Raw genomic sequence first — 461,373 nt, 5'->3', positions numbered from 1 at the left:
GCCGTTTGCTTACGCGAAAGATGGTATCTCTTACACCTTCTCTATCGTACCGAACGCACTGGGTAAAGACGACGAAGTTCGTAAGACTAACCTGGCGGGTCTGATGGATGGTTACTTCCATCACGAAGCGTCCATCGAAGGTGGTCAGCACCTGAACGTGAACGTCATGAACCGTGAAATGCTGCTCGACGCGATGGAACATCCGGAAAAATATCCGCAGCTGACCATTCGTGTATCAGGTTACGCAGTACGTTTTAACTCCCTGACGAAAGAACAGCAGCAGGACGTTATCACCCGTACTTTCACTCAGACCATGTAATTCCCTGTCTGACTGAAAAAGCGTAGAATAAAGGCTCCACGTAAGTGGGGCCTTTTTAGCAAATAGCCCGCCTCACAGCCTGGTTTGTCAGCTATCTATACTTTGGGTATCTGCCAAAACAGACTCGACACAGCCCATGAGCTGTGCGCCAACACGGCCCCGGATGGGCCACATCTGGAGAAACACCGCAATGTCAGTTATTGGTCGCATTCACTCCTTTGAATCCTGTGGTACCGTTGACGGCCCGGGCATTCGCTTTATTACCTTCTTCCAGGGCTGCCTGATGCGCTGCCTGTATTGCCATAACCGCGATACGTGGGATACCCACGGCGGTAAAGAAGTTACCGTTGAAGAACTGATGAAAGAGGTGGTGACCTATCGCCACTTTATGAATGCTTCTGGCGGCGGCGTAACGGCATCTGGCGGCGAAGCGATCCTGCAGGCGGAATTTGTTCGCGACTGGTTCCGCGCCTGTAAAAAAGAAGGCATTCATACCTGCCTGGACACCAACGGCTTTGTCCGCCGTTACGATCCGGTTATTGATGAACTGCTGGAAGTGACCGATCTGGTGATGCTCGACCTTAAGCAGATGAACGACGAAATCCACCAGAACCTGGTGGGCGTATCAAACCACCGCACGCTCGAGTTTGCCCGGTATCTGGCGAAAAAAGAGGTTAAGGTCTGGATCCGCTACGTTGTGGTGCCAGGCTGGTCCGACGACGACGACTCCGCGCATCGCCTGGGCGAGTTTACCCGCGATATGGGTAACGTCGAGAAAATCGAGCTGCTGCCCTATCATGAGTTAGGCAAGCACAAATGGGTGGCGATGGGTGAAGAGTACAAACTGGACGGCGTAAAACCGCCGAAAAAAGAGACCATGGAACGCGTGAAAGGCATTCTGGAGCAGTACGGTCATAAGGTGATGTACTAACTCATTGACGCGTTTGGGCCTACGCCAGTAGGCCCGATAAGCGCTGCGCCATCTGGCGCGCCCGCCCCGGCTACGACATAAAATATTGCGAAAGTTTATTCGCCACGCTTTCAATTGAGAAAATACTTTTCTGATGCGCTTTGCGGCACTCAGCATAGCGTTCATCCTGTGCTTCCAGGGCATTGAGCAGTCGGTCTGCAACAAGCATCGCACCGGCTATTTCTGCAAAACCGTACTCACCTTCCCCTTTCAACGCCACCGCCGCCTGCAGATTCCAGTCGGAAAGACGACTCAACGGCGCTATCGTGCCGCGGGTTAGGGAAAGAATTCGCACATTCTGCTGCTTCGCCAGCGTCAGGGCTTGCATCATGTCCGCTGACGACTCTCCGGTATGAACCACAATAATCCCCTGACTCTGCGGGTCGACCATAATGGATGACGTGGCGAGATAAAAACGATCCACGAAACTCGCCGCTTTGCCCATTTTGATCAGGTTCATTTGCAAAAACAGCGCAACGGGTACGGCAGCGCCAACGGCGTAAATCGCGACATTGGTTACCGTATTAAGCCACGCAGCGGCAGCATACAGCTCTTGTTGATTAAGGATGGCGTGGCTGTCGCGAATACTCGACACCACAGCCGCGATCTCCTCATTTCCCTGTTCATCAGGACGCGTTGCCCCCTGCTCAAGCGCCAGTGCCGTTCGGAAGTCGGAAAAGCCTTTAAAGCCGAACGCGCGGCAAAAACGGGTGATACTTCCCTCACTGGTTTCGATGGAATCCGCTAGCTCGGTAATGGTATGCCGCATCACAAAATCAGGGTTCTCCGTCACAAAACGGCCCACCTTTTCCAGAATCGGGCTCAGCCCCGAGGATTCATTTCTGATATTTATCAGCAAGTTAGTATCAATCTGACTCATTTTTCGCCTTTTTGCTCAAAATGCAAACACAATCACATCTTTCAACACGGTGAATGGATAATAATTTTTTTCACTAAATCATCAAGAAAAATAATTATTTTTACACCACAGGAGAAAGCGTATGAAGGGTCTTATTGTCTGTCGCACTGGCATGGGCAGTTCTTTGATGCTCAAAATCAAAGCACAAAAAATCATCGATAAACACGGCTGGGATATTGAACTCGAACATGACGTATTGTCCGGACTTGCCACCTGGCAAGGCATTGACTTTGTTATCACCATGCGCGACCTCACCGATGAAATCGAAGCTGCCGGATTCAAAGCAATCGGCATAACCGACTTGATGAATAGCGAAGAAATGGAAACTGCGCTCACCAGCGTAATTCAGAGCAACTAACCTCTTTCGGAGGCAATATGGATCTCCTCAGGTTTATTGTATTCGACATTTTAGGTGTAACCCCACTCTTAGTTGGATTTATTGCATTAATCGGCCTGTTAATCCAACGTAAGCCCATCGAAAAAGTGCTGTCCGGCACCTTCATAACCATTGTCGGCTTTCTGGTTTTTGCCGGCGGGGCCGGGCTGGCGGTAACCTCTTTGGGCAATTTCCAGACGTTGTTCAGCGATGGTTTTGGGTTGAAAGGGGTAATGCCTTTGGCAGAAGCGCTAACCGGACTGGCGCAAACCAAGTTTGCGATGTGCGTGTCGCTGATTATGGTGATTGGTTTTGGCTGGAACCTGCTTTTCGCCCGCCTGACCCCCTTCAAATATATCTTTCTGACCGGACAGCATAATCTGTACCTCTCAGCGTTGCTGACCGTCACGTTGAAAGCGCTGGGCTATAGCGATGGCATTACGATTATCGTCGGGTCGGTGCTGCTGGGGTTGGCCGCCTGTATTTACCCGGCGATTGCACAGCCCTGGATGCGAAAAATCACCGGCAATGATGAGATCGCAATGGGGCATTACGTTACGCTGGCCTATGCCGCCTCGGGCTGGATCGGCTCGAAAGTTGGCGATCCGAAAGAGTCGACCGAAAAGCTAAATCTGCCCGGCTGGCTGGGGATTTTTAAAGACTATATTGTCTCCGTCTCAATTTCGGTCAGTATCTTCTATTACATCGCGGCGCTGGCGGCCGGTAAAAGCGCAGTGTCCGCCGTCGCGGGCGGAATGCACTGGCTGGTTTACCCCCTGTTTCAGTCGCTGACGTTTACCGCTTCACTGTACATCATCATTACCGGGGTTCGCCTGCTGCTCTCAGAAATCGTGCCGGCATTTCTCGGGATCTCTGAAAAATTCATTCCCAACGCGAAACCGGCGCTCGACTGTCCGGTCGTGTTCCCTTACGCGCCCACCGCCACTGTCCTTGGCTTTATCTCTTCGTTTGTCGGGGGACTCGTCGTGATGGGGCTTCTCGCGCTGGTGGGGCAAACGGTGATCATTCCCGTCGCGATCCCTTACTTCTTTATTGGCGCGACCGCTGCCGTGTTCGGCAATGCTTCTGGCGGCTGGAAAGGCGCCGTGGCAGGCAGTTTTATCACCGGCATTCTCATCGGCATCGGCCCCGCACTGATCTATCCCATCATGGAATCGGTGGGGCTTTCAGGCACCAGCTTCCCGGAAACAGACTTCGTTGCGCTTGGTCTGGTGGTCTATTACATCGGCAAAATGCTGCCCTGATAAGGAGTGAATATGACTATTAATGAACTGAAGTCCCATGCCCGCGCCGCACGTCGCGATATTGTGACCATGATTTATGAATCCGGCATTGGTCACCCAGGCGGCGCGCTTTCCATTATCGACATTCTGACCTGGCTTTATCATCAGGAGATTGACCTGAATATTACGCCCCGGGCAAGGGTGGTGATGAGTAAAGGCCATGCCGTTGCAGCCCAGTACGTCATGCTGTATCAGTTGGGTAAAATCGCCCGCACTGAGTTTGCCACCTTTCGCCAGATCAACTCACGTCTTCAGGGCCATCCAAGCGTGAAGTCGCTGCCGGACGTCGATGCCACTACCGGTCTGCTGGGTCAGGGCCTGTCGGTGGCGCTGGGAATGGCTGCGGCAAAAAAACGCCGTCAGGATCCGCATCGCGTCTTCGCCATTCTCGGCGATGGCGAGATGCACGAAGGCCAGATCTGGGAATCCCTACAACAGGCTGCCCATATGCGAATGGATAATCTGGTCGCCGTCATTGACTACAACGGTTTCTCTTCACACGATCCGGTGAATCAGGTGATCAACCTGGAGCCTCTTGCCGACAAAATTCGCGCGTTTGGCTGGCACGTACTGGAGCTGCAGAATGGCAACGATATGCATCAGGTCGCCGACACATTTCTGCTCTCACGTCATTTGAAAGGCAAACCGGTCGCCATCATCGCCCATACCATTAAAGGCTTCGGCGTGAGTTATATGGAAAACAACGGGGACTGGCACTCTAAAACCCCGACGGCAGAACAATACCAGCAGGCAATGGAGGAGTTACGGTCATGAAAGCACCCCGCGACGAGATTGGCAACGCCCTGCTTGCCCTGAAAGCAAAAGGCTATCCCGTTGTCGTTATCGACAGCGACCTTGCGAGTTCAACCCGAACCGACCAGTTTCAGCAGGTCTGCCCCGACGCGTTTTTCGAAATGGGCATTGCTGAAGGCTCCGCCATGAGTTTTGCTACCGGTCAGGCCCTGGAAGGAAATATTCCGTTCTACGTTAATTTTGCGATGTTTGTCACCGGTACCGCCTGGACACAGTTACGCCAGGCCTGCTATGCCAACGCCAATATCAAGCTGGTTGGTAGTCATCCCGGCATGGATGATGGGCCTGACGGCGCTTCGCATCATGCGTTGGAAGACCTGGCGCTGACGCGGGTACTGCCGGGGATAACCATTCTGACGCCGGGTGATGCTGAGGAAATTGAGGCAGCGTTTGAACAAGCGGCTACGATCCACGGTCCCGTTTATATCCGCGTCGCGCGTGAACCTATGCCTGTCCGTGATAAATCTCGCGTCCCCCGCATCGCTGACATAGCCGCTGTAGAAGATTCCGGCAACGATTTTGCGATCCTCTACGAAGGCACCGTTCTGGAACAGGCAAGTGAAGGTTACGCACAGTTATGCGCAGCGGGTAAGCGAGGCAAACTGATCCATGTCGCCACGCTGAAACCTTTTAACCGTGAACGCTTTCTGCAACTGACCGCGGAGTGTCCGCACATCGCAACCATCGAAAACCACAGCATAACGGGTGGACTGGGGGGACAAGTTGCAGAAGTGCTGGCTGAGGAAGGCATACCCACGCGCTTAAGCCGACTCGGTACGCGGGACATGTTCACGGAGTCAGGTAACAGTCGCCAGCTAAAAGAGAAGTACGGAATTTCAGCATCGGCGCTGTATCAGGTACTGCGTTAAGGAAGCTCGCGAGTCGGATGGCGCAGCCTGAAGTCATAAGGTCGTCATCCGACATCGCGGAGTAAGGAGTTAACGATGAAGCATCCCCTCTTTGTAGCCAGCCAGTTTTATGTACGTTGCCACAGCTGGCAACAGGCTATTATGCTCGCCTGCTCACCGCTGGAGCAGCAGGGACTGGTGACAGCTAATTATGCGCAGGCGATCGTTCGTGAAACCGAAAAGCAAGGCCCGTGGTACCTGTTAACGCCCGAGTTTGCCCTGCCCCATGCACGTCCGGAAGAGGGCGTAATCAGTAATGAAACGCACTTGTCGCTGCTGTGTGTAAAAGAGGCGGTGTGTTTTCCGGGTTACCCCGATGTGCGGTTGGTCGTCGTGCTGGCTGCCGTCGACAGTACCCGTCATATCGAAAAGATTCAGCAACTGGTCTGCTGGCTTGAGGAAGCAGAGCGTCTGCAGCAGTTGACTCATATCACCTGTTCGGCGCAGCTGCGTACTGTGCTCGGTTCGGTCTGAACAACCGCCAGCAGAGCAAGTCCGCTGGCGATCACTGCGTCATTAAACGTGAGCCACCGGGTTCGGCGTGTGCCCGGCATTACGCAGCAGCATCAGTAAATAAATAAACGAGACGCTGGCAATCATAATAAACAGCAGATTATCGGAATAATTCTGCATTAACATCGCGGTGAAGGAGGGCCCTAACAGGCTGCCCACGGTGTAGCTCAACAGCAATGCCTGGTTCATCGCCACAAGCTGATGCTGTTCCACTTTTTCACATGCCCATGCCATCGCCACCGGATAGAGGGTAAAACCTGCCGCCCCCAGAATAAACAACGCGGGGGCCATCGCGGCCTGGCTGAGCATCGCGATACTGCCGAGGATCACCACGAAGACCTGAACGCGCAGAACCAACAGGCGACCAAACTTATCGGCCAGACGTCCGATCGGCCACTGTCCCAGGATCCCGGCGCTAACCAGCACCGCCATCCAGAAACCGATGCTGGCGTTGCTTATCCCCTGGTGATTCAAATATAGCGGCATCAGACCGTACAGGGAGCCGAGAACAATTCCGGAGATAATACAACCGTTCACCCCCAGACGCGCCTGACGCAGCCTGAGCATCGACGTAACAGGTGTGGCGCTGTGTTCTTCCGACTGTTGATTCAGAATACGCGTGAAGAGCAGCGGTAAAATCGCCGCCAGTACCATACCCGTTACCCACGGCAACACATTCATCAGCTCCGTGGACACTTTGCTGACCAACAACTGACCGAGGAATGTCCCCACGTAGTAAACCATCATATAAGCCGCCAGCAGGCGACCACGATTGCGTGAGGTGCCGCTGCACATCAGCGCACTTTCCACCACCACCCAGATCATGGCGCAGCCCACGCCCGCCACGAAGCGCCAGACCAGCCAGCTCCAGAATCCGACCATTACCCCAAGCCCCACACAGCCAGCGGCAAAAATCAGCGAAGCGAGGTAATAGCTACGGTTAAACCCGAGATGTTTAATTAAATAGCCCGTCAGTAACGTACCCACCAGATTCCCGGTGAAATAAGACGAACTGATAATGCCCACCTGCCAGGTCGGCAGGTTTTCCTGAGCGAGCCAGAGCGGGACGAGCGTGTTCAGCACCGCGATCGCCAGGGTCAACAAAAGCAGGCCAGACAGCAAAAGCATGACGGGCCGGGTATAGGTGGACATGAGTATAAACCGTGAGGAAGTTCAAATTTCACGCGCATCATGCCACCAACAAAAACATTGTCAATCGGCTGAAACCGCGGCCTGACGGCCCTTTTTATGGTTCGATTCAATTTATTGATTGAGAAAATGTATTCTGACCACAGCGTCCCACTCAGGTGGCTGTTTTTATTGATTTATCGCTAAAAGGCGCCGCGTCGTTTGGTCGAAAAATCTCATAGTCCCACCAACAATTTTTTTTCCGTTCTATGCTTTGAGTGAACCTCCCGCACCCGGTTGGTTTCGGGTGTTTCGCTGACTCTCTCAAGGAGAAGAAATGGCTAAGCCTTATGTTCGTCTCGATAAAAATGATGCTGCGGTTCTTCTGGTCGATCACCAGGCCGGATTGCTCTCACTGGTCAGGGATATCGATCCCGATAAATTCAAGAATAACGTTCTCGCCCTCGGTGATTTAGCCAAATATTTTAAGCTGCCGACTATCCTGACAACCAGTTTTGAAACGGGTCCAAACGGGCCGCTGGTCCCCGAACTGAAGGCGCAGTTTCCGGACGCCCCCTACATTGCGCGTCCCGGCAATATCAACGCCTGGGATAACGAAGACTTTGTCAACGCCGTGAAGGCGACAGGGAAAAAACAGTTGATCATTGCCGGTGTAGTCACTGAGGTTTGCGTGGCGTTCCCGGCGCTTTCGGCTATTGAGGAAGGGTTTGACGTTTTTGTGGTGACCGATGCCTCGGGCACGTTCAATGACATTACCCGCCTGTCGGCGTGGGATCGAATGTCGCAGGCTGGCGCGCAGTTAATGACATGGTTTGGCGTCGCCTGCGAGCTTCATCGCGACTGGCGCAATGACATTGAGGGGCTGGCGACGCTGTTCTCAAATCATATTCCGGATTACCGTAACCTGATGACCAGCTACGATACCCTGACGAAGCAGAAATAGAAAACCGGGGTCAACGCCCCGGTTTGGTGAGAGAGCCGGATGGCGTTGTCGCCATCCGGTAATTCCCTGTACGTTAACTGGCTACCGCTACGCCCACGGTCATATGCAGACCGTAGAACACGCCGCGGCCAATCAGTTCACCGACCAACAGCAGAACAAATGCTACCGAAAGCAGCGGTACCGCCGGCTGGTAGCCTTTCAACTGCGGCACAATCCAGCAGCAGAGCGCCACGGTGAGAACAACTATGCGCCAGGCCATCAGCGAACCGTAATCCGGCACCAGCGCCGACGCCTGTTGAATGGAGCTATGGATAGTCGCCAGCTCGGCGCCTTGCATCACCGACATAACCGCGCTCACAACCAGCGCCAGCAGTGAAACCGCAGGCAGCAGACGCATCGCCCAGCCATCGACGTCAGCCACGCGCAGCAGCAGATAACCGAGCAGCGGCCCCCCCAAAAACAGCGTCAGGAAGAAGCCCATCGGCGTCCAGAGGCTGTACCAGGTCGGTACGGTATCGATGCTGTTATAAACGCGAACCATCATCCAGACAAATATCACGCCCAGAATCATGGTGACGATCAGCCACACTGTGCGTAACGCCGGAGAGAGCTTTTTCATCACGGCCAGCAGCCAGCCGATACCGCCAATCGCAAAGAAAACAGAGCCGCTGGCGATTTCATTACTCAGCGCCGACGACCCTACGCGATTCAGCGAATTAAACGCGCGCATCGGCGAGCCGAGGTGCAGCATGGAGGCGATAAAACCAATCCCCATCAGTACCCATAACGCAAACATACAGCGGATCACCCGCTGCTGCGTCTCTGCGCGCAGGTCGCCTTTGATCAGCGCCAGCGCCAGAACGATAAAGCCACCGACTACACACTGCCCGAAGACCGTGAAGATCATTAGCGGCCATTCATGCCATCCACTTCCCATCTTACACCTCCTTCGGATTGGCCAGATAACCCGTGGTGTCTCCCGTCGGGCGGCTGTTGGCGTTAGGTTTGATTACAATATTAGGTTTAGTGAAATGCGCCCCCGGCAGCGGAGCGACAGCGGCCAGATCGCCGTGTTTTTTACGCAGTTCATCAATCGGACCGAAGTCCAGCGCGCGCAGCGGACAGGATTCCACACAGATCGGTTTTTTACCTTCCGCCACACGGTCATGGCAGCCGTCGCATTTGGTCATATGACCTTTGGCGGCATTGTATTGTGGCGCGCCGTACGGGCAAGCCATATGGCAGTAGCGGCAGCCAATGCACACATCTTCATCGACCACCACAAAACCGTCTTCCCGTTTATGCATCGCCCCGCTTGGGCACACCTTGGTACAGGCAGGGTCTTCACAATGGTTACACGAAATGGATAAATAGTAGGCAAAGACGTTCTGGTGCCAGACGCCGTTATCCTCCTGCCAGTCGCCGCCTGCATACTCGTAGATGCGCCGGAAGCTGACGTCCGGGGTTAAGTCTTTATAATCTTTACAGGCCAGTTCGCAGGTTTTGCAACCGGTGCAACGGCTGGAATCAATAAAAAATCCATACTGGGTTGTCATCGGCTACTCCTTACACCTTCTCAACCTGAACAAGGTTCGTATGTGACGGGTTCCCCTTAGCAAGAGGAGACGGACGCTGGGTGGTCAGCACGTTGATACAACCGCCCTGATCGATGCGTTTTGCATCCGGGTCGTACCACGCCCCTTCCCCTAACGCGACGACGCCCGGCATCATGCGCGGCGTGACTTTCGCCTCAATGTGCAGCTCGCCTCGACCGTTGAAAATACGCACCTTATCGCCATTGCTGATACCGCGCTTCTGAGCATCAAGCGGGTTGATCCACATTTCCTGGCGGCAGGCCGCTTTCAGCACCTCAACGTTGCCATAGGTGGAGTGGACGCGAGACTTATAGTGGAAGCCCGTCAGCTGTAACGGATAGTCTTTCGTCAGCGGATCGTTGTAATTCTCAAAGCCCGGGGTGTAGATCGGTAATGGATCGATCACGTCCCCTTCCGGCAACTCCCAGGTCGCAGCTATCTCGGCCAGTTCCTGCGAGTAGATTTCGATTTTGCCCGACGGGGTGGTCAGCGGGTTCGCCTGCGGGTCTTCACGGAAGGCTTTATACGCCACGTGATGCCCTTGCGGATCGCGCTGTTTAAAGATGCCCTGCTTGCGGAACGCTTCAAAGGTCGGCAGATCGGGAATCGCTTTACGCGACTGCTCGTACAGATGACGCATCCACTCTTCCTGCGTGCGCCCCTCGGTGAACTGCGCCTCCACGCCCAGACGCTTCGCCAGCTCGCTGGTCATCTGGTAGATGGTCTTGCACTCAAAGCGCGGCTTGATGGCCTGGTCAGCGAAGATAACGTAGGACATGTTGCCGCAGGAGGCATCCAGCGCGAAGTCCATCTGCTCAGAAGCCGTGCAGTCCGGCAGCAGAATATCGGCGTATTTCGCCGACGAGGTCATATGACAGTCAATGACGACAATCATTTCGCACTTCTTGTCGTCCTGCAGGATTTCATGGGTGCGGTTGATTTCTGAATGCTGGTTGATCAGGCAGTTACCTGCATAGTTCCAGATCATTTTAATCGGCACGTCCAGTTTATCTTTGCCGCGCACGCCGTCACGCAGCGCGGTCATTTCCGGGCCACGTTCGATCGCATCGGTCCACATAAACATGGAGATACTGGTTTCAACCGGATTTTCCAGCGTCGGCATCCGCTCAAACGGCAGCGAGTAAGAGCCTTCACGCGCGCCGCTGTTGCCGCCGTTAATGCCGACGTTGCCGGTCAGGATCGCCAGCATGGAGATCGCACGGGTCGCGATTTCACCGTTCGCGTGGCGCTGCGGCCCCCACCCCTGGCTGATATAAGCAGGCTTAGCGCTGCCGATTTCACGCGCCAGTTTGACGATGCGGTCTGCCGGAATGCCGGTGATCTGCGCCGCCCATTCAGGCGTTTTGGCTATGCCGTCTTTACCTTCCCCCAGAATATAGGCTTTGTAATGACCGTTTTTCGGCGCGCTGGCGGGCAGCGTTTTTTCATCGTAGCCCACGCAGTATTTGTCGAGGAACGGCTGATCGACCATGTTTTCGGTAATCAGTACATACGCCAGCGCATTCACCAGCGCGGCGTCGGTTCCCGGACGAATCGGGATCCACTCATCTTCACGACCCGCGCCGGTATCGGTATAGCGCGGATCGATAATAATCATCCGGGCGTTAGACTTCTGTCGCGCCTGCTCAAGGTAGTAGGTTACCCCACCGCCGCTCATGCGCGTTTCACCTGGGTTATTGCCAAACAGTACAACCAGTTTACTGTTTTCAATGTCGGATGGGCTGTTTCCGTCGGCCCACCCGCCATAGGTGTAGTTCAGACCGGCGGCTATCTGGGCTGAAGAGTAATCGCCGTAGTGGTTGAGGTAGCCGCCACAGCAGTTCATCAAACGCGCGACCAGCGTTTTCCCTGGCGGCCATGAACGGGTTAACGTGCCGCCCAACGTCCCGGTACCGTAGTTCAGATAGATGGATTCGTTACCGTACTCTTTGATCAGCCGCTGCATATTGCTGGCGATGATGTCGTAGGCTTCATCCCAACTGATGCGTTCAAACTTTCCTTCACCGCGTTTGCCAACGCGCTTCATTGGATACTTAAGACGATCCGGATTATAAACGCGACGACGCATTGAACGCCCACGCAGGCACGCCCTTACCTGATGCAGACCATCGTAGCGATCATCGCCGGTATTGTCTGTTTCAACGTATTTGATTTCGCCATCCACCACATGCATACGCAGCGGGCAACGGCTGCCGCAGTTCACGGTACACGCGCTCCAGATAACTTTTTCGCTGGCCTGCGCCGGGCTGATGGCTTCGGCGGCGTTAGCGATTCGGGTAAATGGCAGGGTAAACGCGCTGCTGGCCATTGCCAGACCGCCTATGGCCGTCGTTTTTACTAAACCACGACGACTCACCTCAGCTGCCATAACGGCATCGGGGATCTTAGTTTTCATAATGGCTCACTCTGCTTGCTCACAGTAAAAGTGCAAAAATTAACGTTATTATTTGAATATGAATGCGACGCTATATAGTTACATATACAACGAAATAGTAGGATGACAGCGAAAAATGCTGAATTTCATTCGAAGGTAGTATTACTCCGTAGGGAGTATGAATTATTGTCCGGTGTCAAACAGGCACAAAAAAAGCGCCATCAGGCGCTTTTTTAGGGAAGGATGGCGTAACTATCAGCCAATATATTCCAGTCCGTTCATATATGGACGCAGTACTTCCGGCACCTGAATGCGGCCATCAGCCTGCTGATAGTTTTCCATCACCGCAACCAGCGTACGTCCTACCGCCAGACCAGAACCGTTCAGGGTATGTACCAGACGGGTCTTTTTGTCGGACTTACTGCGGCAGCGTGCCTGCATACGGCGTGCCTGGAAGTCCCAGACGTTCGAGCAGGAAGAGATTTCGCGATAGGTCTTCTGCGCCGGGATCCACACTTCCAGATCGTAAGTTTTGCAGGCGCCAAAACCCATATCCCCCGTGCAAAGGATAATCTTACGATACGGCAGACCCAGCAACTGCAGCACTTTTTCGGCGTGGCCGGTCATCTCTTCCAGCGCCGCCATGGAATCTTCCGGACGGACGATCTGCACCATTTCTACTTTGTCGAACTGGTGCATACGGATCAGACCACGGGTATCGCGACCATATGAACCGGCTTCGGAACGGAAGCACGGCGTGTGCGCGGTCATTTTGATCGGCAGCTGATCTTCGTCGATGATTTCATCACGCACCAGGTTGGTCAGCGGCACTTCCGCCGTTGGGATCAGCGCATAGTTGCTGCTGTCCGCTTCTTCTTCCAGCGGACGGGTATGGAACAGATCGCCGGCAAACTTCGGCAACTGTCCGGTGCCGTACAGCGTGTCGTGGTTAACCAGATACGGAACGTAATTTTCGCTATAACCATGCTGTTCAGTGTGCAGATCAAGCATGAACTGAGAAAGCGCACGGTGCATACGGGCAATCTGCCCTTTCATGACCACAAAACGCGAACCCGTCAGCTTCACGGCAGCGGCAAAATCAAGACCGGTATGCATTTCACCCAGCGTGACGTGATCGCGCACGTCGAAATCAAACTCGCGCGGGGTACCCCAGCGGCTGACTTCAACGTTGTCGTTTTCATCTTTCCCCACCGGCACTTCGTCAGCAGGCAGGTTTGGAATGTTCAGCGCGATATCACGGATCTCAGCCTGCAGAACGTCCAGTTCGGCTTTCGCTGCGTCCAGCTCTTCACCAAGCTTGTTCACTTCCAGACGTAAAGGCTCGATATCTTCCCCGCGCGCTTTTGCCTGGCCGATGGATTTCGATCGAGAGTTACGCTCTGCCTGCAGGTTTTCCGTATTGACCTGCAAAACTTTACGACGCTCTTCAAGAGCGCGCAGCTTATCTACATCCAGCTTAAAGCCCCGGCGTGCCAGTTTTTCAGCGACTGCGTCTGGCTCATTACGCAGCAGATTGGGATCGAGCATGCTTATCCTGTGCTTATCGAATTAAAAGAGGAAATGTGACCACAGCCTGCAGTCACAGGGATACAGTGCCAACATTACCGCAACGCCTGCACTAACGGTAGCGTTTTATAGGGCTATTTTGATCCTGTCCGGCGAGCCAGGCGAGCTTTTCGCCAATCTTGCCCTCAAGACCTCTGTTGGTGGGATGATAATAACGCGTTTGTGCCATTTCCTGAGGAAAATATTCTTCGCCCGCGGCGTAGGCATTCGGCTCGTCGTGGGCATAACGGTATTCCTGACCGTAGCCCATCTCCTTCATCAGCTTCGTCGGCGCATTGCGCAGATGGACAGGCACATCGTAGTCCGGCCGTTCTCTGGCATCCGACATGGCCGCTTTGAAGGCGGTATAGACCGCATTACTTTTCGGCGCGCAGGCAAGATACACAATCGCCTGCGCAATGGCGCGCTCGCCTTCTGCTGGACCAACGCGAGTAAAGCAGTCCCATGCGGAAATCGCGACCTGCATCGCACGCGGATCGGCATTGCCGACATCTTCTGAGGCGATAGCCAGGCAGCGGCGCGCAACATACAACGGATCGCCGCCCGCGGTGATGATACGCGCATACCAGTAGAGCGCCGCATCCGGCGCGCTGCCGCGCACCGACTTATGCAGCGCGGAAATCAAATCGTAAAAACGATCGCCCTTATTGTCAAAACGGGCGCTACGCTCTCCGGCAATCTCGGTCAGCAATGCAGGAAGGAGAACGCGTTTACCGCTGTCGTCGACTTCCGCCATATCAGCCATCATTTCCAGCGTATTCAACGCCCGACGGGCATCACCGTTGACCAGTTCAGCAATCGCCCGACGCGTTTCATCCGGCAGCACGATATCCTGTCCCCCGTAGCCACGGGCTTTATCCTCCATCGCCTGAGTGAGAACCTGTTCGATGTCTCCGGTCGTCAACGATTTCAGCAGATAGACACGCGCACGGGAAAGCAATGCGGAATTCAACTCAAAAGACGGGTTTTCCGTTGTCGCGCCAATAAAGGTAATAGTGCCGTCTTCAATATGCGGCAAAAAGGCGTCCTGTTGGCTTTTGTTGAAGCGATGAACTTCGTCGACAAACAGGATTGTACGACGCCCGGCATTTCGATTTTGCCGCGCGCGTTCAATGGCTTCGCGGATCTCTTTGACGCCGGACGTAACGGCGGATATCCGCTCAACGTCAGCGTCGGCGTAACGGGCAATCACTTCGGCAAGAGTGGTTTTCCCGGTCCCGGGCGGCCCCCACAGGATCATGGAATGCAGATGCCCGGCTTCAATAGCGCGGGGCAAGGGCTTGCCTGCGGCCAGCAGATGCTGCTGGCCGATATACTGCGCTAAATTTTCTGGCCGCATCCGCGCGGCCAGTGGCTGAAAAGTATTATCTGAAAAATCGAGCGACAGATTGCTCACTCATGCCTCTACTTACGTTGGTCGTCTACCGTTACGCCTTGCGGTGGGGTAAAGGTAAATTTCGATGCGTCGACCGCGCCGTTCTGCTGAGATTTCAGCTGGTAACTGCTGCGCTGGTCGTCCTGTTCCACGGCGCTGAACTGATGAATCGTCCCGTCACGTCCCACATTGATGGTGAACTGCTTCAGGTTTCCGTTGCTGGCTTTCGGCGTCAGCACAAAATCATCGCCATTTTGCTTGATATTATACTGCTGCCAGTCGCTGGACTGGTTACGGGCAATGAGCATAAATGGCGTATTGCCGGTCGCGTCTTTCAGCCAGGTGGCGGTAGCCTGCTCAACGAACGGGTTGTAAAACCACAGGGTTTTACCGTCGGACACCAGAATACTTTCGTCAGGCTGCGTCATATGCCAGTTAAACAGATTGGGACGCTTTACCCACAGATCGCCCTGGCCTTCCTGAACGGCGGTGCCGCTGCCATCTGTCACTTTTTGCGTGAAGCTGGCATGGAAGCTGCTCACTTTATCCAGACGGCTTTTCAGATCGCTCGCGGCATCTGCCCAAACGCTACTGACAACGAACCCTGAAAGCAAAGCACAGGTGATGGCAATTTTTTTCATTGTTATTCCTCAAAATACGTCACTCCCGACCGGGAGTTCCTTCTGCTATCCATTCCAGGCCAAAATTCAGCGTGAGGAAAGAAGATTAAACTGAATTCGTGGTTATTGGCCGGATAGCCTCTTGCGACTTATCCGGCCAACAGAGTTACTCAAAGGGCGGCGGCGCCAGCACTTCACGGTTACCATTATGGCCCTGCTCGCTGACGATCCCCTGCGCCTCCATCTGTTCGATAATTCTCGCCGCACGGTTGTAACCGATACGGAACTGGCGCTGTACCCCTGAGATAGAAGCCTTGCGTTTTTCAGTCACAAAGTTGACCGCCTGATCGAATAACGGATCCAGCTCTTCGCCGCCGTCAAAGCCACCGCCGCCGCCTTCGCTTTCGCTGTCGGACGTAATACCGTCGACATATTGTGGACGACCGCGCGCTTTCCAGTCCTGGACCACGGCATGCACTTCCTGGTCACGAACAAAGGCGCCGTGAACGCGTACCGGCATGGTGGAGTTAGGCCCGGAATAAAGCATATCCCCCATTCCCAGTAAAGATTCGGCGCCGCCCTGGTCGAGAATGGTGCGCGAATCAATTTTACTGGAAACCGTAAAGGCGATACGGGTCGGGATGTTGGCTTTGATCAGACCGGTAATCACGTCAACGGACGGACGCTGCGTCGCCAGCACCAGGTGAATCCCCGCCGCACGCGCTTTTTGCGCCAGGCGGGCAATCAGTTCCTCGACTTTCTTACCAACGGTCATCATCAGGTCGGCGAACTCATCGACCAGCACGACAATGTACGGCAGTTTTTCCAGTACCGGGTGCTGAGCGTCCATACTGTCGCCCGGCTTCCAGTATGGATCCGGAATCGGACGCCCCATCCGCGCCGCCTCAGCGATTTTCTCGTTGTAGCCGGCCAGGTTACGCACGCCAAGCGCGGACATCAGTTTATAACGACGCTCCATCTCGTTCACGCTCCAGCGCAACGCGTTGGCGGCGTCTTTCATATCGGTCACCACTTCCGTCAGCAGATGCGGGATCCCTTCATATACCGACAGTTCGAGCATTTTCGGGTCGATCATAATAAAGCGTACGTCTTCCGGCTGCGCTTTGTACAACATACTCAGGATCATGGCGTTAACGCCAACGGATTTACCGGACCCGGTAGTCCCTGCTACCAGAAGATGCGGCATTTTCGCCAGATCGGCCACCACCGGATCGCCGGCAATGTCTTTACCCAACACCACGGTAAGCGGTGACGGATTTTCGCGGAATTTGGCGTTATCCAGAACCTCACGCAAATAAACGGTCTGACGTTTCTTGTTTGGCAGCTCCAGGCCCACATAGGGTTTGCCCGGAATCACTTCGACCACGCGCACCGCGACGGTCGAGAGCGAACGCGCCAGGTCGCGGGAGAGGTTAGAAATACGCGCGGCTTTAACACCCGGCGCCAGGTTCAACTCAAAACGCGTGATCACCGGGCCAGGTGAATAGTTCACCACGTCCGCTTTAATACGGAAGTCTGCCAGGCGTGCTTCGACCAGACGCGCCATCTGTTCCAGCGCAAACGTGTCGACAGGTTCTACTTCGCTCGGCGGCGGCGTCAGCAGATCCAGCGACGGCAGCGGCGTAGTCGGTTTTTGCAACGGACGGCAGTCACCGTTACGCATCAACAACGGATGGATCAGGCTTTCCTGAGGTTGTTGCGCGACCGGCTGTTGCGGCTGCTGATAGTGCTGCTGCGGCGCGACCGGCTGCTGCGGTTGCTGATAATGCTGCTGCGGCGCGACTGGCTGTTGCGGTTGTTGATAATGCTGCTGCGGCGCGACTGGCTGTTGCGGTTGCTGAAAATGCTGCTGCGGCGCGAACGGCTGTTGCGGTTGTTGATAATGCTGCTGCGGCGCGACTGGTTGTTGCGGCTGCGCCGGTTCAGGCATCACGCCCGGCGTAAACAACGGTTCATGCGGCCCTTCATCCACCAGCGCTTTCATTGGCGAAAAGGCAAAATCGTCCAGAGAGAAAGGGTTCGCTCCGACAGGCTGTTCACCGGAATAACGCTGTTGCTGCGAGGAAGCAAACTGACGGGCCAGCTCAGCTTCTGCCGCGGCATCATCATCTTCTGCCTGCTGTGAATCGTGCTGATACGTCTCGCCATAACGGCTCTGCTGCGACTGGGCGAACTGACGCGCCAGTTCGTCTTGCTGCATGGCGTCAATTTCGTCGTCGCTATAGTGCTCGTCATGAAGCTCCGCTTCGCGCGCCCTCTCTTCGGCCATACGCTGGGAAGGAAGCTTGATGCCATACGACGCCAGCTCACGACGCGTCGGGACACGCACACGATTTGGACGCGGCAACTGGGGACCAATACCTTCTTTCACCTGCGGACGCGGCGCACCGCCGTTCGCTAGGCTAAATACCGGCGCGGCGGCGGCGGATACGCCGGCAGCCTGGGTGGCGCCCTTAACCCCAGCGGCGACAGGCGCGACCGCCGCCGATTCAACTGGCGGAACAGCAGCAGAAACCGCGGGTTTTACCGGCTGAGGCTCTTTCACCGGTTCCGGTATCGGCTGATACCATGCGGCTAACTGCTCACGCTCGCGGGCGCGTTTTTCCTCAACTTCTTCAAAATAGTACAGCGGCGGACGCGCGGGTTTTGTCTCTTCAACCACGGGCTCAGGTTCGGCAGTCGGCTGCGTCGCTGTCACGGGTTGATGGGCGTAGTCCGGCTCAGGTTGCTGAACCGGCGGCGGATACGCAACGGGTTGTACCGGCTCTGGCGGTTGCGTCAGCTCCGGCTCCTGCCACTGCGGTTGCGGCGCGGCAGGTTCAACGTAAGGGGCTGTAACCTGCTGTGGCGCGTAATACGACGGCTCAGGTTGTACAGGCTGCTGCGGCGCGTAATGTGACGTTGTTTGCGAAGGAGATGGCGTCCGGGACGGATAGCCGTCCGGCGAAGGAGCAATCACCGGTTCGCCCGTCTGCGGGCCGGGAACAGGTTGCCATTCCACGGTCGGCGGGGTCGGGACAGGTTCCGCGCCTGGCACCTGCGGCGTTTGCATCACCGGGTCAGCAGGCGCAGCCCAAGTCTGCGTCGCGGCGGTTGCCGCAGCGGCAGCGGCGACGGGTTCAGTGACGGAGTGACCGTTTAACAGGGGATCGAATTCGTCATAGTCCGGCTGGGTTGCCCGATGCCCCGAGAACAGAACATCGCCAGGATCCGCCGGTACGCCGCGAGCGCTCCAGGCAATGTCATCTTCGTCATCCATACGTTTACCGGAGAACAGCGCCGCATCGGTCTGACGACCATGAGGATTGATAAATTTCTCCGCCAGACGTTTACGTCGCGCCAGCGCGCCACGCAGGATGCGTGCGCGACGAGATTCACGCTGCACACCCTCGGCCTCGTCTTCGTACTCGTCTTCATCGTCATAGTCGTCTTCCACCCAGGTATCGTCACGACGGGTGCGATTGCTGGCGAAAGTCAGAATATTGAGCAGCCAGCCGCCGATTTTTTCAGCGATGGTAACCCAGGACCAGCCGGTAAAAAGCGTTAACCCCGCCGCCCAAATACACAGCAGCGCGATCGTGCCGCCGCTACTGTGCAGCAACGGTTGCAGAGTGGTGCTCAGCAGGCTGCCGATCACTCCGCCAGAAGCAAAATACCAGATATCATCGGCATTAATTGCAGCGAGGCCGCAGGAGGTCAGAATCAGCGCCAGAACGCCGATCAGTCGCAGCGAAACGGCAAAATAGTCGATATAGTCATCGGTGGCCTGGTGCCGCCAGGCAAACCAGCATCCGCCGACAATGATCACCGGGATGGTGTATGCCATGACCCCGAAGATAAAGAATAACGTGTCTGCCAGCCACGCGCCGGGGATCCCCCCCAGATTGTGGATAGGCTCATGCCAGGCCGTTTGCGACCAGCTGGGATCGGAAGGATTGAAGCTGAGTAAGGCGGCCATCAGCCAGACGGCAAAAAGCGCAATAAGGATGAGCAACGCCTCCAGAAGTCGGCGCCCGCTGCTTAACTTTGTCAATGTGACTTCTTTGTCTTCAGTGTATTCCTGGCTCAAAAAAGGCTCTCCAGGTTTCAGGCTTTTCCTGCCCGGTGCTAAAACGGACAACAGCACCGGGTTGCCCCGGCACTGTTGCTGTATGGATTAACAGGAGTGTAATCAAAATACGCCGATTTTGCACCTGTTCCGTATTAGCGTGTCTTAATAACCAGACGATTACTCTGTTTGACTTCTTCCATCACCACATAGGTACGCGTGTCATTTACGCCAGGCAGTCGCAGCAGGGTTTCACCCAGCAGCTTACGGTAGGCTGACATATCCGGTACACGCGTTTTCAACAAGTAGTCGAAATCACCTGAAACCAAATGACACTCTTGAATCTCTTCAAGTTTTTGTACAGCGGCGTTAAATTGTTCAAACACATCCGGCGCGCCACGATTCAGAGTAATCTCAACAAATACCAGAAGTGATGCATCCAGATAATGTGGGTTTAACAGTGCCGTATAGCCCTGAATGAAACCCTGTCTTTCCAGACGACGCACACGCTCAAGACACGGCGTCGGGGAAAGACCCACTCGTTTAGAAAGCTCGACGTTGGAAATACGCCCATCCTTTTGCAGCTCATTAAGAATGTTACGATCGATACGGTCGAGATCTTTGCCAGGGCGCTTCTTGCTATCTACCATTATTATTGTCTCTCTGTATTCCTTTCCTACTCCTGCCTGACTCTATAAACATCATGTTCAGAGTCGATGCCCATCACCACAGACCGAACCCAGAGGGATTAGCGGCGCGCAAGCCTGCGTCCGTGGTGAGAAGACCGTTGCCTGAAGGCAGCTATCGACATCACGAATGGCGTCTGTCCACGCCATGCGTAGATTTCGCTAGCCCGGTAAACATGGTATTTACATGCATGATTATGCAGCACACACATAACACTGTTTTTTTCTTCCTCGAATGTTTTCGCAAAACAGCAGGGGATTGTCAAAGTAAAACATCGATTTTTAGTACAACATGCCAGTTATTCATTGCGAGTGGTGACAATTCGTCATTTTATCACCTTATAACTGACCTCTTTTAAGTAGATTTGGTTATACCCTTGCGGCAAAACGGCGCACCGATTGTCCGTCCCTATTACACAAATTGTTAACAAAATCGCTGCACTCTTTTTTTACGCCGGTAAATTCCCTACAATCCTGCCCATTGCCTGCCAACAACTATGGGGATCTCATGGGCACGACCAAACACAGTAAACTGCTTATCCTGGGTTCCGGCCCGGCGGGATATACCGCTGCGGTCTACGCCGCGCGCGCAAACCTGCAGCCGGTGTTAATCACCGGCATGGAAAAAGGCGGTCAACTGACCACCACGACGGAAGTGGAGAACTGGCCGGGCGATCCTAACGATCTGACCGGGCCGCTGCTGATGGAACGCATGCATGAACATGCAACCAAATTCGACACCGAAATTATTTTCGATCACATCAATAAGGTGGATCTGCAAAATCGTCCTTTTCGTCTGACGGGCGACAGTGCGGAATACACCTGCGATGCGCTGATTATTGCGACCGGCGCGTCCGCGCGTTATCTCGGTCTGCCTTCTGAAGAGGCGTTCAAAGGCCGCGGTGTGTCCGCCTGCGCCACCTGTGACGGTTTTTTCTACCGCAACCAGAAAGTGGCGGTTATCGGTGGCGGCAATACTGCCGTTGAAGAGGCGCTGTATCTGGCAAACATCGCCGCTGAGGTACACCTGATTCACCGTCGCGACAGCTTCCGTGCGGAAAAAATCCTGATCAAGCGTCTGATGGATAAAGTGGAAAACGGCAATATCGTGCTGCATACCCACCGTACTCTGGAAGAGGTAACCGGCGACCAGATGGGCGTAACAGGGCTGCGTCTGCGCGACACGCAGAATGCCGACAACATTGAAACCCTGGACGTGGCGGGTCTGTTTGTCGCGATCGGCCATAGCCCGAACACGGCGATTTTCGAGGGGCAACTGGAACTTGAAAATGGTTACATTAAAGTGCAGTCCGGTATTCACGGCAACGCGACGCAGACCAGCGTCCCGGGTGTTTTCGCGGCAGGCGACGTAATGGATCACATTTATCGTCAGGCGATCACCTCGGCGGGTACTGGCTGTATGGCTGCGCTGGATGCCGAACGCTATCTCGACGGTTTAGCCGACGCGTGCAAATAAGTTTTACAAATCAGTAACAAAAGTAAATAAGGCGACTATAAGTCGCCTTTATTTTTGCCGCGTTGTAACATTGCCCTGCCGAAAAATACTGACAACTCACCTGCAAAGCGCGCAATGAATAAAACCCGTCAAAAAGAGCTAACTCGCTGGTTAAAACAGCAAAGCGTCATTTCCCAACGCTGGTTGATGATTTCCCGTCTGCTGGGATTCGTGAGCGGCGTGTTGATCGTCGCCCAGGCCTGGATCATGGCCCGCATTTTACATCACATGATCATGGAAAATATCCCCCGCGAGGCGCTTCTGATGCCTTTTGTTATCCTGGTTCTGGTGTTCGTGCTACGCGCGTGGGTCGTATGGCTACGGGAACGGGTCGGGTTCCACGCGGGACAACATATTCGCTTCGAGATCCGTCGTCAGGTGCTGGATCGTCTGCAACAGGCCGGTCCGGCATGGATCCAGGGAAAGCCTGCGGGCAGTTGGGCCACGCTGGTGCTGGAACAAATTGACGACATGCACGATTACTACGCCCGCTACCTGCCACAAATGGCACTGGCAGTGTGCGTACCGTTGCTGATTGTGGCGGCCATCTTCCCCTCTAACTGGGTTGCTGCGCTTATTCTTCTGGGAACCGCCCCACTGATTCCGCTGTTTATGGCGATGGTCGGCATGGGCGCAGCCGATGCGAACCGACGCAATTTTCTGGCGCTGGCGCGTCTGAGCGGCCATTTCCTCGATCGGCTACGCGGCATGGAAACCCTGCGTATTTTTGGACGCGGTGAAGCAGAAACAGACAGCATTCGGGCGGCGTCACAGGACTTTCGCCAGCGCACCATGGAGGTGCTCCGTCTGGCCTTCTTATCTTCCGGCGTACTGGAATTCTTTACCTCGCTCTCAATTGCGCTGGTCGCGGTTTACTTTGGCTTCTCTTACCTGGGCGAGCTGGACTTCGGGCACTACGGCGCGGGCGTGACGCTGACGGCGGGTTTCCTCGCGCTGATTCTTGCCCCCGAGTTTTTCCAGCCGCTGCGCGACCTCGGTACGTTTTACCATGCAAAAGCGCAGGCGGTCGGCGCGGCTGACAGCCTGAAAACGTTTATGGAAACACCCCTTGCTCATCCGGAGCGTGGCGAGGTTGAGCTTTCCACGAAAGAGCCCGTTTCAATTACCGCCGAAAATCTCATCATTACCTCCCCGGAAGGCAAACCGCTGGCAGGACCGCTGAACTTTAGCCTCGTTCCCGGGCAGCGCGCAGTGCTGGTGGGGCGCAGCGGTTCTGGCAAAAGTTCGCTGCTGAATGCGCTGTCGGGATTCCTGCCGTATCAAGGATCGCTACGCGTCAATGGCGTAGAGCTGCGTGATTTGGCCCCGGAATCCTGGCGCCGGCAGATCTCCTGGGTGGGACAAAATCCCCAACTGCCTGCCGCAACGCTTCGTGAAAACGTGCTTCTGGCGCGCCCGGCGGCCAGCGAGCAGGAGCTGCGCGCCGCGCTCGACAGCGCGTGGGTAAGTGAGTTCCTGCCGCTGCTGCCGCAGGGAATCGACACGCCGGTGGGCGATCAGGCCGGTCGTTTGTCCGTCGGCCAGGCACAACGTGTGGCCGTGGCTCGCGCCCTGCTCAACCCGTGTCAATTGCTGCTGCTCGACGAACCGGCCGCCAGTCTGGATGCGCACAGTGAACAGCGGGTCATGCAGGCGCTGAAAGAGGCGTCCAAACGCCAGACAACGCTGATGGTTACCCATCAGCTTGAAGATCTTGCCGACTGGGACACCATACTGGTGATGCAGGACGGACAGATTGTCGAACAGGGTTCCTGGGCCGAGCTCAGCGCAGCGCAGGGCGCGTTTGCGACACTGTTGGCCCATCGTCAGGAGGAGATTTAAATGCGCGCGTTGCTGCCTTATCTGACGCTGTATAAACGTCACAAATGGATGTTAACGCTGGGGATTGCCCTTGCCATCCTCACGCTGCTCGCCAGCATTGGCCTGTTGACGCTCTCCGGCTGGTTCCTCTCCGCCTCCGCGCTGGCGGGCTTTGCCGGTATTTACAGCTTTAACTACATGTTGCCTGCTGCAGGCGTTCGCGGTGCGGCGATTACCCGTACCGCCGGGCGCTATTTCGAGCGTCTGGTCAGCCACGACGCCACCTTCCGCGTATTGCAGCATCTGCGTATTTACACGTTTAGCAAGCTGCTTCCTCTCTCCCCTGCCGGGCTGGCGCGTTATCGTCAGGGCGAACTGTTGAACCGGGTGGTGGCGGATGTGGATACGCTGGATCACCTTTACCTGCGGGTTATTTCGCCGCTGGTGGGCGCGTTCGTGGTAATCATGGTGGTCACGCTCGGCCTGAGCGTACTGGATTTTACCCTCGCCTTTACCCTTGGCGGCATTATGCTGCTGACGCTGTTTATCATGCCGCCCGCTTTTTATCGCGCGGGTAAAGCGACCGGACATCATCTTACGCATCTGCGCGGTCAGTATCGCCAGCAACTCACCGCGTGGTTACAGGGTCAGGCCGAGCTGACCCTTTTCGGCGCAAGCGAACGTTATCGCGCGCAGATGGAAGCCACGGAATTGCAGTGGCACGAAGCGCAGCGTCGCCAGTCAGAGCTGACGGCGCTTTCTCAGGCGCTAATGTTGCTGATTGGCGCGCTGGCTATCCTGCTGATGCTGTGGATGGCCTCCGGCGGCGTAGGCGGAAATGCGCAACCTGGCGCGCTGATCGCTTTGTTTGTCTTCTGTGCGCTGGCGGCCTTTGAAGCCTTAGCGCCCGTGACCGGTGCTTTTCAGCATCTGGGGCAGGTGATCGCCTCCGCATTGCGCATTACCGAGCTGACGGAGCAAAAGCCGGAAGTGACCTTCCCGGCAAGTGACTTTAGCGTCCCCGCGCGGGTGGCGTTGACCCTGCGCGATGTGTCATTCCGCTACCCTGAGCAGACGCAAAACGCGCTGGATTCCTTGTCTCTTACGGTCAAACCCGGCGAGTATATCGCCATTCTGGGCCGTACCGGATGCGGTAAATCCACATTGCTGCAACTGCTGACCCGCGCCTGGGATCCGCAACAGGGCGAGATTTTGATTAACGATCTCCCCCTTTCTGCGTTCAGTGAAGCGACACTCCGCAAAACCATGAGCGTCGTGCCGCAGCGCGTACATCTGTTTAGCGCCACCCTGCGCGACAATCTGCTGCTGGCGGCGCCAGATGCCAGCGATGACTCGCTTGCTGATACGCTGCGTCGCGTGGGTCTGGAAAAACTGCTTGAGAATGCTGGCCTTAACAGTTGGTTAGGAGAAGGCGGTCGCCAGCTGTCCGGCGGCGAACTTCGCCGTCTCGCCATCGCCAGAGCGCTGCTGCATGACGCGCCGTTAATGCTGCTGGATGAACCAACCGAAGGGCTGGATGCGACCACCGAAAGCCAGATGCTGGAATTACTGGCTGAAGTAATGCGTGAAAAAACGGTGCTGATGGTGACCCATCGCCTGCGCGGGCTGGCGCGATGCGATCGGATAATAGTCATAGACAATGGGCAAATTATTGAGCAAGGTAATCACGCAGATCTGTTAGCCATGCAGGGTCGTTATTACCAGTTCAAGCAAGGTCTGTAAGCTATTATTTAACGATCTTATGCGTAGTGGAGTTCTGCTGTCATGCGGCTGGTTCAGCTATCTCGTCACTCAATAGCCTTCCCTTCGCCGGAAGGCGCTCTACGTGAGCCAAACGGTCTGCTGGCGCTTGGCGGCGATCTCAGCCCGGCACGTCTGCTGATGGCCTACCAGCGCGGTATTTTTCCGTGGTTTTCTCCGGGCGACCCGATCCTGTGGTGGTCCCCCGATCCGCGCGCGGTGCTTTGGCCGGAAACGTTTCATCTCAGCCGCAGCATGAAACGCTTTCATAAGCGCTCACCTTATCGTGTTACGCTGAACTATGCCTTTGGTCAGGTGATCGAAGGCTGCGCGAACGATCGTGACGAAGGCACCTGGATCACGCCAGCCGTTGTCGAAGCGTATCAGCGCCTGCATGAATTAGGACACGCCCACTCCGTTGAGGTCTGGCGCGACGATGAGCTTGTCGGCGGCATGTACGGCGTTTCGCAAGGGGCGTTATTTTGCGGCGAGTCAATGTTCAGCCGCCGGGAAAACGCGTCGAAAACCGCGCTGCTGGTATTCTGCGCAGAATTTATCCGGGAAGGCGGCAAACTGCTCGACTGCCAGGTGCTGAACGATCACACCCAATCGCTGGGCGCCGTTGAAATCCCGCGCAGAACATATTTGCATCATCTCGACACCTTACGTCAGTTACGTTTACCCAGCCATTTCTGGGTGCCGCGGACGTTATTTTTGCCTCAGACGTGAATGTTTTCGGCACATTTTTTATCAGGGTGTTATAATTGCCGCGCAGAGAAGGTTTAGCCCATTACCCCGCTGCCGTTAAGGATCCATTCGCGTCAGGTAACGCCCATCGTTTATCTCATCGCTCCCTTATACGTTGCGCTTCACGTGCGACTTTGTCGTGTGTTTCAGAAGCAATCCGGAGTAATGCGCCAAATCTCGTTTGCAGCGTTTTAAACGTACAAATCTTTACTTATTTAAAGAACTTCGGCATTATCTTGCCGGTTCAAATTACGGTAGTGATACCCCAGAGGATTAGATGGCCAAAGAAGACAATATTGAAATGCAGGGTACCGTTCTCGAAACGTTACCTAACACCATGTTCCGCGTAGAGTTAGAAAACGGTCACGTGGTTACTGCACACATCTCCGGTAAAATGCGTAAAAACTACATCCGCATCCTGACGGGCGACAAAGTGACTGTTGAGCTGACCCCGTACGACCTGAGCAAAGGCCGCATTGTCTTCCGTAGTCGCTGATTGTTTTCACGCCTCAATGGCGTACAGATGAGAAAAGGTCGGTTTATCCGGCCTTTTTTGTCTACGCTGATTTTCATTCTTCCATCATCTGCGCATATTCATCTGTTAAGACATCCACCAGTGCCCGAACGGACGGCAGCAGGCCACGCCGCGACGGGAAAACGGCGTGAATCACTTCCCTTCTCGGTTCCCACCCTTCCAGTAAAGGAATAAGCTCTCCGGCAGCAAGCTGTTCTTTTACCATCAGCATGGGCAGTTGCACGGCGCCGACGCCTGCTACCGCCGCTTCGCGTAGTGCCAGCATGTCGGTGGTAATTAAGCGTGGCGTAAAATGAACCTCCGCCCTGGCGCCTTGTGGGCCAAAGAGTTCCCAACGATGAATATGTTTTCCAGCAGAAAGACTCAGTCCTGGCCAGCGCGTTAATTCAGCCGGAGAGACAGGGACGCCCATCCTCGCCGTCAGCGCTGGACTGGCAAAGATGCGATGCGCCCGATCGGCCAGCACCCGCATCACCAGATCGCTGTCCTCAAACGGTCGCGGCCGCACACGGATCGCAACATCCACGCCTTCAGCAACCAAATCGACGCGTCGGTTGGTCGCTTCCAGTTGCAGCGTTACCTCGGGGTAGCGGGCCATAAACTTTGCCAGCATGGGGCCTACATGGACATGTAACAGCGTAACCGGACAGGTCAACCTGACCACTCCGCGTGGTTCCACCTGCAATGCGGCGATGGCCTCCTGCGCCGCCTGCGCTTCTATCAGCATCGCTTTGCAATGCTCATAAAACGTCTGTCCGACTTCGGTGACGTTAAACTGCCGTGTCGTTCGTTGAATAAGCCGCACCCCCAGTTGCTCTTCCAGTTGCGCAATCCGGCGACTGAGTTTGGACTTTGGTTCATCCAGTACACGCCCCGCGGCGGCAAATCCGCCCTGCTCGACCACATGCACAAACCACGCAAAATCATTGAGATCCGGCTTCATTCTTATTGTCTCATTTATAGAACGATGAAGACCATTTTAGCGACTACTCCGCTCGTTGTCTTAAATATAAGCTTATTGACATCAAGACAACGCCAATGAGGAGACTACGATGAAACAGGTGACAGGCGTCTATACCGCGCCTCGCCCGCACTGGGTTGGCAATGGATTTCCGGTTCGCTCGCTGTTTTCTTACCAAAGTCATGCGCAGCAGTTAAGCCCGTTCCTGCTGCTGGATTACGCCGGTCCGCACACTTTTACGCCCGGTACTGAAAAACGTGGCGTGGGCGAGCATCCCCACCGGGGGTTCGAAACCGTCACTGTCGTCTACAACGGCGAAGTTGAGCACCGGGACTCTACCGGACGCGGCGGCATTATCGGGCCCGGCGACGTACAGTGGATGACAGCCGGCGCGGGTATCCTGCATGAAGAGTATCACTCAGATGCCTTTACCCGTAAAGGCGGTGAACTGGAGATGGTCCAGCTATGGGTGAATCTGCCTGCCAAAGACAAAATGGCGGCGCCGGGCTATCAGAGCATCACCCGTGAACAGATTCCCGTCGCCGGATTACCCGATGACGCCGGTACGTTACGGGTGATTGCCGGCGAATACCGGCAATTTACAGGGCCTGCGCATACGTTTTCACCCCTCAACGTGTGGGATATGCGACTTAAGCAGGCGCATCCGGTCACGCTGACGCAGCCGGATGGCTGGAGTACTGCGCTGGTCGTTCTGAAAGGCACGATCACGGTGAATGGCACGACCACAGTCGGTGAAGCGCAGCTGGTGGTGCTCAGTCAGACAGGCGAAACGCTGCACCTGGAAGCCAACAGCGATGCCAGCGTCCTTCTGCTGTCAGGAGAGCCGTTAAATGAGCCGATCGTCGGTTACGGTCCCTTTGTAATGAACACTAAACAGGAAATCGCGCAAGCCGTTCGCGATTTTAACACTGGCCACTTCGGCCAAATCTGAATTGAAGGAGAAGATGATGTCCAGTCCAGCAAATTTTAATGGCGCACGCCCGGTTATTGATGTGAACGATGCGGTTATGTTGCTAATCGATCACCAGAGTGGCCTGTTTCAGACGGTTGGTGATATGCCCATGCCGGAACTGCGCGCCCGCGCGGCGGCGTTAGCGAAAATGGCGACTCTCGCGAAGATGCCGGTGATCACCACGGCCTCTGTTCCGCAGGGGCCGAACGGGCCGCTGATCCCGGAAATTCACGCTAACGCGCCGCACGCCAGGTATGTCGCGCGTAAAGGGGAAATTAATGCCTGGGATAACGCCGGGTTCGTCGATGCTGTCAAAGCGACGGGTCGGAAAACGCTGATTATCGCAGGCACCATTACCAGCGTTTGCATGGCATTTCCGGCTATCAGCGCCGTAGCCGAAGGTTATAAAGTGTTTGCGGTGATCGATGCGTCCGGAACCTACAGCAAAATGGCCCAGGAGATCACCCTTGCCCGTGTCGTCCAGGCGGGCGTCGTGCCGATGGACACGGCGGCAGTGGCATCTGAGCTTCAGGGGACATGGAACCGTGGGGATGCGGCGGAATGGGCTGAGGTGTATACCCATGTCTTCCCGGCGTATCAACTGCTAATTGAAAGTTACAGCAAGGCGCAGGATGTGGTGAAGCATAACGAAACGCTGGATTCTCAGCGTTAAAAGGCAGCCCCGACGCCTGCCGTCGGGGCTGCTGCTCACTGTGTAACCAAATAAGATGTTAAGCGTAAATACTGCTTGACCCTTTTCACGCAACTCCCTATAGTAGCGCCCCGTTGCCCCCAAGCGGTCAGGCAGCAATACAATATGGTGAGGTGTCCGAGTGGCTGAAGGAGCACGCCTGGAAAGTGTGTATACGGCAACGTATCGGGGGTTCGAATCCCCCCCTCACCGCCATATTTAAGAAAGAGCGCGTACGAAAGTACGGGCTTTTTTTTTGCCTATTGCACACTCCGGGGGGATGAGAACCCCCGACCGGGGGTCGACAACGGGCGAAGCCCGTTGGACAGACCGGACGCGCAGCGAACGGGCTGCCCGCAGGGCGAGCGAAGCGAGTCAATCCCCCCCTCACCGCCATATTTAAGAAAGAGCGCGTACGAAAGTACGGGCTTTTTTTTTTCGCATATTGCACACTCCGGGGGGATGAGCCCCCCCGACCGGGAGTCGACAACGGGCGCTGCCCGTTGGACAGACCGGACGCGCAGCGAACGGGCTGCCCGCAGGGCGAGCGAAGCGAGTCAATCCCCCCTCACCGCCATATTTAAGAAAGAGCGCGTACGAAAGTACGGGCTTTTTTTTGCCTATTGCACACATCAAAATCCTGCTTTATTGCTGCGCCTATCATCAAGGCTACCCCGAAAAATGACATTCCCACTCAGAGCTCCATCATCTTTTCGTGGGAAAGATCATACAACCTGAAGATACCTGCCAAGGATCCTTAAAACCTCAAGTTTGTTTATAAATGGTTTACTTCCTATCCCTCTATACTATGGAAAATTCTTAGAAAGGTAGATATGAAATGCTTCTTCAAACGGAAAATAGCATCGTTTTTGAGATGTAGAGCAATCCTTTTTCTTTTGGGTTGAGAAGGATAATCTGGCACACGCCTGCTACATATTGCGGCCCAGGACTGAATCACAGAAAATTATTTTTTAACATCCATGCTATTTCTGGAACTTAAGTTTCAAAAGTATTAATGGATACCAAGAAAAGGAAAGAATTTAATTTTAAATACACAAATAAATAACATAAACCCCAAAATGGTTATGAAAAAATAAAGGATAATTAAAAAAGATTGAATCATGCATCATATCTCTAAATGTGGTTTATAATACTGCGTGATGAATTAAGCTCAGCACCAAAACCCATAAAATTCCTGGATTTTGGTTTTTAAATTCAAAAATGCACTAGCCGTAAATATTGAAATATATATTCGGGTCATTATTATGTCTTACACCGATAAGCGTAGTTAATTTTTCGGTATGCCGGGGAAACCATGAGCAGGCACAAATTTGATAGCTGTCTTGTTTTTTTACAGCTTATGCCACAAAAAAAGGCTGCGGCCTTGTTATGTTTTTTTACTTTAACAACTTTAAGGAGGATGATTGTCACAAAGAGGTGCCGAGAGTGCAAAGAGTAATAGCAAACCATGAAAGAATTATATCTTCTCTAAGTGGATATACCAGATTGGCTAATCCAGACAACATCATTCGAGGTAAACGACGCTATAGTTTGAGCTATGAATGCTCACGTAGAGTATTTTTCATCATGGAAGGTGACTTCCTATTAAAAATAAGAGTTAAAGATGAAGAAAAAATGCTAAATATCTTAACTGCACCTTATGTATTCGATGTTACCCCGGCACTTGACACTCTTCCTCTTTATCTTGAACGAGTGGATTACGGTAAAATCCATTCAATGAGTTATGAGCATTTTTGGCAATTAGTCCATGAAAAAGATCTTATTAATGAAACCATGTCAATCATTTCCGCTCATTATTCTGATCTTATAAATTATATCATGACAGGTAAAAGCTGTTCTTATGAAGAAGTCATTTCGCTGATTGAACGGTGGCAAAAGTTGCCCTTACATCTTAAAAAACGCTTTTCCGTACTTTACCTTATTGAGAATAGCTCCTGGCTTTCAAAAAGTTCAATCAGCAGGGTTTTGAAAGAATTAAAAGATCGTGGCGTACTTAAACTTGACAATGGCCGATTCCATAGTGGGGATAGTTTAAAACCTTTTTGATAACATTTACTGAGAAAATATTACCTCATGCACAATCATACTAATATTCGCATTTTATTATGTGATAGTAATTATTACTTCATCTCTGGGGTGGTAGCACTAATCAAAACCATACTCGGTTCAAATAAAAATATCACTATCAACGGAGATATATCTATTCCTGGCATACAAGAAGCGGACATTATTATCATGAACTCTCCGCCCACTCTGCCATGCATCTGTCTTACAAATTTTCATTTTCGACAGTGCCACTGTCTTGTTATTGCGCTTGCTAACAGACATTCGCACCATCGTTTCGCCTTGAATGCTTCATGCTTCCGAGGTGCTCTTTTACTTCATCATAATGAGACAGTCGAGGAGATTCAAAAACGACTGGAGCAAAAAATCAAGGCTTCAAATGCAGGTTACTATTCTTTCTCTTCTGAGGACTGTCAGGACTGTTGTCACTGCCGGTTATCAAAAAAACAGTTGCAGTTGGTTGAATATATGAGACAAGGATATAGCTTTCAGCGGATGGCAAAAATGATGAATGTCTCTGTAAAGACAATATACGGTCATAAAAATCGAATAATGGAGAAATTAGGAATAAAAGGGAATGCACGGCTGTGTAATTTTATTAACTCAACCGAACAACATAAATTTATTGCAGACATCTCTCAAATAGAAAAGTTTATCAATACTTCTTAAAATAAATTTTACATGTATAGCAATCACCACTCCAAGTTTACTCTTAGCCAGCATAAAAACTCATCAATACAACAACTAAAGGAATAACATATGTCTATAACTTTAATAGTTAAGCGTGTCGAAGGAATGCAACTTTCCAAGTATGTATTAGACCAGCGACAACCGCTGATATTTGAGGCGCCTCCCCCTGGAACTTACTTTGAATTACAAAACAGCACAGGCGTAACTATTAAATCCTTTAAGGCACAGAAGGCAGATGACGCCACAAAACTACTTATTGCCGATGAAAACGGCGTTAATTATGAAGTGATGCTGAAAAATATCAGTCCAGAAGAGATCCCACCAATTAGCACCACGGGGACAAATGGAAGTTATACCTATGCTCTGGATCCCAGCACAGGCATATATACCCTTCCAGGATTCGCGGAAGAGGACACATTACCTCTGGACAATACAAGCCTGCTTCTTGGTGTCGGCGCTGTCGCATTGGGCGTTCTCTCGGCTGGCGTTGGGCTTGCCCAGCGCTCAAACCACCAGTCACACGGCAACGACGAATCGCCCATCATCACTGATAGTGGCGAAAATGCAACACCAACCACTGACACGAACACCCCGCCATTTATGACCGACGATGAAGGCAACCCCATCGCCGACGGCGCCACCACCAGTGACAACACCCCGACCTTCGGCGGCAGCGGCGAGCAGCCGGGTGCGCAGGTGGTTATCCGGGACGGCGACACCGTCATCGGCGAAGCCGTCGTCGATGACCAGGGTAACTGGTCCGTCACCCCGGAGCAGCCGCTGGCCGACGGCGGGCACACCATCACCACCGAAATCACCCGTCCGGACGGTTCGCAGACCAGCAGCGACACCTCTCTGGTTGTTGATACCAGCGCTGAACCGCAACCTGAACCTCAACCTGAACCAGAGCCGGAACCGCAGCCGGGCACCCCGCCATTTATGACCGACGATGAAGGCAACCCCATCGCCGACGGCGCCACCACCAGTGACAACACCCCGACCTTCGGCGGCAGCGGCGAGCAGCCGGGCGCGCAGGTGGTTATCCGGGACGGCGACACCGTCATCGGCGAAGCCGTCGTCGATGACCAGGGCAACTGGTCCGTCACCCCGGAGCAGCCGCTGGCCGACGGCGGGCACACCATCACCACCGAAATCACCCGTCCGGACGGTTCGCAGACCAGCAGCGACGTCACTCTTAACATTGATACCACTGCGCCAGCGGGGATCGATCCGTCTGAGGTCGTGATGACCAATGACAGTGGCGAAACCCTCACTACCGGCAGTCCGGTCAAAGACGCTACGCCGACATTCAGCGGCAGTGACGCTGAGCCAGGCAGTACGGTGGTCGTACGTGATAATGGCAACGTTATCGCTTCCGCCGTGGTGGATGAAAACGGCAACTGGTCTGTCACCGCGGAACAACCTCTGGTCGATGGTGAACATAGCCTGACCTGGGAAGCGGTGGATGCGGCTGGCAACGGTAGCGGCGAGTCCGAAGCGGTTATGCTGACGGTTGACAGCGATGCGCCAGAGGCGATCGACCCGGCCAACGTCGTGGTCACTAACGATGCGGGCGAGACGCTTGATATCGGTAGCCCAATTAACGACGCCACACCGACGCTTAGCGGCAGCGGCGCAGAGCCGGGCAGTACGGTGATCGTACGTGATAAAGGCAGCGAGATCGCCAGAGCGACAGTGGACGATCAGGGCAACTGGACCGTCACCCCGGCAAAACCGCTGGCAGAAGGTGAACACAGCCTGACTTATGAAGTGGCTGATTCCGCCAGCAACAGCAGAGGAGAATCGACACCGGTAGCAGTAACGGTTGATACCGTTGCGCCAGGCGGCGTCGATCTCTCCAGCGTGGTCATTACCAACGAAGCAGGCGAAAATGTCACCGCCAGCGCGACTCAGACCGACAGCGTACTGACCTTCAGCGGCAGCAAACTGGAAGCCGGCACCACGGTTACCGTTTACGACGGCAATCGGGTGATTGGTCAAACAACCGTCGACGCGAACGGCGACTGGCGCTTCACCACTGAGGAAGGGTTAAGCGATGGCGGACACGACATTCACTTCACCGTTTCTGATGCCGCTGGCAACACCAGCGCCCCATCGGAATCCCTGACACTGGAAGTGGCCTCGGTAACCTTTGCCGCAGCGGATAACATCAATACCGAAGCAGCGATCGGCTTCACCTGGCCAACGGAGCAAGGCGCGGACGGTAACGTGGTTAACAGCGGTACCCACACCTTCCACGTCAATGACGGCACCGTTGTCGATCTCAGCGTAACGGCAACCAGCTCCGCAGTACTGAACCTGTTCAGCTCAACCACGCTGACCCTGAGCAAGTACAACTCCAGCACCGGTCAGTGGGAGGCGCTCACCTCCAACGGCGCCAGCAACCTGTTCGGCATGTTCGGACTCGGCGTGCAGACTTCGGACATTACGCTGCCGGGCCTGACGGCGGGCGACTACCGTCTGGAACTTAGCATTGGCGGCCTGAACCTCGGCACCAATATGAGTATCGCCACCCAGGAGACGATTTACCAGCTGGCGGCTGAACCGACTATTACCTCTTACAAAACCGCCGCTGGCAATGTGATGAATGACGTTGACGCCCTCTCCGGCCAGGACGGCGTTCCGCATCCGGCGCAGACCCTGGTAACTTCGGTTTCGGTTACCGGCGCCGACGGCAGCGTCGTCAGCTATGCAGTTAACGCCTCCGGCGCTACGGTGATTGATGGACTGTACGGTAAGCTAACCCTCTCGGCGAACGGTGACTACGTTTATGAGCCGAACTATGCGATATCCGCCATCGGTAAATCGGACAGCTTTACCTATACGCTGACCGATGCCGCCACCGGCAACACCGACTCGGCCAACCTCTACATCCATATCAATAGCGACAATGCCGATCTGGACGTGGTGTGGGATAACCTCGAACCGTCTGATAACGCAGTGCTGGATACCGCATCCAGCAACCAGGCGGATGCGAACATCAACCTGGCCTTTGAATCAGAAACGACCAACACTACCGGTACAGTCAGCGTTGGGACGCCGACAACGACTGACGCCTTTACCGTGGGGGAAGGCGACTTTGTGACCGGTTCGCTGACCCTGTCGACTACCCCGGAGTGGATCACCGTCAGCGGTAACGCCATGACCATCCACTATGTTCTGCAACAACAGAATCCGGATGGCAGCTGGAGCACGTACCACTCTGACAGCGTAGTGATCCCGGCCATCACGATGGACGGTAAACAAATCTTCGCGATCGATCTGTCTACGCTGACCCTGGGCGAAGGTACCTACCGCTACTCAATCTCTACTGAGCAGGCAGGGGGAGTGCTTGGCGCAACGGTGAGCCTCAACGTAGCCATGAACGCCACCGTGGTCAGCTCCACCGACTATGTAATACAGAGCTACACCGAAGCTACCGGAAACGTATTAAGCGATGAAGGAACCGACGGTACCATCGACCATCTGAGCTCGATCTATACGCTGATGTACGTCCAGGCGGGCGACACCAGCGCCAATACCAGCCTCACGGACTACACGCTGGTCACCGAGAGCGGCGTGAAGGTGGAGGGTCAGTACGGTACGCTGACTATCTATAACAACGGCGAATATGTCTATCAGCCGACGGCGACCCAGGTGTCTGAAGGCGCGCAGGATGTCTTTACCTATGCCCTGAAAGGCGCTAACGGCGTAGTGGTGACAGCAACCGTCACCATTAACCTCGGTGTGTCTATTGAGGGCGTCAGCGGCGGCCCGCTGGTGTTCGATGGCAACATTGCTGACGATGTGTTTGAGGTGTATGACACCGCCTTTACGTCACTGGACGGTAAAGACGAATATGACACCCTGGCGTGGAAAGGCAGCACGGATCTGGTGCTGAGTGATATTGCGGCGAAGGTCAGCAATATTGAAGCTATCGATCTCGGCATGGACAGCGTTTCCCGCAACGTGGTGGTTGACGCAGAGTCGGTTGCGGCAGTCACCAATGAGAGTAACAGCCTGTATATTAGCGGCCAGCGCAACGATACCGTGACGACGGTCGGTCACTGGACCTTTGTCTCGACGGAGGTGATTGACAGCGTGTTCTACAACCGCTACATCAGCACCACCGAGGACGGCACGCAGGTCTGGCTGAATATTCCGAAAGATGTCTCGTTCATGTATTCGCCGCAGACCGTGACGGGGGGGATTGACGTCATGACCGGCGCCATTTCCGTTGGCAGCGAGCTTAACGACGTCTTTAATGCCAACAATACCGCCTTTAAGCAGATCGACGGCGGCGACGGTCAGGATACGCTGGTATGGAAAGGCAGCGATACCCTGACGCTGACGGATATCGCCGGTAAGGTGTCGAACATCGAGGTGCTGGATTTTGGCCAGGACGGCGCGGCGGATAAGGTGATTATTGATGCGGCGTCAGTCGCGGCAATCACCAACGCGCAGAACACGCTCTGGCTGAAAGGCGAAAGCGCAGACGCCATCACGCTCTCCGGAACATGGCTTGCGGTGGGCGTTGAGATTGTCGATACCGTCGCTTACGCACACTACACCAGCACCACGCCGGACGGTACAACGGTCAATCTGTATGTCGATGCCGCAATTGTATCGGGACGATTGACAACGACCGGAAGCGAAAGCGCATCGGAATCCAACGATGCCGACATCACCGCCCAGGTGACGCTGCAACATGACGAAATGGCTAACACCGGGACGCTGGCCACAGCGGCAACCAGCTCGTTCACCAGCGATACCTTTACGGTTGGCGCGACGAGCGATCTGCAGGATATCACCATCCATGTCAGCGGCAGCGGCGTCAACGCCGCCGCCAACAGCGTTAATGTCAGTTGGTCCCTGCAGCATTACAACACCGTCACCTATCAGTGGGAGACAGTGCAGAACGGCACGCAGGCGATCGCCGACGGCAATGACCTGTCAGTCAGCCTGCACGGACTGAATGCGGGCGAATACCGGGTCGTGCTGGATGCCACCCAGAGCGGCGTTAACAACATATTGTGGATAGGCTATAACGCTCTGAGCTACAACGTCTCGGCGAACATTGTCAGCACCACTGCCTACACGGTAACCAGCAGTTCCAGCATCGGCGGTAGCGTGTTGGACAACGCCACGGACAACTCTCTGCTGGTGAAATCGATGGCGGCAGGCATCGTCAGCGGTGCGGCCAGCTACGTGATCGTCACCGCAGCGGGCGCCTCCGTGGAAGGTACCTACGGCACGCTGACGTTGCATAACGACGGCACCTACACCTACACCCTGAAAGCCGACTCGACCATTAAGCTGAGCGGCAGCCAGGACACCTTCACCTACGTACTGTCTGACAACAGCTCCCACACCCTGACGCTGACGATGGGCGTGGCGGTAGACGGCAAACAGGGCGGCGAGCTGATCCTTGAAGGCACCGTCGGCGACGACAGCTTTACGGTCTACGACACCGACTTCCGGGTGGTAAACGGGGGTGATGGTCACGACGCGCTGGTGTGGAACGGCAGCGGCAACCTTAATCTCAACGAAGTTGCCAGCCGGGTGCATGACATTGAGGTGATTAATCTGCAGCACAACGACAGCGCGGCCACGCTCTCTCTGACGGCGGAAGACATCATCAGAGTAACCGATGACGTCAACACGCTGTATGTGCGCGGCGGCAGCGAAGACACCATCGCTCTGCAGGGCGTCTGGGAACGCAACGGCGAAACGACGCTGAACAACATCGACTACGTGCAGTGGACCCACATCCAGCCGGACGGCACGGTGGTGAACCTGTACGTCGAGAGGGGCGTGACCTTCGTCGAGGTGGCTAACGCCGTCACCGGCGACATCACGCCGGACAGCAGCGATGTCACGGTTACCTCCGTCAGCTTTAACGGCGCAGAGACCGTCGTCGGCAACGACGGCGCCACCATCACCGGTAACGAGGGGACCTTCACCATCGACGGCGACGGTAATTACGCCTGGACCCCGAACGCGTCCGCACAGCACGCTGGCGTATCAGAAAGCTACAGCTACACGCTTTCCAACGGGACGACGTCGACCCTGACGTTCACCACTGGCATCAACGTCGACGGTAGCGAAGGCGGCGAGTTGGTCTTCAACGGCTCCCGGGCTGACGATGTGTTCGACGTCTATGACACCGACTTCGTGATGCTCAACGGCGATAACGGCAGCGACACGCTGAGCTGGCACAGCAGTCAGCCTCTCGATCTCAGCACCATCTCCGCGAAGGTGAAAAATATCGAGAAGATCGACCTGCTGAACAACAGCGAGAACGATTCGCTGAACCTCAGCGTCCAGAGCGTGCTCAACGTCACCGACAGCCAAAACACCCTCTATGTGGACGGTGGAAACGGCGACACGGTAACGCTGAACGGAAGCTGGCAGTCGTCGGGGGTACAGCTGGTCAATGGCATCAGCTACAACCTCTACACCGCGACCGCCACCGACGGTTTGCAGGTGCAACTGTACGTAAACGACGATGTTGGCATTAGCTAAGCGTTAATCCTGAGAAGGCTGGCCTGCGGGCCAGCCTCTTTCAGCGTGAGTATTGACCGAGCGCCGTGGTCTTAAGCGCCACGGTGCACTCATTAAATGTGGATGTGATGAATAAAAATAAAATAACGCTTATCGCCGCTTTGCTGACGCTTTCCGTCAGCGCATATAGTCAGGGCATCAACAGTACCAACGAAGGCGCCAGCGGATTCTGGGGCGCGTTTAATAACTATCAGCCTGATGGCGGCAAAGCCGTCGCCGCGCAGGAGAACGACGGTCTGGTCAGTACTCCGGCAACCCGCCGGATCGGCAACCAGCATAACGGCATGAATGACAACGCATGGTGGAGCATGATCCACGATGCGGTGATGTACCACCCGTCAATTCGCAGCGAAATCGCCACCCTTGACGCGGCGGGATTTAATATTGACGTGGCCGCCGCCGGTTACTTGCCGACGCTCAGCGCTGGCGTCACCTCCGGCCGCCAGCAAGACGAGGCCTCCGGCCATATCGCCACCGTCGGCCTGTCGCAAATGCTCTATGACTTCGGAAAAACCGGCAGTACCGTTGATGAGGCCACGGCGAAATACATTGAGCAAAAGAGCGGCGTGCTGGAGCAAATCGATGACATCGTGCGTAAGACTGCGCTGACGCTGAACGAAGCGCACCGCTACCGCCAGTTGCTGGAAATTGCCGAACAGCACGTGCTCGCGGTAAATGACGTCTGGCAATTGACCCAACTGCGCGCCGAAGCGGGCGCCAGCTCAAGTATCGACCCGATCCAGGCCGACGCGCGAGTGAAAGAGGCGCAGGCCGGAGCGCACAACGCGGCCATTAAGCTGCAACAACAGGAGGAGCAACTGGCGTTTCTGCTCGGCTATCGCCAGCCGGCGCAAGCCATTCCCTCGCCAGCAGAGGTCTTTACCCGCGCGCTGCCGACCGATGTTGACGCCTCGCTCAACCCAACGCTGCTTAAGGCACAGGCCGGACTGGCGGTGGCGCAGGCGGGACTGCGTAACGCCAAAGCGCAGAACTGCCCCACCGTCTCGCTGGAGATGAACTCCAACCGCTATCTGGGCGATATCTCTCACTACCAGAGCCACGACCACTATACCAACGTCTACGTATCGGTCAGCGGCAAACTGTACCAGGGCGGCGCGCTGCAGGCGCAGCAGAACGCCAGCGCCAGCGCGCTGGCCGCCGCGAAAACCAACATTGAGAAGGTCCGTCTCAGTATCGCCGACGAGCAGCGCGGCTATCTGACCCGCATTGACGGACTCCAGCGCAATATCGAAATCCTCAGCGGGCGACTGGAGACCATTATTCGCACCCGTGAGCTTTACAAAATGCAGTACCTGTCGCTCGGCACGCGCAACGTGCTGGATCTGCTTAATGCGGAGCAGGAAATCAGCCGCTCGCAGCAGGATCTGATCAACGCCCGCCACGATCTGTGGAGCGCGGCGATCGGCTACCTGGCGTCGTCAGGATTAGCCAGGCGCTATTTCTGCCTGGAAAACAGCAGCCTCGGTGGTTTTACCATTGAAGCCGCTCAGTCAGAAAGGAAATAAATATGACGGACAAACAGGCAGACACGGACGCTGGCGGCGCGCCGCCGCGCCACTATAACGACTGGCTGGCGCTACTCATCCTTATCGCCCGTTTCTACCGTATCGACGGCTCCGCCGAGCGGGTGCGCAATGAGGCCGAATGGCGGCACACGCAGATGAAGGAAGAAGCGCTGGTGGAAATGATGGCTCGCCATCTTGGGTTATGCGCCATCTTCGACCGCTTTGATGATGGGCTACTCGACCCGTGGCGGCTGCCGATGATCGTCGATTTCGGCGAGCGGGGACTGGGCGTGATTGAGGCGATCTCCGCCGATGGCGAGGTCGAAGTGCGCTTCAGCGGCGAAACGCCGCTGGCGACCCGCCTTACCCGCCAGCAGGTCTGCGAAGCGGCAAAACGGGTGGTGCGGGTTAAGCCGGAAAAGGCGGTGCCGGATGCTCGCGTCGACGATTACATTAAGCCTTACGAAGAGAACTGGCTGCGGCGCACCATCCTTCAGGAGTGGCCCGGCTACATCAACGTGATGGCGGCTTCGCTGGTGGCGAACGTACTGACCCTGTCGGCGATGCTGTTCTCAATGCAGGTGTACGATCGGGTGATCCCGGCCCAGTCGACGCCGACGCTGTGGGTGCTGTTCAGCGGCGTGGCGATAGCGATGACCTTCGTCTACGTCATGCGCATGGCGCGGACGTGGATCTCCGATACCCTCGGCAAGCGCGCCGACGTGCGCATCTCGGATCGCGTTTTCGGCCACGCCCTGCGGCTGCGCAGCGAAGCGCGGCCTAAATCCACCGGCTCCTTTATTGCCCAGATCCGCGAACTGGAGCAGATCCGCGAGCTTATTACCTCCACCACCATCGGGGCGATAGCCGATCTGCCCTTTTCCCTGCTGTTCCTCGCCCTGCTGTGGCTGATGGGCGGCTGGCTGGCGCTGGTGCCGCTGGTGGCGATCCCCTTGATCGTGCTGCCGGGACAACTGCTACAGCCGGCGCTGGCGAAGCTGTCACGGGAAACCATGCGCGAGTCGGCGCTGCGTAACGCGATTCTGGTCGAGTCGGCGCAGGCGCTGGACGACATTAAATCCCTGCGCGCCGAACCTTACTTTCAGAACCAGTGGAATCACCTGACCGCAACCATTGGCGATACCGCCCGCCGCCAGCGCTTCGTCAGCGGCCTGTTGATCAACTGGACTGCCGAAGTCCAGACCCTCGCCTATGTCACGGTGATCCTGATTGGCGCCTTTTTCGCGATGGAGGGGGAGATCTCCACCGGGGTGCTGATCGGCTGCTCCATGCTGGCGTCGCGCATTATGGCTCCCCTCACCCAACTGGCGATGGTGATGACCCGCTGGCAGCAGGCGAAGGTCGCCCGCGAAGGCGTCGAAAGTCTGCTGAAAAGCGAAGTGGACGCGCCGGAAAACGGCAGTCAGATCGCCCTGAGCAAAATTCATGGCGAGTTTGTCATCAACGATATGCGCTATCGCTACGACGAAGAGTCGTCGGCCAGCGTGCTGGATATCGCCTCGCTGACCATCCGCCCCGGTGAAAAGGTGGCGGTTCTCGGACGCAACGGTTCCGGCAAATCGACGCTGCTGCAACTGCTCTGCGGCCTGCTGCACCCACGCGAAGGCACGCTGCTGCTCGACGGGGTAAAAATGGCTTCCGTCGATCCGCAGTGCATACGCCGCGACGTGGCGTACCTCAGCCAACAGTCGGCGCTGTTCTACGGCACCGTCAAGCAGAACCTGCTGCTCGGCGCCCCCACCGCCAGCGATGAGCAGATCCTCGCCGCGCTGGAGCTGAGCGGCGCTATCCACTGCGTGCGCAGCCTGCCGGAAGGGCTCGACTACCTGCTGATGGAAGGGGGACGCGGCTTGTCCGGCGGCCAGCGCCAGCAGCTGTTGCTGGCCCGTACCCTGCTGCGCGATCCGCAGATTCTGATTCTGGACGAGCCGACCGCCTGGCTTGACGATGGCATGGAGAAGCACATCGTTGACGGATTGAAGCAATGGCTGGGACAACGCACGCTGATTGTCGCCACTCATCGCCCGGCGGTGCTGCAACTGACGGAGCGCGTGCTGTTTATCGATAACGGCCAAATCATGCGCGACGGCAGTAGAGAGGAGATTCTGCGCCCATCGCCGCGTCCGGCGACGGTGAAATCCCAGGAGGTGGCGTGATGAACGGATTCGAAAAAGCAGGCAGCGGACTGCGCTGGCTGCGACGACACTTTTTCGGCATGGGACAGAGCGTTATCTGGCTATGCGTACTGCTGCTGGGGCTGTTCTGGCTGTGGGCCTGCATGTTTCGTCTTGATGAGGTTACCACCGGCACCGGTAAAATTATCCCCAGCGCCCGCGAGCAGCTGATTCAGTCGCTGGAAGGCGGGATCCTCACCGAGATGAAGGTACAGGAAGGCGATATCGTGCAGGCAGGCCAGGTGCTGGCGCGGCTCGATCCGACCATCGCAGGCGCGGGAGTGGATGAGGCGCAAGGGAAACTGCGCGCGGCGCTGGCGATGCTCGCCCGGCTGCACGCCGAGGTGGATGGCACGCCGCTGACGTTTCCACCGGAGCTGAAGGGATTTCCTCAGCTGCTGGAAGATGAAACGTCGCTGTACCATTCACGGCAGAATAACCTGAAGGCGTCGCTGAGCGGCCTGCAGGACGGGCTGGCGCTGGTCAATAAAGAGCTGCGCCTGACGGCGTCGCTGGTCGCTAAAGGGGCGGCGAGCGATGTGGAAGTACTGCGTCTGCGGCGCCAGGCCAACGATCTGCAGTCGAAGATTGACGACACGCGTAATCAGTATATCGTCAAGGCGCGCGAGGAGCTGGCGAAGGCCGCCGCCGAGGTGGAAGAACAGAAGTCGGTGATCCGCGGTCGCGCCGACTCGCTTAAGCGCACCACGCTGTACGCGCCGGTGAAGGGGATCGTCAAAAACATTGAGGTCAACACCATCGGAGGCGTGGTACAGCCGCGCGGCAACGTGATGGAGATCGTGCCGATCGACGATCGGTTGCTGGTGGAGGTGGAGATCTCGCCGCGCGACGTGGCCTTCATTACGCCGGGTCAGAGAGCGAAGGTGAAGCTTACCGCCTACGACTACCACATTTACGGCGGACTTGAAGGTAAAGTGGTCTTTATCTCACCGGATACGATTCAGGATGAGGTGCACCGCGACAGGTACTATTACCGGGTTTACGTCAGAACCGAGAAGGATTATCTGACCAACCAGTTGGGCAAACATTTTCCGCTCTATCCGGGCATGATCGCTACCGCTGATATCCATACCGGTAGCAAGACCATCATGGAGTACTTGATTAAACCGTTGAACCGCGCCCGCGAGGCGTTGCGCGAACGGTAATCAGCAAGCCATCAGGCAGACGAAAAAAAACCGGGCTTTTTTCACGCCCGGTTTATTCATTATGCAAAAGAGATTAATGCGCTGCTTCCGGCTTGTGCTTCTGCGCACTCTGGAAGCCGTAGGTTAGCTCATTTTTCTCTTTATCCAGTTCGACGGTCACCTGGCCGCCATCCACCAGCGAGCCAAACAGCAGCTCGTTAGCCAGCGGTTTTTTCAGGTTGTCCTGAATCACGCGCGCCATTGGACGTGCGCCCATCGCCCGGTCGTAGCCCTTCTCAGCCAACCAGTTACGCGCGTCCTGACTCACTTCCAGAGAAACGCCTTTCTGATCCAGCTGAACCTGCAACTCGACAATGAACTTATCGACAACCTGATGGATCACCTCGGTAGAGAGGTGCTCGAACCAGATAATATTGTCGAGACGGTTACGGAACTCCGGCGTAAACACCTTCTTGATTTCACTCATCGCGTCGGTGCTGTTGTCCTGATGAATCAGGCCAATCGATTTACGCTCGGTTTCCCGCACGCCAGCGTTGGTGGTCATCACCAGCACCACGTTGCGAAAATCCGCTTTACGCCCGTTGTTGTCCGTTAACGTGCCGTTGTCCATCACCTGTAACAACAGGTTAAAGACGTCCGGGTGCGCTTTCTCGATCTCATCGAGCAGCAGCACCGCATGAGGATGCTTGATCACCGCATCCGTCAGCAAGCCACCCTGATCAAAACCAACGTATCCCGGAGGCGCGCCAATCAGACGGCTAACGGTGTGGCGCTCCATATACTCGGACATATCAAAGCGCAGCAGTTCAATCCCCAGCGCTTTAGAGAGCTGCACCGTCACCTCGGTTTTCCCCACCCCGGTCGGACCGGCGAACAGGAAGGAACCGACCGGCTTATGCTCGTGTCCCAGACCCGCGCGGCTCATCTTGATGGCTTCGGTCAGCGCCTCAATGGCGTTGTCCTGACCAAAGACCAGCATTTTCAGGCGATCGCCAAGATTTTTCAGCGTATCGCGATCGCTCTGCGAAACGCTTTTCTCCGGAATACGCGCAATGCGCGCCACCACCGATTCGATATCCGCCACGTTGACGGTTTTCTTACGCTTGCTGACGGGCATCAGTCGCGCACGCGCGCCGGCTTCATCAATAACGTCAATCGCCTTATCCGGCAGATGACGGTCATTGATGTATTTCACCGCCAGCTCCACCGCTGCGCGTACCGCTTTCGCGGTGTAGCGAACGTCGTGGTGTGCTTCGTACTTCGGCTTCAGGCCATTGATGATCTGTACCGTTTCGTCCACAGACGGCTCAGTAATATCGATTTTCTGGAAGCGACGCGCCAGGGCGCGGTCTTTCTCGAAAATATTGCTGAACTCCTGATAGGTGGTCGAGCCAATCACGCGGATCTTGCCGCTGGACAGCAGCGGTTTGATCAGGTTTGCCGCATCCACCTGGCCACCCGATGCCGCGCCGGCGCCGATAATGGTGTGGATCTCATCGATAAACAGGATGCTGTTGGTGTCCTGTTCTAACTGCTTGAGAAGCGCTTTAAAGCGTTTTTCAAAGTCGCCGCGGTATTTGGTGCCCGCCAGCAACGAACCGATATCCAGCGAGTAGAGAGTGCAATCAGCCATCACTTCCGGCACGTCGCCCTGGACGATACGCCAGGCGAGTCCTTCGGCAATGGCTGTTTTACCGACGCCAGACTCCCCCACCAGCAGCGGGTTGTTTTTACGACGGCGGCACAGCACCTGAATGGCGCGCTCAAGCTCTTTTTCACGGCCAATCAGCGGATCGATACCGCCAACGCGTGCAAGCTGGTTAAGGTTAGTGGTGAAGTTCTCCATACGTTCCTCCCCGCCAGCTTGTTCATCGCTATTCGGCTGATTACCGGGGTCAGAAGTCTGACCCGGTTCATCTTTACGCGTACCGTGAGAAATAAAGTTGACCACATCGAGACGGCTCACCTCGTGCTTGCGCAGCAGATAGGCCGCCTGAGACTCCTGTTCACTAAAGATGGCAACCAGTACATTGGCGCCAGTCACTTCGCTGCGTCCGGAAGACTGTACGTGGAAAACCGCGCGCTGCAACACGCGCTGAAAACTCAACGTCGGCTGCGTATCGCGTTCTTCTTCACTGGCAGGCAGAACGGGTGTGGTTTGTTCAATGAAGGCTTCGAGTTCCTGACGGAGCGCCACAAGGTCCACGGAACACGCTTCCAGCGCTTCGCGGGCCGAGGGGTTACTGAGCAACGCCAGTAACAAGTGCTCGACGGTCATAAACTCATGACGGTGCTCGCGCGCTCTGGCGAAAGCCATGTTTAAACTGAGTTCCAGTTCTTGATTGAGCATAGGCACCTCCCCCAATTTTTATGCCTGCATTCAGGCTTTTTCCAGCGTACACAGCAACGGATGCTCGTTCTCCCTTGCATATTTGTTCACCATCGCCACTTTGGTCTCCGCGACCTCTGCGGTAAACACGCCGCAGATGGCTTTGCCCTGATAGTGAACCGCAAGCATCAGTTGCGTTGCACGTTCTACATCATAAGAAAAGAATTTCTGTAACACGTCAATAACAAACTCCATCGGAGTATAATCATCATTGACTAATATCACTTTATACATAGATGGCGGTTTTAGCGCGTCGCGCACTTTATCTGCCGCCAGCTGGTCGAAATCCAGCCAGTCGTTCGTCTTACCCATTGTCAGTCGTCATCTTCGGTTACGGTTACCGGCAGTCTGGACTGCCGCTGACGGGAGCGGATTTGCACTATCAATCTACCTCAAGTAACAGATAACTATCATCTATCACTGGCATCCGCGACATCTGTCACATTACGGCAAATAGCGTTAACTGCTTCAAATTTTTGATTCATTTTTACCCAAACTACCCTGTCAAACGCTTGACGCCTGGCCTGATTTCTCTAAATTGTAGTTTTGAGAGTTGGCGAGGTTTTATACAGCCCCCACTCCACCACCGGTTCATTCCATCTTACTTATAAAGATTCACGAAGGATGTCGAAGCATGGAAACGGGTACTGTTAAGTGGTTCAACAATGCCAAAGGGTTTGGATTCATCTGCCCTGAAGGCGGCGGCGAAGATATTTTCGCTCATTATTCCACCATTCAGATGGATGGTTACAGAACGCTAAAAGCCGGACAGTCTGTCCAGTTTGATGTACACCAGGGGCCAAAAGGCAATCACGCCAGCGTCATCGTGCCCATCGAGGCAGAAGCTGTTGCATAGCTCTACTGTCTCATTGTGTACATCCCGCAGATAAAATGCCAGCCCGATCGGCTGGCATTTTTATTTTGCGTCAGGCAACGCGGGGTTAACCGCCCTACGATGCCGTTTATTCCCGCGCCAGCGCATCTACCGGATCCAGCCGCGCCGCGTTTCGCGCGGGCAACCAGCCGAACAGGATGCCGGTCACGGTCGAGCACATAAACGCCGTCAACAGCGCCACCGGCGAGAAACCAATCTCCCAGCCCGGCAGGAACAGTTGCAGCGTAAAGGCAATCAGCATCGACAGGGTAATCCCGAGCGCCCCGCCGACCAGGCAAACCAGAACCGCCTCAATCAAAAACTGTTGCAGCACGTCGCTGGCGCGCGCGCCAACCGCCATGCGAATGCCTATCTCCCGCGTCCGCTCGGTCACCGACACCAGCATAATGTTCATCACGCCGATCCCGCCAACCACCAGCGAAATGACCGCTACCAGCGTCAGGAACAACTGAAGAGTACGTGTGGTCTTTTCAGCGGTTTTCAAGACGCCGTCCATGTTCCAGGTGAAGAAATCTTTTTTCCCATGTCGCAAGGTCAGCAGTCGGGTGAGTTGCTGCTCGGCCTGGGCGCTGTCAAACCCGTCCTTCACCCGCACGGTGATCGAGTTCAGCCACGACTGTCCCATAATGCGCCCGGACATGGTGCTGTAGGGCAGCCAGACGCGAAGAATTTTACTGCTGCCGAACATTGACTGTTTTTCTTCCGCCACGCCAATAACCGTCGCGGGCATATTGCCTACCAGAATCACTTCGCCCACCACGCTCGCTTTATGCGGAAACAACTGACGCCGGGTATTGCTGTCCAGCACCACCACCTGCGCCCGACCGTTAAGCTGTTCACGGTTGAAGGTGTTCCCCTCGCTGAAGGTCATCCCGTATACGTTGAAGTAGTCGCCGCTGACGCCGTTAGCGCTGGCCGCCACATCGGTATTGCCATAGCGCAGACGTAAATTCTGCGACACGGCAGGCGTCGCCGAGGTCACCCACGGCTGCTTCTGGATGGCGCTGAGATCGTCATACTTCAGCGACTGCTGGTATTGCGGGTCGTCGTCGCCAAAATCTTTGCCGGGATAGATATCAATGGTGTTGGTGCCAATGGCGCGGATATCGGCCAGCACCAGCTGTTTCGCCGCGTCGCCGACCACCACAATCGACACCACTGACGCGATGCCGATAATAATCCCGAGCATGGTCAGCAAGGTGCGCATTTTATTCGCCGCTAACGCCCGCCAGGACATGGTGAGCGCTTCGCGAAATCCGCTGACAAACTGGCTCCACCCGGATGCCGTTTTCACCGTCGGCTCCTGGATGCCTTTTCCCTGCCGGGGGGACTGCGACGGGGGATTACGCACAATTTCGCCGTCATGAATTTCAATCACCCGCTCAGCCTGTGCGGCAACCTGCGGATCGTGGGTGACGATAATCACCGTGTGTCCGCGATCGCGCAACTGGTGGAGGATCGCCATCACCTCTTCGCCGGAACGACTGTCGAGCGCGCCGGTCGGTTCGTCAGCCAGGATCACCTGCCCGCCATTCATCAGCGCACGCGCGATACTGACACGCTGCTGTTGTCCGCCGGACAGCTGCGAAGGCTGGTAGTCCAGGCGATCGCCCAGCCCGAGCCGCTGGAGCAGTTCCTGAGCGCGGGCCAGACGCTGCTTACGCTCGGTACCGGCATAGACGGCGGGCACTTCGACATTTTGCGCCGCCGTCAGGTGCGACAACAGGTGGTAACGCTGGAAGATAAAGCCAAAATGCTCGCGGCGCAGCTGCGCCAACGCATCGCTGTCTAAGGTCGACACGTCGCGCCCCGCCACCCGGTAGGTGCCGCTGGTGGGCTTATCGAGGCAGCCAAGAATGTTCATCAACGTCGATTTACCGGAGCCGGACGCGCCGACAATCGCGACCATCTCCCCGGCGTTGATTTGCAGAGTGATGCCTTTGAGCACCTCCACCTGCTCCTCACCGGAAGGATAACTGCGACGGATATTGCTCAGCTCAAGCAGCGCCGTCATTGCGCCGCTCCTGGCTTGCCTTCACCGATAACCACTTCCTCACCCGCTTCCAGCCCTTTGATAATCTCGACATCGGTGTCATTACGCGCGCCAATTGATACTTCCCGCTCGCGGGTTTCGCCGTTACGCAGCAAGGTGATTTTGTAACGGTTATCGCCCACCGGGTCGCCCAGCGCGGAGAGCGGTATAGTCAGCACATTTTTCACGTCGGTGAGCTGGATATGCACCTGGGCGGTCATATCCAGCCGCAGAATGCCTTTTGGGTTCGGTACTTCAAACCGGGCGTAATAGAAAATCGCGTCGTTAACTTTTTCCGGTGTCGGCAGAACGTCTTTCAGCACCCCTTCATAACGGGTTTGCGGATCGCCCAGTACGGTAAACCATGCCTTTTGTCCCGGCCTGAGGTGAATCACGTCCGCCTCAGACACCTGCGCCTTCACCAGCATGGTGCTCATATCCGCCAGCGTCAGGATATTTGGCGCCTGCTGCGCCGCGATAACCGTCTGCCCCTGCAGGGTGGTGATTTGGGTCACTTCGCCGGCCATTGGCGCGACGATACGCGTATAGTCGAGATTGGTTTTAGCGGTATCCAGGGAGGCCTGATTACGCTTGATTTGGGCATCGATGGTGCCGATCTGCGCCTGCTTAACGGCCATTTCCGTCGCGGCGGTGTCGAGATCCTGCTGCGAGACGGCCTGGGTTTTTGCCAACTGCTGTTGTCGGGAGAGCGTGACCCGCGCCAGCTTCAGCTCGGCTTCAGCTTGCTGGCGCTGGGCGCGAAGCTCCATCAGCGTCGCTTCCACTTCTTTGATCTGGTTTTCCGCTTGCTCCGGGTCGATAACCCCCAGCAGTTGATCTTTTTTCACCTTATCGCCAATCGCCACCGACAACGTTTTCAACTGCCCGCTCACCTGGGCGCCGACGTCAACTTTACGCAGCGCATCCAGTTTACCGGTGGCGAGCACACTCTGCTGAAGATCGCCCGGACGGACGATCAGCGTCTGATACGTTGGCACTGGCGCATTAAGCATCCGCCAGAGGGCAATCGCCCCCAGGATAAGAATGAATATCAGCAGCAGATAGCGCTTTTTAATTTTTTTTCCCTTAATACCCATATTAATCCTGATGGTAGTTTTGCCTGCGAATATCAACCTTATCTAAACAACCCGCAAACGCAAAGGCGTGCGCGGCGGGCATTGACGATTGGTTAAGATTCAGCATGTTTCAATTTTCGCATACATCATGTTGCGGATTTCGATCATGTCACAGATTACTGATAATACCTTCTACCCTTCCGACGTCGCGTCCCCTTTACAATTATTTATGCGCCTGACGCGCGGACAATTACTGCCGGGTAAATTCTGGCGGAAAGCCAGTTTTCGGCGGAAATTCCTTATTCGCTCGCTATTAATGCCGCGGGCAACCAGTCAGTTGTTAGACAATCTGACGCAATGGCCGGAGCTGGACACGCTGTTAACACGCCAGCCGCGCCTGCCGATCCGTCTGCACCGACCGTATATGGCGGTGAATATTAAACGGCACACTGCGCTGAACGCGCTTTGCACGCACTATGAGATGATGCGTAACTTGCTCACCCGCGAGCAGCAGATCGGTTATTTAAGCCATTACGGCCTCGGTCTGGCACAAATAACCGCGAAAGACGATGCGCCCTTCCAGCTGGATTTAGTCAGCCTCGTCTCCCTGGATAAAGAGGGTGAAAGTACGGTCGTGATTCGTGACGCGCAGAAACGTATTCTGGCAGAAATCACGTTTACCTTCTGCTATTTAAACGGAAAACGTACCCTGTTTATCGGTGGCTTGCAGGGGGCGGCAAACGATGTTCCGCATGAGGTTATACAGCAGGCGACCAAAGCCTGTTATGGCCTCTTTCCGAAAAGGATCGTGATGGAAGCGCTGTGCCAGTTTGCCCGGGTTGCGCAAGTCGAGCAGATTCTGGCGGTCAGCAACGCTGTGCATGTCTATCGCAGTTGGCGCTACATGGATAAAAAAACCCAGATGCATGCCGACTATGACGCGTTCTGGTCATCGCTGGGCGGTGAAATGACCGACGCCGGCTATTACGCCCTGCCCTTAACCATTGCACGCAAAAGCGAGGCGGATATCGCCAGTAAAAAACGGGCCGAATACCGTCGCCGCTACGCCCTGCTCGACAGCGTTGTCGAGCAGGTGCCCCGACGCTTTAGCCATTAATCCGCCCGGCCGCGCGCCAGCCACAAGACGCGCGAAAACATTTTGCGCAGTAGCACCGGCACCGCGTCAACGCCGCGCCGTCCGGCCTCTATCGCCACTTCGATGGCTAGATCCGGTTTCGATGAGCGATGGATCGCCTTCGAAATGATTTTACGGATATTCATCGGCACGTTTTCCGGGATCTGCGCCACCCGGTGAAAAACGTCCGAGAAGCCCTGGCGATACATAAAATGTTCCATATCAAGGGCTGGCAGCGCCGTTAAGTGCTCACGCTCTTCCTCTTTGTCGTTATTCAGCAGACCGCGAACCGTCGCCGCATATTTCTTCCCGGCCTCATCGCCGTCCACCAGCACGTGCCACTCGATCCCCATCCGCCGGGCAAACTTCACCAGCGGCTTCAGCCCGGACTGAGCAAACTCGATCACTTTGATCCCTTCAGCGTCAAAATGGTGGCCGCACTGACGGGCCAGTTCGTTGATCACCCAGGTTTCGGTTTCCCCTTCCACCAGCAACCAGCAGCGGGCAAACAGCGAGGAGGCGCGGTTAAAACGAATGTGGAACGCAATACGACGCCCGTCTTCGGGGCTAAGACCACCTGGCCCTAAACGCCAGGCCGCCACGCGGGAAGATTCACGCACCAGGCGGCAGACGTGCTCGACGGGCGTCAGCGACAGCAGTTCACCGGAGTTGGTGGTGGTGATTCGCTGCAGCGGCAGCAGGTTGAGCAGTTGCCAAGCCACTGAGAGCATGATGGGATGCAGGCGGGTTTCCGGATCTTCCACCAGCAGCAGCGGCCTGGCGTCTTTATGCAGTCTGACGGTGCCCTTCGCCTGCAGCAGCGTCGAGAACAGTCCCAGCAGAATCACCCGGTGGGTCCGCCCGCCGGGTCTGTCGATCATCCGGTTAATAATGTCGAGATAGCGCCAGCTGCGCTGTTCGTTGCTCGAACGACGGCGCATTAACCGGTGCCGCGACTGGGACGTTCCCTGCTCGGTAAAGTAATGCTCCAGCAGTTGCACCATTGCTGACAGCCCCTGGCGGATCTGGCCATCGGTCAGGTTTTGCGGACGCGTCGCCAGTTCGCGAGCCAGAAAATCGAGCTGACGAGCGGTGATCTCGACATCTTTGACGTCAGGCACCGTACCGTTACGGATGCGGCGCATAAACCGCGCGTCGCGCAGGCGCAGCACCGGCATTAAACGCACCAGATGCCGCGCCTGGTCATTAATATTGTCCACCGACAGAGGATGACCGTCGCCGTCAAGGAAACTGCGCAGCGTCATCACGCTGCCGTCATCGGCGCTTTCGCCTTCCAGGCGATAAAAGATGCGCTGATAGCCGTCGCGACACGGCGACCAGCAGGCTTCAAGCGGTCGATAACGCCGCACCCGGTGGCGTCCCGGTTGTGATTCGCGAAAGGTCAGGACAATGTGCAAATGCCGCTCACGGCCATTGACATCGCCAGGCGGGAACCAGAAATCGTCGCGGTCAAAGTGATACAGCTCTGACTCAGGCGAAAGCAGCAGCGTCAGCGCGTCAAGGAGACTGGATTTACCCCAGGCGTTTTCGCCAATCAGCACATTGTTTTGCTCCAGCATTAACGACAGCCGATTGATACCGCGAAACCCAACAATCTCAACGCGTTCGAGAATCATGCTTCCTCCAGACAAATGTCACTTTTCCCTTTAGCTTCTCGCAGTATAACGGCAAATGCGCGTCGCGGACGTGACCCGGGTAAAATTAAGCATGCTAATAGACTGATTTATGAACAATTAAGAAGATGAATTATGCTCACTGCCAAATTTAAATAGCCGGATTTTTCGCCGTATAAATTCAGATTTTGTTCGCTCACTTTCATCCGAACATACGCTACACTTCAAATAAGATTAATCTGAGCAAGGAATGACGCCTCATTGCCCTACATCAAACGATCTGGATTTATTTAGCTAGAGAATGGACGACGTTCGTTTTTAAAATAGCGCGCTATTTATTGTTTCGTCGTCCTGTAGACGAATATTACTGACACCACGTTTGTGGTTATTTCTTATTGAGGTGGATATGTTCAGAAAATTAGCGGCTGAATGTTTTGGTACATTCTGGCTTGTTTTTGGTGGCTGTGGGAGCGCTGTACTGGCAGCAGCCTTTCCGGAATTAGGTATTGGTTTTGCGGGTGTCGCGCTGGCATTTGGTCTCACCGTATTAACGATGGCGTTCGCTGTGGGGCATATTTCCGGCGGTCATTTTAATCCAGCCGTAACATTAGGCTTATGGGCTGGCGGCCGTTTTCCGGCGAAAGAGGTCATTGGCTATATTATTGCCCAGGTGATCGGCGGGATTATTGCGGCGGCCGTATTGTACCTTATTGCCAGCGGTAAAACGGGCTTTGACGCGGCAGCCAGCGGGTTTGCTTCTAACGGCTATGGCGAACATTCACCGGGCGGCTATTCCATGCTGTCCGCCATTGTCATTGAGATTGTCCTGACAGCCGGTTTCCTGTTGGTCATTCATGGCGCAACGGATAAATACGCCCCTGCCGGTTTCGCGCCCATCGCGATTGGCCTGGCGTTAACCCTGATTCACCTGATCAGCATTCCGGTGACCAATACCTCTGTGAACCCGGCGCGCAGTACCGCAGTCGCGATCTTTCAGGGGGGTTGGGCGCTGGAACAGCTGTGGCTGTTCTGGGTGATGCCGATTATCGGCGGGATCCTCGGTGGGCTTATTTATCGCACCCTGCTGGAAAAACGCGATTAATGATAACAGGCCGGGTAAGCGCGATGCTTCTCCTGGCCTGCAAATACGTTCGATTGTGAACCGGGTGAGCGCCAGCGTCGCCCGGCTTTCTTTTTGCCGCTTTACGGGACAGACTTTATTGGGTAGTGTCGTTGACGCTAAACGATTCTTACAAGGACCGGCTGTTCATGTTTTCTGGACTTCTCATTATTCTGCTTCCGCTGATTGCAGGTTATCTCATTCCGCTGCGGCACAACGCGGCATTAAAACTCATTAATCGCCTGTTAAGCTGGATGGTTTATCTGATTCTCTTTTTTATGGGTATTAGCCTGGCCTTCCTGGATAATCTGGCGAGTAATCTGCTCGCTATTTTTCATTATTCCGCAGTCAGTATTAGCGTTATTTTACTCTGTAATATTGTGGCCTTGCTGTGGCTGGAACGTTCATTACCCTGGCGGCACAATCATCAGCAGGAGAAACTGCCGTCGCGTATTGCCATGGCGCTGGAGTCGCTAAAATTATGCGGCGTGGTGGTGGCGGGTTTTCTGCTGGGACTCAGCGGTTTCTCTCTTTTGCAGCATGCGACCGAAGCCAGCGAATATACCCTGATTCTTCTGTTACTGCTGGTGGGGATCCAACTGCGCAATAGCGGCATGACGTTAAGGCAAATTATTCTTAATCGCCGGGGCATGATTGTCGCCGTCGTGGTGGTCGCCAGTTCCCTGTTCGGCGGCTTAATCAATGCTTTTATTCTCGATCTGCCGATCAAAACCGCGCTGGCGATGGCGTCCGGGTTTGGCTGGTACTCCCTGTCCGGTATTTTGCTGACGGAATCCTATGGTCCGGTGATTGGCAGCGCCGCGTTCTTTAACGATCTGGCGCGCGAATTGATCGCCATTATGCTGATTCCGGGCCTGGTGCGCCGCAGCCGCTCCACCGCGCTGGGGCTGTGCGGGGCGACCTCGATGGACTTCACCCTGCCGGTTTTACAGCGCACAGGCGGGCTGGAGATGGTGCCAGCCGCCATTGTACATGGCTTTATCCTCAGCCTGCTGGTGCCGATCCTGATGGCGTTTTTCTCTGCGTAATACCCCGATGGCGGTAGGTCTCTGCCGCCAAAATTGCGCTAAATCAATCTCCCTGTAAGTTGTATCAGAAATCCCTTTTCTCCTTTCGTGCTCAGGCATAACCTTAAACATGTATATTAAATATAACTTTAAGGGTGTGACCATGTTTTGTGTGCAATGTGAACAAACTATCCGTACTCCGGCAGGAAACGGCTGCTCTTACGCGCAGGGTATGTGCGGTAAAACGGCTGAAACCTCCGATTTGCAGGATCTGCTGATCGCTGCCCTACAGGGTCTGTCTGCATGGGCGGTGAAAGCCCGTGAATACGGCATCATTAATCATGACGTTGACAGTTTCGCGCCGCGCGCGTTTTTCTCTACGCTGACTAACGTTAACTTCGATTCCCCGCGTATCGTGGGCTATGCCCGTGACGCCATCGCCATGCGTGAAGCGCTAAAAGCCCAGTGCCTGAGCGTAGACGCCAGCGCCCATTGCGACAATCCGATGGCGGAGCTGCAACTGGTCAGCGACGATCTCGGTGACCTGCAGCGCCAGGCGGCAGAATTTACCCCGAACAAAGACAAAGCGGCGATTGGCGACAACATTCTCGGCCTGCGTCTGCTCTGCCTGTACGGCCTGAAAGGCGCGGCGGCGTATATGGAGCATGCCCATGTGCTCGGTCAATACGACAACGACATCTACGCGCAGTACCACAAAATCATGGCGTGGCTGGGCACCTGGCCTGCCGACATGAACGCGCTGCTGGAATGCTCGATGGAAATCGGCCAGATGAACTTTAAGGTCATGAGCATTCTCGACGCCGGTGAGACGACGAAATACGGTCACCCCACGCCAACTCAGGTCAACGTGAAAGCCACTGAAGGCAAATGTATTCTGATTTCAGGTCACGATCTGAAAGATCTCTATAACCTGCTGGAGCAGACCGAAGGTACCGGCGTTAACGTCTACACCCACGGCGAGATGCTGCCCGCTCACGGTTACCCGGAACTGCGTAAATTCAAACATCTGGTCGGTAACTACGGCAGCGGCTGGCAGAACCAGCAGGTCGAGTTCGCCCGCTTCCCTGGGCCTATCGTGATGACCTCAAACTGCATCATCGATCCGACCGTGGGCGCTTATGACGACCGTATCTGGACCCGCAGCATCGTCGGCTGGCCGGGCGTCAGTCATCTCGAAGGCGACGATTTCGGCCCGGTGATTGCACAAGCGCAGCAGATGGCAGGCTTCCCGTACAGCGAGATTCCGCACCTGATCACCGTCGGCTTTGGCCGTCAGACCCTGCTTGGGGCGGCAGATACGCTGATCGACCTGGTCAGCCGGGAAAAACTGCGTCACATCTTCCTTGTCGGCGGTTGCGACGGAGCGCGCGGCGAGCGTAACTATTTCACCGACTTCGCCACCAGCGTGCCGGATGACTGCCTGATCCTCACCCTCGCCTGCGGTAAATACCGCTTCAACAAGCTCGAGTTTGGCGATATCGAAGGGCTGCCGCGTCTGGTGGATGCCGGGCAGTGTAACGACGCTTACTCCGCTATCATTCTGGCGGTCACGCTGGCGGAAAAACTGGGCTGCGGCGTCAACGATCTGCCGCTCTCCCTGGTGCTCTCCTGGTTCGAACAGAAAGCAATCGTCATTCTGCTGACCCTACTGTCGCTTGGCGTGAAAAATATCGTCACCGGACCGACCGCGCCGGGCTTCTTCACCCCGGATCTGCTGGCGGTACTCAACGAAAAATTCGGTCTGCGTTCCGTCACCACCGTTGAAGACGATATGAAGCAGTTGCTGAGCGCGTAAGGAGTAAAAGATGACGATGCCAACCAATCAGTGCCCATGGCGGATGCAGGTCCATCACATCCATCAGGAAACGCCGGATGTCTGGACAATAGCCCTGCTGTGCCATGACTATTATCCGTATCGCGCCGGGCAGTATGCACTGGTGAGCGTGCGTAACGCTGCGGACACGCTGCGTGCCTACACGCTGTCTTCCACGCCGGGCGTCAGCGAGTATATTACGCTGACCGTTCGCCGGATTGACGACGGGGCAGGTTCGCAGTGGTTAACCCGCGACGTGAAGCGCGGCGACTACATTTGGCTGTCCGACGCGATGGGCGAATTTACCTGCGACGATAAAGCAGACGATAAATTCCTGATGCTCGCCGCCGGTTGCGGCGTCACGCCGATCATGTCAATGCTCCGCTGGTTGGCGAAGTATCGCCCACAGGCCGACGTGCAGGTGATTTTTAACGTGCGCTCGCCGCAGGACGTGATTTTCGACGAAGAGTGGCAGCAGTACCCAGTCACGCTGGTGGCAGAAAATAACGCCACTCATGGTTTTGTCGCCGGTCGCCTGACCCCTGCACTGTTGCAGCAGGTACCCGATCTTACCTCGCGTACCGTAATGACCTGCGGCCCGGCGCCGTATATGGATTGGGTCGAACAGGAAGTGAAAGCGCTTGGCGTGACGCGCTTTTTCAAAGAGAAGTTCTTTACGCCGGTGGCAGAAGCCGCTACCAGCGGTCTGAAATTTACCAAACTGCAACCGGCAAAAACGTTCTACGCGCCCGTCGGCACCACGCTGCTGGACGCGCTGGAAAGCAACAAAGTGCCGGTTACTGTCGCCTGTCGTGCTGGCGTCTGCGGCTGTTGTAAAACCAAAGTGGTTTCCGGTGAGTATACGGTCAGCAGCACCATGACGCTGTCCGACGCGGAAATCGCCGAAGGCTACGTGCTGGCCTGCTCCTGCCATCCACAGGGCGATCTGGTCCTCGCGTAGTGATACCTTGCCGGAAAACGTTGCGCTTATCCGGTCTCCCCCTTCAGGCCGGATGCGCTGACGCCATCCGGCCTTTTTGCCATCTTCAACTAAACTTGTAACCGTTATCACATTGAAGGAGATGGAGAACCATGAAACAAACGGTTGCCGCTTTTATTGCAAAAACGCTGGAACAGGCCGGAGTGCAACGCATCTGGGGCGTAACGGGCGATTCCCTGAACGGCCTGAGCGACAGTCTCAATCGCATGGGAACGATTGAGTGGATGTCGACCCGTCACGAAGAGGTCGCGGCGTTTGCCGCTGGCGCGGAGGCCCAGCTTACCGGCAATCTGGCGGTGTGCGCAGGCTCCTGCGGCCCCGGCAACCTGCATTTAATCAATGGCCTGTTTGACTGCCACCGTAACCATGTTCCGGTACTGGCGATTGCCGCCCACATACCCTCCAGCGAGATCGGCAGCGGTTACTTCCAGGAGACCCACCCGCAAGAGTTGTTCCGTGAATGCAGCCACTATTGCGAGCTGGTTTCCAGCCCTGAGCAGATCCCCCAGGTCCTGGCGATCGCCATGCGCAAAGCGGTACTGAATCGCGGCGTGTCGGTCGTGGTGCTCCCGGGCGACGTAGCGCTGAAACCCGCGCCGGAAGGCGCCAGCAGCCACTGGTATCATGCGCCGATGCCGGTCGTCACCCCCGCGGAAGAAGAGCTGCGCAAACTGGCGCAACTGCTGCGTTACTCCAGCAATATCGCGCTGATGTGCGGCAGCGGCTGCGCGGGTGCCCATCACGAGCTGGTTGAGTTTGCCGCCAAAATCAAAGCGCCTGTCGTGCACGCCCTGCGCGGCAAAGAGCACGTCGAATACGACAATCCTTATGACGTGGGCATGACCGGGCTTATCGGCTTCTCGTCCGGTTTCCATACCATGATGAACGCCGACACCCTGGTGCTGCTCGGCACGCAGTTCCCCTACCGCGCCTTCTACCCCACCGACGCCAAAATTATCCAGATCGACATCAATCCGGGGAGCATCGGCGCGCACAGTAAGGTTGATATGGCGCTGGTCGGCGACATAAAAGCGACCCTGACGGCGCTACTGCCGCTGGTGGAAGAAAAAACCGATCGAAAATTCCTTGATAAAGCATTGAGCGATTACCGCGACGCCCGTAAAGGACTCGACGATCTGGCGAAACCGAGCGACAAAGCCATCCACCCACAGTACCTGGCGCAGCAAATCAGCCGTTTTGCCGCCGATGACGCCATCTTTACCTGCGACGTCGGTACGCCGACGGTATGGGCGGCGCGTTATCTGAAAATGAACGGCAAGCGCCGTCTGCTCGGCTCGTTTAACCACGGCTCGATGGCGAACGCCATGCCGCAGGCGCTGGGCGCGCAGGCTACCGCGCCGGAGCGCCAGGTCGTGGCGATGTGTGGCGACGGCGGGTTCAGCATGCTGATGGGCGATTTCCTCTCGGTGGTACAGATGAAGCTGCCGGTCAAAATCGTGGTCTTTAACAACAGCGTGCTGGGCTTCGTGGCGATGGAGATGAAGGCCGGCGGTTACCTGACCGACGGCACCGAGCTGCATGACACCCATTTCGCCCGCATCGCCGAAGCCTGCGGCATCACCGGTATTCGCGTTGAAAAAGCCTCAGAGGTGGATGAAGCCCTACAGCGTGCTTTCGCTATCGACGGTCCGGTACTGGTGGACGTAGTGGTCGCCAAAGAAGAGCTGGCGATCCCGCCGCAGATCAAACTGGAGCAGGCCAAAGGGTTCAGCCTGTATATGCTGCGGGCGATCATCAGCGGGCGCGGCGACGAAGTGATCGAACTGGCAAAAACCAACTGGCTCAGGTAAAACAGAAGGCATTACCCTGACTTTACAGAGGAAATGCCGTGATCGATCTACGCAGTGATACCGTCACCCGACCGGGCCGCGCCATGCTGGAAGCCATGATGGCCGCCCCGGTTGGCGATGACGTGTACGGAGATGACCCTACCGTTAACGAACTTCAGCGCTACGCCGCGGAACTCAGCGGCAAAGAGGCCGCGCTGTTTTTACCCACCGGCACCCAGGCCAATCTGGTCGCCTTGCTCAGCCACTGTGAACGCGGTGAAGAGTATATCGTCGGTCAGGGCGCGCATAACTATCTCTTTGAAGCGGGCGGCGCGGCAGTACTTGGTAGCATCCAGCCGCAGCCCATTGACGCAGCGCCAGACGGATCATTACCGCTGGATAAGGTGGCGGCGAAAATTAAGCCGGACGATATTCATTTCGCCCGCACGAAGCTACTCAGTCTTGAAAACACCCATAACGGCAAAGTGTTGCCGCGCGAATACCTGAAAGCCGCGTGGGAGTTTACCCGTGAGCGCGGTCTGGCGCTGCATGTCGACGGCGCGCGCATCTTTAACGCCGTGGTCGCCTACGGCTGCGCGCTGAAAGAGATCACCCAATATTGCGACTCGTTCACTATTTGCCTGTCGAAAGGGCTGGGTACGCCGGTCGGGTCGCTGCTGGTCGGCAGCCATGATTACATCAAGCGCGCCACGCGCTGGCGCAAAATGACCGGCGGCGGAATGCGTCAGGCGGGGATTCTGGCCGCCGCCGGGCTGTATGCGCTGAAAAACAATGTCGCTCGCCTGCAGGACGATCACGACAACGCCGCGTGGCTGGCGGAACAGCTGCGTGACGCTGGCGCGGAAGTGACGCGTCATGACACCAATATGCTGTTCGTTCGCGTAGGCGAAGAACGCGCGGCGGCGCTGGGCGCGTATATGAAAGACCACGGTGTGCTGATCAATGCCTCGCCCGTGGTACGTCTGGTCACGCATCTGGACGTCTCGCGCGAGCAGCTTGCCGACGTTGTCGCCCACTGGCGCGCCTTTCTGAACCGCTAAGGAGACAACCGTGCCGCAACGCATTCTGGTGCTTGGCGCCAGCGGATACATCGGTCAACATCTGGTGCAGGCGCTCAGCGCGCACGGGCATCAGGTGCTGGCGGCGGCACGTCGCACCGAACGGCTGGAAAAAATGCAGTTGTCGAACGTCAGCTGCCATAACATCGATCTGAACTGGCCGCGCGCGCTGCCCGCCCTGCTGAAAAACATCGATACCCTGTACTATCTGGTTCACGGCATGGGCGAAGGCGGCGACTTTATCGCCCATGAACGGCAGGTGGCGCTGAACGTGCGTGACGCCCTGCGCGAAACGCCGGTTAATCAGCTGATTTTTCTCAGCTCGCTACAGGCGCCCGAACATGAGCAGTCGGACCACCTGCGCGCGCGGCAACTGACGGCAGACACGTTGCGCGAGTCCGGCGTGCCGGTCACCGAACTGCGCGCCGGGATCATCGTCGGCGCAGGGTCCGCCGCGTTTGAAGTGATGCGCGATATGGTCTACAACCTGCCGATCCTCACGCCGCCGCGCTGGGTGCGCTCGCGCACCACCCCCATCGCGCTGGAGAACCTGCTGCATTACCTGGTGGAACTGCTCAACCATCCCACCCGCGAACATCGGGTGCTTGAAGCCGCCGGGCCGCAAGTGCTGAGCTATCAGGCGCAGTTTGAACATTTCATGACGGTCAGCGGCAAACGCCGTCCGCTCCTTCCCATCCCCTTTCCGACCCGTTGGATTTCCGTCTGGTTTCTTAACGTGATCACCTCTGTCCCCCCCACGACCGCGAAAGCGCTGATACAGGGACTGAAGCACGACCTGCTGGCTGACGACAGGGCGCTACGCGCGTTGATCCCGCAAAAGCTGATTGCCTTCGACGACGCGGTGCGCAGGACGCTGAAAGAAGAAGAGAAGCTGGTTAACTCCAGCGACTGGGGTTACGACGCGCAGGCATTTGCCCGCTGGCGGCCTGAGTACGGTTTTTTCGCCAAACAGGCTGGCTTTACCGTCAGCACCTCTGCCAGTCTGCAGGCGCTGTGGCAGGTCGTGAACCGTCTCGGTGGCAAAGAGGGATATTTCTTCGGCAATGCGTTGTGGAAAACCCGCGCGGCGATGGATCTGCTGGTCGGCCATCGGCTGGCGAAAGGTCGCCCCGAACATGCGCTTTTACAGCCCGGCGATACGGTGGACAGCTGGAAGGTGATTATTGTCGAGCCGGAAAAACAGCTGACCCTGCTGTTCGGTATGAAGGCGCCGGGGCTGGGCCGCCTCAGTTTTACCCTTGAGGATAAAGGGGATCACCGACAGATTGACGTGCGCGCCTGGTGGCATCCGCACGGGATGCCGGGCCTTTTTTACTGGCTGTTGATGATTCCGGCGCACCTGTTTATCTTCCGGGGAATGGCAAAGAAAATTGCCCGACTTGCAGAACAAATCACAGAAAATAAGTAAAAAGAGACTGTATTGTTTCACGTTTCCCATTGCATACCGACGTAATTCACGGAAGAATGCGCACGACGTTTTTAAAACACAGTGGATTGATATGAAGGTACTGGTTACCGGCGCAACCAGCGGCTTGGGACGAAACGCGGTTGAGTTTTTGCGCAACAAAGGCATCAGCGTCAGAGCCACCGGTCGCAATGAGGCGATGGGAAAACTGCTCGAGAAGATGGGCGCGGAATTTGTCCATGCGGATCTGACCGAGTTGGTTTCGTCACAGGCGAAGGTCATGCTCGCGGGCATCGACACGCTGTGGCACTGCTCAAGCTTCACCTCGCCGTGGGGAACCCAGGAAGCCTTTGATCTGGCCAATGTCCGCGCAACCCGTCGTCTTGGCGAATGGTCGGTGGCGTGGGGCGTGCGTAATTTCATTCATATCTCCTCCCCTTCGCTCTATTTCGATTACCACCATCATCGCGGTATTAAAGAGGATTTTCGCCCTCACCGTTTCGCCAACGAGTTTGCCCGCAGTAAAGCCGCCGGTGAAGACGTGATTAATCTGCTGGCGCAGGCTAACCCGCAGACGCGATTTACGGTGCTGCGTCCGCAAAGTCTGTTTGGCCCCCATGACAAAGTGTTTATCCCGCGACTGGCGCACATGATGCACCAGTACGGCAGCGTGCTGTTGCCCCACGGCGGCAGCGCGCTGGTGGATATGACCTACTATGAAAATGCGATTCACGCGATGTGGCTGGCCAGCCAAGAGCTGTGCGACAGCCTGCCCTCTGGCCGGGTGTATAACATCACTAACGGCGAGCCGAGAACCCTGCGCAGCATTGTGCAAAAGCTGATTGATGAACTGAATATCCACTGTCGGATCCGCTCTGTTCCCTACCCGATGCTGGACATGATCGCCCGCAGCATGGAGCGTTTCGGCAACAAATCCGCAAAAGAGCCCGCACTTACCCACTATGGCGTGTCAAAGCTGAATTTTGATTTTACGCTGGATATCAGCCGCGCCGGGGACGAGTTGGGATATAAACCGGTGGTGACGCTTGATGAGGGAATTATCAGAACCGCAGCCTGGCTGCGCGATCACGGGAAATTACATCGCTAAACCGCTCACCGCCGGAAGGTGACTTTTCCGGGCGGCAAAATCGCAAAAAAGCGACAACCTCTGGTTGCCGCTTTGCGTTTACCTTACAGCGCGGTCCATGCGTCGGACCATGCCAGACCCACGCCGGGTTCATAGTAGGTTGGCGCGTTGTTGCACCAGCCGCTGTACGGGAACGGTTTGCACTGGAACAGTTTACCGTGGTTGTTCACGATGTCCCCTGCGTTGTACGTGCTGTTAGCGCTCCAGCCTGGGTAAGCGCCTTCATCTTCAGACGGCGTCGAGGCCTTTGCTTTCACGTTCAGCAGATAGGATGCGGTGCTGCTCAGTTCGCCATCGCTGACGGTCAGGCTCACTTCGTACTGCTTCGCCGTAGCGGCTTCCGGCGCGGTAAAGGTCACCACCGCTTTGTCTTCGCCGGAAAGGGTCTGACCGTCCTGCGAGCGCCAGGTATAGGTCAGTTTATTACCGTCTTCATCGGTAGAGCTTTCCGCGCTCAGCGAAACCTGCGCCCCCGCTTCAACCGCGCCAACCGGCCCTGAAATAATCGCCACCGGCGCGTGGTTGACCACCACTGGCGCGGTATCGTCTGCCGGCGTGGTATCCGCCGGGGTCGTGTCATCTGGCGGAGTGGTATCCGCAGGCGTATCCTCAGACGGCGTGGTGTCCGCCGGTGTGGTATCGGCAGGTGTGACCGGCGTACCGTCGTCATCCACAATGTTCACGTTATAGAACTTCTGCACGCATTTGGTGTAGTCGCCGTCTTTAAAGGCGCTGAACGGCGTCTGGTAGCCCACCAACTGGCAAGCATAGGTTTTACCGTCTGGCGTGTCCGCGCTCCACCCCCAGTCCTGTTCCCAGTAAATCTTCAGCGCGCCCGCGCCGTATTCGTCGAACTGTTTCATGTTGGCGCAACCCAGCACTTCATCAGCCGGAACAGGTACTTTCAGGTAATTGGCGAACTCTTTGTAGTACTTGATACGGTTCTGTGACTGGGCGATCTCCGTCGGGCCGCCGCATTCCACGCCGCCGTTGATGATCTGGGTGGTCACACCGAAGCCCGGCACCAGACCGTTGGCTTTATCGTGTTCGTTCGGCTGCCAGGTGCCGTCGATCACCTGCAACATGCTCGGCTTCGGCGGCTGCGGGTAGGCGAAGAAGAAGATCGCGCTCGCCAGGTTCAGCCAGGTGTCCGCCACCAGCTCCGGTTTGTCGAGCAGTACACGCACGTCGCCATACATCGCTTCCGAGAATGGACCGTAGTTGTAGTTATAGGACAACTGCTTCGCGCCGCGACCAAAGTAGCTCAGAAAGTCGCCGTCTTTGTCTTTACCGCACGGCCAGGTCTGCCCCTGCCATACGTCCGGGTTACATTCACCGTTATAGCCGCCCTTCTGGCCTTCGCTCCAGCCCATCTCGCGGACGTGAACCAGCGCCTGGCGCCATTCGGCCTCCGGACGCCAGCTTTCATGGCCGCCAGTTTCCTGGGCGAAGTGCGCGAACATAGTCGCCAGTTCTTTACGGCAGATCGCGTCGCTGTCGCGACCGTCGTTATAGGTCTGGCACAGCGCCGGGAATTTACCGACCGCTTTCAGGAAGTTGCTGTAGGTGTACGCCTGCGCGCGCAGCGGGAACAGGTATTCCCAGTCCGACGCTTTCACGATGCCTTCCACGCGCTTGACGTTTTCCGGATTGGCGGCGCGACCCGGCTCGATCAGTTCAACTGAGGCGTTATCGAGGGTGCGAATAGTCTCTTTTACCGACTGCATCAGCGGAAAGTTGGTCAGCTCCTGCTCTTTTTTCGCCAGGTCGCCGGCCTTCATGGTATAAGGCTCACCGCTGGTCGCCTGCAGATTGCTGGCCTGCGCCATAAACGGCGCCACACACGCGCCGGCAATAAGTACACTTAATAATGTCCGTTTGTTCATTTCAGTTTTCCTTGAATAGTACAATAAGATAATTAATCCCCTGGTTTATTTATTAATCCGTCAATAAATAAGCCCTCCAGTGCGACATTCACTTTTAGAAGAACACGCGTGGGTATTCTTCAAAAAATAAAAGTCATCCGCGGTAAGGTTTTTTTAACTGTTGATATTTATTCCATACCTTTCGCGCGTAGATCATGCGTTGAGGGTAGTTTTCTTTTTTCAGCCCTGCGTTATAAGCGCCAACGGCTTCCCAGTTATTGCCATAGACTTTAATCATGTCGGAAAGAATCGAAGCCCCCACCATAATTGAGGTACACGGCTCGGCAATCAGCCGGTATTCATCAATCCCGTGTCGTTGCAGTTCTGTAAAATGCGAGCTGTTAATTTGCATCAAACCGACATCCCGGGTGCCATCGTGATTTACCCCTACGGCATAGGGATTCATCCCGGATTCAACTTTTGCTATTGCATATAAGAGATAAGGATCCACATGGTAATAATGCGCGGCGTTATCCCAACAGTTAGCGAATACGCTCTGACTGACAATCAGCAGCAAAAATATGATGCGTTTCATTTTTTCTCCTGATAAACGTGTTAATTGGCTCCTTTTTACATCCTGTCAGGTGAGAAGAACCACACCCGAAGCGGGGTGTGGTCCAGAGGTGCGGGGAGCGTACTCCCCGCGACCTGCGGTGAAATTATTTGCAGTCGGTTGCTGCGCCTTCCTTCACCCATACATCGCTGTTTGCCGGGTTGTCGCCCATGGTCCACCACTTCGCACGGTACACAGACCCTTCATACGTTGTGGTATCGCCACCGTTGTAGACCACATCGGAACGCCAGTTGAATTTCACCTGGCTGACCAGTTCCCAGGCTTCCGCACCGAAGCCCGGCTGGTTACCCTGCGTCCAGTACTTCGCTTTCCATACCAGATGGTCGAAGCTCACGGTATCGCCGCCGTTGTAGATTTTGCTGGATTCCCATGCCGCGTATTTGCTGGCGTTAGCGTCAACCGGGTTGTCGCAGGAATCTGTTGCGCTACCTTCATCAGACGGCGTGTTGCCTTCATCAGACGGGGTAGTACCTTCGTCTGAAGGGGTGTTGCCTTCATCAGACGGATGGGTGTCTTCCTCTGCCGGAGTCGGTACCGCTTTCGGATTCACAGTCACCTGCACGTTAGACTGTACGCTGGTCTTACCGTCGGACACGATCACGCTCAGGGTGAAGGTGGAGGCGTTTGCCACGTCTGGCGCAGTGATACGCACGTTCGCCGTATCCGTACCGGTTGCGTTCATATCTGCCGGTACGCTCCAGCTGTAGGTCAGCGCATCGCCATCCGGGTCGGTTGCCTGCGCATGCAGAGACAGAGACTCGCCCGCGGTCACGCTCACGGCTTCCATGGCGTTGATTACCGGAGCCTGGTTGGCTTTCGGCGCTTTATTCACTACCTGGACATCCACCGCATTGCTCAGGCCTTTCGCATCAGTGACCGTCAGACGGAATGCCAGAGTTTGATCGAGGGTAACCGCTGGCAGGTTGATGCTGGCTTTAGCGCTGGTGCTGTTGGCAATCGCTACGGTGGCGCCGGAAATCTGCGTCCACTTGTAGGTCAGCGCGTCGCCGTCCTGATCGCGAGAAGCCGAACCGTCGAGCATCACGGTCGCCGGGCCAGTTACGCTCTGGTCAATCGCAGAAGCGACCGGCGCGTGGTTGGTGTTTACCGGCTCAACCGGCGTTGAGCTGCCGCCCATCAGACCTTCGTTCATGGCGTTCAGGATATCGCCGTTATCGGACTCGATAGACCACGCGAACAGACCGCCGAGGTTGTTGTTCAGGACATATTTGCCTTTCGCTTCAACGGAGCGGGCGTTGTCGTAGGTCACCAGCTCGCCGGTAGACTTGTTGAATACATACGGCGCTTCTGCAGCGGTATCGTATTTGTATTCCCAACCCGGTTTGCCCAGCATCTGGTTGACGATCTGACGGTAGTCAACAATGCCGCTTTCCCAGGTGCCTTTCACCGGACCGGTAGCCGTGCCGGTGAACGGGTTGTCGCCAGTGTAGCCGTGAACGCCGGTCCAGCCGCGTCCGTACATCGCCGCGCCAACGACGATCTTGCCAGGCTGTACGCCCTGCTCCAGCATCGCTTTCACTGCGTTATCGGTGGTGTAGTTGGTGTCCGGTTTCCATGACGCGCCATAAAGTGCGGTCTGGTGGCCGAGATCGGTGTTGCTCCACGCGCCGTAGAAGTCATAGCTCATCAGGAAGATATGATCGAGGTACTGCTGCGCCGTGTTGTAGTCAACGTCTTCAATCTTATCTTTGCCCGCGCCGATTGCGGTGGTCAGCTCGTAGGTACGGCCCGTTTCAGCCGACAGTTCGTTCAGCATCTGACGCAGATCGTGCATCAGCGCGGTGTACGTGGCCTTATCGGTCTGCGGATTGCCGAGTTTGGCGTTCTCACCGCCGCCGCCCGGGAATTCCCAGTCAATATCCACACCGTCGAACACTTTCCAGGTTTTCAGGAACTCTTTTACAGAGGCGACGAAGCGATCGCGCAGGACTTTATTGTCCATCTGGAAAAACGGATCGGACAGCGTCCACCCGCCGACGGACGGCAGAATTTTCAGGTCAGGATGCGCTTTTTTCATCGCCATCAGCTGACCGTAGTTACCTTTGTACGGGTCATCCCAGTTGCTTACGCCCTGCTGCGGTTTCTGCAGCGCCGCCCATGGATCGTGGATCGCCACGGTGTAATCCTGACGTCCCTGGCACGCGCGTTTCAGGGATTCCAGCGCACCAGACGATTTGGCGCTGTCGTTAATACCGTCGCCGCCGCACATTGGAATAAAGCCATACAGCAGGTGGTTGATGTTCGCCACCGGGATTTTATCGGCGGAGAAGTTGCGGTCATAGACGCCCCACTCCGGGAAGTAGGCGCCCACCACTTTGTCGGTATGCTGCGCGAAGGTTTTGTTATTTTCCAGCAGCGGGGTATTCAGCGGCAGCAGATGGCTACCGTCAGTATCCGCCACGATAATCAGCTTACTGGCGCTCTTGGTGCAACCGCTGTCGTTACACAATTCCACCTGTTCCTGATAGCGCCCGCCTTTTTTTACTTTAAAGGTCGCAGAGCCAGACGCGCTGCCAGCACCGGTCCAGACGGTTTTACCGTCCAGCAGTACTTTTGCGGAAGTCGGCGCATCGCCGCTCCACACGTTCCACTCCACTTTCACGTCAACGCCGTCGTTATGCACTTTAACGAGGTTGTTATAATCCTGAGCAGCCTGATCCACTTCCACGAGGGCAAATTTATCATTACCGCTGGAAATAGACGGCGTCCCTGGCGCCGCTGCAAATACAGAGCTTGTTGCCGCAGCGACAAACAACGCCAGATATTTTGGCTTCATAAATTTCATTATTAATTCCCGATAACTTTATTTGTGAATATGAAAATAACCATGCCTTCCTTAAAGCATGAACGACAATGAGAAGTACTAATAAATGAATAACGGTATGAACCAGGACGGCTCATTAAAGATTATTAATTATGGACATCCTCCCTATTTATTTGCAAACCATCCTTTTTTTTACCCTTGCATAATAATCCGGGAAACGCCCTTCGTCCTTTCATTCCCTCGGCGAAAATAGATGAAAAAATACTTGCAGCGGCACTTAGAATGTGAATTGCCAGGATTGAATAATAAAAATAATTACTCCCGCCAATGAAAGGGCGGGGCCAAAAGGAATTTGTCGGTCGTTGCCCGTGGATTTATATAACAACACATAGATAACGATGCCAGTGAGCGCGGCAAGCAGCAGAATGTACGGCAACGGTTGCCAGCCGCACCAGGCCCCCAGCGCGGCAAACAGTTTACCATCCCCCTGCCCCAGTCCCTCGCGCCCGGTCAACAGGCGACATCCCCAATACACCAGCCACAACGACAGATAACCGGCTATCGCGCCATAGAGGGCGTCGGTTAACGGTAGCGTATGAACACAGGCGTGGAACAACAACCCGGCCCACAACAGAGGCTGGGTTAAACAGTCCGGTAGCAGCAGATAACGGGCGTCGATGAAGGTGAGCGGCAACAGGCCGATCCACAAGATCCACAGCGCGATCAGCGCAGGCAACGAAGGCGCGAAGGCGGCGGTCAACGCAAAGAAGAGCGCGCTGAGGCATTCGACCATTAACAGACGAAGCGGGATAGCGACCCGGCAGTGGCTGCAGCGTCCCCGCAGACAGCACCAGCTCAACAGAGGAATATTTTCCCACCAGGCCAACACGTGTCCGCATGCCGGACAGTGCGAGGCGGGAAACAGCAAATTCCCTGCGTCTTCTTCCTCCAGCAGCATCGGCGGAAGGCGCTCGACCACCACGCCCAAAAAGCTGCCGATGATACTGCCGAACACGCCGCTCATAACGCAAAACCCCAGCGGATAGCCCTCTCTGAAGGCGGTCAGGGCATTCATGCGGCTTTTTTCCAGCTCAGTACCAGCGTCGCCTTGACGCTGCTGGCGCGGTCGACCGGCATTAACGCCATTTTTTCCAGACGCACGCCTGAGGAAAGATTCAGTTCACGCAGCCAGTTTTTCAGTTCAACAACGTTCACCTTCTCAACAACAAGTTCGAGAGACTGCTCATGCTGGCGAATATCCGTCAGCGGCAAATGGATCTCTTTCGCGCTCTCTTCGATCACCTGGCGCGGATTACTGGTTTTTAATACCTTCGCCTGCAAATGATTTTTATCGATCTCTTCGCGCATCCAGCGCAGAGTCTCTTTTTGCCGTAATAATGTCGATTCGCTGTTTTTAATCATAGTGTCCAGCGGGATGATGCCGCCGTAATAGACCGCGGCACAGCACAGCGCCGCGGCGCACAGCGTAAACAGGTTACGCTCGCGCGGACTGTAATTCTGGTAACGCGCTTTCAGTTGGGCAATACGCTCTTTCATTTATATTTCCCGGTGACTATCGCCGTAAAGGGCGCCTGGGTGGAGACGGGTTGCAGGGTAAAATCAAAACTGCCGCGGGCCTGGTTCACAAATGACTGGATCGCCTGCGGGTCCGGTGACGACAGGCTCAGGGTAAGCTGATTTTGCGCCTCGTTATATTCCAGTTGGCTTAATTCCACGGCGGGCACGTTTTTTTTAATTTGCGCCAGGGCGTCAAGTTGTAAAAAGACCCCTTTCGGCTGTTTTTTGAGATTCTGACCAAAATGATACTTAATGTTGGTCTGCTGGCGCAGGCTGGGGAAATAGTGTTGCGCCACCTGAACGATCTCTTCCTGCGCCTGGTTTTCCTGCTGCACCAGCATCCAGGCCATGGCGATCCGCGGGCCAATCATCAGCCCCACGGAAAGCGCCACGGCGGCGGCCAGCATCGCTTTCCCATGCCAGAAGCCGTGCGTGCCGGAGGCTAAAAAGGGACCGTGCAACATATTGGCGCGGCAGGTTTTCCACTGCGGCTGAATCAGCGTCAGAGGATGCTGCCACGCCCGCTGTTCAGTAATGACGACGCCGGACGGGACGTCGCCGTAGCAGCAAATGTCGCCATCGAGATCGCGGGTCAAAAACGGCATCAGGGCGGCATCTGCCTCACAGGCGCTAAACGGCGCGGCGCGCAGCCACCAGCTGTCGCCGCAGGAAACCAGGGTCGCGCCGCCTTCGCTGACGGGCAGTAAAATGGCATCCGGCAGAACCTGAATCACGTTCAGCCCCGCTTTTTCACAAAGCGAAAGCCAGAAGCGCAGACGTTCTGCGTCAATCGCCACCGCGTCCACCTCACGGCCTTTTTTGCGCAGTACCGTCCAGTGCAACGTGTCCACATCGCCAATCAGCGTTTCTTCCGCCAGCCACGAGAACGGCGCCGACTGGATGGAAAGCCCTTTTTTTGGCAGTGTAAACTGGCGAAAGACCAGTTCGCTGGCGGGCAACAGCAGGCAGACGCGCGTTGCCAGCGGACTGTCTGCCAGCGTGCTTAAGGCGGCGCGATTATCCAGAACGTTCACCTGCTGCTGGCCGGAAATACACCACGCAATTTTCCCGTCCTCATTCGCGTCGGGACGAATAAAAAGTACCTGTTTCATTGACTATGACTCTTCTTATTCCATTATTCGGTAGCGGCGTTGCCAGGTCGTAACCTTCCCGGCTTCCTTATCAACGTGCAGTTGGCTGACAACGCGCAGCGTTAAATCATCGGTATTCCCGGTGCTGTTAACCCGGAAATCGTTGCTGTTCACCGCGATAAATTCCTGAACCTGGGTCAGAACTTCTTTGCTCTGCGGGTAGTTTGTTTCTAATTCCTTGCTGAAAGCCTCGACCGACTCCCACCCCTCTTGCGGACGGGAAGCAAGCAAGCGCGACGCGTCATCTTCACTCAGTTTTCCGAGGAACAGCGCCGACAATAGCGTTGCCTGCTCAGGCTTAAGGGTGTTCACATCGACCGTGCCATCGGCGTCCGGCAGGGCGCACAGCAGGGTGCTGGCTTTGGGCCAGGCCGCTGGCGGAAACGCCGGCAGCTGTGTGATCTCACCGATAGTACGCATCATCTGGTTCGCAGGAAGCCGCTCCGGCAGCGCGCCGGCCCACGCATCGTTCTCCTGCCCCTCTTTCGCCGTGATACTGTCACCGTCGAGGTAATCCATCAGTTGTTGATACACCTCTTCTGCGGTCACAGTGCTGACACCACTGTCGGCCAGCAGTTGTTCAATAATTTGCTCTTTTACCGGTTTCGTCGGCAACGCGACGGCATCTGTGGCCGTCGCCGGTTTTTCTTCCGCCAGCAGGCTGTTGACATTGAAGCAGCGCCGGGCGTCCTCAATCTGGCTGACCACCGTGTAGTATTCCCCCTGGGTTTCCAGCGGCTCGCGCCATTCGCCCTCTGGTGAAAGCCCTTTGCTTTCACCGCTGGTGAGGGTTTGCAGACGATCTTTAATCACCTCATCCTGGCGTTGCATCGCCCAGCGCAACTGCTGCTGGCTCACCTGATATCGGGTTTTCTGCAAATTGCGACAGAACTGCTGGCTGATTTTTGCCGCCAGCGCGGACATCATGACCAACAGGATCAGCACCACCAGCAGCGCGACGCCGCGCTGTTTGTCTGTTTTCATTTTGCCTCTCCGGTCGGTACGGCGGCGGCAGGCGTCGCGGCCTCCGCTGCGGGCGAGGTTGGCGGCGACGCGACGTCCGCTGGCGCTTCCGGCTTTTTCGCTAACTGAATTTCCGGCATCTCCCCGGGGGTGAGAAACACCCAGCGCCAGGTTTCGCCGTTTGTCAGCGTCAGCGTCAGCTCCACGCCGTCTGGCTGGTGAGCGGCGTCCGTCCAGGCGTCCTGCCAATCCTGACGCCAGAAGCGCCAGCGCATCTCTTTCACGTCGTTTAAAATGGGCACCTCTTCCGGTTTGACGCTGGAAGGGCTGTCGATCGCCGGCCAGACGTCGCGCCACAGGCGGTGCTCCTCAAGCCGCCAGCGCACGCGCTCCAGCCGGACATCGCCGCTCAAGGCGCTCAGGGTACTGAGTTCAACGGCGTTCCCATCCTGTCGAAACACCTCCGGTTCATTGCGCGGCGCGCGCGCCTGAAGCTGGAAGAAATCGCGCTCCAGCAGGTTATAGGCGCGCTGTAGCTGGTTGAGCTTCGTCGCCGCGGTGTCCGTTGCCGTCGTGGTGCGCATCGCGCCGTCGAGTATTTGCCATGCCAGGATGCTGATCACCGCGAAAATGGTCAGGGCAATCATGATCTCCAGCAGGGTAAAGCCCTGCTGACGCGGGAGTCGCTTACTCATGGCGTGTCCTCCGGCGGAATGATGCTCAGGACGATCACCGGCTGGCTTTCGTCGCCTTCGGCATAAACCGCAATGTCGTTGGCAAACACCTTGTTGTCTTTTTTCACCCGCTGGATCTGCCAGGTCCAGGTGCGTCCGCCCATCGTTTCGTCGCCTTTTTCAGCAGCATCAGGAAACGGGCGCTTTTCCAGCTGCGCTTCGGCCAGTTGATTTTCCGCCACCCAACTGGCCTGCAGCGTGTCCGCCAGGCCGTGGGTAAAGCGCACGTTCAGCGAAACGGAATTCATAAGCGCCAGCGCCGCGGTGGAGAAAATAACTAACGCCACCATGACTTCCAGCAGCGTCATCCCCTGCTCTTTCATCCTACGTTTAGTCATTATTCTCTACCGACACCGGCGAGGCGCCCTGCGACACCACGCTAAAATGGTGCTGTTTATCGTCACTTTGCAGGGTCAGGCGAAAGCGGGACATCTCCCCGTCGGGTAAAAATATCACCTGCGGTTCGGACGTTACCGTCGCCGCCAGACGCTGTGGCGAAAGGGAGATATGCATCGTTTCCGGAAACTGGCCGTGAGTGTAAATACGCCCGGCGGTGAGCGGTTCCCAGCGCCGTTCGCCATTTTTTTCGGCCGGGGCGACAAGTTGATATTCCGATGGCGTTATGACCAGCCCGATAATAGTGCCGTCCATTACCGCGCGGTCGGAACCGTATTCAACGAGAGATTTCATTTGCTGGCCAAATATATCCGCACCACTGCGCGATGGAATCGTCGACACGACCATCATGGCGCAGCTGGCAAATATCACCAGCGCCAGAATAATTTCCAGCAATGTAAACCCACGCTGTTTTTTCATCACTTATCTTTGTTATCTAACGACCAGTTCGTAATATCATCGGCAGTGTTCGCTTCGGCATCCGGCCCCGGCGAAAAGATATCTACCGCGCCGTGCTCGCCCGGACTGACGAGAATATAATCATTGCCCCACGGATCCTGCGGCAGGCGACGAATATAACCGTCAGTACGATAGCCGTTCGGAATTGGCGCGATTTCCGGCTTCGTCACCAGTGCCTGCAGGCCCTGTTCGCTGGTGGGATAACGGTGGTTATCCAGCTTGTACATATCCAGCGATCCCTCCAGCGCCACAATGTCGCTGGTCGCCTTCTGGGTATCGGCTTTCTCTTTATTTCCCATCAGGTTTGGCACCACCATGCTTGCCAGAACGCCAAGGATGACGATCACCACCATTAATTCGAGCAAAGTAAACCCGGCCTGACGCGTCAGGTTTTTTCTTTTTACAGACATAATTAACCCACCATATTATTGAGCTGAAGAAGCGGCTGTAATATTGACAGCACGATAAATAAAACCACTGTCGCCATTGTCACCACCAGTGCCGGTTCAAATACCGACAGCGTTAATGTAATTCGATGTTGTAATGCAGATTCCTGGTTTTCCGCTGCCCGATCCATTAATCCGCCGAGTTCGCCGCTCTCTTCGCCGGAGGCGATCATGTACAACATGGTTGGCGGGAATAATTTCGCCTGTTCCAGCGCGTTATATAACGACGCGCCCTGGCGTACCGTGTCCGCCGCCTGTTCCAGCGCCTGCCGGGCATACAGGTTTTCAATCCCGTCCATCGCGATATACATCCCTTCCAGCAGCGGGACGCTGCTGGCCTGAAGGATGCTCAGCGTGCGGATGTAGCGGGCGCTGTTAATGGCGCAGACCAGTTTTTTCAGCGGCGAGCCGTTCACCAGCCAGCGGTGATAAACAAAGCGGTTGCTCTCTTTTTTAAGCCAGGCCTTAAAACCGACACCCCCGCCCACCAAGCCGCCGCCGATCACCATGCCGTAAGCCTGCAAAAAGTCGCTCACCGCGATCAGCGTGCGGGTGGTGATCGGCAATTGCTGTTTCATGTGGACAAACTGTTCGATCACCTGCGGCACTACCGCCACCAGCAGTATGGAGATGACCGCAATCGCCACCACCGTCAGGGTGATCGGATACACCATTGCCTGCGACAACTTGCTTTTCATTTTTTGTCGTTGTTCGTTGTACTCCGCCAGCTTTTCCAGCACATCACCCAGATGGCCGGTTTTTTCGCCCGCCATCACCAGGGTGCAGTAAAGCTTGTCAAAGGTGCGGGAATACTGGCTAAACGCGTCGAACAAGGTGTGCCCTTCCACCACCTTTTCGCGGATGTCAGTGACCATCGCCGCCAGCTTTTTGTCTTCCGTCTGCCTGGCAATCGCCTTCAACGCGCTTTCCAGCGGTAGCGCGGCGTTCACCAGCGTCGACAGTTGACGGGTAAACATCGACAGCACCGGCGTGGCGAGTTTCACCCCTTTTCGGGCGCTATTCCCGGCTGCCTGTTCGCGGGTAACGGCGATGGTCACCGGCATCAGCTTTTGCTCACGCAGGGTCTGGCGAACCTGTTTCGGTCCGTCGGCCTGCAGCGTGCCGCGCCGGGTTTTCCCGGCGGCGTCGGTGGCGGTCCAGGCATACCATGCCATTATTCGTCTCCTCCGCGCTCGGCGGTGACGCGCATCACCTCTTCCAGCGATGTGACGCCGGAAATCACCTTCAGCAGACCGTTCTCGCGCAGACTCCAGGCCTCTTTAAACATCTGCGTCTCGATGGACATTTCATCCTGGTCTTCGTGAATAGCGCGACGCATGGCGCTGTCGACCACCAGAAATTCATGGATCCCGGCGCGTCCCTGGTAACCGCTCTGGCGGCACTGCTCACAGCCCACTGCGCGATAAATCGCCTTCGGTGGTTTTTCCATAAACGTGAACAGCGCTTTTTCATTGTCTTCCAGCGGACTGCTTTGCCGGCAGTGGGGGCACAACCGGCGAACCAGACGCTGGGCAATGACGCCAAGAAGCGATGAACCAATTAAAAACGACTCCAGCCCCATATCGCGCAAACGGGTAATCGCCCCCGCCGCGCTGTTGGTGTGCAGCGTAGACATGACCAGATGACCGGTCAGCGACGCCTGCACCGCGATCTGCGCGGTTTCGCCGTCACGAATTTCCCCGATCATCACCACATCCGGATCCTGACGCAGGATTGCGCGCAGGCCGCGGGCAAAGGTCATGTCCACGCGCGGGTTGACCTGGGTCTGCCCCACCCCTTCCAGCTCGTATTCGATCGGGTCCTCGACGGTCAGAATGTTGCGTTCATGACCGTTGAGCGCCGACAAAATGGCGTACAACGTGGTGCTTTTACCGGACCCCGTCGGCCCGGTGACCAGGATAATGCCGTGCGGACGCGCGATCAGCCCTTTCAGCCTGACCAGTTCCTCCTCGATCAGCCCGAGTTTGTTGATATCCGGCTTAAGATTGCTTTTGTCCAGCAAACGCATCACCACGCGCTCGCCATACTGCGATGGAATGGTGGAAACACGCACATCCACCGCTTTACGCCCGATCCGCAAAGAGATACGGCCATCCTGCGGCAGACGTTTCTCGGCGATATCGAGCTTTGACATGACTTTGATACGTGACACCAGCAGCGGCGCCAGCTTGCGCGCGGGCTGTAACACCGGGCGCAGGACGCCGTCGACGCGAAACCGGATGCTCAATGTGCGTTCGAAGGTTTCGATATGGATATCCGACGCGCCGTCTTTCACCGCTTCGCCAAGAATGGCGTTGATCAGACGGATCACCGGTGAATTTTCGTCATTATCAAGCAGATCTTCGTTGTCCGGGATCTCCTCGGTGAGCGCCATCAGATCGATATCCGCGTCCATATCATCAACCAACTGCTGCGACACGCCGCTGTTCTGTTGCCAGATTTTCGCCAGCATTTCATCGAACGCCTCTGCCGTCACCACCGTTGGGGTGAAGGCATGGCCCAGCGCCCGCCGCATTTCCAGCAACGCAAACGCAGGCGCGTTTTCACGGATATACACTGTGTTGTTATGGATCAGCACGCCGTTATCTTTGGCGAAGCTGCTGCTGCATAACTGTTTGCTGAGTTCGTCCATGCCGCCTCCGCCTTATTCTTTAAACGGGTTGCGGGAGGTGGACGGCGTGGCGCGGGTTTTCACTGGCGCGGCGTCGGGAGTCGGAAACGCGGGTAAAACGGCGTTGTCGCCCGGCTCCAGAATACCCAGTTTTTTCTCTTCCATACGCTGCAGCTGACGGGCGCGAACCTGGTCGTATTTCTCTTTCGACGCCGCGCTGTAGTTGTCGTCGTCGCGCAACACGGTGGTATGGATAAACACCATCAGGTTACGCTTAGAGGTATCCTGGGAGGTATAGCGGAACAGCTGTCCAACCAGCGGAATGTCGCCCAGCAGCGGCACCTTCGAAACGTTCTGCTTGGTGACGTTCTCAATAAGGCCGCCCAGTACCACTGTTTGTCCGCTGTGCACCATCACTTCGTTATTGATAGTGCGGGTATTAAACGTTGGGCCTAACGAAGAATCCTCGGTAGAGCTGGCATCCACACTGGAGACTTCTTGCTCAATCTTCATGTGAATCATGTCGCCGTCGTTAATCTGCGGCAGGATCTTGAGTTTGGTACCGACGGTTTTACGCTCAACGGTGTTAAACACATTGTCGCCCGTGGTGGTCTGCGATCCCGACAGCACCGGCACGTCCTGTCCAACGTTAAATGACGCTTCTTTGTTATCCAGCGTCACCACGCTTGGCGTGGACAGAATGTCGTTTTTGCCGTTGGTGGACAGCGCGGTCATCAGCGCGCCAAAGTCGCCGTTGAAGAAGCCGGTCGCCATCCCGGTGAAGCTCACCCCTTTCATACTGCCGTCTTTAATTTGACTGATTGGCAGGCCGGTTGCGCCAAACTGTACCCCGCCGTGTTTCCCTGTCCACTGCACGCCGAGATCGGTTCCCGCGCCATCCTGCACTTCGGCGATGATCGCTTCCACCAGCACCTGCGGACGGCGGATGTCCAGCTTGTCGATCACTTTTTCCAGCGAGTTCATTACGTTAGGCTGGGCGGTAATCACCAGCGAGTTGGTAGACTCGTCGGCGGTAATGTTCAGTTCGTTATTGGCGGTGGCCGTTTTACTTTTCGTGGCCCCCGGCTTGTCCTTCAACTGCTCGCCAATGCCGGTGAGTACAGGCACCACCTTCGCGGCGTTAGCATATTTGAGATAAAAGACACGGGTATTGCCTTCGTTACTTTGCTCGCGATCCAACTGGGCGATCAGCGCGCGCGTACGCGTGCGCGCCTCTTCGCTGCCGCTGATCACCAGGCTGTTGGTTTCATCATCAGAGACCACTTTGGTAGCCAGCTGCGGCGCGTTCTGCCCTTTTTGTTCTTCGTTGTTGAGGTTATTCAACATGTCCGAAAGTTCTTTGGCGGAAGCATAGTGCAGCGGAACGATTTCGCGGCGCTGCACGCCGGAACGATCCACGCGCTGCACCAGATCCACCAGCCGGTTCACTACCGAAGCTTTACCGGTGAGCAGCAGCACGTTAGAGGGTTCGAAATGCACCACGTTGCCGATCCCGGTGGCGTCATTAAGCTGGCGAAGCAGCGGCGCCAGTTCGCGTACCGGCACGTTTTCCATACGCACCACGCGGGTAATTATTTCATCGCCTTTGCCCGGATTTTGGCTGTCGGCAATCGGCGCGCCTGCGGTTCTTGCCACCGCAGATCGCACCACTTTTATCATGCCGTTATCCATCGGAATAACGGAAAGGCCATACAGGTCCAGGACGCTAAGAAAGAACTGATAGTATTCTTCTTCCGTTAATACGTTATACGTACGGACCGATACATTTCCCTGTACGGAAGGATCGACAAGAATCGTTTTATTCAGATTACGACCTACCGTATCGATAAACTCGCGGATATCGGTGTTTTTAAAACTGGCGCTAAAATTCGCAGCAAATAGCGACCCGGAGTATAAAGCCAGGGTTGTCAGCGTCACACACGCCCAGGGAAATTTCTTCATGATCGTTCACTTGTTAATTATTTAAAACATTAACCTGAATATTTTCCAGGTGCGTATTCCGTTTCACCACTATTGCCGCCTGTTTCATCGTTGACCAGTTGGCGATAATACTTTTGGCCTGTGCGGCCTGAGTCATGTCAACAGAATTAACTCTTACAACCACATCGCCCTTTTTTAGCCCCATGTCGTGAAAAAAGGGCGAGGCGTCGCGGGGATTAATTTCGTAGCCTTCCAGCTGACCTTTTTCAATATGCGGTTTCAACACCAACCGATCGTTAAGATGCAGGCTTTCCGCGCCTGCGTCCGCGGTAGGTTTTGCCACCGGTCCGCTCTCTACGCCGCCTTTAAAGTAGTCCGGCTTTTTTAGCGCCAGTACTTGCGTAGTACCTTCGTAATTAACCACCACATTATCATTGTTAATTTCCTCAAGGTACGCATCATTAAAGCCCACCAGCGTTTCACCTTCGCGATAACTTTTTTGTCCTGCCGGTGTTTTGATAACGGCAAAAGAGAGCCATTTTTCATCGCTACTGACGATGCCCTCAATTTCTGCGGACAACGGGGTTTTTACTGCCACGGGAGAATTCGCTTGCCAGACGGCAGGCTGAAACAGGGCAAATTCCTTTTCTGTGTCACGCGTATTCCGCACTTTATTTTTGGCGGCATCTAACTTATTCGTAACTTTTCTATAATCTTTATAGACGACATACCCCTGATGCCCGCTAAATATTAGCAAGATAAACATCACGCAGGGTGCAATCAGTCTGGAATAAAGTTGCATCCTCATACTTCAACTGCCTTAAATAACACTGAATTTCGCAGCATCGGGCTGCGCCAATATGTGAAATGAATACTACTGAGAAGATTGAACAGCGACCATCTGCAATATCAGCAACTTTACAGGAAAAAATCGTTGACGCTTTTTTAGGTTGATGCTAACCCGAAAAAAATGAGGTTCATTTTCTCCTGTACAGAGTTTGCTCAGCCATCGCCCTTCCTTTATTTTTTCGCCAACGTTTTTGAAAGCCAAGTGCGCCGTGAGTCATCATGTATCTGAACCATTTTAAATTTACCAGCCAGCCGTATGGCAGCGTGACCCGACGTCCGGGGATGTTTTTAATTCCGTATCTCCAGGATATTTTTGGTCTGTTGCTGGCGAAAATAAAGACTCCGGGCATGATGGGCCTGTTTTCCGCCGAGCCGGAATTGCTCAGTGCGTTCATTGAAAATTTGCGCGAACAGCACCCGTGCGCACAAACCCTCAACGCCTTTCCGAAGCTGAGCGGCAATACCCTTCTGTACAAGCTCAATCCGGCCACGCAAACGAGCAAGAATAAATTACACGCCGTGGATGCTGTGCTGCGTCTCTGGCAGGAAGAATCGCCTTCGCGACGCCAGAAAGGCAAGCTGCTGATGATCTCCACGGCGGAAGCGATCAAGGACAACTGCTGGGACGTGCTGGCGATGCTGCTGGTGCGTGCCGAAGAGTCCGGCTTCCCGCTGACCATCCTGCTGACCGGCAGCCCCGAACAAGAGTCACGCCTGCTCAACCACTCCGGGCTGCGCTCACGGGTTCATACCTGCCATACGCTGCGCCCGCTAACCTGCGGCGAATTCCATGCCTACGTCGAGGCGCAGACCGAAGCGCATCAGGCGGAGACGTCGCCGTTGACGCCCGCCCGTGTGCGACGGATGCACGCGCTGACCAGAGGCCAGGTGAGCCAGTTGAACAAGCTGGCGCACCTGGCGATGCTCGCGGCCTGGACCGAACGCGCGGCCACCGTTTCACCGCGTCATTTACGTTTAGCCGCAGGCGAAATCATTCCCGCCAGGCCGCGCGGTCGCCGGTTCGCCGCCATGGGTCTGCTGACCTCGGTGGCGTTCGCCTGCTGCGCCGGGTATTTCTCTTCCGCGCTGACGGCGCATCTTCCCGTCCCCCTGCCGGTGCCTGTCGCCTGGCATAAAACGCAACCGAAGACAGACGGCCCCCGGGAACCGACGATTGAACGCGACGTGGTGAATCTGCCGGATGCCATGCATCAGCTGTACACCATGTGGGGATATGACGCCTCGGCAAACGATGCGTTGTGCCAGAACGCCGGACGGGTAAACCTGATGTGCCGGCAGGGAAATGCGTCGCTGGCGGCGCTGGAGAAAGCGGGATATCCGTGGATCGGCGAGCTCAAAACCGGCGATCACCTGAACTATGCCGTCGTGGCGCGGGTAGAGAAAGACACTCTCGATCTGCTGGTTAACAACCGTACCTGGCAGGTGAGCAAACGCTGGTTTAATCAGCATGCCACCGGCAATTACACCCTGCTGCACCGCTTAACGCCGCAGGGGAAAGATGAAATCACCGCCGCCAGCGGCAAAACGGATTTGAACTGGCTGGATCAGGAACTGAGTCAGTTGCTGCACGAGCCCGTCACCCACGCGCAGGGCTGGACTGCCGATCTCGCCAGACGTACCCGCGAATTTCAGGGGAAAACGGGACTGCACGTTGACGGCATCGTCGGCGAAGAGACGCTGATGCAGCTGATGCGTGCCGCCAACAGTACGCCAGGCGTCGTGACGCAAACCGCAACGGTAAATCCGCCAGCGAAAACGCAAGGGAAGCCGCAATAATGTCCACCATTTGTCTTGCTGCTCAACGCAGCTTTGCGACCGGCGAGGCGGTCTATTTTTCCTACCGCCTGCCCACTATCCGGAAAAAAGTCTTTCAGACCCTGTTCTGGCTCATGACGCTGTTTGCTTTTGTCGTTGCCGGACTGTATGCGCATATTTACTGGCAGTGCAGACACCCTGCGCCGCCGCCAAAGCCAGTGAAGGTGGTTAACCCCGACGTACACCCGTCTGATATGCATTATGTGTACGTTTCGAAGCCGTTCCCACCGCCAAAACCTGAACCGCTTCCGGCGGCGCAGGCACTTCCTCCTGTACAGGACGATGCGTTGTGGCAAGCCGATGACGACTGGCGGCAGGCGCCTGACGGCGAATTATCCGCTGTGGCGCTGCCGGGTACAGAAAACCAGACGTCGTCTTTGCAGGAACGCTTCCTGCAAGCGCTACAGGAACAAAAAGCGGACTATCAGCAGGGAAAGGTACCGCCTCCCCCCGAGGATGAGACGCTGAACGACTATGACGCCATGCGGAAAACGCGCAGGATACCGCAGACACCCCAAAATGCCCGGGGCCAACCGCAGCCTGACGACACCTGATGATTGATATGATGAATGATTTACAGTGCAGAAGGACTAAAAAAGCCTCCACTTCCGTTTCATGAAGGGAGACTCCAGGGAGGATATTAGTATTTTTCAGGCAACGCTTTCATTGTAATTAAGCGGCCCTTTTCTATAACAATATAATTACCTTTTTTCAGATCGGAGAGTATTTTGATGATCGTGCTACGGGCAAAGTTGGTGTATTCCTGAATATAATCATAAACGTTAATATCATAATCATGGTGGGTAATCAGCGCATTGATTTCAATCAGGAACTCACGGATGACGGAATACGCATTGCGGGCGACCAGCATATCATCGCGTTTGCTTAACAGACAAATGTACCAGGATAAGACTTTCGTCAATTCTGGCCATAAATTATTTTCGGTCAAAAGCTGGAAGAACGCCTCTTTCCTGATGGAGCGAACAACCGTGTTAGAGCGCGCCAGACCATACATGTGGGGAGACTGATAGAACATCGCGGAAAGGCCAAAAATGCACTGTCCCTGCAACGTAAACATACACAGTTCGTCCGAGACCCGGCGAAATTCAACCTGCCCGCTAATAATAATATGAATATAATCCGGATCATCGGTAGTAATTTTCTGCCATTTTTTCAGTTTTCTTTCTTCATACCCTTCAGTGGCGGAAATAATGCAACCCATTTCGGTATGGGGGCGTGTTTTTTTACCGTATATACTTAACATTGTTATACCTTACGCAGAATATTGATAATACGTGTGCTTAACCACCGCAGAAATGCGACTTATAAACAACTGAATCGTTCCTGGTTCCAAAAAGGCAAGTAAAAGAAATAAAAAAGAGAAGAAATAATAGATTTATAATATTTTGAAAAGCATCCTGAAGACGAAATCAATCATAAATGAGACCAATATAAAGTCAATTAATCATAGATTAATTGACTTTTAACTTAGGATTAATCCCATCAGAAAAACCAGGAGGGGCGGCACTGTCGCGCAGTCTGCGCCTATCCCTGCCCGTATTTCTCTAACAGCGCCTCGGCAATCGCCTGGGTTTGGGCATCCGCGACGCCATTCCATAGCGACGGGCGGAAATGCATCTGAAAGGCCATGATCACCCGCCGCTGCTCGCGCCCGGTCATATCAGGCGTGACTTCGTAACCATAGCGCGCCAGTAGGTCCAGCACGCTTGCGGGATCGACAGGCGTATGCGGCGCACGTCCGGCAAGATAAAATTCCACTCGCTGCGGGTCCGGCCAGGCGCCTATCCCTTGCTCCGCAAGCTGCTGCCAGGGAAACAGCGGGCCGGGATCGTCCTTACGCTGCGGCGCGATATCCGCGTGCGCCACCACGTTCTGCGGCTTAATGTCGTAACGGGCGACGATCTCTTTCGCCAGCGGTATCAGCGCCTGTATCTGCGCCGGTTCAAATGGCGCAAAGTATTTCTCGCCCGCCGACATCCGCCAGCCGCGGTTTTCCAGCTCAATACCGATTGAGGTGTCGTTGATGCGCGTCGCGCCGCGCCAGAAACTGACGCCTGCATGCCAGGCCAGCTCCTGTTCCGGCACCAGTTGCCAGATACGCGGCTTCCCCCGGTACCGCGGTGGCGCCGACGGGATCAGGTAATGCGAGCTGACATTTTTGTCCGTCAGCGTCGCCAGCGAAGTGTCAAAGTCATCCGCTGTGTAGTGGATCACCAGCACCTTGATGCGTGGATAAGCCGCCTGCGCCTGATGGCGCGTGTCGAGCTGGTATCCTTCTTTGTCGACAATCCCTTTTTCGCTCGCGCAGCCGGTCAGCAGCAGCGCGGCGGCCGCCAGCGACAGTAACGCTCTCATCGACGCGTTTTTACCGCCGTGCCGCTCACGCTGACCATCAGCATACTGCCGTCTTTGCCCACGGTTTCATAGTCGATATCAATACCGACCACCGCATCGGCGCCCAGCGCTTTTGCCTGATCCCCCAGCTCTTCAAAGGCGATTTCCCGCGCTTTTCGCAGCTCTTTTTCATAGGCGCCGGAACGTCCGCCAACGATATCGCGGATACCGGCAAAAAAATCACGGAAGATGTTTGCGCCTAAAATGGCTTCGCCCGTGACCACACCGCAGTATTCCACGATGCTTTGTCCTTCCAGAGTGGGGGTGGTTGAAAACTGCATAATTACGCTCCTTTACTCAGCCATTGGCAAAATCATAAGGGATCGGGGCATAAGCGCACGATCGCAAAAGCATTATCAGACCGATACACTATTATTGAAAGGTTATAACTGAATAATGTAGAAGACTATTAGCAGAAGCTTATAAGGAAATCACTATGCGCTATTCGAAACTCTCCCTGCTTATCCCCTGCGCGCTGCTTCTCAGTGCCTGCACCACCGTCACGCCGGCCTACAAAGATAACGGACCGCGTACAGGCGCCTGCGTGGAGGGAGGCCCGGACGATGTGGCTCAACAATTCTATGACTATCGCATTCAGCACCGCAGCAATGACCTTACCGCCCTGCGCCCATACCTGAGCGATAACCTGGCGAAACTGCTGTCTGACGCCAGCCGCGACGGCCAGCATCGTCAGCTTTTGAGCAGCGATCCCTTCTCCAGCCGCGCAACGCCGCCGGACAGCGCAAACGTCGCCAGCGCGTCGACCATTCCGAACCGGGACGCGCGCAATATTCCGCTGCGCGTAGAGCTGAAACAGGGCGAGCAGCGCTGGCAGGATGAAGTATTGATGATTCACCAAGGTCAGTGCTGGGTGATTGACGACGTGCGCTACCTCGGCGGCAGCGTCCATGCGCCAGCCGGAACCCTGCGCCAGTCGGTTGAGAACCGTTAATTTTTGACGTTACAGGCCGGATGGCTGCGCATTGTTTTATCCGGCCTACACGCAGTCCCACATCATTTTTTCCTTTCTCGCGTAAATTGTCTGGCATTCTTCACAGAATGCCGACAATCATGCTTGCGCCATCTTGCCGCCGCTATTTTGTGCTATGTTTAAGGGGAAATGCGCGCTATATTTAACTTTTAAAGCATAAATATTGCATAACTATTCTGCCAAAGGTACTATCTGCGGCTTCAATAGCTATCAGACGGCCAGTATACGAGTATCAATGAGTATTCAATTAAACGGCATTAACTGCTTCTACGGCGCGCATCAGGCGCTGTTCGATATCACGCTGGATTGCCCGCAGGGCGAAACGCTGGTGTTGCTTGGCCCAAGCGGGGCGGGTAAAAGCTCGCTGCTGCGCGTACTCAATCTTCTGGAGATGCCGCGGTCCGGTACGCTGGACATTGCGGGCAACCATTTCGACTTCCGCAAGACGCCGTCAGACAAAGCCATTCGCGATCTTCGCCAGAATGTCGGCATGGTCTTTCAGCAGTACAATCTGTGGCCGCATCTGACCGTACAGCAGAACCTTATCGAAGCGCCCTGCCGCGTGCTCGGGCTGACGAAAGATCAGGCCTTAGCCCGTGCGGAGAAGCTGCTGGAACGCCTGCGTCTGAAGCCCTACAGCGATCGTTATCCCTTACACCTTTCTGGCGGCCAGCAGCAGCGCGTCGCCATCGCCCGCGCGCTGATGATGGAACCGCAGGTGCTGCTGTTTGACGAACCCACAGCCGCGCTGGATCCGGAAATCACCGCGCAAATCGTCAGTATCATTCGTGAACTGGCGGAAACGAACATTACTCAGGTGATCGTGACGCACGAAGTGGAAGTGGCGCGGAAAACCGCCAGCCGCGTGGTGTATATGGAAAACGGTCACATCGTCGAGCTGGGTGATGCGGGGTGCTTCGCCAACCCGCAGACCGATGCGTTTAAAAACTATCTCTCTCACTAAGATTCGGGACAACGACAATGAAAAAAGTTCTGATTGCCGCGCTTATCGCTGGCTTTAGCCTTTCTGCAACAGCAGCACAGACCATTCGTTTTGCGACCGAAGCATCCTACCCTCCGTTCGAGTCGATGGATGCGAATAACAAAATCGTCGGTTTCGACGTCGACCTGGCCAATGCGCTGTGTAAAGAGATTGACGCCACCTGTACGTTCACCAACCAGGCGTTTGACAGCCTGATCCCCAGTCTGAAGTTCCGCCGCTTCGATGCGGTTATGGCCGGGATGGACATCACGCCGGAGCGCGAAAAACAGGTGCTGTTCACCACGCCGTATTATGACAACTCCGCGCTGTTTATTGGCCAGCAGGGTAAATTCTCCAGCGTGGATCAGTTGAAAGGCAAAAAAGTGGGCGTGCAGAACGGCACCACTCACCAGAAGTTCATTATGGATAAGCACCCGGAAATTACGACCGTTCCTTACGACAGCTATCAGAACGCGAAGCTGGATCTGCAAAACGGACGTATTGACGGCGTATTCGGCGACACCGCGGTGGTTACCGAATGGCTGAAGGATAATCCGAAGCTGGCGGCGGTTGGCGACAAAGTGACGGATAAAGACTACTTCGGCACCGGCCTCGGCATCGCTGTCCGTCAGGGCAACACCGAGCTGCAGCAGAAATTTAACGCTGCGCTGGAAAAAGTGAAAAAAGATGGCACTTACGAAACCATCTATAACAAATGGTTCCAGAAGTAAGCCTTGATGAACGAATTTTTTCCGTTAGCAAGCGCCGCCGGAATGACCGTCGGCCTTGCCGTTTGCGCGCTGATCCTCGGCCTTGCGTTGGCGATGTTTTTCGCCGTCTGGGAGTCAGTTAAATGGCGTCCGGTCGCGTGGACCGGCTCAGCGCTGGTGACGATTTTACGCGGCCTGCCGGAAATTCTGGTGGTGCTGTTTATTTATTTCGGCTCCTCTCAACTGCTGCTGACGCTCTCTGACGGCTTTACCGTTAATCTGGGCGTCGTGCAGATCCCGATACAAATGGAGATCGAAAACTTCGACGTCAGCCCGTTCCTGTGTGGCGTAATTGCCCTTTCGCTGCTGTATGCGGCGTATGCTTCGCAAACCCTGCGCGGCGCGCTGAAAGCGGTACCGATTGGGCAGTGGGAATCCGGCCAGGCGCTGGGGCTGTCGAAAGCGGCGATCTTCTTCCGCCTGGTGATGCCGCAAATGTGGCGTCATGCCCTGCCTGGTCTGGGTAACCAGTGGTTGGTGCTGCTGAAGGACACCGCGCTGGTCAGTCTGATCAGCGTCAATGATCTGATGCTGCAAACCAAGAGCATTGCGACACGCACCCAGGAGCCGTTTAACTGGTATATTATTGCCGCGGCGATCTATCTGGTGATCACCCTGATAAGTCAGTACATTCTCAAACGCATTGACCTGCGCGCGACACGTTTTGAGCGGAGACCGGGCTGATGTTTGAGTATTTACCTGAACTGTTAAAAGGGCTGCATACCAGTCTGACGCTGACGGTGGCATCCATTGTCGTTGCGCTGCTCCTGTCGCTGATTTTCACCATCGTTCTGACGCTGAAAACGCCGGGGGTGGTCTGGCTGGTGCGCGGCTATATCACGCTGTTTACCGGCACGCCGCTGCTGGTGCAGATCTTCCTGATCTACTACGGACCGGGGCAGTTTCCGTCTTTGCAGGAGTATCCGGTTCTCTGGCATCTGCTGTCCGAGCCGTGGCTGTGCGCGTTGATTGCGCTATCGCTGAATAGCGCCGCTTACACCACGCAGCTGTTTTACGGTGCGATTCGCGCAATCCCGGAAGGCCAGTGGCAGTCCTGCGGCGCGCTGGGGATGAGCAAAAAAGACACGCTGGCGATTCTGCTGCCTTATGCCTTTAAACGCGCCCTCTCCTCGTATTCTAACGAAGTGGTGCTGGTGTTTAAGAGCACCTCGCTGGCTTACACCATTACGCTGATGGAGGTGATGGGTTACAGCCAGCTCATGTACGGGCGCACCTACGACGTGATGGTATTTGGCGCGGCAGGCGTCATTTACCTCATCGTTAATGGCCTTTTGACGCTGATGATGCGCTTGATCGAACGTAAAGCGCTGGCGTTTGAACGCCGGAATTAACCGTTCAGAAAGTGCATAAATCTGAATACAGAAAACGGACAAGTTGCTAACCTGTCCGTTTTTTTTATTTTCGTATAAAATATTTAATCATTTATATTGCATACAAATTCAAATGCTGGCATTGTAATTCCATGCCGCAGAAACGGCGCTTCATCATAACGGGAGTTCAACCATGAAAAAGTTAGTTCTGGCCGCATTGCTTGCCTCTTTCGCTGTCGGCGCGTCTGCCGCAGAAAAAATCAGCTTCGGGGTTTCCGCCACCTATCCCCCGTTTGAATCCATGGACGCCAATAACCAAATCGTCGGTTTCGATCTCGATCTGGCAAAAGCCTTATGTAAGCAGATGCAGGCAGAATGTACCTTTACCAATCATGCCTTTGACAGCCTGATCCCGGCGCTGAAATTCAGAAAATATGATGCCGTCATTTCCGGTATGGATATTACGCCGGAGCGGAGCAAACAGGTCGCCTTTACCCAACCTTACTACGCCAACTCCGCGCTGGTGATTGCCAGGAAAGATGCGTATAAAACCTTTGCCGACCTGAAAGGCAAACGTATTGGCATGGAAAACGGCACCACGCACCAGAAATACCTTCAGGACAAGCACCCGGAAGTCAAAACTGTCGCCTATGACAGCTACCAGAACGCGATTATCGACCTGAAAAATGGCCGTATCGACGGCGTATTCGGCGACACCGCTGTGGTCAACGAATGGCTGAAGAGCAACCCGCAGTTAGGGCCAGGAACAGAAAAAGTGACCGATCCCCAGTATTTCGGCACCGGTCTGGGCATCGCCGTTCGCCCGGATAATAAAGCCCTGTTAGAGAAACTGAACGCCGCGCTGACCGCCATTAAGGCGGACGGCACCTGGCAGAAAATCAACGACCAGTGGTTCCCGCAATAATGATTTACGGCCCGCAATGCGGGCCGTTATTTATGCATTCCGCACCAGCAGCGTCAGCACTTCATAATGGGCGGTGTGAGGGAACATATCGAAAAGCTGCACGCGTTCGGGACGATAACCCGGTAAATCCGCAATGTCTTTTGCCATCGTACGGGCGTTGCAACTCGAGTAGATGATAAACGGCGGGGCCATCTCGCTGAGATAATCGCATAGCGCTTTGCCAATCCCGCGACGCGGCGGATTCACCAGCACCAGTTGCGGGGCGCGCTCCTGAGCGGTAGCGAACTGCGTGGAGTCCAGCGCCTGAAAATGCAGATTCGTTAAACCGAGCTCTTTCGCCGACTGCTTCGCGCAGGCAATCGCCTCTGGGGAGATTTCAATCCCGGTTAGCCGCATCTCAGGCGTGGCGCAGTGTAGCCCAAAGCCGCCGACGCCGCAGAACAGATCCCACATATGGTTTACCGGGAGCTGGCGCACCCAGTCACGGGCGGTAGCATAGAGCTGGCTTGCCACCGTCGGGTTGGTCTGGAAAAAACTTTGTGGACGGATCCACAGCGGAACGTCGTTGAAACGCTCCGCCAGCGACGACGGTTCAGTCAGGAAGATCTCCGTCTCCCCTTCCATAATCGCCATGTGCACAGGCTGCAGGTTGACGCTGATGACCTTAAGCTGCGGCAGTTGCGCCTGCAGCGAGGGCAACGCGGCGCGCAGTTGCGCCAGCTTGGTTTCTGAACGCAGCACAAAGCGCAGCATCATGCCGCCATCGTACTGGCTTTCGGTAAGCAATATATATTTCAGTTCGCCACGCTTACGCGCCACGTTGTAGGGCGTTAAGCCCGCCCGGGCAATAAACGGCTTGAGGGCGGCGAAAACGGCAGCAAACGACGGCGGATAAAGCGGACAGTCGCAGAGATCTTCCGGCGTGCCGTCGCGGTGTAGCATCCCGAGCAGCGGTTTTTCCACGCTGCCGCTGACCACCATCTTGGCTTTATTGCGAAAGCCTTGTTCCGGCCCGCTGACTGGCGTGCGCCACTCCCCCACCGGGAAACCGGCAAGCAGATTGTTGAGATCGGCTGTTTTGGCGGAGAGTTGAACGTCAACCGGCTGCGTGATCCACGGGCAGGAGCGGCAGCGGCCGGCGTCATAAAGTGCGCAATACATACGGAAACATTCAGATGTTCGGGGCGACGATTATACACATTATTCGGGCATTTGTAGGCCGCGCCAGGACGCCGTTTTTACTGGAGCTGGAAGAACCGGCGGCTGGTGGCCGGAACAAACAGCAGGCAAAGCACCAACATGTCCGGCAGCTTTTGCATCACCAGAGTATGCAGAATTTCCCGTTTTGACTCACCGGCGATGCTGAATAACTCCGGATACCCGTAGCCTAATGAGGCTGCCCATAAATAGCCCGCGGCGGTCACCTGGGTCAGTAAATAAATCCAGCGCGCCCAGTTGCGCCCTTTTACCAGCGAAAATGCGCACCAGATCTCAATAAACACCAGCACCAGGCTGCTCAAAAAAACCAGCGTCAGACTCCATGTTTGCACGCTGCGATGGATAAATTCGCCAAGCCCCCGAATGCCGAGCGTATTGAATATCATCAGCACGTCGAGGCAACGGATCATTATAATGGCGAGCGCCGCCACCTGCACCAGCGCGGGCACATTTAAACGGGCGTGTGATGAGGACGTTTTTTTGAAGAATCCCAATGTGTGACTTCCCTGAAAAACAGTGCCGCGACATGCGCGGCACTTCACTGGAAATTTTAATTGCTTCAGCCGCGTCTTGCACGCTGGATATCGCGGATTCGCTGTTTTTCCGTGCGCGCCATCAGATACCAGGCGATAAATCCGACAATTCCGACCACCCCGAGGATCAACGTAGCCAGAGCGTTGATTTCCGGGTTCACTCCCATGCGCACGCTGGAGAACACCAGCATCGGCAAGGTCGTCGCGCCGGGACCGGAAACAAAGCTGGCGATCACCAGATCGTCAAGCGACAGCGTAAACGCCAACAGCCAGCCGGAGACGATGGCAGGCATGATCATCGGTAAGGTGATCACGAAGAACACCTTCAGCGGCGTCGCGCCGAGATCCATCGCCGCCTCTTCAATAGATCGATCCAGTTCCCGCAGGCGCGAGGAGATCACCACCGCCACGTAGGCGGTACAGAAGGTGACATGCGCCAGCCAGATGGTCAACATTCCGCGGTCGGACGGCCAGCCGATGGCGTGGGCGAGCGCGACAAACAGCAACAGCAACGAAAGCCCGGTAATGACGTCCGGCATTACCAGCGGCGCAGTAATCATAAAGGCGAAACCGTTGGCGCCGCGAAAACGACCAAAACGCACCAGAACGACAGCGGCAATGGTGCCCAGAATCACCGCCATTGTCGCCGCGCAGGCGGCTATCGTCAGGCTTAAGCCCACGGCGCTCATCATGGCGTCATCGCGAAACAGCTCGCCGTACCAGCGCGTCGACCACCCCGCCCATACCGTCACCAGTTTAGAGCTGTTAAACGAGTAGATCACCAGCATCAGCATCGGCGCATACAGAAACGTAAAGCCCAGCACCAGAATCACGATGCGCCAGGGCGAACGTATTACCGGCAAATTGTTCATCCGTGGACGCCTCCGCTTTTTTGCTGGTGCTTGTGGAACCACATGATCGGAACGATCAGCAGCAGCAACATCACGATCGCCACCGCAGAGGCCACCGGCCAGTCACGGTTGTTAAAGAATTCCTGCCACAGCACGCGACCAATCATGATGCTGTCCGGCCCGCCGAGCAGCTCAGGAATGACAAACTCGCCGACAGCCGGAATAAACACCAGCATGGAACCGGCAATAATGCCGCCTTTGGTCAGCGGCACGATCACGCTAAAAAAGGTTTTCAGCGGGCGGGCGCCGAGATCGAGCGAGGCTTCCACCAGCGAATAGTCAATGCGCGTCAGAGCGGTGTAGATCGGCAAGACCATAAACGGCAGATAGGCATACACGATGCCGATATAGACGGCCAGGTTGGTATGCAGGATGGTCAATGGCTGGTCGATGACGCCAAGCCACAGCAGAAAGTTGTTTAACACACCGTTATTTTTCAGGATCCCCATCCACGCATAAACGCGAATTAAAAACGAGGTCCATGACGGCAGGATCACTAACAGCAGCAGGATATTTCGCGTCGACGGCTTGCTGTGGGCCACCGCCCACGCCAGCGGGTATCCCAGCAGCAAGCAGCACAGGGTGGAGATGCCCGCGACCTGTAGCGACTGTAAATAGGCGTCAAAATAAAGCGGATCGTCGGTCAACTGCAGGAAGTTACCGAGGTTAAGGGTGATCGCCAGTTGCCCGTCAGCCCACGCCATCAGCTCGGTGTACGGCGGGATCGCCCTCGCCATTTCCGCAAGGCTGATTTTAAAGACGATCAGAAACGGCAGCAGGAACAGCAGGATCAGCCAGACGTAAGGCAGCGCAATGACCAGTTTACGCCCATGATTCATCTGCACGCGCGCCAGCCACAGCCGCAAACCGCCAGGCTTTTCTCCGCGTGCCGCAGGTTCAAGTGTACTCATTTTCGCTCCTTAAACCGTCAACACCACGCAGCTATCGGCATCCCAGCACAAACGAACCTCATCGCCCCACGTCGGCAACCCTTTTCGGTAGCGATGGGCGTTCTGAAGCTGGGCGCTGATCATCTGCCCGCTTTTTAAGCGAACGTGGTAAATGGAGAGATCGCCGAGATAAGCGATATGCACCACTTCTCCCACGGCGAAGTTAACGCCATCGGCGGGCGGTTCTTCGCACAGCATGATTTTTTCCGGGCGCAACGCCACATGCACCGGCACGTTGTCCACCACCGAAGCATCGGGATCCACCTTCAGCGGATGCACCAGCCCCGGCGAATCCAGCACCAGGCCATCGTCCTGCCGCGCTTTCAGCACGCCTTCAAACACGTTAACCGAACCGATGAATTCCGCGCTGTAACGGGTGGTCGGATGCTCATAGATCTCCTCTGGCTCACCGATCTGGACAAACTTGCCGCGATTCATAATGGCAATGCGCCCGGCCATGGTCATCGCTTCTTCCTGATCGTGGGTGACCATGACGCAGGTCGCGCCGACGCGCTCGAGTATATCCACCACTTCGAGCTGCATCCGGTCGCGTAATTTTTTGTCCAGCGCCCCCATCGGCTCGTCGAGCAGCAATAATTTAGGCCGTTTTGCCAGGCTTCGCGCCAGCGCCACGCGTTGACGCTGGCCACCGGAAAGCTGATGTGGCTTACGTCTGGCGAACTCCTGCATATGAACCAGCCCCAGCATCTCTTCAACACGGCTGGCGATTTCCGCTTTCGGCAGTTTGTCCTGCTTCAGGCCAAAAGCGATATTCTGCTCGACGGTCATATGGGGAAACAGCGCATAGGACTGAAACATCATATTGACAGGGCGCAGATAGGGCGGGACGTGGGCAAGATCGACGCCGTCCAGCACAATGTGTCCGGCGGTAGGTTGTTCAAAACCTGCCAGCATACGCAGCAGCGTGGATTTCCCGCAACCCGACGCCCCCAGCAGCGCGAAAATTTCACCTTTGTAGATAGTCAGGCTGACATCGTCGACCGCATGCTGGCCGTCAAAGGATTTTGTCAGGTTACGGATTTCCAGCAGCGGCGTCAGCGCCTTACGGGGTTTCGCCTGCGGGCGAGGTATCGCATCATTCACGGGGTGCTCTCCGGCGTAAATCAAAAATCGTGCAGGCGCCCCCTTTCGGTGCGCCTGATGCCGGGCACGCAATGCGCCACCCGGCCTGTCTCAGACTGACGAAAGGTTACTTACCGCTTTTCACTTTGGTCCATGCGCGGGTACGCACGCGATCGATTTTCGGTTCCTGTACCTTCAGCGTGAACATTTTCGCGCGCACATCGGCGGGCGGATAAATTCCCGGGTTGTCACGCACTTCCGCGCTCACCAGCTTCGTCGCCTCTTTGTTGGCGTTGGCATAAAACACGTGATCGGAGATATGGGCAATGACGTCCGGGCGCAGCAGGGAGTTCAGGAACTGATAGGCTTCCTCTTTGTTTTTGGCGTCGGCGGGCATGGCGAAGACATCAAAGAAGGCCATTGCCCCCTCTTTCGGGATCGAGAAGGAGATATTGACGCCGTTCTTCGCCTCTTTCGCACGATTCGCCGCCTGCCAGACATCGCCTGCCCAGCCAATAGCCACGCAGGTATCGCCGTTCGCCAGATCGTTGATGTATTGCGAAGAGTGGAAATAGCGGATATTCGGGCGCAGTTTGAGCAGCAGATCGGTTGCCGGCCCCGTGTAGTCCTTCGCGTCGGTGCTGTTCGGATCTTTACCCAAATAGTTCAGCACGGTCGCAAACACCTCTTCCGGCGCATCGAGGAAAGAGACGCCGCAGCTTTTTAACTTTTCGAGGTTTTCCGGCTTAAGCACCAGATCCCAGCTGTCCACCGGGGCATCGGCGCCGAGCGCCGCTTTCACTTTTTCGACGTTATAGCCAATGCCGGTCGTCGCCCACATATATGGCATAGCGTATTTGTTTTCCGGATCGTGTTTGGCAACCAGCTTAAGCAGCTCAGGGTCGAGGTTTTTCCAGTCCGGCAGCTTGCTCTTATCCAGCGGCTGAAAAACGCCCGCCGTCAGCTGGCGCTCAAGGAAACTGGCGGACGGCACCACCAGGTCAAAGCCGGTGCTGCCTGCCATCAGTTTGCCTTCCAGCACTTCGTTGGAGTCAAACACGTCGTAGACCACTTTGATCCCGGTCTCTTTTTCAAAATTCGCTACCGTATCCGGCGCGATATAATCAGACCAGTTATAAATATGGAGCGTTTTTTGTTCCGCTGCGAGCGTGCCGGCAGAGACGGCCATCAGAGCGCCCGCAACCAGACCCGATAGCCATTTTTTATTTAAGGCGGTCATAATCTCTTTCCTTATGCAAGTTCGTTAACATACGAACCTAAAAATTTGCACTCAAAGCTATGCAAGAATCGTGCATACTTTGTCATCCGGCACACTCAGGAAAGAACGGACGCTCTCCTGGCCGTTATTGCTCGCTGTTACAGCGCATCGCAAGAATAACTTTAGCCAGGTTTTCAGGCCATAGCCCAGATTAAAAAACGCCTTTTATCAATTTTTTATGCAATTTATGTCTATGTGATAAAGCGAATTGGCGGGAAAGGAGGTGAATAATTCTTTAAAGAAAGGTTAAAAGCAGCATAAAAGCGGGTAATACGCAGCCGCACTGGCAGCGACTGCGCTCTGCACGTGATTCCCTGAAGGGATATCAATGCAGAAAGTGGATTTCGCCGTTGCTTTTTTGCGCGTCCTCTTCGGCGGTGTAGAGCATCTGGTGCGCCCCCGCTTCAAGAATGACCATCGAAATCTGCTCCTCGCTCTGACGCACGAACCATTCAAACTGCTCGTAGGTGATGCCGCGCATAACGGATAAAGACTGGCAAACCACCAGCTTTGGCAGATTATCGTCCTGCATATCGAGAAACGCTTTAACCGTGAGAGAGCTGGCGTTGATCGCCGACAAATCCGCCGCCAGCGGCAACAGCGCAGACGGTCTGACTTCCGCCATGGCGGAAAACAGCAACGTGTTATCAACCAGGTCTAATTTGGCGTCGTAAATGCCGTCGAAGTTTTGCATATGCGGTAAGTGCAGCGCCTGACAGGTATCACATTCAAAAAAGCTCATGCCCAGGTCGTCGAGCCATTGTCGCAACGTATCCAGATCGGGAACGACCAGTGATGTCATAATAATGTGCTACCTCTTACAAAAAAAAATACCGGCACAGCTTACGCAAAAAGCGCGCGTCACGCTACGATCATCAGCGATATTCAGATCAGCCACCCGTTTTCAGACAAAAACCCGGCGTCGCGTGGCGTTCGATCCACTGGATCATTCGTCCGGCGATGTCGACACCGGTCGTTTTTTCAATGCCTTCCAGACCTGGCGACGCGTTGACCTCCATCACCAGCGGACCACGCTCAGCACGTAAAATATCCACCCCTGCGACATCAAGCCCCAGCGTTTGCGCCGCTTTTACCGCAATCTCACGCTCCCGGGGCGTAATGTTGGCGATGCAAGCCACTCCTCCACGATGCAGATTCGAGCGAAAATCGCCCTCCTTCGCCCGGCGTTCAATGGCGGCGACCACTTCGTCCCCCACTACCAGACAGCGAATATCGCGCCCTTTGGCCTCTTTAATATATTCCTGCACCAGAATGTGGGCGTTGAGTCCGCGAAAGGCGTCCACCACGCTTTCCGCCGCCTGGCGAGTTTCCGCCAGCACGACGCCGATCCCCTGGGTTCCTTCCACCAGCTTCACCACCAGCGGCGCGCCGCCGACCATATCGATGAGATCGCTGGTGTCATCCGGCGAGTGCGCAATTCCGGTAACCGGCAGGTCGATGCCCTGGCGCGCCAGCAGCTGCAACGAGCGCAGTTTGTCGCGCGCGCGGGTAATCGCCACGGACTCATTGAGCGGATAGCTCCCGAGCATCTCAAACTGCCGCAGCGCCGCGGTGCCGTAAAAGGTGATCGCAGAACCTATACGCGGGATAACGGCGTCATAATGGGGAAGCCGACGCCCTTTGTAATGAACAGAGGACGCCGCCGGGTTGATGTTCATATAACAGGAAAGCGGGTCGAGAATATCAACCAGATGACCGCGCTTCATTGCCGCTTCACGCAGGCGTTTACACGAATAGAGCGTTCCGTCCCGGGACAATATGGCAATCTTCACCCTGCACCTCTCTGAATAACCCGTTCAACGTCCCGCGTATCATACACAGCGGCAACATTTTTAGCGCGTAGCCCACCCCTGTTTATGCAAATATTCCAGAATGAACGGACGGTTTTCTTTGATCAGGGTGCGACGAATATGATCGCTCCAGGTATCGCGGCGGTTATTACTGCCACGGGTGAGATAATATTGCGCCAGCTGTTCGTCATAGTCGGCGAGCGCCGCGTGATCCAGCGGCTGGTAGGCATTTTCATGCACCACGATGGCGGCAGGCAGACGGGGTTTGAGATCCGGATTGTCGGCAGGCCAGCCGAGACACAGGCCAAACAGCGGCAGAACGTGTTTTGGCAAATTCAGCAGTTCAGTCACCGCCTCAATATTATTGCGCAGACCGCCGATATACACGCCGCCCAGTCCCAGTGATTCTGCTGCGGTCAGCGCATTTTGCGCCATCATGGCCGTATCGACGACGCCGAGCAGCAGTTGCTCCGCCAGGCCCAATTGGGCGTCGGGGCAAATTTGCAGGTGGCGGTTGAAATCGGCGCAAAAAACCCAGAATTCCGCGGCCTGGGCTACGTGCTGTTGTCCACCGGTTAACGGCACCAGCGCCCCACGCAAAGCAGCATCGGTGATGCGAATAATCGATGTGCACTGCAAAAAGCTGGAACTTGACGTGGCCTGTGCGCTCGCCAGGATCGCCTCTCGCTGTTCGGGGGTTATCGCCTGGTCGGTGTAATGACGAATTGAACGATGGTGACGAAGCAGATCAATAGTTGGAGTCATGACGTTTTTCTCTGTCTGAGCGGAAAGAATCAGTGTAGACGGCACAGTGTAAAGCGTTCAGCTTTCATCTGCTTAACAGATATAGCTTAAAGATATTAGAGTAAAAGGCGCAACCTACTGTTCAAGCTGAACGAATCACGGCATCATAACCGCCATTCGCCGTCAGGCTCAGAGTTGAAGGAGAAACATATGTTTACCGTAATTTTTGGTCGCCCGGGTTGCCCATACTGCGTACGTGCGAAAGAGTTGGCAGAAAAACTGAGCAATGAGCGCGAAGATTTTAACTATCGCTACATCGACATTCACGCTGAAGGCATCACCAAAGCGGATCTGGAAAAAACGGTCGGTAAACCGGTGGAAACCGTACCGCAGATTTTCGTCGATCAGAAACACATCGGCGGCTGCACTGATTTCGAAGCCTGGGCAAAAGAGAATCTGAACCTGTTCGCCTGACAGGTTTGCCCGCGCGGATCCATGTCAAACGCCCTCATCCGAGGGCGTTACTGTTTTTTACGCTGACGCGGCCTGAACAGGCTGCTGATGAATAAGAAGCATAAGGCGCCCAGCGCGCACCAGAACACGGCGCTGAATAACCACGCCAACTCCTGCCAAAGCGAACGGGTGGGGGTAAAAAAGAGGCGCATAAGCACCAGACAACAAGGCGCTGCAAGCATCGCACCGAGCAGAGGTTTGATTACCTCCCGACGATGAGAGCAAAAACTGGCAACAGCACCTGGTAGCGTAAAAAACAACAGCCCAATTTCAGGATGCCCGGCTGCCCGAAATGCCCCCTTCATGTTCATCGTCAGAAACACGCAGACGACCACAAAGAGCACAAAACAGCAGACCGCGCCTGCCCAACCTTGTTTATGTTTCAATCGTTTCTCCTGACACTGTCTCTATCGAACACACTTTTCGCCAGTGGCGTCCAGTCAGATAAAGCCGATCAGCAATCCATGCCAAATTACGCCCATACGATTCTTATAGCCGTTGATACGTAATGAGATTAAACTAGCCAAATATATTGTTGTGCTGCTTATATTTGGGCGACGAATATGACACTGCCGCCCTTATTAGATAGCAAAAACAGTAGCGTAAATTATCATTTATTTCAACAGCTTACTGGTAAACAAGAAGTTAGCCTCCGTGAATATAAACGTCGCCGATTTGTTAAATGGGAATTACATCCTGTTATTATTTGTCGTACTGGCGCTTGGCCTGTGTCTCGGTAAATTGCGCCTGGGTTCCGTCCAACTGGGTAATTCCATTGGCGTTTTAGTGGTCTCTCTATTATTAGGGCAGCAGCATTTCAGCATTAACACCGATGCCCTGAACCTGGGTTTCATGCTGTTTATTTTCTGCGTCGGTGTTGAGGCGGGGCCTAACTTTTTTTCCATTTTTTTTCGCGACGGGAAAAACTACCTGATGCTGGCTCTGGTGATGGTCGGCAGCGCGCTGCTGATCGCCTTAGGGCTGGGTAAGCTGTTTGGCTGGGATATCGGCCTGACGGCGGGTATGCTGGCTGGCTCAATGACCTCCACCCCCGTGCTGGTCGGCGCGGGCGATACGCTGCGGCATTTCGGCATGGAGAGCGCAGAGCTGTCCCGCGCGCTCGATAACCTCAGTCTGGGTTATGCGTTGACCTACCTTATCGGTCTGGTCAGTCTGATCGTCGGCGCGCGCTACCTGCCTAAACTTCAACATCAGGATCTGCAAACCAGCGCCCAGCAGATCGCCCGTGAGCGGGGACTGGATACCGATACCAACCGCAAAGTCTACCTGCCGGTTATTCGCGCTTACCGCGTCGGCCCCGAACTGGTGGCGTGGACGGACGGGAAAAACCTGCGCGAGCTGGGCATTTATCGCCAGACCGGTTGTTATATCGAGCGTATTCGCCGTAACGGCATACTCGCTAACCCGGACGGTGACGCGGTCCTGCAAATGGGCGATGAAATCGCGCTGGTGGGCTATCCGGATGCGCACGCCCGGCTCGATCCGAGCTTTCGTAATGGGAAAGAAGTTTTTGACCGCGATCTGCTCGACATGCGTATTGTCACTGAAGAAATTGTCGTGAAAAACCACAATGCCGTCGGTCGTCGCCTCGCTCAGTTGAAGCTCACCGACCATGGCTGCTTCCTTAACCGCGTGATCCGTTCGCAAATTGAAATGCCGATTGACGACAACGTGGTGCTTAACAAAGGCGATGTTTTGCAGGTTAGCGGCGATGCCCGTCGCGTAAAAACGATTGCCGATCGCATTGGCTTTATCTCCATCCATAGTCAGGTAACCGATCTGCTCGCCTTCTGCGCCTTTTTTATTATTGGTCTGATGATCGGCATGATCACCTTCCAGTTCAGTAATTTTAGCTTTGGCATCGGTAACGCGGCCGGTCTGCTGTTCGCCGGGATCATGCTTGGCTTTCTCCGCGCCAACCATCCCACATTCGGCTATATCCCACAGGGCGCGCTGAATATGGTGAAAGAGTTCGGTCTGATGGTCTTCATGGCCGGCGTGGGCCTGAGCGCGGGTAGCGGTATCGGCAACGGTCTGGGAGCGATTGGCGGTCAGATGCTGGTAGCCGGGCTTATCGTCAGCCTGGTCCCGGTCATCATTTGCTTCCTGTTTGGCGCCTATGTCCTGCGCATGAACCGCGCGCTACTGTTTGGCGCGATGATGGGCGCACGTACCTGCGCGCCAGCAATGGAAATCATCAGCGATACCGCACGCAGTAACATTCCGGCGCTGGGCTACGCGGGCACCTATGCTATCGCGAACGTACTGCTCACACTGGCGGGGACGCTTATCATCATTATCTGGCCAGGCTTAGGATAAAACTGAAGTTACGCCTTAAGTGAAAATTTTTTGCAAATGCGCAGAACTTTTCTTAAAGGCGTCAGTCATAACTAGTGCCACTGCTTTTCTTTGATGTCCCCAATTTGTGGAGCCCATCAACCCCGCCGTTTCGGTTCAAGGTTGATGGGTTTTTTGTTGCCTGGGATGTTGTTGTCTTCAAATCAATGAACGTTGTTCACTTTCTTTCTATGGGTGACGGCAGCAAGACCGGTGAAGAAAACAGGCTGGCGATAGAATGCATGAACACCCGATCGTTTTCCTGACCGCCCCTCCCGCGTCTGACCCCATCTGCATACCCGCCGCTCGCAGCATCCAACCTATAAACCCTATTGGTTTTTTGCCATGCTCCGCCCGTTTTTCTGGCCCACACCGATGACAGAACCAGGACAGATAAAATTTGTGAAAAGGTGCATAACCCCGCTCCGCTGCATATCCATATGAAATAATTGCAACAGCTAATCAATTCATAAGCTCTTGAAAATTATGCTCTGGATGGTACAAATTGATTGAAGGATAAAAACAACCCTCTGGAGATTTTATGAGTTCTGTTAGTTCTGCCCCTCTTAACATATTCAATGCCGAATTTTTAAGCTCACCTGCGGCAACAGCCGCTGCATGGATTTCTATCATCGGTGCAGTCATTCTTATATGCAAATTAATAGGTGCACTTTTTCAATACAGAAAATCACATAACGAGATATTAAAAAAATCTGGTGTCCCCGCATTTATACTAAACGTATTTTTTATAACCATCCCCTTAAAAAATTTACCTGCCCCTGGTTGGCCAGAGAAAATAATCACAATCGCGTTTTCATTTATTTTCATACTTGCAGTTTACTTTTTCATGCCTGCACTTATTCAAACTTATAAGACCCCACCCGATACGGCATTACTTTACTGGAAAAAAACTGGCGAAGCATTTTACATATCAAAAAAAATGGCGACATCAGCGACAATATTCGCTCCTGCAAACTGGACTATTTCTGCTGATGATTGCGTACAAAAATCACCAACTAGCACCAGGCAATACAATGCACTTACGATCGAAAACAAAGAAAATTTATGCAGTCTGTTAACCACGCAAGACGGAATAAATTATATCGAAAAATCCATAAAAAAATTTAATAAAGATAAGTTTTTCATGTACTCTTTTGTTCCTCTGACAATGTTTATTTTATTATGGTTGCCATTGGGGTTTATGCTAACAATACACTATTCCAGGAAAGTCAGAAAATACATTTTGAATGAGCAAAAAAAAGCAATCCATTGTGCCCATGGTGAATTTAAGACAGAGGGTATCTATGCTATATATCAAGAGTTAGATCGTTAGACGTTTTGCTAATACCCGACACTCTTTGCTCTGCATAATGCTTTTTTGCCTCTTGCGACAAAAGCATTTATGCAGATCCTAATAGTCACGATAACTATGGAGACCCATTTTCCGTGGAGTGGTAATAAAGTGTTTTTATAACTTAAAACTCCAACCAGCGATCCCTTCCGACATGCTTACAGTATTCCCGCTATACGCTTCACCATTAGCAGGATCTCCTCCCGCGACAGGGGCGTGCGGTCGGTCACGAAGTGCAGCGTCATCCCTTCAATAAACGCGTCCAGCGCGCGGGCAGTGCCGGGGGGAAACCATTGTTCCAGCGTACGCTGGCTGCGCTGCATCCAGTTTTGCATCACCGTTTTTAATGCCGGTTTACGGCTGGCGAAGGCGTAAAGCTGGTACATCAACGCCATGTTTTCCGGCGTGGTGACCTGCGAACTGTGGATCATCCCGGTAATAGCCAGACAGGCGCCCTGCGCGTCGCTCACGTCGGCAAAGAAGGCCTGATACTGCTCAGACATGGTATCGGTAAACTGACTCAATGCCTCGGTGAGCAGCTCATCGATACCCGAAAAATAGTAGGTTAACGATCCCAACGGAACACCGGCAATCGCCGCGATTTTGCGATGCGTGACGGCGTGAATGCCGTGCTCTTTTACCGCCTCAAGCGTGGCCGTAATAATTTTCTCTCGCCGCTGTGGGTCATTAGCACGTCGCACATTTTTTCCTCAGAACGGGTTTATGTACAAATGTACACTTTATTGCTAATGTTGTCTCCTGTCCTTCATTAACGATGTGAACTTAATGACTGCCCTTTCCTCACGTAAAGCCCTGCAACGCCGAACCTGGGCGCTGTTTATGTTCTTCTTTTTGCCCGGCCTGCTGATGGCTTCCTGGGCGACGCGTACGCCAGCGATTCGCGACACGCTCTCCGTCTCAACGGCGGAAATGGGCGCCGTCCTGTTTGGTTTGTCCATTGGTTCAATGAGCGGCATCCTTTGTTCGGCCTGGCTGGTGAAACGATTTGGCACCCGCAACGTGATCCGCACCACTATGTCCTGCGCGGTGTTAGGGATGTTAGTGCTGTGTCTCGCGTTAGGGTTCGCCTCGCCGCTACTGTTTGCGCTGGGATTAGGCGTGTTCGGCGCCAGTTTTGGATCGGCGGAAGTGGCGATTAACATCGAAGGCGCGGCGGTTGAACGTGAGATGAATAAGACCGTGTTGCCAATGATGCACGGGTTTTACAGCCTTGGAACGCTGGCTGGCGCAGGCGTGGGGATGTTTTTAACCGCTTTTGGCGTGGCGGCCACCACGCACATATTACTGGCCTCTCTGGTGGCCATCGCCCCGATTTTTATTGCTATTCGGGCAATTCCGGACGGCACGGGCAAAAACGCCAGCGACGGTTCAACGCCTCAGGCAAAAGGTGTTCCCTTCTGGCGTGATATGCAACTGCTGCTTATCGGCGTCGTGGTGCTGGCAATGGCCTTTGCCGAAGGTTCCGCGAATGACTGGCTACCGCTGCTGATGGTTGACGGCCACGGCTTTAGTCCGACGTCCGGCTCGTTGATTTACGCTGGCTTTACCCTCGGTATGACCGTCGGACGCTTTGCCGGCGGCTGGTTTATCGATCGCTACAGTCGCGTGGCGGTTGTTCGTGCCAGCGCGCTGATGGGCGCGCTCGGCATCGGGCTGATCATTTTTGTCGACAGCGCCTGGGTGGCGGGCGTTTCGGTCATATTGTGGGGACTCGGCGCATCGCTGGGCTTCCCGTTGACCATCTCTGCCGCCAGCGATACGGGTCCGGACGCGCCAACCCGCGTCAGCGTTGTGGCAACGACGGGTTATCTGGCGTTCCTGGTTGGACCGCCGCTGTTAGGCTATCTCGGTGAGCACTACGGACTGCGCAGCGCCATGCTGGTGGTGCTGGCGCTGGTGCTACTGGCGGCAATCGTGGCGAGAGCGGTCGCCAAACCGGAATCAACAACGCAAACTGCGACGGAGAAGGGATAAATGGCTATTAAGTTAATTGCTGTGGATATGGACGGCACCTTTCTGAGCGATCGGAAAGCCTATAACCGCGAACGCTTTCTGAAGCAGTACGCGCAGATGAAAGCACGAGGGATTCGTTTCGTGGTCGCCAGCGGCAACCAGTATTACCAGCTTATCTCTTTCTTTCCAGAGATAGCCAATGAGATTGCCTTCGTCGCGGAAAATGGCGGCTGGGTGGTCAGTGAAGGTGAAGATGTTTTTAATGGCGAACTGCCGAAAGCGGCGTTTAGCGCCATCGTTGATCATCTGCTGACCCGGCGCGATGTCGACATTATCGCCTGCGGAAAAAGCAGCGCCTATACCCTGAAAACCTATAGCGATGCGATGAAAACGATGGCAGGTATGTACTATCACCGACTCGAATTCGTTGACAGCTTCGACAATATTAACGATGTGTTTTTCAAATTCGGCCTGAATATTTCAGATGACAAAATCCCGCAGGTCCAGCGCGCGCTGCATGAGGCTATCGGCGATATCATGGTGCCGGTCCACACCGGCTACGGCAGTATCGATTTGATCATCCCGGGCGTACACAAAGCCAACGGTTTGCGGTTGCTACAGCAGCGCTGGGGCATTGACGACAGCGAAGTGGTGGCCTTCGGCGATGGCGGTAATGATATTGAAATGCTGCGCCAGGCAGGCTTTAGCTTTGCGATGGAACATGCGGGGAAAGGGGTGGCCGCCGCGGCGAAATACCGCGCGGGTTCGAATAACGAGGAAGGTGTGCTGGATATTATTGATAAGGTGTTAAACAACGAAGCGCCGTTTCATTAAGATCTGATGAAAGCCTGATGGCAACGCTTTGCGTCTTACAGCCTGTCAATTTTTGCTCTCCAGGCCAGCGCAACGCCATCAGGCATCATGGCGTTATCCTTCCCGGGTGTTCCCGACCCGTTTATCTTTCAGGAAGATTGCCATCAGCAGCAGCCACAGAATACCGTTAGTGAGGTTAAACAGGCTGAACAATCCGTTTCCACCGCTCAGATAAGCATATTTGCTGACCTCTATGCCGACGGTGAAAATGAGCATTTGCAACATCCCCATCGCCGCGGAAACAGTGCCCTTGCTCATGTCGCTGGCAAACAGGGTCAAACGTACCAGCCCGGCATTCGCCAGACCAATACCAAACGCATAGACGCTCAGCCCGGCGGTCATCCACAGATAAGCATGGGATGAAACCACCGTTGCCGCCGCAGCAAGAATCAGCCCCAGCACAATCGGCCAGCCGCCCATGATAATCAGCGAACGCACCGTGCGGCGGGAAGTCAGACGCGCCAGCACCAGATTTCCGGCAATCAGTGCGCCGAAAATCGGCACCTGCAGCAGGCCATATTGATAACTGCTGAGCTGTTCACCGCTGATAATGATAATCGGCGACTGCGCAATCCAGGCCAGCAGCGGCAAACTGACAAATCCGAGCGCCAGCGCGCCAGCGACAAAGCGCCCGTTCTTCATGACCTGCTGGTAATCACGTCCGAGCGCCTTTAACGAAAGCGGCTCGCCGATGCGCGTCGCCGTTTCAGGCATCGCCCGTTGCAGGCCAAAAAACGCCATCGCCGCCAGTACGGCAAACAGCACAAACATCCCTTCCCACGGCAGAACGTGCACCCAGGCCGCGCCCACCAGCGGACCTAATAGCGGCGCGATCAGCGCGACGTTGGCCATTAACGCGGTGATCTTGATACACACCGCTTCCTCAAACGACTCCTGTATCGCCGCATAACCTACCGCACCAATGAAACATAAACTGATGCCCTGCAAAAAACGCAGCAGGGTGAACTGTTCGATCGTTTGCGCCAGCAGCGTGGCGAGACAGGTGACAATAAACCATACCACGCCAGCTAACATGACCGGCCGACGGCCAATACGATCCGACAGCGGCCCTAACAACCACTGCAGAAACATGCCGCCCGCCAGGTAGGCGGTCATGGATGTCGGTACCCAGTCAATCCCCGCCTGATACTGCGCCACCACCGCCAGCATGCCGGGTTGGATCATATCGTTACCGATATAGGTCGAGAATTCGTAGAGCACCAGACAGAGAGGGAAAAGCAGCGCCTGACGTCCAAGCCGGGCACCTTGTTGTAAACGGTTTTGCATGCAATCTCATCGCCAGTTAAAAATCGCGCAAAGTGTAATGAAACTGCGCCACCGGAGATAGTGAATTATGCGCAGCGAAAGTAAATTGCGCACATTTTTACCGTCTCATCTCTACCGCCCCCTTGGTTTAAGGTCAGTCTACGTTAGCGGCTTTATCATGAGCGATTAACAGGCGTTAATGTCTTAAAAACACCTCATTTAACAGGTGAATAGGACAATGCCGCTTTACCCGTGGGATCGCCAATTTTATTCTCGTTCCTGCACAGGTTATTACGTCAACGCACTGAGTCTGGAAGTTATGCTGGAAAATATAAACTATTCGTTGTTCACGTTAATTAACGCTACGCCGGACTCGGCGTCCTGGATGATTTCCCTCGCTATCTTTATCGCAAAAGATCTGATCGGTATCGTGCCCCTCGCCGCCGTAGCGCTCTGGCTTTGGGGGCCGCGCGGCCAGGTTTGCGCCCAGCGCCAACTGATTGTCAAAATGACGCTGGCGCTGGCGGTAAGCCTGTTGGTCTCCTGGCTGATGGGGCACCTGTTCCCCCACGAGCGCCCGTTTGCGGAAGGCGTGGGCTACCACTATCTTCCCCATGCGGCGGACGACTCTTATCCAAGCGATCACGGAACGGTCATTTTTACCTTTGCGCTGGCGTTTCTTTTCTGGCATCGCCTGTGGTCCGGCGTCATCCTGATGGCGCTGGCGCTCACCATCGCCTGGTCCCGCATTTATCTCGGCGTTCACTGGCCGCTTGATATGCTAGGCGGACTGCTGGCGGGGATGATTGGCTGTCTGAACGCGCAGATGATCTGGCAAAAATACGGCGCGGCTCTGTATCGCGGGCTGCAAAATGCCTATCGGTTCTGCTTTGCCCTGCCCATTCGCAAAGGCTGGGTGCGTGACTAAACCGGGGGAAAAAGAGTAATATTAAGCACTCTGCTATCAGCAGCGTGCTTATTTATTCGTCCAGGGGAATTATGGAAACTCGTCGCGATGAGCGTATTGGTCAACTGCTGCAGGCACTGAAACGCAGCGATAAACTTCATCTCAAGGAAGCCGCGACCCTGCTGGGCGTTTCTGAAATGACGATTCGTCGCGACCTGAATAGCCGTAGCGCGCCGGTCGTGCTGCTGGGCGGCTATATTGTGCTGGAGCCCCGCAGCGCCAGCCATTACCTGTTAAGCGATCAAAAGTCTCGCCTGGTCGAAGAAAAGCGGCGTGCGGCGCACCTGGCGGCAGAGCTGGTTCAGCCTCATCAAACGCTGTTTTTTGACTGCGGCACCACCACGCCGTGGATCATCGAAGCGATCGATAACGACACACCGTTCACCGCGGTCTGTTATTCACTGAATACCTTTCTCGCGCTGCAGGAAAAACCGCTGTGCCGCGCCATTCTTTGCGGCGGTGAATTTCATGCCAGCAACGCCATTTTCAAGCCGCTTGACGCGCAGGAAACGTTGAACAATATCTGTCCGGACATTGCCTTTTATTCCGCCGCAGGGGTACATATCAGCAAAGGCGCGACCTGTTTTAACCTGGAAGAATTACCGGTGAAGCACTGGGCGATGTCGATGGCGCAGCGTCATGTCCTGGTGGTGGATCACAGTAAATTCGGCAAAGTGCGCCCGGCGCGAATGGGCGATCTGAAACGCTTTGACGCAATAGTCAGCGACCGCTGTCCCGACGATGAATTTATCCACTTCGCCAAAGCGCAGCGGATTAAGGTGATGTACTAAATCAGGCCGGAGACGGCGTTTCTCCGGCCTTCTGGCGTCTTAAGAGAACCAACTGCCAAACCACTGGTGGAACTTCATCATCACGAAATCCCACATCCGGCTAAAGAAGCCGCCCTCTTCGACGTTTTCCATGACCATCAACGGACGTTGTTCAATGGATTTCCCGTTAAGCTGGAAGTCGATGGTGCCGACAACCTGACCTTTTTTCAGTGGCGCGGTGAGCTGCGGTTCATTCAGGGTAAAGCTGGCCTTCAGGTTTTTCAGCTGTCCGCGCGGGATGGTCACCGACCCGGCTTCACCAGCGCCCAGGTTGACTTCACTCTTGTCGCCAAACCAGACGCGCTGGGTGACGAAAGTGGCGTCTGGTTTGATCGGCGTCACGGTCTCAAAGAAGCGGAAGCCCCAGGTCAACAGTTTTTCCGATTCGTTAAAGCGGATGCGATCGGTTTTGGTCCCCAACACCACCGAGATCAGGCGCATATCGCCCTGGGTTGCCGATGCCACCAGGTTATACCCCGCGCCCGCCGTGGTACCTGTTTTCATACCATCAACGTTGAGACTGGAACTCCACAGCAGACGGTTACGGTTAGGCTGGCGGATGTTATTAAAGGTAAACTCTTTTTCTTTATGGATGGCGTACTCTTCCGGCACATCGTGGATCAACGCTTTGCCAAGCAGCGCCATGTCGCGCGCGGTACTAAACTGGCCCGGCGCATCCAGGCCGTGAACTGTCTGGAACGTAGTGTTGGTCAGCCCCAACTTTTTCGCATAAGCATTCATCAGACCGATAAACGATTCCTGGCTGCCGGCGACATAGTCCGCCAGGGCAATACAGGCGTCGTTGCCGGACTGGATGATCACCCCTTTATTCAGGTCAGATACCGCCACCTGATCGCCAGGCTTAAGAAACATGACCGACGAGCCGCGCAGCGCCGGGTTGCCGGTCGCCCATGCGTCTTTACCAATGGTCACCATATCGGTCAACTTAATTTTGCCCGCTTTCAGCGCCTGCCCGACAACGTAGCTGGTCATGATTTTCGTCAGGCTCGCCGGGTCCAGCTTCTCGTCAGCGTTACCTTCCGCCAGCACTTTACCACTGGCGTAATCCATTAAAATCCACGCGCGCGCATCCACGGCAGGCGCGGCAATGGTCTGTTCCGCCGCCATTGCGGTTGGCGCGAAAAGGAATAACAGGGCTGAACCCGCTGCGATATTACGGAGGGAAGAAGATAAATACGTCATAAATGCCACCCGAGTATCCATTCAAAAAAATATACGTCATACCACCGTATAATAAGTGCGGTGAGTAATAACGCACTAAGAAGCGTAAGGGAACCGTAAGTTGGTAAAGTTTTTAAAGTTTATGCAATAACGCCCCGTCACGCTGCAACCGGGGCGTTTTTTTTGCAGACTGTTGCGTAAATGTTAGGTTTATCTCACCATGGAAGACGAACGCAGCCCGGAGGCTGTCCATTTTGTGAGGGGTAATTATGATTACGCTGTGGGGTCGCAATAACTCAACCAACGTCAAGAAAGTGTTATGGACGCTCGAAGAACTGGAATTACCGTTTAGCCATATCCTGGCGGGAGGCCAGTTTGGTGTGAATCAGGATCCCGATTATCTGGCGATGAATCCGAACGGGCTGGTGCCTCTGTTGCGTGACGATGAAACGGATCTTGTGCTTTGGGAATCCAACGCAATCGTGCGTTATCTGGCGGCGCAGTATGGACAGAAACGCCTGTGGGTCGATGCGCCTGCGCGCCGCGCTGAGGGTGAAAAATGGATGGACTGGGCGAACCAGACGCTCAGCCCGGCGCATCGCGTGGTGCTGATGGGCCTGGTGCGCACCCCACCGGAGCAGCGCGACCAGGCCGTAATTGATGCCGGCGCCAAACGCTGTGATGAGCTGTTTGCGATTCTTGATGCAGAACTGGCGAATCACACCTGGTTTTCGGGAAATACGTTCGGCCTGGGCGACATCGCCATCGCGCCGTTCGTCTATAACCTGTTTAACGTCGGCCTGACCTGGACCCCGCGCCCGCACCTCGAACGCTGGTATCAGCAGCTTGCCGAACGCCCGGCGTTTCGTAAAACGGTGATGATCCCGGTGAGTTAATGCGCACAATCAGGCCGGTTAAGATTCTTTTCGCCCCGGCCCTTTTCCGGTACGCAGGCTACTGCCGCGTACCTGAAGTTTACCCACCAGCCTGCAGTGCGTCGCGTTATCATCGCCCTGACATAAATATTCCACCGCCATTTTCCCCAGCTCGTTATAGGCCAGTTGAACGCTGGTAAGCTGCGGGGTAAGCTGATGCGAAATGCGCTGATCGTCATAACCGCACACCAGTATATCGTCGGGGATCTTCACGCCCATCGCCGCCAGCGCCTGATAGCAGCCCAACGTCATCCAGTCGCTGGCGCAAAAAATGGCCTCAGGCGGCTGAGGCAACTGCATCAACGCCTGGGTGGCGTGATAGGTTGCGTTCAGCGACCAGTCTGTCTGGCGAACAAGCTGTTCTTCCAGAGGAATGCCCGCGGCCCCGAGGGTCTGCTGGTAACCTTCCAGACGTAACCGACTGGCGTCCATCCATTCGTCGCCCATGATATGCGCGATACGCGTCACGCCCTGATCGAGCAAATGCTGTGTCACCTGACAGGCGTTAGCCTTATCATCCGGCAAGAAGGTAGGCAACAGAGGACGCGTCGGATCGTACTGATTCAGCAGGACCACAGGCATCTGAACGGCATGTCTGAACGGGGAAAAGTCAAAGACCCGGGTAACCGGACTGGCAAAAATAACGCCCGCGCAGTGACGCTGGGCAAGCTGTTGCAAAATATGCCGCGCCAGTTCAACGTCATCACCGTAATCATAGACGGTAAGCAGCATGTCATGCTGCCAGGCGGTGCTGCTGGCCTCGCTTAACGCGTCGACAAAGGGGTCGTAGCACGGCATCCCGCTGACCAGCAGGGCGATCTCCTCCTGCCCTTCCTGGCGATGCGCTACCGTCAGTTTTTGATAACCCAACAGCCGCGCGGCCTGAAACACGCGCTCGCGCGTGGCCTCGCTTAAGCGAATGCTGCGGCTGTTATTCAGAACCAGCGACACGGTAGCCTGTGATACCCCCGCTTCGCGGGCAATATCACTCATGGTTATTTTATTCTTCTTTTGCATATCAACTCCTTCTGCCTCGCCAGACTATACCACACTCTCCCCGGCGTTAATTTGTGAACGCCTTTGCAGATTCCTCGCGCCGTGATTGCATCTGAAATAAAGTTAATAAAAATTAGCTAATAATATTAGCAAGGAGAAAAACGATGCAACAACAATGGACTATTCGCCAGGCGCAGGCATGGTTTGCGCAGCACGGCTGGGCCTGCGGATTCAACTACCTTCCACGGACCGCCGTTAACTGGAACGAAATGTGGCAGGCTGAGACCTTTGATTTACCGGTAATTGAACAGGAGCTGGCGTGGGCGGAACGATACGGTTACAACGCACTGCGTACTAATCTGCCGTATGTGGTCTGGCAGCATGACCGGGACGGGTTGATGGCGCGTATTGACGCTTTTCTCAACGTTGCCGCGCGCCACAATATGCAGGTGATGTTGACGCTGTTGGACGACTGTGGTTTTTCCGGCGACGAGCCGTGGTATGGACCGCAAAAAGCGCCCACTCCCGGCGTACATAACAGCCAGGCCGCCGCCAGCCCGGGCCGGGAGATAGTGATGTCTGCTGACCCGTGGCCACAGGTGGAAGCCTACGTTTGCGATATCATTACCCGTTTCGCCAACGACGGGCGCATCGCCATCTGGGACCTGTACAACGAACCGGGCAACCGTGGCGTGTTCGTCTCCCCCACCGACTATGCGGAAGTGGATGTAGAACTGGAAGAACACGCCCTGCGACTGCTGCGCAAGGTTTTTAGCTGGGCGCGGAGCGCCAGCCCCTCACAGCCGCTGACCGCTGCCGCCTGGCACGTTGAGCATGATGTCTGGGGCACCCTTGAACATCCCATTGACGTTGCCGCAATAGCGCTGTCGGATATCATCAGCTATCACGCCTACGCGCCCGCGGCAACCCAGGCATCGCTTCTGCATACCCTTTCCCGCTACGGCCGTCCGGTGCTTTGCACCGAATGGCTTTCCCGCCACACCCAGTGTGTATTCAGCGAGCAACTGCCGCTGTTCAGCGCCTTCGATACCGGCTGCTATCACTGGGGGCTGGTGCAGGGCAAAACGCAAACCTGGATCCCCTGGCCTGGGGTCAATAAATGCCATCCTGACCCGCAGTCGCTCTGGTTTCACGATGTGCTGAAACCGGACGGCACGCCATGGCGCGAAGAGGAAATGCGCCTGGTGAAACAACTTACTGATTCTCGTCGGCAGCAGCGCAATAGCCGGACATAAATCAACATGGAGAACGTTTACGATGAGAAAATCACTGTTATTTCTGCTGGTTTGCTGCGGTCTGAGCGCCGCCGCCAGCGCCTGGTCCGCTAAACCGGTAGAGATTCGCTTTGCCTGGTGGGGCGGGAAAGTACGTAATCAGGCCACGTTGAAAGCGCTGGACGCATTCGAGGCCAGGTATCCCGGTATTAAGGTGAAAGCGGAATATACCGGTTGGGACGGTTACTATTCGCGTTTCACCACGCAAATGAACAGCGGCACGGAAGCCGACGTTATGCAAACCAACTGGAACTGGCTAACCCTGCTGTCGAAAAACGGCGAGGGTTTTTACGATCTCCGCCAGCTCAGCGGGCCGGTTGGGCTGGACCAGTATTCTCCCGCCTCGCTGGCGACCACCACCGTCAAGGGCAAAATTAACGCGATTCCCGTCTCGGCAAACGTCATGCTGTTTTATTACAACGCGGCGACATGGAAAAAAGCGGGGGTGGCGTTTCCTGAAACCTGGGATGAACTGCTGAAGGCCGGAACGGTTTTCAAACAGAAGCTCGGCGATAACTATTATCCGTTGATCCTTTCAGAACAGGACGGGTTGCTGCTGTTGCGTTCCTGGCTGTATCAAAAATACCAAAAGCCCATGGTTGATGAGCAACGGCGCAAAATCGCCTGGAGTCATGCGGAGCTGGTGGAAGCCTTTACCTTCTATAAGCAACTGACCGACCAGCACGTCATCCCGGATGCCAAAGAGCTGGCGGCCTACGGTAAAGGGGTCTATTACGAAATGAAGCCGTGGATCAACGGTGAATGGGCCGGTATTTATAACTGGAATGTGCTGTATCCAGCGGAATCACAGAATCTCCCTAATCCGTCCGATCTGGTAATGGGGCCATATCCGATGCGTGAAGGCGCAAAAGATGCCGGGCAATTTAATAAAACCGCGCTCATGTTCTCTATTAGTAAACACAGCAAACACCCTCAGGAAGCGGCAATGCTGATCGATTTTCTGATGAGTCAGCCCGAGGGTGTGCTGGCGACCGGGCTGGAACGTGGCGTTCCGCTGAGTGCGGCGGGCGAGAAAATTCTGCGCGACGCAGGCGTATTAAAAGACGACGATCCGGTGGTCACCGGACTCCAGCAGTCCGCGGCGCTACCGAACCACTCGCCGGTTATGCCGTGGCTGGAAGATCCGCAAATTATCGCTCTCTTTACCGCCGCACGGGAAAACATCGACCATGGAAAAGCAACGATCGATGAAGCGGCCAGCGAATTTGAACAGCAGGCTAACCGCGTACTCAGGCGGATTATGCGCTAACTACGCGGGCTAACTTTCCACAGCTCGCCGTCGGACTCGTCGGTCAGAACATACAGATAACCGTCGGGTCCGACGCGCACGTCGCGGATGCGCTGACCCCGTTCACCCAGAATGCGTCCCTCTTCGCTGACCTTATCCCCGTCGACGTTCATGACGATCACATCTTCATCCTTCAGCGCGCCGATAAACACCTTTTGCTTCCACTGCGGGAACGTGTTGCTGTTGTAAAACGCCATGCCGCTGACTGCCGGGGAATGCTTCCAGTAAAAAATCGGCTGCTCGGTGCCTTCCACCGTTTCCCCTTTTGCTTCCGGGATCTTAAAGCCACTGTAGTTGATCCCCCATGTAGCCAGCGGCCAGCCGTAGTTTTTGCCTTTCTCTGGGATATTGATCTCATCACCGCCACGCGGGCCGTGCTCATTCAGCCACAGTACCTGGCTCCACGGATTCATCGCCATCCCCTGTGGGTTGCGGATCCCGTAAGACCAGATTTCTGGACGCGCCCCCGCCTGGTTGACAAACGGGTTATCAGACGGTACTTCACCCTGCTCAGTAAGACGCACCACTTTGCCCTGAAGTTTGTCGAGATCCTGCGCCGTGGGTCGCTGATTGTTTTCGCCAAGACCAATATACAGATATCCCTTACCGTCAAACACCAGACGGCCGCCGAAATGATTACCGGTGGACAGTTTGGGCATCTGGCGGAATACGGTCTGGAAGTTCTCCAGCCGCGAAAGATCGTCGCTGAGCCGCCCGAAGCCGACCGCCGTGCCTGCTTTACCCTCCGCGTCGGCTTCCGCATAGCTGAGCCAGACACGCCGCGTTTCGGCAAAGTCCGGCGCCAGCACCACGTCCAGCAGACCGCCCTGACCGTTCGCCCAGACCTTAGGGACGCCCGCCAGCGGGTCGGAAAGCCCTTTTCCCGCCTGCCAGTGACGTAGCTGCCCCCCCTTCAGGGTTATCAGCATACCGGTATCCTCCGGCAGGAACGCCAGCGCCCACGGGTGGTCCAGTTTGGTTTGCAATACCTCAACGTTGAGCGCGGGGGGGTCGGCCTGCGCTAACGCTGAAAATAACAGTGCGGGGATAAACGGGATAAGCGATAGACGCATAACGCCTCCTTGATGACTCTGGGTTAAAGCGTAGTCAGCAAGGAACATAACGCGGCGATTTTTACAAAAACTTAATATGAAGGGGGAGCATCCTCCCCCTTATTACAGACAGGTTTCCAGAACTGGCTTCAGGCATATTCAGCCGTTGAGTTGGCCTGCAGACTCTGAATGCTCAGCGTTAACGTCGTCAGGCAGTTATCGAGTTTATCTGCGTTGACGGCAATGACAGTCGGACAGTCCTGATGTCCGCTCATCAGGCACACGGCAGCAGCGGCCAGCGCCCCTTCGGCACGGTGCAAAGCATCCCACTCTTCCTGGTCGAGATGCAAAGTGAAGCGCAACGATTCATCGTGCAGCTCACGGTTCAGTTCGAAAAAGTTATCACGTAGATGATCATTCTCGCTGACTGACATGTATCCTTTCGCCTTCCGTAGCTGCAGATACGCAGCGAGGTCTATCCTGGCGTTGATCAGCTTATTCAGCAGATCGGTTCTCAGTCTGTCAACGAACATACTTCGTTCCTCCTTTTTGCAACCATAGTGCAATTTTATAGTATGGTCGTTTTTTGCTCAAAAAGCTGCCGGAGATCAATAATTCACCGGGAATTAACATTATTTACAATGTTAATAATGCATCTGACCTCCCTCAGCAGCGCTGAGCCAGGGCGTTTTCGCCGCCGCTAATAACTAATCTGTCGGGACGCGCACATTCCTGTATAATTTCCGCCACTATGCCGTTAAAATCCCGCGCCATTGATGCAACGTGAGTAAATCAGCATGTCACAAACCCGAAATCCCTCCCTGCAGCCAAAGATTGGTTTTGTCTCTCTTGGCTGCCCGAAGAACCTTGTCGATTCAGAACGTATCCTGACGGAACTGCGCACTGAAGGTTACGACGTTGTCCCGAGCTATGACGATGCAGATATGGTCATCGTTAATACCTGTGGCTTTATCGACAGCGCCGTGCAGGAGTCGCTGGAAGCCATCGGCGAAGCGCTGAATGAAAACGGCAAAGTGATCGTGACAGGCTGTCTGGGCGCGAAAGAAGATCAGATCCGCGAAGTCCATCCGAAAGTGCTGGAAATTACCGGACCGCACAGCTATGAGCAGGTTCTGGAACACGTCCATCATTACGTGCCCAAACCGAAGCATAACCCGTTCCTGAGCCTGGTGCCGGAACAGGGCGTGAAGCTGACCCCGCGTCACTACGCCTATCTGAAAATTTCCGAAGGCTGTAACCATCGCTGCACCTTCTGCATTATTCCGTCCATGCGTGGCGATCTTGTCAGCCGTCCCATTGGCGAAGTACTGAGCGAAGCCAAACGCCTCGTCGACGCCGGGGTAAAAGAGATTCTGGTGATTTCCCAGGACACTTCCGCCTACGGCGTGGACGTGAAACACCGCACCGGTTTCCACAACGGTGAGCCGGTGAAAACCAGCATGGTGAGCCTGTGCGAGCAGTTGTCCAGGCTCGGCATCTGGACGCGTCTGCATTACGTCTATCCGTATCCGCATGTCGATGACGTGATCCCACTGATGGCGGAAGGCAAAATCCTGCCGTATCTGGATATTCCGTTGCAGCACGCCAGCCCGCGCATTCTAAAGCTCATGAAGCGTCCGGGTTCCGTTGACCGCCAGCTGGCGCGCATCAAACAGTGGCGTGAAATCTGTCCGGAACTGACGCTGCGTTCGACGTTTATCGTCGGTTTCCCGGGTGAGACGGAAGACGATTTCCAGATGCTGCTCGACTTCCTGAAAGAAGCGCGCCTCGACCGCGTCGGCTGCTTCAAATACAGCCCGGTCGAGGGCGCAGGCGCAAACGCGCTGCCGGATCAGGTGCCGGAAGAGGTAAAAGAAGCGCGCTGGAACCGCTTTATGCAGCTACAGCAACAGATTTCCGCCGAACGCCTGCAGGAGAAAGTGGGCCGCGAGATACAGGTGATCATTGATGAGGTGGACGAGGAAGGCGCGATCGGCCGCAGCATGGCGGACGCACCGGAAATTGACGGCGCGGTTTACCTGAACGGTGAGACCCACGTGAAGCCCGGCGATGTGATTCGCGTTAAGGTGGAAAACGCCGACGAATATGATTTGTGGGGTTCCCGGGTTTAACGTTTGCCCCTCAGGATTGCCGGATGCGCCATCTATGTCGCATCCGGTCAACACCGGTCCCTTCCCCTCGCTTACCCTTTAATTTTCGGATCCAGCGCGTCCCGCAGTCCATCGCCTAACAGGTTAAACGCCAGTACCGTCAAAAATATCGCCACCGCCGGGAACAGCGCCACGTGCGGCGCGATCACCATATCCGCTCGCGCTTCATTAAGCATCGCGCCCCACTCCGGCGTCGGCGGCTGCGCCCCTAAACCAAGAAACGACAGACTTGCCGCCGAAATGATTGACGTCCCTATGCGCATGGTGAAAAACACCACAATCGACGAAACGGTTCCGGGCAGAATATGGTTGAAGAGGATCGTCGCATCGCTGGCGCCAATGCTTCGGGCCGACTCGATAAATGTTTGCTGCTTCAACACCAGCGTATTGCCACGTACCAGGCGCGCGAAGGCCGGGATCGAGAATATCGCCACGGCGATAATCACGTTAGCAATGCCGCTGCCGAGCACCGCCACCACGGCTATCGCCAGCAGAATGCCGGGGAAGGCGAACAACACATCGCAGATGCGCATAATCAGCCGATCCCACCAGCCTTCATAGTAGCCCGCCAGCAGCCCCAGCACCGTACCGATCGCCGCGCCGATCAGCACAGCGAATACCCCCGCCGCGAGGGAGATTTGCGCGCCGACCAGCACCCGGCTGAAGATGTCCCTGCCCAGCGAGTCCACGCCGAACCAGTGCAGCGCCGACGGACCTTCGTTGAGCCGGTCGTAGTCGAAATAATTTTCCGCATCAAACGGCGTCAGCCAGCGGGCAAACACCGCCACCACAATCAGCGCCAGCACAAACAGACCGGCAATCAGCGCCGCATGCTGGCGACGAAAGCGTCGCCAGAATTCGTACCACGGCGTGCGCACCCGCTCCGGTTTCACCAGAGGCATCGCGTTCAATATCGCCTGACGGCGCCAGTGACGTAATCGCATCCTTACTTGTACCTGATAGCCGGGTTAATGGCCGCGTAGAGCACATCCACCACTAAGTTGATAAGAATAAATTCCAGCGAGAATAACAGCACTTCGGCCTGTATCACCGGGTAATCCCGCATTTCCACCGAATCCACCAGCAGACGCCCCAGCCCCGGCCAGTTAAAGACCTTCTCCACCACGATGGAACCGCCGAGCAAAAAGCCAAACTGCAGCCCCATCATGGTGACGACCGGGATCATGGCGTTGCGCAGTCCGTGCTTGAGCACCACCCAGGTTTCACTCACCCCTTTCGCCCGCGCGGTGCGCATGTAATCTTCGCTTAACACATCGACAAAGGACGCGCGGGTAAAGCGCGCCATCACCGACGCCACCGCTGCGCCCAGGGTGATTGACGGCAAAATATAGTGCTGCCAGCTATCGGCCCCCACGGTCGGCAGCCAGCCCAGCCCGACGGAAAACACCTGCATCAGCAGCATCCCCAGCGCAAAGGCCGGAAAGGAGATCCCGGTAACGGCGAGCGTCATGCTGAGGCGATCGGGCCAGCGGTTGCGCCAGACAGCGGCGACAATACCTGCGGCCATGCCGAACAGAACCGCCCACACCATACTGGTGAGCGTCAGCCACAGCGTAGGCATAAAACGGCTGGCAATCTCCTCGGAAACGGGTCGCCTGGAGACCATCGAAAGGCCAAAATCGCCGCGCAACACGTTGGTCATGTAATGCCAGAACTGGACATGCAGCGGCTGGTCAAGCCCCAGTTGCTGACGCACCAGTTCGATGACCTGCGCGTCGGCTTCCGGCCCGGCGATCAACCGCGCCGGATCGCCGGGGAGCAGATGGACGAATAAAAAAACCAGCACCGCCACAATAAACAGCGTCGGAATCAACCCCAACAAGCGCTTGAGAATATAGTTAAGCATCAGATTCCCGGGGTGGCTTATTGCAAGTCGGCGTCGTCAAAGCTGAAGCCCGTATCCGGCATAATCCAGAAGCCAGTCAGCTTTTTGTTGTGCGCCGAGACCAGTTTTTCTACCACCAGCGGGATCCACGGCGACGCCTGCCAGAGGATATCCTGCGCCTCTTTATACAGCCGCGCCTTCTCCTGCGGGTCGGTGGTTTTCAACGCCTGCGCCAGATCGCGGTCTACCTGTTGATTGCTGTAAAAGGCGGTGTTAAACAGCGTCGGCGGCCAGTTTTGCGAGGCAAACAGCGGCGACAACGCCCAGTCCGCTTCGCCGGTAGAAGCCGACCAGCCGGTGTAAAACATCCTCACCCCGCTCTCTTTCTGCCCCTTACCTTCCACTTCCGCAGCGCGCTGTCCGGCGTCCATCGCCGTCACCTGAACCTTAACGCCCACCTGCGCCAGTTGCTGCTGAGTAAACTGCAGCACTTTCTGGGCGGTACTGTGATTGTGCGAGGCCCACAGCGTGGTGCTAAAGCCGTTCGGGTATCCGGCCTCTTTCAGCAGTTCACGCGCTTTTGCCGGATCGTAAGGCCACGGCGTGTAGGCTTGCGCCCCGGCAATGGACGGCGGTACCACTCCGGTCGCCGGGGTCGCATAGCCAGCAAACGCCACCTTCACCAACGCCTGGCGGTTAATGGCGTAGTTCAACGCCTCACGCACTTTCGGGTCATCAAACGGTTTTTGCGTCACGTTCATGCTGATATAACGCTGCATGATCGACGGGCTGGCCACCAGTTGCAGATTTTTGTTTTTCTCTAGCAGCGCGGCCTGCTCGTAAGGAACAGGAAACGCAAACTGCGCTTCGCCGGTTTGCAGCATCGCCGCGCGGGTATTGTTGTCAGTTACCGGACGCCAGGTAATGGTATCGAGCTTCGGTAACCCTTTTTGCCAGTAACCGGGGAATTTTTTCACCTTCACATAATCGGTTTGGTTCCACGTTTCAAGCGTGTAAGGCCCGGTCCCGACCGGATGAAAGCCGATCTCTTTGCCATATTTTTCCAGCGCTTTCGGCGAAATCATCGCGGTTGCCGGATGCGCCAGAATGTTGATAAACGCCGAAAAAGGCTGCTTCAGGGTAATTTTTACGGTCGCGGGATCAACCACTTCAGTTTTAGCGATATTTTTATACAGGTTATAACGTTTAAGTCGATTATCCGGGTTGCTGGCGCGATCGAGGTTCGCTTTCACCGCGTCGGCGTTAAAGTCGCTCCCGTCCTGGAACTTCACGCCCTGACGCAGTTTTAGGGTATACACCAGGCCGTCATCGGAAACGGTGTAGCTTTCCGCCAGCACGTTTTTCAGCTTCATCTCTTTATCCAGTCCAAACAGCCCCTGGTAAAAAGATTTAGCGACCGCCTGCGATAAGGTGTCATTCGCATCGTAAGGATCGAGCGTGGTGAAATTGGAACCTACCGCCACCACGACGTCTTTCGCCGCAAACGCGGGCGTGGCGGCCAGTACGGAGGCCGCGCCGAGAGCCAATAGCCACTGCCGGGGAACGAATGTTGTCATAATTTTTCTCCTGTACCCTGCCTGATTGTTATAAGCGCGAAAGCGCATTTTCTTGTTGCGGACGTGCGACATAGTGCCCTGGCCCGACTAACTGCAATGAAACAGGCGTCACCCTCTCCCCGCGTCGATAAATATTGCTGGGAAGTTCGTCCGATAACAACACGCGTTGCGGTCGTTGCCGCCCGGGGTCAGCCACCGGAACCGCCGCCATCAGCTTGCGCGTGTAGGGATGATGCGGATGTTCAAACAGCGCTGCACGCGGCCCTATCTCCACAATACGCCCCCTGTTCATGACCGCGACGCGGTGGCTGATGCGCTCCACCACCGCCATATCATGCGAAATAAACAGATAAGCAATGCCCATTTCCCGCTGTAAGTCGAGCAGCAGATTAATAATCTGACCACGAATCGAGACGTCCAGCGCCGAAACCGCCTCATCGGCGATGATCACCTTCGGGTTCAGCGCCAGCGCGCGGGCAATGCAGATACGCTGGCGCTGTCCGCCAGAGAACTCATGCGGATAGCGCCAGGCGTGCTCGGCGCGCAACCCAACCCGTTCCAGCAGCCACGCCACTCTTTTTGCCGCCGCGTCCCCCTCAAGCACCCCATGTACTCTTAGCGGTTCCCCAATGGAATACCCTACGGTCTGGCGGGGATCGAGCGAGGCATAAGGATCCTGAAAGATGAACTGAATATCACGCCGCAAAGACTGCAGCTTGCGGGCAGGCAGGTTATCTATACGCTGCCCCTGAAAAATAATCTCGCCGGACTGGCTTTCCACCAGCCGAAGCAACGCCCGTCCGGTAGTGGATTTACCGCAGCCGGACTCCCCCACCAGCGACAGGGTTTCGCCCGGCCAGAGATCGAAGCTGACGTCTTCAACCGCATGTACTTCCCGCGTCACGCGGTTCAGGATGCCGCTACGCAGGGGAAAACGGGTAACCAGATTGCGCACCTGCAATATTGGCTCGCCGTCCACCACCGTATTCTGATCCGTCGGCGGCTCGCAGGTATCCGGTTCGTCATGGGAAATGAGCGGGAAGCGGCGCGGATAAGGCAACCCTTGCATCGCGCCCAGTGTTGGTACTGCCGCCAGGAGCGTCCGGGTGTAGGGATGCTGCGGCGCACGGAAAATATGCTGAACATCGCCGGTTTCTAACGCCTGGCCCTGATACATCACCAGTACGCGGTCGGCGACATCGGCCACCACGCCCATATCGTGCGTGATGAAAATCACCCCCATCGACATCTCCTGCTGCAACACCTTGATCAGGCGCAGGATCTGCGCCTGTATAGTGACATCCAGCGCGGTTGTCGGTTCGTCGGCGATCAACACCGCCGGACGACAGGAGAGCGCCATCGCGATCATAACCCGCTGGCGCATCCCGCCGGAAAGTTGATGGGGATAGCGCGACAGAATCGCGTTTGCTTCAGGAATGCGAACCTGATCGAGCATGCGTTTAGCTTCCGCCATCGCCTCTTCCCGCCCTAGCCCCTGATGCAGACGGATCGACTCGGCGATCTGCTCGCCTACGGTAAACACCGGGTTGAGGGAGGTCATCGGCTCCTGAAAAATCATCGCGATATCGGCGCCGCGAATGCGCTGCAGCTGTGAGGCGCTTTGTTCCCCCAGCTCAATCACGTCGCGGTTTCGTCGGCGCAGCAGCATCTGTTCACTGTGCGCTTCTCCGCCGGACTGCTCAAGCAGCCGCATCAGCGACAGCGCGGTTACCGATTTTCCCGATCCGGATTCGCCGACAATCGCCAGCGTCTCGCCGCGCTTGAGGCGAAACGACAGATCCCGCACCGCCTCGACGCGCTGCTCCTCGTGCCGAAAGGCAATGGTCAGTTTGCTGACCGCCAGTACATCGCTGGCGGCAAGCTCATCACTGTGTGGCAACGGTATCCCCTTGTTCCCGGTAGATTCCGGTGGTTGGTGTATCGCCCGCGTAGCCCCAGGCGCGATACATGCCTTCACTGTTAAAGGGCAACGCGACATTCCCTTCATGATCAACGGCGATCAGCCCTCCACTGCCGCCCAACGCCGGTAATTTCTCCATCACCACGCGCTCGCAGGCTTCGGATAAACTCAGGCCGCCGTACTCCATCAACGCGGCAATGTCATAGGCGGCCAGCGTGCGAATAAACACTTCCCCGGTGCCGGTACAGGACACCGCCACACTGGCATTATTGGCATAGCAGCCCGCGCCGACCAGCGGGCTGTCGCCCACGCGTCCTGGCAGTTTATTGGTCATGCCGCCCGTCGAGGTTGCCGCCGCCAGGTTACCTTGTAAATCGAGCGCCACCGCGCCAACGGTGCCCATTTTTTTACTTTCATCTAACGGCGCGGCACTATGATCGAGCCGCGTTTCACCGCTAGCGCGCGCGGCCAGAAGCTGTTCCAGACGTGCCGGCGTCGAGAAAATTTCCGGGGAGACACGCGACATCCCCAGTCCGGCAGCAAATGCTTCCGCGCCAGGACCAATCATCATGACATGGGGACTGTGTTCCATCACCAGCCTGGCGGCGAGAATGGGATTACGCAGATGACTGACGCCCGCCACCGCCCCGGCTTTCAGGGTGTTACCGTCCATGACGCAGGCATCCAGTTCATGGGTGGCGTCGCGGGTGTATACCGCGCCGATGCCCGCGTTAAACAGTGGACACTCTTCAAGCAACCGCACGGCCTCCGTCACCACATCCAGTGCGCTTTCTCCTGCTTCCAGCATCGTTTGTCCGACCGCTACGATGTCAGACAACGCCTGGATATAGCGTAACTCCTGCTCGTGGCTCATCTGTGCGCGCGAGATAGCGCCAGCGCCGCCGTGAATTGCAATGACTGCTTTGCCCATGATTATCATCCGTCTTCTACAAATATCAGAATTTCGTAGAGTTATTGATTCGATTTTTGAATATAGAAAGATGCGTTTGGCATGTAAAGGTTCAGGACGCAGGCTACGTCCGAGGGAGCATACAGTCCCCCGCCATTTTCTGACATAATAGACGGATTCGAGTTTGCCCCGCAGGAGTGTTTTCATGGAATTTACCGCCGGACTGATGCCGCTGGAAACGGCGCTTACCAATATGCTGTCGCGTGTGACCCCGCTTACCGCCGTTGAGACGCTGCCGCTGGTGCAGTGCTTTGGTCGCATTCTGGCCACCGATGTGGTCTCGCCGCTGGACGTGCCGGGCTTTGATAATTCCGCAATGGACGGTTATGCGGTACGCCTCGCCGACCTCGCTGCCGGGCACCCCCTGCCCGTCGCCGGTAAAGCCTTTGCCGGTCAGCCGTTTGACGGTGACTGGCCCGCCGGAAGCTGCATTCGCATTATGACCGGCGCGCCGGTTCCCGCAGGCTGTGAGGCGGTGGTAATGCAGGAGCACACAGAACAAACGGACAGCGGTATTCGGTTTACCGCTGACGTTCGCGCCGGGCAAAATATTCGCCGTCGCGGAGAAGATATCAGCCAAAACGCGGTGGTATTTCCTGTCGGTACGCGCCTGACCACCGCAGAGCTGCCGGTATTGGCGTCGCTCGGCATTGCCGGGGTACAGGTGGTGCGTAAAGTGCGCGTTGCGCTGTTTTCCACGGGGGATGAACTGCAGCTGCCGGGTCAGCCGCTCGGCGAGGGGCAAATTTATGACACCAACCGCCTGGCGGTGCACCTGATGCTGGAACAACTGGGTTGTGAGGTGATCAATCTCGGGATTATTCGCGACGACCCGAACGCCCTGCGCGCGGCGTTTATTGAAGCCGACAGCCAGGCCGACGTGGTTATCAGTTCCGGCGGCGTATCGGTTGGCGAAGCGGATTACACCAAAACCATTCTGGAAGAACTCGGCGAGATCGCTTTCTGGAAGCTGGCGATCAAGCCAGGCAAACCGTTCGCGTTCGGTCAGCTTAGCAACAGCTGGTTCTGTGGCCTGCCGGGCAACCCTGTCTCCGCAGCGCTGACGTTTTACCAGCTGGTGCAACCGTTGCTGGCGAAACTGAGCGGTAACAACGCCAGCGGCTTACCGCCCCGTCAGCGGGTCCGCACCGCCTCGCGTCTGAAAAAAACGCCGGGACGTCTCGACTTCCAGCGCGGCGTGTTACAGCGCAACGCGAACGGCGAGCTGGAAGTGAGCACGACGGGACACCAGGGCTCGCATATTTTTAGCTCCTTCAGCCAAGGAAATTGCTTCATTGTGCTGGAGCGTGAGCGCGGGAATGTGGAGGCCGGCGAATGGGTGGACGTCGAGCCGTTTAACGCACTGTTTGGGGGCCTGTAATGGCGGAACTCAGCGACCAGGAGATGCTGCGCTACAACCGGCAAATCATCCTGCGCGGCTTCGATTTTGACGGTCAGGAAGCGCTGAAGGCGGCCAGAGTACTGATCGTCGGGCTTGGCGGACTCGGTTGCGCCGCCTCGCAATATCTGGCAAGCGCAGGCGTCGGACAACTGACGCTACTGGATTTCGATACCGTGTCGTTGTCCAACCTGCAGCGTCAGACCCTGCACAGCGACGCGACGATCGGGCAGGCTAAAGTTGAGTCTGCGCGGGAGGCGCTGCGACGGATTAATCCACACATTACGATTACGCCGATCAACGCTCTGCTGGATGATACAGCGCTTAGCGCGCTTATCGCTAAACACGATCTGGTGCTGGACTGTACCGATAATGTCGCCGTTCGCAACCAGCTCAACGCGGGCTGCTTTGCCGCCAGGGTTCCCCTGGTATCCGGCGCGGCAATCCGCATGGAGGGTCAGATCAGCGTCTTTACCTATCAGGAAGGCGAACCCTGCTATCGCTGTCTGAGCCGCCTGTTTGGCGAAAACGCCCTCACCTGCGTCGAAGCGGGCGTCATGGCGCCGCTGATTGGCGTGATTGGCTCGCTACAGGCAATGGAGGCAATAAAACTGCTGGCGCGTTATGGACAGCCCGCACGCGGCAAAATTGTCATCTACGACGCGATGACCTGCCAGTTTCGCGAAATGAAACTGATGCGCAACCCAACCTGCGAAGTGTGCGGGAAATAACATACGTCCCGGTGACGACCGACTGGCGCACAGGGACTCGAGCGTTAGGAAAACGTCGCGCTGTAACGCTGGCGCGCCATGCGCATGTTTGTCTGAACCGGACTGCTATGAGGCCGGATAAGGCTTACGCCCCACCCGGCCGGGGATCAGATTGAGGTACGACCGAACGCGCTCTGCCAGTCGTGCTCAAATTTGGCGACGGCGGCATCCACTGCCGGATAGCTGATCAACTGCTGCGCAACGTCCAACGGCAGGGTGATCGACTCACAGCCTGCCAGCAGGCAATCCAGCGCCTGACGCGGGGTTTTAAAGCTCGCCGCCAGCACTTGCGCCTGAGGAGCGTGCATTTTCAGCAGGTTCTGGAGATCGGTCACGGTCTGGATCCCGTCCCCTCCCTGCGCATCCATGCGGTTAACGTATGGCGCGACATACTCTGCCCCCGCCAGGGCGGAGAGAAGCCCTTGCGCCGCGCCGTACACTGCCGTGCCGAGGGTCGGAATGCCTTCCGCTTTCAGCAATTTAATCGCCGCCAGCCCTTCCGCCGTTACCGGAACTTTGACCACGATATCCGCAATGATCCCACGCAGCTTGCGCGCATCGCTGACCATCCCTTCCGCCGTCGTCGCCATCACCTGGGCAAACAGACGCCCTTGACCACCCATCGCATCACGTAATTCAGGCAGCAACACCTCCAGCGGTTTTTTGCCTGCGGCGACAATACTCGGGTTGGTGGTCACGCCCGCGAGAGGGAAAATCCGCGCCAGTGCCTTAACGGCCTCAACGTCGGAAGTATCCAGATAAAGTTCCATACCTATTCCTCAAACTGATCGTTAGCTTAAAACAAAGATACCACGGTAAAACCGCCATGTTAGTTGATACACGTCAATATAACTTTCATTCGAAAGTATTTTAATCTTTATACGAAACAAATGAGGCCGGTTATGATTTTTAATATTCAGCGTTATTCAACCCACGATGGTCCCGGCATCCGCACCGTCGTGTTCCTGAAGGGCTGCTCGCTGGGCTGTCGCTGGTGCCAGAATCCGGAAAGCCGGTCGCGCACGCCGGATCTGCTGTTTGATCCGCGCCTGTGTCTGGAGGGCTGCCAGCTGTGCGCCCAGGCTGCGCCAGCCGTGATCGAACGCGCGCTGAATGGCCTTGTGATCCACCGTGAAAATCTTACCGAAAAACAGCTCGCCGCGCTGAACGATTGCTGTCCGACTCAGGCCCTGACGGTTTGTGGCGAAGAACGGAACGTGGACGACATTATGGCTACCGTGCTGCGCGACAAACCCTTTTACGATCGCAGCGGCGGCGGCATCACCCTTTCCGGCGGCGAACCCTTTATGCAACCGGCGCTTGCCGCTTCGCTGTTGAAAGCCAGCCATGAAGCAGGGATCCATACCGCAGTTGAAACCTGCCTGCATGTCCCGTGGAAGTACATTGCGCCTTCGCTGGAATACGTTGATTTATTCCTCGCCGATTTGAAGCACGTCGCCGAGGCGCCGTTCAAACAGTGGACCGATGGCAGCGCCGCGCGGGTGCTGGGCAACCTGAAGCGGGTCGCGGCGGCGGGTAAGCAGATGATTATCCGCGTCCCACTGATTCAGGGATTTAACGCCGACAAAGAAGCGATCGAAGCCATCACCGATTTTGCCGCCGACACGCTACGCGTTCGCGAAATTCACTTTCTGCCCTATCACACGCTGGGCATCAACAAATATCACTTACTCAATCAACCCTACAACGCGCCGGAAAAACCGCTGGATGCGCCAGAACTGCTTGCCTATGCGCAGCAGTACGCCTGCGCGAAAGGTTTAACCGCGACTTTACGAGGATAGCCCTATGACGCAACTGAAACTGGACACGCTCAGCGAACGCATTAAAGCGCACAAAACCGCGCTGGTGCATATCGTTAAACCGCCGGTATGTACCGAACGCGCACAGCACTATACCGAAATGTACAAACAGCATCTCGACAAACCGATTCCGGTACGCCGCGCGCTGGCGCTGGCGCACCACCTGGCGGAACGCACCATCTGGATCAAGCACGACGAGCTGATCATCGGCAACCAGGCGAGCGAAGTGCGCGCCGCGCCGATCTTCCCGGAATATACCGTCTCATGGATTGAAAAAGAAATTGACGACCTGGCGGACAGACCGGGCGCGGGCTTTGCAGTCAACGAAGAGAATAAGCGCGTGCTGCATGAAGTCTGCCCGTGGTGGCGAGGCCAGACCGTACAGGATCGCTGCTACGGGATGTTTACCGATGAACAAAAAGCGCTGCTGGAAACCGGCATCATTAAAGCCGAAGGCAATATGACCTCCGGCGACGCGCATCTGGCGGTGAATTTCCCGCTGCTTCTGGAAAAAGGGCTCGACGGTCTGCGTGACAAAGTGGCGGAACGTCGTTCACGCATTAACCTCACCGTCCTTGACGATCTGCACGGCGAACAGTTCCTGAAAGCCATTGATATCGTGCTGGTTGCCGTCAGCGATCATATCGCGCGTTTCGCTGAGCTGGCGCGTAAAATGGCCAGTGAAGAAACCCGCGAGAGCCGCCGCACGGAGCTACTGACGATGGCGGAGAACTGCGACGTCATCGCCCATCAGCCGCCGCAAACGTTCTGGCAGGCGCTCCAGCTGTGCTACTTCATTCAACTGATTCTGCAAATTGAGTCTAACGGTCACTCCGTCTCGTTTGGCCGTATGGATCAGTACCTTTATCCGTATTACCGCCGCGACGTGGAGCTGGACCAGAGCCTGGATCGCGAGCATGCCATCGAGCTGCTGCACAGTTGCTGGCTCAAGCTGCTGGAGGTGAACAAGATCCGCTCCGGCTCGCACTCTAAAGCCTCGGCGGGCAGCCCGCTGTACCAGAACGTGACCATTGGCGGTCAGAATCTGGTTAACGGCCAGCCGATGGATGCGGTGAACCCGCTCTCTTATGCCATTCTGGAATCCTGCGGTCGTCTGCGCTCTACCCAGCCGAATCTGAGCGTGCGTTATCACGCCGGTATGAGCAACGACTTCCTCGATGCCTGCGTGCAGGTGATCCGCTGCGGATTCGGGATGCCCGCCTTTAACAATGATGAAATTGTCATTCCTGAATTCATTAAGCTCGGTATTGAACCGCAGGACGCCTACGATTACGCGGCGATTGGCTGCATCGAAACCGCCGTTGGCGGCAAATGGGGCTATCGCTGCACCGGAATGAGCTTCATCAATTTTGCCCGCGTCATGCTGGCGGCGCTGGAAGGCGGCCGCGACGCCACCAGCGGCAAGGTGTTCCTGCCGCAGGAAAAAGCGCTCTCTGCCGGTAACTTCACGGATTTCGACGACGTGTTGGCGGCCTGGGATACCCAGATTCGTTACTACACGCGTAAATCGATCGAAATTGAGTACGTTGTCGACACCATGCTGGAGGAGAATGTGCACGATATCCTCTGTTCAGCGCTGGTGGATGACTGTATCGAACGCGCGAAAAGCATCAAGCAGGGCGGCGCGAAGTATGACTGGGTGTCCGGTTTACAGGTGGGCATTGCCAACCTCGGCAACAGCCTGGCGGCGGTGAAAAAACTGGTGTTTGAACAAGGCGCTATAGGTCAACAACAGTTGGCGGCGGCGCTGGCGGCGGATTTCGATGGCCTGACCCACGAGCAACTGCGCCAGCGTTTAATCAACGGCGCGCCGAAATACGGTAACGATGATGATTCCGTCGATACCCTGCTGGCACGCGCCTATCAGACCTATATCGACGAACTGAAGCAATACCATAACCCACGCTATGGACGCGGGCCGGTTGGCGGAAACTATTACGCAGGGACGTCATCTATTTCCGCAAATGTGCCGTTTGGCGCGGCGACGATGGCAACTCCGGATGGCCGAAAAGCCCATACGCCGCTGGCGGAAGGGGCAAGCCCGGCCTCCGGTACCGACCACCTTGGGCCAACCGCGGTGATTGGCTCCGTCGGTAAGCTGCCGACCGGTTCGATTCTTGGCGGCGTATTGCTGAACCAGAAGCTGAATCCAGCCACGCTGGAGAATGAATCCGACAAGCAGAAGCTGATGATCCTGCTGCGTACCTTCTTTGAGGATCACAAGGGCTGGCATATTCAGTACAACATTGTCTCCCGTGAAACGCTGCTGGAGGCGAAGAAACATCCGGATCAGTATCGCGATCTGGTGGTGCGAGTGGCTGGCTATTCCGCCTTCTTTACCGCCCTCTCACCGGATGCGCAGGACGATATCATCGCCCGTACCGAGCATATGTTGTAATGCGCTTCTGGCCGGAGAAAACGCCTAAGCGTTGCCGTCCGGCCTTATCCCCCTGTCGCCGGAGCGGCTTGCGCTTCTCCGGCCTGTTGCTTTCATTCGAAATAAATTTGTGGTTTCGGTCACATTGTTATTAAAATGTTTCTGGTCGCAGTTTTGAGCCAGGAGCACTTATATGACAGTCAACGTTATCGTCACCGATATGGACGGTACGTTTCTTGATGACGCCAAAAAGTACGATCGTACCCGCTTTATGGCCCAGTATCAGGAACTCAAAAAACGTAATATTGAGTTTGTCGTCGCCAGCGGCAATCAGTATTACCAGCTCATCTCTTTCTTTCCTGAACTCAAGGATGAAATCAGTTTCGTGGCCGAAAACGGCGCGCTGGTGTTTGAGCATGGCAAGCAGCTTTTTCATGGCGAACTGACCCGTCACGAATCACGCATTGTGATCGGCGAACTGCTGAAAGATAAGCAACTCAACTTTGTGGCCTGCGGTCTGCAAAGCGCTTATGTAAGTGAAAACGCCCCCGAAGAGTTTGTCGCTTTAATGTCAAAACATTACCATCGCCTGAAGCCAGTTAAGGACTATCACGACATTGACGACGTGCTGTTCAAGTTTTCGCTGAACCTGGCGGACGAGCAGATCCCTCTGGTGATGGATGCGTTACATACCTCGCTTGACGGCATAATGAAGCCAGTGACCAGCGGTTTTGGCTTTATTGATTTAATTATTCCGGGTTTGCATAAAGCCAATGGTATCTCCCGCCTGCTGAAACGCTGGGCGCTGTCGCCAAAAAACGTGGTGGCGATAGGCGACAGCGGTAACGATGCCGAAATGCTCAAAATGGCGGGCTATTCCTTTGCCATGGCCAATGCCGCCGACAGCATCAAAGCCCTCTCCCGCTACCGCACCGATGACAATAACCATCAGGGCGCGCTAAACGTCATTCAGGCCGTTCTGGATAATACCGCCCCTTTCAACGCCTGATCCCACATGCCGGAGCCCTGCGCTCCGGTTCTCCAGCGTCACCCTAAGCATTCAATTTTTTAAACTTGCATTAACCTATTTATAACTTATAGTGTCATTTGTAATTTAAATAAGCTTCGAATGAAAGTTATGCGAGGTAGTTATGGCCTTTACATTTACAAGCGAGACGTTACCTGTCGATCACAAAGCGGCGATCCGCCAGATGAAAAAAGAACTGCGCGCGCAGCTGGGTGACGTACAACGACTCTTTAATCAATTGAGTGATGCCCTCGCTACCCGGGTAGCCGAGATCAACGACCTTAAAGCGCGGGGAGCAGCAGTCTGGCCTGAGTTGACATATACGGACCTCAACGCGGGCAAGATCACGGCAGAGCAGCGCGAACTCATCAAACGGCGCGGTTGCGCGGTAATTAAAGGCCATTTCCCTCGTCAGCAGGCGCTTGACTGGGATCAGTCCATGCTCAACTACCTCGACCGCAATCACTTTGATGACGTGTATAAAGGTCCGGGGGACAACTTCTTCGGGACGCTGTCCGCCTCCCGCCCGGAGATCTTTCCGATCTACTGGTCTCAGGCGCAGATGCAGGCCCGACAAAGTGAAGAGATGGCAAACGTTCAGTCTTTCCTTAACCGGCTGTGGACATTTGCCTGTGACGGTAAGCAGTGGTTTGACCCGGACGTCAGCGTGATTTATCCGGACCGCATTCGTCGTCGTCCACCGGGAACCACGTCGAAAGGGCTTGGCGCGCATACCGATTCCGGCGCACTGGAACGCTGGCTGCTCCCGGCCTATCAGCGTGTCTTCGCCAACGTGTTTAACGGTAATCTGGCGAAATACGATCCGTGGGATGCGGCATACCGTACCGACGTGGAAGAATATACCGTCGATAACACCACAAAATGCTCGGTCTTCCGCACCTTCCAGGGCTGGACAGCGTTGTCCGATATGCTTCCGGGTCAAGGTTTACTGCATGTGGTCCCCATTCCTGAAGCGATGGCATATCTCCTGCTGCGTCCGCTGCTGGACGATGTACCAGACGATGAACTGTGCGGCGTGGCGCCCGGCAGGGTACTGCCCGTGTCAGAACAGTGGCATCCGCTGTTGATGGAGGCGCTGACCAGCATTCCGCAACTCGAAGCCGGGGACTCCGTCTGGTGGCATTGCGACGTAATCCACGCTGTCGCCCCGGTCGAAAACCAGCAGGGCTGGGGAAACGTGATGTATATTCCCGCCGCGCCCATGTGCGAAAAGAATCTGGCGTACGCGCACACGGTAAGAGCCGCCCTGGAGAAAGGCGCATCCCCGGGAGATTTCCCACGTGAAGATTATGAAATGAACTGGGAAGGCCGCTTTACGCTGAATGATTTGAATATTCACGGCAAACGGGCGTTGGGAATGGTTTAATACTTACCCTCAATCATTCCGGTTTTCTTCCCGCAGAAAGAAAACCGGAACGCTTTTAATTGACGGAAACCCCGGCCAGTTTCCACTGTTCGTTTTCTTTGTACATAGTGACGGTAATCACCCCCGGCGCGCCATTCCTGAACGTGACTTTGCCCGACAAGGTTCCGACATTGTCGGCAACGCTAATGCTATTAAATGAATAATCGTCAATTTCAGAGAAGTTAATAGCTTTCGTCGCCTGAATAAATTCCTCTTCCGTCATTTTCCGCTGAATAGCATGGGCGCTCGCCCGCCAGGCTTCACCATATTGCTCATTGCGCAGCAGATCGATTTCCGCACGGGCAGCCTCTTTTACTCCGCCCAACGAAACGAAGAGGATTGAAGCGATACCCACGACGACGAGCAATATTGCGCCAATGACGCCTGCGACAACATATTTTCTTTTTTTCTTGTCTGCCAGAATGCCCTGTACCTGCCAACCGGCATTACGGACGATGTCGAAGACGGGATCCATTATTTCTGTTGAGACAAATGTATAACCATAAATTTTGCCCACGCTGCCATCTTCTTTGACGCCCCAGGCACTACCCGTAGTGAATTCCAGTCGCTTACCGAGATGCGCTGACTTGCCAAACGTAAAACCGCCAGCATTAGCATTCCATTCCACGTCGGTGGATGTCTCGCGATAGCGAACCTGTTTTTTACGTTCATCGAAAAACAGCCGTAGCTCGTACTGTTTCTTCAGACCTGCTTTGCCTAAAATTTCCTGCCATTTGGCATCCACAATATTCCATGTGGCAACGATTTCATTGCCCTCTTCCTGAAGAATAAACGGCTTGTCGTTGTTGGCATTCAGGTTTAATAACTGTGTTTTAAGCGTAGCTAAAGAGACCGTTACTGGCTGATTCATTCTTTCTTCCCTGTCCTTGTTAAAATAAACGGGAAGCATCTTAGCCGGAATGTCGGCCACATTTCATCACTTGTGACACGCTTTCAGATTAACACCACAGCAGGGATTAATGATTTATTTCTCTGTATTTCGCGCGACAGGCGCATTAGCTGCGCCTGTCGTGTGAAAGACGACGGGAAAACTATTCGATACCTTTGCTGCGAAGGTAGTCTTCATAACTTCCGCTAAAGTCGATGACGCGTTCCGGCGTAATTTCCAGCACGCGGGTCGCCAGCGAGCTAACGAATTCGCGGTCGTGGGAAACGAAGATCAGGGTGCCCTGATACATCTCCAGTGCCATATTGAGCGACTCGATAGACTCCATATCCAGGTGGTTCGTCGGTTCGTCCATGATCAGAATATTAGGCTTCTGCATCATCAACTTACCAAACAGCATCCGCCCCTTCTCGCCACCGGAGAGCACTTTTGCCGGCTTTTTGATATCGTCCTGGCTGAACAGCAGACGCCCCAGAATGCTGCGCACCGCCTGCTCATCGTCGCCTTCCTGTTTCCACTGGCTCATCCATTCGAACACCGTCAGATCGTTTTCGAATTCATATTCGTGATCCTGCGCGTAATACCCTATGCGCGCATTTTCAGACCATTTCACGGTGCCGTTGTCCGCTTCCAGATCGCCGACCAGCGTTTTCAGCAGGGTGGATTTACCGACGCCGTTGGTGCCGAGCACCGCCAACTTCTCGCCCACTTCCAGAAGCAGGTTAACGCCTTTAAACAGCGGACCGTTGTCAAACCCTTTGCTGAGGGCTTCCACTTCCAGCGCGTTACGGAACAGTTTCTTGTCCTGCTCGAAGCGGATGAACGGGTTCTGACGGCTTGAGGCTTTGACTTCGTCGAGTTTGATTTTATCAATCTGACGGGCGCGGGACGTGGCCTGACGTGACTTTGACGCGTTAGCGCTAAAGCGGCTGACAAAAGACTGCAGCTCGGCAATTTGCGCTTTTTTCTTGGCATTATCGGCGAGCAGGCGTTCACGCGCCTGGGTCGCGGCGGTCATATACTCATCGTAGTTGCCGGGATATACGCGCAGTTCGCCGTAGTCCAGATCCGCCATGTGAGTGCAGACCATATTCAGGAAGTGACGGTCATGCGAAATGATGATCATGGTGCTATCGCGGTCGTTGAGCACCTGTTCCAGCCAGCGAATGGTATCGATATCCAGGTTGTTGGTCGGTTCGTCGAGCAGCAGAATATCCGGATCGGAGAACAGCGCCTGCGCCAGCAGCACGCGCAGCTTCCAGCCTGGCGCGACTTCGCTCATCGGGCCGTAGTGCTGTTCTACGGGGATACCCACGCCGAGCAGCAGTTCACCGGCGCGCGCTTCCGCGGAATAGCCGTCCATCTCGCCATACTTCACTTCCAGATCGGCCACCTTGTAGCCGTCTTCTTCGCTCATTTCAGGCAGCGCGTAAATGCGATCGCGCTCCTGCTTCACTTCCCACAGCTCGCCGTGACCCATGATCACGGTATCAAGCACCGTGAATTCTTCAAAGGCAAACTGATCCTGGCGCAGTTTACCGATCCGCTCGTTGGGATCGAGAGACACGTTGCCGAGCGTCGGCTCAAGATCGCCGCCGAGGATCTTCATAAAGGTGGATTTACCGCTACCGTTGGCGCCAATCAGGCCGTAACGGTTGCCGCCGCCAAACTTGACGGAAATGTTTTCGAACAGCGGCTTACTGCCGAACTGCATGGTGACGTTACTGGAAACTAACACGGACGTATCCTAAAGAAGATGTGACAAACCGCGCATTATGCCACAAGTCTTCAATAAGATCCCGCCCTGCGGCAAACGGCGACGCGTTAAACCGGGGGAAAAAAATGTGATTTCGTACACATCCGAATTCCCTGTTAGCGGGAATGCACATATAATGCGCTCCCAACACTACAGAATTCTCAACCCAACAGCCTGCCAGGCATTGAATCTCGCATAACATGAATATGAAATTAACAACGTTTTTCGCGGCGGCACTCGCTGTAGTCGGCTTTTGCAGTACCGCTTCTGCCGTGACTTATCCGCTGCCAACCGATGGTAGCCGTCTGATTGGTCAAAACCAGGTTATCACCATCCCGGAAGGTAATACCCAGCCGCTGGAATATTTTGCGGCTGAATACCAGATGGGGCTTTCAAACATGCTCGAAGCAAACCCGGGCGTGGACACCTTCCTGCCAAAAGGCGGTACGGTGCTGAATATTCCGCAACAGTTGATCCTGCCGGACACCGTGCATGAAGGCATCGTCATTAACAGCGCGGAAATGCGCCTGTATTACTATCCGAAAGGCACTAATACCGTGATCGTACTGCCTATCGGTATCGGTCAGTTAGGCAAAGATACGCCGATCAACTGGACCACGAAGGTTGAACGTAAGAAAGCGGGCCCGACCTGGACGCCAACCGCGAAAATGCACGCAGAGTACCGCGCGGCGGGCGAACCGCTGCCGGCTGTCGTACCGGCTGGCCCGGATAACCCGATGGGACTTTACGCGCTGTACATTGGCCGCCTGTATGCGATCCACGGCACCAACGCTAACTTCGGCATCGGCCTGCGCGTGAGCCACGGTTGCGTACGTCTGCGTAACGAGGACATTAAATTCCTGTTCGAAAACGTGCCTGTCGGTACCCGCGTACAGTTTATCGATGAGCCGGTCAAAGCCACCACCGAGCCAGACGGTAGCCGCTATATCGAGGTACATAATCCGCTGTCTACCACCGAAGCGCAGTTCGAAGGCGAAGAGATCGTACCGATCACCCTGACGAAGGGCGTGAAGAGCATCACCGAACAGGCTGACGTTGACCAGGCGGTTCTCTCCCAGGCCATTGAAAACCGCTCCGGTATGCCGGTTCGTCTGAACTAATCATCTGAACTAATCAGTGACCAGCGTTGGGTAGCGGCTTGCGCCCTACCCATCCTGCTGAGTCAGATCGTCGGCCCGATAAGCACCACGCCATCGGGCCATCACAACACCAACAGCAGCCCGTATCCTACCAGTCCCGCCCACACCAGCATCGGCAGCGAATAAAGATGAAAGCGCCACCAGATGCGTCGGTCATTCGCCATCCGTAAGGCAATCAAATTCGCCAGCGAGCCAGGCAACAGGCCAAACCCGCCCACGTTCACCGCCCACGCCAGCAACATCGTCGGCGGCACATAATTCAGCAGCAGGATGGTGCCGGGCACATTACTGATAACCTGCGACAGGCCGATCGCCGTCAGCCACAGTCCCGGTTCAGAGAGCGTGCTGACATGATTTAACGCCCCCTGTAACAGGGGTAGCTGCGTCAGCAAATGAACGTCTATGAACATCGCCATAAACACCAACAGCAGCGTCCAGTCCACGCTCAGCACCACGCGACGCGCCAGCAGCAAAAAACCCACCGCCACAATCGCCAGCCCGACAGGCGCCTGTTTCAGCTCTAACGCCGTCAGAAAGACGAGATACAGCGCCAGACAACTCCACACCAGCCGCGGCTGCCATTCTGGCGACCGCGTTCCGCTGTGAAATTCCAGCGGTCTGTTCGGAAAGCAGAACCAGCATAGTACCAACAACGTCAGCATCATCGCCGCAGCAAGCGGGGCCATCTGCAGGATAAACGCGGCGAATGAAAGCCCGCTGCGTCCCCACATCAGGATGTTTTGCGGGTTGCCGACAGGCGTAAGCAGCGAACCGGCGTTGACTGCCAGCGCTTCAAAGATAATCAGTCGGTTTACCGGAATGGCGCACAGCTTTTTAAGGGTGATGGTCAGCGGAACAACAATAAACAAGGCGACATCGTTAGTGAGAAACGTGGAAAGCAGCGCGGCGGCCAGCACCATAAATATCGCCAGACGGCGCTCTGTCGCCAGCCGTCGGGTCATTTTCCGCCCTGCTACATCGAAATAGCCGCTCAGCTCTACGCCTTTTGTAAGCAGCATCAGGCCGCTCAGGGTAACGATCGTATGCCAGTCAATCGCTGCGACCCAGCTTTGCGGCCTGAAGGGCACGTAAAAACTTAATCCCACGCCCACAACGAGCAAGAGATGGAAAAAACGGTCGCGTTTCAGCGCCCGAAAAAAAGGCAGGTTCATTCAGAGGCTGTTCCATGCTGCTGCGTAAACGCGCGAAAAGCGTCCAGCGTCTCCTGACTGACGTGGTGCTCCATCCCCTCCGCGTCACGCCGGGCAATCTCCGGACTCACCCCCAGCACCAGCAGGAAGTTTTCAACGATTTGATGCCGTTCGCGGCTTTCCTGCGCCAGCTTTTCCCCTTCCGGCGTTAAAAAGACGCCGCGCCAGGGGATCATTTCGATCAGACCTACCGACGCCAGGCGTTTCAGCATTTTCGCCACCGTAGGCTGGGAAACCCCAAGACGCGCCGCCATATCGACCTGACGCGCTTCGCCGACCTCAATGATCAGATCGGAGATTAGCTCCACATAGTCGTCAATCAGTTCGCGACGGTGAGCCTCTCTGACCTGGCGAAACCCTTCGACGTGTTCCTCAACGTTCACTAACTGCGTCACTTTTTTCGTTGTTGGCGTACCTGCGCGACGACTCATTCTGCTTCCTCATTCCTGTGACGCATTGACCGCATCGTTCTGGAGAGCGCTCATTGTAAACCAGAGTTGCCCCGGCACAAAAAATTAACGTTTTAGCAATAGCTATATAATATAGCCTGTGCTATATCTGTATGTAATGCAGACACCCTTCACGGATCGAGGGGATCGGTCAGTCAGGAGGTCACAATGAATGAGTTCAAGAGGTGCTTAAGCGTGTTCAGCCATTCTCCCTTTAAGGTTCGGTTAATGCTGCTCTCGATGCTGTGCGATATGATTAGCAGCAAACCGGAACAGGACACCCCGTCAAAAAAATAATGCGGCGTCGCGGTACGCCGCTTCATCTTGCTGTCATGTTCGACGGCTATACTCACCTGCCAGCCAGAATATCCCTTCTTTTTGTCGGATTTGCTAACGTCTTCGCAAAACAATTTCATACTGCCAGTTGACCTTCTGTTTCACAGGCTCTATCTTCTTGCAGCCCTGCCTATATTGCGGCTCGCAGATGCGGACCTCTTCCCCTCTTAACGCACGCTCAGCAGGCGATGACCCTTGGCGCCAGGGTGAGCACATGGCGTTTTTAAGATAGTGGCATATGAATGTAACCCTCAAAGAGACGCTTTTGACGCGCACCCGGGCAATGAGCCCGTGGACGGCCTTTTATTTATTACAGTCTCTGCTGATCAACCTGGCGCTGGGCTACCCGTTTAGTCTGCTCTATACCACGGCCTTTACCTGCATTTTGCTTCTGCTGTGGCGTACCGCGCCGCGTGTACAAAAAGGACTGATTGGCCTCTGCTCGCTGGTGGCGGCGATGTATTTCCCTTTTGGCCAGGCTTACGGCGCGCCGAACTTTAATACACTGCTGGCGCTGCATTCCACCAATATGGAAGAGTCAACGGAAATACTGACCATCTTCCCGTGGTACAGCTATCTGGTTGGCGTGTTTATTTTTGCGCTCGGCGTTATTGCCGTTCGTCGCAAAAAAGAGGAAGTGCAGGCGCGCTGGAACACGTTTGACAGCCTCTGCCTGCTGTTCAGCGTGGTCACATTTTTTGTCGCGCCGCTGCAAAACCTGGCCTGGGGCGGGGTATTTAAGCTCAAAGATACCGGTTATCCGGTGTTCCGCTTTGCAAAAGACGTCATCGTAAACAATAACGAGGTGATTGACGAACAGGCGCGCATGGCGAAACTTGCCAGCATGAAAGATACATGGACCGTCACCGCCGTGAAGCCGAAATATCATACCTACGTGGTGGTGATAGGCGAAAGCGCCCGTCGCGATGCGCTTGGCGCGTTTGGTGGACATTGGGATAACACACCGTTTGCCAGCAGCGTTAACGGGTATTTGTTTACCGACTATGTCGCCGCCAGCGGCTCCACGCAAAAATCACTGGGCCTTACGCTTAATCGGGTGGTGGAGGACAAACCGCAGTTCCAGGATAACTTCGTCACGCTGGCGAACCGCGCGGGCTTTCAGACCTGGTGGTTCTCAAATCAGGGGCAAATCGGGGAGTACGACACCGCCATCGCCAGCATCGCCAGGCGGGCAGACGAAGTTCAGTTCCTGAAAAGCGGCGACTTCGAAGCGGATAAAAACACTCAGGACACCGCCCTGCTGAAAATGACCGCTCAGGTACTGGCGACCGAGCGCACCCAGCCGCAGCTTATTGTGCTGCATTTAATGGGCTCACATCCGCAGGCCTGCGACCGGACACTTGGCAAATACGCAACGTTTGTACAGTCGAAAGAGACCTCCTGCTACCTTTATACCATGACGCAGACCGACGACCTGCTTCGTCAACTCTACGATCAACTGCGCAACAGCGGCGACAGTTTCTCGCTGGTGTATTTCTCCGATCACGGACTGGCCTTTAAGGAACGCGGAAAAGAGGTGCAGTATCTGGCGCACGATGATGCGTTCCAGCAAAACTTTCAGGTGCCGTTTATGGTGCTTTCCAGCGATGACAAAGCGCATAAGGTGATTAAAGCGCGGCGCTCGGCTAACGACTTTCTCGCTTTCTTCTCCCAGTGGACGGGTATTCGCGCGAAGGAGATCAAAACCCGCTACCGTTTTATCTCCGAGCAAAAGGCCGGGCCAGTGTACATTACCAACTTCAAGTTACAGAAAGTGGATTATAACCATCTGGGGACGGACATTTTCTCGACGAAGTAACCGGCACAGGCAAAAAAAATCCGCCCCGAAAGGCGGATTTTTTATATCACCGAAGTGATTAGAAGCGGTAACCAACGCCGGCGATCCAGGTGCCAACGTCAACGCTACGAATACGGCTCTGCTCGTAGGAGAAGTCCAGAGCTACGTTTTCGATCGGGTTGAACTGCAGGCCAGCACCGTAGGTGAAGCCGTAGTCGCTGGTGTCATCTTTGTAGCCAGGGTAGTTAGTCTGCTGGAATTTACCGTAGCCAACACCCACAACACCGTAGATGCTTGCCCAGTCGTTCAGACGGTAAGCCGGACCCGCGGTGATGCTGTAGTACTGGGATTTGTTGTAATCGCCCGCACTGTTAGTACGATCTTTTTCAGAGTAAGTGAAGGAACCGATTACGCCCAGCGGGTTGTTGTCCTGCTCATAACGATACTTCAGGTTGAAACCGTTCATTTTGTTCGCTACGCCCTGAGCATCGCTCTGTGCGTAACCGCCGGTAACAGTAGAAGTTGCTGCAGAAGCGGTACCTGCAGTGAAAGCCAGAACAGCGGCCAGTGCTGAAAGACATGCAATTTTTTTCATAACCACCTCAAATGTGCTTCAAATAAGTCCTAAGTTTTAAATATATCAAAAATTGATGAGAAACTCTTTGCGATTCGCGATGTCTAACGGGTCAATTCATGTAACAAAACATTTCCACAACCCGCTATCCTATTCAAATAACATCACTTTTCTGGAAATCCAGCACATTATTACGCGCATAACAACGGACATTCATCCAGATTATTCCTAATCATAAAGTTTATTAATTCATCAATACCCTTTCATTCTACGACGTTTCACGAAAAATTTTTCAACAAAGACTCAACCGTTAAAGGTTTATTCCATTACACTGCCTGTTTTACTTTTCTATACATCACGCGCCCCATCGTGCGGCTGGTTCTTTGCCAGGCTCAACGATGGCGTGTTTTACCGTCCAGTGTCAGGAGAAAGGATGCCAGGGTCTTCACGTAAAATCCCAGTTTGGTTGCCGATAGTCGTACTGCTGATTGCGATGTGCTCCATTCAGAGCGGCGCATCATTGGCAAAATCGTTGTTCCCTCTGGTTGGCGCGCCGGGCGTTACCGCGCTGCGCCTGGCGCTGGGCACACTTATTCTGGTTGCCTTTTTTAAACCCTGGCGTCTGCGCTTTGCGAAAGAACAGCGGCTGCCGCTGCTTTTCTATGGGCTGTCGTTGGGTGGGATGAATTATCTCTTTTACCTGTCGATTCAGACGGTGCCGCTCGGCATCGCGGTTGCGCTGGAATTTACGGGGCCGCTGGCCGTGGCCCTGTTCGCGTCTCGACGTCCGGTGGATTTCATCTGGGTGGTGCTGGCGGTACTCGGGCTGTGGTTTTTGCTGCCGCTGGGTCAGGATGTGTCGCATGTCGATCTGACAGGCGCAGCGTTAGCGCTGGGCGCGGGCGGTTGCTGGGCTATCTATATTCTTAGCGGCCAGCGCGCCGGGGCGGAACATGGGCCGGCAACGGTCGCGGTCGGCTCGCTGATTGCCGCCATTGTGTTTGTTCCTCTCGGCGCAGCACAGGCTGGCGAGGCGCTCTGGCACTGGTCGATAATCCCACTGGGACTGGCCGTCGCGGTGCTGTCTACTGCGCTCCCCTACTCCCTGGAGATGATTGCCTTAACCCGACTGCCGACACGAACGTTTGGCACGTTGATGAGCATGGAGCCCGCGCTGGCGGCGGTAGCCGGCATCGTGTTCCTCGGCGAAACGCTGACCGTCATCCAGTTGCTGGCGCTGGGGGCTATCATTGCCGCCTCTATGGGTTCAACGTTAACGATTCGACGCGATACTGAAATTAAAAAAGTTGACGTAAAGTAATTTTACATTTCTGCATGGTTTGCATAACCATGCAGAATATCCTTCCGCTTACCCACGCTATTTTCCGCCCTGGCGCTATGTGTTTTACCGATGTTTATTTGCAAGGATTTTCCTGGACTCAGGTTAATATCGCTATGGCCTTACGGAATAATTTTTCATTTGCAACATTATGAATAGCAATGCAATTCCTGATGAACATGGCAATGCGCTATTAAAGCGATAGGGAGAGCCAGAAAAGCAGGATCGATAACCGGTGCTATACTTAGTTTCGTTAATTACCGGGACATAACATCAAGAGGATATGAAATTATGAGTACCGCTAAATTGGTAAAAACAAAAGCGTCCAATCTGCTTTATACCCGCAACGATGTCTCCGACAGCGATAAGAAAGCAACGGTTGAGTTGCTGAATCGTCAGGTTATCCAGTTTATCGACCTGTCTCTGATTACGAAACAGGCTCACTGGAACATGCGCGGTGCTAATTTTATTGCCGTACACGAAATGCTGGATGGCTTCCGTACTGCGTTAACCGATCATCTGGATACTATGGCTGAACGTGCCGTACAACTGGGTGGCGTTGCCTTAGGGACGACTCAGGTTATCAACAGCAAAACCCCGCTGAAAAGCTATCCGCTGGACATCCATACCGTTCAGGATCACCTGAAGGAGCTGGCAGATCGTTATGCTGTCGTGGCAAACGACGTGCGTAAAGCGATTGGCGAAGCGAAGGATGAAGACACCGCTGATATCTTCACCGCCGCGTCACGCGATCTCGACAAATTCCTGTGGTTTATCGAATCTAACATCGAATAATCGCGTCATAAGTAAGACCTCTACAACCCTCGCTTCGGCGGGGGTTTTGCACTTTTATAGTGCAGCACACGGCCTCCCTGCCGCAATAAAGTAAATTTATTGTAATAATCACCTCACACAATCGTTAACGAAAGATTGTTTTAACAGCAATATTTACGCTAAATAAGCAGACTGCTAGCGCCACTCCGGTCATGCACTCATTTAGTGCCCCGTTTTGGTGCAAAAAGCGACACTTGCCACGCTGCGTGTGCAAACTTGCGTTGCGGCCTCTTGTTAAAACAAGGGGTTGCAAAACTGGCACGAATCTTTCATTACGCTTACTGTTCTTGCAGGGGATCGCCCCGTGGATAAAAAAGGAAATGCTATGAAGTCTTTATTAAACGTTTCACTGGCAGCACTTACCCTGGCTTTTGCCGTCTCTTCTCACGCGGCGGAAAAAAAACTGATTGTGGCGACTGACACCGCGTTCGTTCCGTTTGAATTCAAACAGGGTGACAAATACGTTGGCTTTGATGTGGATCTGTGGGCTGCCGTCGCGAAAGAGCTGAAGCTGGACTATCAACTGAAGCCGATGGATTTCAGCGGCATTATCCCGGCACTGCAAACCCGCAACGTCGACCTGGCGCTGGCGGGCATCACCATTACCGACGAGCGTAAAAAAGCGATCGATTTCTCTGACGGCTACTACAAAAGCGGCCTGTTAGTGATGGTGAAAGCGAATAACAACGATGTGAAAAGCGTGAAAGATCTGGACGGTAAAGTGCTGGCGGTGAAGAGCGGCACCGGCTCCGTTGACTACGCGAAAGCGAACATCAAGACCAAAGATCTGCGCCAGTTCCCGAATATCGATAACGCCTATATGGAGCTGGGCACCAATCGCGCGGACGCGGTTCTGCACGACACGCCAAACATCCTCTATTTCATCAAAACCGCCGGCAATGGCCAGTTCAAGGCGGTCGGTGAGTCTCTGGAAGCGCAGCAGTACGGTATCGCGTTCCCGAAAGGCAGTGACGATCTGCGTGAAAAAGTGAACGGCGCGCTGAAAACCCTGCGTGAGAACGGCACTTACAACGAAATTTACAAAAAATGGTTCGGTACTGAACCGAAATAAAACAGCCTGAGAGCCAGGCTCTGTAACGCCCGGTAGCGTTTGCCGGGCCTACACTTTTAGCCATCGTACGATCGGCTATTTTCACCACGGTAACAGGAATAACATATGCAGTTTGACTGGAGCGCCATCTGGCCCGCCATTCCGATCCTGCTTCAGGGCGCCAAAATGACCCTGTGGATCTCGATCCTCGGCCTCGCCGGGGGGATCGTCATTGGCCTGCTGGCGGGGTTAGCCCGTACTTACGGCGGCTGGATCGCCAATCACGTCGCCCTTGTGTTTATCGAAATCATTCGCGGCACGCCTATCGTCGTGCAGGTGATGTACATCTACTTCGCCCTGCCGATGGCCTTCCCGGACCTGCGCATCGACACCTTTAGCGCGGCGGTAATCACCATCATGATTAACTCCGGCGCGTACATCGCGGAAATTACCCGCGGTTCGGTCTTGTCGATCCACAAAGGGTTCAGCGAAGCTGGGCTGGCGCTCGGGCTTTCACGTCGCGAAACCATTCGTCACGTGATTATGCCGCTGGCGCTGCGCCGCATGCTGCCATCGCTTGGCAACCAGTTAATTATCAGCATTAAAGACACCTCGCTGTTCATCGTGATTGGGGCGGCTGAGCTGACCCGCAGCGGCCAGGAGATCATCGCCGGCAACTTCCGCGCGCTGGAAATCTGGACCGCTGTCGGCGTGATTTACCTCATCATCACGCAGGTCTTGAACATCGTGCTTCGTAGTCTGGAAAGAAGGATGAAAATCCTGTGATTGAATTTAAAAACGTCTCCAAGCATTTTGGCCCAACCCAGGTGCTGCATAATATCGATCTGAATATCAAACAGGGCGAAGTGGTGGTGATTATCGGGCCGTCAGGCTCCGGAAAATCCACGCTGTTACGCTGCATTAATAAACTGGAGGAGATCACCTCCGGCGATCTGATCGTTGACGGCCTGAAGGTCAACGATCCGAAGGTAGACGAGCGTCTGATTCGCCAGGAAGCGGGAATGGTATTCCAGCAGTTTTACCTGTTTCCTCATCTGACCGCCCTGGAAAACGTCATGTTCGGCCCGCTGCGCGTACGCGGCACCCGTAAAGAAGAGGCGGAAAAACAGGCGAAAGCGCTGTTGGCGAAGGTCGGCCTTGCCGAACGCGCGCACCACTATCCGTCTGAGCTTTCAGGCGGGCAGCAGCAGCGTGTGGCGATTGCCCGCGCCCTGGCGGTTAAGCCGAAAATGATGCTGTTTGATGAGCCGACCTCTGCGCTTGACCCCGAGTTGCGCCACGAGGTTCTGAAAGTCATGCAGGATCTGGCGGAAGAAGGCATGACCATGGTCATCGTAACCCATGAAATCGGCTTTGCCGAAAAAGTGGCCTCGCGTCTTATCTTCATTGACAAAGGCCGGATTGCCGAAGACGGCAATCCGCAGGCGCTGATTGAAAACCCGCCAAGTCAGCGTCTACAGGAATTTTTGCAGCACGTTTCCTGACGATTCGCCTCCCTTTCGCGCCGAAGGGGAGGTTTTCTACGACTCCTCCCAAATCCAAACCTCATCCCTCCAGCAACTATACTTATTGTTTTGCACAATTTTCTCATTGGAGGAGTCATGCGGTGGATCCTGTTTGTCCTCATTTGTCTGGCGGGGGCGCCCGCCCATGCGGTGACGATTCCCGGCGTGACCGCCAGCCCGGCGGCAGATGCTAAAACTGCGCCCGCGCCCGAGCCGGACATTGAACAAAAAAAAGCGGCTTATGCCGCTCTGGCCGATGTGCTGGAAAATGAGGCGTCGCGCAAGGAACTCATTGGCCAGTTGCGCAGCGCCGCCACAACATCCGCGCCTGAGTCCTCCCCCAAAATCGTTCCTCCTGCCGTTGTGGAAGAAAAAACGGTGCTGGAGAATATCACCGACATCAGTCATCGCTACGGTGCGGCCTTCGCCGGGCGCTTCGCCCAGCTTTATCGTAATATCACAGACGCACCGCATAAACCCTTTAACAGCCAGACGTTCACCAACGCCCTCACCCACTTCCTGATGCTGGCGGTCGCCGTGTTCAGCTTTTACTGGCTGATTCGTCGGTGCGCGCTTCCGCTGTATCGCAAAATGGGTAACTGGGCGCGGAAGAAAAATCGTGAGCGCCGCAACTGGCTTCAGCTTCCGGCGATGATCGTCGGGGCTTTTATTATCGATCTGCTGCTGCTGGCGCTGACGCTATTTGTCGGGCAGTTACTGAGCGACAGGCTAAACGCCGGAAGCCGCACCATTGCGTTTCAGCAGAGTCTGTTTCTCAATGCCTTTGCCCTGATTGAGTTTTTTAAAGCGATACTGCGTCTGATCTTCTGCCCGAAAGTGGCGGAGCTGCGTCCGTTTTCAATTCAGGACAGCAATGCCCGGTACTGGAACCGCCGGTTAAGCTCGTTGAGCAGTTTGATTGGCTATGGGCTGATCGTCGCCGTTCCCATTATTTCTAATCAGGTCAACGTGCAGGTCGGCGCGATGGCGAACGTGGCGATCATGCTGTGCATAACGCTGTGGGCGCTGTATCTGATCTTTCATAATAAAAAGGATATCACCGGGCATCTGCTGAACCTGGCCGATCGTTCGCTGGCCTTTTTTAGCCTGTTTATTCGCGCTTTTGCGCTGGTGTGGCACTGGCTGGCAAGCGCCTATTTCATCGTCCTGTTTTTCTTTTCGCTGTTCGATCCGGGGAACAGCCTGAAATTTATGATGGGCGCAACGGTGCGCAGTCTGGCCATCATCGCCATTGCCGCTTTCGTGTCGGGGATGTTCTCTCGCTGGATCGCCAAAACTATTACCCTCTCTCCACACACGCAGCGAAATTATCCTGAACTGCAAAAGCGCCTGAACGGCTGGCTGTCCACCGCGCTTAAAGTGGCGCGTTTCCTGACGGTGTGCGTCGCCATTATGCTGTTGCTGAATGCCTGGGGACTGTTCGACTTCTGGAACTGGCTGCACAACGGCGCGGGTGAAAAGACGGTGGATATCCTGATCCGTATCGCGCTGATCCTGTTCTTCTCGGCGGTGGGCTGGACCGTTCTCGCCAGCCTAATCGAAAACCGTCTGGCCTCCGATATTCATGGTCGTCCGTTACCCAGTGCGCGCACCCGCACGCTGCTGACGCTGTTTCGCAATGCGCTGGCGGTGATCATCAGCACCATCACCATTATGATTGTGCTTTCAGAGATCGGGGTGAATATCGCTCCGCTGCTGGCAGGCGCCGGCGCGCTGGGACTGGCGATTTCGTTCGGGTCGCAAACGCTGGTCAAAGATATTATTACCGGCGTGTTTATCCAGTTCGAAAATGGCATGAATACCGGCGATCTGGTCACCATCGGGCCGCTGACCGGAACGGTTGAGCGGATGTCAATTCGTTCGGTTGGCGTGCGGCAGGACACCGGGGCATATCATATTATTCCCTGGTCCTCGATCACGACCTTCGCCAACTTTGTGCGCGGCATTGGTTCGGTGGTGGCGAACTACGACGTGGACCGTCAGGAAGATGCCGACAAAGCCAATCAGGCGTTGAAAGACGCGGTTAACGCGGTGATGGAAAATGAGGAGGTGCGGGGCCTGATCATCGGTGAGCCGACCTTTGCCGGTATCGTAGGGCTGACCAACACCGCCTTTACGCTGCGCGTGTCGTTCACGACCCTGCCGCTAAAACAGTGGACGGTCCGCTTCGCGCTGGACAGCCAGGTGAAAAAACATTTCGACCTGGCCGGGGTGCGCCCGCCGGTGCAGACGTATCAGGTCCTGCCTGCGCCGACGATGTCGCCGGCGGCAGAAACCGCTTCCGCGCCGCTACCGCCAAACGCCCCGACGCTTTAGCGTTGACGCGCGTTAAAACGGCGGCGCTGGTCATCGTCCATAAAGGTCCAGGCGATAAAGCGACTCTGCTTATTGCCCTGGGCCATCTCTTTTTTCACCACCCTGACGGCGCCGACATCCGTCAGCGCCCGATACAGCGGCGGCAGATTTTCCCCCCGTGACACCAGTGTGGTAAACCACATCACCTGGCGTCCAAAAGCCCGGCTTTCGGCAATCATGGTTTTAATAAACGCCACTTCGCCCCCCTCACACCACAGCTCCTGCTGCTGGCCGCCAAAGTTCAGCGCGTCGTCTTTATCCTGTCCCAGGTTACGCCGTTTACGCTCACTACCCGCACGCGCGGCGGCGGCAGAGTCATGGAATGGCGGATTGCACAGCGTCGCATCGTATTGCTCGTTTTTATGGATAACGCCGTTAAAGACAGCCGAAGCGGTTTTCTGCCGACGCAAACGTATTGCGCGCGTCAGTCCGGGGTTGCCGTTGATAATCGCCTGTGCGCTGGCAAAGGCGCGATCGTTGGTCTCGCTACCGGTAAAGCGCCAGCCGTATTCATGAACGCCAATCAGCGGATAAATACAGTTTGCCCCCACGCCGATATCAAGCAGCGTGGCCGATGAGGGAACGCTGCCCGTGGTTTCAGCCAGCAGATCGGCCAGGTGATGGATGTAATCCGCCCGTCCCGGTACCGGTGGGCATAAAAAACCGTCAGGGATATCCCAGTTCGCCACCCCGTAGTAATGGGCCAGCAGCGCTTTATTCAACGCTTTGACCGCCTGCGGATTGGCGAAATCGACGCTTTGTTCGCCCGCGGGTGTTCGGGTCAGAAACTGCGTCAGCTCAGGCGTGACTTTACAGAGCGCGGTCAGATCGTAGCGACTGTGGTGACGGTTACGCGGGTGTAATCCCGGTTTCTGGGGGGCCATAGCTTTCTCCTTTTAACAGCGGCGTAAGATACCCGCATAACGCAATGTGGTAAACCTGTGCAAAGCGAAAACCCGTTCAAAGGACCTGATCAGCGTCGTCCTGTGACGGGCTGCGCTCAAATCCTCAGAAAATCAGCATGATGTATGTCATTGATTTGTAAAAATGCGTCAATTATTATCGTTCAAAAATTGAGCATATCTTCATCAATTTTTTCCGCTGTTGCCGCGACTGCGGCGACCTACACTTAGGAGGCACAACACGTTGTTTCACCAAGGAGCGCATCATGAAAAAATGCCTCGCCTTCCTCCTCGCCACCGCGTTTGCCGGTATAGCGTCCGCGGCGTCAGCCGCACAGCCTCTGAGCAGTCCGGATGCCGGACAGTTGCGCGCATCGGGCACCGTTTCCGCCACCGGCGCAACCAACCTGAGCGAACTGGAAGACAAACTGGCGGAAAAAGCGAAGGAGCAAGGCGCAACCGGCTTCGTCGTTAATTCCGCAGGCGGTAAAAATCAGATGTATGGCACGGCCACGATCTATAAATAACCTTCCATTTATCTTCTCCGGCCCGATGGCGCATGCGTCTTTCGGGCTGATACCCTGCGAATCCGCAGACCCGTTATACTTAATTATCCATCTATCATAAGGAGAACACGCTATGGCCTCCGGTTGGGCTAATGATGACGCCGTAAACGAACAGATCAACAGTACGATTGAAGATGCCGTTGCCCGCGTACGCGGTGAAATTCCGCGTGGTGATAGTCTGTATGAATGTGCAGAATGCGGTGATCCCATCCCTGAAGCACGACGCCAGGCGATACCCGGCGTGCGGCTATGCCTCGCCTGTCAACGGGAGAAAGATTTACATAATGCAACATATGCAGGATATAATCGCAGAGGCTCCAAAGACAGCCAGTTACGCTGACTTTTCTTTACCTGGATCTGTAGAATTTGCCGTTTCGCTTACACTCACGTTAAAACGCAGTCTGCGTGGCAAAACGTGCCGTTAATCACGCTACTGTAAAGCCGACTGCGAAGAAGCGTAAATTCATGCTATGAATTAATTAATAATCAATAAGTTATTTTTCATTCAATTTATTTGATGAAGGCGGTCAATTCTATTCGATTTTCTCTCTCGCCAAAAACCGTGATACTCATCACATCGACGGAACATCGTCTTCCTTAAAGAATAACCTGCGAGAGATTAATAATGAAAAACATCAAATACGCTATTGCTGCTGTTGCCCTGTCCACACTCTCTTTTGGCGCCTTCGCGGCCGAACCCGTTACTGCTGCACAGGCGCAAAGCATGAATAAAATCGGTGTAGTGTCTGCGGATGGCGCAACCACGCTGGACGGTCTGGAAGCGAAACTGGCTGAAAAAGCGACCGCTGCGGGCGCCAGCGGATACAGCATTACCTCTGCCACCAACAACAACAAAATGAGCGGCACCGCTGTTATCTATAAATAATTTCACCCCGTCTGTTTGCCGACAGACACACTGCTCCAACCCTCATTGAACCATTGTTACCCTTGTTTGCCCGTCCGCCACTGAACGGGCTTTTTTTTATCCGTTTTCGCCATCGCTTAAAACGACTGATTCACCCGAGCCAGGCCTTCTTCCAGCGTTTCAACGTCAGAGGTCGCCACCAGACAGCACGCCATCTGGCGCTTTATTGACGCCGGAACCGGTTCACTTCCGGCAAGACAACGTTCGATCCAGCGCGCGGTAGTTTGCGGATCTTTTGCCGCAGGCAGCGGCACCGGCGCGTCCGGGATATCGCTTTGGCGCTCCTGCAACACCCGAATGCCGCTGCCGTCTATCAGGCTGATTTGCGGACAGCGCTGCGGATTCGCATACACTTCCCCTTCCGTACCGTGCATCAACAGGCCGCGACCGCCGATGTCGCTGAAGAACTTCGCCACACGGGGGACATATTCGGGATGGGAGACGCTGGAAAGACGCAACGCGGCGTCTTCAGCGAACGGCGTTGCCAGCTTGGCAAGAGTATGCGCGCTGTTGCGAACGCCTAAGCGCCAGCGCATCGCCAGCTGCGTTTCCAGCGGCGGGCACAGCGCCCCGACCGGAATAAATACCGGCTGGTGACCATCCAGTTTTGCCTGCGCCTGCCCGGCATGACGCGTCGGCGGAATGCCCATCAGTTCGAAAATCGTTTCCGTCAGGACACGCGTGGGATCTTCACTGACGCCGTGAACCACCACCGGGAAGCCCAGTTTATGCAACAGTATCGCCAGCAGCGGCGTCAGATTGGCCTGTTTACGCGCGCCGTTATAGCTAGGAATAACAATCGGCATCGGTTTCGCAACGGGCGGGGTGAGCGTAATCGTATGATGCTGCATGGCCTCATAGAATCCGCGCATTTCCGCCTCACCTTCCCCTTTGATGCGCAGCGCGATCAGAATACCGCCCATTTCCAGCTCAGGCACTTCGCCGTTTAGCATCCGACTATACAGGCCGCGCGCCGTGTCCTGATCCAGATCGCGGGCGTGATTTTTCCCCCGGCCTATCTCTTTAATGATGCTGCGATAATCCATGATGTCTCCCCTGTGACATTTTTTTAACAATATAGCCCTTAACCCGAGACGGCTGATAGCTTTTTATCGCGCTGCCCAATCATCTGTTTTTGAAAAAGTTCTACAAATGCAAGCGCAAGTTCAAATATTTGTGATTATCTCTACACAATCTTCCTTCCCCTCATTCTGCTTAAATATCCAACGCATCAATAGTGAGGACTATCGGTAACAACGTCCAGGCAACGTTTTACCCAGAGAATACCAGGAATGATTATGAACAAGGTGGCTTTAGGCTTAGTGTTCGCGGCAACGGTTGGATGCACTGCATCGGCATTTGCCGCAACCAATGGCGAAGGACAAATTAACTTTACCGGCGAAATCGTGGATTCCGCCTGTCAGGTTGTGAACGGGTTGAGCAACCCGTTAAATGTGCAGTTAGGTAAGGTGTCAAAAACGGTATTTACCGGTGCTGGCTCCACCAGCACGGCAACAAAGTTTGATATTCAACTGACGGGTTGTCCGGAGACTGTCACGTCTGCCGCCATTAATTTCGGCGGAACGCCGGATGCAAACGACAATCGCTCGCTGGCAATCACCCCGGGCGCCGATGCTGCAACGGGCGTGGCCATCCAGTTGCTCGATTCGGCTGAGCAACCGGTGAGTTTATACACGCCTTCCCGCGAATATCCGTTAATGTCAGGAAGCTCGGTCAACGATCTGGAGTTTGCCGCACGCTATATCCAGACTCAGGCGGCTATAACCGCAGGTCCGGCTAATTCCGTTTCAACCTTCACTGTTATCTATAACTGATATTCCCCATCCAGAGGAGTCGCGTTACGTCTGCGCGGCTTCCTCTCTTTACGTTGAGAGACAGGTATGCGCCACGGTTATTTACTGAGTACACTTTTTCTGGTAGCCGCAACGGCACATGCGGGTGTTATTATTAACGGCACTCGCCTGGTTTATCAGGGAGAAAAAAAGGAATCTTCTCTTGGTATTTCAAACCCAGATAGCATGGATTATCTGGTACAGTCCTGGGTAGATTCTGGCAGTAATAATCGGACTAAAGCCCCCTTTTTAATTACCCCGCCTTTATTCCGCCTCGATGCCAATGAGGATAATGTTCTGCGTGTCGTTCGCACCGGTGGAGATCTACCGAAAGACCGCGAGTCCCTGTACTGGTTGAATATTAAAGCGATCCCATCGTCAAAGCGAATTGAAGGGGTTAACACCCTGCAAATCGCCATTAATACACGCATTAAGCTGCTTTACCGCCCGTCAGGCATTAAAGGTAAGCCTGAAGACGTCGCCAATAAACTGGAATGGCGTCGCGAAGGTAACGATGTGGTGGTAAAAAACCCGACCCCATTCTATATGAATTTTCAGAAAGTGACGCTGAACGGCCACAGAGTGAATAAAGCGACGTGGGCGGTCCCTGAGGCCGAAACGCATTTTGCCCTCCCGGCGGAGGCTGACGGAACAGCGTTAACCTATTCCATCATCACTGATTACGGCAGCATTAGCCAGACGTTCACTAAGACCCTGCATTAATAACGTTGTCCTCTGGCGCCATATTTATTATGTATAGTCATCAAAAGCCGTTTTCCTGCCGCTTATTTGCCGCGCTGGTCCTGCTATGTGGACTGGCGGCGGCAGTTTTTGCGCAGCAAACCAGGGCGGATGATTATTTTAATCCGGCGTTACTGGATATTGATAATCCGCAGCAGGGAAAGACGGATTTGTCGATTTATGAAAAAGGTCCCGGCCAGGCGCCTGGCAACTATCAGGTGACAATTTTTATTAATAACAGCAAAGTCGATACCCGTAACGTCACCTTCAATTTACAGACTCACGCGAAAGGAACGCGTACCCTCCAGCCTTGCTTTTCGCTGGATGATCTCAAGACGCTGGGGATTAAGACAGACGCCTATCCTCAGCTTATGACAGAGAGCAAGTGCGCGGACTTAAGCGTTATCCCTGCCGCATCGGCCACCTTTCGCGTACGCAATCAGCAGTTGTTACTCAGCATCCCCCAGTCAGCGTTGGGACAGGTGCCGCGCGGCTATATCGATCCGAAAGACTTTGACGAAGGGATCACGGCCGGTCTGATTAACTACAGCGCTAACGCCAGCCACAGCCATGCGCGGCAACAAAACAGCCAGGACAATAGCAGCCAATACATCAACCTCCGCCCAGGGCTGAATATCGGCGCGTGGCGGGTGCGTAATTATTCCACCTGGAACCGTAATGCCACGGGCGACGATCGTCAGGAGAAATTCTCCTCCGTCTATACCTACGCGCAGCGTGATATTGTCGCCCTGAAAAGCACTTTGACAGTCGGTCAAAGCTCCTCGCCAGCAGACGTCTTTGACAGCGTGCCGTATACCGGCGCGCAGCTAAACGCTGAAAACGAGATGCTGCCCGACAGCGAAAAAGGCTATGCGCCGATTATTCGCGGCACCGCCCACAGCAATGCGCGGGTCGTCGTTCGACAGAATAGCTACGTCATTTACCAAAACACCGTTGCGCCTGGCGCGTTTGAGATTAACGATCTCTACCCTACCGGCAGCAGCGGCGACCTTCAGGTCACGGTCCAGGAGACGGACGGCAGTGAAAGCCACTTCGTCGTGCCTTATGCCTCCGTACCGGTTCTGCAGCGTGAAAAGCACCTGCGTTACAGCGTTACCGCGGGTCGCTATCGTTCCTATGACAGTCACGTTGAGAAAACGCCGTTCGCCCAGGGCAGCGCTATTTACGGTTTACCCTACGGCGTTACCGCCTATGGCGGGGCGCAGCACAGCAGCCACTATCAGTCGCAGGCCATCGGCGCCGGGAAAAATTTCGGTGATTTAGGGGCGTTTTCCGTCGATGTTACCCGTGCGAAAGCACTGCTCAAAAAACAGCAAGCCCATAAAGGCCGATCCTGGCGCGTGCGTTACAGCAAAAATTTCGTCGGTTCCGGCACCAACTTCTCACTGGCGGGCTATCGCTACAACAGCAAAGGGTTCTATACCCTCGAAGACACCCTGGAATCCTATACCCAGACTGACGACGTCTCCGCTCCCCGGCAGCGTCGCGCCCGCACCGAGGCCACCCTTGACCAGACGCTGGGTGAGCGCTGGGGTTCGCTTACGCTCAGTCTGGTGAAAGAAACGTACTGGAGTCAACGCCAGGACATGACGTCAATGAGCGTCAGCTACAACAACAGCTGGCACGGCGTAAGCTATAGCCTGAGCTACAGCATGAACAAGAACACCCGCGACAGCGACGATAAAAGCGCCGACCAGAACGATAACCAGTTCGCACTAAGCGTTTCCATACCTCTCGATCGCTGGATGCACAACACATGGGCGACGTACAACCTGAACAACACCCGGGCAGGCGCCACGCAAAATATCGGCCTTAACGGCACCGCACTGCAGGAGGACAATCTTAACTGGAGCCTGCAGGAAGGGCTGAGCAATACCGGTAGCGGCAGTTCAACCAGTATGAATATGGATTACAAAGCGACTTATGGCGAAGTAAGCGGCGGCGTCAGTCAGGATAAATACCAGCGTACGGTGAATGTGGGACTGCAAGGAGGCATCGTTGCTCATGCCAATGGGATCACATTGAGTCAACCGCTTGGCGAAACCATTGCTCTGGTGAAAGCGCCGGGTGCATATGGCACGCATATTACCAACCAGACTGGGGTAGAAACGGATTTTCGCGGCTACACCGTCGTTCCGTTTGTCACGGCCTACCGTCATAACACCATTTCACTGGATACCGAAACATTGCCGGATGATGCCGACGTGACCCATGCGGCGCAAATTGTCACACCGACCCGCGGCGCCGTGGTTCGCGCCAGTTTTAACACCCGCACAGGCAACAGAGTGTTAATGACGCTTACGCAAAACGGCAAACCGCTCCCCTTTGGCGCAACGGTTACGACAGGGGATAAGGACAGCGAATTTATTGTCGGCGCTGACGGACAAACCTATCTTTCCGGTCTGCCTCAACATGGACGTCTCGCCGTTTCCTGGGGGGACGATACCAGCGAGCACTGCGTCGCTGACTACGCGCTTACGGATGAGAAAAACGAAACCCGCATCATTAACGCTGCCGCGCAGTGTCACTGACCATTAAGGCAATACATATGCATATGATTAAGCATTGTTTTTACCTGGCGATCCTTACCGCTGCCGGGTTGTTTATGCCGCACGCCAAAGCGTCCTGCCACACGCCGGACATGCCAAAACTGATTAACGTGCCTTCGATTTCGGTACCGGTTACGCTCGCCATTGGCGAAACCATTCCCGGCTCAGAACAGACTGTACATGTCGCGGGTAACTGCGATGAGCGTTACGACAGCGGACTGGAAATTATCTCCTGTTATTATGGTTCCGGCGCTGAAATTCCCGGAATGAACGGCGTGTACGATTCCGGCGTGCCCGGTATCGGCGTGGCGCTGATGAATGACAAAGGCCAACGCATCAGCGGTGCTGGCGGGCAACAGTGCGACTCACGCGCCACGCCGATTGCCTATGTCTCTTCTGATGGCTACCAGTCATTTAATTTCGACGTGACGCTTCAACTGGTTAAAACGAGTCATCAAGTCGCATCCGGTACGCTGGTACAGGCGCAAACAACATTTGGCATCGGTATTTATGCTCATGAAGGGATCGGCGATCCCAATACCCTTTCGTATGCCGGTAATGTCGTTCTGAAAGAGGTCACCTGCTCGGTGTTGCCGAAAAATCTCACCGTTAATCTCGGTGATTTTCCGGTCAGCGATTTCGTGAGTATCGGAACATTGTCTACCCCCGCCCAAAGCTTTGACGTGACGGTACACTGCGACAGCACTGTTCAGCCGCAGGTGAAGATAACCAGCGCAAACGGCTATGAATCGACGTTCGAAGGCGTTCTGAAACTGACGCAGCAGAAAGGAATGGCCACCGGGATTGGCGTCAGGATGCTCTTTGACGGCCATCTGGCCACCTTTGACAGCTATGTTGAAACTGCAAGCCAGGCGATCGCCAACGAAACGTTGACCATACCTTTCCAGGTGCGCTATCAGCAGACCCGCGAGGTCGTCACTCCCGGCCCTGCCAATACCGTGGCGACCATTACCCTCGCCTATAAGTGACCACGATGAAAAAGAGCGCATTGATTCTTGCCCTGGGTTTGATCGCGCAGGCTAACGCGGATGATATTCAGATCCAGATGAACGGTAATATCTTCGCCAACACCTGCATCGTTGACAGCGCCAGCCGCAATCTGACGGTAGATTTAGGCCAGGCGGTTTCCGGTAGCTTTAAAGACATTGGCGACACCGGTGAATGGAAAGACTTTTCCCTGACGGTGACGCATTGCCCGGAATCGCTCACCCTTGCTACAGCTTTTTTTTATGGAAAGCCTGACAGCTCGCACCCGACAAAATTCGCCAATATCGGTAGCGCCAAAGGACTGGCGCTGGAACTCGCGGACCGCCAGGACCATATGCTTATCGCCCCCCAGGCCGCCTTCAGCGCGGTGATCAACCCCAGCGACCGCACGGCCACCTTTCCGCTGGCGGCGCGTTATTACGCTACCGCCATGCCCGTCACGGCCGGCACGTTCAGCAGCGTTGTGCAGGTGACCTTCACTTACCAGTAGGACTGCGCCCCTTAGCACGGATGCTTTTTCTTCGCCCGGCAGCCACTTTTGCCGGGCGTTTTTTTACTTCCGGCACCTCCGGGCGTTCAATGGGGAAAACAGGCAGCGCGTCCAGTAGCCGCTTACCGTAATTTTTGGTCAACAGCCGCTTGTCATAAATCACCACTTCGCCCCAGCAGCCGTGGCTACGGATCAGACGACCGACCTGCTGGATGAGGTTAAACGATGCCGCAGGCAAACTCTGCACCTCAAACGGATAACGATTCAGACTTTTTAGCCATTCGCCTTCGGTAATGACCACCGGGCTGTCAATGGGCGGAAAGGCGATCTTATGGATATGCACCTGACTGAGTAATTCGCCTTTCAGGTCCAGCCCTTCGGCAAAGGATTGCAGCCCGACCAGCACGCTGCGCTCGCCGCCTTCCACCCGCTTGCGATGCAGTTCCACCAGCCGATAGCGTGGCTGATCGCCCTGCACTAACAGCAGTAACCGCAGGTCGGTAACGTACTCAAGAAAGCGTTGCATCGCCCTGCCGCTGGCGAACAGCACCAGCATGCCGAGGTGCTTTTTGCTTTCGACCTGCTGACGAAAATAGGCAGCCATTTCGGCGATGTGCTGCTCTTCGTTATCAATGAGCGGCTCATAGCGCATCTGCGGAATAACAATTTTTCCCTGCTCAACGTGGTTAAACGGCGAGTCGAGCGCGACAAAGCGGTCTCCCGCTTTTTCCTTCAGACCGCTCATCTCCTGAAGCCGCGAAAAGCTGTTCAACGAGCGCAGCGTGGCGGAGGTGACGATAATATGCGGCACGCTGCGCCAGAGCAGCCGTTCAAGCTGGTCGCTTACCCGGATGCCAACGCAGTGGAACCAGACGTGGATCTGCCCGTCGCGCACCTCCCGCGTCGTCCATTTGGTGACCGGCGCGCCGGAAGATTGCGCCAGCGAAGCCAACCGCCACAGCTTGCTTTGCGCTTCGAACATCCCCAGGGCCCGGTTCATCTGCAGAATCACCCGGTGCAGGCGAACCACATCGTGACTGCCGGTTTTCTCGCTGAGATCGTTTATGAAAAGTTCAGCCAGCCCGCGCAGCGTTTCGGTCAGCTTCGCCAGCCGCTGACAAATCTCCATCACCTCGTCCGGCAGCTCGCCCATCGCGAAGCGATGTTCTGCCTCCTGAGCGGCGGGCATATACAGACTGAGAATGTTATTCAACGAGGCGATAAGTTCGTACAGCTCTTCACAGTGGGCGTTCAGGCGCTCGGGGTTTGCCAGCGGCGGCGTGGTCTTGGGACGAAACTGCTCCATGCAGGTCGCCACCAGTTTGGTGAACAAATCCAACTGAAGTCGATACCAGGGGGCGGTGATTTCTGCGCTCATCTCCAGCGCGTCACGGGCAACGTCCGGCAGGTGATGGCCTTCATCCAGCACCAGCAGCAGGTTTTTCGGGTCCGGCAACACGGCCTCGCTTTCCATCGCCGCCATCACCAGCGCATGGTTAGCCACTACCACTTCCGCTTCCTGAATTTCACGGCGAGCGACAAAGAACGGACATTCACGGTAATAATGGCAGTTGCGGTTCAGACAACTGGCTTTGTCGGTACTCAGGCGTCGCCAGAGATCGTCATCAATGGCGATATCCGTATGATCGCGCAGGCCGTCCCAACGGTAGCCGTCAAGGGAGGCTTTCAGCTTCGCGCAGCGCTTTTGTTCTTCCTGATTGTTTGGCGTCAGTTCGTCCTCAAGAAACGCCAGTAAATCCTGCTGACTGGGTTCGGAACTGGCGAGCGCCGCCAGGTTGCGGGGGCACACATAGCGTCCGCGCCCAAACGCGGCGGTAAAGCGGAGATCGGGAATGATTTTGCGCAGCAGCGGCAGATCTTTACTGTAGATCTGATCCTGTAACGCCACGTTGGCGGTACTGACCACCAGCGTCTTTTGCTCTTCGCGGGCGATGGCGATACCGGGAATGAGATACGAGAGGGTTTTCCCCACCCCGGTTGGCGCTTCAATCGCCAGATGCCGCCCTTCTTCGCCACTCAGCGTTTTTGCCACGTCAGCAATCATCTGTCGCTGCGGCGCGCGGGGGATAAAGTCGGGGATCTGTTCCTGAAGCGCCTTATACCAGGCGGCGATTTGCGCTTTTAGCGCGGCGGTTAATGCCATGAGAAAACCTGAAACACTGTATAAACAGCCACTATTGTGGCACATTTCAGGTTCAGTCAGTACCTTTTTTACCGGTTCTGGAAAGCCGCTCGCAACACGAGTTCAAAGCGCGGGGGTCGGACTGCCGGACAGCGTGGTGAATAGCGCTTATCCGGCTTACGACATTACTGTGCCGGGGTAATCCGACGCGGGCGGCGCGGCGGACGCGGCTTATCACCCGCCGGTTTGCCTTCGCCGCTACGCGGTTTGGCTTTCGGCGCGCCGCCGTCCTGACGACGCGGCTGTTGCCCACGGCCCGCTCCCTGACCTTGTCCCTGGCGGCCACGACCGCCACCGCCGCCACGCTGCTGGCGCCCGTTCTGGATGGGCTCCGCTTTGATTGACGGGTCCGGCTCATAACCCGGCGTGGTGATGCGCGGGATCTCTTTCTTCAGCAGTTTTTCAATATCGCGCAGCAGCTTATGTTCATCGACACACACCAGCGACAGCGCCTCGCCGGTGGCGGCGGCACGCCCGGTACGCCCGATACGGTGGACATAATCTTCCGGCACGTTCGGCAGTTCATAGTTCACCACGTGCGGCAGTTCTTCAATATCCAGTCCACGCGCCGCGATGTCGGTCGCCACCAGCACGCGAATATCGCCGGATTTGAAATCAGCCAGCGCGCGGGTACGTGCGCCCTGGCTCTTGTTGCCGTGGATCGCCGCGCTGCGAATGCCGTCTTTATTCAGTTGCTCCGCCAGATGGTTAGCGCCGTGCTTGGTGCGGGTGAATACCAGCACCTGCTGCCAGTTCCCCTGGCCGATCATCTGGGAAAGCAGTTCGCGTTTACGTTTTTTGTCGACGAAATGAACGTGCTGCGTCACCTGCTCAGAGGCGGTGTTGCGACGCGCCACTTCGATCTCCAGCGGGTTATGCAGCAGCTTTTCGGCAAGCGCCTTGATGTCGTCAGAAAAGGTCGCAGAGAACAGCAGGTTCTGGCGCTTCGCCGGCAGCTTCGCCAGCACGCGACGGATATCGTGAATAAAGCCCATATCCAGCATGCGGTCAGCTTCGTCGAGCACCAGGATTTCAATTTGATCCAGCTTCACCGCATTCTGGTGTTCGAGATCCAGCAGACGGCCCGGCGTCGCCACCAGCACATCCACACCGCCGCGCAGCTTCATCATCTGCGGGTTAATGCTCACGCCGCCGAAGACCACCAGCGAACGAATGTTCAGATACTTACTGTAATCACGGACGTTCTCGCCAATCTGCGCCGCCAGTTCGCGGGTGGGCGTCAGGATCAGCGCCCGTACCGGTCGACGGCCCTTGGCATGGGGCTGTTGAGTAATGAGGTGCTGCAACAACGGCAGCGTGAAGCCAGCGGTTTTACCGGTGCCGGTCTGCGCGCTCGCCATCAGGTCACGGCCTTCCAGCACCGCAGGGATCGCCTGCTGCTGAATAGGGGTAGGTTCACGGTAACCCTGCTCGGCAATGGCGCGCAGAATTTCAGGGTTCAAACCCAGGGAATCAAAAGACATAACTACTCCGGACCGCCCCGACCGTTCCCGGTGTCGTTTTCAGGGAGATACTTACAATTTGGAAATGACAAAAACCACAATGTCATGAAGAGGCGGAGTGTAGCAGTTTTTGTGACAGAGCGCATAAATATCCCATCGCTCAGGTTTATACGGTCACGCGGCGGCGCGGAAGTTTTTATCAAACCGGTTTCTGAGTGAATTAATCGACACGGAAACCTTAACCAGAAAGCGAAAAGTACCGCCGCAGAACGCGGCGGCGAAAGCCTTTAACGCAGGCGATGTTTAATTTTATCAACCATCATCGCCGTTGAAATACCGTAACGGTCATGCAGGGTTGGCAACGCCCCGGCCAGCAAAAATTCATCCGGCAGACCAATGGTATCGAGTTCGCAACGCACGCCTTTACGCATCAGCAGCGCGGCGACCGCTTCACCCAGCCCGCCAATGCAGGTGTGGTTTTCCGCCGTGATCACCAGCCGGCCTGGTTTTGACGCCTGCTCAACCAGGGTTTTCTCATCCAGCGGCTTGATGGTCGGAACGTGCAGCACTGCGGCGCTGATATTATCGGCGCGCAGTTTTTCCGCGGTTTCCAGTGCGCGCATGGTCATCAGACCAGAAGAGATAATCAGCACATCGTTGCCATCCTCCAGCAGCTTCGCTTTCCCCAACTCAAACTTGTAGTCATATTTATCCAACACCAGCGGCACTTTGCCGCGCAGCAAGCGCATATAAACCGGGCCGTTATGGTCGGCCATCGCCGGGACCGCCTGCTCAATTTCCAGCGCATCGCACGGATCGATGATGGTCATGCCAGGGATGCCGCGCATGATCGCCAGATCTTCCGTCGCCTGATGGCTGGGACCGTAGCCAGTGGTCAGTCCCGGCAGCGCCGCGCAGATCTTCACATTAAGATGCTCTTCCGCGATGACCTGATGGATAAAGTCATAGGCGCGGCGAGTGGCGAACACCGCGTAGGTGGTGGCGAACGGGATAAAGCCCTCTTTCGCCATACCGCCTGCGGCGCCCATCAGCAATTGCTCCGCCATCCCCATCTGGAAAAAGCGTTCCGGATGGGCCTGAGCGAAAATATGCAGATCGGTGTACTTCGACAGGTCAGCCGTCATGCCGACGATCTCTGGCCGCTCCGCCGCCAGCTTTGCCAGAGCGACGCCAAACGGCGCGGCAACGGTAGCCTGACCTTCATCCGCGATGGAGGCGATCATCGCCGAGGTTTTTAAACGGGGTTTAGGGGTTGTCTGGCTCATTACAGCACTCCTTCCGGTTTGTTGGCATCGAGCACGGCAATGGCTTTCTGCCATTCGTCAGCATCAACGCGAATAAAATGGTTTTTATCGCGCGTTTCGAGGAACGGAACGCCTTTGCCCATCAGCGTGTCGCAGATAATGACCCGTGGCTGTTCGCCGCGATGGCTCTTCGCGTTATCAAACGCCTCGACGACCGCGGCGACATCGTTACCGTCCACCCGCTGTACGTACCAGCCGAAAGCCGCCCATTTTTCATGTAACGGTTCGAAGCCGAGAATTTTGCGTGAGTCTCCGTCGGCCTGCTGCTTGTTAACATCCACGATATTGATAAGGTTGGTCAGCCCGTAGTGCGCCGCAGACATCGCGGCTTCCCAGGTGGAACCTTCATCCAGTTCGCCATCCGACATGGAGTTATACACCCATGAATCGCTCTGCTTTTGCTTCAGCCCCAGCGCCATGCCTACCGCAATAGACAGTCCCTGCCCCAGCGATCCGCCGGACATCTCCATCCCCGGCGTATACGTCGCCATGCCGGACATCGGTAGACGGCTGTCATCTGAACCGTAGGTTTCCAGCTCCGGCTCAGGAATGATCCCCGCCTCCAGCAGCGCCGCATAGTAGGCAATGGCATAGTGACCATGGGAAAGCAGGAAGCGATCGCGCCCTTCCCATTCCGGTTCCTCCGCACGATACGTCATCGCATGGCTAAACGCAGTCGCCAGCACATCGGCGTAGCCCAGCGCCTGACCGATATACCCCTGCCCCTGAACTTCGCCCATGCGCAGGGCGTAGCGCCGAATGCGCCAGGCCGCCGCCGCGACTTTCTGAACTTCTGTCATCTTCATCAGAGTGCCCTCGCTTAATGGATTAACATGCCGCCGTTAACGTCCAGGGTAATACCGGTGGAATAGGAGGAGAGATCGCTGCCGAGGAACAGCGCGGCGCGCGCAATATCGACGGCGTCGCCAAGTCGGTTCATCGGAATGCCTGCCAGAATGTTGGCGGTCATTTCATCGGTCAGCTTCCCGGCGGTGATGTCCGTCTGGATCAGCCCCGGGGTGATGCAGTTTACGCGCACATTGTCCGGCCCCAGTTCACGCGCCATCGCCCGCGCCAGTCCTAATACCCCGGCTTTCGCCGCGCTATAGTGTGGGCCGCCGAAAATACCGCCGCCGCGCTGGGCGGAAACGGAGGAGATGCAGACAATGCTGCCGGATTTCTGCGCGCGCATTAGCGGAATGACCGCCTGCGACATCAGCAGCGTGCCGCGCAGGCTGACATCTAACACTGCGTCATAATTTTCGCGTTTGATATCCATTAATTTAATAGGCTGTGTAATACCGGCATTATTAACCAGCACATCAACCCGGCCATATTTCGCCACAATTTGTTCCATTGCAGCACTGACCTGCGCTTCGTCCGCCACGTTCGCCGCAAGGCCAAGATGATCGTCGCCTAACGATTTCGCCGCCGCTTCACTGGCCTCTTTATTTAAATCAATAATTACAACCTTTGCGCCATTTTCCGCAAATAACTTCGCTGTCGCGAAACCTAAACCGCGAACGGAAGCCGCGCCAGTCACAATGGCGACTTTATTTGTTAATAACATAAATTTACTCCATGACATTACGTCATATTAATTGATAAGAGAAAGATTTATTATTGTGGTTCATCAAGAAACAGAATCACCACTAAACCAATCGCTGCGCAAATACCAAAATAGGTGAAGACAGAATTAAAGCTGCCGGTATTATCAAGTAAAAAACCGGCTACCATCGGGGAAACAAACCCTCCGAGATTACCGCCGCTATTAATAATAGAGGAGGCAATGGGATACGTTTTAGCATCAGAAACCGCCATACCATAAGCGGTAAACGCGGGCCAGCCAATATTCAGACACAGGCCGACAAAAAATAATCCTACGCACACTGCCGCGGTGCTTGCCGGAATATTTAGCATGATAAGCATCATTATAACGGTTGAAACGGCGGTAAAAATCATTGTCGGTTTGCGTCGACGCCCGAGTAGTTTATCAGAGATATACCCGCCGCCAATCGCGCCGACAAATCCTCCAATGCAAGGCATACTGGCAACCAGCCCCATACTCATAAAGTCGAAGCCTTTTTCTTTCACCAGATAAAGCGGAATCCAGGTCAACAGGCCATACAGCACGCTGACCATCATAAAATAAGCCAGACAATCGCCGAGAATATTCTTCGACGTAAATAATCCTTTCGCCGTATCTATGGGTGCCATTTTTCTCACCCGGATGAATTTATCCAGCCACGTAAATTTATCCGCAATGACAATATTTTCACGCGTTTGATTATTTCCGCCATGGCTGGCATTAATTTCCGCCAGTTCACTCTCTGAAACAAAACGGCTTTCCGAAGGTTTGGTTTTCACCAGCAGATACCAGGCGATGGCTGCCACAATGCCCGGAATGGCGAAAGAATAAAATACCCAGCGCCAGCCCCAGGTTACCGCTATCCAGACCGCCAGCGGTGGAACGATAATCGGGGCAAACATCGTCGCGGCAATATACACGCCCGTCGCTGTGGCTTTTTCTTTGGGCGGAAACCAGCTATTGATGGTCGACGCCAGCCCAACCGGACACGGCCCTTCGCTCAACCCCAGACCCAGGCGCACCAGTTTTAAGCCCAGGACCGAGCTGACGGTGCCCATCAACCAGGTAAATGCGGAAAAACCAAAGATAGATAATGAGACCAACCCGCGCGTGCCACGCTTCGCAATGAAAAAACCAGCTGGAATCTGACTTACCGCATATCCCAAAAAGAACATACTGGCGATCGCACCGGCCTCGAAGTTGTTGATATGAAACTCATCGATGATAAACGGCAGTACGGCGCCGATATTCGTACGATCGGCATAATTAATGGCATACACCAGGAAAATCATCGTTAAAACGACAAAACGATACTTTGTTTTCCTGGTGTCGGTACAGACAACCGTATCTATACGTGACATAGGGTATCCTCTTTATTGTTTTATCTTTTTTCGTGCCCGTCGCCGCAGCACCTTTATTCAGACCTTCAAGGGCAATATAACAACGTGATCAAAAATCGGCATTTAGATAACCTCAATTGAGGTTGAGAAAAATTTGATTCGTGACTGCATTCAAATTAAAGCGATCCTGGAAAGCCAATTTTCCAAATCATAAAATGTGATCGGCCTCACAATTCATTACCTTAACCCCCTGATAACGTAGAAAAATCATGCTGAATATTTGCCTAATTGCACGCCAGCTGTTTATCTGTTTCTTCTCATTGCTTTCATCGGGAATAGAATTATGAGCGCCCCCGTCCCCAATAAAACGCTGCCGGTTCCATCTTTGCGTAACATTCAGGCTTTTATCGAAGTCGCCGATACTGGCAGTCTGAATATTGCCGCTGAAAACCTTAACATTACGGCTTCTGCCGTGAGCCATCAGATTGCGAGCCTGGAAAATTATTTAGGTAAAAAATTATTCTCCCGCAGCAGTAAAGGCGTAAAACTGACCACCATCGGCGAGCGCTACCTCAAAGAGGTCTCCGGCGCCTTAAATATTATTGGCCAGGCGACTAACCAGGTGATTCATGACATCCATCAGGACTATTTGCGCATTCATTCGGCCCCCAGCTTTGGCTTACTCTGGCTGATGCCCAGGCTGGATCGCTTTCGCCAGGCGTGGCCCGAACTGAAAATCAGCCTGACCTGCTCCTATGAAAGCATTCAGTTTTCTCGCGACAATATTGACATCGATATTCGTCACGGCCTTTCCCAGTGGCCGACACTGGTGGTGAAAACCATCCGTAATGAAAGCGTGTTGCCCTACTCCTCACAGACCTGGCTGGAACATCACCCGGTGAAATCCCCTGAAGATCTGCTGTCGTGCGATCTCATCCATTCCGACAGCACCCTGATTAACTGGAACAACTGGTTCTCCTGGCACAAAGTGCGCGGCTTCAACAAAAATTTTATTTTCAACTTTGACCGCTCCTATATGAGCATCGAAGCGGCAAGAATGGGATTGGGTGTTATCCTTGAAAGTAACCTGCTGGCGGGAGAAAGCCTGCGTAAACAGCATTTGCAGCCGGTATTCGCAGAGGATGTCAGCATGTCGGTGAATGCCCATCATCTGGTTATGCCGCATACCAGCGAACAAAAAGCAAAAGTAAAAGCGTTTATCGCCTGGATATCCGAGGAACTCAACGCCGCCGGGTTCCAGATTTAAGCGCGGACTGGACAGAATACAAACAGCAGACTATTTTTAATCAATCGATTGATTAAGAATTAGGTCGCGCGATGACTACCCCCACGATGACAAGCAAAGGCGAACAGGCGAAAAGCCAACTGATCGCCGCCGCGCTGGCGCAGTTCGGCGAGTATGGCCTGCATGCCACGACTCGCGACATAGCCGCCCTGGCCGGACAGAACATTGCCGCTATCCCCTACTACTTTGGTTCGAAAGAGGATTTATACCTCGCCTGCGCCCAGTGGATTGCCGACTTCATTGGAGAACAGTTTCGCCCACACGCCGAAGAGGCGGAGCAACTGTTTAGCCAGCCGGAGCCGGACCGCGCGGCGATGCGCGAACTGATCCTTCGCGCCTGTAAGAACATGATTATGCTGCTGACCCAGGAAGACACCGTGAATCTGAGCAAGTTTATTTCGCGCGAGCAGCTTTCCCCTACGGCGGCCTATCAGTTGGTCCACAAGCAGGTAATCGACCCGCTGCACAGCCATCTGACGCGTCTTATTGCCGCCTACACCGGCTGCGATGCCCACGACACACGCACCATTTTGCACACCCATGCTCTGCTGGGCGAAGTGCTGGCGTTCCGCCTTGGCAAAGAAACCATTCTGTTACGCGCCGGCTGGTCACAATTTGATGATGAAAAAACGGCGCTGATCGAGCAGACGGTGACCTGTCATATCGATCTCATTCTGCAAGGTCTATCGCAAAGGAGTCTGGACTGATGAAAAAACCTGTTGTTATCGGGCTAGCTATCGCGGTGCTGGTCGCCGTATTGGCGGGCGGCGCCTGGTGGTATCAGAGTCGGCAGGATAACGGTCTGACGCTCTACGGCAACGTCGATATCCGCACTGTGAATATGAGCTTTCGCGTCGGCGGTCGGCTTGCCTCGCTGACCGTGGACGAAGGCGACACGATTAAAGCCGGACAGGTGCTGGGCAAACTGGATCACGCGCCGTATGAAAACGCGCTAATGCAGGCGAAAGCTGGTGTGTCCGTCGCCCAGGCCCAGTATGACCTGATGCTGGCAGGCTATCGCGACGAAGAGATCGCCCAGGCCGCCGCCTCGGTAAGGCAGGCGCAGGCGGCGTATGACTATGCGCAAAACTTCTATAACCGTCAGCAGGGACTCTGGAAAAGTCGCACCATCTCCGCCAACGACCTTGAAAATGCCCGTTCGTCCCGCGATCAGGCGCTGGCGACGCTGAAATCCGCACAGGATAAGCTGAGCCAGTACCGCTCCGGTAACCGCGAGCAGGATATCGCCCAGGCGAAGGCCAGTCTTGAACAGGCCCAGGCCCAGCTGGCGCAGGCGGAGCTCGATCTTCAGGACACCACTCTGCTGGCGCCGTCGAACGGTACGCTGCTGACCCGCGCGGTAGAGCCCGGCAGCATGCTCAACGCAGGCAGCACGGTCTTGACCCTGTCGCTCACCCGCCCGGTGTGGGTTCGCGCCTATGTCGATGAGCGAAACCTAAGCCAGGCGCAGCCGGGACGCGACATCCTGCTGTATACCGATGGCCGTCCGGATAAGCCGTATCACGGCAAAATCGGCTTTGTCTCCCCGACCGCAGAGTTTACGCCAAAGACCGTTGAAACGCCGGATCTGCGTACCGACCTGGTGTATCGCCTGCGCATTGTCGTGACCGATGCCGACGACGCGCTGCGTCAGGGGATGCCGGTCACGTTGCGGTTCAGCGATGAGGCAGGACATGAATGACGCCGTCATTACGCTCACGGGACTGACAAAGCGTTTCGCGGGCATGGATAAGCCCGCGGTCGCACCGCTCGACTGCACCATTCACGCCGGTTACGTCACCGGACTGGTGGGGCCAGACGGCGCGGGTAAAACGACCCTGATGCGTATGCTGGCGGGCCTGTTGAAGCCCGATGACGGCGCGGCGACGGTGATCGGCTTTGATCCGATCAAAAACGACAGCGCGCTGCACGCGGTGCTCGGCTATATGCCGCAAAAATTCGGGCTGTATGAGGATCTCACCGTCATGGAGAACCTGAATCTGTACGCCGACCTGCGTAGCGTCACCGGTGAGGTGCGGGAAAAAACCTTTTCCCGTCTGCTGGAATTCACCTCTCTCGGTCCGTTTACCGGACGCCTGGCCGGAAAACTCTCTGGCGGTATGAAGCAGAAACTGGGGCTGGCCTGTACGCTGGTGGGCGAACCGAAAGTGCTGTTGCTGGACGAACCCGGCGTCGGTGTGGATCCCATTTCCCGCCGCGAGCTGTGGCAAATGGTGCACGAGCTGGCGGGTGACGGGATGCTGATCCTCTGGAGCACCTCCTACCTCGACGAAGCCGAGCAATGCCGCGACGTACTGCTGATGAACGAAGGCGAGCTGCTGTACCAGGGCGATCCGACGCAGCTGACCAAAACCATGGCCGGGCGCAGTTTCCTGATGCATAGCCCGCAGGAGAACAACCGCAAACTGCTTCAGCGGGCGTTAAAGCTGCCGCAGGTGAGCGACGGCATGATCCAGGGCAAGTCGGTGCGTCTGATCGTCAAAAAAGAGGCGTCGGCAGAAGACATTCGTCGTGCCGAAGGCATGCCGGACATTGCGATCAACGAAACCGCGCCGCGCTTTGAAGATGCATTTATCGATCTGCTGGGCGGCGCCGCCACGTCAGAGTCGCCGCTGGGCGCGATTCTGCACACCGTGGAAGGCACGCCCGGCGAAACCGTGATTGAAGCAAAAGCGTTGACGAAAAAATTTGGCGATTTCGCCGCTACCGACCACGTTAACTTCGCCGTACAGCGTGGAGAGATCTTCGGCCTGCTGGGGCCAAACGGCGCAGGCAAATCCACCACCTTTAAAATGATGTGCGGCCTGCTGGTGCCGACCTCGGGTAAAGCGCTGGTACTGGATATGGACCTGAAGGTCAGCTCCGGCAAAGCGCGCCAGCATCTCGGCTATATGGCGCAAAAATTTTCGCTCTACGGCAACCTGACGGTCGAACAAAATCTGCGCTTCTTCTCCGGCGTGTATGGCCTGCGCGGACGAGCGCAGAACGAAAAAATCGCCCGCATGAGCGAAGCGTTTGGCCTGAAAAGCATTGCCGCCCAGGCAACCGACGCGCTGCCGCTGGGCTTCAAACAGCGACTGGCGCTGGCCTGTTCGCTGATGCATGAGCCGGACATCCTCTTTCTTGACGAGCCGACCTCCGGCGTCGACCCGATCACCCGCCGCGAGTTCTGGTTGCACATCAACAGCATGGTGGAAAAAGGGGTGACGGTGATGGTTACCACTCACTTTATGGACGAGGCGGAATACTGCGACCGTATCGGACTGGTGTATCGGGGCAAGCTGATCGCCAGCGGTACGCCGGATGACCTGAAAGCGCAGGCCGCCGATGACGACACGGCGGACCCGACCATGGAGCAGGCCTTCATCACCCTGATCAACGAATGGGATAAGGAGCACGGACATGCGTAATCCGCTTCTCTCCTGGCGTCGCGTTCGCGCTCTGTGCGTGAAAGAGACGCGGCAGATTGTCCGCGATCCCAGCAGTTGGCTGATTGCGGTGGTGATCCCCCTGCTGCTGCTGTTCATTTTTGGCTACGGAATTAACCTCGATTCCAGCAAGCTGCGCGTCGGCATTTTGCTGGAACAGCAGAGTGAAGAGGCGCTGGACTTTACTCACGCGATGACCGGCTCGCCGTACATCGACGCCACCATCAGCGATAACCGTCAGGCGCTGATCGAAAAAATGCAGGCCGGGCGGATCCGCGGTCTGGTGGTTATTCCGGTGGATTTCGCCGAAAAGATGGCGCGCGCCGACGATACCGCGCCCATTCAGGTGATCACCGACGGCAGCGAACCCAATACCGCCAACTTTGTGCAGGGCTACGTGGAAGGCATCTGGCAGATCTGGCAATTGCAGCGCGCCGAAGACCGGGGGGAAGAATTTGAACCATTAATTGACGTACAGACGCGCTACTGGTTTAACCCGGCGGCCATCAGCCAACACTTTATTATTCCCGGCGCGGTGACCATTATCATGACGGTGATTGGCGCGATCCTCACCTCACTGGTTGTGGCGCGTGAATGGGAGCGTGGCACCATGGAGGCGCTCCTCTCGACGGAAGTCACGCGCGTTGAGCTGCTGCTGTGCAAACTCATCCCTTACTACTTTCTCGGTATGCTGGCCATGCTGCTTTGTATGCTGGTGTCGGTGTTTATTCTCGGCGTACCCTACCGCGGCTCGTTGCTGCTGCTGTTCTTCATCACCAGTCTGTTTTTACTGAGCACGCTGGGGATGGGACTGCTCATTTCCACCATCACCCGTAACCAGTTTAACGCCGCCCAGGTGGCGCTGAATGCCGCATTCTTGCCGTCGATTATGCTGTCCGGGTTTATTTTCCAGATCGACAGCATGCCGGCGGTGATCCGCGCAGTGACGTATATCATTCCGGCGCGTTATTTCGTCAGTACCCTGCAAAGCCTGTTTCTGGCGGGAAATATCCCGGTGGTGCTGGTGGTAAACGTGCTGTTTTTGATCGCTTCGGCGGTGATGTTCATTGGCCTGACGTGGATGAAAACCAAACGTCGGCTGGATTGATTGTTCGCCTGATGGCGCTGTGCTTATCAGACCTACGGGCATACAGGCCGGAACCGGCATTTACGCCGCCTCCGGCGCGAGGAAAATGAGATGTTTCATCGCTTATGGACGCTGATCCGCAAAGAGTTGCAGTCTTTACTGCGCGAACCGCAGACCCGCGCGATTTTAATTCTGCCGGTGCTGATACAGGTGATCCTGTTTCCCTTTGCCGCGACGCTGGAGGTCACGAACGCCACCATTGCCGTGTATAACGAGGATAACGGTAAACACGCCGTGGAGTTGACCCAGCGTTTCGCCCGCGCCAAAGCCTTCACTCACGTGCTGTTGCTGAACAGCCCGCAGGAGATTCAGCCCACCATCGACACACAGAAAGCGCTGCTGCTGGTCCGCTTTCCGGCGGATTTTTCCCGCAATCTGGACACCTTCCAGCCCGCACCGATGCAGTTGATTCTCGATGGGCGTAACTCCAACAGCGCGCAGATCGCCGCCAATTATCTCCAGCAAATCGTAAAGGTTTACCAGCAGGAACTGATGGAAGGCAAACCGAAGCCGAACAACAGCGAGCTGGTGGTCCGCAACTGGTATAACCCGAACCTCGACTATAAATGGTTTGTGGTGCCGTCGCTGATTGCCATGATCACGACGATCGGCGTCATGATCGTGACCTCGCTCTCGGTGGCGCGCGAGCGCGAACAGGGCACGCTCGACCAGTTGCTGGTCTCGCCGCTCACCACCTGGCAAATCTTTATCGGTAAAGCGGTGCCTGCGCTGATAGTCGCCACGTTCCAGGCGACTATCGTGCTGGCCATCGGGATCTGGGCGTACCAAATCCCCTTTGCCGGATCGCTGGCGCTGTTTTACTTCACGATGGTGATTTACGGACTGTCACTGGTCGGGTTTGGGCTGCTGATCTCCTCGCTCTGCTCAACGCAGCAGCAGGCGTTTATCGGCGTGTTTGTCTTTATGATGCCTGCGATTTTGCTGTCGGGTTACGTCTCGCCGGTCGAAAATATGCCGGTATGGTTGCAGAACCTGACGTGGATTAACCCGATTCGTCACTTTACCGATATCACCAAGCAGATCTATCTGAAGGACGCGAGTTTATCGATTGTCTGGGGGAGCTTGTGGCCGCTACTGGTGATCGCGGCCACGACGGGATCAGCGGCGTATGCGATGTTTAGACGCAAGGTCATGTAGCTTTTTGTCTTTCGCCAGCAGCGATACCACGGCGGGCCCGGCAAGGATAGCGACGCCCGCTAACGCCAGCAGGACATTATTTTGCAGCACACGGGACAACAGCCACAGCACAATCAGCGCCGCGCCGAAATACCAGGTGGTGGTGAGTTCTTCCAGCACGTCGGCCACTTCCCGCCAACGCTGTTCATGATGGCGTTGCAGTGCCAGCATCAGCAGTACTGTGATGCCGTACACGACACATAATCCAAGGCCGACGCGAACCAGCGTGCCGCTCATCCAGCCCATTACCAGCATCGCCACTACCAGTAAATGCAACATTATCTGCCAGCAACTTAACCCCGTTGCGACACGAACACGTTGTTGCCACTTCATGGCTTTTCTCCTGAAGGATTTCCGTCTAATGATTCAGAGTACCGAACTTTACGGAAAATTCCGTAACAACGCACCTTTTTGTGACGACGACTACACTATTTACTCGGGATAGTGACGTTGACAGGAGAATCATGACTCAACACACCGGTAATTTTTCATTCAAAGTGCTCACCATTAATACGCACAAAGGGTTCACCGCCTTTAACAAGCGCTTTATTTTGCCGGAGCTGCGCGACGCCGTGCGCACAGTCGGCGCCGACATTGTGTGCCTGCAGGAAGTGCTGGGCGCCCATGAAGTGCATCCGCTGCACGTTGAGAACTGGCCGGACACTACCCATTACGAATTTCTCGCCGATACCATGTGGAGCGACTACGCCTATGGACGCAACGCGGTATACCCGGAAGGTCATCATGGCAACGCGGTGCTGTCGCGCTATCCGATTGAACACTATGAAAACCGCGATGTGTCGGTCGCGGGCAGCGAAAAGCGCGGCGTGCTGTACTGCCGCATAGTGCCGCCGCAGCTTAACCATCCGATCCATGTGATGTGCGTCCATCTGGGCTTACGGGAAGCGCATCGTCAGGCGCAACTCAAAATGCTGGCCGATTGGGTCAACGCCCTGCCCGACGGCGAACCCGTGGTGGTGGCTGGCGATTTCAACGACTGGCGGCAAAAAGCCAACCATCCGCTGAAAAAAGCGGCCGGGCTGGAGGAGATCTTCACCCGCGCCAACGGTCGTCCAGCGCGCACCTTTCCGGTCAGCCTGCCGCTATTACGACTCGATCGTATTTACGTAAAAAATGCCAATACCAGTGCGCCAACGGCGTTGCCGCTGCGCAACTGGCGTCATCTTTCCGATCATGCTCCCCTGAGCGCGGAGGTCCATTTATGAAGTGTGGCTGGCGTGAAGGTAACCAGATTCAGTTGCTGGAAAACGGCGATCAATTTTACCCCGCCGTGTATAAAGCCATTGCCGAAGCAGAGCAAAGGATCATTCTGGAATCCTTCATCTGGTTTGAGGACAACGTTGGGAAACAGCTGCATGCGGCGCTGCTCAAAGCGGCCAAACGTGGCGTGAAGGCGGAAGTGCTGCTCGACGGCTACGGCTCGCCGGATCTCAGCGATGAATTTGTGGGTGAACTGACCGCCGCAGGCGTGGTGTTCCGCTACTACGATCCCCGCCCGCGGGTCTTTGGGATGCGCACCAACGTCTTTCGCCGCATGCACCGCAAAATTGTGGTGATCGACGCCAGGGTGGCATTTGTCGGCGGCATTAACTATTCCGATGAGCATATGTCCGACTATGGTCCCGAGGCCAAGCAGGATTACGCGGTACGCGTCGAAGGTCCGATTGTGGCCGATATTTTACAGTTCGAGGTGGAAAATCTTCCGGGGCAGAGCGCGGTACGCCGCTGGTGGAAGCGTCATCACCAGGCGGTAGAGAACCACCAGCCCGGCGAGGCGCAAGCGCTGTTTGTCTGGCGCGATAACGAAGAACATCGCGATGACATCGAACGCCACTACCTGAAAATGCTGACCCAGGCGCGGCGGGAGGTGATTATCGCCAACGCCTATTTCTTCCCCGGGTATCGACTGCTCCATGCGATGCGCAATGCGGCGCGTCGCGGCGTACGCGTGAAGCTCATCGTACAGGGCGAACCGGATATGCCGATTGTGAAAGTCGGCGCGCGCCTGCTTTACAACTATCTGGTAAAGGGCGGCGTTCAGGTGTACGAATACCGCCGCAAACCGCTGCATGGCAAGGTGGCGTTAATGGACGACCATTGGGCGACGGTCGGCTCCAGTAATCTCGATCCGCTCAGCCTGTCGCTGAATCTGGAAGCGAACCTGATCATACACGACCGTCAGTTTAACCAGACTCTGCGCGATAACCTTAATGCGATCATCGATAAAGACTGTAAACAGGTGGATGAGTCGATGGTGCCCAAACGCACCTGGTGGAACCTGACCAAGAGCGTGCTGGCGTTCCACTTTTTACGTCATTTCCCGGCGCTGGTGGGCTGGCTGCCTGCGCATACTCCACATCTGGCGCAGGTTGAACCGCCAGCCCAGCCCGAGATGGAGACGCAGGACCGCGTTGAAGCACAAGATACAGGAGCGAAACCCTAATGGCGAAATCTCATCCGCGCTGGCGGCTGGCGAAAAAGATCCTTACCTGGCTGTTTTTTATTGCAGTAATTGTCCTGTTGGTCATCTATGCCAAAAAGGTCAACTGGGAGGATGTCTGGACGGTTATCCGCGACTACAACCGCGTGGCGCTGCTCAGCGCTGTCGGGCTGGTGATCGTCAGCTATTTATTGTACGGCTGCTACGATCTGTTAGGGCGCGCTTACTGCGGGCATAAGCTGGCGAAGCGCCAGGTCATGCTGGTGTCGTTTATCTGCTACGCCTTTAACCTGACACTAAGCACCTGGGTCGGCGGCATCGGGATGCGCTATCGACTCTATTCGCGCCTCGGTCTGCCAGGCAGCACCATCACCCGTATTTTCTCATTGAGTATTACCACCAACTGGCTGGGCTACATTCTGCTGGGCGGGATTATCTTTACCTTCGGCGTGGTGCAGTTGCCCGCCCATTGGTATATCGACGAAGGCACGCTGCGCATTCTCGGCGTGGCGCTACTGCTTGTCATCGCCGTGTATATGTGGTTCTGCGCCTTTGCTAAGCGCCGTCATGTCACCATCAAAGGGCAAAAACTGGTGCTGCCGTCGTGGAAATTTGCGCTGGTGCAAATGGCCATTTCAAGCGCCAACTGGATGGTGATGGGACTGATTATCTGGCTGCTGATGGGCCAGGATGTGAACTACTTCTTTGTGCTGGGCGTGCTGTTGGTGAGCAGTATCGCCGGGGTGATAGTCCATATTCCTGCGGGGATCGGCGTGCTGGAAGCGGTGTTCATTGCGCTACTCGCCGGTGAGCATACTTCGCAAGGGACAATCATCGCCGCCCTGCTCGCTTACCGCGTACTGTATTATTTCATACCGCTGCTGCTGGCATTGATTTGTTATCTGGTGCTGGAAAGCCGGGCGAAAAAGCTGCGGGCGAAAAACGAAAAGGCGATGGCGAAGTAGTCTTCTGACGTGCCGAACCTGATGGCGGAACCGCCATCAGGTTCGGTGAGATTACCGGCGGTTGCCGAAGATACGTAACAACATCAGGAACAGGTTGATAAAGTCCAGATACAGCGTCAGCGCCCCGAGAATCGAGTACTTGCGCAGGTTTGAACTGTCGCGCACATCAATCTGCTCGCCAATATTTTTCAGCTTCTGGGTGTCATAGGCGGTCAGGCCGACAAACACCACCACACCAATATAGGTCACTGCCCACATCAGCGCTTCGCTCTTCAGCCAGAAGTTCACCAGCGACGCCAGGATAATGCCTATCAGCGCCATAAACAGCATATTGCCCCAGCCGCTCAGGTCTCGTTTGGTGGTGTAACCCCACAGGCTCATCACGCCGAACATCCCGCCGGTCACCACAAAGGTGCTGGCGATGGACGAATAGGTATAGACGATAAAAATGCTCGACAGCGTCAACCCGGTGAGCGCCGAATAGAGCATAAACAGCGTGGTCGCCATGCCCGCGCTGAGCTTATGCACCATCGCCGAAAGCGCAATAACCAGCGCTAATTGGGCAATAATCAGGCCAAAAAAGGTGATTTTGCTGGAAAAGACGAACATCATGACCGCAGGGGTATTCGCCGCATACCACGCAATAAACGCGGTCAGCAGCAGTCCGACGGTCATCCAGCCGTACACTTGCGCCATATACGTTTGCAGACCGGAACGCGCCTGCACGATTGAATCGGATCGTGGAAATCTGTCCATGAAAATCTCCTGTTAAAAAAGTGACACCTGTATAAGCGTATCACATTCTGCTACCAGCGCTTTGCCGCCTGCTGGTCGCTGTCGCGGGCTTCCACCCAGCGCTCGCCCTCCGGCGTCGCTTCACGTTTCCAGAATGGCGCGCGGGTTTTCAGGTAGTCCATAATAAATTCGCCCGCCTCAAAGGCGCTACTGCGATGCGCGCTGGTGACGCCGACAAACACGATCTCATCGCCCGGCCACAGTTCGCCGATGCGATGGATCACAGTGACGCGCCCCAACGGCCAGCGCGCGCGCGCCTCTGCCACAATCTCGCCCAGCGCTTTTTCGGTCATGCCGGGATAGTGCTCCAGCGTCAGCGCCTTCACGCTGTCGCCGAGGTTGTGATTGCGGACTTTTCCGGTGAAGGTCACAACCGCGCCGTCTTCGTCACGTTCCGCCAGCCACGGGTATTCGTCGCCGACACGAAACGGCGCCGGATCGACCACGATTTTCGTTTCCGCCATCTCAGCCTCCCGTTACCGGCGGGAAAAACGCCACCTCGTCACCCGCGCTTAACGGATGATCAAAGCTGACCAGCGTCTGGTTGACTGCCGCCAGCAGTTTGCCGTCTTCCAGGGCCAGCGCCCAGCGGTCGCTGTTTGTCGCCAGATGCTGGCGCAGCGCCTCAACGGTGGGAAAATCAGCCGCCACGTTCAGCGCATCGGTGCCGACCAGTTCGCGAACCTGGGCGAAGAAGAGAACCTTAATCATGAGAATCCGCCTTAAAATCACCCGATTTGCCGCCACTTTTCGCCAGCAGTCGCACCGGACCAATCACCATATCTTTCTGCACCGCTTTACACATATCGTAGATGGTCAGCGCCGCAACCGACGCGGCGGTTAACGCCTCCATCTCAACGCCGGTTTTGCCGGTCAGACGGCACAGTGACTCAATGCGCACGCGGTTGTGCTCCGGTTCAGCCAGCAGTTGCACTTCAACTTTGCTCAACAGCAACGGATGGCACAGCGGGATCAGCTCCCAGGTGCGTTTTGCCGCCTGGATGCCCGCGATGCGCGCGGTGGCGAAGACATCGCCCTTATGGTGGCTGCCGTCAATAATCATCGCCAGTGTTTCACTGCGCATGGTGACAAAGGCTTCGGCGCGCGCTTCGCGAACGGTTTCCGCTTTAGCGGAAACGTCGACCATGTGCGCTTCGCCAGCGGCGTTAATATGGGTCAGTTGCGACATACTTATTTCTTCAGATGAGGGTGGAAGTTACACGGACGGGTGCGCGCATCAAGCTGCGGAGCAATGATATTATCCCAGGCGGTACGGCAGGCTTTCGTTGAACCCGGCATGGCGAAAATCAGCGTATGGTTGGCCATACCTGCCACCGCGCGCGACTGCAGCGTCGCGGTGCCAATCTCTTCAAACGACAGCATTCGGAAAAGTTCGCCAAAGCCTTCAACTTCGCGGTCAAACAACGGCAGCAGGGCTTCCGGCGCCTGATCGCCGTCGGTGAGCCCTGTCCCGCCAGTGACCAGCACTACCTGAACGTTTTCGCTGGCGATCCACGCCGACACCTGGGCGCGGATGGCGTAGCGGTTCTCTTTGACGATGGCTTTATCCACCACCTGATGTCCCGCTTCCTGTGCCGCGTCACGCAGAAAATGACCGGAGGTATCTTCCTCCTCACCACGACGATTCGACACCGTAAGAATAGCGATACGGGTCGGGATAAATTCAGCGCTTACCTGACTCATGGAAAACTCCTTTTAGCGATCAACCGCCAATGTACGATAAGTTTTGCGTAATACCGGTGTTGTTCTGATGCAGGAAATGGGTCTGCTTTTTCTCACGCAGCGCGAGAGAAATACGTTCTTCCAGCGCATGCTGCTGCGAGTCTTCGACCAGCAGATCGCGCAGGCTGACGCCGCCGTCGCCAAACAAACACAGATGCAGTTTACCCACCGAAGAGACGCGCAGTCGGTTACAGGTGGCGCAGAAATCTTTCTCGTACGGCATGATAAGGCCGATTTCGCCCGCATAGTCGGGGTGGCAGAAAACCTGCGCCGGGCCGTCGCTGCGCTGGCGCAGCTGATGGATCCAACCACGACGCAGCAGTTCATCGCGCAGCACCTGGCCGGAAATATGGTGTTTGCGGAAAAGCGCGCTGCCCTCGCCCGTTTCCATCAGTTCGATGAAGCGTAGCTGGATAGGACGCGTCTGGATCCAGTTCAGGAAGGTATCGAGCTGATGATGATTCACGTCACGCATCAGCACGGTATTGACTTTGACCTTTGTAAAGCCCGCCTCAAAGGCGGCGTCAATGCCCGCCATCACCTGCCGGAATTTGTCCTGTCCGGTAATGGCGTGAAACTGCCGGGCGTCCAGGCTGTCGACGCTGACATTAATACCCGTCAACCCGGCCTCGCGCCAGGCTGCGGCATCACGCGCCAGGCGATAGCCGTTAGTAGTGACGGCTATCTGGCGAATGGCGTCGTTCTCCCGCACGGCAGCGATGATGTCAGTAAAATCGCGGCGCAGGGAAGGTTCACCGCCGGTCAGGCGCACTTTTTCAGTGCCAAGACTGGCAAACGCGCGGGTAACCCGACGAATTTCATCGACAGAAAGAAAACCGTTATTGGTGACGCCGCCGGGCTTGTAGCCATCCGGCAGACAGTAGGTGCAACGAAAGTTACACACATCGGTAATCGACAAACGCAGGTAATAAAACGTGCGCGCGAAAGCATCGGTCAGTTGTGAGGCCATAGACACCTTTCCAGTACGGGAGGCGCAGTCATTTCTTCCTGCACCCTGGTGGCAACGCGTTTACGCTGTCACGGCCAAAACGCCATATCAATGTCTTCATTGACCCAGGCGCAGAGGCTAGAGTGTTTTTTAATGATTAGCCGATACTAGCGCGTAAACGACCATTTTGCCATTTACGCCTAACGTTATATAAACTTATATATAGCGTCATGATCGTGCTATTTCGCTACAGAATAAGCGAAAATGGGCTTTTTGCATTGATATACATCATTAGGCAGTAACCGACATCTCGTACTAAAGGGGTAGCTGCGCAGAATTTATTTCTCTCTCCAGTGGGGAGTGAATTGCTGAAAACCCGCGATGTGCGCTACTGTAGCGAGGTAAATCTGACTTCAGGATATTTTATGCGCAATCGTACGCTGGCTGACCTGGATCGTGTCGTCGCTCTCGGCGGAGGGCATGGATTAGGACGCGTTCTCTCATCACTTTCATCACTGGGCTCACGCCTCACCGGCATTGTCACCACCACCGATAACGGCGGCTCGACCGGACGTATCCGCCGCTCGGAAGGCGGTATCGCCTGGGGGGATATGCGCAACTGCCTTAACCAGTTGATAACCGAACCCAGCGTCGCGTCGGCTATGTTTGAGTATCGTTTTGGCGGTAATGGCGAACTTTCGGGTCATAACCTGGGAAATTTGATGTTAAAGGCGCTCGATCACCTGAGCGTGCGGCCTCTGGAGGCGATCAATTTAATTCGTAACCTGCTTAAAGTCGACGCGCATTTAATCCCGATGTCGGAACTGCCGGTCGATCTGATGGCGATCGACGATCAGGGGCATGAGGTGTATGGCGAAGTGAATATTGACCAGTTGCTCACCCCGCCGCAGGACCTGATGCTGTCACCCAACGTGCCCACCACGCGTGAAGCGGTGCAAGCAATTAACGAAGCGGATTTGATCCTGATTGGCCCTGGCAGTTTTTACACCAGCCTGATGCCGATCCTGCTGCTGGATGACCTGGCGCAGGCGCTGCGCCGCACCCAGGCGCCGATGGTCTATATCGGCAATCTGGGGCGTGAACTGAGTCTGCCGGCAGCCAGCCTGACTCTGGTCGATAAACTGGCGATTATGGAGCAGTATGTCGGTAAACGAGTGATTGACGCCGTGGTCGTCGGTCCTAACGTTGACGTCAGCGCCATCAACGACAGAGTAGTGATTCAAGAGGAGCTGGAAGCCAGCGATATCCCCTATCGCCATGACCGCCAGCTACTGCACTGCGCGCTGGAAAAAGCGGTGCAGGCGCTGGGTTAAATCGGGCATGTCTCGATCGCGACCGGCGTAGCGCTTCGCTTTTCCGGTCTGCGACGCTTTGCCTGAATACCGGATTATGACGCGGCGATAAACAGCTCACGCAGTTGATGGAGCTGGTCGCGGATCTGCGCGGCTTCCTCGAACTCCAGATTCTGCGCGTGCTGCATCATCTGCCCCTCCAGCTCATGGATCTTCTGCTGCAGCGCCTTCGGCGACATATCCATCCCGACGATATCCGCCTTCGCCGTGGAGCGTGACTTGCCCCTGCCCTTCGCTTTGGTCTTCGCGATGTTCTGACCCAGCGCCAGAATATCGACCACTTTTTTGTTCAGCCCCTGCGGGGTAATGCCGTGCTGCTCGTTGTACTGCTGCTGTTTCTCACGGCGGCGCTCGGTTTCGCTAATGGCCTTCGCCATCGACGGGGTGATCTTATCGCCGTACAGGATAGCTTTGCCGTTAACGTTACGCGCCGCGCGGCCAATGGTCTGAATCAGCGAACGTTCAGAGCGCAGGAACCCTTCTTTGTCCGCGTCAAGGATCGCCACCAGCGACACTTCCGGCATGTCGAGCCCCTCTCGCAACAGGTTGATCCCTACCAGCACGTCAAACTCGCCGAGGCGCAGGTCGCGAATGATCTCCATACGCTCGACGGTATCGATGTCCGAGTGCAGATAGCGCACCCGTTCACCGTGTTCCTCCAGGTATTCGGTGAGATCTTCCGCCATCCGCTTGGTTAAGGTTGTCACCAGCACGCGCTCATTGATAGACGCCCGCGCGCGGATCTCTGAAAGCAGGTCGTCCACCTGCGTCGCCACCGGACGCACCTCAATGACCGGATCCAGCAGGCCGGTCGGACGAACCACCTGATCCACCACGTCGCCGCCCGATTTCTCCAGCTCATAGTTGCCCGGCGTCGCGGAAACATAGATAGTCTGCGGGGCCAGCGCTTCAAACTCTTCGAACTTCAGCGGACGGTTATCCAGCGCGGAAGGCAAGCGGAACCCATACTCCACCAGCGTCTCTTTACGCGCTCTGTCGCCACGGTACATGCCGCCAATCTGCGGAATGGTGACGTGCGATTCATCCACCACCAGCAGGCCGTCTGCGGGCAGATAATCGAACAGCGTCGGCGGCGGCTCGCCCGGTCCGCGTCCAGAAAGATAGCGTGAATAGTTTTCGATCCCCGAACAGTAGCCAAGCTCGTTCATCATCTCAAGATCGAACTGGGTGCGCTGGCTGAGACGCTGCTCTTCCAGCAGCTTGTTGTTCGCCAGCAGGATCTTGCGGCGATCAACCAGTTCGTCTTTGATCTCTTCCATCGCCTGCAAAATACGCTCGCGCGGCGTGACATAGTGGGTTTTCGGGTAGATGGTGTAGCGGGGAATGGTCGATTCCACCTGTCCGGTGAGCGGATCAAACAGCGACAGCCGCTCCACCTCTTCGTCAAACAGCTCCACACGTAGCGCGATGTCGTCGGATTCCGCTGGGAAGATGTCGATCACCTCGCCACGTACACGGAAGGTGCCGCGCTGGAACGCCTGATCGTTACGGGTGTACTGTAGCTCGGCCAGACGACGCAGGATCGCGCGCTGGTCGATCAGCATCCCCACCGTCAGGTGCAGCATCATTTTCAGGTACAGATCCGGGTCGCCCAGACCGTAGATCGCCGACACCGAGGCCACCACCACCACGTCGCGACGCTCGAGCAAGGCTTTGGTTGCCGACAAACGCATCTGCTCAATGTGTTCGTTTACCGACGCGTCTTTCTCAATGAAGGTGTCGGAACTGGGCACATAGGCTTCAGGCTGATAGTAGTCATAGTAAGAGACGAAATATTCCACCGCGTTTTCCGGAAAGAATTCTTTCATTTCGCCGTACAGCTGCGCCGCCAGCGTTTTGTTCGGCGCGAGCACCATGGTCGGACGCTGGAGATCGGCAATGACATTGGCGATGGTGAACGTTTTCCCTGACCCCGTTACGCCAAGCAGCGTCTGATGCGCCAGGCCATCCTCCAGCCCTTCTTCGAGGCGTCGTATCGCCTCTGGCTGGTCGCCTGACGGTTTAAATGCGGAATTCAGTTTGAACGGTTTACTCATGGGCAGCTACCTGAAGCAATGGGCGGGCAGGCTTGTAATTTTACTCGCAGCGCATAATATTGCCAGTAAAATATACTGGATGAAAAAACAGTAACGACGGAGAAAATTTGTGTTACGCGCCGAAAAGACACAGCGTCAGCGGCGAGAATTTCACCGCTGACAAGATAATCTTCTGACCGGCGGGGTTATCCCCAAACCAATCACTTCATTAACATTGTCAAGTCGTGTCATGAAAGTTTTATTGCATTCAATGACAGTTCTGCGACAGCTATTGCCTTTATATAACTAATTGAAAAGTAAATAATATTTAACAAAGCCGTCTTTCGCATCAATTTGGCTGGAAGCCGCGTATTCTCTCGCTTACCCTGCGTTTTCTAACTCTAATACACAAGGTTATCCACAGGAATAGTGGATAACTGCTTCCAGCCCACACGGTCTGCCGCCTGGCAATTTCCCCTCGTTGACGGATTTCAGGACAATAAAAAAAAATTATCGCTAAATTTTGATTTTTATCAGCTAACGAAACGGCCTGTCGCAGGCGATATTGCTCGCAAAATCGCCATTTACTCTCCTGTCAAAAGCGTGAGATCCAGATATTGTCCTGTTGCGACGGTTCGCGCTTCAGCGCCAAGCCAGGGGATTTCCCCGAGTAAAGGCGCGGGAATAACCCGCGCCAGCGTCGCCATATACTCGCGGTGGCGTTTACCCGGCGGCTGGACGTCATTCGCCACCCAGCCGGCTAACGTCAGCCCGGCCTGCTGAATGGCCTGCGCGGTGAGCATCGCATGGTTAATACACCCCAGCTTCACGCCGACCACTAAAATCACCGGCAGTTGTTCCGCCTGCACCCAGTCGGCAAACGTAACGTCCTCTGTCAGCGGCGTGAACCAGCCGCCCGCGCCTTCCACCAGCACCCACTCCGCGCGGGTTTCCAGCGCCCGTAGCCCGGCTGACATCACATCGGTTTGAATCGGTCTGCCCTCTCCGGCGCTGATGATGTGCGGCGAGGTCGGCTCGGCGAAGGTATAAGGATTCACTGCCGCGTAGTCCAGCGGCAGGCTGCTGCTGCGCTGGAGCGCCAGCGCATCGCTGTTGCGCAACCCTTCCGGCGTCATTTCGCTGCCGGAGGCAACCGGCTTATACCCGGCCGTGCGCAGCCCCATTTTGCCTGCCGCCTGGAGCAAAGCGCTGCTGGCGACGGTTTTCCCGACTTCGGTATCAGTACCGGTAACAAAATAGCGTTTAATCACGTTCAATAACTCCTGCAAAAAGATGGTAGGTGAGCGGATACTTTCCCTGTTGTTGAGGCCAGGCCAACTGCACTTTTTGCAGCTGCGCACGGGTGAGCACGCGCGGTTCACGTCCTTCGTGCAGATGCGTGGCCCCAATCCCCTTCAGCGAACGCATCGCGCTCAGCGCATCGTCAAACCACAGGGTCAACGTGTGCAGATGGCTTTCGCTACGCCAGCCGCGCAGGGCATCGCGCAGCGCCGCCTGCGGTAAGAACCGATTAGCATGGGTTTGGTTATCGACTGCCCGCCATGCCTGATGCAGCTCCGGCAGCGACCCTTTCGCCAGCGTTGTGAACGCCACTCTGCCGCCGGGACGCACCACCCGGTAAAGTTCGCTCAGCGCGCCGTGTAAATCGTTGCACCACTGAACGGCGAGATTACTCCAGGCGAGATCGAACGTCGCGCTCGCCAACGGCAGCGATTCGATATCTCCGGCAAGATAGTGGTGCGCCGTATTACGCCGCCGCGCCTCGTCAAGCATGGGTGAGGACAAATCCAGCGCGGTGACCTGACTGCCCTGCTCACGCCAGTAACGGCTCAACCGGCCAGGACCACAGCCGGCGTCCAGCACCTGCCCATAGCTTTGCTGCGGCAACTGCGCCAGCAGCGCGTCCGCGCTCAACCGTTGCAGCGTGGCGTGTTGTTCATAACACGTCGCCGCACGGCCAAACGCCGCCGCGATGGCCTGTTTATTCACCTGTGTCATTTAGCACCTCCAGCAGACGGTCAATGTCTTCACGCTCGTGCGCCTGGGTGAGAGTCAGACGCAAACGCGCCGTCCCCGCAGGCACCGTTGGCGGACGGATTGCCGTCGCCCAGCAGCCACGGCTGCGCAGGGTTTCCGCCAGATGCAGCGCCCGCGCGTTATCGCCAACGATCAGCGGCTGGATCGCGCTGTGCGATTCCCCCAGTCGGTAACGGCTGCGGTCTACGCCGCGACGAAAGCGTGCGATGAGCGCCGCCAGTTTCGCCCGGCGCGCGTCGCCTTCTTCGCTGCGGATCACCGCAAGGGAGGCCCGGATCGCCTGCGCCTGAGCAGGCGGCATGCTGGTGCTGTAGATCAGGTGTCGGGCAAATTGCAGCAGATAATCCGCCACGCGGGCTGAACACAATATCGCCGCGCCGCTGACGCCAAAGCCTTTACCAAAGGTCACGACCAGCAGTTCTGGTCGCACCTGCTGCCGCCAGCAGCTGCCGCGCCCTTCTTCGCCGCAGACGCCAATGCCGTGGGCATCGTCCACCAGCAGCCAGGCGTTGCGCCGCGCTGCCGCACGCTGGATCTCCGCCAGCGGCGCGCTGTCGCCGTCCATACTGAATACACCTTCAGTGACCACCAGTTGTTGCCCCGGACAGGGGGCATCGAGCAGTCGCGTCAGATGCCGGGTATCGTTATGGGTAAAACGGCGAAGCGACGCCGGACTAAGGCTTGCCGCCTCCAGCAACGAGGCATGGCTGAGGCGATCGGCGACAATCCGATCGTCCTTTGCCATCAACGCGGCAATGACCGCCTGATTAGCGGCAAAACCTGAGATAAACAGCAGCGCGCGCGGGTAACCCAACCAGTCCGCCAGCTCTTCTTCAACGTGTTGATGCGCAACGGTATAACCGCTGACGTGGCCGGAGCCGCCGCTGCCTACGCCGAAGCGTTCCGCCCCCTGTTGCCAGGCGTGAATAATCTGCGGATGGTGGCTTAAGCCCAGATAGTCGTTGCTGGAAAAGTTGAGAAAGCGGCGATCGCCGGTCATCAGCCAGCGGCCCGCGCCCTGCTCAACCGCGTAACGACGACGCAGGGCATCCGCTGAACGACGCGCGTTTAGCGCATCGTCGATTTTTTGCTGCCAGCTCATACCGCTGCCGCGTTGTACCAGGCGTCGGTATCCGGGGTCATCAGCGCCTGCTCCAGCCGCTGCTGCTGCTCGTTATCCCCTGCCAGCACGGCGGTTTGCTGCGGGTTCAGTCCGAGCTTACGGAACAGCTGTAAGTCTTTATCTTCTTCCGGGTTCGGCGTGGTCAACAGCTTGCAGCCGTAAAAGATAGAGTTCGCGCCCGCCATGAAGCACATTGCCTGGGTTTGTTCGTTCATCTGCTCGCGACCGGCAGAGAGACGCACGTACGAGGTGGGCATCATAATGCGCGCCACCGCGATCGTGCGGATGAAGTCAAATGCGTCCACATCGTCGTTATCGGCCAGCGGCGTCCCCTTGACCTTCACCAGCATGTTGATCGGCACGCTTTCCGGCGGAGTCGGCAGATTCGCCAGTTGCAGCAGCAAACCGGCGCGATCGTTTACCGTTTCGCCCAGCCCGACAATCCCGCCGGAGCAGACCTTGATCCCGGCATCGCGCACTTTATCCAGCGTATCCAGACGCTCCTGATAAGAACGGGTGGTGATGATATTGCCGTAGAACTCCGGCGAAGTGTCGAGGTTGTGGTTGTAGTAATCCAGCCCCGCCGCCGCCAGCCGCTGCGCCTGCGCTTCGCTCAGGGTGCCGAGGGTCATACAGGCTTCCAGCCCCATCGCCTTCACCCCCTGCACCATTTGCTCAAGATACGGCATGTCGCGCTCGTGAGGGTTCTTCCACGCCGCCCCCATACAGAAACGGGTGGACCCGGCGTTTTTCGCCTTGCGCGCCGAATCCAGCACCTGTTCGACCTCCATCAGGCGCTCTGCTTCCAGCCCGGTTTTATAGCGCGAGCTTTGTGGGCAATATTTGCAATCCTCCGGGCAGGCGCCGGTTTTAATCGACAGCAATGTACTGACCTGCACCTGGCGAGGATCAAAATGCTGACGGTGGATTTGCTGGGCTTCAAAGAGCAGATCCAGCAGCGGTTTTTCAAATAATTCGGTGACTTGCGACAGCGTCCAGCGAGAATGTTTGGTCATAATTTTCTACGTTTTGTTGTGAGAACTGTGTAGACTCGTAAACCTAAATGTTTTTAATTTGGTTTACAAGTCGATTATGACAACGGACGATCTCGCTTTCGATCGGCGCCATATCTGGCACCCTTATACCTCCATGACCTCTCCGCTACCGGTGTATCCGGTCGCGCGCGCGGAAGGTTGCGAACTGATCCTCACCAGCGGCGAACACCTCATTGACGGCATGTCGTCGTGGTGGGCGGCGATCCACGGCTACAACCATCCCGTACTCAACGCGGCGATGAAAACGCAAATTGACGCCATGTCGCACGTGATGTTTGGCGGCATTACCCATGCACCGGCCATCGACCTGTGCCGTAAACTGGTGGCGATGACGCCCGAGCCCCTGGCGTGCGTTTTCCTTGCGGATTCCGGTTCCGTGGCCGTTGAAGTGGCGATGAAAATGGCGCTGCAATACTGGCAGGCAAAAGGCGAATCGCGACAGCGTTTCCTGACGTTTCGCAACGGCTATCACGGCGACACGTTCGGCGCCATGTCAGTCTGCGATCCGGACAACTCCATGCACAGCCTGTGGAAGGGCTATCTGCCGGAAAACCTGTTTGCCCCGGCGCCGCAAAGCCGGATGGGCGGCGAATGGGATGAGCGCGATATGGTGGCGTTCGCCCGCCTGATGGCCGCACACCGGCATGAGATCGCCGCAGTGATCCTCGAACCCATCGTCCAGGGCGCGGGCGGAATGCGCATGTACCATCCCCAGTGGCTGCAGCGCATCCGTAAGATGTGTGATCGCGAAGGCATCCTGCTGATCGCCGACGAGATCGCCACCGGTTTTGGCCGCACCGGCAAACTGTTTGCCTGCGAGCACGCCGGGGTATCGCCGGATATTCTCTGTCTGGGTAAAGCGCTCACCGGCGGCACGATGACCCTTTCCGCCACCCTCGCCACCCGCCAGATAGCCGACACTATCAGCAACGGCGACGCCGGGTGTTTTATGCATGGCCCGACATTTATGGCTAACCCGCTGGCCTGCGCGGCGGCAAACGCCAGCCTGACGTTGCTGGCATCCGGCGACTGGCAGCAGCAGGTGGCGGCCATTGAAGCGCAACTGCGTGCCGAACTGGCCGCGGCGGCAGATTCACCATGGGTCGCGGACGTACGCGTGCTCGGCGCGATCGGCGTGGTGGAAACCACTCATCCGGTCAATATGGCGGCGCTGCAAAAATTCTTTGTCCAGCGGGGCGTCTGGGTGCGTCCGTTCGGCAAACTCATCTACCTGATGCCGCCGTACATTATCCAGCCGGAGCAACTGCGTTGTCTGACGCAGGCGGTTAACGAAGCTGTGCGCGAAGAAACATTTTTTCGCGTTTAATTGGCGGTAAACTAAAACGTTTCTGGCTAAACTTTTTGGTTAAGGGAGGAATCAGCATGAAACTCATCAGTAACGATTTCCGCGACGGCGATAAGCTTCCGCTGCGTCACGTTTTTAACGGCATGGGTTACGACGGCGATAATATTTCGCCGCATCTGGCCTGGGATGACGTTCCGGCAGGAACGAAAAGTTTTGTCGTAACCTGTTTCGACCCCGATGCGCCCACCGGCTCCGGCTGGTGGCACTGGGGCGTAGCGAATTTACCCGCCGACACCCGCGTTCTGACCCAGGGTTTCGGCTCCGGTCTGGTGGCGCTACCGGACGGCGTGGTGCAGACCCGCACCGATTTCGGTAAAGCGGGCTACGGCGGCGCGGCGCCGCCGAAAGGCGAAACGCACCGCTATATCTTTACAGTTCATGCGCTGGACGTGGATCGTATCGAGGTCGATGAAGAGGCCAGCGGCGCGATGGTCGGCTTTAACGTCCATTTCCACGCGCTCGCCAGCGCGTCGATCACCGCCATGTTCAGTTAACCTGATAACGGATGGCGACGCTAACGTGCCGCCATCCGGTACTCCTTACAGAAAGTCCGGCACTAAACGCAGCAGCGCTCCCTGCGCCAGCAGTTCGGTCGCGCATTCTATGTCCGGGGCAAAGAAACGGTCGTCGGTATAGTGGGCAACCTGCTCGCGTAACGTTGCGCGCGCCTGCTCAAGCAGCGGACTGGACGTCAGTCCGTCGCGCAGATCGATCCCCTGACAGGCCGCCAGCCACTCGACCGCCAACACGCCGCGGGTATTGGCCGCCATCTCCCACAGCCTGCGCCCTGCCGCCGGTGCCATCGACACATGATCTTCCTGATTCGCTGAGGTTGGCAGACTGTCAACGCTGTGCGGATGCGCCAGCGCTTTGTTCTCGCTGGCCAGCGCCGCCGCCGTCACCTGGGCAATCATAAAGCCGGAGTTCACGCCGCCATTTTTTACCAGGAACGGCGGCAGTTGCGACATGTGTTTATCCATCATCAACGCAATTCGACGCTCAGCGAGCGCGCCGATTTCGGCAATCGCCAGCGCCAGGTTGTCTGCCGCCATCGCCACCGGTTCGGCGTGAAAATTACCGCCGGAGATGACATCACCCTCCTGCGCAAAAACCAGCGGGTTATCGGACACCGCGTTGGCTTCGATCAGCAAAACCTCTCTCACCTGACGCATCTGGGTCAGACACGCGCCCATCACCTGCGGCTGACAACGCAGTGAATACGGATCCTGCACTTTGTCGCAGTTATGGTGCGACTGCGACAGCGCGCTGGTTTCCGTTAGCACATGACGGTACAGCGCCGCCGCGTCAATTTGTCCAGGCTGCCCCCGTGCGGCATGGATCCGCGCGTCAAACGGACGGCGCGATCCCAGCACCGCTTCAGTGGTTAATGCGCCGCAAACCACGGCGGAGGCAAACAGTTCCTGGGCTTCAAACAGGCCGCGCAGCGCGAACGCCGTTGACGCCTGAGTGCCATTGAGCAGCGCTAATCCCTCTTTCGCCGCCAGGGTCAGCGGCGCCAGCCCGGCTTTTTTCAGCGCCTCTTTGGCCGGTAGCCATTCCCCCTGAACGCGCGCTTTTCCCTCGCCGAGCAGAGTAAGCGACAGGTGCGCCAGCGGCGCTAAATCCCCCGATGCGCCTACCGAGCCTTTCGCCGGGATCAGCGGATAGACCTCGGCGTTTACCAGCGCGATCAGCGCCTCGATCACGCACAGACGGATACCGGAAAACCCGCGCGCCAGGCTGTTGATCTTCAGCACCATGATCAGGCGCACCATCGCATCATCCAGCGCTTCGCCAACCCCTGCGGCATGTGACAGCACCAGCGCGCGCTGAAGATTTTGCAGATCGTGATCGGCGATCCGCGTCTGGGCCAGCAGGCCAAAGCCGGTATTAATGCCGTAGGCCGTGCGCCCCTCCGCCACAATCGTGTTCACGCAGGCGACGCTGGCATGAATGCCGTCGATGGCGCTGGCATCAAGCGTCAGCCTGACCGGCTGCCGCCAGACATCACAAAGCTGCGAAAAAGTGAGCTGCCCCGGCGTTAAGGTCAAGGTGTTCATATCAGCGTTTCTCCTGGGTTGCCGCAACCATCGGCAGATTAAGCTGGTGTTCAGCGGCGCACTCAATGGCGATCTCATAACCCGCGTCGGCATGGCGCATCACGCCGGTCGCTGGATCGTTGTGCAGCACGCGGGCGATTCGCTCCGCGGCGTCATCGCTGCCGTCGCACACAATCACCATCCCGGCATGCTGCGAGAAGCCCATGCCGACGCCGCCGCCGTGATGCAGCGACACCCAGGTCGCGCCACTGGCGGTATTGAGTAACGCGTTAAGCAGCGGCCAGTCGGACACCGCGTCGGAGCCGTCGCGCATCGCTTCCGTTTCACGGTTCGGACTGGCAACGGAGCCGGAGTCCAGGTGGTCGCGACCAATGACAATCGGCGCGGAAAGTTCGCCGCGACGCACCATGTCGTTAAACGCCAGTCCGATCTTTTGACGTAACGACAGCCCGACCCAACAGATGCGCGCCGGAAGCCCCTGAAAGCGGATCCGCTCGCGGGCCATGTCCAGCCAGCGATGCAGGTGCGCATCGTCCGCGACGATCTCTTTCACTTTGGCGTCGGTTTTATAAATATCCTCAGGATCGCCGGAGAGCGCCACCCAACGGAACGGGCCGATGCCGCGGCAGAACAGCGGACGAATATAGGCGGGTACAAAACCGGGGAAATCAAAGGCGTTGTCCACGCCCATCTCTTTCGCCATCTGACGAATATTGTTGCCGTAATCAAACGTGGGCACCCCCATCCTGTGAAATGCCAGCATGGCCTGCACGTGCTTCGCCATAGAGCGCTTTGCGGCTTCGACGGTTCCCTGCGGATCGGAAACCGCCTTCTGCTGGTATGTCTGCCAGTCCCAGCCGGAAGGCAGATAGCCGTGCAGCGGATCGTGAGCGCTGGTCTGGTCAGTCACCAGATCCGGACGCACGCCGCGTTTTACCAGCTCGGGCAGCACGTCCGCGGCGTTAGCGCACAGGGCGACAGACACCGCGCGGCCTTCACGGGTGTAGTTTTCGATGCGCGCCAGCGCGTCGTCCAGCGAGGTCGCCTGCTCATCAACATAGCGGGTGCGCAGGCGAAAATCGATACGACTCTGCTGGCATTCAATGTTCAGGGAACAGGCCCCCGCCAGGGTCGCCGCTAACGGCTGCGCGCCGCCCATGCCGCCGAGTCCCGCCGTCAGCACCCAGCGTCCGCGCAACTCGCCGTGATAATGTTGGCGCCCCGCTTCGACAAACGTTTCATACGTGCCCTGCACAATTCCCTGACTGCCTATGTAGATCCAGCTCCCGGCGGTCATCTGGCCGTACATCGCCAGCCCTTTCGCATCCAGTTCGTTAAAATGTTCCCAGGTGGCCCAGTGAGGAACCAGATTGGAATTGGCGATCAGCACGCGCGGCGCGTTGCGGTGGGTCTTAAATACGCCGACCGGCTTACCGGACTGCACCAGCAGGGTTTCATCGTCCTCCAGCGCAGTCAGCGCCTTAACAATGGCGTCAAAACAGTCCCAGTTGCGGGCCACCCGACCAATGCCGCCGTAGACCACCAGCTCATAGGGATTTTCGGCAACATCCGGATCCAGGTTGTTCATTAACATACGCAGCGGCGCTTCGCTTAACCAACTTTTGGCCGTTAAGGTGGTTCCCCGCGGCGCGCGGATCGTCTGCTGACGGTATTTGCTATATGACATAACACTGCCTCTCCTGAAGGGCCGGACCTGACGATACCGACGTAGGGAATGATTCAGCTATGGCATAAACATATACTTGTCTATACAAGACATAACAAGGCTGAATTTAACAGAAAAGATACATTTTTATCATATTGCGTCAGCAATCACGCTTTCCAGGACGCAGGGTCAGGAAGAGAAATGGCCCTGCAAGCGGTAACGGGAACCGGGGAAAAGCAGCCGCGCGTGGGAGACAATTTGCGTGGCGGACCAGGTGGTACGGCGGATCAACAGGCAGGGTTCGGTTTCGTTGATGGTTAATAACGCAGACTCTTCGGCGCTGGCACGAACCGCTTCCACAATGTGCTCCCCTTCCGTGAGCGGGGCGATCAACGACAGATAAGCGTGCGGCGTGGTCTGGCTGTAATCCTGCGCCAGATAGTCGGGCACCACCTGTGCATTGACGATGCGATCTTCAATTTGTACCGGCAATTCATTTTCGAAGTGCACCATCACGGAATGAAAAATATCGCTGCCTTCGTTGATCTTCAGCGCGGCCGCCTGTAGGGCATTCGCGGGGCTTCTTTCCAGCACCCGCACGTCGCAACGGTGCTGATGCGAGCGGGCAGTGATTTCATCCGCGATACTGCGAATCTCGAACAGCGCCGACTGGCCTTTTGGCTCGGCGACAAAGGTTCCAACCCCTTGTAACCGTACCAACAGTCCTTCGTCGGTCAGCTCGCGCAGTGCGCGGTTAATGGTCATCCGGCTGTAGCCGTATTGCGTCACCAGCGCCGCTTCAGACGGAATGCGATCGTGCGGCTGCCAGACGCCGCTGGCGATCTTCTCGCTGATCGCCCGTTTTACCGTTTCATAATACGGCGCGGGTGTCGCGCGGGGTCGAAGGACATTCATGCGTACATTTACCTTTTCATCAAACCAGGATTGACGGAAGCCGTCGCTAATGGCTTATTGCCACCAGTAAACGATCTGCCAGCCAAGCCGCGCCGCAACGCGCGCCGCGCTGCCATCATTATCAAAGCGCGGATTAAATTCAACCATATCCACCGCCTGAAGCTTGCCGCTGCGACAAATCGGCTCAATCAGCCGCAGCAGGGTCGACAGCGGTACTCCCAGCGCGGCGGGTGCTGAAACCGCAGGCATCGCCGCGCCGGGAAGCACGTCGAGATCGACGGTGAGATAAATTTTATCGACCCGTCCGATAAACGCCGCAAGCGTCGCCTGCGCGTCATCGCAATAGAGATCTTCAACTACCGTCACCCGGCGGGTTTGCGCCTCATCCCACAGCGCCTGGGTATTTGCCGCCCGGCTGACGCCAAAGCAGGCATAGTGAAACCCACGCTGCTGCTGGTCGCACAGTTGCGCCAGTTGGCGAAACGGCGTACCAGAACTGGGGCGTCCGGCGAAACGCAGATCCAGATGAGCGTCAAGATTGATAATTCCGATGCGTTCAGCCGCAAAAGCATCAAAAATACCCGCACCATGCCCGAACGCCGTCTCATGCCCCCCACCGAGTACAAAGGTGCGCACACCCGCCTGCTGGCAGCGATGTACCGCATCCCTTAACGCCTGTTGCGCCCCTTCCAGATCCGCGCCTGGCGCCAGAATATTGCCCATATCCACCAGTCGCTCATGTCCGGCGTGGCAGGCGAGATTCGCCAGCGCTTTACGCAGCGCGTCCGGGGCGCCCGCGGCGCCGGGGCGTCCGTGGTTACGCTTAACGCCTTCATCACAGGCAAAGCCCAGCAGCGCAATCCGGTCACGATAATGCCCGGGCGAAAACGTCCGGCTTATTTCGATGGTCTGACACAGACGCAGCGCATTCGCCGCCTCCGCGCGATCATCACGTCCCTGCCACAGCGCAGGGGAAACAGGTTGCCATTGCGTCATACGATATCCCCCCGAAAGACGCGTTGAAACAGCGGGTTGCGCCCCGGTTCGTACACGATCTCTACCGGATGTTCCGCATCCCAGATCGCGAAATCCGCCCTATAGCCAGCCGTAAGCTGACCGTGCGTCGACTGGCGACCCAGCGCGCGCGCGGCGTGGCGCGTAACTCCCGCCCAGGCTTCTTCCGGCGTCAGGCCAAACTGCACGCAGGCCATATTCATCGCCAGGTGCAGGCTGATAAACGGGCTGGTGCCGGGATTAAAGTCGCTCGCCACCGCCATCGGCACGCCGTAGCGGCGAAGCAGTCCAACGGGAGGAGTCTGTTTCTCTTTCAGGAAATAAAACGCCCCCGGCAGCAGCACGCCGACAGTGCCGCTGCGGTGCATCGCCGCCACGCCCGCCTCGTCCAGATACTCAATATGATCGGCAGACAGTCCACGATAGCGGCTGAGCAACTGCGCGCCGCCGAGCAGAGACAACTGCTCCACGTGCCCTTTTACCGGTATACCCAGCGCCTGCGCTGCGCGAAGCACCCGTTCGCTTTGCGCAAGCGTAAAGCCAACGCTTTCGCAAAACAGATCGACCGCTTCAAACAGCCCTTTTTGCCATAGCTGCGGCAAAATGACGTCGCAGACAAGGTCGATATAGCCGTCAGGATCGTCGCGAAATTCCTGCGGGGTGGCGTGCGCCGCCAGCAGCGTAGGGCTGATCTCCGTCATTCCGTCGGCCGCCAGTCGGGCAGCCACGCGCAGCATCTTTTCTTCGCTGGCGATATCCAGTCCGTAGCCGGATTTTATTTCCAGTAGCGTTACCCCTTCACGGGCTAAACGCTGCATTCTGTCTCTGGCGACGCGGTAAAGCACATCTTCTGTCGCCGTCCGGGTCGCTGTCACCGTGGCGTTAATGCCGCCGCCCTGAGCGCTGATCTGCTGATACGAGACGCCGTTCAACCGCTGCTCCCATTCACTGGCGCGGTTGCCGCCAAAAATCAGATGCGTGTGGCAGTCAATCAGACCGGGGGTAACCAGTCGGCCCTCAAGGTTGGCGGTATTAGCATGGCGGGTCGGCAGTTCGGCTTCAGGAATAACAGACAGGATTTTTTCGCCGCGAATAATCAGCGCATGATGTTCAAGTATCCCATACGGGGCGTCGATGTGCGGATCCAGCGTAGCGAGGCGGAGATTTCGCCAGACCTTATCCCCGGGTAACAGTTGCGACATGCTTTCTCCACTTGTCTTAGGTTGTATAGACATTTATTTGAGATCGCCGCGGGGAAGTCAATCTTCCGGATTAAAAATGTTACTTAATTGTGACTTCAAAACGCGAAGAATCCGCTAATGCTGAGTTAAAAAACAACTTTTTGCCTTTTCACCTTCCCGTTTCGTTCAACTTAGTATAAAAAAGCAGGCTTCAATGGACACTTAATTAGCCCGGAGCAACTCGTGAACACATCATCAGTTTCCCGTCTGGCGCTGGCACTGGCTTTTGGCGTGACGCTGACCGCCTGTAGCTCTACGCCACCAGACCAAATCCCTTCCGATCAAACCGCGCCGGGGACCGCCTCGCGCCCGATTTTATCAGCCAGTGAAGCGCAGAATTTTGTCGCGAAAACGTATTTTTCGTCGCTGACGCCAAACACTGCGCCGTGGACGCCGTCGGCAATTACCCTGCCGGCGCAGCCTGACTTTGTGGTGGGGCCGGCAGGAACCCAGGGCGTGACGCACACCACTATCCAGGCGGCGGTCGATGCGGCGATCACAACCCGTACGAATAAGCGTCAGTACATTGCGATTATGCCGGGCGACTACCAGGGCACCGTGTACATTCCTGCCGCGCCGGGCAGCCTGACGCTTTACGGTACCGGCGAGAAACCGCTGGACGTCAAAATTGGCGCGGCGATTGACGGTGAGATGAGCACTGCCGACTGGCGCCGCGTCGTCAATCCGGGAGGCAAATACATGCCCGGCAAACCAGCCTGGTATATGTTCGATAACTGCCAGAGCAAACGCGGCGCGACCATTGGCATGATGTGTTCCGCGGTATTGTGGTCGCAGAACAACGGCCTGCAGTTGCAGAACCTGACCGTTGAGAACAATCTCGGCGACAGCGTGGACGCGGGTAATCACCCTGCCGTGGCGCTTCGCAGCGATGGCGACAAAGTGCAGATCAACAATGTGAATATTCTGGGTCGCCAGAACACATTCTTTGTCACCAACAGCGGCGTACAAAACCGCCTGGTCAATGACCGTCAACCACGTACGCTGGTGACCAATAGCTATATCGAAGGCGACGTGGATATCGTTTCCGGGCGTGGCGCGGTGGTGTTTGATAACACCGATTTCCGCGTGGTCAACTCTCGTACCCAGCAGGAAGCATATGTCTTCGCACCGGCAACCTTATCTAACATCTATTACGGCTTCCTTGCGACCAACAGCCGCTTTACCGCCGCCGGTGACGGCGTGGCGCAGTTAGGCCGTTCGCTGGATGTCGACAGCAATACCAATGGTCAGGTGGTGATCCGCGACAGCGTGATCAACGAAGGCTTTAATCGCGCGACGCCGTGGGCTGACGCGGTGATCTCTAAACGTCCGTTCGCCGGTAACACCGGGGCGCGGGATGATAAAGGCGAGATTCAGCGTAATCTGAACGACACCAACTTTAACCGCATGTGGGAATACAATAACCGCGGCGTGGGCAGTAAAGTGGTGGCAGAGCCGAAGCAGTAAAAACGCAGGCCGGATAATACCGGCCTGATGAGGCTACGCATAGCAGACCTGCGGGTCGTCACCTCACCGTGACGACCCGTTTTCACATCATGGCGTCAGACGCGCCCGGTTGAAATTAATCAGGCTGCCCGCTTTAATGATTTCACGCTCCTCGGCGGTGAGACTTTCCATATACAGACTGATTTCGCCCACCGGCGCGCCATCACGAATTACCCATGCCGTCATTTTTTCGCCGCAGCGCTCCAGCGCCGCGCGTATGCCGGGGATATAAATATAGTCGTCCACTTCAAACGACGGCGCTTCCGCCATTTGCAGCGGCAGCATTCCCCAGTTAATCATATTTGAGCGGTAGCGTTTGGTGGCATATTCCTGCGCAATATTCGCCAGCCCGCCAATCACGCGCTGACAGCTTGCCGCCTGCTCGCGCGCAGAGCCATCGCCGGGCTTCACGGCATAAATTACGCTGCCAATACCGGTTTCAGCCGCAACCACCCGCTCCTGACCGGCGATTTGCCGTATACCCGCAAATACCGAAGCCAGTTCGTCCGTCTCTCCCGCCCGCCGCCGTTTCTCCAGCGCGGCGACCGTTTTGCTTCTGCCCACATATTCCGGGTCGCGGCGCGACAGGGTAAATTCCGCCAGTCCCACCGGATTTGAACGATAAGAAGAGGTTTCGCCGGACGGAATAAGCTCATCGGTGGTGGTGACGTCGTCGAGGATTTTCGCGCACACCTTCAGCAGAATATTATCAGTCAGCGCACCCATTTCCGGCCAGTCTTTGATATTCGGCCCGTAGATCAGTGGCTGTGCGGTGGCGCCTTTCACAAAGCCCTGATAGACGCGATTCTGGTAGGGCGCAGGATCGAAGCGGTAGGCCGGTACGTTATCCCAGCAGTCCAGCTCCGTTGCGGCGGTAAGCACGCCGCCGTTCGCCGCAGTGGCGGCCACGGAACGCGCGTCCATCAGCGCGACGGCGGACATCTGACCGTTGCCCGGTTTCGATCCCTCGCGGTTGGGGAAGTTACGCGTGGTATGACGAATGCTAAGTCCGTTATTCACCGGCGTATCGCCCGCACCAAAACAGGGGCCGCAGAAGGCGGTGCGGATAATCGCGCCTGCGCCCATCAGATCGCTGACCATCCCCTGCTTCGCCAGCGCCATAAATACTGGCTGTGAGGAGGGATAAACGGACAGCGAGAAGGCGTTGTCCCCGCATGAATGTCCGCGCAGCGCGTTGGCGGCGGCCACCACATTCTCATAGTTGCCGCCGGAACAGCCGGCAATGATCCCCTGCTGCACCTTCAGACGACCGTTATCGACTTTGTCGAGCAGCGAAAGTCCGGCCTTCCCTTGCGCAATGCGCTGCGCGTCAACTTCAACCTGGTGCAGAATATCGCTTAAGTTTTCCTGCAACGTTGCTATTTCATAGACATTGCTCGGATGGAAAGGCAAGGCGATCATTGGCCTGATAGCGCTCAGATCCACTGAGATGCAGCCGTCGTAATAGGCAAGCGGCTGCGGCGCCAGCGGGCGATAGGCCTCTTCGCGTCCGTGCAGGGCCAGCCATTGCTGAATTTCTTCATCGGTCTGCCAGACGGAGCTGAGACAGGTCGTTTCCGTGGTCATGACGTCGACGCTGTTACGGAAATCCGTGGAGAGGTTGCGGATGCCCGGCCCGACAAACTCCATCACTTTATTTTTAACGTAGCCGTTTTTGAACACCGCGCCAATAATCGCCAGCGCCACGTCCTGCGGGCCGACGCCCGGCGCCGGTTTTCCGGTCAGCCAGACCGCCACCACGCCCGGATAATCGCAGTCCCAGGTGTCATTCAGCAACTGCTTAACCAGTTCGCCGCCCCCTTCACCAATGGCCATCGTCCCCAGCGCGCCATAGCGGGTATGGCTGTCTGAACCGAGGATCATCTTCCCGCCGCCGGCCATCATTTCGCGCATGTACTGATGGATGACCGCGATGTGCGGCGGCACAAAAATACCGCCATAACGCTGCGCCGCCGACAGACCAAACAGGTGATCGTCGCCGTTTATCGTCCCCCCGACGGCGCACAGTGAGTTATGGCAGTTGGTCAGGACATAGGGCAGTGGAAACCGCTCCATACCGGAGGCTTTTGCCGTCTGAATAATGCCGACAAAGGTAATATCATGAGAGGTGAGCGCATCAAATTTAATTTTCAGTTTGCGCATGTCGCCGGAGGTATTATGCGCCGCCAGGATCGACCAGGCGATAGTGCCTTTTTTAGCATCGTCTTTACTGACTGCGCCGGAATAGTGTTCTTCAGCAATTATCTCGTTATTGTCGCTGAGATAGATCCCTTTCTCATATAACTTAATCATTACAAACTCCGTACCGCTATGAGTGATTACAGCATGTTCCAGCCGATAAGCAGGTTCCACCACCAGACGCCCAGCGTGATATGAACCAGGAAAGTGATGAATGTCAGCATGGCGCCGACCAGCCACCACGATTTAATGTCGTTATATCCCACGCCGAAAATAACCGGGCCGGCAGCGCCGCCGTAATGGGTTACCATGCCGCCGTAGGAGTTGGAAAAAAGCAGCGCCAGCGCGGTTAACATTAATGGCGCGCCAGAGACGTTTGCCAGCATTGCGAAGACCGGCATCATCGCCACAATATAGGCGCTGCCGGAGGCAAAGAAATAACGCACGATAATGCTGAGAAACAGAATGATAAAAAATGCGATATTGCTATGGTTATCAAAGGAAATATTATTTTTGAACAGCTCGGCCAGCCAGTCAAAAAATTTCACTTTCGATAATAAAGAACTCAGACCAATAATGCCGCCGTACCAGATTAAGGTATTCCAGCCGCCTTTATTTTTGACCACGTCGTCCCAGCTCACCACGCCCAGCAGAAGCATCGCCCCCATTACCACGATAGCGACTGTGGATTCATCAATACCGAGACTTTTACTGAAGATCCATCCCAGCAGGGCAAGTACGAAAATGCTCAGCAGCATTTTTTCGCGCACTTTCATCGGCCCTAAATTCTCCAGTCCCGCCCGGGCGATGGTTTTATTATCTACTTTCTTAATTTCCGGCGGGTACATGAAATAGATTACCAGCGGCGCTAACAGCAGCATCACCATTCCTGGCAGCAAGGCTGCCAGCGCCCATCCGCCCCAGCTGATCTGCAGATGACAGATGTCGTTGATCATTTTTAGCGCCAGAATATTTCCCGCCATCGCGGTAAAAAACATATAGCTGGTGGTCTTGGTCACCATATACACCGTCATCATCAGGTAATGCCCGACGCGACGCGGACTTTTATCAGGTTCCGATCCCAGCGCCACCGCCACGCTGTTGATAATGGGCAGGACAATCCCCCCTGCCCGCGCCGTATTTGACGGGGTCGCCGGGGCGAGCACCAGGTCGAGAAAAACGGTGACGTAACCCAATCCCAGCGTGGTGTTGCCGATTTTACCGATCAGGATGTAGGCGATGCGTTTACCCAGCCCGGTAGTGACAAAAGCGGCGCTCAGGGTAAAGGCGGAGAACACCAGCCACGTCGTGCCGGAGGCATAACCGCTCAGCACGCTGCTGGTCTTAAACTGACCGGCGCCTAAATTGCCGACCACCACCATTGATGCCGCAACGGCCATCAATAACACGACCGGCTCCGGGAAAGGTTTAATGACCAGCCCGACGATCGCCGCCAGATAAATGCCAAACAGCACCCAGGCCAGCTCGCTTAAACCGGCAGGCGCAGGCAGTAAACCTATCACGCAAGGGATCGCTAATATCGTTATTAGCTTCCATAATGATTTCACATTCATTTTTATGTCCTGATGGATCTGTGCAGAAATAGACAGCTGTCTGTTCGACTTTCCTTAATCACAACGAAATGTGTTTTTGGCACTTACGGAAGATAAACGTCTCCGGAAAATATTTTCCTTGCGGTGCGAATAACGGAAGCGCGAAGCGTTGTTGGATCGTCACTTTGATTGCTTAACTGAATATCGAGGCTGCCGCCCGGATGCTCGAGGGTAATTTTGCCGTTGCCGGGGAACGGAATGATCTGACGGGTTACGGTACCGGCAATCGCGCAGCTGCTGGCGATAGCAATCGCGCCGGTTATCGCCAGCGCTTTATGGCAGGCGTGCGGCATGAAATAACGCACATTCAGGGTGCCGCCTTTTTGTGGTGGAGAAATTAATACTGGTTTCGGAATCACCTTATTCGCGACATCGCCCAGCCCCATCGCCAGCCCCGCCTGCAGACGAATAGACTCGATTCGCGCCAGAAGCTGCGCATCGCCGTCCAGTTCCGCCGCCGTTTCATAGCCGGTTTTACTTAAATAGTCGGCGGGAATTATCACTACCGGCATCGCCATATCGATACAGGTGGTTGGCACCGCGTCAAAATAGTTAAGCGGCTGGCCGGTCGGGAAAAGCCTGCCGGTTTTCGCCCCGGCGGCATTGAGGAAAGTCAGCGCGACGGGGGCCGCGGTTCCCGGTACGCCGTCGATTTTGACCGTTCCTTCATAATTCACCGCGCCGTTCGGTGTCTGTACGTCCGCTTCAATAAGGGTATGGGTATTCACGTTGCGGATACGTACCCGGGTGACAGGGGAAGTGGCGGCAGTCAGCCCTTGCTCTATAGCGAACGCGCCGACGGCGCAGAGCATGTTGCCGCAGTTTGGCGTGGTGTCGACGCGCTGCTCATGGACCAGCACCTGGGCAAAGAGGTAATCGATATCGGCATCTGGGGCGGCGGAGCGGCTGACGATGGCAACCTTGCTGGTCAGGGGATTTCCCCCACCGATACCGTCAATCTCCAGTTCATTGCCCGATCCCATAATCGATATTAATACCGCGTCGCGTTGAGCCGTATCCTCAGGCAGATCCTCAGCCCGTAAAAATGCGCCGCGCGAGGTTCCTCCACGCATCATTACGCAGGGTATTTTTTTCACGTCAGTGTCCTCAATAATTATTACGCAAAACAGAATTACACGTGAAAAACGGCCTGGCTAATGACTTTGATTTTCCTATTAGTGACTTTTATTTATTAATCATCCTGCGTGGACCAAAGGTAAACTGAGGCCTGTTTCCGGGCTGGCGACGCCAGCTTTTTTATTTGTGGAGTGGCAATGAAACACCAACTATCAAGTATGAAAGCGTTTGTCACGCTGGCAGAGTCAGAATCTTTTAACAATGCTGCAAAATTACTTAATATTACGCAACCTGCATTAACACGCAGAATAAAAAAGATGGAAGAAGATTTACAGGTAATTCTTTTTGAACGGACAACGCGTAAAGTTACGTTAACAAAAGCGGGCAAAATGCTGTTACCGGAAGCGCGGGAGATAATTAAAAAGCTTGATGAAATGCTGTTTAATATTCGAGAAATGAATTCACATCAGCGAGGCAGAATCACCCTGTCCTGTATTCCAACGGCGGTGTTCTATTTTTTGCCGCAGGCCATAGGGAAATTTAATGAGTTATACCCCAATATTAATGTGCGCATTATGGAACAGGGCACGCATAATTGCATGGAGTCCGTTCTTTGCAATGAGGCTGACTTCGGCATAAACATGAACAACATCACAAATTCATCGATAGACTTCACCCCGCTGGTGAACGAACCGTTCGTCCTGGCATGTCGGCGCGATCATCCCCTCGCCAGCAGACAGCTGGTTGAATGGCAGGAACTGGTGAATCACACGCTGATCGGTGTGCGCTCGTCGAGCGGAAACCGGCTGCTGATAGAGCAACAGCTGGCGGATAAGCCCTGGAAGCTGGAGTGGTTTTATGAGGTTCGCCATCTGTCCACCTCGCTCGGCCTGGTCGAAGCGGGGCTTGGCGTGTCGGCGCTGCCGGGGCTGGCGATGCCGCAGACGCCGCACCCGACGCTGCTCGGCATTCCGCTGGTCGAACCGGTCATCCGCCGCACGCTGGGCATCATTCGCCGTAAAGACGCGGTTCTTTCGCCGCCTGCGGAGCGCTTTTTTAACCTGCTGCTGAAATTATGGACCGACCAGAGCGACCTGCTGTGGCGTCCGGTTTCGGAGTGAGCGCCCCCGCCGGTTGGCGGCAGCGCCCGACACTCCGCATTGTCGCGTTTATTCGGCCAGGAAAGTCCTTCCCGGCCCGTTTACGTGGCTTAAAACGCGTTAACCACGACCCACATCGGCCCCTGGCCAACCGCATAACGCCCTTTCTCCGTTAATAATCCCTGCACGCCGGAAATCTCATACACCGCGATATGGTGCGATTTCTGTCCGGCGGCAATCAGGTATTTTCCGCTGTGATCGACGTTGAAGCCGCGAGGCTGGGTTTCGGTCGGCTGGAAGCCCTCTTTGCTCAGCACGCTGCCGTCTTCGGAAACGCTGAACACCGTAATCAGGCTGGCGGTCCGGTCGCAGGCGTACAGATGACGTCCGTCCGGCGTAATATGAATGTCCGCCGCCCAACGCGTATCGGCGAAATCAGCGGGCATCATATCCAGCGTTTGTACGCATTCGATCTTGCCATGCGGATCTTTCAGCTCCCAGACGTCTACGGAACTGTTCAGTTCGTTAACACAATAGGCGTACTGCTGATTTGGATGGAACGCCATATGGCGCGGCCCCGCCCCTTCAACGGTGGTCACTTCCGCCGGTTCCTGCGCCACCAGTTTGCCATCATCGCTCAGGGTGAACAGGCAGATGCGATCCTGCTTCAGCGCAGGTACCCACAGGGTGCGGTTGTCGGGTGAAATATTAGCCGAGTGGCACCCCTCCAGTCCCTCCACTACGTCCACCAGCCCGACCGGCAACCCGTCCTCCAGACGCGTGACGCTGACGTTTCCGGCATTGTACGAGCCGACAAAAACGAAACGCCCTTGATGATCGGTGGAAATGTGCGTCGGGCTGCCCGGCAGCGCGGATTCAGCGGCGAAGGTCAGCGCGCCATCATCCGGCGCAATCCGATAAGCCAGTACGCGGAACTCAGGTCGCACGCCCACGTACAGAAAACGTTTATCCGGGCTGACCACCATCGGCTGAACCTGCCCCGGAACGTCGACGACCTGAACCAGGCTCAATGCACCGTCGTGTTGCAGACGCCAGACATGGATCTGTTGGCTCTCTGGGCTGGCGGTATAAACTGTTTGCTTCATGAATACTCCTTGGCTTTTGGCAACTGCTGCAATTTACCAACGTAGACGGTTTTGTCAGTAAATGCTGAATTAATTTGTCCGCTTCCCGTCCCGGTGTACCATTCCGGCAGACGCATTTTTCAACATTTATCTGGATAACGTTATGACTGCACGCGTGATTGCCCTGGATTTGGATGGAACCTTACTGACCCCGCAAAAGACCTTGCTCCCTTCATCGCTCGAAGCGCTCTCCCGGGCAAAGGACGCAGGCTATCAACTTATCATCGTCACCGGGCGCCATCACGTTGCGATTCATCCTTTTTATCAGGCACTGAAGCTGGATACACCTGCAATTTGCTGTAACGGCACCTATTTGTATGATTATCATGCAAAAAGCGTGCTTGAATCCGACCCGCTGCCGGTTAACCAGGCACTGCAACTGATAGATATGCTGGATGAACATCAGATCCACGGCCTGATGTATGTCGACAACGCCATGCTGTATGAACGCCCGACCGGACACGTGATCCGCACGTCGAACTGGGCGCAGACGCTGCCGCCGGAGCAGCGTCCGGTCTTCACGCAGGTGCCTTCGCTGGCCCAGGCCGCCCATGACGTCAACGCGGTATGGAAATTTGCCCTGACCGATGAAGATATTCCTAAACTGCAGCAGTTTGGTAAACAGGTTGAGCAAGCGCTGGGACTGGAATGCGAATGGTCATGGCACGATCAGGTCGATATAGCCCGCAAAGGCAACAGTAAAGGGAATCGCCTGACGCGATGGATCGAGTCTCAGGGCGGTTCGATGGCGAACGTGATTGCCTTTGGCGACAACTACAATGATATCAGCATGCTGGAGGCGGCCGGGACCGGGGTGGCGATGGGCAATGCCGATGACGCGGTGAAAGCCCGCGCCAACGTGGTGATTGGCGATAACACGACCGACAGCATCGCCAAATTTATTTACACTCACCTGCTGTGATCAGGCGGTAATCGACACGCTCTTGATTTGCGCGTACAGCCAGAGGCCAGGCTTGATAGCCAGTTCATCTCTGGCCCACGGGCTGATACGCGCCCATAGCGTTTTACCGCCTACTTCAAGCTGCACTTCCACCTGACCGCAATCGTCAAGACAGGTGATCACCTTCGCCCGCAGAACGTTGCGGATGCTGGTCTGCTGCGGTGGTTGCAGTACCAGCGACACATCCGACGCCTGAATGCGAATGCGCAACGTACGGTGTAACGGTTCATCCAGCTTATTAACCCACACATGCTGGTCTCCCAGCGCCAGCGCGGTCATCGCATAGTGTGGATGGTGTTCCAGCACGCTGACCTTGAGCACACTGCTCTGCTGTTCTTTCGGCAGCCACGGGTGCATTACGCTGCTTCCCCATACCTCCTCCAGCGCGCCAAACGCTTTCACCTGGCCGTCTTCCAGCACCATTACGTTATCCGCGAGATGCAGGATCTCATCCAGTGAATGGCTGACGTACAGCATCGGGATGTTAATTTCCTGCGCCAGTCGTTGTAGATACGGCAGCAGTTCACGCTTTCGAGGAATGTCCAGAGAGGCTAACGGCTCGTCAAGCAGCAGGAGTTCCGGGGCGGTCAGTAGCGCCCGGCCTATCGCCACCCGCTGTTTTTCACCGCCGGAGAGGTCGCCCGGCAAACGGTCGAGCAACGATTCGATACCTAATAACGCCACCAGCTTGTCGAACTGTCCGGCCATGCTTTTCGCCATGCCGTAACGCAGGTTGCCGCGCACTTTATAATGCGGAAACAGCCGCGCATCCTGAAACACATAGCCCACCCGGCGCTTTTCCGGCGTCAGACAGATGCCGCGCTCACTGTCGTTCAGCACCCGCCCATTAAGCATAATACGGCCGGTCTGCGGCGTCGTCAGTCCGCTGATGGCGTTGATCAAGGAGGTTTTTCCCGCGCCGGAGACGCCAAAAATGGCGGTGATGCCGCTGGCGGGCAGCGTTTCATTAATCGTCAGGCAGTGAGTGCCCAGCGTCTGGGTGAAATTGAGTTCCAGCATGATTATTGCCCCGTCCGCGTGCGGCTGATGCGCGCCAGCCATTCGGAGATCAGCAATGAAATCAACGCCAGCACGATGGAGATCACGCAAAGCCGCGCCGCCGCGCTTTCCCCACCGGGCGTCTGGATCAGCGTGTACATCGCCGAAGGAAGGGTGCGCGTTTCGCCGGGAATGTTGGAAACAAAGGTAATGGTCGCGCCAAACTCGCCGAGCGAGCGAGCAAACGCCAGCACCGTACCCACAATAATCCCCGGCAACGTAAGCGGTAAAGTAATAGTGAAAAAGACGCGCCAGCGCCCGGCGCCGAGTGTACGGGCAGCCTGCTCCAGTCGGGTATCCACCCCTTCCAGCGCCAGCCGGATAGCGCGCACCATCAGGGGAAACGACATCACGGCCGCCGCCAGCACCGCGCCGCGCCAGCTAAAGGCAAAGGTGATGCCGAAGCTGTCATACAACCACTGGCCGATAATTCCGCGACGGCCCATCGAGACCAACAGCAGGTATCCCACTACCACCGGCGGTAAGACCAGCGGCAGATGCAACAGGCTGTCCAACAATGCTTTGCCCGGGAACCGACAGCGCACCAGCAGCCAGGCAAAGAAAATCCCAAAAGGCAGACTGAAGAGTACGGCCAGGGATGACACTTTCAGGCTCAGGAGTACGGCCTGCCATTCGGGATCGCTCAGTATCATTACTTCGTCGTAAATCCGTAACGTTTAAAAATAGCAGACGCCTGCGGCCCTTTCAGGTAATCACAAAAGGCGCTGACCGTTGCGTTTTTATGTCCATCCACTATGGCGATGGGGTATTCCACTTTCTGATGTGACGCTTCCGGGAACGTGGCCACCACCTTCACGCCTTTACTGGCGACGGCATCGGAACCGTAAACGATTCCCAGCGGCGCTTCGTTACGCTCCACCAGCGCCAGCGCGCCGCGCACGTCTTCCGCAGGCGCCAGTTTCGGCGCTAGCGTATCCCAGGCACCCAGTTTTTGCAGCGCTTCTTTCGCGTAAATGCCGGCCGGAACATGTTCCGGATCGCCTACGGCCAGACGTCCGCCGTCAAGCAGGCGGCTCCAGTCGGTTTTGTTGTCGACAGTAAAATCTTTTTGTTCGCTTGCTTTGGGCGCGACGACAACCAGGCTGTTCCCCAACAGCGTCTGGCGTGACGCGGTATCTATCGCTTTTTTGTCTACCGCGTAATCCATCCATTTCTGGTCGGCGGAAATAAACACATCTGCCGGAGCGCCCGCTTCGATTTGTCGCGCCAGGGTAGAAGAGGATGCGAAAGAGGAAACCACCTCAACGTTTTTTTCTTTTTTATAAACGGCCGCGATATCCTGCATCGCGTTGGTCAGCGAAGCCGCTGCAAAAACGGTGATTTTGCCCTCACCTGCCAGCGCCTGCCCGGCAAGAGTAAGAGAAAGTGTTGCCCCGGCAACCAGACGTAGCCATGAACGTGCCATTGAAAGCTCCTGTGCGTATCGTTATGTAGCGGACAATATAACGATAATTCCGGCAATTTCCCAGCGGTTATTACTACTCATTCGGGAGGAATCAGGAAAACTATCGGCAGGAAATACGGGAACTTGAGCAAAGAAAAACGCCCGGCAGAGCGGGCGTCGGGAAATTAACGGTTTTGTCTGGACTGATCTTTCTGGCCGATGCCGGAGAAAATGTTAAACACTTCACCCAGACCGTAAATCAGCCCCAGGATAATGGCCATTACCACGGGCACCATGATCACGGCGAATACCAGACTTTTCAATAACTCTAACATGGTCATCTCCTGATTCAGTTCTTTAAGTATTCTAACCGCATCGTCGAGAAAAGCACTCCCCTTTTGTGCGGTCGTCTATGCGCAGGCGGGGTTTTCCGTCACAATAGTCCTTTTGCCAGGATCGTGTTATGCAAGCCGAAATCCTTCTTACCCTTAAACTGCAGCAAAAACTGTTTGCCGACCCTCGACGCATTTCTCTGCTTAAGCATATTGCGCTTTCCGGCTCCATTAGTCAGGGTGCGAAAGACGCGGGCATTAGCTATAAAAGCGCCTGGGACGCCATTAACGAGATGAACCAGCTCAGCGAGCAAACGCTGGTCGAACGCGCCACCGGCGGCAAGGGCGGCGGCGGCGCGGTATTAACCCGCTACGGACAGCGCCTGATCCAACTCTACGACTTACTGGCGCAGATACAGCAAAAGGCGTTTGATGTTCTGAGCGACGACGATGCGCTTCCCCTCGACAGTCTGCTGGCCGCCATTTCACGCTTTTCCTTACAAACCAGCGCGCGCAACCAGTGGTTTGGCACCATTACCGGTCGCGACCACGATCGGGTGCAGCAGCATGTAGACGTTTTGCTGGCGGATGGCGAAACGCGGCTGAAAGTCGCGATTACCGCGCAAAGCGGCGAACGTCTGGGGCTTAACGAAGGCAAAGAGGTGCTGGTGTTACTGAAAGCGCCGTGGGTGGGCCTCACCCAGGATGACGCCGTCGCGCAGACGGCAGATAATCAGCTTAAAGGGACGATTAGTCATATTGAACGCGGCGCAGAGCAGTGCGAAGTATTGATGACGCTGGCGGACGGTCAATCGTTGTGCGCGACGGTGCCGCTAGAAAACACCGCAACGCTTGCCCAGGGCGACAGCGTGACGGCCTTTTTTGATGCCGATAACGTCATCATCGCCACGTTGTGCTGAGAAACCGTTCAGGCGTTCTTCTTTGCATTTCGGCTACCGTCAGCGCTCGCGCAAAACGCATTGACATTCCTGTCCGGACAACGTATCCCTGTTATTCATCGCTGCAAAAAATGGGATACTAAATGTCATCATTGCAAATTTCGCAAGGCACGTTTCGCCTGAGCGACACAAAAACGCTTCAGCTTGATTCCGCTTCGTTAACCGCGGGCGAAAGTTGGGCGTTTGTTGGCGCGAACGGAAGCGGGAAGTCGGCGCTGGCACGCGCGCTGGCGGGAGAACTCCCGCTACTCAAAGGCGAACGCCATTGTCAGTTTACCCGTATCACTCGCCTCTCCTTCGAACAGCTACAAAAGCTGGTCAGCGACGAATGGCAGCGCAATAACACCGACATGCTCAGCCCCGGTGAAGACGACACCGGCCGCACGACCGCAGAAATCATTCAGGACGAGGTGAAAAACCGGTCCCGCTGCGAGGAACTGGCGCTGCAATTCGGCATCTCTCATCTCCTTGCGCGCCGTTTCAAGTACCTTTCCACTGGCGAAACGCGTAAAACCCTGCTTTGCCAGGCGCTGATGTCCGAGCCGGATTTATTGATCCTCGATGAACCGTTTGACGGGCTGGACGTCGCCTCGCGCCAGCAGTTGTCGGGGCTACTTGAGACGCTGCATCAATCCGGCATCACGCTGGTGCTGGTACTGAACCGCTTCGATGAAATGCCTGATTTTATCCAGCATGCCGGGGTAGTGGCCGACTGCGCACTCACCGAAACCGGCGCGAAAGACGCGCTGTTACAGCAGGCGCTCATCGCTCAGCTCGCCCATAGCGAACGTCTGGAAGGCGTCAGCCTGCCGGAACCCGACGAACCCGCGGCGCGGCATCTTCTGGCCGCAAATGACGCGCGTATTGTCCTTCGTGACGGCGTGGTTTCGTATAACGATCGTCCTATCCTGCATCATCTGAACTGGCAGGTTAACCCCGGTGAGCACTGGCAGATTGTCGGCCCCAACGGCGCGGGAAAATCAACGCTGCTGAGTCTTATCACCGGCGATCACCCACAGGGTTACAGTAATGACCTTACGCTGTTTGGTCGCCGTCGCGGCAGCGGTGAAACCATCTGGGACATCAAGAAGCATATTGGCTATGTCAGCAGCAGCCTGCACCTTGATTATCGCGTCAGCACCACGGTGCGTAATGTCATCCTCTCTGGCTACTTTGACTCTATCGGCATCTATCAGGCCGTTTCTGACCGCCAACAGAAGCTGGCGCAACAGTGGCTGGATATCCTCGGCATCGATAAACAAACTGCTGACGCGCCTTTCCATAGTCTTTCCTGGGGTCAGCAGCGGCTGGCGCTGATTACCCGCGCGCTGGTTAAACACCCAACGTTACTGATCCTCGACGAACCGTTACAGGGACTGGATCCGCTTAACCGCCAGCTGATTCGCCGTTTTGTGGATGTGCTGATTAGCGAAGGCGATACCCAGTTGCTCTTTGTGTCACATCATGCGGAAGATGCCCCTGCCTGTATCACTCATCGGCTGGCGTTTGTTCCCGAGGGCGATCGCTACGTGTATCAGCAGACCCGATTGCGCTAGTTTTCATCCGTGGGCGCGAAGGCGCCCTTTTTTTTCGGACAAAGGCCGCAATCCCTGCCAAAGTTTTTGATTTACAATCGTATACCTGACTACAAACGGTGAAAAACGGTTAGTGTAAACGATTCCACTATTTTATTCCGTGTCACACTTTTCGCATCTTTGTTATGCTATGGTTATTCCATACCATAAGCTTAACGGAGCGAATTATGAGAGTTTTGGTTACCGGTGGTAGCGGTTACATTGGCAGTCATACGTGCGTGCAGTTATTGAAAAACGGTCACGACGTCATCATCCTTGACAACCTCTGTAACAGTAAGCGCAGCGTCCTTCCCGTGATCGAACGTCTTGGCGGAAAACACCCGACCTTTGTCGAAGGCGACATCCGCAATGAAGCGCTGATGACCGAGATCCTCCACGACCACGCGATTGATACCGTCATCCACTTCGCCGGTCTGAAAGCGGTGGGGGAATCCGTCGCCAAACCGCTGGAGTATTATGACAATAACGTTAACGGCACCCTGCGGCTGATTAGCGCCATGCGCGCCGCCAACGTCAAAAACATTATCTTTAGCTCCTCCGCCACCGTCTACGGCGACCAGCCGAAAATTCCTTATGTTGAAAGCTTCCCGACCGGCACCCCGCAAAGTCCCTACGGGAAAAGCAAACTGATGGTCGAACAGATCCTGACCGATCTGCAAAAAGCGCAGCCGGAATGGAGCATCGCCCTGCTGCGCTACTTTAACCCGGTCGGCGCGCACCCATCAGGCGATATGGGGGAAGACCCGCAGGGCATCCCGAATAACCTGATGCCTTACATTGCGCAGGTGGCCGTCGGTCGTCGCGACTCCCTCGCCATTTTTGGCAACGACTATCCGACCGAAGACGGTACCGGCGTACGCGATTACATTCACGTCATGGATTTGGCCGACGGTCACGTCGCGGCGATGGAAAAGCTGGCGGGTATTCAGGGCGTACATATTTATAACCTCGGCGCGGGCATCGGCAGTAGCGTCCTGGACGTGGTCAACGCGTTCAGTAAAGCCTGCGGCAAACCCGTTAACTACCATTTTGCGCCGCGCCGCGATGGCGATCTTCCTGCTTACTGGGCAGACGCCAGCAAAGCAGATCGCGAACTGAACTGGCGCGTTACGCGCACCCTCGACGAAATGGCGCAGGACACCTGGCACTGGCAGTCTCGCCATCCGCAGGGATACCCGGATTAAGGACGAATCATGACCCCATTTAACCCTGTCGATCATCCACATCGCCGTTTTAACCCGCTTACCGGACAGTGGATTCTGGTTTCACCGCATCGTGCCAAGCGCCCCTGGCAGGGCGCGCAGGAAAAGCCCGCAGACGAGACGCTGCCTTCTCACGATCCGGACTGCTTCCTGTGCGCCGGTAACACCCGCGTCACTGGCGATAAAAACCCCGATTACACCGGCACTTACGTTTTCACCAACGATTTCGCCGCGCTGATGACCGATACGCCCGACGCGCCGGAAAACCACGATCCGCTGATGCGCTGCCAGAGCGCGCGCGGCACCAGCCGCGTCATTTGTTTCTCGCCCGATCACAGCAAAACCCTGCCGGAACTGAGCGTGCCGGCGCTAACGGAAATTGTGAAAACCTGGCAGACGCAAACCGCCGAGCTTGGCAAAACGTATCCCTGGGTGCAGGTTTTCGAGAACAAAGGCGCGGCCATGGGCTGCTCTAATCCGCATCCGCACGGACAGATTTGGGCGAACAGCTTTCTGCCTAACGAAGCGGAACGCGAAGATCAGCGGCAAAAAACGTATTTCGCCGAACAGGGCTCGCCGATGCTCCTCGACTACGTGCGGCGTGAACGGGCAGACGGCAGCCGTACCGTGGTGGAAACCGAACACTGGTTGGCCGTGGTGCCTTACTGGGCCGCCTGGCCGTTCGAAACCCTGCTGCTGCCCAAAACCCATGTCCTGCGCATTACCGACTTGACCGACGACCAGCGCGCCGATTTGGCGCTGGCTCTGAAAAAACTGACCAGTCGTTACGACAACCTGTTTACCTGCTCCTTCCCCTACTCCATGGGCTGGCATGGCGCGCCGTTTAACGGTGAACAGAACGACCACTGGCAGTTGCATGCGCACTTTTATCCGCCGTTGCTGCGTTCCGCGACCGTTCGCAAATTTATGGTCGGTTACGAAATGCTGGCGGAAACCCAGCGCGATCTCACTGCCGAACAAGCGGCAGAGCGCCTGCGTGCGGTCAGCGACATCCACTTTCGCGAATCCGGAGTATAAAAATGAGTCTGAAAGAGAACACACTCTCTCTGTTTGCTGAAAAATTCGGCTACCCTGCCACCCACACGATTCAGGCGCCAGGCCGCGTTAACCTTATCGGCGAGCATACCGATTATAACGACGGCTTCGTGCTACCCTGCGCCATCGACTACCAGACGGTCATTAGCTGCGCCGCGCGCGACGACCGTCAGGTTCGGGTGATTGCCGCTGACTACGAAAACCAGATGGATGTGTTTTCGCTGGACGCGCCGATTGTCACCCATGACAGCCAGCAGTGGTCAAACTATGTGCGGGGCGTAGTAAAACATCTGCAAAAACGCGACGCCAGCTTCGGCGGCGCAGATCTGGTTATCAGCGGTAATGTGCCCCAGGGGGCAGGTTTAAGTTCATCCGCGTCGCTGGAAGTGGCGGTCGGCACCGTGTTCCAGCAGCTTTACCACCTGCCGCTGGACGGCGCGCAGATCGCGCTGAACGGCCAGGAAGCGGAAAACCAGTTTGTCGGCTGCAACTGCGGCATTATGGATCAGCTAATCTCCGCGCTGGGTAAAAAAGATCACGCGCTGCTGATCGACTGTCGCTCACTCGGCACTAAAGCGGTTTCCATGCCTGAAGGCGTGGCGATTGTGATCATCAACAGTAACTTCAAACGTACGCTGGTCGGCAGCGAATACAACACCCGTCGCGAGCAGTGCGAAACGGGCGCGCGATTCTTCCAGCAGCCTGCGCTGCGCGACGTCAGCCTCGACGCCTTTAACGCTGTCGCCGCTGAACTCGATCCGCTGGTTGCCAAACGCGTGCGTCACGTGTTAACTGAAAACGCACGTACTGTTGAAGCGGCAAGCGCGCTGGAGAAAGGCGACCTTAAGCGTATGGGTGAACTGATGGCGCAATCTCATGCCTCCATGCGTGACGATTTCGAAATCACCGTACCGCAGATCGATACTCTGGTGGAGATCGTCAAAAAGACTATCGGCGAGAACGGCGGCGTGCGCATGACCGGCGGGGGCTTTGGCGGCTGCGTCGTGGCGCTGATCCCGGAGACGCTGGTACCGGCCGTTCAACAGGCTGTCGCAGAACAGTACGAAGCGAAAACCGGCATTAAAGAAACATTTTACGTTTGCAAACCCTCACAAGGAGCAGGACAGTGCTGAATGAAACACCCGCACTGGCACCCGATGGTCAGCCGTACCGCCTGTTAACCCTGCGCAATAGCGCAGGGATGGTGGTCACGCTGATGGACTGGGGTGCTACCTTACTTTCCGCGCGAATTCCCCTTTCCGACGGCAGCGTGCGTGAAGCGCTGCTGGGATGTGCCAGCCCGGAACACTATCAGGATCAGACGGCCTTTCTTGGCGCGTCAATCGGTCGCTACGCTAACCGTATCGCCGACAGCCGCTATGTTTTTAACGGCGAAACCGTGACCTTACAGCCAAGTCAGGGCGTCAACCAACTGCACGGCGGACCGGAAGGGTTTGATAAACGCCGCTGGCAGATTGTGAATCAAAACGAACGCCAGGTGCTGTTCGCGTTAACTTCAGATGATGGCGACCAGGGCTTTCCGGGCAATCTCGGCGCGACGGCGCAATATCGTCTGACCGACGATAATCGCATCTCTATCACCTATCGCGCCACGGTGGATAAGACCTGTCCGGTCAACCTGACCAACCACGTTTACTTTAACCTTGATGGCGACCAGACCGACGTGCGCCAGCATAAGCTGCAACTCCTGGCGGAGCAGTATCTGCCGGTCGATGAAGGCGGGATCCCGCGTGACGGACTAAAATCCGTCGCCGGTACGTCGTTTGATTTTCGCCACGCAAGAGTCATTGCCAGCGAATTTCTTGCCGATGACGATCAGCGCAAGGTGAAAGGCTACGATCACGCCTTCCTGCTTCAGGCCAATGGTGATGCCCGTACCCCCGCAGCCCGTCTGTGGTCTGCGGATGAGAAATTGCAGATGGAGGTTTACACCTCTGCTCCGGCGCTGCAGTTTTACTCTGGCAACTATTTGGCTGGCACCTCATCACGCGGTCCGGTGCCGTATGCGGATTACCAGGGGCTGGCGCTGGAAAGCGAGTTTCTGCCCGACAGCCCGAACCATCCGGAATGGCCACAGCCGGACTGCTTCCTGCGTCCTGGCGACGAATATGCCAGCGTGACGGAATATCGGTTTATTCCGTCCTGACGGTTTCGCTGAAATTGCCCGGTGCCAAAAGCGCATCGGGCATACTTTCTCCTCGCCTGGTTAATTCCCCGCCACTCAACGACAAAATCGCAACGCAGAGTTCACAAGAACCTTACACTGCCGTCTGATTTTCGCTATGGTTATGCGTAAGCGTTGCTGTTGATCAATAACGGCAATATAATGAGAATTATTATCATTAAACGGTATTAAGGAGTAAGTATATGGCTGTAACGAAGCTGGTGCTGGTACGCCACGGCGAAAGTCAGTGGAACAACGAAAACCGCTTTACCGGTTGGTACGATGTCGATCTGTCCGAGAAAGGCGTGGGCGAAGCGAAAGCGGCGGGTAAGCTGCTGAAAGCTGAAGGCTATAGCTTTGATTTTGCTTATACCTCTGTGCTGAAACGTGCCATCCACACCCTGTGGAACGTGCTGGACGAACTGGATCAGGCCTGGCTGCCGGTTGAAAAATCCTGGAAACTGAACGAACGTCACTACGGCGCGTTGCAGGGTCTGAACAAAGCGGAAACCGCCGAGAAGTACGGCGACGAGCAGGTGAAACAGTGGCGTCGCGGCTTCGCGGTCACCCCGCCGGAACTGACCAAAGACGACGAGCGCTACCCGGGTCACGATCCGCGTTACGCAAAACTGACCGAAAAAGAGCTGCCGCTGACCGAAAGCCTGGCGCTCACCATCGACCGCGTTATCCCTTACTGGAACGAAACCATTCTGCCGCGAATGAAGAGCGGCGAGCGCGTGATTATCGCCGCTCACGGTAACTCCCTGCGTGCGCTGGTGAAATACCTCGATAACATGAGCGAAGATGAGATCCTCGAACTGAATATCCCGACTGGCGTGCCGCTGGTTTACGAGTTCGACGAAAACTTCAAGCCGATCAAACACTACTATCTGGGTAATGCTGACGAGATCGCCGCAAAAGCCGCCGCCGTCGCAAACCAGGGTAAAGCGAAGTAAGCCTGTCTGCTGTCGCTACGCTTGTCGGGCCTGTGGATCGTTGATCTTTCCGGGCCGGATTAGGCGCTTAAGCCACCTCGACAGACGAAAAAGCCGACTCACTGAGTCGGCTTTTTTTACAGGAGAAAGATTACCCGCGCCGTGCTTTTACTGCTTCCGCGAGCTGGCGCAGAATGGCGTCAGTGTCTTCCCAGCTAATGCAGGCATCGGTAATACTCTTGCCGTACACCAGCGGTTCACCGCTGTCCGGGTTCTGATTGCCCTCTACCAGGTGGCTTTCGATCATCACCCCCATGATCGCTTTCTCGCCGCCCGCGATCTGCTGGCACACGTCAGCGCCAACGTCCATCTGCTTTTTAAACTGCTTGCAGGAATTCGCATGGCTGAAATCGATCATGATTTGCGCGGGCAGACCGGCCTTCGCCAGCCCTTCCTTCACTGCCGCGACGTGCGTGGCGCTGTAGTTTGGCTCTTTTCCGCCGCGCAGGATGATATGGCAGTCACCGTTGCCGCTGGTATTGACGATCGCCGAGTGGCCCCACTTGGTGACCGACAGGAAGCAGTGCGGCGCGCCTGCGGCATTGATGGCGTCAATAGCGACCTTGATGGTGCCATCGGTGCCGTTTTTGAAGCCTACCGGGCAGGAAAGACCAGAAGCCAGTTCGCGATGTACCTGAGATTCCGTGGTACGCGCGCCAATCGCCCCCCAGCTCATCAGGTCCGCCAGATATTGTGGGGTAATCATGTCCAGAAACTCACCCGCCGCAGGCAGACCGCTGTCGTTGATATCCAGCAGCAGCTTACGCGCAATGCGCAGACCATCATTGATCTGGAAGCTGTTATCCATGTGCGGATCGTTGATCAGCCCTTTCCAGCCAACGGTGGTGCGCGGCTTTTCGAAATAGACGCGCATCACGATTTCCAGTTCGTCTTTCAACGCTTCACGCAGCGCCAACAGGCGGCCCGCGTATTCTTTTGCGGCAACCGGATCATGAATTGAGCAAGGACCAATCACGACCAGCAGGCGGTCGTCGTTGCCTTTTAAAATTTTGTGAATCGCCTTACGCGCATGGGCCACAGTATTTGCGGCATTTTCAGTAGCGGGGAACTTTTCCAGCAGTGCGACAGGGGGTAATAACTCGTTGATCTCTTTGATGCGTAAATCGTCGTTCTGATAATTCATGATTCGTCCAGTGTTGCCATACTTATATAAATGAATGCAATCCCTCCAATCTATATCGTCAGTCAGAAAGTGTAAACGCGATTTTACACTTCGAACGGATTAATCCTGGAAATCCGCAAAAAAACACCAGAAAGTAGCGAAAAACGAGATCTAACCTACAATTTTTAATTGTAACTGCTTAGTTTTTCAATTTTTTCAAGATTCTCTACTGGGCCATTACGCCCGGATGGGATCTTAAACCATTGCCTGGTCCTTTCATGGCATATGCACTGTTGGAAGACGTTATCCGACATCTGAACCATAACAGGAGCATCTTATGCAAATGACAAAATTGGCTTCACTGTTTCTTACTGCCACACTCAGCCTTGCCAGCGGCGCAGCGCTTGCTGCCGATACCGGTGCCCAGACGAACAACGGACAGGCCAACGCCGCCGCAGAAGCCGGTCAGGTCGCGCCGGATGCGAAACAAAACGTCGCGCCGAATAACCTCGACGGCACAAACATCAATACCGGTAACACGAACACCAATACCAGCGGCGCCCAGCAGTCCACCGGGACGTCTGCAACCCAGGATGGGATGAGCAAAGACGAGGTGCATAAAAACACCATGTGTAAAGATGGTCGCTGTCCGGATGTGAATAAGAAAGTGGAAACTGGCGACGGCACCAGTAACAACGTGGATACCAAAACGGATGGCACCACTCAGTAACGGTAAAACGGGCTGATAACAGGAGAGCTAAGGCTCTCCTTTTTAATTTAATTCGACCAAAAACGGTATGATGTCATACAGTTAACAGAGAATTCATAAAGGGATGACATTCATGGCGCACGCTCACTCTCATTCAACCCCTCATCTGCCTGAAGATAATAACGCACGTCGGTTACTGCTCGCGTTTTGCGTCACCGCGGGTTTTATGCTGCTTGAGGTCGTTGGCGGGATTCTTTCCGGCTCGCTGGCGCTGTTGGCGGACGCCGGGCATATGTTAACTGACGCCGCCGCATTGCTGTTTGCCCTGCTGGCCGTTCAGTTTGCCCGCCGCCCGCCGACGTTACGTCATACGTTTGGCTGGCTGAGACTCACCACGCTGGCCGCATTCGTCAATGCGATTGCGTTAGTGGTTATCACTATTTTAATCGTCTGGGAAGCGATTGAGCGCTTCTATACGCCACGTCCGGTAGCGGGCGGCATGATGATGTCCATCGCCGTGGCAGGTTTGCTGGCGAATATCCTTGCGTTCTGGATCCTGCATCGCGGCAGTGAGGAGAAAAACCTTAACGTGCGGGCCGCCGCTCTGCATGTTATGGGGGATTTGCTGGGTTCAGTGGGGGCGATTGTCGCCGCGCTGATAATTATCTGGACGGGTTGGACGCCCGCTGACCCCATTTTATCAATTCTGGTCTCGCTGTTAGTCCTGCGTAGCGCATGGCGTCTGTTGAAAGACAGCGTGAATGAGTTGCTTGAGGGCGCGCCCGTGTCGCTGGATATCACCGCGCTGAAACGCCATCTCAGCCGTGAAATCCCGGAGGTGCGAAATGTGCATCACGTCCACGTCTGGATGGTGGGTGAAAAACCGGTAATGACGCTCCATGCGCAGGTGATCCCACCGCACGATCATGACGCCCTGCTGGCGCGCATTCAGCATTTTCTCGTGCATCACTACCAGATTGCGCACGCCACCATTCAGATGGAGTACCAGCGTTGTGAAGGACCGGACTGCCATCTGAATGAGACAGCGTCCGGCCATACACATCATCACCATTAATGAGACAGCGCGCGTGAGCCTCGTTCGCGTGCGCTGTTAATCCACATCCGACTGCCGTTGAGCGCAATAAAAGTCAGGATCAGATACTCCAGCGACATGGCGTATACGCCCTGAAGCGCGAAGATCACGACGCTAATAACGTTGATCACCACCCATAACAGCCAGTTCTCGACGTATTTTCGCGTCATCAGTATCATCGCCACAATCGACAGTACCATCATGCAGGAATCCCAGAACGGGAAGGCATCCGGCTGAAGATTGGGCATGACCACCTGTAGCCCCAGCGCCTGCATTATGGTCACCGCGACGCGGGTCAAAAAAGCAAACACCGGATCGATAAACACCGTCATCAGACCAATCGCCACCACACAAACGGCCAGCCAGCCCAGCGCTTTCGGTAACGGTAGCCAACGGATTTTCAGTTCCGCCTCATTCTGGGTATTCTGCCGCGACCACGCATACCAGCCGTAGATATTCGCCGCAAAGAAAAACAGTTGCAGCAGCAGGCTGGCATAGAGTTGGATCTGAAAGAAAATGATGGCAAATAACGTCACGTTGATCAGCCCGAAAACGTAATTGCTGATCTTTTCCATGCTGGCAAGACCAATGCACAACAGTCCGGCGATGGTGCCTACCGCCTCAATCCATGAAAGATCGTAACCACCGGCGCCGATCGGAATATGTACCAGGATGTTCTGCGTACTAAAAAAGTCCATCTTTCCCCCAGAGCGTTTTTATTATTTACGCACGTAGTGTAGCCGCAAAATCCAGCATGCGATTTAACGGCAATAATGCCCCTTCTCGCAGCGCCGTATCAACCTGAATCTCATGGGCTTGTCCGCCCTGCTCCAGCCCTTCAGCAATCGCCTTAAGGCCGTTCATCGCCATCCACGGACAGTGCGCGCAGCTGCGGCAGGTTGCCCCTTCGCCAGCGGTGGGCGCTTCCAGCAACTCTTTGCCCGGAACGGCCTGCTGCATTTTGTAGAAAATACCGCGATCGGTAGCGACGATAAGTTGCTTATGCGGTAGCGTTTTCGCCGCGTTGATAAGTTGGCTGGTGGAGCCGACGGCGTCGGCCATGTCGACAATCGATTGTGGGGATTCCGGGTGGACGAGGATTGCCGCTTCAGGGTAAAGCCCCTTCATGCGGGCCAACGCCTGGGTTTTAAACTCATCATGGACGATGCACGCGCCCTGCCAGCATAATACGTCCGCGCCAGTCTGTTTTTGCACATAGCGACCAAGATGGCGATCCGGTGCCCAGATGATTTTTTCGCCCAAACTATCCAGATGCTCAATGAGTTCAACCGCAATGCTGGAGGTCACGACCCAATCGGCACGCGCTTTGACCGCAGCGGAGGTGTTAGCGTAGACCACCACGGTGCGATCCGGATGGGCATCGCAAAATGCGTTAAATTCCTCGACAGGACAGCCGAGATCGAGCGAACATTCGGCCTGCAGCGTCGGCATCAAAATGGTTTTTTCCGGGCTGAGGATTTTGGCGGTTTCGCCCATAAAGCGTACTCCTGCCACTAGCAGGGTGGACGCAGGATGCTTTGCGCCAAAGCGCGCCATCTCAAGGGAGTCTGATATGCAACCGCCGGTCTCTTCCGCCAGTTGCTGGATTTCCGGATCGGTGTAATAGTGCGCGACCATCACTGCATCACGCGCTTTCAGCAGACGCTTGATTTTGTCGCGATAGAATTGTTTTTCGTCAACGCTCAGCGGGACAGGTTTTGGCGGAAACGGATAAATCGCTGCTTCTGGGTCAAACATTACGCTCATCTTGCTTTCTCGTTTTTCTCGCTTAACGAAATAACCGATACAGAGCGTACAGGACGCCGAAATCGGCCATATTTGTTTTATATGCTAAACAAGATAGCGGATTGCGTAACGAAAGTCACACCTATTGCGCACCGTTTTGCCGAAGGGTGACGGCGATCCGATCCGGCTTCGCCTCGCCCTTCGGGCCGTCGCCGCAAGCGGCTCCGTTGTCTCACTGCGTTCGAATCATTACATTCTGCACATAGCAAAAAGGCGCCTTTAGGGCGCCTTTTTACATTGGTGGGTCGTGCAGGATTCGAACCTGCGACCAATTGATTAAAAGTCAACTGCTCTACCAACTGAGCTAACGACCCCTTGCGGGATTTACTGCTTAATCATTCAGACTGGTGGGTCGTGCAGGATGACTCGGCTTCGCCTCGCCCTTTGGGCCGTTGCTGTCGCAACGTTATCCTTCACGCTTTCTACCCGTTTCCACCGTTAAAATGGTGGGTCGTGCAGGATTCGAACCTGCGACCAATTGATTAAAAGTCAACTGCTCTACCAACTGAGCTAACGACCCTTTAGGGTGTCGCCTGAAGATTTTGACTCGGTACCCATTCAACATGGGTTATCGTGCAGGATGTTTTGGCTTCGCCTCGCCTTACGGCGCCGTTGCTGTCGCAACGTTATCCTTCACGTTTAACATCTGAATTCGACGTTAAAACTGGTGGGTCGTGCAGGATTCGAACCTGCGACCAATTGATTAAAAGTCAACTGCTCTACCAACTGAGCTAACGACCCGAGTGGTGGGTGATGACGGGATCGAACCGCCGACCCCCTCCTTGTAAGGGAGGTGCTCTCCCAGCTGAGCTAATCACCCGATACTGCGCTGGATACTACTGTCTTACTGATGGGTCGTGCAGGATGACTCGGCTTTGCCTCGCCCTACGGCGCCGTTGCTGACGCAACGTTATCCTTCACGTTTAATTATCGCTTTCCACCGTAACGATTGGTGGGTCGTGCAGGATTCGAACCTGCGACCAATTGATTAAAAGTCAACTGCTCTACCAACTGAGCTAACGACCCACTTTTGCGCTGCTTTCGGTTTGTTTGATATCCCGTGGCAACGGCGGCATATATTACTGATTTCAGATTTCAGCGCAACTAAAATTTCGATGTAGATCACTCAACTGCTTATGAATCGCACGACACGACCAGAAATAATTCGATTTCTGGTCGTATGGTGTGCATTACATCGCGCCGAGACGTTTTTGCGCCTGTTTCGCCCCATCAGTACCTGGGTATTTGCTGATAACCTGCTGATAAACCGCTTTCGCTTTCGCAGTATCACCTTTGTCCTGCATGATCACACCGACTTTATACATCGCGTCAGCGGCTTTAGGCGACTTCGGGTAGTTCTTCACCACCGAGGCGAAATAAAACGCGGCATCATCTTTTTTACCCTTGTTGTAATTCAACTGACCGAGCCAGTAGTTGGCATTCGGCTGATAGGTTGAATCCGGGTATTTCTTGATGAAATTCTGGAATGCCGCAATCGCGTCATCCTGGCGGGATTTATCCTGCACCAGCGCAATTGCCGCATTATAGTCGGTATTGGCGTCACCGCTTTGGACCGGCGCGCCAGTGGCTGCCGCCCCTGCATCCGGTGCTGCCGTCGCTGCGCCCGTCGCCGTCCCCCCCTGAGCGCCGCCCGCAGACTGCGCGGCTGCGCCACCGCTGTTCAGACTGTCAATCTGCAGCAGGATCTGCTTCTGGCGTTCAACGACCTGATTCAGCTGATATTGGCTTTCCTGAATTTGACCACGCAGGGAATCGATATCGGCCTGATTATCAGAGAGTTGTTGCTGGAGTTGGGTTAAAAGCTGGCTGTGAGCATTCGAAATACGCTCGAGTTGAGTGACACGGTCTTCGACCGAGCCTGAGCCGACACTACTGATTGGCGCTTGAGCAAAAGCGGCCCAGGGGGCCGCTATGCCAACCAGTAACGACAGACTCAACACATGATGTCTGAAGTTACTGCTCATGCAATTCTCTTAGTAAACCAGTACGGCACGACGGTTTTTGGCATACGCCGCTTCGTCATGACCCAGTACTGCAGGTTTTTCTTTACCGTAAGAAACGATGGAGATCTGGTCAGCAGAAACGCCTTTACCCTGCAGGTACATCTTAACAGCGTTCGCACGACGTTCACCCAGGGAGATGTTGTACTCAGGCGTACCACGTTCGTCCGCGTGACCTTCTACGGTGACTTTGTAAGACGGGTTGCTACGCAGGAAGTTTGCGTGCGCATCCAGCATCGCAGCGAAGTCAGAACGGATATCGTACTTGTCCAGATCGAAGTAAACGATGTTGTTCTGCTGCAGCTGTTGCATTTGCAGACGCGCCTGCTCTTCGGAGGACATGTTGCCGCCGCTGCCGTTTGCATCCATACCAGTGCCGGCACCCAGCATGCCTTCGCTGCCGTCATTGCTGGCGTTCTTGTTGGAAGAACATGCCGCAATAGCCATAACAGGCAGAGCAATCATCAGCCCTTTCAGCACTTTGTTCAGTTGCATTTCAATGATTCCTTTATTAATCAATTATTTATTATCACAGATACGGCGACCAGGCAGGGAATTTAACCTGTCCATCAGTTGCCGGAAGACGCGCTTTGAAACGCCCATCTGTAGAAACCAAATTCAGCACGGATCCCATCCCCTGAGAAGAGCTGTAGATAACCATAGTGCCGTTAGGTGCCAGACTTGGCGTTTCGTCCAGGAACGTTGACGACAGAACCTGTACGCCACCCGCTACCAGATCTTGTTTGGCAATGTGCTGCTGACCGTTAGTCGTGCTTACCATTACCATAAATTTCCCGTCGCTGCTGACATCAGCATCCTGGTTTTGTGAACCTTCCCAGGTAATACGCTGCGGAGCACCGCCGTTGACGTTAACTTTATACACCTGTGGACGTCCGGCCTGGTCAGAGGTAAAGGCCAGGTTCTGGCTGTCCGGGAACCAGGTCGGTTCCGTGTTGTTGCTGCGACCATCGGTTACCTGACGGATCTGACCAGAGCCGATATCCATCACGTACAGGTTCAGACTACCGGTTTTTGACAGGGCAAACGCCAGTTTGCTGCCGTCCGGAGAGAACGCAGGCGCACCGTTGTGACGCGGGAAAGAGGCAACCTGACGCACCGCACCGTTAGATAATGTCTGAATAACCAGCGCAGAACGACCGCTTTCAAAGGTGACATAAGCCAGTTTCGAGCCATCCGGAGACCACGCCGGAGACATCAGCGGCTGCGGGGAACGGTGAACCACGAACTGGTTGTAACCATCGTAGTCAGAGACGCGCAGCTCATACGGGAACTGACCGCCGTTTGTCTGCACAACGTAAGCGATACGGGTACGGAAAGCGCCCTTAATGCCGGTCAGCTTTTCGAACACTTCATCACTGGCGGTATGGCCCGCATAGCGCAACCACTGCTTATTCACTTTGTAAGAGTTCTGGGCCAGTACAGTACCCGGCGCGCCGCCAGTGTCAACCAGTTGATAGGCGACATTATAGGAACCGTCCGGATTCGGCGTTACCTGACCGACAACCACCGCGTCGATACCCAGCGCAGACCATGCCGCAGGCTGAACCTCCTGCGCGGTACCCGGCTGCTGCGGCAGACGGGAGCGATCTAATGGGTTAAATTTCCCGCTGTTACGCAAGTCTGCGCCAACGATGCCGCCGATATCTTCAGGCGCCGCCCCCGGCCCCGCCCACTGGAATGGCACAACGCCAATCGGGCGCGCCGAGTCCACCCCCTGGGTGATCTCGATACGGACTTCTGCGTGCAGCACCGCCGCCCACAGCATCAGAAAACCAAATGCTACTCGTAATGCCTGCTTCATCATATCTCCCTTATCTGGACGGAAAGCCCACGATAATTTAGCAGAATGTTAACAAACTCAAATACACAAAACTACCGAAACCCAGGGACTGCCGACGTTTGTTTTCCCCGCGGTGACGGGGAAAGTTTAGCTTACGGTTTAAAGTCCAGAGGCGCGTTTTTAAACACTTCATACACTGCCTGGCTTGGCGGTTTTGGAATCTTCGCCTGTCGGGCCGCCGCAAGCGCTGCCTGACAAAGCGCCGGATCGCCACCTTCAGACTGAATATCCAGCAGCAGGCCGTCCGGCGCGAGTTTTATCCGCAGCGTACAGGTCTTGCCTGTATAGGACGATGCGTCATAAAACTTGCTCTCGATAGCAGATTTGATCTGCCCGGCATAGTTACTGATATCCGCGCCTGACGCGCCATTATTTTTAGTATTACCACTCCCCGCCGGAGAAGCGTTGTTCCCTTTCGCCCCACCGCCGGTTTTCGGCGCATTCTTACCGGAGCTTAAGTCGCCCAGCAGATCGTCCACGCCTGCTGCTGCCGCGGCCTTTTCCGCAGCGGCTTTTTCGGCGGCCGCTTTTTTAGCCGCTGCCGCTTTCTTATCGGCAGCCGCTTTCTCCGCAGCGGCTTTTTTCTCTGCGGCGGCCTTTTCGGCGGCGGCTTTCTTCTCGGCCGCCGCTTTTTCAGCGGCTGCCGCTTTGGCTGCAGCGGCTTTTTCTGCTGCCGCTTTCTTCTCCGCGTCGGCCTGAGCCTGCTTAGCAGCCTCCGCTTCCGCCTTTTTCTTCGCATCCGCGGCCGCTTTCGCCGCCTCGGCTTCGGCTTTCTTCTTCGCGTCAGCAGCGGCCTTTTTCGCCGCCTCCGCCGCTTCTTTCGCCTGCGCGTCCGCTTTCGCTTTTGCTTCAGCGGCAGCTTTCTTCGCGGCTTCCTCAGCCTGTTTCTGCTGCTCCTGCGCTTTCTTCGCCTCAGCCTCGGCCTGCTTTTGCTGTTCCTGCGCCGCTAAGCGCTCTTTTTCAATCTGCTTAAGCCGTTCCTGTTCCGCAGCCTGCTTCTCGCGAAGCTCTTCCGCCTGCTGTTGCGCCAGTTTTTCACGCTGCTCTTTAGCACGCTGCGCGCTGGACTGTTGCTGCTGCTGACGTTCGTACTGCTGAACCACGGCGCCAGGATCAACCATCACGGCATCGATGGAAGAACCACCGCCGCCGCCGGCTGAAGCCTCTATATGCTCATCGAACGAACTCCAGATCAGCACTGCAAATAAGATGACATGCAGCACCGCTGAAATAATTATCGCCCGCTTGAGCTTGTCGTTTTGTTCGGTTGCCTTTGACACTCTCGGTTCCCAAAAACTGTTCGCCTGTTACACGCTCTTTTCACGCCAGAGAAGCGGATGATCAGATAGGCTGGGTCATTAAGCCGACCGACTTCACACCCGCGCTGTGTAACAAGTTCAGCGCTTTAATTATTTCATCGTAAGGCACGTCTTTCGCGCCACCGATTAAGAAGACCGTTTTCGGATTGGATTCCAGGCGGCTTTTCGCTTCCGCAACAACCTGTTCCGGCGGCAGTTGATCCATACGATCTTTTTCCACTACCACGCTGTACTGCCCTACCCCGGACACTTCAATAATCACCGGCGGATTGTCGTTACTGCTCACCGCCTGCGACTCCGTGGCGTCCGGCAGATCGACTTCCACGCTCTGGGTAATGATCGGCGCTGTCGCCATAAAGATCAGCAGCAGCACCAGCAGCACGTCGAGCAACGGTACGATGTTGATTTCGGACTTCAGGTCGCGACGACCCCGTCCACGCGATCTCGCCATGGTTTACCCCTTGTTGCTCTCGCTAACGGTAAACGCCTGACGGTGCAGAATCGCGGTAAACTCTTCCATAAAGTTGTCGTAATTCAATTCCAGCTTGTTCACACGCTGGTTCAGGCGGTTGTAGGCCATAACCGCAGGGATCGCCGCAAACAGACCAATCGCCGTCGCGATCAGCGCTTCCGCGATCCCCGGCGCGACCATCTGCAGGGTGGCCTGTTTTACCGCCCCCAGGGCGATAAACGCATGCATAATCCCCCACACGGTACCAAACAGACCGATATACGGGCTGATAGAACCAACAGTGCCGAGGAACGGAATGTGCGTCTCAAGATTCTCAAGCTCGCGGTTCATTGAGATGCGCATCGCCCGGGATGCGCCTTCAACGATCGCTTCCGGTGCATGGCTGTTGGCCCGATGCAGGCGGGCAAACTCTTTGAACCCGCTATAGAAGATTTGTTCCGACCCCGCCAGACTATCGCGGCGGCCCTGGCTTTCCTGATACAGGCGAGACAGTTCGATCCCGGACCAGAATTTGTCTTCAAACGCTTCGGCTTCACGCGCAGCAGCGTTGAGAATACGGGTCCGCTGGATGATGATGGCCCAGGATGCGATTGAAAAACCAATCAAAATCAACATGATAAGTTTAACCAGAAGGCTAGCCTTCAGGAACAAATCAAGGATATTCATGTCAGTCACTGCTTAAACTCCGCGACAATGGACTTGGGAAGCGCACGAGGCTTCATTTTGAGTGGATCAACGCAAACAATCAGCACTTCTGCTTCATTGAGCACCGTGTTTTCTGCGTTGACAATGCGTTGCGTGAACACCATTGAGGTACCACGCATTGACGTAATTTCAGACTGAACTTCGAGCATGTCGTCGAGTCGCGCAGGCGCATAGTATTCCAGCGCCATTTTACGCACCACGAAGGCCACTCGCTCTGCCAGCAAAACCTGCTGACTAAAGTGGTGATGACGCAGCATCTCTGTACGCGCTCTTTCATAAAAAGCGACATAGCTGGCGTGGTAAACCACCCCACCGGCGTCAGTGTCTTCATAATAGACACGAACCGGCCATCGAAATATATACTTATTCATTCCTGCGGCCTCGTTGTCGGCGCCATCCGCTCATCTCCGTCACTTACGTTTGCAAGTGTCTGGTGACTCGCGTCATTGCCCTCGCGACGCATCAAGAATGCTGTTGTATATCGCGTTGTATTCACTTTACATCCCGGTAATGCAACAAAAGAGAGAACTTTTAAACGTTGCTACTATACGCGCGCTATCAGGGCTTGGGAATGGGGGGAAGTTAAGGGAGAGTAAAAATATATGGGCTTATGCAAGCCCATCGTTCTTTCAGGATGTTTCTTATTCAAAAGAAGAAGAAAAACAGCCCCACGATAAGGACTATGTCGGCCAGCAAAGGGGAGAAGATCCCTTGCCAGTGCACGGCGCGAGGGCGAAAACCAACGCCATGTATGATGCCTGCGCAGACGGCCCACATCAGCAGTAAACCGTGCCAGATTTCCAGCGTACTGGTCTTTGCCGCGAAGCGGGAGGGATCCCAAAACATACATCCTGCTAACACCAGCGCCATGACGAAAGAAAGCGCCCGTAACGGGCGCTTGTCCATTATCGCATACAGCATCGCGATAAGTTTCATCAGTGTTCTTCTTGACCGTTTTTGCTTGCCTCGACGTGCTCAAGGGCCAGCGCGGTGATGATCCCAAATGCACAGGCAAGAAGCGTTCCCAGAATCCAGGCGAAATACCACATACAATTGCTCCTTACTTAGTACAGAGAGTGGGTGTTGCTTTCAATGTGTTCTTTGGTAATACGACCGAACATTTTCCAGTAACACCAGCTGGTGTAGATCAGGATGATCGGCACAAATACCACAGCAACCCAGGTCATCAGGTTCAGCGTCATCTGGCTGGACGTCGCATCCCACATCGTCAGGCTCGCATTCATCATGGTGCTGGAAGGCATCACGAACGGGAACATCGCGATGCCCGCGGTCAGGATGATGCAGGCCAGCGTCAGAGAAGAGAACAGGAACGCCCATGCCCCTTTTTCCATCCGCGAGGTCAGGATCGTCAGCAGCGGCAGTACCACGCCCAGCGCCGGAATCAACCACAGGATCGGTGCGTTGTTAAAGTTCACCAGCCATGCGCCCGCTTCACGAGTCACTTCTTTGGTCAGTGGGTTAGACGCGGCATGGTGATCGATAGCAGAGGTCACCACATAACCGTCGATACCGTACATCACCCAGACACCCGCCAGCGCGAAGCAGACCAGCGTGACCAGCGCGGCGATCTGTGAGGTCGCGCGGGCACGCAGATGCAGTTCGCCCACGGTACGCATTTGCAGGTAGGTCGCGCCCTGGGTGATGATCATCCCAACGCTGATCACGCCTGCCAGCAGACCGAACGGGTTCAGCAACTGGAAGAAGTTACCGGTGTAGTAGAGACGCAGATACTCGTCGACATGGAACGGTACGCCCTGCAACAGGTTACCAAACGCCACACCAATCACCAGCGGCGGCACAAAGCTACCGATGAACACGCCCCAGTCCCACATGTTGCGCCAGCGCGGATCTTCAATCTTGGAACGGTAGTCAAAACCGACCGGACGGAAGAATAACGATGCCAGCACGAGGATCATCGCCACATAGAAACCGGAGAACGCGGCGGCATAGACCATCGGCCAGGCGGCGAACAGCGCGCCGCCGGCGGTGATCAGCCACACCTGGTTACCGTCCCAGTGCGGGGCGATGGAGTTAATCATAATTCGACGCTCGGTGTCGTTACGACCGAGGAAACGGGTGAGCATGCCCACCCCCATGTCGAAGCCATCGGTAACCGCAAAACCAATCAGCAGAACGCCAACCAGCAGCCACCAGATAAAACGTAGTACTTCATAATCGATCATTTGACGACTCCTGTCTTAGCGTGCCGGCTGAGAAGCCACGGTGGACTGCTCAAAGTGATAGCGACCGGTTTTCAGGCTGCTTGGGCCAAGGCGTGCAAACTTGAACATCAGGAACAGTTCTGCCACCAGGAACAGGGTGTACAGGCCGCAAATCAGGAACATGGAGAACAGCAAATCGCCTACCGTCAGCGACGAGTTCGCCACGGCGGTGGGCAGCACTTCGCCGATAGCCCATGGCTGACGGCCATATTCCGCAACAAACCAGCCCGCTTCTACGGCGATCCACGGCAGTGGAATACCATACAGCGCAGCGCGCAGCAGCCATTTTTTCTCGCCGATGCGGTTACGGATAACGCTCCAGAAGGACAGCGCGATGATCGCCAGCAGCAGGAAGCCGCATGCCACCATGATACGGAACGCGAAATACAGCGGCGCAACGCGAGGAATAGAATCTTTCGTCGCCTGCTGGATCTGCGCTTCCGTCGCGTCGGAGACGTTCGGAGTATAGCGTTTCAGCAGCAGACCGTAGCCCAGGTCTTTCTTCATGCTGTTGAACTGATCGCGAACGGTCTGGTCGGTAGAACCGGCGCGCAGTTGCTCGAGCAGTTCATACGCTTTCATCCCGTTGCGGATACGTTCTTCGTGCTGGACCATCAGGTCTTTCAGACCGATCACCGGCGTATCGACGGAGCGGGTAGCGATAATACCCAGCGCGTAAGGGATCTGGATCGCAAATTTGTTTTCCTGCGAATCCTGATCCGGAATACCGAACAGGGTAAAGGCAGCCGGTGCAGGCTGGGTCTCCCACTCGGCTTCGATGGCGGCGAGTTTGGTTTTCTGCACGTCGCCCATTTCGTAACCGGACTCATCACCCAGAACGATAACAGACAATACAGCGGCCATCCCGAAGCTGGCGGCAATGGCAAAGGAGCGTTTAGCGAAGGCAATGTCGCGGCCTTTCAGCAGATAGTAAGCGCTGATACCGAGGATGAACATCGCACCCGTGACATAACCCGACGCCACGGTATGAACGAATTTCACCTGTGCAACCGGGTTGAGCACCAGTTCAGAGAAGCTCACCATTTCCATGCGCATGGTTTCAAAGTTGAAATCCGACGCGATAGGGTTCTGCATCCAGCCGTTAGCGACCAGGATCCACAGCGCAGAAAGGTTAGAGCCTAATGCCACCAGCCAGGTAACAGCCATGTGCTGGACTTTGCCCAGACGATCCCAGCCAAAGAAGAACAGACCTACAAAGGTGGATTCGAGGAAGAAGGCCATCAGACCTTCGATCGCCAGCGGCGCACCGAAGATATCCCCAACGTAGTGGGAATAGTAAGACCAGTTTGTCCCGAACTGGAACTCCATGGTCAGCCCTGTTGCCACACCCAGAGCAAAGTTGATACCAAACAACTTGCCCCAGAACTTAGTCATATCTTTATAAATCTGTTTGCCGGAAAGGACGTAGACCGTTTCCATAATGGCCAGCAAAAACGCCATACCGAGCGTCAGTGGCACAAAGAGGAAGTGGTACATCGCGGTCAAGGCAAACTGTAAGCGCGACAGTTCGACTATATCTAACATCATGACTCCTTGCTCATCGCATGAAGACTCCGAGAGTGAACCCCGTTAGAAAGGGTCACACGCATGCCCCAATACAAATTTGTTTGCGCGCCTTCACCGGTATCCTTTTTCCGTATAAGGAAACAGAATGGGTGAAAGGTTACAAACATGTTAATAAAAAACTCAAATTGATCCCGCAATTATATTACGCCGCAAAATCCTTACAATAAACAGGTTTTTATTGAGGAAGATTTGCGTTTTTCGACAGTGATCAATTTATAGCGAATTTCTCACTTTTCCATCAATTTGATCGGCGACAATTTATCGCGTTTCATTATCTTTTTCCAATCATTAAACATTGATTTAAATCAAAAACGCCCTTTTATGTTAACCATGTTTAGATTTGGTGACCGAAGTAAAAAACATGTTGCACATGCGTATCTTTGATTGATTGCAGAGTTACGCCAATAAAATTCTTATATAAAAAGACGGTGTTTTAATTAACGTGGCATGCCGTTCTGCCAGGGTTTGCTGAGGGGCTATTTTTCGAAGTCCGGGTATCATTTTCGTCGCGTCTGAAAAGCCCGCCTTTCATCATTCACATTAATTTTACTTTAAAGTTAATTTGAATTAACACCACAACGTTATTATTGTGAAAATAACAACGCCACGCTAAGCGTGGCGTTGTTCCGATTGCTGACATTTCAGACAAGCTGGTAGCGGAAGGTCCGCGATTGCCCGGGTAAAAACGTCCCGGGAAGGATATCGTCCCGCTCGTGAGCCGAAACGACCTGCTCGCTCATCATCACTTCCGCGCAGTTTGCCACCGTCCGGGTAAAGGTGACGGTGGTATCACTCGACGTGCTGTCCGACGGATTAAACAGGCGCAAAATCAGCGCTTCGCCGTCTTCCGCTTTCTTTAGCGCGCTTATCTGGCAGCCGACGGGCGGCATGGTCAGTAAACTGTAACGCTCAGGTACCGTAAAACGGGCCTTGTTGAGCTTCATCGCGTCCCACGGAATTTTATTGTAACACTGTACCGGCGTCAGCCACGCCCGCGCCTGTTGCGCCACACCCGCAGAGAACGGCGTACCGCTAAAGCTAAACAGACTTAGCCGACAATGCAGGGTTCCCCGCAGTTGTGAATCCGGTACCGGCATTTTGATGCCGGAAGGACGCCCTGGGCGCAGCAGTAAATCCTCTTTACCCAGTAGCCCCACGCCGCGCAAGAGCGTAATGGCGAAGGTTTTTTTCTCCTCGCCCGTCACCTCAAATTCGCGCAAACCTTCCGTAAAGACCGCCAACCCGTTACGCCCTTCCTGTAACGCAGCATAATTGAGCAGATTCCATACCGGCACAGGCGCCTCTTTCCACCCTTCTTCCCGCCAGTTGGTCATCGCGTCGTCCTCTACCGGACGCGTCACAGAGCCAAACTGGGTATCCGCCAACACCTGATCGGTAGTAAAAGGCGTCGGAATTAATACCCGCACCCGATGATCGTCGGCCTGGTTGTCCAGCGTTATTCCGACATCAATTCGTCTGCTGTTATGGGAAAGCGTCACCGCAATCTCCACCCCTACCCTGCCGCTGCGCTGGCGCAGGGCGCGTTCAGCGAGATCACGCGGAACCGCCAGGTCATAACGGATCAGCGCCTGGCTCTGCCACGCCTCATGGCGGATCTCGCAGTGGGGTTGCACACCGGCCGACGTCAGCCGCCACTCTTCTCTTGCTGGCGAATAATCATATTCATCGCCATCGTCAGAACCTTCTTCCAGCTCCAGCACCCGGTCATAACAGACGCCGCTGTCTTTATCATACAGGCGCAGCGTGCCGTCTTCATTGAGCGAAATTTGCCAGAAAGCGTTCTCCAGCAACGTTTCCGGGATCGTTTTCGCGGCAAGCTGAAGTCCAGGGGCATTGGCATCAATGTACAGGGTGCGGTACCCCATCGACGGGACGATCTGATGAATCTGGATGTCGTACTCCATAAACGGGTCGTAGTTGCCGTAGTGAACGATTTGCCGGTCGATCAGTCCCGGGTCCAGCTCTCGCGCCTCACGAATGAAATAAGGCACAGCGTTCCCTCTGTCATCACGCAGGCTGAACTGGCTGGCGCGCAGGCGAAGGGTGGTATTAATGACCTCTTCGCGCGGCCACGGCATCAGGTTAAACAGCACCAGTTTGTCGGCGTCGCTTTGGGGCATGTTGTCCACCACTTTACGCAGATAAAAACGGATCAGGTTGTCGGCCATGTCTTCCGCCAGCATAAATCGCGCCGCAATTTCGCGGTGCACCGGGTCACTACAGCAACAGCCGATGCTGTCGTGGGCGTGATTCTTTAATATCTCCTTCCACATTTTTTCCAGCAGACCGTGGTGGTAATCAAAACCCAGCGTCCATGCCAGCGTCGCCAGCGGTTCGAGAAGATTGACGATTTTATTTTCGATCCGCGCGTGAGCGATTTTGATGTCCATCCGCGTCGAGCCTATGGTGCGGTGTACGCGCATGTATTTGCCGTCGATAAATTCGCCCTTCAGGGTGGCTAATTGCTCGCGATGGGCCTCTGTGCGTTCAAAGATCTCCTCGAAACGACTCATGACAAAAGTCCGTTGGGGATAAATTTCCCGCAACTTATCCATCACCGCAAAGATATTTTGCTGAAGCGGCATCTGGTCGTGACCGTTAGGCAGCAGGATCTCTTTTGTTACCGATGCCTTTTCCAGCACCTCGAAATAACCGTCGAGTCGTTTACGTAATCCGGCTTCGTCCTCCGGTAAGTACTTACCAATCGCGTAGCCCAGCGGCAGCACCTGCGCCACCACTTCGCTGCCATCGCGACTCTGCCACAGAAACTCGGTTTTATCGGTGCCGTGGCGTTCTGAACAACCGCGCCAGAACAGGGTGCGGGTGATGCCAAAGCCGTTGTAAATATGCGGAAGCTGGCCGGACATGCCAAACGAGTCCGGTAGATAGCCAATTTTCATCGGCTCGCCAAAGGCCAGACAGTCACGCATCCCATACATCAGGTTGCGCACAATCGATTCACCGGAAACAAGAGTGGTATCCGTCTGGGTATACCACGGGCCGATAATCAGCTTCCCGGCCTGAACCAGTCGTCTGACCCGATCTTTATTTTCCGGCACCACCGCGAAGTAGTCCTCCAGTATCGCCGTCTGCCCGTCCAGCACGTAATATTTGTATTCGGCATCCTGCTCCAGACGGGTAAGGATCTCCTCCATATTATTGACCAGCAAAATGCGTGATTCTTCGGTGGTGAAATACCACTCACGATCCCAGTGCATATGCGGGGTGATGTGAACACGAGAGACTGCTTTCATCGTCGTTTCCTGTTAGTGAGTGTTTACCGGCACGCGGTCGGTGACGTATTTGCCCTGCTTCACCGCCTGACGACGCCAGAGCAGCAGAATCAGCGTGGAAATCAACGTTCCCGCCAGCGCCGCGCCAAACCAGCCTGCCGCCGCCATGACGCCGCCTAATCCGCCATCATGGAGTAAAAAGAGGGAGAAAATCCCTGCGCCGGGCGTCGACAGCCCAATATTCATGGCGCCAACGATCGCCCCGGTGACCATCGACCCGAGGACAAAAGCGCTAATGACCCGCAGCGGATCTTCTATCGCCATCGGGATAGCCCCTTCGGTGATCCCCGCCAGCCCCAGTAGCCAGGTAGATTTACCGGTTTCGATTTCAAACTCTTTAAATAAACGTGGCGAGAGTAGCGTGGAGGCCGTTACCGTAAAGGCTGAAACCATTTTGACGGAGGCAAAAATGGCGTAAGGCCCGTAAACGCCGTTGGCCATTGCGCCCAGGCAGAAGGCGTAGGCAGCTTTATTCACCGGCCCGCCCAGGTCGAAGGAGCACATAAAGCCGAGGATAGCGCCAAGCAACAGCGCATTGGCGCCGCTTAAGCCATTCAGCCAGGCCGTCAGCGCGTTGTTGATCCACGCCACCGGCTCGCCAACCACGAACAGCATCAGGCTGCCCGCGCCGAGCGTGCCGATGACTGGGTACAAATAGAAGGTTAAAAACCCGTTGAACTTACTGCTCAGCCGGAGATGATTTTTCACCCAGCGCATCAGGTATCCGGCGATAAGCCCGCCCGCTACCGCGCCAAGAAAGCCGGAACCGATCATATTAGCGGCCAGTCCGGCGGCGAAGCCCGGCGCCAGCGCGGGTTTATCCGCCAGCGAATAGGCGGTATAGGCCGCCAGTACCGGCACCATGAGAATGCCAAGCATTCCGCCGCCCAGTTTGCGGTACATCCACAGCCAGGAGTTTTCCTGATCGAAAAGGTGTTGCAGCCCCAGCATCTGCGCCAGCAGTACCGCGACGGCAAGGACGGTGCCGCCCGCGACGATCAGCGGCACGGCAAATGAGATGCCGCTCAGCAGCGCCTGTTTGAGTTCGGTTTTTAGCCCCTTCGCAGGCGGCGCATCCTGCTGAAGCGCGCGCGTTTCACGCTGCGGCAGCGCCAGCGCCTGCTGGATCAGTTGCTCCGCATGGCGAATCGGCTCCGCGACCGGTACCGTAAGCGTCGGCAGTCCGGCAAAGCGTTCACTCTCTTTTATGGCCACCTCAGCGGCGAAAATACACGCCGTCGCCGCATTCAGTTGGTCCGCCGTCAGCCTGCCTTCAATGCCGTTAGCGCCCTGCTTTTCGACATACACATTCACGCCCAACTTACGACCCGCTTTTTCCAGATACTCCGCGGCCATATAGGTATGCGCAATCCCCGCCGGACAGGCAGTCACGCAGACCAGCGTTGGCGCCTGCGCCAGCGGCGGTGTGAATGCAGCATGAACCTCGTCGTCCAGCGCCGCCAGCAACGCATCTGCGCTTTCGGCAGCCATCACCCGTGCCCGCGTCTCGTCGTCCGCCAGACGGGTGGTAAGCGCGGTCAGCAAGTGCATATGCGTACTGCCCGCTTCATTCTGCGGGATGGCGAGCAGAAAGATCAGTTCCACCGGTTCGGGTCCATCGACACCGTCCCACTCCAGTGGTTCGCTGAGGGTCGCCACCGCGAACGCGGCCTCCTTCACAGCGGACGTTTTACCGTGCGGTACTGCCAGCCCTTCGCCCAGCGCGGTGGGACCGAGACTTTCGCGGGAAAAGACCTCCGTTAAAAACGCCTGGGGATCGGCAATCTTACCCAACGCCGTTAGCCGTTGCGCTAATGCGGTGATTGCCTCGTCACGACTGGCGAAGCGGGCATTCAGGCACAGCGCATCGCGGTGGGTTAACGTTGTCAGGTTCATCATGTTCCTCACCCTGTGGTGGTTTTATGCGCGAAGAATTGTGCCAGACGAAATAATACATTTATGTGATCATTTTCACTATTGCGCGATAATTTGTATTAAATTTGTATTATTTACAGCGCCGGGATGTCAGGCATAATGAGCGAATTCGTATTAACCTTCCCGGAAAACCATGAGCCGAAAGCCGCTATACCGCCAGATCGCAGACCGTATCCTTGAGCAAATTCAGCGAGGTGAGTTGAAGCCAGGCGACGCCCTGCCGACGGAATCCGCGCTGCAGGCAACGTTTAACGTCAGCCGCGTCACGGTGCGCCAGGCGCTCAGGCAGCTTACGGAACAGCATATTGTCGAAAGCATCCAGGGTAGCGGCACCTATGTGAAAGCGGAGCGGGTTAATTACGACATCTATCAGTTAACCAGCTTCTATGAGAAGCTCGCTGACCGTAACGTCGACACTCACAGTGAAGTGCGGGTCTTTGAAGTGATCCCGGCAGATGACTTTTTGCAGGAACAGCTCCAGCTTGCCCAGGGCAGCCGCGTCTGGCACGTCAAGCGGGTGCGCTTTATCAAGCAAAAACCGGTAACGCTGGAAGAAACCTGGATGCCGCTGGCCCTGTTCCCGGATCTGACCTGGGAAGTCATGGAAAAATCGAAGTACCATTTCATCGAAGAGGTGAAGCAAATGGTGATCGACCGAAGCGAGCAGGAGCTGATCCCGGTGATGCCCACCGAGGAGATGAGCCGACTGTTGGCTATCGATCCCGGCAAGCCGATTCTGGAAAAAGTCTCGCGCGGATATTTGAAAGATGGCCGGATATTTGAATACAGTCGAAATGCGTTCAATACCGACGATTATAAATTTACCCTGATCGCCCGTCGTAAACAGCGTTAAAATTTCCCTTGCGCCGCAGGCGATAAATAAAAGTGATGCGCTGCGCGAAAAAACACGTTATACGGCGATACAAAACAAATCATTAGCATTTGTTTATTTTTATTAACAACCAATAAATGCCGTATCTCAAGCACTTTTTAAATTCCGTTACCTTACTCACAATTCTCTCGCTTTCATTATTTTTCATGAATATTTTTGTTGCTGATTATAAATAAGATTCAGATCACAAAGGTGACATTTCGTTTTTCACCATTATGGTTATATAAATATATTCCCACTCGGAAATAGAATTTAACCACATGATATTTATGGTTAAATTTTATCAGCATCCAGTATCGCCGTTTTACGCATGTTTTTTTGAAAATAGATCAATTGCATCGATAACGCCGCCCCAGGACACTCCCTCACTATTAAAGGCCGCCACCCCAGAGGGCGCCATATATCATCATTTTTATTTTTACCCTGAGTCCTGGAGAGGATTACCCATGAAGAAATCAACACTTGTTATTGGCGTCATTGGTGCTGACTGCCATGCAGTAGGCAATAAAGTTCTGGACCGTGTTTTTACTGCCCATGATTTTCGCGTAATCAATCTGGGCGTTATGGTAAGCCAGGATGAATATATTGACGCCGCCATCGAAACCGGCGCCGACGCCATTGTCGTTTCCTCTATTTATGGCCACGGTGACATTGACTGTCTGGGGCTACGCGAACGCTGCATCGAACGCGGTGTTGGCGAGATTCTGCTTTATGTGGGCGGAAATCTGGTTGTCGGTAAACATGACTTTGCCGATGTGGAAGCGAAATTCAAAGACATGGGCTTTAACCGTGTCTTCGCGCCAAGCCATGACCTGGAAGATGTGTGCCGGTTAATGGCCGCCGATATCAACCAGCGCCACGGCGTCGCGCAGCGCTGTCTGGAAGAGGCCATCTGATGCAAATCGTCTCTGTCGACATCGGCTCGACGTGGACCAAAGCGGCTCTCTTTGCCAGGGAGGGCGACGCACTCACACTGGTCAATCATGTTCTGACGCCGACCACGACTCACCATCTGGCAGAAGGTTTCTTTGCCAGCCTTAACCAGGTTCTGAACGTGGACGATGCGCGCCCGCTGCTCAACAGCGGCGATGTGACGCTGAAATATTCCTCTTCCGCCAAAGGCGGGCTGGCCGTCGCGGCGATGGGGCTGGTGCCTTCAATCACCCTGGAATCCGCGAAAGTCACCGCCCACTCTGCGGGGGCGAAAATCGCGCAGTACTACGCCTACAAGCTCAACCGCCACGACATTCAGGCGCTGGAAGCCTCGCCGCCTGACATCCTGCTGTTTACCGGTGGAACTGACGGCGGTGAAGAGAGCTACGGTCTGGCTAATGCCCACGCGCTGGCGAACTCGCGTCTGGACTGCGCCATCATCTACGCGGGTAACCGCGACATTCAGGACGAGATCCAGGCGATTCTGGGCCATAAAGATCTCATCACGGTGGACAATATTCTGCCGGATCTCGATCACCCAAACCCGTATGCCGCGCGCAAAGCGATTTGCGACGTGTTCCTGTCACGCATCGTCAAAGGAAAAGGGCTGGATGTGATTGTCGGCGAAACAGGTGAAGAACCAATGCCGACGCCGTGGACCGTGTATGAACTGGTGAAAGCGATCAGCGATGTCGACAGCGCGTGGAAGGAGTTCATGCTGATCGACATGGGCGGCGCCACCACCGACGTCTACTCCGCCAGCGCCAACACGCTCTCCCCTGACACCGTCCTGCATGGCGTCCCGGAGCCATTTGTTAAACGCACGGTGGAAGGCGATCTGGGCATGCGCGTCTCCGCGGTGGTGGTGGGTGAGAGCACCCGGGATCTGGTCAACGTCGTTTTTGCCCGGCAGCCGCAGCGCCAGGAGGCCTTCTTTGGCTATCTGCGTCATCTGGTGGCCCATCCGGACTACCTGCCGCAGGGGGAGGAGGAGCGTTATTTCGACAGCCTGTTAGCCGGACTGTGCGTCGGCTATGCCGCAGAACGGCATGCCGGCACGAAAAAACAGGTCTGCACCTGCGTGGGCAACGTCGATCTCCAGATGGGACGCGATCTGACCACGGTGCGTAAAGTGGTGGGATCCGGCGGCTGGCTGTCGCGCGCCAGTCAGTTCGACATTCATCACTGGCTTAAGTACCGCGAACTGGACGACGACGGCAGGCGCATTCTTCTTCCCACCCAGTTTGACTATTACCGCGATGCAAAAGGTCTGCTCCCGCTGCTGGCGAACGTCGCCAGGATCGATCCCCAGGCCGCGGCACGCACCAGCATTCACTGTTTAACCCTCTAATCCCAAAGGCAGCGACGAATGGAACTTCGAAATAAAAAACTGACCCATGACGAGTTTATGACCGAACGGCACCAGGTGTTGCAGACGTGGTCAACCGGCAAAGATGTCGAACAATTTGAAGATGGCGTGAAGTACCAGCAGACCATCCCGGAGAATAAACGCTTCTCTCATGCCCTGCTAAAAGCCGATCAGCAGGGAAAAACCCTGAGCCAGCCGCGCGCCGGCGTGGCGTTAATGGACGAACACATTGCGCTGCTGAAAACGTTGCAAACGGAGTGCGATCTTCTGCCCAGCACCATTGATGCCTACACCCGTCTGAACCGCTATGAAGAAGCGGCGATCGGCATTCAAAAATCGATCGAAGCCGGCACCTCAAAACTTAACGGCTTACCGGTGGTAAACCACGGCGTAGCGGCCTGCCGCCGGATGACCGAAGCGCTGGAAAAGCCGATTCAGGTACGCCACGGTACGCCGGATGCCCGCCTGCTGGCGGAAATCGCAATGGCCAGCGGCTTCACCAGCTACGAAGGTGGCGGCATCTCTTACAACATTCCTTACGCCAAGCGCGTCACGCTGGAAAAATCGATCCGCGACTGGCAGTACTGCGACCGCCTGATGGGGCTGTACGAGGAACACGGCATACGCATTAACCGCGAGCCGTTCGGCCCATTGACCGGCACATTGATCCCTCCGTTTATGTCCCACGCCGTAGCGATTATCGAAGGCTTACTGGCGCTGGAACAGGGAGTGAAATCCATTACCGTGGGTTACGGACAGGTCGGCAGTCTGACCCAGGATGTTGCGGCGATCCAGTCGTTGCGCGAGCTATCCCACGAATACTTCCAGAACTACGGTTTCGATGACTATGAGTTGAGCACCGTGTTCCATCAGTGGATGGGCGGCTTCCCGGAAGATGAATCGAAAGCGTTCGCCATTATCTCCTGGGGAGCGGCGGTGGCGGGGATGGCTGGCGCCACCAAAGTCATCACCAAAAGCCCGCACGAAGCCTTTGGTATTCCTACCGCAGCGGCGAACGTGCAGGGGCTGAAGGCGTCCCGACAGATGCTCAACATGGTCAGCGACCAGAAATTCCCGCCGTGTAAAGCGGTCGAGCAGGAAGTCGAGCTGATTAAGAGCGAAGTGCGCGCGGTGTTGAAGAAAGTCTTTGAACTGGGCAACGGCGACGTGGCGCGCGGAACGGTGCTGGCCTTCGAAGCCGGGGTGCTGGATGTGCCGTTCGCGCCTGCCGCCTGTAACGCGGGCAAAATCCTGCCGGTGCGCGATAACAGCGGCGCGATCCGTGTACTCGAAGCCGGCGCGGTGCCGCTACCGAAAGACATTCTCGCGCTGCACCATGACTATGTTGCCGAGCGCGCGCGCTTTGAAGGACGTAAACCCTCATTCCAGATGGTTGTTGATGACATCAACGCGGTATCCCACAGTCAATTAATAGGAAGACCATAATGAAAATCAAAAAGGCCCTTTTCACCGCTGGCTACTCCTCTTTTTATTTCGACGATCAGCAGGCGATCAAAAACGGCGCGGGTCATGACGGGTTTATTTACACCGGCGCGCCGGTTACGCCAGGCTTTAGCGCCGTGCGTCAGGCGGGCGAATGCGTATCGGTCCAGTTGATTCTGGAAAATGGCGCGGTGGCGGTTGGCGACTGCGCCGCCGTGCAGTATTCCGGCGCGGGTGGCCGTGACCCGCTGTTCCTCGCAGAGCATTTTATTCCGTTCCTTAACGATCATATTAAACCGCTGCTGGAAGGCCGTGATGTGGACGCGTTTCTGCCCAACGCCCGCTTCTTCGACAAGCTGCGTATCGACGGTAAGCTGCTGCATACTGCCGTACGTTACGGCCTGTCCCAGGCGCTGCTTGACGCCACGGCGCTGGCCTCCGGTCGCCTGAAAACGGAAGTGGTTTGTGACGAATGGCAACTGCCGTGCGTCCCGGAAGCCATTCCCTTATTCGGACAAAGCGGCGATGACCGCTATATCGCCGTCGACAAGATGATCCTGAAAGGCGTTGACGTCCTGCCTCACGCGTTGATCAACAACGTCGAAGAAAAACTTGGCTTCCAAGGTGAAAAACTGCGTGAGTACGTGCGCTGGCTGTCGGATCGCATCCTGACCCTGCGCACCAGCCCGCGCTATCACCCGACGCTGCACATTGACGTTTACGGCACTATCGGCCTGATTTTCGATATGGATCCTGTACGCTGCGCTGCGTACATCGCCAGCCTTGAAAAAGAGGCGCAGGGGCTGCCGCTGTACATTGAAGGCCCGGTGGATGCAGGTAACAAGCCGGATCAGATCCGCATGCTGACCGCCATCACCAAAGAGCTGACCCGTCTGGGCTCCGGGGTAAAAATTGTCGCGGACGAATGGTGTAACACCTACCAGGACATTGTGGACTTCACCGATGCCGGCAGTTGCCACATGGTACAGATCAAAACCCCGGATCTCGGCGGCATTCACAACATCGTTGACGCGGTGCTGTACTGCAACAAACACGGCATGGAAGCCTACCAGGGCGGCACCTGTAACGAAACCGAAATCAGCGCCCGTACCTGCGTTCACGTGGCGCTCGCCGCGCGGCCAATGCGCATGCTGATCAAGCCGGGCATGGGCTTCGATGAAGGTCTTAACATTGTGTTTAACGAAATGAACCGCACCATCGCGCTGTTACAGACTAAGGATTAACTGATGGCCCGTACTTTTAAGATCTTATCACCGACGGCCATTCTCGGTTATGGCTTCCCGGAAGACAGTTTTCGCAAAGCCATGGAAGCGTCACCGGATCTGATCGCCGTTGACGCGGGTTCTTCCGATCCTGGCCCCCACTACCTGGGGGCGGGTAAACCGTTTACCGACAGGGCCGGCGTGAAGCGCGATCTGCGCTATATGATCGTCGCTGGCGTGAAAAACAACATCCCGGTGGTGATTGGCACCGCCGGGGGGTCCGGCGCGGCGCCGCATCTGGAATGGTGCCGCCAGATAATCCTCGAGATCGCGCAGGAAGAAAACCTGTCATTCTCGCTGGCGCTGATCCCTGCGGATGTCGATAAAGCGATCGTGCATGCGGCGCTGGACAACGGCAAGATCACCGCGCTGGATTTCGTTCCCGAACTCACCCATGAGGCGATTGAAGAGAGCACCTACATCGTGGCGCAAATGGGCGTAGAGCCCTTCCAGCGTGCGCTCGCCGCCGGTGCGCAGGTCGTGCTGGGGGGACGTGCTTACGATCCGGCGTGCTTCGCAGCCCTGCCCATTATGCAGGGATTCGATGAAGGCCTGGCGCTGCATTGCGGGAAAATCCTTGAATGCGCGGCGATTGCCGCCACGCCGGGGTCCGGTTCCGACTGTGCGATGGGGATCATTGACGACAACGGCTTCACCCTGAAAACGTTCAACCCGAAGCGGAAGTTCACCGAAACCTCAGCCGCGGCGCACACCCTGTATGAGAAATCCGATCCTTACAGCCTGCCGGGGCCTGGCGGGGTGCTGAATCTGAAAGGCTGTCATTTTAAAGCGGTCAACGATGGCGAGGTGTACGTTAGCGGTTCACGCCACGAAACCACGCCGTATGCGCTGAAGCTGGAAGGGGCGCGCCAGGTAGGATTCCGCTGCCTGACCATCGCCGGCACGCGCGATCCGATCATGATTGCCGGAATTGATACCATTCTGGAAGACGTGAAAGCCAGCGTGGCGCAAAACCTCTCGCTGAATGACGACAGCATTCGCATGACGTTTCACCTGTACGGCAAAAACGGCGTGATGGGCAACCATGAGCCGGTCAACACCGCCGGGCATGAGCTGGGCATTCTGCTGGATGTGGTGGCGCCGACCCAGGATATCGCCAACAGCGTCTGTTCGCTGGTGCGCTCTACCCTGCTCCACTACGGCTATGAAAACCGGATCGCCACCGCGGGCAACCTCGCCTTCCCGTTCTCGCCTTCCGATATCCAGAGCGGGCCGGTGTATGAGTTCTCGGTCTATCATCTGATTGAAGCGAGCGACGATCTGCGTTTTGACTTCCGCCTCGAGCAGGTGACGCCAGAAGGAGTAACGGCATGAAATACCCTATTTGCACCCTGGCTCAGGTGATTCGCTCTAAAAATGCCGGGCCGTACGAACTGGTGTTAGATATTTTATTTAAAACACGTGAAGACTATCAGCGGGTTAAACGTTCAGAGCAATTAACGCCGCAGTTAATTGCCGGCCTGTATAACGTGGCGCCTGACTTTATTCATCGCATTGTCTGGTTTGATCCGGCGAATGCGGTAAAAATCGTCATGCCTCGCGATATTATTTCCGGCAATGTTGGCGACAATGATGTTTATGGCGCACAGCAACATGCCCCGCTGTTAAATATTACATTCGACCTTGAGTGATTAATAACAATAACATCCACCGGCGTACAGGGTTTCGCTGTATCACTGTATTCCAGTTTATTTAAATGGTTGGTCACAACAGGCTGGCGTCCGGCTGCTTCTGCGGTGCGGACGCCCCTTCTCCTGCTGCCGCCAACCCTTATCCGTATCCGATGGAGTGAAAATGAAAAAAATAAGTCTGACCAAAATGATCATATTAGGCCTGATTCTCGGCATGATTGCCGGGGTGGCTATTAATAATATGGCATCAGCCGATACTGCAAAAACCTATGCGCAGGAAATTTCTATTTTTACCACCATATTTCTGCGCATGGTTAAAATGATTATCGCGCCACTGGTTATTTCAACGCTGGTGGTGGGTATCGCCAAAATGGGCGACGCAAAGACGCTCGGACGTATCTTTTCAAAAACCTTTTTTCTGTTTATTTGCGCGTCTCTGCTGTCAATTGCGCTGGGTCTGGTGATCGTCAACCTGTTCCAGCCGGGGGCAGGGATTAACTTTGTCGCCCACGACGCGGGCGCCGTAGCCGCCGTCCAGTCAGAACCGTTTACCCTGAAGGTGTTTATTTCCCATGCAGTGCCCACCAGTATCGTGGATGCAATGGCGCGTAACGAGATCCTGCAAATCGTGGTGTTCTCCATTTTCCTCGGCTGTAGCCTCGCGGCGATAGGCGAAAAAGCGGAACCGATCGTCAAAGTGCTCGACTCGCTGGTTCACGTGATGCTGAAACTGACCGGCTATGTCATGCTGTTCGCTCCGTTGACGGTTTTCGCCGCGATCTCCGGCCTGATTGCCGAACGCGGGCTGGGCGTCATGGTGAGCGCCGGGATCTTTATGGGCGAGTTCTACCTGACGCTGGGGATGCTGTGGGCAATCCTGATTGGCTTGTCGGCAATGCTTGTCGGTCCGTGCATTGGCCGCCTGACCAAATCCATCCTCGAACCGGCGCTGCTGGCCTTTACCACCTCCAGCTCAGAGGCCGCCTTCCCCGGCACGCTGAACAAACTGGAAAAATTCGGCGTCTCGTCCAAAATTGCCAGCTTCGTCCTGCCGATTGGTTACTCCTTTAACCTTGTCGGTTCCATGGCCTACTGCTCGTTTGCCACTGTGTTTATCGCCCAGGCGTGCAACATTGAGCTGAGCATGGGCGAACAAATCACCATGCTATTGATCCTGATGCTCACGTCTAAAGGCATGGCGGGCGTTCCACGCGCCTCGATGGTGGTGATTGCCGCCACCCTCAACCAGTTCCACATCCCTGAAGCGGGGCTGATCCTGCTGATGGGCGTCGATCCGTTCCTCGATATGGGCCGCTCCGCCACCAACGTGATGAGTAACGCAATGGGCGCGGCGATCGTTGGCCGCTGGGAAGGCGAGCACTTCGGTGAAGGCTGTCGCGGCACCGCGCCCGCGCCGGTTAAGGCCCCCGAGCAGGAACGTCCAGCGACTGAGCCGTCAGAAGTGGCCATGTCCTGAGCGCGCAACAATGCCGGATGACGCCACTGCTTATCCGGCCTGCGAATCGCACATTTTTCCAGGCCGGATAAGGCGCAACGCCGTCTTCCGGCGTAATTTGTCGAGCGAGATTGCACCATGAACGTGAAACTTTTTGGCTCAGCTATCATTATCGCCAGCCTGTATTTCAACACCCCTGTGCTGGCACAGCCTGCACCGGACTATGCCGCGCTGATTGAACAGGCGCACCAGAAATTCAAAAGTAACGCAGACGGAAAAGTCGCCGACTACATTCCTGCGCTGGCAACCTACAGCCCCGCTAATTTCGCCATTACCCTCGCCACGGTGGACGGTAAAATTTACCAGACGGGCGATGTGAAAAAAGCGTTTCCGATGGAATCGCTCAGCAAAGTGTTCACGCTGGCACTGGCCATGGAACAGCATGGCCCGCACGTGGTGCTGGAGAAACTCGGCGCCAACGCGACTGGCCTGCCCTTCAACTCCGGCCTTGCTGTCGAGCTGACCAAAGGCGCGCCGGAGAATCCATTGGTCAACGCGGGCGCTATCAGCACCGTGAGCCTGATTGACGCGAAAGACAAAACGGACCGCTGGAACAAAATTCTCAACAACCTCAATGCCTGGGCCGATGCAACCCTCACCGTCAATGAACCGGTATTCACCTCGGAAATGGAAACCAACCAGCACAATCAGGCACTGGCAGCGTTGATGGCGTCATACGGCAGCCTCTACGGCGATACCGACGAGGCCGTTGAGATTTATACCCGCCAGTGTTCGGTGGATGTCACCGTTGAACAGCTCGCCAAAATGGGCGCGGTACTTGCCAATAACGGTAAATCCCCCTTCAACGGCAAGCAGCTTCTGAATGCACGCTATGTACCGCAGGTGCTGGCGGAAATGGCGATTGCCGGACTGTATGACGGCAGCGGCAAATGGCTTTATACCATCGGTATCCCGGCGAAATCCGGGGTGGGCGGCGGCATGGTTGCGGTCGTACCGGGACAATACGCCATTGCCGTCTATTCGCCGCCGCTGGATGAAGCGGGTAACAGCGTTCGCGCACAGCAAACCATCCACTATGTTGCTGACGCCACGCAGGCCAATCTTTTTATGACACGTTAAACCCCGTAGCGGATGGCGCTTGCGCTTATCCGCCTACGACTCGTTCATTTTTTACAGTTCAAACGCCGCCATCCGGCAAAAAAACAGAAAGGTGAGAAGTCCTATGTCTAAACCCTTTGTCTGGCAGGAACTCTTTGTACAAAGCAAAGAAAGCACAGAATATGAACTACTCAGTAATCAGCATATTACGGTAAGCGAGCTTGACGGTGAGGAAGTGATCAAAGTGGCGCCGGAGGCGTTAACGCTGCTGGCGCAGCAGGCATTTTATGAAGCGTCATTCTTCCTGCGCGCCAGCCATCTGAAACAGATTGCCAGCATTCTGCACGACCCGCAGGCCAGCAGTAACGATAAATACGTCGCGCTACAACTGCTACGTAATGCCGAGGTCTCGGCGAAAGGCGTACTGCCAAACTGTCAGGACACCGGTACCGCGACGGTAGTCGCCAGCAAAGGGCAACGGATCTGGACCGGCGGCGATGACGCCGAAGCGCTAAGCAAAGGCATTTACACCACCTTTCAGGAGCATAACCTGCGCTATTCCCAAAACGCGCCGCTGGATATGTATCGCGAAGTGAATACCGAGACCAACCTGCCCGCACAGATCGATATCAGCGCCACGCCGGGCAGCGAATACCATTTCCTTTTCGTCAATAAAGGCGGCGGTTCGGCCAACAAAGCCGCACTGTTCCAGGAGACCAAATCGCTTCTGCAACCGGAAAAACTGACCGCCTTCCTGATAGAAAAAATGAAATCACTCGGTACCGCCGCCTGTCCGCCGTACCACATCGCTTTTGTGGTCGGCGGTCTGTCAGCGGATCAGGCGCTGAAGGTCGCGAAGCTGGCCTCGACGAAGTATTACGACAATCTGCCCACTCACGGTAACGAACTGGGGCAGGCGTTCCGCGATACGGCGCTGGAAACGACCCTGCTCAACGCCAGCCGTGAATTTGGTATTGGCGCGCAGTTCGGCGGTAAATATTTCGCTCATGATATTCGCGTTATCCGTCTGCCGCGCCATGGCGGCTCCTGTCCGATCGCCATGGCCCTTTCCTGCTCGGCGGACCGTAATATCAAAGCAAAAATAAACAAACACGGTATCTGGCTGGAAAAACTGGAACATCATCCGGGCAAGTTTATTCCTGAGTCCTGTCGCGTGGAGAACAGCGCACAGACCGTGAAGCTGGAGCTGAACCGTCCCCTGCGAGAAATTCTGCACGATCTGTCCCGACTGCCCGTCGGTACCCGCCTCTCCTTAAGCGGTCCGATCGTGGTTGCCCGCGATATTGCGCACGCCAGAATCAAAGCACGACTCGACAGCGGCGAACCGTTGCCAGCGTACCTGTGTAACCACATTGTCTATTACGCCGGTCCGGCCAGAACGCCGGACAATATGGCCTGTGGCTCGCTCGGGCCAACCACCGGCGGGCGCATGGACGGCTATGTCGACGCTTTCCAGGCGGCGGGCGGTAGCCTGATCATGCTGTCCAAAGGCAACCGCAGCCAGCAGGTTACTGACGCCTGCCACAAACACGGCGGCTTTAATCTCGGCAGCATCGGCGGTGCCGCAGCTCTGCTGGCGCAGCAGTATGTGAAAAGCCTGCGCTGCCTTGAGTATCCGGAACTGGGAATGGAAGCGGTCTGGATGATGGAGGTTGAAAACCTGCCCGCTTTCGTGCTGGTTGACGACAAAGGAAATAACTTCTTCAGTCAGTTTGAGCAGCAGCACCGGTGCGCAACCTGCCCGGCGGGGCACTAAGGAGCGTCTATGGAAACGCGAGCCAACGATGCGCGGCATCGCCAGCGCCAGCAAAAGCTGAAAGAACAGGTCGAGGCCCGGGTCGCCGCGGCCACCGGGAAAAAAGGGATCCTGATTGTTTTTACCGGCAACGGTAAAGGGAAATCCACCGCCGCGTTCGGAACCGTCACGCGCGCTGTCGGCCACGGTAAAACCGTTGGCGTCGCGCAGTTTATCAAAGGCCAGTGGGACAATGGCGAATACAACACCCTGCATCCGCTGGGCGTCGAATTCCACATTATGGGTACCGGGTTTACCTGGGAAACGCAAAACCGCGAGGCGGATATCGCGGCGGCGCTTGTCGTCTGGACAGAAGCGCAGCGGATGCTGGCCGACCCGCAGTACGATCTGGTGGTGCTGGATGAACTCACTTATATGCTGGCGTATCACTACCTTGATACCGACGCGGTGATCGCCGCCATAACGGCGCGTCCGGCGCAGCAGAGCGTGATCGTCACCGGTCGCGGCTGCCACGCGAGGCTGCTGGATCTTGCGGATACGGTCAGTGAAATGCGCCCGGTGAAGCATGCTTTTGACAGCGGTATTCAGGCGCAGGTGGGCATTGACTGGTAGTCACATCGTTGCCGGATGGCGCATGCGCTTATCCGGCTTCCCGTTTGCCCGTCATCCGCCGTCAGCGTTCCAGGTGAGATACCACCGATTTTTGTAACAGCCAGTCGCGGAAAACCTGTAAATGACGGGATTCCGCTTTTTCTTCCCGCCAGGTCATGATGAAACGATTACCCGTGCGCATGGGCACATCGCAAGGGATCACCATGTCACCGTTATCCAGATCGTGCTGGATCGCAAACCGTGGGAGCAGCGCAACCCCCAAATTCGATCGCACCGCGGCGATCAGCATCGACAGCAGATCAAAACGCGGGCCTTTGTTGACCCGTGAGCTACTGACATCTGACAGGGCAAACCACTCCTGCCAGCCGTTAATTCGCGTACTTTGATGCAGCAAGGGAAACTCATTGAGCAACTCTTCAACCGCCAATTTCTGGTTAGGCTGTGACAGCAGACTGCCGCTACAAACCGGGAGGATTTCCTCTTCGAACAGATACTCCACTTCTGACCACGGCGAACAGAAGTCTTCACGCATAATGGCCGCATCATATTCACGGTTGAGGAAATCGCCCATGTTCGCCAGCGAGTGAATATTAACGATAATATCGGGGTTAAGTTTGTTGAATTCACGCAGATTGGGGATCAGCCAATGGGTGCTGAAGGTCGGGTTGACCGCCAGTTCAATGACTTCGACCGTGGGCTGCCAGGTCATAATGGTATTAGTATCACGCTCAAGTTTATTGAGCGTTTCCTTAACAATGCTCAAATAATGCTTCCCGGCCTCGTTTAAAAAAATCCGCTTTTTGGCATGATTAAATAATGCAGTATGCAGAAAATCCTCAAGTGCATTCACCTGGCGAAATACTGCACTTTGCGTTAATGCTAACTCCTCCGCCGCACGCGTATAACTTTCATGACGTGCCACCACTTCAAACGTCACCAGTAATTCAGTCTTTGGTATCTTTCCTCTCATAACGTCTTCCATATGCCGCGTACAAAAATAGTTTAATTTATAAAAAATAAATGCAACCGACTCCCGATTGGCCTAAGAGTTATATTTTATTTCCTACCTGTATGTCATTGATCCACTCCATGGTTTATTCACACAGGAGTCGAACAAATAATAACCAATAATACGCAAAACTGGCCATAAACACAATTTAAATAAGGTTATTATGCGACAAATAGCGCCAATAAGTTCTTAATAATTTTTCAAGATAACTTGTTTATTGGCGAAAAAACTTTGCGGGTTTAATCAATATTATTTACTTATTATTTCAGGAGAATTCAGCTCACTAAACGATAAGCAAACGATGACGTTTTTTTATCTGCTTTTACTCTTTTTACCGTTTTTCCCGACAATAATTAAGGACGACATATGAAAAACTCCGGAAAAGTCTGGCTGGTTGGTGCAGGCCCTGGTGATATCAGCTTACTGACCCTTAAAGCCCTGCAGTGTATTCAACAGGCTGATGTCATCATTTACGATCGGCTGGTCAATCCTAAAATGCTTGAGTGGTGCTCAGCGAGCTGTACCTGCATCAACGTTGGCAAAAGTCCGGGCTTTCATAGTGTTCCTCAGGAGGAGATCAATGCCCTGATTATCCAGCATGCGCGAGCACAGCGGAACGTTGTGCGCCTGAAAGGTGGCGATCCTTACGTGTTTGGCCGCGGTGCCGAAGAGGTGGAATGTCTGGTCGAAGAAGGCATTGACTTCGAAGTGGTGCCGGGGATCAGTTCCGCCATTGGCGGGCTGGCCTGCGCCGGGATCCCGGTGACCCACCGCGATCTGGCATCGGGTTTTCATGTTGTGACAGGACATACCCGCGAAGGTAATCAGCAGCAGGACTGGCGGCAGTTGGCGAAGCTCAACGGCACGCTGGTGATTGTTATGGGGATCGCAAACCTGCCATTTATTTGTGAAGAACTGCTAATGGGAGGCAAATCACCGGACACGCCCGCGGCGATTGTGATGTCAGTTACCCGGGACAATCAGCGGCGCTTAACCTGTACGCTCGGTACATTACTCACGAAAGCGCAGGAAGCGAATATTGTGCCACCGGCACTGATTGTGGTTGGTGATGTTGTCCGTCTGAGCGACCGACTCTCTTTTATTCCAGAGGCGATGGAACGCGCCTACAGCGAAAGGTGTTCATGACGGAATAACTGCGGAGACGTCTGGTGAGCCGCCCGGAACACCCGACACAAATAGCTCGTCTGCGCATACTGAAGTTTCCGGGCGATGCTGTCGATAGAGTTCTACGGATCGCACAGCAACTCACTCGCCCGCTGCATTTTTTCTGGCTCACCCAGGTTTTAAAATTCGCTCCCTGCCGTTTCTTAAAGAAACGGCTAAAGTAGTTGGCGCTTAAACAGATATGTGCGGCGACCCGTTTCTTTTCGTGGCGAGAAAGTTCCATTGCTGACAGACGCAGGTCGTTCTACTGCACATCAGCGGTGTCCACCGTTTTACGCTGAACCGGATTGAGATTGTTAATAATAAAGCTGAGCAGGTTTGCCGCTGCCACCAGATGATTATTTTCTACAATCGCGATCTGATTCCAGGCTGATTTAATTTTAGGATCGAAAGCCCACTGCCGATCGTCATCGATGACAATAGTTTTATATTCCGGATACTTTGCGCACGCCTGATCGCAAATAATAAATCCCAGCAGATGCCCCTGACGAATTAACGCCATAGAGAAAAAACTCAACCCGGCATGACAGCAGAGTATTCTGATTTTTTCTTCTTTTACCCCTTCAAAAGCACAATATTTATCACGTTTCTGACAAGTTTTTGGTATTGCAGATTGGCGCACAGTAATGAACAGAACGAATTAAAATTATGACAGGCAGAAATTTTCCGACCATTTATGTCTACCACCACGGCGGCGAGTCCGGTCGCCTTAGAAAACACCTCTGCCAGTGAGTAAAAAGTGTGTAAGACATCGTCCTGAATATGCTGAGGCACGTTACGCTCCGTCAGTGGTCTGGATAACGTCGCTACTATGCTTAATTTGTCCAGGTGAAAAAATGACCCTGACCGCAAAAAATAATCTTATTTATTCAGGTGATTATGATCAAATTGCAAGAGCGTCCCCGCGCCCTCGAAACCAGACCACCGACTGCTGTGACAACTTTTCCCAAAGATTAACGAATCTTCACATCTCCCTGTGAGCTTCATTTCAATATCACTCATCACTTTATATATTATTTTCAATTAGTTATAAAAATCACATACAATTTTATGATGTGCTTATTTGTGAGAATCATCATGTGAATGTGAAACGCCCTCCTGAATAATAGGTTCAATGACAAGATAATCTGAACGGAGTGGATGTATGCCCGTCACGATAGGTGTTATCGCCGACGACTTTACTGGCGCAACGGATATAGCAAGTTTTATGGCTGAGCAAGGCTGGAGGGTCGCGCTGCTGCCCGGGATGCCAGACGCCGCCCTGCCCTGGAATGAAGAGGTCGACGCGATTGTCATCTCGCTGAAAAGCCGTTCTCTACCGGCTGACCAGGCCATCGATCAATCATTACGCTGCTGGCAATGGCTGCACAACACGGCAGGTGCGCGGCAGATTTACTTTAAATATTGTTCCACTTTTGATTCCACCCCCGCCGGGAATATCGGTCCGGTCAGCGATGCGCTGATGGAAGCGATGCACGCGCCGTACATCGTTCACTGCCCAGCCCTGCCGCAAAACGGACGTACGGTGATTCACGGTTATCTGTTTGTGAATGGCGTATTACTGAATGAATCCGGCATGGAGAAACATCCGCTCAACCCGATGACCGATGCGAACCTGATTCGCCTGCTCACAGCGCAAACTGCCAGCGCTGTCGGGCGCATTGACCTCCGCACGATTCAGAAAGGTGTGGAAGCGGTCACTCACGCGCTGGAACGCTGCCAGTCTGAAGGTGTACGTCACGTAATCGCGGATACCTTTAGCGAAGCCGATCTGCAGACCCTCGCTCAGGCCTTACGTCATACACCGCTGCTGGCGGGCGGTTCCGGCCTGGGTGGCGCACTGGCCGCTTGCGCTGCGTCACAGCGTGGGCGGGAAGCGGTACATCCCTTCCCGCAGCCGGCCAAAACGGTGGTTTTTTCCGGAAGTTGTTCCACCATGAGTAACCGCCAGGTGAATCGCTATAAAGCACAGGCCGCTTCCCTTCTACTCGACGTAGCGCGCTGCCTGACAGACGCAGAGCGTTACAGTGACGAGCTGTCGCTGTGGACAATGACTCATGTCGATGACGCGCTCGCTCCATTGATTTACGCAACCCAGCCGCCGGAAGCGCTGAAACGTATTCAACAGGAGTACGGCGAGCAGCGCGCCAGCCGGGCGATTGAGCAAACTTTTGCCAGACTGACGGCCAAACTGCAGGCCGCGGGCGTAACCGGTTTTATCGTCGCCGGTGGTGAAACGTCCGGCACCGTAGTGGAGGCGTTACAGGTGACGAGACTGACGGTCGGCAAAGCCATCGCGCCCGGCGTGCCATGGGTGTTCTCCGCCGAGCCGCCGCTCGCGCTGGCGCTGAAGTCAGGCAACTTCGGTGACGAAGACTTCTTTTTCACCGCGCAGGAGTCTTCATTATGAGTCAGCTTAACGAACAACAACTCCGCGAACAGCTGGTGCATTACGGTCGTTCTCTGTTTATGCGCGGCTTCAGCAGCGGTGGTTCGGGCAACCTGAGCGTAAGACTGCCGGACGGCGGCTATCTGGTCACGCCGACCAACTCCTGTTTGGGCGAGCTGAACGCCGCGACGCTCAGTAAACTGGATGCCAACGGCCTTTACCTCAGTGGCGATAAACCGTCAAAAGAAGTGCCCATGCACCTGGCCTGGTACCGTCATCGTCCGGCCTGCGGCGCGGTGGTTCATCTGCATTCGCCATGGCTGACCGCCCTTTCCTGTCTGCCATGCAGCACACCGGAAAATTGTCTGCCGCCGTTAACGCCGTACTACGTAATGCGCGTCGGGCAGTTGCCTCTGTTGCCCTATTTCAAACCCGGTCATGAGGGTATTGCCAGCGCACTCAGCGAGATTGCGGCGGACCATACTGCCGCGCTCCTGGCAAATCACGGTCCGGTAGTCAGTGGTCGCTCACTTCGTGAGGCGGTGTTTAATGCCGAAGAGCTGGAAGACAGCGCCCGCATCTGGCTGACCTTAAAACCACTCGGCTACGTGCCGCTAACGGCGGAAGCAGTAGCTGAACTCGAACAATCCCGGCGAGCATGAGGTGAGAGGATGATCCCCGAACAACGACGTGATTTTATCTACCGCTACGTGCATGAAAAAAACGTTGCCTCGTTTAATGAGCTGGCGGATCTGATGAGCGTGTCGCACATGACCGTGCGCCGCGATATTCAGTTGCTGGAGGAAGAAGGCAAAGTCATCTCGATCAATGGCGGGGTGAAACTCAACAATCTGCTGAAATCGGAGCTACCGTGGCGGGAAAAGGCTGAGCTGCATCATGACGTGAAGCGACGGATGGGGCAACTTGCCGCGATGCTGATAGAGCCAGGGCAAACGCTGTATCTCGATGCGGGAACGTCGTTGTTTGAAGTGGCGAAAGCCGTCGCCGCCAGCCACTGCTTCAACCTGACGGTGGTGACGAACGATTTTTCCATCAGCCACTACCTGATGGATATGCCGCACATCACGCTGTATCACACCGGCGGACTGGTGGATCAGCGCAACCGCTCATGCCTTGGGAAAAGCGCCGCCAGTTTTCTGCGCACGATAAACATCGACGTGGCGTTTCTCAGTTCGTCCTCGTGGGATACCGAACGTGGAATGTCGACCCCCAGTGAAGGCAAAGCCTCGGTGAAAGAGGCGGTGCTCACCGTCTCCCGCCGTCGGGTGCTGGTCTGCGACAGCAGTAAATTTGGCAAATACGGAATGTTCCACATCTGCTCGCTGGATCAACTGACCGACATTATTTCGGACAACCGGTTGCCCGACGTAGCGCAGGATACTATTGCCAGCCAGGGCGTGAAACTACACCTGGTGGATTGCCGGGAGGGAACGCATCATGCTGAAGTTAGCGGCTAACCTCGACTGGCTGTTTTGCGAACGTCCCATTGCGGAGCGCTTTCAGTCCGCAAAGGCGGCGGGTTTTCACGGCGTTGAAGGGCTGTTTCTGTGGCAGCATCCGCTGGAGGTGCTGCTGGCGGCGCAACGGGAAACCGGCCTGCCGGTGGCGTTGATGAATGCGCCGGCGGGTAACTGGCAAGCCGGTGAACGCGGACTGGCCTCCCTGCCAGGCAGTGACGAGGAATTTCATCGTAGTCTGCTGATTGCCCGCGATTACGCCACGGCACTGGGCTGTCGCAAGGTGCACGTCATGGCCGGATTGCGCGTGGCTGGACTTTCCGCCAACGCCCAGTATGAGCAATTAACCGACCGACTGCGTATCGCCTGCGACGTCATGGTTGGGGCCGATATCGACGTGTTGATTGAACCGTTGAACCCGGACGATATGCCTGGTTATTTTGTCGATAGCTTTCCACTGGCTGAACGTCTTATTCGCGAAGTGAACAGAAAAAATATCGGCTTACAGTTTGACATTTACCACTGCCAAAAAATACACGGTAATGTTACGCATCTTATTGAACATTATTTACCGTTCATTAAACACTTTCAGATTGCTTCTGTACCCGGTCGCCATGAACCGGGAACGGGAGAATTAAATGAAACATGGCTTTTTGAATTTATTAAGCAAACAGGCTATCAGGGCTGGATAGGTTGTGAATATAAACCGTCAACACCAGGGCCCGAATCGTTACGTTGGATAACACCGTACTTATAATTTTAATATCTCTGTACCGGAAAACCGGAGGAACACATGTCGGATACTGTTATTATTTCGCTGGCACCCGTTGCCGCGGATTGCCCCAGAGTTATACCTGAAGAACTGGCGCAGGAAATACTGGCAAGCGTCGAACATGGTGCAGCCATCGTGCATTTACACGTTCGCGATAAGCAGGGTCGCCTGACGCCGGACACCACCGATTTTCAGGCAACGATCGACCACGTCATGCGCCATTCCGACCTGATTATTCAGGCCTCAACCGGTGGCGTCTCCGCCATGTCGATTGCCGGGCGCTGCGCGCCACTGGACTGTCCCGGTGTCGAAATGGCGTCGCTGAACGTCGGCTCCGTTAACCTCGGCGATGCCGTATACTTTAATCCCGGACCGGACGTCGAATATTGTTCGCAACAAATAACCCAACGTTCCATTATTCCTGAATTTGAAGTTTTCGAAATTGGCATGATTAATAACATTCTGGCACTGGAAGAAAAAATAACGTTCAGGAAACCGATGTTATTTAATATCGTCCTCGGACACCTTGGAAGTTCACCCGCGACAGTTGATGCGTTAATTGCCTTGCGCAGTATGATCCCTCGCGACGCCTTATGGGGAATTACCCATTTTGGCCGCAAGAATTTCGATATTATTGCGGCAGCAATCGGCATGGGCGCCAGTGAAGTAAGAATTGGTTTTGAAGACAGCTATTATTTAAGCGCCGAAGAGAAAGCTCAGCATAATTATCAGCAGGTTGCAAAACTCGCCACGCTTATTCGCAGTATGGATAAAAAGGTCGCCACGCCGGATATTGCGCGGCAAATGTTAGCTATTCCACCACGGCAGTAATAGCGAGAGAAAGGACATTTCACCATGACTATCACAACCGTTATTCACAGAACCGGACTGGGCGTCTGCATCGTCGGTGGCGCCCTGGCGGCAACTGGCGCGCTGATGCAGTCTCCCGCCCTCTGGCAGCCGGGGCTGGTGATGCTGACGACAGGCTTCGCGGCAGGCGCGGGCTACTGGACAAATCTTCGCAGCTACCAGTTTACCTTGTGGATCATTGCCGGCTTTGTCGCGGCGATGACCTGGTCAACCGATCTGATCGTCTGGGGCGGATTCAACATCACCCATAAATGGATCGTCTTTTTAGTGATCCAGGCGACCATGTTCAGTATGGGCACCAAACTCACGATTCAGGACTTTATCGACGTCGCTAAAATGCCCTGGGCGGTGTTTATCGGCACCTTCTGTCATTTCGTCATCATGCCTCTGCTCGGCCTGAGCATCACGCTGATCTTTGACTTTCCGCCGGAAGTGGCGGTGGGGATTCTGCTGATTGGTTCCTGTCCCAGCGGGCTCTCCTCCACCGTCATGGTGTATATCGCCAACGCCAACCTGGCGCTGGCGGTCTCGATCGCCGCCGTCTCGACGCTGGCGGCGACGGTCATGACCCCGCTGTGGGTGAATCTGCTGGCGGGTTCAATGATCGACATCCAGCTTACGGCGATGGTGATGGACGTCGTGAAAATCGTGTTGATCCCGATTGGCGCGGCGATTTTACATGACTACCTGAAAACCTATGCCGGCGTGCAGGGGCGTCGTACCGTGCAAACGCTGGCCGGAATCAGCGCCATCTGGCTGCTGTATATGCTTGCCGGCGGCTGGGACACGCTGTTTGGCAGCGCCAGCGCCGACGCGCAAATGTATGCGGTGGTGCTGAACTTTGTGGCAGGCGGGATCATCTGGGCGCTGTTCTATAACTGGCTGTATGGACGCGTGGCCGGCGTCAAGAAGATCATGCCGACCATCTCGATGATGGGCATCATTTTCTTCACCACTACGGCTGCGGCGGCCGGGCGCGACAACCTGGTTCAGGTCGGCTTCTTGCTCTGCTTCGCCATGCTGATGCACAACCTCGGCGGCTTCCTGATTGGCTATTTGATGAGCCGCTGGATCTTCCGCATGGATGTTCAGTCCGCCCGGACGGTAGCCTTCGAAGTCGGCCTGCAAAACGGCGGGATGGCATCAGGTCTTGCCGCCGCGATGGGAAAACTGGCCACCGTTGGTCTCGCCTCTGCGGTCATGACGCCGCTTGGCAACGTCAGCGGCTCGCTGCTGGCTAACTACTGGCGCAAAAAGGATGCCCGACAGGCGCAGGCCCAGAGCGAGTGTTCGCCTGCTCAGCCGGTATCAGAACCTCTGTCAAAAGGATAACTCACCATGATGACTTTAACCCTGCAACAGGCACGACGTGCGGTAGACAGCGCGCTCGATCTCACCGACACCCGTTATGCGCAACGTCCGCTCAGCGTGGCGGTATGCGACGCTCACGGCGAGTTACTGAGCTTTGCCCGTATGGATAACGCCAAACTGTTGACCATTGAGCTGACGCAGCGCAAAGCACGCACCAGCAGCCGTTTAGGTTGCACAACTCAGGCGTTTTTGCAACGTCTGCAAGATGAGTCACTGGATATCAGCTACTTTGCTGACCCACGATTTACCGCCCTGCCCGGCGGCGTACCGATTCTTCACAACGGTAAATGCGTGGGGGCCGTTGCGATTGGTGGACTGTCCGCCCAGGAAGATCACGATGCGGCCATGGCCGTTGCCGAATGTTTGCTCAAGGAGATCGCAGAATGAAAAAGATCGCTATGCTTCACACCAGTTCCGCCACGCTCGCCATGATGCAGCAACTGATCGGCGACATCATGCCAGAAGCGGACGTAATGCACCTGGTCGAAGAGTCGATGATTAAGCAGGTGATGAAGGCCGGAGGCGTGACGCCGAACATTGCGGCACGCATTGCCGACTACGTCCACATAGCCGAAAAAGCGGATTGTGAGATTCTCATCACCGCCTGTTCGTCCATTGGCACGGCGGTTGAACAGTGTCAGTTTATGACGCCGCTGCAGCTTGCGCGTATCGACTGCGCGATGGTGGAACAAGCCATTAGCCTGGGTGAGAATATTGCCGTGCTGGCCACCGTCGCCACGACCATGAAACCGACGCTGGAGTATGTGCAGCGCAAAGTACAGGCCAGTGGTAAGCAATGCACCGTGACGCCGATATTGATGGAAGAGGCCTTCCATGCCCTGCTGGCGGGCGATATGGAAACCCACGATCGCATCGTCAGCGAAGGATTGCACAGCGCGTATAAACAGGCTGATGTGGTTATGCTGGCGCAAGCGTCGATGGCGCGCGTTCTGCAACAGCTTCCGTCGCCGCCCGTCCCGGTGATGACCTCTCCGGAAAGCGGGATCCGTTGGCTGAAAACACTGGCGGAAAGCGCATAACCTGGCAAGTCAACACTCCCCGTAGGCGGATAAACGCCAGCGCCATCCGGCAAACAGACAGGCAAAAAAAAGGCCATCATCAGATGGCCAACCATGTCGAAAATGGACCAGCCCTTTCCCCTGCATCACGGGTAAATGCAGGGGTTAGGCTGTTTTATTGCTTTTACTTAATGACAGCTTTCAGCGCTTCGCCGATATCGGCCAGGCTGCGAACCGTTTTCACGCCTGCGGCTTCCAGCGCAGCGAATTTCTCATCCGCCGTGCCTTTACCCCCGGCGATAATGGCGCCTGCGTGACCCATACGCTTACCTTTCGGCGCGGTCACACCGGCGATATAGCCCACAACCGGCTTGGTGACGTGATCTTTGATGTAAGCAGCCGCTTCTTCTTCCGCGCTGCCGCCGATCTCACCGATCATCACGATCGCTTCAGTCTGCGGATCTTCCTGGAACAGCTTCAGGATGTCGATGAAGTTAGAGCCCGGGATCGGGTCGCCGCCGATGCCCACGCAGGTGGACTGGCCGAAGCCGTAATCGGTGGTCTGCTTAACCGCTTCATAGGTCAGCGTACCGGAACGGGAAACGATACCCACTTTACCCGGCTTATGGATGTGGCCCGGCATGATGCCGATCTTGCATTCGCCTGGGGTGATCACGCCCGGGCAGTTCGGCCCGATCATGCGCACGCCCGCTTCGTCCAGCTTCACCTTCACGGTCAGCATATCCAGCGTCGGGATACCTTCGGTGATGGTGATAATCAGCTTAATGCCCGCGTCGATCGCTTCCAGAATGGAATCTTTACAGAACGGAGCCGGAACGTAGATCACAGAGGCAGTCGCACCTGTTGCTTCTACCGCTTCACGCACGGTGTTGAACACCGGCAGGCCCAGATGGGTGGTGCCGCCTTTACCTGGCGTGACGCCGCCAACCATTTGCGTACCGTAAGCGATCGCCTGTTCGGAGTGGAACGTCCCCTGGCTACCGGTGAAGCCCTGACAGATAACCTTGGTGTTTTTATCGATTAAAACAGACATTATTTCCCCTCCACTGCGGCAACAACCTGCTGAGCTGCATCCGTCAGACTTTTCGCTGCAATAATATTCAGGCCGCTGTCAGCCAGTTTCTTCGCGCCGAGTTCGGCGTTGTTGCCTTCCAGACGCACAACCACCGGCACGTTAACGCCCACTTCTTCCACCGCGCCGATAATACCGTCTGCGATCAGGTCGCAACGGACAATACCGCCGAAGATGTTAACCAGCACGGCTTTCACGTTGTCGTCAGAGAGAATAATTTTGAACGCTTCGGTCACGCGCTCTTTGGTCGCGCCGCCGCCCACGTCGAGGAAGTTCGCCGGTTCGCCGCCGTGCAGCTTAACGATGTCCATGGTGCCCATCGCCAGACCCGCGCCGTTCACCATACAGCCGATATTGCCGTCCAGCGCCACGTAGTTCAGTTCCCACTGCGCAGCCTGCGCTTCGCGCGGATCTTCCTGCGACTGGTCGCGCATTTCGCGCAGATCCGGCTGGCGGAACAGCGCATTGCCGTCAGCGCCCAGCTTGCCGTCGAGGCAGATCAGATCGCCTTGTTTGGTGATAACCAGCGGGTTAATTTCGATCAGCGCCAGATCGCGCTCCAGGAAAATGGTCGCCAGGCCCATGAAGATCCGGGTGAACTGCTGCACCAGTTTGCCTTCCAGACCCAATTTGAACGCCAGCTCGCGTCCCTGATACGGCATCGGTCCGGTCAGCGGATCGAGCGCCACTTTATGGATCAGGTGCGGGGTTTCTTCCGCCACTTTTTCAATTTCCACGCCGCCTTCGGTAGAGGCCATAAAGACCACGCGACGGGAGCTGCGGTCAACAACCGCGCCCAGATACAATTCTTTGTCGATATCGGTCGCCGCTTCAACCAGAATCTGGTTTACCGGCTGGCCGTTCGCATCTGTCTGGTAGGTCACCAGGCGTTTGCCCAGCCAGTGTTCAGCAAACGCGCGAATCTCTTCTTTGCTGTTAACGACCTTCACACCGCCCGCTTTACCACGGCCACCAGCGTGAACCTGACATTTTACTACCCACGGACCGGCACCGATTTTCGATGCCGCTTCTTCAGCCTGGCGCGGAGTAGTACAGGCATAACCCACCGGCGCCGGTAAGCCATAGCGGGCAAAAAGTTGTTTTGCCTGATATTCATGTAAGTTCATGTGTTCTGTCCATCCTTCAGGTAATCGTTATCTTTAAACCCGTAGACCAGAGCGGTATCTTTGCCGGACGGCGCTACGCTTAATCCGGCCTACGGGGCAGGTGACGCTAAAAAATGACTATACGTCCAGCAGCAGACGCGTTGGATCTTCCAGCAGCTCTTTAATCGCCACCAGGAAGCCCACGGATTCGCGGCCGTCGATCAGGCGGTGATCGTAAGACAGCGCCAGGTACATCATCGGCAGGATTTCAACCTTGCCCTCCACTGCCATCGGACGATCTTTAATGGCGTGCATCCCGAGGATCGCGCTCTGCGGCGGGTTGATGATCGGGGTGGACATCAGGGAACCGAACACACCACCGTTGGTGATGGTAAAGTTACCGCCGGTCAGGTCTTCTACCGTCAGCTTGCCGTCACGGCCTTTGACGGCCAGCTCTTTAATTTTCTTCTCGATGTCAGCCATGCCCAACGTATCCACGTCACGCAGGACGGGCGTCACCAGGCCACGCGGCGTAGACACCGCCATGCTCACGTCGAAATAGTTGTGATACACCACGTCGTCGCCGTCGATAGACGCATTCACTTCCGGATAACGCTTCAGCGCTTCAACCACCGCCTTCACATAGAAGGACATGAAACCCAGACGGATACCGTGACGTTTCTCGAACGCTTCGCCGTACTGCTTACGCAGATCCATGATTGGCTTCATGTTGACTTCGTTGAAGGTGGTCAGCATCGCGGTGGAGTTTTTCGCTTCCAGCAGACGCTCGGCCACGCGCTTGCGCAGTCGGGTCATCGGGACGCGTTTTTCACTGCGAGCGCCAAGCGCTGGCTGTGCCGCCGCAGCCGCAGCGGGTGCGTTGGACGCTTCTTTCGCCGGCGCTTTCGCCAGATGTTTTTCTACATCTTCACGGGTGATGCGGCCACCGACGCCGGTGCCTTTAATGGCGCTGGCATCCAGGTTGTGTTCGGCCAGCAGGCGACGGATCGCCGGGCTGAGCGCATCGTTGTTTTGCTCTTCCAGAGACGCCTGCTGGCGCTGCGCCGGGGTGGACGCTTTCTCTTCGGATTTCGCGCTGGTTTCTTTACCGGCGCTGTTGCCTTCACGCAGGCGACCCAGGATCTGGCGAGAGGTCACGGTAGTGCCTTCGTCTTCCAGAACCGCATCCAGAATGCCGTCCGCTGATGCCGGTACTTCCAGTACCACTTTGTCAGTTTCGATTTCGACCAGCACTTCGTCACGAACCACGGCATCGCCTGGTTTTTTGTGCCAGGTGGCGACGGTCGCGTCCGCTACGGACTCAGGCAGGTCGGGAACAAGAATATCTACGCTACTCATTATTTATCCTTTATTTAATCGACGTTCAGCGCGTCATTAACCAGATCTTGTTGCTGCTTCTGGTGAACGGACATATACCCTACCGCCGGAGAGGCGGAGGCCGGGCGACCTGCATAACGCAGGGCGGACCCAAATGGAATCACTTCACGGAAATGATGCTGGCTGCAGTACCAGGCGCCTTGGTTGAGCGGCTCTTCCTGACACCAGACAAAATCATGTACGTGAGCGTACTGTTTCAGCACGTCCTGCATCGCCTGATGCGGGAACGGATAAAGCTGCTCGATGCGCACAATGGCGACATCTTTCTGATCGTTCTTACGGCGCTGTTCCAGCAGGTCGTAATAAACCTTACCAGAACACATCACCACGCGCTTCACGCCTTTCGGATCGATATCATCAATTTCGCCAATGGCCGGCAGGAAGGTGCCGTTGGCCAGCTCATCCAGGCTGGAAACCGCCAGCGGATGACGCAGCAGCGATTTCGGCGACATGACCACCAGCGGACGGCGCATACCGCGCAGCGCCTGACGACGCAGCATGTGGTACACCTGAGCCGGGGTGGACGGCACGCAAACCTGCATGTTCTGCTCGGCGCAAAGCTGCAGATAACGCTCCAGTCGCGCGGAGGAGTGCTCCGGCCCCTGGCCTTCGTAACCGTGCGGCAGCAGCATCACCAGGCCACACATGCGGCCCCACTTCTGTTCGCCGGAGGAGATGAACTGGTCAATCACCACCTGCGCGCCGTTGGCGAAGTCACCGAACTGCGCTTCCCAGATCGTCAGGGTACGCGGTTCCGCCGTGGCGTAACCGTATTCAAACGCCAGTACCGCTTCTTCAGACAGAACGGAGTCCCATACCCGGAAGCTGCCCTGGCCGTTATGCACATGCTGCAGCGGGGTGTAGGTTGAACCGTTAGACTGATTATGAATCACCGCGTGGCGGTGGAAGAAGGTGCCGCGACCGGAGTCTTCGCCGGACAGGCGTACCGGGATACCTTCATCAACCAGCGTGGCGTAAGCCAGATTTTCCGCGCCGCCCCAGTCGAACAGTTTCTCGCCCGCCGCCATCGCCTGGCGGTCAGCGTAAATTTTGGCCACGCGGGACTGCATCTCAACCGCTTCCGGCACCGTACTGATGCGTTTCGCCAGCTCCTGCAGACGCTTCATCTCCACCTTGTTCGGGTATGCTTCGTCCCACTCGTGGTTGAGGTACGGCGACCAGGTAAAGGAGTGCATGTTCATCGGACGCCACTCTTTCACCACGCATTCACCGGCGTCCAGCGCGTCACGGTAAAGGTTGACCATTTCGGTCGCGTCTTCCAGCGTGGCGACGTTGTCGGCTTCCAGTTTGTCGGCGTAGATCTTACGCGGGGTCGGGTGTTTTTTGATTTTCTGGTACATCAGCGGCTGGGTTGCGCTCGGCTCGTCGGCTTCGTTATGGCCGTGACGGCGGTAGCATACCAGGTCGATGAAGACATCACGTTTAAAGGTGTTACGGAAGTCCAGCGCCAGACGGGTGACAAACGCCACCGCTTCCGGATCGTCCGCATTGACGTGGAAGATCGGCGCCTGCACCATTTTACCGATGTCGGTGCAGTACGGCGTGGATCGGGCATCCAGCGGATTAGAGGTGGTGAAGCCCACCTGGTTGTTGATAACGATGCGAACGGTCCCGCCCACTTCGTATCCCCGCGCTTTCGACATGTTCAGGGTTTCCTGAACCACGCCCTGCCCGGTCACCGCAGCGTCACCGTGAATGGTGATCGGCAGCACTTTGTTGCTGCTCGGCTCGTCGAGCCTGTCCAGACGCGCCCGTACGGAACCGATAACCACCGGGCTGACGATCTCCAGGTGCGACGGGTTAAACGCCAGCGCCAGGTGGACCAGGCCGCCTTCGGTTTCAATATCGGACGAGAAGCCCATGTGGTACTTCACGTCACCGGTACCGAGGTGTTCTTTATGTTTGCCAGCAAATTCGTCGAACAGATCCTGCGGTTTTTTACCCAGCACGTTGACCAGCACGTTCAGACGACCACGGTGGGCCATTCCCAGCACCACTTCACGGGTGCCGCTGTTGCCCGCATGGCGGATCATCTCTTTCAGCATCGGGATTAACGCGTCGCCGCCTTCCAGCGAGAAGCGTTTCGCGCCCGGGAACTTCGCGCCCAGATAACGTTCCAGGCCTTCCGCCGCGGTCAGTTCGCTCAGGAAACGTTTTTTCTCATCGGCGCTAAACGCCGCGCGTCCGGATTCGATACGCTGTTGCAGCCAGCGTTTTTCTTCGGTGCTGGTGATGTGCATGTACTCGGCGCCGATCGGGCCGCAGTAAGTTTGTTTGAGGGCGGAGAGCAACTCGCCCAGCTTCATCGTCTCTTTGCCGCCAGCAAAAGAACCTACGTTAAAGCTTTCCTGGAAGTCGGCCTCGGTCAGATCGTGGAAGGAAGGATCCAGATCCGCCACGGTTTCTTGCTTCCACAGTCCCAGCGGATCGAGATTCGCATGCTGGTGACCGCGGAAACGATAAGCGTTAATGAGCTGCAGGACTTTAACCTGCTTCACATTGGTGTCAGGGTCGGAAATCGAAGAAGAGTAACGTGAGGCATCCTTCGCCAGACGACGGAAATAATCACGCGTTTTTGAATGGAATTGATCCGGTTTGACCCCTGTACCAGGCAACTGCTGGAACGTGGAACGCCAGTTCGCGTCCACAGAGTCAGGATCGGTTAAGAAGTCTTCATAGAGCTGTTCTATCCAGCTCTGGTTTGCGCCAGAGAGGTAAGAAGAGTCCAGCCAGGCTTTCAAAGCGCTGTTCTGCATCGTGATCCCTTAAGCATTTTTATGCTTACTTTCGCCGTAGAAACTACCACGCACACCGAGTGTACGTGCCGGGGTTCACCTGCGAGCTCTTACTGGCCCGCGAAGGAACCTTTAAAAACTGCCATTCATCTTCTGCGTTCAGGCGGCGACGTCGTTGGCTGCCTTGTCTCGTCCTGTACGCCTCGATGACGGGTACTGCAATGTAGCGGTTTTTAAAGATTTCCTGCATCACCGGGGAATCGCTTCCCCGGCGTTTACACGTTATGCACTGCGCTGCAACAGCATCGACTTAATATGGCCGATGGCGCGCGTCGGGTTTAGCCCCTTAGGGCACACACTGACGCAGTTCATGATGCTGTGACAGCGGAATACGCTGAATGCATCGCTCATTCCTTCCAGGCGGCTGTCGGTTTCGGTATCGCGGCTGTCGATCAGGAAGCGGTATGCCGCTAACAGACCGGCCGGGCCGATGAACTTATCCGGGTTCCACCAGAAAGACGGGCAAGACGTTGAGCAGCACGCACACAAAATACATTCATACAGCCCATCGAGTTTTTCCCGCTGCTCGGGCATCTGCAAATGCTCGCGCGCCGGAGGATTTTGCCCATTATTCAACAAGTAAGGCTTAATCTTCTCATATTGTGCGTAGAATTGCCCCATGTCTACCACCAAATCGCGGATCACCGGTAACCCTGGCAGTGGACGGATGACAATTTTCTTACCCGGCTGATTCAGCGCCGAAATGGGCGTGATGCACGCCAGGCCGTTTTTGCCGTTCATGTTCAGTCCGTCAGACCCGCAGACCCCTTCACGGCAGGAGCGACGGAAAGAGAGGCTCGGATCTTTTTCTTTCAGCTGCATCAGCGCATCCAGCAGCATCATATCGCGCCCTTCTTCGCCTTCCAGGGTGTAATCCTGCATGCGCGGAGCGTCATCAACATCCGGGTTATAGCGATAAATTGAAAACTCGAGTTTCATTGTCCTGTCTCCGCATTAGTAAGTACGAATCTTCGGCGGGAATGCCGGGCGCAGTTTCGGTTCCATATTGACCTGACGTCGCGTCATGGACTCCGTCTCTGGCAGATACAGGGAATGGCACAGCCAGTTTTCATCATCACGCTCCGGGAAGTCGAAGCGACTATGCGCGCCGCGACTTTCGGTACGGAAGTTTGCTGAAACCGCCGTGGCGTAGGCAGTTTCCATCAGGTTATCCAGCTCCAGGCACTCAACGCGCTGAGTGTTGAACTCGCTGGAAGTATCGTCCAGACGGGCGTTTTTCAGCCGCTCGCGGATCGCCTTCAGCTGTTCCAGCCCTTTCGCCATCGCGTCGCCTTCACGGAATACCGAGAAGTTGTGCTGCATACATTCCTGCAGCGCTTTGCGAATCACGACCGGATCTTCACCGTCGCGGTTATTGTTCCAGCGGTTCAGGCGCGCCAGTGAGGCGTCGATTTCGTCGTCGGTCGCATCGCGCAGTGCGCCCTGCTCCGCGATAGACTCCTGCAGATGCAGACCCGCCGCACGGCCAAACACCACCAGATCCAGCAGCGAGTTGCCGCCCAGACGGTTGGCGCCGTGTACGGAGACGCAGGCGATTTCGCCCACCGCAAACAGGCCCGGAATCACCACGTCTTCGCCCTGCTCGTTTACGGTCAGCGCCTGGCCGGTCACTTTGGTCGGGATTCCGCCCATCATGTAGTGGCAGGTCGGGATAACCGGAATCGGCTCTTTCACCGGGTCGACGTGGGCAAAGGTACGGGAAAGTTCGAGAATACCCGGCAGACGGGACTCCAGAACCTCTTTCCCCAGATGATCAAGTTTCAGCTTGGCATGCGGCCCCCACGGACCGTCGCAGCCGCGACCTTCGCGAATTTCAATCATGATGGAACGCGCCACCACGTCGCGACCCGCCAGGTCTTTCGCATTCGGCGCATAACGCTCCATAAAGCGTTCGCCGTGTTTGTTCAGCAGATAGCCGCCTTCGCCGCGGCAACCTTCGGTGACCAGTACGCCCGCACCGGCGATACCGGTCGGGTGGAACTGCCACATTTCCATGTCCTGCACCGGCACGCCTGCGCGAATCGCCATGCCCACGCCGTCGCCGGTATTAATATGGGCGTTGGTGGTGGATTGATAAATACGGCCTGCGCCGCCGGTCGCCAGCACCGTGGCGCGGGCTTTGAAGTAAACCACTTCACCGGTTTCAATGCACAGCGCGGTACAACCCACGATCGCGCCGTCGGCGTTCTTCACCAGATCCAGCGCATACCACTCGGAGAAAATGGTGGTGTGGTTTTTCAGGTTCTGCTGATACAGCGTGTGCAGCAGCGCATGGCCGGTACGGTCAGCTGCCGCTGCGGTACGTGCCGCCTGCTCGCCGCCGAAGTTTTTCGACTGGCCGCCAAACGGACGCTGATAGATACGACCGTCATCAAGACGGGAAAAAGGCAGCCCCATGTGCTCCAGCTCCAGAATCGCTTCCGGTCCGGTCTTGCACATATATTCAATCGCGTCCTGGTCACCAATGTAGTCCGACCCTTTGACGGTGTCGTACATGTGCCATTCCCAGTTATCCTCATGGGTATTACCGAGCGCGACGGTAATGCCGCCCTGCGCGGAAACGGTATGGGAACGGGTTGGAAAGACTTTAGAGAGCAGCGCACAGGTTTGTCCGCTCTGGGAAATTTGCAGCGCCGCACGCATACCCGCGCCGCCTGCGCCTATGACCACTGCATCAAATTCTCTGACTGGCAATTTCATTACACACCCCACACCACAACAAATCCATAAATGACGTAAACCACCAGCGCAACGACGATAGCCAGTTGCAGGCCTAAACGAACAGCCAGCGGTTTAACGTAGTCGGTCAACACCTGCCACATGCCGATCCAGGCATGAATCAAGATGGAAAAAAGGGCCAGCAGAGTGAAGACTTTGGTGAAGGCCGATGAGAAGAAACCGGTCCAGACTTCCCAGGTCAGGTCGCCGCTCGTGGCGAAGAACCCCACCATGTAGATAATGTATAACGTCAGAACGATAGCGGTAGCGCGGACCAGGATGAAGTCATGTACGCCATTGCGTCCTAATGCGGAGGCGTTGCTTACCATACGAGGACTCCTGCGAGAAGTGAAAGCACGACAGTGATAACGAAAGAGATTTTGGCCGAGCGTTGACCCGCTTCGAATGTTTCTTCCAGATAGCCAAAATCCATTAACATGTGACGCACGCCGCCCACCACGTGGTACGCCAGCGCGGTGAGAATGCCCCACATGATAAATTTAACGAAGAAGCTCCCCATGATGGCGGACGCCTGCTGGAATCCTTCCGGGGAAGAGAGGCTGGTACCCAATAACCACAACAGAATCCCGACCGCCACGAAGGTGATCACGCCGGAAACGCGATGGAGAATGGACGCTATCGCCGTGATTGGGAACCGGATCGTTTGCAGATCCAGATTGACAGGTCTTTGTTTTTTCACATTTCTTATCATGAATAACGCCCACATGCTGTTCTTATTATTCCCTTTAGACTTCGGGTACAGAGGCTCATCCACCTGTAGCCTGAAAGACGACGGGATTTCCTTCCTCCGGTCTGCGTGCGGGTCAGACAGCGTCCTTTCTATAACTGCGCGTCATGTAAAACACTGCTTCCAGATGCTAAAACGACACGTTACAACGCTGGGTGGCTCGGGATTGCAGGGTATTCCGGAGACCTGGCGGCAGTATAGGACGTTCACAAAATCATTACAATTAACCTACATATAGTTTGTCGGGTTTTATCGCGAACAGTGACCTACGTCACGATAACAACATTTTTTTAATTTTTAATCATCTGATTTGACAATCATTAAACAAAGTTGTTACAAACAACACCAGAAAAAGCATATAATGCGTAAAAGTTATGGGGTCACTCTTTAACCTGCAAATAAGTTATGTAACAGTAAGAAGATATTGACCGATCCCTTCAGTACAGTTAATAGTGATAGACAGGTTGAATAATTCGGATTGCTAAGTTGTTGATTTGTTGCTATTTCACCATGAGTTAACTGATTTACCTGCAAGCGCCCATTGCTCTGTACCCTGGTTTTCTCCTCTCACGCAGAGCGGCGAGCCGAATAACAAACCGGTAACAGTTAATTTTATGTTTACACAAACTCATTCCCGCTGCGTCAACGCGGCACGCGTGAAGGACGATGTGTAGAAGACAGATCTCACCTGTGCAGTCTCAAGCAATAAGGCGCTAAGGAGACCGTAAATGGCTGATACAAAGGCAAAACTCACCCTCAATGGTGATGCTGCTATCGAACTGGACGTGCTGAAGGGCACGCTGGGTCAGGACGTTATTGATATTCGTAGTCTGGGTTCAAAAGGCATGTTCACTTTTGATCCGGGTTTCACCTCTACCGCATCCTGCGAATCCAAAATTACGTTCATCGACGGCGATGAAGGGATTTTGTTACACCGCGGCTTCCCGATCGATCAGCTGGCCACCGACTCCACCTACCTGGAAGTGTGCTACATCCTGCTGTACGGCGAAAAACCGACGCAGGCTGAATACGACGAGTTCAGAACCACGGTGACCCGTCATACCATGATCCACGAGCAGATCACCCGCCTGTTCCACGCCTTCCGCCGCGACTCACATCCCATGGCGGTAATGTGCGGGATCACCGGCGCGCTGGCGGCGTTCTATCACGACTCACTGGACGTGAACAATCCGCGCCACCGCGAAATCGCGGCCTTCCGTTTGCTCTCCAAAATGCCGACGATGGCAGCGATGTGTTACAAGTATTCGATCGGTCAGCCGTTCGTTTATCCGCGTAACGACCTCTCCTATTCCGGTAACTTCCTGAATATGATGTTCTCTACGCCGTGCGAAACGTATGAAGTGAACCCGGTGCTGGAACGTGCAATGGACCGTATCCTGATCCTGCACGCTGACCACGAGCAGAACGCTTCCACCTCCACCGTTCGTACCGCAGGTTCTTCCGGCGCCAACCCCTTTGCCTGTATCGCGGCGGGCATCGCTTCCCTGTGGGGACCGGCACACGGCGGCGCGAACGAAGCGGCCCTGAAAATGCTGGAAGAAATCAGCTCAGTTAAACACATTCCGGAATTTGTTCGTCGCGCGAAAGATAAAAACGACTCTTTCCGCCTGATGGGCTTCGGCCACCGCGTGTACAAAAACTACGACCCGCGCGCCACCGTAATGCGTGAAACCTGCCATGAAGTGCTGAAAGAGCTGGGCACGAAAGATGACCTGCTGGAAGTGGCCATGGAGCTGGAACACATCGCGCTGAACGACCCGTACTTCATTGAGAAGAAGCTCTACCCGAACGTGGACTTCTACTCCGGTATCATTCTGAAAGCGATGGGGATTCCGTCCTCTATGTTCACCGTGATCTTCGCGATGGCACGTACCGTCGGCTGGATTGCGCACTGGAATGAAATGCACAGCGAAGGCATGAAAATCGCCCGTCCTCGTCAGCTGTATACCGGCTACGATCAGCGTGATTTTAAGTCTGACATTAAGCGTTAATGCTTTACGCATCCGGCGTCCCCCACGCCGGATGCGTGCCAGCGCGCTCCGGCTCTCCCCCCTGCCGGATGGCCTGTTAACCGCGCCATCCCCTCTTTTATTGACCCGCGTTATTTTAATCTGCTCACACTTTCTCTATGATTTCCTGAGATTTCGCTAAACGTTATTCAGGAGCAGGGAATGCCATCTTTGCAGTGGGGCGCCTTATTTGTCTTGTCGTTACTTCTTTCCCTGCTGTTCCTGTACGTTCATCTCCCGGCGGCGCTGTTGCTCGGCCCGATGCTGGCAGGCATTGTGTTTAGTCTGCGCGGGATGCCCCTGAAACTGCCCCGTAGCGCCTTCCTCGCCGCCCAGGCGATCCTCGGCTGCATGATTGCGCAAAACCTTACCGGTTCCATCCTCACCACGCTTGCCCTTCACTGGCCGATGGTCCTGGCGGTGCTGTTGGTTACGCTGCTTTCCAGCTCGGTAGTGGGCTGGCTGTTGGTGCGCTACAGCTCGCTGCCGGGCAACACCGGCGCGTGGGGCTCTTCGCCCGGCGGCGCGGCGGCGATGGTCGCCATGGCGCAGGACTATGGCGCGGACATCCGTCTGGTGGCATTTATGCAGTATTTACGCGTGCTGTTCGTTGCGGGGGCGGCGGTGCTGGTCACCCGCCTGATTCTGGGCGACAGCGCAGAGGCCGTCAGCCAGCAGGTGGAATGGTTTCCGCCGCTGAGCGTTAACTTACTGTCTACCCTGCTGCTGGCGGCCATTGCGGGTCTTGCCGGACGGCTGTTGCGGATCCCGTCCGGTACGATGTTGCTGCCGATGCTGGCAGGCGCGTTGCTGCATACCAGCGGGACGATAGTGATTGAACTGCCGGAGTGGCTGCTGGCGATTGCCTATATGGCGATTGGCTGGCGCATCGGTCTGGGCTTCGATAAACAGGTGTTTTTCATGGCGCTGCGCCCCCTGCCGCAAATACTCGCGTCCATCTTTTCCCTGATGGCGATTTGCGCGGCAATGGCATGGGGCCTCGCGCACTACATGCAAATTGATTTTATGACCGCCTACCTCGCCACCAGCCCCGGCGGGCTGGACACCGTGGCGGTGATCGCCGCTGGCAGCAACGCCGATATGGCGCTGATCATGGCGATGCAAACCCTGCGCCTGTTCAGCATCTTGCTGACCGGCCCGGCGGTGGCGCGTTTTATTTCCACCTACGCGCCAAAACGGCCATCACAGCGCTGAAAAACGTCGCGTGACCAGACTGCTCGCTATTTTTGACAGCGCGGACACCAGTAAAATGGGCGCGACGAAAGCGTGGTTTTTTCAATGATCCCGCCACAGCGCTCGCACGTTTCACCGTCACGGTGGAACACATGAAAGCGAAACAGCGCGCCATGGTGTTTATTCTCATCCACCCGCCCACGCGTGGTATAGGACAGGCGCGGAATATCCAGCAGCGCGTGGGATAACGCGTCGAGTTGTTTCGCATTCAACGCGTTCGCTTTGTGACTGCCGTTTAGTCCCACCTGCCAGAGGATCTCGACGCGCAGGTAGTTACCCAGCCCGGCGAGAAATGCCTGATCCAGTAGCAGCCCGGCAAATTGTCGATTGCGAAAACGGGGCGAAAGCAGACGTTCTTTTACCGCTTCAGCCGTCAGACGCGGATCGAGCACATCCGGGCCAACGCGCTGTAAAAAGGGATGGGTAGTAAGTTGCTCCGGCGTCAGCATCTCAATATCCGAGGCGCTGTAGAGCAGAATGGCTTTATCCGCCGTTTGCAGCCGCACGCGCAGCACGCGGGTGGTCTGCGGCGCTTCACCGCTGTCCACCACTCGCCACACGCCGTAAAGCTGATTGTGGCTGTACAACGTCAGGCCGTCGGAAAAATGGGTCAACAGCGCTTTACCGCGCGTTTCCATTTCCGTCACTCGCTGCCCTTGTAGCTGTGATTCAAAGGGTTTTAACTGCGCAAAGGCAAACCAGACGTCCGTCAACGGTTTACCTTTGATCGCCGCCTCCAGGGTATCCGCCGCGCGGCGGATCTCCGGGCCTTCAGGCATGATACTGTCCTTATCGATAGTGTTAGTGGGTTGCGCCGCCCGTCACCACAAGATCCTTTTCGACCTGTAGCGCGGTCTCAATGGCGATTTCCAGTGCCTGACGTACCGTTTCCGCCGCCATGCTGGGCGCGCCCGGATGCGCCGCCGCCTGCTGCGGTAGATAAGGGATATGAATAAATCCGCCCTTCACCTCCGACAGGCCGCTTAATTTATGCAGCAGCCCGTACATGACATGGTTGCAGACAAAGGTGCCGGCAGTTTGCGATACCGACGCCGGCACGCCCGCCTCACGCATCGCGCTCACCATCGCTTTGATCGGCAGCGTGCTAAACCAGGCCGCCGGACCGTCGATCACTATCGGCATATCCACTGGCTGCTGGCCTTTATTATCCGCAATGCGGGCATCATCGACGTTGATCGCCACGCGCTCAACGGTGATATCCGAACGCCCCCCGGCCTGACCAACCGCCAGCACCAGCGCCGGAGAGAGCGCGTCAATCGCCGCATTCAGTACGCTGAGCGATTCGCCAAACACGCAAGGTAACTGGCGCGCAACCACGCGACATCCGCGGATAATTGCGTTATCGAGGCGCGACACCACTTCCCAGGAGGGGTTAATCTGTTCGCCGCCAAACGGCTCAAAACCGGTGATCAATACCGTTTTCATCCTTCCTCCTTACAGGAACATCAGGAAATACATCAGGAACACGTTGACGATAAGCAGCAACACGCCGGTCGGCACCTGCGCTTTAATCACCGCGTTTTTATCCGGCAGCTCCAGCAACGCGGCAGGAACAATGTTGAAGTTTGCCGCCATCGGCGTCATGAGCGTACCGCAGTAGCCGGAAAACATGCCAATCGCCGCCATCACCGCCGGATTGCCGCCGTGCTGGAGCACCAGAATCGGAATGCCAATCCCTGCCGTCACGATCGGGAAAGCGGCAAAGGCGTTGCCCATCACCATCGTCAACAGCGCCATCCCGAGGGTATACACCGCCACCGCGATAAAGCGGCTGTCAACGGCGAGGTATTCCTGAGTCAGATACGAAATGCCGCTGCCCACGCCTGCGGCGGTGAACAACAGTCCCAGCGTCGCGAGGATCTGCGGCAGAATAAACGCCCAGCCGATGGAGTCGAGCAAACGCCGCGCTTCCTGAATCGGCTGATGGACCTTCTCGTGCGTCATTTTGATCGCCATGCCGAGGCCGATCAGCGAACCTGCGGTCATGGAAAACAGCGTGACCAGGGTAGCGTGGTTACCCGGCCCGAACAGCCCTTCCTGTAAACCGGGAATATGGTTGAACATCAGCACGCCGATCACCGTCACTACCGGAATCGCCAGCGCCGGATAAAACAGGCGGTTGCCGAGACGCGTCGCGCTCTCTTCACGTTGCTCACGGGTACGCTGATGATAGCTGCCGAGCTTTACGCCGCCAAATCCGGCAATCAGCGCCATCAACACCACGGCAATGCCAACGGCGATATTCACCGCGCGCTTGTCGCCCACTAACTGATAGGTCCAGTCGCCCAGTAAAAACAGCAGACCGTAGACGCCCCAGAATAATCCCGTCGTCAGCCGTCGCGGGTTGGCTTTGTCCCGCCAGGACATCAGAGCGACAATCAACAGAATAACGCCTGCCAGCCAGTAGAGGTAGCTTTGCTGAAAATTCATTGTGCATCTCCTTTACCCGCGTTCGCCGCACTGGCTTTCGCCATCTCACGTTGCAGATAGTTATCGAGCCGCCACAGGCGCGCGCCGTGGATCAGAAACGCGCAGATCGCCGTGGGGATCCCCCACAGCGCAATGTGCAGCGGTTCGGTCTGGATCCCGCCGGATTCCAGCATAAAGTTGTGCATGAAGATGATCGCGCCGAACGCGACGAAGATATCTTCGCCAAAGAACAACCCAACGTTATCGGTCGCCGCCGACATCGCCCGCAGGCGATAGCGTACCGCGCCAGGCAGTTGGCCGTAATTCTTCTCCGCCGCGCCTTCCGCCATCGGCGCCAGCAGAGGACGCACCATCTGCGGATGGCCGCCGAGGCTGGTCAGCCCCAGCGCCGCCGTCACTTCACGGATAAAGAGGTACACCACCAACAGACGACCCGCGGTGGCGCTGCGAATTTTCGCGATCCACGTCTGGGCGCGTTCTTTGAGACCGTGACGCTCCAGCAGACCGATCACCGCAAGCGGGATCAACAGAATAAACGGCAGATTGCGGGTATTGAGAAAGCCTTCTCCCAGTTTTTCGAGGATCGTGGCGATCGGCATCTGCGCCGCCAGTCCGGTGACGATCCCGGCCACAATGACCACCAGCACCGGGTTAAAGCGTAAAAGAAACCCGACCACAATGACGGCAATGCCCATCAGTGGCCAGAGAGTGATAGCATCTCCCATAATCCATTCCTTGTCTGTTGTGTTTTTGTTGTGTCGTACGTCAGCGCGTCGTCCTCTTTGGGACGACGTCATTGTTTAAGCTGTAATGTGAATACCGCGCGTCGTAAACGCTTCGCGCAGACGTCGGGCAAAAGCGAGTGCGTGCTCGCCGTCACCATGAATGCACACTGTCTGGGCGACCACGCTGGCCCACGCGCCGGTCACACTCTGCACGCGGCCGCTTTCCACCATCCCCAGCGTTTGCGCCAGCGACTGTTCCTCGTCGTCGATCAGCGCTCCCGGCTGGCTACGCGGCACCAGCGAACCGTCAGGCTGGTAGCCACGGTCGGCGAATACTTCCTGGCGGGTGACAAGTCCGTAACGCTCACCCGCACGGATCAGTTCGCTGCCCGCCAGTCCGACCAGAACCAGCGCGGGGTCGCAGGCATGTACCGCTTTCGCGATCGCGTCCGCAAGCCGCAGGTCTTTCGCCGCCTGGTTGTAGAGCATCCCATGCGGCTTGACGTGACGCAGAACGCCGCCCTCCGCTTTCGCGATCGCCGCCAGCGCGCCGACCTGATACAGCGTCTGCGCGTAGACGGTTTCCGGCGGCAGGGTCATTGCCGTACGGCCAAAGTTTTCCCGGTCGGGAAAGCTGGGGTGCGCGCCAATGGCGACGCCGTTTTTCAGCGCATTTCGCACGCTCGACAGCATGGTTTGCGCATCCCCGGCATGAAACCCGCAGGCAATATTGGCCGAAGAGACCAGCGTTAACAGTTCCGCATCGCTTGCGCAGCCTTCGCCGAGGTCCGCATTCAAATCAATTTTCATTGCTCAACCGCCATGTCAGTTGTTCAAGATAGCGCCGCTGGTCCTGGCGCGCTTTTAGCGCGTCTTCCAGCGAACACTGGACAAAATGAATCGGCTGACCGAGCGGGATCTGCGCCAGATGGTACATATCCGCTTCGATAATACAGGCGATTCGCGGATAGCCGCCGGTGGTCTGAGCGTCGTTCATTAATACAATCGGCTGACCGTTGTGCGGCACCTGCACCACCCCGGGCAGCAAACCGTGGGACAGCAGTTCACGTTCGGTGGTGCGTTTTAGCGACTGTCCCTGCAGCCGGTAGCCCATCCGGTTACTTTGCGGACTGAGGTACCACGGCGAACGCCAGAACGACGCCTGCGATGCCATATCAAACTCGTGATATTCCGGCCCCTGCAGTGCGCGAAGCCGGTTTCCCCACAGCAGCTGTTTTACCCCCTGGGCGCCGAGGAATTGCCGCGCCGGTGCGCCAATGGCGAGGCGGTCGCCGTCCCGGAGCAGACGCCCTTCGAAACCGCCAATCCCGACTTTCAGGTCCGTACTGCACGACCCCATGACTTCAGGTACGGCAATGCCTCCGGCCACCGCCAGGTAGCTGCGCATACCGTGTTGCGGACGCTTTAACGCCAGACGCTGACCCGCTTTTACCGGCAGTCGCCAGCCTGTCCAGACCGGGTGCTCATCCAGTTTCGCTTCGCATCCTGCGCCGGTCAGGGCAAACCAGCCGTCGGCCTCAAATTCGACCACCAACTGTCCGAGCGTAATTTCCAGCACGGGCGCGTTGGCGTCGTTGCCGACCAGTAAATTGGCGATATGCATGGCGGGTCGATCCAGCGCGCCGCAGTGGCTGATACCGGACTGGCGAAAACCGTGACGGCCACCATCCTGTACCGAAGCGTACATTCCCGCGCGAATAATCTTCAACATACCCCCTCCTTCTGCGGGATAAAGCGCACGTTGTCGCCGGGACGCAGCAGGACCGGTTCATCCTGCGTCGGATCGAACAGTTTCCGCGGCGTGTGTCCGATGAGCTGCCAGCCGCCCGGCGTCGCGAGCGGATAAATGCCCGTCTGCGATCCACCGATCCCGACAGAACCTGCCGGAACGATCAGACGCGGTTCGGCGCGTCTGGGCGTATGCAACGGTTCCGGTAAGCTCCCAAGATAGGGAAAACCGGGTTGGAAACCTAAAAACCAGACCACGTACTCAACCGACGCGTGTAGTTCGACCACCTGCTTTTCGCTCAGCCCACTGTGACGAGCCACCAGAGCGAGATCGGGACCGCCCGCGCCGCCGTAAACCACCGGGATATCAATATTGCGCGAGTCGGGCTCCAGCGCCTCGCTTTCTTCCCACCAGCGCTGCAAACGCTCAATGGCATCCAGCGCCAGGGTTTGCGGCTCCCGCAGGATCACCGTGATATTGTTCATCCCTGGGATAGCTTCAACCACATTTGGCATGTCGACCAGACGCTGGGTCAGTCGCCAGATACGTTTCTGGCTCGCCAGCGTCACGGGGGGTTCCAGCTCCAGTACCACCGCCGTTTCGCCTAACAGATAACAGCGCGCTCGTTGCACTTGCGTTCCTCTTCGTCTTTTTTACGCGGGATTCGGTATGTCAATAAACGTCACATCCAGATCGGTATTTTCATTCAACCAGTCGCTGAGGGCGCGAATACCGCCGCGTTCGGTGGCATGGTGCCCGGCGGCGTAAAAATGCAGCCCCTGCTCGCGCGCCGAATGAATGGTTTGTTCAGAGACTTCGCCCGTAATGAACGCGTCTACGCCAAAGCGGGCGGCGCTGTCGATAAAACTTTGTCCGCCGCCGGTGCACCAGGCGACGCGGGTGACCGTCTCCGGCCCGGTATCGCCGCACCATAACGGTTTACGCCCAAGACGCGCTTCAATCCATGAGGCCAGTTCCAGTCCAGGCACCGGCATCGACAGTTCGCCCCAGGGCACCAAGGGTTCGATCTCCCCCATCACGTTGATGCCAAGCAGGGCGGCAAGCTGCGCGTTGTTGCCCAGTTCAGGATGCGCGTCCAGCGGCAGGTGCCAGCCGTAGAGGTTGATATCATTTGCCAGCAGCGTTTTCAGGCGGTTACGCTTCATGCCGCGAATCACCGGGGATTCGCCTTTCCAGAAGTAGCCATGGTGAACGATGACCGCATCAGCCTGCAGGCGTACCGCTTCATCCAGCAATGCCTGGCTGGCCGTGACGCCGGTGACGATTGTTTGCACCGTCGCTTTGCCTTCAACCTGTAAACCGTTAGGCGCGTAATCGCTTATCGCCGCGCTGTTGAGTTTCTCGTTGATCAGTTGTTCCAGTTCGGTGTTTTTCATCATCGCTCCCTTGTTCGTCTATGCGATACGTTAAAATAGCCTTCGGGCGTCCGTTCGTCGATAGCCAATTCACTGACACATTAAGAAACAATCCCGTCGTTTTTTAGCGTGAAAAGCGCGCCCTTCCGTGAGCGAATTCATGTATATTTATGCAATCAGACAGCATATTGCAAAAATAATCCTATCTGTATCGACATTGTAACGTTATGGAACCCCCGCCGCGCGGCGTTTTATCCGCTGGGCGCGCAAGCTATTCTGGTATCACAATGAATAAAGCATCATCTCAACCGCGGGCGATTTACTACGTCGTCGCGCTGCAAATCTGGGAATACTTCAGTTTTTACGGCATGCGCGCCCTGCTGATCCTCTATCTCACCAACCAGCTTAAATACGACGATACCCACGCCTATGCGTTATTCAGCGCTTATTGTTCGCTGGTCTATGTCACGCCGATTCTTGGCGGTTTTCTCGCTGACAAAGTGCTCGGTAACCGCATGGCGGTAATGCTTGGCGCTTTTCTGATGGCGGTCGGGCATCTGGTCCTCGGCGCCAGCGAAATTGCCCCCACCTTCCTTTATTTGTCGCTGGCAATCATTGTTTGCGGCTATGGCTTGTTCAAGTCGAACATCAGTTGTCTGCTGGGTGAGTTATACCAGCCGGACGATCCACGCCGTGACGGTGGGTTTTCGCTGCTATACGCGGCGGGCAATGTGGGTTCGATCGTCGCACCGATCGCCTGCGGGTATGTCCAGGAAGAATACAGTTGGGCGATGGGCTTCGCGCTGGCGGCCATCGGCATGATCGCCGGGTTGATCATCTTCCTTTGCGGCAATCGCCACTTCGCGCACACCAAAGGGGTGAACAAAACCGCGCTGTGCGCCCGGCCGTTTCTCCTGCCCAACTGGGGCTGGCTGCTGGTCCTGTTGGTTGCCGCGCCGCTGGTCATTACCGTTCTGTTCTGGCAGGACTGGTCGGTTTACGCGCTGATTGCCGCCACCGTCATCGGTCTGGCGGTGCTGAGTAAAATTTATCGTCAGGCAGAAAACCAGAAGCAGCGTAAAGAGCTGGGCCTGATCGTGACCCTCACCGTCTTTAGCCTGCTGTTCTGGGCCTTTGCCCAGCAGGGCGGCAGCTCCATCAGCCTGTATATCGATCGCTTCGTAAACCGCGATATTTTCGGCTATTCGGTTCCTACCGCCATGTTCCAGTCGGTAAACGCCTTTGCCGTGATGCTCTGCGGCGTGGTGCTGGCCTGGCGGGTAAAAGAGAGTATGGGGGGTCGCCGCAGCGTACGCATCTGGGGCAAATTCGCTCTCGGCCTCGGTCTGATGAGCGCCGGATTCTGCATTCTGACCCTTAGCGCCCGTTGGTCCGCAGCCTATGGCCACTCTTCCATGCCGCTGATGATCCTCGGTCTGGCGGTGATGGGCTTTGCAGAGCTGTTTATCGACCCGGTGGCGATGTCGCAAATTACACGTATTGAAATCCCTGGGGTAACTGGCGTATTAACCGGCATATATATGCTGCTTTCCGGCGCGATTGCCAACTATCTGGCGGGCGTCATTGCCGATCAAACGTCCCAGAGCGCGTTTGACGCCAGCGGCGCGATCAACTATTCCATCAATGCTTATATCGATGTGTTCAGTGACATCACCTGGGGCGCGCTGGCCTGCGTCGGGCTGGTACTGTTGATCTGGCTGTATCAGTCGCTTAAATTCAGAAACCGCCCGCTGGCGATTGAGTCCTGAGTCAACGGGCATGAGTGGCTGGGCGCCGTGACCCGATCGTCTTCGTTAAGGTCGGTTACCCGCAGCACCCAGCCACGCTCGCTTCCCTGTGCCAGCATGGTGGGGGCAATGCGTAGCGCCGCCTCCCGCTGACTTTTTTTTCCCTGCTGACGTCCCTGCAATAAACCATCCTGTAGCCCCTGGCTATATCCTTCCAGGCTACCGGGTGACATAAATGACCTTACGCGCCTTTTCTTGCCGCTTCATAGGCGGCAAGCGTCGCCGCGCGGGCCTGTTTATGATCGACGATGGGCTGCGGGTAGTTAAGCGTGACGTCTGCTTTTTTTGCCCATTTCCACGGTTCGTGAATCGCGTTTCCAGGCACGTCGCGCAGTTCCGGGAGCCACTGACGAATAAACTTACCGTCGCGATCGAATTTTTCCCCCTGCGTTGTTGGGTTAAAAATACGAAAATAGGGTGCGGCGTCAGTACCTGTGGAGGCCGCCCACTGCCAGCCGCCGTTATTGGCGGCGAGATCGCCATCAATAAGCTGCGACATGAAATAGCGCTCGCCCTTGCGCCAGTCGATCAGCAGGTCTTTCACCAGGAAACTGGCGGTAATCATTCGCAGACGGTTATGCATCCAGCCGGTAGCATTAAGCTGGCGCATAGCCGCATCAACAATCGGAAAGCCGGTTTGCCCCGCCTGCCAGGCGCTGAAATGCGCCGCGTTATCCTGCCAGGCTACCTTTTCCGTCCAGCCGATAAATGGGCGGTATTTACACAGCGCAGGGTTCCAGGTCATCAGATGCCGATAAAACTCTCGCCAGATAAGCTCGTTCAGCCAGACGCTGCCCGGCCCGCCGTCCAGTGCGTCAGGCTGTTCGGCGAGCAGGCGGTGCAGACACTGGCGCGGCGATAACCCTCCCGTCGCCAGAGCGGCAGATAAACGGCTGGTGCCGTCGATAGCGGGAAAATCCCGCTGCTGTGCGTATTCACCCGCCCCCTGCTGGCAAAACTGGCGCAGTCGGGCTATCACCGTTTTTTCGTCCACCGGGAAAAGCGTGGTGTCTGCCTCCTGCTGCGGATAGGTAAACACGATTTTTTGACGCCGCTGCGCCAGGGGCGAATTTTCTCGCGCGGCTGGCGCCGCCACACATTCAGGCATGGCCTCTTTCAAGCGCTTAAGCCAGGCATTTTTAAACGGGGTAAAAACTTTATACATTTCCTGATTGCCGGTCATCACCGATCCCGGCGGCAGAATCACGCTGTCGTCAAACCCTTCACATACCACCTCAGGCAGCGCTTTTTCTACCGCCGCATCCCGTTCGCGTTCGTTGACCTCATACTGATAGTTGTAAAAAAGATGGCTGACATCATGCTGCCTGCAGACCGCTTTTACCGTTTCGACGCTGGCGGTAAAGTCGTCCGCTTCGGCGGTGAGCAGCGGGATGCCTTTCTCCGCGAGGGAGGCCTGCAACCCTTCGAGTTGCGCACGGATCACTCCCGCCTGACGCGGCGACATAGTGTGATCTGCCCATTGGCGGGGCGTGGAGATAAAGAGCGCCAGCACGTGCGCATTACGATGGCGACAGGCGGCGGCAAGCGCGAGATTGTCATGCAGACGGAGATCGCGGCGGAACCAGACCAGATGGGTGGGCATAGAACTCCTGTTAAAATAACGCGGTACGTTTCACGATAATGATTTTTATGTCCTTACTGCCGGGTCCTTTAGGCGCTAAGTGTAGACGCAGACATAAAAAAACCGCCACATGACTGTTGGCGGTTTTTTTGTCGGTCAATGATCAGTAAAAATCGCAGGTCGCTTTTTCTGCCTGGTCCATCCACACCGGCTTGTCGCTGGTTTTCGACCAGACGCGGTGCAGGTAGCTGTAAAAACGGGCGCGATCTTTCCAGAACAGCATGACCGGCAGCGCCAGGACTCCCGCCAACACGGCGAAAGTACGGCGTAAGAACACAACATGCGCGGGATAATCTTTATAGAGTCCCATACTTTCTCCCCTTTTATATCTTCGGTGAATTGCACCGTGAAAATGAATTTGGTTATCTGATGAAAATTGTACCGCCTTGCCTGTAATTTTACTACTCATCCGACCACTTATTTTTAGCGGTTTAGGCTTTATTTACCTTCATTACGTAATTAAGTTACACAAAGGTTAAATTAATACTAATCATTAGTTAAATAATGGTCTCTGCCATTTTTATACTTTTTTTACACCTTACCCGCCAATTTTTGCGAAATCTTTGCAGGCAGATATTTACCCTTTGATTATCACCATTATGCCACTGGAGGTGCACTGTGAGTGCAGGCGTGATAATCGGTATCGTACTGATTTTCTTATTATTAGGTTATCTGGTATATGCGTTAATCAACGCGGAGGCATTCTGATGGCTGCGCAGGGATTTCTACTTATTGCCACGTTCTTAGCGATGCTGTTCTTACTTGCCAGACCCCTGGGAGTCGGACTGGCGCGTTTGATTAACGATACGCCGCTTCCGGGCACAGCAGGCCTTGAGCGGCTGCTCTGGCGGGCGCTGGGGATTTCCCAACGGGAAATGAACGCCCGACAGTATATGCTGGCTATTCTCGCGCTGAATGTGTTGGGGCTGGCGGCGCTGTTCGTCATGCTGATGTGTCAACAGCGCCTGCCGTTAAATCCGCAGCAGTTGCCGGGCCTGTCATGGCATCTGGCGCTCAATACGGCAGTAAGTTTTGTCACCAATACCAACTGGCAGGCTTACGGTGGAGAAACGACCCTTAGCTATTTCAGCCAGATGGTCGGCCTGACAGTGCAAAACTTCTTGTCAGCGGCCACCGGGATTGCCGTCGTGTTCGCGCTGATACGCGGATTTGTCCGTCAGAGCGCCAGCACCCTGGGTAATGCCTGGGTCGATCTGGTACGTATTACCGTGTGGATCCTGTTCCCCCTCGCGTTACTCATCGCGCTGTTCTTTATTCAGCAAGGGGCGCTGCAAAACCTGCTGCCGTATCAGCCGTTCACCACCCTCGAAGGGGTGCAACAGTCCCTGCCAATGGGACCCGTCGCCTCTCAGGAAGCGATAAAAATGCTGGGCACCAACGGCGGCGGCTTCTTTAACGCTAACTCGGCGCATCCGTTTGAAAACCCGACCGCGCTGACCAATCTGGTGCAGATGCTGGCGATCTTTTTGATTCCGGCGGCCCTGTGCTTTGCGTTTGGCGACGCGGCAGGCGATCGCCGCCAGGGGCGAATGCTGCTGTGGGCAATGTCGCTGATTTTTATCGTCTGCGTGGCGGTAGTGATGTGGGCGGAGGTGCAGGGTAACCCGCATCTGCTGCAATACGGCGCCGACAGCAGCCTGAATATGGAGGGGAAAGAGAGCCGCTTTGGCATTCTGGTCAGCAGTCTGTTTGCCGTGGTCACCACCGCCGCGTCCTGCGGAGCGGTCATTGCCATGCATGACTCCTTTACTGCGCTGGGCGGGATGGTGCCCATGTGGTTGATGCAGATCGGTGAAGTGGTGTTCGGCGGCGTTGGCTCAGGCCTCTACGGTATGCTGCTGTTCGTGATGCTGGCGGTATTCATTGCCGGCCTGATGATTGGCCGCACGCCGGAGTATCTCGGTAAAAAGATCGACGTGCGCGAAATGAAAATGACCGCGCTGGCGATTCTCGTTACCCCCGCGCTGGTCCTGCTCGGCAGCGCGCTGGCGATGATGACCGAGGCGGGACGCAGCGGCATGCTTAACCCCGGCCCTCACGGCTTTAGCGAAGTGTTGTATGCGGTCTCCTCGGCAGCCAATAACAACGGCAGCGCCTTTGCCGGTCTGAGCGCGAACTCACCGTTCTGGAACTGTCTGCTGGCCTTCTGCATGTTTGTCGGTCGCTTCGGGGTGATTATTCCGGTCCTGGCGATTGCCGGTTCGCTGGCGGTGAAACAGCGCCAGCCTGCCAGCCCGGGTACGCTGGCGACCCACGACGCGCTGTTTGTCGGGCTGCTGATTGGCACCGTACTGTTAGTCGGCGCGCTGACCTTTATTCCTGCACTGGCGCTTGGCCCAGTGGCTGAACACCTTTCCTTACGCTGAGCACGGAGCACATGACTATGAGTCGCAAACAACAGGCGCTTTTCGAACCGTCATTGGTCGCTCAGGCGCTGATGGACGCCGTGAAAAAATTAAGCCCCCATACCCAGTGGCGCAATCCGGTGATGTTTATCGTCTGGATCGGCAGCCTGCTGACTACCCTGATAGCCATCGCGATGGCTGGCGGGCAGATGCCTGGCAGCGCGCGGTTTACCGGCGCGATCGCCCTGTGGTTATGGATCACCGTGCTGTTCGCTAATTTTGCCGAAGCGCTGGCGGAAGGACGCAGTAAAGCCCAAGCCAACAGCCTGAAAGGGGTGAAAAAAACCGCCTTCGCCCGCAAACTGCGCGAGCCGAAATACGGCGCGCAAAGCGATCGTGTAGCGGCGGACCAACTGCGTAAAGGCGATATCGTCCTCGTGGAAGCCGGCGATATCATTCCCTGCGATGGCGAAGTCATTGAAGGCGGCGCGTCGGTGGATGAGAGCGCCATTACCGGCGAGTCTGCGCCGGTGATCCGTGAATCCGGCGGCGACTTCGCCTCGGTCACCGGCGGGACGCGTATCCTCTCCGACTGGCTGGTAATCGAATGCAGCGTCAATCCAGGCGAAACCTTCCTCGACCGGATGATCGCCATGGTCGAAGGCGCGCAGCGTCGTAAGACGCCAAACGAAATCGCCCTGACCATCCTGCTGATTGCCCTTACCCTCGTCTTTTTGCTGGCAACGGCAACGCTGTGGCCGTTTTCCGCCTGGGGCGGCCATCCGGTGAGCGTGACCGTACTGGTGGCGCTGCTGGTGTGCCTGATCCCGACCACCATCGGCGGATTGCTCTCCGCGATCGGCGTGGCCGGCATGAGCCGGATGCTAGGCGCGAACGTTATCGCCACCAGCGGACGTGCAGTGGAAGCAGCGGGCGATGTGGATGTCTTGTTGCTGGATAAAACCGGCACCATCACCCTCGGCAACCGTCAGGCGTCACAGTTTCTGCCAGCCAGCGGCGTGGATGAACGCACGTTGGCGGACGCGGCGCAGCTTTCTTCGTTAGCGGACGAAACGCCGGAAGGCCGCAGTATCGTTATCCTCGCCAAGCAGCGTTTTAATCTGCGCGAGCGCGACGTGCAGTCGCTGCATGCCACTTTCGTCCCGTTCACTGCCCAGAGCAGGATGAGCGGTATTAACATCGATAACCGGATGATCCGTAAAGGATCGGTGGATGCGATTCGCCGCCACGTAGAGGCTAACGGCGGGCAGTTCCCGCCTGATGTCGAGCAAAAAGTGGACAGCGTCGCCCGTCTGGGCGCCACGCCGCTGGTGGTCGTGGAAGGCGCACGCGTACTGGGGGTTATCGCGCTTAAAGATATTGTCAAAGGCGGCATAAAAGAACGTTTCGCCCAACTGCGCAAAATGGGCATTAAAACGGTGATGATCACCGGCGACAACCGTCTGACCGCCGCCGCCATCGCCGCCGAGGCGGGGGTGGATGACTTCCTCGCCGAAGCCACGCCGGAAGCCAAGCTGGCGCTGATTCGCCAGTATCAGGCGGAAGGACGCCTGGTGGCGATGACCGGTGACGGCACCAACGACGCGCCAGCGCTGGCTCAGGCTGACGTCGCGGTGGCGATGAACTCCGGCACCCAGGCGGCGAAAGAAGCGGGTAATATGGTCGATCTCGATTCTAACCCCACCAAGCTGATTGAAGTGGTGCATATCGGCAAACAGATGCTGATGACACGCGGCTCCCTGACAACTTTCAGTATCGCTAACGACGTGGCGAAATACTTCGCGATTATTCCGGCTGCCTTTGCCGCAACGTACCCGCAGCTTAATGCACTGAATATTATGCGTTTGCATTCGCCGGATTCCGCGATTCTCAGCGCGGTCATTTTTAATGCGTTGATCATTGTCTTTTTGATCCCCCTGGCGCTGAGAGGCGTGCGCTACAAACCGCTCTCCGCCTCTGCGATGCTGCGCCGCAACCTGTGGATTTACGGCCTCGGCGGTCTGCTGGTGCCGTTTATCGGAATCAAAATCATTGATGTTCTGCTGACCCTGCTGGGTCTGGTGTGAGGGATATATGAATCAACTACGTCCATTCTTGTCGACGCTGATTTTTCTGATGCTGTTGACCGGCGGGGTTTACCCGCTGCTGACCACCACACTGGGACAGTGGTGGTTTGCGCCGCAGGCCAATGGCTCGCTGATTATTGACAATAACATCGTGCGCGGCTCCAGGCTTATCGGGCAAAACTTTACGGCGGAAGGATATTTCCACGGTCGCCCTTCCGCTACCGCCGACATGCCTTATAATCCGATGGCGTCTGGCGGCAGCAACCTTGCCGTCAGCAACCCTGAGCTGGATCAGCAGATCCAGCAACGGATAGCCGCCCTGCGCGCCGCCAACCCACAGGCCAGCGCTACGGTGCCGGTTGAACTGGTCACGGCGTCCGCCAGCGGTCTGGATAACAACTTGAGTCCGGCCGCTGTCGCCTGGCAGATCCCGCGCGTCGCCAACGCGCGCAATTTGCGCGTTGAAACGGTGAGGCAACTGGTCGCAAACTATACCCAAACGCCGCCGATTGGCTACCTCGGCCAGCCAGTGGTCAATCTCGTGGAACTGAATTTAGCGCTGGATAAGCTCTGATGGTTAATGAAGAACCGCTCCGCCCGGATCCCGATCGTCTGCTGGAGCAAACGGCGGCGCCGCACCGGGGAAAATTGAAAATTTTCTTCGGCGCCTGCGCGGGCGTCGGGAAAACCTGGGCAATGCTGGCCGAAGCGCAACGTTTGCGCGCCCAGGGGCTGGATGTTCTGATTGGGGTGGTGGAAACCCACGGACGCAAAGAGACCGCCGCCCTGCTGGAAGGTTTGGCGATTCTACCGCTGAAACGCCAGGCGCATCGCGGGCGTCACATCAGCGAGTTCGATCTCGACGCCGCCCTCGCCCGCCGTCCGGCGCTAATATTGATGGACGAACTGGCGCACAGCAACGCGCCTGGCTCACGTCATCCGCGACGCTGGCAGGACATTGAAGAACTGCTTGAAGCCGGTATCGATGTGTTCACCACCGTGAATGTCCAGCACCTGGAAAGTCTCAATGATGTCGTCAGCGGCGTCACCGGTATCCAGGTGCGCGAAACCGTTCCGGATCCTTTCTTTGACGCCGCCGACGAAGTGGTGCTGGTCGACCTGCCGCCTGACGATCTTCGCCAGCGCCTGAAGGAAGGCAAAGTGTATATCGCCGGTCAGGCCGAACGCGCCATTGAACATTTCTTTCGCAAAGGCAATCTCATCGCCCTGCGCGAACTGGCCCTGCGGCGCACCGCCGACCGGGTGGACGATCAAATGCGCGCCTGGCGGGGACGCCCCGGCGAGGAAAAAGTCTGGCACACACGCGACGCCATTCTGCTGTGCATTGGACACAATACCGGCAGCGAAAAGCTGGTGCGCACCGCCGCGCGTCTGGCGTCCCGGCTGGGCAGCGTCTGGCATGCGGTGTACGTCGAGACGCCCGCCCTGCACCGTTTACCGGAAAAGCAGCGGCGGGACATTCTCAGCGCTCTGAGGCTGGCGCAGGAGTTGGGAGCGGAAACGGCCACCCTTTCCGATCCCCGTGAAGAGAAAGCGGTGGTTCGCTATGCCCGCGAGCATAACCTGGGCAAAATCGTGCTGGGACGCCCACCGGGACGGCGCTGGTGGCACAAAACGTCTTTCGCGGACCGGCTGGCGAAACGCGCGCCGGAACTGGACGTTATGATTGTCGCGCTGGACGAGTCGCCGCTACGCCCACTCTCCGCCCTGCCGGATACCCGCAGTTTTAAGGACAAATGGCGGGTGCAAATTCAGGGCTGTCTGGTCGCCGTCGCCCTTTGCGCGCTGACGACATTCATTGCCAGCCAGTGGCTGGCGGCCTTCGACGCCGCCAACCTGGTGATGCTGTATCTGCTGGGCGTGGTGGTGATCTCTCTTTTTTATGGCCGCTGGCCGTCGGTATTTTCTACCGTGATCAGCGTGGTCAGCTTTGACCTGTTCTTTATTGCCCCGCGCGGCACGCTCGCGGTGTCCGACGTTCAGTATCTGTTGACCTTCGGGGTGATGCTCACGGTGGGCCTGGTGGTAGGGAATCTCACCGCTGGGGTGCGCTACCAGGCGCGCGTGGCGCGTTATCGGGAACAACGCACCCGTCATCTGTATGAAATGTCGAAAGCGCTGGCGATGGACCGCAGCGAGAAAGATATTGCCGTCACCAGCGAGCAATTTATCGCTTCCACGTTTCACGCCCGCAGCCAGATTCTGTTACCGGATGCGCAAGGCAGTCTGACGCCGCTGACCCACGCCAGGGGCATGACGCCCTGGGACGATGCGATCGCCCGCTGGAGCTTTGACAAGGGCCAACCGGCTGGCGCGGGCACCGATACCCTTCCCGGCGTGCCGTACCAGATCCTGCCATTGCGCAGCGCGGACAAAACGTACGGGCTGGCGATCGTCGAGCCGGGAAACCTGCGACAACTGATGATCCCTGAACAACAGCGCCTGCTGGAAACCTTTACGCTGCTGGTGGCGAACGCCCTTGAGCGCCTGACGCTCACCGCCAGTGAAGAACAGGCGCGTCTGGCCAGCGAGCGGGAAAGCCTGCGTAACGCCCTGCTCGCTGCGCTCTCTCACGATCTGCGCACTCCGCTGACGGTGCTGTTTGGCCAGGCGGAAATTCTCACCCTCGATCTGGCCAGCGAAGGCTCCGCGCACGCGAAGCAGGCCAGTGAAATTCGCCAGCATGTGCTGAATACCACCCGGTTGGTGAATAATCTGCTGGATATGGCGCGCATTCAGTCAGGCGGCTTTAACCTGAAAAAAGAGTGGCTGACGCTGGAAGAAGTGGTGGGCAGCGCGCTGAAAATGCTGGAGCCGGGGTTACTTCACCCGATCAATCTCTCCCTGCCAGCCCCGCTGACGTTGATCCATGTTGATGGCCCGCTGTTTGAACGGGTCCTGATCAATCTGCTGGAAAACGCCATTAAGTATGCCGGACCGCAAGCGGAGATCGGCATTGACGCCCATGTCGAAGGCGACCAACTGCTGCTTGACGTGTGGGACAACGGACCGGGGATCCCCGAGGAACAGCAGCAGCCGATCTTCGACAAATTCGCCAGAGGTAATAAAGAGACCGCGATACCCGGCGTCGGGCTGGGACTGGCGATCTGTCGGGCGATTGTTGAAGTGCACGGCGGCGCCATTGCCGTCTATAATCGCCCCCAGGGCGGCGCCTGTTTTCGTGTTACACTGAAGCAAGAAGCGCCACCAGAACTTGATGATTTTCATGAGGATATGTGACAAACGTTCTGATTGTAGAAGATGAACAGGCCATTCGCCGTTTTCTGCGCAGCGCGCTGGAAGGCGACGGACTGCGTGTATTCGAAGCGGAAACCCTGCAGCGTGGACTGCTGGAGGCAGCCACGCGGAAACCGGATCTTATTATTCTCGATCTTGGCCTGCCGGATGGCGACGGCATCGATTTCATCCGCGATCTGCGGCAGTGGAGCGCCGTCCCGGTGATCGTGCTTTCTGCCCGCAGCGAAGAGAACGATAAAATTGCCGCCCTTGACGCGGGCGCGGATGACTATCTGAGTAAACCTTTTGGTATTGGCGAACTGCAGGCGCGTCTGCGCGTGGCCCTGCGCCGTCATGCCGCAACCCCTTCCCCTGATCCGGTTGTCCGCTTTTCCGACATCGTGGTGGATCTCGCCGCGCATCTGATTCATCGCGGCGAAAGTGAAATTCACCTTACGCCGATTGAGTTCCGCCTGCTGGCCGTCATGCTCAACAATCCGGGAAAAGTGTTAACCCAACGGCAGCTGTTGAATCAGGTTTGGGGGCCGAACGCGGTCGAACATAGCCACTATCTGCGTATTTATATGGGGCACCTGCGGCAAAAGCTGGAGCAGGATCCGGCCCGTCCCCGGCATTTCATCACCGAAACCGGCATTGGCTATCGTTTTATGCCATGAATGGTTATTCATTATTTTTAAATAATTCTAAAAATTAATTTTTAATATACCGCACTTCCATAATAATAATTATGGCGGCATAAGTTTATTCTCACAAAAAATAACAAAATACAAACCTATAACATATAAAACACATTTTTATATCTTATCTGCCATCATGCATAAAAAACGACTAAATATTTTGCGAATGATCGTTTTTTGTTGATCTCCTTCACGGATCGGACTGTTTTCCTGGATAAAATACCCTCACCTTCTACTGATAAAGGAAAGGTAACCAAAATGGAAAACAATAACCGCTTAATGCCCCATATCAGGCGAACAACACATATTATGATGTTTGCCCACCGTAATAGTTTTGACTTTCATTTCTTTAACGCCCGTTAGTCGTTCGACTATGGGCACGTCAGCATACAGGTCTTCCTGACTCGCTGTATCACAGGCCTGCGCCTGTATCTCCAAGTGCTCACACTGCGTAAACCTGAATTTGCCTGTAACCGGACAGGTAAGGTTTTTTGCATCCTAAAAAAAGCAATTCACTGATTTTATTTATCAGGGGATGGACTTTGCTTTTATTCCGGCGCTATCAGTTTCTCATTTGAGAAATTGAGGACCTGCTATTACCTGAAATAAAGAGATGAACATGTCTGAATTAAAAATTGCCGTAAGCCGTTCCTGCCCCGACTGCTTCTCAACGCAGCGTAATATTGTAAATGTGGATGAAACCCATTTTATTGACGTGGCGGCGGTCGTGTTATCGGTCAATGATATTGAACGAGGTAAACTCGAAGAAATTGACGCCACCGGCTACGGTATCCCGGTGTTTGTCGCGACCGAAAATGAAGAGCGCGTCCCGGCGGAATTCCTGCCGCGTATCTCGGGTGTTTTTGAGTGCCATGAAGCCCGTAGCGCCTATTATGGTCGGCAACTGGAAACCGCGGCGAGCCACTATGAAACGCAGTTACGTCCGCCGTTCTTCCGTGCGCTGGTCGATTACGTTAACCAGGGTAACAGCGCCTTTGACTGCCCCGGACACCAGGGCGGCGAGTTTTTCCGTCGCCATCCTGCTGGCAACCAGTTCGTTGAGTATTTTGGCGAAACGATTTTCCGCGCCGATCTGTGCAACGCTGACGTGGCGATGGGCGACTTGCTGATCCACGAAGGCGCGCCGTGCGTCGCCCAGCAGCACGCGGCAAAAGTGTTTAACGCCGATAAAACTTATTTTGTGCTGAATGGAACGTCATCATCGAACAAAGTGGTGCTCAACGCGCTGCTGACGCCGGGTGACCTGGTGCTGTTCGATCGTAACAACCACAAGTCAAACCATCACGGCGCATTATTGCAGGCGGGCGCCACCCCGGTATATCTGGAGACCGCGCGTAACCCGTATGGTTTTATCGGTGGGATCGACGCCCACTGCTTTGAAGAGCGTTATCTGCGGGAACTGATCGGCGAAGTCGCGCCTCAGCGCGCCCGCGATGCGCGTCCGTTCCGCCTGGCGGTGATTCAGTTGGGTACCTACGACGGCACCATTTATAACGCCCGTCAGGTGGTGGATAAGATTGGTCATCTGTGCGACTACATTCTGTTTGACTCCGCGTGGGTCGGCTATGAACAGTTTATTCCGATGATAGCGGACTGCTCACCGCTGCTGCTGGAACTGAACGAAAACGATCCGGGCATTCTGGTGACCCAGTCGGTGCATAAACAACAGGCTGGCTTCTCCCAGACCTCGCAGATCCATAAAAAAGACAGTCATATCAAGGGGCAGTCACGTTACGTGCCGCATAAGCGCATGAATAACGCCTTTATGATGCATGCCTCCACCAGCCCGTTTTATCCGCTGTTCGCAGCGCTGGATATCAACGCCAAAATGCACGAGGGCGCCAGCGGCCGAAATATGTGGATGGACTGCGTGGCGAACGGCATCGACGCCCGCAAGCTGATCCTTGAGAACTGTCAGTATATCCGTCCGTTTGTCCCGGAAACGGTGGACGGGAAACCGTGGCATGCCTGGCCAACGGCGACCATCGCCAGCGATCTGCGTTTCTTCCACTTTGTACCCGGCGAAAGCTGGCACGCGTTCGAAGGCTACGCAGAGCATCAGTATTTTGTCGACCCCTGCAAGCTGCTGTTAACCACCCCGGGCATTAATGCGCGGACCGGCGAATATGACGACTTTGGCGTTCCGGCCACCATTCTCGCCAACTTCCTGCGCGAAAACGGCGTCGTACCGGAAAAATGCGATCTCAACTCGATCCTGTTTCTGCTGACCCCGGCAGAAGACATGGCGAAATTGCAGCAGCTTGTCGCACTGCTGGTGCGTTTCGAAAAACTGCTGGCGTCCGACGCGCCGCTGGCCGACGTGCTGCCCTCCATCTACAAGCAGCATGAAGCACGCTACGCCGGATACAGCCTGCGCCAGCTGTGCCAGGAGATGCACGACCTGTACGCGCGCCACAACGTTAAGCAGTTGCAAAAAGAGATGTTCCGTAAAGCGCATTTCCCACGCGTCAGCATGAATCCGCAGGAGGCAAATTACGCCTATCTGCGCGGCGAGGTGGAACTGGTGCCGCTGCCGGAAGCCGAAGGCCGTATTGCCGCGGAAGGCGCGTTGCCTTATCCGCCGGGGGTGCTGTGCGTCGTGCCCGGCGAAGTCTGGGGCGGCGCGGTGCTGCGCTATTTCAGCGCGCTGGAAGAAGGGATCAACCTGCTGCCGGGCTTTGCGCCGGAGCTGCAGGGGGTCTACATCGAAGAATGTGATGGTCGTAAGCAGGTGTGGTGCTACGTGATCAAAGCGCGACAAGAGCATGACGGTCTGCTGAAAGGAGAAACATTATGAGTAAAGCCAAAGCCAACAAAATGGGCGTGATGCAGCTTACCATTCTGACGATGGTCAACATGATGGGCTCCGGGATCATCATGCTGCCGACCAAGCTGGCGGAGGTCGGCACCATTTCGATTATCTCCTGGCTGGTCACCGCTGTCGGATCCATGGCGCTGGCCTGGGCGTTCGCCAAGTGCGGGATGTTCAGCCGCAAATCTGGCGGCATGGGCGGCTACGCGGAGTATGCATTTGGCAAGTCCGGTAACTTTATGGCCAACTATACCTATGGGGTGTCGCTGTTAATCGCCAACGTGGCGATTGCCATTTCCGCGGTGGGCTACGGGACCGAGCTGTTCGGCGCGACGCTCACGCCGGTGCAGATTGGCCTCGCCACCATCGGCGTTCTGTGGATCTGTACGGTTGCCAACTTCGGCGGCGCGCGGATTACCGGGCAGATCAGCAGTATTACCGTCTGGGGGGTGATCATTCCGGTAGTTGGCCTGTGCATCATCGGCTGGTTCTGGTTCAGTCCGACGCTGTACGCGAACTCATGGAACCCGCATCACGTGCCGTTCTTTACCGCCGTCGGGTCGTCTATCGCCATGACGCTGTGGGCTTTCCTCGGCCTGGAGTCCGCCTGCGCTAACGCGGAAGTGGTGGATAACCCTGAACGCAACGTGCCGATAGCGGTTCTTGGCGGTACGCTTGGCGCAGCGGTGATTTACATCGTCTCCACCAACGTGATTGCCGGGATTGTGCCGAACATGGACCTGGCCAACTCCACGGCCCCGTTTGGTCTGGCGTTTGCCCAGATGTTCACGCCGGAAGTGGGGAAAGTGATCATGGCGCTGATGATCATGTCCTGCTGCGGTTCCCTGTTGGGCTGGCAGTTCACCATCGCTCAGGTGTTTAAATCCTCTGCCGATGAAGGCTATTTCCCGAAAATCTTCTCGCGGGTGACTAAGGTCGATGCGCCGGTACAGGGGATGCTGACTATCGTGATTATTCAGAGCGGACTCTCGCTGATGACCATTAGCCCGTCGCTGAACAGCCAGTTTAATGTGCTGGTCAACCTGGCGGTGGTCACCAATATTATTCCGTATATCCTGTCGATGGCCGCGCTGGTGATTATTCAGCGGGTGGCGAACGTCCCGCCAGCGAAAGCGAAAATGGCAAACTTCGTGGCGTTTGTTGGCGCGATGTACAGCTTCTACGCGCTCTACTCGTCGGGGGAAGAAGCGATGCTGTATGGCTCGATTGTCACCTTCCTCGGCTGGACGCTATACGGACTGGTATCGCCGCGCTTTGAGCTGAAGAATAAGCACGGGTAAGTTAGCCCCCATCCTGAGACAAAAAAGGCGCCTTACGGCGCCTTTTCATTTGTCGGTAACGCCTGACGCATCAGGCGTTTTTCAGCACTTCGCTGACGATTTCAACCGCTTCTTTTTCGATCTGCTTGCGATGTTCTTCGCCGAGGAAACTTTCGCAATAGATTTTATAGGCGTCTTCCGTACCGGATGGACGCGCGGCAAACCAGCCGTTTTCCGTCATCACTTTCAGACCGCCGATCGCCGCGCCGTTGCCCGGCGCCGCGGTCAGGCGCGCGGTGATCGGATCACCTGCCAGCGTGCTGGCGCTGACCATTTCCGGCGACAGCTTCGACAACGCAGCTTTTTGCGCAGAGGTTGCGCCCGCCTGCAGGCGGTTATAGCTTGGCGCGCCGAAACGCGCCGCCAGTTCGTTGTAGTGTTCCTGCGGGTTTTTACCGGTGACAGCGGTAATTTCCGCCGCCAGCAGGCACATGATGATCCCGTCTTTATCGGTGGACCACGGCGTACCGTCGAAACGCAGGAACGATGCGCCCGCGCTTTCTTCACCGCCAAAGCCAAAGCTACCGTCAAACAGGCCGTCAACAAACCATTTGAAGCCCACCGGCACTTCGACCAGTTTGCGGCCCAGATCGTTGACCACGCGGTCAATCATTGCCGAGGAAACCAGGGTTTTACCCACCGCCACCTCTTTGCCCCACTGCGGACGGTGCTGGAACAGATAATTGATAGCGACCGCCAGATAGTGGTTCGGGTTCATCAGCCCCGCCGGCGTGACGATACCGTGACGGTCATAGTCCGGGTCGTTGGCAAACGCCAGATCAAACTTATCACGTAGCGCCAGCAGGCCAGCCATCGCGCACTCTGAGGAACAGTCCATGCGGATCGCGCCGTCTTTGTCCAGGTGCATAAAGCGGAAGGTCTGATCCACCTGATCGTTCACGAGGGTCAGGTTGAGCTTGTAGTGCTCCGCAATACGCTTCCAGTATTCAATACCGGAACCGCCCAGCGGATCGACGCCCAGCGTCAGGCCCGCTTTCTGAATGGCGGCCATATCAACAATTTCCGCCAGCCCTTCCACAAACGGCTGCACCAGATCCTGCTCTTTGACGTGACCAGACGCCATCGCCGCATCGAGAGAAATGCGCTTCACGCCCTTCAGACCGTCGGCCAGCAGCGCATTTGCGCGGTCTTCCACCACTTTCGTGACGTTGGTATCTGCCGGGCCGCCGTTCGGCGGGTTGTATTTGATGCCGCCGTCTTCCGGCGGGTTGTGAGACGGCGTGATGACAATACCGTCCGCCAGCGCCCCCCCTTTTTTATTGTGAACCAGGATAGCGTTCGACACCGCAGGCGTCGGGGTAAAACCGTTGTTCTCCTGAACAATCACGTCGACACCGTTGGCCGCCAGCACTTCCAGCACCGAGATAAACGCCGGTTCGGACAGCGCGTGGGTATCTTTCCCCACATAGCAAGGGCCGGTGATACCGTTTTTCGCACGTTCTTCGGCGATAGCCTGGGCAATCGCCAGAATGTGCGGCTCGTTGAAGCTATGGCGACCTGCACTGCCGCGGTGTCCGGAGGTACCGAACTTCACCGCGTGCTCGGCATTCCCTGCCTCGGGTTTCAGTACATAATATTGCGCCGTCAGTTGGGCGACGTTAATCAAATCACTTTGTTGCGCAGGTTGACCTGCACGGTTGTGGATTGCCATTGCCTGGTCCTTTTATGCAAGCATTAAATTGTTCCGCAAACCTTCTCAATCAATTCCGCCGGGAATTGCATTGACTGCATGATGTGTTCGACCATGCTGCATTTACGGCCGGTGTTGGTGTTCGTGATCACCCAGTACGGCGTGCCAGGCACATGTTTCGGCTTGGTCTGATTGCCGTTTTTCAGCAGCGTCTGTTCATCCGCCGCGAAATAGACGCGAGTGCGGCCATGCAGCGAGTCGGTGGCATCGGCAAACGCCTGGTGATCCAGTGAGTAAAGTGTAGACAGCACCAGCATAAAGCGATTCACCGCTTTTTTCTGTTCGGCATATTCATCGGACAGCAGCAGCTCGCGCATAGCGCGCACTTTGTCTTTGACGGGATTGACGGGTTTCACTTCTGCGCTCACAGGCTGCGCGGCGCGTGCCTCTTTTGTCGCCGATGCGACGGGCTGCGATGCGGCGGAAAACTTCAACATACGCCGTAAAATGTCGGACGCGCTCTCGCCGATATGCTTGGTGTGGCTGGCAATATAGCTGTAGAGTTCATCATCAACTTCAATCGTTTTCATCTTAATCCAGTGCGGTGTCATAACTGATCTGAATACAAATCGTTGGAATTATAGGAGCAAATCCCAACAGCGGATAGCGTCAAACCTGGCTGAACAAAAAACTCGGAGTAAACCGTATCAGTTGCAGCCCAGTGGCAGAATGGTCAACATAATACCCTAACCCGACAGAGCGAAAAAAAGAACTTTGCCATGAAATTGAATATCCGAGCGCAAACTGCACAAAACCTGCACAATAATTCTCCCATCGTCCTCGTTCACGGTCTGTTTGGCAGCCTGGACAATCTCGGCGTGCTGGCCCGCGAGCTGGTCAGCGATCACGATATCCTCCAGGTCGATATGCGTAACCACGGCCTCTCGCCCCGCGATCCGCTGATGACATATCCGGCGATGGCGCAGGATCTGCTCGACACTCTGGATGCGCAGCAGATCGAAAAAGCCACGTTTATTGGCCACTCGATGGGCGGCAAGGCGGTGATGGCCCTGACCGCGCTGGCCCCGGAACGCATCGATCGTCTGGTGGCGATCGACATCGCCCCGGTAGATTATAAGGTACGACGCCACGATGAGATTTTCGCGGCGATCAACGCCGTGACGGCGTCTCAGGCCACGACGCGCAAGGAGGCGGCTGCCGTCATGCGCGACCATCTCAGAGAAGAGGGCGTGATTCAGTTTCTGCTGAAGTCGTACGTTGACGGCGAATGGCGCTTTAACGTGCCGGCGCTGTGGGATCAGTATCCGCATATTGTCGGCTGGCAGCCGATTCCAGCCTGGGATCGCCCGGCGTTGTTTATCCCTGGCGGCAATTCCCCTTACGTCACCGAGGCGTATCGCGACGACCTGCTCGCGCAATTCCCACAGGCGCGCGCGCATGTCATCGCGGGCGCAGGCCACTGGGTTCATGCCGAAAAACCTGACGCAGTGCTGCGCGCCATTCGTCGTTATCTGAACGACAGCGCAAACTGATTAAAAACTCAGCGTCCGCGCGCGATTGCGCGCGCGAACGTTGGCGTGCCCCATCCGCTGATGTATGATGGCGCGCTATCCATCCGGGCAGAGGCCTGGCTGATTGTTTCCCCGAAGTCACCAAAATCATGGCCAAAGAACAAACGGACCGTACGACATTAGATCTGTTCGCGCACGAGCGTCGCCCGGGACGACCTAAAACCAATCCGCTTTCACGCGATGAACAGCTGCGCATTAACAAGCGCAACCAGCTTAAACGCGACAAAGTTCGTGGCCTGAAACGTGTTGAACTTAAGCTCAACGCGGAAGCCGTCGACGCCCTGAATGAACTGGCGGAATCGCGCGACATCAGCCGCAGCGAGCTGATCGAAGAAATCCTCATGAGCCAACTGGCGACGTTGCGACGCCAGGGTTCAGTCTGAAACCCGCACAATTTATCACTTTCATGTAGCAGGGAGTGCACTCGCGTGCGTTTGCTATTTCCGCATACCTGACTGTTCTGCTATGATTGCCCTTATCTGTGGGCAATTTGCCCCCACCATTTCAATAAGTTTCAAGAGGTTACTTTACTCATGGCAATCACTGGCATTTTTTTCGGCAGCGACACCGGGAACACCGAAAATATCGCAAAAATGATTCAAAAACAGCTTGGTAAAGATGTTGCCGACGTGCATGACATTGCAAAAAGCAGCAAAGAAGATCTTGAAGGCTATGACATCCTGCTGCTTGGTATCCCGACCTGGTACTATGGCGAAGCGCAGTGTGACTGGGACGACTTCTTCCCGACTCTGGAAGAGATTGATTTCAACGGTAAGCTGGTGGCGCTGTTCGGCTGCGGCGACCAGGAAGATTACGCGGAATATTTCTGCGACGCGTTAGGCACTATCCGCGACATCATTGAGCCGCGCGGCGCGACCATCGTCGGTCACTGGCCGACCGCGGGTTATCATTTTGAAGCGTCGAAAGGCCTGGCCGATGACGATCACTTTGTCGGTCTGGCCATTGACGAAGATCGCCAGCCAGAACTGACCGCCGAGCGCGTTGAGAAATGGGTTAAGCAGATTTCTGAAGAACTGCACCTGGATGAAATCATCAACGCCTGATGACCGTGCGGCGCAAAGACCATTTGCGCCGCATCAATAGACAAAACCAATCAAAATAATTGCTACAAATTTGTAACTTTCTTGCCCATCCCTGTACAATGTGCGGGAGTTATTAGGTGGCGCTCTCATTTCCAGGCAATACCACGTTTTTATTAACATTTGCCCGAGGCTTGCAGTTTTCATTTAAGGATGGCAGTCCTATAATGAGAGGCATTATCTCGAATGCAATTTCTGTCACTTCTCGTATGAAGTGAATCGTTTAGCAACAGGACAGATTCCGCATGACTGACAACAATACCGCATTAAAGAAGGCTGGCCTGAAAGTAACGCTTCCACGTTTAAAGATTCTGGAAGTGCTTCAGGAACCGGATAACCATCACGTCAGTGCGGAAGATTTATACAAACGACTGATCGACATGGGTGAAGAAATTGGTCTGGCGACCGTCTATCGCGTGCTGAACCAGTTTGATGACGCCGGTATCGTAACCCGCCACAATTTTGAAGGCGGCAAATCCGTTTTTGAGCTGACCCAGCAGCATCATCACGATCACCTTATTTGCCTCGATTGTGGCAAAGTGATTGAATTTAGTGATGATTCGATTGAAGCCCGTCAGCGTGAGATTGCGGCGAAGCACGGTATTCGTTTAACGAACCACAGCCTCTATCTCTATGGCCATTGCGCCGAAGGCGACTGCCGCGAAGATGAACACGCGCACGACGGCAAATAATTTTACGCTTGATGAAAGCCAGCCTGCGGGCTGGCTTTTTTGTGGGCGCGATCCCGCCGTTTTCCTTCCCTCCCCGCCCGTGTTGCTTTAATGTAAAAATTCCCTTCCCTGACCTGTCCGGAGAATCGAAATGGAACTTCGCCAGTTACGTTATTTTGTTCGTATTGTTGAAACCGGCAGCATGGGTAGCGCCGCGCTGGATCTCGACATTGGCGTCTCGGCGCTGAGCCAACAAATGACACGTCTGGAAAGCGAACTCGCCATCCGCCTGCTGCAACGAACGTCGCGCGGCGTCACGCCCACTAACGCGGGGTTGGCCTTTTATTCTCAGGCGCAACTGGCGCTACGGCATGCCGACGACGCCATTCTTGCTGCGCGTGAGGCGCGGTTATCCGGCCACGTTAGCGTCGGTATGGCGCCCAGTACGGCATCGGTGTTGGGCATTCCGTTTATTAACGCCATGCGGGAAAGCTACGCTGACGTGCGGCTGCACGTCGTGGAGAGTCTCTCCGGCAATCTTGAGCGGATGATTAACACCCGCCAGCTTGATTTAGCGGTCGTCTTTCAGAAAGAGAAGATCCTGCGCTGGAGCGCGAAGCCGGTTCTGGAAGAGCGGCTGTTTCTGATCGGCCCCCACCCCCTGCTGGCTATATTCCCTGAAGACAACATCATGCCTGCTCAACTGGCGAATATTCCCCTCGTGATGCCCAGTCAGGGCCACGGTCTGCGCGGCAGACTGGAGGCTATCGCACAAGAGCACGCGCTGCAGGTTGATATCGTTGCGGAAATTGACGGTCTGACGCTACTGATGCGGGCGGTCCGCGACGGTCTGGGCGCCACCCTACAACCTGGCGCGGCGATTTCCCGACTGGACCAGGACGACCTGCGCGTGATCGGCGTCCATAATCCGGTCCTCAGCCGTCCCAACTTTCTGGTCAGTTTATCGGATGACGAACTGACCCCGGCGGGGCTGGCAGCTCGCGTCGTGCTGGGTAAAGTGATGCGTGAACTGGTTGAGGCTGACCGCTGGCCAGGCGCCACCCTTTACGTTAACTAAAGAGGGTTTTAGCAGTACCTCATAGCGCCCCCACAACCCATGCGTATACATTTTCATTACAAATTTAACATTTGTTAAAGCGTAATGGAGTCTACGATGGTTGATGTTCTGGTGATTGGCGGCGGCAATGCCGCGCTGTGTGCCGCCTTAACCGCCCGGGAGGCCGGTGCGTCGGTGCTGCTGCTGGAAGCGGCGCCGCGCGAATGGCGCGGTGGCAATTCACAGCACACCCGTAATTTGCGCTGTATGCATGATGCGCCGCAGGATGTGCTGGTCGACCGTTATCCCGAAGAAGAGTACTGGCAGGATCTCTGGCGGGTAACGGAAGGCAATACCAACGAAGCGCTGGCACGACTGGTGATCCGCACCTCTTCGCAGTGCCGTGACTGGATGCGCAAACACGGTGTGAATTTTCAGCCACCGTTATCAGGCGCACTGCACGTTGCGCGTACGAACGCCTTTTTCATGGGCGGCGGCAAAGCGCTGGTCAACGCCTATTATCGCAGCGCGGAGGCGCTCGGCGTCACCATCCGCTATAACACGCCGGTACAAGCGCTGGAGTTACATGACGGCGAGTTTGTCGCCGCGCTGGCGGGCGATGAACGCATCGAGGCCAGAACCTGTGTACTCGCCGCTGGCGGTTTCGAGTCCAATCGCGAATGGCTACGTGAAGCCTGGGGACAAAACGCGCGTGGGGAATGGCCCGCCGATAATTTTCTCATCCGCGGCACCCGCTTTAATCAGGGTGTCCTGCTTAAATTTATGATCGATGCCGGCGCCGACATCATTGGCGATCCATCCCAGTCGCACTGCGTGGCGATTGATGCCCGCGCGCCACTGTATGACGGCGGGATCTGCACGCGAGTGGACTGCGTCTCTTTAGGCGTGGTGGTCAACCGCGACGCAGCGCGTTTTTATGACGAAGGCGAAGATTTCTGGCCGAAACGCTATGCCATCTGGGGGCGCCTGGTCGCCCAACAGCCGGGGCAAATTGGTTATTCCATTATCGACAGCAAAGCCATTGGTCACTTTATGCCACCGGTATTCCCCGGCGCGCAGGCCAATACGCTGGAAGAGCTGGCCTGCCAACTGGGGCTGGATGCACAACGTTTTAGCGCTACCGTCAGGCAATACAACCAGGCCTGCCAGCCTGGACACTTTGATCACACCGTCCTGGATAACTGCGCCACCAGCGGGTTAACGCCGCCGAAAACGCACTGGGCACGCCCTCTCGATACGCCGCCTTATTACGGCTACGCCCTGCGGCCAGGGATCACGTTTACCTACCTCGGCCTGAAAGTGAACGAACGCGCGGCGGTGCATTTCGCCGGAAAACCCAGCCGTACCCTGTTTGTCGCCGGAGAAATGATGGCGGGCAATGTGCTGGGCAAAGGCTATACCGCTGGCGTTGGCATGTCGATTGGCACCACGTTTGGCTGCATTGCTGGTAAAGAAGCCGCCCAGGCCGCACGTAAGGAGGCGCACCATGAAGCAGCTTGAGAAATTAATTATTGAGGCACAAATCATTACCGAACCGGAAGCCGAAGTGGAACGGGTGATGCAGGTTTGTAACGCCTGCCGCTACTGCGAAGGCTTTTGCGCCGTCTTTCCGGCGATGACTCAACGTCTTGAGTTTGGCAAAGCGGACATCAACTACCTGGCTAACCTGTGCCATAACTGCGGCGCCTGTCTGCACGCCTGTCAGTACGCGCCCCCTCATGAGTTCGCCATTAACGTACCGAAAGCGATGGCGGAAGTGCGCCTCGAAACCTATCAGCATTATGCCCGGCCCGCCGCGTTTGGCGCGTTGTATCGCCGGGCGGGCATGACCGTCGCGCTAACGCTGGTCTTTGCGCTGATTTTCTTCCTGTTGTTGGCGATGAGTCTGAAAGGCTCCTTGCTGCACCCGCCGCTGGCTGGCGACTTCTACCAGATATTCCCGCATAACCTGCTGGCCTGGATGTTTGGTTCCGTCTTTATTCTGGCGATGGGGTTGTTGATGGCTGGCGTGATCCGCTTCTGGCGTGAGATCTCCCCCGGCGCGCCGCAGCCCGTGGAGATTGCCGAAGCGACGCACAATGCCCTGACGCTGAAGTACCTCGACGGCGGACACGGCAAAGGGTGTAACGAAGCCGATGATGCCTTTACATTGCTGCGCCGTCGCTTCCATCACTTGACCTTCTACGGTTTTATGCTCTGCTTCGCCGCCACCGTGGTGGCGACCGGCTATCACTATTTTGCCGGGTGGGAAGCCCCTTATCCGTTTTTCAGCGTGCCGGTGCTCCTCGGCACCCTCGGGGGGGTAGGTCTGATTATCGGTCCTGCGGGTTTGCTGTGGCTGAACGTAAAGCGCTCGCCGCTGCACGGTGACGCGCGACAAAAACCGATGGATCGCGGTTTTATTTTGCTGTTGCTGTTGACCAGCCTGACAGGGCTGGGACTGCTGGCAGGGAGGGATTCCACGTGGATGGGCGTTCTGCTTGCTGTGCATCTTGGCGTGGTAATGGCGCTCTTTTTAACCCTCCCGTACGGAAAATTTGCCCACGGATTTTACCGCTGCGCTTCGTTACTCAAATGGGCGATCGAGAAGCGGCGCGGAAAACAGGCGGGGGTCGCAGGCGACTGACCCGCAACATCTTACCTCAATAACTATTACGATAAGACAGTGGAGAGCAATCCCATGAGCCAACAACCATCGCGCGCCGGCACGTTCGGCGCAATACTGCGGGTAACCAGCGGTAATTTTCTTGAGCAGTTCGACTTTTTTCTGTTTGGTTTTTACGCCACTTATATTGCGAAAACGTTTTTCCCGGCAGAAAGTGAATTCGCCTCTTTAATGCTCACGTTTGCCGTCTTCGGCTCCGGCTTTTTGATGCGTCCCGTCGGGGCGATTGTGCTGGGTTCGTATATCGACAGAATTGGCCGCCGTAAAGGGTTAATGGTAACGCTGGCGATCATGGGTTGCGGTACGCTGCTGATCGCCCTCGTGCCTGGCTACCAGACCATTGGCGTACTGGCGCCAGTGCTGGTGCTGCTGGGCCGATTGTTGCAGGGATTTTCCGCCGGCGTGGAGCTGGGCGGCGTTTCCGTTTATCTTTCAGAGATCGCCACGCCGGGCAATAAAGGTTTCTATACCAGCTGGCAGTCGGCCAGCCAACAGGTGGCGATTGTGGTGGCTGCGCTGATCGGCTACGGTCTGAACGTCACGCTCGGGCACGATGAAATCTCTGAATGGGGCTGGCGCATTCCGTTCTTTATTGGCTGCATGATCATTCCGCTCATTTTTGTACTGCGCCGTTCGCTACAAGAAACCGAAGCCTTTATCCAGCGTAAGCACCGCCCCGATACCCGGGAAATACTGACCACCATTGCGAAAAACTGGCGCATCGTCACCGCTGGTACGCTGTTGGTGGCAATGACCACCACCACTTTTTATTTTATTACCGTTTATACGCCCACCTACGGCCGTGCCGTTCTGCATCTGAGCGCGCGTGACAGCCTGATAGTCACCATGCTGGTCGGGATTTCTAACTTTATCTGGCTGCCTATTGGCGGCGCGATCTCCGATAAAATCGGCCGTCGTCCGGTGTTGATGGGGATTACTCTGCTTGCGCTCATCACGACCTGGCCGGTGATGCACTGGCTGACCGCCGCGCCGGATTTCACCCGTATGACCCTGGTGCTACTGTGGTTCTCGTTCTTTTTTGGCATGTATAACGGCGCGATGGTCGCCGCGCTGACCGAAGTGATGCCGGTCTACGTACGAACGGTGGGGTTTTCGCTGGCGTTCAGCCTTGCGACGGCCATTTTCGGGGGGCTGACTCCCGCAATTTCTACTGCGTTGGTTGAGATGACCGGTGATAAAAGTTCGCCAGGATGGTGGCTGATGTGCGCAGCACTATGTGGTTTCGCCGCGACGGCTATGCTGTTTGTTCGCCTGAGCCGCAGTTACCACCCCGTAGAGAATTAAGCCAGAAAACAGGGGCGGAGACCCTCTCCGCCCCCTGGGTTATTTGGCGCTATTGTTGCTGCGGATTTCCTGCCAGATCTTGTCACAATCGGCTTTTACCGCCTGATCGTTACCGGTACGCGTCGCCTGTATGCACTGCTGGTAATCCAGTACGCGAACGCTTTCCTGACGGGTAAACTGCTCGTGCTGTTTCTCTTTCTTCAGCACCGCTAAAACGCTCTGGCAGGCTTCGATTTTTTCTGGCGATCCCTGCGCCGTATTGATGCAGGCGCTGTACGCCTCTTTCAGACGGCTGTCTTCTTTTGGCGCCGTCGTCGTTGTGCAGGCCACCAGTCCCGAAGCCATCACGGCGATGAGTATCAGTTTTTTCATAGAACAGTCCTCAACGGTGCGGCAGGCGCATGGCCCGCCGCGTATGGGCATTAGAAGATGGTGAACGGGGCAATGACGATAAATTTCACGTCACGCTCATCCTGGAAGATGTTGCCGTAACCACCGCCCCAGCTTGGGATGTTGGAGTGGTTGTCATACTCAGTGAAGTGCAGTTTAAACATGGTGCCTTTGGCGCGTCCGTCCTGCAGGGTATAGACCGCATCCAGGCTGTAAGATGATTCCTCGATAGTGCGGTTTTTGTCGTAGTACGCATCAGGATTGCTCTGCCAGGTGGACGGCTTCGCATCCCAGGCATACACATAAGACGCCCCCACTGCCCAACCTGGCAGGTTCCAGTTTTTCAGGTCATACATCGCGCCGAAGAAGACCGCTTTTTCGCCGTTGGCGTTGAAGTCAGAACGGTTATCCCACCAGATATCCAGACGACCGTTGGAGGAGGCATAAGTCGGGGTCATACGCTGCAGGAAGTAACCCTGCTGCCCTTCCGCTTTCACCCAGGTGCCTTCCAGACGCAGGTCAACCACTTCCGCGACCTTGTAGCCGAAGGTTAACGCCTGCAGCCAGGCTGTACCGTCGTAAATATCGTTTGTGCTACGATCATCCACTTTGTCACGCGCACCGTAGAACTGGTAGCTGGTCGTCAGCGGGTTGCCGCCTAAATCAAACTTATAGCTGGCTTTCGCGAAGTACTGATCGACATAGCCTTCAGACTGTCCAAATGCCGCTTCCAGCACCAGGTCGTTTTTGAAATCATATTTCGCGCCGACGGAATGGAGGTAATCGACCTTAGTCTTTTTATCGGCCTGATAGAATTTGTCGACCTCGGTGTGCCACGGCGCTTTGTATTCGTTGGCCCACATATAGGAGAAGCTCAGCGCGCCCGCATCGCCGTAGTCAAAGTTCGCCCCGGCTTCGGCACCCTGATAGGTGCCCGGCATAAAGCTCCAGTGCGGTGCTAACAGCGTTTGTCCGGTTGGCTGAATATACCCCGCGCGCGCCCAGGCGGGGCCATACTTAAATTTCGCCGCCGCTTTATACAGGCTTACTCCGCTTTTATCGCCCGAGTAATCTTCGTCGTAGCCTTTATTCTTTTTCGAGAAGGCAATTTCGTTGGGGTGACCGCTGTCGCCGTTTTCCGCCATTTCGATAGCGGTGAAGGCCGCGATATCGAGGCCAAACATATCAGCCGCGTAGCCGGACTGGAAATCCAGGTTGGCGTTCCAGGTCGCATGAGAAAGGTTCGTTTTATATTTGTCTTCGTCGGTAACGTCTTTACGATCGCGCTCGCGCTGCCAGTAATAGATCCCGCCCGTCAGAGTGGAGTCATCAAAAAAACCTTCGGCATGAGCGTGTGGAACAACAACCAAGCCCGACATTGCTGTGATACCGGCGATAGCCAGCGCCAGCGCACTACGTTTGCCACTGAACGTACGCATGTGTTAATCCTCTTTGACGTTTTAAAGTGCTGTCGCCAACGGCTAACAGCCAAAAAATAAAAGTGAAAAGTAGCATTGAGAAAGACCTCGCTGACTACAATGAATAGACTATTTTTCGCGACGCGAATTATCAATACCTTTCTGTAACGAGAATGTAAGAGTATGAGCAACCGCACATATTTCATCGCGTTCTGTTACATTTCATTCATTTGATCAAAAAAGCGGAAGATCAGAAAAAATTACTTGTTTTCCAGAAAGATGAAATCGGTTACATCACGATAAGCATTGATGAAATCAATTTGTTATGTAAAAAGATTTGTTAAGCAGAATATTTAAGAAACGATAATTAATTCGCTTCGAAAAAAGAGAGTTGAGGGCAAAAAAAAACGCCGCTGAACGCGGCGTTTGAGAGACAAGTTGCGACTTATTCGCCGACTTTCGCCCAGGTGTCACGCAGGCCGACGGTACGGTTAAAGACCAGTTTCTCGGCGGTAGCATAACGGCTGTCCAGACAGAAGTACCCTTCGCGCTCAAACTGGAACGCTTTACCGGCGACCGCCTCTTTCAGCGATGGTTCGGCATAACCCTGTTTGATGACCAGCGATTCCGGGTTCATTACGGACAGGAAATCTTCCGCCGCGCCAGGGTTCGGCACGCTGAACAGACGATCGTAGAGACGAATTTCAACCGGCAGCGCGTGCGCCGCGCTCACCCAGTGAATCACGCCCTTCACTTTACGGCCATCTGCCGGATCTTTGCTAAGGGTGTCGGCGTCGTAGGTACAGAAGATGGTGGTGATAGTGCCTTCGGCGTCTTTTTCCACGCGCTCAGCTTTCACCACGTAGGCGTTACGCAGGCGTACTTCTTTCCCCATGACCAGACGCTTGTACTGCTTGTTCGCTTCTTCACGGAAGTCCGCGCGGTCAATCCAGATCTCGCCGCTGAACGGCACTTGACGACTGCCCATTTCCGGTTTGTTCGGATGATTCGGCATCGTGACCTGTTCGCTCTCGCCCTGCGGGTAGTTTTCGATCACCAGTTTCACCGGATCGATTACCGCCATCGCGCGCGGCGCGTTTTCATTAAGATCTTCGCGAATGCAGGATTCGAGCGACGCCATCTCAATGGTGTTGTCCTGCTTGGTCACGCCGATACGTTTGCAAAACTCGCGAATCGCGGCGGCGGTATAACCACGGCGGCGAAGACCGGAAATGGTCGGCATACGCGGGTCGTCCCAACCCTCCACATGCTTGTCGGTCACCAGCAGGTTCAGCTTACGCTTGGACATCACGGTGTATTCCAGATTCAGGCGCGAGAATTCATACTGACGCGGGTGAACCGGAATCGTGATGTTGTCCAGCACCCAGTCGTACAGGCGACGGTTGTCCTGGAATTCCAGCGTACACAGCGAGTGGGTAATACCTTCCAGCGCATCGCTGATGCAGTGGGTGAAGTCGTACATCGGATAGATGCACCACTTGGTGCCGGTCTGGTGATGCTCCGCGAACTTAATACGGTACAGCACCGGATCGCGCATCACGATGAACGGCGACGCCATGTCGATTTTCGCGCGCAGGCAGGCTTTGCCTTCTTCGAAACCGCCGGTACGCATTTTTTCGAACAGCGCGAGGTTTTCGTCCACGCTGCGATCGCGGAACGGGCTGTTCTTACCCGGCTGAGTCAGGGTGCCGCGGTATTCGCGGATCTGCTCTGGCGTCAGTTCATCAACGTAAGCCAGACCTTTGGTGATCAGCTCAACCGCGTAGGCATGCAGCTGATCGAAGTAATCGGAGGAGTAGCGAACCTCGCCAGACCAGTGAAAACCTAACCACTCAACGTCGTTTTTGATCGAATCAACGTACTCGATATCTTCTTTTACCGGGTTAGTGTCATCGAAACGCAGGTTGCACTGGCCCTGATAATCTTGCGCGATGCCAAAGTTCAGGCAAATGGATTTCGCGTGGCCAATGTGCAGATAGCCATTTGGCTCCGGCGGAAAACGGGTATGTACCGTGGTGTGCTTACCACTGGCCAGATCTTCATCGATGATCTGACGAATAAAGTTACTCGGGCGGGCTTCAGCCTCACTCATCGTGGATTCCTCAAAGCGTAAACAACGTATAACGGCATATGATCTTATAAGCCGGACAGACTGACAACCTTTAGTTACGCAAAATACGTCTCAAACGAAAATATGGGGACCATTTGCTGCAAAAAAAAGCGGCGAAGGTTTGCCTCCGCCGCTTAAGGTCGCTGTGATGTTGTCGGAACCCGGTTTTCGCCTTATCCGACCCGGACCTTTTTATTTACCTTTGATTTCATACAGTGGAGTTTGACCCGCCACGACGTGACCTTCGGCTTTCACTACCAGCGCGCTGAAGTCGTCGATGTTGCTGCACACCACCGGACTTATCATGGAGCGCGCGTTCGCGTTCAGATAGTCCAGATCCATTTCCAGGATCGGCTGGCCTGCGGTCACTTCAGCCCCTTCTTCAACCAGGCGTTTAAAGCCCTGGCCATTCAGCGCAACGGTATCGATCCCCATGTGGACCACGATTTCCGCGCCTTTCTCTGTTTCCAGGCAGAATGCGTGGTTGGTATTGAAGATTTTCACGATGGTTCCCGCTGCCGGAGAAACCACGGTTTTGTCCGTCGGTTTAACCGCCACGCCGTCACCGACCGCTTTGCTGGCGAACGCCTCGTCAGGCACCTGATCTAACGCCACCACGTCACCGGTAATCGGGGAAACCAGTTCAGCAATGGTCACCGCATTGGGTACCGCCTGCGGCTTCTGGGCCGGGGTTGCTGTTGCCGTAGGCGCGGCATCCGCCGAGGCTGCGGCAACCGGACCACGCGCAACGACTTTTTTCATCGCGTCGCCAATGGATTCTGCTTTCGCCCCGACAATAACCTGAATGGTTTGTTTGTTCAGTTTCACCACGCCGGACGCGCCCAGGCGTTTACACATTGCATCGCTCACCCTGGCGGAGTCGCCAACGGTCAGACGCAGACGGGTGATACAGGCATCAATGGCTTTCAGGTTATCCGTACCGCCGACCGCTGCGATGTAGCTGGTCGCCAGTTGCGTCAGACCTTCTTCCGTATTGCTGTTCGCTTCTTCAGTCACCACCTCGTCTTCTTTATCTTCGCGGCCCGGCGTTTTCAGGTTAAACATACGAATAACCGCGCTGAACAACAGGAAGTAAATGACGAAGAACGCCAGCCCCATAACCAGCAGCATCCAGACGTTCTGGCTCGCCGCGGGCAGGCTGTACATCAACACGTAGTCGATAGCGCCCGCAGAGAACGAGAAGCCCGCGTGGATCCCCAATAGCGTGGCGATAAACAGGCTGATGCCGGTCAGAATCGCGTGCAGGAGATACAGCAGCGGCGCAAGGAACATAAACAGGAATTCCAGCGGCTCAGTCACGCCGGTCAGGAACGCAGTGATGGCGACGGACAGCAGCATACCGCCTACCATCGGACGACGCGCTTTCGGGGCAGCGAAGTACATCGCCAGTGCCGCGCCCGGCAGACCAAACATCATGATCGGGAAGAAGCCGGACATGAACATCCCGGCAGTGCCGTCACCCGCGTAGAAGCGGTTGATATCGCCGTGGAAAACGGTACCGGCAGCGTTGGTGAATTCACCAATCTGGAACCAGGCGATGGTGTTCAGCACCTGATGCAGACCGGTTGGGATCAGCAGACGGTTGATGAAACCAAAAATACCGGAGCCGAGCGCGCCTGCGGACACGATCCATTCACCGCCAGCATGAATAGCATGCTGAACCGGCGGCCAGACGTAGCCGAAAATCGCCGCCAGCACCAGGCAGAAAAAGCCCGTAGCAATCGGCACAAAGCGTTTGCCGCCGAAGAAGCTCAGGAAGTCAGGCAGCTTGATATCCGCCCAACGGTTGTAGACAGCGCCGCCCACCAGGCCGGTAATGATACCCGCCAGCACACCCATGTTGATTTCCGGGTTGATGGTGACCATCGCTTTAGTCAGTACGAAATAACCGACCGCCCCTGCCAGCGCTGCCGCACCCGCGCTGTCTTTGGACCAGCTGGATGCCACACCGATGGCGAAGATCAGCGCGAGGTTATCAAAAATCGCCCCACCCGCCTGCGCGATAAAGGCGACGTTCAGTAAATCTGGTTGGCCGAATCGCAGCAACAGCGCCGCCACCGGCAGCACCGCGATAGGGAGCTGTAACGCCCTACCCAGTCGCTGGAAAAAACCTAGAATGTTCATCTTATTCCCCCTACGAGACCCCGATATGGCCATTCAGGCCGTATTTTTATGTGTGTAGCTCAACTTCTCAGCGTGATGTTCCGGCAAATACGTTGTTAGATCATCTCCTGCAAGAGTGTGTGAAAATTTAATTCGTATCGCAAATTAAAAGCGTGTTTTTTGTGAGTACAGTCACCAAATATCGTTATTATCTCTCCCTGTCACTGGCTAACTTTGAAAACTTATTTTATCATTCAAAAAATCAAGACGGATTGACTCCAATCGCGACAGACCAGGTTACGCTTTAAGGTGCACAGACGCGCAATCCGCCAACGGCTTACATTTACTTTCTGAGGTGAAGAATGAGACTGATTCCCCTGACTACCGCTGAACAAGTCGGCAAATGGGCTGCCCGCCATATCGTTAACCGTATCAATGCGTTCAAACCGACAGCCGATCGTCCGTTTGTGCTGGGTCTGCCGACGGGCGGCACGCCAATGACCGCTTACAAAGCCTTAGTGGAAATGCACAAAGCGGGCCAGGTCAGCTTCAAACATGTGGTGACGTTCAATATGGACGAATATGTCGGCCTGCCAAAGGAACATCCGGAAAGCTACCACAGCTTCATGCACCGCAATTTCTTTGATCACGTTGATATTCCAGCAGAAAACATCAACCTGCTCAATGGTAACGCGCCAGATATTGACGCGGAATGCCGTCAATATGAAGAAAAAATCCGTTCTTACGGTAAAATCCACCTGTTTATGGGCGGCGTCGGTAACGACGGTCATATCGCATTTAACGAACCGGCTTCTTCCCTGGCTTCCCGTACCCGTATTAAAACCCTGACCCACGATACGCGCGTGGCAAACTCCCGTTTCTTCGACGGTGATGTGGATCTGGTGCCTAAATATGCGCTGACCGTTGGCGTGGGGACTCTGCTGGATGCCGAAGAAGTGATGATTCTGGTGCTGGGCCATCAGAAAGCCCAGGCTCTGCAGGCCGCCGTTGAAGGCAACGTCAACCACATGTGGACCATCAGTTGCCTGCAGCTGCACCCGAAAGCCGTGGTGGTCTGCGATGAGCCGTCAACGATGGAACTGAAAGTTAAGACGCTGAAATATTTCAACGAGTTAGAAGCCGAAAATATTAAAGGTCTGTAATGTTGTCTCCGCCCTGCCACTGCGTTCAGGGCGGCATATTTTTGAAATCGGGGGTCGGAATGTATGCTTTAACCCAGGGTCGGATCTTTACCGGCCACGAAATTCTTGATGACCATGCGATTGTTGTCGCCAATGGCCTGATTGACAGCGTTTGTCCGGTGGCGGAACTGCCGCACGGGATCGAACAACGTTCACTGAACGGGGCCATTCTTTCCCCCGGTTTTATCGACGTTCAGCTTAACGGCTGCGGCGGCGTACAGTTCAACGATACCGCAGACGCCGTTACCGTTGAAACGCTGGAAATCATGCAGAAAGCCAACGAGAAATCGGGCTGCACCAACTATCTGCCAACGCTGATCACCACCAGCGACGAACTGATGAAGCAAGGCATTCGCGTTATGCGTGAATACCTGGCGAAACACCCGAACCAGGCGCTGGGTCTCCATCTGGAAGGCCCGTGGCTGAATCTGGTTAAAAAAGGCACCCACAACCCGAACTTTGTTCGTCAGCCGGACGCTGCGCTGGTGGACTACCTGTGCGATAATGCCGACGTCATCACCAAAGTTACGCTGGCGCCGGAAATGGTGCCTGCTGAAGTCATCAGCAAACTGGCGAATGCCGGCATCGTGGTTTCTGCCGGACACTCTAACGCCACGCTTAAAGAAGCCAAAGCCGGTTTCCGCGCAGGTATCCGCTTTGCCACGCACCTGTTTAACGCTATGCCGTACATTACCGGCCGTGAACCGGGTCTGGCGGGGGCTGTTCTCGACGATGCGGACATTTATTGCGGCGTGATTGCCGACGGCCTGCACGTTGACTACGCCAATATCCGCAACGCCAAACGTCTTAAAGGCGATAAGCTGTGTCTGGTAACGGATGCGACAGCGCCCGCAGGTGCGAATATTGAACAGTTCATTTTTGCTGGTAAAACAATATACTACCGCAATGGATTGTGTGTGGATGAAAACGGTACGCTAAGCGGTTCATCGTTAACCATGATCGAAGGCGTGCGTAACCTGGTTGAGCACTGCGGCATTGCGCTCGACGAAGTGCTGCGCATGGCGACGCTCTATCCGGCGCGCGCGATTGGCGTAGAAAAACAGCTCGGCAGCATCGCGCCGGGTAAAGTGGCGAACCTGACCGCGTTTACCCACGACTTTAAAATCATCAAGACCATCGTTAATGGTAACGAGGTCGTTACTGAGTAAGAGAAAGTATGACACCAGGCGGACAAGCTCAAATAGGTAATGTTGATCTCGTAAAACAGCTTAACAGCGCGGCCGTTTACCGCCTGATTGACCAGCATGGGCCAATCTCGCGGATTCAGATTGCCGAACAAAGCCAGCTTGCTCCCGCCAGCGTAACCAAAATTACGCGTCAACTGATTGAACGCGGGCTGATCAAAGAAGTCGATCAGCAGGCCTCCACCGGGGGCCGCCGCGCGATCTCTATTGTTACCGAAACCCGCGGTTTCCACGCCATCGGCGTACGTCTGGGACGCCATGACGCGACCATTACCCTGTTCGATCTCAGCAGTAAAGTATTGGCGGAGGAGCATTACCCGCTGCCCGAACGTACTCAGGAGACGCTGGAACATGCGTTGCTCAATGCAATTACAGCCTTTATTGACGGCAACCAGCGCAAAATTCGCGAACTGATCGCCATTTCGGTGATCCTGCCGGGCCTTGTCGATCCGGAAAGCGGCATGATTCATTACATGCCGCATATTCAGGTTGAAAACTGGGGACTGGTCGATGCGCTGGAAACCCGTTTTCGCGTCACCTGTTTTGTCGGTCACGACATCCGCAGCCTCGCGCTGGCAGAGCACTATTTCGGCGCAAGCCAGGACTGTGAAGACTCCATTCTGGTGCGCGTGCACCGCGGCACCGGCGCCGGGATCATCTCTAATGGCCGAATTTTCATTGGCCGTAACGGCAACGTCGGCGAGATCGGCCACATTCAGGTTGAGCCGCTGGGCGAGCGTTGCCACTGCGGCAACTTCGGCTGTCTGGAGACCATTGCGGCTAACGCCGCGATCGAACACCGTGTGCAAAACCTGCTCAAACAGGGCTATCAGAGCCGTGTTTCGCTAAATGACTGCAACATCAAAACCATCTGTAAAGCGGCAAACAAAGGCGACAGCCTGGCCTCGGAAGTGATCGAGCACGTAGGGCGGCATTTGGGCAAAACTATCGCCATTGCCATTAACCTGTTTAATCCGCAGAAGATTGTGATTGCCGGTGAAATTACCGAAGCGGATAAAGTCCTGTTGCCCGCAATCGAAAGTTGCATCAATACGCAGGCGCTGAAGGCGTTTCGCCAGAATCTGCCAGTGGTGCGCTCTACGCTGGATCACCGCTCCGCTATCGGCGCATTCGCCCTTGTGAAGCGTGCCATGCTGAACGGCATTTTGCTCCAGCATTTGCTGGAAAACTGATGCGCTTTTATAGTATCGGATTCATAACCATTTCCCTGGGTAGTTCATGACCATTAAAAATGTCATTTGTGATATCGATGGCGTGCTGATGCACGATAACGTCGCCGTCCCCGGCGCAGCAGAATTTCTGACCGGCATTATTGAAAAAGGTCTGCCGCTGGTGCTGTTGACCAATTACCCGTCGCAAACCGGGCAGGATCTGGCGAACCGCTTCGCCACCGCCGGCGTCAATGTCCCTGACAGCGTGTTTTATACCTCAGCCATGGCCACCGCCGACTTCCTGCGTCGTCAGGAAGGGAAAAAGGCTTACGTGGTGGGCGAAGGGGCGCTGATCCACGAACTGTATAAAGCCGGGTTCACCATCACCGACGTCAACCCGGATTTTGTGATTGTGGGCGAAACCCGTTCCTATAACTGGGACATGATGCATAAAGCGGCATACTTCGTGGCGAACGGCGCACGCTTTATCGCCACCAATCCGGACACCCACGGTCGCGGTTTTTACCCGGCCTGCGGCGCCCTGTGCGCCGGTATTGAGAAAATTTCCGGACGTAAGCCGTTCTACGTCGGCAAACCCAGCCCGTGGATCATTCGCGCCGCGCTGAACAAAATGCAGGCGCACTCGGAAGAGACGGTGATTGTCGGTGACAATCTGCGCACCGACATTCTTGCCGGATTCCAGGCGGGACTTGAAACCATCCTGGTGCTTTCCGGCGTTTCTACGCTTGATGATATTGACAGTATGCCGTTCCGTCCGAGCTGGATTTACCCCTCCGTCGCCGAGATCGACGTTATTTAACGCCAACCGTTGCCTGATGACGTTTCGCTTATCAGGCCTACGGCCAAGCCACGCCACATCCAATAAAATCGCCTTAAAATTGTCGATTCATTAATAAATCCGCTCATTACGTACTCTTTTTTCATCATTCCATAATCGCTGTTGCGTTTTTTCTTTTTTACCCGGCAAAAGTATTGCGCCCTGCTCTCCTTTACGGCATTTTTTAAATCAAGCACACACAAAATGTATTCAGACAGGGTAACGGAGAAGGTTATGTGTTCAATTTTTGGCGTATTCGATATTAAGTCAGATGCAGGGGAACTGCGGAAAAAGGCGCTCGAGCTGTCACGCCTGATGCGCCATCGCGGCCCGGACTGGTCCGGTATTTTTGCCTGCGACAAGGCCATCCTCGCGCATGAACGTCTGTCCATTGTCGACGTCAACGCGGGCGCTCAGCCACTGTATAACGAAAAGAAAACCCACGTATTGGCTGTCAACGGCGAAATCTACAACCATCAGGCGCTGCGTGCGGAATATGGCGATCGCTATGCGTTCCAGACCGGCTCCGACTGCGAAGTTATCCTCGCGCTGTACCAGGAAAAAGGCCCGGAATTTCTTGACGATCTGCAAGGAATGTTCGCTTTCGCCCTGTACGATACCGAGAAAGACGCGTATCTGATTGGTCGCGACCACATCGGGATTATCCCGCTGTATATGGGTTATGACGAACACGGTAACCTGTATGTTGCTTCGGAAATGAAAGCGTTGGTGCCGGTTTGCCGCACGATTAAAGAGTTTCCGGCGGGCAGCTATTTATGGAGCCAGGACGGTGAGATTCGTCAGTACTATCAGCGCGACTGGTTCGAGTACGATGCGGTAAAAGATAACGTTACCGACAAAGCGGAACTGCGCCAGGCGCTGGAAGACTCGGTAAAAAGCCATCTGATGTCAGATGTGCCGTACGGCGTGTTGCTCTCCGGCGGTCTGGATTCTTCAGTGATTTCCGCTATCACCAAAAAGTTCGCCGCGCGTCGCGTGGAAGATCAGGAAAGATCTGAAGCCTGGTGGCCGCAGCTACACTCCTTCGCCGTCGGTCTGGAAGGTTCTCCGGATCTGAAAGCCGCGCAGGAAGTCGCGAACCATCTGGGCACGGTGCACCATGAGATTCACTTCACCGTGCAGGAAGGGTTAGATGCGATCCGCGATGTAATTTATCACATCGAAACGTACGATGTGACCACGATTCGCGCGTCAACGCCAATGTACTTAATGTCGCGTAAAATCAAAGCGATGGGCATCAAAATGGTGCTATCCGGCGAGGGATCTGACGAAGTGTTCGGCGGCTATCTTTACTTCCATAAAGCGCCAAACGCCAAAGAACTGCACGAAGAAACGGTACGTAAACTGCAGGCGCTACATATGTTTGACTGCGCGCGCGCCAACAAAGCGATGTCAGCCTGGGGCGTGGAAGCCCGCGTCCCGTTCCTCGACAAGAAATTTCTCGATGTGGCCATGCGTATCAATCCGGAAGATAAGATGTGCGGCAACGGCAAGATGGAAAAACATATCCTGCGTGAATGTTTCGAATCTTACCTGCCGGCAAGCGTTGCATGGCGTCAGAAAGAGCAATTCTCCGATGGCGTGGGCTACAGCTGGATCGACACCCTGAAAGAAGTGGCGGCGCAGCAGGTAACCGACCAGCAACTGGAAACCGCCAGCTTCCGCTTCCCTTACAACACGCCAGGCTCGAAAGAAGCGTATCTGTATCGTGAGATCTTTGAAGAATTGTTCCCGCTCCCGAGCGCCGCGGAATGCGTGCCGGGCGGCCCGTCTGTCGCCTGCTCTTCCGCCAAAGCGATCGAATGGGATGAAGCGTTCAAAACCATGAACGATCCTTCCGGACGCGCGGTCGGCGTACATCAGTCGGCATACAAATAAATCTGCATGATGAAATGGGTCCGCAAGGGCCCTTTTTTTGTTCTAAAATCTTGCCCATAAAGTGTTTCATAACCAATAATTGCCGATTATTGCGTCACGCTGTTCGCAACCTAACCAAACAGTCACATTCACGCTGTTTTCGATGAAAAAGAGGTTGACGCTTCAAGGCTCAATACGCATAATGCGCCCCGCAACGCCGATAAGGTAACGCGAAAAAAGAGGGCTACGTAGCTCAGTTGGTTAGAGCACATCACTCATAATGATGGGGTCACAGGTTCGAATCCCGTCGTAGCCACCATCTTTTTTGCGGGAGTGGCGAAATTGGTAGACGCACCAGATTTAGGTTCTGGCGCCGCAAGGTGTGCGAGTTCAAGTCTCGCCTCCCGCACCATTCACCAGTACGCGTTGCACGGATGGGGTATCGCCAAGCGGTAAGGCACCGGTTTTTGATACCGGCATTCCCTGGTTCGAATCCAGGTACCCCAGCCATATTTCTTCGAGTTTGCGGATCACCGCGACGGTCATTGGGGTATCGCCAAGCGGTAAGGCACCGGTTTTTGATACCGGCATTCCCTGGTTCGAATCCAGGTACCCCAGCCATCGAAGAAATACTCTGGCTACGTAGCTCAGTTGGTTAGAGCACATCACTCATAATGATGGGGTCACAGGTTCGAATCCCGTCGTAGCCACCATCTTACGAAATGTCGATTAATTCGGCAGATTCAGAGAAATTTGTTGGGGTATCGCCAAGCGGTAAGGCACCGGATTCTGATTCCGGCATTCCGAGGTTCGAATCCTCGTACCCCAGCCACATTTTTCAGACGTTCCGCTAACGAACGTAAGAAGTACGCCAATTGGGGTATCGCCAAGCGGTAAGGCACCGGATTCTGATTCCGGCATTCCGAGGTTCGAATCCTCGTACCCCAGCCACGTTAAAAAAGCTCGCTTCGGCGAGCTTTTTGCTTTTATGAATTCCGAAAGTCCCAGCCAGCCGTATACATGTTCTGCCTCTGTCGCTAGATTAAGCCACGGCAGATAAAGGGACGTTACGATGAACTACCAGATTTTTCCGTTTATATTTACCCGGACGGCAACGCTGTTCCTTTTTGTTTTCGCCGTCGTGCTAACTTTCTTTGACCTTTCCGCGTTGCTAACCTACCTTATTCTGGTCGGTTTATTCTTTCCCATCGGCATATCAATGCGCCTGCACCAGCTCAACGAAACGGGAGTAGCGCTCACGCTAACGGAGAAGACCCACAATATCACCTACATTCATGGCTTACCGGCGCATGAACAGCGGATGGTTATTAAAAACCCCTGTTTCTGGTCGAAAAAACGTATCCAGCAATTTTATATCTTCAGCTTTCTTGGGAAGCTAATTTTACAGGGGTTCTGTATCGCGATATTGGCACGCGAATATCTCCTGACAGCAGAAAATGCCGCAACAGACATCGTCGCCCTGCTCATACTTGTGTATATGCTATCGATGTCAGGGAGAAGCGCCTATATGCTATATCGCATCGCCACCCATCGTTGGCGCTGTGAACCCCTGACGACCAGCAGCGGAAGCGTCTGGTATCAGGGATTTTTATTCGAAGGAAACAACAGAGTAACGCTGTTCGAGCGACTACTTTAAGCGCGTGTTACAACCCTAACGCATACTTCAGCGCCTGGCGTTTAACAACACCCGCACGTTCAGCAGCCATCAGGCCGAGGTTGCGCAGCATACGCAGCGGCGGCAGGTTATTACTGAATCCAGCGTAAAACAGATCCATGCCACTCTGCATCATAAAGTTATCCGCCATGCGCCGCATTTGGTAGCGCTTCAACACCGGCTGGCTGGCCCAACGTTCTCCATAGCTGCGCGCATTTACCAGCACATCGATCAGCGCATCGACATCGCGATAGCCGAGGTTCACCCCCTGCCCGGCCAGCGGATGAATGGTATGCGCCGCATCGCCCACCAGCGCCAGGCCCGGCTGAACATACTGCAACGCGTGTCGACGGGTCAGCGGGAACGCACCTGCGGCCAGCGGCGTCACCGGCCCCAGCCGCGCCGGGAAATGTTTTACGATTTCCGCCTGCAACTGCGGCATGCTCAGGGTCTGCAACTGGCGAATACGCGCTGGCGCGTCATACCATACCAGCGATGCCCAGCGATCAAAGAGCGGCAGAAAGGCGCGCGGGCCATCCGGCGTAAACTGCTGCCAGGTACTGTCCCCCGGCGCCTGCTCGCACTGAACGCTGATCAGCATGCATGACTGCGCATACTGCCAGGCGTGAATGCCAATGCCAGCCCGTTGGCGCACCTGTGAATTCGCGCCGTCAGCGCCGACCACCAGCTTCGCCATAATCTGCTCGCCATCTGCCAGCTCCAGTACCTGACTGTCGTGATGACGATGTAGCGCCGCAAGCGACGCAGGGACTCGCAGGGTAACGTTCGGATGCGCCTCCAGCGCCTGCCACAGCGCCTGCTGCAAAACGGTGTTCTCGACCATATAGCCCAGCAGCGGCAGCTTCAGTTCCGCAGCGTCAAAAACAACGTGGGCATTTTCCCATTCCCAGGTTTCCAGCCGACGATAAGGATGGCTGCGCATCCCTTGTACCGCATCCCAGACGCCCAGGCTTTTCAACAGCGAAACAGACGCGGCGCTGATCGCGGAAATACGCACGTCGGGCCGGCTGTCCGCCGCAAAGGGCGCTGGCGCGGCGTGTTCAATCACCGTGACCGTAAATCCGTTCTGCGCCAGTCCCAGCGCCAGCGCGCCGCCGACCATTCCTCCGCCGACAATGGCCACTTCCGTTGGTTGATTTGTCATGGTCATTCATCCTGTTACGTGAATCAGATAAGTTTACAGGATTTTTTACCCCTTGAGGCTGATAACGGTCATACTGGTCACAACCGCGGCAAAGCATTACACTATGCGCCCTGCAATTCAGCCACTATTTCGCAAGAGCAAGTCGATGACCAAAAAACTCCATATTAAAACCTGGGGCTGTCAGATGAACGAATACGATTCATCGAAGATGGCCGATCTGCTGGATGCCACTCACGGGTATCAACTGACCGACGTGGCGGAAGAAGCGGATGTGCTGCTGCTGAATACCTGCTCTATCCGCGAGAAGGCTCAGGAAAAAGTCTTCCACCAGTTAGGCCGCTGGAAGCTGCTGAAAGAGAAAAACCCCGATCTGATTATCGGCGTCGGCGGCTGCGTAGCGTCTCAGGAAGGCGAACATATCCGTCAACGCGCTCACTATGTCGACATTATTTTTGGCCCGCAGACGCTGCACCGTCTGCCGGAGATGATCAACTCCGTTCGTGGCGATCGCAGCCCGGTGGTGGACATCAGCTTCCCGGAAATCGAGAAATTTGACCGTCTGCCGGAACCGCGCGCGGAAGGGCCGACCGCTTTCGTTTCTATTATGGAAGGCTGCAACAAATATTGTACCTACTGCGTGGTGCCGTACACCCGTGGTGAAGAGGTCAGCCGTCCGTGCGATGACATCCTGTTCGAAATTGCCCAACTGGCGGCTCAGGGCGTGCGTGAAGTGAACCTGCTCGGTCAGAACGTTAACGCCTGGCGCGGTGAGAACTACGACGGCACCACCGGATCTTTCGCCGACCTGCTGCGTCTGGTCGCCGCCATCGACGGTATCGATCGCATTCGTTTTACGACCAGCCATCCGATCGAGTTTACCGACGACATCATTGAGGTTTACCGTGATACGCCGGAACTGGTGAGCTTCCTGCACCTGCCGGTGCAGAGCGGCGCGGATCGCGTACTTAACCTGATGGGACGCACCCACACGGCGCTGGAATACAAAGCGATTATCCGTAAACTGCGCGCGGCGCGCCCGGATATTCAAATCAGCTCCGATTTTATCGTCGGCTTCCCGGGGGAAACCACTCAGGATTTCGAGCAGACCATGAAACTGATTGCCGACGTCAATTTTGACATGAGCTACAGCTTTATCTTCTCTGCGCGTCCGGGTACGCCGGCAGCCGACATGGTGGATGACGTGCCGGAAGAAGAGAAAAAGCAACGACTGTATATTCTTCAGGATCGCATTAACCAGCAGGCAATGGCCTGGAGCCGCCGTATGCTCGGCACCGTTCAGCGCATTCTGGTCGAAGGCACGTCGCGTAAGAGCATCATGGAACTGTCCGGTCGTACTGAAAATAACCGCGTGGTCAACTTTGAAGGCACGCCGGATATGATCGGTAAGTTTGTCGATGTGGAAATCACCGACGTCTGGACCAACTCCCTGCGCGGTAAAGTGGTACGTACCGAAGACGAAATGGGCCTGCGTATCGCTGAAACGCCGGAATCGGTCATTGCCCGCACCCGTAAGGAAAACGATATTGGCGTCGGGTTCTACCAGCCTTAACGCCTTCAGGCCCGCTACGCTGGCGGGCCTTGTAATTCTTCTCGCCGCCCCCATTTCTACTGCAATGCTTGCGCCTTTATCCACTGGCGTGAATAATTTCCTTATCAGCCGGTGAACGTTCATCTTCCGGCTACCTATGCATAAGAGGAACAGTTTGAACACAGACACTCGCGAAATTACCCTTGAGCCCGCAGACAATGCCCGCCTGCTGAGCCTTTGCGGCCCGTTTGACGACAACATCAAACAGCTGGAACGCCGTCTCGGCATCGAGATTAACCGCCGTGACAACCACTTTAAACTGACCGGTCGCCCAATTTGCGTTACCGCTGCGGCAGATATTTTGCGCAGTCTGTATGTTGATACCGCGCCGATGCGCGGCCAGATTCAGGACATCGAACCGGAACAGATTCATCTCGCCATTAAAGAGGCGCGCGTGCTTGAGCAGAGCGCCGAAAGCGTGCCGGAATACGGCAAAGCGGTGAACATTAAAACCAAACGCGGCGTCATTAAACCGCGCACGCCGAACCAGGCGCAGTACATCGCCAATATTCTCGACCACGATATCACCTTCGGCGTCGGGCCGGCGGGTACCGGTAAAACCTATCTGGCGGTCGCGGCGGCGGTCGATGCGCTGGAACGTCAGGAAATTCGTCGCATTCTGTTGACCCGCCCAGCGGTTGAAGCGGGTGAGAAACTCGGCTTCCTGCCGGGCGATCTCAGTCAGAAGGTCGATCCGTATCTGCGCCCGCTGTATGACGCGCTGTTTGAAATGCTCGGCTTTGAGAAAGTGGAAAAGCTGATCGAGCGCAACGTGATCGAAGTCGCGCCGCTGGCCTATATGCGCGGGCGCACCCTGAATGACGCGTTCATTATTCTTGATGAAAGCCAGAACACCACCATCGAACAGATGAAGATGTTCCTGACCCGTATCGGCTTTAACTCAAAAGCGGTGATCACCGGCGATATCACGCAGATTGACCTGCCGCGCAACACGAAGTCCGGGCTGCGTCACGCGATTGAAGTGTTGGCGAACGTCGAAGAGATCAGCTTCAACTTCTTCCACAGCGAAGACGTAGTGCGCCATCCGGTGGTCGCGCGCATCGTGAACGCTTATGAGGCCTGGGAAGAAGCGGAACAAAAACGCAAAGCCGAACTGGCGGCGGAACGCAAGCGTGAAGCGCAGGAGCAAGAGCAGAAATGAATCCGGTGATCCTTGATTTACAGCTGGCGTGTGAAAACAACGCGGGCCTGCCGGACGAAGTCCAGTTTCAGACATGGCTGAATGCGGTAATCCCGCAGTTTCAGGAAGAATCAGAAGTGACGATTCGCCTGGTCGATACCGCGGAAAGCCACGATCTCAACCTGACCTACCGGGGAAAAGATAAGCCGACCAACGTGCTCTCCTTTCCGTTTGACGCGCCGCCGGGTATTGAGATGCCGTTGCTGGGCGATCTGGTTATCTGCCGTCAGGTGGTTGAACAGGAAGCGCAGGAACAGGGCAAGCCGCTGGAAGCCCATTGGGCGCATATGGTGGTACACGGCAGTTTGCATTTACTCGGCTACGACCACATCGAAGACGATGAGGCCGAGGAAATGGAAGCCCTCGAAACAGAGATTATGCTTGCTCTGGGCTATGAGGATCCGTACATTGCCGAGAAGGAGTAGCACTCCTTCATTTTGCAGGCCTGAGACGCGTAGCGCCATCAGGCGATAAATGCCGTCAGCGGCTGAGTTTACGCCTGACGCGCGTTCGATTAACTAACATGAGAACCCATACGACGCCATGAGCGACGACAATTCACACAGTAGTGACACGTTAAGCAACAAGAAGGGATTTTTCTCCCTGTTACTGAGCCAACTTTTCCACGGTGAACCGAAAAACCGTGATGAACTGCTGGCGCTGATCCGTGATTCCGGGCAAAACGAGCTGATCGATGAAGATACGCGCGACATGCTCGAAGGGGTAATGGATATTGCGGACCAGCGCGTTCGCGACATCATGATCCCCCGCTCCCAGATGATTACCCTGAAACGCAACCAGACGCTGGACGAATGCCTCGATGTCATTATCGAGTCCGCCCACTCGCGTTTTCCGGTGATCAGCGAAGACAAAGATCACATTGAAGGGATTCTGATGGCGAAGGATTTGCTGCCTTTTATGCGCAGCGACGCCGAAGCCTTCAGCATGGAAAAAGTGTTACGCCAGGCCGTTGTCGTCCCGGAGAGCAAACGCGTTGACCGGATGCTCAAGGAGTTCCGCTCACAGCGTTATCATATGGCTATCGTCATCGACGAGTTCGGCGGCGTCTCTGGTCTGGTGACCATTGAAGACATCCTTGAACTGATCGTGGGTGAAATCGAAGACGAGTATGACGAAGAAGACGATATCGACTTCCGCCAACTCAGCCGCCACACCTGGACCGTCCGCGCGCTTGCGCCGATTGAAGATTTTAATGAAGCTTTCGGCACCCACTTTAGCGATGAAGAGGTCGATACCATCGGCGGCCTGGTGATGCAGGCGTTTGGTCACCTGCCCGCCCGCGGTGAAACCATTGACATTGATGGTTACCAGTTCAAAGTGGCCATGGCCGACAGCCGCCGTATTATTCAGGTTCATGTCAGAATTCCGGATGACTCCCCCCAGCCAAAACTGGACGAATAAAACCGAACGGGAAGAAGAACTCAATGGCATTTGCCTCTTTACTTGAACGCCAGCGCATTCGCCTGCTGCTGGCGTTATTATTCGGGGCCAGCGGGACGCTGGCATTTTCTCCGTATGACATCTGGCCCGCGGCGATAATTTCGCTTATGGGCCTGCAGGCGTTAACCTTAAACCGACGTCCGCTCCAGTCCGCCGCTGTCGGCTACTTCTGGGGACTGGGGTTGTTCGGCACCGGTATCAACTGGGTGTACGTCAGCATCGCGCAGTTTGGCGGGATGCCTGGTCCGGTCAACGTCTTTCTCGTGGTGCTGCTCGCCGCTTACCTTTCTTTGTATACCGGCCTGTTTGCCGGGATCCTGGCGCGCCTGTGGCCGGAAACCCGCTGGCTGCGCGTGGCGATTGCCGCGCCAGTGGTCTGGCAAATCACCGAGTTCCTGCGCGGCTGGGTTCTGACCGGCTTCCCGTGGCTGCAGTTTGGCTACAGCCAGATTGACGGCCCGCTGAAGGGGCTGGCGCCGGTAATGGGCGTCGAGGCGATCAATTTTATACTGATGATGACGAGCGGCCTGCTGGTGCTGGCCCTCGTCAGCCGAAACTGGCGTCCGCTGGCGGTGGCGGCGATACTGTTTGCGCTGCCTTTCCCGCTGCGATACATCCAGTGGTATACGCCGGAACCCGAAAGGGCGACCCAGGTTTCTCTGGTGCAGGGGGATATCCCGCAGTCGCTGAAGTGGGACGAAAGCCAACTGATCAATACGCTGAAAATCTACCTTGATGCCACCCAACCGCTGATGGGGAAATCGCAGCTGATCATCTGGCCGGAATCCGCAATTCCGGATCTGGAAATTAACCAGCAGCGCTTCCTCGGCATGATGGACGATTTGTTACGTTCAAAAAACAGTACGCTCATTACCGGCATCGTTGACGCGCGCCTGAACAAGCAGAACCGTTACGACACCTACAACACGATTATTACGCTGGGTAAAGACAATCCTTACAGCTACGACTCAGGCAATCGCTACAACAAAAACCACCTCGTGCCGTTTGGCGAGTTTGTGCCGCTGGAGTCGATCCTGCGTCCGTTAGCGCCCTTTTTTGATCTGCCGATGTCCTCATTCAGCCGCGGTCCGTATATCCAGCCGCAGCTGCACGCCCATGGCTTTGCCCTGACGGCGGCCATTTGCTACGAGATCATTCTGGGCGAACAGGTGCGGGATAACTTCCGTCCGGACACCGACTACCTGCTGACCATCTCTAACGACGCATGGTTCGGCAAGTCGATTGGCCCGTGGCAGCACTTCCAGATGGCGCGGATGCGTTCGCTGGAGCTGGCAAGACCGCTGCTGCGTAGCACCAATAACGGGATAACCGCGGTAATTGGCCCGCAGGGCGATGTCCAGGCGATGATCCCTCAGTTTACGCGTCAGGTGCTGACCACCACCGTGACGCCGACCACAGGCTTAACGCCGTATGCCCGTACCGGCAACTGGCCGCTGTGGGCGATAACCGCCCTGTTTGGTTTTGGCGCACTGCTAATGGGCTTGCGTCAACGCCGGAAGTAACCCTCCCGCGTAATCTCGCCGGATGGCGGCCCTGGCCCGTCTCCGGCGTTTCCTTTCTCCTGCTATTCCATTCTGGCACGTCTATTGCTTTGTAATACAAGGCAAACCTGTTTTAAGCCCAACGTGCAACCGGGACGCACCAACGCGGTTCATCGGTAGCACCGAAACAGTGCAATGAAAGATTTTTGCCTCCGGATGGTGCGGCGCACTTCGCAAAAATAAACAATAACGCAGCAATATCTTTACATTCAGCCAAACTAAATGTTAACAAACAGGTACAACACTGCACGCGCAAGTTGCAGACGATAACAACATCACAATGGGTATCAATGCGCCGATGGCGCAGACGATAAAGGAGTTGGATATGCAATTACGTAAGCTAGCCACAGCAATGCTGGTTATGGGGCTGTCTGCCGGTGTGGCGCACGCGGAAGACGCCGCGCCTGCTGCGGGCAGCACGCTGGACAAGATCGCCAAAAACGGCGTCATTGTCGTGGGTCACCGTGAGTCATCCGTACCGTTCTCGTATTATGACAATCAGCAGAAAGTGGTGGGTTATTCTCAGGACTACTCCAACGCCATCGTTGAAGCGGTGAAGAAGAAGCTGAATAAGCCTGACCTGCAGGTGAAGCTGATTCCGATTACCTCCCAGAACCGTATTCCGCTGCTGCAAAACGGCACTTTCGATTTTGAGTGCGGCTCTACCACCAACAACGTTGAGCGCCAGAAGCAGGCCGCATTCTCTAACACCATCTTTGTCGTCGGTACCCGCTTGCTGGCGAAAAAAGGCGGCGACATTAAAGACTTCCCGGATCTGAAGGGCAAAGCGGTGGTGGTGACTTCCGGTACCACCTCGGAGATTCTGCTGCACAAGCTGAACGACGAGCAAAAAATGAATATGCGCATCATCAGCGCCAAAGACCACGGTGACTCCTTCCGCACGCTGGAAAGCGGTCGCGCAGTCGCGTTCATGATGGATGATGCCCTGCTGGCGGGCGAACGCGCGAAGGCGAAAAAACCGGACAACTGGGAAATCGTCGGCAAAGCGCAGTCCGAAGAGGCTTACGGCTGCATGCTGCGTAAAAACGATCCGGATTTCAAAAAATTGATGGATGAGACCATCGCCCAGGCGCAAACCTCTGGCGAAGCGGCAAAATGGTTTGATAAATGGTTTAAAAACCCTATCCCGCCCAAGAACCTGAACATGAATTTCGAACTCTCTGACGAAATGAAGGCCCTGTTCAAAGAGCCAAACGACAAAGCACTTAACTAACAACAATGAAATAGGGCGAGATCTCCTTGCCCTCTCGATTGCTGGTCAGCACGGACAGACTATACGCCTGATGGTCGTTCCCCATCAGGCCTGAAAACCGAAACACGCTGATCAACAATCTTCGAGGGTAGCGCTGCTACCCTTTTTTTTCGGAGTAGATGTATGTCAATAGACTGGAACTGGGGTATTTTTTTACAGGAAGCCCCCTTCGGCAACACCACCTATCTCGGCTGGCTCTGGAGTGGCTTTCAGGTCACCGTGGCGTTATCCATCACCGCCTGGATCATTGCTTTTCTCGTCGGCTCGTTATTCGGCATTCTTCGCACTGTGCCAAACCGTTTTCTTTCCGGTATCGGCACGCTTTACGTGGAACTGTTCCGTAACGTTCCGCTGATCGTGCAGTTCTTTACCTGGTATCTGGTCGTGCCGGAACTGCTGCCGGAAGATCTCGGCATGTGGTTTAAGGCAGAACTGGATCCCAACATTCAGTTCTTCCTGTCGTCAATGATCTGTCTGGGGCTGTTTACCGCCGCCCGCGTTTGTGAGCAGGTACGCGCGGCAATACAGTCGCTGCCGCGCGGGCAAAAGAATGCGGCGCTGGCCATGGGACTGACGCTGCCGCAGGCGTATCGTTACGTGCTGCTGCCTAACGCTTACCGGGTGATCGTACCGCCGATGACCTCAGAGATGATGAACCTGGTGAAAAACTCGGCCATCGCCTCCACCATCGGTCTGGTCGATATGGCGGCGCAGGCGGGCAAGCTGCTCGATTACTCCGCCCACGCCTGGGAATCCTTTACCGCCATTACCCTGGCATACGTATTAATTAATGCCTTCATCATGCTGGTGATGAACCTGGTGGAACGGAAAGTCCGCCTGCCTGGCAATATGGGAGGCAAATAATGTACGAATTTGACTGGAGTTCCATTGTCCCTTCCCTGCCGTATCTGCTGGACGGCCTGCTGATTACGCTGAAAATCACCCTGACAGCGGTGGTCGTGGGGATTGTCTGGGGCACGCTGCTCGCGGTAATGCGCCTCTCAAGCTTTGCGCCGATCGCCTGGTTTGCCAAAGCCTACGTTAACGTTTTCCGCTCCATCCCGCTGGTGATGGTACTGCTGTGGTTCTACCTGATTGTGCCGGGGCTACTGCAGGATGTGCTGGGCCTGTCGCCGAAAACCGATATCCGTCTGATCTCGGCGATGGTGGCTTTTTCGATGTTCGAAGCGGCGTATTACTCCGAGATTATCCGCGCCGGTATCCAGAGTATTTCCCGCGGACAGTCAAGCGCTGCGCTGGCGCTGGGGATGACCCACTGGCAGTCGATGAAGCTCATCATTCTGCCGCAGGCGTTTCGCGCGATGGTACCGCTGCTGCTCACGCAGGGTATTGTCCTGTTCCAGGACACCTCCCTTGTTTACGTTTTAAGCCTTGCGGACTTCTTCCGCACCGCGTCCACGATTGGCGAGCGTGACGGCACGCAGGTTGAAATGATCCTGTTTGCTGGCGCCGTCTACTTTGTTATCAGCCTGAGCGCGTCGTTGTTGGTCAGCTATTTGAAGAAAAGGACAGTTTAATGATTACCCTGAAAAATGTTTCGAAATGGTATGGTCACTTTCAGGTGTTGACCGACTGCTCCACGGAAGTAAAAAAAGGCGAAGTGGTGGTGGTTTGCGGTCCCTCGGGTTCCGGTAAGTCAACGCTGATTAAAACCGTTAACGGCCTGGAACCCGTGCAAAAAGGCGAAATTACCGTCAACGGTATTATGGTCAACGACAAGAAAACGGATCTGGCGAAGCTGCGCTCGCGCGTCGGCATGGTGTTCCAGCACTTTGAGTTGTTTCCACATCTGTCGATCATCGAAAACCTGACGCTGGCGCAGGTCAAAGTGCTTAAGCGCGATAAAGCCCCTGCCCGTGAAAAAGCGCAGAAACTGCTGGAGCGCGTCGGCCTTGCCGCCCACGCCAACAAGTTTCCGGCGCAGCTTTCCGGCGGCCAACAGCAGCGTGTGGCGATTGCCCGCGCGCTGTGCATGGATCCGATCGCGATGCTGTTTGACGAACCCACGTCGGCACTCGACCCGGAGATGATCAACGAAGTACTGGACGTCATGGTTGAGCTGGCCAACGAAGGGATGACCATGATGGTGGTCACGCACGAAATGGGCTTTGCGCGTAAAGTGGCGAACCGGGTGATTTTTATGGACGAAGGGAAAATTGTCGAAGACTCGCCAAAAGAAGCGTTCTTCGCTAACCCGCAATCCGAACGCGCAAAAGACTTCCTTGCGAAAATCCTGCATTGATCCTGACGGCGCGCACGGCAGAGTGCGCGCCATCTCACGCTTTCTTGTTTCGCTCCTCGAATCCTTTTCAGCCCGGCGTTACCCTTGCCGCAAAAGTAGCGCTTACAAGGAGCAACAATGGCACTTCCGATTTTGTTTGATTGCGATCCGGGTCATGACGACGCTATCGCAATGGTTCTCGCCCTCGCCTCACCAGAACTTGATGTTAAAGCCATTACCGCCTCCGCCGGCAACCAGACGCCAGAGAAAACGCTGCGTAACGTGCTGCGTATGCTGACGTTGTTGAAGCGTACCGATATTCCGGTCGCGGGCGGGGCGGTGAAGCCATTAATGCGCGAGCTGATCATCGCCGATAACGTTCATGGCGAAAGCGGGCTGGACGGTCCGGCGCTGCCGGAACCGGCTTTTGCGCCGCAGCCCTGCACCGCCGTCGAGTTAATGGCGAAAACCCTGCGCGAGAGTCCACAACCGGTCACCATCGTCTCGACCGGTCCGCAGACTAACGTTGCGCTATTACTGAATAGCCACCCGGAGCTGCACGCCAACATTGCGCGAATAGTGATCATGGGCGGCGCGATGGCGCTGGGTAACTGGACGCCCGCCGCCGAGTTTAATATTTTTGTCGACCCGGAAGCGGCGGAAATCGTCTTCCAGTCGGGCATTCCGGTCGTGATGGCGGGACTGGACGTCACGCACAAAGCGCAGATCCATGCTGATGATACCGAACGTTTTCGCGCCATCGGCAACCCGATCGCGACCATCGTCGCTGAACTACTCGATTTCTTCCTCGAGTATCATAAAGATGAAAAATGGGGATTCACCGGCGCGCCGCTGCATGACCCCTGTACCATCGCCTGGCTGCTGAAGCCGGAGCTGTTTACCACCGTGGAGCGCTGGGTCGGCGTCGAAACGCAGGGTAAGTACACGCAGGGAATGACGGTCGTGGATTACTATTTCCTGACGGGCAATAGACCGAACGCCACCGTGATGGTGGATGTCGATCGCGAAGGGTTTGTGGATCTTCTGGCTGAACGCCTGACGGCTTACGCGTAATGTTTGCCGGATGGCGACACCGCCATCCGGCAGTGCGAATCACGGCTCGAACGGTCTGCGCTGAAACTGATCGTGACCGCATTTTGGACACAGCGGCAGTACGTCTGGCGTATACACGGCTAAATGGAAATGGCATTTTTCACACACCAGGTTGCCTAACCCCACCACCTCGCCGCTGTGATAAACCCCGTGATGGCTGAGATCCTGGAACACCTCACGCCATTCCAGCTGTGTTTTGTCGGTAATATCCGCCAGTTCCTGCCACAAGCTCTCTTTAATTACCCGCATAAAGACGCTGTCGGACTCCTCCTCGAGGCTTTCTTCGTAGCTCATGGCGAACTCTTCCAGGTCGCGTCTGACCGCGCGGATCAGTTCGTCCGCCTCGGTTCGCGTTAACTCCCCTGCCTGCAATACCCGCTGCCGCGCCTGTTCCACCAGCAGGTCGATATCGCGTTCGCCGTTACGCAGGCGTTCGCTTAATGACGCCACCAGTTCACGGTAATATTGAGCAACCTTGTTCATCGTTTCGCCTCCTGGGTCGTTAACTGTCTATAATAATAGACGTTATTTGCACACTGCTTTGTAAGATCGCCCGCAGAGTGAGTAAATCAATGCGCGGATTAACCCTGCGAAAGACTGTTTTGACGCGGGCGTTTGGGCTATGCTATGCGGATCTAAAACACCACCTCTAAAGCTACGTTTGTAGCTGTATTGAAAACAGGACCACTGGCTGCCATGCAAGAGCAATACCGCCCGGAAGAGATAGAATCCAAAGTACAGCTTCACTGGGATGAGAAGCGCACATTTGAAGTAACCGAAGACGAGAGCAAAGAGAAGTATTACTGCCTGTCTATGCTTCCCTATCCTTCTGGCCGACTACACATGGGCCACGTGCGTAACTACACCATCGGTGACGTGATCGCCCGTTACCAGCGCATGCTCGGCAAAAACGTGTTGCAGCCTATCGGTTGGGACGCTTTCGGCCTGCCTGCGGAAGGCGCAGCGGTGAAAAACAACACCGCGCCGGCGCCGTGGACTTACGACAACATCGCCTATATGAAAAACCAGCTTAAAATGCTGGGCTTCGGTTACGACTGGAGCCGTGAACTGGCGACCTGCACCCCGGAATACTATCGCTGGGAACAGAAATTCTTTACCGAGCTGTATAAAAAAGGTCTGGTTTACAAAAAGACCTCTGCGGTGAACTGGTGCCCGAACGATCAGACCGTGCTCGCTAACGAACAGGTGATCGACGGCTGCTGCTGGCGCTGCGACACCAAAGTTGAGCGTAAAGAGATCCCGCAGTGGTTTATCAAAATTACCGCTTATGCGGACGAACTGCTGAACGATCTGGACAAGCTCGATCACTGGCCTGACACCGTCAAAACGATGCAGCGCAACTGGATTGGCCGTTCTGAAGGCGTGGAAATCACCTTTGATGTGACCGGTTATGAAGATACGCTGACCGTTTACACCACCCGCCCGGATACCTTTATGGGTGCCACTTACCTGGCCGTTGCCGCCGGTCACCCGCTGGCGCAGAAAGCCGCGGCGAACAACCCGGAACTGGCTGCCTTTATCGACGAATGCCGCAATACCAAAGTCGCGGAAGCCGACATGGCGACCATGGAGAAGAAAGGCGTCGATACCGGCTTTAAAGCGGTACATCCGTTAACCGGCGAAGCGATCCCGGTCTGGGCGGCGAACTTCGTGCTGATGGAATACGGCACCGGCGCGGTCATGGCGGTTCCGGGTCACGATCAGCGCGACTACGAATTTGCCACCAAATACGGTTTAACCATCAAACCCGTCATTCTTGCCGCCGACGGTTCCGAACCGGATCTGTCCGAACAGGCGCTGACCGAAAAAGGCGTGCTGTTTAACTCCGGCGAATTCGACGGTCTGGCCTTTGAAGACGCCTTCAACGCGATTGCCGACAAACTGGCGGCGAAAGGCGTGGGCGAGCGCAAAGTGAACTACCGTCTGCGCGACTGGGGCGTTTCCCGTCAGCGCTACTGGGGCGCGCCGATCCCAATGGTCACCCTGGAAGACGGCACCGTCATGCCAACCCCGGAAGATCAACTGCCGGTGATCCTGCCGGAAGACGTGGTCATGGACGGTATCACCAGCCCGATCAAAGCCGATCCTCAGTGGGCGAAAACCACCGTTAACGATCAGCCGGCGCTGCGTGAAACCGACACCTTCGACACCTTTATGGAGTCCTCCTGGTATTACGCGCGCTACACCTGCCCGCAGTATCAGGAAGGCATGCTGGATTCCAAAGCCGCCAACTACTGGCTGCCTGTGGATATTTACATCGGCGGTATTGAACACGCCATCATGCATCTGCTCTACTTCCGCTTCTTCCATAAGCTGATGCGCGACGCGGGCATGGTGAACTCTGACGAACCGGCGAAACAGTTGCTGTGTCAGGGCATGGTGCTGGCGGATGCGTTCTATTATGTCGGCGAAAACGGCGAGCGTAACTGGGTTTCTCCGGTAGATGCCATTGTTGAGCGTGACGAGAAAGGCCGTATCGTGAAAGCGAAAGACGCGGCAGGCCATGAACTGGTGTACACCGGCATGAGCAAAATGTCGAAGTCGAAAAACAACGGTATCGACCCGCAGGTGATGGTTGAGCGTTACGGCGCCGACACCGTACGTCTGTTCATGATGTTCGCCTCCCCGGCGGATATGACCCTCGAATGGCAGGAATCCGGCGTTGAAGGGGCAAACCGCTTCCTGAAACGCGTCTGGAAACTGGTTTACGAGCATACTTCACGTGGCGACGCTGCGCCGCTGAACGTTGCCGCGCTGAGTGAAGATCAAAAAGCATTGCGTCGCGACGTACACAAAACGATCGCCAAAGTGACCGATGATATTGGTCGTCGTCAGACCTTCAACACCGCTATCGCCGCGATCATGGAACTGATGAATAAGCTGGCGAAAGCGCCGCAGGAAGACGAACAGGACCGCGCCCTGATGCAGGAAGCGCTGTTGGCGGTTGTGCGTATGCTTAACCCGTTCACTCCGCACGTCTGCTTTACGTTGTGGCAGTCGCTGAAAGGCGAAGGCGATATCGACAATGCGCCGTGGCCGGTGGCTGACGACGCCGCGATGGTTGAAGACTCCACCCTCGTCGTGGTGCAGGTCAACGGCAAAGTGCGTGGCAAAATCACCGTTCCGGTGGATGCGACCGAAGAACAGGTTCGTGAACGTGCGGGTCAGGAACATCTGGTCGCAAAATATCTTGAGGGCGTGACCGTGCGTAAAGTGATTTACGTACCGGGTAAACTTCTCAATCTGGTCGTTGGCTAAGCGCGGGAGGAAGCGTGCGATATCTGGCAACAGTGTTGTTATCTCTGGCGGTGTTAACCACCGCCGGGTGTGGCTGGCATCTGCGTAGCACTACGCAGGTTCCGGACACCATGAAAACCATGATCCTCGACTCCGGTGATCCTAACGGCCCACTGAGTCGTGCGGTGCGTAATCAGTTGCGCCTGAACGATGTTGAGCTGCTGGAAAAAGGCTCAATGCGTAAAGATGTCCCATCGTTACGTCTGGGCGCCGTCAGTATTTCTCAGGATACGGCGTCGGTCTTCCAGGACGGTCAGACGGCTGAGTATCAGATGGTCATGAACGTTAACGCCTCGGTGCTGATCCCGGAACACGGTATTTACCCGATCAACACCAAAGTGTACCGTTCATTCTTCGACAACCCGCAGATGGCGCTGGCGAAGGATAACGAACAGCAGATGATCATCAACGAAATGTATGACAAAGCGGCTGAACAGCTGATTCGTAAGCTGTCCAGCGTAAAAATCGCTGATGTCCGCTCGGTTCAGGAAGAAGAAAAAACTGAAAATACCGTGGTCACACCTGCGGCTTCTTCCTCACGCGTTTCAACCACGCTGGGTAACTGATGATTCGGTTGTACCCTGAACAACTCCGCGCGCAGCTCTCCGAAGGGCTGCGCGCGGCGTATTTATTACTCGGTAACGACCCTCTTTTGTTGCAGGAAAGCCAGGACGCCATTCGTCAGGCAGCGGTAGCGCAGGGGTTCGAAGAACACCATACCTTTTCGCTCGACAACAGCACCGACTGGAATGCGCTGTTTTCACAGTGTCAGGCGATGAGTCTGTTCGCCAGTCGACAGACGCTGTTGCTGTTGCTGCCGGAAAACGGTCCAAACGCCGCCATCAACGAGCAGTTGGCCCACCTTACGCAGTTACTGCATGACGATCTCCTGCTTTTGGTGCGCGGTAATAAGCTCACAAAAGCCCAGGAAAATGCCGCGTGGCTCAGCGCGCTGGCCGATCGGAGCGTGCAGGTCAGTTGCCAGACGCCGGAGCAGGCTCAGCTTCCGCGCTGGGTGGCCGCCCGGGCAAAACAAAAGAATCTGCAACTGGATGACGCGGCAAATCAGCTGCTGTGCTATTGCTATGAAGGCAACCTGCTGGCGCTGGCACAGGCGCTGGAACGTCTGTCATTGCTGTGGCCGGACGGAAAACTCACGCTACCCCGTGTCGAACAGGCGGTGAACGATGCCGCGCACTTTACCCCGTTTCATTGGGTCGATGCGCTGGTGATGGGCAAGAGCAAACGCGCACTGCATATTCTTCAGCAATTACGCCTGGAAGGCAGCGAGCCGGTCATTTTATTGCGCACCCTGCAGCGTGAACTTTTACTGCTGGTCAACCTCAAGCGCCAGGCCGCCCATACGCCCCTGCGCGCGCTGTTTGATAAACACCGCGTCTGGCAAAACCGCCGTGCCATGACGAGCGAAGCCCTGAACCGACTAAGTCTGACGCAACTGCGCCAGGCGGTGCAGCTACTGACACGTACAGAAATAACGCTGAAGCAGGATTATGGCCAGTCAGTCTGGGCGGAACTCGAAGGTCTTTCGCTGCTGATTTGCCATAAGGCGCTGGCAGACGTTTTTATTGATGGTTGATATGAAATCGTTACAGGCACTTTTTGGCGGCACCTTTGATCCGGTGCATTATGGTCACCTCAAGCCCGTGGAAACCCTGGCCAACCTGATTGGCCTGTCACGGGTGATTGTGATGCCGAACAATGTTCCCCCGCATCGTCCACAACCGGAGGCCACCAGCGCCCAGCGGAAAACGATGCTCGAGCTGGCCATAGCCGATAAACCGCTGTTCACCCTTGATGAGCGTGAGCTGCTGCGCGATACGCCTTCTTATACCGCGCAAACGCTGAAAGAATGGCGAGAGGAGCAAGGTCCGGATGCGCCGCTGGCGTTTATCATCGGCCAGGATTCACTGCTAACCTTTCCCACGTGGCATGACTACGAAACCATCCTTGATAACACCCATCTGATCGTCTGCCGCCGTCCAGGTTACCCACTGGAGATGGCGCAGGAGCAGCATCAGCGCTGGCTGGAAAAGCATCTGACGCATACTCCGGACGATCTGCACCGGCTGCCCGCGGGCAAAATCTATCTTGCCGAAACACCGTGGTTTAATGTCTCCGCCACCCTTATTCGCGAGCGTCTGGAAAACGGCGAATCCTGCGACGACCTGATGCCGAAAGCAGTATTGGACTATATTAATCTGCACGGTTTGTATCGTTAAGCACATCCGCTAACGCCGCCAGCAGACGGTCGTTTTCTCCGCTACTGCGTATCGCCACCCGAAAATAACGCGCATCAAGCCCTGGATAATTGGCGCAGCTACGGATCAAAATATGCCGTTCGAGGAGCGCGCGCTGCAGATCCCTTTCGCATTTCAGCAGCAGATAATTTGCCCGGCCAGGATAGACGCTCAAACCCGGCAGCGCGCTCAACTGCTGATAAACGCGTTCCCCTTCCTCTTTCAGCCACTGCCAGGTCGCCCGCTGCCAGGCGATGTCATCCAGCAGATGTTCTCCGGCAAGCGCCGCAAACGTATTGATCGACCAGGGCATCTGCCGGGCGCGTACTCTGGCGACCGCCTGCTCGTCGCTGTTGACCAGATACCCCAGACGCAGCCCCGGAATAGCATAAAACTTGGTCAGCGAACGCAGCACCCAGATATGCGGGTTAGCCTGCAAGGTGGGAATAAACCCCGGCTCGTCGGGGATGAAATCGAGAAAGGCTTCATCCAGAATCAGTGCGATATTCAGCGCCTTACAGCGTCGCGCAATGGCCTCGAGCAGCGACCGCTCCGGCAGCAGGCCGGTAGGATTATTAGGCGTACAGAGAAACAGGCAGTCATGCTCAGCGCGTAGCGCGCCAAGGATAGCGTCGGTGAGCTGCCAGCCGTCCGCCTCACGCAGGGCAAACAGGTCAATCTGGCATTCGCCGCGGCGTAAGGCGCGACCGTATTCGGCAAAGCCGGGCGTGACAATCATCGCCCGTCGCGGTTTAAGGCCGTCCACCAACGCGAAAATCGCCTCCGTCTCGCCGTTTGCCGCCAGGATCCAGGATGCGGGGATCTGATGATGTTTCGCCAGCGCCTGATGAAGATGGCGGTACTCAACGTCCGGATAGCGCTCGGCAAGATGAAGATTGTCGACGATGGCGCGTTTTACCGACGCCGGCATACCCAGCGGGTTAATATTCGCGCTAAAATCCAGCAGCCGATCGGCTGAAATACCGAGTAGCTCGGCGGCCTCGCGGGTATTCCCGCCGTGTGCGCTTGAAAACAGAGACATCGTGCCGCTCCTGGCAAAAAACGTTATTTTAAAGAAAACAGCGCGCGCAATCAGGGCCAATATCATGTTTTGCGCGAATACGTTCACGAGGAAAAAATGCGACTCTGGTTAGTTCGTCATGGTGAAACCGAAGCCAATGTAGCCGGTCTGTACAGCGGCCATGCTCCCACGCCGCTGACGGCGCGAGGTATTACTCAAGCGCAGACGCTGAACACACTGCTCAAGCAGGTTCCCTTTGAGCAGGTACTGTGCAGCGAGCTGGAGCGGGCGCAGCATACGGCGCGCTTAGTCTTAGCCGGGCGAGATCTTCCTCTCCTGACCCGCCCCGAGCTGAATGAAATGTTTTTCGGCGACTGGGAAATGCGCCATCACCGGGATCTTTGCGAAGAAGATGCGAGCAATTACGCGGCGTGGTGCAACGACTGGCAAAATGCGATCCCCACCAACGGTGAAGGATTTCAGGCGTTTTCAGGCCGGGTGGATCGGCTGATAAGCCAGCTTGCCGACTACCAGCATCATACACATGTGCTGATGGTCAGCCATCAGGGCGTACTTAGCCTGCTGATTGCAAAGCTGCTTTCTATGCCCGCGACCGCCATGTGGCGCTTTCGCGTTGAGCAAGGCTGCTGGAGCGCCATTGATTTCCACGACGATTTTGCCACACTGCGGGTACTGAACAGCAGAGCGGTATGGCAGCCGGGAGAATGAAAGGTCTGTTTTTTAGCGCCAGACACGCTTCGACCATTGACACCCCCTGACAGGCTGCTATTCTCCGCTGCCAGACTTTTCCCGCCCTTCAGCCCTTTGCAGAAATTGTTTTACAAAAATGGCGATGCATTCTGTTGCATGGGGTGGGATGATAGCCCACTTTCCGCACCTGAGCCGGTGACATTTGTCCCGTACCCGTGTGGGTTCAGGTATACTGACAGACTTATTTGTTTTATGCATTCATGCCCCAGGAGGAAAACTTGCAGGGTAAAGCACTCCAGGATTTTGTTATCGACAAAATTGATGACCTTAAAGGTCAGGACATCATCGCCTTAGACGTTCAGGGCAAATCCAGCATCACTGACTGTATGATTATCTGTACCGGCACCTCCAGCCGCCATGTGATGTCTATCGCCGATCACGTTGTGCAGGAATCCCGCGCGGCGGGCATGCTGCCGCTGGGCGTGGAAGGCGAAAGCGTTGCCGACTGGATCGTCGTTGACCTGGGTGAAGTGATTGTCCACGTGATGCAGGAAGAAAGCCGTCGCCTGTATGAACTGGAAAAACTCTGGAGTTAATGCGTGAAGCTTCAACTTGTCGCGGTAGGCACGAAAATGCCCGACTGGGTACAAACCGGTTTTACCGAGTACCTGCGGCGTTTTCCAAAAGATATGCCTTTTGAGCTTATCGAAATTCCAGCGGGCAAACGCGGCAAGAACGCGGATATTAAGCGTATTCTCGACAAAGAGGGTGAACTGATGCTGGCCGCCGCAGGCAAAAACCGCATCGTCACCCTGGATATTCCGGGTAAACCCTGGGACACGCCGCAGCTGGCAACGGAACTGGAACGCTGGAAGCTGGACGGGCGTGACGTCAGCTTGCTCATCGGCGGGCCGGAGGGCCTCTCTCCCGCCTGTAAAGCAGCGGCGGAACAAAGCTGGTCGCTCTCCGCGCTGACCCTTCCCCACCCGCTGGTTCGGGTGTTGGTCGCCGAGAGCCTGTATCGGGCATGGAGCATTACCACTAATCACCCCTATCACCGTGAGTGATCGTTGAGCTTGAGTAGACTACGCAGCGGATGAAACTACAGAATTCTTTTCGCGACTATACGGCTGAGTCCGCGCTGTTTGTGCGCCGGGCGCTGGTCGCCTTTTTGGGTATATTGCTGCTCACCGGCGTGCTTATCGCCAACCTGTACAATCTGCAAATCGTCCGGTATACCGACTACCAGACCCGCTCAAATGAAAACCGCATCAAGCTGGTGCCCATTGCCCCCAGCCGCGGCATTATATACGACCGTAACGGCATTCCGCTGGCCCTGAACCGCACGATTTACCAGATCGAAATGATGCCGGAAAAGGTAGACAACGTGCAGCAAACGTTAGACGCCCTGCGCAACGTCGTGGATCTCACCGACGACGATATCGCGGCCTTTAAGAAAGAACGCGCCCGTTCGCACCGTTTCACCTCCATTCCCGTGAAAACCAACCTGACCGAAGTGCAGGTCGCGCGTTTTGCTGTAAACCAGTACCGTTTCCCTGGCGTCGAAGTGAAAGGCTATAAGCGCCGCTACTACCCTTACGGCTCCGCACTCACTCACGTTATCGGCTACGTGTCGAAGATCAATGATAAAGATGTCGAACGGCTGGATAAAGACGGCAAGCTGGCGAACTATGCCGCCACCCATGACATCGGTAAGCTGGGCATTGAGCGCTACTATGAAGACGTGCTTCACGGCCAGACCGGCTACGAAGAAGTTGAAGTCAATAACCGGGGCCGCGTCATCCGCCAGCTTAAAGAAGTGCCGCCGCAGGCCGGGCACGACATCCACCTCACCATAGATTTAAAACTGCAGCAGTATATTGAGACGCTACTCGCAGGCAGCCGCGCGGCGGTGATCGTGACCGACCCACGCACCGGCGGCGTGCTGTCGCTAGTGTCAATGCCCAGCTATGACCCGAACCTGTTTGTCGACGGCATTTCCAGTAAAGACTATTCCGGTTTGCTTAACGATCCGAACACGCCGCTGGTCAACCGCGCCACGCAAGGGGTTTATCCACCGGCCTCGACGGTAAAACCGTATGTCGCCGTCTCCGCGTTAAGCGCAGGCGTGATTACCCGCAATACCAGCCTGTTCGACCCGGGGTGGTGGCAGTTGCCGGGGTCTGAAAAACGCTACCGCGACTGGAAAAAGTGGGGCCACGGACATCTGAACGTCACCAAATCGCTGGAAGAATCCGCCGATACCTTCTTCTATCAGGTCGCGTATGACATGGGTATTGACCGCCTGTCCGAGTGGATGGGTAAATTTGGCTACGGGCACTATACCGGTATCGATCTCGCGGAAGAGCGCTCCGGTAACATGCCGACCCGCGAATGGAAAATGAAGCGCTTTAAGAAGCCGTGGTATCAGGGCGATACCATTCCGGTGGGTATCGGACAAGGTTACTGGACGGCCACGCCGATACAGATGAGCAAAGCGCTGATGATCCTGATTAACGACGGCGTAGTAAAAGTGCCACATCTGCTGATGAGCACTTCCGAAAACGGCAAGCAGGTTCCGTGGGTACAGCCCCACGAACCGCCGGTTGGCGACATTCACTCTGGTTACTGGGAACTGGCGAAAGACGGTATGTACGGCGTGGCAAACCGCGGTAACGGTACTGCGCATAAATACTTTGCCAGCGCGCCGTATAAAATCGCGGCCAAATCCGGTACGGCCCAGGTCTTTGGCCTGAAAGCCAACGAAACCTATAACGCGCATAAAATTGCCGAACGCCTGCGCGATCACAAGCTGATGACGGCCTTCGCACCTTATGATAACCCACAGGTTGCGGTCGCCATGATCCTCGAAAACGGCGGCGCTGGCCCGGCGGTGGGGACAATTATGCGTCAGATTCTTGACCACATTATGTTGGGTGACAATAACACCAGTCTGCCAGCTGAAAACCCGGCGGTTGCGGCGGCGGAGGATCAATAACGATGACGGATAATCCGAACAAAAAAACATTCTGGGATAAAATTCATATCGATCCCACCATGTTGCTGATTCTGCTGGCGCTGCTGGTGTACAGCTCGCTGGTGATCTGGAGCGCCAGCGGCCAGGATATTGGCATGATGGAGCGTAAGGTCGGGCAGATCGCCATTGGTCTGGTGATCATGGTGGTAATGGCGCAAATTCCGCCTCGCGTTTATGAAGGCTGGGCGCCCTATCTTTACATTGTCTGCATCATATTGCTGGTGGCGGTCGATGCCTTCGGGGCAATATCAAAAGGGGCGCAGCGCTGGCTGGATCTCGGCATCGTGCGCTTTCAGCCATCCGAAATCGCCAAGATCGCCGTTCCGCTAATGGTCGCGCGCTTTATCAACCGCGACGTTTGCCCGCCATCGCTGAAGAATACCGCCATTGCACTGGTGCTGATTTTTATGCCGACCCTGCTGGTGGCGGCGCAGCCTGACCTGGGCACCTCAATTCTGGTCGCCCTTTCCGGCCTGTTTGTGCTGTTCCTTTCGGGCCTGAGCTGGCGTCTGATTGGCGTGGCGGCGCTGCTGCTTGCCGCGTTTATTCCGATCCTCTGGTTCTTCCTGATGCATGATTATCAACGCCAGCGCGTCATGATGCTTCTCGACCCGGAAACCGATCCGTTAGGCGCAGGCTACCATATTATTCAGTCTAAGATCGCGATTGGCTCAGGCGGCCTGAGCGGTAAAGGCTGGCTGCACGGGACGCAGTCGCAGCTGGAATTTCTTCCGGAACGTCATACCGACTTTATCTTCGCGGTACTGGCCGAAGAACTGGGCCTGGTGGGGATCCTTATCCTGCTGGCGCTGTACATCCTGCTGATCATGCGTGGCCTGTGGATTGCCGCCCACGCGCAAACCACCTTTGGTCGCGTCATGGCCGGTGGTTTAATGTTGATATTATTCGTTTATGTCTTCGTTAATATTGGTATGGTGAGTGGTATTCTGCCTGTTGTAGGCGTTCCGCTGCCACTGGTCAGTTACGGAGGCTCGGCGCTGATTGTGCTGATGGCCGGGTTCGGGATTGTCATGTCGATCCATACCCACAGAAAAATGTTATCGAAAAGCGTGTAAGGGGTGCGCAATGCGTAAGCAGTTGCCTGGAGTCTGCGTCGCAGCAGGAATTATGCTGCTCGCGGCATGTACGAGCGATGATGGTCAGCAAGCGACCATCGTTGCGCCGCAGCCAGCGGTATGTAATGGACCGGTGGTGGAGATCGGCGGAGCGGAGCCGCGTTACGAGCCGCTCAGCCCGACCGCTAATCAGGATTACCAGCGAGACGGTAAGCATTATAAGATTGTGCAGGATCCGTCGCGCTTCAGTCAGGCCGGGCTTGCTGCGACTTACGATGCCGAACCGGGCAGCAATCTCACCGCTTCGGGCGAGATGTTTGATCCGATGCAGCTGACGGCTGCGCATCCTACATTGCCGATCCCTGGCTATGCGCGAATTACTAACCTCGCCAATGGCCGGATGATCGTCGTACGCATTAACGATCGTGGCCCTTACGGCAACGATCGGGTGATTTCGCTGTCGCGCGCCGCCGCCGACCGTCTGAACACCTCGAATAACACCAAAGTGCGCATCGATCCGATCGTGGTCGCCCAGGACGGTTCCCTGTCGGGTCCCGGCATGGCGTGTACCACTGTGGCAAAACAAACCTATGCCCTGCCCGCGCGGCCAGACCTGAGCGGCGGCATGGGAAGCGCCTCCTCCGCACCACAGGCTATCCAGCCTCAGGGCGATGTTCGCGCGATCAGTAACGCCACGCTGAAAAGCGAAGACAGCGCTGGCGCGCCGGTAAACAGTAGCGGTTTCCTCGGCGCGCCAACGACCTTAGCGTCAGGCGTTCTGGAAGGCAGTGAACCGACACCGGCTGCGCAACCCACCACTGCCGCGCCGGTAACCGCTCCTGTGAGTGCGCCAACTGCAACGGTACCTGCCGCAGCGCCTGCTGCAGCATCCGGTCATTATGTTGTTCAGGTCGGGGCAGTCAGCGACCAGGGGCGCGCGCAACAGTATCAGACGCGGTTAGCACAGCAGTTTAACGTGCCTGGCCGCGTGACCCAGAACGGCGCCGTGTGGCGAATTCAGCTCGGTCCTTTCGCCAGTAAAGCGGAAGCCAGCGCGCTACAGCAGCGTTTACAATCCGAAGCCCAGCTGCAGTCATTCATCACCGGCGCGCAATAACGTAAAAGCGGCATCTGATTTGTCAATTTCTGTAAGTGACGTTAACAACGTTAACAAAAGTCACCCGGAAAGTCAGATGCCTGCCGGTAGTGCATTTGCTATAGTAAGGCACTTTTTTCAATTCCATCACGGATGTCGTAGTTCAGACCATGAAGACCACTTTTTCCGCTCGTTTCATGCAGCGCATGGCGCTCACCACGGCTCTCTTCACAGCCGCTATCTCAGGCGCGCATGCCGATGACCTGAATATTAAAACCATGATCCCGGGTGTTCCGCAGATCGATGCGGAGTCTTACATCCTTATTGATTACAACTCCGGCAAGGTGCTGGCTGAACAAAATGCCGACACCCGTCGCGATCCGGCCAGTCTGACCAAAATGATGACCAGCTATGTTATCGGTCAGGCAATGAAAGCGGGAAAATTCAAAGAAACCGATCTGGTCACGATTGGCAACGATGCCTGGGCGACCGGTAACCCGGTCTTCAAAGGCTCTTCTCTGATGTTCCTGAAGCCAGGAATGCAGGTGCCGGTCTCACAGCTGATTCGCGGCATCAACCTGCAGTCCGGTAACGACGCCTGCGTGGCGATGGCGGATTTTGCCGCAGGGAGCCAGGACGCGTTTGTAGGTCTGATGAACAGCTATGTGAACGCGCTGGGACTGAAAAACACCCACTTCCAGACGGTACATGGTCTGGATGCGGAAGGTCAGTACAGCTCCGCTCGCGACATGGCGTTGATTGGCCAGGCGCTGATCCGCGATGTGCCGAACGAATACTCGGTGTACAAAGAAAAAGAGTTCACCTTTAACGGCATTCGCCAGCTGAACCGCAACGGTCTGTTATGGGATAACAGCCTGAATGTGGACGGTATCAAAACCGGACATACGGCAAAAGCGGGCTATAACCTTGTCGCCTCCGCGACCGAAGGGCAGATGCGTTTGATCTCCGCAGTAATGGGGGGACGCACCTATAAAGGTCGTGAAACCGAAAGTAAAAAGCTACTGACCTGGGGCTTCCGTTTCTTCGAAACAGTCAACCCGCTGAAAGCCGGTAAAGAGTTCGCCTCTGAGCCCGCCTGGTTTGGCGATACCGATCGCGCCTCCTTAGGCGTGGATAAAGATGTGTATCTGACCATCCCGCGCGGACGCATGAAAGATCTGAAGGCCAGCTATGTTCTGAACAACGCGGAACTCCACGCGCCGTTGCAGAAAAATCAGGTGGTCGGCACCATTAACTTCCAGCTCGACGGCAAAACCATTGAGCAACGTCCGCTGGTTGTGCTGCAGGAAATCCCGGAAGGCAACTTCTTCGGTAAAATCATTGATTACATTAAATTAATGTTCCATCACTGGTTTGGTTAAAAATCGAACACTTGAAAGTGTGATTTCCATCCCCATATACTAAGCATCAGTAAAACTCCCGCCTTGCCGCGGGAGTTGTCATTTTTTTACGTTACGCCGGAGCTGACATGAAAACCAAACTTAACGAACTGCTTGAATTCCCTACGCCTTTTACTTACAAAGTTATGGGGCAGGCGTTACCTGAGCTGGTCGATCAGGTGGTTGAAGTGGTACAGCGCCATGCGCCAGGTGATTACTCTCCGACGGTAAAACCAAGCAGCAAAGGCAATTACCACTCGGTTTCTATTACCATCAACGCCACGCATATTGAACAAGTTGAAACACTGTACGAAGAGCTCGGCAACATTGAGATCGTCCGTATGGTGCTGTAAATCTGTTAACGTTACCCGGCATTGTCCGGGTAACCCCTCTCCTCTCTCGCTGTGATATACTTTTTCCCTCTTTTGTTTTCTCTACGGAGATGCTGTTTTGTCTCAGGATAAAATATTGGTCCGCCAGCTCGGCCTTCAACCCTACGAGCCCGTCTCCCAGGCCATGCACGAATTTACAGACACCCGCGATGAGCACACCGCCGACGAAATCTGGCTGGTAGAACATCACCCGGTCTTTACCCAGGGCCAGGCGGGAAAAGCGGAACATGTCCTGATGCCAGGCGATATCCCGGTGATTCAAAGCGATCGCGGTGGACAAGTGACCTATCATGGCCCCGGCCAACAGGTGATGTACGTCCTGTTCAATCTCAAACGCCGCAAGCTGGGCGTCCGGGAACTGGTCACCCTGCTGGAACAAACCGTCGTGAATACGCTGGCGGAAGTCGGTATAGACGCACATCCCCGCGCCGATGCCCCAGGTGTCTACGTCGGCGAAAAGAAAATTTGCTCCCTCGGATTACGTATTCGCCGCGGCTGCTCGTTCCACGGCCTGGCGCTGAACGTAAATATGGACCTTTCGCCATTTTTGCGTATTAACCCATGTGGTTATGCGGGAATGGAAATGACAAAAATATCGCAGTGGGATAAACAAGCCACCACTGAAAATATTCGGCCACGTTTATTGGCAAATATTTTAGCCCTGCTAAATAATCCTCCTCACGAATATATTACTGCTTAACCAATTGATAATAATGACCCACAAATTAGCTGGGTCATTAATCCAGATCCCTTGAAGGCTTTACAAAACCGCCTGGTTTCTATATTTTCATTATCTCTGTGTTTGAATCGTTAACGAAATATTTCGTTTCGTCGTCATTCTATTTTTCATCGACGCGCGTTAATTATTCAATCGTCATTCTTTTTGCAATCATTTTTCGCAATGGCAAGATGAGTAAGGGTGGAGAAAATATATGCAGCTCATAAATATAACTCACGCAATTATTCATAAAACAAATAAATCTGGAGTGTGAGCGTGAGTGAGAATAGTCAGCCGAAAGGCCATTGTTACGAACACCGGCCCGAAGATAAACCGCAAATTTTCAGAACGCTAAGAAATATCGACCTGAATCTGTTGACTATCTTTGAGGCTGTTTATGTTCATAAAGGTATCGTTAACGCCGCCAAAATACTCAATCTGACGCCTTCGGCCATCAGCCAGTCTATTCAGAAACTGCGCACTATTTTTCCCGACCCGCTGTTTATTCGCAAAGGACAAGGCGTTACGCCAACCGCCTATGCCACTCATTTGCACGAATATATCAGCCAGGGTCTTGAGTCGATTCTCGGCGCTCTCGATCTTACCGGCTGTTATGACAAACAGCGAACCATTACCATTGGCACCTCGCCGTCCGTCGGCGCGCTGGTGATGCCCACCCTCTACCAGGCGATCAAAACCCGCTTTCCGCAACTGCTGTTGCGGAATATTCCCGTGCATGACGCCGAAGCCCAACTCAGCCAGTTCCAGACCGATTTGATTATTGATAACCACGTCTACAGCAATCGCGTGGTCCAGCATCAGGTTCTCTTTTCCGACAACATTGAACTGGTTTGCCGGCAGAACCATCCACTCCTGACTGGCGCGTCAACCCCTGAGCACGTCGACAATGCGGAACACAGTCTGTTGATGATAGAAGGGCAAAGTTTCACGCTGCTGCGCCAGCGGATCCAGGAGATTTTCCCGAACCGGAAAATCAGCTTCAGCAGCTATAACATGTTCACCCTTGCCTCGCTGATCGCACACAGCGATCTTGTCGGCATTATGCCAGCCCGTTTTTTCACGCTGTTCAACCAGTGCTGGTCGCTACAGCGGCTGCCGCACCCCGCCCTGAACCGCGAGCAGGTCGACTACTCGCTCCATTACAATCGACTGAGCCTGCGCGATCCCATTCTTGAAAACGTGATTACGGTTATTCGTGATGCTTTTTGAAAAGGAAATGTTGCTGTCGGGTCACAACTGAGGTTGGGCATATGGCACAAAACAACAACTATTTTACATTTTACCGACCACTCAGGCTGCTTTAAGGGCCGTTTCAATGATATACTGCCTGTAGTGAATTCAAAAATAGTTGATAAATACAACATTTCATTGAATTAAAACGCTTTCCTTCGTATTCGCAACTGGAACACGCACGCTATGAGTAAACCCATTGTGATGGAACGCGGTGTTAAATACCGCGATGCCGATAAGATGGCCCTTATCCCGGTCAAAAATGTGGCGACAGAGCGCGAAGCCCTGCTGCGCAAACCGGAATGGATGAAAATTAAGCTTCCAGCGGACTCCACGCGTATCCAGGGCATTAAAGCCGCCATGCGCAAAAACGGCCTGCATTCCGTCTGTGAGGAAGCCTCCTGCCCGAACCTGGCGGAATGTTTCAATCACGGCACCGCCACCTTTATGATCCTCGGCGCAATTTGCACCCGTCGCTGCCCGTTCTGTGATGTTGCTCACGGTCGCCCTGTTGCCCCTGACGCCAATGAGCCGGTGAAGCTGGCGCAAACCATTGCTGATATGGCGCTGCGCTATGTGGTGATCACCTCCGTGGATCGTGACGATCTGCGTGACGGCGGCGCGCAGCATTTTGCAGACTGCATTACCGCAATCCGTGAAAAGAGCCCGAACATAAAAATTGAAACACTGGTGCCTGACTTCCGTGGCCGTATGGATCGCGCACTGGATATTCTGACCGCCACCCCGCCGGATGTGTTCAACCATAACCTTGAAAACGTACCGCGTATCTATCGTCAGGTTCGTCCGGGCGCGGACTACAACTGGTCGCTGAAGTTACTGGAACGCTTTAAAGAAGCGCACCCGGAGATCCCGACCAAGTCAGGCCTGATGGTGGGTCTGGGCGAAACGAATGCTGAAATCATTGAGGTGATGCGTGATCTGCGCCGTCACGGCGTTACCATGCTCACTTTGGGTCAGTATCTGCAGCCGAGTCGCCACCATTTGCCGGTACAGCGCTACGTCAGCCCGGATGAGTTTGACGAGATGAAAGCGGAAGCGTTGGCAATGGGCTTTACCCACGCCGCCTGCGGTCCGTTCGTGCGTTCCTCTTACCATGCTGACCTGCAGGCGAAAGGAATGGAAGTGAAGTGATTCAGTAACGAATCGTTACATTTCAGCCATAAAAAAAACCCGCACACTGGCGGGTTTTTTCTCGTCAGCATAAAACGGATGAGCATCCTGCTCCGGGCATTACTCTTTATGAGAGAGTTTTTCAGCCTGAACGTTACCGTCTACGTCTCTTTTTGCAGTCGCATCGTCATCGTTCATGGCTTTTTTAAAGCCCTTGATTGCCGTGCCCAGGTCTCCACCCAGCGTGCGTAACTTCTTGGTACCAAACAGCAGAACAACCAGTGCGGCAACCACCAGCAGTTTGGTAATACTAATCTCACCCATAAATACCTTCTCGAATTAAAACAGGCAGCAAAGCGTGCCTTGATAACCGGATAACATTAACGGTCATTTGACGCGCGCACACAATAGCAATCTGTAACAAGGTGAATCAAGCAGTGTTTAAAAAAACGTCATAATAATTGCGGTGGCGCAAATCTGCGATTACGTAACACCGGCAACTGCGCGCGCACCTGGCGGATCCGCGCGGCAGAAATCTCTGCCATGATCAGCGCCGGGCACTCTGCCGCCGCCGCGACGGTTACGCCAAACGGGTCGATAATCCGGCTCTGACCAATATTTTTATTCCCGCACTCACCGGCAGCGACCATATAACAGGTCGTGTCCAGCGCCCGGGCCGCCAACAGCGTAGACCAGTGGTGCTCTTTCAGCGACCCACGAACCCAGGCAGCCGGAAGCACCAGCACGTCAGCCCCTTGTAACGCCTGGGCGATCGACAGCTCAGGAAAGCGCAGATCGTAGCAAGTCATCAGCCCGACCTTAACCCCTTCCACCTCAATCAGCGGCGCAATCGCCTTTCCGGCGTCGACGTTTCGCGATTCCTGTATCGAAAACGCATCGTAAAGATGCAGCTTAGCGTAGCTCGCCACGATTTTCCCGGCGCGCAGCGCCACCAACGTATTCACCGCGCGTCCGGGAAGCGAAGGAACGTGGATAGTCAGGATAGTGGTCAGGGTATTGTTTGCGCTTTCCTGCAAAAGCCGCTGCAGGAACTCCCCTTCCAGTCGCTGGGCGGATTTAACCGATAAATCGGGATCCGCATCATCGCGCGCCAGCAGCGCTTCTGGCAGAACGAGCAGCGAGACGCCGCGTTTGACCGCTTGCGTCATCAACGATACGCAGGTTTCTGCGTTTTCTTCCCATACGGGACTGACGGCAAATTGCCCGGCAGCAGCGAACATACACCCTCCAGTCGGGTTGGTTACACTCGCCAACCCTGTTTATTCAGCGTTACACTCATACCCATTACTCATCAAATAACAGGATTACGCAGTGTTACAACTTCTTTTAGCAGTTTTTATTGGCGGTGGTACAGGAAGTGTAGCGAGATGGATGCTTAGTATGCGGTTTAATCCGATACATCAGGCGATCCCTGTGGGTACCCTGACCGCGAATTTACTGGGGGCATTTATCATTGGCATGGGACTGGCGTGGTTTAGTCGGATGACCCACATCGATCCTGTGTGGAAAGTGCTTATCACCACGGGGTTTTGCGGCGGGCTAACGACCTTCTCAACCTTTTCCGCGGAAGTGGTTTTTCTGCTTCAGGAAGGACGTGTTGCCTGGGCAATGCTGAATGTGCTGGTCAACCTGCTCGGCTCGTTTGCCATGACCGCACTGGCGTTCTGGTTAGTTACCGCCGCCAGCAGCCACTAAAGATCAAAAAAAACCCGCTGATTAAGCGGGTTTTGAATTCTTGCTGACGTAGGCTTACAGAGCGGTTACGTTTGCAGCAGAAGGGCCTTTGGCACCGTTAGTGATTTCGAACTCTACGCGCTGACCTTCAGCCAGAGTTTTAAAACCATTGGTCTGGATTGCAGAGAAGTGTACGAACACGTCTTTGCTGCCATCTTCCGGAGTAATGAAACCGAATCCTTTGGACTCATTAAACCACTTAACGTTACCTTTAATCTTAGACATCAAAATTACCTTTACATGAAAAATAGACACAAATGCTGTGTCGGGTACCAGTACACCAATTGTGGTACGCTTTGTCCAGTCGAACTTTGGTAAAAAGTGATAAATATCGCGTTATTTTTTAGCATAAGCATATAGCTTATTGTTTTATCTTCTCTTTTTAATCACTTATCGCTTCAGAACTGAAAGCGCATCCAGGCAAAATAGACGTTACCATTATTGTAGGTACCGGGGATGTAGGTCATCTGAAACGTTGCCGGTCCGTACCCAATGGACGCCAGCGGCAGCAGCACCGGGACAGGAATGTAATTCCAGTTATCGCGCGCCGTAACGCCTGCGGTAAAGCCCAGCCCCAGTCGGAAGTTATCGTCCGGCAGAGGGCGCCATGTGCTTTCCCAACCATAGCCGCCAATGGGCTCCCATTTATTCCAGGAGTCTTTAAAGGCCATAATATACAGGCCATGCCAGTTTCCTTTTTCATCCCAACGTGACTGACCAAAACCGCCGCCCCACGGACGCTCATTATAACGAGCGGTTTTTTCTTTATCGTAAGCGAAACGCGCATGCCAGGTGATCGCAGGAATATATAAATCATAATGTTCCGGCTCCCGCCAGGTCTCCGCGACATTGTCGGTAAACGTCGTAAACCATCCTTTCTCTTCAGCCAATGCCTGCTGTTGCAGGCCGGATTGAATAAAAAGAAAAACAATAAGGAAAAAGAATTTTTTAGCCACCATCACAATATTTATTACCCTGCTTAAGTACAGCTTAAATTGTACCAAAAAAAAGTTTAATGGGACCTTAACAGCGGTGATTTAAACCAGAATCAGATTGTTCTAAGATTTATTTTCACCCAAATAACCTTATTATATTTGGGTATATTTGTTGCTGTGTTATCAGCGAGATATCGCTGTTTTTTTGTTCTGCTTCGCGCGTTGTTCTCCTGCCCCGCAAATTATTAACATTGATGCATCATAATTTGCACAAATAAAAAACAAACACCCATAACAGGGGTAAAGCCGGCTGAGATATATTGAACCGGTAGCATTATTGTAAAAAAAGCCGATAACTCAGATTTAATTCGTCTGTTTCTTGATTTTAATCAGCGAGTGTCGCAGGGTTATTCGGCACATTTTTACACCACTTAATTGGTATTTTCTTATTTTCATATCTGGGTGTCCATGCGACAGGGGAAACAATGTTAACAGTGATTGAACTCCTTATTGGAGTAGTGGTTATCGTGGGCGTCGCCCGCTACATAATTAAGGGGTATTCCGCGACCGGCGTACTCTTTGTCGGCGGTCTGGCGCTGTTGATTATCAGCGCGTTGATGGGACATAAGGTTCTGCCTGCCAGTGAATCGACAACGGGTTACACGGCGACCGATATTGTCGAGTACATCAAGATCCTGCTAATGAGCCGCGGCGGCGATCTCGGCATGATGATCATGATGCTCTGCGGTTTCGCCGCCTATATGACCCATATCGGCGCAAATGATATGGTGGTGAAGCTGGCATCCAGGCCGCTGCAGTATATTAACTCGCCTTACCTGCTGATGATTGCCGCCTATTTCGTGGCCTGTCTGATGTCGCTGGCGGTTTCTTCTGCTACCGGCCTCGGCGTATTGTTGATGGCGACGTTGTTCCCGGTCATGGTTAACGTCGGGATCAGCCGCGGCGCCGCAGCGGCAATTTGTGCATCCCCTGCCGCGATTATCCTTTCGCCTACCTCCGGCGACGTGGTTCTGGCTGCGAAAGCCGCCGAAATGCCGCTCATCGACTTTGCCTTTAAAACGACGTTGCCGATCTCCATAGCCGCCATTATCGGTATGGCGGTAGCGCACTTTTTCTGGCAGCGTTATCTGGATAAAAAAGAAAACATCGCCCATGAAATACTGGACGTGAATGAGATCACCACCACGGCCCCGGCATTTTATGCCATCCTGCCGTTTACACCGATTATTGGGGTACTGATTTTTGACGGCAAGTGGGGACCGCAGTTGCACATCATCACCATTCTCGTGCTGTGTATGCTGATTGCGGCAGTGCTGGAGTTTGTTCGTGGCTTTAATACCCAGAAAGTCTTCTCCGGGCTGGAAGTCGCGTATCGCGGCATGGCGGATGCTTTCGCCAACGTGGTGATGCTGCTGGTGGCCGCAGGCGTTTTCGCACAGGGTCTGAGCACGATTGGCTTTATCCAGAGTCTTATCTCCATCGCCACGTCGTTTGGTTCGGCGAGCATCATTCTGATGCTGGTGCTGGTCATTCTGACCATGCTGGCAGCGATGACCACCGGCTCCGGTAACGCGCCGTTTTATGCGTTTGTCGAAATGATTCCCAAGCTGGCGCATTCGTCCGGCATCAACCCGGCGTACCTGTCGATTCCGATGCTGCAAGCCTCCAACCTGGGACGGACGATTTCTCCGGTTTCCGGCGTGGTGGTCGCGGTAGCCGGAATGGCGAAAATTTCGCCGTTTGAAGTGGTAAAACGCACTTCCGTACCGGTCATGGTGGGGCTGTTAATCGTGATTATCGCCACCGAAGTGATGGTGCCAGGCACGTCTTCCGCCGTCACTGGCGGCTGATATTATCCGGGGGAGATCAGCGCCGGATAAGACGCGGGGAAATCCCCAGGAGCATAATAACGATGTGACTGGGGTTTTGAGCGTAGCGAACAGTGAGGCAGCGTGAAGGTTGACGTGTATCACCCGTGGTAAATGCGCTGCGGCCGTCCTACCTTTCCATGCACTATTTCCGCTGTAATCAGATGCCGACTGGCGCAATACTCAAGGTACCGTCTGGCAGTGGTTCGGCTGATGGTCAGCGCCTGAGCGACGGTTTCGGCGGTGTGCTGTACCTGTGGGTCGGCGAACAGCTTCTTCACCGCGTTTAGGGTAAGCGCATCAATTCCGGTTGGCAGATCGTCTTTCGGCTCCCCACGGGCATAAGCATTAAACATCTCATCAATCTGTCGCTGGCTGGCGCTGTCATTACCTTCCAGCATCCGTTTGCGCTGCTGGTAGCGCGTCAGAGTCTGTCCCAGTCGCTCATAAGCGATGGGCTTGATCAAATAGTCAAACGCCCCGCTGCGCACCGCTTCCGATACCGTTTCCATATCGCTGGCGGCCGTGGTAAACACTACGCCGCCAGGATAGTGCGACTCGGTCAGCTCGTGCAGCAGGGTGATCCCTTTCCCGTCGGGCAGGTAATTATCCAACAGAATGAGTCCCGGTCTGAAGCGTTCGATCATCATTCTTGCCTGCGCCAGGTTGCCCGCTAACCAGATCTGGTTAAAACCGGGAATATGGCGGATGTATTCTGCATGCATTTCCGCAAGCAGCATTTCATCCTCAACGATTAATAGGGTTAATGGTTCCGTCATTGTTCTTTTTCACTTTCGGAATAAAGAGAGAAAATAGAGTGCCGCAGGGGGAATTGTCTTCCAGCGTTATCATCCCGCCACAGCGTCTCACATAGCTGGCAATCAGATACAGGCCAATGCCGTGCTCACCCGGCTCATCGGTACGGGTGCTGACACCCTGTTCAAATATTTTGTCGCGAAGCTCCTCTGGCACGCCGCAGCCCTGGTCGGCGACTTCTATCACCACCTCGTCACCTTCGTCGCTCAGATACAGTTCCACCACGTTATTGCCTTCCACTGTGCGTAAACTCGCTTCGAAGGCATTATCCAGCAGATTGCCGACAATCGCCGCAAATTCAGTGCTGTCCAGCCCTTGCGGCAGGTGATGCAGTTGGCTGCCAGGGACAATCGTCATTTTAAGCCCCAGTTCACGCGCGCGCTGTACCTTACCAAACAGCAATCCCGCTACCTGGCGGTCGGCAAAGGCGTCGCGCAGACTGTCGATAAGCTGCTGCTGCGCCTGGGACTCGCCCTGCACCATCTCCCTGACCCGATCGTACTCCTTCATCTGTAAAAGGCCATTGAGCGTCGACATCCAGTTAAGATGTTCGTGGCGTAACGTTCTGAGACTCTCTACGTATTGCTTGATCTGGGTTAACTGGGCGTTCAGGGTGGCGATTTCGTCTTTACTGCGAAAGCTGATAATCGCCCCCAGCAGTTCCTCGCCGGAACGGATCGCTTCGCGATTAGCAATCACGCTCAGGCCGTTGAAATTCATCATGACGTCAACGCGTTTTTCAGCAATGCGATCGGTAAAAAAATCGGACGGCGACACCACGTCCTCAATACGCCTGCCTAACCACTGTCGTCCTGGCGAGCGCAGACCAAGCATTTTTCTCGCGCTACGGTTAATCGCCGTGATAAAACCGTCAGGATCCACCGCAATCAGCCCTTCATACACCGAGCTAAACAGCGCCTCCTGCTGGCGCACCACCCGGGCGATCTGCCGGGGTTCCATGCCCATCATCTGACGACGAATATGGGCGGCGAACAGCCACGAAAGTAGCATCAGAACCACCAGCAACAGCACAAACACGCCCGCCATCGGCAGAATAAAGTCCAGCCGCCAGCTGTCTATTTTACTGACCAGATAACCGATGGAGACGACGCCGATAACATTGCCTTCATTATCAAAGATCGGCGTTTTGGCGCGCATGGCATTGCCGATTGAGCCGGTACCAGAGATGAAATAGCTTTCCCCTTTCTCCAGCGCGCCTGGCTTGATGAACTGCATCGGGTAGCCGATTTTTTCCGGGTTCGGGTGATAAAGGCGAACAGAGTTGCGATCGCCAATCACCACGTAGTCAAAGTCCGTGTCGATTTGCAGCTTATCGGCAATGGTTGCCAGTCGCTTGTAATCACGGGTTTTCACCGCCGCAATGATGCTGTCGTTCGCGGCGATGATCTTCGCCTGGTTCATCGCCATATCACGAACGTGGCGGGTCAAATAGTCTTCAAAACTGGCGGAAAAATATTGCGCCAGCGCGGCGATAATGAACACAGAGAAAACCAGAATAAGCAGAAAAATACGCAACGGAAATGCCAGTTGTCGAAAAAAAGAAAACGGCTTTTTATTTTTTTGAACCAACATTGCTGTTCCTTTACCGGCATTATAAACAGAGCACGCACGCTAAATGTAATAAAAATGTTTTACTCCCACGCAAGCGGAATAAGAGTGATCGTTACAGATTCATCACTTTAAATCAATTAAACAACTTAAAACCACATCTCAAATTGTGATTAGAATAATTAAAAAACTTAAAACCATTAAACCCATAAAAACCATCTAAGTGTTTGTGAAATAAATCAAAATTTACCCCCTAAATACTCCTTACGATGTATGTGTTCGGGAGAAAAAGAAATATCTCGTCGCAAAATTTTCTTTTCCTCCAAATGAAAACAAAACGTTATTAAATTGCTTTTTCGTACAACATTCGCCTCAAAACGGCAACAATATAGCTTCTCAGGATGCCTTTACTATGTTTAGTAATAATGTGTTTACACGGGTCAAACGCTCAGAAAATATAAAAATGGCGGCGATCACACAATTCCTGAAAGAGAATGATTTAAGCATCGATACCACCGTGGAGGTGTTTATTACGGTGACCCGTGATGACCGCCTTATCGCCTGCGGCGGCATTGCCGGAAATATCATTAAGTGCGTGGCCATCAGCGAATCGGTACGCGGCGAAGGATTAGCGCTCACGCTGGCGACAGAGTTGATCAATCTCGCTTACGAAAGACATTGCACGCATCTGTTCATTTACACCAAAACGGAATACGAAGCCCTGTTCCGACAGTGCGGTTTTTCGACCCTCGCCAATGTTCCCGGCATCATGGTGCTGATGGAAAACAGCGCAACCCGCCTGAAACGCTATGCAGAATCGTTAACCCGTCTGCGTCACGACGGTAAAAAAATCGGCTGCATCGTAATGAACGCCAACCCATTCACCAACGGACACCGCTATCTGATCCAGCAGGCGGCGGCGCAGTGCGACTGGCTGCATCTGTTTCTGGTGAAAGAAGACACCTCGCGCTTTCCTTATGAAGACCGGTTCGATCTGGTGATCAAAGGCTCGGCGGATATCCCGCGTCTCACTGTGCATCGCGGTTCCGAATACATTATTTCCCGCGCCACATTCCCGTGTTACTTCATTAAAGAACAGAGCGTCATTAATCACTGCTATACGGAAATTGACCTGAAAATTTTCCGTCAGCATCTGGCGCCTGCCCTGGGAATCACCCATCGTTTCGTCGGAACGGAACCGTTCTGTACCGTCACCGCCCAGTATAACCACGACATGCGTTTCTGGCTGGAGACGCCCACCCTTCCCGCCCCACCGATTGAACTGGTGGAAATAGAGCGCCTGTGTTACCAGGAGACGCCCATCTCGGCCTCGCTGGTCCGCAAGCTGCTGGTTAAAAAAGATCTCACGGCTATCGCGCCGCTGGTGCCGCCTGCCACGTTGCACTATCTGCAACAAATGGCTGAACGTCCCGCAAACGGTGCGACAGTCCGCCAAAAGACCCCCGCATTAGTAACAGGTGAAAAATGAAAATAAACCAGGCTGCCGTCGCAGGCACACTTGAGTCGGGTGATGTGATGATCCGCATCGCCCCTCTCGATACGCAGGAGATTGACCTGCAAATCAATAGCAGCGTTGAGAAACAGTTTGGCGAGGCCATTCGCGCCACCATTCTGGCGGTTCTTGCGCAATATGACGTACGCGGCGTGCAAGTGAATGTCGATGATAAAGGCGCGCTGGACTGTATTTTACGCGCACGACTGGAAGCGTTACTGGCTCGCGCCAGCGGCATCCCGGCCCTGCCATGGGAGGATCGCCAATGATTTCCGCGTCTTTACAACAACGTAAAACCCGCACGCGCCGCAGCATGCTGTTTGTTCCGGGCGCCAACGCCGCCATGGTCAGCAACGCCTTTATTTACCCCGCCGATGCGCTGATGTTCGACCTGGAAGATTCCGTTGCGCTGCGTGAGAAAGACACGGCTCGTCGCATGGTTTACCACGCGCTGCAGCATCCTCTGTATCGCGATGTAGAGACCATCGTGCGTGTCAACGCGCTGGACTCCGAGTTTGGCGTCAACGATCTGGAGGCTGTCGTTCGCGGCGGCGCTGACGTGGTTCGTTTGCCGAAAACCGACACGGCGCAGGACGTTATTGATATTGAAAACGAAATCCTGCGCATTGAAAAAGCCTGCGGCCGCGAACCAGGCAGCACCGGCCTGCTGGCGGCCATTGAGTCACCGCTGGGCATTACCCGCGCGGTAGAGATCGCCCACGCCTCTGAACGCCTAATCGGTATCGCCCTGGGCGCGGAAGACTATGTGCGCAACCTGCGCACCGAGCGCTCGCCGGAAGGCACCGAACTGCTGTTCGCCCGCTGCGCTATTTTGCAGGCCGCACGTTCCGCCGGTATCCAGGCGTTCGACACCGTGTATTCCGATGCCAACAACGAAGCGGGTTTTCTGCATGAAGCCGCGCACATCAAACAGTTGGGCTTTGACGGCAAATCGCTGATCAACCCACGCCAGATTGAACTGCTGCATAACCTGTACGCCCCGACGCAAAAAGAGGTCAACCATGCGCGTCTGGTCGTGGAAGCCGCTGAAGCCGCCGCCCGCGAGGGACTTGGGGTGGTCTCTCTGAACGGCAAGATGGTCGACAGCCCGGTGATCGAGCGCGCGCGTCTGGTGCTCTCCCGCGCAGAACTTTCCGGCATCCGCGAAGAATAAGGCAAAAATAATGACCCAGAAAAACGAACAGTCTCAACGACAGGAACGGGTAACGGCCTGGAGCCGCCGCGCTGAAAGCAACCTGTCCAGCTATAAAAACGCGTCCAAACAGAACCTGCAGGCGCAGAAACCGCGCAACCAAAAGCTGTGCGCAAACCTGGAAGAAGCCATCCGCCGTTCCGGTTTACAGGACGGGATGACCATCTCCTTCCACCATGCGTTTCGCGGCGGCGATCTGACCATTAACCTGGTGATGGACACTATCGCCAGCATGGGCTTTAAAAACCTGACCCTGGCCTCCAGCTCCCTGAGCGACTGCCACGCGCCGCTGGTTGACCATATTCGTAAAGGCGTGGTCAGCCGCATCTATACTTCCGGCCTGCGCGGGCCGCTGGCGGAAGAGATCTCGCGTGGCCTGCTGGCCGAGCCTGTGCAGATCCACTCCCACGGCGGGCGCGTCAATCTGGTGCAAAGCGGCGAGCTGAATATTGACGTCGCTTTTCTCGGCGTGCCGTCCTGCGACCCGTTTGGTAATGCCAACGGCTATACCGGGAAAGCCTGCTGTGGTTCGCTCGGCTATGCCCGGGTCGACGCCGAAAGCGCCAATCAGGTGGTGCTGTTGACGGAACAACTGCTGCCGTATCCGCATAATCCGGCCAGCATCGCCCAGGATCAGGTCGATCTTATCGTTCAGATCGATCAGGTCGGCGATGCCGATAAAATCGGCGCAGACGCCACCCGTATGACCACCAACCCCCGCGAGCTGCTTATTGCCCGCAGCGCGGCGGACGTGATTGTTAACTCCGGCTACTTCAAAGAAGGTTTCTCGCTGCAAACCGGCACCGGCGGCGCGTCGCTGGCGGTCACCCGCTTCCTTGAAGACAAAATGCGCAGCCGCAACATTTGTGCGGACTTTGCGTTGGGCGGCATCACCGCCACCATCGTCGACCTGCATGAAAAGGGGCTGATTCGCAAACTGTTAGACGTTCAGAGCTTCGATCGCAACGCCGCTCAGTCGCTGGCGCGCAACCCGAACCACATCGAAATCAGCGCGAACCAGTACGCAAACTGGGGTTCCAAAGGCGCCTCCGTTGACCGCCTGGACGTGGTGGTGCTGAGCGCGCTGGAAGTGGACACCCAGTTTAACGTCAACGTGCTGACCGGCTCCGACGGCGTGATTCGCGGCGCGTCCGGCGGTCACTGCGACACCGCGGTCGCTGCTGCGCTGTCCATCATCGTCGCGCCGCTGGTACGCGGTCGCATTCCCACGCTGGTCGATAACGTGCTGACCTGCGTCACCCCGGGCTCCAGCGTCGACATTCTGGTGACCGACCACGGCATTGCCGTTAACCCGGCACGACCGGAACTGGCGGAACGCCTGAAAGAAGCCGGTATGAAAGTGGTGCCGATCGCGTGGCTGCGCGAGCGCGCGCAACAGCTCACTGGCGAACCGCGTCCCATCGCGTTCACTGACCGCGTGATCGCCGTGGTGCGTTATCGCGACGGTTCCGTGATTGACGTTGTTCATCAGGTGAAGGAATAAGCCATGCACCTGCTTCCTGAACAGGCCACCCGCCACGCGGTTTCTATTCCCGAGCTGCTCGCCAGCCGGGATGAGAGACAGGCAAGGCAACACGCCTGGCTTAAGCGCCATCCCATTCCACTGGTCTCCTTTACCGTGGTGGCGCCCGGCCCGATCAAAGACAGCGCACTCACCCGTCGCCTCTTTAATCACGGCGTGACTGCCCTGTACGCGCTGGCGGAGACAGCGGGCTGGTTAATCAGGGAGCAGGCTGCACTGGCCTCTGCAAGCGGGCCGGAAGGCATGATCTCCATAGAAGCGCCGGCCCGTGACATCAAGCTCGCGACGATAGAGCTTGAACATAACCATCCTCTGGGACGCCTGTGGGACATCGACGTCCTGACGCCCGGAGGCGAAATTCTCTCCCGTCGCCATTTTGCGCTGCCTGCCCGCCGCTGCCTGCTGTGCGGGCAAAGCGCCGCAGCGTGCGCGCGCGGGAAAACCCATACGCTCTCCGATCTTCTTAACCACATGGAGGCGCTATTACATGCTGCCGATTCCCGATACGCACGGTGAAACCACCGCCCTGCCGCGCACGCTGTTTGACGCTTACGCGCATCTCGCCTGGCGCGCCATGCTGACGGAAGTGAATCTGTCGCCGAAGCCAGGACTGGTCGATCGCCTGAACTGCGGCGCGCATAAAGATATGGCGCTCGCCGATTTTCATCGTAGCGCGCAGGCCATTCAGGGCTGGCTGCCGCGTTTTATCGAATACGGCGCCTGCTGCGCACAGCTACCGGCAGACTCGGTGTTAAGCGGGCTGCGTCCATTAGGTATGGCCTGCGAAGCGGATATGTTCCGCGCCACCGCAGGGGTCAACACCCACAAGGGCAGCATTTTTTCGCTGGGTTTGCTGTGCGCCGCCATTGGCCGCTTACATCAGCTGCAGCGCCCCATTACGCCTGAAACGATCTGCGCCGCCGCCGCGAGCTTTTGCCGGGGCCTGACGACACGCGAACTGCGCAATAACAATCACCAAAAAACCGCAGGCCAGCGTCTTTATTTCCAGTTGGGCTTAACCGGCGCGCGCGGCGAAGCCGAGGCGGGATACCCCTTAGTGATCCGCCACGCACTGCCGCATTACCGCACCCTGCTCGCCACGGGACGCGACCCGGAACTGGCGCTGCTCGACACGCTGCTTGTGCTGATCGCGCGCAATGGCGATACCAACGTCGCCTCGCGCGGCGGGGCGGCAGGTTTGCGTTGGATCCAGCAGCAGGCCACAGCCTTACTGCAAAGCGGCGGCATTCGTAGCGCCGACGATCTCGACCGGCTTCACCAGTTCGATCAGGCGTGTATTGAACGCAATCTCAGCCCCGGCGGTAGCGCCGATCTGCTGATCGTGACGTGGTTTTTAGCTCAACTTTCTCAGGTTAACCATTTAAACACTTATTAAAATTTCCTTTTCGGAGAAGCACTTATGTCTTTATCTAAAGATAATATATGGAAATTATTGGCGCCTCTAATCGTCATGGGCGTCATGTTTCTTATCCCTGTTCCGGACGGTATGCCCCCTCAGGCATGGCACTACTTCGCCGTCTTCGTGGCGATGATTGTCGGGATGATCCTGGAGCCTATTCCGGCTACCGCGATCAGCTTTATTGCCGTCACCATCTGCGTCATTGGCAGCCATTACCTGCTGTTTGATGCCACAGAACTGGCCGATCCTTCCTTTAACGCCGGTAAACAGGCGCTGAAATGGGGGCTGGCAGGCTTCTCCAGTACCACCGTCTGGCTGGTGTTCGGCGCGTTTATCTTCGCGCTGGGCTATGAAGTGACCGGCCTCGGTCGCCGGATCGCGCTGTTCCTGGTGAAGTTCATGGGTAAACGCACCCTGACCCTGGGCTATGCGATTGTCATCATCGACATCCTGCTGGCGCCGTTTACGCCGTCCAATACCGCCCGTACCGGCGGCACCGTGTTCCCGGTGATCAAAAACCTGCCGCCGCTGTTTAAATCGTTCCCGAACGATCCGTCAGCGCGTCGTATTGGCGGCTATTTGATGTGGATGATGGTGATCAGTACCAGCCTGAGCTCCTCTATGTTTGTCACCGGCGCGGCGCCAAACGTGCTGGGTCTGGAGTTCGTCAGCAAAATCGCGGGCGTGCAGATCAGCTGGTTGCAGTGGTTCCTCGGCTTCCTGCCAGTCGGCATCATTTTGCTGATCGTTGCGCCATGGCTCTCTTACGTTCTGTACAAGCCGGAAGTGACGCACAGTGCGGAAGTAGCAACCTGGGCGGGCGATGAACTGAAAACCATGGGGCGTCTGACCCGCAAAGAGTGGACGCTGATCGGCCTGGTTCTGCTGAGCTTAGGCCTGTGGGTGTTTGGCGGGAAAGTGATTAACGCCACCGCAGTAGGTTTGCTGGCGGTATCGCTGATGCTGGCGCTGCACGTAGTGCCGTGGAAAGATATCACCAAATATAATAGCGCGTGGAATACCCTGGTTAACCTCGCCACCCTGGTGGTGATGGCAAACGGCCTGACCCGTTCTGGCTTCATCGACTGGTTTGCAAACACCATGAGCGCGCATCTGGAAGGCTTCTCGCCTAATGCGACGATCATTGTACTGGTACTGGTGTTCTACTTTGCCCACTACCTGTTTGCCAGTCTGTCGGCGCATACCGCCACCATGCTGCCCGTGATCCTGGCGATTGGTAAAGGCATTCCGGGCGTTCCTATGGAGCAGTTGTGTCTTCTGCTGGTGCTGTCCATCGGTATCATGGGCTGCCTGACCCCGTATGCAACGGGCCCTGGCGTCATCATCTACGGCTGTGGCTACGTGAAATCTAAAGATTACTGGCGTCTTGGCGCAATCTTCGGGGTGATTTACATCGCGATGCTGCTGCTGGTTGGCTGGCCGATACTGGCTATGTGGAACTGATTTTTCCACGCGAGAAAACGGAATAACCCCACCGCCCGCCCGGTAATCATACCCGGCGGGCTTTTTTATGGTTAAATAGAGACTATTCAGTTTTTATATAAGTCCCACGCTCACCATGAAACCAATCTGGCAAAAATCTGTTCTTCTGGCTGCAACCCTGCTTCCTTTTTCATCGGCGTTCGCCGAACCGCTTCAGGCAAAACAGTATGGCGATTTTGATCGCTACGTGCTGGCGCTCTCCTGGCAAACCGGATTTTGCCAGAGCCAGCATGAGCGCAACCGCCGCGAACCTGACGAGTGCCGCCTGCAAAAAGAGACCGCCAATAAGGCTGATTTCCTGACGGTTCACGGTTTATGGCCAGGGTTGCCGAAGTCCGTGGCCTCGCGCGGGGTGGATGAACGGCGCTGGATGCGGTTTGGCTGCGCCACGCGTCCAATCCCTAATCTGCCGGAAGCGCGCGCCAGCCGCAAATGCGCGGCGCCGGAAACCGGCCTGTCGCTGGAAAGCGCCGCCAAACTGAGCGAAGTGATGCCGGGCGCCGGTGGACGCTCCTGCCTTGAGCGCTACGAGTACGCCAAACACGGCGCCTGCTTCGGCTTTGATCCGGATGCTTACTTCGGCACAATGGTGCGTCTGAATAAAGAGATCAAAAGCAGCGAGCTGGGAACCTTCCTCGCCGACCATTATGGTCAACGTGTCAGCCGCAGCGCGTTCGACGCGGCGTTTGCCAGACGCTGGGGTAAAGAAAATAGCAAAGCAGTGAAGCTAAGCTGTCAGGGCAATCCTGCGTATTTAACCGAAATCCAGTTTTCACTGAAAGCCAGTGCCATCAACGCGCCGCTGACGGCAGACTCTTTCGCCCCGCAACCGCATCCGGGAAACTGCGGCAAAGACTTTATTCTCGACAAGGTGGGGTATTAGCCGAGAATTCCGTGAAGCCGTAAGCAACCAGGTAATTGCCTGAATGTGAGCTAAATCACTTCAAAGTGCACGGAAGTCTCAGTATCATCAGGAGAGTTAAACCCTCGCCGCCTGACGGTGAGGGTTTTCTTTTGGGAATCTATACCTGCGGCAAAACGCAGTACTGACGACATGGAGTAAAAATGTCCAGACCAACTATCATCATTAACGACCTTGACGCAGAACGCATCGATCGCCTGCTGGAGCAGCCCGCGTATGCTGACTTACCCATTGCTGACACGTTAAATGCCGAGCTGGATCGTGCCCAGATGTGTTCGCCAGAAACTATGCCGCCTGACGTCGTCACCATGAACAGTCGGGTGAAATTCCGCGATCTGAGTAATGGCGAAATTCGCGTGCGCACGCTGGTTTATCCTGCGGCAATGACCGACAGTAATACCCAGCTTTCGGTGATGGCGCCCGTGGGCGCGGCGCTGCTTGGCCTGCGCGTCGGCGACAGCATTCACTGGGAACTGCCGGGCGGCGCCTCCACGCACCTTGAAGTGCTCGAACTGGAATACCAGCCAGAAGCCGCAGGCGACTATTTGCGTTAATCCCTCATCTGCATAAGCGATTTTCCGCTTTACCCAGAGGATGCCCTGCATCCTCTTTCCGAAAATCATCCCTTCTTCCTGGTTCATCCTTTCACCGCCCGATCCATACTTAGAGCCGGTTTCAGTCGGCGTCTTTAGCGCCGCCAGATTGCGCACTGCCCGGTTCCAAAGGGCAAATGAAATAGCCCGACGGGACAGGCTATCAATCGGTTTCACCGGCAGGTACAGTCATGAACGAGACTTTTGCGATACTGCTGGGGTTTTTCGTGATGGCGGCAATCGTCATCGCGGCAGTCCTGTATCTGGAAAAGCGCTGGTAAGGGTCAGATAACGCCGCCTGGCATCGCATTCACCAGCCCTTTCACCGTTTTCTGCGCCGACTCTGCGCTTTGCGCGCCCGGCACCAGGATGACTTTTCGGCACTCTTCCTGACGTTTTTCGAAGATCTCATACCCGCGAGCTGCGTCTTCAAACGGCATATAGTGAGTGACGATTTCTTCCGGCTTGAGCAGTCCTTTTTCCACTAAGGGCAGCAGCTCGCCCAGCCAGGCATGGACGTGAGTTTGCCCCATTTTAAAGCTCAGCCCTTTATCAAACGCATCGCCAAACAAGAAGCCGTGGATGAATCCGGCGTAAACGCCCGGCACGCTGACAATCCCGCCACGCCTTACCGCAGCAATACACTGGCGCAATGCTTTCCCGCTGCTGCCCTCGAGCTTCAGGTTGGTCAGCAGCGTTTCCGTGGTGCTGCCTTTGGCTTCAAAACCCACGGCGTCAATCACCGCATCCACGCCGCGATGCCCCGCGGTTTGCTCAATAATCAGCTCCGCCGCATCGTTATGATCGTCAAAATTAATCGGGATCGCGCCGTAACGCGCTTCGGCGAAACGCAGTCGGTAGGGATGGTGATCGACGATAAAAATTTGCTCGGCGCCCAGCAGCCGCGCACAGGCGATGGTCAGTAGCCCGACGGGGCCAGCGCCAAAGACCGCCACGCTCGAACCTTTCTGGATTTGCGCATTCTTCGCCGCCTGCCAGGCGGTAGGCAGGATATCCGACAGAAACAGCGCTTTGTCGTCAGACAGCAAAGGCGGAACCTTAAACGGCCCGACGTTGCCTTTCGGTACGCGAACATACTCAGCCTGTCCGCCCGGCACCCCGCCGTAAAGGTGGCTGTAGCCAAACAGCGCGGCCGGCGGCGGGATCTGTTTTTTATTCAGCGCCGCGCCCTTGCCGGCGTTGGTGTTTTCACAGGCGGCATATTGCTGCAAACGGCAAAAAAAACAGTCGCCGCAGGCGATCACAAAAGGGATCACGACCCGTTCGCCCTTCTTCAGGGTCTTTACGTCGCGACCGGTCTCAACCACTTCTCCCATGAACTCATGGCCAAAAATATCGCCATGCTTAACCTGAGGTATCTTCCCGCGATACAGGTGGAGATCGGAACCGCAGATGGCGGTCGCGGTAATTCGCAGGATGATATCGTCAGGTTGCTCAATAATGGGATCGGGAACATTTTCAACCTGAACATGATGCGGACCGTGGTACGTCAGTGCTTTCATATAACCTCCGGTACAGGGTTTTAAAATCGGCGCATCTCTAAAGGGTAGCCATCAGCGGGGAAAAGCCGTCACGCAGCGCGCCTTTGGGATTATTCCTGGCTGCACGCGCGGGGCATTTTCGCTAAAGAAACAGGACGAAGTGAAAAAGTGCCAGACAAAGAGCAGAAAGAAATATTATTATATGCTTGAATGATTTGAGTATTCATTAACAGGGAGAAACGGGTATGTATAAGACGATCATTATGCCGGTTGATGTTTTTGAAATGGAGCTAAGCGACAAGGCGATCCGCCACGCTGAGTTTCTGGCGCAGCAGGATGGCGTGATTCATTTGTTACATGTATTGCCAGGCTCTGCCAGCCTGAGCCTGCATCGTTTTGCCGCCGACGTTCGTCGCTTCGAAGAGCATCTGCAGCACGAAGCCGAGACCCGACTGCAGACCATGGTCGGGCACTTCAGCATTGATCCGTCACGTATTAAGCAGCACGTCCGCTTCGGCAGCGTCCGCGACGTGGTCAATGAGCTGGGTGAAGAACTGGATGCGGATGTGGTGGTGATTGGTTCACGTAACCCGTCGATCACCACGCACCTGCTGGGATCTAACGCTTCCAGCGTCGTGCGCCATGCAACGCTGCCGGTGCTGGTCGTACGTTAAACTCACCGCTTCATAAACGATAAAGCCCTGCCTTTCGGCAGGGCTTTCTTATTGCAGGTATCGTCTTACTTTCTTTTTATGCCGTTTTCGTGCGGATCAGGTAGTCAAAGGAACTCAGTGACGCTTTTGCCCCTTCGCCGGTCGCGATGATGATCTGCTTGTACGGCACCGTGGTGCAGTCGCCGGCAGCGAACACGCCTTTCACGTTTGTTTCGCATTTCGCATCGATGATGATTTCACCCATACGGTTACGCTCGATGGCGCCTTCCAGCCAGTTGGTGTTCGGCAGCAGACCAATCTGCACGAAAATCCCCGCCAGCTCAACGCTGTGAACATCACCGCTGACGCGGTCGCGGTATTCCAGACCAACCACTTTCGAACCGTCGCCTTTTACTTCCGTGGTCTGCGCGTTCAGAATAATGTCGACATTTTTCAGGCTGCGGACTTTATCCTGCAACACCTGGTCTGCCTTCATTTCAGGCGCAAACTCAAGCAACGTAACATGTTCAACGATGCCCGCGAGGTCAATCGCCGCTTCAACGCCGGAGTTACCGCCGCCAATCACCGCGACACGCTTGCCTTTAAACAGCGGGCCGTCACAGTGCGGGCAGTAAGTGACGCCTTTAGTGCGATACTGATCTTCACCCGGCACATTCATGTTGCGCCATTTCGCACCCGTCGCAATGATGATACTGCGCGCTTTCAGCACCGCGCCGGACGCCGTTTCAATCTGGTGTAACCCGCCTTCAACGGCTGCCGGAACCAGTTTGCTGGCGCTCTGGCTGTCGATCACATCAACATCGTAATCGCTGACGTGCGCCTTCAGCGCGCCCGCCAGTTTCTGGCCTTCGGTTTTCGGTACGGAGATGTAGTTTTCAATGTCTACCGTGTCGAGCACCTGACCACCGAAACGTTCGCCCATCAGGCCGGTACGAATACCTTTACGCGCGGAATAAACCGCTGCTGCCGCGCCCGCCGGGCCGGAGCCGACAATCAACACATCATAAGCGTCGCGCTTGTTCAGTTCTTCGGCTGCGCGTTTTTCTGCGCCGGTATCCACTTTAGCGACGATTTCCGCCAGCGTCATACGCCCCTGACCGAACTCTTTACCATTAACAAAGACCGCCGGTACGCCCATCACGTTGCGATCGGTGATCTCGTTCTGGAAGGTGCCGCCGTCAATCGCCGTGTGCTTAATACGCGGGTTCAGCACCGCCATCAGGTTCAGCGCCTGCACCACGTCCGGGCAGTTATGGCAGGAAAGCGAATAATAGGTTTCGAATTCAAACTCGCCATCGATATCGCGGATCTGCTCCAGCAGAGACTGCGTTTCCTTCGACGGATGACCGCCGGTCCACAGCAGCGCCAGCACCAGAGAGGTAAACTCGTGGCCCAGCGGAGAACCTGCGAAACGTGGTCCCTGGTCAGAACCTGGGTTGGTAATCAGGAAAGACGGCTTACGCACCGGCAGACTGTTCTCTTCTTTGAACGTCACCTTCGGCGACAGTTCGGCGATTTCAGCCAGTAGTTCCCTGATTTCTGCCGATTTAGCGCTGTCATCCAGCGTGGCAATCAGCTCAACAGGTTTAGTGAGTTTCTCAAGGTAAGCCTTGAGCTGGGTTTTCATATTTGTGTCGAGCATCATTCTTCCCTCTCTGAAAACATCATCATGCAAGCTGCCTTAAACGGGCCGCCTGAATGCAACTTGCGTCATGGTGCTGGAATGAAATGGGCGCAGGCGCGCCCATGACTGAAACAATTTCCAAAGTATTTTGCGTCACAGCAAGGCGGCTAGCCTGAGAAACCCCGGGTGCTTACTGAAGTCAGTGACCGGGGTGAGCAGGCGACGCCAACGCAGCTATGGCGTGAAAGACGACGGAAATTTAGATTTTACCCACCAGGTCCAGGGATGGAGCCAGCGTCGCTTCGCCTTCTTTCCATTTCGCCGGGCACACTTCGCCTGGGTGAGCAGCAACGTACTGGGCAGCTTTGATTTTGCGCAGCAGGTCAGATGCGTCACGGCCGATACCTTCAGCGGTAACTTCGATCGCCTGGATGATACCCTGCGGGTCAACAACAAACGTCGCGCGGTCTGCCAGACCTTCGTCTTCACGCATGTTGTCGAAGTTACGGGTCAGGGCGCCAGTCGGGTCACCGATCATCGCATATTTGATTTTCGCGATGGTTTCAGAGCTGCTGTGCCATGCTTTGTGGGTGAAGTGGGTGTCAGTAGACACAGAGTAAACGTCTACGCCCAGCTTCTGCAGTTCTTCATAATGGTCTGCAACGTCACCCAGTTCAGTCGGGCATACGAAGGTAAAGTCAGCCGGGTAGAAGAAGAACACGCTCCAGCGGCCTTCGGTATCTTTTTCGGTAACTTCGATGAATTCACCGTTTTTGAACGCCTGGTTTTTAAAAGGTTTAATTTTAGTGTTAATCAAGGACATCTGTACTTCCTCCGTGTTTTCGTTGAGTTGTAAGGTAACGAAAAATGACTGACAGGGCTAATGCGTTTCCTTTATCAAATCAATAAGCGTTAGCTAACAACCTTCTCTCACCAACGTGGTGAACCTGAACAATCCAACGTAAAAAGGGCCGCCTTCGCAGGCGGCCCCGTTACCTGAACTACCCGTAGGTAACTTCAGCGCCAGTGAAACTGGCTAAGTGTTGCGCTCTACATTACCTTAACAAAGGCTGTAACAGCGAAAAGGATTACAACACCCTACCGGGAAAAGGGCAATCGTTCCCTCCGAGATGTTGCCTATGGCTGTGATAGGTTTGCCCATCATGCTCGTAACGCATTGGATTTATAAGGAATAAAAATGTTTAAACGCACGCTTCTGCTCACCCTGCTGCCCTTTCTCGCTCATGGCGAAGAGCTTCCGGCGCCGGTTAAAGCCATCGAAAAACAAGGCATTACTATCATCAAGTCTTTCGACGCGCCGGGTGGGATGAAAGGGTATCTGGGAAAATACCAGGACATGGGGGTGACTATCTACCTGACGCCGGACGGAAAACAGGCGATTTCGGGTTATATGTACAATGAAAAAGGCGACAATCTGAGCAATCAACTGATCGAGAAAGAGATTTATGCCCCGGCTGGCCGGGAAATCTGGCAGCGGATGGAAAAAGCCACGTGGCTGCTGGATGGCAAAAAAGATGCGCCGGTGGTGCTGTACGTCTTTGCCGATCCCTTCTGCCCGTACTGTAAACAGTTCTGGCAACAGGCCCGCCCGTGGGTGGAATCCGGAAAAGTGCAGCTACGTACTTTGCTTGTCGGGGTCATTAAGCCGGAAAGCCCGGCGACCGCCGCCGCCATTCTGGCGGCAAAAGATCCGGCTAAAGTCTGGCATGACTATGAAGCCTCGGGGGGCAAAATGCCACTTAACGTGCCGGCCTCCGTCCCGCCTGAACAAATGAAGATCCTGAATATGCATCAAAAAATCATGGACGATCTGGGCGCAAACGTGACGCCTGCTATCTATTATATGAATAAGGACAATGTGCTGCAGCAGGTCGTCGGTTTACCTGATAACGCGCAACTGGAAACCATGATGAAAAGTCATTAACATTTTGTGGGGTGATTAAAATTAAATTGACCATAATCGCCCTCAATACTTCTTAATTTCTTCTCCAAAAAAAAATGGAATGTGTTACTTTAGCCATACTAAAAGTCACTTTAAGTTTGCATTGAAAAATTGTATTCAGTGACAACACCTAAAACATTCATGCAACAGATAATTTCATCTTAGAAATGGAAACAGGAAAAAAACATGGCTAACCTTTACGATCTCAAAAAATTCGATCTTAACCTGTTGGTTATTTTTGAATGTATTTATCAGCATCTCAGCATCAGTAAGGCGGCTGAAACGCTTTACATCACGCCTTCAGCGGTGAGCCAGTCGCTACAGCGGTTGCGGACGCAGTTAAACGATCCGTTATTTATCCGTGCTGGTAAAGGCATTACCCCCACAACAATGGGGATTAACTTGCATCACCACCTGGAAAATAATCTAAACAGTCTTGAGCAGACGATAAATATCATGCATGAAACAGAAATCAGGAAAAGATTTATAATCTATGGCCCCCAACTCCTTATTTCTGAAAGTATTATGGATTTAATAAAGAAAGTTCGTCAGAATACGAACATAGAAATTGAACACCATGATATTCTCACCAGCAAAGAGTCGGCTGAAGATTTATTAGCCTATCGTAAAGCTGACCTGGTCATTTCTTTATACCCAGTGAACAATCGTTCAGTTATTTGCAAACCTTTTAATCCTGTAGATTGCATTCTGGTATGCAGCAAAGATCATCCTCGCATTAATGAAAAGTCCTCCCTGGAAGACATTTTAGAAGAACAATTCACGCTGTTTCTCCATGATGATCCAGGTGTGAAAGAATATCAACTACATCCCGAGAATATTATTAAGGGGAGAAAAATTGGTTTTCGTAGCCAGTCACTAATTGCTATTGCAAACGTTATTTCTTCAACTGACATTATTGGTTTTATACCCAGAGTCATATTCGATTTCTATCAACCATTATTACAATTCAAACGAATCAATTATCCATTTGCGATCCCACCTGTTCAGCTTTATTACTTATATAACCGTTCCTCAATGAATAATAAGATGTTTTCGGAGATGATTTCACGGATGAATAATGACGCTTAAGATTTTGAGTGCTAAGTATTTGTTATATAAATACTTAGCACTAATACATTCATAATAAATATGAATTTTGCACAATCCCTCAAACGGCCTATCGTATATAATACTTATTGTATTATGTTATTGATATTACCGTTCAGGGATAGGCTTTATATGTCTGTTTATAAGATTCCTTTAGATCAAAACGTTCTTGAAGCCGCAGAAGAACGAATATCATGGACCCTTGAGAATCTTCCACGCGTCTGTGTCTCATTTTCAGGCGGGAAAGATTCCGGGCTCATGCTGCATTTAACTGCACAGCTTGCACGCAAGTTAAACAAAAAAATTAGCATACTGTTTATTGACTGGGAGGCGCAGTTTTCCTGCACCATCGACTATATTGACGCACTGCGCCAGACATATTCCGACGTCATTGAGCATTTCTATTGGGTGGCGTTGCCCCTGACAACGCAAAATTCACTCTCACAATTCCAGCCAGAATGGCAATGCTGGGAACCCAATACCCGCTGGGTGCGCCAGCCGCCGCCGGATGCGATTACCGACCCGGGCTATTTTTCCTTCTATCAGTCCGGGATGACGTTTGAACAATTCGTACGCGAATTCGCCGACTGGTTTTCTAATAAACGCCCGGCCGCCATGATGGTCGGTATTCGTGCAGACGAGTCTTATAACCGTTTTGTCGCCATCGCCAGCCTGAGTAAGCAACGTTTTGCCGATGATAAACCCTGGACCACCGCCGCGCCGGGCGGACACACCTGGTATATCTACCCGATATATGACTGGAAAACCGCGGATATCTGGACCTGGTTCGCACAAACAAAACTGCCCTGCAATCCGCTTTATAACCTGATGTATCAGGCTGGCGTTCCGGCTCGCTATATGCGCATTTGCGAACCGTTTGGCCCTGAACAACGACAGGGACTGTGGCTGTATCATGTTATTGAACCTGAAAGATGGGCGCTTATGTGTGAACGCGTCAGCGGCGTCAGAAGCGGCGGAATATACGCCGGACAAAACAATCATTTTTACGGGCATCGGAAGATCCTCAAGCCCGACCATTTAAGCTGGCAGCAGTATGCCATGCTGCTCTTGCAAAGCATGCCGGAGAAAACGGCAGAGCATTACCGAAACAAAATCGCCGTCTATTTGCAGTGGTATAAGAAAAAAGGTGACGGGGAGATCCCGGAAACCCAGGCGGGTGATATTGGCGCGAAAGACATTCCGTCCTGGCGGCGCATCTGTAAGGTTTTACTGAATAATGATTACTGGTGTCGGGCGCTCTCTTTCAGTCCGACGAAGCCAAAGAGTTACCAACGTTACAGCGATCGCATGAAAGCAAAACGTAAAGAGTGGGGAATTTTATGCAACAACGACTAACACAGGAACTCACGCACTTTCTTTCTGCGTTGTCCGAAGAAGAGCGCATTAAAGCCATCAACGAATTCAGAATGGCCATTCATCGCGTCAGCCCGTTTCGCGACCAACCGGTAGACTGCGTTTTATGGATCAAAAACGAGCATATCGCGCCCAATGATTACAACCCCAATACCGTCGCGCCACCGGAAAAGAAACTGCTGCTGAAATCCATTGAAGAGGATGGCTTCACCCAACCCATTGTGGTGTCTCAGGCCAGTGAAGAAGAGTATGAAATTGTCGATGGCTTTCACCGTCACGAGCTGGGCAAAGGCCGGGCGGCGCTAAAAACGCGGCTGAAAGGGTATTTACCCATTACCTGCCTGGAAGGCGAACGCCACGATCGGATGGCGGCCACCATTCGCCATAACCGGGCAAGGGGGCGGCATCAGATCCACGCGATGTCAGAAATTGTCCGCGAACTGGCGTTACTGGGCTGGGATGACGCTAAAATAGGCAAAGAGCTGGGCATGGACGACGATGAAGTGCTGCGCCTGAAACAGATCAACGGTCTGCAGGAGCTGTTCGCCAATCGTCGATTCTCGAAGGCCTGGACGGTGAAATAAGCAGAACGACTGATGCTCAGTATCCTACAAGGCGCAGGAAGTCACAGCCCCAGCCACAGAAATCAGGATGAGCATCAGCAGCAGCGCGCGCCGCCCTTCCCGCCGTATCGCGCATCCTGACGCTCGCGGAAAAACTCTTCATAGGTCATCGGCGTCTGCTCAGGATGCGTCACCCGCATATGCTCAACATAGTTGTCATAATCCGGTACGCCAATCATCAGCTTCGCCGCCTGCCCCAGATATTTACCGGCTTTCGAAAGCGTATCAAACATCATTCCCCCTTAACAGAAACACCCTCCCCCGGTGCGGGAGAGGGTGATGCATAACTTAGTGCGCGCCTTTCGCCTGCGCGACGATCTCATCCACGTTTTCCGGCATCGGCTCGTACGGCGTTTCTTTCGCCGTCGGCGTGTCCACCTTCAGCGCCGCCAGCGCGGTCTTGATGGAGAACAGCGCCAGCACCACAACCACCACCATAAAGAAGATCGTCAACCCGGCATCCAGACGGTTATTAAATACCAACTGCGCCAGCTGCGATTCGGTGTACTGCGCCGGAATATTGCCGCTGTCGATCATCGCCTGGAACTTATTGGCGATCGCCAGGAAGCCCACTTTCGCATCCGGACTGAAGGCTTTCTGCCAGCCGGCGGTCAGAGTACAAATCAGCAGCCACGCGGTGGGCACCAGCGCCACCCATGCATAACGCTGGCGCTTCATCTTGAACAACACCACCGCACAAAGCATCAGCGCCATGCCCGCCAGCATCTGGTTGGCGATACCAAATAGCGGCCACAGGGTGTTAATGCCGCCGAGCGGGTCGACGACCCCCTGATGCAGGAAGTAACCCCAGGCCAGTACGCACAGCGCCGTCGCCAGCAGGTTAGCGGGCAGCGAATCGGTACGCTTCAGCCCCGGCGAGATCACGCCCAGCAGATCCTGCAACATAAAGCGTGCAGCGCGCGTCCCGGCGTCCACCGCAGTGAGAATAAACAGCGCTTCAAACAGAATCGCGAAGTGATACCAGAAGGCGACATCCATCATCCCGCCCAGCGCACCGTGGAGAATGTACGCCATCCCCACCGCCAGCGTCGGGGCGCCGCCCGCACGGGAAATGATCGACTGCTCGCCGACCTCGTTCGCGATCTGGTTCAGCGTATCCGGCGTAATCACAAAACCCCAACTGCTGACCACCTGCGCGGCAGACGCTACCACGTCCGTGGTACCGGCTGGGGCCAGAACCGCCATCGGGCTGTTCATTGCGAAGTAGACGCCCGGATCGATGATGCAGGCGGAAACCAGCGCCATGATGGCCACAAAGGATTCCATCAGCATCCCACCATAGCCGATAAAGCAGGCCTGTCCTTCGTTCGCCAACATCTTCGGCGTGGTGCCCGAGGAGATCAGCGCATGGAACCCGGACACCGCGCCGCAGGCAATGGTAATAAACAGGAACGGGAACAGGTTACCGGTCCAGACTGGCCCCGTACCGTCAACAAATTTGGTCAGCGCAGGCATGGTCAGGGTTGGGCGCATGATCAAAATCCCTACCGCCAGGCCAACAATGGTGCCGATCTTCAGGAAGGTGGAGAGATAATCACGCGGCGCCAGCAGCAGCCACACCGGCAGCACCGCCGCCACGAAGCCGTACCCCACCAGCATCCAGGTCAACTGTACGCCGGTAAAGTCAAAGTATGGCGCCCAGGTTGGGCTTTCCGCGACCCAGCCGCCGGAGATAATGGCAAACACCAGGAATACCAGCCCAATCACCGACACTTCGCCAATGCGTCCCGGACGGAGATAGCGCAGATAAATCCCCATGAAGATAGCCAGCGGAATGGTGAACGCCACGGTATACGTCCCCCACGGGCTGTGAGTCAGCGCTTTCACCACAATCATCGCCAGCACCGCGAGGATGATCACCATGATCATAAAACAGGCCACCAGCGCAATGACCCCGGCGGTCGGCCCCATCTCCTCTTTCACCAGTTCGCCGAGCGAACGCCCGTCGCGCCGGGTCGAGACAAACAGCACCATAAAGTCCTGCACCGCCCCGGCGAGTACCACCCCGGCCAGCAGCCAGATCATTCCCGGTAGATAACCCATCTGCGCCGCCAGCACCGGCCCCACCAGCGGCCCTGCCCCGGCAATCGCCGCAAAATGGTGACCGAACAGCACTTTTTTGTCGGTCGGCACATAGTCCAGCCCGTCGTTATGACGCACGGCGGGCGTCATGCGCGTCGGGTCAACCGCCAGCACATTTTTGGCAATGTACAGGCCGTAAAAACGGTAGGCAATGAGATAGACGCAGACCGACGCCACCACGATCCATAGCGCGTTGATCTGTTCCCCACGGTTTAATGCAATGTAGCCCAGAGCGAACGCCCCCATAACCGAGAGCACTGTCCAGACGAGGTATTTCCCTGATTTATTCATGGTTGTTATCCGTTTGCATGTTCCAGAGAAGTGAGATGTTACATTTTGTTTCTATAACATCTTTTTCAGTTTTAACAACCTGACAACCTAATAAACCTGAACCATCACCTGATATTTACATTGCATTGTTAAGCGGATCACTATCCGCAGGAAAACCGCACAAAAAGTGAAACTTTTTTTACAGCTCACAATTTTTGTTTCCTCACCGTTGTAGCCGCCAATGAAATGATTTGAATCATCTTTTTAATTGCTTACATCGTCAGAATAAGTGGGCTAAACGCATATCTACAAGGAGAAGGAAATGAGTAGTACAGAGGTAAAGGAACAAAGAACAGGACCCGGCGCGTATTTCGCCCTGGCGTTTGCCGCCGTCTTTTTTTCCGGGTTATTGGGTGGAAAAGAGTGGTATGGGGTCTTTGACTTCACCACGCTCAACGGCGCGTTCGGACGCGTCGTGAGCGGCGTGAGTCAGCAAGGCGACGCGATCACCACCACCACCAGCGCCTTTCGCGGCGTGGGGGGGAACGGCGCGATGGACGGCTTTTTATTCGCATTGGGCCTCATTCCGGCGGTGATGTTCGCCCTCGGCATGATCAACGTACTGGAGCATTATGGCGCGTTGCGCGCCGCGCGCCGCCTGTTAACGCCCTTGCTGCGCCCGCTGCTGGGGATCCCTGGCAACACCGGACTGGCGATGATCGGCAGCCTGCAAAGCACTGACGTAGGAGCTTCACTGACCCGCAATTTGTCCGATGAAGGACAGATTACGGAAAAAGAGAAAGATATCTTCGCGATGTTCCAGTTTTCCGCCGGCGCAATGATCACGAACTTCTTCTCCTCCGGCGCGATCCTGTTCACGCTGATGGCGATGGACGGTACGCCCGCGGTCCCAACGTCTATCGGCGTTTGCATCATGGTGATGTTCGTGATGAAAATTTTCGGCGCCAACCTGATGCGCCTGATCCTGACGTTCAGCGGGAAAAAAGCCCCTGCCGTCACCGCGGAAAAAGGAGAAGCCTGATGAGCGCCCAAAATGCTAAACCGGTTATTACCGATGTCTTCGTTGAAGGCGCGCGTAAAGGCTGGAACATCGCCACCAGCAGCACATTGCCCAATGTCGTGATGGCCTTCATTATCATCAAGGCGCTGGAGATCACCGGCGCGCTGAAAGGCATGGGCATGATCTTCGCTCCGCTGATGGGGCTGTTTGGTTTACCCGGCGAAGCCGCCGCCGTGCTGATCGGCGGCTGGATGTCGATGGGCGGCGGCATTGGCGTCGCTATCGGTTTGTTCGATAAGGGGATCATCAGCGGCGAACATCTGGCGATCCTCGCCCCGGCTATCTATCTGATGGGCTCGCAGGTGCAATATCTGGGCCGTATCCTCGGGGTGATTGGCACCCAGGCCAAACGCATTCCGCTGATGATCGTCATTTCGATCGTCAACGCCTTTATCGCGATGCTGCTGATGCGCATCATTCTCTGAATTAAGGACGATGTATGGATCTTGAAACGTATTTTGCCGAACTGGAAACCCTGGTCAACGTGGACTGCGGCACCGCCACCCTTGAAGGTGTCGCGCAGGTTGCCGGCATCATCCGCCAGCTCTGGCAGCAGGAGGGCTGGCACGTCGAGTCCGTCGATCTGGGCGACAAGGTCGGTCCCGGCCTGTTTGTCACCAATAAACCGGGTGCCGAAAAATTCGACGTGCTGATGGTCGGGCATATGGACACCGTTTTCCCGGCTGGCACCGTGGCCGAACGCCCGATGAGCCGCGATGAAAACCGACTGTATGGTCCTGGCGTCTCTGACATGAAAAGCGGCCTGCTGAACATCCTCTGGGCAATGCGCACGCTGGCGCCGGAACATCGCGAACGCCTGAGCATCGCGGTCGCCATGAATCCCGATGAAGAAACCGGCAGCGTCTATTCTCACGAATGGATTGGCGAACTGGCGAAAAAATCACGCTGCGTGCTGGTCTGCGAAGCAGCGCGCGCCGACGGCTCGCTGGTGAAGGCGCGTAAGGGAATGGCAGGTTATCACCTGACCTTCACCGGCGTTGCCGCCCATGCAGGTAACGAACCGGAAAAAGGACGCTCGGCGATTACCGCTCTGGCGAACAGTATTGTCGCGATCAATGCCCTCGCCGACAGCCGCACCGGAACGACGCTTAACGTAGGGGTCATTCGCGGCGGCAGCGCTGCTAACGTGGTGCCGGACAGCGCCTTTGCCGAACTCGACGTACGCTTCTGGCAAAACGACGAAGATGCCCGCGTCCATCAGGCGTTGCAGGAGATGTGCGAGCGCGGCTTCCTTGACGGAGTCACCACCACGCTCGTTCAGGTCAATCACAAACCGGCGATGGCGGCAAGTGAAGCGACGGGCGAGCTGATGGCCCTCGTGGAGCAGGCGGGTAAAGAAGAAGGTATTGCGATTACCTGGCAGGCCGTCGGTGGAGGCAGCGACGCCAACCATACCGCCGCGTTAGGCATTCCGACGCTGGACGGTCTTGGTCCGGTCGGGGCGGGTTTCCACAGCCCGGCAGAATGGCTGGATATCGCCTCGATCGCGCCGCGGATCCGCTTATTACGCCGCATCGTGTCGCAGTTGTAAGCGTCAACCCCTCTCTGCACAGGGAGGGGTATTTATCTTAACCGAGCACCGCGGTTCCCAGCCGGCAAGTGCAGCAACGCCGACCTTGCTCATCAAACACCACAATCTCCCAGCTTTGACTTTGGCGCCCCAGGTGCAGCGGCTGACAGACGCCGCGTACTTTTCCCTGAGAGACCGGACGATGATGGGTGGCATTCAGCTCGGTCCCCACTACGCACTGACCGTCCCGGGTCATCAGATAGCCCGCCATCGAGCCCAGCGTCTCCGCCAGTGCCGCTGACGCGCCGCCGTGCAGCAGGCCAAACGGCTGATGAGTGCGGGCATCGACTGGCATTTCCGCTTCCAGCACCTCATCGCCCAGGCGGGTGTAGAGGATCCCCAGATGCGCCACCATCGTGTTCTGGCTGGTGGCATTCAGTTCATCCAGCGTTAAGTGACGTTTCCAGATCATCGTTATGCTCCCAGCGTCGAACCGCCGTCCACCACGATGTCCTGCAGCGTGATATGGCTCGCCAGATCGGAAGCAAGGAACAAAATGGTATTAGCGATCTCCTGCGGACGAGCGATTTTGCCCAGCGGAATACCGAGCTTAAACTGCTCGCCAAAGCCGCGAATGCGCTGTTGTTCAGCATCGTCGCTAATCCATAACGTGCGCTGCATATCGGTATCAGTGGAGCCAGGCGACACCACGTTACAGCGCACACCGTTACCCGACAGCTCCAGCCCAACGGTCAGCGCCAGGCTTTTCAGCGCCGCTTTTGACGCGCCGTAGGCGCTCATGCCGATACGCGGGGTGTGCGCGGCGTCGGACGCCACGGTGACAATCGCTCCCCCCTGCTGGCGGCGAAACTGCGCCATCGTCTGTTGAAAAAGATTAAACGCCCCACCGACGTTGACGGCAAAGGTTTGCTGCCAGTCGTCGGCGCTCAGCGCATCGGTGGCCCCCATACGCAGGATCCCGGCGGCGTTCACCAGCACGTCCAGTCGTTCGGTTTGCGCCAGTAAACGCTGGCACACCTCGGCCACTTGCCCTGCATTCGCCACGTCCAGCGTTTCGGTGACGAACGGGTAGTCGTCCAGCGCGAATTCACGGTCGAAACCGGTGACCTGTGCGCCCGCTTTCGCAAACGCCAGCGCGGTCGTATAACCAATGCCCTTACCGGCGCCGGTAATCCACACCGTTTTGCCCTGAAAGTCAAACCCGGCCATTACTTCACCTCGCGTGAAAGCAGTGTCCACCAGGCGTCAATCGTCGGATTTTTCGCCAGCATCACGAAGTCGATATCGCCATGTACTTTGCGCCAGCGCGCCGCCAGCGCCATCATCCGCACCGAATCCAGACCGTAATCAATGAGGTTCTCATCATCCATCGGCGTATCGGACTCATCCAGCAGCGGCAGGATCAGGGCGCGCAGCGCATCTTTGCTGGCTGGGACTGGCGCGGGCAGCAGATCCTGCGTCATCACCACCCGGCCGGAACGCCCTGCGACGTACTTCAGCGACATCAGGTGCTCTTCGCGGCTAAAGTCCGCCAGCGCGTCCGCCACCATAAACGGCTTGATGTCACGCATAAAGGCGTCGGTGGCGGTGGTCATGCAGCCGATATGCGCGTACACGCCGGTGATAATCAACTGATTACGCCCCGTCTCCTTCAACATTTGTTCAAGCGGCGAACGGTGAAACGCGCTGTATCGCCATTTCACCAGCACCGTGTCAGCCTCATCCGGCGTCAACAGATCCACCACCTTTTGCTGCTCCGGTGAACGGGTCAGGCCCGGCCCCCACATATCATTGAGCAACGCGCGGTCTTCATCGCTCTGCTCTTTCGGCTGGGCGGTGTAATAGACCGGAATGTGATGTGCTTTACAGTATTCCCGCAGGGCGGCGATATTGGCGATAACCTGCGCCATCATCGGGCAGTTTTCCCCCCAGAAGCTGACAAAGTAATCCTGCATATCGTGAATCAACAGCGCCGCGCGCTCGGGTTCAAAGGCCCAGTTCACCTTGTTGGTCGGAATATCCTGCGCGCCCGGCAGCGCGTATGCCTGTAATTTTGGGATTGCCATTGCGTGTTCTCCTTCAGGCCGTGCGCGTAGCCAGCCACTGACGTAATTGTTTTTTATCGACTTTACCGACCGGCGTCAGAGGCAGCGCCTCGACGGTCTCTACACGGTCCGGCAGCTTAAATTCCGCGACGCCCTGCTCACGCAAGAATCGACGCACCTGGACGGCGCGCAGGGGTTCTTTCACCACCAGATACGCACAGCTTTTCTCGCCCATTAGCTCATCTTCCATGCTGACCAGCGCCGCATGGATTACCGCCGGATGGCGCAGCAACAGGTTTTCGATCTCTTCTGCGGCGATCTTCTCGCCGCCGCGGTTGATCTGATCTTTTTCTCGTCCCTGAACGGTGATGTATCCGTCTTTATCGATGGAAATCAGGTCGCCCGAACAGTAAAACCCGTTGGCGTCAAATGCGCTGGCGTTGTGCTCAGGGCTTTTAAAGTAACCGCGGAAGGTATACGGACCGCGGGTCATCAGCCGTCCGGTCTCGCCCTGCGGCAGCGGATTACCGTCGGCGTCCGCTACCCACACTTCGTCATCCGGGCACATCGGACGTCCCTGGGTGTTGATGATTCGCTCCGGGCTGTCGTCAAGGCGGGTGTAATTCACCAGCCCTTCCGCCATGCCAAACACCTGCTGGAGCTGACAGCCGATCTCCGCCGGAATACGGGCCGCCAGCGACGCGGACAGACGCGCGCCGCCCACCTGCAACAGTTGCAACGAGGCCAACTGCGCGTTGCTGCCCCATTCGTTAATTGCCTGAAGCCACAGGCTGACCGCAGGCGGCACCAGCGCCGTGGCGTTAATCTGGTGTTTTTCGATCAGCGGAAAGCACAGCGTGGCGCTCGGATCATCCGCCAGCACCACGGTTCCCCCGGCGAGAAACACGCCCAGCGACCCCGGCGAACTCATCGCATAATTGTGCGCCGCCGGAATCGCGCATAAAAAACGCGTCTGCGCGGTGAAGCGGCAGATTTCGTTGCTGCGGCGCACGCTGTAGTAGTAGTCATTATGGGTTCGCGGGATCAGCTTCGGCGTCCCGGTGGTACCACCGGAAAGCTGAAAATAAGCCACCTCGTCGGCAGGGGACGGCGTGGCGGTAAACGCCTCCGCCGGGGTGTCAATCGCTGCCTGCAGGCAATGTTCGCCGTGGTCATTAAGCAGATGCACCACGCGAATAGTGTTGTGCTCCGCCACAAAGGTATTCAGGAAATCATCGCCCGCAAACAGTGCGTGTTGGCGGTCAGCAATCAGCAGCGCGGGTTCTATCTGCTTCGCGTAAGCGTTCAGTTCGGTACGCTGATGGCTGAACAGGGCGAGGACCGGCGCCACGCCCAGCTCCAGCAGGGCAAAGAAAGTGATATACAGTTCGGCCACGTTGCCCAGTTGCACCAGCGCGGTTTCGCCCGGCTTGATGCCCTGACGGCGTAAACTGCTGGCGAGATTCGCCGCCGCCTGATTCAACTGGCGATAGCTCAAATGGCGCTCGCCGTCGATCACCGCCGTACTGTCGTTTTGCGCATGGCGGGTCAGAATGTCCGTCAGCGGCAGATCCTGCCAGTACCCTTTTTCACGGTAACGCCGGGCAAACTCGTCAGGCCACCGGGTGAAAGGAATGCTCATCATCGCTCCTTAATGCAATCCAAAAACGTTCAACATGGTGGAGAGCTTGACGCCAGTTTCACGCCATTCCCCCACCGGCGAAGAGGCCGGGACAATTCCTGCGCCCGCAAACAGGCGGACCTTGTTTTTATGCAGCTTCGCACAGCGGATCGTCACCACCCACTCACCGTTTCCGTCGGCGTCGCACCAGCCGACAATGCCGCCAAACAGGTCACGGTCGAACGGTTCCAGTTCAGCGATAAGCTTAATCGCCGCCTGATGCGGGAAGCCGCTCAGCGCCGGCGTCGGATGCAGCAGGCACGCCAACGTCAGGGCGTTTTCTCCGGCGTTCGCCTTACCTTCAAACGGCGTGCCGAGGTGCCACAGCGTCGGGGTGGTAATCAACTGCGGCGAAGACGGCAGATGCAGTTCACTGCTGCGATCGCGCAGAACGGTTTTCATCGCCTGGGTCACCAGATCGTGTTCATGGCGATCCTTCTCGGATGCCAGCAGACGGTTACCCGCCTCCCTGTCCAGCACGTCATCCGGCTGGCGACGGGCGGAACCGGCTAACGGCAGCGAACTGAAGCGCTCGCCCTCTTTGCGCAGCAGCAGCTCCGGACTGGCGCCGAGCAGCACCCCGCCGTCCTCCAGCGGGACATGGAAGTTGTAACTAACTGGGTTTTGCGCCACCAGACGTTCAAGCAGCGCGCCGCTGTCGATCTCCGCGTCGGCGGTGATATCAATCAGGCGCGACAGCACAACCTTATCAACGTCCGGCGTGGCGGTAAGCGCAGCGGCTCGCGCCACCATACGTTCAAAGGTGTCCTGCTCCGGGATCGCCCTGCGTTCGGTCACATTCAGCGACTGATGACCGGTAAAATAACGCGAGGCCTGCTGTTTTTCCTGTCGCGAGAAGGTTTCCCAGGCCTCCGGGATAAACAACGCGGAAGGCTGGCGGGTATCAAACGGAATAGCGCCGACCATTATCGGCTTAGCGATGCCCTGCGCTTTGGCATCGGCGAACAGATTATGTAATTTTTGTTGGAAAGGACTGTCTGGCGAATCGCCGTTGACGGCAGGTTCATTGAAACGGGCGAAGCATCCTGACGTCGTAAAACTGCGGTACGGCGACATAAAGAAAAAGCGATCGGGCGCAAGTGTTGCCATGGTCTGCTGTACTTCCTCGGCCAGTGACGTATCCATATCATCCTCCAAAATGATAAAGGTTTTAATAATGATTATCATTTATATTTTCGGGCGCTAACCTAAAAGCAAACAGGCAGTATGTCAACTCCTGGGGTAGCACAATGTGCGACTAAGGCTTGCATCCCTTATCCTTAATAATGAAAATGAGAAGCATTAATCACTCAGTACAGGAACCGATTAGTGAGACTGTCTTCTCTCCCCACCCTGCTTATTACGCTTGCCGTTTTCGGATTCTCCTCAGCCCAGGCCGCTGACTGGCCGCGCCAGGTCACGGACAGCCGCGGAAGCCACACGCTGGAGCGCAAACCCGAACGCATCGTTTCCACCAGCGTCACGCTCACCGGTTCGCTGTTGGCGATTGACGCCCCGGTCATCGCCAGTGGCGCCACCACCCCGAACAACCGTGTGGCGGACAGTCAGGGCTTTCTGCGCCAGTGGAGCGACGTGGCGAAAGCACGCAAACTGACGCGACTGTACATTGGCGAGCCGAGCGCAGAAGCCGTCGCGGCGCAGATGCCTGACCTGATTTTGATCAGCGCTACCGGCGGCGACTCGGCGCTGGCGCTGTACGATCAGCTGTCAACCATCGCCCCGACGCTTATCATCAACTACGACGATAAAAGCTGGCAGACGCTGCTGACCCAGCTAGGCGCGATCACCGGCCAGGAAAAACAGGCCGCCGCGCGCATCGCCGAGTTCGATAAGAAGCTGGCGAGCGTGAAACAGCAGTTAACCCTGCCGCCGCAGCCGGTGAGCGCGCTGGTTTACACCGCCGCCGCCCACACCGCCAACCTGTGGACTCCGGACTCGGCACAGGGCAAGATGCTGGAACAGCTTGGCTTTACGCTGGCGACACTGCCTGCCGGGTTACAGGCCAGCCAGAGCCAGGGCAAACGTCACGACATCATCCAGCTTGGCGGAGAAAATCTCGCCGCCGGGCTGAATGGCCAGGCGCTGTTCCTGTTTGCCGGTGACGAAAAGGACGAGAAAGCGATTTATGCCAACCCGCTGCTGGCGCACCTGCCTGCGGTTCAGAACAAACGCGTTTATGCGATGGGCACCGAATCCTTCCGTCTGGACTATTACAGCGCAATGCGGGTTTTAGACCGCCTCGCCGACCTGTTTTAACATGTTATTGTGCCTGACGGCGCGTCGCGACTCAGGCACTGGCTGGCTGCTGGCGAAACCGCCGCAGCTCGCTTAACAACAGCATCAACAGTACGCCAATCATCACCAGACCAAACCCGCTGACGCTGGCCGACGCCACGGGCGTCATCACAGCGCCCAGTCCGCCTAATAAGGCCGCGCCAATGGCGTCCCCGGTCACGTTCTGCGCGGTCCACAAACCGTTAATCCGTCCTAACATCTGTTCCGGCGTCTGGGTTTGCAGCAGGGTGTACTGCAACAGCGAACTTATTGCGCTCAGCCAGCCAAACAGCGCCAGGCAGACAACGCCCAGCGCCCAGATGGGCATCAGGGCGAACAGACCGATCGCCAGAAACGATCCCACGGTAGAAAGCAGCATAATCCACCCCGGCCGCACGCTGTGCGCCAGCTGTCCGCTGGTCAACGCGCCAACCGCCGCGCCGAGCGGAATGGCGGCGTACAATAAGCCAATCTGTGCCGCTGACATCTGCCAGCCGATCGCCAACGCCGGATACAGCACGCGCACGGCGCTGGCCATTGTCAGCAATCCTCCGAGCAGCGCGATCCCCCCGATTAGCGGGCTGGCAAGCAAAAAGCGAAATGCCGCGAGCAGCGACGTCAACGGATGCTCACGCGGCTGCGGCGGAGGCGGCAGAGCGGGTAAACTCAGCAATGGCAACAAAGTTATAAATGTTCCGGCCGCCGCCAGCCCGTAGTTCCATGCCACGCCGCCAGAGGCAAGAAGCAGCCCGCCGAGCATCGGCGAAATCACCGAGCCCAGACGTACGGTCAGCATTGTGATCGCCCCGGCCTGCATCAGGTTTTCGCGCCCGACCAGCGCAGGTGTTGCCGCCAGCAATGCGGTCACGCCGAGCGAGGCAAAGAAACCGTCCCACAAACCGAGCAGATAAATCGCCATCAGTGACGGCTCCGGCAGCATCGCATTCAGGCACAGGCCGATAAAGCCAATGCCGCAGGTGCCGCGCGCCAGCAGGATCACTTTTTTCCGCTCGTAACGGTCCGCCAGCACGCCGCCAACCATCAGCCCGATAAACATCGCGCTGCCGGTCAACGTCACCGAGAGACCGACCTGCCAGGTGGAGTGAGTCATCATCTGGATCTGCACAGGTACCGCCACGCCGAGCAAACCCAGCGAGACGATCGAGATAAAACGGGCGAGGAAGACCGCGCGAAAAGCAGGATGCGTCCTCAACAGACTGAGGTTGAGGAGCCAGGATTGTCGATTCATTACAAAACCTTGATGGGTACTTTTATTATCAATTCCGTGGCTGCACATGGTAACATATTCAAATAAGATCGATAACGATAATTACTATCATTATCAGGGAAGTGGATATGTCATGCTCTGTTTCCGTGACGCGCGCCATTGCCGTGCCCGGATTGTTGTTATTACTGATTGTCGCCACGGCATTAAGTCTCATCATCGGGGCCAAGCCCCTCCCCGCGGTCGTGGTGCTGGATGCGCTTCGCGGCAGTTGCCACAGCGCCGACTGCACGATCGTGCTCGACGCCCGTCTGCCGCGCACGCTGGCGGGTCTGCTGGCGGGGGGCGCGCTCGGCCTTGCCGGGGCGCTCATGCAAACGCTCACCCGTAACCCACTGGCCGATCCCGGCCTGCTTGGCGTCAATTCCGGCGCCAGTTTCGCCATCGTGCTGGGGGCGGCGCTGTTTGGCTTTTCCACACCGCAGGAGCAACTGGTAATGGCCTTTGCGGGCGCGCTGGTGGCGTCGCTGATCGTGGCGTTTACCGGTAGCCAGGGCGGCGGACAGCTCAGTCCGGTGCGCCTGACGCTCGCCGGCGTCGCGCTGGCGGCGGTGCTGGAAGGCCTCACCAGCGGGATCGCGCTGCTTAACCCGGACGTCTACGATCAACTGCGCTTCTGGCAGGCCGGTTCGCTGGATATCCGCAGCCTGCAAACGCTCAAGGTGGTCATTGTACCGGTACTGATCGCGGGAGCGACGGCGCTGATGCTGAGCCGGGCGCTCAACAGTCTGAGTCTTGGCAGTGATACCGCTACGGCGCTGGGCAGCAAAGTCGCGCGCACACAGCTTATCGGCCTGCTGGCCATCACCGTACTCTGCGGCAGCGCCACGGCGATCGTCGGGCCTGTCGCCTTTATCGGCCTGATGATGCCGCACATGGCGCGCTGGCTGGTGGGCGCCGACCACCGCTGGTCATTGCCTGTCACGCTGATCGCCACCCCTGCCCTGTTGCTGTTTGCGGATATCATCGGACGGCTGATTGTTCCCGGCGAACTGCGGGTCTCGGTCGTCAGCGCCTTTATCGGCGCGCCGGTGCTGATTTTTCTGGTTCGTCGACGCCCGCGAGGTGCCGCATGAGGCATATCTCCCGTCGTCTGTTTATCAGTTGCCTGCTACTGTTGCTTGCCTGCCTGTTAGTCGGTATGTGGAGTCTGCGCAGCGGCGCCGTAACGCTCGAAACCTCGCAGATTATCGCCGCCCTGCTCGGCGATGCGCCGCGCAGTATCACGATGGTCGTCACCGAATGGCGATTGCCGCGGGTATTGATGGCGTTGCTGATCGGCGCAGCGCTCGGGGTCAGCGGGGCGATTTTTCAGTCGCTGATGCGAAACCCCTTAGGTAGCCCCGACGTGATGGGCTTTAACACCGGCGCCTGGAGCGGCGTGCTGGTGGCAATGGTGCTGTTTGGCCAGCATCTGACCGCCATCGCGCTGGCGGCAATGGCGGGCGGTATTCTTACCTCGCTGCTGGTCTGGCTGCTCGCCTGGCGCAACGGCATTGAGACCTTCCGCCTGATCATCATCGGTATCGGCGTACGCGCGATGCTGGTGGCGTTCAACACCTGGCTGCTGTTGAAAGCCTCGCTGGAGACGGCGCTGACCGCCGGACTGTGGAACGCCGGGTCGCTGAACGGTCTGACGTGGGCAAAAACCTGGCCGTCCGCGCCGCTGATTATTCTCATGCTGATCTGCGCCGCCCTGCTGGTACGCCGAATGCGTCTGCTGGAAATGGGCGATGACAGCGCCTGCGCGCTGGGCGTCAGTGTCGAGCGTTCCCGCCTGATGATGATGCTGGTGGCCGTGGTATTAACCGCCGCCGCCACCGCGCTGGCCGGACCGATTTCGTTTGTTGCGCTCGTCGCGCCGCACATCGCCCGCCGACTTAGCGGTACCGCCCGCTGGGGATTAACCCAGTCCGCGCTCTGCGGGGCGCTGCTGCTGCTGGCGGCGGATCTCGGCGCACAGCAACTGTTTATGCCGTACCAGCTTCCGGTGGGCGTTGTCACCGTGAGCCTCGGCGGTATTTACCTTATCGCCTTGTTAATTCAGGAGTCCCGCAAAAAATGACCGAATCAGTAGCCCGTTTGCGTGGCGACCAGTTAACGCTGGGTTATGGAAAATTCACCGTTGCCGACAATCTTAGCGTCGCCATTCCGGACGGGCATTTCACCGCGATTATCGGGCCAAACGGCTGCGGCAAATCGACGTTGCTGCGTACCCTGAGCCGCCTGATGACGCCCGTACACGGACACGTCTGGCTGGATGGCGAGCACATCCAGCGTTACGCCAGTAAAGAGGTCGCGCGGCGCATCGGCCTGCTGGCGCAAAACGCCACCACCCCCGGTGATATTACCGTTCAGGAACTGGTGGCGCGGGGTCGCTACCCGCACCAGCCGCTGTTTACCCGCTGGCGCAAAGAGGATGAGGAAGCCGTTTCGCAGGCGATGCGCGCCACCGGTATTATCCATCTGGCCAACCAGAGCGTGGACACGCTTTCCGGCGGGCAGCGCCAGCGCGCATGGATTGCGATGGTGTTGGCGCAGGAAACGTCGATTATGCTGCTGGACGAACCCACCACCTGGCTGGATATCAGCCATCAAATCGATCTGCTGGAGTTGTTGAGCGAACTGAATCGCGAGAAAGGCTATACCCTTGCGGCGGTGTTGCACGATTTGAACCAGGCCTGCCGTTACGCTACGCATTTGATTGCCCTGCGGGACGGAAAAATTGTCGCCGAGGGCGCCCCCAGCGAGATTGTCAACGCCGGGTTGATTGAGGAAATCTACGGGTTGCGCTGCACCATCATTGACGATCCGGTCGCGGGTACGCCGCTGGTCGTGCCGCTTGGACGTTCAAACAGAGGTTAATGACGAAATGGCTTAGCCGGACAAGGTGCATATGCCCTGTCCGGCTGGCGGGTTTATTTATTCACCCGCCTCAATGCCGTTCAGCTTCCCGGCGATAACCGGACCAATCTTCTCAAACGCCGCAGGAGAAATGATCTCCACATGCGCGCAGTCCTGACCATACACCTCCAGTTCAGCGATCCACGGCGCCCAACTGCCTGTCGGACTCATCCCTGCGGGCAGCGTTTTTTCTGCCACAAACAGGGTCGCTCGCCCGTCAAACGGGACGCTGTGCGCGGTGCTCAGTAACCGCACAGCATCAGCATAGTTGCCTTCGATGGTGCTGAACAATTCACGGGAAGCCTTCCCCTGCTGGGCGGCCAGAAACGCTTCCCGCTCGCGATCGATTTCCGCCAGCACTTCCGGATCCAGCCCGTTGGCCTCTTTTTCCGACCAGTTTTGCGTTTCCGGCGGCCAGGTATCGAGCAGGCCCAGGAAAGCGACCGCTTCACCACGCGCGCGCAGGCGCGACGCAATGCCCTGCGCTAATGTGCCGCCGAGCGAATAGCCGAGTAAGTAATACGGGCCGTGCGGCTGTTGCGCCAACAGTGTCGCCAGATGGCGTTCACAGACCGCGTCCAGATCGGCACAGGTCTGCATCGGCCCCTGTGGACGGGGAGACTGAATGCCGGTAATCGACCACTGCGAACCGAGATAGCGTGACAGAACGCTAAACTGCCAGGCAAATCCCGACGCCGGATGGAAACAGAACAGCGTGGGTCCCCTGCCTTTACGCAGCGGCAGCAGCGTTTCAAAACCCAGACGCTGGCTCTGTACGTCGTCTTCGGCCTCCAGTAACGCGGCCAGTTGGCCAACCGTCGACGCCACCATCACCTGCCCCGGCGTCACCTGACGCGCGAAAATACGGCTGAGCTGCGCCGCCAGCTTCATCGCCAGCAGCGAATGACCGCCGAGAGCAAAGAAGTCGGCATCAATGTCGTTAACTTCACAGCCCAGCAGTTGGCTGAACGCCTGCGCCACCTGCGTCTCAACCCCCGCCAGCGGCGCACGGCCTTTGGCGCGCGGGGCCAGTTCCGGCATCGGCAACGCTTTTCTGTCGAGCTTGCCGTTGGCGCTGAGCGGCAACTGCGCCAGTTGTAGCAGCACCACTGGCACCATGTGCGGCGGCAATGTCTCGCGCAGTTGCGCCTGTAGCGCCGCAATATCCAGCGGCAGGCCGGACTGTGAAACCAGATACCCCACCAGTTGACGGGCGTCGCCGCCGGTCGCCGCCGCCTGATTAAAGACGCAGGCATGTACCACCGCCTGCTCAACATCAGGCAGCGCCTGCATCACGCGGTCGATCTCACCCAGTTCAATGCGCTGTCCGCGGATCTTGAGCTGATCGTCACTGCGCCCAAGGTACTCCACCGCGCCGTTATCCAGCCAGCGCGCAACGTCGCCAGTACGATACATGCGCTCGCCGGGGGCAAACGGATCGGCGATAAACCGGCTCGCGGTGAGATCCGGTCGCCCAAGATATCCCTGTGCCAGTTGAATACCGGTCAGGTAGAGATCGCCCGCCACGCCAGGCGGAACCGGATGCATCATCGCATCCAGAATGCGCAGCCCTGTGTTCCAGACCGGGAAGCCAATCGGTACGCTACTGCCGGTGACCGCTGCCAGTTCGTCACCCCAGGCGGGATACCAGCTGACATCTACCGCCGCTTCCGTCGGCCCGTACAGGTTATGCAGCGGCGCATGGGTCAGTTGCTCCCACTCCCGGCACAGCTCGGCGGGCAGCGCTTCGCCGCTACAGAAGACGTGTTGCAACGTGGCGCAGCTTTCGCGGGCGCTTTCCGGCGTTAGCGACGCCACAAACGCCGCCAGCATCGACGGCACAAAGTGGGTAGTCGTCACCCCATAATGGGCAAAGAAGCGCTGCATGGCGAGCGGATCGCGGTGTGCCTCCGGCTCGGCCATCACCAGCTTCGCGCCGGCGATAAACGGCCAGAAGAATTCCCAGACCGAGACGTCAAAACTGCACGGCGTTTTTTGCGCCACCACGTCGCTCGCCGTCAGCCCATAATGGTTTTGCATCCACAGCAGACGATTGACGATGGCGGTTTGCCCCACCATCACGCCTTTCGGCCTGCCCGTCGACCCGGAGGTGAAAATGATATAGGCGGTATGGTGCGGCTGAGATAAACCGAGCGGCTGGCCATCCCCGCCTGCCAGTGGTTCGCTGTAGCAAAGGCTTTCCAGCCCCGGCAGGTCGTTAAAGCGAGCACGCTGTTCTTCACTGGTGATTAGCAGTTTAGGTCGGGCATCTTCGAGCATCATCCGCAGACGATCGTCCGGATAGCCGGTATCCAGCGGCAGCCAGGCCGCACCGGCTTCGACAATGCCATGCAGAGCGAGAGTCAGGAAAACAGAGCGCGGTAACGCCACCGCGACGCTGTCCCCCGGTTTCACGCCGTGCTCGCGCAGCAGCGTCGCCAGCGCCACCACTTGCTCGCGCATTTCACGGTAGCTGAACTGATAACGCGCATCCGCCAGCGCCGGGGCGTTCGGCGTTCTTTTCGCCTGCTCCGCCACCAGCGCGCTGAGGGTCGTCCGAGGGATCGCGACCTCCGTGGCGTTGACGCTCTCCAGATGCCGCCACTCTGACGGCAGCAGCATGTCGGCATCGCCGCAGCGTAGCGCAGGATTTTCTGCAAACTGTTCAATCATCGCCGTCAGACGCGCGGCGTGCTTCGTCAGGGTCGCTTCATCATAACGCTGGCTGTTAGCCAGCAGCTCGATGCTCAGGCCGCCGTCTTCATCGGGGAACAACGCCAGTTCAAGATCGTTGACCGGACCGGTCGCCAGCGTATGGGTCTGTGCCTGAATGCCCGGAATATCCAGTTGATAATCAAAAACTTTAACATTGAGTACCGGACCAAACAGCGGCTCTTCTCCGGCGGCGCGCCCGCTGTCGCGAACGATCTGCTCTGCGTCGTAGCGCTGATGACGGCGCATTTTTTTCAACTGCGCCGAGAGTCGTTTCGCCAGATCCGCCAGACTTTCTGCGGCATCAATGCGTACCCCAAGCGGTAACACGTTAAGCACCGGTCCGGTCGCCGTCAGAGCTGCCGAACCCATCCGACGCATAAAGATAAAGCCCGCGGCGTACTCCATCCGGCTGCACAGCCTGCCGAGCCACAGCGCCACCAGAGCCAGCGCCAGATCGGTGCGCTGCACGTCAGGGAACTGCGCCGACAGCTGGCGAAACGCCCCTTCCGGCGCGTTCAGCTTCATGCGGACGATCTCTGCCGTTGTCGCGCGTCCCGGCAACGGCGCGGAAGACAGCGACGCGGGCGGCGGCAATTCCCGGCGCTGCTGAGCCCAGAACGCGCCGTCGCGCTGCCAGGCGTCGCTCTGGCGATACTGCTGATATTCCTCTACAACCTCAGCAAACGGCGTAAACGGCGAGGCGGGCGTGGGTTCATCACGCTGCCACGCGCGGTATATCGCCGCGATCTGACGGGTAATGGCCGGGAAACTAAAGCCATCGACCAGCAAATGATGATAGCGCTGATACCAGTACCAGCGGTTATCCGCTACCCGAATTAACTGATGAAACGCCAGCGGTTTACCGCTGTCCACGCGCAGATTTTGTTGCAGATCCGCCTGCATCAGCGCCAGCGCAGCGTCATGAGGATGGACGGCATCACGCAGATCGGTTATCTGCGGCCCGGCAAAGCGCAGAGAATCATCCACCCACTGCCAGACGTCGCCGTTATCTTCCGTAAAGCGCATCCGCAGCGTGTCGGCCTGCTCCATTCCGGCAACCACCGCGCGCGCCAGCAACGGCGCGTCCAGATGGCCAGTAAGCTCCACATAGTGGGCGACGCTCCAGGCCGACGGCAGCGTTGACAGTTTTTCTGCCATCCAGATGCCGGGCTGAGCGGCGACCAGCGGTAAACGTTGGCTCATAGCGCCTCCTGCGAAACGGCATAATGGTGAGGAAGCAAAGTACGCCAGTGTGTTTCCAGCCACTGCTGACACGCCGCCTGGGACTGAGGCCCGGCTACCACCTGCCAGCCAGCGGGCAGCGCGCACTGCTGCGGCCAGAGGCTAAACTGATGCTGACCATTTTGCAGAATGTAAAACAGTCCCTGCGGGTTATCGAAGGGATTCGTGAATTCCATACTCAACTCCTGTCGTGGAAAATCGCCTGCTTAACGCAGCGGCTGCCAGAGGTCGATAAGCCCCTGCATCAGCCCGCCGCGCCAGCAAAGCGCATCATGTCCGCCGTCAACCTGACGCCAGAAAACCGACTGCTGTGTTGTCTTTAGTTGTGCATAAAGCGCCTGGTTCGCCCGGAAAATCACCGGCTCCCGGACCCCGGCCTCCAGCACAATGCGCAAACCGTTGGCCTGAAGAAGCCCGGCTTTGAGTTGTTCTGTGATAAACCCGTCCTGATGGCCGCCGCGATGGGGCCACCAGTACGAACCGGACTGACTGAGTACGCAGCCGAAGCGCCCGGGCCAGTTCAGTCCGGCGTAAAGCGATGACAAGCCGCCGAAGCTCTGTCCGGCCACCAGCGTGCGATCGGCGCGGTCGCTGAACGGCGCAACGGCGTAAACCTGCGGCAATAATTCTTCCTGCACGGCCAGCCAGAAGTCGGGATTACAGGGAAGCTCGCGGCTGCGGTGAGCGGTATCGATCGCATCAATCAGCACGTACACCGCCTGCGGAAGCAGCCCTTGCTGCGTGAGTGACGTCAGCGCAGGCCAGACCGGCAGACTTTGCGCCCAGAACTGGCCGTCGAGCAACACAGCCAACGGACGCGTTTGCGGCCGATCGTCGCCGGTAGTAAAAACCCACACCCGTCGCGTATTGCCGAGGCGTTTGCTGCGCCATTGCACCACAGCTGGCAGAGAACGGGGCGGCTGCGGGCGATCCCAGCCGGGCTGCGCTGGCGCCTGGGGCATTTCCAGCGCCGACACGCCATGTCCTCGCCCGCCCTGCCAACTTACCGGGTTGAGCGGGTCGGCAATCGCCTGGGGCAACAACTGCCGCCAGCCTTCGCGCAACATGGTCCGATCGGGCGTTTCACCTGCCGCCAGACCGGCAAACACATCGTCACGCGCGGTAGGAATAAAGCAGTAGCTGCCGCGCCAGTGAGCGCCAAGAACTGTTCGCCATTGCCAGACATCCGTTCCGGCAATGCGCTGCATCGACTGAGGCAACTGGTTCTGATGATGGTCGGTCACGCCGGTGATATAGACCCACACACGCTGAATGGGGGAGCAGGTTTCATCGCCCTGCGGATCGCGCCACCAGAAGGTGACCTGGTAATTGCCGTTGGCATCGCGTGTCCATTCAGGACCGTTTTTTGACTGCCACCAGGCCTCGCTCCCAACCGTTAACGCCGTCACCGTCTTAACCCCATGTTTATTGTGAAATTTTTCATTGATTGATGAAATATATTGATAATATTATTGATAACTATTTGCATTTGCAATAGCGTATTGTCGCGCTGTGGGAAGCGCGAACACGTTTTAACCAACCGCACTGCGTGCTTTTCTGGAATGGAGGGTTTTCGCAGACGCGGGCGATATCGGGCCAGATGCGTCTTTCCGGCAACTGGTACACGTGGCTAAAGAAAAGCAGGATAAACAATGAACAAGAAGATTCATTCACTGGCCTTATTGGTCAATTTAGGGATTTACGGGGTCGCGCTGCCCGCCATGGCAGAAGAGACAACCGACAGCACAACCGCCTCTCATGAAGACACCATCGTCGTGACCGCCGCCCAGCAAAACCTGCAGGCCCCCGGCGTGTCGACCATTACCGCCGATGAAATTCGCAAAAACCCGCCCGCTCGCGACGTCGCGGAAATTATCCGTACGATGCCAGGCGTTAACCTGACCGGTAACTCGACCAGCGGTCAGCGCGGCAACAACCGCCAGATCGACATTCGCGGTATGGGGCCGGAAAACACCCTGATTCTGATCGACGGTAAGCCCGTCACCAGCCGTAACTCAGTGCGACTTGGCTGGCGCGGCGAACGTGACACCCGTGGCGATACGGCCTGGGTACCGCCGGAAATGATTGAACGCATTGAAGTGCTGCGCGGTCCTGCCGCAGCGCGCTACGGCAATGGCGCCGCCGGGGGCGTGGTGAATATTATCACCAAGAAAAGCAGCAGCGAGTGGCACGGCTCGTGGAACACCTATTTCAACGCGCCGGAGCACAAAGACGAAGGCGCGACCAAGCGCACCAACTTCAGCCTGAACGGCCCGCTCGGCGGGGATTTCAGCTTCCGTCTGTACGGTAACCTCGATAAAACCCAGGCCGACGCGCGCAACATTAACCAGGGGCATCAATCAGAGCGTACCGGCACCTATGCAGATACCCTGCCCGCCGGACGCGAAGGGGTCATCAACAAAGATATTAACGGCGTGGTGCGCTGGGACTTCGCGCCGATGCAGTCCCTCGAACTGGAAGCGGGCTACAGCCGTCAGGGCAACCTGTACGCCGGGGATACGCAAAATACCAACACGAACCAGTTGGTGAAAGATAATTACGGCAAAGAGACTAACCGTCTGTACCGTCAAAACTACTCGCTGACCTGGAACGGCGGCTGGGACAACGGCGTCACCACCAGCAACTGGGTGCAGTATGAACATACCCGTAACTCCCGGACACCGGAAGGTCTGGCGGGCGGTACCGAAGGGATCTTCGATCCGAAGGCCGCGCAGAAATATGTTGATGCCGACCTGAACGACGTGACCCTGCACAGTGAAGTCAGTATTCCACTGGATCTGTTGGTAAACCAGAACCTGACGCTGGGCACCGAGTGGACCCAACAGCGCATGAAGGACATGCTTTCCAACTCGCAAACCTTTATGGGCGGCGATATTCCGGGCTATAGCAGTACCGATCGCAGCCCGTATTCAAAAGCGGAAATCTTCTCGCTGTTCGCTGAGAACAACATGGAGTTGACCGACACCACCATGCTGACGCCGGGGCTGCGTTTCGATCATCACAGCATCGTCGGCAACAACTGGAGTCCGTCCCTGAACCTGTCACAGGGCCTCGGCGACGATTTTACCCTGAAAATGGGGATCGCCCGCGCCTATAAAGCACCGAGCCTGTACCAGACCAACCCGAACTACATTCTGTACAGCAAAGGCCAGGGCTGTTACGCCACGGGCGCGGCGTCCGGCATCGGCTGTTACATGATGGGTAACGATGACCTGAAAGCTGAAACCAGCATTAACAAAGAGATCGGCCTTGAGTTCAAACGCGACGGCTGGCTGGCGGGCATTACCTGGTTCCGCAATGATTACCGCAATAAGATTGAGGCGGGTACCGCGCCGATGAACCGCACGTCCATCACCAGCAAAGGGAAAACCACTTACACCGATATTTACCAGTGGGAGAACGTACCCAAAGCCGTGGTTGAAGGTCTGGAAGGAACGTTAAACGTGCCGGTCAGTGAAACGGTGAACTGGACTAACAACATCACGTACATGCTGCAGAGTAAGAACAAAGAGACCGGCGAGCGCCTGTCGATTATTCCAGAGTACACGCTGAACTCAACGCTGAGCTGGCAGGTGCATCAGGACGTCTCGCTGCAGTCCACCTTCACCTGGTACGGCAAACAAGAGCCGAAGAAATACGACTACCAGGGTAAACCGGTGACGGGTTCAGACAAACAGTCCGTCAGCCCGTACAGCATCGTTGGCCTGAGCGCCACCTGGGACGTGACCAAGAACGTCAGCCTGACCGGCGGCGTGGATAACGTCTTCGACAAGCGTTTGTGGCGTGAGGGGAATGCCCAGACTACCGGCAGCACGACTGACGTCTCGTATATGCGTGGCGCAGGCGCGTACACGTATAACGAACCGGGTCGTACGTGGTATATGAGCGTAAACACCCACTTCTGATATCAGCACACCCTTCCGCGCGGGCGGAAGGGTGTTATTATCACCCCATGCAAATCACCCATTCTCGTCTCCCCTTCGCCGACCTTACGCTGCACGTCGTCACTTTCGATCCTGCCAGCTTTCAGGAAAGCGACCTGCTGTGGCTCCCTCACTACACGCGTCTGATGAACGCCGGACGCAAGCGTAAAAGCGAGCATCTGGCAGGCCGGATTGCCGCCGTACATGCGTTAAGGGAGTATGGCGTCAAAAGCGTACCGGGCATCGGCGATCGGCGTCAGCCGCTCTGGCCGGAAGGGCTGTTCGGCAGCATCAGCCACTGCGGCAATACCGCACTGGCGGTAGTCTCCAAAGAGCCGGTGGGGGTTGATACAGAAGCCTTGCTTTCGCCGCAGACGGCGGAAGAACTGGTAAGAAGTCTCGTTTCGGAGACTGAGCAGGAACGTCTGAAAGCGTGTCGCCTGCCCTTTGAACAGGCGCTGACGCTGGCCTTTTCCGCCAAAGAGAGCGCTTTTAAAGCCACGCCAGCGTCAGAGCAGCATCACGCCGGGTTTCACCACTATGAGATTGTCGACGTGCAGGCAAACCTGCTGCGTCTGCGCCACCGCGCGCTGCGTTGGCGCGTGCAGTGGCATCTCACCCAACAGCATCTGATCACGCTGGCCCGCGGTTAACCGTTGAGCAACTCACGCGCCTGATTCGCCACAGACTGCGCGTCAAAGCCGTGGTGTTGTCGCATCCAGCGCCGATCCGCCGCCGCAGCGTATTCACCGTCCGGAATACCCAACCGTTTCAGTACCGCGCCGCTGCCCGCTTCTGCCAGCGCCTCCGCCACCAGACTGCCCAGCCCGCCGTTAACGTTATGTTCTTCAACGGTTATTACCGCCTTGCACCCTTTCAGCGCAGCCAACAGGGCCTGTGTATCACAAGGGCGGATTGACGGCACGCCAATTACCGTCGCATGGATACCGGCGTCGGCTAACAGCGAGGCGGCATCCACCACTTCATGTACCGTCGACCCTGTCGCCACCAGCGCCAGATCGTCACCTTCGCGTAACGTCACAACCGCGCCAGGCGCAAAGCGATAGTCCTCACCATACAGCTCCGGCAGCGCTTTGCCGTCCATACGGATATATACAGGACCGACATAACCGAGGGCGTAGTCGATGATCTGACGGCATTCGCGCGGAGACGAAGGGGCGAATATCTGGATATTGCCAAATCCCCGCATAACAGCGAGATCGTCGATCGAATGGTGGGTACTGGCCAACGGCCCATAGCTGGCCCCGGCGTTCAGGCCAAACAGCTTCACGTTCGTGTTGTTGTAACAAACATCGACTTTGATTTGCTCGTTAGCCCGGGAAATCAGGAACGGTGCGGCGTTACACGTGACGGCGACTTTCCCGCCCAGCGCCAGCCCTGCCGCCGTACCGACCATGCTTTGCTCGGCGATCCCCACGTTAACCAGCCTGCCGGGAAACTGTTTGATAAACGGGGCAATCTTCGCCGTCGAGGTGGAGTCCGCCACCACCGGCACCAGGTCGACGCCCTTTTCCACGGCATCAATAAACGCCTGAACCATCACGTTCGCGAGGTGTTCTGCATTACTCATCTTTCAGTTCCTCCAGTGCCAGTGCGATTTCTTCGCCTTTCGGTACGCGGTGGTGCCATTCCGGACGTCCCTGAATAAAGGAGATCCCTGCGCCTTTGGTGGTGTTGGCGATAATGACATTGGGTTTACCCGCCTGTTTCAGCCCTTCCAGCGCGGCAACCACCGACGCCATCTCATTGCCTTCACACTCCGTTACCGCCATACCAAACGCCCGCCATTTATCGGCCAGCGGGTCCGTATTCAGGATTTCGCGGGTCGGCCCGGCAAGCTGAAGATTGTTTTTATCGTTAATGATGATCAGGTTATCCAGCCCGTAATGCGCTGCCGCCAGCGCGGCTTCCCAGTTACTGCCTTCTGCCAGCTCGCCGTCGCCGGTAATCAAAAAAATGCGGCGGGCGCTGTTGCTTTTTTTGGCTGCCAGCGCCAGTCCCACCGCAACAGGCAAACCGTGGCCCAGCGCGCCCGTGTTCAACTCAATGCCGGGGGTTTTCTGGCGAACCGGGTGTCCGGGAAGATGGGAGTTGGCATGCTGGTAGGTTTCCAGCCAGTCGACGGGGAAAAATCCCGCTTCTGCCAGCACGCAGTAATAGCACCCCACCGCGTGCCCTTTAGACTGGATGTAGATGTCGCGCTGGTCATCGTCCAGGCGATCCGGCGCGACGTTGAGAATACGGAAGTAGAGCGCGGTCAGCAGTTCAACCTGAGACAAGTCGGCACCGGTGTGGCCGCCTGCGGGACTGTTGGCGTTGAGTCTGACAATGTGGCGGCGCACGGCTCGCGCCTTGCGCTCAAGCGTCTGGATATCGTAATTGTAGGGATTCATTTAATACCTCTGAATTTATTTTCAACATGGAATATTTATTCCACCAGGAACTAAAAAAACCAGACATCCCCAGGCGTTGCATGACATGGCTTGTGCCGCTGCAGGATACTCAGGAACATTCTGTCTCCTTACCGCAACTGGATTAACGAACGACATATTCAATTGACTTAATGCTTCACTGAATATATATTCACACTTGATTCTTTATTCAATTATGCGACCTTTTTCTCAGCTTTGTCCAATGCTGTTTTTGAGGATTGGTTAAACTTAGAGCTTTGTCACACTTACCAGCTTTGTCTTTTCGCGTATGATAATACCCTCTAAGATAATGGCGGTACGGAACGTATGTGTCTGGCTATGATGAATTTTTTTGGGGAATACTATGGCAAAGCAGGATGAACAACGGCTATTGGTTAAAATCGCAACCCTTTACTATCTCGAGGGTCGCAAACAGTCCGATATTGCTCAGCTTCTCTCGCTTTCTCAGTCGTTTATCTCCCGCGCAATCACCCGCTGTCAAAAAGAGGGCGTGGTGAAAATCAGCGTCGTTCAACCGTCCAATATTTTTCTTAATCTTGAGAAAGGCATCGAAGAACGCTACGGGTTGAAACAAGCCATCGTGGTGGATACGGAAGAAGATGCCAGCGATCACGCCCTTAAACGCGCCATAGGCTCCGCCGCGGCCCACTATCTTGAAACCCGTCTGCGGCCTAAAGATCTGGTTGGCGTCTCGTCGTGGAGTTCAACCATCCGCGCAATGGTCGACGAAGTCCATACACAAAATCTGAAGGCGGGCGGCGTCATTCAACTTCTCGGCGGCGTCGGACCAAACGGCAACGTGCAGGCTACCATCCTCACCCAAACGCTGGCGCAGCACCTGAACTGCGATGCCTGGCTTCTGCCCTCGCAAAGTATCGAAGGTTCGGTGGAAGAGAAAAACCGGCTTATCGCCAGCAAAGACGTCGCCGATGTGATCTCACGCTTCGATAACGTTGATATCGCCATTGTCGGCATCGGCATTCTCGAACCGTCGCAGCTCCTCAAAACCTCCGGGAACTATTATCACGAAGATATGCTCCAGGTGCTGGCCGATCGCGGTGCCGTAGGGGATATCTGTCTGCACTACTATGACAAAAACGGTCAACCTGTTTTACAGGACGACGAAGATCCGGTGATCGGCATGGCGCTCGACAAAGTGAAAAAATGCCCAAACGTCGTGGCGCTGGCTGGCGGTACCGACAAAGTCGCGGCCATTAAGGGGGCGCTAAACGGCGGCTATATTGACGTTTTGATCACCGACTATCCCACCGCTCGCCAGTTGGTCACCGCCTGAATTCCGCCTCACTGTACTGCCTTTGCGTTGCGATCCTTGTGCGCAAAGGCATTAAAAATCTTTAAATTTCAATAAACTGAAAGGATTCACCTCCACGTAATTTTCACTGGTCTTTGCTATTCTGCGCACTCTCTAAGTGTGATTCTCAGCACAATTGATGATTTTTTCGGTAGCTCAGCCCAACGATTGTGGCTAAGGTATTAAATAAATAATCAATACCGAATATATATTCACAAACAAAAATACGCGACGTCACAGCCAGCCTGATGAAGTAAAACGCGACAACGAGGGATGCCATTCTGCCTTCTACGCCGGGACGCAATGTGACTCAGGAGACAATCTATGTGTACAGCGAAGAAAGGGTTCATTATCGCGCTGGATGAAGGCACCACCAACGCGAAAGCGGTCGCGCTAGACGACAGGGGCAACGTGGTCGCGAAATACTCTCAGCCGCTGGCGATTCAAACGCCGCGGGAAGGCTGGGTGGAACAATCCGGCGAGGTATTGATTGAGGCATCCCTGGACGTGATCGCCAGGGCCATTCAGCATGTCGGCGCAGACAACGTCGTTGCGCTGGCGATCAGTAATCAGCGTGAAACCGCCATCGGCTGGTATCGCGACAGCGGTAAGCCGCTGAATGCCGCGATCACCTGGCAGTGCACGCGCAGCGCGGCCTGGTGTGAGGCGCTGCGCCAGGACAACCAGGAGCCGTTGATTAAAGCCACAACCGGCTTGCCCATCGCCCCGCTGTTCTCGGCCTCGAAAATGCGCTGGCTGCTGGAATCGATACCTGACGGTGCGCGACTGGCGGAACAGGGAAAAATTTGCCTGGGCACCATCGACAGTTGGCTGCTGTGGAACTTAACCGGCGGCGAGGCCTTCTCCTGCGACTACTCCAACGCCGCCCGCACCCAACTGCTTAACCTGCAAACCGGGCAATGGGATGAGGCGATGCTGGCGCTGTTCGCGATCCCCCGCGTCGCGCTGCCGGAAATCAAACCCTCCAGCGGCCTGTTTGGTCATACCCGCGGCCTGGCCGGGATCCCGGATGGTATTCCGGTGATGTCGATGGTTGGCGATTCTCACGCCGCCCTGTTTGGTCATGCGCTTGGCGAACTGGGGTGTGTTAAAGCTACCTACGGCACGGGTTCCTCAGTCATGGCGCCAGTGAAGTCGGCGCAGTGCGCTATCCACGCGCTGGCGACCACCATCGCCTGGCATGATGGCGAACGCATTGTTTACGGTCTGGAAGGCAACATTCCGCACACCGGCGACGCGGTTGCCTGGATGGCGGACAGCACCGGACTGAGCGAGCTGCCTGACGACGAGCTGGCGCATGAACTTAACACCCTTCCCGCTTCCGTTGAATCGACCCTCGGCGTTTACTTTGTCCCGGCGCTGACCGGGCTAGGCGCGCCCTGGTGGGATGACAGCGCGCGGGGCGTGATCTGCGGACTCAGCCGCGGGGTAAAGCGGGCGCATCTGATCCGCGCCGCCCTCGAGTCTATTACCTATCAGATAGCAGACGTGGTCGTTGCCATGCAACAGCACGACGATTTCAGCTTAACGGCGCTCATGGTTGACGGCGGTCCAACAAAAAATGACTGGTTGATGCAATACCAGGCGGATCTGTTGGGCTGTCCGGTGATGCGCAGCGATGTGCCGGAACTTTCCGCCATCGGCGCCGCGTTGCTGGCGCGCAAAGCGCTTCACCCCGGCTCGCTGAGCGATCTTAAAGACCTCTTAACCGAGCACAGTACTTTTCAGCCCGACATGGCGCGCCACCGTCGACTGCAACAACGATGGCAGGCGTGGCGCCATGCGGTGAACAGAACATTATGGAAACCGGCCTCGTCGGTCTGACGCCTTACCAGGGAATAACGGCTGACTGAATACACTCACTCAACAAAGGAGGACTCCGGCCCATAACAAATCTGGCTTTACGTTGTTTCACCGTACCCGACAATAACAACACAGAGAGAACATTGTCATGAAATTACGTTTAACGCTGTTAACCGCTGCTACCCTGACCGCGTTGTCCTTTGCCGCGCATGCCGTCGAAAAAGGGACAATTATGATTATGGTCAACTCGCTGGATAATCCGTATTACGCCTCTGAAGCGAAAGGCGCCAGCGAAAAAGCGCAAGAATTAGGTTACAAGACCACAATTCTTTCGCACAGCGAAGATGTGAAAAAACAAAATGAGCTCATCGATACCGCCATCGGTAAAAAAGTTCAGGGCATTATCCTTGATAACGCTGACTCAACGGCCAGCGTTGCGGCAATTGAAAAAGCGAAAAAAGCGGGAATACCGATTGTCTTAATCAACCGTGAAATTCCGGTAGATGATGTGGCGCTGGTGCAGATTACCCATAATAACTTCCAGGCCGGTTCGGAAGTCGCCAACGTATTTGTGGAAAAAATGGGTGAAAAAGGCAAATACGCTGAGCTGACCTGTAACCTCGCGGATAATAACTGCGTCACCCGTTCCAAATCATTCCACCAGGTCATCGACCAGTTCCCTGATATGGTCAGCGTCGCGAAACAGGATGCTAAAGGCACGCTGATTGACGGCAAACGCATCATGGACAGTATTCTGCAAGCGCACCCTGACGTGAAAGGCGTTATCTGCGGAAACGGCCCCGTCGCGCTTGGCGCTATCGCCGCCCTGAAAGCCGCTAACCGCAGCGACGTCATTGTCGTCGGCATTGACGGCAGCAACGACGAACGCGACGCGGTGAAAGCGGGTTCGCTGCAGGCTACCGTGATGCTTCAGGCTCAGGCCATCGCGGCGCAGGGGGTGACCGATCTGGATAACTACCTGCAAAACGGCGTGAAGCCCGATAAACAGCGCGTGATGTTCCGCGGCATTCTCATCACTAAAGATAACGCAGATAAAGTCCAGGATTTCAACATCAAGTCCTGATCCCGGGGAGTTGCGCCTCTCACGAGGCGCAGAGGAGAACATTATGTCTAAAAAAGCCTGGCTGGCGCTGGCCGTATTGACCATGGGAGGGTGCCGCATCGTCTCGCAACAGGAACTGGCGGACCTTAAATCTCCCCCCAACCCCCATATGGCCAACATTGACCAAACGTGGCAAAACCAGATTGTCCCGCAGATTGTCGGGCAGGCGCGTCCCGTCGCCGAACTGATGGCGGCGCTGGGCGCGGAAAAAGACATTGACAGCGCCTGTCAAAAGCTGGGCTTTCGTTCTCAGGATGAGAACCCCTGTCTCTTTTACGTCAAGGTAGCAGGAAAGATCAGCCAACTCGACACGGCGTCACGCAGCGGCAAGATGACGGTCGCGGATAAGAGCGGCAGCGATGTGGTCGTCCAGATCGGTCCGACGCTGCGCGGCACGCAGTTGCGCGATGCGTATAAAGGGGCCAGCTACGGTGATTTCAACGACCAGGTGTTGTTCGGCGAATATGGCCGGGCAATTAACGAGCAGGCCGTCAACATGATCCAGGCGGCGCCACTGAAAACCGGCGAATCCGTCGAGGTGTATGGCGTATTTTCCAGTTGGGATATTCCCCAAACACTGCCTGCGATTACGCCCGCCAAAATCGACCTGGCAGGAGGGGAATAATATGCAGCCGCATAATCGCGTCGCGCCCGACTGCGCTGAGTCTGAAGTGATTATTGAAACCCGTGCGCTGTCGCGCGTTTATCCCGGGGTGGTGGCGTTAGATAATGTGAATTATCGGGTCTACCGGAATAAGGTCAATGTACTGATTGGCGAAAATGGCGCGGGTAAATCGACCATGATGAAAATGCTCGCCGGGGTGGAAACGCCCTCCTCCGGGCAACTGTTTCTTGATGGTCAACCTGTCTCGCTAAATTCGACACATCAGGCGGAGAAACTGGGGATCAGCATTATTTTTCAGGAGCTGAATTTATTTCCCAATATGAACGTCATGGATAATATTTTCATGGCTAACGAATTTTTCCAGAAAGGACGAATCAACGAAAAATATCAGTATGCGTTGGCGAAATCTTTACTGGAAAGACTGGAGCTGGACGTTGACCCTTATACGCCGCTAGGGGAACTCGGCATCGGCCACCAGCAACTGGTGGAAATCGCCCGCGCGCTGTCTAAAGACACGCGAGTGCTGATCATGGATGAACCTACCTCCGCCCTCAGCCAGTCTGAAGTGAAAGTGCTGTTCAACGTGATCGAACAGCTGAAGCGGCGCGGCGTGACCATTATTTATATCTCCCACCGTCTGGAAGAACTGATGGAAATTGGCGACAACATCACCATTTTCCGCGACGGTCGGTTTATCAGCGAACGCCCCGTTTGTGACGCCAGCATTCCGTGGATCATCGAACAGATGGTGGGCGACAAGAAAAAACATTTCGATTACCAGGCCGCGCCACACGGCGACACCGTGCTTGCCGTACAGGGCCTGACCGCGCTTCACCCCAGCGGTGGCTACAAACTCAATGACGTTTCGTTTCGCTTACGCAAAGGCGAAGTGATCGGCATTTACGGTCTGCTGGGCGCCGGGCGCACAGAGTTGTTTAAGGGGCTGGTAGGCCTGATGCCCTGCCAGAGTGGAAAGATAGACCTCAACGGCGAACGCATTGATAACGCCCACTTCCAGTCGCGACTGAAAAAAGGGCTGGCGCTGGTGCCTGAGGACAGACAGGGTGAAGGCGTGGTGCAGATGATGTCGATCCAGTCCAACATGACCTTGTCAGACTTCAGCCTGAAGGGGTTTCGTCGGGCCTGGCAATGGTTGAACCCGCATAAAGAGCAGGCCAGCGTGAAGGAGATGATCCAGCAACTGGCAATTAAGGTCAGCGATCCCGAACTGCCCATTACTTCCCTGAGCGGCGGCAACCAGCAGAAAGTGGTACTGGGCAAGGCGCTGATGACGCAGCCTCAGGTGGTGTTTCTTGATGAACCGACCCGCGGCATCGACGTGGGCGCGAAAACCGACGTCTATCACCTTATCGGCAAAATGGCGCAGCAAGGGTTGGCAGTGATGTTTTCGTCATCCGAACTCGACGAAGTGATGGCGCTGGCGGATCGCATTCTGGTTATGGCCGATGGCCGCATTACCGCCGATGTTCCCCGCGATGCCGTCACGCGCGAGGCGTTAATCGCCGCGTCTACTCCACAAGATTAATCAGGCTGGAATCCATCATGAACCAGAAATATATGATTTATATGTACCTGCTAAAGGCCAGAACATTCATCGCGTTGCTGCTGGTGATTGCGTTCTTTAGCGTGATGGTACCGAATTTCCTGACCACGTCTAACCTGCTGATTATGACGCAGCATGTGGCAATCACCGGGCTTCTGGCTATTGGCATGACGCTGGTGATCCTGACGGGCGGCATCGACCTGTCCGTGGGCGCCGTTGCCGGGATCTGCGGCATGGTGGCGGGCGCGCTGTTAACCAACGGCCTGCCCATCTGGGGCGGTAATATCCTCTTTTTTAACGTGCCGGAGGTGATCCTCTGCGTCGCCCTGTTCGGCATCCTCGTCGGGTTCATCAACGGCGCGGTAATTACCCGCTTCGGCGTGGCGCCGTTTATCTGCACCCTCGGCATGATGTATGTCGCCAGGGGCTCCGCCCTGCTGTTTAACGACGGCAGCACCTACCCCAACCTCAACGGGATGGAGGCGCTGGGCAACACCGGTTTCGCCACGCTGGGCTCCGGCACCCTGTTGGGCATTTATCTGCCTATCTGGCTGATGATTGGCTTCCTGCTGCTGGGTTATTGGATCACCACCAAAACGCCGCTTGGCCGCTATATCTACGCCATCGGCGGCAACGAGTCCGCCGCGCGCCTTGCCGGCGTGCCGATCGTTAAAACAAAAGTCTTTGTATACGCCTTCTCCGGACTGTGCGCGGCCTTTGTCGGACTGATTGTCGCCTCGCAGCTGCAAACCGCGCATCCGATGACCGGCAATATGTTTGAAATGGACGCCATTGGCGCCACCGTACTGGGCGGAACCGCGCTGGCAGGTGGGCGCGGCAGGGTTTCCGGCTCCATTATCGGCGCTTTCGTCATCGTCTTTCTCGCCGACGGGATGGTCATGATGGGCGTCAGTGACTTCTGGCAGATGGTCATTAAAGGGGTGGTTATCGTCACCGCCGTGGTGGTCGATCAGTTCCAGCAAAAGCTCCAGAACAAAGTCATTCTGATGCGCCGCCATGAAGAAAAGCTGGCGGCGGCGCCCTCGGCAAAAACCGCATCAAGCTAAACCGCATCATTCCGCCGGGCGGAGGCTGCCCGGCTTAAACAGGAGAAAAAATATGCAACGCAATTTTCAGGGGAAAACCGTGGTTATCACCGGGGCATGTCGGGGAATTGGCGCCGGCATCGCCGAACGCTTCGCCCGCGACGGCGCAAATCTGGTGATGGTGTCCAACGCGGAGCGCGTCCATGACACCGCAGAGCAACTGCGCCAGCGCTATCAGGCGGATATCCTGTCACTGCAGGTCGATGTGACCGATGAGGCGCAGGTGCAGTCGCTGTACGAGCAGGCCGCCGCCCGCTTCGGGACTGTCGATGTATCCATCCAGAATGCCGGAGTCATCACCATCGACTATTTCGACCGGATGCCGAAGGCGGATTTCGAAAAAGTGTTGGCGGTAAACACTACCGGGGTATGGCTGTGCTGTCGTGAAGCGGCAAAATACATGGTTAAACAGAATCAGGGTTGCCTGATCAATACCTCGTCAGGTCAGGGGCGACAGGGCTTTATCTACACCCCGCATTACGCCGCCAGCAAGATGGGTGTTATCGGTATCACCCAGAGCCTGGCGCACGAGCTGGCGCCGTGGAATATCACCGTCAACGCCTTCTGTCCGGGCATTATCGAAAGCGAAATGTGGGATTACAACGATCGCGTATGGGGCGAGATTCTCAGCAGCGAAGAAAAACGCTACGGCAAAGGGGAACTGATGGCGGAATGGGTGAAAGGGATCCCGATGAAACGGGCCGGGAAACCCGAGGATGTCGCCGGGCTGGTGGCTTTCCTTGCCTCTGACGATGCGCGTTACCTTACCGGGCAGACCATTAATATTGATGGCGGCCTGATCATGTCGTAATCCCCGCCGGGGACTATGTGGAGAGAAATCACTATGATCGCAAAAGATTTTGCCCGGCAGTTATTTAACCTCGAAGGGCGCGTCGCCTTCGTTACCGGCGCGGGTAGCGGTATCGGCCAAATGATAGCCTGGGCCCTTGCCAGCGCGGGCGCGCGCGTGGTCGGTTTTGACCTGCGGGAAGACGGCGGGCTGAAAGAGACCGTACAGAATATCGAGGCCATCGGCGGGCAGGCCGCCCTCTACGCGGGCGATGTCCGGCAACTCAGCGACCTGCGCGCGGCCATCGCTTTCACCCACGAACGTTTTGGTCGCCTCGATATCGCGGTTAACGCCGCCGGGATCGCCAACGCTAACCCGGCGCTGGAAATGGAAAGCGAGCAGTGGCAGCGGGTGATTGATATCAACCTGACGGGCGTGTGGAACTCGTGCAAAGCCGAAGCGGAACTGATGCTGAAAAGCGGTGGCGGCGCCATTATTAATATCGCCTCTATGTCCGGGATCATCGTGAACCGGGGCCTTGATCAGGCGCATTACAACAGTTCGAAAGCCGGCGTGATCCATCTTTCGAAAAGTCTGGCGATGGAGTGGATTGAGAAAGGGATTCGGGTCAACTCCATCAGCCCGGGTTATACCGCCACGCCAATGAATACCCGCCCGGAAATGGTGCATCAGACGCGGGAATTTGAAAGCCAGACGCCGATTCAACGTATGGCGAAGGTGGAAGAGATGGCCGGTCCGGCGCTGTTTCTCGCCAGCGATGCCGCGTCGTTTTGCACGGGGGTAGATTTGGTGGTGGATGGCGGGTTTATCTGCTGGTAAACATTCGCCCGCAGCCAGTGAAGACTGCGGGCTTTCATTTTTCTGAATCTCAGCACCGGCCTGAAGCCGGAAAGCGTCAGGCGCCCGCGATTACCCGACTCTTCTCATCTCTTCTTACTGTGTATGTAAACAGTAGGCGTTTTTTTTCAGAAAACGTTTAGATCTACATGCCGGGAAACAGTACGCCGTTGCCCGGCGCTTCGCGATCCAGATGAATAAAGTTCAGATGGCGTTCATACTGGTCGAGAATATCGGTAATCACCTGCTCTTTGCTGTAGTCCATCAGGTCGTTACCCTGACTGCCTTCCAGCAGGAAAGTTTCCAGACGATAGTAGGTCGATTTACCACTGCGGGCACGGTAGGTGAAACCCGGCACCGCGTACTGCTGCGGCCAGATCTGGTAGATAAAATTCCGTTCGTCGCCCATGTATACCCGCAGATCCAGATGGCCGAGGTTTTCGCCCTCTTCCGGCGGCAGGCTTTTTAGCGCTACCCTGGCGCCGCGCAGTGTGAGCTCCTGGGCCACTTCTTCCATCGCCGGGAAGCATACCGTCTCCATCATCTGGCGGGTATAGCGCGTGCCAGGATAGTTCATCAGCCGCGATAAGCGTTTTTTCCAGCTCAGCCGATCCTGTACGCCCATCGGACGCGGCGCGGTGTGTCGGCTGGCGCTTTCCCGGCGATAATCCTCGACCTTCAGCGATTTATACAGCCCGGCCATGACAAAGAATATGACGAAGCTAAACGGTAGCCCCATGATGACCGTGGTGTTCTGCAGCGCGGAAATACCGTTCGTCATCAACATGCCGAGCGTCAGCAGGCCGATGGCGACAGACCAGAAAATGCGCAGCCAGTTTGGCGCATCGCTGTTAATGTCTTTTAGCTTTGAAGTAAAGTTACCCAACACCAGCGCGCCGGAATCTGCGGAGGTCACATAGAACAGCAGGCCTGTGATTGTCGCCACCGAAGCGCTGAAGGTGAACGCCGGATACTGGGCCAGCAGGCTGTAAAATCCACGCTCCGGATGCGCCATCGCTTCGGATGCAAAGCCTGCATCGCCGTGAATAATTTCGTACAGCGCGCTGTTGCCAAACACCGACAGCCACAGCAGGGTAAAGGTGAACGGAATAATCAGCGTGCCGAAAACGAACTGACGAATCGTACGCCCGCGCGAAATACGCGCCAGGAACAGGCCGACAAACGGTGACCACGCCACCCACCACGCCCAGAAGAACAGCGTCCAGTTGTTCATCCACTCGACCGGGCGATCAAAAGCAAAGCTGTTCAACGTCATGCCCATAAAGCGATTCACGTAATCACCCACGTTAAGCACCAGCGCATTGAGCAGGAATGACGTATCGCCCATAAACAGCACAAACAGAATCAGCCCCAGCGCCAGCGCAACGTTCAGTTCGGACAGCACGCGAATGCCCTTATCGACGCCCGAGGTGACAGAAATCGTGGCGATAATCACCGACAGCACTATCAGCGCCGCCTTTGCCGCCATTGAGTCCGGGATATCGAACAGCACGCTAAGCCCGTAGTTCAGTTGCACCACGCCAATCCCAAGGGTGGTGGCGATGCCGAAGATGGTGCCAATCACCGCCGCGATGTCCACGCTGTGTCCTATCGGTCCGTTGATTCGTTTACCAAAGATGGGATAGAGCGCCGAACGAATGGTCAACGGCAGGTTATAGCGATAGCTGAAGTAGCCCAGCGCCATGCCCATCAGCGCATACATCGACCAGCCGGTCAGGCCGTAGTGAAACAGGGTCCAGACCATCGACTGGCGAGCCGCTTCGACCGTCTGCCCCGCCCCTTCCGGCGGCTGCATATACTGCGTGACCGGTTCCGCGACCGAGAAAAACATCAGGTCGATACCAATCCCGGCGGCAAATAACATCGCAGCCCAGCTTAACAGGCTGAATTCTGGTTTGGACTGCTCAGGCCCGAGCTTCACTGAGCCAAAGCGCGAACAGGCGATAAAAATGACGAAGACGATATACAGCGTGGCGGCCAACAGATAATACCAGCCGAAGGTTTTCGATACCCAGTTCAACGTCTTGCCGATCCAGGCGGCGGAGAAATCACTAAAGAAGAGCGTGGTCAGGGAAAACAACAAAATCAGCCCGGCGGACGTATAAAAAACAACCGGATTGATTTTGTCTTTTTCTCTGCACGAGGGAAGGTCTGACATCCAGTATCCTCACTTTTATTGCAACTATTTGAAATCAAAAACGTAACAATTAATACACATTTATATTGAACGTTCAATCAAAAACCGTTCTAATAGATAAACAAAACTGATGAATGGAGTCCGAAAATGCCCAAACTGGGGATGCAACCGATTCGGCAACGGCAGCTGATTAATGCCACGCTGGAGGCGATCAATGAGGTGGGAATGCACGATGCGACGATCGCGCAGATCGCTCGCCGCGCCGGGGTTTCGACCGGCATCATCAGCCATTACTTCAGGGATAAGAATGGATTGCTGGAGGCGACGATGCGCGACATCACTAGCCAGCTCCGCCATGCGGTTTTGCATCGGCTGCGTGCGCTCCAGGGCGCCCGTGCCGAACTGCGCCTGCGGGCCATCGTCGCGGGGAATTTTGACGACACGCAGATAAGCCACGCGGCGATGAAAGCGTGGCTGGCCTTCTGGGCCAGCAGTATGCATCAGCCGATGCTGTATCGCCTTCAGCAGGTTGCCAGTAAGCGCCTGCTGTCGAATATCGTCTACGAATTTAAGCGTGAACTGCCGCGCGAACAGGCGCAGCAGGCGGGTTACGGACTGGCGGCGCTGATTGACGGGCTTTGGCTACGCGCCGCGCTGAGCGGCGAACCGTTTAATCTGAGTCTCGCCCAGGCGCTGACCACCCATTTCATCAGTCAGCATTTGCCGAAAGCCACTGACTAAACGAGGAGAACGCATGTCGCGAATGGCAGAACAACAGCTTTATATAGACGGTGGTTATACCGCCGCCTCCAGCGGTCACACCTTCGATACCATCAATCCTGCCAATGGCGATATTCTGGCGACGGTTCACGCCGCAGGGCGTGACGATGTCGATCGCGCCGTAAAAAGCGCCCAACACGGACAAAAAATTTGGGCGGCGATGACCGCGATGGAACGTTCGCGCATTCTGCGCCGGGCGGTGGATATTCTGCGCGAACGCAATGACGAGCTGGCCAGACTGGAAACGCTGGATACCGGAAAGCCGTTCAGCGAAACCGCCAGCGTGGATATCGTGACCGGCGCGGACGTACTGGAGTATTACGCCGGGCTGATCCCGTCACTGGAAGGCAGCCAGATCCCGCTGCGCGAGTCCGCTTTCGTTTACACCCGCCGCGAGCCGTTGGGCGTGGTGGCAGGGATCGGCGCATGGAACTACCCGATTCAAATCGCGCTGTGGAAGTCTGCTCCGGCGCTGGCGGCGGGCAATGCGATGATCTTCAAACCCAGCGAAGTGACGCCGCTCACCGCGTTAAAGCTGGCGGAAATCTACAGCGAAGCGGGTCTGCCGGACGGCGTATTTAACGTGTTGCCGGGCGCGGGTGCGGAAACGGGCCAGTATTTGACCGAACATCCCGGCATTGCCAAAGTGTCGTTTACCGGCGGGGTTGCCAGCGGCAAAAAAGTGATGGCGCATTCCGCGGCCTCCTCACTGAAAGAGGTCACGATGGAGCTGGGCGGTAAATCGCCGCTGATTATTTTCGAGGACGCCAACGTTAATCTGGCCGCCGACATCGCCATGATGGCGAATTTCTACAGCGCCGGGCAGGTCTGTACCAACGGCACCCGCGTGTTTATCCCGACAAAGATGAAAAGCGCCTTTGAACAGACGATCCTCTCCCGCGTGGCGCGAATTCGCGCAGGCGATCTGTTTGATCCGGCGACTAACTTCGGGCCTCTGGTCAGCTTCGCGCATCGGGAAAACGTTCTGCGCTATATCGAAAGCGGCAAGCGCGAAGGCGCAACGCTACTGTGCGGCGGCGGCGCACTGAAAGGCCGCGACGTTGAACATGGCGCGTGGGTTGCGCCAACGGTGTTCACCGACTGTCGCGACGAGATGACTATCGTACGGGAAGAAATCTTTGGCCCGGTCATGTCAATCCTCACCTATGAACGCGAAGACGAGGCAATTCGCCGCGCCAACGCGACCGACTATGGTCTGGCGGCAGGCGTGGTCACGCAGGATCTCAACCGTGCGCATCGGGTTATCCACCAGCTCGAGGCCGGGATCTGCTGGATCAACACCTGGGGGGAATCCCCGGCGGAAATGCCGGTCGGCGGCTATAAGCACTCTGGCATTGGTCGTGAAAACGGCGTGATGACGCTGCAAAACTACACCCAGGTAAAATCCATCCAGATCGAGATGGCCCCCTTCCAGTCCGTCTTTTAACCAGGAGGTCTCATTGCATTTTGACTATATCATTATTGGCGCCGGTTCTGCCGGCAACGTACTGGCAACACGACTGACAGAAGACAGCAATACCACCGTTCTGCTTTTAGAGGCGGGCGGCCCGGACTACCGTGCGGATTTTCGCACTCAGATGCCCGCGGCGCTGGCCTATCCCCTTCAGGGGAAACGCTATAACTGGGCGTATGAAACCGAGCCGGAACCGCACATGAATTATCGCCGAATGGAGTGCGGACGCGGCAAAGGACTGGGCGGTTCCTCGTTGATTAACGGCATGTGCTATGTTCGCGGCAACGCGATGGATCTCGACAACTGGGCAAACGAACCCGGACTCGAACACTGGAGCTATCTCCACTGCCTGCCCTACTACCGTAAGGCGGAATCGCGCGATATCGGCGCAAACGACTATCACGGCGGCGACGGCCCGGTCTGCGTGACCACCTCGAAACCCCATGTGAATCCGTTGTTCGACGCGATGATCGAGGCGGGCGTACAGGCCGGTTATCCGCGCACGGACGATCTTAACGGTTACCAGCAGGAAGGCTTTGGCCCGATGGATCGCACCGTAACGCCGCAGGGACGTCGCGCCAGCACCGCGCGCGGCTATCTCGACCAGGCAAGAAAACGTCCTAACCTGACGATAATCACCCACGCGCTGACCGATCACATCATCTTTGATGGCAAAAAGGCGGTGGGCGTGGAGTGGCTGGAAGGCGACGGCACCATTCCGACCACCGCCACAGCGGAAAAAGAGGTGCTGTTATGCGCCGGGGCGATTGCTTCGCCGCAGATTCTGCAACGTTCCGGCGTTGGCGACGCGGCGTTGCTGAAAGCGTTTGCTATTCCGCTGGTTCATCACCTGCCCGGCGTCGGCGAAAATCTGCAGGATCATCTGGAGATGTACCTGCAATACGCCTGCAAAAAACCGGTCTCACTGTACCCGGCTCTGCAATGGTGGAATCAACCGAAGATCGGCGCCGAATGGCTGTTTGGCGGCACCGGCATTGGCGCGAGCAACCATTTCGAAGCGGGCGGTTTTATCCGCAGCCGGGACGCGTTTACCTGGCCAAACATTCAGTATCACTTTCTGCCGGTCGCGATCAATTACAACGGCTCGAACGCGGTTAAAGAACATGGCTTCCAGTGCCACGTCGGCTCTATGCGCTCGCCAAGCCGCGGCCACGTCCATCTTAAATCACGCGATCCGCGCGAGCACCCGGCAATTTTGTTTAATTACATGTCGACCGACCAGGACTGGCAGGAGTTTCGCGACGCCATTCGCATTACCCGTGAAATCATCAACCAGCCCGCGCTGGATCCCTTTCGCGGACGGGAAATAAGCCCTGGCAGCGACTGCCAGAGCGACGAACAACTGGACGCGTTTGTGCGCGAGCACGCCGAGACGGCGTTTCATCCCTGCGGCACCTGCAAAATGGGCTTTGATGAAATGGCGGTCGTGGACGGCGAAGGCCGGGTTCACGGCGTGGAAAACCTGCGCGTGGTGGACGCTTCAATCATGCCGCAAATCATCACCGGCAACCTGAACGCGACCACAATCATGATTGGCGAAAAGCTTGCCGATGCTATTCGCGGTCGCGCCCCGCTGGCAAAAAGCGCAGCCAGCTATTACGTGGCGGGCGACACGCCGGTGCGCCAGGCGCCACGGCGGTAACGGTCTGTACGGTCTGATAACACGGCGCGTATCAGGCCGCTTCCGAATACCCATAACGCTTCTATACTGAAAAGACATTCCTTTAAAAGAGAACGTTATGCCGTTACCCGATTTTCACGTCTCCGAACCCTACACCCTCGGCATTGAGCTGGAAACGCAGGTGGTTAATCCACCGGGCTATGACCTGAGCCAGGATTCTTCGCGGCTGATTGCCGCCGTGAAAGACCGGGTCACCGCCGGTGAAGTCAAACATGACATCACCGAAAGCATGCTGGAACTGGCGACCGATGTGTGTCACAACATCGACCAGGCCGCCGCACAGTTTTCCGCCATGCAGCAGGTGATTCTCCACGCCGCGGCGGAGCACCATATTGAGATTTGTGGCGGGGGCACCCATCCGTTTCAAAAATGGCAGCGGCAGGAAGTGTGCGATAACGAGCGCTATCAGCGGACGCTGGAGAATTTTGGCTACCTCATTCAGCAGGCGACCGTGTTTGGTCAGCACGTACACGTCGGTTGCGCCAGCGGTGACGACGCGATCTATCTGCTGCACGGGCTGTCACACTTCGTGCCGCACTTTATCGCGCTCTCTGCCGCTTCGCCTTATATGCAGGGTTCTGACACCCGTTTCGCCTCATCGCGGCTGAATATTTTCTCCGGTTTTCCGGACAACGGTCCGATGCCGTGGGTCAGTAACTGGCAGGAATTTGAGGGGCTATTCCGTCGGCTCAGTTACACCAGCATGATCGAAAGTATTAAAGATTTGCACTGGGATATCCGACCGAGTCCGCATTTTGGCACCGTGGAAGTGCGGGTGATGGATACGCCGCTCACCTTGTCTCATGCCGTCAACATCGCGGGACTGATTCAGGCGACCGCGCACTGGCTTTTGACCGAGCGACCGTTTAAACACCAGGAACGCGATTACCTGCTGTATAAGTTCAACCGCTTTCAGGCCTGCCGTTACGGGCTGGACGGCATTCTGACCGACGTACATACCGGCGATCATCATAAACTGTCAGAGGACACCCTGCGTCTGCTGGAGAAAGTCGCCCCCTCGGCGGATAAAGTGGGCGCAGGCAGCGCGATCGAGGCCCTGACCCGTCAGGTGAGAAACGGCGGCAGCGAAGCGCAAAAGATGCGGGAATTTGTCGCCGATGGCGGGTCGTTGATTGGTCTGGTGAAAAAACATTGCGAGATCTGGGCGGGGTAACAGGACGGCGTTTGCGTTGTCCGGCGTAATCCCGGACAATGGCTTTTTTAACTCACATTTAACAATGCCATGAAACACCCGCTTGAATCGCTGATGACTGCCGCCGGTATTTTGCTGATGGCTTTTCTGTCCTGCCTGTTGCTGCCCGCCCCGTCTCTGGGACTGACGCTGGCGCAAAAGCTGGTTGACGCCTTTCATCTGATGGATCTCAACCAGCTTTATACGCTGCTGTTCTGCCTGTGGTTTTTAGCGCTTGGCGCTGTCGAATATTTTGTGCTCCGCTACGTCTGGCGTCGCTGGTTTTCGCTGGCCGGTTAAGCCCGTGAAGTCGCGCATGCCGTGCACCAGCGCTTCGCACCACGCGGTGTAGTCATGCCCGCTCGACCACGGATGAAAACTGACCGTGTAGCCCTTTTCTTTGAGTACCTTTTCAAACGCCAGCGTGTTGCGATAGATGCCGCCGTTCGGCCCTTCCTGTTCAAAACGCCCGGCTTGTAGCCAGAAGGTAATCGGGTAGCGCGGCGAGTTCTGATACTGCCGCGTTAGCCAGGCGGGCGCCTCCCCGTGCGGCGCCCACCAGTAGGAGCCGGAAAGACTCAGCACATTGCCAAACAGCCGTGGGTAGCGCAGCGCCACCCACGACGACGCCAGTCCCCCGTAGCTGGACCCGGCAAGCACCGTTTTCTGCCGCTGGAGGGATATGCCCCGCTGCGCCAGCCAGGGCGTCAGCTCGTGCGCCATGAAATCGGCAAAGTCCGGGTTTGGCGGCAGCTCTTTTCCACGACGCGGATGATCGAGCGAGTCCACAAATACCACATTGATCGGCGGAAGCTGATGGCGGGCAATCAGACCGTCAACTATCCGGTCGATATGGTAGTCATCAAGGTAGGTTTTACCGTCAAACAGGATCAACGTCCAACGCGCCGGCTGCGCCACTCGAGGACGGTAGAGAGCGATTTCCCGGCGATTGCCTAACCGTTCGCTTTTCAGCATCTGACGGGTTAGCGCGCCGTGCGTCAACGGCTGTGCAGCGGCCTGCGCCGAACAAAAACGCGGCGGGCCAAGATCGATTAACGACGACTGGTTCCAGCGATCGGTATGCTTATCGCCGATCCGCAACGGGTTATAAGGATCGGCCTGCGCGCTGACCAGGATCGCGCGTCGCTGATCGCGGGGCGAACCGCTGACTTTTGGCACATCCGGCGCCAGTTTGTACTGCATAACCGTATCCGCAGGCACAACATAGCTGCGAAACCAGACGTCGGAATGGCCGAGTCGAAACAGCGGATCGTGCTCGCCTGCCGGCGAGCCAAACAGAAAAACGTTTTGCTTCGCGCCGCGCCAGAGAAAGGTGATCCGTTTATGGTTAGCGTCGACAGGTTCGACCAGCGGCGTACCGTAACGCTGCCGATCCTGCCAGAAATCCGCGGTTCCCGCCCCGGCGGCAATCGCTTTTTCCAGCCGCTGTAGCGTCGGGCTGACCGGGGAAATTCGCTGCGTGCGCGGCAGCGGCGTCGTCTCTTTCATCTGCCAGCTAAACTGCCAGCGCGCGCCTTCGTTACCATGCAGCACCAGCGAGGTAGTCTGCTGTACGGGTAACGAAAACAGCAAATGATGCTCGCCATCGTCGGGGCCGTCTTCCAGTAACGTGCGGATACGCCGGTTTTGACCGTCGAGCAGACGGGCATCGGTGACGCCGGACAGCGTTGCGGAAACATAGTTTTCGTTTAGCGGAGGAAGGACAAAACAGACTTCGCCGCTGGCATCAAATTTTCCCTGCTGCTCGCCGTGGAGCGAGGGAGTCGAACAGGACATCGCCTGAGCCGACAGGGTTCCCAGCCCCAGGAGCAAACCATTCCACGCCATTTTCATTGGCTAACCGTTCCTGAAGAAATGTGTCAGCCACGCTAATGTAAATGGGAATGATTTGCAATAAGATTTGTAAGCGGAATGTTACTCTGCCTGTCGCGGCCTGATAACACTATGCCGGGTGTGTCCGGCTGTGGTTCTCTTTGCGGTAGGCGCCCGGCGGCTGATTAAACGTGCGGGTAAAGATGCGGGTAAACGTCTGCTGCGAATCAAAACCGTAGCGCAAACAGATATCGTATACTTTTTCATCGGACTCGCGCAAATCCCGCGCCGCCAGCAGCAGCTTGCGCTCGCGGATGTAGCGTCCGAGACTCTCCCCTTTGTACTGCATAAAAAGGCGCTGCAGATGCCACTTGGAATACCCCGCGTGGCGGGCGATATCGTCAATACGCAACGGTTGATTCAAATTTTCATCAATCCATTCGACAATGGTGTCGATTACCTGAGCAGAAATGGTCATTCAGCACTCCTCTCCTGCAAATTGCTCGTGTTCTCCCACCATGCCGTGAACTGTTGCGCCGGATCGTCGAGCTTCACCGGTTCGCCCAGCGTCGGAGTGAGCAGGCGGTAGGGTTTATGACGGCTGGCCAGCGCCAGCCGCTTATAAGGATCATCCCAGGTGTGTTTCGCCAGCACAAAACGTCCGGCATGCCCCGGTAAGATGGCTCTGGCGCGCAGATCCTGTGCCGCCTGAGCGGTTTCCTCCGGCATCATGTGGATGTATTTCCAGTCCGGGTCGTACTGACCGTTTTCCATGATCGCCAGGTCGATCGCGCCAAACTGTTCGCCAATCGCCCGAAAGTGCGGGCCGTAGCCAGAGTCGCCGCTGTAGTAAATTTTCTGTTCCGGCGTTTCAAACAGAAAACTGGCCCACAGCGTCTGGTTACGCTTGATGCCGCGTCCGGAAAAATGGCGGGCGGGCAGTACGTGAATATAGAGCCCGTCATCCACCCGCACAGACTGGTGCCAGTCACACTCCTCAATGATGTCGCCGTTCATACCCCAGTACCGCAAATGCGAACCGACGCCGAGCGGCGTAATCACCCGCTTCACTTTTGGCATCAACGCCTTGATGGTGGCGTAATCCAGATGGTCATAATGATCGTGAGAAATGATCAGCAGATCGATCGCCGGCATTGCCTGGGCGGTCCAGGGGTAATCGCCGACAAACGCTTTGTTGAGAAAAGAAAACGGCGCCGCGTAACGGCTGAAGACCGGGTCGATCAGAATGCGTTTTCCGCCGAGCTGCAAATACCACGACGAGTGGCCGAGCCAGATCAGCGTGTCCTTGTCGGCGGGCAGAGCTGCAATATCGGTCGCTACCAGCGGCAACGGCTGCGCCGGTCGCGCGTTCTCTCGCTTTGCGACCAGGAATTCCCACCAGGCCGCCAGCAGACTTTTATTTCCGGTATAGCCCGGCCCTGGCACCTGATTATGGAATTGCCCATCACGATAATTGACGGACTGTTCAAACTGGCTGAGCTGAGCCCCTTGCGGCGCCTGACCGAAGCCAGCATTGAGGACAAACGGTAACGTTGCGGCACTGGCAATGATCATCATAACAACCACACAAACTGTGAGACGCTTCATATCCTGACCTGAAAACGCGCTCCCGTCCGGTAGTCTGCGCGGCTGACTCTTGATTATGAGTGAGTAAGCACTCATTATAGAAATCGGAAATTTCGCGTCAAGACGTTTTTCAATCTTTGACATTCCCCGTTGCGGCGCTGCAAAGGCCGTGTTTCAATTCGGGTTTTAGACTGATAAGGGTAAAATGTAGTGGCTCGTCCGAAGAGTGAAGACAAAAAACTGGCATTACTGGAGGCAGCAACCACGGCAATCGCGCAGTCCGGGATCGCGGCTTCTACCGCCGTGATTGCCCGCAATGCAGGCGTGGCGGAAGGAACATTGTTTCGCTATTTCGCGACCAAAGACGAGTTAATTAACGAACTTTACCTCCATCTTAAGCACAGCCTGTGTCAGTCAATGATCGCCAGGCTGGATCGCTCGCTGACCGATGCCAAAGCGATGACCTTTTATATCTGGAGCAGCTATATCCGCTGGGGGCTGGAACAGACGCACGGGCACCGCGCGATACGCCAACTGGCGGTCAGCGAGAAAATCACCAAAGAGACAGAACAAAAGGCCGACGCCATGTTTCCTGAGCTGCACGATCTTTGCCATCGTGCGGTCCTGCCGGTCTTTATGTCAGACGAATATCGCGCCTTCGGCGACGCGCTGTTTTTAACCCTGGCCGAAACCACCATGGAGTTTGCCACTCGCGAACCGGCTCGCGCCAGTGAGTTTATCTCTCTCGGTTTTGAAGCGATGTGGCGCGCCCTCACCCGCGAGGAATTCTGATGAATGATAAAACGCTGTATGATTGCGCGCGCCGTCTGGCGCTGGCTTTTCCGTTTACCGAACATTGCTGGCCGTTTGGCCCGGAATATGACGTCTTTAAAGTGGGCGGTAAGATCTTCATGATTGCCACCGACGTGAACAATCGCAGAGTGATTAATCTGAAGTCCGATCCGCAAAAATCGCTGTTAAATCAGCAGATATACCCGAGCATCACGCCTGGTTACCACATGAACAAAAAGCACTGGATTTCCGTCACGCCCGGCGACGATATCAGCGAGTCGCTGCTGGAAGAACTGGTTAACGATTCGTGGAATCTGGTAGTTGACGGTCTGACGAAGCGCGACCAAAAACGGATCCGCCCGCGCTGATTGGTCGTGACAGACGATAACTGTTTTCGCATTTTCTCACTTATCATCTGCCGGAGAACCTTGTACCCTGCGGGGTAATAAAACAAACCGGGAGTAGTTATGGATATCGTATCAGTTGCCTTAAAACGTCATTCCACCAAGGCCTTCGACCCCAGCAAAAAACTGACCGCTGAACAGGCAGAAAAGATAAAAACGCTGCTGCAATACAGCCCGTCCAGCACCAACTCTCAGCCGTGGCACTTTATTATCGCCAGCACCGACGAAGGCAAGGCGCGCGTCGCGAAGTCTGCCGCCGGAAACTATGTGTTTAATGAACGCAAAATACTCGACGCTTCACACGTGGTGGTGTTCTGCGCCAAAACGGCGATGGACGACGCCTGGCTGGAGCGCGTGGTCGATCAGGAGGAGGCGGATGGTCGCTTCCCGAACGCCGAAGCAAAAGCGGCTAACCACAAAGGCCGCACCTTCTTCGCCGATATGCACCGTAAAACCCTTCACGATGATGCGCACTGGATGGCAAAACAGGTTTACCTGAACGTGGGGAACTTCCTGCTCGGCGTCGCCGCGCTGGGGCTGGACGCCGTACCTATCGAAGGCTTTGACGCTGAGATCCTTGACGCCGAATTTGGCCTGAAAGATAAAGGGTTCACCAGCGTGGTCGTGGTCCCTGTCGGTCATCACAGCGTCGAAGATTTCAATGCTTCACTGCCGAAATCCCGCCTGCCGTTATCCACCACCCTGACGGAAGTGTAACTATTGAGATAAGAATGCCAGGCAGTAGTTCGTTGCTGGCTGGCAAATTATCAGGACATTCCTCATTACTTCCCCGCGCCATAAATCCTGAACTGGATCAGAGTTTACTCGCACCCGTAATGGCGAATAAATACACTTATGATTTATTCCCGGATTATATCATGTTCCCCACTCACTCTCTTTTTCGCCAGGATTGATATCGCGGGAACCTGAAGCTGGCAAAATTTGCATAAACTCCGTACAGCGGTCATCATAGGCCGCTGTTTTATAAAGGAGACGTTATGCAGGATTTAATTACCCAGGTCGAAGATTTAGCGGGTATAGAGATGAATCACACCACGTCGCTGGTGATGATTTTTGGCATTATTTTCCTCACCGCCGTGATTGTGCATATCATTTTGCACTGGGTGGTTCTACGCACATTCGAAAAACGCGCCACCGCCAGTTCGCGCCTGTGGCTGCAAATTATTACGCAAAATAAATTATTCCACCGCCTGGCGTTTACCCTTCAGGGGATCATCGTCAATATCCAGGCGGCGCTGTGGCTGCAAAAAGGCAGCGAGGCGGCAGAAATGTTAACCACCTGCGCGCAGCTGTGGATCATGATGTATGCCCTACTGTCGCTGTTCTCCCTGCTGGACGTGATTTTTAATTTGTCGCAGAAATTACCGGCGGCATCTCAGCTTCCGCTCAAAGGCATCTTTCAGGGAATCAAACTGATTAGCGCGATTATCGTTGGCATTCTGATGATTTCGCTGTTAATAGGCCAGTCGCCAGCGATTTTAATAAGCGGCCTGGGCGCGATGGCGGCGGTGTTAATGCTGGTGTTTAAAGATCCAATCCTGGGGCTGGTCGCCGGGATCCAACTGTCCGCCAACGACATGCTTAAGCTGGGCGACTGGCTGGAGATGCCGAAATACGGCGCGGACGGCGCGGTGATCGACATCGGACTGACGACCGTAAAAGTGCGTAACTGGGATAACACCATCACCACCATTCCGACCTGGTCGCTGGTCTCTGACTCGTTCAAAAACTGGAGCGGCATGTCGGCTTCCGGTGGTCGGCGTATTAAGCGCAGCATCAACATTGACGCCACCAGCATTCATTTTCTTGATGAAGATGAAAAAGCGCGCCTGTATAAAGCGCAACTGCTGAAACCTTATTTAGATACCCGTCATCAGGAAATTGACGCCTGGAACCAGCAGCGCAATGCGCCGGAATCCGTATTAAACCATCGCCGGATGACCAATATCGGCACCTTCCGCGCCTATCTGAACGAGTATTTACGTAACCATCCGCGCATTCGCCAGGATATGACGTTAATGGTGCGCCAGCTCGCCCCGGACGATCACGGACTGCCGATGGAAATTTATGCTTTCACCAATACCGTGGTCTGGCTGGAATATGAAAGTATTCAGGCCGATATTTTCGACCACATTTTTTCGGTGGTGGAAGAGTTTGGTTTACGCATTCATCAGTCGCCGACCGGCAACGATATTCGCTCGCTGGCCAGCGCATTGCCGAAATAACTCAGGTACTGGCGCGCGAAACATAGCGCCAGTTCATCATCACCCTTTCCGTCGGCGCATCCGGATTATCGATCTTATTTAAAAGCAGCTCGACCGCCTTGCGCCCGATATCCCGCGACGGTTGTTCGATGGTGGTCAGTGAGACCATTTCCGCCACTTCCGTGCCGTCAAACCCTACCACGGCGATATCCTCCGGCACCCGCAGCCCGGCCTGTTCAATGGCGCGTAGCGCCCCTGCCGCCAGCGTGTCGGAAACAGCAAATACCGCATCCGGCGGGGTATTCTGGAGTAACGCTTGCATCGCCTTCCTGCCCGCGCCGGAACTGAGATCGCTGGCGTATTCCACCGCCTGGTAATCGAGATCGCGAAGGTGAATAACGCTCTTATAGCCACGCTCACGCAGGCGGGCGTATTTATAGCTCAGGTCATGGTTGATAAGCGCAATACGCTGCCGTCCGCTGTCGGCAAGCTGACTGACCACATGCTGCGAGGCATCGACGTCGTTAATTCCCACGCAGGAAACCGCGCCCGCATCGGCGTATTCCGCACACTGTACCCACGGCGCGTTGCCAATCAGTTCCGCGAGTTCCGGCAGTTTCGAGAAGGCATCCATGGTGATAATGCCGTCGACGATTTTGCCGGACAGCAGGCTCAGGCCCGAACGGGAACGTTCGATATCGGAACCGGAATTGCACAACAGAATCCGGTAGCCATTTTTCTCCGCCTCTTCTTCAATGCCTTTGACCACTTCAGCGCAAAACGGATTCGCGATATTAGAGACCATCACCAGAATCATATAACTTCGTGCGGTGCGTAACTGCCGCGCCAGCAGGTTTGGCTGATAGTTACTCTCTTTGATCGCCTGCAGCACCCGCTCGCGGTTTTTCGCCTTCACCGTATCGCTGTTATTGAGCACGCGCGACACCGTAGCCACCGACACGCCAGCCAGCCTGGCGATTTTCTGAATAGACATAACGACGACACATCCTGCGGTTAGCGTTTTGTGCAGGCTATCATAAATTTGTTGCCCGGCGAACCGGGCAACGTGTCATTGTTCAACGCGCACCCAGCGCTGCTGCTGATGGCTTTTCACAATGGCGTCAATGATATACATCACGTTCGCGCCGTCATGGAAGGTTGCGAACTGCGGCGCCTCCGGCATCGCTCCCGCCTGCACTGCCCGGTAGAACTGCGCCAGCATATTTTTGAAGGCATCCGGCCAGCCTTCAATGTGTCCACCGGGAAAGTGGGCGCTGTCGGCCACGTCAGGGTTCATCAGACCTGGATCGTCGCTCAGCGTCTGATTGGCCTGCGCGCGATGGCCGATCCACAACTGCTGCGGGATTTCCTGATCCCACGCCACTGACCGCTCGCTGCCATTTACCTCAAACGTCAGGCGGTTTTTGCGCCCGGCGCTCACCTGCGAGACGCTAAAGCTGCCCTTGCTGCCGTCGTCAAAGCGGAACAGCACCGAACCAAAATCTTCGGTGGTGACCGGTTTATCTTCATACTCCGCCCGCTCGTCGTGGGAGAAGGTCTGGTTTCCCCCCACGCTGGCCTTGCGCGTCGGCCAGACGATGGATAAGTCGGCCATCACCTCCGTAATGCGCCTGCCGGTGACAAACTGCACCGTGTCGCACCAGTGGGAGCCGATATCCGCCACCGCCCGCGACGCGCCGCCCAGCGCCGCATCCACCCGCCAGTTGTAGTCGGTTTCCAGCAGCATCCAGTCCTGCAAATAGCTGCCGTGCGAGGCAAACAGCCGCCCGATGCTGCCCGCGCGCATCATACTCGCCGCCTGGCGCACCATCGCAAACTGGCGATAGACGAAGCTCACGCCGTGCACCACGCCCGCCTGCTCCGCCAGCGTCACCAGCTCGCGCGCCTCGTCCGGGGTCATGCACAGCGGTTTTTCTGAAAATACGTGCTTACCCGCACGCAGGATCTTGCGGTTGATCTCCGCGTGCAGGTGGTTCGGCGTGCAGTTGTGCACCACGTGCAAATCAGGGTGCGCGAGCAGTTCCTCCACGCTGGCGCAGGCGTGCGGCACGTTAAGCTGGCGCGCTTTCTCCTGCGCCCCGGCAAACATACCGTCGCAGAGCGCCACCACCTGCACAAACCCGAGGCGCCTGAGCGCCTCGATATGCGCCGGGCCGATAAACCCGCTGCCGATAATGCCAACGTTAATCATCGTTGCCCCCTGCGGCAAAATCATCAAACGCGCGTCCGGAAACGGGAATGATGTGGCGGCGGATAAACGCGCTGCCCTCCCTGGCGCCGGTATCGCCGTCCTTCAGGCAGCACTCCCACTCCAGCACCGCCCAGCCGTCGTAGTCGTACTGGGTCAGCTTGCTGAAGATACCTTTAAAGTCAATCTGCCCGTCGCCGAGCGACCGGAAGCGGCCAGCGCGGTTGATCCACGGCTGATAGCCGCCGTACACGCCGCTGCGCCCGTTGGGGCGGAACTCGGCGTCCTTAACGTGAAACGCTTTTATACGCGTATGGTAGATATCGATAAAAGTCAGATAATCCATCTGCTGCAACAGCATATGGCTTGGGTCGTAGAGAATGTTGCAGCGCGGATGGTTATCCACCAGCGCCAGAAAACGCTCGAAGGTCACGCCGTCATGCAGATCTTCCCCCGGATGCAGCTCAAAGCAGACGTCAACGCCCTGCTCGTCGAAGGCGTCCAGAATCGGAAGCCAGCGGTTTGCCAGTTCCTGAAACGCTTCCTGAAAACGCTGCTCGTTATGCGGCGGCCACGGGTAGAAAAACGGCCACGCCAGCGAGCCGGAGAAGGTGGCATGGGCCTTCAGGCCTAGCCGGGCGGACGCCACCGCCGCCTGCATCAGCTTTTCCGTTGCCCACGCCCGGCGCGCCGCATCGTCACCGCGCACGGACGCGGGGGCGAAGTGGTCAAACGCGTCGCTGTAAACCGGGTTCACCGCCACGAGCTGCCCTTCCAGATGGGTCGACAGCTCGCTGATGACCAGCCCGTGAGCGGCCAGCCTGGCGGTAACTTCATCGCAGTAGGCCTGGCTCTCTGCGGCTTTCTCGACATCAAAAATGTGCGGATGGTTACAGGGGATCTGCACCGCCCTGTAGCCCTTCGCCGCTGCCCATTCGGCCAGCCCGTCGAGCGTGTTGAACGGCGCGTTCTCACCAATAAACTGCGACAGAAAAATACCCGGTCCCTTAATCGTTTTCATACCCCCTCCTGAACATTACGCCTTGTCATCGTCATACCTAAACGTGAGAAGGAAAATCAGCGCGATCGCCGCGGCAGCCACCGCCGGGATCCACCAGAATGTCACCCATGCCTGCGGCACGGTCTGCCCGGCCACCAGGCGGTTATAGAGCGCGCCGGAAATCTGCGAGCCGAGCAACATGCCGATGCCGTAGGTAAACATTACGATCATGCTCTGGGCCTGACCTTTGACCTTTTCACCGGCGACCCGGTCGGTATAGATAAAGCCGACGACAAAGAAGAAATCGTAGCAGACGCCGTGCAGCAGGATGCCGAGATAGAGCAGGATGCGCCCCTCCTCGCTGACGCCCAGCGCGAACATGGCATAACGCACGAACCACGCCAGCATGCCGATCAGCAGCATCACCTTCACGCCCAGGCGACGGAACAGCAGCGGGATGACCAGCATGAAGAAGATTTCGGACATCTGCCCGAAGGACATGGCGGTACTGACGTCGGCAATGCCGGCATCCGCCAGATACGAGGCGGTGTAGGCGTAGTAGGTTCCCAGCGGGACGGAGATCAGCATCGCGCAAACGGAGAAGACGAAAAAGTGGCGGGTTTTGAGCAGCGCGAAGGCATCCGCGCAGAAGAGATCCCGCACCCTGACCGGCAGGCCTTTCGCCGGGGCTGGCGTGTGCGGCAGCGTCAGGCTATAGATCGCCAGCAGCACGGAGCTTGCCGCCGCCACCTGGAAGATGGTGACGCTGGACGCCACGCCGGTGACGCCGATAAAAATGCCCGCCACGATCCAGCCGATGGTGCCAAACACGCGCACCACCGGGAAAGTTTTATCCACGTTCGCCAGGCTGTGAAAGGCGATATTGTTGGTCAGCGCCAGCGTCGGCATGTAGCAGAGCGTGTAGCCAAACAGCAGGCCGATCAGCAGCGCGCCGTTCTCGGCAATCAGCGCGCCCGGCACGAACCACAGGATTGCCGCGCCCGCCAGGTGCATCACCGCCATCACCTTCTGCGAGGCGAAGAAGCGGTCCACCAGCATCCCGAGCACGAACGGCGAAAGAATGGAGGCGATTGGCCCGGCGGAGAAGGCATCGCCGATCAGCAAAGACATATTGTGCCGGGTCATCACCAGGCCGAGCGTGACCGACCAGCTACCCCAGATGAAAAACTGCAGAAACATCATCAGCGACAGACGCGGCACCAGCAGCCGGTACTGTGTTATCGCCTTTTCACTACTTTCAGTTGACACCATGATAAGCCTCACCCTTAAAAGTAATCGATTACAAAATGCAACAAATAAAAAGTAATCGATTACAAACTAAAGATCCTGCGGTTAGAAACAGAATTGGGAGGAGAGTCACGATAAAGGTGGAGCGGTACATTAAGGGCCCGGCAGGCGCAGTGCCGCCAGGCTTAAAACGGGTGCGGCTGGGTGTCCTCACCCCGGCCCTCTCCCTGAGGGAGAGGGAGAAAAGCAGATCACTTTTTTCGGGATAATTTAAACGCCACAAACAGGAACACCACCCACACCGGCAGCAGCATCGCTGACAGGCGCATCTCATCCATGGTGCACATCAGCACCAGGATCAGCGCCAGGAACGCGATACAGATATAGTTCCCCGCCGGATAGAGCAGCGCTTTAAACTGCGTCTCGCGTCCCTTGCGGCGCATGGCGGCGCGAAAGCGCAGGTGCGCCAGGCAGATCATGATCCAGTTCAGCAGCAGCGTGGCGACAACCAGCGCCATCAGCAGACCAAAGGCCTCTTTCGGCAGCAGGTAGTTGATCAGCACCACCAGCGAGGTAATCGCGCCGGAAAGAAACAGCGAATTGACCGGCACGCCGCGACGGCTGACGCGGGTGAGGAATTTCGGCGCATTCCCCTGCACCGAAAGGCCAAACAGCATGCGGCTGTTGGAGTACACCCCGCTGTTATACACCGACAGCGACGCCACCAGGATAACGAAGTTCAGCGCCGACGCCACCACGTTGCTGTTCAGATCGTGGAAAATCATCACGAACGGACTGCTGTCGGATTTCACTTCCACCCACGGGTAGAGCGCCAGCAGAACGACCAGCGAGCCGATGTAGAACAGCAGAATACGGTACACCACCTGGTTGACCGCTTTCGGTATGCTTTTGTGCGGGTCGCGCGCTTCCGCCGCGGTGATGCCAATCAGCTCCAGCCCGCCGAAGGAGAACATGATCACCGCCAGCGAGAGGATCAGCCCTTTCCAGCCGGTCGCCAGGAAGCCGCCGTGCTGCCACAGATTGTCGAGGGTCGCCCGCTCGCCGCCGTGGCCGGAGAACAGCAGCCACAGGCCAAAGCCGATCATGCCGATAATCGCCAGCACCTTGATCAGCGCGAACCAGAACTCGGTTTCGCCATACAGGCGCACGTTCACGAGGTTAACGGCGTTAATAATGATGAAGAAGGCCGCGGCCCAAATCCATGTCGGCACGTCCGGCAGCCAGTACTGCATATAGATGCCTGCGGCGGTCAGCTCGGCCATGCCCACCAGCACAAACATTACCCAGTAGTTCCAGCCGGAAAGGAAGCCTGCGAACGGGCCCCAGTATTTATACGCAAAGTGAGCGAACGAGCCTGACACCGGCTCTTCAACGACCATCTCGCCGAGCTGGCGCATGATCAGGAAGGCGATGATCCCGGCGATACCGTAACCCAGCAGAACCGCCGGGCCGGCCATCTGAATGGCGGGGCCGATACCGAGAAACAGCCCGGTACCGATCGCGCCGCCAAGGGCAATTAACTGAATATGTCGATTTTGCAAACCACGTTGCAGCGTCGGATTCTGATCCGACGCGGCTTCAGCGCAACCACGGCCTGAAGCGGATGACGCGTCTTTCACGCCCTACCCCTGTCTCTTTTTTAGAAGGGGCACGTTTTAACACTTCATGCTGGAGGTAGCAAGTTTAACGCCGGGCTACCGCATGCGCCCGGCGGATAAACGTTACGACCCGATGATCCCACCGTCCGCTTTGGTAATCACCACCGTTGACGATCGTGGGCGGCCGTTCGGGCTGGCGTCAGGCCAGTTAGAAACGGCGCGCGGATTGGCCGGATCGGTAATATCATCCCCGCCCTCTCCCGGATGCTGAATGTTAATAAACAGCGTGCGGTTGTCCGGCGTAAATGCAATGCCGGTTATTTCGCACCCGCGCGGGCCGGTCAGGAAGCGGCGATACTCATTGGTGCCCGGAATGGTTGCCACCATCTGGTTATTGCCCATCCCCTCGTACGCTTTCTTATTGATGGTGCTGGAGGAGACGTCGGTCTGGATCCACAGGATGCCCTGGTGATCGAACGACAGCCCATCCGGGCTGCCGAACGCCGCGCCCTGCATGGAGCCTTTAGACTTAGGATCGTCGCCGTCGGTGCGCCCGGCCATCACAAGAATATCCCACTTAAAGCGGTCGGCAGCAGGGTCGGCGCCGTCTTCGTGCCAGTGCATAATATGACCAAACACGTTGTTGGCGCGCGGGTTGGCGGCATCGACCGGCGCCTTGCCCTCCTTCCCGCGATCGCTGTTGTTGGTGAGCGTACAGTAGACGCTGCCGCTGGCGTGCGGATCGACCGCTATCCACTCGGGGCGATCCATCTTCGTCGCCCCTACAGCGTCGGCCGCGAGGCGGGTTTTAATCAGCAGATCGCCCTGGCTTTCGAAACCGTTGCTTTTATCCAGCCCATTTTGCCCGAAGACCAGCGGCAGCCAGTCGCCGTTCCCCTCCTCGTTGAACCGGGCAACGTACAGCGTGCCGGACGTCAGCAGGTTCATATTGGCTTCACGGTTCGCGGGATCGTATTTTTTGTCCGAGACGAATTTATAGATGTACTCAAACTTCTGATCGTCCCCCATGTAGACCACCACGCGGTTATCGGCGGCGAGCGTGACGGCAGCGCCCTCATGCTTGAAGCGACCGAGCGCGGTATGCTTGCGCGGCGTGGAGGTGGGATCGTAGGGATCAATTTCTACCACCCAGCCGAAACGGTTGGGCTCGTTAGGGGTTTTATCGACGCTGAAGCGGTCATCCACCTCGTTCCAGCGGTAGGATTCATCGCTGTCGCTGATGCCGTAGCGTTTTTCCAGCGGGTTGAGGTCGGCTTTTTTGACAAAAATATCCGACCAGTTCTCCTCGCAGGTGAGATAGGTGCCCCACGGCGTATGGCCGTTGGCGCAGTTTTGCATCGTGCCCAGCACGCGTTCCCCCTGCGGGTCGGCGGCAGTTTTCATTAAGTCCTGATGCCGCGCCGGGCCGGTAAGCTGCATTGGCGTATTCACGGTAATGCGGCGGGCCAGGGAAGATGGTCGAACCACCTGCCATTCGCCGCCCGTTTTTTTCACTTCCACCACTGACACGCCCATCGCGTTCTGCCCTTTGCGGGCTTTGTCGAGACTCCAGTTCGCCGTACCGTCGGTAAACAGCATTCCGTTGTCGATGTATTCATGGTTCATCGCCAGCAGGCCATGCTCCGGGTTTTGCTCCCCCTGCGGCAGGCTGAACCACGCCATGCCGTCGTGGTGCATGCCCGCCTGCACGGCCTGTTCGTCCGTGGTGTTGCTGGCATCCGGCTTAAATGCCGGCATACTGTTTTTGATCCCCGTCGGGTCACCCCAGCGATAGAACGGGCGGGCAATATAGCCTTCCGGTACCCTTACCGTGTCTTCCGTTGAGACAGCGATACTGGTAAACCCAAGCGACACGGCCTTGGCCAGCGCGGAAGGCTTCGATACCGCGGCAACGGCATTTTCGGGTTTGATCAGAAAGGGGAATGAAACGGCAGCTCCCGCAACGGCGCCCGCCTGTAAAAAACGGCGACGGGAGAGAAATACCTCCGCCACCTCAGAGAATACCGGGTTAGCGCTGCGGTTGTTGATATCGTCACGATGTTCTTTTTTAAAAACGGATTTGAGGGGTCTGCCCATAGCGGCTTCCTGTCATTGGCCAAGAGGTAAGGAGTTGGCGAACAGTGTAAGAAGCTTTTGTTACATTTTTATAACAATGAGAGGAGTTGGGGCATCCCTGCCCCGGATAACGAGGTGGAACCTCAGAACTCGTAGCCCACCGAAACCTTAAAGGTTCGCGGTTCGCCCTGCGTGATATAGGTGCCGGAATCGTCCACGCTGGCCCAGTAGTTCTCGTTGGTGACGTTATCAATACCGGCACGAACCACCATTTGATTCTGACTCTGGTTGACAGCAAAACGATAGCGCACGCCGAGATCCAGCGTGGTGTAGTCATTAAGCTTTTTGCTGTTGGCCAGATCGGCATACTGCGAACCGGAGTGATTCACCCGCGCGGTGGCGGTAAGCCCTTCAACCGGTTTAATGTCATACTCCGCGCCGAGTACCGCATAGAAGTTCGGAACACCAATCGCCTCATTCCCCTGATTCACCCCGTTGTTGGTTTTGGTCAGCGTTGCCTGCAGCCAGGTGGCGCTGGCGTTCAGACGCAGCCCCAGCGTCGGTTCGCCGAATACGTTCAGCTCCACGCCGCGGTTACGCTGTTCTGCATCCAGCCCGTAATGTTTGGTTTCACTGTCGAGGATGGCCGTCGGCATTTTTATCTCAAACAGCGCCAGCGAGCCGCCCACGCGGCCAAAGTCCGCCTTCACGCCGACCTCATTTTGCTTAGAATGAACGATGCCGGTGCTCTGACCGTAGTTAACGGCGGTGTTGGGCGCAGTTTTTCCCGGCTGTAGCGCTTCGGTATGGTTGGCGTAGAGCGAGATTTCCTCCCACGGTTTATAAACCACGCCATAGGTTGGCATCCAGCGGCTGCCGTCAAAACCGTCAGCGGGGTTTTCCGCCCCTGTCATTTTGTCATAGCCGCGAATCACCACCTTCTGATGGCGGGCACCGACGGTGAACAACAGTTTGTCGTCGAATACGCCCAGCGTATCGCTCAGCAACCAGCCTTGTGTGCGGGTACGCCCGCTGGTTCGGGGGTCGCTATAATCTCCCCCCTTCCCGTTCGAGTTTGTGCTGTCCGGAGCGGCCACCCCGCCGTTGTGATAAATATTGGTGTACGGATTTTCCGCCGTTTTCGACATTTTCCACGCGATCTTTTCGTTTTTGCTTTGCGCCGAATAACCGACGTTCACCTTGTGCGAAACAAAGCCAGTGTCGAACTGCCCGCGAAGGCCTGCCATTCCGCTCACTGTGTCGCTAATGCGATTGGTGTCGAGTCGGCTGACCATGGCCCTGCCGCTCTTGTCCAACAGTTTCGGCGCGCTGTAGATGCCTTCTTCGTGCGCGTGCTGCGCGCCGAGACCGGTATACGCCGTCCAGCTGTCGGTGATGTCGTACTCGCTGCGCCACATCCCGAACGTGTTGTCGATATCGCTGTAGGCCCACTTCTGCGAGAAATTGCGGTTATTGTCCGGGGGGGCAGGAATGAAATCGACCACGGAGATATTGACGCTGGTCGGGCTGCCGTGGAAGGTTTTTTTCTGATAGCCCAGATCCAGCGAGGTGCGGAAACGGTCGCCTTTGTAATCCAGACCGGTAGAAAGCAGCGTGGTACGGCGGCGGTCATCAGTAATGGTCGTTTCACCTTCGCGGTGAACCAGGTTCACGCGCGCGCCGAACTGGTCGTTGTCGCCAAAGCGACGGCCTGCATCGAGCGTGGCGCCAATCTGTGAATCGGAGGTGTAGTCCACGCCCACTTTCGCCTGCGGCGCGTCGCCCGCATGCTTTGGCTCAAGGTTGATCATCCCGCCTACGCCGGAACTTGCCGCGCCGTTCATCAGGGCGTTTGCCCCTTTGAAAATTTCAATGCGCTCGACCATCTGGGCATCCACTACCTGACGCGGCAGCACGCCGGACAGCCCGCCAAAGGTCATGTCATCGCCGTCAAACTTCAGGCCGCGGATGCGGAAGGTTTCGGCGCTGTTGCCGTACCCCTGAACGTACTGTACGCCCGCGTCGTTAGCCACCACGTCAGCAATGGTTTTTGCCTGCTGATCCTCCACCAGCTTCGCGGTGTAGCTGATGATGCTGAACGGCACGTCCATGGCGTTCTGCTGACCGAGCATCCCCAGCCTGCCGCCGTTAGCAACCTGACCGTCAAGAAACGCGGGCATCGGCGTGTCGCCGCCGGGAACGAAGTCGCCGCGCGTGGCCGCCTGCACTACGATGGTGTCTTCCGGGTGAACCGCTTTTTCTGCCGCCCATGCGGAGACTGAGAGCGCGCTGACCGTCAGCGCCAGAGCTGTTTTGGTGTTGTTCATGTGAATGCCATAGAAATAAGAAAAACGGTGCCGGACAGCATCCTGCCCGGCCTTGTTATTATTTGTTCAGCGCAATGCGCACCACGCTGTCCGGCGCGTCGGTGGAATGGTCTTTATTGAATTTTTGCTTTACGGTGACGTAGAGGGTCTGACCATCCGCAGAAAGCAGCAGGCTGTTGGGATTCGGCGGCAGGTCCCAGCTTTTTTTCAGGCGGTAATCGGTCGCGTTGAGGCTAAGCAATTTTCCGGATTCACGCTGGGTAATGTAGATCTCGTTACGTTTCGGGTTGAACGTCACGGCTAAGGAATCCCCCACGTCCAGTTGCTTCAGCACTTTGCCGCTGTGGATATCCAGCACCAACGTGGTTTTGGCTTTCGAGTTGTCGGTAACGAACAGACGACCGGTTTGCGGATCTTCCGCCATATTCAGCAGCAGAGCCGGTTTGTCGCCCAGTGGCTTCCAGCGCTTCTCGACGCGCTGATTGCGTGGGTTGATCACCAGGATCTCGCCGCCGCCGTTCGCGGCATAAATACGCTGCGTGGTGTCTGAGTAGTGCAGTCCGGTCATCCATTTACCGGTGTTTTTGATGCGGGTTTTCAGCTTCAGCGTACCGGCGTCCACCACCCAAATCACTGCCGGATCGGCAACCGCGCCCACATACAGCAGCCCGTTATGCAGTAGCACCTGACGGGCGCCGTAAGGGAAGCCTTCCGGGTTACGCTCCGGGAACAGAATCCGATTTTTGACTTTGCCGTCTGCGGTATTGATTGCGCTCAGCCCGCCGTCCAGCGAATTTGTGACATAAACCGTTTTCCCCTCCGCTGACATCGCCATACCGAAGTTTTTCAGATCGGTATGGCTGCGACCCAGAGTTTGCAGAGTGTTAGCATCCAGCTTATAGACCACGCCGCCCTGCACGTCCTTAAAGCCTTCTGCGCTGGCGACGTACAGCGCATCGCCTGCCGGGTTTAGCGCCATTTCGTACAGGCCATCCGCCAGATCGCGCTTAATAAGATCCGTCGCAGCCGCTGACGCGGCCACATGTTCTGTCGTTGCCGGGGTCGCGGTGGCCGACGGCGTCGTGGCGCAGCCGGTTAACGCCGCCGCGATCAGCAGCGCGAGGACGGTGGTGGTCTTTTTCATGCCGGGTTCCTTACCGAAAGAGGCAATGCATTAAAATAATAAAGAGAATGAGAACTATACTTATTCTCTTTTTCATCGCAAGCAAATTTCGCTTAAAAAAGACCCTTTTTGAAACAGGGGTTCGGAATGTGAGGAGTCCCACCGAAAAATGGGCGAATCGAGAATTTCTGCGAATTATTCTGGACGAAAAGGCATGACAGACCACAAAATGCAGATTGCTGTTTTTTCCATAAATATCAAAAGTATGACTTAACCTAAATCGCGTCATTCTTGGGATGGTTACGCCAGGCTACGGGTGTCATGAATAAGATCATTAAACGACTCGAAATCGTTAAAAGCGCTATCGAACTTGAAGATCAGCAGATTATCCAGCAGCAGCTTGTGCATTTAAAACAAGAGGCTGGCGATCCTGCTCTTTACGCCATTGCCCTCGCCATTGAATCGGGTCGATTCAGCGATGCCATGCGCGACATCGCCGCCTGGCTGCAAAATCAACGTGCCCTCACCCATTGGCAGGACCCGGCCATCGCCGCCAGCAAGCTGGAGCTTAAGGCGCTGGAAGCCCAGTTGCGCGAGCTGATCGACACCCGTAATACCCGCATTCAGATCCTCGACGAATTTAATGACCAGTATCACCTGCGTCTTGGCCCCTTGATGAGCCGGATTCTGGCGTTGCGCCAACAACTGGCGGCCAGCGCCCGGCGCAAACAGGAAGTGGAACGTCAACGGCGTGAAAAGGATTATCGTGCCTGCCAGCAGTATATTTCGCTGGCTATCGAAAGGTTAGCGCAGCTCAAACTGCAATGGATGGCGATAAGTTCAACCTCCCGCGAAGCCGTAACAGTGCGAGAGCGTATTCAGCAGCAAACGGAACTGATTGCCGATCTGCTCGCTGAAATCCGCGAGCTGGAAAGCGACGCCACCCACCATGATGACGGCGCGGCCCGTCAGGCGCAGGAAGACGCGGCCCATGAATATCAGGAATACCAGGAACAGCAGCAGGACGCCCTGCACCGTTTTGCCCGCGACCAGCGTCTTTCCGCAGACGAACGCAGTGAGCTTAAGCGCCTGTGGCGACAAGCCAGCCGCCTGTGTCATCCTGACGTGGTCGCCGATGATCTTAAAGAGAAGGCGCATCAGATGATGGTGAAGCTTAACCTCGCGCGGCAGAATGCCGATCTGGCGGCAATTCGTTCGCTGCTTTCGCAGTTGCAAAGCGGTCTGGAGCCGATGATGGCCAGCGACAGGCTGAATAATCTGGAACATTTGCAGAAAAAAATTCGCCAGTTGCGCAGCCAGATAGAAGCGTTACTGAAAGAGATTGCGGAACTGGAAGCGGAAAACGCCTGGCGTCTGGCGACATCGGTACAGGACAAAGAAGCGTATTTCGCTGAGCAGGAGCGCGCATTAGCTGCGCTTCGCGATACGCTGGAAGTGCAGGTAAAACACGTCGAGCAGGAACTGCTGGCAGGTTAACCGCAACGTTTTGTCGGTGTGTTACAAAATCCCTGCTGTTGGGTTGAAGCCCCGATAAACGCCTCAATTGGCTTAAAGAAAACGTTTTAAGCGGCATACGGCTTAGCGCAACTCTACGCAGAATCCCTCAGTGATGCAGAGGGATTTTTTTCCCCGTGGAGTCATCTGAACGCACAGCCATTTACTCTGTACTATGAATAACGTTTTAATAAGGCCGGGATCGCCTCCGGCGGGATCGGCGGTGAAAAATAAAATCCCTGGGCTTTATCGCAGCCCATCCCAATCAGCCAATCGTTTTGCGCTTCCTCTTCGACGCCTTCCGCCAGAGCCTCAACCCCAACGTTATGCGCCAGAGAAATGATCCCCTCCACCAGTTGCGCCGATCTCGCCCCTTCCGGCACCGCCGCAAGAAACGATTTATCCATCTTTAAGGTGTCAAAGGGATAGCGCAGCAAATAGTCAAGATTGGCGTGTCCGGTGCCAAAGTCATCCAGCGCGAAGGTGATCCCCAGCGCCTTCAGCTCACGCATATTTTTCGCCGCGATCTGGCATTCGCACAGAGGCTGTGTTTCCGTGACCTCAATTGCACAACGCCGCGGGTCCAGACCGTATTTCGCAAGATTATGCTGGACCCGCGCGGGTAATTGCGGGTCACATAGTTCTAGGGCCGAGAAATTGATCGACAATGACAGGTATTCAGGCCAGCCTGCCGCCGTCTCCCACGGCGTTTTCGTCACCATCTCTTCCACGGCCAGGAACTGACCGCTGTTTTCTAACAGTGAAATAAACATATCCGGCGGCACCATTCCCATTTCCGGGCTGTTCCAGCGCATCAACGCCTCGAATGCGCAAATGCGTCCGGTGCGCAAATTAAAGATCGGCTGATATACCATATAAAGCTGCTGAGTCTGTTTCGCGCCTTTTAAGGCTTTCAGCACGGCGCCGGAATCTGCCACTTTTCCCTCCTGATGTTATCCTTCCATTGGGTACCACGCCGCGCGCATCGCCCTCGCGAAGTCGTACCTGAACCAGGAATATTACAGGCAAACTTACGACAGGAAGGATAAGCGATGGTTGAATCTGACTATCAATTTATTCAGTTCCGCAGAGTTTGCCAAACCCAGCTTCACAATAATTTTCATCTTATGCGTCTGGATGGTTTTGTAACTCAGGCTGACCAGGCTTGAGATCTCCTGCGGTGAATAACCGCCCACCAGTAAACGGAGAACCTGCTGCTCGCGGTCGGTCAGTCTTTTTTGTGAACGAAATAGCTGCGGGCTCCAGTACTCGCTCGCCAGTGTGGCCAGTCGTCGGTAATCCCGTAGCGGTGATTTATCCGTCAATACGATGGCCTTTTCAACATACAATAACTCGGTGCACAGTTTTGCCAGACGACTGTCAGCGATAACCACCACCGTATTGTCGTGAACGTTAAATCTGTTTTTATTTAAATAATTCACAAAGTCCGCACAGGCGTGTTTGTGGCTGGTGAGATTAAAAATCATCGTACGATGGCGATAACGCGCGGCGTTATTGACCATAACCCGCCAAGGGACAGGCGTGACTTCAACATGTTTACTTTTTAAATAGTCAGAGATGCCCTGACCCACAAAATCTCCACATCCACTCATTAACATGAGAGCCTCCCTTCTGGTTTAAATTTTTATAAAGTTTTAAGCTTATTGCTCAACAAAATATTAATGATGACTTTTTCGACCCCGGACTCCTCACGAGGATGTTTGAATTGAAATTTGCAGGAGATTTGTTGACTGGCATAAAGCTGATTATTTTCGTCAAATTCTTGTATGGGTACGACGTTGACCACTCTGAGATCCAGGTGGAGCGAACCGAACTGTTCAAATTCAAGCAATGCCCCTTTGATTAGCGCGTCTTTATACAGAAATCGCGTATTCACACTCGGTGACATTAGCGCACAGCCGCCGCGGGAGATATTTTTGATTTGTAGACTGTAATTTTCGCCGTTTTTATAACGACCCAGACAATAAAAATGCTGGCCTTTCAGAAAGGAAAAGCGCTGATGTTGCCGACGTTGCACAAAAAAAATGACGTCAGGAATGTAATACGCCAGTCCGCCCTTCATTTTAGCCGTCAGCGAGGGACTAAACCTGGCGTTAAACTTAATAATGCCTCTTTCGCTATGCAGAATGAAATGCTGGATCGAAGAAGGAATAACCTCGCTGCGTTCAACAATAACGAAATAATCAAAGTCCACCTTTTCCAGCTGCGTGACCACACTGTTTTCCTTGAATTTCAACTCCAGTTTGGTTTTTCTGAGAAGTTCTTCACGAATAATGGCCACGATTTCAAATTTATTTTCCTTTGCCATTCCAAATCCCATAGTCAATCCTTATTTTTCGTAATTCAGATACTTCTCATTTAATTAAAATAAAAAAGAAGGAGAATTTTCCTGACTGATAGTTTTTTTTACCATAAGGGATTCTCTTTCAGATATTTCGCACGATATTAAGTTTTTAGCTATTTTTATTGATTAATTGATTTGTAAAAACATTCAGTGAAGTGTAAAACTGGCCCACTTTATGCGTGCAAAAATCCCAACTTAACGAAAATTTCATTACAAAAAGGGATAATTCGGCTAAAAAATGCAGCACCATGAAATAAAAAAATGGACGAGGGGAAGGGCTTTCAGTACGCGATAAACATCGCTGTTTTTCTGCGCAACACGCTGGTGAATATGTCCTCAGTCACGTCGAGCGGAATTAATCCGCTCTTTCAGGAGAAAATAAATACAAAAAATGATGAAAAAAACGCTTACAGGAGAGGAAAAACAGCGAGGGATTTCATTCAAACGAAATGAAGGTATCCGACCGGTGCGGTGACACCAGGTCGGATAATGTGAATAAGATTATCTCCTCCCTGCGGCATGATGCCTGCGCAACCACATCAGCTTATAGGCGGCGGGAATAATAAACAGCGACAACAGCGGCGCGGTAATCATCCCACCAATCATTGGCGCGGCGATGCGGCTCATCACCTCTGACCCGGTCCCTGTGCCCCATAAAACAGGCAGCAGACCGGCAATGATAACCGCCACGGTCATCGCTTTCGGCCGCACCCGGAGTACCGCGCCGTGATAAAGCGCATCGTCGAGTTTCTCTGCCGTGAAGGTCTGCGGATTATTCAGCGCTGGCTCGGCCTCTATGGCATGACGCAGGTACATCAACATCACCACGCCAAACTCAGCGGCGACGCCGGCAAGGGCGATAAACCCGGTTCCCGTCGCCACCGACAAATGGAACCCCATCCCGTAAAGAAACCAGATCCCGCCCACCAGCGCAAACGGCACGCTGGTAATGATTAACAGCGCCTCGCCAACGCGACGGAACGCCAGGTACAGCAGAACAAAAATGATCATCAGCGTCATCGGCACCATCATTTTAAGCTTATGATTCGCCCGCTCCAGCAGTTCAAACTGTCCGGAAAACGCGACGCTGGTGCCGGGCTTCATCTGCACGTTTTTCGCAATCGCCTGCTTGAGATCGTTCACCACGGAAACCATATCCCTGTCGCGGGCGTCGATGTAGATCCAACTGGTGGGGCGCGCATTTTCCGTTTTTAACATCGACGGGCCGGACGTGATGTTGACCTCCGCCACATCAGCCAGCGTGATTTGCTGTTTTAACGGCGTCAAAATCGGCAACTGCCGTAGCGCCTGCGGGCCGTCGCGATAGTTCTGCGGATAACGCAGATTAATCGGATAGCGAGCGATGCCCTCCACGGTCTCCCCCACCATCGCCCCGCCGATCGCAGAGGAGACGAACAGCTGTACGTCGCCGACCGTCATCCCGTAGCGCGCCGCTTTTTCCCGATCGATGTCGATATGGAGATAACGTCCGCCTTCCAGACGTTCCGCCAGCGCAGAGGTTACCCCCGGTACAGTTCTCGCGACGTTCTCGATCTGTTCGGCCATCGCGTCAATATCCGCCAGCACGTTGCCGGACACTTTGATGCCAATGGGACTTTTGATGCCGGTGGAAAGCATATCGATGCGGTTACGAATCGGCGGCACCCACAGGTTTGCCAGCCCCGGCAGACGAACGGTCTGGTCCAGTTGCTCAATGATTTTTTCCATCGTCATCCCCGGACGCCACTGATCCTGCGGCTTAAGCTGAATGGTGGTTTCCACCATTTCCAGCGGTGCGGAATCCGTTGCGGTTTCTGCTTTGCCGGTTTTGCCGAAAACCCGCGCCACTTCCGGCACGCTCATAATCAGCTTATCGGTTTTCTGCAACATGCTGGCCGCTTCCGCCGCCGAGATCCCCGGTAGCGTGGAAGGCATATACAGCAAGTCGCCTTCGTTAATCTGCGGTAAGAACTCGCCGCCCACTTTGCCGAGCGGCCAGACAACCGTCAGGACAGAAAGTAGCGCCAACAGCAGCGTGGTTTTCGGCCAGCGCAGCACGTTCAGCAGCAGCGGATGGTAAAGACGGATCAACAAGCGGTTCAGGGGATTGCGGCTTTCCGCCGGAATATTGCCGCGGATCCACAGCCCCATCAGCACAGGAATCACCACAATCGCCAGCAGCGCCGCACCGGCCATTGCCCAGGTTTTTGTGAACGCCAGCGGCCCGAACAGACGCCCTTCCTGGCCTTCCAGGGTAAAGATAGGGATGAATGAAAGGGTAATAATTAACAGACTGATAAACAACGCAGGTCCCACCTCGACGGAGGCTTGCGTAATCACCTGCCAGCGCGTCTCGTTATCGATGTTTTTCCCCGGATGCTGATGCGCCCACTCCTCCAGCCGTTTATGGGCGTTTTCGATCATCACAATCGCAGCGTCGACCATTGCGCCAACGGCGATAGCGATACCGCCAAGCGACATGATATTGGCGTTAAGTCCCTGAAAATGCATCACAATAAATGCAAAACACAATCCCAGCGGCAAAGAAATGATCGCCACCAGCGCGGAACGCAGGTGCCAGAGAAACAGCGCGCAGACCAGCGCCACGACAATGAACTCTTCCAGCAGCTTATCGCTAAGATTGTCGATGGCGCGGTCAATCAGCCCGCTGCGATCGTAGGTTGTTACGATCTCCACCCCTTCCGGCAAACTGCGTTTCAGGGTGTCCAGCTTGTTCTTCACGGCGGAGATAACCTCGCGCGCATTTTTCCCGGAGCGCAGGATCACCACCCCGCCCGCCACTTCGCCATCGCCGTTCAGTTCGGCGATCCCCCGGCGCATTTCAGGACCGATTTGCACCCTCGCCACATCGCGCAGATACACCGGCACGCCGTTTTCATTCGTCTTCAGGACGATATGATTGAAATCCTCCAGCGATTGCAGATAGCCGCTGGCGCGCACCATGTATTCCGCTTCCGCCAGTTCGACCGACGACCCGCCCGCCTCTTGATTTGACGTGCTCAGCGCGGCCTTTACCTCCGCCAGGCTGATGCCGTACTGGGCAAGTTTCATCGGATCAATGACCACCTGATATTCTTTCACCACCCCGCCGACCGAAGCCACCTCCGACACGTCGGGAATCGTTTTAAGTTCATATTTCAGAAACCAGTCTTGTAACGAACGCAATTCGGCCAGATCGTGCTTACCGCTGCGATCGACCAGCGCATATTCAAAGATCCAGCCAACGCCTGTGGCGTCCGGTCCCATTTCCGCGCTCACTCCGGTGGGAAGTTTTCCCTGCACCTGATTAAGATATTCAAGCACTCGCGAACGCGCCCAGTACGGATCGGTGCCGTCTTCAAAAATGACGTACACATACGAATCGCCAAACTGCGAGAAGCCGCGCACCGTTTTGGCGCCCGGCACGGACAGCATCGTGGTCGTTAACGGATACGTGACCTGATTTTCCACGATTTGCGGCGCCTGCCCTGGGTAACGCGTTTTGACAATCACCTGCACATCGGAGAGATCGGGTAGCGCGTCCACTGGCGTATTCACAATGGTCCAGGTTCCCCAGACGCCAAGGAAAAGCGCGCCAATGACGATCAGAAAACGGTTGGCGACCGAGCGGCGGATTATCCATTCAATCATCTGCGTTCTCCTCAGTGCGCATGCGCGGCGGGCGTGGATGTGTCAGGAGTGGACGCCGCTCGCATTCGATCCAGCGCGCCAGCGATATTCGCTTCGGAGTCAATCAAAAACAGACCGCTGGAAACCACGTTTTCCCCTTCTTGCAAGCCGGAACGGATTGCCGTTAATCCCTGCGATGACTGGAATACCGACACCCGTTTCGGCACAAAGCGCCCTTCGTTATCAACCGTAATCACCCGCTGTTCGCTGCCGGTGTCGATCAGCGCTTTTGTCGGGATCAGCAGCATTGGCTCGCTTTGGCTGTTGAGGCTAAGAAAAGCGTTCATGCCTGGCTTCAGCGCTTCGTCGGGGTTGTCCACTTCCAGACGCAGTTGCAGGGTACGGGTTGAGGCATCCGCACTCGGCAACAGCGTCCATTTGCGGAAGGTGAAATGCATGTCGGGACGGGCCGGTATGGTCAGGGAAAACTGCGAGGCGTCTTTAATCAGCCACGCAATGGACTCCGGCACGGCAGCCGTTACCCAGACCGGATTCATTCCCTGAATCCTCGCCACCACGTTATCTTTGCTGATGTTCATTCCGGCGCGTAAATCAAAGGCGGTAATCACGCCGTCGATCGGCGCGGTGAGGGTGAAGCGGGTCTGAATCTTGCGGGTGGTAATCAGGCGGCGAAGATCCGCTTCCGGCATGCCGGCCAGCCGCAGGCGTTCAAGGATCCCCTCAACCTGGCTGGCGGTTCCGCCTGTCTCCTTCAGCAGCAGATATTCACTTTGCGCTTCCACCCAGTCAGGAATGGTCAGCTCAAGCAGCGGCGCGCCCTTTTTCACTTTATCGCCGACGGTCAACGGCCAGACTTTTTCGATAAACCCGGCGGCGCGCGCCTGCATAATCGCATACTGATATTCGTTGTAGCTGACGTTCGCCGGGAAAGTCTGCGCAAAGGTCAGCGCCCCCCGGCGAACGACCCCGGTTTTCACGCCGAGGTTTTGCGTCTGTGTGGGGTCAATCCGCACGCCCGGCGCGGCGGCGTTTGCGCTTTCTTCATCGGCGTATTTCGGCACCAGGTCCATATCCATAAAGGGCGATTTCCCCGGCTTGTCGAAGCGGGTTTTCGGGTACATCGGGTCGTACCAGAACAGCACCTTGCGGGCGTCGTTTTGTGCGGTAGACGACGCATCGTCAGGCCCGCGATCGGCTGTGAAATATGCGTAACCGCCCACGGCGATAAGTCCGCCAGCCACCATGCTGCCGATAATCAGCGCGATATTTTTCATGAGGTCATGCCCAACGTTGAAATAAAGTAAAATTACTGACGCTTAATGTCCTGCAATAACGAAAGATTCCCCTGCTGGACAAAATGAAAGGTGACGCTATCGCCAGGCGTGATCCCGTTAAGCTGCGTTTGCGGCGTGAGGGTAAAGCGCATGGTCATGGCCGGCCAGTTCAGCGCCGGGATCGGCTCGTGCGCAATGGTGACCTTCTTGCTTTCCCCGTCTATGGCTTTGACGACTCCCGTTGCGCTCACCACCGGGCTGTGTTCAGCGGCAATCATCCCGTCATGATGATGTTCACTGGCCTGAACATGGGCTGCCAGCACAGAGAGAACCGTTACTACGACTGCTTTAAAGAGATTGTTCATAAGTCACCTTTCAGAAGGAGTGAATTTTGCCGGACGGCGACTGGCGCCTGAACCGGCTACAGGAGGCCTGGCCCGCTGCCGGGGGATTTATTCCACCCAGCCGCCGCCGAGGGCGGTATACAGTTTGATTTCGTTAACCTGGCGGGCGTAATTGAGGTCCAGCAACGTTTGTTGGGTTGAAAACAACGAACGCTCCGCGTCCAGCACGTCGATGTAACTCACCGCACCGTGGCGATAGAGCGCTCTGGCGCGTTGCAGGGTAATGTGCAGCGACGCGAGGTAGCGTTGCTGGCCGCGAATCTGCCCGGCCAGACTCTGGCGCAGCGCCAGCGCGTCAGCGACCTCTTTAAACGCGTTCTGGATTTTTTGCTCGTAATTGACCACCGACTGCTGTTGACGGATCTCGGCCAGATCGAGACTGGCCTGATTACGACCGGCATTGAAAATCGGCAGCTCCACCTTTGGGATGAAGCTCCACATGCCGCCCGCCGCGCTGAATAAGTTCGTCAGATCGCTGCTGCTGCCGGAAATACCGCTGGTCAGGCTAATGGAAGGGAAAAACGCCGCCCGCGCCGCGCCAATATTGGCGTTCGCCGCCATCAGCGTATGCTCTGCCTCCATAATGTCCGGTCGTTGCAATAAGATGTGCGACGACAGCGCAGGCGGCAGGGTTACAGCATGGAGATCGCCCTCGCCAGCGGCGTTTTCCTCCGGTAGCCGGGCATAGGCGCCCAGCAGAAGCTGTAACGCGTTATTGGCCTGCGCCAGTTCCCCCTGACGTTTGGCGATGTCGCTGCGGGTGCTTTCAATAACGCCGCGCGCCTGTTCCAGCGCCAGCACATTACTGGTACCGGTGACCAGTTGCTTTTCCACCAGCGCATAAGAACGCTGATAATTGCCTAACGTTTCTTCGGCAACCCGAAGTTGAGCCGCCGCAAGTCGCTGACTGAAATAGCTTTGCGCCACGTTCGAAACCAGCAAAATATGGACCGCCCGACGGGCTTCTTCGCTGGCAAAAAAGTTTTGCCGGTCGGCTTCGCTCATGTTTTTCAGCCGACCAAAGAAATCCAGATCAACACTGAGATTCAGTCCCGCGTCGTATTCGCGGCTGGTTCCGCTGTCGCCCTTGAGATTTCCGCTCCAGCTTCCGCTGCCTTCTGCGTTCAACTGCGGATAGCGGTCGGCGTCGGTGACCCGGTACTGCGCCCTCGCCTCCTGCACTTTCAGCGTCGCCATGCGTAAATCCCGGTTATTACGCAACGCCTCGCTAATAAACGTTTTGACTTGAGGATCAACAAAAAACTGCCGCCAGCCGCTGTCCTGATAGTTCGCAGGCGCGGTCATCAGACGGTTGTGGCTCAGCGAAAACTGCTGCGGCACCGGTAAGGCCGGGCGCTGGTAGTCCGGCGCCAGCGAGCATCCTGCCAGCAGCAGCGCCGTGCTGAGAGTAAAAAACCTGAATGTGCACATAAGCCTGATTAACATAAGGAAAGATGCGGGTAACTTTACCTGGCGCTCTCTGTTCAGTCGGTGACAGCAAAATGACAAAGCTGTCATTTTCCCGGAAGGCGATTGCTATCCGATCTGACTTCTCTAGAATTGGGAGACGCCACGTCAACAGGCGGCGGAAGGAGGATGCGTTGAAGATACTGATCGTCGAAGATGAGAAAAAAACCGGGGAGTATCTGACCAAAGGGCTGACGGAAGCGGGCTTTGTGGTCGATCTTGCGGATAACGGCCTGAATGGCTATCACCTGGCGATGACCGGCGACTACGACCTGCTCATTCTCGACATTATGCTGCCCGACGTTAACGGCTGGGATATTGTGCGTATGCTGCGCGCTGGCGGAAAAGGGATGCCGATTCTGTTACTCACGGCGCTCGGCACCATTGAACACCGGGTGAAGGGACTGGAATTAGGCGCGGACGATTATCTGGTTAAGCCGTTCGCCTTCGCCGAGCTGCTGGCGCGCGTCAGAACGCTGCTGCGGCGCGGCGCCGCGGTGATTGTTGAAAGTCAGTTTCAGGTGGCGGACCTGAATGTCGATCTGGTCAGTCGCAAAGTCAGCCGGAGCGGAATGCGGATCACTCTCACCAGCAAAGAGTTTACCCTGCTTGAGTTCTTTCTCCGTCACCAAGGCGAGGTACTGCCGCGCTCGCTGATCGCCTCCCAGGTGTGGGATATGAATTTCGACAGCGACACCAATGCCATCGATGTCGCCGTGAAACGTCTGCGCGGCAAGATTGATAATGACTTCGAACCCAAACTGATTCAGACCGTGCGCGGCGTGGGCTACGTGCTTGAGGTGCCGGATGCGCAGTAAGCGACCTTTTTCCCTGGCGACACGCCTGACTTTTTTTATCAGCCTTGCCACAGTCGCCGCTTTCTTTGCCTTCGCCTGGATCATGATCCAGTCGGTAAAAGTCCATTTTGCCGAACAGGACGTGAACGATCTCAATGAAATTAGCGCCACGCTGGAGCGCATACTCAGCCATTCCGATGAACCGGAATCCCGGCGGCTGGAGATTGTGCAAAATGTGGTTGCTGGTTATTCAAACGTCCTCATTGCGCTGGAGGACACCCGCGGGCGGGCGCTTCTGCATTCGCCTGGCGCGCCGGACATCCGGCAATTTCTCGCCACCGCCGAGCCGGACACCACCGTTCCCGGCGGCAACGTGTGGCTGATCAACGAGCCAGCGAAGCAAATGACCGGACACGGCACCCACGCCAGCTGGCGCATGATCCGCCTGCCGGTCGGTCCGCAGATTGACGGTAAACCGGCATATACTCTGTACATGGCGTTGTCGATCGACTTTCACCTCCATTACATTAACGATCTGAAAAACAAGCTGATCATGACCGCGTCGATCATTAGCCTGGTGATCGTCTTTCTGGTTTTATTCGCGGTCTATAAAGGACACGCGCCGATTCGCCGCGTTAGCCGACAGATCCAGAACATTACCTCGAAAGATCTCGACGTTCGCCTTGACCCGCAAAATGTCCCCATTGAGCTGGAACGACTGGTGCTCTCTTTCAACCACATGCTGGAACGTATTGAAGATGTCTTTACCCGCCAGTCTAATTTTTCTGCCGACATCGCGCATGAGATCCGCACGCCCATCACCAACCTGGTGACGCAGACGGAGATTGTTCTTAGCCAGCCGCGAACTCAAAAGGAACTGGAAGAGGTGCTCTATTCCAGCCTTGAGGAACTGAGCCATATGGCAAAAATGGTCAGCGACATGCTGTTCCTGGCCCAGGCGGATAACCACCAGCTTATTCCAGAGAAAAAAGCGCTTAATCTGGCCGAGGAAGTCAGTAAGGTGTTCGACTTTTTTGAAGCGCTGGCAGAGGAGCGTGGCGTCACGCTGCGCCTTGAGGGCTGCCCGTGCCATGTTTTCGGCGATCCGGGAATGTTGCGCAGAGCGCTGAGCAATTTATTATCAAACGCGTTGCGTCATACGCCTGGCGGCGAAACCGTCATCGTCAGGCTAAAAGAGATTGACGATCGGGTGCGCATTGAGGTTGAAAACCCGGGAACGCCGGTTGCGGCGGAACATCTGCCGCGTCTGTTTGATCGTTTCTATCGCGTGGACCCCTCCCGCCAGCGCAAGGGCGAAGGCAGCGGCATAGGCCTGGCGATCGTCAAGTCGATTGTGACGGCGCATCACGGAAAAGTGTCGGTGACGTCTGACGCCCGCGCGACCCGCTTTACGCTGAGTTTGCCGAAAGCGCTGCGCTGACAGGTCGCTACCGGTGGCGTCAGCGCTAAGAATCCTCCTAAATCAAAGGAGGCAATGGCGGTGAATTTTTAACCCACACAAAATTTTAACATTACATACACATAGTGATATTGCCCGGCGGGCGATATCCAACACGTCACGGCTCCTGACGTCACTGTTTTTCCTCCGCCCGCCTTTTCGTCAACCTATGACCACGCCAATGCGGTTACGCTAAATAATTCCACCTGGCGCACAATTTTTATTCTTCTTTGAAACAAAAAATCCGAAAAAAAAGGCATGTCTGGCCGCTGACTATTTATCCGGCAAATTATTAACAGAATAGCGTTATTACCGTCAGAATTTTGTGCGTGTCCGATCACGGTCATTATTGTTAATCGCACGTTGTCATTTTTTAAATCGATAGAATTCAAATTATTGCAAAGCAAAAAAGGTCATTCTTATTTTTTATTGTGCATTAATTCACTGAATGTTACCGTCCTGACACCGATGAACAGCGATCAGGATAATCAGGGAGGTTCGGTGAAGGTCTATGCATTATAACCTCCTGTGGCTTATTTGGGGGCTTTGGCTGTATCTCATTATTCATTATGGCGTGGGTGATCAACATTTTTACCTGACGATAAAATCGCGATGGAAAGTGATTGCCATAATTATTTTAACCTGTGGTTTATTTTATGCTGTTTATTTAATTTTATCATCGACGGGGATCAGAACCATGTTCAAACGTAAAGAGCAAAACACCACGTTTGCCGACACTCATGCAGACATCAACATCGCCTCTTCTCTTAACCCTTCTCAGGTTTCTTACCTCGGCGACGATGTGGAATTGACGGTAAAACCGACGCAGCAAAGCCCGCTGGAACCGTCGGTCGCCGTTATCCCGGAAACCTGTATTATTAAGGGCGAGCTTAACTCCACCAGCGATATTCACGTAAATGGCCGCATTGACGGTGTTATTCGCTCTGAAAAAACCGTTCATATTCTGAAAAGCGGTCACGTTGAAGGGGATATTATAGCCTATGCCATTGCCGTCGACGGCGTTCTGAATGGCAATTGTATCGGCGGCGAAGTCAGCATTAATGCGCAGGGAATGGTAAATGGTCAGGTAAAAAGTGACTCACTGGCCATTCATAAAAATGGCCGTTTTTACGGTAACTCTTTACCGCGCAGCGACGAAGAAGCGCAAAAAAATGAATTTATCAGCGCCATGGATGCGGTAAAAGAAAATACCATCGACCTGGCCAGTTTTTATAAAGAGTGACAGGAAGATATTCGCGCCGGATGGCGGCTTTGTGCTGTCCGGCCTGAATACCGTCAGGTAAACGCGCCAGGAAATGGCGCCCCCTGCAGGATTCGAACCTGCGACCGACGGCTTAGAAGTTCCTCGGACTATCTAGGATAACAACAACTTACCCTATCACCACTGCGCTCACACGTCCCACCTTCGCAAAACATGTAAAGCCTTGCAAACCGATGCAAAGCTTTACGTGTCTCATTTCTGTCTCACATCACCGGGCAATCATCAAACTCACCAGAACGCGCATCGTTGATGATGTACGTGATCACTCCAAACAGATGCGACTCATCATCAAACAGGCTGGTCGGCTCTGGTATTTCTTCTGCCACTCCGGTCTCCAGATTAATCAGATGAGGTTTAGGGTAGCGTTTGTATCGCTTCACCCTGAACTCGTTATCTACAGAGCAAACCAGCAACGAGCCATCAAATGGCGTCAGTGAACTGTCAACGACGAGCAAAGCACCAGACATGATGCCTTCTCTCCAGTACGTTTGCCCTGCCCGCATGAAGTACGTAGCCGATGGTTTGCTGATTAACGTCTCGTCGAGCGATATGCGCTGTTCAACGTAGTCTGCTGCTGGCGATGGGAATCCCATGATGCACCTCCGATAGATACTGTATATTAATACAGTATTACTGATCGCCGGTGTCGATCAATACCGATTGTGGTGCTACACTTCAGACCTTTCCGAATCCACTGATTTCTATCATGTTAAAGTTATTCGCTAAGTACACATCAATAGGCGTTCTGAATACACTAATACACTGGGTCGTGTTTGCTGTCTGCATCTACGGACTGCATACAAATCAGGCCCTTGCTAACTTTTCAGGGTTTGTCATAGCAGTTTCTTTCAGCTTTTATGCCAATGCAAAGTTCACATTCAACGCCTCAACGACCACACTACGATACATGTTGTACGTTGGGTTCATGGGCACTCTTAGCGCTGCTGTTGGCTGGTCTGCTGACATGTGCGGATTGCCACCAATGGTGACACTGGTCACGTTTTCCAGCATCAGCCTTGTATGCGGTTTCATCTATTCAAAATATATCGTCTTCAGGGATGCAAAATGAAAATCTCTCTGGTCGTTCCGGTCTTCAATGAGGAAGACGCAATACCTATTTTCTATAAAACAGTTCGCGAGTTTGAAGATCTCAATCCGTACGATGTTGAGATAGTTTTCATCAATGACGGAAGCAGAGATGCTACGGAGTCGATAATTAATGCTCTTGCAGTATCAGATCCTCTTGTTGTTCCGCTATCATTCACTCGTAATTTCGGCAAAGAGCCAGCGCTTTTTGCAGGACTTGACCACGCAACTGGTGACGCAGTAATTCCGATTGATGTTGATCTACAAGACCCTATTGAGGTTATCCCGCACCTCATTGAGAAATGGAAAACAGGCGCAGACATGGTGCTGGCAAAGCGCTCTGACCGCTCAACGGATGGACGACTGAAACGCAAAACGGCTGAATGGTTTTATAAGCTACACAATAAAATTAGCAATCCGAAGATTGAAGAGAATGTTGGTGATTTCAGGTTGATGAGTCGCGAGGTTGTCGAGAACATCAAGCAGATGCCAGAACGCAACCTGTTCATGAAGGGTATCTTGTCATGGGTTGGTGGAAATACTGACGTTGTTGAATATGCACGCGCTGAGCGCGTGGCTGGTGATACGAAATTCAACGGCTGGAAGCTATGGAATCTGGCACTGGAGGGCATTACGAGCTTTTCCACCTTCCCTCTGCGCATGTGGACCTACATTGGCCTTCTGGTTGCGGGACTGGCGTTTATATACGGTGCATGGATGATTATCGACACCCTCTTGTTTGGCAACCCGGTGCGCGGATACCCATCGTTGCTCGTATCCATACTTTTTCTAGGCGGTATTCAACTTATCGGAATTGGTGTATTGGGAGAGTATATAGGGCGCATCTATATTGAAACTAAAAAAAGACCAAAATATGTTATGAAAGGCAATTCCAAATGATTAAAAAAATATATCTTTTAATTTTTATAGTGTTATCTTTTATGATATCGCTTTCGTCTTCACTACAATTTACAATAAATTCCGATGCTGCCTCTATGTTTAGGGAGGCGATTGATATTTCTAAAGGAAACATACTACTACGTGGATGGACGCTATCTACTGTTCCATTTTACTTTACAGATACCATCTGGTATGCGACTGCTATATCTATATTTGGAAATAATCAGATTTTAATGTGGGTTATTCCCTCTATATTTTACACTGGCATATTAACATTATCCGCAATTTTAATTTTTGGCAAAAACGATAACTACATTGGGATCCTGGCGCTAGTTTTATGCATGATTCTTCCGTCGAAGATGGCAGCAGGTTTAACCATTGCAATGTGCATTCATGCCGCAACTATATTCTTTGCATTAGCATCATTAAAATTAGTCATTAGTAATAAAAAAGTATCTCTATTGCTTTTTTTCTTAATCTCATCGCTATGCGTGTTCAGTGACAGTATATATAATTACATTTTAGTATTACCATTGGCTTTGTCACTTATTGGAATGCTATTTATTGAATTTAATAGATCTCACTTAATAAAGTTACTAATCGCCTGCGCGGTATTAATTGCAGGTAAATTAATATCTTTCCTGTCAATTAAATACGGATTATTGGTCACGCCAGGAACTGAGATACCACGAATAGTAGCATATGATAAAATACCAGGTAATTTAGATTTATTTTTTAGAGGCATACTTGAATACTTTGACTCAAACATTTTCGGAAAAGAATTGTCATTAGCAACGATACCATACCTGTTAAGATTCCTGTCATTAATCTTGTGGGGTGTTTTATTTATTGTAGCATCGAAGAGGTTGTTTAACACTAACCTTTTAAACAACTACTTGATCGCTGCCACAATAATTATGTTTTGTGCTTATCTTTTTAGCAACATGCCCGTTGATTTAGAAACAACAAGGTATCTGGTATCACCATTAATTACTGGTAGCATTCTAATAGGAAGATTCCTACCAGAAGTTAGAATCAATAAATCATTTATCATAATATTCTTTATTGTCTTATTTATAAACAATTGGAAGCCTCTTTCTTTTTCCATTCCGACAGGGAATACAGCACAAACAGCAGCATTCCTGCAGAAAGAGGGGCTTGGTGATGGATATGGAACGTTCTGGGTTGCTTCATCAGTCAGCGTTGTAGGTGATAGCGAGGTCGCACCTATATCTATAGATGAAAGGGGAATCAGCAAAATGAACTGGTTGTCTAGCAACGACTGGTATGGGAGGCGCTCACGTTATATTATAGTCTCTGATATTGAAAATATTAATAGAGTGTTGGATATTTTTGGGAAAGATGCAAAGGTAAAAAATATAAACGGTATCTATGTTATATACTATGATGATGAAAGAATTATAATATAGTTTAAGGCGGGAGACCCCCGCCTTATAGTTTCACTGTGTTATATTTCCAACTTCAGCTTTTTCAGCAGCTCCGTTTATATAATTACTTTCTGTGTTTCCTTGGCAGATATTACCAATTGCGGCAATTTTATACCCCTGTATATTAAGCCCCCTAACCTGAGCACCAGGTATAAAATTATCAGGTGTAGTGCTGCAATTATTATTTGAAAATGTAATCAATTCGCTTTGCTGATCACTATATTCGCAATTTATACCATATTGACCATTATTTTGTGCCATCACTCCACTTACTGTCCCGTAGTGACATCCTTCCAAACTTATCCCGTGCCCCCCATTATTAACAAACTGCCCCCCATCAACAACAAGATTTCTGCACCCTCTCATAAGAACGCCTGGCGACGCAGTCTCACGTCCTCCAGATACCCAACACCCTACTAATTGGGGCCAAATTACGCCTATCATAATTATACCCTGATTAGTTGATGCATCAACATCGCCATTTGTGATTTTTACACTAGTATAAGCAACCGTTGGGTGAGCATCACTATCAGCCGAGCACTCAATCCCAGTGCTGCAATTTGTAATAACTGGATTGTCAATCCACAAAGATGGGTAATGTATAGATTTAATTCCGGATTCTTTTGAATTGGCGACAAATGATTTTTCTAAGTGCAGCCACGTTCCAATGCTATCGTTGTTAGCAGTTTTTTTCATCGTGATAAGATAGCCAGTAGCATCAGAATCACGAGAGGCGCAATTGGTAACCACATATTGCGATACCCCGTCAAACCAAAACCCTTTTCCACCACGAATCTCAACTCCAGAAACAATACCCCTACCATTAAAAAATGTGTGGATACCATACTTACCAGTAGATGGAACCAAAACTAGATTTTCTATTCTGCTTCCATCGGTTTGAGATGCTGTTGAAATAGTGCCATCAGGCGATTGGAGTGTTATCAAATCTGAATCATCACCAATTTGATTAATTTCAACATAACCTCTGGTCGTTAAAATTAATTTCTTTTTAAATTCAAGATAACTGGTATGATAAACACCAGCAGGAATTAATATTCCGCTTGAATAATCATGCGCAGCCGAAATGTATTTTTTATTATCAAAAGATTCCCCTGCATCTGGAACTACGCCAAAGTCTGTAACATTTTCGTGACCGGTAATCCGTATCCAGGCATAAGAAGACGAAACAGCTATTGTGCCACCATCATCTGTTAAATCCGTTTTATCAACGCACTGAAATATGCCAGAACCATAACCCTGATAATCTGCATGCCAGCCTGTAAGCAGGGCGTAATCGCCAATTTCCGACGACGTAGAGGCTCTCATCGCTGCAAAGGATGCAAACTTCAGTTTTACTTTGTCCAGCTCTTCCTGAACCGTATTGCCTGATGATGTACCTACGATGGATGCTCCGGTTTCTCTGTTGAGGTCACTGCGCAGTGAGGCATCACCTACAGATAACCACGCACCGACACCAATACCACCTGTTGATTCTGGTGTTGATCCTGCAGGTACATCTTTAGGTAGCACTCCATCCCAGCGGTAATACTCTCCTGTCGCTTCTAGACGCAGAACATGATTTGGGAGAGTTAACGTATTACCGTCTTCGAAACTATCGAGGGTAACGTAACCGAATGCAGAAATAGCCTGCTGAGCAATCCAGCGCAGACCTTCGATGGTGTAATGCTTATTGCCAAATCTGTCTTCGTACTCCCGCTGCATTGAGGTGACGAACTCGTCAATTTTCCCTGCGTTAAATTTCAGGTCACGTGGTGATTCACTTGGTACTGGCAGATTAGTAGGTTGGGTAGCCATATTTTTTCCATAAAAAAACCCGACGCTAAGGTCGGGTTGTGGTGACGGGAATTGTGTTATGGGTAAATCAGATCGCTATACTCAGCGAGTGTTATTGCTGTACCGCCTTGTCCATCAGGTTGTTTGGCGGTAATTGTCCATTGTCCTGCGTCAAGTTCCTCTGAGGTGGCAATCACGTATCTTGATGGCGACTGCACATCGAAGCCGTCGTAAAAGTTGAGTGATATATCAGGAATTTCGGCTGTAAAACCAAAAGCAGTATCTGTTCTCGCAGATGCGGGATAACGCGCTGTTGTGGCGCCCATTGAGTCCGTAACCTGAACATACATCGAACCTGAAAAGTTAATCCTTTCACTGGTTGCGAAGTTGTTACCATTGCGAGAAACGATATAACCGGCCTGCTGATTGGTATCGTAGGTATCAGGAACCTGAACCATGTCACCAATATTCACCCACTCACCGTCTGCCATAGCCGTGATAGCCATAGTCATCCTGGAATAGATGAGTCGCTTACACTCCCTCAATGCTCGTTCATTAGCCTGAAACCTGTTCCTGATAGACATCATTTCGAACTTCTTTGCCTTTGTTGGCGTACCTTCCACGATACTGTTGCCAACAATGCGATACCGAACGAAGTCCTGTTTGTTGGTATCCGGGTTACGGAACTGAACTTCAACGCCGTCGTATCCACCAGGTAATGTCATGTCGTATGACAATGAATATCGGTCTGGTTTAGTGTTAGAACGGTTGAATATGGTTGCAGCAGATGTTTTCTTGCTGTCTCTGGTAAATGAAAGGACTCCATTGTCGTCATATACCACAACGCTAGCAGCATCACAGATGGTTTCCATCCTGCTACCGAGAGAAACATCCTCATCATCGAATGTGTAATCAAAATAACCGAGACGCTGGTCGATGGCGTCGATTTCGGCCTGTATCTGGTATAGCCCGTAAATATCAATGCTCGATTCAGGCTGTTCTCCTACAATCAACCAGTTGTGGAGTGCGATGTCAGCGAAACGACGCGATGGGCGAATGTTGTAGTCAACCTGACGGGTAGTCATGTTGTAGCTGATGACGTGCCTGGTTATCAGTGCGTTATACTTCCTGTCCCGGCTTCCTGTGGCATTTTCCGTTGCACGGACACGAATCATCACCAGTGCATCATCAGGATGGACAACATTATTCCTGATGTTTACTGCGTGGATTTCCTCTACTGTTGCCCGGCTGTTGTCGGTACTGTTATTCGTTCGGGTGATGGTGATTGAGTAGCGACCAAATCCCGCAGATGGCGTTATTTTGTCAGTGCGGTAAAACGTATCTGAGACGTTCTTATTCGAGTTGGCCTGATGGTAGTTAAAGGTTTCAGTGGTGCCTGGTATCTGATTGTTATCATCATCAACCTTCCAGATAACCACTTTGAATGTGACATCATTTCGGCCAGCCATTCTGGACTGAGTGTGGATCCACAATTGACTGGATGGTATTGGCGAGAAAAACGGCCCGACATCAACACCTGAGTTCTGAATGAGAACAAACTTAGTTGTGTTGATAGTAGCTGTCTCTATCGGAATACTTGGTCCATTCAGGCTGTCAAAGACAAAGGTATAGTAATAAACGGGGTCTATAACTGCGCCATCGTCACTTTCAACACATGAAATAAGGTTGCCGAATATTGTCACGTCTTCAGTAACGTTTCCCGTTGCTGTGCTGTATGTGACGTTGATAATGAATTTTACGGGTGATGGTTTAGGCAGGTCTTTAAAGAAGTCAAACTCGTCCTGTTTTACGATTTTCATCGCAATCTGGCCGCCAGAGTATTCCCCGCTGATTACTGTATTCGCAGTTGCTGACTGCTGAGGTTGCGATTCGCTTTCATTTGGGCCAGGCAATTCCTGTCCATCTACATCGTCAAACTGGTAACCTTCTACAACTGTCGGTATCACTTCCCCTGGTTGGTAGATTGTGTAGGTTGCGCCAGCCATTGCTCCCAGATTTGACTCAGAGAAGCGAACTGACGAAATATCGTATCGACCTATGCCGAAGCACATTAACTCTGTAACGTACTTAATGCCAGGGTCCTGGTCACTTGTTTTGACATACTCGAACATAGACTCCTGTACAAGGTCAGGAAAAGAGCGAACCTGTCCAAAGTTATCCGGTTTTGCTTCCCCGTTTCGTGCAATATTCGTTTGCCCCTTGAGGCTGTTGTTTGGTGAGGTTTTACTGTTTCCAGCGGCTGCGCTGGCGTTTGGTTTTGGCATCAACCCCGCCAGAACCTTCTGGGTGAATTTGATTGGGTTGAAGTGTTCGAGTGGATTCAGGATTGTACCGATAAGATCGCCACTCTTTGGCTGGTCAAAGATGATTACCCGGTCATTCTCCTGTAGTGGAAATGCAAGTTCATCATCTGGTACAAGTTCATTTCCATTTACTCGAATGCGAATATCCCGGTGAAAACTCTCCTGCTCTAACCATTCTGAAAAAACAGTACCAGCGGTGACAATTGCCCGGTCTTTAGGAAGGCCTGGAACACGTTGGATTTCGATCACCGGCATAAGAATAGAACTCCACTTTGGTGAATAGTTTCTGAATAGTGCGTATTGCATCTGACCTGACGTGGCCGTTTTCACCTCGGCTATGTAGCGCTTTACCATCAATAATCAGACCGACATGGACTGGATTACTTCCTACCCACGCGACGAATATCCCGTCATCCATGAAAGAATCAGTACGACGCCAGAACACAACATCGCTGTCGTAACAGGTAAGGAAGTCTCTGCCGCTTTCGTAGTCAGGAGTCTGGTGTATCTCGATTCCAAGAACGTGCCGGTAGTACAAAACTACCAGCCCCCAACAATCCGCAGCATCGAAAGAGCATGCGCGGTTACACCACGGGATGCCGGTTACTCGTAAGAGGAAGTCGTCTTTAGACATTCTGAAGCCCCGGGTATTCTTCTACTGTGTACAGTCTGCCGACGTTGCGGTTAAGCGGATTGATGCGCGTCAGACTGCATGTGACGTCCTTGTCATCCATAGAGCAATCCGAAACGTACAGTGTCCATGTTTTAATGGCTGTGCTCATATCTGCGGAATCAAATACCTGATAGGTAGCTGAGATCGGAGTTATGCGCGCGTGTGCCTTCCATAGCTTCAACTTCTGCTTAAAGTCCTGCGCCAGTCGGCTGAACTTAACCGTGCTGTTTAGAACTGGAGTATTGCTCTGCTGACTTTCTGTCAGTTCCATCCGGCACGGCGTGAACACCTGACCGCCTAACGTTTTTGGGAATATCTGGTTATTAACAAGACGAACATACCCGAACGTCTCGTTGTAGAAGGTGATTGTTTCATAAAGGATTCGGTTCGGTCGCTGGCTTTGAAATTCTCGCAGTGTAGGCATTACGGAGCCCTCGGGAGACTTTCCGGATCGCGTCCGTCAGGATACCCGGTAACGATAATGTCCAGCCATGAAGCCCACGGCGGTGGAAGCTCAATAATGATATCGTCAAAGTCATCATCTGAATTAACCAGTTCACGCGCAATAACGTCACCACTCCATGTGAAGATTGAACCTGTTTGCGACCACGACGGCCAGGCGATGAAGTGCAACTCCTGCACCTCAACACCTGTATCGCCTGTTCCGGTACCTACAGGCATCGTGAACCACTGATTGCAGTTGTCCAGGTAGTTCGGGCTGCGCAACCATTGCATGAAAGCCCTGTGCTGGTCACGCGTGAATATCCATGTGAGCGAGAACGAAGTTTTCAGGTCATCTGTCAACTTCTGGAATATCGGCGCTCCGACCGTTGGCTGGTCTGTGCGAAAACCAGTGTCGGTGGTAGGAGACTTTCCTTTTTGCGCCAGCGGTAGCCAGTCTGGATAAAGTATTGGCATTATTCCCTCGCTTTACGTGGTGCCTGATGGTTCTGCTGAATGGCCTGGCTAACGCGCCCACCCTGATTGATGTCAGCGACGATCATGTCAATGGTCACTCCGTTTCCATCCTGAGAAGCCTGAGCGTCTACCGTTGCGCCAGTATAATTTTGAATGTTGATGTAGACAGGAACAGACTCACTTCCAGAACCGGATGTCATCTGCTTATTGCTTATAACCCGACCATTATCACCCGGTATCATGTACTGCTTACCGGTGCTGGCCCGGTAGATTTCAGGCATACCGCCCTCACCTACCTGATACATCGAACCAGCGGCAACAGGACCACCGTTTTTACGCTTACCTGCCAACCCTCCGGCCAGAGCCATCGCCGCGACAAGAGCCGCTATACCAATAGCTGCAGCACCACCGAAAGAACCGATTGATGCGACAGCGGCAGCAGGTGTCCAGACTGCCATCGTTGTAGTGGCAGCTGCAGTGCTTGCAGCAGTGGTTGTCGCTAAACCAGCAGTTTGCGCCGCAGTGGTCGTGGCAATTGCCGAGGTTTGTGCTGCAGCACCCATCGCAGCAGATTTAACCCAGTCAACACCCATCTGAACAAAGCCGTTGATCAGGCTATTCAGCGCATTGCTGGCGAGTGACTGCATTGCCTCTTGCGCTGACATGCTTCCTGTCAATATCCCGGTAAAAGCGTTTGAGGCATTACCAGCCAGTGATTCAAAACTTGCTGCCAGCATCTGATTACCGGTATTTTGATTTCTCCATATTTCCCACTGTGCAGCGATGCGTTGCTGCTCATACAGAGTGTCGGCCTCATTACGTAAGGCCAAAGCATTCTGGTGAGTAAGCAACCCCTGCTGCTCAAACTGAGCGATCAGTGCTAGCTTTTTGGCATTCTCGTTCGCAAGTTGCTGTACAGGGTCAATTCCACCAACCGCTTCCTGTTGCGGTGAGACTGCTTGCTGGGCGCGAATTTTCGACAGATTGGCTTGATGAGTTGCCTCAAGCCTTTCCTGAGTCTGGTTGAATTGCTCCTGGCTGATTTTCTTAGCTGAAAGAGCTGTATTCAGATCCTGAACGTCCTGCTTGTAACGAGCATTCTCAGCGTTTTCTGGAAGCAGTTTTTCAGCAGCGGCCTGCGCTTTTATGGCGTTGGCGGTATCCCATTTAGCCGCGGCATACTGTCTAGCCTCCGCGATTTGCGCTTGAGTAGCCCCCTTCCCAAGTGACTGCTCGGCATTAAGCATGGCCTGCTCTCTGCTCAGTTCATTGGTAGAACCGGCGGCAAGTTCTGCCTGCTGTTTCAGGTTTGCCAGTTTCTGAGCAATAGTATCGGCCTGAGAAGCTCCTTTCTTCTGAGTTGACTGGAGAGTTTTCTGTGCCTGCGTATTTTTGTACGTGGCTGCAGCGTCATCTTCCATCTGCTTAGCGTGCGGATCGTCCTTCGCAAAACCGGCATCTTCGGCAGCATATTGCGCCTGCAACCGCGCGCGGGCCTCACCCTGCAGTTTTGACAGGGCAAGGTTTCGCTCAGACTGCTTGATGAGGTTCTTCTGCCCAGCGGTAAGGTTGTCGACCTCTTTTTTCATTCCTGAGAGGTTGATCTGCGCCTCGCCAGCCACTCGCACCAGCTCGGTGAGAGGCCCAAGGAAAGTCCTTATTGCATCAGCTCCAGACTTTGTCGAACTTTCAGTACTCTGGAGTTCAAGAACCAGTCGTTGCAGAGCTTCTGGGGTTGGGTTGTTCGCTACATCTGATAGTTGCTTGCTTAACTCGAAGGCGCGCTGCTCAGATACGCCAAACTTATCAGCAAGCGTGGTTACGGTGTTCTGGATCGCGTTAGCATTAACCGTGAACTTCGCCCCTGCGTTCCTAGCCTGCTCCATGGCTTCCGAGTATGTGTCAGCTGTTGCCCCGACGGTAGAAAGGTTTTTGTTGAATTCATCGATGGACGCAATGCCACCAACGAAAGAAGTCTTCAGTTTGTCGGTGAATCCAACGATAGAATTGGAAGCATCGTTGATGGATTTTGGAATCTTCGCTATTGCAGCGTTGTACTCAATCATTGCCTGATTTCTCAGGATGGTTGCTGCTTCTGCATTTACTCTTGCCAGATTAGCGTATTTATCAGATAAGGCTGCTACCCCGTTCTGAGAGACGGTAATGACCTTGTCCATCGCTTCAGCTGCGTCTTTCAGCGCATCCATGGCGTTCTTACCACCATTAAGAGAAGTGATCAGAATACCAGCAATAACGGAACTAAGCGCAATCACAGCCCCAACTACAGCACCGCCAGGACCGAATGCGCCAGCAAGCTGCGACCCCTGCTGTGAAAACGCAACCAAGGCATTTTGTCCGCCTTGAACCTGAACGATGAAATCCTGAACCTGGTAACCGGCCTGCTGCATGCTGGACTTCCAGCCTTTGTTGCTACCCATCGAAGTATCAGCAGCACCTTTCATGTCAAAGAGTCGACCGGTCAACTCTCCAATCTTCTGCTTCTCTTCGTCAGTCGCTTTCGACCCGGCACGTAACTGGGCAGCAAGAACAGCAGCACTGCGAGCGCCATTCTCTTGCGCCTCATCCAGAACGGCCAACTGGTTACCAAGCGCCTCAATAATTGATTCTGCGCGACTGAATTCGCTACTGGCTCCGCCTGTTCCGCTGCGAGCATCTTCCATAGCACGGGCTATGCCGCTAACGTTGGTATTCAGCTTGCGCAGTTGGTTATCCATTGAGTTTGCATAACCAGCTAGTTCAGTAAACGCGGATCCGGTTTGTGAAGTGCTCTGATCGAGGTTATCCATTCCCTTTCCGGATTGCTGGGCTGCAGCATCCAGTTTATCCAGAGCATCAATGGCCTGTTTCCCACCCTGCAGCAGCGGCTCAACGTCGGCGCTGATTTCATAAACGATGCTACCGGCGTTCTTCTCACCTGCCATGTCATTCTCCGGTTATTTCTTTGCTTTTGCCCTTCGTGCGGCCTGCTTAGCAAGGTACTCGTCAGCGATGCTATCGTACTCTTCGCGAGTGAAGCCTTTCTGGTCCGGGTATTTCGCCGCCAGCAGCATCTGGAATTCGGTCATCGTTAACTGAGAGGCTTCTGCTCGGTTCATTTCAAAGTGACTGCGCGCAGCGCTGATGTAGTCGAAGGCTTTGAATTCGTTCGTTCTCGCTCCTGTTTCGTGGCGCTGCAACTGCCGCACCCTGGCTTTGCCGACAACGCCGTGCTGCATTAGATGCTGCGCCAGCACTATGATATCGTTCTTCGGCATCTGACCAGGTCGGTAGACGACACAATGACGCCACCCTTCCCATTCGCCAATCATCGGGGTCAGATCATCATCACAGCACGCTTGCATAACTAGCATGCATGTTGATAACAACTTCTCTGCAGCTCGATTGAATGAAGGTGATAACCATTCAGGAAATCGCCCAAGCATGCCTGCGCATACCTCAATAAGATGAGCAACTTCATTGCCGTGGATGATAGCGTACGCCTGCACAATCTCTTCCGGAGTACCAATCCTCGCCATGGCCTCGAATGAAGGCCGGAGCAGGTAGTCTTTCCCTCCTTCTCGGCTATCACTGATTGAGAGTTCGCCAATATCTGTTAAAGCGTTCATAGGCATTCCAGTAAACGGTCATTGTCAAGGGCAGCACGCCGCCCTTTGGAATGTCCGTTAGGTAACGGTAACTGTATGCACGGCCACAAAGTTTCCGTCTTCGGTGTTGATGATGATCTGCGCGCTGCCGGTAGCTACTCTGTTCACCGTAACTGTGGTTCCTGAGGCTGTTGCCGTTGCCTTTGTCGCATCGGTAGTCGCTACAGTGAAGTCTTTGTTGGTTGCGCCGGTTGGTGCGATGTTCACCGTGAATGTGCTGGTACCGCCAGCCGCTCCAGTGCTGGTAGTAGGGGTAACCGTCACACCAGTAACCGCAACCGCAGTCACTTCGTTTACTTCGATGGTGCTCGCATCTCCTACTTTGAACTCGGTAGAAAAAGTGACGATGTCGTTAGTTCCTCCATCAGAGCTCAGCGCAGTGATGTTCATATAGCCGATGAATTCAACCGGGCCGTAGTCCATACGCACCCAGATACCAGGCTGGCGCTTTGCCTTAAGCTCGTCAGCGAAATACTTTATGAACTTTCCTACACCATACTGATCAAGCTTGTCCTTCTTGCGCACCTCACCTTCAAAGCTCAGGGTGAAGTCACTGTTGGTGATGATGGTCTCGACATATCCGCCGCCGTCATCCGCATCAGAGGTAACCGAGTTAGGATTGAAGTCGAAGCCCTTCGACGTACCTGCGGCCAGCGCCATCCACTCATCTTCGAGTGGTTTGACGTCAGGACAGCCATCGGTGACTTCCAGTACGACCGCACCGCCGAACAGGCGCTCGTTCGAGTTCTGGCAATTAGCCATGTGAAACTCCTCTTTGACGTATAAAAAAGTAAACCCGCAGGAGCGGGTTATTTTGTTGGATGGCTATTCGCCGTAAGTGCAGGCGAACTGGAGTCGGAAGACTATTCGCCCTTCTTCTGTGAGCACCGGCGCGGGAATTGCGCCCATGTTCTGGATGTAGCCGACACACTCATCAACCATGGGGTTGTCCTGAACGTAATCGACGATACGCTGCACGGCGTTGAGCGCTTCTTTGCGCTTACCTTTCGCGCCTACGACGTCGACCAAGACGTGATACTCAGACCCGAGGTCAGTCCGAATATTCGACCCGCCGTTTGGTCTGAATACAATTATCGCCTTCGACAAATCGCCGGGGTCGTCGTACATAAGCTGCTGCACCGTGAAACCGGTAGTTAGTCCGGCGTCGACGAACATGTTGCGCACCCTTTCGTGCATCATGGGTGTCATAGCGACATCTCCTTGCGCATCACCGCGTCAACGTTATCTCGCTCGTCATTCGCGCCTTTGGTCAGGAATTGCGGTTCACCATGCGGATCCCAGTAGTTGCCCGTTCCTGTACCGCCGCCGAACTGCTGCCCTGATCTGGTCGTACCGAAGTGAGCTCGCGGCTGGCCTTTAAGCTTGCCAGATGCTTCATGTACATATGCGGCATAGTTTGCTGAGTATCCGATGCGCCCGGTAATGAAAACCCCGCCAGCGTCGATTTCCCGGAACTGGCTGTTAATCAGCGTGGAGGTGTCGATTGGAGTGTAATATGCCGCCCTGGCACCGATAAGAATCATCGCCGACTGCAACGCACGGATTACCTTACGCCCCTTAACGTCGTTAATGACATCGTTCAGGTTCTTCTTCGCCTGGCTGATGCCCTTCACTTTGATGCCCATGGCTACACTCCCGTAATTATCGCCCAGTCATCTTCCAGGCCGTCGAGAGTATCGTTCCAGCGCGTCACGTGACGCACCTCATCGGCACCGGCCACGACCGGGTCTGTTTCAGTGCTGACGCCAATCAGGATGTAATCTCCCTCATCGGCCAGCGCAAACGCAGTAAAGAAGGTGTTCTTTACGACAACTTCTTTACCTATTGAGCCGAGCTTTGCTGACAGGCCGCCGATGTAATCGCACATGATGGTTTCGGGAGGTTCGTATGGGTCGACAGGATCGCCCCACTCATCATTACCGCCCGCTCCCTTGCGCCATATCGTGCACGGCTTGTTGTATGACCATGAAGCAGTAGACGACATTAGCCCTCCTTCCAGCGCAGCACAATTGTCACGTTTCCGCCCCGGCCTTTAAGTTGCTCACTGCGGATTAGAGTATTTGGTGGGATGAGCGAGCCCATGACCAACTCGCCAACACGATAAAGCCTGCTATTTTGTAGTAACCCGCCTCGCTTCATTCTTTCCACCTCAGCACCTTCGCGCCAGTCGCCCGGATGCGCGGGCAGTTGATGAACCACTCGCCGTCCGATTTCACGTAGCCAGTAGTCTCCCGCCCCGTGTCGGTCATCACCCATACGCGGACGAACGAGCGTGGTAGCCCATGCTTAACTGATTTGTACGTCATTACTTATTCCCACACATGCAGCCACCACGACCAATCCAGATGCCAGCAAAGGCCGGAGTTGCTGTCGGGTCGGCAGGAATGAGTGAGTTGGCACAACCATACTTATCCAGTCCTCGAAGAAGGTTTAACGAGCCTTTCCAGCGGTCTGATAACGACTGGTATCGGAATGATTCAGAAGCACCACTTGGCGCGGTGTGACTGGAAACGTATTTATCGCCCTGCCCCAGAGCCATTAAGCCCAACAGGTAGGACTGAATTAGCAGTGCTGTAGCCGGAGAGTAATGAGCGTCAAGACATTCCTGAATACTGTTAGCTTGCTCTACTAGCGCCTCTAAGATGAAATCAGGCAGCGTGATACCGACTGACTTCAGATATTCCCTGGCCTGTTCTGTGGTAATCATGCGAGCCTCTTAATAAGCCCTCCGCAGAGGGCATAAAAAAACCGCCTTAGCGGCGGCTGTTATTCGGCAGGGAAAAGCTTTTCGAGTTCGCCATCCGGCAACAGCTCACTGAGCTTTTCAGCTCCCAGATTGCCTTTAAACTCAATGCCCAGTTCCGTCAGTCGTGCCGCGATAATCTCTTTGCGCGATTTGGCATCTGTTCCAGCATCTGGTGTCGCCGGTCTTAGCTCGCCGCCAGCTTCGCCACGCATCAGGCTAACGTTCGACTTAAGTGCCGGGTGAAGCTCTTTGAACTCCACCACATCGCCGACCTTCACGCCGAACCACGGACGCACTACTTCGTATTTAGCCATATCGTTTCCTTACGCCAGGTTAGCGCCGTAGACAACACCAGAAAGTCCTTGCTCGTCAGCGGTGATTTGCAGGCCTTCAGCAGACATAATCTGGAAGTTGTAGTTAACGTTAGGCAGTGGACGCGGCAGAGGAACAACGCCAACAGCCATGCCAACCAGCGGGGAAATAACATCCTGACGGCGAACATAGGCGATGAACTCATTACCACTCAGCGCGAAGGTAGGACGGATTTCACGTACCGGTGCAAATGGGAGCACGGCATTCAGCACATTGCCGCTAACTACGCCATTAACTACATACGGTTGAGCCAGGTTAGCCCAGATTTCCGGCGATACCCACATCACATCGTAT

414 protein-coding genes, 13 tRNA genes, 2 pseudogenes and 1 riboswitch (1 of these 430 only partly in view) are annotated in these 461,373 nt (G+C 55.4%); of the genes and pseudogenes, 227 read left to right on the top strand and 202 right to left on the bottom strand.

The window, feature by feature from the left end; genetic code table 11:
- Both pflB and pflA read left to right on the top strand, forming a co-directional pair.
- Positions 1-319, top strand: partial view of a formate C-acetyltransferase gene (gene pflB / locus OOJ60_RS02140; RefSeq protein WP_042288152.1) — the final stretch only. 1,964 nt of this gene lie to the left of the window's left edge; the window shows 319 of its 2,283 coding nt (coding positions 1,965-2,283); its start codon lies off the left edge, out of view; the stop codon is at positions 317-319.
- Positions 320-509: 190 nt separating this feature from the next.
- On the top strand, positions 510-1,250 hold the full coding sequence (pflA, locus tag OOJ60_RS02135; RefSeq protein ID WP_042288154.1) for a pyruvate formate lyase 1-activating protein: 741 nt from the start codon (positions 510-512) through the stop codon (positions 1,248-1,250).
- Between the two features lie 70 nt (positions 1,251-1,320).
- On the opposite strand, the gene OOJ60_RS02130 is transcribed toward pflA, so the two are convergent.
- On the bottom strand, positions 1,321-2,169 hold the full coding sequence (locus OOJ60_RS02130) for a MurR/RpiR family transcriptional regulator (RefSeq protein WP_205611852.1): 849 nt from the start codon (positions 2,167-2,169) through the stop codon (positions 1,321-1,323).
- A 121-nt stretch (positions 2,170-2,290) separates the two neighbouring features.
- Between OOJ60_RS02130 and OOJ60_RS02125 the strand changes: the two genes are divergently transcribed.
- The 5 genes from OOJ60_RS02125 to OOJ60_RS02105 all read left to right on the top strand — a co-directional run bounded on the left by OOJ60_RS02125 (position 2,291) and on the right by OOJ60_RS02105 (position 6,083).
- A complete protein-coding gene (locus OOJ60_RS02125) occupies positions 2,291-2,566 on the top strand; it encodes a PTS sugar transporter subunit IIB (protein ID WP_181821585.1) in 276 nt (91 codons plus the stop codon).
- A 17-nt stretch (positions 2,567-2,583) separates the two neighbouring features.
- Positions 2,584-3,849 carry a PTS ascorbate transporter subunit IIC gene (locus OOJ60_RS02120; RefSeq protein WP_205611851.1) on the top strand — a complete coding sequence of 422 codons (1,266 nt, stop codon included), beginning with the start codon at positions 2,584-2,586 and terminating at the stop codon, positions 3,847-3,849.
- Positions 3,850-3,861: 12 nt separating this feature from the next.
- Positions 3,862-4,662, top strand: coding sequence for a transketolase (locus OOJ60_RS02115; protein ID WP_205611850.1), 801 nt, complete (start codon positions 3,862-3,864; stop codon positions 4,660-4,662).
- Positions 4,659-5,570, top strand: coding sequence for a transketolase family protein (locus OOJ60_RS02110; RefSeq protein ID WP_205611849.1), 912 nt, complete (start codon positions 4,659-4,661; stop codon positions 5,568-5,570). Before OOJ60_RS02115 ends, OOJ60_RS02110 begins: the two co-directional genes overlap by 4 nt.
- Positions 5,571-5,645: 75 nt before the next feature.
- The gene (locus OOJ60_RS02105) at positions 5,646-6,083 is read left to right on the top strand and encodes a PTS sugar transporter subunit IIA (protein WP_205611848.1); all 438 of its coding nucleotides are present in this window, start codon (positions 5,646-5,648) and stop codon (positions 6,081-6,083) included.
- Positions 6,084-6,125: 42 nt separating this feature from the next.
- On the opposite strand, the gene OOJ60_RS02100 is transcribed toward OOJ60_RS02105, so the two are convergent.
- On the bottom strand, positions 6,126-7,274 hold the full coding sequence (locus OOJ60_RS02100) for an MFS transporter (RefSeq protein WP_205611847.1): 1,149 nt from the start codon (positions 7,272-7,274) through the stop codon (positions 6,126-6,128).
- A gap of 313 nt (positions 7,275-7,587) precedes the next feature.
- Between OOJ60_RS02100 and ycaC the strand changes: the two genes are divergently transcribed.
- A complete protein-coding gene (gene ycaC, locus OOJ60_RS02095; RefSeq protein WP_042288161.1) occupies positions 7,588-8,214 on the top strand; it encodes an isochorismate family cysteine hydrolase YcaC in 627 nt (208 codons plus the stop codon).
- Between the two features lie 73 nt (positions 8,215-8,287).
- Here ycaC and OOJ60_RS02090 read toward each other — a convergent pair whose 3' ends face one another.
- The 8 genes from OOJ60_RS02090 to lrp form a co-directional block, all read right to left on the bottom strand.
- On the bottom strand, positions 8,288-9,151 hold the full coding sequence (locus OOJ60_RS02090) for a dimethyl sulfoxide reductase anchor subunit family protein (RefSeq protein WP_042288164.1): 864 nt from the start codon (positions 9,149-9,151) through the stop codon (positions 8,288-8,290).
- Position 9,152: 1 nt separating this feature from the next.
- A complete protein-coding gene (gene dmsB, locus OOJ60_RS02085) occupies positions 9,153-9,770 on the bottom strand; it encodes a dimethylsulfoxide reductase iron-sulfur subunit DmsB (protein WP_181821597.1) in 618 nt (205 codons plus the stop codon).
- Positions 9,771-9,780: 10 nt separating this feature from the next.
- Positions 9,781-12,225 (bottom strand): dimethylsulfoxide reductase subunit A, encoded by a 2,445-nt coding sequence (dmsA, locus tag OOJ60_RS02080; RefSeq protein WP_205611846.1) that lies wholly within the window; start codon positions 12,223-12,225, stop codon positions 9,781-9,783.
- 234 nt (positions 12,226-12,459) lie between these two features.
- Entirely contained in the window at positions 12,460-13,752 is a 1,293-nt protein-coding gene (gene serS / locus OOJ60_RS02075; protein WP_205611845.1) for a serine--tRNA ligase, read from the bottom strand.
- Between the two features lie 91 nt (positions 13,753-13,843).
- Positions 13,844-15,187 (bottom strand): replication-associated recombination protein RarA, encoded by a 1,344-nt coding sequence (gene rarA / locus OOJ60_RS02070; RefSeq protein ID WP_042288172.1) that lies wholly within the window; start codon positions 15,185-15,187, stop codon positions 13,844-13,846.
- An 8-nt stretch (positions 15,188-15,195) separates the two neighbouring features.
- Positions 15,196-15,807 (bottom strand): outer membrane lipoprotein chaperone LolA, encoded by a 612-nt coding sequence (gene lolA / locus OOJ60_RS02065; protein WP_042288173.1) that lies wholly within the window; start codon positions 15,805-15,807, stop codon positions 15,196-15,198.
- Between the two features lie 145 nt (positions 15,808-15,952).
- Entirely contained in the window at positions 15,953-19,876 is a 3,924-nt protein-coding gene (gene ftsK, locus OOJ60_RS02060) for a DNA translocase FtsK (RefSeq protein ID WP_205611844.1), read from the bottom strand.
- 134 nt (positions 19,877-20,010) lie between these two features.
- Entirely contained in the window at positions 20,011-20,505 is a 495-nt protein-coding gene (gene lrp, locus OOJ60_RS02055) for a leucine-responsive transcriptional regulator Lrp (protein ID WP_000228469.1), read from the bottom strand.
- A gap of 544 nt (positions 20,506-21,049) precedes the next feature.
- Here lrp and trxB point away from each other — a divergent pair.
- The 5 genes from trxB (at position 21,050) to infA (ending at position 26,882) form a co-directional block, all read left to right on the top strand.
- Positions 21,050-22,018: a thioredoxin-disulfide reductase gene (trxB, locus tag OOJ60_RS02050; RefSeq protein ID WP_042288179.1), complete on the top strand. Its 969-nt coding sequence runs from the start codon at positions 21,050-21,052 to the stop codon at positions 22,016-22,018.
- A gap of 114 nt (positions 22,019-22,132) precedes the next feature.
- Positions 22,133-23,899, top strand: coding sequence for a heme ABC transporter permease/ATP-binding protein CydD (gene cydD / locus OOJ60_RS02045; RefSeq protein WP_205611843.1), 1,767 nt, complete (start codon positions 22,133-22,135; stop codon positions 23,897-23,899).
- Positions 23,900-25,621: a heme ABC transporter ATP-binding protein/permease CydC gene (gene cydC, locus OOJ60_RS02040; protein WP_205611842.1), complete on the top strand. Its 1,722-nt coding sequence runs from the start codon at positions 23,900-23,902 to the stop codon at positions 25,619-25,621.
- Between the two features lie 42 nt (positions 25,622-25,663).
- Positions 25,664-26,368: a leucyl/phenylalanyl-tRNA--protein transferase gene (gene aat / locus OOJ60_RS02035; RefSeq protein WP_042288185.1), complete on the top strand. Its 705-nt coding sequence runs from the start codon at positions 25,664-25,666 to the stop codon at positions 26,366-26,368.
- 295 nt (positions 26,369-26,663) lie between these two features.
- On the top strand, positions 26,664-26,882 hold the full coding sequence (gene infA, locus OOJ60_RS02025) for a translation initiation factor IF-1 (RefSeq protein ID WP_001040187.1): 219 nt from the start codon (positions 26,664-26,666) through the stop codon (positions 26,880-26,882).
- A 73-nt stretch (positions 26,883-26,955) separates the two neighbouring features.
- On the opposite strand, the gene OOJ60_RS02020 is transcribed toward infA, so the two are convergent.
- The gene (locus OOJ60_RS02020) at positions 26,956-27,864 is read right to left on the bottom strand and encodes a LysR family transcriptional regulator (protein WP_205611841.1); all 909 of its coding nucleotides are present in this window, start codon (positions 27,862-27,864) and stop codon (positions 26,956-26,958) included.
- A 109-nt stretch (positions 27,865-27,973) separates the two neighbouring features.
- On the opposite strand from OOJ60_RS02020, the gene OOJ60_RS02015 reads away from it, so the two are divergent.
- From OOJ60_RS02015 to OOJ60_RS01975, 9 genes are all read left to right on the top strand, one after another.
- A complete protein-coding gene (locus tag OOJ60_RS02015) occupies positions 27,974-28,834 on the top strand; it encodes a pirin family protein (RefSeq protein ID WP_205611840.1) in 861 nt (286 codons plus the stop codon).
- Between the two features lie 16 nt (positions 28,835-28,850).
- A complete protein-coding gene (locus tag OOJ60_RS02010) occupies positions 28,851-29,528 on the top strand; it encodes an isochorismatase family protein (protein WP_205612140.1) in 678 nt (225 codons plus the stop codon).
- A 146-nt stretch (positions 29,529-29,674) separates the two neighbouring features.
- A tRNA-Ser gene (locus OOJ60_RS02005) sits at positions 29,675-29,762 on the top strand.
- 1,230 nt (positions 29,763-30,992) lie between these two features.
- Positions 30,993-31,613: a helix-turn-helix domain-containing protein gene (locus OOJ60_RS02000; protein ID WP_060571027.1), complete on the top strand. Its 621-nt coding sequence runs from the start codon at positions 30,993-30,995 to the stop codon at positions 31,611-31,613.
- 27 nt (positions 31,614-31,640) lie between these two features.
- On the top strand, positions 31,641-32,300 hold the full coding sequence (locus OOJ60_RS01995; protein ID WP_072197158.1) for a helix-turn-helix transcriptional regulator: 660 nt from the start codon (positions 31,641-31,643) through the stop codon (positions 32,298-32,300).
- Positions 32,301-32,390: 90 nt separating this feature from the next.
- Positions 32,391-38,846: a BapA/Bap/LapF family large adhesin gene (locus OOJ60_RS01990; RefSeq protein ID WP_205611839.1), complete on the top strand. Its 6,456-nt coding sequence runs from the start codon at positions 32,391-32,393 to the stop codon at positions 38,844-38,846.
- 107 nt (positions 38,847-38,953) lie between these two features.
- Positions 38,954-40,411 carry a TolC family protein gene (locus OOJ60_RS01985; RefSeq protein ID WP_233470866.1) on the top strand — a complete coding sequence of 486 codons (1,458 nt, stop codon included), beginning with the start codon at positions 38,954-38,956 and terminating at the stop codon, positions 40,409-40,411.
- Positions 40,412-40,413: 2 nt separating this feature from the next.
- On the top strand, positions 40,414-42,588 hold the full coding sequence (locus OOJ60_RS01980) for a type I secretion system permease/ATPase (protein ID WP_205611837.1): 2,175 nt from the start codon (positions 40,414-40,416) through the stop codon (positions 42,586-42,588).
- A complete protein-coding gene (locus OOJ60_RS01975; protein WP_205611836.1) occupies positions 42,588-43,772 on the top strand; it encodes an HlyD family type I secretion periplasmic adaptor subunit in 1,185 nt (394 codons plus the stop codon). The genes OOJ60_RS01980 and OOJ60_RS01975 overlap by 1 nt, the downstream gene beginning before the upstream one ends.
- 73 nt (positions 43,773-43,845) lie before the next feature.
- On the opposite strand, the gene clpA is transcribed toward OOJ60_RS01975, so the two are convergent.
- From clpA to OOJ60_RS01960, 3 genes are all read right to left on the bottom strand, one after another.
- Entirely contained in the window at positions 43,846-46,122 is a 2,277-nt protein-coding gene (gene clpA / locus OOJ60_RS01970; RefSeq protein WP_181821607.1) for an ATP-dependent Clp protease ATP-binding subunit ClpA, read from the bottom strand.
- A 30-nt stretch (positions 46,123-46,152) separates the two neighbouring features.
- Positions 46,153-46,473, bottom strand: coding sequence for an ATP-dependent Clp protease adapter ClpS (gene clpS, locus OOJ60_RS01965; RefSeq protein WP_042284844.1), 321 nt, complete (start codon positions 46,471-46,473; stop codon positions 46,153-46,155).
- 98 nt (positions 46,474-46,571) lie between these two features.
- Positions 46,572-46,646, bottom strand: a complete 75-nt coding sequence (locus OOJ60_RS01960; protein WP_217968143.1) for a hypothetical protein — start codon at positions 46,644-46,646, stop codon at positions 46,572-46,574.
- A gap of 149 nt (positions 46,647-46,795) precedes the next feature.
- Here OOJ60_RS01960 and cspD point away from each other — a divergent pair, with 149 nt between their 5' ends.
- Complete coding sequence (gene cspD, locus OOJ60_RS01955; protein ID WP_042284847.1) at positions 46,796-47,017, top strand: cold shock-like protein CspD; 222 nt, start codon at positions 46,796-46,798, stop codon at positions 47,015-47,017.
- Between the two features lie 106 nt (positions 47,018-47,123).
- Here cspD and macB read toward each other — a convergent pair whose 3' ends face one another.
- Together macB and macA are read right to left on the bottom strand one after the other, a co-directional pair.
- Positions 47,124-49,070: a macrolide ABC transporter ATP-binding protein/permease MacB gene (gene macB / locus OOJ60_RS01950; RefSeq protein WP_042284850.1), complete on the bottom strand. Its 1,947-nt coding sequence runs from the start codon at positions 49,068-49,070 to the stop codon at positions 47,124-47,126.
- Complete coding sequence (gene macA, locus OOJ60_RS01945) at positions 49,067-50,185, bottom strand: macrolide transporter subunit MacA (RefSeq protein WP_205611835.1); 1,119 nt, start codon at positions 50,183-50,185, stop codon at positions 49,067-49,069. The genes macB and macA overlap by 4 nt, the downstream gene beginning before the upstream one ends.
- A 145-nt stretch (positions 50,186-50,330) precedes the next feature.
- On the opposite strand from macA, the gene OOJ60_RS01940 reads away from it, so the two are divergent.
- A complete protein-coding gene (locus tag OOJ60_RS01940) occupies positions 50,331-51,281 on the top strand; it encodes a VirK/YbjX family protein (protein ID WP_042284854.1) in 951 nt (316 codons plus the stop codon).
- Here OOJ60_RS01940 and OOJ60_RS01935 read toward each other — a convergent pair.
- Positions 51,278-52,936, bottom strand: a complete 1,659-nt coding sequence (locus OOJ60_RS01935) for an ATP-dependent endonuclease (RefSeq protein ID WP_042284856.1) — start codon at positions 52,934-52,936, stop codon at positions 51,278-51,280. The genes OOJ60_RS01940 and OOJ60_RS01935 overlap by 4 nt on opposite strands.
- 403 nt (positions 52,937-53,339) lie before the next feature.
- Here OOJ60_RS01935 and aqpZ point away from each other — a divergent pair, with 403 nt between their 5' ends.
- From aqpZ to OOJ60_RS01895, 8 genes are all read left to right on the top strand, one after another.
- A complete protein-coding gene (gene aqpZ / locus OOJ60_RS01930; RefSeq protein ID WP_060569859.1) occupies positions 53,340-54,035 on the top strand; it encodes an aquaporin Z in 696 nt (231 codons plus the stop codon).
- 167 nt (positions 54,036-54,202) lie between these two features.
- Positions 54,203-55,102, top strand: a complete 900-nt coding sequence (locus OOJ60_RS01925; protein WP_042284859.1) for a lysine exporter LysO family protein — start codon at positions 54,203-54,205, stop codon at positions 55,100-55,102.
- Between the two features lie 142 nt (positions 55,103-55,244).
- Positions 55,245-56,897, top strand: coding sequence for a hydroxylamine reductase (gene hcp / locus OOJ60_RS01920; protein WP_042286186.1), 1,653 nt, complete (start codon positions 55,245-55,247; stop codon positions 56,895-56,897).
- A gap of 10 nt (positions 56,898-56,907) precedes the next feature.
- Positions 56,908-57,876, top strand: a complete 969-nt coding sequence (hcr, locus tag OOJ60_RS01915; RefSeq protein ID WP_205611834.1) for an NADH oxidoreductase — start codon at positions 56,908-56,910, stop codon at positions 57,874-57,876.
- Between the two features lie 131 nt (positions 57,877-58,007).
- Positions 58,008-59,726: a ubiquinone-dependent pyruvate dehydrogenase gene (poxB, locus tag OOJ60_RS01910; RefSeq protein WP_268077310.1), complete on the top strand. Its 1,719-nt coding sequence runs from the start codon at positions 58,008-58,010 to the stop codon at positions 59,724-59,726.
- Between the two features lie 38 nt (positions 59,727-59,764).
- Complete coding sequence (gene ltaE / locus OOJ60_RS01905; RefSeq protein WP_205611832.1) at positions 59,765-60,766, top strand: low-specificity L-threonine aldolase; 1,002 nt, start codon at positions 59,765-59,767, stop codon at positions 60,764-60,766.
- A gap of 10 nt (positions 60,767-60,776) precedes the next feature.
- Entirely contained in the window at positions 60,777-62,213 is a 1,437-nt protein-coding gene (locus OOJ60_RS01900; protein WP_060569863.1) for an SDR family oxidoreductase, read from the top strand.
- A gap of 91 nt (positions 62,214-62,304) precedes the next feature.
- Entirely contained in the window at positions 62,305-63,318 is a 1,014-nt protein-coding gene (locus OOJ60_RS01895) for an NAD-dependent epimerase/dehydratase family protein (protein ID WP_205611831.1), read from the top strand.
- Positions 63,319-63,401: 83 nt separating this feature from the next.
- Here the strand turns inward: OOJ60_RS01895 and OOJ60_RS01890 are convergent, their stop codons facing one another.
- From OOJ60_RS01890 to gspC, 15 genes are all read right to left on the bottom strand, one after another.
- Positions 63,402-65,243: a chitinase gene (locus tag OOJ60_RS01890; RefSeq protein ID WP_205611830.1), complete on the bottom strand. Its 1,842-nt coding sequence runs from the start codon at positions 65,241-65,243 to the stop codon at positions 63,402-63,404.
- Between the two features lie 133 nt (positions 65,244-65,376).
- On the bottom strand, positions 65,377-65,817 hold the full coding sequence (gene iagB, locus OOJ60_RS01885; protein WP_042284876.1) for a type III secretion system invasion protein IagB: 441 nt from the start codon (positions 65,815-65,817) through the stop codon (positions 65,377-65,379).
- 124 nt (positions 65,818-65,941) lie between these two features.
- On the bottom strand, positions 65,942-68,662 hold the full coding sequence (locus tag OOJ60_RS01880) for a glycosyl hydrolase family 18 protein (RefSeq protein ID WP_205611829.1): 2,721 nt from the start codon (positions 68,660-68,662) through the stop codon (positions 65,942-65,944).
- A gap of 256 nt (positions 68,663-68,918) precedes the next feature.
- Positions 68,919-69,716, bottom strand: a complete 798-nt coding sequence (locus OOJ60_RS01875; RefSeq protein ID WP_205611828.1) for a prepilin peptidase — start codon at positions 69,714-69,716, stop codon at positions 68,919-68,921.
- Positions 69,713-70,198: a type II secretion system protein M gene (locus OOJ60_RS01870; RefSeq protein ID WP_042284884.1), complete on the bottom strand. Its 486-nt coding sequence runs from the start codon at positions 70,196-70,198 to the stop codon at positions 69,713-69,715. Before OOJ60_RS01870 ends, OOJ60_RS01875 begins: the two co-directional genes overlap by 4 nt.
- A complete protein-coding gene (gene gspL / locus OOJ60_RS01865) occupies positions 70,195-71,331 on the bottom strand; it encodes a type II secretion system protein GspL (protein WP_205611827.1) in 1,137 nt (378 codons plus the stop codon). The genes OOJ60_RS01870 and gspL overlap by 4 nt, the downstream gene beginning before the upstream one ends.
- 15 nt (positions 71,332-71,346) lie before the next feature.
- A complete protein-coding gene (gene gspK, locus OOJ60_RS01860; protein ID WP_205611826.1) occupies positions 71,347-72,354 on the bottom strand; it encodes a type II secretion system minor pseudopilin GspK in 1,008 nt (335 codons plus the stop codon).
- Positions 72,351-73,028 (bottom strand): type II secretion system protein GspJ, encoded by a 678-nt coding sequence (locus tag OOJ60_RS01855; protein WP_042284891.1) that lies wholly within the window; start codon positions 73,026-73,028, stop codon positions 72,351-72,353. Before OOJ60_RS01855 ends, gspK begins: the two co-directional genes overlap by 4 nt.
- A complete protein-coding gene (gene gspI, locus OOJ60_RS01850) occupies positions 73,025-73,405 on the bottom strand; it encodes a type II secretion system minor pseudopilin GspI (protein ID WP_042284893.1) in 381 nt (126 codons plus the stop codon). The genes OOJ60_RS01855 and gspI overlap by 4 nt, the downstream gene beginning before the upstream one ends.
- Positions 73,398-73,883: a type II secretion system minor pseudopilin GspH gene (gspH, locus tag OOJ60_RS01845; RefSeq protein WP_042284895.1), complete on the bottom strand. Its 486-nt coding sequence runs from the start codon at positions 73,881-73,883 to the stop codon at positions 73,398-73,400. The genes gspI and gspH overlap by 8 nt, the downstream gene beginning before the upstream one ends.
- Positions 73,883-74,332, bottom strand: coding sequence for a type II secretion system major pseudopilin GspG (gene gspG / locus OOJ60_RS01840; RefSeq protein WP_082636807.1), 450 nt, complete (start codon positions 74,330-74,332; stop codon positions 73,883-73,885). Before gspG ends, gspH begins: the two co-directional genes overlap by 1 nt.
- 2 nt (positions 74,333-74,334) lie before the next feature.
- The gene (gene gspF, locus OOJ60_RS01835) at positions 74,335-75,543 is read right to left on the bottom strand and encodes a type II secretion system inner membrane protein GspF (protein WP_205611825.1); all 1,209 of its coding nucleotides are present in this window, start codon (positions 75,541-75,543) and stop codon (positions 74,335-74,337) included.
- Positions 75,543-77,021: a type II secretion system ATPase GspE gene (gene gspE, locus OOJ60_RS01830; protein ID WP_060569872.1), complete on the bottom strand. Its 1,479-nt coding sequence runs from the start codon at positions 77,019-77,021 to the stop codon at positions 75,543-75,545. The genes gspF and gspE overlap by 1 nt, the downstream gene beginning before the upstream one ends.
- 12 nt (positions 77,022-77,033) lie before the next feature.
- The gene (gene gspD, locus OOJ60_RS01825) at positions 77,034-78,962 is read right to left on the bottom strand and encodes a type II secretion system secretin GspD (RefSeq protein ID WP_042284908.1); all 1,929 of its coding nucleotides are present in this window, start codon (positions 78,960-78,962) and stop codon (positions 77,034-77,036) included.
- A 13-nt stretch (positions 78,963-78,975) separates the two neighbouring features.
- The gene (gspC, locus tag OOJ60_RS01820) at positions 78,976-79,707 is read right to left on the bottom strand and encodes a type II secretion system protein GspC (RefSeq protein ID WP_205612139.1); all 732 of its coding nucleotides are present in this window, start codon (positions 79,705-79,707) and stop codon (positions 78,976-78,978) included.
- A gap of 302 nt (positions 79,708-80,009) precedes the next feature.
- Between gspC and OOJ60_RS01815 the strand changes: the two genes are divergently transcribed.
- Positions 80,010-81,587 carry an ExeA family protein gene (locus OOJ60_RS01815; RefSeq protein ID WP_060569874.1) on the top strand — a complete coding sequence of 526 codons (1,578 nt, stop codon included), beginning with the start codon at positions 80,010-80,012 and terminating at the stop codon, positions 81,585-81,587.
- Positions 81,587-82,180 carry a hypothetical protein gene (locus OOJ60_RS01810; protein ID WP_205611824.1) on the top strand — a complete coding sequence of 198 codons (594 nt, stop codon included), beginning with the start codon at positions 81,587-81,589 and terminating at the stop codon, positions 82,178-82,180. Before OOJ60_RS01815 ends, OOJ60_RS01810 begins: the two co-directional genes overlap by 1 nt.
- 86 nt (positions 82,181-82,266) lie before the next feature.
- Here OOJ60_RS01810 and OOJ60_RS01805 read toward each other — a convergent pair whose 3' ends face one another.
- The 3 genes from OOJ60_RS01805 to OOJ60_RS01795 all read right to left on the bottom strand — a co-directional run bounded on the left by OOJ60_RS01805 (position 82,267) and on the right by OOJ60_RS01795 (position 84,322).
- The gene (locus OOJ60_RS01805) at positions 82,267-82,890 is read right to left on the bottom strand and encodes a helix-turn-helix domain-containing protein (protein ID WP_042284916.1); all 624 of its coding nucleotides are present in this window, start codon (positions 82,888-82,890) and stop codon (positions 82,267-82,269) included.
- 281 nt (positions 82,891-83,171) lie between these two features.
- On the bottom strand, positions 83,172-84,002 hold the full coding sequence (locus OOJ60_RS01800; RefSeq protein WP_199956283.1) for an N-acetylmuramoyl-L-alanine amidase: 831 nt from the start codon (positions 84,000-84,002) through the stop codon (positions 83,172-83,174).
- Positions 83,999-84,322 (bottom strand): heavy metal-binding domain-containing protein, encoded by a 324-nt coding sequence (locus OOJ60_RS01795; RefSeq protein WP_042284921.1) that lies wholly within the window; start codon positions 84,320-84,322, stop codon positions 83,999-84,001. The genes OOJ60_RS01800 and OOJ60_RS01795 overlap by 4 nt, the downstream gene beginning before the upstream one ends.
- 155 nt (positions 84,323-84,477) lie before the next feature.
- Here OOJ60_RS01795 and OOJ60_RS01790 point away from each other — a divergent pair, with 155 nt between their 5' ends.
- From OOJ60_RS01790 to artJ, 6 genes are all read left to right on the top strand, one after another.
- Positions 84,478-84,993: a lipoprotein gene (locus OOJ60_RS01790; protein WP_205611823.1), complete on the top strand. Its 516-nt coding sequence runs from the start codon at positions 84,478-84,480 to the stop codon at positions 84,991-84,993.
- 274 nt (positions 84,994-85,267) lie between these two features.
- Complete coding sequence (gene artP, locus OOJ60_RS01785; protein WP_042284928.1) at positions 85,268-85,996, top strand: arginine ABC transporter ATP-binding protein ArtP; 729 nt, start codon at positions 85,268-85,270, stop codon at positions 85,994-85,996.
- 17 nt (positions 85,997-86,013) lie between these two features.
- On the top strand, positions 86,014-86,745 hold the full coding sequence (gene artI / locus OOJ60_RS01780) for an arginine ABC transporter substrate-binding protein ArtI (RefSeq protein ID WP_060569877.1): 732 nt from the start codon (positions 86,014-86,016) through the stop codon (positions 86,743-86,745).
- 6 nt (positions 86,746-86,751) lie between these two features.
- The gene (gene artQ, locus OOJ60_RS01775; RefSeq protein ID WP_042284934.1) at positions 86,752-87,468 is read left to right on the top strand and encodes an arginine ABC transporter permease ArtQ; all 717 of its coding nucleotides are present in this window, start codon (positions 86,752-86,754) and stop codon (positions 87,466-87,468) included.
- Positions 87,468-88,136 carry an arginine ABC transporter permease ArtM gene (gene artM, locus OOJ60_RS01770; protein ID WP_181821647.1) on the top strand — a complete coding sequence of 223 codons (669 nt, stop codon included), beginning with the start codon at positions 87,468-87,470 and terminating at the stop codon, positions 88,134-88,136. The genes artQ and artM overlap by 1 nt, the downstream gene beginning before the upstream one ends.
- Positions 88,137-88,308: 172 nt before the next feature.
- Positions 88,309-89,040 (top strand): arginine ABC transporter substrate-binding protein ArtJ, encoded by a 732-nt coding sequence (gene artJ, locus OOJ60_RS01765; RefSeq protein ID WP_042284939.1) that lies wholly within the window; start codon positions 88,309-88,311, stop codon positions 89,038-89,040.
- A gap of 30 nt (positions 89,041-89,070) precedes the next feature.
- Here artJ and rlmC read toward each other — a convergent pair whose 3' ends face one another.
- The 9 genes from rlmC to nfsA form a co-directional block, all read right to left on the bottom strand.
- Positions 89,071-90,201, bottom strand: coding sequence for a 23S rRNA (uracil(747)-C(5))-methyltransferase RlmC (rlmC, locus tag OOJ60_RS01760; RefSeq protein ID WP_205611822.1), 1,131 nt, complete (start codon positions 90,199-90,201; stop codon positions 89,071-89,073).
- Between the two features lie 77 nt (positions 90,202-90,278).
- Positions 90,279-90,800 carry a YbjO family protein gene (locus OOJ60_RS01755; RefSeq protein WP_120714883.1) on the bottom strand — a complete coding sequence of 174 codons (522 nt, stop codon included), beginning with the start codon at positions 90,798-90,800 and terminating at the stop codon, positions 90,279-90,281.
- A 17-nt stretch (positions 90,801-90,817) separates the two neighbouring features.
- Positions 90,818-91,663, bottom strand: a complete 846-nt coding sequence (gene potI, locus OOJ60_RS01750) for a putrescine ABC transporter permease PotI (RefSeq protein ID WP_042284946.1) — start codon at positions 91,661-91,663, stop codon at positions 90,818-90,820.
- Complete coding sequence (gene potH, locus OOJ60_RS01745; protein WP_181821651.1) at positions 91,660-92,613, bottom strand: putrescine ABC transporter permease PotH; 954 nt, start codon at positions 92,611-92,613, stop codon at positions 91,660-91,662. Before potH ends, potI begins: the two co-directional genes overlap by 4 nt.
- Positions 92,614-92,622: 9 nt before the next feature.
- On the bottom strand, positions 92,623-93,756 hold the full coding sequence (gene potG / locus OOJ60_RS01740) for a putrescine ABC transporter ATP-binding subunit PotG (RefSeq protein ID WP_042284953.1): 1,134 nt from the start codon (positions 93,754-93,756) through the stop codon (positions 92,623-92,625).
- Positions 93,757-93,862: 106 nt separating this feature from the next.
- Complete coding sequence (potF, locus tag OOJ60_RS01735) at positions 93,863-94,975, bottom strand: spermidine/putrescine ABC transporter substrate-binding protein PotF (RefSeq protein ID WP_205611821.1); 1,113 nt, start codon at positions 94,973-94,975, stop codon at positions 93,863-93,865.
- 364 nt (positions 94,976-95,339) lie between these two features.
- Positions 95,340-95,816, bottom strand: coding sequence for a YbjN domain-containing protein (locus OOJ60_RS01730; RefSeq protein ID WP_042284958.1), 477 nt, complete (start codon positions 95,814-95,816; stop codon positions 95,340-95,342).
- A gap of 88 nt (positions 95,817-95,904) precedes the next feature.
- Positions 95,905-96,807 (bottom strand): 30S ribosomal protein S6--L-glutamate ligase, encoded by a 903-nt coding sequence (gene rimK, locus OOJ60_RS01725; protein WP_042284962.1) that lies wholly within the window; start codon positions 96,805-96,807, stop codon positions 95,905-95,907.
- A gap of 60 nt (positions 96,808-96,867) precedes the next feature.
- Entirely contained in the window at positions 96,868-97,590 is a 723-nt protein-coding gene (nfsA, locus tag OOJ60_RS01720) for a nitroreductase NfsA (RefSeq protein WP_199956307.1), read from the bottom strand.
- Positions 97,591-97,779: 189 nt separating this feature from the next.
- On the opposite strand from nfsA, the gene OOJ60_RS01715 reads away from it, so the two are divergent.
- Positions 97,780-98,043 carry a GrxA family glutaredoxin gene (locus OOJ60_RS01715; protein ID WP_042284966.1) on the top strand — a complete coding sequence of 88 codons (264 nt, stop codon included), beginning with the start codon at positions 97,780-97,782 and terminating at the stop codon, positions 98,041-98,043.
- Between the two features lie 47 nt (positions 98,044-98,090).
- Here the strand turns inward: OOJ60_RS01715 and OOJ60_RS01710 are convergent, their stop codons facing one another.
- Positions 98,091-98,468, bottom strand: a complete 378-nt coding sequence (locus tag OOJ60_RS01710; RefSeq protein WP_042284968.1) for an inner membrane protein YbjM — start codon at positions 98,466-98,468, stop codon at positions 98,091-98,093.
- A gap of 268 nt (positions 98,469-98,736) precedes the next feature.
- On the opposite strand from OOJ60_RS01710, the gene OOJ60_RS01705 reads away from it, so the two are divergent.
- Complete coding sequence (locus OOJ60_RS01705) at positions 98,737-100,422, top strand: aspartate:alanine antiporter (protein ID WP_042284971.1); 1,686 nt, start codon at positions 98,737-98,739, stop codon at positions 100,420-100,422.
- Between the two features lie 559 nt (positions 100,423-100,981).
- Complete coding sequence (locus OOJ60_RS01700; RefSeq protein WP_200033921.1) at positions 100,982-101,773, top strand: DUF6216 family protein; 792 nt, start codon at positions 100,982-100,984, stop codon at positions 101,771-101,773.
- A gap of 176 nt (positions 101,774-101,949) precedes the next feature.
- Here OOJ60_RS01700 and OOJ60_RS01695 read toward each other — a convergent pair whose 3' ends face one another.
- The gene (locus OOJ60_RS01695) at positions 101,950-102,492 is read right to left on the bottom strand and encodes a TetR/AcrR family transcriptional regulator (protein ID WP_205611820.1); all 543 of its coding nucleotides are present in this window, start codon (positions 102,490-102,492) and stop codon (positions 101,950-101,952) included.
- 85 nt (positions 102,493-102,577) lie between these two features.
- Here OOJ60_RS01695 and OOJ60_RS01690 point away from each other — a divergent pair, with 85 nt between their 5' ends.
- Both OOJ60_RS01690 and OOJ60_RS01685 read left to right on the top strand, forming a co-directional pair.
- Entirely contained in the window at positions 102,578-103,786 is a 1,209-nt protein-coding gene (locus OOJ60_RS01690) for an MFS transporter (protein WP_060569885.1), read from the top strand.
- Positions 103,787-104,599, top strand: a complete 813-nt coding sequence (locus OOJ60_RS01685) for a Cof-type HAD-IIB family hydrolase (RefSeq protein WP_205611819.1) — start codon at positions 103,787-103,789, stop codon at positions 104,597-104,599.
- Between the two features lie 93 nt (positions 104,600-104,692).
- Here the strand turns inward: OOJ60_RS01685 and OOJ60_RS01680 are convergent, their stop codons facing one another.
- Positions 104,693-105,925 carry an MFS transporter gene (locus OOJ60_RS01680; RefSeq protein WP_042284986.1) on the bottom strand — a complete coding sequence of 411 codons (1,233 nt, stop codon included), beginning with the start codon at positions 105,923-105,925 and terminating at the stop codon, positions 104,693-104,695.
- A 298-nt stretch (positions 105,926-106,223) separates the two neighbouring features.
- Here OOJ60_RS01680 and ybjG point away from each other — a divergent pair, with 298 nt between their 5' ends.
- Positions 106,224-106,832, top strand: coding sequence for an undecaprenyl-diphosphate phosphatase (gene ybjG / locus OOJ60_RS01675; RefSeq protein ID WP_205611818.1), 609 nt, complete (start codon positions 106,224-106,226; stop codon positions 106,830-106,832).
- 71 nt (positions 106,833-106,903) lie between these two features.
- Positions 106,904-107,662 (top strand): DNA-binding transcriptional repressor DeoR, encoded by a 759-nt coding sequence (gene deoR, locus OOJ60_RS01670; protein WP_042284989.1) that lies wholly within the window; start codon positions 106,904-106,906, stop codon positions 107,660-107,662.
- Positions 107,663-107,701: 39 nt separating this feature from the next.
- On the opposite strand, the gene dacC is transcribed toward deoR, so the two are convergent.
- Positions 107,702-108,904 carry a serine-type D-Ala-D-Ala carboxypeptidase gene (gene dacC / locus OOJ60_RS01665; protein ID WP_060569946.1) on the bottom strand — a complete coding sequence of 401 codons (1,203 nt, stop codon included), beginning with the start codon at positions 108,902-108,904 and terminating at the stop codon, positions 107,702-107,704.
- Between the two features lie 248 nt (positions 108,905-109,152).
- Between dacC and OOJ60_RS01660 the strand changes: the two genes are divergently transcribed.
- Entirely contained in the window at positions 109,153-109,779 is a 627-nt protein-coding gene (locus OOJ60_RS01660; RefSeq protein ID WP_205611817.1) for a glutathione S-transferase family protein, read from the top strand.
- Positions 109,780-109,797: 18 nt separating this feature from the next.
- Here the strand turns inward: OOJ60_RS01660 and OOJ60_RS01655 are convergent, their stop codons facing one another.
- Positions 109,798-110,835, bottom strand: coding sequence for a LacI family DNA-binding transcriptional regulator (locus OOJ60_RS01655; protein ID WP_205611816.1), 1,038 nt, complete (start codon positions 110,833-110,835; stop codon positions 109,798-109,800).
- A gap of 143 nt (positions 110,836-110,978) precedes the next feature.
- On the opposite strand from OOJ60_RS01655, the gene OOJ60_RS01650 reads away from it, so the two are divergent.
- The gene (locus OOJ60_RS01650) at positions 110,979-112,070 is read left to right on the top strand and encodes a cellulase family glycosylhydrolase (protein ID WP_042284995.1); all 1,092 of its coding nucleotides are present in this window, start codon (positions 110,979-110,981) and stop codon (positions 112,068-112,070) included.
- A 22-nt stretch (positions 112,071-112,092) separates the two neighbouring features.
- Positions 112,093-113,379 (top strand): ABC transporter substrate-binding protein, encoded by a 1,287-nt coding sequence (locus OOJ60_RS01645; RefSeq protein WP_205611815.1) that lies wholly within the window; start codon positions 112,093-112,095, stop codon positions 113,377-113,379.
- On the opposite strand, the gene OOJ60_RS01640 is transcribed toward OOJ60_RS01645, so the two are convergent.
- Both OOJ60_RS01640 and bssR read right to left on the bottom strand, forming a co-directional pair.
- On the bottom strand, positions 113,376-114,491 hold the full coding sequence (locus OOJ60_RS01640; protein WP_205611814.1) for a PQQ-dependent sugar dehydrogenase: 1,116 nt from the start codon (positions 114,489-114,491) through the stop codon (positions 113,376-113,378). The two genes, OOJ60_RS01645 and OOJ60_RS01640, sit on opposite strands and share 4 nt — an antisense overlap.
- 128 nt (positions 114,492-114,619) lie before the next feature.
- The gene (gene bssR / locus OOJ60_RS01635) at positions 114,620-115,003 is read right to left on the bottom strand and encodes a biofilm formation regulator BssR (RefSeq protein WP_042285000.1); all 384 of its coding nucleotides are present in this window, start codon (positions 115,001-115,003) and stop codon (positions 114,620-114,622) included.
- A gap of 264 nt (positions 115,004-115,267) precedes the next feature.
- Between bssR and rimO the strand changes: the two genes are divergently transcribed.
- Positions 115,268-116,602, top strand: a complete 1,335-nt coding sequence (rimO, locus tag OOJ60_RS01630; protein WP_205611813.1) for a 30S ribosomal protein S12 methylthiotransferase RimO — start codon at positions 115,268-115,270, stop codon at positions 116,600-116,602.
- A gap of 71 nt (positions 116,603-116,673) precedes the next feature.
- On the opposite strand, the gene gsiD is transcribed toward rimO, so the two are convergent.
- Genes gsiD through iaaA form a run of 5 tightly spaced genes read right to left on the bottom strand, consistent with a single transcriptional unit; the run spans position 116,674 to position 122,916 of the window.
- Positions 116,674-117,585 (bottom strand): glutathione ABC transporter permease GsiD, encoded by a 912-nt coding sequence (gene gsiD / locus OOJ60_RS01625; RefSeq protein WP_042285003.1) that lies wholly within the window; start codon positions 117,583-117,585, stop codon positions 116,674-116,676.
- Between the two features lie 2 nt (positions 117,586-117,587).
- Positions 117,588-118,508 carry a glutathione ABC transporter permease GsiC gene (gsiC, locus tag OOJ60_RS01620; protein ID WP_205611812.1) on the bottom strand — a complete coding sequence of 307 codons (921 nt, stop codon included), beginning with the start codon at positions 118,506-118,508 and terminating at the stop codon, positions 117,588-117,590.
- A 17-nt stretch (positions 118,509-118,525) separates the two neighbouring features.
- Positions 118,526-120,064 (bottom strand): glutathione ABC transporter substrate-binding protein GsiB, encoded by a 1,539-nt coding sequence (gsiB, locus tag OOJ60_RS01615; RefSeq protein WP_205611811.1) that lies wholly within the window; start codon positions 120,062-120,064, stop codon positions 118,526-118,528.
- 28 nt (positions 120,065-120,092) lie between these two features.
- On the bottom strand, positions 120,093-121,964 hold the full coding sequence (gene gsiA / locus OOJ60_RS01610) for a glutathione ABC transporter ATP-binding protein GsiA (RefSeq protein WP_205611810.1): 1,872 nt from the start codon (positions 121,962-121,964) through the stop codon (positions 120,093-120,095).
- Positions 121,951-122,916 (bottom strand): beta-aspartyl-peptidase, encoded by a 966-nt coding sequence (gene iaaA / locus OOJ60_RS01605; protein ID WP_205611809.1) that lies wholly within the window; start codon positions 122,914-122,916, stop codon positions 121,951-121,953. The genes gsiA and iaaA overlap by 14 nt, the downstream gene beginning before the upstream one ends.
- Before the next feature lie 184 nt (positions 122,917-123,100).
- Here iaaA and moeA point away from each other — a divergent pair, with 184 nt between their 5' ends.
- Both moeA and moeB read left to right on the top strand, forming a co-directional pair.
- Positions 123,101-124,336 carry a molybdopterin molybdotransferase MoeA gene (gene moeA / locus OOJ60_RS01600; protein WP_199956358.1) on the top strand — a complete coding sequence of 412 codons (1,236 nt, stop codon included), beginning with the start codon at positions 123,101-123,103 and terminating at the stop codon, positions 124,334-124,336.
- Positions 124,336-125,085, top strand: a complete 750-nt coding sequence (gene moeB / locus OOJ60_RS01595) for a molybdopterin-synthase adenylyltransferase MoeB (RefSeq protein WP_181821686.1) — start codon at positions 124,336-124,338, stop codon at positions 125,083-125,085. The genes moeA and moeB overlap by 1 nt, the downstream gene beginning before the upstream one ends.
- A gap of 146 nt (positions 125,086-125,231) precedes the next feature.
- Here moeB and fsa read toward each other — a convergent pair whose 3' ends face one another.
- Positions 125,232-125,894, bottom strand: coding sequence for a fructose-6-phosphate aldolase (fsa, locus tag OOJ60_RS01590; protein WP_205611808.1), 663 nt, complete (start codon positions 125,892-125,894; stop codon positions 125,232-125,234).
- Between the two features lie 132 nt (positions 125,895-126,026).
- Between fsa and OOJ60_RS01585 the strand changes: the two genes are divergently transcribed.
- The 4 genes from OOJ60_RS01585 to OOJ60_RS01570 all read left to right on the top strand — a co-directional run bounded on the left by OOJ60_RS01585 (position 126,027) and on the right by OOJ60_RS01570 (position 131,756).
- Positions 126,027-126,926, top strand: coding sequence for a glycyl-radical enzyme activating protein (locus OOJ60_RS01585; RefSeq protein WP_205611807.1), 900 nt, complete (start codon positions 126,027-126,029; stop codon positions 126,924-126,926).
- Between the two features lie 4 nt (positions 126,927-126,930).
- The gene (locus OOJ60_RS01580; RefSeq protein WP_205611806.1) at positions 126,931-129,363 is read left to right on the top strand and encodes a formate C-acetyltransferase/glycerol dehydratase family glycyl radical enzyme; all 2,433 of its coding nucleotides are present in this window, start codon (positions 126,931-126,933) and stop codon (positions 129,361-129,363) included.
- Between the two features lie 172 nt (positions 129,364-129,535).
- Positions 129,536-130,351: a Cof-type HAD-IIB family hydrolase gene (locus tag OOJ60_RS01575; RefSeq protein WP_205611805.1), complete on the top strand. Its 816-nt coding sequence runs from the start codon at positions 129,536-129,538 to the stop codon at positions 130,349-130,351.
- 142 nt (positions 130,352-130,493) lie between these two features.
- Positions 130,494-131,756, top strand: coding sequence for a DUF1479 domain-containing protein (locus OOJ60_RS01570; protein ID WP_205611804.1), 1,263 nt, complete (start codon positions 130,494-130,496; stop codon positions 131,754-131,756).
- Positions 131,757-131,811: 55 nt separating this feature from the next.
- Here OOJ60_RS01570 and OOJ60_RS01565 read toward each other — a convergent pair whose 3' ends face one another.
- Positions 131,812-132,666, bottom strand: coding sequence for a hypothetical protein (locus OOJ60_RS01565; RefSeq protein ID WP_205612138.1), 855 nt, complete (start codon positions 132,664-132,666; stop codon positions 131,812-131,814).
- Between the two features lie 181 nt (positions 132,667-132,847).
- Positions 132,848-134,440: an ABC-F family ATPase gene (locus OOJ60_RS01560; protein ID WP_042285031.1), complete on the bottom strand. Its 1,593-nt coding sequence runs from the start codon at positions 134,438-134,440 to the stop codon at positions 132,848-132,850.
- A 218-nt stretch (positions 134,441-134,658) separates the two neighbouring features.
- On the opposite strand from OOJ60_RS01560, the gene ldtB reads away from it, so the two are divergent.
- Complete coding sequence (gene ldtB / locus OOJ60_RS01555; protein WP_042285033.1) at positions 134,659-135,579, top strand: L,D-transpeptidase; 921 nt, start codon at positions 134,659-134,661, stop codon at positions 135,577-135,579.
- A 101-nt stretch (positions 135,580-135,680) separates the two neighbouring features.
- Here the strand turns inward: ldtB and OOJ60_RS01550 are convergent, their stop codons facing one another.
- Together OOJ60_RS01550 and mntR are read right to left on the bottom strand one after the other, a co-directional pair.
- On the bottom strand, positions 135,681-136,790 hold the full coding sequence (locus OOJ60_RS01550) for an anion transporter (protein WP_060569902.1): 1,110 nt from the start codon (positions 136,788-136,790) through the stop codon (positions 135,681-135,683).
- Positions 136,787-137,260, bottom strand: coding sequence for a manganese-binding transcriptional regulator MntR (mntR, locus tag OOJ60_RS01545; RefSeq protein WP_042285036.1), 474 nt, complete (start codon positions 137,258-137,260; stop codon positions 136,787-136,789). The genes OOJ60_RS01550 and mntR overlap by 4 nt, the downstream gene beginning before the upstream one ends.
- A gap of 186 nt (positions 137,261-137,446) precedes the next feature.
- On the opposite strand from mntR, the gene mntS reads away from it, so the two are divergent.
- Positions 137,447-137,575 carry a manganase accumulation protein MntS gene (gene mntS / locus OOJ60_RS01540; RefSeq protein WP_072014953.1) on the top strand — a complete coding sequence of 43 codons (129 nt, stop codon included), beginning with the start codon at positions 137,447-137,449 and terminating at the stop codon, positions 137,573-137,575.
- Positions 137,576-137,852: 277 nt separating this feature from the next.
- Entirely contained in the window at positions 137,853-139,433 is a 1,581-nt protein-coding gene (locus OOJ60_RS01535) for a phosphoethanolamine transferase (RefSeq protein WP_205611803.1), read from the top strand.
- Between the two features lie 58 nt (positions 139,434-139,491).
- On the opposite strand, the gene ompX is transcribed toward OOJ60_RS01535, so the two are convergent.
- The gene (ompX, locus tag OOJ60_RS01530; protein ID WP_042285041.1) at positions 139,492-140,007 is read right to left on the bottom strand and encodes an outer membrane protein OmpX; all 516 of its coding nucleotides are present in this window, start codon (positions 140,005-140,007) and stop codon (positions 139,492-139,494) included.
- 412 nt (positions 140,008-140,419) lie between these two features.
- Between ompX and rhtA the strand changes: the two genes are divergently transcribed.
- From rhtA to ybiO, 6 genes are all read left to right on the top strand, one after another.
- The gene (rhtA, locus tag OOJ60_RS01525) at positions 140,420-141,307 is read left to right on the top strand and encodes a threonine/homoserine exporter RhtA (RefSeq protein WP_205611802.1); all 888 of its coding nucleotides are present in this window, start codon (positions 140,420-140,422) and stop codon (positions 141,305-141,307) included.
- Positions 141,308-141,616: 309 nt separating this feature from the next.
- Complete coding sequence (gene dps / locus OOJ60_RS01520) at positions 141,617-142,120, top strand: DNA starvation/stationary phase protection protein Dps (RefSeq protein ID WP_042285046.1); 504 nt, start codon at positions 141,617-141,619, stop codon at positions 142,118-142,120.
- 364 nt (positions 142,121-142,484) lie between these two features.
- Complete coding sequence (gene glnH, locus OOJ60_RS01515) at positions 142,485-143,231, top strand: glutamine ABC transporter substrate-binding protein GlnH (protein ID WP_042285049.1); 747 nt, start codon at positions 142,485-142,487, stop codon at positions 143,229-143,231.
- Between the two features lie 105 nt (positions 143,232-143,336).
- Positions 143,337-143,996: a glutamine ABC transporter permease GlnP gene (gene glnP, locus OOJ60_RS01510; protein ID WP_042285051.1), complete on the top strand. Its 660-nt coding sequence runs from the start codon at positions 143,337-143,339 to the stop codon at positions 143,994-143,996.
- Positions 143,993-144,715 carry a glutamine ABC transporter ATP-binding protein GlnQ gene (gene glnQ / locus OOJ60_RS01505; RefSeq protein ID WP_042285053.1) on the top strand — a complete coding sequence of 241 codons (723 nt, stop codon included), beginning with the start codon at positions 143,993-143,995 and terminating at the stop codon, positions 144,713-144,715. Before glnP ends, glnQ begins: the two co-directional genes overlap by 4 nt.
- Positions 144,716-144,832: 117 nt before the next feature.
- A complete protein-coding gene (ybiO, locus tag OOJ60_RS01500; RefSeq protein ID WP_205611801.1) occupies positions 144,833-147,073 on the top strand; it encodes a mechanosensitive channel protein in 2,241 nt (746 codons plus the stop codon).
- On the opposite strand, the gene rlmF is transcribed toward ybiO, so the two are convergent.
- The gene (rlmF, locus tag OOJ60_RS01495) at positions 147,070-147,996 is read right to left on the bottom strand and encodes a 23S rRNA (adenine(1618)-N(6))-methyltransferase RlmF (protein WP_042285059.1); all 927 of its coding nucleotides are present in this window, start codon (positions 147,994-147,996) and stop codon (positions 147,070-147,072) included. The genes ybiO and rlmF overlap by 4 nt on opposite strands.
- Before the next feature lie 284 nt (positions 147,997-148,280).
- Between rlmF and mcbA the strand changes: the two genes are divergently transcribed.
- The 3 genes from mcbA to ybiJ all read left to right on the top strand — a co-directional run bounded on the left by mcbA (position 148,281) and on the right by ybiJ (position 149,466).
- Entirely contained in the window at positions 148,281-148,541 is a 261-nt protein-coding gene (gene mcbA, locus OOJ60_RS01490) for a DUF1471 family periplasmic protein McbA (RefSeq protein WP_042285061.1), read from the top strand.
- Positions 148,542-148,653: 112 nt separating this feature from the next.
- Complete coding sequence (locus tag OOJ60_RS01485; RefSeq protein WP_042285063.1) at positions 148,654-148,920, top strand: DksA/TraR family C4-type zinc finger protein; 267 nt, start codon at positions 148,654-148,656, stop codon at positions 148,918-148,920.
- A gap of 285 nt (positions 148,921-149,205) precedes the next feature.
- Positions 149,206-149,466, top strand: a complete 261-nt coding sequence (gene ybiJ, locus OOJ60_RS01480) for a DUF1471 family protein YbiJ (protein WP_042285065.1) — start codon at positions 149,206-149,208, stop codon at positions 149,464-149,466.
- 116 nt (positions 149,467-149,582) lie between these two features.
- Here the strand turns inward: ybiJ and ybiB are convergent, their stop codons facing one another.
- Positions 149,583-150,551, bottom strand: a complete 969-nt coding sequence (gene ybiB, locus OOJ60_RS01475) for a DNA-binding protein YbiB (RefSeq protein ID WP_205611800.1) — start codon at positions 150,549-150,551, stop codon at positions 149,583-149,585.
- 252 nt (positions 150,552-150,803) lie between these two features.
- Here ybiB and OOJ60_RS01470 point away from each other — a divergent pair, with 252 nt between their 5' ends.
- From OOJ60_RS01470 to OOJ60_RS01450, 5 genes are all read left to right on the top strand, one after another.
- Positions 150,804-151,340, top strand: coding sequence for a fimbrial protein (locus tag OOJ60_RS01470; RefSeq protein ID WP_042285070.1), 537 nt, complete (start codon positions 150,804-150,806; stop codon positions 151,338-151,340).
- A 66-nt stretch (positions 151,341-151,406) separates the two neighbouring features.
- Positions 151,407-152,081 (top strand): fimbrial biogenesis chaperone, encoded by a 675-nt coding sequence (locus tag OOJ60_RS01465; protein ID WP_205611799.1) that lies wholly within the window; start codon positions 151,407-151,409, stop codon positions 152,079-152,081.
- A 29-nt stretch (positions 152,082-152,110) separates the two neighbouring features.
- Positions 152,111-154,651 (top strand): fimbria/pilus outer membrane usher protein, encoded by a 2,541-nt coding sequence (locus OOJ60_RS01460; protein ID WP_205611798.1) that lies wholly within the window; start codon positions 152,111-152,113, stop codon positions 154,649-154,651.
- Positions 154,652-154,668: 17 nt separating this feature from the next.
- Entirely contained in the window at positions 154,669-155,658 is a 990-nt protein-coding gene (locus OOJ60_RS01455) for a fimbrial protein (RefSeq protein ID WP_205611797.1), read from the top strand.
- A gap of 5 nt (positions 155,659-155,663) precedes the next feature.
- Complete coding sequence (locus OOJ60_RS01450) at positions 155,664-156,167, top strand: fimbrial protein (protein WP_181821710.1); 504 nt, start codon at positions 155,664-155,666, stop codon at positions 156,165-156,167.
- On the opposite strand, the gene dinG is transcribed toward OOJ60_RS01450, so the two are convergent.
- The 6 genes from dinG to OOJ60_RS01420 all read right to left on the bottom strand — a co-directional run bounded on the left by dinG (position 156,154) and on the right by OOJ60_RS01420 (position 164,107).
- Complete coding sequence (gene dinG / locus OOJ60_RS01445; protein ID WP_205611796.1) at positions 156,154-158,331, bottom strand: ATP-dependent DNA helicase DinG; 2,178 nt, start codon at positions 158,329-158,331, stop codon at positions 156,154-156,156. The genes OOJ60_RS01450 and dinG overlap by 14 nt on opposite strands.
- 164 nt (positions 158,332-158,495) lie before the next feature.
- Positions 158,496-159,854 carry an ATP-dependent RNA helicase RhlE gene (gene rhlE / locus OOJ60_RS01440; protein ID WP_042285081.1) on the bottom strand — a complete coding sequence of 453 codons (1,359 nt, stop codon included), beginning with the start codon at positions 159,852-159,854 and terminating at the stop codon, positions 158,496-158,498.
- A gap of 266 nt (positions 159,855-160,120) precedes the next feature.
- Positions 160,121-161,119 carry a transketolase family protein gene (locus OOJ60_RS01435; protein WP_042285083.1) on the bottom strand — a complete coding sequence of 333 codons (999 nt, stop codon included), beginning with the start codon at positions 161,117-161,119 and terminating at the stop codon, positions 160,121-160,123.
- Complete coding sequence (locus tag OOJ60_RS01430; protein ID WP_042285086.1) at positions 161,119-161,964, bottom strand: transketolase; 846 nt, start codon at positions 161,962-161,964, stop codon at positions 161,119-161,121. Before OOJ60_RS01430 ends, OOJ60_RS01435 begins: the two co-directional genes overlap by 1 nt.
- Before the next feature lie 14 nt (positions 161,965-161,978).
- Positions 161,979-162,728, bottom strand: coding sequence for an SDR family NAD(P)-dependent oxidoreductase (locus OOJ60_RS01425; RefSeq protein ID WP_042285088.1), 750 nt, complete (start codon positions 162,726-162,728; stop codon positions 161,979-161,981).
- Between the two features lie 50 nt (positions 162,729-162,778).
- On the bottom strand, positions 162,779-164,107 hold the full coding sequence (locus tag OOJ60_RS01420; protein ID WP_205611795.1) for an MFS transporter: 1,329 nt from the start codon (positions 164,105-164,107) through the stop codon (positions 162,779-162,781).
- A 322-nt stretch (positions 164,108-164,429) separates the two neighbouring features.
- On the opposite strand from OOJ60_RS01420, the gene OOJ60_RS01415 reads away from it, so the two are divergent.
- From OOJ60_RS01415 to OOJ60_RS01390, 6 genes are all read left to right on the top strand, one after another.
- Positions 164,430-165,353 carry a LysR substrate-binding domain-containing protein gene (locus OOJ60_RS01415; protein ID WP_042285092.1) on the top strand — a complete coding sequence of 308 codons (924 nt, stop codon included), beginning with the start codon at positions 164,430-164,432 and terminating at the stop codon, positions 165,351-165,353.
- A gap of 71 nt (positions 165,354-165,424) precedes the next feature.
- Positions 165,425-166,099 carry a transcriptional regulator CecR gene (gene cecR, locus OOJ60_RS01410; protein ID WP_060569917.1) on the top strand — a complete coding sequence of 225 codons (675 nt, stop codon included), beginning with the start codon at positions 165,425-165,427 and terminating at the stop codon, positions 166,097-166,099.
- Positions 166,099-167,094 (top strand): secretion protein HlyD, encoded by a 996-nt coding sequence (hlyD, locus tag OOJ60_RS01405; protein WP_205611794.1) that lies wholly within the window; start codon positions 166,099-166,101, stop codon positions 167,092-167,094. The genes cecR and hlyD overlap by 1 nt, the downstream gene beginning before the upstream one ends.
- Positions 167,087-168,823: an ATP-binding cassette domain-containing protein gene (locus tag OOJ60_RS01400; RefSeq protein WP_205611793.1), complete on the top strand. Its 1,737-nt coding sequence runs from the start codon at positions 167,087-167,089 to the stop codon at positions 168,821-168,823. Before hlyD ends, OOJ60_RS01400 begins: the two co-directional genes overlap by 8 nt.
- Positions 168,816-169,949 carry an ABC transporter permease gene (locus OOJ60_RS01395; protein WP_199956396.1) on the top strand — a complete coding sequence of 378 codons (1,134 nt, stop codon included), beginning with the start codon at positions 168,816-168,818 and terminating at the stop codon, positions 169,947-169,949. The genes OOJ60_RS01400 and OOJ60_RS01395 overlap by 8 nt, the downstream gene beginning before the upstream one ends.
- 90 nt (positions 169,950-170,039) lie before the next feature.
- A complete protein-coding gene (locus OOJ60_RS01390) occupies positions 170,040-171,146 on the top strand; it encodes an ABC transporter permease (RefSeq protein WP_042285108.1) in 1,107 nt (368 codons plus the stop codon).
- Here the strand turns inward: OOJ60_RS01390 and OOJ60_RS01385 are convergent.
- Positions 171,108-171,518: a YbhQ family protein gene (locus tag OOJ60_RS01385; RefSeq protein ID WP_042285112.1), complete on the bottom strand. Its 411-nt coding sequence runs from the start codon at positions 171,516-171,518 to the stop codon at positions 171,108-171,110. The two genes, OOJ60_RS01390 and OOJ60_RS01385, sit on opposite strands and share 39 nt — an antisense overlap.
- Positions 171,519-171,649: 131 nt before the next feature.
- Between OOJ60_RS01385 and OOJ60_RS01380 the strand changes: the two genes are divergently transcribed.
- From OOJ60_RS01380 to OOJ60_RS01370, 3 genes are read left to right on the top strand one after another with little or no spacing between them, the layout of a single operon-like run.
- Positions 171,650-172,411, top strand: a complete 762-nt coding sequence (locus OOJ60_RS01380; RefSeq protein WP_181821720.1) for an endonuclease/exonuclease/phosphatase family protein — start codon at positions 171,650-171,652, stop codon at positions 172,409-172,411.
- Positions 172,408-173,649, top strand: a complete 1,242-nt coding sequence (gene clsB / locus OOJ60_RS01375) for a cardiolipin synthase ClsB (RefSeq protein WP_205611792.1) — start codon at positions 172,408-172,410, stop codon at positions 173,647-173,649. The genes OOJ60_RS01380 and clsB overlap by 4 nt, the downstream gene beginning before the upstream one ends.
- Positions 173,649-174,611 (top strand): lysylphosphatidylglycerol synthase domain-containing protein, encoded by a 963-nt coding sequence (locus OOJ60_RS01370; protein WP_181821724.1) that lies wholly within the window; start codon positions 173,649-173,651, stop codon positions 174,609-174,611. The genes clsB and OOJ60_RS01370 overlap by 1 nt, the downstream gene beginning before the upstream one ends.
- A 51-nt stretch (positions 174,612-174,662) precedes the next feature.
- Here the strand turns inward: OOJ60_RS01370 and OOJ60_RS01365 are convergent, their stop codons facing one another.
- The 6 genes from OOJ60_RS01365 to moaA all read right to left on the bottom strand — a co-directional run bounded on the left by OOJ60_RS01365 (position 174,663) and on the right by moaA (position 178,119).
- Positions 174,663-175,367, bottom strand: coding sequence for a Bax inhibitor-1/YccA family protein (locus OOJ60_RS01365; RefSeq protein ID WP_042285122.1), 705 nt, complete (start codon positions 175,365-175,367; stop codon positions 174,663-174,665).
- A 50-nt stretch (positions 175,368-175,417) separates the two neighbouring features.
- Positions 175,418-175,870, bottom strand: coding sequence for a molybdopterin synthase catalytic subunit MoaE (moaE, locus tag OOJ60_RS01360; RefSeq protein WP_060569922.1), 453 nt, complete (start codon positions 175,868-175,870; stop codon positions 175,418-175,420).
- Position 175,871: 1 nt separating this feature from the next.
- Positions 175,872-176,117 carry a molybdopterin synthase sulfur carrier subunit gene (gene moaD, locus OOJ60_RS01355; RefSeq protein WP_042285128.1) on the bottom strand — a complete coding sequence of 82 codons (246 nt, stop codon included), beginning with the start codon at positions 176,115-176,117 and terminating at the stop codon, positions 175,872-175,874.
- Positions 176,110-176,595 carry a cyclic pyranopterin monophosphate synthase MoaC gene (gene moaC, locus OOJ60_RS01350; protein ID WP_042285132.1) on the bottom strand — a complete coding sequence of 162 codons (486 nt, stop codon included), beginning with the start codon at positions 176,593-176,595 and terminating at the stop codon, positions 176,110-176,112. Before moaC ends, moaD begins: the two co-directional genes overlap by 8 nt.
- Before the next feature lie 2 nt (positions 176,596-176,597).
- Positions 176,598-177,110 carry a molybdenum cofactor biosynthesis protein B gene (moaB, locus tag OOJ60_RS01345; RefSeq protein ID WP_205611791.1) on the bottom strand — a complete coding sequence of 171 codons (513 nt, stop codon included), beginning with the start codon at positions 177,108-177,110 and terminating at the stop codon, positions 176,598-176,600.
- Positions 177,111-177,129: 19 nt separating this feature from the next.
- Entirely contained in the window at positions 177,130-178,119 is a 990-nt protein-coding gene (gene moaA / locus OOJ60_RS01340) for a GTP 3',8-cyclase MoaA (RefSeq protein ID WP_042285138.1), read from the bottom strand.
- Positions 178,107-178,256: riboswitch (molybdenum cofactor riboswitch) on the bottom strand. Its footprint overlaps the gene before it by 13 nt.
- Before the next feature lie 267 nt (positions 178,257-178,523).
- Here moaA and yvcK point away from each other — a divergent pair.
- Entirely contained in the window at positions 178,524-179,432 is a 909-nt protein-coding gene (gene yvcK / locus OOJ60_RS01335) for a uridine diphosphate-N-acetylglucosamine-binding protein YvcK (protein WP_181821728.1), read from the top strand.
- 74 nt (positions 179,433-179,506) lie between these two features.
- Here yvcK and uvrB read toward each other — a convergent pair whose 3' ends face one another.
- The 5 genes from uvrB to bioB all read right to left on the bottom strand — a co-directional run bounded on the left by uvrB (position 179,507) and on the right by bioB (position 185,704).
- The gene (gene uvrB / locus OOJ60_RS01330) at positions 179,507-181,528 is read right to left on the bottom strand and encodes an excinuclease ABC subunit UvrB (RefSeq protein WP_181821730.1); all 2,022 of its coding nucleotides are present in this window, start codon (positions 181,526-181,528) and stop codon (positions 179,507-179,509) included.
- Positions 181,529-182,091: 563 nt separating this feature from the next.
- On the bottom strand, positions 182,092-182,778 hold the full coding sequence (bioD, locus tag OOJ60_RS01325; RefSeq protein ID WP_181821732.1) for a dethiobiotin synthase: 687 nt from the start codon (positions 182,776-182,778) through the stop codon (positions 182,092-182,094).
- Entirely contained in the window at positions 182,771-183,526 is a 756-nt protein-coding gene (bioC, locus tag OOJ60_RS01320) for a malonyl-ACP O-methyltransferase BioC (RefSeq protein ID WP_181821734.1), read from the bottom strand. The genes bioD and bioC overlap by 8 nt, the downstream gene beginning before the upstream one ends.
- Entirely contained in the window at positions 183,510-184,667 is a 1,158-nt protein-coding gene (gene bioF, locus OOJ60_RS01315) for an 8-amino-7-oxononanoate synthase (protein ID WP_181821735.1), read from the bottom strand. The genes bioC and bioF overlap by 17 nt, the downstream gene beginning before the upstream one ends.
- Positions 184,664-185,704, bottom strand: a complete 1,041-nt coding sequence (gene bioB / locus OOJ60_RS01310) for a biotin synthase BioB (protein ID WP_042285153.1) — start codon at positions 185,702-185,704, stop codon at positions 184,664-184,666. The genes bioF and bioB overlap by 4 nt, the downstream gene beginning before the upstream one ends.
- A gap of 76 nt (positions 185,705-185,780) precedes the next feature.
- On the opposite strand from bioB, the gene bioA reads away from it, so the two are divergent.
- Positions 185,781-187,070 (top strand): adenosylmethionine--8-amino-7-oxononanoate transaminase, encoded by a 1,290-nt coding sequence (gene bioA / locus OOJ60_RS01305; RefSeq protein WP_181821736.1) that lies wholly within the window; start codon positions 185,781-185,783, stop codon positions 187,068-187,070.
- A 56-nt stretch (positions 187,071-187,126) separates the two neighbouring features.
- Positions 187,127-187,603: a kinase inhibitor gene (locus tag OOJ60_RS01300; RefSeq protein ID WP_060569929.1), complete on the top strand. Its 477-nt coding sequence runs from the start codon at positions 187,127-187,129 to the stop codon at positions 187,601-187,603.
- 45 nt (positions 187,604-187,648) lie between these two features.
- On the opposite strand, the gene hutH is transcribed toward OOJ60_RS01300, so the two are convergent.
- From hutH to hutI, 5 genes are all read right to left on the bottom strand, one after another.
- Positions 187,649-189,169, bottom strand: a complete 1,521-nt coding sequence (hutH, locus tag OOJ60_RS01295; RefSeq protein ID WP_205611790.1) for a histidine ammonia-lyase — start codon at positions 189,167-189,169, stop codon at positions 187,649-187,651.
- Position 189,170: 1 nt separating this feature from the next.
- Positions 189,171-190,856: a urocanate hydratase gene (gene hutU, locus OOJ60_RS01290; RefSeq protein WP_205611789.1), complete on the bottom strand. Its 1,686-nt coding sequence runs from the start codon at positions 190,854-190,856 to the stop codon at positions 189,171-189,173.
- 168 nt (positions 190,857-191,024) lie between these two features.
- Entirely contained in the window at positions 191,025-191,750 is a 726-nt protein-coding gene (locus OOJ60_RS01285; RefSeq protein ID WP_181821739.1) for a histidine utilization repressor, read from the bottom strand.
- Positions 191,751-191,804: 54 nt separating this feature from the next.
- Positions 191,805-192,746: a formimidoylglutamase gene (hutG, locus tag OOJ60_RS01280; RefSeq protein ID WP_060569932.1), complete on the bottom strand. Its 942-nt coding sequence runs from the start codon at positions 192,744-192,746 to the stop codon at positions 191,805-191,807.
- On the bottom strand, positions 192,743-193,966 hold the full coding sequence (gene hutI, locus OOJ60_RS01275; protein WP_205611788.1) for an imidazolonepropionase: 1,224 nt from the start codon (positions 193,964-193,966) through the stop codon (positions 192,743-192,745). The genes hutG and hutI overlap by 4 nt, the downstream gene beginning before the upstream one ends.
- 222 nt (positions 193,967-194,188) lie before the next feature.
- On the opposite strand from hutI, the gene OOJ60_RS01270 reads away from it, so the two are divergent.
- Positions 194,189-195,472 (top strand): putative acyl-CoA thioester hydrolase, encoded by a 1,284-nt coding sequence (locus OOJ60_RS01270; RefSeq protein WP_205611787.1) that lies wholly within the window; start codon positions 194,189-194,191, stop codon positions 195,470-195,472.
- Positions 195,473-195,559: 87 nt separating this feature from the next.
- On the opposite strand, the gene OOJ60_RS01265 is transcribed toward OOJ60_RS01270, so the two are convergent.
- The 3 genes from OOJ60_RS01265 to OOJ60_RS01255 all read right to left on the bottom strand — a co-directional run bounded on the left by OOJ60_RS01265 (position 195,560) and on the right by OOJ60_RS01255 (position 200,420).
- A complete protein-coding gene (locus OOJ60_RS01265) occupies positions 195,560-197,824 on the bottom strand; it encodes a hydratase (RefSeq protein ID WP_205611786.1) in 2,265 nt (754 codons plus the stop codon).
- 26 nt (positions 197,825-197,850) lie between these two features.
- The gene (locus tag OOJ60_RS01260; protein WP_042285185.1) at positions 197,851-199,284 is read right to left on the bottom strand and encodes an anion permease; all 1,434 of its coding nucleotides are present in this window, start codon (positions 199,282-199,284) and stop codon (positions 197,851-197,853) included.
- A gap of 83 nt (positions 199,285-199,367) precedes the next feature.
- Positions 199,368-200,420, bottom strand: a complete 1,053-nt coding sequence (locus OOJ60_RS01255; protein ID WP_205611785.1) for a 4-oxalomesaconate tautomerase — start codon at positions 200,418-200,420, stop codon at positions 199,368-199,370.
- A 177-nt stretch (positions 200,421-200,597) separates the two neighbouring features.
- Between OOJ60_RS01255 and OOJ60_RS01250 the strand changes: the two genes are divergently transcribed.
- Complete coding sequence (locus tag OOJ60_RS01250; protein ID WP_042285191.1) at positions 200,598-201,521, top strand: LysR family transcriptional regulator; 924 nt, start codon at positions 200,598-200,600, stop codon at positions 201,519-201,521.
- A gap of 89 nt (positions 201,522-201,610) precedes the next feature.
- On the opposite strand, the gene pgl is transcribed toward OOJ60_RS01250, so the two are convergent.
- Positions 201,611-202,606 (bottom strand): 6-phosphogluconolactonase, encoded by a 996-nt coding sequence (gene pgl / locus OOJ60_RS01245; RefSeq protein WP_200033774.1) that lies wholly within the window; start codon positions 202,604-202,606, stop codon positions 201,611-201,613.
- 142 nt (positions 202,607-202,748) lie between these two features.
- On the opposite strand from pgl, the gene OOJ60_RS01240 reads away from it, so the two are divergent.
- Positions 202,749-203,567, top strand: coding sequence for a pyridoxal phosphatase (locus OOJ60_RS01240; protein ID WP_060569938.1), 819 nt, complete (start codon positions 202,749-202,751; stop codon positions 203,565-203,567).
- Here OOJ60_RS01240 and modC read toward each other — a convergent pair whose 3' ends face one another.
- The 4 genes from modC to OOJ60_RS01220 form a co-directional block, all read right to left on the bottom strand.
- Positions 203,568-204,626, bottom strand: a complete 1,059-nt coding sequence (modC, locus tag OOJ60_RS01235) for a molybdenum ABC transporter ATP-binding protein ModC (RefSeq protein ID WP_205611784.1) — start codon at positions 204,624-204,626, stop codon at positions 203,568-203,570.
- A 2-nt stretch (positions 204,627-204,628) separates the two neighbouring features.
- The gene (gene modB, locus OOJ60_RS01230) at positions 204,629-205,318 is read right to left on the bottom strand and encodes a molybdate ABC transporter permease subunit (RefSeq protein WP_042285202.1); all 690 of its coding nucleotides are present in this window, start codon (positions 205,316-205,318) and stop codon (positions 204,629-204,631) included.
- Positions 205,318-206,091, bottom strand: a complete 774-nt coding sequence (gene modA, locus OOJ60_RS01225; protein ID WP_199956418.1) for a molybdate ABC transporter substrate-binding protein — start codon at positions 206,089-206,091, stop codon at positions 205,318-205,320. Before modA ends, modB begins: the two co-directional genes overlap by 1 nt.
- A 164-nt stretch (positions 206,092-206,255) precedes the next feature.
- Positions 206,256-206,405, bottom strand: a complete 150-nt coding sequence (locus OOJ60_RS01220; RefSeq protein ID WP_000891513.1) for an AcrZ family multidrug efflux pump-associated protein — start codon at positions 206,403-206,405, stop codon at positions 206,256-206,258.
- Between the two features lie 128 nt (positions 206,406-206,533).
- Between OOJ60_RS01220 and modE the strand changes: the two genes are divergently transcribed.
- From modE to gpmA, 7 genes are all read left to right on the top strand, one after another.
- A complete protein-coding gene (gene modE / locus OOJ60_RS01215; RefSeq protein ID WP_060569940.1) occupies positions 206,534-207,322 on the top strand; it encodes a molybdenum-dependent transcriptional regulator in 789 nt (262 codons plus the stop codon).
- 122 nt (positions 207,323-207,444) lie between these two features.
- Positions 207,445-208,917, top strand: coding sequence for a molybdate ABC transporter ATP-binding protein ModF (modF, locus tag OOJ60_RS01210; protein WP_205611783.1), 1,473 nt, complete (start codon positions 207,445-207,447; stop codon positions 208,915-208,917).
- 206 nt (positions 208,918-209,123) lie between these two features.
- Complete coding sequence (gene galE / locus OOJ60_RS01205; protein WP_042285216.1) at positions 209,124-210,140, top strand: UDP-glucose 4-epimerase GalE; 1,017 nt, start codon at positions 209,124-209,126, stop codon at positions 210,138-210,140.
- Between the two features lie 9 nt (positions 210,141-210,149).
- A complete protein-coding gene (galT, locus tag OOJ60_RS01200) occupies positions 210,150-211,196 on the top strand; it encodes a galactose-1-phosphate uridylyltransferase (protein ID WP_042285218.1) in 1,047 nt (348 codons plus the stop codon).
- 2 nt (positions 211,197-211,198) lie between these two features.
- Positions 211,199-212,347 carry a galactokinase gene (gene galK, locus OOJ60_RS01195; protein ID WP_060569941.1) on the top strand — a complete coding sequence of 383 codons (1,149 nt, stop codon included), beginning with the start codon at positions 211,199-211,201 and terminating at the stop codon, positions 212,345-212,347.
- A complete protein-coding gene (gene galM / locus OOJ60_RS01190) occupies positions 212,341-213,381 on the top strand; it encodes a galactose-1-epimerase (RefSeq protein ID WP_205611782.1) in 1,041 nt (346 codons plus the stop codon). The genes galK and galM overlap by 7 nt, the downstream gene beginning before the upstream one ends.
- Positions 213,382-213,602: 221 nt before the next feature.
- Complete coding sequence (gene gpmA / locus OOJ60_RS01185) at positions 213,603-214,355, top strand: 2,3-diphosphoglycerate-dependent phosphoglycerate mutase (protein WP_042285226.1); 753 nt, start codon at positions 213,603-213,605, stop codon at positions 214,353-214,355.
- Between the two features lie 130 nt (positions 214,356-214,485).
- Here gpmA and aroG read toward each other — a convergent pair whose 3' ends face one another.
- On the bottom strand, positions 214,486-215,538 hold the full coding sequence (gene aroG, locus OOJ60_RS01180) for a 3-deoxy-7-phosphoheptulonate synthase AroG (protein ID WP_042285227.1): 1,053 nt from the start codon (positions 215,536-215,538) through the stop codon (positions 214,486-214,488).
- 316 nt (positions 215,539-215,854) lie between these two features.
- On the opposite strand from aroG, the gene OOJ60_RS01175 reads away from it, so the two are divergent.
- Both OOJ60_RS01175 and zitB read left to right on the top strand, forming a co-directional pair.
- Complete coding sequence (locus OOJ60_RS01175) at positions 215,855-216,247, top strand: YbgS-like family protein (protein WP_205611781.1); 393 nt, start codon at positions 215,855-215,857, stop codon at positions 216,245-216,247.
- Between the two features lie 112 nt (positions 216,248-216,359).
- Positions 216,360-217,301, top strand: a complete 942-nt coding sequence (zitB, locus tag OOJ60_RS01170; protein ID WP_042285230.1) for a CDF family zinc transporter ZitB — start codon at positions 216,360-216,362, stop codon at positions 217,299-217,301.
- On the opposite strand, the gene pnuC is transcribed toward zitB, so the two are convergent.
- The 20 genes from pnuC to mngA all read right to left on the bottom strand — a co-directional run bounded on the left by pnuC (position 217,298) and on the right by mngA (position 234,543).
- The gene (pnuC, locus tag OOJ60_RS01165) at positions 217,298-218,017 is read right to left on the bottom strand and encodes a nicotinamide riboside transporter PnuC (RefSeq protein WP_042285233.1); all 720 of its coding nucleotides are present in this window, start codon (positions 218,015-218,017) and stop codon (positions 217,298-217,300) included. The genes zitB and pnuC overlap by 4 nt on opposite strands.
- A gap of 25 nt (positions 218,018-218,042) precedes the next feature.
- Positions 218,043-219,086 (bottom strand): quinolinate synthase NadA, encoded by a 1,044-nt coding sequence (gene nadA / locus OOJ60_RS01160; protein WP_042285236.1) that lies wholly within the window; start codon positions 219,084-219,086, stop codon positions 218,043-218,045.
- A 277-nt stretch (positions 219,087-219,363) separates the two neighbouring features.
- Positions 219,364-219,439, bottom strand: a tRNA-Lys gene (locus tag OOJ60_RS01155).
- A gap of 130 nt (positions 219,440-219,569) precedes the next feature.
- Positions 219,570-219,645: transfer RNA gene (locus OOJ60_RS01150), tRNA-Lys, on the bottom strand.
- Between the two features lie 145 nt (positions 219,646-219,790).
- A tRNA-Lys gene (locus OOJ60_RS01145) sits at positions 219,791-219,866 on the bottom strand.
- 3 nt (positions 219,867-219,869) lie between these two features.
- A tRNA-Val gene (locus OOJ60_RS01140) sits at positions 219,870-219,945 on the bottom strand.
- A 130-nt stretch (positions 219,946-220,075) separates the two neighbouring features.
- Positions 220,076-220,151 (bottom strand) — tRNA-Lys (locus OOJ60_RS01135).
- 164 nt (positions 220,152-220,315) lie between these two features.
- Entirely contained in the window at positions 220,316-221,110 is a 795-nt protein-coding gene (cpoB, locus tag OOJ60_RS01130; protein ID WP_042285238.1) for a cell division protein CpoB, read from the bottom strand.
- A gap of 9 nt (positions 221,111-221,119) precedes the next feature.
- Positions 221,120-221,641, bottom strand: coding sequence for a peptidoglycan-associated lipoprotein Pal (gene pal, locus OOJ60_RS01125; RefSeq protein WP_012905064.1), 522 nt, complete (start codon positions 221,639-221,641; stop codon positions 221,120-221,122).
- 34 nt (positions 221,642-221,675) lie between these two features.
- On the bottom strand, positions 221,676-222,968 hold the full coding sequence (tolB, locus tag OOJ60_RS01120; protein ID WP_042285242.1) for a Tol-Pal system beta propeller repeat protein TolB: 1,293 nt from the start codon (positions 222,966-222,968) through the stop codon (positions 221,676-221,678).
- A 131-nt stretch (positions 222,969-223,099) separates the two neighbouring features.
- Complete coding sequence (gene tolA, locus OOJ60_RS01115) at positions 223,100-224,287, bottom strand: cell envelope integrity protein TolA (RefSeq protein ID WP_205611780.1); 1,188 nt, start codon at positions 224,285-224,287, stop codon at positions 223,100-223,102.
- A 61-nt stretch (positions 224,288-224,348) separates the two neighbouring features.
- Complete coding sequence (tolR, locus tag OOJ60_RS01110; RefSeq protein ID WP_042285249.1) at positions 224,349-224,777, bottom strand: colicin uptake protein TolR; 429 nt, start codon at positions 224,775-224,777, stop codon at positions 224,349-224,351.
- A 3-nt stretch (positions 224,778-224,780) separates the two neighbouring features.
- Positions 224,781-225,473 carry a Tol-Pal system protein TolQ gene (gene tolQ, locus OOJ60_RS01105; RefSeq protein ID WP_082636750.1) on the bottom strand — a complete coding sequence of 231 codons (693 nt, stop codon included), beginning with the start codon at positions 225,471-225,473 and terminating at the stop codon, positions 224,781-224,783.
- The gene (gene ybgC / locus OOJ60_RS01100; RefSeq protein ID WP_205611779.1) at positions 225,470-225,874 is read right to left on the bottom strand and encodes a tol-pal system-associated acyl-CoA thioesterase; all 405 of its coding nucleotides are present in this window, start codon (positions 225,872-225,874) and stop codon (positions 225,470-225,472) included. The genes tolQ and ybgC overlap by 4 nt, the downstream gene beginning before the upstream one ends.
- A gap of 274 nt (positions 225,875-226,148) precedes the next feature.
- Positions 226,149-226,442 carry a cyd operon protein YbgE gene (gene ybgE, locus OOJ60_RS01095; protein ID WP_120714852.1) on the bottom strand — a complete coding sequence of 98 codons (294 nt, stop codon included), beginning with the start codon at positions 226,440-226,442 and terminating at the stop codon, positions 226,149-226,151.
- Entirely contained in the window at positions 226,439-226,552 is a 114-nt protein-coding gene (cydX, locus tag OOJ60_RS01090; RefSeq protein ID WP_042285261.1) for a cytochrome bd-I oxidase subunit CydX, read from the bottom strand. The genes ybgE and cydX overlap by 4 nt, the downstream gene beginning before the upstream one ends.
- 15 nt (positions 226,553-226,567) lie before the next feature.
- On the bottom strand, positions 226,568-227,707 hold the full coding sequence (cydB, locus tag OOJ60_RS01085; RefSeq protein ID WP_042285264.1) for a cytochrome d ubiquinol oxidase subunit II: 1,140 nt from the start codon (positions 227,705-227,707) through the stop codon (positions 226,568-226,570).
- 15 nt (positions 227,708-227,722) lie between these two features.
- On the bottom strand, positions 227,723-229,291 hold the full coding sequence (cydA, locus tag OOJ60_RS01080) for a cytochrome ubiquinol oxidase subunit I (RefSeq protein ID WP_042285266.1): 1,569 nt from the start codon (positions 229,289-229,291) through the stop codon (positions 227,723-227,725).
- 683 nt (positions 229,292-229,974) lie between these two features.
- On the bottom strand, positions 229,975-232,608 hold the full coding sequence (gene mngB, locus OOJ60_RS01075) for a mannosylglycerate hydrolase (RefSeq protein WP_205611778.1): 2,634 nt from the start codon (positions 232,606-232,608) through the stop codon (positions 229,975-229,977).
- A gap of 12 nt (positions 232,609-232,620) precedes the next feature.
- Positions 232,621-234,543 (bottom strand): PTS 2-O-a-mannosyl-D-glycerate transporter subunit IIABC, encoded by a 1,923-nt coding sequence (gene mngA, locus OOJ60_RS01070; RefSeq protein ID WP_042286195.1) that lies wholly within the window; start codon positions 234,541-234,543, stop codon positions 232,621-232,623.
- Between the two features lie 172 nt (positions 234,544-234,715).
- On the opposite strand from mngA, the gene OOJ60_RS01065 reads away from it, so the two are divergent.
- From OOJ60_RS01065 to cobO, 11 genes are all read left to right on the top strand, one after another.
- On the top strand, positions 234,716-235,435 hold the full coding sequence (locus tag OOJ60_RS01065; RefSeq protein WP_060568867.1) for a GntR family transcriptional regulator: 720 nt from the start codon (positions 234,716-234,718) through the stop codon (positions 235,433-235,435).
- A gap of 485 nt (positions 235,436-235,920) precedes the next feature.
- Positions 235,921-236,370 carry a methylaspartate mutase subunit S gene (glmS, locus tag OOJ60_RS01060; RefSeq protein ID WP_205611777.1) on the top strand — a complete coding sequence of 150 codons (450 nt, stop codon included), beginning with the start codon at positions 235,921-235,923 and terminating at the stop codon, positions 236,368-236,370.
- A complete protein-coding gene (gene glmL / locus OOJ60_RS01055; RefSeq protein ID WP_060568868.1) occupies positions 236,370-237,758 on the top strand; it encodes a methylaspartate mutase accessory protein GlmL in 1,389 nt (462 codons plus the stop codon). The genes glmS and glmL overlap by 1 nt, the downstream gene beginning before the upstream one ends.
- A gap of 18 nt (positions 237,759-237,776) precedes the next feature.
- Positions 237,777-239,222, top strand: a complete 1,446-nt coding sequence (locus tag OOJ60_RS01050; protein WP_200033750.1) for a methylaspartate mutase subunit E — start codon at positions 237,777-237,779, stop codon at positions 239,220-239,222.
- Positions 239,222-240,463 (top strand): methylaspartate ammonia-lyase, encoded by a 1,242-nt coding sequence (locus OOJ60_RS01045; RefSeq protein ID WP_199956427.1) that lies wholly within the window; start codon positions 239,222-239,224, stop codon positions 240,461-240,463. The genes OOJ60_RS01050 and OOJ60_RS01045 overlap by 1 nt, the downstream gene beginning before the upstream one ends.
- Before the next feature lie 3 nt (positions 240,464-240,466).
- Positions 240,467-241,837 (top strand): acyclic terpene utilization AtuA family protein, encoded by a 1,371-nt coding sequence (locus OOJ60_RS01040; protein WP_060568869.1) that lies wholly within the window; start codon positions 240,467-240,469, stop codon positions 241,835-241,837.
- Positions 241,834-242,154, top strand: coding sequence for a DUF4387 domain-containing protein (locus OOJ60_RS01035; RefSeq protein ID WP_060568870.1), 321 nt, complete (start codon positions 241,834-241,836; stop codon positions 242,152-242,154). The genes OOJ60_RS01040 and OOJ60_RS01035 overlap by 4 nt, the downstream gene beginning before the upstream one ends.
- Before the next feature lie 163 nt (positions 242,155-242,317).
- Positions 242,318-243,631, top strand: a complete 1,314-nt coding sequence (locus OOJ60_RS01030) for a dicarboxylate/amino acid:cation symporter (RefSeq protein WP_042285290.1) — start codon at positions 242,318-242,320, stop codon at positions 243,629-243,631.
- Positions 243,632-243,748: 117 nt separating this feature from the next.
- Positions 243,749-244,750, top strand: a complete 1,002-nt coding sequence (glsA, locus tag OOJ60_RS01025; RefSeq protein ID WP_205611776.1) for a glutaminase A — start codon at positions 243,749-243,751, stop codon at positions 244,748-244,750.
- 103 nt (positions 244,751-244,853) lie between these two features.
- Entirely contained in the window at positions 244,854-246,506 is a 1,653-nt protein-coding gene (locus tag OOJ60_RS01020; RefSeq protein ID WP_060568872.1) for a class I fumarate hydratase, read from the top strand.
- A gap of 9 nt (positions 246,507-246,515) precedes the next feature.
- Complete coding sequence (gene cobO, locus OOJ60_RS01015) at positions 246,516-247,118, top strand: cob(I)yrinic acid a,c-diamide adenosyltransferase (protein WP_042285298.1); 603 nt, start codon at positions 246,516-246,518, stop codon at positions 247,116-247,118.
- Positions 247,119-247,179: 61 nt separating this feature from the next.
- Here the strand turns inward: cobO and OOJ60_RS01010 are convergent, their stop codons facing one another.
- Positions 247,180-248,088 (bottom strand): LysR family transcriptional regulator, encoded by a 909-nt coding sequence (locus OOJ60_RS01010; RefSeq protein ID WP_205611775.1) that lies wholly within the window; start codon positions 248,086-248,088, stop codon positions 247,180-247,182.
- A 405-nt stretch (positions 248,089-248,493) separates the two neighbouring features.
- Here OOJ60_RS01010 and cobA point away from each other — a divergent pair, with 405 nt between their 5' ends.
- Positions 248,494-249,273 carry a uroporphyrinogen-III C-methyltransferase gene (cobA, locus tag OOJ60_RS01005; protein ID WP_042285305.1) on the top strand — a complete coding sequence of 260 codons (780 nt, stop codon included), beginning with the start codon at positions 248,494-248,496 and terminating at the stop codon, positions 249,271-249,273.
- Here the strand turns inward: cobA and OOJ60_RS24805 are convergent.
- Positions 249,252-250,086 (bottom strand): annotated as a pseudogene (locus OOJ60_RS24805) (PocR ligand-binding domain-containing protein). The gene cobA and the pseudogene OOJ60_RS24805 overlap by 22 nt on opposite strands.
- Before the next feature lie 370 nt (positions 250,087-250,456).
- Between OOJ60_RS24805 and otnK the strand changes: the two are divergent.
- The 8 genes from otnK to OOJ60_RS00960 are packed head-to-tail and all read left to right on the top strand — an operon-like array spanning position 250,457 to position 257,232.
- Complete coding sequence (otnK, locus tag OOJ60_RS00995) at positions 250,457-251,722, top strand: 3-oxo-tetronate kinase (protein ID WP_205611774.1); 1,266 nt, start codon at positions 250,457-250,459, stop codon at positions 251,720-251,722.
- Complete coding sequence (gene otnC, locus OOJ60_RS00990) at positions 251,719-252,363, top strand: 3-oxo-tetronate 4-phosphate decarboxylase (protein WP_205611773.1); 645 nt, start codon at positions 251,719-251,721, stop codon at positions 252,361-252,363. The genes otnK and otnC overlap by 4 nt, the downstream gene beginning before the upstream one ends.
- Before the next feature lie 9 nt (positions 252,364-252,372).
- The gene (locus OOJ60_RS00985) at positions 252,373-253,179 is read left to right on the top strand and encodes a DeoR/GlpR family DNA-binding transcription regulator (protein WP_042285318.1); all 807 of its coding nucleotides are present in this window, start codon (positions 252,373-252,375) and stop codon (positions 253,177-253,179) included.
- Positions 253,160-253,936 (top strand): hydroxypyruvate isomerase family protein, encoded by a 777-nt coding sequence (locus tag OOJ60_RS00980; protein ID WP_042285321.1) that lies wholly within the window; start codon positions 253,160-253,162, stop codon positions 253,934-253,936. The genes OOJ60_RS00985 and OOJ60_RS00980 overlap by 20 nt, the downstream gene beginning before the upstream one ends.
- A gap of 36 nt (positions 253,937-253,972) precedes the next feature.
- Complete coding sequence (locus OOJ60_RS00975; RefSeq protein WP_205611772.1) at positions 253,973-254,782, top strand: 3-keto-5-aminohexanoate cleavage protein; 810 nt, start codon at positions 253,973-253,975, stop codon at positions 254,780-254,782.
- 24 nt (positions 254,783-254,806) lie between these two features.
- On the top strand, positions 254,807-256,153 hold the full coding sequence (locus OOJ60_RS00970; protein ID WP_205611771.1) for a bile acid:sodium symporter family protein: 1,347 nt from the start codon (positions 254,807-254,809) through the stop codon (positions 256,151-256,153).
- 6 nt (positions 256,154-256,159) lie between these two features.
- Positions 256,160-256,579: a GlcG/HbpS family heme-binding protein gene (locus tag OOJ60_RS00965; RefSeq protein WP_042285329.1), complete on the top strand. Its 420-nt coding sequence runs from the start codon at positions 256,160-256,162 to the stop codon at positions 256,577-256,579.
- Positions 256,576-257,232: an aspartate/glutamate racemase family protein gene (locus OOJ60_RS00960; RefSeq protein ID WP_042285333.1), complete on the top strand. Its 657-nt coding sequence runs from the start codon at positions 256,576-256,578 to the stop codon at positions 257,230-257,232. Before OOJ60_RS00965 ends, OOJ60_RS00960 begins: the two co-directional genes overlap by 4 nt.
- A 163-nt stretch (positions 257,233-257,395) precedes the next feature.
- On the opposite strand, the gene sucD is transcribed toward OOJ60_RS00960, so the two are convergent.
- The 8 genes from sucD to sdhC form a co-directional block, all read right to left on the bottom strand.
- Positions 257,396-258,265 (bottom strand): succinate--CoA ligase subunit alpha, encoded by an 870-nt coding sequence (gene sucD, locus OOJ60_RS00955; RefSeq protein ID WP_042285336.1) that lies wholly within the window; start codon positions 258,263-258,265, stop codon positions 257,396-257,398.
- Complete coding sequence (sucC, locus tag OOJ60_RS00950; RefSeq protein ID WP_042285338.1) at positions 258,265-259,431, bottom strand: ADP-forming succinate--CoA ligase subunit beta; 1,167 nt, start codon at positions 259,429-259,431, stop codon at positions 258,265-258,267. Before sucC ends, sucD begins: the two co-directional genes overlap by 1 nt.
- Before the next feature lie 117 nt (positions 259,432-259,548).
- The gene (gene odhB, locus OOJ60_RS00945; RefSeq protein ID WP_042285342.1) at positions 259,549-260,769 is read right to left on the bottom strand and encodes a 2-oxoglutarate dehydrogenase complex dihydrolipoyllysine-residue succinyltransferase; all 1,221 of its coding nucleotides are present in this window, start codon (positions 260,767-260,769) and stop codon (positions 259,549-259,551) included.
- A 14-nt stretch (positions 260,770-260,783) separates the two neighbouring features.
- Entirely contained in the window at positions 260,784-263,585 is a 2,802-nt protein-coding gene (gene sucA, locus OOJ60_RS00940) for a 2-oxoglutarate dehydrogenase E1 component (RefSeq protein ID WP_042285345.1), read from the bottom strand.
- Positions 263,586-263,846: 261 nt separating this feature from the next.
- The gene (gene sdhB, locus OOJ60_RS00935; RefSeq protein ID WP_042285348.1) at positions 263,847-264,563 is read right to left on the bottom strand and encodes a succinate dehydrogenase iron-sulfur subunit SdhB; all 717 of its coding nucleotides are present in this window, start codon (positions 264,561-264,563) and stop codon (positions 263,847-263,849) included.
- A gap of 15 nt (positions 264,564-264,578) precedes the next feature.
- Positions 264,579-266,345, bottom strand: a complete 1,767-nt coding sequence (gene sdhA, locus OOJ60_RS00930; protein ID WP_042285351.1) for a succinate dehydrogenase flavoprotein subunit — start codon at positions 266,343-266,345, stop codon at positions 264,579-264,581.
- Positions 266,345-266,692, bottom strand: a complete 348-nt coding sequence (sdhD, locus tag OOJ60_RS00925; protein WP_042285355.1) for a succinate dehydrogenase membrane anchor subunit — start codon at positions 266,690-266,692, stop codon at positions 266,345-266,347. The genes sdhA and sdhD overlap by 1 nt, the downstream gene beginning before the upstream one ends.
- Positions 266,686-267,090: a succinate dehydrogenase cytochrome b556 subunit gene (gene sdhC / locus OOJ60_RS00920; protein ID WP_042286197.1), complete on the bottom strand. Its 405-nt coding sequence runs from the start codon at positions 267,088-267,090 to the stop codon at positions 266,686-266,688. The genes sdhD and sdhC overlap by 7 nt, the downstream gene beginning before the upstream one ends.
- A 749-nt stretch (positions 267,091-267,839) precedes the next feature.
- Between sdhC and OOJ60_RS00915 the strand changes: the two genes are divergently transcribed.
- A complete protein-coding gene (locus tag OOJ60_RS00915; protein ID WP_042285358.1) occupies positions 267,840-269,123 on the top strand; it encodes a citrate synthase in 1,284 nt (427 codons plus the stop codon).
- 180 nt (positions 269,124-269,303) lie between these two features.
- The gene (locus tag OOJ60_RS00910) at positions 269,304-270,356 is read left to right on the top strand and encodes an AbrB family transcriptional regulator (RefSeq protein WP_205611770.1); all 1,053 of its coding nucleotides are present in this window, start codon (positions 269,304-269,306) and stop codon (positions 270,354-270,356) included.
- A 26-nt stretch (positions 270,357-270,382) separates the two neighbouring features.
- On the opposite strand, the gene nei is transcribed toward OOJ60_RS00910, so the two are convergent.
- The 8 genes from nei to ybgI form a co-directional block, all read right to left on the bottom strand.
- Positions 270,383-271,174, bottom strand: coding sequence for an endonuclease VIII (gene nei, locus OOJ60_RS00905; protein WP_042285364.1), 792 nt, complete (start codon positions 271,172-271,174; stop codon positions 270,383-270,385).
- 22 nt (positions 271,175-271,196) lie between these two features.
- On the bottom strand, positions 271,197-271,841 hold the full coding sequence (gene pcp, locus OOJ60_RS00900; RefSeq protein WP_181821771.1) for a pyroglutamyl-peptidase I: 645 nt from the start codon (positions 271,839-271,841) through the stop codon (positions 271,197-271,199).
- A gap of 9 nt (positions 271,842-271,850) precedes the next feature.
- Positions 271,851-272,846: a DUF979 domain-containing protein gene (locus tag OOJ60_RS00895; protein WP_042285370.1), complete on the bottom strand. Its 996-nt coding sequence runs from the start codon at positions 272,844-272,846 to the stop codon at positions 271,851-271,853.
- On the bottom strand, positions 272,843-273,571 hold the full coding sequence (locus OOJ60_RS00890; protein ID WP_042285372.1) for a DUF969 domain-containing protein: 729 nt from the start codon (positions 273,569-273,571) through the stop codon (positions 272,843-272,845). Before OOJ60_RS00890 ends, OOJ60_RS00895 begins: the two co-directional genes overlap by 4 nt.
- A gap of 75 nt (positions 273,572-273,646) precedes the next feature.
- Complete coding sequence (gene pxpA / locus OOJ60_RS00885; protein ID WP_205611769.1) at positions 273,647-274,381, bottom strand: 5-oxoprolinase subunit PxpA; 735 nt, start codon at positions 274,379-274,381, stop codon at positions 273,647-273,649.
- Positions 274,371-275,303, bottom strand: a complete 933-nt coding sequence (gene pxpC, locus OOJ60_RS00880) for a 5-oxoprolinase subunit PxpC (protein WP_205611768.1) — start codon at positions 275,301-275,303, stop codon at positions 274,371-274,373. The genes pxpA and pxpC overlap by 11 nt, the downstream gene beginning before the upstream one ends.
- A complete protein-coding gene (gene pxpB / locus OOJ60_RS00875; RefSeq protein ID WP_042285380.1) occupies positions 275,297-275,953 on the bottom strand; it encodes a 5-oxoprolinase subunit PxpB in 657 nt (218 codons plus the stop codon). The genes pxpC and pxpB overlap by 7 nt, the downstream gene beginning before the upstream one ends.
- Positions 275,954-275,974: 21 nt before the next feature.
- The gene (gene ybgI / locus OOJ60_RS00870; protein WP_042285382.1) at positions 275,975-276,718 is read right to left on the bottom strand and encodes a radiation resistance protein YbgI; all 744 of its coding nucleotides are present in this window, start codon (positions 276,716-276,718) and stop codon (positions 275,975-275,977) included.
- 266 nt (positions 276,719-276,984) lie between these two features.
- Here ybgI and OOJ60_RS00865 point away from each other — a divergent pair, with 266 nt between their 5' ends.
- Complete coding sequence (locus OOJ60_RS00865) at positions 276,985-278,466, top strand: MFS transporter (protein ID WP_205611767.1); 1,482 nt, start codon at positions 276,985-276,987, stop codon at positions 278,464-278,466.
- Here the strand turns inward: OOJ60_RS00865 and OOJ60_RS00860 are convergent.
- From OOJ60_RS00860 to OOJ60_RS00850, 3 genes are all read right to left on the bottom strand, one after another.
- Positions 278,421-278,678, bottom strand: coding sequence for an Rpn family recombination-promoting nuclease/putative transposase (locus OOJ60_RS00860; protein WP_205611766.1), 258 nt, complete (start codon positions 278,676-278,678; stop codon positions 278,421-278,423). The genes OOJ60_RS00865 and OOJ60_RS00860 overlap by 46 nt on opposite strands.
- An 8-nt stretch (positions 278,679-278,686) precedes the next feature.
- A complete protein-coding gene (phrB, locus tag OOJ60_RS00855; protein WP_205611765.1) occupies positions 278,687-280,108 on the bottom strand; it encodes a deoxyribodipyrimidine photo-lyase in 1,422 nt (473 codons plus the stop codon).
- 142 nt (positions 280,109-280,250) lie between these two features.
- Positions 280,251-280,457 (bottom strand): YbfA family protein, encoded by a 207-nt coding sequence (locus tag OOJ60_RS00850; protein ID WP_042285391.1) that lies wholly within the window; start codon positions 280,455-280,457, stop codon positions 280,251-280,253.
- Positions 280,458-280,765: 308 nt separating this feature from the next.
- On the opposite strand from OOJ60_RS00850, the gene kdpF reads away from it, so the two are divergent.
- The 9 genes from kdpF to potE all read left to right on the top strand — a co-directional run bounded on the left by kdpF (position 280,766) and on the right by potE (position 292,690).
- Positions 280,766-280,855, top strand: coding sequence for a K(+)-transporting ATPase subunit F (gene kdpF / locus OOJ60_RS00845; protein WP_042285393.1), 90 nt, complete (start codon positions 280,766-280,768; stop codon positions 280,853-280,855).
- Entirely contained in the window at positions 280,855-282,534 is a 1,680-nt protein-coding gene (kdpA, locus tag OOJ60_RS00840) for a potassium-transporting ATPase subunit KdpA (protein ID WP_205611764.1), read from the top strand. The genes kdpF and kdpA overlap by 1 nt, the downstream gene beginning before the upstream one ends.
- 17 nt (positions 282,535-282,551) lie before the next feature.
- Complete coding sequence (gene kdpB, locus OOJ60_RS00835) at positions 282,552-284,600, top strand: potassium-transporting ATPase subunit KdpB (protein ID WP_042285398.1); 2,049 nt, start codon at positions 282,552-282,554, stop codon at positions 284,598-284,600.
- Positions 284,601-284,607: 7 nt separating this feature from the next.
- Positions 284,608-285,174 carry a potassium-transporting ATPase subunit KdpC gene (gene kdpC / locus OOJ60_RS00830; RefSeq protein WP_042285401.1) on the top strand — a complete coding sequence of 189 codons (567 nt, stop codon included), beginning with the start codon at positions 284,608-284,610 and terminating at the stop codon, positions 285,172-285,174.
- Positions 285,174-287,861, top strand: coding sequence for a two-component system sensor histidine kinase KdpD (kdpD, locus tag OOJ60_RS00825; RefSeq protein WP_205611763.1), 2,688 nt, complete (start codon positions 285,174-285,176; stop codon positions 287,859-287,861). The genes kdpC and kdpD overlap by 1 nt, the downstream gene beginning before the upstream one ends.
- Positions 287,858-288,535 (top strand): two-component system response regulator KdpE, encoded by a 678-nt coding sequence (kdpE, locus tag OOJ60_RS00820; RefSeq protein WP_042285405.1) that lies wholly within the window; start codon positions 287,858-287,860, stop codon positions 288,533-288,535. The genes kdpD and kdpE overlap by 4 nt, the downstream gene beginning before the upstream one ends.
- A gap of 279 nt (positions 288,536-288,814) precedes the next feature.
- A complete protein-coding gene (gene speFL / locus OOJ60_RS00815; RefSeq protein ID WP_106875989.1) occupies positions 288,815-288,919 on the top strand; it encodes a leader peptide SpeFL in 105 nt (34 codons plus the stop codon).
- 256 nt (positions 288,920-289,175) lie between these two features.
- A complete protein-coding gene (speF, locus tag OOJ60_RS00810; RefSeq protein WP_205611762.1) occupies positions 289,176-291,374 on the top strand; it encodes an ornithine decarboxylase SpeF in 2,199 nt (732 codons plus the stop codon).
- Positions 291,371-292,690, top strand: a complete 1,320-nt coding sequence (gene potE / locus OOJ60_RS00805) for a putrescine-ornithine antiporter (RefSeq protein ID WP_042285407.1) — start codon at positions 291,371-291,373, stop codon at positions 292,688-292,690. Before speF ends, potE begins: the two co-directional genes overlap by 4 nt.
- A gap of 70 nt (positions 292,691-292,760) precedes the next feature.
- On the opposite strand, the gene pgm is transcribed toward potE, so the two are convergent.
- A complete protein-coding gene (gene pgm, locus OOJ60_RS00800; protein ID WP_060568893.1) occupies positions 292,761-294,401 on the bottom strand; it encodes a phosphoglucomutase (alpha-D-glucose-1,6-bisphosphate-dependent) in 1,641 nt (546 codons plus the stop codon).
- Between the two features lie 23 nt (positions 294,402-294,424).
- A complete protein-coding gene (gene seqA, locus OOJ60_RS00795; RefSeq protein WP_042285411.1) occupies positions 294,425-294,970 on the bottom strand; it encodes a replication initiation negative regulator SeqA in 546 nt (181 codons plus the stop codon).
- Positions 294,971-295,159: 189 nt separating this feature from the next.
- Between seqA and ybfF the strand changes: the two genes are divergently transcribed.
- From ybfF to tcuC, 9 genes and pseudogenes are all read left to right on the top strand, one after another.
- The gene (gene ybfF, locus OOJ60_RS00790) at positions 295,160-295,933 is read left to right on the top strand and encodes an esterase (RefSeq protein WP_205611761.1); all 774 of its coding nucleotides are present in this window, start codon (positions 295,160-295,162) and stop codon (positions 295,931-295,933) included.
- A 128-nt stretch (positions 295,934-296,061) separates the two neighbouring features.
- Positions 296,062-296,355: a LexA regulated protein gene (gene ybfE / locus OOJ60_RS00785; RefSeq protein ID WP_042285416.1), complete on the top strand. Its 294-nt coding sequence runs from the start codon at positions 296,062-296,064 to the stop codon at positions 296,353-296,355.
- A gap of 150 nt (positions 296,356-296,505) precedes the next feature.
- Positions 296,506-297,036 carry a flavodoxin FldA gene (fldA, locus tag OOJ60_RS00780; protein ID WP_042285419.1) on the top strand — a complete coding sequence of 177 codons (531 nt, stop codon included), beginning with the start codon at positions 296,506-296,508 and terminating at the stop codon, positions 297,034-297,036.
- 203 nt (positions 297,037-297,239) lie between these two features.
- Positions 297,240-297,325, top strand: a pseudogene (locus OOJ60_RS24800) (fur leader peptide).
- On the top strand, positions 297,318-297,764 hold the full coding sequence (fur, locus tag OOJ60_RS00775; RefSeq protein WP_042285420.1) for a ferric iron uptake transcriptional regulator: 447 nt from the start codon (positions 297,318-297,320) through the stop codon (positions 297,762-297,764). Before OOJ60_RS24800 ends, fur begins: the two are co-directional and overlap by 8 nt.
- 130 nt (positions 297,765-297,894) lie before the next feature.
- Complete coding sequence (gene tcuR, locus OOJ60_RS00770; protein ID WP_042285423.1) at positions 297,895-298,821, top strand: tricarballylate utilization LysR family transcriptional regulator TcuR; 927 nt, start codon at positions 297,895-297,897, stop codon at positions 298,819-298,821.
- 96 nt (positions 298,822-298,917) lie between these two features.
- A complete protein-coding gene (gene tcuA, locus OOJ60_RS00765) occupies positions 298,918-300,321 on the top strand; it encodes an FAD-dependent tricarballylate dehydrogenase TcuA (RefSeq protein WP_199956445.1) in 1,404 nt (467 codons plus the stop codon).
- Positions 300,308-301,447 (top strand): tricarballylate utilization 4Fe-4S protein TcuB, encoded by a 1,140-nt coding sequence (tcuB, locus tag OOJ60_RS00760; RefSeq protein WP_060568897.1) that lies wholly within the window; start codon positions 300,308-300,310, stop codon positions 301,445-301,447. Before tcuA ends, tcuB begins: the two co-directional genes overlap by 14 nt.
- Positions 301,448-301,501: 54 nt before the next feature.
- Positions 301,502-302,791, top strand: coding sequence for a tricarballylate/proton symporter TcuC (gene tcuC / locus OOJ60_RS00755; protein ID WP_042285430.1), 1,290 nt, complete (start codon positions 301,502-301,504; stop codon positions 302,789-302,791).
- 39 nt (positions 302,792-302,830) lie between these two features.
- Here tcuC and chiQ read toward each other — a convergent pair whose 3' ends face one another.
- From chiQ to nagE, 4 genes are all read right to left on the bottom strand, one after another.
- Positions 302,831-303,163: a ChiQ/YbfN family lipoprotein gene (gene chiQ / locus OOJ60_RS00750; RefSeq protein ID WP_042285432.1), complete on the bottom strand. Its 333-nt coding sequence runs from the start codon at positions 303,161-303,163 to the stop codon at positions 302,831-302,833.
- Between the two features lie 50 nt (positions 303,164-303,213).
- The gene (gene chiP, locus OOJ60_RS00745) at positions 303,214-304,620 is read right to left on the bottom strand and encodes a chitoporin ChiP (protein WP_042285435.1); all 1,407 of its coding nucleotides are present in this window, start codon (positions 304,618-304,620) and stop codon (positions 303,214-303,216) included.
- 424 nt (positions 304,621-305,044) lie between these two features.
- Positions 305,045-306,712, bottom strand: coding sequence for a glutamine--tRNA ligase (gene glnS / locus OOJ60_RS00740; protein WP_042285437.1), 1,668 nt, complete (start codon positions 306,710-306,712; stop codon positions 305,045-305,047).
- 210 nt (positions 306,713-306,922) lie between these two features.
- On the bottom strand, positions 306,923-308,875 hold the full coding sequence (gene nagE / locus OOJ60_RS00735) for a PTS N-acetyl glucosamine transporter subunit IIABC (protein ID WP_199956447.1): 1,953 nt from the start codon (positions 308,873-308,875) through the stop codon (positions 306,923-306,925).
- Between the two features lie 341 nt (positions 308,876-309,216).
- On the opposite strand from nagE, the gene nagB reads away from it, so the two are divergent.
- The 13 genes from nagB to OOJ60_RS00670 all read left to right on the top strand — a co-directional run bounded on the left by nagB (position 309,217) and on the right by OOJ60_RS00670 (position 316,806).
- Complete coding sequence (gene nagB, locus OOJ60_RS00730) at positions 309,217-310,017, top strand: glucosamine-6-phosphate deaminase (protein ID WP_205611760.1); 801 nt, start codon at positions 309,217-309,219, stop codon at positions 310,015-310,017.
- Between the two features lie 59 nt (positions 310,018-310,076).
- Complete coding sequence (gene nagA / locus OOJ60_RS00725) at positions 310,077-311,225, top strand: N-acetylglucosamine-6-phosphate deacetylase (RefSeq protein WP_042285443.1); 1,149 nt, start codon at positions 310,077-310,079, stop codon at positions 311,223-311,225.
- 8 nt (positions 311,226-311,233) lie between these two features.
- Entirely contained in the window at positions 311,234-312,454 is a 1,221-nt protein-coding gene (gene nagC, locus OOJ60_RS00720; protein ID WP_060568900.1) for a DNA-binding transcriptional regulator NagC, read from the top strand.
- 46 nt (positions 312,455-312,500) lie between these two features.
- Complete coding sequence (gene nagD, locus OOJ60_RS00715; protein WP_042285447.1) at positions 312,501-313,253, top strand: ribonucleotide monophosphatase NagD; 753 nt, start codon at positions 312,501-312,503, stop codon at positions 313,251-313,253.
- Between the two features lie 252 nt (positions 313,254-313,505).
- Positions 313,506-315,170, top strand: a complete 1,665-nt coding sequence (gene asnB / locus OOJ60_RS00710) for an asparagine synthase B (protein ID WP_181821787.1) — start codon at positions 313,506-313,508, stop codon at positions 315,168-315,170.
- A 221-nt stretch (positions 315,171-315,391) separates the two neighbouring features.
- Positions 315,392-315,468, top strand: a tRNA-Met gene (locus OOJ60_RS00705).
- Positions 315,469-315,476: 8 nt separating this feature from the next.
- Positions 315,477-315,561: transfer RNA gene (locus OOJ60_RS00700), tRNA-Leu, on the top strand.
- Between the two features lie 23 nt (positions 315,562-315,584).
- Positions 315,585-315,659, top strand: a tRNA-Gln gene (locus tag OOJ60_RS00695).
- Positions 315,660-315,695: 36 nt separating this feature from the next.
- Positions 315,696-315,770 (top strand) — tRNA-Gln (locus tag OOJ60_RS00690).
- A 15-nt stretch (positions 315,771-315,785) separates the two neighbouring features.
- Positions 315,786-315,862: transfer RNA gene (locus OOJ60_RS00685), tRNA-Met, on the top strand.
- 44 nt (positions 315,863-315,906) lie between these two features.
- Positions 315,907-315,981 (top strand) — tRNA-Gln (locus OOJ60_RS00680).
- A 44-nt stretch (positions 315,982-316,025) separates the two neighbouring features.
- Positions 316,026-316,100, top strand: a tRNA-Gln gene (locus tag OOJ60_RS00675).
- A 121-nt stretch (positions 316,101-316,221) separates the two neighbouring features.
- Complete coding sequence (locus OOJ60_RS00670; protein ID WP_205611759.1) at positions 316,222-316,806, top strand: hypothetical protein; 585 nt, start codon at positions 316,222-316,224, stop codon at positions 316,804-316,806.
- A 7-nt stretch (positions 316,807-316,813) separates the two neighbouring features.
- On the opposite strand, the gene ubiF is transcribed toward OOJ60_RS00670, so the two are convergent.
- The gene (gene ubiF / locus OOJ60_RS00665; RefSeq protein WP_205611758.1) at positions 316,814-317,989 is read right to left on the bottom strand and encodes a 3-demethoxyubiquinol 3-hydroxylase; all 1,176 of its coding nucleotides are present in this window, start codon (positions 317,987-317,989) and stop codon (positions 316,814-316,816) included.
- Positions 317,990-318,134: 145 nt separating this feature from the next.
- Here ubiF and miaB point away from each other — a divergent pair, with 145 nt between their 5' ends.
- The 10 genes from miaB (at position 318,135) to rihA (ending at position 328,411) form a co-directional block, all read left to right on the top strand.
- The gene (miaB, locus tag OOJ60_RS00660; protein ID WP_042285454.1) at positions 318,135-319,559 is read left to right on the top strand and encodes a tRNA (N6-isopentenyl adenosine(37)-C2)-methylthiotransferase MiaB; all 1,425 of its coding nucleotides are present in this window, start codon (positions 318,135-318,137) and stop codon (positions 319,557-319,559) included.
- 154 nt (positions 319,560-319,713) lie between these two features.
- Positions 319,714-320,760: a PhoH family protein gene (locus OOJ60_RS00655; protein ID WP_042285455.1), complete on the top strand. Its 1,047-nt coding sequence runs from the start codon at positions 319,714-319,716 to the stop codon at positions 320,758-320,760.
- Positions 320,757-321,224: an rRNA maturation RNase YbeY gene (ybeY, locus tag OOJ60_RS00650; RefSeq protein ID WP_060568904.1), complete on the top strand. Its 468-nt coding sequence runs from the start codon at positions 320,757-320,759 to the stop codon at positions 321,222-321,224. Before OOJ60_RS00655 ends, ybeY begins: the two co-directional genes overlap by 4 nt.
- A gap of 118 nt (positions 321,225-321,342) precedes the next feature.
- On the top strand, positions 321,343-322,221 hold the full coding sequence (gene corC / locus OOJ60_RS00645) for a CNNM family magnesium/cobalt transport protein CorC (protein WP_042285457.1): 879 nt from the start codon (positions 321,343-321,345) through the stop codon (positions 322,219-322,221).
- A 23-nt stretch (positions 322,222-322,244) separates the two neighbouring features.
- Positions 322,245-323,783 (top strand): apolipoprotein N-acyltransferase, encoded by a 1,539-nt coding sequence (gene lnt / locus OOJ60_RS00640; RefSeq protein ID WP_205611757.1) that lies wholly within the window; start codon positions 322,245-322,247, stop codon positions 323,781-323,783.
- Between the two features lie 364 nt (positions 323,784-324,147).
- The gene (locus OOJ60_RS00635) at positions 324,148-325,056 is read left to right on the top strand and encodes an amino acid ABC transporter substrate-binding protein (RefSeq protein ID WP_042285462.1); all 909 of its coding nucleotides are present in this window, start codon (positions 324,148-324,150) and stop codon (positions 325,054-325,056) included.
- 162 nt (positions 325,057-325,218) lie between these two features.
- Complete coding sequence (gltJ, locus tag OOJ60_RS00630) at positions 325,219-325,959, top strand: glutamate/aspartate ABC transporter permease GltJ (RefSeq protein WP_042285465.1); 741 nt, start codon at positions 325,219-325,221, stop codon at positions 325,957-325,959.
- The gene (gltK, locus tag OOJ60_RS00625; protein ID WP_042285468.1) at positions 325,959-326,633 is read left to right on the top strand and encodes a glutamate/aspartate ABC transporter permease GltK; all 675 of its coding nucleotides are present in this window, start codon (positions 325,959-325,961) and stop codon (positions 326,631-326,633) included. Before gltJ ends, gltK begins: the two co-directional genes overlap by 1 nt.
- A complete protein-coding gene (gene gltL, locus OOJ60_RS00620) occupies positions 326,633-327,358 on the top strand; it encodes a glutamate/aspartate ABC transporter ATP-binding protein GltL (protein WP_205611756.1) in 726 nt (241 codons plus the stop codon). Before gltK ends, gltL begins: the two co-directional genes overlap by 1 nt.
- Positions 327,359-327,475: 117 nt before the next feature.
- Positions 327,476-328,411 (top strand): pyrimidine-specific ribonucleoside hydrolase RihA, encoded by a 936-nt coding sequence (rihA, locus tag OOJ60_RS00615; protein WP_181821791.1) that lies wholly within the window; start codon positions 327,476-327,478, stop codon positions 328,409-328,411.
- Between the two features lie 39 nt (positions 328,412-328,450).
- On the opposite strand, the gene OOJ60_RS00610 is transcribed toward rihA, so the two are convergent.
- On the bottom strand, positions 328,451-328,933 hold the full coding sequence (locus OOJ60_RS00610; RefSeq protein WP_042285476.1) for a zinc ribbon-containing protein: 483 nt from the start codon (positions 328,931-328,933) through the stop codon (positions 328,451-328,453).
- A gap of 213 nt (positions 328,934-329,146) precedes the next feature.
- On the opposite strand from OOJ60_RS00610, the gene leuS reads away from it, so the two are divergent.
- From leuS to nadD, 4 genes are read left to right on the top strand one after another with little or no spacing between them, the layout of a single operon-like run.
- A complete protein-coding gene (leuS, locus tag OOJ60_RS00605) occupies positions 329,147-331,729 on the top strand; it encodes a leucine--tRNA ligase (RefSeq protein WP_205611755.1) in 2,583 nt (860 codons plus the stop codon).
- Positions 331,730-331,743: 14 nt separating this feature from the next.
- A complete protein-coding gene (lptE, locus tag OOJ60_RS00600) occupies positions 331,744-332,334 on the top strand; it encodes an LPS assembly lipoprotein LptE (RefSeq protein ID WP_042285481.1) in 591 nt (196 codons plus the stop codon).
- Positions 332,334-333,365: a DNA polymerase III subunit delta gene (gene holA / locus OOJ60_RS00595; protein ID WP_060568909.1), complete on the top strand. Its 1,032-nt coding sequence runs from the start codon at positions 332,334-332,336 to the stop codon at positions 333,363-333,365. Before lptE ends, holA begins: the two co-directional genes overlap by 1 nt.
- 1 nt (position 333,366) lies before the next feature.
- Positions 333,367-334,008 (top strand): nicotinate-nucleotide adenylyltransferase, encoded by a 642-nt coding sequence (gene nadD, locus OOJ60_RS00590; protein WP_082636759.1) that lies wholly within the window; start codon positions 333,367-333,369, stop codon positions 334,006-334,008.
- Here nadD and cobD read toward each other — a convergent pair.
- A complete protein-coding gene (gene cobD / locus OOJ60_RS00585; RefSeq protein ID WP_205611754.1) occupies positions 333,983-335,068 on the bottom strand; it encodes a threonine-phosphate decarboxylase CobD in 1,086 nt (361 codons plus the stop codon). The genes nadD and cobD overlap by 26 nt on opposite strands.
- A gap of 96 nt (positions 335,069-335,164) precedes the next feature.
- Between cobD and OOJ60_RS00580 the strand changes: the two genes are divergently transcribed.
- The 11 genes from OOJ60_RS00580 (at position 335,165) to lipA (ending at position 345,880) form a co-directional block, all read left to right on the top strand.
- Positions 335,165-335,776, top strand: coding sequence for an adenosylcobalamin/alpha-ribazole phosphatase (locus tag OOJ60_RS00580; RefSeq protein ID WP_042285494.1), 612 nt, complete (start codon positions 335,165-335,167; stop codon positions 335,774-335,776).
- Positions 335,777-336,036: 260 nt separating this feature from the next.
- Positions 336,037-336,354 carry a ribosome silencing factor gene (gene rsfS / locus OOJ60_RS00575; RefSeq protein ID WP_012904988.1) on the top strand — a complete coding sequence of 106 codons (318 nt, stop codon included), beginning with the start codon at positions 336,037-336,039 and terminating at the stop codon, positions 336,352-336,354.
- 3 nt (positions 336,355-336,357) lie between these two features.
- The gene (rlmH, locus tag OOJ60_RS00570) at positions 336,358-336,825 is read left to right on the top strand and encodes a 23S rRNA (pseudouridine(1915)-N(3))-methyltransferase RlmH (protein ID WP_042285498.1); all 468 of its coding nucleotides are present in this window, start codon (positions 336,358-336,360) and stop codon (positions 336,823-336,825) included.
- A 29-nt stretch (positions 336,826-336,854) separates the two neighbouring features.
- Positions 336,855-338,756, top strand: coding sequence for a peptidoglycan DD-transpeptidase MrdA (gene mrdA / locus OOJ60_RS00565; protein ID WP_042285501.1), 1,902 nt, complete (start codon positions 336,855-336,857; stop codon positions 338,754-338,756).
- Positions 338,757-338,758: 2 nt separating this feature from the next.
- The gene (gene mrdB / locus OOJ60_RS00560) at positions 338,759-339,871 is read left to right on the top strand and encodes a peptidoglycan glycosyltransferase MrdB (RefSeq protein WP_042285504.1); all 1,113 of its coding nucleotides are present in this window, start codon (positions 338,759-338,761) and stop codon (positions 339,869-339,871) included.
- Positions 339,872-339,881: 10 nt separating this feature from the next.
- Complete coding sequence (gene rlpA, locus OOJ60_RS00555; RefSeq protein ID WP_205611753.1) at positions 339,882-340,988, top strand: endolytic peptidoglycan transglycosylase RlpA; 1,107 nt, start codon at positions 339,882-339,884, stop codon at positions 340,986-340,988.
- Positions 340,989-341,137: 149 nt separating this feature from the next.
- The gene (gene dacA, locus OOJ60_RS00550) at positions 341,138-342,349 is read left to right on the top strand and encodes a D-alanyl-D-alanine carboxypeptidase DacA (RefSeq protein ID WP_200033682.1); all 1,212 of its coding nucleotides are present in this window, start codon (positions 341,138-341,140) and stop codon (positions 342,347-342,349) included.
- Between the two features lie 107 nt (positions 342,350-342,456).
- Positions 342,457-342,720, top strand: a complete 264-nt coding sequence (gene ybeD, locus OOJ60_RS00545; protein WP_004100153.1) for a DUF493 family protein YbeD — start codon at positions 342,457-342,459, stop codon at positions 342,718-342,720.
- A 97-nt stretch (positions 342,721-342,817) separates the two neighbouring features.
- Positions 342,818-343,459: a lipoyl(octanoyl) transferase LipB gene (gene lipB, locus OOJ60_RS00540; protein ID WP_042285513.1), complete on the top strand. Its 642-nt coding sequence runs from the start codon at positions 342,818-342,820 to the stop codon at positions 343,457-343,459.
- Between the two features lie 294 nt (positions 343,460-343,753).
- Positions 343,754-344,707, top strand: a complete 954-nt coding sequence (locus OOJ60_RS00535) for a YbeF family transcriptional regulator (protein WP_042285516.1) — start codon at positions 343,754-343,756, stop codon at positions 344,705-344,707.
- Between the two features lie 207 nt (positions 344,708-344,914).
- Complete coding sequence (gene lipA, locus OOJ60_RS00530) at positions 344,915-345,880, top strand: lipoyl synthase (RefSeq protein WP_042285520.1); 966 nt, start codon at positions 344,915-344,917, stop codon at positions 345,878-345,880.
- A gap of 99 nt (positions 345,881-345,979) precedes the next feature.
- On the opposite strand, the gene tatE is transcribed toward lipA, so the two are convergent.
- Together tatE and OOJ60_RS00520 are read right to left on the bottom strand one after the other, a co-directional pair.
- Entirely contained in the window at positions 345,980-346,183 is a 204-nt protein-coding gene (gene tatE / locus OOJ60_RS00525) for a twin-arginine translocase subunit TatE (protein WP_042285523.1), read from the bottom strand.
- A 128-nt stretch (positions 346,184-346,311) separates the two neighbouring features.
- Positions 346,312-347,100: a deaminated glutathione amidase gene (locus tag OOJ60_RS00520; protein WP_205611752.1), complete on the bottom strand. Its 789-nt coding sequence runs from the start codon at positions 347,098-347,100 to the stop codon at positions 346,312-346,314.
- A 91-nt stretch (positions 347,101-347,191) separates the two neighbouring features.
- Between OOJ60_RS00520 and crcB the strand changes: the two genes are divergently transcribed.
- Positions 347,192-347,575 carry a fluoride efflux transporter CrcB gene (crcB, locus tag OOJ60_RS00515; protein ID WP_205611751.1) on the top strand — a complete coding sequence of 128 codons (384 nt, stop codon included), beginning with the start codon at positions 347,192-347,194 and terminating at the stop codon, positions 347,573-347,575.
- Between the two features lie 54 nt (positions 347,576-347,629).
- Here crcB and cspE read toward each other — a convergent pair whose 3' ends face one another.
- Both cspE and pagP read right to left on the bottom strand, forming a co-directional pair.
- Positions 347,630-347,839, bottom strand: coding sequence for a transcription antiterminator/RNA stability regulator CspE (gene cspE, locus OOJ60_RS00510; RefSeq protein WP_000034826.1), 210 nt, complete (start codon positions 347,837-347,839; stop codon positions 347,630-347,632).
- Positions 347,840-348,012: 173 nt separating this feature from the next.
- Positions 348,013-348,576 (bottom strand): lipid IV(A) palmitoyltransferase PagP, encoded by a 564-nt coding sequence (gene pagP / locus OOJ60_RS00505; RefSeq protein WP_233470864.1) that lies wholly within the window; start codon positions 348,574-348,576, stop codon positions 348,013-348,015.
- A 458-nt stretch (positions 348,577-349,034) separates the two neighbouring features.
- Between pagP and dcuC the strand changes: the two genes are divergently transcribed.
- Positions 349,035-350,420 (top strand): anaerobic C4-dicarboxylate transporter DcuC, encoded by a 1,386-nt coding sequence (gene dcuC / locus OOJ60_RS00500; protein ID WP_181821799.1) that lies wholly within the window; start codon positions 349,035-349,037, stop codon positions 350,418-350,420.
- A 119-nt stretch (positions 350,421-350,539) separates the two neighbouring features.
- Here the strand turns inward: dcuC and dpiA are convergent, their stop codons facing one another.
- Complete coding sequence (gene dpiA, locus OOJ60_RS00495; RefSeq protein WP_042285538.1) at positions 350,540-351,217, bottom strand: two-component response regulator DpiA; 678 nt, start codon at positions 351,215-351,217, stop codon at positions 350,540-350,542.
- Entirely contained in the window at positions 351,186-352,847 is a 1,662-nt protein-coding gene (dpiB, locus tag OOJ60_RS00490; protein ID WP_042285541.1) for a sensor histidine kinase DpiB, read from the bottom strand. The genes dpiA and dpiB overlap by 32 nt, the downstream gene beginning before the upstream one ends.
- 388 nt (positions 352,848-353,235) lie before the next feature.
- Here dpiB and citC point away from each other — a divergent pair, with 388 nt between their 5' ends.
- From citC to yldA, 10 genes are all read left to right on the top strand, one after another.
- The gene (gene citC, locus OOJ60_RS00485) at positions 353,236-354,312 is read left to right on the top strand and encodes a [citrate (pro-3S)-lyase] ligase (protein WP_181821801.1); all 1,077 of its coding nucleotides are present in this window, start codon (positions 353,236-353,238) and stop codon (positions 354,310-354,312) included.
- On the top strand, positions 354,309-354,605 hold the full coding sequence (gene citD / locus OOJ60_RS00480) for a citrate lyase acyl carrier protein (RefSeq protein ID WP_042285548.1): 297 nt from the start codon (positions 354,309-354,311) through the stop codon (positions 354,603-354,605). The genes citC and citD overlap by 4 nt, the downstream gene beginning before the upstream one ends.
- Positions 354,602-355,510: a citrate (pro-3S)-lyase subunit beta gene (gene citE / locus OOJ60_RS00475; protein ID WP_042285551.1), complete on the top strand. Its 909-nt coding sequence runs from the start codon at positions 354,602-354,604 to the stop codon at positions 355,508-355,510. Before citD ends, citE begins: the two co-directional genes overlap by 4 nt.
- Positions 355,511-355,520: 10 nt before the next feature.
- A complete protein-coding gene (gene citF, locus OOJ60_RS00470) occupies positions 355,521-357,053 on the top strand; it encodes a citrate lyase subunit alpha (protein WP_042285554.1) in 1,533 nt (510 codons plus the stop codon).
- Positions 357,054-357,056: 3 nt separating this feature from the next.
- On the top strand, positions 357,057-357,608 hold the full coding sequence (gene citX / locus OOJ60_RS00465) for a citrate lyase holo-[acyl-carrier protein] synthase (RefSeq protein ID WP_042285557.1): 552 nt from the start codon (positions 357,057-357,059) through the stop codon (positions 357,606-357,608).
- Complete coding sequence (citG, locus tag OOJ60_RS00460; protein WP_042285561.1) at positions 357,580-358,488, top strand: triphosphoribosyl-dephospho-CoA synthase CitG; 909 nt, start codon at positions 357,580-357,582, stop codon at positions 358,486-358,488. The genes citX and citG overlap by 29 nt, the downstream gene beginning before the upstream one ends.
- Positions 358,489-358,512: 24 nt before the next feature.
- Positions 358,513-359,976 carry an anion permease gene (gene citT, locus OOJ60_RS00455; RefSeq protein ID WP_205611749.1) on the top strand — a complete coding sequence of 488 codons (1,464 nt, stop codon included), beginning with the start codon at positions 358,513-358,515 and terminating at the stop codon, positions 359,974-359,976.
- A gap of 115 nt (positions 359,977-360,091) precedes the next feature.
- Complete coding sequence (gene rna / locus OOJ60_RS00450; RefSeq protein WP_205611748.1) at positions 360,092-360,898, top strand: ribonuclease I; 807 nt, start codon at positions 360,092-360,094, stop codon at positions 360,896-360,898.
- 182 nt (positions 360,899-361,080) lie between these two features.
- Positions 361,081-361,491 carry a nucleoside diphosphate kinase regulator gene (gene rnk, locus OOJ60_RS00445; protein WP_205611747.1) on the top strand — a complete coding sequence of 137 codons (411 nt, stop codon included), beginning with the start codon at positions 361,081-361,083 and terminating at the stop codon, positions 361,489-361,491.
- A 230-nt stretch (positions 361,492-361,721) separates the two neighbouring features.
- Complete coding sequence (yldA, locus tag OOJ60_RS24710; RefSeq protein ID WP_275477531.1) at positions 361,722-361,811, top strand: small membrane protein YldA; 90 nt, start codon at positions 361,722-361,724, stop codon at positions 361,809-361,811.
- Between the two features lie 3 nt (positions 361,812-361,814).
- Here the strand turns inward: yldA and OOJ60_RS00440 are convergent, their stop codons facing one another.
- Positions 361,815-363,053 (bottom strand): zinc-dependent alcohol dehydrogenase, encoded by a 1,239-nt coding sequence (locus OOJ60_RS00440; RefSeq protein WP_042285569.1) that lies wholly within the window; start codon positions 363,051-363,053, stop codon positions 361,815-361,817.
- Between the two features lie 224 nt (positions 363,054-363,277).
- Here OOJ60_RS00440 and uspG point away from each other — a divergent pair, with 224 nt between their 5' ends.
- Complete coding sequence (uspG, locus tag OOJ60_RS00435; RefSeq protein WP_042285573.1) at positions 363,278-363,706, top strand: universal stress protein UspG; 429 nt, start codon at positions 363,278-363,280, stop codon at positions 363,704-363,706.
- 76 nt (positions 363,707-363,782) lie between these two features.
- Here the strand turns inward: uspG and ahpF are convergent, their stop codons facing one another.
- A complete protein-coding gene (gene ahpF / locus OOJ60_RS00430; RefSeq protein WP_042286200.1) occupies positions 363,783-365,348 on the bottom strand; it encodes an alkyl hydroperoxide reductase subunit F in 1,566 nt (521 codons plus the stop codon).
- 241 nt (positions 365,349-365,589) lie between these two features.
- Positions 365,590-366,153 carry an alkyl hydroperoxide reductase subunit C gene (gene ahpC, locus OOJ60_RS00425; RefSeq protein WP_000052802.1) on the bottom strand — a complete coding sequence of 188 codons (564 nt, stop codon included), beginning with the start codon at positions 366,151-366,153 and terminating at the stop codon, positions 365,590-365,592.
- 375 nt (positions 366,154-366,528) lie between these two features.
- On the opposite strand from ahpC, the gene dsbG reads away from it, so the two are divergent.
- The 4 genes from dsbG to OOJ60_RS00405 all read left to right on the top strand — a co-directional run bounded on the left by dsbG (position 366,529) and on the right by OOJ60_RS00405 (position 370,358).
- Positions 366,529-367,275 (top strand): thiol:disulfide interchange protein DsbG, encoded by a 747-nt coding sequence (dsbG, locus tag OOJ60_RS00420; protein ID WP_200033671.1) that lies wholly within the window; start codon positions 366,529-366,531, stop codon positions 367,273-367,275.
- A 204-nt stretch (positions 367,276-367,479) separates the two neighbouring features.
- A complete protein-coding gene (gene citR, locus OOJ60_RS00415; RefSeq protein ID WP_200033663.1) occupies positions 367,480-368,382 on the top strand; it encodes a DNA-binding transcriptional repressor CitR in 903 nt (300 codons plus the stop codon).
- A 150-nt stretch (positions 368,383-368,532) separates the two neighbouring features.
- Complete coding sequence (locus OOJ60_RS00410; RefSeq protein WP_042285585.1) at positions 368,533-369,756, top strand: phosphoadenosine phosphosulfate reductase; 1,224 nt, start codon at positions 368,533-368,535, stop codon at positions 369,754-369,756.
- Complete coding sequence (locus OOJ60_RS00405) at positions 369,741-370,358, top strand: IbrB-like domain-containing protein (RefSeq protein WP_042285588.1); 618 nt, start codon at positions 369,741-369,743, stop codon at positions 370,356-370,358. Before OOJ60_RS00410 ends, OOJ60_RS00405 begins: the two co-directional genes overlap by 16 nt.
- A 74-nt stretch (positions 370,359-370,432) precedes the next feature.
- Here OOJ60_RS00405 and OOJ60_RS00400 read toward each other — a convergent pair whose 3' ends face one another.
- Together OOJ60_RS00400 and cstA are read right to left on the bottom strand one after the other, a co-directional pair.
- Complete coding sequence (locus OOJ60_RS00400) at positions 370,433-370,630, bottom strand: YbdD/YjiX family protein (protein WP_042285592.1); 198 nt, start codon at positions 370,628-370,630, stop codon at positions 370,433-370,435.
- Between the two features lie 55 nt (positions 370,631-370,685).
- On the bottom strand, positions 370,686-372,791 hold the full coding sequence (cstA, locus tag OOJ60_RS00395) for a pyruvate/proton symporter CstA (protein WP_060568925.1): 2,106 nt from the start codon (positions 372,789-372,791) through the stop codon (positions 370,686-370,688).
- 301 nt (positions 372,792-373,092) lie between these two features.
- On the opposite strand from cstA, the gene OOJ60_RS00390 reads away from it, so the two are divergent.
- From OOJ60_RS00390 to OOJ60_RS00380, 3 genes are read left to right on the top strand one after another with little or no spacing between them, the layout of a single operon-like run.
- A complete protein-coding gene (locus OOJ60_RS00390; RefSeq protein ID WP_042285602.1) occupies positions 373,093-373,812 on the top strand; it encodes a nucleoside recognition domain-containing protein in 720 nt (239 codons plus the stop codon).
- The gene (locus OOJ60_RS00385; RefSeq protein ID WP_060568926.1) at positions 373,812-374,276 is read left to right on the top strand and encodes a YjiG family protein; all 465 of its coding nucleotides are present in this window, start codon (positions 373,812-373,814) and stop codon (positions 374,274-374,276) included. Before OOJ60_RS00390 ends, OOJ60_RS00385 begins: the two co-directional genes overlap by 1 nt.
- A gap of 14 nt (positions 374,277-374,290) precedes the next feature.
- On the top strand, positions 374,291-375,403 hold the full coding sequence (locus tag OOJ60_RS00380; protein ID WP_205611746.1) for a M20 family metallopeptidase: 1,113 nt from the start codon (positions 374,291-374,293) through the stop codon (positions 375,401-375,403).
- A 37-nt stretch (positions 375,404-375,440) separates the two neighbouring features.
- Here OOJ60_RS00380 and entH read toward each other — a convergent pair whose 3' ends face one another.
- The 5 genes from entH to entC are packed head-to-tail and all read right to left on the bottom strand — an operon-like array spanning position 375,441 to position 380,275.
- Positions 375,441-375,854, bottom strand: a complete 414-nt coding sequence (entH, locus tag OOJ60_RS00375; RefSeq protein ID WP_060568928.1) for a proofreading thioesterase EntH — start codon at positions 375,852-375,854, stop codon at positions 375,441-375,443.
- A 2-nt stretch (positions 375,855-375,856) separates the two neighbouring features.
- A complete protein-coding gene (entA, locus tag OOJ60_RS00370; protein WP_042285615.1) occupies positions 375,857-376,612 on the bottom strand; it encodes a 2,3-dihydro-2,3-dihydroxybenzoate dehydrogenase EntA in 756 nt (251 codons plus the stop codon).
- Positions 376,612-377,469, bottom strand: a complete 858-nt coding sequence (locus OOJ60_RS00365; protein WP_042285616.1) for an isochorismatase — start codon at positions 377,467-377,469, stop codon at positions 376,612-376,614. The genes entA and OOJ60_RS00365 overlap by 1 nt, the downstream gene beginning before the upstream one ends.
- 13 nt (positions 377,470-377,482) lie before the next feature.
- Positions 377,483-379,090 carry a (2,3-dihydroxybenzoyl)adenylate synthase EntE gene (gene entE, locus OOJ60_RS00360; protein WP_042285617.1) on the bottom strand — a complete coding sequence of 536 codons (1,608 nt, stop codon included), beginning with the start codon at positions 379,088-379,090 and terminating at the stop codon, positions 377,483-377,485.
- A 9-nt stretch (positions 379,091-379,099) separates the two neighbouring features.
- Positions 379,100-380,275, bottom strand: coding sequence for an isochorismate synthase EntC (gene entC / locus OOJ60_RS00355; protein ID WP_205611745.1), 1,176 nt, complete (start codon positions 380,273-380,275; stop codon positions 379,100-379,102).
- A gap of 159 nt (positions 380,276-380,434) precedes the next feature.
- On the opposite strand from entC, the gene fepB reads away from it, so the two are divergent.
- A complete protein-coding gene (gene fepB / locus OOJ60_RS00350; protein ID WP_373322620.1) occupies positions 380,435-381,406 on the top strand; it encodes a Fe2+-enterobactin ABC transporter substrate-binding protein in 972 nt (323 codons plus the stop codon).
- A 31-nt stretch (positions 381,407-381,437) separates the two neighbouring features.
- Here the strand turns inward: fepB and entS are convergent, their stop codons facing one another.
- Entirely contained in the window at positions 381,438-382,673 is a 1,236-nt protein-coding gene (gene entS, locus OOJ60_RS00345; RefSeq protein WP_042285620.1) for an enterobactin transporter EntS, read from the bottom strand.
- Positions 382,674-382,780: 107 nt separating this feature from the next.
- Here entS and fepD point away from each other — a divergent pair, with 107 nt between their 5' ends.
- Genes fepD through fepC form a run of 3 tightly spaced genes read left to right on the top strand, consistent with a single transcriptional unit; the run spans position 382,781 to position 385,574 of the window.
- Positions 382,781-383,785 carry a Fe(3+)-siderophore ABC transporter permease gene (gene fepD, locus OOJ60_RS00340; protein ID WP_042285624.1) on the top strand — a complete coding sequence of 335 codons (1,005 nt, stop codon included), beginning with the start codon at positions 382,781-382,783 and terminating at the stop codon, positions 383,783-383,785.
- Positions 383,782-384,774 (top strand): iron-enterobactin ABC transporter permease, encoded by a 993-nt coding sequence (gene fepG, locus OOJ60_RS00335; protein ID WP_042285627.1) that lies wholly within the window; start codon positions 383,782-383,784, stop codon positions 384,772-384,774. Before fepD ends, fepG begins: the two co-directional genes overlap by 4 nt.
- The gene (gene fepC, locus OOJ60_RS00330; protein WP_205611744.1) at positions 384,771-385,574 is read left to right on the top strand and encodes an iron-enterobactin ABC transporter ATP-binding protein; all 804 of its coding nucleotides are present in this window, start codon (positions 384,771-384,773) and stop codon (positions 385,572-385,574) included. Before fepG ends, fepC begins: the two co-directional genes overlap by 4 nt.
- Before the next feature lie 57 nt (positions 385,575-385,631).
- On the opposite strand, the gene entF is transcribed toward fepC, so the two are convergent.
- Genes entF through fes form a run of 3 tightly spaced genes read right to left on the bottom strand, consistent with a single transcriptional unit; the run spans position 385,632 to position 390,979 of the window.
- Positions 385,632-389,531 (bottom strand): enterobactin non-ribosomal peptide synthetase EntF, encoded by a 3,900-nt coding sequence (gene entF / locus OOJ60_RS00325; RefSeq protein ID WP_205611743.1) that lies wholly within the window; start codon positions 389,529-389,531, stop codon positions 385,632-385,634.
- Positions 389,528-389,746 (bottom strand): MbtH family protein, encoded by a 219-nt coding sequence (locus OOJ60_RS00320; RefSeq protein WP_042285631.1) that lies wholly within the window; start codon positions 389,744-389,746, stop codon positions 389,528-389,530. Before OOJ60_RS00320 ends, entF begins: the two co-directional genes overlap by 4 nt.
- A 30-nt stretch (positions 389,747-389,776) precedes the next feature.
- On the bottom strand, positions 389,777-390,979 hold the full coding sequence (gene fes / locus OOJ60_RS00315; RefSeq protein WP_205611742.1) for an enterochelin esterase: 1,203 nt from the start codon (positions 390,977-390,979) through the stop codon (positions 389,777-389,779).
- Positions 390,980-391,222: 243 nt separating this feature from the next.
- On the opposite strand from fes, the gene OOJ60_RS00310 reads away from it, so the two are divergent.
- On the top strand, positions 391,223-393,496 hold the full coding sequence (locus tag OOJ60_RS00310; protein ID WP_060568937.1) for a TonB-dependent siderophore receptor: 2,274 nt from the start codon (positions 391,223-391,225) through the stop codon (positions 393,494-393,496).
- 47 nt (positions 393,497-393,543) lie between these two features.
- Positions 393,544-394,167 (top strand): enterobactin synthase subunit EntD, encoded by a 624-nt coding sequence (entD, locus tag OOJ60_RS00305; RefSeq protein ID WP_205611741.1) that lies wholly within the window; start codon positions 393,544-393,546, stop codon positions 394,165-394,167.
- On the opposite strand, the gene OOJ60_RS00300 is transcribed toward entD, so the two are convergent.
- Together OOJ60_RS00300 and OOJ60_RS00295 are read right to left on the bottom strand one after the other, a co-directional pair.
- Positions 394,164-395,105 (bottom strand): transketolase family protein, encoded by a 942-nt coding sequence (locus OOJ60_RS00300; RefSeq protein WP_042285642.1) that lies wholly within the window; start codon positions 395,103-395,105, stop codon positions 394,164-394,166. The genes entD and OOJ60_RS00300 overlap by 4 nt on opposite strands.
- The gene (locus OOJ60_RS00295; RefSeq protein ID WP_042285644.1) at positions 395,098-395,928 is read right to left on the bottom strand and encodes a transketolase; all 831 of its coding nucleotides are present in this window, start codon (positions 395,926-395,928) and stop codon (positions 395,098-395,100) included. Before OOJ60_RS00295 ends, OOJ60_RS00300 begins: the two co-directional genes overlap by 8 nt.
- Positions 395,929-396,310: 382 nt before the next feature.
- Here OOJ60_RS00295 and OOJ60_RS00290 point away from each other — a divergent pair, with 382 nt between their 5' ends.
- The 8 genes from OOJ60_RS00290 to OOJ60_RS00255 all read left to right on the top strand — a co-directional run bounded on the left by OOJ60_RS00290 (position 396,311) and on the right by OOJ60_RS00255 (position 405,151).
- On the top strand, positions 396,311-397,261 hold the full coding sequence (locus tag OOJ60_RS00290; RefSeq protein ID WP_042285648.1) for a sugar-binding transcriptional regulator: 951 nt from the start codon (positions 396,311-396,313) through the stop codon (positions 397,259-397,261).
- Positions 397,262-397,603: 342 nt separating this feature from the next.
- Positions 397,604-399,124 (top strand): FGGY family carbohydrate kinase, encoded by a 1,521-nt coding sequence (locus OOJ60_RS00285; RefSeq protein WP_200033625.1) that lies wholly within the window; start codon positions 397,604-397,606, stop codon positions 399,122-399,124.
- Positions 399,125-399,251: 127 nt separating this feature from the next.
- Positions 399,252-400,187, top strand: coding sequence for a D-ribose ABC transporter substrate-binding protein (locus OOJ60_RS00280; protein WP_042285653.1), 936 nt, complete (start codon positions 399,252-399,254; stop codon positions 400,185-400,187).
- A gap of 43 nt (positions 400,188-400,230) precedes the next feature.
- Entirely contained in the window at positions 400,231-400,851 is a 621-nt protein-coding gene (locus tag OOJ60_RS00275) for a DUF2291 family protein (protein ID WP_042285655.1), read from the top strand.
- Between the two features lies 1 nt (position 400,852).
- The gene (locus tag OOJ60_RS00270) at positions 400,853-402,397 is read left to right on the top strand and encodes a sugar ABC transporter ATP-binding protein (protein ID WP_205611740.1); all 1,545 of its coding nucleotides are present in this window, start codon (positions 400,853-400,855) and stop codon (positions 402,395-402,397) included.
- Positions 402,398-402,414: 17 nt separating this feature from the next.
- Complete coding sequence (locus OOJ60_RS00265; protein ID WP_042285659.1) at positions 402,415-403,482, top strand: ABC transporter permease; 1,068 nt, start codon at positions 402,415-402,417, stop codon at positions 403,480-403,482.
- Positions 403,483-403,534: 52 nt separating this feature from the next.
- Positions 403,535-404,332, top strand: coding sequence for a glucose 1-dehydrogenase (locus OOJ60_RS00260; RefSeq protein ID WP_200033623.1), 798 nt, complete (start codon positions 403,535-403,537; stop codon positions 404,330-404,332).
- A 33-nt stretch (positions 404,333-404,365) separates the two neighbouring features.
- Positions 404,366-405,151 carry an SDR family oxidoreductase gene (locus tag OOJ60_RS00255; RefSeq protein WP_042285664.1) on the top strand — a complete coding sequence of 262 codons (786 nt, stop codon included), beginning with the start codon at positions 404,366-404,368 and terminating at the stop codon, positions 405,149-405,151.
- A 163-nt stretch (positions 405,152-405,314) separates the two neighbouring features.
- On the opposite strand, the gene OOJ60_RS00250 is transcribed toward OOJ60_RS00255, so the two are convergent.
- A complete protein-coding gene (locus OOJ60_RS00250) occupies positions 405,315-407,348 on the bottom strand; it encodes a choline transporter (protein ID WP_060568942.1) in 2,034 nt (677 codons plus the stop codon).
- A 126-nt stretch (positions 407,349-407,474) separates the two neighbouring features.
- Between OOJ60_RS00250 and betI the strand changes: the two genes are divergently transcribed.
- The 5 genes from betI (at position 407,475) to OOJ60_RS00225 (ending at position 412,775) form a co-directional block, all read left to right on the top strand.
- Positions 407,475-408,068 (top strand): transcriptional regulator BetI, encoded by a 594-nt coding sequence (betI, locus tag OOJ60_RS00245; RefSeq protein ID WP_042285669.1) that lies wholly within the window; start codon positions 407,475-407,477, stop codon positions 408,066-408,068.
- A gap of 13 nt (positions 408,069-408,081) precedes the next feature.
- Entirely contained in the window at positions 408,082-409,554 is a 1,473-nt protein-coding gene (gene betB, locus OOJ60_RS00240) for a betaine-aldehyde dehydrogenase (RefSeq protein ID WP_205611739.1), read from the top strand.
- A gap of 13 nt (positions 409,555-409,567) precedes the next feature.
- Positions 409,568-411,244 (top strand): choline dehydrogenase, encoded by a 1,677-nt coding sequence (gene betA / locus OOJ60_RS00235; RefSeq protein WP_205611738.1) that lies wholly within the window; start codon positions 409,568-409,570, stop codon positions 411,242-411,244.
- A 97-nt stretch (positions 411,245-411,341) separates the two neighbouring features.
- A complete protein-coding gene (locus OOJ60_RS00230) occupies positions 411,342-412,457 on the top strand; it encodes a YbdK family carboxylate-amine ligase (protein WP_042285676.1) in 1,116 nt (371 codons plus the stop codon).
- A 69-nt stretch (positions 412,458-412,526) separates the two neighbouring features.
- A complete protein-coding gene (locus OOJ60_RS00225) occupies positions 412,527-412,775 on the top strand; it encodes a DUF1158 domain-containing protein (protein ID WP_042285680.1) in 249 nt (82 codons plus the stop codon).
- On the opposite strand, the gene OOJ60_RS00220 is transcribed toward OOJ60_RS00225, so the two are convergent.
- The 3 genes from OOJ60_RS00220 to OOJ60_RS00210 form a co-directional block, all read right to left on the bottom strand.
- A complete protein-coding gene (locus OOJ60_RS00220; protein ID WP_205611737.1) occupies positions 412,704-414,329 on the bottom strand; it encodes an alpha/beta hydrolase-fold protein in 1,626 nt (541 codons plus the stop codon). The genes OOJ60_RS00225 and OOJ60_RS00220 overlap by 72 nt on opposite strands.
- A 109-nt stretch (positions 414,330-414,438) precedes the next feature.
- Positions 414,439-414,786 (bottom strand): RamA family antibiotic efflux transcriptional regulator, encoded by a 348-nt coding sequence (locus OOJ60_RS00215; protein WP_042285684.1) that lies wholly within the window; start codon positions 414,784-414,786, stop codon positions 414,439-414,441.
- Positions 414,783-415,916 (bottom strand): MBL fold metallo-hydrolase, encoded by a 1,134-nt coding sequence (locus OOJ60_RS00210; RefSeq protein ID WP_205611736.1) that lies wholly within the window; start codon positions 415,914-415,916, stop codon positions 414,783-414,785. The genes OOJ60_RS00215 and OOJ60_RS00210 overlap by 4 nt, the downstream gene beginning before the upstream one ends.
- Before the next feature lie 189 nt (positions 415,917-416,105).
- Here OOJ60_RS00210 and OOJ60_RS00205 point away from each other — a divergent pair, with 189 nt between their 5' ends.
- From OOJ60_RS00205 to OOJ60_RS00190, 4 genes are all read left to right on the top strand, one after another.
- Positions 416,106-416,687 (top strand): TetR/AcrR family transcriptional regulator, encoded by a 582-nt coding sequence (locus OOJ60_RS00205; RefSeq protein ID WP_042285688.1) that lies wholly within the window; start codon positions 416,106-416,108, stop codon positions 416,685-416,687.
- Positions 416,687-417,055, top strand: coding sequence for an MmcQ/YjbR family DNA-binding protein (locus OOJ60_RS00200; RefSeq protein WP_042285689.1), 369 nt, complete (start codon positions 416,687-416,689; stop codon positions 417,053-417,055). The genes OOJ60_RS00205 and OOJ60_RS00200 overlap by 1 nt, the downstream gene beginning before the upstream one ends.
- Positions 417,056-417,154: 99 nt before the next feature.
- A complete protein-coding gene (gene nfsB, locus OOJ60_RS00195; protein ID WP_205611735.1) occupies positions 417,155-417,808 on the top strand; it encodes an oxygen-insensitive NAD(P)H nitroreductase in 654 nt (217 codons plus the stop codon).
- 281 nt (positions 417,809-418,089) lie between these two features.
- Complete coding sequence (locus OOJ60_RS00190) at positions 418,090-419,337, top strand: mechanosensitive ion channel family protein (RefSeq protein WP_060568947.1); 1,248 nt, start codon at positions 418,090-418,092, stop codon at positions 419,335-419,337.
- A 1-nt stretch (position 419,338) separates the two neighbouring features.
- Here the strand turns inward: OOJ60_RS00190 and OOJ60_RS00185 are convergent, their stop codons facing one another.
- The 8 genes from OOJ60_RS00185 to OOJ60_RS00150 all read right to left on the bottom strand — a co-directional run bounded on the left by OOJ60_RS00185 (position 419,339) and on the right by OOJ60_RS00150 (position 430,939).
- Entirely contained in the window at positions 419,339-420,310 is a 972-nt protein-coding gene (locus tag OOJ60_RS00185; RefSeq protein ID WP_181821829.1) for a LacI family DNA-binding transcriptional regulator, read from the bottom strand.
- A gap of 75 nt (positions 420,311-420,385) precedes the next feature.
- A complete protein-coding gene (locus tag OOJ60_RS00180) occupies positions 420,386-421,528 on the bottom strand; it encodes a Gfo/Idh/MocA family protein (protein WP_205611734.1) in 1,143 nt (380 codons plus the stop codon).
- A complete protein-coding gene (locus tag OOJ60_RS00175; RefSeq protein ID WP_205611733.1) occupies positions 421,521-422,546 on the bottom strand; it encodes a sugar phosphate isomerase/epimerase family protein in 1,026 nt (341 codons plus the stop codon). The genes OOJ60_RS00180 and OOJ60_RS00175 overlap by 8 nt, the downstream gene beginning before the upstream one ends.
- A gap of 15 nt (positions 422,547-422,561) precedes the next feature.
- Positions 422,562-423,797: an MFS transporter gene (locus OOJ60_RS00170; protein WP_205611732.1), complete on the bottom strand. Its 1,236-nt coding sequence runs from the start codon at positions 423,795-423,797 to the stop codon at positions 422,562-422,564.
- Between the two features lie 227 nt (positions 423,798-424,024).
- A complete protein-coding gene (gene pheP, locus OOJ60_RS00165) occupies positions 424,025-425,413 on the bottom strand; it encodes a phenylalanine transporter (RefSeq protein WP_199956479.1) in 1,389 nt (462 codons plus the stop codon).
- 102 nt (positions 425,414-425,515) lie between these two features.
- Entirely contained in the window at positions 425,516-427,489 is a 1,974-nt protein-coding gene (locus OOJ60_RS00160; RefSeq protein WP_205611731.1) for a PhoX family protein, read from the bottom strand.
- Positions 427,490-427,611: 122 nt separating this feature from the next.
- On the bottom strand, positions 427,612-429,795 hold the full coding sequence (locus OOJ60_RS00155; RefSeq protein WP_205611730.1) for a TonB-dependent receptor: 2,184 nt from the start codon (positions 429,793-429,795) through the stop codon (positions 427,612-427,614).
- Positions 429,796-429,853: 58 nt separating this feature from the next.
- Positions 429,854-430,939 carry a YncE family protein gene (locus tag OOJ60_RS00150; protein ID WP_060568954.1) on the bottom strand — a complete coding sequence of 362 codons (1,086 nt, stop codon included), beginning with the start codon at positions 430,937-430,939 and terminating at the stop codon, positions 429,854-429,856.
- Between the two features lie 300 nt (positions 430,940-431,239).
- On the opposite strand from OOJ60_RS00150, the gene OOJ60_RS00145 reads away from it, so the two are divergent.
- The gene (locus tag OOJ60_RS00145) at positions 431,240-432,415 is read left to right on the top strand and encodes a DnaJ family molecular chaperone (protein WP_042285712.1); all 1,176 of its coding nucleotides are present in this window, start codon (positions 431,240-431,242) and stop codon (positions 432,413-432,415) included.
- 191 nt (positions 432,416-432,606) lie between these two features.
- Here OOJ60_RS00145 and OOJ60_RS00140 read toward each other — a convergent pair whose 3' ends face one another.
- From OOJ60_RS00140 to OOJ60_RS00110, 7 genes are all read right to left on the bottom strand, one after another.
- Positions 432,607-433,371, bottom strand: coding sequence for an EAL domain-containing protein (locus tag OOJ60_RS00140; protein ID WP_205611729.1), 765 nt, complete (start codon positions 433,369-433,371; stop codon positions 432,607-432,609).
- Positions 433,372-433,464: 93 nt separating this feature from the next.
- Positions 433,465-434,052, bottom strand: coding sequence for a helix-turn-helix transcriptional regulator (locus tag OOJ60_RS00135; RefSeq protein WP_060568957.1), 588 nt, complete (start codon positions 434,050-434,052; stop codon positions 433,465-433,467).
- Between the two features lie 26 nt (positions 434,053-434,078).
- Complete coding sequence (locus OOJ60_RS00130; RefSeq protein WP_205611728.1) at positions 434,079-434,774, bottom strand: flagellar brake protein; 696 nt, start codon at positions 434,772-434,774, stop codon at positions 434,079-434,081.
- 525 nt (positions 434,775-435,299) lie between these two features.
- Positions 435,300-438,449, bottom strand: a complete 3,150-nt coding sequence (locus tag OOJ60_RS00125) for a CusA/CzcA family heavy metal efflux RND transporter (protein ID WP_205611727.1) — start codon at positions 438,447-438,449, stop codon at positions 435,300-435,302.
- 11 nt (positions 438,450-438,460) lie between these two features.
- A complete protein-coding gene (locus tag OOJ60_RS00120) occupies positions 438,461-439,723 on the bottom strand; it encodes an efflux RND transporter periplasmic adaptor subunit (RefSeq protein WP_205611726.1) in 1,263 nt (420 codons plus the stop codon).
- A 32-nt stretch (positions 439,724-439,755) separates the two neighbouring features.
- The gene (cusF, locus tag OOJ60_RS00115) at positions 439,756-440,088 is read right to left on the bottom strand and encodes a cation efflux system protein CusF (RefSeq protein WP_205611725.1); all 333 of its coding nucleotides are present in this window, start codon (positions 440,086-440,088) and stop codon (positions 439,756-439,758) included.
- Positions 440,089-440,175: 87 nt separating this feature from the next.
- Positions 440,176-441,558, bottom strand: a complete 1,383-nt coding sequence (locus OOJ60_RS00110) for an efflux transporter outer membrane subunit (RefSeq protein WP_205611724.1) — start codon at positions 441,556-441,558, stop codon at positions 440,176-440,178.
- 170 nt (positions 441,559-441,728) lie between these two features.
- Here OOJ60_RS00110 and cusR point away from each other — a divergent pair, with 170 nt between their 5' ends.
- From cusR to OOJ60_RS00095, 3 genes are all read left to right on the top strand, one after another.
- Complete coding sequence (cusR, locus tag OOJ60_RS00105) at positions 441,729-442,412, top strand: copper response regulator transcription factor CusR (RefSeq protein ID WP_042285734.1); 684 nt, start codon at positions 441,729-441,731, stop codon at positions 442,410-442,412.
- A complete protein-coding gene (locus OOJ60_RS00100; RefSeq protein WP_205611723.1) occupies positions 442,402-443,832 on the top strand; it encodes a Cu(+)/Ag(+) sensor histidine kinase in 1,431 nt (476 codons plus the stop codon). Before cusR ends, OOJ60_RS00100 begins: the two co-directional genes overlap by 11 nt.
- 715 nt (positions 443,833-444,547) lie before the next feature.
- The gene (locus OOJ60_RS00095) at positions 444,548-445,093 is read left to right on the top strand and encodes a bactofilin family protein (protein ID WP_157845128.1); all 546 of its coding nucleotides are present in this window, start codon (positions 444,548-444,550) and stop codon (positions 445,091-445,093) included.
- 242 nt (positions 445,094-445,335) lie between these two features.
- On the opposite strand, the gene OOJ60_RS00090 is transcribed toward OOJ60_RS00095, so the two are convergent.
- A complete protein-coding gene (locus OOJ60_RS00090; protein ID WP_205611722.1) occupies positions 445,336-445,725 on the bottom strand; it encodes a HumD family translesion DNA polymerase in 390 nt (129 codons plus the stop codon).
- A 113-nt stretch (positions 445,726-445,838) separates the two neighbouring features.
- Here OOJ60_RS00090 and OOJ60_RS00085 point away from each other — a divergent pair, with 113 nt between their 5' ends.
- Genes OOJ60_RS00085 through OOJ60_RS00075 form a run of 3 tightly spaced genes read left to right on the top strand, consistent with a single transcriptional unit; the run spans position 445,839 to position 448,548 of the window.
- Positions 445,839-446,201 (top strand): GtrA family protein, encoded by a 363-nt coding sequence (locus OOJ60_RS00085; protein WP_205611721.1) that lies wholly within the window; start codon positions 445,839-445,841, stop codon positions 446,199-446,201.
- Entirely contained in the window at positions 446,198-447,118 is a 921-nt protein-coding gene (locus OOJ60_RS00080; RefSeq protein WP_205611720.1) for a glycosyltransferase family 2 protein, read from the top strand. The genes OOJ60_RS00085 and OOJ60_RS00080 overlap by 4 nt, the downstream gene beginning before the upstream one ends.
- A complete protein-coding gene (locus OOJ60_RS00075; RefSeq protein WP_205611719.1) occupies positions 447,115-448,548 on the top strand; it encodes a hypothetical protein in 1,434 nt (477 codons plus the stop codon). The genes OOJ60_RS00080 and OOJ60_RS00075 overlap by 4 nt, the downstream gene beginning before the upstream one ends.
- Positions 448,549-448,578: 30 nt before the next feature.
- Here OOJ60_RS00075 and OOJ60_RS00070 read toward each other — a convergent pair whose 3' ends face one another.
- From OOJ60_RS00070 to OOJ60_RS00005, 14 genes are all read right to left on the bottom strand, one after another.
- Complete coding sequence (locus OOJ60_RS00070; RefSeq protein ID WP_205611718.1) at positions 448,579-450,381, bottom strand: hypothetical protein; 1,803 nt, start codon at positions 450,379-450,381, stop codon at positions 448,579-448,581.
- A gap of 56 nt (positions 450,382-450,437) precedes the next feature.
- The gene (locus OOJ60_RS00065; protein WP_205611717.1) at positions 450,438-452,939 is read right to left on the bottom strand and encodes a host specificity factor TipJ family phage tail protein; all 2,502 of its coding nucleotides are present in this window, start codon (positions 452,937-452,939) and stop codon (positions 450,438-450,440) included.
- Complete coding sequence (locus tag OOJ60_RS00060) at positions 452,899-453,318, bottom strand: NlpC/P60 family protein (RefSeq protein WP_205611716.1); 420 nt, start codon at positions 453,316-453,318, stop codon at positions 452,899-452,901. The genes OOJ60_RS00065 and OOJ60_RS00060 overlap by 41 nt, the downstream gene beginning before the upstream one ends.
- Positions 453,311-453,781: a hypothetical protein gene (locus OOJ60_RS00055; protein WP_205611715.1), complete on the bottom strand. Its 471-nt coding sequence runs from the start codon at positions 453,779-453,781 to the stop codon at positions 453,311-453,313. The genes OOJ60_RS00060 and OOJ60_RS00055 overlap by 8 nt, the downstream gene beginning before the upstream one ends.
- Positions 453,781-454,275, bottom strand: a complete 495-nt coding sequence (locus tag OOJ60_RS00050; protein ID WP_205611714.1) for a hypothetical protein — start codon at positions 454,273-454,275, stop codon at positions 453,781-453,783. The genes OOJ60_RS00055 and OOJ60_RS00050 overlap by 1 nt, the downstream gene beginning before the upstream one ends.
- Positions 454,275-457,217: a phage tail tape measure protein gene (locus tag OOJ60_RS00045; RefSeq protein ID WP_205611713.1), complete on the bottom strand. Its 2,943-nt coding sequence runs from the start codon at positions 457,215-457,217 to the stop codon at positions 454,275-454,277. The genes OOJ60_RS00050 and OOJ60_RS00045 overlap by 1 nt, the downstream gene beginning before the upstream one ends.
- 12 nt (positions 457,218-457,229) lie before the next feature.
- Positions 457,230-457,901 carry a DUF6246 family protein gene (locus OOJ60_RS00040; RefSeq protein WP_205611712.1) on the bottom strand — a complete coding sequence of 224 codons (672 nt, stop codon included), beginning with the start codon at positions 457,899-457,901 and terminating at the stop codon, positions 457,230-457,232.
- A 57-nt stretch (positions 457,902-457,958) separates the two neighbouring features.
- On the bottom strand, positions 457,959-458,702 hold the full coding sequence (locus OOJ60_RS00035; protein WP_205611711.1) for a phage tail tube protein: 744 nt from the start codon (positions 458,700-458,702) through the stop codon (positions 457,959-457,961).
- 63 nt (positions 458,703-458,765) lie between these two features.
- Entirely contained in the window at positions 458,766-459,149 is a 384-nt protein-coding gene (locus OOJ60_RS00030) for a phage tail termination protein (RefSeq protein WP_205611710.1), read from the bottom strand.
- Entirely contained in the window at positions 459,146-459,586 is a 441-nt protein-coding gene (locus tag OOJ60_RS00025) for an HK97 gp10 family phage protein (RefSeq protein WP_205611709.1), read from the bottom strand. Before OOJ60_RS00025 ends, OOJ60_RS00030 begins: the two co-directional genes overlap by 4 nt.
- A gap of 2 nt (positions 459,587-459,588) precedes the next feature.
- Positions 459,589-459,945, bottom strand: a complete 357-nt coding sequence (locus OOJ60_RS00020; protein WP_049003430.1) for a hypothetical protein — start codon at positions 459,943-459,945, stop codon at positions 459,589-459,591.
- A gap of 321 nt (positions 459,946-460,266) precedes the next feature.
- Complete coding sequence (locus tag OOJ60_RS00015) at positions 460,267-460,668, bottom strand: DUF7370 family protein (RefSeq protein WP_205611708.1); 402 nt, start codon at positions 460,666-460,668, stop codon at positions 460,267-460,269.
- Positions 460,669-460,727: 59 nt separating this feature from the next.
- Positions 460,728-461,021 (bottom strand): hypothetical protein, encoded by a 294-nt coding sequence (locus OOJ60_RS00010; RefSeq protein ID WP_205611707.1) that lies wholly within the window; start codon positions 461,019-461,021, stop codon positions 460,728-460,730.
- A 9-nt stretch (positions 461,022-461,030) separates the two neighbouring features.
- Positions 461,031-461,373 (bottom strand): major capsid protein (locus OOJ60_RS00005; RefSeq protein ID WP_233470863.1); only part of this gene is annotated, 343 nt, incomplete at its 5' end.

The organism is Citrobacter sp. R4, from assembly GCF_026719175.1.
In the GTDB taxonomy this organism is placed as follows: Bacteria; Pseudomonadota; Gammaproteobacteria; order Enterobacterales; family Enterobacteriaceae; genus Citrobacter_A; species Citrobacter_A sedlakii.
Note: the sequence above shows the minus strand (reverse complement) of the source record. Positions and strands in the feature narration are given on the sequence as shown.

Bases quoted from the DNA above. Each gene is read 5' to 3' on its own strand.
- gsiD (WP_042285003.1), bottom strand. From the start codon at position 117,585: ATGCGATTACGTCACTGGCGCCGTCAGGCGATATTGAACGCGATGCCT.
- modF (WP_205611783.1), top strand. From the start codon at position 207,445: ATGTCATCATTGCAAATTTCGCAAGGCACGTTTCGCCTGAGCGACACA.
- OOJ60_RS00860 (WP_205611766.1), bottom strand. From the start codon at position 278,678: ATGTCACCCGGTAGCCTGGAAGGATATAGCCAGGGGCTACAGGATGGT.
- artM (WP_181821647.1), top strand. From the start codon at position 87,468: ATGTTTGAGTATTTACCTGAACTGTTAAAAGGGCTGCATACCAGTCTG.
- betI (WP_042285669.1), top strand. From the start codon at position 407,475: ATGCCCAAACTGGGGATGCAACCGATTCGGCAACGGCAGCTGATTAAT.
- yldA (WP_275477531.1), top strand. From the start codon at position 361,722: ATGAACGAGACTTTTGCGATACTGCTGGGGTTTTTCGTGATGGCGGCA.
- moaC (WP_042285132.1), bottom strand. From the start codon at position 176,595: ATGTCGCAACTGACCCATATTAACGCCGCTGGCGAAGCGCACATGGTC.
- nagD (WP_042285447.1), top strand. From the start codon at position 312,501: ATGACCATTAAAAATGTCATTTGTGATATCGATGGCGTGCTGATGCAC.
- OOJ60_RS01810 (WP_205611824.1), top strand. From the start codon at position 81,587: ATGTCCACCATTTGTCTTGCTGCTCAACGCAGCTTTGCGACCGGCGAG.
- OOJ60_RS00915 (WP_042285358.1), top strand. From the start codon at position 267,840: ATGGCTGATACAAAGGCAAAACTCACCCTCAATGGTGATGCTGCTATC.
- dacC (WP_060569946.1), bottom strand. From the start codon at position 108,904: ATGACGTATTTATCTTCTTCCCTCCGTAATATCGCAGCGGGTTCAGCC.
- OOJ60_RS00220 (WP_205611737.1), bottom strand. From the start codon at position 414,329: ATGAAAATGGCGTGGAATGGTTTGCTCCTGGGGCTGGGAACCCTGTCG.
- cobA (WP_042285305.1), top strand. From the start codon at position 248,494: ATGAAAAACTCCGGAAAAGTCTGGCTGGTTGGTGCAGGCCCTGGTGAT.
- OOJ60_RS00080 (WP_205611720.1), top strand. From the start codon at position 446,198: ATGAAAATCTCTCTGGTCGTTCCGGTCTTCAATGAGGAAGACGCAATA.
- OOJ60_RS00910 (WP_205611770.1), top strand. From the start codon at position 269,304: ATGCCATCTTTGCAGTGGGGCGCCTTATTTGTCTTGTCGTTACTTCTT.
- cusF (WP_205611725.1), bottom strand. From the start codon at position 440,088: ATGAACAATCTCTTTAAAGCAGTCGTAGTAACGGTTCTCTCTGTGCTG.
- sucC (WP_042285338.1), bottom strand. From the start codon at position 259,431: ATGAACTTACATGAATATCAGGCAAAACAACTTTTTGCCCGCTATGGC.
- OOJ60_RS01895 (WP_205611831.1), top strand. From the start codon at position 62,305: ATGAAGGTACTGGTTACCGGCGCAACCAGCGGCTTGGGACGAAACGCG.
- clsB (WP_205611792.1), top strand. From the start codon at position 172,408: ATGAAGTGTGGCTGGCGTGAAGGTAACCAGATTCAGTTGCTGGAAAAC.
- OOJ60_RS00160 (WP_205611731.1), bottom strand. From the start codon at position 427,489: ATGGGCAGACCCCTCAAATCCGTTTTTAAAAAAGAACATCGTGACGAT.
- OOJ60_RS01385 (WP_042285112.1), bottom strand. From the start codon at position 171,518: ATGAAGTGGCAACAACGTGTTCGTGTCGCAACGGGGTTAAGTTGCTGG.
- otnK (WP_205611774.1), top strand. From the start codon at position 250,457: ATGCCCGTCACGATAGGTGTTATCGCCGACGACTTTACTGGCGCAACG.
- OOJ60_RS00210 (WP_205611736.1), bottom strand. From the start codon at position 415,916: ATGAAGCGTCTCACAGTTTGTGTGGTTGTTATGATGATCATTGCCAGT.
- pgl (WP_200033774.1), bottom strand. From the start codon at position 202,606: ATGAAGCAAACAGTTTATACCGCCAGCCCAGAGAGCCAACAGATCCAT.
- OOJ60_RS01220 (WP_000891513.1), bottom strand. From the start codon at position 206,405: ATGTTAGAGTTATTGAAAAGTCTGGTATTCGCCGTGATCATGGTGCCC.
- OOJ60_RS02010 (WP_205612140.1), top strand. From the start codon at position 28,851: ATGTCCAGTCCAGCAAATTTTAATGGCGCACGCCCGGTTATTGATGTG.
- OOJ60_RS00110 (WP_205611724.1), bottom strand. From the start codon at position 441,558: ATGTGCACATTCAGGTTTTTTACTCTCAGCACGGCGCTGCTGCTGGCA.
- citD (WP_042285548.1), top strand. From the start codon at position 354,309: ATGAAAATAAACCAGGCTGCCGTCGCAGGCACACTTGAGTCGGGTGAT.
- fur (WP_042285420.1), top strand. From the start codon at position 297,318: ATGACTGACAACAATACCGCATTAAAGAAGGCTGGCCTGAAAGTAACG.
- OOJ60_RS01455 (WP_205611797.1), top strand. From the start codon at position 154,669: ATGCATATGATTAAGCATTGTTTTTACCTGGCGATCCTTACCGCTGCC.
- citC (WP_181821801.1), top strand. From the start codon at position 353,236: ATGTTTAGTAATAATGTGTTTACACGGGTCAAACGCTCAGAAAATATA.
- OOJ60_RS00635 (WP_042285462.1), top strand. From the start codon at position 324,148: ATGCAATTACGTAAGCTAGCCACAGCAATGCTGGTTATGGGGCTGTCT.
- OOJ60_RS01975 (WP_205611836.1), top strand. From the start codon at position 42,588: ATGAACGGATTCGAAAAAGCAGGCAGCGGACTGCGCTGGCTGCGACGA.
- ldtB (WP_042285033.1), top strand. From the start codon at position 134,659: ATGAATATGAAATTAACAACGTTTTTCGCGGCGGCACTCGCTGTAGTC.
- OOJ60_RS00075 (WP_205611719.1), top strand. From the start codon at position 447,115: ATGATTAAAAAAATATATCTTTTAATTTTTATAGTGTTATCTTTTATG.
- OOJ60_RS01435 (WP_042285083.1), bottom strand. From the start codon at position 161,119: ATGAGCCAGACAACCCCTAAACCCCGTTTAAAAACCTCGGCGATGATC.
- iaaA (WP_205611809.1), bottom strand. From the start codon at position 122,916: ATGGGCAAAGCAGTCATTGCAATTCACGGCGGCGCTGGCGCTATCTCG.
- gspG (WP_082636807.1), bottom strand. From the start codon at position 74,332: ATGTCTGTAAAAAGAAAAAACCTGACGCGTCAGGCCGGGTTTACTTTG.
- OOJ60_RS00190 (WP_060568947.1), top strand. From the start codon at position 418,090: ATGCAGGATTTAATTACCCAGGTCGAAGATTTAGCGGGTATAGAGATG.
- clpS (WP_042284844.1), bottom strand. From the start codon at position 46,473: ATGGGTAAGACGAACGACTGGCTGGATTTCGACCAGCTGGCGGCAGAT.
- OOJ60_RS01250 (WP_042285191.1), top strand. From the start codon at position 200,598: ATGAAACACCAACTATCAAGTATGAAAGCGTTTGTCACGCTGGCAGAG.
- OOJ60_RS01855 (WP_042284891.1), bottom strand. From the start codon at position 73,028: ATGAGTAAGCGACTCCCGCGTCAGCAGGGCTTTACCCTGCTGGAGATC.
- entE (WP_042285617.1), bottom strand. From the start codon at position 379,090: ATGAGCATTCCTTTCACCCGGTGGCCTGACGAGTTTGCCCGGCGTTAC.
- OOJ60_RS00225 (WP_042285680.1), top strand. From the start codon at position 412,527: ATGAAACACCCGCTTGAATCGCTGATGACTGCCGCCGGTATTTTGCTG.
- OOJ60_RS01470 (WP_042285070.1), top strand. From the start codon at position 150,804: ATGAACAAGGTGGCTTTAGGCTTAGTGTTCGCGGCAACGGTTGGATGC.
- OOJ60_RS01575 (WP_205611805.1), top strand. From the start codon at position 129,536: ATGACAGTCAACGTTATCGTCACCGATATGGACGGTACGTTTCTTGAT.
- moeB (WP_181821686.1), top strand. From the start codon at position 124,336: ATGGCGGAACTCAGCGACCAGGAGATGCTGCGCTACAACCGGCAAATC.
- cspD (WP_042284847.1), top strand. From the start codon at position 46,796: ATGGAAACGGGTACTGTTAAGTGGTTCAACAATGCCAAAGGGTTTGGA.
- OOJ60_RS02015 (WP_205611840.1), top strand. From the start codon at position 27,974: ATGAAACAGGTGACAGGCGTCTATACCGCGCCTCGCCCGCACTGGGTT.
- ahpC (WP_000052802.1), bottom strand. From the start codon at position 366,153: ATGTCCTTGATTAACACTAAAATTAAACCTTTTAAAAACCAGGCGTTC.
- sdhD (WP_042285355.1), bottom strand. From the start codon at position 266,692: ATGGTAAGCAACGCCTCCGCATTAGGACGCAATGGCGTACATGACTTC.
- ybiO (WP_205611801.1), top strand. From the start codon at position 144,833: ATGCGGTGGATCCTGTTTGTCCTCATTTGTCTGGCGGGGGCGCCCGCC.
- OOJ60_RS00520 (WP_205611752.1), bottom strand. From the start codon at position 347,100: ATGTTCGCTGCTGCCGGGCAATTTGCCGTCAGTCCCGTATGGGAAGAA.
- OOJ60_RS00215 (WP_042285684.1), bottom strand. From the start codon at position 414,786: ATGACCATTTCTGCTCAGGTAATCGACACCATTGTCGAATGGATTGAT.
- OOJ60_RS00405 (WP_042285588.1), top strand. From the start codon at position 369,741: ATGCAACAACGACTAACACAGGAACTCACGCACTTTCTTTCTGCGTTG.
- OOJ60_RS00055 (WP_205611715.1), bottom strand. From the start codon at position 453,781: ATGCCTACACTGCGAGAATTTCAAAGCCAGCGACCGAACCGAATCCTT.
- OOJ60_RS00970 (WP_205611771.1), top strand. From the start codon at position 254,807: ATGACTATCACAACCGTTATTCACAGAACCGGACTGGGCGTCTGCATC.
- potH (WP_181821651.1), bottom strand. From the start codon at position 92,613: ATGAGTACACTTGAACCTGCGGCACGCGGAGAAAAGCCTGGCGGTTTG.
- OOJ60_RS01790 (WP_205611823.1), top strand. From the start codon at position 84,478: ATGCGCTATTCGAAACTCTCCCTGCTTATCCCCTGCGCGCTGCTTCTC.
- ybiJ (WP_042285065.1), top strand. From the start codon at position 149,206: ATGAAAAACATCAAATACGCTATTGCTGCTGTTGCCCTGTCCACACTC.
- tatE (WP_042285523.1), bottom strand. From the start codon at position 346,183: ATGGGTGAGATTAGTATTACCAAACTGCTGGTGGTTGCCGCACTGGTT.
- OOJ60_RS01925 (WP_042284859.1), top strand. From the start codon at position 54,203: ATGTTTTCTGGACTTCTCATTATTCTGCTTCCGCTGATTGCAGGTTAT.
- OOJ60_RS00025 (WP_205611709.1), bottom strand. From the start codon at position 459,586: ATGGGCATCAAAGTGAAGGGCATCAGCCAGGCGAAGAAGAACCTGAAC.
- pgm (WP_060568893.1), bottom strand. From the start codon at position 294,401: ATGGCAATCCACAACCGTGCAGGTCAACCTGCGCAACAAAGTGATTTG.
- nagA (WP_042285443.1), top strand. From the start codon at position 310,077: ATGTATGCTTTAACCCAGGGTCGGATCTTTACCGGCCACGAAATTCTT.
- holA (WP_060568909.1), top strand. From the start codon at position 332,334: ATGATTCGGTTGTACCCTGAACAACTCCGCGCGCAGCTCTCCGAAGGG.
- pal (WP_012905064.1), bottom strand. From the start codon at position 221,641: ATGCAACTGAACAAAGTGCTGAAAGGGCTGATGATTGCTCTGCCTGTT.
- OOJ60_RS02090 (WP_042288164.1), bottom strand. From the start codon at position 9,151: ATGGGAAGTGGATGGCATGAATGGCCGCTAATGATCTTCACGGTCTTC.
- tolR (WP_042285249.1), bottom strand. From the start codon at position 224,777: ATGGCGAGATCGCGTGGACGGGGTCGTCGCGACCTGAAGTCCGAAATC.
- OOJ60_RS01040 (WP_060568869.1), top strand. From the start codon at position 240,467: ATGGCCCGTACTTTTAAGATCTTATCACCGACGGCCATTCTCGGTTAT.
- cstA (WP_060568925.1), bottom strand. From the start codon at position 372,791: ATGAATAAATCAGGGAAATACCTCGTCTGGACAGTGCTCTCGGTTATG.
- rhtA (WP_205611802.1), top strand. From the start codon at position 140,420: ATGCCAGGGTCTTCACGTAAAATCCCAGTTTGGTTGCCGATAGTCGTA.
- lnt (WP_205611757.1), top strand. From the start codon at position 322,245: ATGGCATTTGCCTCTTTACTTGAACGCCAGCGCATTCGCCTGCTGCTG.
- serS (WP_205611845.1), bottom strand. From the start codon at position 13,752: ATGCTCGATCCCAATCTGCTGCGTAATGAGCCAGACGCAGTCGCTGAA.
- gltK (WP_042285468.1), top strand. From the start codon at position 325,959: ATGTACGAATTTGACTGGAGTTCCATTGTCCCTTCCCTGCCGTATCTG.
- OOJ60_RS01390 (WP_042285108.1), top strand. From the start codon at position 170,040: ATGTTTCATCGCTTATGGACGCTGATCCGCAAAGAGTTGCAGTCTTTA.
- glmS (WP_205611777.1), top strand. From the start codon at position 235,921: ATGAAGAAATCAACACTTGTTATTGGCGTCATTGGTGCTGACTGCCAT.
- OOJ60_RS00045 (WP_205611713.1), bottom strand. From the start codon at position 457,217: ATGGCAGGTGAGAAGAACGCCGGTAGCATCGTTTATGAAATCAGCGCC.
- modC (WP_205611784.1), bottom strand. From the start codon at position 204,626: ATGCTGGAACTCAATTTCACCCAGACGCTGGGCACTCACTGCCTGACG.
- OOJ60_RS01700 (WP_200033921.1), top strand. From the start codon at position 100,982: ATGAGTTCTGTTAGTTCTGCCCCTCTTAACATATTCAATGCCGAATTT.
- chiQ (WP_042285432.1), bottom strand. From the start codon at position 303,163: ATGAAAAAACTGATACTCATCGCCGTGATGGCTTCGGGACTGGTGGCC.
- hutH (WP_205611790.1), bottom strand. From the start codon at position 189,169: ATGAACACCTTGACCTTAACGCCGGGGCAGCTCACTTTTTCGCAGCTT.
- OOJ60_RS01035 (WP_060568870.1), top strand. From the start codon at position 241,834: ATGAAATACCCTATTTGCACCCTGGCTCAGGTGATTCGCTCTAAAAAT.
- OOJ60_RS00965 (WP_042285329.1), top strand. From the start codon at position 256,160: ATGATGACTTTAACCCTGCAACAGGCACGACGTGCGGTAGACAGCGCG.
- nadA (WP_042285236.1), bottom strand. From the start codon at position 219,086: ATGAGCGTAATGTTTGACCCAGAAGCAGCGATTTATCCGTTTCCGCCA.
- fldA (WP_042285419.1), top strand. From the start codon at position 296,506: ATGGCAATCACTGGCATTTTTTTCGGCAGCGACACCGGGAACACCGAA.
- mcbA (WP_042285061.1), top strand. From the start codon at position 148,281: ATGAAAAAATGCCTCGCCTTCCTCCTCGCCACCGCGTTTGCCGGTATA.
- dpiB (WP_042285541.1), bottom strand. From the start codon at position 352,847: ATGTTGGTTCAAAAAAATAAAAAGCCGTTTTCTTTTTTTCGACAACTG.
- fsa (WP_205611808.1), bottom strand. From the start codon at position 125,894: ATGGAACTTTATCTGGATACTTCCGACGTTGAGGCCGTTAAGGCACTG.
- chiP (WP_042285435.1), bottom strand. From the start codon at position 304,620: ATGCGTACGTTCAGTGGCAAACGTAGTGCGCTGGCGCTGGCTATCGCC.
- cydB (WP_042285264.1), bottom strand. From the start codon at position 227,707: ATGATCGATTATGAAGTACTACGTTTTATCTGGTGGCTGCTGGTTGGC.
- OOJ60_RS01580 (WP_205611806.1), top strand. From the start codon at position 126,931: ATGACGCAACTGAAACTGGACACGCTCAGCGAACGCATTAAAGCGCAC.
- entA (WP_042285615.1), bottom strand. From the start codon at position 376,612: ATGGCCGGGTTTGACTTTCAGGGCAAAACGGTGTGGATTACCGGCGCC.
- OOJ60_RS00440 (WP_042285569.1), bottom strand. From the start codon at position 363,053: ATGAAAGCACTGACGTACCACGGTCCGCATCATGTTCAGGTTGAAAAT.
- OOJ60_RS00670 (WP_205611759.1), top strand. From the start codon at position 316,222: ATGAACTACCAGATTTTTCCGTTTATATTTACCCGGACGGCAACGCTG.
- glnP (WP_042285051.1), top strand. From the start codon at position 143,337: ATGCAGTTTGACTGGAGCGCCATCTGGCCCGCCATTCCGATCCTGCTT.
- gsiC (WP_205611812.1), bottom strand. From the start codon at position 118,508: ATGCTTAACTATATTCTCAAGCGCTTGTTGGGGTTGATTCCGACGCTG.
- infA (WP_001040187.1), top strand. From the start codon at position 26,664: ATGGCCAAAGAAGACAATATTGAAATGCAGGGTACCGTTCTCGAAACG.
- aat (WP_042288185.1), top strand. From the start codon at position 25,664: ATGCGGCTGGTTCAGCTATCTCGTCACTCAATAGCCTTCCCTTCGCCG.
- OOJ60_RS01680 (WP_042284986.1), bottom strand. From the start codon at position 105,925: ATGCAAAACCGTTTACAACAAGGTGCCCGGCTTGGACGTCAGGCGCTG.
- moaA (WP_042285138.1), bottom strand. From the start codon at position 178,119: ATGGCCTCACAACTGACCGATGCTTTCGCGCGCACGTTTTATTACCTG.
- OOJ60_RS01430 (WP_042285086.1), bottom strand. From the start codon at position 161,964: ATGAAGATGACAGAAGTTCAGAAAGTCGCGGCGGCGGCCTGGCGCATT.
- OOJ60_RS00280 (WP_042285653.1), top strand. From the start codon at position 399,252: ATGAAATTACGTTTAACGCTGTTAACCGCTGCTACCCTGACCGCGTTG.
- cydA (WP_042285266.1), bottom strand. From the start codon at position 229,291: ATGTTAGATATAGTCGAACTGTCGCGCTTACAGTTTGCCTTGACCGCG.
- OOJ60_RS01065 (WP_060568867.1), top strand. From the start codon at position 234,716: ATGAGCCGAAAGCCGCTATACCGCCAGATCGCAGACCGTATCCTTGAG.
- OOJ60_RS01175 (WP_205611781.1), top strand. From the start codon at position 215,855: ATGCAAATGACAAAATTGGCTTCACTGTTTCTTACTGCCACACTCAGC.
- rlpA (WP_205611753.1), top strand. From the start codon at position 339,882: ATGCGTAAGCAGTTGCCTGGAGTCTGCGTCGCAGCAGGAATTATGCTG.
- fepD (WP_042285624.1), top strand. From the start codon at position 382,781: ATGTCATGCTCTGTTTCCGTGACGCGCGCCATTGCCGTGCCCGGATTG.
- OOJ60_RS00130 (WP_205611728.1), bottom strand. From the start codon at position 434,774: ATGGGATTTGGAATGGCAAAGGAAAATAAATTTGAAATCGTGGCCATT.
- nagB (WP_205611760.1), top strand. From the start codon at position 309,217: ATGAGACTGATTCCCCTGACTACCGCTGAACAAGTCGGCAAATGGGCT.
- cpoB (WP_042285238.1), bottom strand. From the start codon at position 221,110: ATGAGCAGTAACTTCAGACATCATGTGTTGAGTCTGTCGTTACTGGTT.
- OOJ60_RS00145 (WP_042285712.1), top strand. From the start codon at position 431,240: ATGAATAAGATCATTAAACGACTCGAAATCGTTAAAAGCGCTATCGAA.
- OOJ60_RS01645 (WP_205611815.1), top strand. From the start codon at position 112,093: ATGAGAAAATCACTGTTATTTCTGCTGGTTTGCTGCGGTCTGAGCGCC.
- OOJ60_RS01420 (WP_205611795.1), bottom strand. From the start codon at position 164,107: ATGTCACGTATAGATACGGTTGTCTGTACCGACACCAGGAAAACAAAG.
- sdhC (WP_042286197.1), bottom strand. From the start codon at position 267,090: ATGTGGGCGTTATTCATGATAAGAAATGTGAAAAAACAAAGACCTGTC.
- OOJ60_RS00175 (WP_205611733.1), bottom strand. From the start codon at position 422,546: ATGAAAACGATTAAGGGACCGGGTATTTTTCTGTCGCAGTTTATTGGT.
- gspI (WP_042284893.1), bottom strand. From the start codon at position 73,405: ATGACTAAACGTAGGATGAAAGAGCAGGGGATGACGCTGCTGGAAGTC.
- seqA (WP_042285411.1), bottom strand. From the start codon at position 294,970: ATGAAAACGATTGAAGTTGATGATGAACTCTACAGCTATATTGCCAGC.
- OOJ60_RS00960 (WP_042285333.1), top strand. From the start codon at position 256,576: ATGAAAAAGATCGCTATGCTTCACACCAGTTCCGCCACGCTCGCCATG.
- nfsA (WP_199956307.1), bottom strand. From the start codon at position 97,590: ATGACTCCAACTATTGATCTGCTTCGTCACCATCGTTCAATTCGTCAT.
- OOJ60_RS02130 (WP_205611852.1), bottom strand. From the start codon at position 2,169: ATGAGTCAGATTGATACTAACTTGCTGATAAATATCAGAAATGAATCC.
- artQ (WP_042284934.1), top strand. From the start codon at position 86,752: ATGAACGAATTTTTTCCGTTAGCAAGCGCCGCCGGAATGACCGTCGGC.
- OOJ60_RS00150 (WP_060568954.1), bottom strand. From the start codon at position 430,939: ATGAAAAAGACCACCACCGTCCTCGCGCTGCTGATCGCGGCGGCGTTA.
- OOJ60_RS00295 (WP_042285644.1), bottom strand. From the start codon at position 395,928: ATGAATCCCTACAATTACGATATCCAGACGCTTGAGCGCAAGGCGCGA.
- glnH (WP_042285049.1), top strand. From the start codon at position 142,485: ATGAAGTCTTTATTAAACGTTTCACTGGCAGCACTTACCCTGGCTTTT.
- OOJ60_RS00070 (WP_205611718.1), bottom strand. From the start codon at position 450,381: ATGGCTACCCAACCTACTAATCTGCCAGTACCAAGTGAATCACCACGT.
- odhB (WP_042285342.1), bottom strand. From the start codon at position 260,769: ATGAGTAGCGTAGATATTCTTGTTCCCGACCTGCCTGAGTCCGTAGCG.
- OOJ60_RS01020 (WP_060568872.1), top strand. From the start codon at position 244,854: ATGTCTAAACCCTTTGTCTGGCAGGAACTCTTTGTACAAAGCAAAGAA.
- OOJ60_RS00085 (WP_205611721.1), top strand. From the start codon at position 445,839: ATGTTAAAGTTATTCGCTAAGTACACATCAATAGGCGTTCTGAATACA.
- nei (WP_042285364.1), bottom strand. From the start codon at position 271,174: ATGCCTGAAGGCCCGGAGATCCGCCGCGCGGCGGATACCCTGGAGGCG.
- lolA (WP_042288173.1), bottom strand. From the start codon at position 15,807: ATGAAAAAAATTGCCATCACCTGTGCTTTGCTTTCAGGGTTCGTTGTC.
- modE (WP_060569940.1), top strand. From the start codon at position 206,534: ATGCAAGCCGAAATCCTTCTTACCCTTAAACTGCAGCAAAAACTGTTT.
- OOJ60_RS01655 (WP_205611816.1), bottom strand. From the start codon at position 110,835: ATGCAAAAGAAGAATAAAATAACCATGAGTGATATTGCCCGCGAAGCG.
- OOJ60_RS00120 (WP_205611726.1), bottom strand. From the start codon at position 439,723: ATGAAAAATATCGCGCTGATTATCGGCAGCATGGTGGCTGGCGGACTT.
- OOJ60_RS01450 (WP_181821710.1), top strand. From the start codon at position 155,664: ATGAAAAAGAGCGCATTGATTCTTGCCCTGGGTTTGATCGCGCAGGCT.
- OOJ60_RS02020 (WP_205611841.1), bottom strand. From the start codon at position 27,864: ATGAAGCCGGATCTCAATGATTTTGCGTGGTTTGTGCATGTGGTCGAG.
- ahpF (WP_042286200.1), bottom strand. From the start codon at position 365,348: ATGCTCGACACAAATATGAAAACCCAGCTCAAGGCTTACCTTGAGAAA.
- hutG (WP_060569932.1), bottom strand. From the start codon at position 192,746: ATGACGCAATGGCAACCTGTTTCCCCTGCGCTGTGGCAGGGACGTGAT.
- tcuA (WP_199956445.1), top strand. From the start codon at position 298,918: ATGGTTGATGTTCTGGTGATTGGCGGCGGCAATGCCGCGCTGTGTGCC.
- citR (WP_200033663.1), top strand. From the start codon at position 367,480: ATGGCTAACCTTTACGATCTCAAAAAATTCGATCTTAACCTGTTGGTT.
- OOJ60_RS00580 (WP_042285494.1), top strand. From the start codon at position 335,165: ATGCGACTCTGGTTAGTTCGTCATGGTGAAACCGAAGCCAATGTAGCC.
- bioF (WP_181821735.1), bottom strand. From the start codon at position 184,667: ATGAGCTGGCAGCAAAAAATCGACGATGCGCTAAACGCGCGTCGTTCA.
- rlmF (WP_042285059.1), bottom strand. From the start codon at position 147,996: ATGGCCCCCCAGAAACCGGGATTACACCCGCGTAACCGTCACCACAGT.
- OOJ60_RS01805 (WP_042284916.1), bottom strand. From the start codon at position 82,890: ATGTTAAGTATATACGGTAAAAAAACACGCCCCCATACCGAAATGGGT.
- sdhA (WP_042285351.1), bottom strand. From the start codon at position 266,345: ATGAAATTGCCAGTCAGAGAATTTGATGCAGTGGTCATAGGCGCAGGC.
- aqpZ (WP_060569859.1), top strand. From the start codon at position 53,340: ATGTTCAGAAAATTAGCGGCTGAATGTTTTGGTACATTCTGGCTTGTT.
- OOJ60_RS01640 (WP_205611814.1), bottom strand. From the start codon at position 114,491: ATGCGTCTATCGCTTATCCCGTTTATCCCCGCACTGTTATTTTCAGCG.
- OOJ60_RS01650 (WP_042284995.1), top strand. From the start codon at position 110,979: ATGCAACAACAATGGACTATTCGCCAGGCGCAGGCATGGTTTGCGCAG.
- rimO (WP_205611813.1), top strand. From the start codon at position 115,268: ATGTCACAAACCCGAAATCCCTCCCTGCAGCCAAAGATTGGTTTTGTC.
- OOJ60_RS01565 (WP_205612138.1), bottom strand. From the start codon at position 132,666: ATGAATCAGCCAGTAACGGTCTCTTTAGCTACGCTTAAAACACAGTTA.
- entS (WP_042285620.1), bottom strand. From the start codon at position 382,673: ATGAATCGACAATCCTGGCTCCTCAACCTCAGTCTGTTGAGGACGCAT.
- OOJ60_RS00095 (WP_157845128.1), top strand. From the start codon at position 444,548: ATGTTCAAACGTAAAGAGCAAAACACCACGTTTGCCGACACTCATGCA.
- OOJ60_RS01795 (WP_042284921.1), bottom strand. From the start codon at position 84,322: ATGCAGTTTTCAACCACCCCCACTCTGGAAGGACAAAGCATCGTGGAA.
- tcuC (WP_042285430.1), top strand. From the start codon at position 301,502: ATGAGCCAACAACCATCGCGCGCCGGCACGTTCGGCGCAATACTGCGG.
- citE (WP_042285551.1), top strand. From the start codon at position 354,602: ATGATTTCCGCGTCTTTACAACAACGTAAAACCCGCACGCGCCGCAGC.
- OOJ60_RS00890 (WP_042285372.1), bottom strand. From the start codon at position 273,571: ATGGGAGATGCTATCACTCTCTGGCCACTGATGGGCATTGCCGTCATT.
- macB (WP_042284850.1), bottom strand. From the start codon at position 49,070: ATGACGGCGCTGCTTGAGCTGAGCAATATCCGTCGCAGTTATCCTTCC.
- trxB (WP_042288179.1), top strand. From the start codon at position 21,050: ATGGGCACGACCAAACACAGTAAACTGCTTATCCTGGGTTCCGGCCCG.
- gpmA (WP_042285226.1), top strand. From the start codon at position 213,603: ATGGCTGTAACGAAGCTGGTGCTGGTACGCCACGGCGAAAGTCAGTGG.
- nagC (WP_060568900.1), top strand. From the start codon at position 311,234: ATGACACCAGGCGGACAAGCTCAAATAGGTAATGTTGATCTCGTAAAA.
- gsiB (WP_205611811.1), bottom strand. From the start codon at position 120,064: ATGACAACATTCGTTCCCCGGCAGTGGCTATTGGCTCTCGGCGCGGCC.
- cspE (WP_000034826.1), bottom strand. From the start codon at position 347,839: ATGTCTAAGATTAAAGGTAACGTTAAGTGGTTTAATGAGTCCAAAGGA.
- OOJ60_RS01535 (WP_205611803.1), top strand. From the start codon at position 137,853: ATGAATGTAACCCTCAAAGAGACGCTTTTGACGCGCACCCGGGCAATG.
- citX (WP_042285557.1), top strand. From the start codon at position 357,057: ATGCACCTGCTTCCTGAACAGGCCACCCGCCACGCGGTTTCTATTCCC.
- OOJ60_RS01240 (WP_060569938.1), top strand. From the start codon at position 202,749: ATGACTGCACGCGTGATTGCCCTGGATTTGGATGGAACCTTACTGACC.
- dacA (WP_200033682.1), top strand. From the start codon at position 341,138: ATGAAGACCACTTTTTCCGCTCGTTTCATGCAGCGCATGGCGCTCACC.
- gltL (WP_205611756.1), top strand. From the start codon at position 326,633: ATGATTACCCTGAAAAATGTTTCGAAATGGTATGGTCACTTTCAGGTG.
- corC (WP_042285457.1), top strand. From the start codon at position 321,343: ATGAGCGACGACAATTCACACAGTAGTGACACGTTAAGCAACAAGAAG.
- OOJ60_RS01260 (WP_042285185.1), bottom strand. From the start codon at position 199,284: ATGAATGTGAAATCATTATGGAAGCTAATAACGATATTAGCGATCCCT.
- OOJ60_RS00040 (WP_205611712.1), bottom strand. From the start codon at position 457,901: ATGAACGCTTTAACAGATATTGGCGAACTCTCAATCAGTGATAGCCGA.
- potI (WP_042284946.1), bottom strand. From the start codon at position 91,663: ATGAACAATTTGCCGGTAATACGTTCGCCCTGGCGCATCGTGATTCTG.
- kdpB (WP_042285398.1), top strand. From the start codon at position 282,552: ATGAGTCGCAAACAACAGGCGCTTTTCGAACCGTCATTGGTCGCTCAG.
- OOJ60_RS01395 (WP_199956396.1), top strand. From the start codon at position 168,816: ATGCGTAATCCGCTTCTCTCCTGGCGTCGCGTTCGCGCTCTGTGCGTG.
- gspK (WP_205611826.1), bottom strand. From the start codon at position 72,354: ATGAAAACAGACAAACAGCGCGGCGTCGCGCTGCTGGTGGTGCTGATC.
- galT (WP_042285218.1), top strand. From the start codon at position 210,150: ATGACCCCATTTAACCCTGTCGATCATCCACATCGCCGTTTTAACCCG.
- glsA (WP_205611776.1), top strand. From the start codon at position 243,749: ATGAACGTGAAACTTTTTGGCTCAGCTATCATTATCGCCAGCCTGTAT.
- OOJ60_RS00290 (WP_042285648.1), top strand. From the start codon at position 396,311: ATGGCAAAGCAGGATGAACAACGGCTATTGGTTAAAATCGCAACCCTT.
- OOJ60_RS00410 (WP_042285585.1), top strand. From the start codon at position 368,533: ATGTCTGTTTATAAGATTCCTTTAGATCAAAACGTTCTTGAAGCCGCA.
- OOJ60_RS00380 (WP_205611746.1), top strand. From the start codon at position 374,291: ATGGATCTTGAAACGTATTTTGCCGAACTGGAAACCCTGGTCAACGTG.
- mngA (WP_042286195.1), bottom strand. From the start codon at position 234,543: ATGAACCTGACAACGTTAACCCACCGCGATGCGCTGTGCCTGAATGCC.
- mntR (WP_042285036.1), bottom strand. From the start codon at position 137,260: ATGAGTCGTCGCGCAGGTACGCCAACAACGAAAAAAGTGACGCAGTTA.
- OOJ60_RS01690 (WP_060569885.1), top strand. From the start codon at position 102,578: ATGACTGCCCTTTCCTCACGTAAAGCCCTGCAACGCCGAACCTGGGCG.
- OOJ60_RS00385 (WP_060568926.1), top strand. From the start codon at position 373,812: ATGAGCGCCCAAAATGCTAAACCGGTTATTACCGATGTCTTCGTTGAA.
- entH (WP_060568928.1), bottom strand. From the start codon at position 375,854: ATGATCTGGAAACGTCACTTAACGCTGGATGAACTGAATGCCACCAGC.
- OOJ60_RS00265 (WP_042285659.1), top strand. From the start codon at position 402,415: ATGAACCAGAAATATATGATTTATATGTACCTGCTAAAGGCCAGAACA.
- mrdB (WP_042285504.1), top strand. From the start codon at position 338,759: ATGACGGATAATCCGAACAAAAAAACATTCTGGGATAAAATTCATATC.
- modB (WP_042285202.1), bottom strand. From the start codon at position 205,318: ATGATACTGAGCGATCCCGAATGGCAGGCCGTACTCCTGAGCCTGAAA.
- ybeD (WP_004100153.1), top strand. From the start codon at position 342,457: ATGAAAACCAAACTTAACGAACTGCTTGAATTCCCTACGCCTTTTACT.
- OOJ60_RS00270 (WP_205611740.1), top strand. From the start codon at position 400,853: ATGCAGCCGCATAATCGCGTCGCGCCCGACTGCGCTGAGTCTGAAGTG.
- citG (WP_042285561.1), top strand. From the start codon at position 357,580: ATGCTGCCGATTCCCGATACGCACGGTGAAACCACCGCCCTGCCGCGC.
- OOJ60_RS00250 (WP_060568942.1), bottom strand. From the start codon at position 407,348: ATGTCAGACCTTCCCTCGTGCAGAGAAAAAGACAAAATCAATCCGGTT.
- gspL (WP_205611827.1), bottom strand. From the start codon at position 71,331: ATGAAACAGGTACTTTTTATTCGTCCCGACGCGAATGAGGACGGGAAA.
- dinG (WP_205611796.1), bottom strand. From the start codon at position 158,331: ATGGCATTAACCGCCGCGCTAAAAGCGCAAATCGCCGCCTGGTATAAG.
- ybfE (WP_042285416.1), top strand. From the start codon at position 296,062: ATGGCCAAAGAACAAACGGACCGTACGACATTAGATCTGTTCGCGCAC.
- mntS (WP_072014953.1), top strand. From the start codon at position 137,447: ATGAATGAGTTCAAGAGGTGCTTAAGCGTGTTCAGCCATTCTCCCTTT.
- OOJ60_RS01995 (WP_072197158.1), top strand. From the start codon at position 31,641: ATGCACAATCATACTAATATTCGCATTTTATTATGTGATAGTAATTAT.
- OOJ60_RS01400 (WP_205611793.1), top strand. From the start codon at position 167,087: ATGAATGACGCCGTCATTACGCTCACGGGACTGACAAAGCGTTTCGCG.
- OOJ60_RS00230 (WP_042285676.1), top strand. From the start codon at position 411,342: ATGCCGTTACCCGATTTTCACGTCTCCGAACCCTACACCCTCGGCATT.
- rihA (WP_181821791.1), top strand. From the start codon at position 327,476: ATGGCACTTCCGATTTTGTTTGATTGCGATCCGGGTCATGACGACGCT.
- OOJ60_RS01460 (WP_205611798.1), top strand. From the start codon at position 152,111: ATGTATAGTCATCAAAAGCCGTTTTCCTGCCGCTTATTTGCCGCGCTG.
- OOJ60_RS01485 (WP_042285063.1), top strand. From the start codon at position 148,654: ATGGCCTCCGGTTGGGCTAATGATGACGCCGTAAACGAACAGATCAAC.
- uspG (WP_042285573.1), top strand. From the start codon at position 363,278: ATGTATAAGACGATCATTATGCCGGTTGATGTTTTTGAAATGGAGCTA.
- kdpC (WP_042285401.1), top strand. From the start codon at position 284,608: ATGAATCAACTACGTCCATTCTTGTCGACGCTGATTTTTCTGATGCTG.
- fepG (WP_042285627.1), top strand. From the start codon at position 383,782: ATGAGGCATATCTCCCGTCGTCTGTTTATCAGTTGCCTGCTACTGTTG.
- OOJ60_RS00170 (WP_205611732.1), bottom strand. From the start codon at position 423,797: ATGGTGTCAACTGAAAGTAGTGAAAAGGCGATAACACAGTACCGGCTG.
- OOJ60_RS01880 (WP_205611829.1), bottom strand. From the start codon at position 68,662: ATGAAATTTATGAAGCCAAAATATCTGGCGTTGTTTGTCGCTGCGGCA.
- OOJ60_RS00275 (WP_042285655.1), top strand. From the start codon at position 400,231: ATGTCTAAAAAAGCCTGGCTGGCGCTGGCCGTATTGACCATGGGAGGG.
- phrB (WP_205611765.1), bottom strand. From the start codon at position 280,108: ATGCCCACCCATCTGGTCTGGTTCCGCCGCGATCTCCGTCTGCATGAC.
- pxpA (WP_205611769.1), bottom strand. From the start codon at position 274,381: ATGAAAATTGATTTGAATGCGGACCTCGGCGAAGGCTGCGCAAGCGAT.
- OOJ60_RS00030 (WP_205611710.1), bottom strand. From the start codon at position 459,149: ATGACACCCATGATGCACGAAAGGGTGCGCAACATGTTCGTCGACGCC.
- OOJ60_RS01370 (WP_181821724.1), top strand. From the start codon at position 173,649: ATGGCGAAATCTCATCCGCGCTGGCGGCTGGCGAAAAAGATCCTTACC.
- rna (WP_205611748.1), top strand. From the start codon at position 360,092: ATGAAACCAATCTGGCAAAAATCTGTTCTTCTGGCTGCAACCCTGCTT.
- ybfF (WP_205611761.1), top strand. From the start codon at position 295,160: ATGAAATTGAATATCCGAGCGCAAACTGCACAAAACCTGCACAATAAT.
- iagB (WP_042284876.1), bottom strand. From the start codon at position 65,817: ATGAAACGCATCATATTTTTGCTGCTGATTGTCAGTCAGAGCGTATTC.
- OOJ60_RS01715 (WP_042284966.1), top strand. From the start codon at position 97,780: ATGTTTACCGTAATTTTTGGTCGCCCGGGTTGCCCATACTGCGTACGT.
- gspC (WP_205612139.1), bottom strand. From the start codon at position 79,707: ATGTTTATCTTGCTAATATTTAGCGGGCATCAGGGGTATGTCGTCTAT.
- gspH (WP_042284895.1), bottom strand. From the start codon at position 73,883: ATGAAAAAACAGCGTGGGTTTACATTGCTGGAAATTATTCTGGCGCTG.
- gspE (WP_060569872.1), bottom strand. From the start codon at position 77,021: ATGGACGAACTCAGCAAACAGTTATGCAGCAGCAGCTTCGCCAAAGAT.
- OOJ60_RS00980 (WP_042285321.1), top strand. From the start codon at position 253,160: ATGCTGAAGTTAGCGGCTAACCTCGACTGGCTGTTTTGCGAACGTCCC.
- hlyD (WP_205611794.1), top strand. From the start codon at position 166,099: ATGAAAAAACCTGTTGTTATCGGGCTAGCTATCGCGGTGCTGGTCGCC.
- gspD (WP_042284908.1), bottom strand. From the start codon at position 78,962: ATGAAGAAATTTCCCTGGGCGTGTGTGACGCTGACAACCCTGGCTTTA.
- dcuC (WP_181821799.1), top strand. From the start codon at position 349,035: ATGTTAACAGTGATTGAACTCCTTATTGGAGTAGTGGTTATCGTGGGC.
- OOJ60_RS00020 (WP_049003430.1), bottom strand. From the start codon at position 459,945: ATGTCGTCTACTGCTTCATGGTCATACAACAAGCCGTGCACGATATGG.
- citF (WP_042285554.1), top strand. From the start codon at position 355,521: ATGACCCAGAAAAACGAACAGTCTCAACGACAGGAACGGGTAACGGCC.
- ycaC (WP_042288161.1), top strand. From the start codon at position 7,588: ATGGCTAAGCCTTATGTTCGTCTCGATAAAAATGATGCTGCGGTTCTT.
- cobD (WP_205611754.1), bottom strand. From the start codon at position 335,068: ATGTCTCTGTTTTCAAGCGCACACGGCGGGAATACCCGCGAGGCCGCC.
- OOJ60_RS01285 (WP_181821739.1), bottom strand. From the start codon at position 191,750: ATGAATGTCCTTCGACCCCGCGCGACACCCGCGCCGTATTATGAAACG.
- moaB (WP_205611791.1), bottom strand. From the start codon at position 177,110: ATGAGTCAGGTAAGCGCTGAATTTATCCCGACCCGTATCGCTATTCTT.
- OOJ60_RS01030 (WP_042285290.1), top strand. From the start codon at position 242,318: ATGAAAAAAATAAGTCTGACCAAAATGATCATATTAGGCCTGATTCTC.
- cydX (WP_042285261.1), bottom strand. From the start codon at position 226,552: ATGTGGTATTTCGCCTGGATTCTGGGAACGCTTCTTGCCTGTGCATTT.
- OOJ60_RS02120 (WP_205611851.1), top strand. From the start codon at position 2,584: ATGGATCTCCTCAGGTTTATTGTATTCGACATTTTAGGTGTAACCCCA.
- ompX (WP_042285041.1), bottom strand. From the start codon at position 140,007: ATGAAAAAAATTGCATGTCTTTCAGCACTGGCCGCTGTTCTGGCTTTC.
- zitB (WP_042285230.1), top strand. From the start codon at position 216,360: ATGGCGCACGCTCACTCTCATTCAACCCCTCATCTGCCTGAAGATAAT.
- OOJ60_RS01660 (WP_205611817.1), top strand. From the start codon at position 109,153: ATGATTACGCTGTGGGGTCGCAATAACTCAACCAACGTCAAGAAAGTG.
- ybgC (WP_205611779.1), bottom strand. From the start codon at position 225,874: ATGAATAAGTATATATTTCGATGGCCGGTTCGTGTCTATTATGAAGAC.
- speF (WP_205611762.1), top strand. From the start codon at position 289,176: ATGTCTGAATTAAAAATTGCCGTAAGCCGTTCCTGCCCCGACTGCTTC.
- glmL (WP_060568868.1), top strand. From the start codon at position 236,370: ATGCAAATCGTCTCTGTCGACATCGGCTCGACGTGGACCAAAGCGGCT.
- ybgI (WP_042285382.1), bottom strand. From the start codon at position 276,718: ATGAAAAACACCGAACTGGAACAACTGATCAACGAGAAACTCAACAGC.
- OOJ60_RS01585 (WP_205611807.1), top strand. From the start codon at position 126,027: ATGATTTTTAATATTCAGCGTTATTCAACCCACGATGGTCCCGGCATC.
- OOJ60_RS01380 (WP_181821720.1), top strand. From the start codon at position 171,650: ATGACTCAACACACCGGTAATTTTTCATTCAAAGTGCTCACCATTAAT.
- dmsA (WP_205611846.1), bottom strand. From the start codon at position 12,225: ATGAAAACTAAGATCCCCGATGCCGTTATGGCAGCTGAGGTGAGTCGT.
- OOJ60_RS00390 (WP_042285602.1), top strand. From the start codon at position 373,093: ATGAGTAGTACAGAGGTAAAGGAACAAAGAACAGGACCCGGCGCGTAT.
- OOJ60_RS00285 (WP_200033625.1), top strand. From the start codon at position 397,604: ATGTGTACAGCGAAGAAAGGGTTCATTATCGCGCTGGATGAAGGCACC.
- mrdA (WP_042285501.1), top strand. From the start codon at position 336,855: ATGAAACTACAGAATTCTTTTCGCGACTATACGGCTGAGTCCGCGCTG.
- galK (WP_060569941.1), top strand. From the start codon at position 211,199: ATGAGTCTGAAAGAGAACACACTCTCTCTGTTTGCTGAAAAATTCGGC.
- glnS (WP_042285437.1), bottom strand. From the start codon at position 306,712: ATGAGTGAGGCTGAAGCCCGCCCGAGTAACTTTATTCGTCAGATCATC.
- pflA (WP_042288154.1), top strand. From the start codon at position 510: ATGTCAGTTATTGGTCGCATTCACTCCTTTGAATCCTGTGGTACCGTT.
- OOJ60_RS01465 (WP_205611799.1), top strand. From the start codon at position 151,407: ATGCGCCACGGTTATTTACTGAGTACACTTTTTCTGGTAGCCGCAACG.
- mngB (WP_205611778.1), bottom strand. From the start codon at position 232,608: ATGAAAGCAGTCTCTCGTGTTCACATCACCCCGCATATGCACTGGGAT.
- OOJ60_RS00260 (WP_200033623.1), top strand. From the start codon at position 403,535: ATGCAACGCAATTTTCAGGGGAAAACCGTGGTTATCACCGGGGCATGT.
- OOJ60_RS00060 (WP_205611716.1), bottom strand. From the start codon at position 453,318: ATGTCTAAAGACGACTTCCTCTTACGAGTAACCGGCATCCCGTGGTGT.
- entF (WP_205611743.1), bottom strand. From the start codon at position 389,531: ATGAGCCAACGTTTACCGCTGGTCGCCGCTCAGCCCGGCATCTGGATG.
- OOJ60_RS01045 (WP_199956427.1), top strand. From the start codon at position 239,222: ATGAAAATCAAAAAGGCCCTTTTCACCGCTGGCTACTCCTCTTTTTAT.
- OOJ60_RS00400 (WP_042285592.1), bottom strand. From the start codon at position 370,630: ATGTTTGATACGCTTTCGAAAGCCGGTAAATATCTGGGGCAGGCGGCG.
- cobO (WP_042285298.1), top strand. From the start codon at position 246,516: ATGGAAACGCGAGCCAACGATGCGCGGCATCGCCAGCGCCAGCAAAAG.
- lipA (WP_042285520.1), top strand. From the start codon at position 344,915: ATGAGTAAACCCATTGTGATGGAACGCGGTGTTAAATACCGCGATGCC.
- bssR (WP_042285000.1), bottom strand. From the start codon at position 115,003: ATGTTCGTTGACAGACTGAGAACCGATCTGCTGAATAAGCTGATCAAC.
- OOJ60_RS00135 (WP_060568957.1), bottom strand. From the start codon at position 434,052: ATGTTAATGAGTGGATGTGGAGATTTTGTGGGTCAGGGCATCTCTGAC.
- OOJ60_RS00850 (WP_042285391.1), bottom strand. From the start codon at position 280,457: ATGGGACTCTATAAAGATTATCCCGCGCATGTTGTGTTCTTACGCCGT.
- OOJ60_RS00050 (WP_205611714.1), bottom strand. From the start codon at position 454,275: ATGCCAATACTTTATCCAGACTGGCTACCGCTGGCGCAAAAAGGAAAG.
- potF (WP_205611821.1), bottom strand. From the start codon at position 94,975: ATGACCGCCTTAAATAAAAAATGGCTATCGGGTCTGGTTGCGGGCGCT.
- cydC (WP_205611842.1), top strand. From the start codon at position 23,900: ATGCGCGCGTTGCTGCCTTATCTGACGCTGTATAAACGTCACAAATGG.
- hutI (WP_205611788.1), bottom strand. From the start codon at position 193,966: ATGTCGCAACTGTTACCCGGGGATAAGGTCTGGCGAAATCTCCGCCTC.
- nagE (WP_199956447.1), bottom strand. From the start codon at position 308,875: ATGAACATTCTAGGTTTTTTCCAGCGACTGGGTAGGGCGTTACAGCTC.
- tcuB (WP_060568897.1), top strand. From the start codon at position 300,308: ATGAAGCAGCTTGAGAAATTAATTATTGAGGCACAAATCATTACCGAA.
- galE (WP_042285216.1), top strand. From the start codon at position 209,124: ATGAGAGTTTTGGTTACCGGTGGTAGCGGTTACATTGGCAGTCATACG.
- OOJ60_RS01425 (WP_042285088.1), bottom strand. From the start codon at position 162,728: ATGTTATTAACAAATAAAGTCGCCATTGTGACTGGCGCGGCTTCCGTT.
- dmsB (WP_181821597.1), bottom strand. From the start codon at position 9,770: ATGACAACCCAGTATGGATTTTTTATTGATTCCAGCCGTTGCACCGGT.
- hcr (WP_205611834.1), top strand. From the start codon at position 56,908: ATGACGATGCCAACCAATCAGTGCCCATGGCGGATGCAGGTCCATCAC.
- ybjG (WP_205611818.1), top strand. From the start codon at position 106,224: ATGCTGGAAAATATAAACTATTCGTTGTTCACGTTAATTAACGCTACG.
- OOJ60_RS01365 (WP_042285122.1), bottom strand. From the start codon at position 175,367: ATGGACAGATTTCCACGATCCGATTCAATCGTGCAGGCGCGTTCCGGT.
- sucA (WP_042285345.1), bottom strand. From the start codon at position 263,585: ATGCAGAACAGCGCTTTGAAAGCCTGGCTGGACTCTTCTTACCTCTCT.
- kdpA (WP_205611764.1), top strand. From the start codon at position 280,855: ATGGCTGCGCAGGGATTTCTACTTATTGCCACGTTCTTAGCGATGCTG.
- pcp (WP_181821771.1), bottom strand. From the start codon at position 271,841: ATGAAAACGGTATTGATCACCGGTTTTGAGCCGTTTGGCGGCGAACAG.
- OOJ60_RS00200 (WP_042285689.1), top strand. From the start codon at position 416,687: ATGAATGATAAAACGCTGTATGATTGCGCGCGCCGTCTGGCGCTGGCT.
- gspF (WP_205611825.1), bottom strand. From the start codon at position 75,543: ATGGCATGGTATGCCTGGACCGCCACCGACGCCGCCGGGAAAACCCGG.
- OOJ60_RS01685 (WP_205611819.1), top strand. From the start codon at position 103,787: ATGGCTATTAAGTTAATTGCTGTGGATATGGACGGCACCTTTCTGAGC.
- sdhB (WP_042285348.1), bottom strand. From the start codon at position 264,563: ATGAAACTCGAGTTTTCAATTTATCGCTATAACCCGGATGTTGATGAC.
- miaB (WP_042285454.1), top strand. From the start codon at position 318,135: ATGACCAAAAAACTCCATATTAAAACCTGGGGCTGTCAGATGAACGAA.
- speFL (WP_106875989.1), top strand. From the start codon at position 288,815: ATGGAAAACAATAACCGCTTAATGCCCCATATCAGGCGAACAACACAT.
- moeA (WP_199956358.1), top strand. From the start codon at position 123,101: ATGGAATTTACCGCCGGACTGATGCCGCTGGAAACGGCGCTTACCAAT.
- OOJ60_RS01730 (WP_042284958.1), bottom strand. From the start codon at position 95,816: ATGACATCACTGGTCGTTCCCGATCTGGATACGTTGCGACAATGGCTC.
- OOJ60_RS00100 (WP_205611723.1), top strand. From the start codon at position 442,402: ATGCGCAGTAAGCGACCTTTTTCCCTGGCGACACGCCTGACTTTTTTT.
- moaD (WP_042285128.1), bottom strand. From the start codon at position 176,117: ATGATTAAGGTTCTCTTCTTCGCCCAGGTTCGCGAACTGGTCGGCACC.
- OOJ60_RS01980 (WP_205611837.1), top strand. From the start codon at position 40,414: ATGACGGACAAACAGGCAGACACGGACGCTGGCGGCGCGCCGCCGCGC.
- OOJ60_RS00090 (WP_205611722.1), bottom strand. From the start codon at position 445,725: ATGGGATTCCCATCGCCAGCAGCAGACTACGTTGAACAGCGCATATCG.
- OOJ60_RS02110 (WP_205611849.1), top strand. From the start codon at position 4,659: ATGAAAGCACCCCGCGACGAGATTGGCAACGCCCTGCTTGCCCTGAAA.
- OOJ60_RS00010 (WP_205611707.1), bottom strand. From the start codon at position 461,021: ATGGCTAAATACGAAGTAGTGCGTCCGTGGTTCGGCGTGAAGGTCGGC.
- poxB (WP_268077310.1), top strand. From the start codon at position 58,008: ATGAAACAAACGGTTGCCGCTTTTATTGCAAAAACGCTGGAACAGGCC.
- OOJ60_RS02105 (WP_205611848.1), top strand. From the start codon at position 5,646: ATGAAGCATCCCCTCTTTGTAGCCAGCCAGTTTTATGTACGTTGCCAC.
- hutU (WP_205611789.1), bottom strand. From the start codon at position 190,856: ATGTCATATAGCAAATACCGTCAGCAGACGATCCGCGCGCCGCGGGGA.
- dpiA (WP_042285538.1), bottom strand. From the start codon at position 351,217: ATGACGGAACCATTAACCCTATTAATCGTTGAGGATGAAATGCTGCTT.
- OOJ60_RS01570 (WP_205611804.1), top strand. From the start codon at position 130,494: ATGGCCTTTACATTTACAAGCGAGACGTTACCTGTCGATCACAAAGCG.
- yvcK (WP_181821728.1), top strand. From the start codon at position 178,524: ATGCGCAATCGTACGCTGGCTGACCTGGATCGTGTCGTCGCTCTCGGC.
- otnC (WP_205611773.1), top strand. From the start codon at position 251,719: ATGAGTCAGCTTAACGAACAACAACTCCGCGAACAGCTGGTGCATTAC.
- rnk (WP_205611747.1), top strand. From the start codon at position 361,081: ATGTCCAGACCAACTATCATCATTAACGACCTTGACGCAGAACGCATC.
- potE (WP_042285407.1), top strand. From the start codon at position 291,371: ATGAGTAAAGCCAAAGCCAACAAAATGGGCGTGATGCAGCTTACCATT.
- bioB (WP_042285153.1), bottom strand. From the start codon at position 185,704: ATGACCAAACATTCTCGCTGGACGCTGTCGCAAGTCACCGAATTATTT.
- OOJ60_RS01415 (WP_042285092.1), top strand. From the start codon at position 164,430: ATGAGCGCCCCCGTCCCCAATAAAACGCTGCCGGTTCCATCTTTGCGT.
- OOJ60_RS00365 (WP_042285616.1), bottom strand. From the start codon at position 377,469: ATGGCAATCCCAAAATTACAGGCATACGCGCTGCCGGGCGCGCAGGAT.
- gltJ (WP_042285465.1), top strand. From the start codon at position 325,219: ATGTCAATAGACTGGAACTGGGGTATTTTTTTACAGGAAGCCCCCTTC.
- fepC (WP_205611744.1), top strand. From the start codon at position 384,771: ATGACCGAATCAGTAGCCCGTTTGCGTGGCGACCAGTTAACGCTGGGT.
- OOJ60_RS00300 (WP_042285642.1), bottom strand. From the start codon at position 395,105: ATGAGTAATGCAGAACACCTCGCGAACGTGATGGTTCAGGCGTTTATT.
- kdpD (WP_205611763.1), top strand. From the start codon at position 285,174: ATGGTTAATGAAGAACCGCTCCGCCCGGATCCCGATCGTCTGCTGGAG.
- OOJ60_RS01935 (WP_042284856.1), bottom strand. From the start codon at position 52,936: ATGATTCTCGAACGCGTTGAGATTGTTGGGTTTCGCGGTATCAATCGG.
- pxpC (WP_205611768.1), bottom strand. From the start codon at position 275,303: ATGTTGAAGATTATTCGCGCGGGAATGTACGCTTCGGTACAGGATGGT.
- modA (WP_199956418.1), bottom strand. From the start codon at position 206,091: ATGGCACGTTCATGGCTACGTCTGGTTGCCGGGGCAACACTTTCTCTT.
- OOJ60_RS01940 (WP_042284854.1), top strand. From the start codon at position 50,331: ATGTCACAGATTACTGATAATACCTTCTACCCTTCCGACGTCGCGTCC.
- OOJ60_RS00895 (WP_042285370.1), bottom strand. From the start codon at position 272,846: ATGAATTTTCAGCAAAGCTACCTCTACTGGCTGGCAGGCGTTATTCTG.
- uvrB (WP_181821730.1), bottom strand. From the start codon at position 181,528: ATGAGTAAACCGTTCAAACTGAATTCCGCATTTAAACCGTCAGGCGAC.
- OOJ60_RS00975 (WP_205611772.1), top strand. From the start codon at position 253,973: ATGTCGGATACTGTTATTATTTCGCTGGCACCCGTTGCCGCGGATTGC.
- moaE (WP_060569922.1), bottom strand. From the start codon at position 175,870: ATGGCGGAAACGAAAATCGTGGTCGATCCGGCGCCGTTTCGTGTCGGC.
- OOJ60_RS01985 (WP_233470866.1), top strand. From the start codon at position 38,954: ATGAATAAAAATAAAATAACGCTTATCGCCGCTTTGCTGACGCTTTCC.
- OOJ60_RS00125 (WP_205611727.1), bottom strand. From the start codon at position 438,449: ATGATTGAATGGATAATCCGCCGCTCGGTCGCCAACCGTTTTCTGATC.
- OOJ60_RS00610 (WP_042285476.1), bottom strand. From the start codon at position 328,933: ATGAACAAGGTTGCTCAATATTACCGTGAACTGGTGGCGTCATTAAGC.
- OOJ60_RS00015 (WP_205611708.1), bottom strand. From the start codon at position 460,668: ATGATTACCACAGAACAGGCCAGGGAATATCTGAAGTCAGTCGGTATC.
- cydD (WP_205611843.1), top strand. From the start codon at position 22,133: ATGAATAAAACCCGTCAAAAAGAGCTAACTCGCTGGTTAAAACAGCAA.
- OOJ60_RS01800 (WP_199956283.1), bottom strand. From the start codon at position 84,002: ATGAGAGCGTTACTGTCGCTGGCGGCCGCCGCGCTGCTGCTGACCGGC.
- OOJ60_RS01870 (WP_042284884.1), bottom strand. From the start codon at position 70,198: ATGAAAGAGCGTATTGCCCAACTGAAAGCGCGTTACCAGAATTACAGT.
- bioA (WP_181821736.1), top strand. From the start codon at position 185,781: ATGACAACGGACGATCTCGCTTTCGATCGGCGCCATATCTGGCACCCT.
- cecR (WP_060569917.1), top strand. From the start codon at position 165,425: ATGACTACCCCCACGATGACAAGCAAAGGCGAACAGGCGAAAAGCCAA.
- ybiB (WP_205611800.1), bottom strand. From the start codon at position 150,551: ATGGATTATCGCAGCATCATTAAAGAGATAGGCCGGGGGAAAAATCAC.
- OOJ60_RS01010 (WP_205611775.1), bottom strand. From the start codon at position 248,088: ATGAGAGGAAAGATACCAAAGACTGAATTACTGGTGACGTTTGAAGTG.
- nadD (WP_082636759.1), top strand. From the start codon at position 333,367: ATGAAATCGTTACAGGCACTTTTTGGCGGCACCTTTGATCCGGTGCAT.
- leuS (WP_205611755.1), top strand. From the start codon at position 329,147: ATGCAAGAGCAATACCGCCCGGAAGAGATAGAATCCAAAGTACAGCTT.
- tolB (WP_042285242.1), bottom strand. From the start codon at position 222,968: ATGAAGCAGGCATTACGAGTAGCATTTGGTTTTCTGATGCTGTGGGCG.
- tcuR (WP_042285423.1), top strand. From the start codon at position 297,895: ATGGAACTTCGCCAGTTACGTTATTTTGTTCGTATTGTTGAAACCGGC.
- OOJ60_RS01550 (WP_060569902.1), bottom strand. From the start codon at position 136,790: ATGAACCTGCCTTTTTTTCGGGCGCTGAAACGCGACCGTTTTTTCCAT.
- macA (WP_205611835.1), bottom strand. From the start codon at position 50,185: ATGGGTATTAAGGGAAAAAAAATTAAAAAGCGCTATCTGCTGCTGATA.
- OOJ60_RS00985 (WP_042285318.1), top strand. From the start codon at position 252,373: ATGATCCCCGAACAACGACGTGATTTTATCTACCGCTACGTGCATGAA.
- entC (WP_205611745.1), bottom strand. From the start codon at position 380,275: ATGGATACGTCACTGGCCGAGGAAGTACAGCAGACCATGGCAACACTT.
- dps (WP_042285046.1), top strand. From the start codon at position 141,617: ATGAGTACCGCTAAATTGGTAAAAACAAAAGCGTCCAATCTGCTTTAT.
- OOJ60_RS00320 (WP_042285631.1), bottom strand. From the start codon at position 389,746: ATGGAATTCACGAATCCCTTCGATAACCCGCAGGGACTGTTTTACATT.
- artI (WP_060569877.1), top strand. From the start codon at position 86,014: ATGAAAAAAGTTCTGATTGCCGCGCTTATCGCTGGCTTTAGCCTTTCT.
- OOJ60_RS00185 (WP_181821829.1), bottom strand. From the start codon at position 420,310: ATGTCTATTCAGAAAATCGCCAGGCTGGCTGGCGTGTCGGTGGCTACG.
- sucD (WP_042285336.1), bottom strand. From the start codon at position 258,265: ATGTCTGTTTTAATCGATAAAAACACCAAGGTTATCTGTCAGGGCTTC.
- OOJ60_RS01890 (WP_205611830.1), bottom strand. From the start codon at position 65,243: ATGAACAAACGGACATTATTAAGTGTACTTATTGCCGGCGCGTGTGTG.
- OOJ60_RS01300 (WP_060569929.1), top strand. From the start codon at position 187,127: ATGAAACTCATCAGTAACGATTTCCGCGACGGCGATAAGCTTCCGCTG.
- OOJ60_RS01875 (WP_205611828.1), bottom strand. From the start codon at position 69,716: ATGAATGCCCTGACCGCCTTCAGAGAGGGCTATCCGCTGGGGTTTTGC.
- bioC (WP_181821734.1), bottom strand. From the start codon at position 183,526: ATGACACAGGTGAATAAACAGGCCATCGCGGCGGCGTTTGGCCGTGCG.
- citT (WP_205611749.1), top strand. From the start codon at position 358,513: ATGTCTTTATCTAAAGATAATATATGGAAATTATTGGCGCCTCTAATC.
- OOJ60_RS00155 (WP_205611730.1), bottom strand. From the start codon at position 429,795: ATGAACAACACCAAAACAGCTCTGGCGCTGACGGTCAGCGCGCTCTCA.
- OOJ60_RS00035 (WP_205611711.1), bottom strand. From the start codon at position 458,702: ATGGCTAATTGCCAGAACTCGAACGAGCGCCTGTTCGGCGGTGCGGTC.
- lrp (WP_000228469.1), bottom strand. From the start codon at position 20,505: ATGGTAGATAGCAAGAAGCGCCCTGGCAAAGATCTCGACCGTATCGAT.
- dsbG (WP_200033671.1), top strand. From the start codon at position 366,529: ATGTTTAAACGCACGCTTCTGCTCACCCTGCTGCCCTTTCTCGCTCAT.
- pnuC (WP_042285233.1), bottom strand. From the start codon at position 218,017: ATGGACTTTTTTAGTACGCAGAACATCCTGGTACATATTCCGATCGGC.
- ubiF (WP_205611758.1), bottom strand. From the start codon at position 317,989: ATGACAAATCAACCAACGGAAGTGGCCATTGTCGGCGGAGGAATGGTC.
- OOJ60_RS00065 (WP_205611717.1), bottom strand. From the start codon at position 452,939: ATGCCGGTGATCGAAATCCAACGTGTTCCAGGCCTTCCTAAAGACCGG.
- nfsB (WP_205611735.1), top strand. From the start codon at position 417,155: ATGGATATCGTATCAGTTGCCTTAAAACGTCATTCCACCAAGGCCTTC.
- entD (WP_205611741.1), top strand. From the start codon at position 393,544: ATGCAAATCACCCATTCTCGTCTCCCCTTCGCCGACCTTACGCTGCAC.
- OOJ60_RS00255 (WP_042285664.1), top strand. From the start codon at position 404,366: ATGATCGCAAAAGATTTTGCCCGGCAGTTATTTAACCTCGAAGGGCGC.
- OOJ60_RS02115 (WP_205611850.1), top strand. From the start codon at position 3,862: ATGACTATTAATGAACTGAAGTCCCATGCCCGCGCCGCACGTCGCGAT.
- OOJ60_RS01990 (WP_205611839.1), top strand. From the start codon at position 32,391: ATGTCTATAACTTTAATAGTTAAGCGTGTCGAAGGAATGCAACTTTCC.
- hcp (WP_042286186.1), top strand. From the start codon at position 55,245: ATGTTTTGTGTGCAATGTGAACAAACTATCCGTACTCCGGCAGGAAAC.
- OOJ60_RS01815 (WP_060569874.1), top strand. From the start codon at position 80,010: ATGTATCTGAACCATTTTAAATTTACCAGCCAGCCGTATGGCAGCGTG.
- asnB (WP_181821787.1), top strand. From the start codon at position 313,506: ATGTGTTCAATTTTTGGCGTATTCGATATTAAGTCAGATGCAGGGGAA.
- OOJ60_RS00865 (WP_205611767.1), top strand. From the start codon at position 276,985: ATGAATAAAGCATCATCTCAACCGCGGGCGATTTACTACGTCGTCGCG.
- artP (WP_042284928.1), top strand. From the start codon at position 85,268: ATGAGTATTCAATTAAACGGCATTAACTGCTTCTACGGCGCGCATCAG.
- betB (WP_205611739.1), top strand. From the start codon at position 408,082: ATGTCGCGAATGGCAGAACAACAGCTTTATATAGACGGTGGTTATACC.
- artJ (WP_042284939.1), top strand. From the start codon at position 88,309: ATGAAAAAGTTAGTTCTGGCCGCATTGCTTGCCTCTTTCGCTGTCGGC.
- rlmC (WP_205611822.1), bottom strand. From the start codon at position 90,201: ATGTATTGCGCACTTTATGACGCCGGCCGCTGCCGCTCCTGCCCGTGG.
- OOJ60_RS00180 (WP_205611734.1), bottom strand. From the start codon at position 421,528: ATGATTAACGTTGGCATTATCGGCAGCGGGTTTATCGGCCCGGCGCAT.
- OOJ60_RS00310 (WP_060568937.1), top strand. From the start codon at position 391,223: ATGAACAAGAAGATTCATTCACTGGCCTTATTGGTCAATTTAGGGATT.
- OOJ60_RS01265 (WP_205611786.1), bottom strand. From the start codon at position 197,824: ATGATTAAGTTATATGAGAAAGGGATCTATCTCAGCGACAATAACGAG.
- OOJ60_RS02125 (WP_181821585.1), top strand. From the start codon at position 2,291: ATGAAGGGTCTTATTGTCTGTCGCACTGGCATGGGCAGTTCTTTGATG.
- clpA (WP_181821607.1), bottom strand. From the start codon at position 46,122: ATGCTCAATCAAGAACTGGAACTCAGTTTAAACATGGCTTTCGCCAGA.
- aroG (WP_042285227.1), bottom strand. From the start codon at position 215,538: ATGAATTATCAGAACGACGATTTACGCATCAAAGAGATCAACGAGTTA.
- OOJ60_RS01050 (WP_200033750.1), top strand. From the start codon at position 237,777: ATGGAACTTCGAAATAAAAAACTGACCCATGACGAGTTTATGACCGAA.
- rhlE (WP_042285081.1), bottom strand. From the start codon at position 159,854: ATGTCTTTTGATTCCCTGGGTTTGAACCCTGAAATTCTGCGCGCCATT.
- OOJ60_RS02100 (WP_205611847.1), bottom strand. From the start codon at position 7,274: ATGTCCACCTATACCCGGCCCGTCATGCTTTTGCTGTCTGGCCTGCTT.
- deoR (WP_042284989.1), top strand. From the start codon at position 106,904: ATGGAAACTCGTCGCGATGAGCGTATTGGTCAACTGCTGCAGGCACTG.
- ybeY (WP_060568904.1), top strand. From the start codon at position 320,757: ATGAATCCGGTGATCCTTGATTTACAGCTGGCGTGTGAAAACAACGCG.